This window comes from Achromobacter sp. SLBN-14 (assembly GCF_006715415.1).
GTDB lineage: Bacteria > Pseudomonadota > Gammaproteobacteria > Burkholderiales > Burkholderiaceae_B > Achromobacter > Achromobacter mucicolens.
Window position 1 is genome coordinate 2681264 of record NZ_VFNE01000001.1, and the last position, 454520, is coordinate 3135783.

Genomic DNA, 454520 nt, shown 5'->3' on the forward strand with positions numbered 1-454520 from the left:
CCTGGTAGCCCTTCCACAGCGGCAGCCATGCGTCGAAGTCAGCGGCAACGATGGGACGGATATCTGCGGTACTCATGGGGCGGAGCCTCCTGGCGGAATTCAGAGTTGGTTTTCCATGGCTTCGACGATATGCCGCAGCACTTGCAGCCGAGCGTAACGCTTGTCGTTGGCCGACACCAGATGCCAGGGCGCGTGGGGCACATCGGTCCGCATCATCATCTCGTTGGCCGCCGCCGAGTACTCGGGCCATTTTTCGCGGTTGCGCCAGTCCTCGGGCGTGATCTTGAAATTCTTGAACGGCGATTTTTCGCGTTCGCGAAAGCGGGCAAGCTGTTCGTCGGGCGTGACCGCCAGCCAGAACTTGAGCACCAGCGCGCCGCTGGCCGCCAGCTGTTCTTCGAAGTCGTTGATCTCTGCGTAGGCCCGGCGCCACTTGGCGGGGGGGATCAGCTTCTCGACTCGCTCGACCAGCACGCGGCCATACCAGGAGCGGTCGAAAATCGCGATCCGGCCATGGCGGGGAATGCGCCGCCAGAACCGCCACAGGTAAGGACGGGCCAATTCTTCGGAGCTGGGCGCGGACACGGGCGTGATGTCGAATTGGCGGGCGTCCAGCGCGTGCGTGACGCGGCGGATGGCGCCGCCCTTGCCGGCCGCATCCTGACCTTCAAACACCAGGATCAGCGAGCGATCCTTGAACTTGTCGGAGCGGGCGGCGAGCGCCAGCCGGCCTTGCAGCAGGCCGAGTTCGGATTCGTAGTCTTCCTTCTCGACCTTGGCGTCATAGTCCAGCTTGCCCAGGCGGTCGACGATGCGCGTCGTGCTGGAATGCGCCACGAAGGCGGGCGGCAGGCGCGGCACGCCGCGCCGGCGCAGCGCCGTCAGCACCGCTTCGGCCGTGCGCGCGGTGCGCATGTTCTCGTCGGCGCTGGGGATCACCACCCAGGGCGCGTGACCGCAGTCCGTGTGATTGAGCACGACGTGCGCACCCGACCGGATGCGGTCGAAACGCTTGTTGACCTTCATGTCGACCGGGCTGACCTGCCACGCGGTCTCGGGACTGGCGAGCAGGCGCTGCGCCCGTTCCTTTTGCGCCTTGGCCGACAGGTGGAACCACAGCTTGACGATCTGCACGCCTTCCGAGGCCAGCATCGTTTCAAAGCGCATGATGGCGGCGGCATGGGCCTCGATGGCGTCTGCATTGGGCTTTTTGCGCACGGCTTCGATGACCAGCGGCGTGTACCAGGAGCCGAACACGATGCCGGTGCTGCCCTTGGGCGGCAGATCGCGCCAGTAGCGCCACAACGGCGGGCGATCCAGTTCGTCGCCCTCGCGCGGCCCATAGGCCAGCGTGCGGATGTGGCGCGGATCCATCCATTCGTTGAGCAGGTTGATCGTGGCGCCCTTGCCGGCCCCGTCGATGCCCGCCACGACGACCAGAAGCGTCTTATCGGCCTGGCGCAGGCGTTCGTACTGCGCATTCAGCAGTCCGACCCGCAGCCGCGTTTCCAGCGCCTTGAATTCATCTTTTGAGAGGGTAGGGTCTGCTTCGGCTTCGGCGAACATGGATGCGTCGGATCGGGTTGCTGCGATCGGGCGATCTTGCGGGATATGGCCGTGCGGCGCAAGTGCGCCGCGGCCAGGTGTCAAAGCGCGTTGACGGGAATCTTCAGATACCGCACGCCGTTGTCCTCGGCCGGCGGGAAATGTCCCGCGCGGATGTTCACCTGGATGGCGGGCAGGATCAGCGTGGGCATCGACAGTGTCGCGTCCCGCCGGGTGCGCATGGCGACGAATTCATCTTCGGTGATGCCATCGCGCACGTGGATGTTGCCGCGGCGCTGGTCGGCCACGGTGGTCTGCCAGGCGGCGTCGCGGCCCTCGGGCGGATAGTCGTGACACATGAAGAGGCGCGTGTCGTCGGGCAGGCTCAAGAGGCGCCGGATCGACTGGTACAGCAGGTGCGCATCGCCGCCCGGGAAATCGCAGCGCGCCGTGCCGACATCGGGCATGAACAGCGTGTCGCCCACAAATGCCGCGTCGCCGATCAGGTAGGCCATGTCGGCCGGCGTGTGTCCCGGCACGTGCACCGCCGTGGCGGTCAGCGCGCCGATCTGAAAGGTCTCGCCGTCGGCGAACAGATGGCCGAACTGCGATCCATCGAGCTGAAACGCCGGCTCCAGGTTCAGGATCTTCTTGAACACGCCCTGCACGCTGCGGATGCTTTGGCCGATGGCGATGACGCCGCCCAGCTGCCGCTGCAGATAAGGCGCGGCGGACAGGTGATCGGCGTGGGCATGGGTTTCCAGCAACCAGACCGTCCGCAGGCCGCGCGCGCGGACATAGTCGGCCACACGGTCCGCATTGGCGGTGCTGGTGCGGCCCGACTTGGGGTCGAAGTCCAGCACCGAATCGATGATGGCGCAGGCGCCGCCGGGCCCTGCCTCGTGGACGACGTAGGTGATGGTCGACGTGACGGGATCAAAGAAGGCCTGGATGTGCGGATTCATGGGGGCTCGGGAATGGAGGGCGGGCACGTCGGAACAGTTTACGTAAAAAAATAATATTTGCGAATAGTTTATTCAGAAATATAATGACGACGCTGTTGTCTCGTTTTTCCTCCACTGTCAGCGCCCCGCCATGAATGCCCCGCTTACCGAATGTGAAGTCTCCTCCCTGCGTGAATCGGCCTCCCAGGCCTGCACGCTGCTCAAGGCCCTGGCCAACGAAGACCGCTTGCTCCTCTTGTGCCAGCTGGTCCACAACGAACGCAACGTCGGCGAGCTGGAATCGCTGACCGGGATCCGCCAGCCCACGCTCTCGCAGCAGCTTGGCGTGCTGCGCGACGAAGGCCTCGTCGTCACGCGGCGCGAAGGCAAGTACGTCTACTACCAGATGGCCAGTTTCGAGGTCAGCCAGGTGATGAAGACCCTGTCCAGCCTGTACTGCGGACGTGCACTGGAGTCCCTCAAATGAACGTGGACTGGTCTGCCTTTACGCCGATCGCCGGTACGGCGGGGGGTTTCCTTATCGGCGCCGGCGCGGTCTTGCTGATGCTTGGCGCCGGGCGCATTGCCGGCATCAGCGGCATCGTGGGCGGTTTTTTCACCCCGACGCGAGGCGACGGTTGGCGCGTGGCCTTCCTGCTGGGACTGTGCGCCGCGCCGTGGGTCTACCGGCTGTTCGCCACTCTGCCGTCCATCACCGTCGATGCCAGCACGCCCCGGCTGATCGTGGCCGGCCTGCTCGTCGGGATCGGCACGCGATACGGGTCCGGCTGCACCAGCGGCCACGGCGTCTGCGGCCTGTCCCGCGGATCTCGCCGTTCGTTCGTCGCGACGGCAATCTTCATGGCGGCCGGATTCGTGACGGTCTACGTCTTGCGCCACGCGGTGGGAGGCTGACATGGCTGCGATCTACGCTTTTGCCGCCGGGCTCGTCTTCGGATTCGGCCTGTTGGTGTCGGGACTTGCCGACCCCGCGCGCGTGTTGGGTTTTCTGGACCTGGCGGGCTTGTGGAATCCCACCCTGGCGTTCGTGATGGGGGGCGCCGTCGTCGTGGCCAGCATCGGATTTGCGCGCTTGCGTCGCCGCCGCGCCAGCCTGTCGGGCGAACCCATGCGCTGGCCGCAGGCCACGCAGCTGGACTGGCGTCTGGCCGGCGGCAGCCTGGCGTTTGGCGTGGGCTGGGGCGTGGCGGGATTCTGTCCCGGACCCGCCGTCGTCGCCGCGGCGGCCGGCATCGGCGAGGCCGGTATTTTTGTGGTCGCCATGCTTGCGGGGATGGCGATCCACGCCATCATCGAACGCGCCCGGCGCGGCGGGGCCTGACCCCGCGTCCGCCGCCTTACTCGTACGTGCGGATGTCGTCGATCACCTTGCCGTCGTTCGGCAGGCCGCCTTCGTCCACCCATTGCACATCGGCGCGCAGCTTGGTCACGTCGCGCGCCGAATCGGCGATGCGCTTGGCCAGGTCATCGTTCTGCTCGCGCGACTCCACCTTGAGCACCATGCGGTCCGAGCCCGTGCTGCCGCTGATGACCAGCCGCGCCCGCAGGATTTCCGGATGCCGCCGGACCACGTCGGCCACCTGCGAGGGGTGCACGAACATGCCGCGCACCTTGGTCGTCTGGTCGGCGCGCCCCATCCAGCCCTTGATGCGGGTGTTGGTGCGCCCGCACGGCGAAATGCCCGGCATCACCGCCGACAGGTCGCCGGTGCCGAACCGCACCAGCGGGTAATCGGGGTTCAGCGTGGTCACCACGACCTCGCCAACTTCGCCGTCGCGCACGGGCTCGCCAGTGCCCGGACGCACGATTTCGACGATGATGTCCTCGCCCACCACCAGCCCCTCGCGGGCAGGCGTCTCGAAAGCGATCATGCCCAGGTCGGCGCTGCCGTACGCCTGGTAGCCATCGATGCCGCGCGCCGCCAGCCAGTCGCGCAGCGAGGGCGGGAAGGCCTCTCCGGAAACCAGCGCGCGGCGCAGCGAATCGAGCTTCACGCCCAGTTCATCGGACTTTTCCAGGATGATCTTCAGGAAGCTGGGCGTGCCGGTGTAGCCGCTGGGCGATAGGTCCTGAATCGCGCGCACCTGCTGTTCGGTCTGTCCGGTACCGCCGGGGAATACGGTGCAACCCACCGCGTGCGCGGCCGTCTCCATCATCGAGCCGGCCGGCGTGAAGTGGTACGAAAAGCAGTTGTAGGCCAGTTCGCCGGCGCGAAAGCCCGCCGCGTACAGGGCGCGCGCAAAGCGCCAGTAATCCGAGCGCGCGCTTTCCGGTTCGTAGATCGGGCCGGGCGAGGCAAACACCCGCATCGCTTCGCCCCAGCCGATGGCGGAAAAGCCGCCGAAGGCCTTGGCGGGCCCAGCGGGCCGGGCGGCGTCATCGCGGCTGTGCTGCTGGCGTTCAAGCAATTCGTGCTTGCGCAGCACCGGCAGCCGGGCCAGCGCCTCGCGCGAGGTGACCGTGGCCGGGTCCACGCCGCGCAATTGCTCGGCGATGGCCGGCGCGCGCGCGATGGCCCGCGCAATCGCCCCAGGCAGGGCCGCCATCAGATCGCGCTCGCGTTGCTCGGGCGCGCGGGTTTCGAGGTCATCGAAAAACTCGGACATGGAATCGCACCTTCTCGTGTGCCGGTTGGCGGCGCCGTTGCCGGCGCCATGCGGCAAGCGCTGGCTTGCCCGCGTCGGAAATCAGGCCAGCCAGCGTTTGCGGCGGCGGTAGAACTTGTTGTCCCGGAAACTCTTGCGCTCGCCGCTGGAGATGCCCAGGTAAAACTCCTTGACGTCCTCGTTCTGCGCCAGGTCGGACGCGGCGCCGTCCATCATCACGCGCCCGTTCTCCAGGATGTAGCCGTAATCGGCGTAGCGCAGGGCGATGTTGGTGTTCTGCTCGGCCAACAGAAAGCTCACGCGCTCGCGCTGGTTCAGGTCGCGCACGATCTCGAAGATTTCTTCGACGATCTGCGGCGCAAGACCCATCGACGGTTCATCCAGCAGGATCATGTTCGGGTTGGCCATCAGCGCGCGGCCGATCGCGGTCATCTGCTGCTCGCCGCCCGAGGTGTATCCGGACTGGCTGGTGCGCCGCTGCTTCAAGCGCGGGAAATACTGGTAGACCCGTTCCAGCGCGGCGGCGGTGTCGCCGCGGCTCATGCTGCGCGTATAGGCGCCGGTCAGCAGGTTTTCCTCGATGGTGAGGTGGGCAAAGCAGTGCCGGCCTTCCATCACCTGCACGACGCCGCGCTTGACCAGCTCGGCCGGCGTCAGCTTTTCGATGCGTTGGCCGCGGTACTGGATGTTGCCCTTGGTGACGTCGCCGCGTTCGCCCTTGAGCAGATTGGAGATCGCGCGCAGCGTGGTGGTCTTGCCCGCGCCGTTCGCGCCCAGCAGCGCCACGATCCTGCCTTCCGGCACCTGCAGGGACACGCCCTTGAGCACCAGGATCACGTGGTTGTAGATCACCTCGATGCCGTTCACATCGAGCAGCACCGGCGGGGCGCCTGCGGCGGCAATATTGGCGTCGTTCATAAACATTCCTGCAGCGTGGCGGCGGCCGGCCGGAAAGCCGGCCGCCGGGTCATATCAACTTGCGTTGCGCACCCGCGGCGTGGCCGCCGCGGGCGCTCCAGGGGCATCACTCACACTTGCGGGGCGTAATGTTCTTTTCCTTGGCGTACTTGGCCGCCGATTCCTTGACCATCGGGTCCAGGATCGTCTTGTCGGCCTGATACCAGTCGGAAACGACCTTGAACTTGGAACCGTCCCACTGCACGATGCGGGCCCAGTCGTCGCCCTTGTGGTTGGCGCACGAGGTCTTGACCGGACGCATGATCTGGCCAAAGCCCAGCTTGTCGAGCTTTTCCTGCGTCAGGTCCAGGTTCTCGAAGCCCCAGCGCACCTGCTCCGGCGTCAGCGCCTTGCCCTTGCCGTACTTCTCCTGCGCGGCGCGGATCGCTTCGACCTGCAGCATCGAAATCATCATGCCGCGCGTGTGGGCGATGGTGCCCAACGTGGTCTTGCCGGTCTTGTCCGCGCCCTGGCCCTTGTCGTAGACGTACTTCTTCAGATCGTCGTAGACCTTGTCGCTGTCGGCGCCGCTGTTGTGGATGGTGATGGCGTTGTAGCCCTTGGCGACATCGCCCAGGTCCTTGACGTCGCCTTCCGAGCCGGCCCACCAGATCGCGTACATCTTGTCGCGCGGATAGCCGCTGGCCTGCGCTTCGCGGATGGCGGTGGGCGTCATGATGCCCGCGCTCCACAGCAGCACGTAGTTCGGGCGCGCCTGGCGGATCTGCAGCCAGGTGGACTTCTGCTCCACGCCCGGCGCCGTCACCGGGTACAGCAGCAATTCAAAGCCTTCCTTGGCGGCGCGTTTTTGCAGCAGGGGGATCGGTTCCTTGCCGTAGGGCGAGTCGTGATAAACCAGGGCGATCTTCTTGCCCTTGAGCTTGTCCATGCCGCCTTCTTTCTTGGCGATGTCCTGGATCATCACGTCGGCGGCGGTCCAGTACGTGCCCAAGAGCGGGAAGTTCCACTCGAACACGCTGCCGTCCACCGATTGCGACAGGCCGTAGCCCATCGTTTCCACGGGCACCTTGTCGACGATGGCCTTGTCGCTGACCGCGAAGGTGATGCCGGTGGACTGTGTGTCGAAGCCCGATGCGCCGGTGCCCTTGCCCTTCAGGCGCTCGTAGCATTCCACGCCGCGGTCCGTGGCGTAGGCGGTTTCGCATTCTTCATACGTGATCTTGACGCCGTTCACGCCGCCATCGCGCTCGTTCACGAGCTTCAGGTAATCCAGCTTGCCATCGGCCCAGGGAATGCCCAGCGGCGCGAACGATCCCGTGCGATACACCAGCAACGGAACGAACTGCTCTTCGGCCGCCATTGCCGGCGTGGCCACGGCGCCTGCGGCGCCGGCTGCGGCCATCAAGGCTGCCGCCAACTTCAGGTTAAGACGCTTCATCTCCATTTACCTCCTGCGTGGTGTTTGGGTCGGTCAACCCTGTGACACCGGGATTGGCCCGGTCTTGAGCCGGGTATTCGGGGCGGGGGTCCAGCGCGGTTGTGCTGCGATGGACCCACGGAAATCAAAACGAAACACGATCAGTGCGGGAACGGCCAGATCCTCAACTTCTCCTTGCCGATGCTCCACAGCCGCGCCAGGCCGTGCGGCTCGGCGATCAGGAAGAACACGATCAGCGCGCCGAACACCATGTGCTCGATATGGGCGGCGGTGTCCACCGACAGCGGCAGGCCCAGCATGTGCGGGATGTTGGATAGCGCCACGGGCACCAGCACGATGAACGCGGCGCCGAAGAAGCTGCCGATGATCGAGCCCAGCCCGCCGATGATGACCATGAACAGCAGCTGGAACGAGCGGCCCAGGTCGAACGCCAGCGGCTCCCACGAACCCAGGTGGATGTAGCCCCACAAGGCGCCGGCCACGCCGACGATGAACGAACTGACCGCAAACGCCGTCAGCTTGGCGTACATGGGCCGGATGCCGATGACGGAAGCGGCGACGTCCATGTCGCGGATCGCCATCCATTGGCGTCCGATGGCGCCGCGCACCAGGTTCTTGGCCAACAGGCTGAAGATGACGACCAGGATCAGCACGAACAGGTACTTCTCCATGGCGCTCTGCACCGGCAGCCCGAAGGCCGTGAGCGGCGGCACCGACACGCTGCCCGAGGACGAATAGTTGGTGAAGAAGGGAATGCGCAGGAACGCCCAGTCCACGAAGAACTGCGCGGCCAGTGTCGCCACCGCGAGGTACAGGCCACGGATGCGCAGGCTGGGGATGCCGAAGATCACGCCGACAAGGGTGGCAAAGCAGCCGCCCAACAGAATCTGCACCACCAGCGGCATGCCGGGAAAGCGCACGCCGAAGTTCCACGCCGCATACGCGCCCACCGCCATGAAGGCGCCCGTGCCCAGCGAAATCTGGCCGCAGTAGCCGACCAGGATGTTCAGGCCCACGGCGGCCAGCGCCAGGATCAGGAACGGAATCAGGATGGCGCGCAGCAGATAGTCGCTGGCCATCGCCGGCACGGCGATGAACGCCACCGCCATCAGCAGCCAGATGAAGACGCGATCCTGGCGGATCGGGAAGATCTGCTGGTCAGCGCGATAGCTGGTCTTGAATTGGCCGTTTTCGCGATAGAACATGTTTTATCCTCGGTGACGCAGGCTTAGACGCGGTCGATGATCTTCTCGCCGAACAGCCCTTGCGGGCGGAACAGCAGGAACACCAGCGCCAGCACATAGGCGAACCAGATTTCGATGCCGCCGCCCACCAGCGACCCCAGATACACCTCGGACAGCTTTTCCCCCACCCCGATGATGAGCCCGCCCAGAATGGCGCCCGGCACCGACGTCAAACCGCCCAGGATCACCACCGGCAACGCGCGCAGCGCGGCGGTGGACAACGTGAACTGCACGCCGAACTTCGATCCCCAGATGATCCCGGCCACCAGCGCCACCAGACCCGCCACGCTCCACACGATCACCCAGATGCGGTTCAGCGGAATGCCGATCGACTGCGCGGCCTGATGGTCGTCGGCCACCGCTCGCAGCGCACGGCCCGTCGAGGTGTACTGGAAGAAGAGCGCCAGCGCCGCCACCAGCAGCGCCGCAATGACCGCGGCGGTCAGGTCCTCCAGGTTGATGAGCAGCCCCCCCTCGAACACCGAGTCCAGGATCAACAGCGGATCCTTGGGCATGCCGACATTGATGGAATACACCGAGCTGCCGAACGTGATCTGGCCCAGTCCGTCCAGGAAATAGCTGATGCCCAGCGTGGCCATCAGGAGCGTGGTGGCTTCCTGGTTGACCAGATGGCGCAGCACGAAGCGTTCGATCGCCACGGCCAGCAGGAACATCACGATCGCGCTGACAATGAACGCCAGCACGTTGGCCAGGATCATGTTGTCAAAGCCGAGCCAGCGCGGCAGCCATTCCGAAAAGCGCGCCATCGACAGCGCCGCCACCAGCACCATCGCGCCCTGCGCGAAGTTGAAGACGCCGGACGCCTTGAAGATCAGCACGAAGCCCAGGCCGATCAGCGCGTACAGCATGCCGCTCATCAGGCCGCCGAATAAGGTCTCTAGAAAAAATCCCATGCATCACCTTCAGGCGTTCGAGTGAGGGAGCGAGCTTTCTCCCTCCCCCTTGGGGGGAGGGTTAGGGGCGGGGGCGGTTGCCTGCGCTACCGCGTCCTTGGCGCTGGCGGCTTCGCCGCCAACGCCAAGGTACGCGCGAATGACGTCTTCATTTGCCCGAACTTCATCGGGCTTGCCGTCGCCGATCTTCTTGCCGTAGTCCAGCACGACCACGCGGTCCGAGATGTCCATGACCACGCCCATGTCGTGTTCGATCAGCACGATGGTCGTGCCGAACTCATCGTTCACATCCAGGATGAAGCGGCTCATGTCCTGCTTTTCCTCGATGTTCATCCCGGCCATCGGTTCGTCCAGCAGCAACAGGCGCGGCTCCATCGCCAGCGCGCGGCCCAGGTCCACGCGCTTCTGCAGCCCGTAGGGCAGGCGGCCGACCGGCGTCTTGCGGTAGGCCTGGATTTCCAGGAAGTCGATGATGTTTTCGACGAACTCGCGATGCTGGATCTCTTCGCGCTCGGCGGGCCCCAGGCGGAACGCCTGCGCCAGCAGGCCGCTCTTCATGCGCAGGTTGCGGCCCGTCATGATGTTGTCCAGCACGCTCATGCCCTTGAACAGCGCCAGGTTCTGGAACGTGCGCGCGATGCCCATCTCGGCGGCGCGGCGCGGGTTCATGCGCGAGAATCGCTGGTTGCGGAATTCAATGCCGCCTTGCTGCGGCGTGTACACGCCGTTGATGACGTTGAGCATGGAGCTCTTGCCCGCGCCGTTGGGCCCGATGATGGCGCGGATCTCGTGCTCGCGCACGTTGAAGGAAATATCGGTCAGCGCCTTGACGCCGCCGAAAGACAGGGAGATGTTCTGCATGTCCAGCATGACATCGCCGATACGCTGGTCGCGGTCGTTATGGCTCATGATCTCTACGCGGCTCGGGCGGTGATGGCGGGAAACGTCTTGACGGGGCAGATCCGCAGGTCCGCCGAAATCTTGCCGGTGCGTCCGTCTTCGAATTTCACTTCGGTCTCGATGAACTGCGACTGCTTGCCGCCAAAGAGCGCCTCGATCAGCACGCCATACTTCTGCGCGATGAAGGCGCGGCGCACCTTGCGCGTGCGGGTCAGCTCGTCGTCATCGGGGTCCAGTTCCTTGTGCAGGATCAGGAAGCGGCTGATCTGCGAGGCGGCCAGCTTGGGATCGGTCGCCAGGTCCGCATTGACCTGCTCCACGCATTCGGCAATGAGCTGATAGACCTCGTCCTTGCCCGCCAGGTCGGTGTAGCCGGCGTAGGCCAGGCCGCGGCGCTCGGCCCAGTTGCCCACGGCTTCCAGGTCGATGTTGATGAACGCGCACACATCCTCGCGGTTCGCGCCAAACGCCACCGCTTCCTTGATGTGCTGGAAGAACTTGAGCTTGTTCTCGATGTACTTGGGCGCGAAGAGGCTGCCGTTGGCCAGCTTGCCCACGTCCTTGGCGCGATCGATGATCTTGAGCTGTCCGTCGGTGTCCAGGTAACCGGCATCGCCCGTGTGGAACCAGCCGTCGGCGCTGCGCGCCTCGGCCGTGGCGTCCGGATTGCGGTAGTACTCCTTGAACAGGCCCGGGCTCTTGACCAGGATCTCGCCGTTGTCGGCCACGCGGATTTCCACGCCGGCCACGGGCGGTCCGACGGTGTCGTCGCGCACCTGCCCGTCGGGCTGCACGCAGACGAAAACCGAGGTCTCGGTGGACCCGTACAACTGCTTGAGGTTGATGCCGATGGAGCGGTAGAACACAAAGAGATCCGGCCCGATCGCTTCGCCAGCCGTGTAGGCCACGCGCACGCGGCTCATGCCCAGCGCGTTGCGCAGCGGGCCGTAGATCAGCACGTTGCCCAGTGCATAGCGCATGCGGTCCCAGGCGTTCACGGACTCGCCGTCCAGAATCTTGGTGCCGACGCGGCGCGCCAGCTTCATGCAGGCGCCAAACAGCTTGCGCTTGAGATATCCCGCGTCTTCCATGCGGATCATCACGTGCGTCAGCAGCCCTTCCAGCACGCGCGGCGGCGCAAAGTAATAGGTGGGGCCAATGTCGCGCATGTCGATCGACACGGTATCCGGCGACTCGGGATGATTCACCGTGAAGCCCGTGACCAGCAGCTGCGTGTACGAAAACATGTTCTGGCCGATCCAGGCGGGCGGCAGGTAGGCCAGCACGTCTTCCTGGTCGGTCAGCTTTTCCATGTCGGACACGGCGCGCGCGCGGTCGATGAGGGCGTGGTGCGTCAGCACGACGCCCTTGGGCTTGCCCGTCGTGCCGGATGTGTAGAACATCGCCGCGGGGTCCTGCGGCTGCACGGCGGCCACGGCGCGCGTGTAAAAGTCGGGGTGCTTGGCCGCGTATTCGCCACCCAGCGCTTCCAACTGCTCATAAGACAGCAGCATGGGATCGGCATAGTGACGCAGGCCGCGCGGGTCGTCGAAGACGACGTGCTTGAGCGCAGGGCATTGCTCGCGCACCTCGATCATCTTGTCGACCTGTTCCTGGTCCTCGACGATCGCGACGCTGATCTCCGCATCCTGCAGCACGTAGACCATTTCCTGGGCCACGGCGTCCTGATAGAGCGGAACGGGAATCGCACCGAGCGACTGCGCGGCCATCATGGCCATGTACAGACGCGGGCGATTCTCGCCGATGACGGCCACGTGCATGCCGGGCTGGATGCCAAGCGATGCGAGACCCTGGGCGACGTGACGGACATGCTCCGCCACTTCGGACCAGGTCAGGGTTTGCCAGATCCCCAGGTCTTTCTCTCGTATCGCGGGCCGCGACCCACGAACGTTGGCATGCGCGAGCAGCAGCGCCGGAAAGGTGTCCGGCGCCGCCGGCATCTGTGCAGATGCGGGCGATGAATGTGCCACGTTGTCTCCTCCGGTTTGGGCGCATCGCGCGCGGTGCCTGCGTTGAAGCGGCTGCGGCGGCGTGCTTGACCAGTTGGTTTTAGATTTACGGCAGGAGTTAAGGTATAAGGTTGGGTTGCTACCAACTGTCACCATCGCGACATTCAAGGACCTTTTAGGGTATTCCCGATGCAGCTATCCGACTCCCTGCAACTCGCCGCCGCCTGGTTCCGCGTACTCGACGCAGAGCAGCAAGCGCGCGTGGAGCGGGACCTTTCCGTGCAGCAGGTCGTTGCCGGATCGATCATAGAGCGCAAAGGCGAACTCGCCCAGGCATGGATCGGTGTGCTTGCAGGACTGGTGAAGGTGTCGGTGGGCAATTCAGAAGGCAAGGTCGCATCGCTGACGGGCGTGCCCGCCGGCGGCTGGATCGGCGAAGGCTCGCTCCTGAAGCGCGAGGTCCGCAAATACGACATCGTGGCGCTGCGCGACTCGGTGGTGGCGCGCCTGCCGGGCGCGACGTTCGACTGGTTGCTGGATACCAGTATTCCGTTCAACCGCTATCTGCTGCACCAGTTGAACGAGCGCGTGGCGCAGTTCATCGGCAAGGCGGAGTACGACCGTCTGCTGGATCCCGACGCGCGCGTCGCCCGCTGCCTGGCCGAACTCTTCAACCCTTTGCTGTATCCGGGCATGGGAATGCGCCTGACGATTACGCAGGAAGAAGTCGGCTATCTGGCCCGTGTCTCGCGCCAGCGCGCCAATCAGGCGCTGCGCAAGCTGGAGGAAGCGGGATTGTTGAACGTCGAATACGGTGCGGTGCGCGTGCTGGATCTGGACGGCCTGAAGCAATACGGCTCGGATCGGGGCACGTCGGAAACGGAGCAGGCGGCGTAAGCCGGGGCAAGCCGAGGCGCGAAAAAAAGTGTTGACGATAAATCGCGCGCTATTTAATATTGCGCCATGAAATCCAGAAACAAGACCAAAGGCGCTTTCAACCCGCTGCTGCTGGACAGCCAGTTGTGCTTCGCCCTGTACTCGACCTCGCTGGCGATGAACAAGGTGTACCGCAAGCTGTTGCGCGGGCTGGATCTGACCTATCCGCAATACCTGGTGATGCTGGTGCTGTGGGAAGGCGACGAAATTACGGTGACGGATATCGGCGACCGCCTGTTCCTGGATTCCGCGACGCTGACGCCGCTGCTCAAGCGCCTGGAAGCCGCCGGACTGGTGACGCGCAAGCGCGCCGTGAACGACGAACGCCAGGTAATCGTGAGCCTGACCAAGCAAGGCCGCGACCTGCGCGAGAAGGCGGAAGCGGTGCCGCATGCGGTCGGTGCGGCGGCGCAGTGTTCGCTGGACGAAGCGCAGGGCATGACGAAGACGCTCCACGCGCTGCGGGAAAAGCTGGTCGAAAGTCTTTGAGGTTGCGGGTGATGACTGTCATCATCCGGTTTTATAAGTAGCGCACGATATTGTTGTTCACTATTTAAAGTTTCGGGCAAGCCGCAAGTTCATCGTTGACCGCCAACCCGGGAAGGGTCCCGCAAGGCAAGCAGTACAAACTTCATTCAAAGGAACCACACCATGTCTATCGAAAAAGTCCTCTACCGCGCCAACGCCACCGCCACCGGAGGCCGCGAAGGCCGTGGCGTCAGCGACGACGGCAACCTGGACGTCAAGCTGACCACCCCGCGCGAACTGGGCGGCGCCGGCGCCGCAGGCACGAACCCCGAACAACTGTTCGCCGTCGGCTACTCGGCCTGCTTCCTGGGCGCCATGAAGTTCGTCGCCAACCGCGACAAGATTGCGATCCCGGCAGACGTGTCCGTGAACGGCACCGTCGGCATCGGCGCGATCCCCACCGGCTTCGGCATTGAAGTCGAACTGAAGATCTCGCTGCCGGGCCTGGACCGCGCCGAAGCCGAAAAGCTGGTCGCAGCCGCACACATCGTGTGCCCGTACTCGAACGCCACGCGCGGCAACATCGACGTGACGCTGACGATCGTTTGAGGTTGACGTTGCATTGAGGGTGATGTGACGGGGAAGTGGGCCTTGCAGGGGATGACCGAGTTGGTCGGTTGCCTGCATAGGCCCATTTTTTATTGGGCGACGCCGAGTGCTTCGTAGGTCGCCCGACGCCGCGGTCACCGTGGGCACGATCGCCCACGATTGCGGTCCGGAGCCTTCGCTCCGGACTACCCCGTTGTCATCTTCGTCCGCCTTCGGCTCCCTTCAGATTCCCTCGGGCGCATCGACGGCGCTCGCACCCACGGTGACCGCGACGCCGTGCTGCGAGGGTCTTTGGTTTGCGCGCTACAAGACCTGTGGACAGGGCAGGAGATCTGCGGGGCCGCCGAATTGCTGCCGCCCGGGCGGCGGCAATCGGCATCGGGGCAGTGGGACGTCGTGGCGGCGGGCGCTTGCGCGCGGGCGCAAATCGGTTTTCGAATGACGCTCGGCAGGGGGGGGAGAGCGGTGATGGGCGGCGCGGCGACGGTCAGCTACAACTTGCCGGTCCGTACGCGCCGCCCATCGGGCACCGGGGTTCAAGTGACGATTAATGCCGTGGCTGCCTGAACCTGCCAAGAGCGTCTGCGGCTGCCGGTGTCTGACACCCTTGGGAGACGCCCTCGGTGTGAAGCGAATCTCAGCAGGGTGTCAGACACCTTGTATCTTGGCCACTGTAGTGATTAGCTATCGCTACAAGCGGACCGATGAGCGTGTTCAGACACCTAGAGCCTGGACTTTGTGGTTCAGATTACGCCTCGGTTCCGCACCTCTGAGCCGGCTGGACACTGGACGGTAGCCTAGGGCATTGGACCCTGTATGTACAAGGCAAGTGGGCGCAGCGGGCTTCTTTGGTATTGGCAAGGGAGCTTAGGTTTATGTTTTTTCTCGGAATTGACGTTTCTAAGGCGAAGCTGGATTGCGCGCTGCTTGGCAGCGATGCCAACAAACGCAAGACCAAGGTCGTACCCAACTCGATAGCGGGCGTGCAGACGCTGCTGCAGTGGTGCGCCAAGCAGGGAGCCGAGCCGGCGCAGTTGCATGCCGTGCTCGAGCCCACAGGGCAATACCATGAGCAGGCTGCCACGGCCCTGCATGACGCTTCGGTCAGTGTCTCGTTGGTCAACCCTGCCCAGGTGCGCGACTTCGCTGGGGCGCTGGCGGTGCGCTCCAAAACCGATGGAATCGATAGCTACGTGCTGGCCCGCTACGGTCAGGCGCTCAAGCCTGGGCTGTGGCGCCCCGCACCGCTGCATGCCCGTCAACTACGGGCCTTGTTGGCTCGGCGCGACGCGCTGGCCAAGGATCTGCAGCGCGAACTCAATCGCCAGGAGAAGACGCAGTTCAGTGATCCACCCGTGCTGGTCGAGGGATCCATAGCCAAAACGATCGCGTTCCTGCGCGAAGAGATCAAACGCCTGGATCATGCGATCAATGACCACATCGACCGCCACCCGGACCTGAAGGAGGATCGGGAACTGCTGACCAGCATCCCCGGCATCGGGGATCGAGCGGGGAACTCGATCCTGTCGATCATGCATAACCGACCTATCGAGTCAGCCGAGGGCTTGGCCTCCTACCTGGGGGTGGTGCCGGTGCAACGCCAGTCCGGCACCAGTCTGAACAGCCGGCCGCGGCTATCTAAAACGGGTCCCAGCACGGTACGTGCCACCCTCTACATGGCCGCTATCGTCAGCAAGCGCTTCAACCCACACGTTGGTGCGCTTTACGCGCGGCTCTTAGCAGCTGGAAAGAGCAAAATGGCCGCGCTAGGCGCGGCCATGAGAAAGCTGGTGCATCTATGCTTCGGCGTGCTTAAAACTCGGACACCGTATCGGCCCGACTACGCCTGAACGCTTGACGGTCAAGACGGTATCTAGACATATTAATGCCGCGGCTGCCTGAACCTGCCAAGAGCGTCTGCCGCTGCCGGTGTCTGACACCCTCGGGAGACACCCTCGGTGTGAAGCGAATCTCCCCAGGGTGTCAGACACCTAGAGCAGAAGCAGCCACACGCGAAGCGTCATCGCCCCGACGCAAGACGCCGCGTAAGCCCCCGAAGGCCGCCCGCGCGGCCGCCGCGGGCGGGCCCCGCAAGATCTTTCTCTCTCCCCCCACCGTGGGCAAGAACCTAAAGAACCCCACTCGCCCCGCAGACCGCACAGCTGAATCTACAAGAGCCCGTCGCAGCGGGGGCCGAGGCGCGCGGGGCGTGTAGATGCGCCCGAGGGAAACCGAAGGGAGCCGAAGGCGTACGAGGTTGACGAAGGGGTAGTCCGGAGCGAAGGCTCCGGACCGCAATCGTAGCCCCGCGCGCCTCGGCCCCCGCTGCGGCGGGCGTCTAAAGAACCACCCTCAACGCCAGCCAAAAAAAAACCCCAAAAAACCTCAATGCGACCCACCCAAATAAGACGCCACCACCGCCGGATCATGCTTCAGTTTGTCCGCACTCCCATGCACAGAAATCCGCCCATTCTCCAGCACATACCCATAATCCGCGACATTCAACGCCGCCGCCGCGAACTGCTCCACCAGCAGCATCGTCACGCCTTCTTCCTTGAGCCGCGCAATGATACGGAACACTTCCTCCACCAGAATCGGCGCCAGTCCCATCGACGGCTCGTCCAGCAGCACCAGCTCCGGGTTCAGCATCACCGCACGCGCCATCGCCAGCATCTGCTGCTCGCCGCCCGATAACGTGCCTGCCAGCTGATCGCGCCGTTCCTTCAGCCGAGGGAAGAGATCCATCGCCCGCCCCAGATCCGCCTGCACGTCACCCTTCGGCCGGCTGCCCGTCAGGCGAGGAAACGCGCCCAGCAGCAGGTTGTCCGTCACCGACAGCGTCGGAAACACCCGGCGTCCCTCCGGCGAATGCGCCAGTCCCAAGCGGGCAATCCGATGCGACTCCAGCCCGTCGATGCGCTTGCTGCCCAGCGTGATCTCCCCCGCCGTCGGCCGGATCATCCCCGACAATGCCCGCATCGTCGTCGTCTTGCCGGCCCCGTTCGACCCGATCAGCGTGACCACCTTTGCCTTGGGCACCTCCATGCTGATGCCGTGCAGCACCTTCACTTTCCCGTAGCCTGCTTCCAGATTCTTGATCGATAGCATCTTGTTGTCCCCTTGGCGTCAGGCGGGCGCGCCGCCCAGATACGCCTCGATCACCTTGGCGTTGCTTTGCACTTCATTTGGCAGCCCTTCGGCGATCTTCTGGCCGAAGTCCAGCACCGACACGGTGTCGCACACGCCCATCACCACGTCCATGTGGTGTTCGATGAGGATCAGCGTGATGCCGTGATCGCGCACCTTGCGGATGATGGCCAGCAGCTCCACGATGTCGGGCGCCGTCAGGCCGGCCGCCGGTTCGTCCAGCAGCAGCAGTTGCGGATCCAGCGCCAGCGCGCGTGCGATCTCAAGCAGGCGCTGCTTGCCGTAGGGCAGGTTGCGCGCTTCTTCGTTGGCCAGCGACTCCAGCCCCACGAACTCCAGCAGCGCCATGGCCCGCGCCCGGGCGCCCTGTTCTTCGGTCTTCCACTTGGGCGTGCGCAGCGCGATGGCCGCCAGGCCCGTCGTGAAGGTGTGGTGCAGGCCCACCAGCACGTTCTCCAGCGCGGTCATCTCGCCAAAGAGCTGCACGTTCTGGAATGTGCGGGCGATGCCGGCCTCGGCGATATGGGCCGGGGGCAGGCCGACAAGCGACTTGCCGGAAAACTCCACCGCACCGGCGGTGGGCACGTAGATGCCGGTCAGCACGTTCATCATCGTGCTCTTGCCGGAGCCGTTCGGTCCGATCAGCCCGTGGATCGTGCCGCGTTTGACGGTCAGGTCCACTTCGTTCAGCGCCTTCAGGCCGCCAAACTGCATCAGCACGCTCTTGGCCGCCAGCAGTGTCTCGCCTTTGCCGGCTACTGCGTCGGGCACGGCGTCCTGTTCCTTCACCAGGTCCTTCTTCACCGTCAGCGCGGCGCGGCGCGTGGAGAAGAACAGGTTGCGCACGAAGCCCACGATGCCGTCGGGCAGGTAATACACGACGAACAGGATCATGGCGCCGAAGATGGTCAGACGCCAGTCGGTCACGGCCTCCAGCCAGTACGAGAAGACTGCCAGCACGATCGTCCCGATCACTGGCACCGCCACCTTGCGCGGTTCGGTGCGGCCTTTCGAGATGGCCACGGCGCTGCCTACCGTCACCAGGATCGCCACCGCCAGCGCGATCAGGCGGAACGTGCCGATGTCGTCCAGCATCTTGGGCAGCAGCACGATGATCGACGCGCCCAGCAGCGCGCCGGTGCGGCTCTTGCGTCCGCCCATGATGATGGCCAGCAGGAACAGGATCGTGAGTTCGAAGTTGTACGTGTTGGGCGAGATGTACTGTTCCGAATACGAATACAGCGCGCCCGCCAGCCCGGCAAATCCCGCACTGATGACGAACGCGATCACCTTGTGGCGGTACACCGACACGCCCATGCAGTCCGAGGCGATCGGGCTGTCACGCAGGGCTTCGAACGAGCGGCCCAGGTGCGACTTCAGGATCCGGTGCACCACGATCAGCGAGATCACCAGCAGCGCGGCGACCAGCCAGAAATACTCGGCCTTGGTCAGCACGTGTCCGGCGATGGACGGCTTGGAGATCTTGATGCCGAGCGGGCCTTCGGTCAGGAAGGTCATTTCGTTGATCAGGATCTGGATGATCGTGCCGAATGCCAGCGTCACCATCGCCAGATAGGGGCCCGTGACGCGCAGCGCCGGCAGGGCCAGCACCGCGCCGAACGCGGCGGCGATGAGGATGGCGGCGGGTAGCGTCAGCCAGATCGGAATCTGCAGGTGAAAGACCAGAACGCCGGCCACATACGAGCCGATGCCGAACAGGCCTGCGTGGCCCAGCGACACCTGGCCGGTGTATCCCACCACGATATCGAGCCCGAACAGCAGGATCGAATAGATCATGATGGTTTCAATCAGGTGCAGGTAATACGTGTTGGTCACGCCCAGCGGCACGGCGGCCAGGCAGGCCACGGCCACGATGGATAGAAGAAGGTGCAGGGGTTTCATCGCTTACACCTTCTTGATCGCGGTCTTGCCGAACAGGCCGGCGGGCTTGAAGGTCAGCACGAGCAACAGCAATACCAATCCCGGCACGTCTTTGTATCCCGTAGATAGATAGAAACCGGTGGTCGTCTCGGCGATCCCCAGGATCAGCCCGCCCACCACGACGCCCATCCCGCTGGACAGGCCGCCAATGATCGCGACGGCAAATGCCTTCAGGCCGAGCACCGCGCCCATCGTGGCGCCGGTCAGCGTCAGCGGCGCGACCAGCACGCCTGCGAACGCCGCGGTCAGCGACGAGAGCGCGTACGAGAACGTGATGACCATGCCCGTGTTGATGCCCATCAGGCCGGCCGCGTCGCGGTCGTTGGATGTGGCGACGAAGGCCTTGCCGTAGATCGACTTGCGGTTGAAGATTTCCACCAGGATCATCATGCCCAGCGCGCCAAACACCACCAGCAACTCCATCGGCAAGACGTTCGCGCCCAGCACCTGGATGGGCGCCTCGGGCAGCGGCGAGGGAAAGCGCAGGTCGTCGCGGCCCCAGATGTTCTCGGCCACGTTCTTGAAGATGATGCCCAGCGCAATGGTGGCCATGATCCAGCCGAATTCGGATCGCGTCTTGATGGCGGGCCGCACGCCCACGCGCTCGACCAGCGCGCCCTGCGCGAAGCCGAAGATGCAGACGATGGGAATCATGACCCAGTAGTTCACGCCCAGTCCGACAAGCGTCAGACCGACGAGCGCACCCAGCATCAGGGCTTCGCCCTGGCCGAAGTTCAAGGTGCCGGACGTGGCGAAGGTGAGCTGGTAGCCGAAGGCAATGACCGCGTAGATCATGCCTAGCGCGATACCGCTATAGATGAGCTGTAGAAGAATCATGGTGTGTGTCTTGAGGCGCTGTGTTCCGTCCCAACCCCCTTGGGCAGAACGCTGTTTTCAGGCGGCTGCATGCCCCGCGCCCTGAGCTTGGGGCGCGGGCGGCGGCGGCCGGGCAGCCGCCGCCTTCCTGCTTGTTGGGATTAGTTGGCCTTGACGACCCGGCCGCCCTTGACCTCGCCGATGACCACTTCCTTGGCGGTGATCGCGTCGTGGTTGTCGTGCGAGAAGGGCTTGTTGTAGGTCATCACCACGCCCTCGACCGGGGTCTGCAGGTTCTCAAGCGCTTCGCGCACCTTGGGACCGTCGGTGGAGTTTGCCTGCTTGATGGCGGCTGCCAGCAGGAAGATCGAGTCATAGCCCTGCGCGGCCGACACCGGCGAGTCGATGCGGTTGTTCTTGGGCTTGAACTTGGCCAGGTACGCGTCGATGAACGCCTTGCGCTTGGGCGTGTCCGGGTCCTGGATGAAGGTCTGCGGCATGCGCGCGCCTTCGCCGTTGGCGCCGGAGTTGTCGATGTAGTTGGCCATGGACAGCGTCCAGCTGCCGATGATCGGCACCTTCCAGCCCAGCTTGGTCATGCCGTTAGCGATCTGCGCCAGCTCGGGGCCGATGCCGTAGGTCAGCACGGCTTCGGCGCCCGCGGCCTTGGCCTTGAGCAGCTGGGCCGTCATGTCGACGTCCTTGATGTTGAACTTTTCGACGGCCACGGGCTTGATGCCCTTGGCGTCCAGCGCTTTCTCCAGATCTTCGCGGCCCAGCTGGCCGTAGTTGGTGGAGTCGGCCAGGATCGCCACTTTCTTGAAGCCGCGGCGCGTGATCGCTTCTTCGACGATCATCGGGGCCTGGATGCTGTCGTGCGCCGCGTTGCGGAACACGTAGTTGTCGGGGTATTCCGGCGCCTTGAACTGATGCGTGATCACGCTGCCGGTGGCCACGTTGTTGAACACCGGAATCTTGGCGTCCTGGTAGAAGCGCTGGGAGGCCAGCGCCACGCCCGTGTTGATGTAGCCGACGGTGGCGGTCACCTGTTCCTTGTTGATCAGCTCCTGCGCGATCTGCACGCCGCGCTCGTTCTTGGCTTCGTCATCGCGTTCAACAGCGACGAGCTGGCGGCCGAGCACGCCGCCGTTCTTGTTGATCTCTTCGATGGCCAGGCGCACGCCGTCGCGCATGCTGACGCCCATGGAGGACGAGCCGCCGGTGTAGGGGCCGGCCACGCCGATCTTGATGGGGTCGGCGGCGTAGGACGCGGCCGATACGGCAAATGCAAGGGTTCCTGCAAGCAGCTTCAAACGAAAATCCATGGATGTCTCCGTTGTAATTGGGTGAACTGCGTGGAAAGCCGTGTGCCGGCGCCAGTCGGCGTGGGGTGTTTTGTTGGCGCGCTCCTTTATTGCGTGTCGTGACTGTCTGCTTAATCGCTTACGCGAATCTGACCCGGCGGCGCTTTTCCGCGTAAATACCTAGTGCCGCTGCAAGGTTCCTTTCAGACTGCTGAACGTCTTTAGCCTGATGGCGGGCCCGCAGCTGCATCGGTGCGCCGGGCGCGCGCAGACGTGCTGGCCGCATCCTAGCGATCAGGGTGCGGCGTCGTGCGGAAATTCATTCCGCCATCGAGTGGAAATTTATTCCTGACTGGCCTCGGGCCCGCATGGCCATTGGGCTGCGCGCTGGCAGACCTCGGTCAGCCATAGGGAAAACGCCTGGACTGCGCCGCCAGGTGCGCGTGTGGTTTCGGTGCACAGGTAGTACTGCGACTCGCCGGGGATTTCCACGTCCAGCAGGCGGACCAGCTTGCCTTCGTCCAGCCACTCGGCGGCCAGCGACCGGCGCGTCAGCGCCACGCCCTGGCCCGCGCGTGCGGCGGCGAGCATCATGCCCAGGTCCACCAGCCACACGCCGCGCGACGGCTCGGGCCAGTCCAGGCCGGCGGCCGCCAGCCAGGGACGCCACGGTTCCATCGGACAACGCAGCAGGTCCGCGCGCGCCAGGTCCGCCGGCCGCAGGAACGGGCCACGCGCTGTCTGGTAGCCGGGTGAGCACACGGCGAACACGGGATCGTGCGTGAGGGGGTGCGCGTTCAGGCCGGGATACTTGCCGCTGCCAAAGCGGATCCACACATCGGCGTTGGGCGGCATGATGTCCAGGTAGGGAATGGACAGCATGATCTCCAGTTCGACGTCGGGGTGCGCGGCGGTGAAGCCGGGCAGGGCGGGGATCAGGACCTGCCGGGCGAACGTGGGCGTGGACACCACGCGCAGGGTTTCCAGCTTGGGTTCGTTGCGCTTGTGCAGCGAGGCGTCCGACAGCAGGTCGAGCGCCGTGCGCACCTGCTCCAGGTATTCGCGTCCGGCCGCGCTCAACGTCGCGCCGCGGCTGCTGCGGATGAAGAGTGTGACGTCAAGCAGGGTTTCAAGCGAGGCGATGCGCTTGCCGATGGCGCTGGCGGTGACGAAGAGTTCTTCGCTGGCCCGCTCGAAAGAGCCCAGGCGGGCGGCGGCTTCGAACGCCTGGATGGCGGCGAGCGGCGGCAGGCGCACATCTTTGGAAGATGAAGGTCCGCGCATGGAGCGGTGGCGGGCCGGTCCCGCGCCCGACAGAAAGTGGTGAGGCCCCGATTATAAAAGTGCGGGGGCGGGCACGCCGTGCCCGTACTGGCGCAGCACCTGAGCGATCTCCACGCGATAGCCGTCCAGCCATTGCGATTGCGCCGCCTTGGCTTCCAAATGCGCCGGATGCCGGATCAGCGCGTCCAGCGCATCGAGCGTGTCCCAGTAATACACATTGGCGAACAGTCCCCGGGTGGTGTCTTGCCAGGACTCTTCACCGAGGTAGCCAGGCATCGCGCGGGCCGCCTGCGCAATGCGCTGGTCCAGTTGATGGAACGCATCGTCGAACTGCTTTTTCGCGAAGATGAAGGTGGATGTGTACATGGCGGCGCCTCAGACGCCCTTGACCGCCAGGCTGACCGCCAACCCGGCCATGACTGCGGCGATGACGCCGTCCAGGACCCGCCAGGCCGTCGCGCTGGCAAAGAACGGGGCGAAGAGGCGCGACCCGATGCCCAGCACGGCGAGCCACAGCAGGCTGGCCGTGAAGGCGCCGGCCGCGAAGGCCATGCGGGCGTCTTCGAAGCCATGCGCCAGCGAGCCCACCACCACCATGTCCAGCCAGAAATGCGGATTGAGCAGCGAAAAGCCCAGTGCGCCCAGCATGGCGGCGCGGCGCGACGGCACCACGTCGCGGGCGGCGGCCAGGCCACCCGTGGCCGTCCAGGCGCGGCGCGCGGACTGCGCCGCGTACCAGGTCAGGAAGGCCACCCCGAACCACAGCACGGCGGTGGTCAGCCAGGGGAACCACGCGGTCAGTGCCTGCAGGCCGGACACGCTCGCGAAGATGAACACCAGGTCAATCAGCGCGCAGATGGCGACGACGCTGAGCAGGTGCGCGCGCATGAGGCCCTGGCGCAGGATGAACGCGCTTTGCGCGCCCACGACAGCGAACAGGCCGAGGCCCGTGGCCGTGCCGCTGGCCCAGGCGGTGAGGAAGGCGGGGGATGACAACGTGGCAAACATGGAAGGGATACCTGTGAAACCGGTGACTGCAACGCCTGTGGCGGCGCTTCTATGGGTTGCCGGGCGCGTGGAGCGGGCGGCATGGTGTGATTTTCCCTTGCCATGCATGTGAAATACAGCTAATTTTCCTTCACTATATTAAGCGCAGCTAATGTCATGAGAATCGATCACGGCAACCTGCGCGCACTGGCTGCGGTGGTGCGCGAAGGAAGTTTCGAGCGCGCGGCGCTGTCGCTCAGCGTCACGCCGTCAGCGGTGTCGCAACGGATCAAGGCCCTGGAAGACCGCATGGGCCGGCTGCTGGTCCAGCGCACCGTGCCCGCCGCCGCCACGGCCGATGGCCAGGTGCTGGTCCAATTGGCCGAGCAGACCGCCTTGCTCGAGCACGATGCGCTGAACCGGCTGGGCGTGGCCGATGACGACATCCCCCACGCCAGCATCCCGATCGCCGTCAATCACGACAGCCTGGAAACCTGGTTCGTCGACGCCGCCCTGCAGTTCGCCGCGCGCACCCGCGCCACGCTCGACATGCTGTCCGAAGACCAGGACCACACGGCCGCCCTGCTGCGCAACGGTTCCGTGCTGGGCGCCGTGACCACGCTGGCCGATCCCGTGCAGGGTTGCCGCATCCATGCGCTGGGCAGCATGCGCTACGTGGCTACCTGCACGCCCGACTTCCACAAGCGCTACTTCGCGTCGGGGGTCAATGCGCAGACGCTGGCCCAGGCGCCCGTCCTGGTGTTCAACCGCAAGGACGCCCTGCAGGCGCGCTTTGCGCACAAGATCGCCGACCCCGCGCCGTGGGAGCCGCCGGTCTGGTGGGTCCCGTCCACACGCGCATTCGTACAGGCGACGCTGGGCGGGTTGGGTTGGACCATGAACCCGCTGCCGCTGGTGCAGGAACACCTTGATGCCGGTCAACTCGTCCTGCTGCGCGGCCGGGCGTGGGAGGACGTGCCGCTCTACTGGCAGCATTGGCGGGTAAACTCCGAGGCCATGGAAGCCTTGACCGACGCGGTGCTGTCAGCCGCCCGCAGCCTGGTCAGGCGCCGTTAACGTCTCAGGAGGACACGCATGAACATCCGCAAGTTTGCCGCCATTGCCGCGATTGGCCTGTGCACCGCCGGTTCGGCGTGGGCCAAGGACTACAAGGTGGGCCAGGTCGAAATCGACGATCTCTGGGTGCGCGCTTCCGCGCCGGGCCAGGCCAACGGTGCGGGCTACATGGATATCGACAACGACGCCAAGGCACCGGACCGCCTGCTTTCCGTGACATCGGACGCCGCCGAGCGCGTGGAGCTGCACACCGTGCAGACCGAGAACGGCGTGTCCAAGATGCGTCAGGTCGAAGGCGGCATCGCGCTGCCCGCCGACACCGAGGTCAAGCTCAGCCCGGGCGGCTACCACGTCATGTTCATCAAGCTGAAGGCGCCGTTCAAGGACGGCGCCACCGTGCCCGCCACGCTCAAGTTCGAAAAGGCGGGCGAAGTGGCGGTGCAGTTCAAGGTCATGCCGGCCTCGCACAACCCCGGCATGAGCCACGGTCATGGCGGCATGAAGCACTGATCCTGACGCATTCTGGCAAGCCCGCGTCCCCAGGGCGTGGCAGTCTTGCCAAGCGGCTGCGGCCTTGCCGCCGCCAATAAAAAGGCCGACTCGAATGAGTCGGCCTTTTGTTTGGTCCGCCCGCTTCTGCGGGCGAGGGTCAGCGGGCGGCGATCAATACAGGCCTTGCTGGCGCATGGCGTCCGCGACCTTCACGAAGCCGGCGATGTTGGCGCCGTCCAGGTAGTTCACGTACTCGCGCTCGGAGTGGCCGTGACGCACGCAGTTTTCGTGGATGTCGCGCATGATGGCGTGCAGGCGGGCGTCCACTTCCTCGCGGGTCCACGACAGGCGGGCCGAGTTCTGCGCCATTTCCAGGCCCGACACGGCCACGCCGCCGGCGTTGCTGGCCTTGCCCGGCGCGTACAGCACACGGGCGGCAACGAAGGCCTTGGCGGCTTCGAGCGTGGCGGGCATGTTCGCGCCTTCGGCGACGGCCAGCACGCCGTTCTTGATGAGCGTCTGCGCATCCGACAGTTCCAGCTCGTTCTGCGTGGCGCAGGGCAGGGCGACGTCCACGGGCACATGCCACGGGCGCTTGCCGGCCTCGTACTGCAGGCCGAATTGGCGGGCGTAGGTGTCCAGGCGGCCGCGCAGGTCGTTCTTGATGTGCATCAGCGCCACGAGCTTCTCGTGGTTGAAGCCGGCCTCGTCGACGACGGTGCCGTTCGAATCCGACACGGTGATGACGCGGGCGCCCAGGGCCATCGCCTTCTCGATGGCGTATTGCGCCACGTTGCCCGAGCCCGACACGGAAACGCGCATGCCATCAAAGGACTTGCCCACGCGCTTGAGCATTTCTTCGGCGAAGTACACGGTGCCGTAGCCGGTGGCTTCGGGACGGATCAGGCTGCCGCCAAAGGTCAGGCCCTTGCCGGTGAACACGCTGGCGGTCGAGTTGGACAGCTTTTTCATCATGCCGGCCATGAAGCCGACTTCGCGCGCGCCCACGCCGATGTCGCCGGCCGGCACGTCGGTGTCCGGGCCCAGGTGGCGGTACAGCTCGATCATCAGCGCCTGGCAAAAGCGCATGACTTCGGCATCGGACTTGCCCTTGGGATCGAAGTCCGAGCCGCCCTTGCCGCCGCCCATGGGCAGCGTGGTCAGCGAGTTCTTCAGGGTCTGTTCGAAGGCGAGGAACTTCAGGATCGACAGGTTCACGGACGGGTGAAAGCGCATGCCGCCCTTGAACGGGCCGATCGCCGAGCTGTGCTGGATGCGGAAGGCGCGGTTGACCTGGGCGCGGCCCTGGTCGTCGGTCCAGCACACGCGGAACTGGATGACGCGCTCGGGTTCGACCAGGCGTTCGAGCAGGGCGTGTTCAGCGTAGTGGGGATGCTTCTCGACGAAAGGCCACAAGCTGAGCATCACCTCCTGGACGGCTTGCATGTACTCGGGTTGCTGCGGGTCGCGCGCGGCGACGCCACGCAGAAAGTCGTCCAGACTCTGCACTTTCACCATGATCTCCTCGGGGGTGCTTCGAATAGGTGCGGAAATTGCGCCAGATTGGGGCGCGGTCAGTTTGTTTTGGTGCAAGACTGCACCGGTATGGTGCGGCGATTGTAGGGGCAAAATGTTGCCCTGCGCAAAGCGAAAAACCGCGCCATCATGTTGATAACAAACGGATTTTTCGAAGCAAAAATCGGGGACGTATTTCCGGGTGGGCGTCTCGGGATGCGGAATCCAAAGGTGCGCGGTTGGGCGTGATGCTTGAAATATCAGGGGAAATTAATGTGTCCCCGTTTTAAATGTCTGCCTCGTCATAGAGGCGGCTGCCCGTGCCCTCAGGCCACGAGGTCATTGTCAGGCCGCTTGCATGCGCAGCGGCCCGTGTCTCGCACGTAATACGACCCCAATTAAATATTGAGAAAAATCACGCGCGCAAGGTGGTGTCGTAATCGATCGTCAACGGCGCGTGATCCGAGAAGCGCTCGTCCTTGTAGATGGCCACGTTACGCGCCTTGGCGGCGATGCCCGGCGTGGCGATCTGGTAGTCGATGCGCCACCCGACGTTCTTGGCCCAGGCCTGGCCGCGGTTGCTCCACCAGGTGTATTGGTCCGGACGGTCATCAATGGTGCGAAACACGTCCACAAAGCCGCGCTTGTCGAAAACGTCCGTGAGCCACGCGCGCTCTTCGGGCAGGAAGCCCGAGTTCTTCATGTTGCCCTTCCAATTCTTCAGGTCGATTTCCTTGTGCGCGATGTTCCAGTCGCCGCAGATGACGAATTCGCGGCCGGTCGTCTTGTGCTCATGCATCAGGGCATCGATCCACGGCCCGAACCGGTCCAGGAAGCGGTACTTCGCCTGCTGGCGTTCGTCGCCGCTGGAGCCGGAAGGCAGGTAAGCGCTGATGATCGACAGATCCTTCCAGTCGGCGCGGATGATGCGGCCTTCGTTGTCGAACTCTTCACAATCAAAGCCGTTGTTCACGCGCTCGGCGGCATCTCTCAGGTAGATGCCCACGCCGCTGTAGCCCTTTTTCACGGCGTGATGAAAGTGGCCGGTGTAGCCGGGCGGATGGCGCAGGTCGTCGGTCAGGTCCTCGTGGGAGACCTTGATTTCCTGCAGGCACAGCACGTCGGCGGCGTGCTTTTCCATCCACGGTTGCAGGCCCTTCTTGAAGGCGGACCGGATGCCATTGAGGTTGATCGACGTGATGCGCAGCAAAGCGAAACTCCTGTAATGCGGCCGCAGGGGGGCGGACAATGCCAGGAATTTAACCGACTCGGCGGCGCCATCCGGGAAAGTCCCCGACAGCGGATAAAATGCGGGGTCTGCCACCTACCGGAACCCCTTGCATGCCCGCCGCCCAGTCCTCCGTCACCGCCCTGGATTTCGTCCGCTTCGCCTTGAACGAGGGCGTTCTGCGCTTTGGCAGCTTCAAGGTCAAGTCGGGCCGTATCAGCCCCTATTTCTTTAACGCGGGCCTGTTCAACAATGGCCGCTCGGTCGGCAAGCTGGCGCAGTTCTACGCGCAGGCCCTGCTGGATTCCGGCGTCGAGTTCGACATGCTGTTTGGCCCGGCGTACAAGGGGATCCCGCTGTCCACCGCCACCGCCGTGGCGCTGGCCGGCCATCCTGACATGCAGGGCCGCAGCGACGTGCCGTTTGCCTACAACCGCAAGGAAGCCAAGGACCATGGCGAAGGCGGCACCCTGGTCGGCGCGCCGCTCAAGGGCAAGGTCGTCATCATCGACGACGTCATCACTGCCGGCACGTCGGTGCGCGAATCGGTGGAAATCATCCGCGCCGCGGGCGCAGAGCCGGCCGCCGTGCTGATCGCGATGGACCGCATGGAGCGCGCCGGCCCGGACGACGCCTTGTCGCCCCACTCGGCCGTGCAGGACGTGGCCAAGACCTATGGCATCCCCGTGGTCGCGATTGCTTCGCTGACCGACATCCTGGCCTTGCTGCAAGACGATGCGGCGTTTGCCGAGAACCGGGATGCCGTGCTGGCGTATCGGACGAAGTACGGGGTGAAGTAAACGGGCCGGTTTGCCGGAAGCAACACGTAGGGCGGCCAGTGGCCGCCCATTTCATTGGCAAAGATAATGCGCGACGGGTTCGGCGACCCCATGGGGTTGGCCGAACACGGTAACGCCGCTGGCACGCGCCGCGTCCGCCAGCTTTCGGTCGAAGGTGGCCAGACAGGCGCGGTGCCGAAGGGAGAGCTCGAGATAGCTCGCGTCGTAGGCGGTCAAGCCATGGGTGCGGGCGATCTCGCAGGTGCGCGCGATGTGGTGAGCGGCATCGTCGTGGTCTGGGCGGAAAGGCAGGCTGTCCAGAAGCTGGTTGAATGCAGCGACCTGATCCTGCGAGATACGCCGGCTGCGCTCGGCACGCAGAACGCCATTGGCGACCTCGACGCGCCAGATGTGAGGCACCGTGTTTTGCGAGCCGTGGGCGACGTCGAGCAGGTGCCGGGCAAGGAGCGATTCGTGGACATCCACACGATCGAGCAGCCATGCAAGCGCGACCGACGCATCGGGTACCAGATTGAAGGTGTTCATTCTCTCCCTTCTTCGATCCATTCGCGGATGGTTTCGTGAGAGACGGGGGCTGCTGTCTGCAGGCGCTTCATGGCCTCAAGGGCGTCGTGCGCGTCGAGCGAGGTTTCGGGCAGGACGGGCGTCAGCCTGGCACGGCGCACGCCGTCGACCGCGATGATGAAGTGCTGCCCCTGGTTGAGGGCCTGCAGGTAGTCGGTGAATCGGTGCAGCAGGTCGTTGCTGCTGACCTCGATGTATTTCATGGCCAAGTCTCCGGCGAATTCGACCAGATCATTCTTGGCCAAGCAAAAGGCCGCGGCAAGATGCCGCGGCCTTTGACTTAGTCTGATATTGCGCCGGTCCCCCGTTTGGCGAACCGGCAGCCCATCAACTATCCAACTTCTGCTTCAGCAAGTCATTCACCTGCTGCGGGTTGGCCTTGCCGCGGGCGGCCTTCATGATCTGGCCGACCAGGGAGTTGAACGCCTTTTGCTTTCCGGCTCGGTACTCCTCGACGATGGCCGGGTTGGCGGCCAGCACCTCGTCGATCATCGCGCCGATGGCGCCCGTGTCGCTGATCTGTTTCAGGCCGCGGGACTCGATGATGGCGTCGGCGTCGCCGCCGTTCTCGCCGGCCCACATGGCGCCAAAGACCTCGCGGGCGATCTTGTTGGAGATCGTGCCGTCGATGATGCGGCCGATCAAGGCCGCCAGCGCGGGCGCGGCGACGGGCGATTCGGCGATGGTCTTTTCTTCCTTGTTGAGCACCGCGGCGACTTCGCCCATGACCCAGTTGGACGCAAGCTTGGCCTGACCGGCCGGCAGCGCGTGCGCCACGGCCTCAAAGTAGGCGGCCAGGTCGCGGCTGACGGTCAGTTGGGCCGCGTCGTAGGCGGGCAGGCCGTATTCCGATTCAAAGCGCGCGCGCTGGGCGGCCGGCAGTTCGGGCATGGCGGCGCGGACCTCGTCCACCCAGTCGCCGGAGATCACCAGCGTGGGCAGGTCGGGATCGGGGAAGTAGCGGTAGTCGTGCGCGTCTTCCTTGCTGCGCATGCTGCGCGTTTCGTCGCGGTCCGCGTCGTACAGACGCGTTTCCTGGACCACGGTGCCGCCGTCCTCGATCAGCTCGATCTGGCGGCGCGCTTCATAAATGATGGCGCGTTCCAGGAAGCGGAACGAGTTGACGTTCTTGATCTCGGTGCGGGTGCCGAATTCCTTCTGGCCCACCGGGCGCACCGACACGTTGGCGTCGCAACGGAACGAGCCTTCCTGCATGTTGCCGTCGCAGATGCCCAGCCACACGACCAGGCTGTGCAGCGCGCGCGCATAGGCCACGGCCTCGGCGGCAGAACGCATTTCAGGCTCGGTCACGATTTCCAGCAGCGGGGTGCCGGCGCGGTTAAGGTCGATGCCGCTGGCCGGGGCGCCATTGGCCAGGTTGAAGTCGTCGTGCAGGGACTTGCCGGCGTCTTCCTCGAGGTGGGCGCGCGTCAGGTTGACGGTCTTTTCTTCTTCGCCCACGAAGAACGACAGCGAGCCGCCCACCACCACGGGCAGCTCGTACTGGCTGATCTGGTAGCCCTTGGGCAGGTCAGGGTAGAAGTAGTTCTTGCGCGCAAAAACCGAGCGCGGCGCGATCTTGGCGCCCACGGCCAGACCGAAGCGGATGGCGCGTTCGGCCGCGCCGCGGTTCATGACCGGCAGGCTGCCCGGCAGGGCCAGGTCGACTTCATTGGCCTGCGTGTTGGGCGCGGCGCCGAATTGCGTGCTGCTGCCCGAAAAGATCTTGGAGTCCGTGGAAAGCTGCGTGTGCGTTTCCAGGCCGATGACGATTTCCCAGTTCATGTTCTCAGCCTTGCAGGACAGGGGCACGCTGATGCCAGTCCGTCACGTGTTGGTAGCGGTCGGCGATGGCCAGCAGGCGGCCTTCGTCGAAGTAGTTGCCGATGATCTGCAGGCCGATGGGGCGATTTTGTTTTTCGCCTCCGAAGCCGCAGGGGATCGACATGGCGGGCAGGCCCGCCAGGCTGACGCCCAGCGTGTAGACGTCGGCCAGCCAGTCGGCGGTCGGGTCGTCGCGGTTGTCGCCGATGTTCTTGGCGACCGTGGGCGTGACCGGTCCCATGATGACGTCGCACTGGTCCGCAAAGGCGCGCTGGAAGTCCTGCGCGATCAGGCGGCGCAGGCGCTGCGCCTGCAGGTAGTAGGCGTCGTAATAGCCGTGGGACAGCACGTAGGTGCCGATCAGGATGCGGCGCTTGACCTCGTCGCCGAAACCTTCGGCGCGCGAGCGGCTGATCATCTCGTTCAGGTCGCCATACTGCTTGGCGCGGTGGCCGTAGCGCACGCCGTCGTAGCGCGCCAGATTGCTGGACGCTTCGGCGGGGGCGATCACGTAGTACGCCGGAATGGCCAGCTCGGTGCGCGGCAGCGAGACCGGCACGCGCACGGCGCCCAGCGCCTCGAACTGCTCAAGCGCGGCCTGCACGGCAGCGGCCACGTCGGACGCCAGGCCAGCGCCAAAATATTCCTCGGGCACGCCGATGCGCAGGCCCTTCAGGGGCTGGCTGCCGGCGGCGTCGAAGCGCCCTTGCGCGGCGTCGAAGTCGCGGCGCACGCGGCCGGGCTCGTTGACGGCGGCGTCGCACTTTTCAAGGCTGGTGGCGTCGCGCGGGTCAAAGCCGCTGATGACGTCCAGCAGTTCGAGCAGGTCGCGGCTGCTGGGGGCCAGCGGGCCGGCCTGGTCCAGGCTGGAGCCGAAGGCCACCATGCCGTAACGCGACACGGTGCCATAGGTGGGCTTGATGCCGCTCACGCCGCACAGGGCGGCGGGCTGGCGAACCGAGCCGCCGGTGTCGGTGCCGGTGGCGGCAGCGACCAGGCGGGCGGCCACGGCGGCGGCCGAACCGCCCGACGAGCCGCCGGGCACGGCAGCGTGGTCCCACGGGTTCTTCACGGCGCCGTAGGCGGAGTTCTCGTTGCCGGAGCCCATGGCGAATTCGTCGCAGTTCAGCTTGCCCAGCGAAACCGCGCCGGCCGCTTGCAGGCGCTCCACGACGGTGGCGTCGAACGGGCTGGTGTAACCCTCGAGCATCTTGCTGCCCGCGGTGGTGCGCCAGCCGCGCGTGACGAAGGCATCCTTGTGGGCGATCGGGATGCCCGCCAGCGGACCGGCGGTGCCGGCCGCCAGCGCGGCGTCGGCTGCGCGCGCCTGGGCCAGCGTCAATTCGGCGTCAATATGTAAAAAGCTGTTCAGGCCGCTGGCCGCTTCGGCGGCCGACAAGGCGCTTTGCGCCAGGTCGACGGCACTGACTTCGCGTTGGGCGAGGGCCGCGCGCAGGGCGGCGATCCCCTCGAACTGGGTGTGCAGGGCAGGTTTCGTCATGACTTATTCCAGGACCTTGGGAACCAGGAACAGGCCGTCCTGGGCATCCGGCGCGTTGGCCAGCAGTTCCTCGCGGCGGGCTTGCGAACCGGCTTCGGTCACAGCGTCTTCACGCAGGCGCAATACGATGTCTTCGTGGGCGGACAGCGGATGGGCCAAAGGTTCCACGCCTTGCGTATCGACGGACTGGAGCCGCTCGATCAAGTGAAGGATGCCGTTGAGTTCGGCCTGCGCGACGGTGCGCTGGTCGGGGGTCAGTTCGATTCTGGCCAGCCGGGCAATGCGGGCCACATCTTTGTCGTTGAGCGCCATGGGGAATTGCAAAAATCGGTGAGCGAAGGCCGCGGGGCGGGAGTGGGCAGTATGCACATGCCAAACCCGTTACAAAGCTTGAATAGCCTGCATTTATGCGCTATTTCCGGGGAAATTATAAGTTATGATTCACGGTTTAATCGCCGTGATGACAGGCGGACCCGTCGTTTTACGGGCCAAACGCCCCGCGGCTTGACCCCAATTCCCCCCAGAATTTAGCTGAGCTCCCATGTTCGGATTCCTGCGCAGTTATTTTTCCAGCGATATGGCGATTGACCTCGGTACCGCCAATACGCTGATTTACGTCCGCGGCAAGGGCATCGTTCTCGATGAGCCTTCCGTGGTCGCAATCCGTCATGAAGGCGGGCCCCACGGCAAGAAGATCATTCAAGCCGTCGGGCACGAAGCCAAGCAGATGCTCGGCCGCGTTCCCGGCAACATCGAGGCCATCCGGCCCATGAAGGACGGCGTGATCGCCGACTTCACGGTCACCGAGCAGATGCTCAAGCAGTTCATCCGCATGGTGCACCCCCGCAACATGCTGGCGCCCAGCCCGCGGATCATCGTCTGCGTTCCCTGCGGTTCCACCCAGGTTGAACGCCGCGCCATCCGCGAATCGGCCCTCGGCGCCGGCGCCTCCCATGTATTCCTGATCGAAGAACCCATGGCCGCTGCCATCGGCGCCGGCCTGGCCGTGTCCGACGCCAGCGGCTCGATGGTCGTCGACATCGGCGGCGGCACCACCGAAGTGGCCGTCATCTCGCTGGGCGGCATGGTCTACAAGGGTTCCGTGCGCGTCGGCGGCGACAAGTTCGACGAGGCCATCGTCAACTACATCCGCCGCAACTACGGCATGCTGATCGGCGAACCCACGGCCGAACTGATCAAGAAGGAAATCGGCTCGGCGTTCCCGGGTTCCGAAGTCCGCGAAATCGAAGTCAAGGGCCGGAACCTGGCCGAAGGCGTGCCGCGCAGCTTCACGGTTTCGTCCAACGAGATCCTGGAATCGCTGACCGATCCGCTCAACCAGATCGTGTCCGCCGTCAAGATCGCCCTCGAACAAACGCCGCCCGAGCTGGGCGCCGACATCACCGACAAGGGCATCGCCCTGACCGGTGGCGGCGCGCTGCTGCGCGACCTGGACCGCCTGCTGCAAGAAGAAACCGGTCTGCCGGTCGTGGTGGCCGACGATCCCCTGACCTGCGTCGTGCGCGGTTGCGGCGAGGCGCTGGAACACCTTGAGAAACTGGGCGCCATCTTCATCAACGACTAATATTGCCCGCCAGCCCGGAGCCCCGCTTTTTTCTGGCTCCGGCCGCTGCGGGGGCCTCGGACGCGGGCGCCCGGGCTGAGATTCATGCAACGACAAGGGACTCCCCCCCTATTCAGGCGCGGCCCACCGGCAGAGGTGCGGCTGGTCGTTCTGGTCGTCCTTGCCCTGGCCCTGATCGTCATGGATTCACAATGGCGCATGCTGGAGCCGGCGCGCCGGACGATCGCCGTGGCGCTTTATCCCTTCCAGCGCGCCGTCATGGCGCCGCGCGACCTCGTCCAGCAAGTCAATGAGTGGGTCAACGCGGCCAACCTCATCCGCAGCGAAAACGAAGCCCTGCAACGCCAGCGCATCGAGCTTGCCCAGGTCGCGTCCCACGCCGCCCAGCTCGCCGCCGAAAACTCCCAGCTTCGCCGCCTGCTTGGTGTGACCGACACCGTGGCGCAGTCCGCGGTGGTGGTCGAAGTCATGTACGAACCCACCAACGCGTTCACCCAGCGCCTGGTGTTCAACAAGGGCAGCAAGGCCGGTCTTGCGCCGGGCATGCCCGTGATCGACGAAGGCGGCGTGGTCGGCCAGATCGTCCGCGTGACGCCGATGACCGCCGAGGCGGCCCTGGTCACCGACGAGCAGGTCTCCATCCCGGTGCAGCTGCTGCGTAACGGACTGCGTCTGATCGCGTTCGGCGGCAATTCGCCGGGCAAGATGGAAGTGCGCTACCTGGCGGCCAATGCCGACATCAAGGAAGGCGATACTATTGTCACCAGCGGCGTCGGCGGTCTCTTTCCCGCCGGCCTGCCCGTGGCCAAGGTGACCTCGGTTGAACGCGATACCGCATCCGGTTTCGCGCGCGCCGTGTGTGAACCCCTGGCCCACCCCGAACGCTATCGCCACTTCCTGGTTCTGCAAGTGGATGTGGATCGCGCCGAGTCCAACCGTCAGGAGGTCGATTCCGGTGGATCGGACTAACCAACAATCCGCAGGGCAGTCTCCGCGCCGCCTTGGCACGCCCAGCAACGTGCAGCCCGACAGGCTGTCGGGGCCGGCGCATGCCTTCTTCGTGTGGGGCACCGTGCTGCTCGCGTGGCTGGTGTCGCTGCTGCCGTGGCGCCTGTGGCAGGGCGCGCCCGACGTGCTGCTGCTCATCATCGCCTTCTGGTGCGTGCACGAGCCGCGCCGCGTGGGCCTGTTCACCGCCTTCTTCTTCGGTCTGCTGATGGACGTGCACGACGCGGGCCTCTTGGGCGAGCATGCGCTGTCGTACACGCTCGTCGCCTACGGCGCGGTGGTCCTGCACCGCCGGCTGCAGCGCTTCGACCTCTGGAGCCAGGCCATGCACATGCTGCCTGTGTTCTTCATTGCGCGCTTTGTCACCCAGATCATCCACGCGTGGCTGGCCGGCAAATGGCCGGGCTGGGACTGGGGCATCAGCGTGCTGTTGACCGCCGCCCTGTGGCCGCTGGCGGGCTGGGTGCTGCACCTGCCGCAACGTGGTGTCGACGACGCCGAATCCTCATCCGCCTGACGGCGGGGTCGCGTCATGTTTGAATTCAAGAAAACCGGCCAGCAGCAGAAGCAGCGCTTCCGCCTGCGCGCGTGGGTGGGCGGCGCCTTCGCGCTGGTGTGTTTTGGCGTGCTGGTGGGCCGGTTCTGGTACCTGCAGGTCGACCGCTACGAAGGCCTGTCCGAACGCGCCGACCGCAATCGCATCGCGGTCGTGCCGATCCCCCCGCGCCGCGGCGAGATCCTGGACCGCAACGGCGAGGTCCTGGCCCGCAACTACCGCACCTACACCCTCGAAGTCGTGCCGGCCCACGCGGGCAACATGAACGAACTCTTCGAGCGCCTGACCGAAGTCGTCTACATCAGCCCGTCCGACCAGCGCCGCTTCAAGCGCCGCGCCGCCGAGTCCAGCCGCTACGCCAGTCTGCAGCTTCGAAACAACCTGAACGAGACCGAGGCCGCGTGGTTTGCCGCGCACGCGTTTCAATTTCCGGGCGTGGAACTGCGCGCCCGCTGGGTGCGCGAGTACCCGCAGGGCGTGTCGGCCGCGCACGTGGTGGGCTACATTGGCCGCATCGCCGACAACGACATCGAGGAACTGGACCGCGCCGGACAACTGGGCAACTATCGCGGCACCGAGGTCATCGGCAAGAAGGGCATCGAAAAGACCTGGGAAGAGCAACTGCACGGCCGCACCGGCCTTGAAGAAGTCGAGGTGACGGCGGGCGGTCGGCCCATGCGCACGCTGCGCCGCATCGATCCGGTTCCTGGCTCGGACATCATGCTGTCCATCGACATGGGACTGCAGAAAGTGGCCGAAGAGGCGTTCGAAGGCCAGCGCGGCGCGCTTGTCGCCATCGATCCGGACACGGGCGAAGTGCTGGCTTTCGTGTCGCAGCCGTCATTCGATCCGAACCTCTTTGTGGACGGCATCGATGTCGACAATTGGCGCATGCTGAACGAATCGCCGGACCATCCCCTGATCAACCGTCCCCTGTACGGCACCTATCCCATCGGCTCCACCTACAAGCCCTTCGTGGGCCTGGCCGCGCTGGAGCTGGGCAAGCGCCGCGCGACCGACCGTATCTCGGACCCGGGCTACTACGAATTCGGCGGACAGAAGTTCCGCAACGCCGGCGGCGCAGCCTATGGCATGACGGACATGCACAAGGCCATCGTCGTGTCCTCCGACACGTATTTCTATTCGCTCGGCCCCGAAATCGGCGTGAACGCCCTGCACGATTTCACCAAGCAGTTCGGGTTTGGCCAGATCACGGGCATCGACCTGGAAGGCGAAAAGCGCGGCGTGCTGCCGTCCACCGACTGGAAGCGCGCGGCCTACAAGGACAAGGAACGCCAGCGCTGGTACGCGGGCGAGACCATTTCCGTCGCGGTGGGCCAGGGCTACAACGCGTTCACGCTGCTTCAGCTGGCGCAGGGCACCTCCACGCTGGCCAACAACGGGCTGTACCGCCGTCCGCACCTGGTGCACGCGGTGCGCGATCCGCGCTCGGGTGTGGCCAAGCCGACCGAGTCGCCGCCCGACTATCGCATTCCGCTCAAGCAGGCCAATGTGGACGTCATCAAAAATGCCATGGCCGACGTGGTGCGGGCCGGCACGGCGCGGCGCGCGTTCGCCAACACGCCCTACCAGGCCGCCGGCAAGACCGGCACCGCGCAGGTGTTCAGCCTGCGCGGCGGCCACTACCGCGCCAGCGCCATCGACGAGCGTCTGCGCGACCACGCGCTGTTCATGGGCTTCGCGCCGCTTGAGCACCCGCGCATCGCCGTGGCGCTGATCGTCGAGAACGCCGGCTGGGGCGCCAGCGTGGCGGCCCCCGTCGCGCGCAAGGTCTTCGACTACTGGCTGGCCAAGGACCGCCAGGACAAGATCGTTCGTCCCGAGCGCGCGGACACCATGGCGACCGTCGACGACATCGCCTCCGACCTGGTGCGCCAACAATGAAGCGCCTTGGCCTGATCCTGCTGCGCGTCTTCACGGCCTTCGACTGGCCGCTGCTCGCGATCCTGATGATGTTCGCGGCGCTGGGCCTGACGGTGATGCACTCGGCCGTCGGCGGCACCGACTGGCGCTTTGCGGAGCAGTCTCGCAATTTCATCATCGCCTTCTTCGCGATGTGGACGATGGCGCTGATTCCGCCGAAGCTGCTGATGAAGCTGGCCTTGCCGTTCTACGTGGTGGGGGTGGTGCTGCTGCTGGGCGTCGAATTCTTCGGCGAAACCAGCAAGGGCGCGACCCGCTGGCTGAACCTGGGCGTGACGCGCATCCAGCCGTCCGAGATGATGAAGATCGCGGTGCCGATGATGCTGGCCTGGTACTTCCAGCGCCACGAAGGCGCAGTCCGCGTGCGCGACTTCCTCGCCGCCGCCGCGATGCTGGCCGCGCCTTTCGGCCTGATCGTGCTGCAGCCCGACCTGGGCACGGCGCTGCTGGTGTTCGGCGCCGGCTTTTTCGTAATCTATTTTGCCGGCCTCTCGTTCAAGCTGCTGGTGCCGGTCATGCTGGCTGGCATCATCGCCATCGGCACGCTGGTCTACTACGAAGACCAGCTCTGCGAGCCGGACGTGGACTGGGTGGTGCTGCACGATTACCAGAAGCACCGGGTCTGCACGCTGCTCAATCCCAGCTCCGATCCGCTGGGCAAGGGCTTTCACACGATCCAATCGATGATCGCGGTGGGCTCCGGCGGCGTCTACGGCAAGGGCTACATGAAGGGGACGCAGACGCACCTGGACTTCATCCCCGAACGCACGACCGACTTCATCTTCGCGGTGTACGCCGAGGAATTCGGCCTGTACGGCGGCATCGCAATCCTGGTGCTGTACGGCCTGATGATGGCGCGCGGTTTGACGATCGCGTCCCGCGCCTCATCGCAATTCGGCCGCCTGCTGGCCGGCGCGCTGACGATGATGCTGTTCATCTATGTCTTCGTGAACGTCGGGATGGTGACGGGGATCCTGCCCGTGGTGGGGGTGCCGTTGCCTTTCATGAGCTACGGGGGGACGGCGTTGTTCACGATGGGGATTGCGTTTGGGATCATGATGAGTATTAGTCGGCATCGGTCTGTGAAGACTTGATGTTGATGGTTGTTCTTCGTCGGTCGGTGTCTCTGTGACTTGGAGTTCTTCTTAGGGCGATGATCTTCGTGCCGTGGAGTGCTTTGCAGGTCGATGATCTTCGTGTCGTGGAGCTCTGCGTAGGGCGATAGTCTTGCGCTACGGAGTTCTTCGTAGGTCGCCCGACGCCGCGGTCACCGTGGGCACGATCGCCCACGATTGCGGTCCGGAGCCTTCGCTCCGGACTACCCCGTTGTCATCTTCGTCCGCCTTCGGCTCCCTTCAGATTCCCTCGGGCGCATCGACGGCGCTCGCACCCACGGTGACCGCGACGCCGTGCTGCGAGGGTCTTTGGTATGTGGCGCTGTAAGACCTGTGGTCGGGGAAGGGGATCTGCGGGGCTGCCGAATTGCTGCCGCCCGGGCGGCGGCAATCGGCATCGGGCCGGTGGGACGTCGTGGCGTTGTGCGCTTCGCGCTGGCGGAGGTTTGTGTGCTGATGGCATCACGAACAAGGGGAGGGGCGGTGATGGGCGGCGCGCGTCGGCCACCGGCCACAACTTGCCGACCCGTACGCGCGCCGCCCATCGGGCACTGGAGATCAAGTGACGGTTAATGGCGAGCCGGGCGCGATTCGCAGATGGGTTCGGACAGCGGAATGAGTGTCGGCTTTCCGTCTTGTGCCGGTGTCTGACACCTTGAGCCGTCGCGGGAGTGTCATAAATTTTGTGTTTGGGGCCTAACATGTTGCTCAAGAAGCATGTATGGCTACCAAGAAAAAGACACCGCTGAGGGAACTGCCGGCGATTCCCGCAGAGTTGGTTGATCAATTCGTCAAAGGCCCTATGACCGCCGAGGCGGTGCAGGACCTGTCGATGGCGTTCAAGAAGGCGCTGATCGAACGGGCCCTGGGAGCGGAATTGGGCCACCACCTGGGCTATCCGGCCGGCGGCGAGCTCAACGCAACGGCAAGAGTTCCAAGACAGTCCTGACCGATGACGGGCCGCTGCGGGTGGAGATCCCACGCGACCGCGATGGCAGCTTCGCCCCGATCCCGATCCCCAACCACGAGCGCCGCTCTACCGGGTTCGACGACAAGATCATCGCCATGTACGCCCGCGGCATGACGGTGCGCGAGATCCAAGGGTTTCTGCTCGAGCAGTACGGCACGGAAGTCTCGCCGGAGTTCGTCAGCTCGGTGACCGACGCGGTGATGGACGAGGTCACGGCCTGGCAAACGCGGCCTCTGGAGACGATGTATCCGGTGGTGTTCTTCGACGCGCTGCGGGTCAAGATCCGCGAGGACGGCGTGGTGCGCAACAAGGCCGTTTACTTGGCGCTGGCGGTGTTGCCAGACGGCACGCGCGACATCCTGGGCCTGTGGATCGAGCAGACCGAAGGCGCCAAGTTCTGGATGAAGGTGTTCAACGAGCTCAAGACCCGCGGCACGCAGGACATCCTGATCGCTGTCACTGACGGTCTAAAGGGCATGGAGCAGGCGCTGAACGCGGTGTTCCCGGCCACGACGCTGCAGACTTGCATCGTGCACCTGATCCGCTCCAGCCTGGAATACGCCAGCTGGAAGGAGCGCCGGACGGTGGCTGCGGCGCTAAGGCCGATCTACACGGCGGCGACCGTGGAGGCAGCGCTGGCCGCGCTCGTGCAGTTCGAGCAAGGCCCTTGGGGCCAACGCTACGCGCCGATCGCTGATGCATGGCGCCGGACCTGGGACCGTGTGATCCCGTTCTTTACGTTCCCACCGGCGATCCGCAAGGTGATTTACACCACCAATGCGATCGAGAGCATTAATGCCCAACTGCGCCGCGCGGTGAAAACGCGAGGTCACTTCCCAAGCGACGAAGCGGCCACCAAGCTACTGTGGCTGGTCTTGCGCAATATCACCGGAGCCTGGGGCAGCGCCACGCACGACTGGAAGGCCGCTATGAACCAGTTCGCCGTGATTTATGCAGAACGCTTCACTGACCCGTATCGCTGAGATAGCATCCATAAGCCTGATAGAAACAACTATCAGGCTTCTAACGCCTCAAACACAAAAATACTGACACTCCCGCCGTCGCAGCCACACGCGAAGCGTCATCACCACGACGCAAGACGCCGCGTAAGCCCCCGAAGGCCGCCCGCGCGGCCGCCCGGGGGCGGGCACCGCAAGATCTTTCTCTCTCCCCCCATCGTGGGCAAGAACCTAAAGAACCCAACTCGCCCCGCCGCCGGCAAAGCTGAAGCGACTGGAGCACGTCGTAGCGGGGGCTGGGGTGCGCGGGGCGTGTAGATGCGCCCGAGGGAAACCGAAGGGAGCCGAAGGCGTACGAGGTTGACGAAGGGGCAGTCCGGAGCGAAGGCTCCGGACCGCAATCGTAGCCCCGCGCACCCCAGCCCCCGCTGCGGCGGGCGTCAAAAGAACCCGCCTGAATGCCAGCCTCAACGTTTCGCCATTGAAACTGCCATCGCTAACACCGACCCCGCTTCAACGCCGCCGTTTCAAAACCTTCCTCAAGGCAACGCTTCAGGCACCCCAAGCTCCACGGCCAACTTCGTCAACCCGTCCCAAATCCGGCTATCAAACTCCACCGAATCCGCATTGACCGCCCGATTGCGAGCCTCGTACTCCCCCGGATACTGCACCGCTTCCACGCCGGGTTGCGGCTTGCACGCATGCAGGTAGTCGATGAAGGCGCCGACTTCCATCGACCGCCAATCCGTATTGAAGTCCACCTGCGGATCCAGCAGCAGCGCGAACATGTTGTTCGTCGCCACGCCGATGCGCGGATGTTCCGGTTGGATGGTGCCGCCGCCGGACAGCACGCCGGCCAGCAGTTCGGCCACCAGTCCCAGCGCGTAACCCTTGTGGCCGCCGAATGGCAGCAGTGCGCCGGGCGGGTCGGTGAAGAGCGCGCCCGGGTCCGTCGTTGGGTTGCCGTCGGCATCGATCAGCGACCCCGGCGGCGCCTGTTCGCCCTTCGCCGCCAGCACGCGCGCCTTGTTCACCGCGATCGAGCTGGTGGCCATGTCCACGATGAACGGCGGACGTCCGCCAGGCAGGGGGCCGGCAAAGCACAGCGGGTTCGTGGTCAGGCACGCCTGAGCGCCGCCGAACGGGGCGACGGTGGGCGAGCGGTTGATCACGTTGGTGAAGGCCAGCAGGATCAGGCCCTTGGCCGCCACCATTTCGCCAAAATGGCCCATGCGGCCAAGGTGATGGCTGTGGCGCAGGGTCAGGATGCACTGGCCGTGTTCCTGTGTGCGCTCGATCGCCTTTTCGATGACGACCTTGCCCACGTACTGGCCCAGTCCGTGGTGGCCGTCGTAGGCCAGCATGGCGCCGCGGTCGTTGAGGAGTTCTGGCCGGCCGTCGGGTTGGGCCAGGCCCTCGGACAACACGCGGCGGTAGTTGGTCAGGATGGACAGGCCGTGGCTGGTGTAGCCGACACGGTCGGATTCCACCAGGTGTTCGGCCACGTCGCGGGCGATGTCCTCGGGCACGCCTTGTGCCATCAGCACCCGGCGGCCGTATTCGTTGGCTTGGGCAATCGTGATCTTCATGAAGATTCCTTACAGCCAGCCCAGCCAGCGCCAGTACGTCATGCCCATCAGCAGCATCAGCAGGTAGCCGACGATGGTCACGATGATCCCGACCTTGGCGAACTGCTTGGCGTTGAAGGTCTCGGTGCCCAGGCACACCATGTTTTGCGGCGCGTTGATGGGCAGGATGAAGCCGTAGCTGACCACGAAGCCCAGCAGCATCGTCATGCCCAGGCGGCTGAAGTCGCCCGGCAGCGTTGCCAGCACCGAGATCAGGATGGGCAGCATGGCAGAGGTCAGTGCAGTGGCGCTGGCAAAGCCCAGGTGGATCACGATCAGGAAGGCGGCCAGGATGGCGAAGATGGCGAGCGGGCCAAGGTGGTCCAGGCCGGTGTGATGCACCACCTGGTTGCCCAGCCATTGGCCGGCCTGCGTCGTGAGAAGCGCGGTGCCCAAGCTGATGCCGACACCGAACACGATCACCGTGCCCCATGGGATGCGCGACTGCACGTCTTTCCATGTCATCACGCCGAAGCGCGGCAGCATCAGCAGCACGAGGCCGAAGTAGGTGGTCGAGGTGGTGTCGAACTTGTGCAGCTTGCCTTCGGTCGACCAGAACAGCAGCAGCATGATGGACACAGCCATCAGGCGCTTTTGCGCGCCGGTCATGGGACCGAGGTCGAGCAGCGACTTTTCGACGGCTTCCTTGCCGCCGGCAATGCTGTTGCTTTCCGGCGGCAGCAGCTTGAGCACGATGACGATCAGCACGGCGGACATGATGAGCGACCAGGGGGCGCCGGCAATCAGCCAGTCCGACCAGGCCACGCGTTCGCCCAGCATCTTTTCCATGAAGCCGACCGTCAGCAGGTTCTGCGCCGCGGCGGTCTGGATGCCGACGTTCCAGATGCTGGTGGCCTGGGCCACGATGATCATGATGCCGGCGGCGATGTTCGAGCGCTTGTCCACGCCGAAGGCCGCGATCACGCCCATCATGATGGGAACCACGGCGGCGCTGCGCGCGGTGGCGCTGGGCACGACCAGGCTCAGCACGATCGTCACGGCGATACATCCGATGAGGATGCGGCGCGTGCTGGTGCCCACCTTGGACAACGTGACCAGCGCGATGCGGCGGTCCAGCCCCGTGAAGGTCATGGCGGCGGCAATGAACAAGGCGCCGGTGACCAGCGCGAGCGCCGAATTTGCGAAGCCGGTGAGCGCCATGCTGATGGCGGCCGACGTGCCGTACAGCACGTTGGGATCCTTGATGGTGGGTGCGGTGCCCAGCAGGAAGGCCATCAGCGTCGTGATCATGATGGCGCTGGCTTCGTAGGAGACGGCTTCAGTGATCCAGACGACCACGGCGAACGCCAGGATTGCCAGCATGCGGTGGCCTGCGACGGGCAGGTCTGCCGGCAAGGGCATCATTAAAACGCCGATCATCACGAGGATGCCGGCGACGAGCCCGATTGGGATTTTGGCTTTCTTGGGGGCTTGCGAGGCGGGGACTGCGGTTTCCGCGGCCATATCCTTCTCCGGTTGAGGTCAAACTGACGAAACACCGCCCGCGAGCACGGGGTCAATCAAATCGGTGTGTCGACGCTACAGGATGATCGTGACGGCATTGAGGAAAACCCGTATTGATGAACGTCAAGCGAGTAGAGAACTGTGCTTGTGGAAAACTCGTCCTGGGCATTATGCTCGTCGCCCCCAGCGAGGGGCAAGCAAGCGGGTGTTGCATTTACACGAACCAATCGGGTCACGATGAATACGTTTTGCCCCGCACTGGCCGCGCGCATTGTTCCGTGAAATGACGCTAATGCAGGCGGTTCAGCCCAAGGCCAGCCGCAGTTGTTCGTCCAGATGCAGCGTGGGTGTGACGCGCCATCCGCTTTGGGCGTAGCGCAGCCAGCGGCCCAGCACCAGATGCGTCAGCAGGCTGGCGTGCGCGGCGACATTGGCTTCCTGCGGCAGGCCGCCGTCGGTGATCGCGATGCGCAGCGACTGCTTTAGCGACGCCTCGATGCGATCGTTGATGTGGTTGATGCGTTCCTGCAGCCGGTTGTCTTCGGTGACCAGCGCGTCGCCGGTCAACACTCGCGTCATGCCCTTGTTGCGTTCCGAGAAGGTGAGCAGCATGGCGACCGTCTTGTGCGCCTGCGGCACGCCGTAGGGTTCGGCGGTGGCGATCTGGTTCACCAGCGTGAAGATGCTGGTTTCGATGAATTCGATCAGCCCCTCGAACATCTGCGCCTTGCTGGCGAAGTGCCGGTAGAGGGCGGCTTCGGAAACCTCAAGGCGCGCGGCCAGCGCGGCCGTGGTGATGCGGGACGCGTGCGGCTGCTCCAGCATTTCGGCCAGAGTCTGCAGAATCTGGGTCTTGCGCTCGCCGGGTTTGCTCGCCATGGAAGGGACTGCTTCGCGCAGGATGACGGGTGGAGGGGGAGTGGAGCGCGCCGTCAGGCCCGCAGGGGGCGTCGGCGTAACAACAAATCACTGACGCAGTTTACCCGCAAGTCGACGTAGGCCGGACGGTGCGAGCGTCCGCGGCCGAAGGGCGTGCCGGGGTGGTAGACGTGGACCGTCTTTAAGCCCGCCACGCGGGCGCCCCGCAGGTTGGCGAGCGTGTCTTCCACGAGCACGGCGCGGTGGGCGGGAACGCCTTCGCGCGCCAGCACGTAGCGCAGCAGCGCCGCCGAGGGCTTGGGACGGTATTGGCCATGCAGCCGCATGTGCTCGATGGCCCACAGGCTGTCGAACTGGCGCAGGATGCCCAGGTGCGACAGGACGGACCGCGCATAGTGCAGCGGCGCGTTGGTAAGCAGCACCTTGCGGCCGGGCAGGCGGCGCAGCTTGTCGGCGAGCGCCTTTTCCGACCGCATCAGCGGCGCGACGTCGAAGTCATGGCTGCGATGCAGGAAGTCATGCGCATTGACGCCGTGGTGCCGCACCATGCCGATCATGGTGGCGCCGTAGCGTTTCCAGTACTGCGACCGCACCAGGTTGGCGGCATCCACGTCCACGTTGAGCGCCTCGGCCACCGCCATCGTCATGCCGTGATCGATCTTGGAGAAGATGGCGTGCGAGGTGTCGTGGAGCGTGTTGTCCAGGTCGAAGAGCCACAGGCGCTCGGGCGCGCCCGTGGCGATCCCGCGCGACCGGCGCATGCGGACCGCCGGCCGCAGCAGCTGGCGACGCGCTTGCATCATGAGAGGCTCACGGCGCGCAGTGCTGCGGAATCGGGCTGCATCAGTGCGAGCTGATCATCGTGCCGACGCCCTGGTCGGTCAGGATTTCAAGAAGCAGGCAGTGCGGCACGCGGCCGTCGACGATGTGCACCGAGTTCACGCCGTTCTTGGCTGCGTCCAGCGCGGACGAGATCTTGGGCAGCATGCCGCCGGAGATCGTGCCGTCGGCAAAGAGCTCGTCGATGGTCTGGGCGGACAGGCTGCGCAGCAGCTTGCCGCCCTTGTCCAGCACCCCGGGGGTGTTGGTCAGCATCAGCAGCTTTTCGGCGCCCAGCACTTCGGCCATCTTCCCGGCGACCACGTCGGCATTGATGTTGTACGCCGTGCCGTCTTCGCCATAGCCGATGGGCGAGATGACGGGAATGAACTGGTCGTCCTGCAGGGCCTTCACGACGGCCGGTTCGACCATGGTGATGTCGCCCACGAAGCCGATGTCGATGGGCTCGGACGGGTTGTCCTTGTTGGCCATCAGTTTCTTCTGGGCCTGGATCAGGCCGCCGTCCTTGCCGGTCAGGCCCACGGCCTTGCCGCCGACCTCGTTGATCATCATGACGATGTCCTGCTGGACCTGGCCGCCCAGCACCCATTCCACGACTTCCATGGTCTCGGCGTCGGTGACGCGCATGCCCTGGATGAAGGTGCCTTGCTTGCCAATGCGGCGCAGGGCGTCATCAATCTGCGGACCACCGCCGTGGACCACCACCGGGTTCAGACCCACCAGCTTGAGCAGCACGACATCGTGCGCGAAGCTGCGCTGCAATCGCTCTTCCGTCATGGCGTTGCCGCCGTACTTGACCACGATGGTCTTGCCGTGAAATCGTCGGATATACGGCAGAGCCTCGGACAGCACGGCGGCTTTGACGGCGGGAGACGAAACGGCAGCAGGGTCGGGGGTGTCGGTCATGGCAGCTAAGTCGGCAAATAAATAACAAGTAAGTTAGCGGGCGTTAAAAAAATGCCTGCACAAGAACGCGGTTGGAACGCGGCTAGCGCAAGCATACGACGGATTGTAGTCCCCACAGGTTTCTTATGCTGCAAAGCCATGTCCTTATGCCCGACAAATAACCGGCATTCAGGTAAATTGGGGGCGTTTTCACAACGGCTGGCCCCGCAAAAGGGGGCTCGCCCGAACCTGCGGGGACATCTATCCCCGTTTTTCATACATAAAGAGGCAAGACATGCGTTTGAACTTCGTCCGTTCCGCCCTGGTGGCGTCGGTCCTTCTGGTTGCCGCCAATGCGGCCCATGCCGAGAAGGTGGTCGTCGGCGCCACGCAGGTTCCGCACGCCGAGATCCTTGAAGTGGTCAAGCCCAAGCTGGCCAAGGAAGGCGTGGAGCTCGACATCAAGGTGTTCAGCGACTACGTGCAGCCCAACCTGCAACTGGCGGACAAGCAGCTGGACGCCAACTTCTTCCAGCACAAGCCGTACCTGGAGAGCTTCAACAAGGACCGCAAGGCGACCCTCGTGCCGGTGGCGCTGGTCCACGTCGAGCCCTTCGGCGGTTACTCCAAGAAGATCAAGAGCCTGTCGGACCTGAAGGACGGCGCCACGGTCGCCATTCCCAATGACCCGTCCAACGGCGGCCGCGCACTGGTGCTGCTGCAAAAGCAGGGCGTCATCAAGCTCAAGGACCCGGCCAACATCCTGGCCACGGCCGCGGATGTTGTCGAGAACCCCAAGAAGCTGAAGTTCCGCGAACTGGAAGCGGCCATGCTGCCGCGTGCGCTGGACGACGTGGACCTGGCGCTGATCAACACCAACTACGCGCTGGAAGCCGGCCTCGTGCCGACCAAGGACGCCCTGTTCATCGAAGGCGCCGATTCCCCCTACGCCAACGTGCTGGTCACCCGCAGCGACAACAAGGATGCCCCGGGCATCAAGAAGCTGGTCGACGCGCTGCACTCGCCGGAGGTCAAGACCTTCATCCAGGAAAAGTACAAGGGCGCGGTGGTTCCCGCCTTCTGATGCACGTCGCGCGGGTGGCTGTGAGCCGCCCGCTCCCGCCCTTCGGCAGCCCCCAAACAAAACGCCGCCCGTTATTTTGCGGGCGGCGTTTTGTTTGGGGGCTGCTTGCGTGGGCGGATCAGCCGGCGGCCAGTGCCTTTTCCACCGTGGCGTGGAATTCGGCCTTGTCGTATTCGCCCAGATAACGCTTGATGATGCGTCCCTCTTTGTCGATTAGGAACGCCGTGGGGGTCAGGCGAATGTCGCCGAAGGCGCGCGCGATGTCGCCCTTGGTGTCCAGCGCAACGGGGAACGGCAGCTTGCGGGTCTCGGCGAAGTTCAGCACGAAGTTGGGCGGGTCGTAGTTCATGGCGACCGCAATGGCCTCATACCCCTTGTCCGCATACTCGTTGTAGGCGGAGATGGTGTCGGGCATTTGCTTGACGCACGTGACGCAGCTGGTCGCCCAGAACTTGACCAGCACGACCTTGCCGCGCAGGTCCTGCATCGAGAACGTCTTGCCTTCCAGGGTGGTGAAGGTGACGTCGGGGGCGGTCTGGGCCGGGCGCATGGCGAACCACGCGCCGATGCCGACTGCGACGAGAACTGCGAGCGCTACGATGGCTTTTTTCATTTGATGGGCATTGCTTCGACGCCGCCGCTCGTGCCGCCGGTGCCGGCCGCATTGTCGGTGGCCGGACCGGTGCCGCTTTCGATGGGCGCCTTGCTTTCCGTGGTTGCGGGTTTGGAGCCGCTGCCCGACAGGCGGATGGCTTCTTCGCGGCTGATGGTTTCAAAGAGCTTGACCACCTTGGTCACGCCGCCCACGTCGGCGGTGGCGTTGGCGGCGTAGTCGCCTTCGGCCTGGGTGACCTTGCCCATCAGGTAGACGACGCCGCGGTCAGTCGTGACGGCGATGGTGCCGGAGGGCACGTACTTGGTGTTGAGCAGGGCGGTCTTGACCTTGGAGGTCAGCCAGGTGTCGTTGGAGCGCTGGCCAAACGAGGCGATGGGGCCGACATTGAGCTGGTTGATGACCTGCTTCACGTTTTCCACGCCCTGGGCAATGGTGGTGGCCTGGTTCTTGGCTTCTTCGGAGGGCACGTCGCCCGTCAACAGAAGGTGGCCGCCGTAGGCCATGGCATTGACGCGTGCGGTATCGCCCAGCTTCTGGGAGATCAGGTTCTGCGCCTTGAACGCCATGTTCTGGTCTTCGAGCTGGACGCCGGACGTGCGGCGGTCGGTGACGACGACCGCCGTGGTGGCGGCGGCGCCGCCCACGATCAAAGGCGCGCAGGCCGTCAGCGAAAGCGCCGCGGTGGACAACGCGGCGGCAAGCATCAGCGGGCGGACTGCGGGTCTGACGTCAAGAATCATTCGGTGTCTCCAAGCAGAAGAGCGTCGATGCCGTCGCACAGCGCGTGCAACAGCAGAATATGGACTTCCTGGATGCGCATGGTGCGATCGCTGGGAACACATAGATGGACGTCCATCGGGGTAATGAGTTCCCCCATGACGCCGCCGCCCTTGCCGGTCAGGGCCAGGACGTGCATTTCGCGTGCGCTGGCGGCTTCCATGGCGCGGACCACGTTGGGCGAATTGCCGCTGGTGGAAATGGCCACGAGCACGTCGCCGGCCTGCCCGAAGGCGTTGACCTGCCGTTCAAAGACTTCGTCAAAGCCGTAGTCGTTGCCGACCGCCGTGAGGATGGAGGTGTCGGTATTGAGCGCGATGCCCGCGAGCGGCAGGCGTTCGCGTTCGAAGCGGCCCACCAGCTCGGCGATGAAATGTTGCGCGTCGGCGGCCGAGCCGCCATTGCCGCAAGCCAGAATCTTGCCGTTGTTCGCCAGGGCGCCGAACAGCACGTCCACGGCCACGGCCAGCGGTTCGGCCAGGACGTTCATGCTTTGTTCGTGAGCGGCCATGGCGTCGCGAAAGTGCGACGTCATACGAGAGGTCATATCCATGGGCGCGATTATCTCACGGGGCCGGGCCGCGGTTCTGTCCGCGCGCAACGATCGCCCAGGGCCGGCGCCGGACTGCCAGCCGGATCAGGGCAGCCAGAAAGCGCCGCGCAGCCAGGCCGGCTCGCCGTCGTCGAAAACCACCGCGTCGAAACGGGCGGGCGGGGGCGCGCCTTGCCAGTGGCGGCGGGCCAGTTCGGGCAGCCACAGCGCCGCCGCCCGCGCCAGCCGCGCCTGCTTTTCCCGGCCGATGCTGGCGGCGGCCCCGCCGAACCGGCGATTGGCGCGCGCCCGGACCTCCACGAAGACGAGCGTGTTGCCGTCGCGCATGGCCAGATCGATTTCACCGGCGCGGCAGGCCAGGTTGCGCGCCAGCAGCGTCAGGCCGTGCGCCAGCAGCAGGCGCAGCGCGGCCGCTTCATGATGATCGCCGCGCCGCTGCGTGGGCGAGCGGCGCGGGGGCGGACGGTCGGCCGGCGTGCGTCCGGTGCGCCGCCGGCGTTTGGCGGCGCGGCGTCGGGCGGCCAGGGCAAGTTCGCAGGCCAGGCGCAGGGTGTCGTCCGTCATGGATTCCAAAGGCAGCGGGCATAGGCGGCTACACTGACATGGTTTTCCGAGTCTGCAGGCTGCAATGAATCAAAACGTCTCACCTCCCGTTGCCGGCGATGCCTGGTCCCGCGTGTCGGAACGCGTGGCCGGCCAGCATTGGCCCACCTCGACGCTGTATGTCGTGGCCACGCCCATCGGCAATCTGGGCGACCTGGGCCTGCGTGCCTGGCACGCCCTGCAGCGGGCTGACGTGATTGCTGCCGAAGATACGCGCGCCAGCCGCACGCTGCTCGATGCCTGGGGCGTGGGCACGCCGCTCATGGCGGCGCACCGCCACAACGAGGCAGCCGCGGCGCAGGCCATCTGCGAGCGCCTGGCGCAAGGCCAGCGCGTGGCGCTGGTGTCCGACGCCGGCGCCCCCGCGGTCAGCGACCCCGGCGCGCGGGTGGTCCGGGCGGTGCGCGCCGCCGGCTATGCCGTGGTGCCGGTGCCCGGCCCCAGCGCCGTGATCGCCGCGCTGATGGGTAGCGGCGTCACCACGGACGAAAACCCCGCCTACGCCTTCGCGGGCTTTGCGCCTCCCAAGGCCGTGGCGCGCCAGCGCTGGCTGCGCCAGTGGTGCACATTGCCCGCGCCTGTCGTGATGTTCGAGTCGCCGCACCGGCTGGCGGCCACCTTTGCCGATCTGCTCGAGGTGTGCGGTCCCGACCGCGAACTGACCGTGGCGCGCGAACTGACCAAGCGTTTCGAAGAGATCGGCACCTTCCGGTTGAGCGAGGCGTCTGCCTGGCTGGCCGCGGATCCGCATCGCGAGCAGGGCGAATTCGTGCTGATCGTCCATGCCGAGCCCGAAGCGGCCGCGGACAAGGACGCGGACCCGGCCCACGACGTTCTGCTGGACGCCTTGCTGGAATCGCTGTCCGTGCGCGATGCCGCGCGTGTCGCGGCCAAGGTGACCGGCCAGCCTCGCGACGTTCTGTACAACCGCGCCCTGGCGCGCAAGAAGTCGCAGGAATAATCCATGGCGTATTCGACGCTCGTGTCCAACAAACCGGCCGACCCGAACGAGCGGCTGACCTATCGCGACATGCCGACGCCGTTGGGGGAGATGCGCCTGGTCGCCAGTCCCAAGGGGTTGCGCGGCGCCTGGTTCACCGATCAGGCGCTGCTGCCGTCGCCGGAAGGCTGGACGCTGTCCGGCAGCGACCCCTTCCTGGAGCAGGCGCGGCGCGAACTGGACGAGTGGTTCGCCGGCGAGCGGCGCGTGTTCGACGTGACGCTCGACCCCGTGGGAACGACGTTTCAGCATCAGGTCTGGCATGCGCTGTGCGCGCTGGAATTCGGCGTGCTCACCAGCTACGGCGAGCTGGCCCGCGCCGTGGACCGGCCCAAGGGCGCGCAGGCGGTGGGCGGCGCAGTGGGCCGTAACCCCATCAGCATCATCATTCCGTGCCACCGCGTGATCGGCGCGGACACGTCGCTGACGGGTTTTGGCGGCGGGTTGCCCCGCAAGCAGGCGCTGCTGGCCCACGAGGGCAATCGCTATCTCAGCCGCAGCGCGCGCGCCCGCCGGGTGTGCGACGGGCAGGCAGAGCTGTCCTGGTAGGCAAGCCCGGCGCCCGGCCGCTTATTTGGGCGCTGATTTGGCCGCAGACTTGGCCGCCGGCTTGGCCAATTACCGCGATGCGTTATTGCGACGCGATGGTCGGCAGAATGCCGATGCGGTCCGACACGAGCGGCACGGCATTGAGCGCGCTCTGGCGGTCCGGATACGGACCGATTCGCACCCGGTAAAGATTGTTGGTCTGTTCCACCGTCGCTGCAGGCGCGCCTTCGGCGCCCAGTTGCGTGTTGATGCGGCTGACCAGCGACTGCGCATTGGCGGGCTGGCTGAACGCGCCCACCTGCAGGTAGACGCTGCCGCTGGCCACGCCGGACGCTGGACGCATCGGCGCGGGGCTGGGCGCGGCAGGCGCCAGGGGCTCAGGCGTCAGCGCCACGGGCGTGGCGGCCACGGGCGCCATCACGGGCGTCGAGCCTGTGGCCGATTCCGGCTCCGGCGCGGGGGCCGCGGGCGCGCCTTGCGAGGCCAGCCGGCGGATCTCGTCGGCCTGGATCGCTTCCACGACCACCTGGCCGCTGCCCGGGCCGATGATGCCCAGCTTGTAGGCGGCCACGTATGACAGGTCCATGATGCGGTCGCTGTGGAAGGGCCCGCGGTCGTTCACCCGCACGATGATCGTCTTGCCGTTGACCAGGCTGGTCACCCGCGCATAGCTGGGAATCGGCAGCGTCGTGTGCGCGGCCGTCATGGCATACATGTCGTAGGTCTCGCCGATCGACGTGGAGTTGCCATGGAACTTCTTGCCGTACCACGACGCGATGCCGCGCTTCTTGTAGGGCTGTCCGCTGGTGTCGGGCACGTAGCGCTGACCGAATACGACATAGGGCCGGTTTGCGCCGCTGGCGTAGGGTTCCAGCTTGGGCACGGCGTCTGGAATCTGGTCCAGGTTCGACGGCGGATTGGCATCCGGCCCGTCGTCCTTGTAGTAACCGCCCTTCTTGCGTCCGCCGCTGGTCGAGCAGCCTGCCACGGCGATCGCCAGCAGCAGCACGGAAATGAGATGTAGGGGGCGGGAAAGCGTCATGCGGTTTCGTCGGGCAGTTGCGTGCGGTGGCGCACCAGGAGCGGGTCGTGATCGGCAAAGCGCAGCGCCAGCTGTTCCACCACGTAGACCGAGCGGTGCTGGCCGCCGGTACAGCCGATGGCCACGGTCAGGTAGTTGCGGGTGTCCTGCGTGTACAGCGGCAGCCAGCGTTTCAGGAAGCCCGCGATGTCGTCGATCATCAGACCCACCTGCTCGTATCCCGCGAGCCACGTGGCCACGGGCTCGTCGCGGCCCGTCAGCGGGCGCAGATTGCGGTCGTAATGGGGATTGGGCAGGCAGCGCACGTCGAACACCAGGTCCGCGTCTCCGGGCACGCCGCGCTTGTACGCGAAGGATTCGAACGTCAGCACCAGCGGCGCGCGGTCTGCCTTGATCAGGTCGCGGATCCAGGCGCGAAGCTGGCCGGGCGTCAGGTCCGAGGTGTCGATGACGTGTTCCTGCTCGCGCAGCGGCGCCAGCAGTTCTCTTTCCAGGGCGATGCACTCGGTCAGCGACGGCGCGGTGCCGCCGCGCTGCAGGCGGTCGGTCAGCGGATGGCGGCGGCGAGATTCGGAATAACGCTGCACCAGCGTGGCCGTGTTGGCATCCAGGAAGACGACCCGCAGGCTGGTGCCCATGGCGCGCAACGCGGTGACCACATCGGGCAGTTCGGCAAGTTCGCCCGGCGAGCGCACGTCGATGGCGACCGCCACGCGCTCCATGCCGTCATCGCGCGCCTGGGCAATGAACTCGGTCAGGAAGCGAACGGGAAGATTGTCGACGCAGGTGTAGCTTGCGTCCTCGAGCATGCGCAGCGCGACGGATTTGCCGGAGCCGGAAATGCCGGTGACGAGGACGACTTTCAACATGGACATGATTGTGGCACGCTTTTCCAGGACGATGCCGGCGGGATAGCATCTGATATGGCCATAAACTCAGGAACTGCTTCTGTTCCCTGCTGCTTGCCCTGACGTAAGCTAGGGGCCGCACACTCCGCAGTTCCATCGCAGTTCCACTTTACGCGCCCCGCCGTCTCGATTCGGGGTTTGGAATTCGACCTAGATGTTAGCCCTCATTTCCTCTTGTAGTGTTTCACTGCTGCGGTTTTGGACGATCCCAAGGGCCTTGGCCGCGGCGGCTGTTGTGTTTATGTCCGCGCCCGCGCTGGCGCAGCAGCCCGACCCGCCGGTCTTGCAGCCCGACACCATGGCGGCGCGCGTGGCGGCCTGCACGGCCTGTCATGGCGTGCAGGGCAGGGCGGGTGCCGATGGCTACTACCCGCGGCTGGCCGGCAAGCCGCAAGACTATCTCTACCATCAACTGCTCAATTTTCGCGACGGCCGGCGGCAGTACCGGCCCATGACGCACCTGCTGGCGGGACTGCCCGACGACTACCTGCGCGAAATGGCCGCGTATTTTGCCGACCAGCATGTGCCGTATCCGGCGCCCGTGCGCGCGGACGTGTCCGCGGCCACGCTCGACGCTGGCCGCAAGCTCGCCCGCGATGGCGACGCGGCGCGCGGCCTGCCGGCCTGTGCGTCCTGTCATGGCGCGGCGCTCTCGGGCATGCTGCCCGCGATTCCCGGCCTGCTGGGGCTGCCCCGCGATTACATCGGCGCGCAGATCGGCAGCTGGAAGAACGGCCTGCGCCGCGCCGCCGCGCCGGACTGCATGGCCGACATCTCCCACAAGCTCACGCCTGCCGACATCGGCGCACTCGCGGCCTGGCTGTCGTCGCAGCCTGTCGTCGAGCCCTACGTGCCTGATGCCGCGAATTCGGTCCGGCTGCCCGCGGAATGCGGCAGCCAGGCGCAACGCTGAACGGGGCCGCGAATGACGCTGATGAAAAGAGTTCTGGGTGTCCTGTTGCTGGTGGCCGTGGCGGCCGTCGGCGGGTTGTATTGGCTGGGCACGCGTGACGATGCCAGCACCGGGCCCACTGCCGCGGCAGCCGAGGGCGCCACGCTGATCGAACGCGGCCGCTATCTGGCGCTGGCCGGCAACTGCATGGCCTGCCACACCAGCCAGGGGGGCAAGACGTTTGCGGGCGGCACGCCCATTCCCACGCCGTTCGGCACGGTCTACGGCCCGAACATCACGCCCGATCCGGATACCGGCATCGGCGCATGGACGGCCGACGACTTCTGGCAGGCGCTGCACAACGGCAAATCGAAGGACGGCACGTTGCTGTATCCGGCGTTCCCGTACACCGAGTACACGCGGGTCAACCGCAGCGACGCCGACGCGCTCTTTGCCTATCTGCGCAGCGTGTCGCCCGTCAAGCAGGCGAACCGTCCGCCCGACATGGATTTCCCGTACGACCAACGCGCGCTGCTGGCGGCGTGGCGCGCGCTGTACTTCAAGCCTGGCGTGCAAGCGCCTGATCCCGGCCAGTCGGTCCAATGGAATCGCGGCCGGTATCTGGTCGAGGGGCTGGGGCATTGCGCGGCCTGCCATACGCCGCGCAACAGCCTGGGCGCCACGCGCACCCGCGACGCGCTGGCGGGGGGCGTGATTCCGGTGCTGGATTGGTACGCGCCGCCGCTCACGAACGACATGCAGACCGGCATGGGGCGCTGGTCCGCGCAGGACATTGCCGCGCTGCTCAAGACCGGCATTTCGGCGCATTCGACCGTCAGCGGACCCATGGCCGAAGTCGTGCTGGGCAGCACCCAGCACCTGACCGACGACGACGCCCTTGCCATCGGCACCTATCTGAAGTCGTTGCCCGCCACGCCGCCCGCGACCGATGCGCGCGCCGCCATCCCCGCGCCCGCAGCCATGGAACTGGGCGGCAAGCTCTACCGCCAGCAATGCGCGCAATGCCACCAGGCCGACGGCAAAGGCAGCGGCACGGCTTGGCCCGCGCTGGCCGGCAATCCCACGGTGACCGCGCCATCGCCCGTGAACGCCATCCGCATGGTGCTCGACGGCGGCTACGCCCCGGCCACGGCCGCAAACCCGCGTCCGCACGGCATGCCGCCGTTCGGCCAGGTGCTCAACGACAACGACATCTCGATGCTGGTGACCTACATCCGCAACAGTTGGGGGAACGACGCAGGCGCGGTGAGCGGCCTGGAGGTCAAGCGCGCACGGGCGTCGTCGACGTTGAACTAGCGCCCGGCGGTGGCGGCGCGGCAGGCCTCGTGCGCCAGGTCGCCCAGCGTGCGGATCGCCGCTTCGGTGCTTGCGTCCCACGGGTGCCCGTAGTTCAGGCGTAGCGCGCTGCCAAATTGGCCGCTGGCAGAGAAGATCGGGCCGGGCGCCACGCTGATGCCGCGCGCCAGCGCCTGGCGGTGCAGCGACAGTGCCTCCACGGCGGCCGGCAGTTCCAGCCAAAGAAAGAATCCGCCCTGCGGCCGCGTCACGCGCGTGCCGGCGGGAAAGGCCTGCGCGATGGCGTCGGCCATGCGCTCCTGCTGCGCCTGCAAGGTCTGCCGTAACCGGCGCAGATGGCGATCGTAGCCGCCTTGTTCCAGGTATTCGGCAATCGCGCCCTGCGCGGGGCCGGACGCCGACAGCGTCGATGACAGTTTCAGCCGTTGCACCTGGTGGGCGTAGCGCCCGGCGCTGGCCCAGCCAATGCGGTAGCCGGGCGCAAGGCATTTCGAAAACGACGAGCAGTGCAGCACCAGCCCGCGCGTGTCGTAGGCCTTGGCGGGAACGGGCCGCGTCGCGCCGAAGTAGAGCTCGCCGTAGACGTCGTCTTCGATCAGCGGAATGTCGTGCCGGGCAAGCAGTTCGACGAGCCGGCGCTTGTTGTCGTCGGGCATCAGGCAGCCCAGCGGATTCTGGAATTGCGTCATCAGCCAGCAGGCGCGCGGCGCGTGGCGCAGGATGGCCGCCTGCATCGCGTCCAGGTCGATGCCGGTGCGCGGATGCGTGGGCACTTCCAGCGCTTTCAGCCCAAGGCGTTCCAGCGCCTGCAATGCGCCGTAGAACGTCGGCGCTTCCACCATGACGGTATCGCCCGGCTGCGTGACCGCCTGCAGGCAGAGATTCAGGGCTTCGAGCGCGCCATTCGTGACGACGATGTCGGTGGCGGGCAGGTTGATGCCGCCGATCAGGTAGCGCAGCGCGATCTGCCGGCGCAGGCGCGGATTGCCGGGCGCCAGATCTTCAACGGTGTCGCGCGGGTCCTGGCGCTTCAGATGCGTGGCCATCGCCTGCGCCAGGCGCGGCAGCGGAAAGAGCAGCGGCGAGGGGAAGGCCGAGCCCAGCGGGGTGACATCGCGATTGCGCACCGAGCCCAGGATGTCGAAGATCCGTTCGCTGATCGCCAGTTCGGTCGATTCACCGTCGGGGCATGAGGCGCCGGGTTCGGGCGGCAGCGATTCGGCGGGGGCGTTGACGTAGTAGCCCGAGCGCGGCTGCGCGCGGATGAGCCCGCGTGCTTCAAGCAGGTAGTAGGCCTGGAACACCGTCGAGGGGCTGACGCCGCGCGCTGCACACGCGTCGCGCACGGAGGGCAGCTTGTCGCCGGCGCGCAGCACGCCGCTTGCGATCGACGTGGCGATCTCGTCGGCCAGGGTCTCGTAGAGGCTCACGATGCCGCAGGGCGACGACGCGGGCTCATTTGCTGCTTTGGAGGATCGCCATGGCCTGGCGTTCCATGAATTCGCCCAGCGTGTCGATGCCGCGCAATTTCAGGATGGTGTTGCGCACGGCCGCCTCGACCAGCACGGCCAGGTTGCGGCCCGCGGCCACCTGCAGCATCACCTTGCGCACGGGCAGACCCAGCATGTCCTGCGTGATGTCTTGCAGCGGCAGGCGTTCGAACTTGTCCTGCGCGGTGGCACGCACCAGGTGAACGATGAGCTTGAGCCGCATCTTGCGGCGCACCGAGGTTTCGCCAAAGATGGTGCGGATGTCGAGCAGACCCAGGCCGCGGACTTCCAGCAGGTTCTGCAGCAATTGCGGACAGTGGCCTTCGATCATGTTGGGCGCGGTGCGCGAGAACTCGACTGCGTCGTCGGCCACGAGGCCGTGGCCGCGCGAGATCAGTTCCAGCGCCAGTTCGCTCTTGCCCAGGCCCGATTCGCCCGTGATCAGCACGCCCAGTCCCAGCACGTCCAGGAACACGCCGTGCACCGTGGTGGTGGGCGCCAGCTTCTTGCCCAGATAGATGCGCAAGAGGTCGATCAGTTGCGCGGCCGCGACCGGCGTGGACAGCAGCGGTACCTGGTGCTGGTCGCATTGGTCGACGAGGTCTTGCGGCGGCGTCAGGCCATCGGCCAGCAGAATCGCAGGGACGCCGCCGATCAGCAGCTCGTCCATGTGGTGCATGCGGCGGCGCAGGTCGAAGCGCGTGTAATACGCCAGCTCTTCCTGGCCAAACACCTGGATGCGAGACGGGTGGATCAGGTTCAAGTGGCCGACCAGGTCGGCGGCCGCCATGCCGTCATCGGGAATCGCGCGGTCCGCCGCGCCTTGGCCCGAGATCCAGTTAAAAGGGATTTTGTCGGCGTTGTCGTCGACGAGTTCCTGCACCGTGAGCATGGCAGCGATTCCGCGTGGGATCAGAGTTGGCCGGTCGTGAGCATTCTGTGCACGATGGCCGGATCGGGCTCGGTGGCCAGCGCCTCGCGCAATGCCTTGTTGGACATGAGTTGGGCGAGTTCGGCCAGGATGTCCAGGTGCTGCTGCGTGGCCGTTTCAGGCACCAGCAGGCACAGCAGCATCGACACGGGTTGACCGTCGGGCGCGTCGAACGTGATGGGCTGGGCAAGGCGGATGAATGCCGCCAGCGCTTGTTCCAGACCTTTCACGCGGCCGTGCGGCACGGCCACGCCCTGACCGAGGGCGGTTGACCCCAGACGCTCGCGGGCAAAAAGGCTGTCGAACACGAGCGCGCGTGCCAAGCCGTTGTTGTTTTCAAAAAGCAGACCGGCCTGTTCGAACGCACGTTTCTTGCTCGTGGCGAGCATATCGAGCACGACGTTGCCGGCGGGGAGGATGCGCGACAAATGATTCATCAGGGCATTATAGGGTTATATGACGCACTGCAACAATCAACCGCCCCGGACGTTTCGGACGACCGGAAGCGATCGGGGCACAAGAGCGACAGCATAGTCTGATCGCGGCGCGTTGTGGGCATTCTGGGGGTGGCGATCATCACGGCGCGGCGCACGTCCGGCAAAAGCCACGGAAAACGCCAATCGGCCGGCAGTCGCCAGCGGGATGAAAAACGAGGGGGGGAGGGGACTTTGCCGATGCCCCGGCTGGACACAAGGTCTAGCGGGACACCGGGACTTAGGCAGGATCCTGGGATCCCTGTACGGCTAGTCGCTCAGGTGAGCGGTCATGAAGCGCGTTACTGCTGGGGTGGCGAGAGGGTCGCCGCTTGCCGCTTCACGGACTCTGCTGAATGACTTCTTACCTTGTCCTTGTGCTTGATGACCTGACGGTCGACTTTGTCAGCAAGAAGGTCGATGGCTGCATAGAGGTTTTCATCGGTTGCTTCACAATGAATGTCCTTGCCGCTCAGTCGCATGGTGATTTCGGCTCTATGCCGCAGGGGCTCTACTGAGAGCATGACCTGGGTATCGATGACGTGATCGAAATGCCGCAGCACTCGCGCCAGTTTGTTCATGACATATTCCCGGATGGCCGGGGTGACGTCGAGGTGACGACCGCAGATGCTCAGGTTCATAGTGTGCTCTCCTTCTAAAAGAGGAAAAAGGTGCGCAAAAGGCGCGGTGAAGTCGTTAGGCGTTCTCCTTCAATAAGCAGGTTCGTTTAGTACTAGTGTATAGACTCGGGCCGATAAAACAAGCTGACCTACCGCAAGTTCATGGCAATTTTATGGCTGAGCCCCTAGGGCGTATGGCCCTTCTTTCCCAGGCGTTACGGTGTCTTTCAGCATGGGGTTACATCCGGAAGTGTTCGCCCAGGTACACGCGGCGAACGGCGGGGTCGCCCACGATTTCCTCGGGGTGGCCGTCGGTCAGCACCTTGCCTTCGCTGATGATGTAGGCGCGGTCGCAGATGCCCAGGGTTTCGCGCACATTATGGTCGGTGATCAGCACGCCGATGCCGCGGCCCTTCAGGAAGCGCACGATGCGCTGGATCTCGATGACCGCGATGGGGTCCACGCCGGCAAACGGTTCGTCCAGCAGGATGAAGCGCGGGCTGGTCGCCAGCGCGCGCGCAATTTCCACGCGGCGGCGTTCGCCGCCCGACAGCGAAATCGCGGCATTGCTGCGGATGTGGCCGATCTGCAGTTCTTCGAGCAGCGACTCCATCTGCTCGTTGATCTTGGGCGTCGTCAACGGACGGCCGTCCGGACCCACCTGCAATTCCAGCACGGCGCGGATGTTCTGTTCGACCGTCAGGCGGCGGAACACGGAAGCGTCCTGCGGCAGGTACGACAGGCCCATGCGCGCGCGCTTGTGGATGGGCATTGCCGTGATGACGGCGCCGTCGATTTCGATGCGGCCCGCATCCGCGGGCACCAGGCCGACGATCATGTAGAAGCTGGTGGTCTTGCCGGCGCCGTTGGGGCCCAGCAGGCCCACGACTTCGCCGCTTACCACGGACAGGGACACATCCTGCACCACGGTGCGGCCGTTGTAGGTCTTGCGCAGTCCGGTTGCGCGCAGGCTGCCCTGCTTGACGCCCGAAGGGGCAGAGGTCACGGGGGTCGGCACTGAAGGTTGGTTCATCGTGGCTGCGATTGGTGTTGCATGGGAGGCGCTTCAGCGCCCTTTCTTGGCTGCCTGCTGCTTGCGGCATTCGGCGACGGCGGCGTCCAGCTTGGCGCGCGGTTCGGCCAAGGAACGCACGCGTCCGCCTGCCGCGGCGGAATTCGGGCCGCCTTGCGCTTCGTACGTGCCGGACTTCTCGTTGTAGCGTACCCGTTCGCCGCGAATGGTATCGAACGGTTTCCCACAGACGTAGCGGGTCACGATGGCCTGGCCGATCAGGTCGAACGTGCTGTTGGTGCCGTCGTATTCGGCGCGCAGGCCCTTGCCTTCGATGAGTTCGAAGTTCTCGGGGCGTTCCTGGCGGATGGTGACGACCTTGCCCTTGTTGGCGGTGGCCGTGCCGTATTGGTTGCCCTGCGCGTCCTCGTTCATCTGCAGCGTGTCGGACGTCAGCGTCATCAGGCCGCGCGTCATGTTGACGTTGCCGGTGAACACGCTTTGTTTCTTCACGTCGTCGTAGTGCAGCGTGTCCGACAGGATCAGCGTGCTGGGCTCTTCAGCCGGGGTTGCCGCCTTCGGGTCCGCGGCATGGGCCGGCGCAAACGCGCAAGCCGTCAACAGCACGGCGCCCATCAGGCGGGTCGTCGGGGCGAAGAGGGTCCGAAGGTCGGTCATGGTTTTTTCTGGTTAGAGTTGTTGGCAGGAATTTCGGTGCGGCGCTGCTGCCTGCCTTCCGAACCGGCAATTTCCACGTCGGTCGACGCCGACACCTGCAATTGGCGAGTCTTGTTGTTGTAGTGCATGCCCGTGCCCTGCATGCGCGAGCGGCCCTTCAGGACCGTGGCGGGCAGGTCGGTGAAGACCACGTCGTCATCGGGCAGGATGATGAGTTGCTGGCTGCGCACGTCCAGCATGTCGTTTTCGGCATCGGGCTGGCGCAGCACGTGGGCGTCGCCCTGCATGACGATCCGCTTGCCGCCCTGTTCCATCACGGCCGTCTTGGAAACCGCGACCGTGATCGGATTGGTCTCGCGCTGGCCCACCGCGCGCGGCGCGGTGACGTGATACGAATCGTCGTCGGGAAAGTGCTCCATGTAGTCGCCTTCCAGGCGATTGATGGGCTTGCCCGTGGGATCGGTGCGCAGCATCACGAATTCGCGCGACCATGCGTCCATTTCGTGGGTGACGCGGCGTGGCGGGTCCACCTGGATGGCGCGCTGCGCGTAATCGGCCGCCCACCACGAGCTGGTAACCAGCACCAGCAGCAGGAACAGCGCGATCAGTGAGGGAAAACGTTCTTTCATCGGGTGCGCCGCGAGGGCGTATTCGTTAACGGGGCGATCACTGGATGGCTCCGGGGCCGAGCAGGCCCGGCGATGCCAGGAACGCGCCCAGGCGGCCTTGCGAGGCCAAGAGGAGGTCGCAGCATTCGCGTACGGCCCCGCTTCCGCCGGGCAGGGTGGAAACCCAGTGGGCCGCCTGGCTGACGTAGCCGGGAGCGTTGGGCACGCTGGCCGCAAAGCCGGCGCGCTGCAAGGCCGGCAGGTCGATGATGTCATCGCCCATGTAGCCGGTTTGATTGAGTTGGACACCGCAGCGCTGCGCAAGTTCGGTCAAGGCGCTGCCCTTGTCGCGCACGCCCTGGATGACTTCGGCGATGCCCAGTTCCGCGGCGCGGCGGGCGACGATGGGGCCGGAACGTCCGGTGATCAGCGCCACTTTCAGGCCGCCTTCCATCAGCAGCCGCAGCCCGTGGCCGTCCAGCGCGTGGAAGCGCTTTTGCAGTTCGCCGCCTTCGCCGTAATAGAGGCTGCCGTCGGTCAGCACGCCGTCCACGTCGAAAACCATCAGGCGCACGGCCGCGGCGCGTTCGCGCACGATGGCGGGGATACGGGCAAGCACCAGCGCTTCGGCCGGGTGATTCACGGGAGCAGAAAGGTTCATAGTCATACCACTTTAGCGGCCATCAGATCGTGCATGTGCAATGCGCCGACCAGCGCGCCGTCATTGTCCAACACCAGCATGTGATTGAGCCGTTGTTCGTCCATCTGCCGGGCGGCCTCGACCGCCAGCGCCTCGGGATTGATGCTGCGCGGCGAGCGCGTCATGCCTGCCTCGACGGTCAGGCTGCGGATATCGCCGTGCCGCGCGATGAGACGGCGCAGGTCGCCGTCGGTGAAGATGCCCAGCGGGCGGTGCTGCGCGTCGGTGACGACCGTCATGCCCATGCCCTTGGCCGACATGACCTCCAGCGCCTGCGATACCGGGGTGCCCGCCATGACGATGGGCAGGGCGTCTCCCTGGCGCATGACGTCGCGCACGTGGGTGAGCAGGCGGCGGCCCAGCGCGCCGCCCGGGTGCGAGCGGGCAAAGTCCTGCGGCCCGAAACCGCGGGCCTCCAGGCAGGCGACGGCTAGGGCGTCGCCCAGCGCCAGGGCGGCGGTCGTGCTGGCGGTGGGCGCCAGGTTCATCGGGCAGGCTTCCTGGGCCACGCTGGCATCCAGGTGGATGTCGGCCTGCCGGGCCAGTTCGGATTGCGGGTTGCCTGTGATGGCAACCAGCCCCGCGCCCATGCGGCGCACGACGGGCAGGATCGTCAGCAATTCCGAGCCCGAGCCGGAATAGGAGATCGCGATGAGGACGTCGTCGCGGGTGATCATGCCCAGATCGCCGTGGACGGCCTCGGCCGCGTGTACGAAGAAGGCGGGCGTGCCTGTGGAGGCCAGCGTCGCGGCGATCTTGCGGGCGATGTGTCCCGTTTTTCCGATGCCGCTGACGACCACCCGTCCGCGGCAGGCGAGCAGCAGGTCGACAACGCGCGTGAAGCTGTCGTCCAGCCGGGCGGACAGGTCCTGCAGTCCTTGGCTTTCAATCTGAAGCGTTCTGCGCGCAGATGCCAGCGCGGTGCCGGACGAAGAGGTGGGATGGTCGTTCATGGGGCGGATTTTAATCGCAGTATGCTAGTTTGCCCCGCGCAGGGGCGTATGGCATGCTGGCGAGTCTTTCAACGGCTTTCAAACTTTCCTTCCAGGCCCGCTCCATGTCCAGCATTTCCAGTCCCGTCCTTGGCACGCCACTGTCCCCCTTGGCCACCCGCGTCATGCTGCTGGGTTCCGGTGAACTGGGCAAAGAGGTCATCATCGCCCTGCAGCGCCTGGGCGTCGAAGTCATTGCAGTGGATCGGTATGCCGACGCCCCGGGCCATCAGGTGGCGCACCGGGCGCATGTGGTGTCGATGACCGACCCGCAGGCCTTGCGGCAGGTCATCGAAGCGGAGCAACCGGACGTTATTGTCCCCGAAATCGAGGCCATTGCCACCAGCTTGCTGGTGGAACTGGAAGCGGCCGGCGTGGCGCGGGTCACCCCGACGGCCCGCGCGGCACAGCTCACCATGAATCGCGAAGGCATCCGGCGCCTCGCGGCCGAGACGCTGGGGCTGCCGACCTCGCCCTACCGTTTTGTCGACACCGAGGACGAGCTGCGCCAGGCCATCGATGGCGGCATCGGCTATCCCTGCGTCATCAAGCCGGTCATGTCCTCGTCGGGCAAGGGCCAGTCGGTCATCAAGAGCGCCGACGACGTGGCCTCCGCCTGGCGCTACGCCCAGGAAGGGGGACGGGTCGGGGGCGGCCGCGCCATCGTCGAGGGGTTCATCCGCTTCGACTACGAAATCACGCTTCTGACCGTACGGGCCCGCGGCGCCGACGGCCAGGTCGAGACCCGCTACTGCGAACCCATCGGCCACAAACAGGTGGATGGCGACTACGTCGAAAGCTGGCAACCGCATCCCATGTCGCCGGCGGCGCTCCAGCGTGCGCGCGACATCGCGCTGGCCGTCACGTCCGAGCTGGGCGGACTGGGCATTTTCGGCGTCGAGCTCTTCGTGGCGGGCGACCAGGTCTGGTTCTCCGAGGTCAGCCCGCGTCCTCACGACACCGGCATGGTCACCATGATTACCCAGGTGCAGAACGAGTTCGAATTGCACGCGCGCGCGCTGCTGGGGCTGCCGGTCGACCCCAGCCTGCGCCAGCCGGGCGCCAGCAGCGTCATCTATGGCGGTGTGGAAGCCCGGGCGGTGACGTTCCATGGCGTGGCCGAGGCGCTTGCCGAGCCCGGCACGGACATTCGCCTCTTCGGCAAGCCCGAATCCTTCGTCAAGCGCCGCATGGGCGTGGGCCTGGCCGTGGCGGAAGACGTTGCTGCCGCCCGCGCCAAGGCCAAGCGCGTGTCGGCCGCCGTAACCGTCAAGGCCGGCTGATCGTCCACGCTGGCCTGTCCCGGACCGGGTAGCGCCCGCCGTTACCCCGCTTTTTCCCTCCCATCAACGCCACCCGCCAACCGGCCGGTGGCGTTTTTGCTGGGCGCTATTCCCCGATTTGTGTTGTATGGCTGTCACGTTCGGCGGCTAATTTGGCCTGCCCGCGCCCTGAATGGCGCCCGGTTGCGCCTTCGCCCCTGAGCGCAGTGTGGTTTGCGCTTTCTCATCGTTTGTTCGATAATTTCAGAAATTTCTGAAATCGAAGTAACTGCATGTGTCGTGCAGCCCTTCGCTGTGTTACTGGCTGATCCTCATGGCGCTTTCCCCCCAGATCGAACGATTTGTCCTGCACTTTGGTGAAATGGGCAGCCGTTGGGGCGTGAACCGCACCGTCGGCCAGATCTACGCGCTGCTGTTTCTCGCGCCGCAGCCGCTGAACGCCGACGATATCGCCGAGGCCCTGGGCTTTTCGCGCTCGAACGTCAGCCTCGGGCTGAAAGAGCTGCAGTCCTGGCGCCTGGTCAAGCTGATGCATCAGGTGGGTGACCGCCGCGACTACTTCGAGACCCCCAAGGACGTCTGGGAAATCTTCCGCATCCTCATGGAAGAGAAGCGCAAGCGCGAAGTCGACCCCACCCTCACGCTCCTGCGCGACACGCTGCTGGAGTCGCCGTCCGGCCCCGACGAGGCTTACGCGCAACAACGAATGACCGAGATGCTGGAGCTCATCGAACTATCCACGGGGTGGTTCGATGAGGTTCAACGGCTGCCGCCCGAAACTTTGCAAAGCCTCATGAAACTTGGTTCCAAGGTTCAGAAGGTGTTGGGATTCGCCGGCAAATTGCGGGGCAAGGGCTGACCCATCACGCCCCGATTTTTCAGGAAACCTCTATGAAGTTGTATGCAACGCCCCTAACATGGCGCGGTAGACGGCCTGGGAACCATGCCGGTTGCCGCAGCGCGTCGACGCCTTGGGAGCAGCCTCATGATTGATCTCGATGTCGTGAATCTCTCGCGGTTCCAGTTCGCCGCGACTGCGCTCTACCATTTCATCTTTGTGCCGCTCACGCTTGGCCTGTCGTTCATCCTGGCCATCATGGAAAGCGTGTACGTCATGACCGGACGCGCCATCTGGAAGAAGATGACGATGTTCTGGGGCACGCTGTTCGGCATCAACTTCGCGCTGGGCGTGGCCACGGGCGTGGTGATGGAGTTCCAGTTCGGCATGAACTGGTCCTACTACAGCCACTACGTGGGCGACGTCTTCGGCGCGCCGCTGGCCCTTGAAGGGCTGATGGCGTTCTTCCTGGAAGCCACCTTCGTCGGCCTGTTCTTCTTCGGCTGGAACCGCATGTCCAAGGTCAGCCACCTGGCCGTGACCTGGCTGGTGGCCTTCGGCACGAACTTCTCGGCCCTGTGGATCCTGATCGCCAACGGCTGGATGCAGAACCCTGTCGGCGCGGTCTTCAATCCGGACACGATGCGCATGGAAATGACCGACTTCGCCGCGGTCATCTTCAACCCGGTCGCGCAAGCCAAGTTCGTGCATACCGTCAGCGCCGGTTACGTGGCGGGCGCCATGTTCGTCATGTCGATCAGTGCGTGGTATCTGCTGCGCGGCCGTCATATCGACCTTGCCAAGCGCTCGATGGCGGTAGCTGCCAGCTTCGGCCTTGCAGGCGCCCTGTCGGTGGTCGTGCTGGGCGATGAAAGCGGCTATCTGACCACCGAACACCAGAAGATGAAGATCGCGGCCATGGAATCCATGTGGCACACCGAGCCCGCGCCCGCGTCCTTCAACCTGATCGCCATCCCGAACCAGGCCGAGCGCCGCAACGACTTCGCGATCGAGATTCCCTATGTCATGGGCATCATCGGCACGCGTTCGCTGACCACGCCGCTGCTGGGCATCAATGACCTGATCCTGCGCGCCGAGAATCGCATCCGCGACGGTATCGTGGCCTACGAGGCCCTGCAGAAGATCCGCGCGAACCCGAAGGATGTGGATGCGCGCATGGTGTTCGACAGGACCTGGCCGGACCTGGGCTACGCGCTCCTCGTCAAGCGCCATCAGCCCGACATCAGCAAGGTCACCGAAGCGGACATCAAGCAGGCCGCGATCGATACCGTGCCGACCGTGGCGCCGCTTTTCTGGGCGTTCCGCATCATGGTCGCGGTGGGCATGTACCTCATCCTGTTCTTCGGCGTGGCGTTCTGGCTTGCCTCGCGCGGCCGCCTGGACAAGCGTCCGGCGCTGCTCAAGGTGGCGTTGTGGAGCCTGCCGCTGCCGTGGGTCGCCATCGAAAGCGGCTGGTTCGTCGCCGAGTACGGCCGCCAGCCCTGGGTGATCGAAGGCGTGCTGCCCACGTACTACGCGGCGTCGGGCCTGACCATGACCGACCTCGTCATCAGCCTGTCGATCTTCCTGGTGCTGTACACGATCCTGCTCATCATCGGCGTGAAGGTCATGCTGCACGCCATCAAGGCCGGACCGAAATCCGACGGGCCGGCGCCGGGTGATGCCGCCGCCGATCCCGTCCACGCCGCCGTGCGCGCCTGAGGGGAGAAACGCAAATGGATACCCTAATTCCTTTTGACTACGGCACGCTGCGCGTGGTGTGGTGGGTGCTTCTGGGCGCCTTGCTCATCGGCTTTGCCGTCATGGACGGCTTTGACCTGGGCGTGGCGGCGCTGTTGCCGGTGGTCGCCAAGACCGACGCCGAGCGGCGCATCGTCATCAACGTGGTGGGGCCGGTCTGGGAAGGCAATCAGGTCTGGCTAATCACCGCGGGCGGCGCCATCTTTGCCGCGTGGCCCTTGCTCTATGCCGCCTCGTTCTCGGGCTTTTACCTGGCGATGATGCTGGTCCTGCTGGCGCTGATCCTGCGGCCGGTGGGCTTCAAGTACCGCAGCAAGATGGAAGGCACGCGCTGGCGCAATCGCTGGGACGCCGTGCTGTGCTTCTCGGGTGTGGTGGCGTCGCTGGTGTTCGGCGTGGCGATGGGCAACATCGTGCTGGGCGTGCCGTTCACGTTCGATGCCGTGACGCTGCGCCCGATCTACGAAGGGCACTTCTTCCAGCTGTTCATGCCGTTCGCCCTGCTTGCAGGCGTGCTGAGCGTGATGATGCTGGCCATGCATGGCGCGGTGCTGCTGGCGTGGCGCACGGATGATCCCGTGTCCTCGCGCGCTCGCAACTGGGGCCGTCTGTGCGCGGTGCTGACGGCAGTGCTGTTCGTGGCCGGCGGCTTCTGGGTCGCGGGCGGCGTGCCGGGTCATGCAATCACCAGCGCGGTCGATATGTCCGCGCCGTCCGATCCGATGCTAAAGACCGTGTCGGTGCAGACCGGCGCCTGGATGGCCAACTACGCGAAGTGGCCGTGGATGTGGATCGCGCCCGCGCTGGGCGTGGCCGGCGCGGTGCTGGCGGCGCTGCTGCTGACCGTGCGCGCCAACATGCTGGCATTCCTGTCGTCCTCGGCGTCGATTGCCGGCGTGATCCTGACGGTGGGCTTCTCGCTCTTTCCGTTCATCATGCCGTCCTCGACCAATCCGAAGGCCGGCCTGACCATCTGGGACGGCTCGTCCAGCCACCTGACGCTGTGGATCATGGTGATTGCAGTGGCCATCTTCCTGCCGATCGTGACCGTCTACACCGGTTGGGTGTACCGCGTCATGCGCGGCAAGGTCACCCATGATTCGGTGGGCGACACGCCCAACTCGTACTGATAAAGGAGCCTCGTCCATGTGGTATTTCTCGTGGATTCTTGGCCTTGGCCTGGCGTGCGCATTCGCCATTCTCAATGCGATGTGGTTCGAGCTGCGCGAAGGTCAGACCCATGACCCGCGCGCCAGCCGCGACGTCGAGTGAGCGGCGGCGCAAGCAGCCTCGAGCACGACCCGTCGGCGTCCCTGCAGAAGCCGCCGCGCGAACAGTCGCGGTGGCTGATGGGACTGGCCAGAACGGCGCGGTATCCGCTGATCGTGGCGGGCGCCGCGCCGCTGGTCAGCGGCGCATTGCTCGTCGTGCAGGCCTGGCTTCTTGCCAGCGTGCTGGACTCGGCGATCGTGGGTGGCACGCCGCGGCATGAACTGCTGGGCGGCATCGCCGGTATTGCGGGGCTGATGCTGCTGCGCGCGTGCATCGCCTGGGCGGGCGAGCGCGCCGGCGCGGATGCCTCCGAGCGCATCAAGCGCCACGTTCGCCAGTCGCTGTTCCTGCGGCTGGTGCAAAAAGTCCCTTACTGGAGCCGCGGCAAAACGTCGGGTGAACTGGCGAGCGCGGTGGTCGACCAGGTCGAGGCGCTGGATGGATTCTTTGCGAAGTATCTGCCCGCGATGGCCGCGGCCGCGATGCTGCCGGTGGCATTCGCGGTGGTGCTGCTGCCCGTCGACGTGATCGCGGGTTTGGTGTTGCTGATCACGGCGCCGCTGATTCCGCTCTTCATGGCGCTGGTGGGGTGGGGCGCGCAAGGCGCCAGCCGCCGCCACCTGCGTGCGTTCGCCCGGCTGTCGGGGTTTTTCGCGGACCGGTTGCGCGGGCTGTCCACGCTGAAGCTGTATGGGCGCGCGCAGGCCGAGGCCCAGTCCGTCGTGGCCGCCAGCGATGCGCTGCGCCAGCGGACGATGTCGGTGCTGCGCATCGCGTTTCTGTCCTCGGCCGTACTGGAATTTTTTGCCGCGTTGGGCGTGGCGGGCATTGCGGTCTACATCGGCCTGACTTACCTGGGATTTCTGGACATGCGCTGGTCGCCGCTGACGCTGCAGGCCGGGCTGTTCTGCCTGTTGATGGCGCCCGAGGTCTACGCGCCGCTGCGCCAGTTTGCCGCCCACTATCACGATCGCGCGACGGCGCTGGCCGCCGTCACGCAAATTGCCGTCCTGTTCGATGGCCTGCCGCAAGCCGAGGCCGAAGCAGCGCCCGATTTGGGCGGCAAGCTCGCGCATGCCGGCAAGGGCGCCGCGGTTGCCATTGATGGCTTGCGGGTCGAGGCGCCGGGCCGCGGCCACGCAGTGCTGGCCGATGCGGCGCTTGTGCTCGCGCCCGGCGAGCACATGGCGCTGATGGGCGCGAGCGGTATCGGCAAGTCCACCCTGATCGAGGCCATCGCGCGCCTGCGGCCCGCCGACGGCGATATTCGCATCGATGGCCTGCCGCTGGCGCAATGGGACGAGACCGCCTTGCGCCAGCGTGTGGCGCTGATCGGCCAGCGGCCGCAATTGCTGGCCGGATCGATCGCCGACAACATCCGGCTGGGCCGGCCCGGCGCCACGGATGCGCAGGTTGAGGATGCCGCGCGCCGCGCTTGCGTGTTGGAATTCGCGCAGGACCTGCCGCAAGGATTGGATACCGTGCTGGGCAGCCGCGGCCACGGCTTGTCCGGCGGGCAGGCGCAGCGCGTGGCGCTGGCCCGCCTGTTCCTGCGCGATCCGGGGCTTATCCTGCTGGACGAACCCACCGCCCACCTGGACGACGCGACGCAGGCCCGCGTGCTGGATGAGATTCTGCAATTTGCCGCCGGCCGCACCTTGGTGCTGGCGACGCACGCGCCCGCGGTGGCCGCACGCTTGCCGCGCGTGGCGCGCATCGCCGCCGGCGCCGTGGAAGACGCATGAAGAATCTGCTGTTGCTCCTGCCGCTATACGCACGCCGAAAAGGCGGGCTTTTGCTCGCATTGTTCTGTGCGCTGGCGACCGTGGCCGCCGGCGTGGGACTGCTGGGCGTGTCGGGCTGGTTCCTGACGGGCGCGTTCCTGGCCGGCGCCGGCAGCGTCTTCAACCTGTTTGCGCCGTCCGCGCTGGTGCGGGGGCTGTCCTTCCTGCGGATCGTGTCGCGCTATGCCGACCGGGTGGTCGGTCATGCCGCCACGCTGCGCTTGTTGGCGGATCTGCGCGCCTTGGTGTTTTCGGCGCTGATCCGGCTGACGCCGCGCCAGCTTGCGCGTTATCGAAGCGGCGATCTGGTCGCCCGCATGACGAACGACGTCGACGCGCTGGACACGGTCTTTCTGTTTGTGCTGGCGCCGCTGACCACCGCGATCGTTGCCGGCGCGGTGCTGACCGCCGTGCTGGGGCAATGGGTCCCCGCGGCGGCGCTGGTCTTTGCGCTGGCGCTGCTGACGGCGTGCGTGATCGTGCCCCTGTGGCTGCTGCGCGCGGCGCGCAAGCCGGGCGCAGGCGCGCAGGAAAGCGCGGCGGGGCTACGTGCCGCCACGCTGGATGCGGTGGACGGCCACGCCGACATGGTGGCCCTGCATGCCCAGGCCGAGACGCTGGCGCATTTCGAGCGCCTGTGCGAGGCCAGTGCCCAGGCGCGTCGCAGCCAGGCGCGGGTGGCGGTGCGCGGGCAATGGTTCCTTCAGGTGGCCGCGGGCGTGGCGGTGATGGCGCTGTTGTGGTTTGGACTTGCCGCGCATGAGGCGGGGCGGATCGAAGCCCCCGTCCTGGCGGGCTTGCTGCTCGCCGTCATCGGCATTTTCGAAGTCGCCGGCCCGATCATGCGAGGCGCATCCCGGATGGGATCCGCGATGTCGGCCGCCGCGCGCATCCGCGAGGTCACGCAATGCGAACCCGACATGCAGGATCCAGCGGTGCCGCGCCCCTTGCCCCACAGCGGCGCGCTGGAACTCGATGGTGTCGGCTTCGCCTATCCGGCCCGCGCCGCCGGCGATGGCGTGCGGGTGCTGAAAGACATTAGCCTGCGAATCGAACCGGGCGAACGCGTGGCCATCCTGGGCCCAAGCGGCGCGGGGAAATCCACGCTGCTGCATCTGATCCTCAGGCTTGAGGATCCGCAGGCAGGGCAGGTCCGCTTCGGCGGGTGCGATGCGCGCGAATGTGCGCAGGCCGATTGGCACCGGCGGATCGTCCTGCTTTCGCAGGATTCGCCCCTGTTTCTGGGCACGCTGCGCACGAACCTGTTGATCGGCAATCCCGACGCCGACGATGGCGCGCTGTGGCAGGCGCTGGATGCAGCAAGACTCGGTGATTTCGTGCGCGGTCTGCCCGATGGCCTGGACACCTGGGCTGGCGAAACCGGCTCGCAGCTGTCGGCCGGGCAAGCGCGGCGCCTGTGCCTGGCCCGGGCGTTGCTGGCGCCCGCCGCGGTCATCGTGCTGGACGAGCCGACCGCGGGATTGGATGGCGCGGCCGAAGCGGCATTCTTTGCGGACCTGGAACACGCGGTGCGCGGACGCACCGTGGTGCTGGCCACGCACGCGGCCCTGCCCGAGGGCGCGGTGCACCGTTGCCATGTGTTGCGCAACGGTCGACTGCATGACATGTCATCGCATGCGGCAATCCTGGCTTAAGCGCGGCGGCGCGGTTATAGTTCGCCTTGCTTCAATTCACTCAGGGCCGTATCCATGCAGACCGACAACGCCGAGTTCATCCGGCGCACCATCCGCAGCGTTCCGGACTGGCCCCAACCCGGTGTCACGTTCCGCGATATCACGCCGGTGCTGCAGGATCCGCGTGCGTTCCGCGTCCTGATCGATCTCTTCGTCTATCGCTACATGCGCCAGCGCCTGGATCTGGTGGCGGGTGTGGACGCGCGCGGTTTCATCGTGGGCAGCGTGCTGGCCTATGAACTGAACCTGGGCTTCGTGCCCGTGCGCAAGAAGGGCAAGCTGCCTTACCGCACGGTGGCAGAGGAATACTCGCTCGAATACGGCAACGCGGCCGTCGAAATGCACACGGATTCGGTCCGGACGGGCCAGCGTGTCCTGCTGGTGGACGATCTGATCGCCACGGGCGGCACCATGCTCGCGGCCATCAAGCTGCTGCAGCGCCTGGGCGCCAACGTTGTGGAAGCCGCCGCGATCATTGATTTGCCGGATCTGGGCGGGTCCGCCAAGGTGGCTGCCACCGGCACGCCGCTCTACACGGTCTGTCAGTACGGCGCGGACACGACGCCGTAGCGGTACGGCATCAGCCGCCTCCTTCGCAGGGGGCCGCCCCGCGCACCTTCCTTAGGCGTCAGACAAGCGGGGCTGGATGAAATCCAGAAAAGCCTTGGTCTTGGCCGGCAGCATGCGCGAGGGCAGCAGCGCAAACAAGGGCAGGGGCGTCAGGCTCCACTCCGGCAGCACGCGCACCAACCCCGTTTGCTTGATGGCGCGCTCCATCGCGTCGAACACCAGCAGCGGGGTGATGCCCAACCCCTGACCGGCCAATCGTCCCAGCATCCCCACGTTATTGGCCGACAGGCGGCCAGACACCTGCACGCGCTCGACCTTGTCGCCCGAATGGAGCATCCAGAAGGACGATTCCTCGCGCATGGTGGGGCGCAGGCATTCGTGGTGGGTCAGGTCCGCCGGCACGCGCGGTTCGCCGTGGCGGGCCAGATACTCGGGCGACGCATAAAGCTGGTGCGCCATCAGCACGATCTTGCGCGAGATGAGGCTGGAATCGGGCTGCTGCCCGAAACGCAGGATCAGGTCGAAGGGATTACTGATGGGATCGATGGGGCGCATGCTCAGATCGAAGTCGCATTCGATATCCGGATGCTGTTCGCGAAATTCGCGGATCACGGCGGGCAGGAACAATTGCGCCAGGCTGGTCGGCAGCGAGATCCGCAGACGGCCCTTGGGCTGCACGGCCATGTCCAGCAGTTGGTCGTGCGCGATGCGCGCCTCTTCGACGATATGGCGGCAACGTTCGAAGTAGATGGCGCCGGCTTCGGTCAGATCGATCTTGCGGGTGCTGCGGTTGAGCAGCCGCATGCCCACGCTGCGTTCCAGTTCGCTGACCCGGCGCGAGAGTGTGGAGGTCGGGATATTCAAGGCTTCGGCGGCGTGGCTGAAGTTCTTGCGCTTGGCGACCTCGACGAATAGCGCGATGTCGTTAAGCTGAATGTCCATGAATGCCCTCGAGACTCAAGTTTCCATTTCTGGCAGATTCGTATGATAAATGGAATTATTGTCCCGCCAGTAGAAATGTCTATTTCTCCACTTTGAACAACAATTCCATCGCGTGGGGGCTTCATATTGCGATACCCACCTTGCGGGAAACTGAACAAATGCGAGGTTCGGCATCATCCAGCGCAACCATTGCGGGCCCCTTTCACATAGAGTCATAACGCGGATCTGGCGAGCAATTGTCCCATCCGTGCAAATATGTTCCCCAAATTAAGGGTTTTTACTAAGCGCCAATCGCCAGATACTTCGTCCCAGCAATCAAATTGTCATATCGAGCCCGCCAGCCTGGCGCAAGACGATGTGCAACGTTTAGGATGGAGTCATCGCAATGAAAGCCCTAGCAACCGCACTCATGGTTACCGCAACTCTGGTTGGCATGTCCGCCGCTCACGCCGATGGCAAGACGCGTGAACAAGTCCAGCAGGAACTGCAAGCCGCCAAGGCCGCGGGCACCGTCACGTTCGGCGAACTGGACTATCCGCCCGCTGCCCCTCAGACCACCAGCCTGTCGCGCGAACAGGTTCAGCAGGAACTGCAAACTGCCAAGGCCGCAGGCCAGGTGACGAGCGCTGAACTGGACTATCCGCCCAAGGCCGTCTCGCAGACCGCCGGCAAGACCCGTGCGGAAGTTCGCCAGGAACTGGCCGACGCCAAGGCGCGCGGCGAATACACGTTCGGCGAACTGGATTACCCGCCCAAGGGCCGCTAATTCAAAACCGGCTATCCAGCCGCCCGGAAGGTCACCGAAAGAACCCCTTGTGACGCCGAGGGGTTTTTTTGCGTCCTGCTTTTTGTGCGGCGGCTGAATTCGTGTGGCATTTACGCTGCAAAAACTGTTCCGCTCCCGCTACATCTGTTTCCCGCCAGGACGCGCGCCGCACGGCCGATCCGGTGATGTGAAAGCGCGATGCGAGCAATGATTCATATTTGAGATCAAGGTGTTAGCAGGCGCCAAGTGACGCCGCGCGCCTTCAGGGGCGCGTCATTATCCCAACCATGGAAAGTAGTTCGTCGAAATCCGGGTTACTACGAACTGCTACAAGCCGGACACTACCTCCAGTGCATCAGCCGCGCGATTGGACGCAGCGGCATGCGAGGTTCCGCGGTCTTGCGGCGCCAAGCAGTGCGCCTTTCATCTCGCCATTTTGGGGTTTCAAATGAAGAAGACGTTTTTGGCCGTCGCGTTGCTGACCGGCTTTGCCGGCGCCGCGCAGGCCGCCGATTCCGTGACGCTGTACGGTTTGATCGATGCTGGCCTTGGCTACGAAAAAGTGAAGTTCAAGGGCGACTCGCAGAGCCGCATTGGTGCGGTGCAGGGCGTGAGCAGCGGTTCGCGCTTCGGTCTGCGCGGCACGGAAGACCTGGGCGACGGCCTGCGCGCGATCTTCACGCTGGAAGGCGGCTTCGGTCCCCTGAACGGCAACTCGCTGCAGAGCAATCGCCTGTTCGGACGTCAGGCCACCGTTGGCCTGGACAGCGATTCGTGGGGCCGTCTGGAATTCGGCCGTCAGACCAACCTGGCCTCGAAGTACTTCGGCTCGATCGACCCGTTCTCGATCAGCTACAACAACGCCAACATGGGCACCACGTTCGGCAGCGCCAACACGATGCGCCTGGACAACATGGTCCTGTATCAGACCCCCAGCCTGGGCGGCCTGAAGGTCGGCCTGGGTTATGCGTTCAGTGCGGACGACACCGTTACCGATTCGACGCAGAAGGGCTTTGCCACGGGCAACAACAACCGTGTGATCACCGCCGGCGTGCAGTACGTCAACGGCCCGCTGAACCTGGCCGCCGCCTACGATCGCTTCAACCCGTCCAACGACCGCGTCGGCGGCAAGGATGCGGCGCGCATTCAGGAATACATCGTCGGCGGTTCGTACGACTTTGAAGTCGTGAAGCTGGCCGCCGCCTTTGGCCAGACCCGCGATGGCTGGTTCATCGGCCAGAACATGGGCACCACGCCCGACGGCATGAACAAGCTGGGTTCGTTCAAACTGGCCGACGGCTTTCGCGCCAACTCGTACATGGTCGGCGCCACCGTGCCGCTGGGCCGCCACGCCGTGTTCGGCTCGTGGCAGCGCGCCACCGCCAGCAATGACAAGCTGACGGGCGACGACGCAACGTTCAACGTGTACAGCCTTGGCTACACCTACGAGTTCACCAAGCGCACGAACCTGTACGCGTACGCCTCTTATGGCGACAACTACGCGTTCCAGCACGATGCCACCGATACGGCGGTTGCCGTCGGCCTGCGTCACCGTTTCTAAGCAACAGCGCGTCCGGCCGGACCTTGCTGAATGCGCGGGCCATTCTCCGTGGACCGCCGAGTGACAGCGAACCCCCCCTACATTGGGTCCGGCCGGGCGTGACTTGCGCCCAGAAGGGAAGGGCCTCCGCAAGGAGGCCCTCTCGCATTGCGTCGCCAGAACTACAGGAAGAGCTTGTAGGCCGGGTTGTCGGTTTCGTTCCAGTGGGGATAACCCAATTCCGCCACGAAGTTGCGGAACAGCTTCTTGTCCGCGGGCGGCACCTGGATGCCGATCAGGATGCGGCCATAGTCGGCGCCCTGGTTGCGGTAGTGGAACAGGCTGATGTTCCAGTCGGGATTCATCGCGTTCAGAAAGCGCATCAGCGCGCCCGGACGCTCGGGAAATTCAAACCGGTACAGCAATTCGTTTCGCGCCAGCGCCGAGCGGCCGCCCACCATGTGGCGCAGGTGGGTCTTGGCCATTTCGTCGTGAGTCAGATCCAGCGTGTCGAATCCGTGCCGGCGGAAGTTCGCGGCGATCTTGTCGGGTTCCGCGGCGGACGAGACCTGGATGCCGACGAACACGTGGGCGCGATCCGCGTCCGAGATGCGGTAGTTGAATTCGGTGACGCTGCGTTCGCCCACCAGTTCGCAGAAGCGGCGGAAGCTCCCGCGCTGCTCGGGCATGGTGACCGCGAAGACGGCCTCGCGCATTTCGCCGACCTCGGCGCGTTCGGCCACGAAGCGCAGCCGGTCGAAGTTCATGTTCGCGCCGCATGCAATGGCGACGAGCGTCTTGTTCTTGAGGTTGTGCTCGGCCGCGTACTGCTTGGCGCCTGCCACCGCCATCGCGCCGGCCGGCTCCAGCACGCTGCGCGTGTCCTGAAAGACGTCCTTGATGGCCGCGCAGATCGCATCGGTGTTGACCACCACGTAATCGTCCACATACTTGCGCGCCAGCTTGAAGGTCTCGGCGCCCACCATCTTGACCGCCGTGCCGTCCGAGAACAGGCCGACGTCGTTCAGCTGGACGCGCCGGCCCGCGCGCACGCTGCGCAGCATGGCGTCCGAGTCCTCGGTCTGCACGCCGATGATCTTGATCTCGGGACGCAGCTGCTTGATGTAGGCCGCAACCCCGGCAATGAGGCCGCCGCCGCCGATGGCCACGAAGATCGCATCGATGTGGCCGGGGTGCTGGCGCAGGATTTCCATGCCGACGGTGCCCTGGCCGGCGATCACGTCGGGGTCGTCGAAGGGATGGACGAAGGTCAGCTTCTCTTTCTTTTCCAGCACCTGCGCGTGCGCGTAGGCATCCGAAAAGCTCTCGCCGGCCAGCACGACCTCGCCGCCCAGGCGGCGCACGGCATCGATCTTGACCTGCGGGCTGGTCGTGGGCATGACGATCACGGCGCGGCAGCCCAGGCGGCTGGCCGCCAGCGCGACGCCCTGCGCGTGGTTGCCGGCCGAGGCCGCGATGACGCCGCGGTTGCGGGCCGCCGGACTCAGGTTCGCCATCTTGTTGTAGGCGCCGCGCAGCTTGAAGCTGAACACCGCCTGGGTATCCTCGCGCTTGAGCAACATCGTGTTCGACATCCGCTGCGACAGCAGGGGCGCTGCCTCGAGCGGGGATTCGACCGCAACGTCGTAAACCTTGGAAGTCAGGATGCGTTTCAGATAATCAGTGGACATGGACCGCGCGACAGGGCAAGAGTGGGGACTGGCCAGGATTATTGCAGGGAATGCCTGTCGCCTTCGCGGTTTCCCGCGGCTACACTGCCGCAACCATGGAAGAAAGTCTCTTATCCGCAGTTCATTGGCTCTTGGGGGTGCTGGCGCTGCCCTCCGTGGGCCTGCCGGCCATCTTCACCGTCTCGCTCGTGTCCGCGACCCTGCTGCCGCTGGGCTCCGAGCCGGCGGTGTTTGGCTATATCAAGCTATCGCCGGACATGTTCTGGCCCGCCGTCCTGGTGGCGACGGCCGGCAACACCGTGGGCGGGGCCATCAGCTACGCGATGGGGCTGGGCGCCGAGAAGGCAGTCGAGCGCTGGAAGGAAAAGCACCCCCATCCGCACCCCAAGGCCACCGAAGGCGGCCGAATGCGCGGACGCTGGAACGAGCGCGCCCACGATTGGCTGCATCGGATGGGGCCGCCGGCGCTGCTCTTGTCCTGGTTGCCCGCAGTGGGTGACCCCCTGTGCGCCGTCGCGGGCTGGTTGCGCCTGTCCTTCTGGCCCTGCGTCTTCTACATGGCCATCGGCAAATTCATGCGCTATCTGTTCATGACTGCCGGCCTGCTCTGGTTCTTCCCGGGCAAAATCTAGCGCTGACGCCACACTTAAACGGGGACGAAACGCGTCGTCCCCGATGCGCTTTTGCACGGCTTGCCCGGGTTATTCGGGGCCAGGTCGGGACAATGGCATAAAATACTTTTTTAAGGGCCCCCTCTTGCCGCCATGAACGCCCCACTCGCCAGCCACATCTTGAACGGGGCGATGCCGCCCGCCGCACCCGCGCGATTGCGCGAAATCCCCTACAACTACACGTCGTTTTCCGACCGCGAAATCGTGGGCCGGTTGCTGGGCGAAGATGCCTGGAGCCTGCTGAGCGATCTGCGCGGCGAGCGCCGCACGGGCCGTTCCGCCCGGATGCTCTACGAAGTGTTGGGCGATATCTGGGTCGTGCGCCGCAACCCTTACCTGCAGGATGACCTGCTCGACAATCCCAAGCGCCGCAAGCAGCTCATCGAGGCCTTGCATCACCGCCTGGGCGAAATCGACAAGCGCCGCGAACCGGGCGCGCCCGCCGAAGCCGGCCACGATCCGCATCGCGACGAGAAGGTGGTCGGGCTGCTGGCCCGGGCGCGTTCTGCCATTGCCGCCTTCGAAGGCGAGTTCGACCAGACCGCCATGATGCGCAAGCAGGCGCAGAAGGTGCTGGGCCGCATCACGGCGCGCGACAACATCAAGTTCGACGGCCTGTCGCGCGTGTCGCACGTTACCGATGCGACCGACTGGCGCGTGGAATACCCCTTTGTCGTGCTCACGCCCGACACCGAGGACGAGATCGCCGCGCTGGTCACCGCCTGTATCGAACTGGGCCTGACCATCGTGCCGCGCGGCGGCGGCACCGGGTACACCGGCGGCGCCATTCCGCTGACCTGGAAGTCGGCGGTCATCAACACCGAGAAATTCGACAAGCTGGGCAAGGTCGAGTCCTGTATCCTGCCCGGCCTCACCGAGCCCGTTGCGGTCATCCACGCCGGCGCCGGCGTGGTCACCAAGCGCGTGTCCGAAGCGGCCGAGGCGGCCGGCTTTGTGTTCGCCGTGGACCCGACGTCCGCCGAGGCCTCGTGCGTGGGCGGCAACATCGCCATGAACGCCGGCGGCAAGAAGGCCGTGCTGTGGGGCACCGCGCTGGACAACCTGGCCTGGTGGCGCATGGTCGATCCGGACGGCAACTGGCTGGAAGTCACGCGCCTGGACCACAACATGGGCAAGATCCATGACGTGGAAGTGGCCCGCTTCGAGCTCAAGTGGTTCGACGGCAAGGGCAAGCCCGGCGAACGCCTGCTCAAGACCGAGACGCTGGAAATCCAGGGCCGTGTGTTCCGCAAGGAAGGCCTGGGCAAGGACGTCACGGACAAGTTCCTGGCGGGCCTGCCCGGCATTCAGAAAGAAGGCTGCGACGGTCTCATCACGTCGGCGCGCTGGGTGCTGCACCGCATGCCGCGCCACACGCGCACCGTCTGCATGGAATTTTTCGGGCAGGCGCGCGACGCCATCCCGTCGATCGTCGAGGTCAAGGGTTACCTGGACGGCGAAGGCAAGGCGCGCGGCGCCATCCTGGCCGGCCTGGAGCACCTGGACGAACGCTATCTGCGTGCGGTGGGCTACGCCACCAAGAGCAAGCGCGGCGTGCTGCCCAAGATGGTCCTGATCGGCGACATCGTCGGCGATGACGACGACGCGGTGGCCGCGGCCGCCAGCGAGGTCGTGCGCCTGGCCAACACGCGCCACGGCGAAGGCTTTGTGGCCGTCAGCCCCGAGGCGCGCAAGAAATTCTGGCTGGACCGCTCGCGCACCGCCGCGATCGCCCGTCACACCAACGCCTTCAAGATCAACGAAGACGTCGTGATCCCGCTGCCCCGCATGGGCGAATACACGGACCACATCGAACGCATCAACATCGAGCTCTCCACGAGCAACAAGCTCAAGCTGCTGGGGGAACTTGACGCCTATCTGTGCACGCCGCTGCCGGTGGGCAAGATCGACGATGCCGACATCGAAACCACCCGCGCCGAAGCGCTGGCCGAGCGCACGCGCCAGGCCATCGAACTGATCGCCGCCACGCGCCAGCGCTGGCAATGGTTGCTGGACAACCTGGACCTGCCGCTGGGCGAGGCGCTGCCGCAACTGGACGGACTGGGTCTTGGCGAACTGCGCGCCACGTTGACCCAACGCCTGGCCGCACAGCCCGGCGCACGCGTCTTTGACGTGGTGCAGGACCGCACCATCCGGGTCTCCTGGAAGACCGAGGTGCTGGCGGGCCTGCAGCGCGCGTTCTCGGGCGCGGCCTACAAGAAGATCGTCGACGAACTCGTCGCCATTCACGCCCGGGTGCTCAAGAGCCGCGTGTTCGTCGCGCTGCACATGCACGCCGGCGACGGCAACGTGCACACCAACATCCCGGTCAACTCGGACGACTACGAAATGCTGCGCGAGGCCCACGCGGCCGTCGAGCGCATCATGCAGATCGCTCGCGACCTGGACGGCGTGATCTCCGGCGAACACGGCATCGGCCTGACCAAGTACGAGTTCCTGACCGAGGCCGAGCTGGCCCCGTTCCAGGACTACAAGCGCCGCGTCGACCCGAATGGCCACTTCAACGCCGGCAAGCTCATGCCCGGCGCGGACCTGCGCCACGCCTGGACGCCCAGCTTCAACCTGATGGGCCACGAGTCGCTGATCATGCAGCAAAGCGACATCGGCGCCATTTCGGAATCGATCAAGGACTGCCTGCGCTGCGGCAAGTGCAAGCCGGTGTGCGCCACGCACGTGCCGCGCGCGAACCTGCTGTACTCGCCCCGCAACAAGATCCTGGCCACGTCGCTGCTGGTCGAAGCCTTCCTGTACGAAGAGCAGACCCGCCGCGGCGTCAGCCTGAAGCACTGGGAAGAGTTCGAAGACGTTGCCGACCACTGCACCGTCTGCCACAAGTGCTACAACCCCTGTCCGGTCGACATCGACTTCGGCGACGTGTCGATGAACATGCGCGCCGTGCTGCGCCGCATGGGCCGCAAGTCGTTCAACCCGGGCACGGCCAGCGCCATGTTCTTCCTGAACGCCAAGGATCCGGCCACCATCAACGCCACCCGCAAGGCGATGGTGGGCGTGGGCTACAAGGTGCAGCGCGCCGCGCACGACCTGTTCTCGGGCCTGGTCAAGAAGCAGACGGCCAAGCCGCCGGCCACGGTGGGCAAGCCGCCGCTGCGCGAGCAGGTGGTGCACTTCGTGAACAAGAAGATGCCGGGCGGGCTGCCCAAGCAGGCCGCGCGCAAGTTGCTCGACATCGAAGACGCGAACTACGTGCCGATCATCCGCGACCCCAAGGCCACCACGGCCGACACGGAAGCGGTGTTCTACTTCCCGGGCTGCGGTTCCGAGCGCCTGTTCTCGCAGGTGGGCCTGGCCACGCAGGCGATGCTGTGGCACGCCGGCGTGCAGACCGTGCTGCCACCCGGCTACCTGTGCTGCGGCTATCCCCAGCGTGGCAACGGCATGACCGACAAGGCCGAGCAGATCATCACCGACAACCGGGTGCTGTTCCACCGCGTCGCCAACACGCTGAACTACCTGGACATCAAGACCGTGGTGGTCAGCTGCGGCACCTGTTACGACCAGCTTGCCGGCTATGAATTCGAAAAGATCTTCCCGGGCTGCCGGCTGATCGACATCCACGAATACCTGCTGGAAAAGGGCATCAAGCTGGAAGGTGCCAAGGGCGTGCGCTACATGTACCACGACCCCTGCCACACGCCGATGAAGCTGCAGGAACCCATGAAGACCGTGCGCGCGCTGGTGGGCGATGGCGCGATCAAGAGCGACCGCTGCTGCGGCGAGTCGGGCACGCTGGCGGTCAGCCGTCCCGACATCTCCACGCAGGTGCGCTTTCGCAAGCAGGAAGAGCTGCAGAAGGGCGATGCCGCGATCCGCAGCGACGGCTTCACGGGCGACGTGAAGGTCCTGACTTCTTGCCCGTCGTGCCTGCAGGGCCTGTCGCGCTACGAGGGCGACATCGGCATGGAAGCCGACTACATCGTGGTCGAGATGGCGCGCCACATTCTTGGCGAAGGCTGGATGGAAGACTACGTGCGCCGCGCCAACGCGGGCGGGATCGAACGAGTCCTTGTGTAATCCGCGCCCTGCGCAATCGAGAACCGCGGCCAGCGATGGCCGCGGTTTTTTTTTTGCGCCGCGCAATGCGGGAAACCGGGCAATGAAGGCGGTGGCACCAGCCCTTTTTTCCCCCCTTGAAACTCCAAAAACCGCTCCCATACTTGGCACTGAAGCGATCAGACGTGCGGTCGCGGTGGTGGCGATTGTGGCGCGTCTGCATCGGTCCCTTTTTTGATCCGAGGAGACCTTCATGAGCAACTTTCCGTTCAACGACAGCGGCTTCGCGTCGGCCTTCGACGCCATTCAGGAACACATGGGCCGCGTGCTGCGCGGCGCTGGGGTGCCTGCCGCCTTGCGCGCCACGCCCCAGGGGTATTTTCCGCCCGTCAACGTCGGGGTGTCCGGCGATTCGATCGAAGTCGTTGCGTTCATTCCCGGCGTGGATCCGGAAGGCTTGAACGTGTCGATCGAAAAGAGCCTGTTGACCATCAGCGGCGAGCGCAAGCCGCAGGACCTGCCCGAAGGCGCCCGCTACTACGCGCGCGAGCGTACGCAGGGCCGTTACACGCGCGTCATCGAGCTGCCCGCCGACGCCGATCCGGACAATGTGCAGGCGCGTTACACGGACGGCTGCCTGGCCATTTCGATCAAGCGTAAGGAATCGGCCAAGCCGCGCACCGTGACCGTGCAGTGACCCGCCAACGCAACCGCATAGGAGTAACGATCATGAATGAACGCAAAGACCTGACCGTGCCCGCCGAAGCGGCCGTCTCCGAAAAGCGCGACGGACGCGGGGTGACCGTGCCGGCCGTGGACATCTACGAGGACAAGGAAGGCATCACGCTGCTTGCGGACCTGCCGGGCGTGTCCAAGGAAAGGCTGCGCATCAACGTCGAGGCCGACGTGCTGCAGATCGAGGGCGAGGCCTCGGTCGAGACGCCGAGCGACCTGCGGCTGGTGCTGGGTGAAATGCGCGCGCCGCTCTTTCGCCGGGCGTTCCGGCTGGGGCAGGAGTTCGACCGCGCGCAGATCAGCGCGAGCCTGAAGCAGGGCCTTCTGACGCTGCGCATTCCGCGCGTGCGTGAGGCGCAGCCGCGGCAGATTCCTGTCGTAGTGGGGTAATTCGGGCGTCGGGACGCCATTCGGTGCGGCCCACAGGTGTCGGACACCCGACGAGTCGCCACGGCAAACGGGGACTGTCTGCGCCGGGTGTCTGACACCATTCCAAGCAGGCCCATGAAAAAGCCGCGGTCGACTGACCGCGGCTTTTTGCCTTGCCGGATGACGCCGGAGCGATCACTCCAGCTTGATGTTCGCCTTCTTGATGACGTCCGCCCAGGCGCTGCGCTCCTGATCGGCATACGTCTTGAAGTCCTGCGCCGACATCGGCATGGGGATGACGCCCATGTCCAGCATCTTCTGCGAGACCGCGGGCGACTTGAGCGTGGCGTCCAGGTCGGTCGACAGCTTCTTGACGACGGCTTCCGGCAGGCCGGCCGGGCCGACCAGGCCTTGCCAGGCGTAGGCCGTGAAATTGGCCACGCCCTGTTCGGCCATCGTCGGGACGTCCGGCAGCACCGTCACGCGCTCGGGCGTGGCGGCGGCCAGCACGCGCAGCTTGCCGGCCTTGACGTTGGGCAGGCCCGATCCCAGGTCGATGAACATCATGTCCACCTGGCCGCCCAGCAGGTCCTGGATGGCGGGCGCCGCGCCCTTGTACGGAACGTGCAGCACGTTGACGCCCGTGCGTTGCTTGAAGAGTTCCAGCGCCAGGTGATGCGGCGAGCCCGCGCCGGCGGATGCCGAGGTCAGCTTGCCCGGTTCCTTCTTGGCGGCGGCGAGCACGTCTTCGACCGTCTTGTACGGCGAATTGACGTTCACGGCCAGCAGCAGCGGGAACTTGGCGATGCCGCCGATGTAGGTGAACTTGGCGGGGTCGTAGGACAGCTTGGCGTAAAGCGACGAATTGAAGGCCAGCGTGCCGGAGTCCGCCGTGCCCACCAGGTAGCCGTTGGGTTCGGCCTGGGCGATGGCCGTGGCGCCGATGATGGTGCCGGCGCCCGGACGGTTCTCGACCACGATGGTCTGGCCCAGCGTCTTTTCCAGGCTGCTGGCCACGGTGCGGGCCACCACGTCGGTGCCGCCGCCGGCGGGGTAGGGAACGATCCAGCGGACCGGTTGCGTGGGCCAGGATTGGGCGGATGCCGCGGTGGCGGCCAGCGACAGGGCGGCAAGCGCCAGCAGGCGCTTTGCGTGCTTGTGCATGAAGTGTCTCCTCGTGCGGGATATCGTGAGCGCGGCGCTTGCGTCGTTGATCGACGTCAACTTACGCCGCATATTTTTTGCGTGGCTATTATGCCTTGCGCCTGCGCAAAAAGGGGCCCGTGCATTGGGCCCCCTCAAACTCCCGCCTCTCCGCCTTATTGCGGATCCGGATAAGTTCGCGCGCCGAAGATGGCCGAGCCGATGCGGACCTCTGTCGAGCCCTCCTCGATGGCCAGTTCGAAGTCGCCGCTCATGCCCATCGACAGACGGTCCAGCGAAACGCCGGGGATGTTCTCTTTTGCCAGTCCATCGCGCAGCTCGCGCAGCGCGCGAAAGCAGGCACGGACTTCATCGGCATTGGGGGAGTTGACCGCCAATGTCATCAGCCCCTGCACGCGCAGCGTGGGATAGTCGGCGGCGATGCGGCGCAGGAACGGGCCGACCTCTTCGAGCGCCATGCCGTACTTGCTGGGTTCGGACGAGGTCTTGACCTGCACCAGCACGTCCAGCGTGCGGCCCGCATTCTGCAGGCGGCGGTGCAGGGCATCGGCCAGCTCCACGCGGTCCAGGGATTGGACCTCCGACGCATCGCGCGCGGCGTCCTTGGCCTTGTTGGTCTGCAGGTGCCCGATCAGCACCCATTGCAGCCCCAAACCTGCCAGCGCCTCGGCCTTCTGGCGAATCTCCTGGGTCTTGTTCTCGCCAAAGCGGGTCAGGCCCAGCGCCATCGCTTCGCGGATGGCGTCCTCGCCAAAGGTTTTGCTGACGGGCAGCAGGGTCACGCTGCCAGGAGGACGGCCCGCCCGTTCGCAGGCCTCTCGGATACGTTGCTGGATCCGGGCGAGGCGCCCGGCCATGGTGTCGTCGGCGGTCATGCAGCTCTCTGGGAAAACAGGATGTCCCATAGTGTAGGACGTGTTTTGGCGCTTGTCGGCGCGCGGACCAATAACCGGGCAAGGCTGGCGTTGACCCTGTCAGAGAGGCAGGCTTAGAATTTGCGGAGATTTGTTTATATTTCAAAGTTCTATGCCGTCCGGCGCCGCCCATTCGGGCGACACGATCCCCCTCCTACTCAGCCATTCCGCCATGTCCAGTGCAGCGCCCGAATACGTCTTTGCCACGCCGTTCCTGAACCCTCCCGCCTCGCCCATCCGATCGCTCATGCCCTACGCCATGCGTCCGGGCACCATTTCGCTGGCTGGCGGATATCCGGCGCAGGAATTGTTCGACGTCGACGGCTTGTCGATCGCGTCCACGCAGGTCATGGCCCGGCTGGGCGCCTGCCTGCAGTACTCCAACATCGACGGCCAGGCCAGCCTGCGGCATGAGCTGGCGCGCCTGTCCGCGGCGCGTGGCCTGCATTGCAATGCCGACACGGAACTGGTCGTGACGGGCGGCTCGCAGCAGGCGCTGGCGCTCCTGACCCGCGTGATGCTGCAGCCCGGCGACCACGCCATCATCGAATCGCCGGCATTCCCGAACTCCGTGCAGGCCTTGCGCTACACGGGGGCGACGGTCCACACCGTGCCCTCAGGCCCGGATGGCATCGACGTGGACGCGCTGGACGAATTGGCCGCGCGCGTGAAGCCCAAGATGGTCTGCGTGGTTGCCTCGTTTTCGAATCCCTGCGGCGCCACCATTTCGCGCGCGCGCCGCCTGCGGCTGCTGGAACTGGCGGTCAAGCACCGTTTCCTGATCGTCGAAGACGACCCTTACAGCGAACTGCGCTTTGCCGGGCAGGCCGTGCCGCCCATCGCTGCGCTGGCCGAGGGCGAGGCCCGCCATTGGGCGGTATATCTGGCCAGCATGTCCAAGACCATGGCGCCCGCGCTGCGCATCGGCTGGCTGGTCGCGCCGCCCGAAATCCGCCGCCGCTGCGTCGCCGCGAAGGCTGCCGACGACATGGCGTCCTCGGCGTGGATCCAGGAGGTCGTCGCCCAGTATCTGGCCAACGGCCGCTATGACGAACACGTGCCGCGCATCCGCGCCGCCTACGGCTTGCGCTGCACCGCCATGGCCGACGCGCTGGCGCGCGAACTGGATGGCCGCATCACGTTCAGCAAGCCCGAGGGCGGCATGTTCTTCTGGGCACGCCTGACCGGCGAGGTGGATGCGACGCGCCTGTTGCCTTACGCCATTGAGCACGAAGTCGTCTACGTGCCCGGCAAGGCGTTCTACGCCGACGCGGCGCAGGCGGATCTGTTCGCCATGCGCATGTCGTTCGCCACCATGAATGAAACCCAGATCGCACAGGGCATGGTCCGCCTGGGCCGCGCGCTCGACGCGTGCCAGGCCAACGAGCCGGTGTCGATTTCGCTGGCGGCTTGACGGCGCGCAGCGTCATGCCCACGCCGCGTTGCTATCCTTTCTGCGCAGGTCCGCCGGCACGCGCCGGCGGCATACCTAAATAAGCGTCCGTTATTTGGCGGGGGCGCTTCATGTCTATAAGCTGCATGCCTTGGCGCGCTTTCGCGCCCGGTAGCAGAAAGGAATTCTCGTCATGAACATTGCAAAAGGGTTGGTGGGCGCGGCGCTTCTGATGGCAGCCGCGCAGGGCGCGCAGGCCGCAACACTGGACGTCGTGAAACAGCGCGGCGCCGTCGCATGCGGCACGACCACAGGCTTTGCGGGCTTTTCCGCGCCCGACGCGCAAGGCAAATGGCAGGGCCTGGACGTGGACCTGTGCCGCGCCATCGCGGCCGCGGTGTTCGGCGATGCGAACAAGATCAAGGTGGTGCCGCTCAATTCGCAGCAGCGCTTCACCGCGCTGCAATCCGGCGAAGTCGATGTGCTGACGCGCAACACCACGGTGACGCAGCAACGCGACACGGCGCTTGGCATCATCCATGCCGGCATCAATTTCTACGACGGTCAGGGCTTTCTGGTGCCCAAATCGCTGGGCGTGAAAAGCGCCAAGGAAATCAACGGCGCCACGGTCTGCCTGCAGACCGGCACGTCCAACGAGAACACCCTGGCCGACTGGGCGCGCGCCAACAACGTGACCTACAAGCCTGTCGTCATCGAGACCTTCAACGAGGTCGTCAACGCGTTTGCCTCGGGCCGCTGCGACGTGTTCTCGACCGACGCCTCGGGCCTGGCCTCGATCCGCATCTCCAAGCTGCAGAATCCCGACGACTACGTCGTGCTGCCCGAGATCATCTCCAAGGAACCGCTGGGCCCGTTCGTGCGCCAGGGCGACGACGCGTGGCTGAATATCGTGCGCTGGTCGTTGTCGGCCATGATCGAAGCCGAGGAATACGGCGTCACGTCCAAGAACGTGGACGAACAGGCCAAGAGCGCCAATCCCAACATCAAGCGCATCCTGGGCGTGACGCCCGGCAGCGGCGCGAATCTGGGGCTGGACGAAAAGTGGGCCTACAACATCGTCAAGCAGGTGGGCAACTACGGCGAGAGCTTTGAGCGCAACGTGGGCGAGGGCAGCCCGCTCAAGATCAAGCGCGGCTTGAATGCGCAGTGGACGCAGGGCGGATTGATGTACGCGTTGCCGATCCGTTGATCCCGTGTGTCTCAAAGCCCGTGCGTGTCAGACACCTTGTGTGTCTGACACCGGCTGACTTTGGACGGAATCAGGCGCTCTTGTACAACTCTCCGATCTTCACGAACGCCGCGCGCAGTTCCCGCGTGCCGCCCTGAAAAATCACCGGCTTTCCGCGGTGCGTGAAGACGACGAGCCGCTTGGAAAACACCATTGGCACGAAGCGCGCGAAGCGCACGTCTTCCCAGGCCACTTCGCGCCGCGTGAACCATGTCTGGCGGATGCCGTGATCGTCGATCGTGGTGATGGACGTCTGCATGTGCCACGAGACAAACAACAGCGCCACAAAGCACAGCACCACGGCCACTGCCAGCAGCGTGTCGAAGGGCTGTGAGGGCGCGCGGATGGCGGTGGTGACAACCTGCACGCCCAGCACCGCAAGCAACACCCAGGTCAGGATGCGCACCCAGTCCGGCCAGGCCTGGCCCGCCAGGGGCAACGGGCCGATGGCGCGGAGCAGCGCCGCGAGGTCTTCGGGCGCGCGGGTGGCTGTCGGGGTGGTCATGCGGGCCGGGTCATGCGGACGGGGGCGTGCGGCGCGGGATCAGGCCGCGCGCTTGGCGGCGATGGCGTTGCCGGCGCGGCTGGAGCCCTTGCGGTTCAGATGCGCGGACATCCATTGCCCGATGTCGACCACGGCGTCGAAGTCCACGCCCGTGTCGATGTCCAGGCCGCGCAGCATGTACAGCACGTCTTCCGTCGCGACGTTGCCGGTGGCGCCCTTTGCGTAGGGGCAGCCGCCCAGGCCGGCCACCGACGTGTGGAAGATGGAAATGTTGGTTTCCAAGGCTGCCAGGATGTTGGCAAGCGCCTGGCCATAGGTGTCATGAAAATGGCCCGACACGCGCGCCGGGTCCACGACCTGCGTGACGGCGGCCATCACTTCGCGCACGCGCTTGGGGTTGCCCACGCCGATGGTGTCGGCCACGTCGATCTCATCGACCTGCATCGCCAGGTAGCGCTGCGCCACGTCCACCACGGCCTCGACGGGAACTTCGCCCTGGTAGGGACAGCCCAGCGCGCAGCTGATGCTGCCGCGCACGCGGATGCCGGCTTCGCGCGCGGCCTGCACGACGGGCTCGAAACGCGCGATGGATTCGGCGATGGAGCAGTTGATGTTCTTTTGGGAAAAGGCCTCGCTGGCGGCGCCGAAGATCACGATTTCGTCCGCGCGGGCGGCCAGCGCCCCTTCAAAACCCTTCATGTTGGGCGTCAGCACCGAATAGATGGTGCCGGGCCGGCGTTCGATGCGCGCCATCACGTCGGCGCCGTCGGCCATCTGCGGCACCCATTTGGGCGACACGAACGACGCGGCTTCCACATTGGGGAAGCCCGCGGCGCTCAGGCGGTTGACCAGTTCCACCTTGATGTCGGTGGGGACAAATTCCTTTTCGTTCTGCAGACCGTCGCGAGGCGATACCTCGACGATCTTCACGCGGGAGGGCAATGCCATGTCTCTTCCTGTGTCGGTATTGGGAGGCCGGCGCTACAAGGCTGCGGCGCTGCCGAACATATTAGCGCCATCGCATCCGGCCCCGTTGCAGTGCTAGTGCAAACGCTGGTAGCGGCCATCGTCCAGCCGGGCGATGCGGCCCTGCAATTCTAGTTCGACCAGTTGCGTCTGCAGGTCGGCCGTCTGCAGGCCGCATCGCGCCTGGATGGCATCCAGATGCAGCGGGTCGAAACCCAGGGCGTCGAGCAAGGGATGGGCGGGGGCCGGTGTCTGCCTGCGCGCGGGCGGCGTCGGCGTGGGGCCCCCGCCAAGCTCGTCCGTGATGTCCATGGCGGTTTCGACCAGCTTGGCGCCCTGGCGGATCAAGGCATGGCAGCCGCGCGACAGCGGCGAATGGATGGAGCCGGGGATGGCAAAGACTTCGCGTCCGCATTCCCCGGCTAGCCGCGCGGTGATCAGCGACCCGCTCTGCTTGGCCGCTTCCACCACCAGCACGCCGCGCGCCAGGCCCGCCACGATGCGGTTGCGCTTGGGAAAATGTTGCGGGCGCGCGCCGGTGCCCAGCGGAAGCTCCGACACCAGCGCACCGTGCGCGGCGATGCGGTGCGCCAGGTCGCGATGGCTGGCCGGATAGATGCGGTCGATGCCCGTTCCCATGACCGCAACGGTGCCCGCGCCCTGCGGGCCGGCGTCCAGCGCCCCTTCATGCGCGGCGGCGTCGATGCCTAGCGCCAGGCCGCTGACGACGCGCCAGCCGTTGCCCGCAAGATGCCGGGCAAACGCGCGCGCATTCTCCTGGCCGCCGGGCGTGGCATTGCGCGCGCCCACGACCGCCAGCGACGGCCCCTGCAGAAAAGCGGGGTCCCCGGCGACATACAGCAGGATGGGCGGGTCGGCGATCGTCAGCAGGCTTTGCGGATAGGAGGGATCGGCCAGCGTGAGGACGTGGCGGCCGGGCTGCTGCACCCATTCCAGCGCCGCCTGCACCTGCTTTTCCATGTCGGCCGGCATGGGCGCCGCCAATTGCCGCGCCAGCGCTTCCGGCACGTGCCGCGAGAGCGCGGTGGCGCGCTGCGCGTAGATCTGGTCGGGCAGACCAAGCGCGGCCAGCAGCTGGCAGGCGGTCGCGGAACCGACGTTGGGTTCGAGGGACAGCCGCAGCCAGGCGGCGAGTTCTTCGGGTGATTGCGTGAGGGGCATGAAACGGGCGCGGAAAAGGCGTCTGGGGTTCGAGAGTGTCGCATGTGCCACGCCCGTCCATCAGGACCGGGGTGGACGGATATGCGCGCCCGCGCAAATGGCGAAAACCCCCTGCAAAAACGGTGCCGCAGCAATGTCCGCAATCCCTGAATTAGCCGAAAACTATTAGAAATCAAGACTCTAATGAATTAAACTCTCGCCTAAGCATCACTACTGGCGATCCCCTTCAATGGCTTTACTTCCCATCCTTCGCTACCCGGATCCGCGCTTGCACAAAAAGGCCAAGCCGGTTGCCGAGGTCGACGACCGCATCCGCCAACTCGTGCGCGACATGGCCGAAACCATGTACGACGCGCCGGGTGTCGGCCTGGCCGCGACCCAGGTCGACGTGCACGAGCGCGTCGTCGTGATCGACGTGTCCGAGGAAAGCAATTCGCTGCTGACCCTGATCAACCCCGAGATCACCTGGCGCAGCGACGATTACAAGATCTACGAAGAAGGCTGCCTGTCCGTCCCCGGCGTCTACGACGAAGTGGAACGCGCGTCGCGCATCCGCTGCAAGGCGCTGGACATCGATGGCAAGCCTTTCGAGTTCGAGGCCGACGGTCTTCTGGCCGTTTGCGTGCAGCACGAACTCGATCACCTGGAAGGCAAGGTGTTCGTCGAGTACCTGTCCAACCTCAAGCAGAATCGCATCAAGACCAAGCTCAAGAAAGCCGAGCGCGAAGCGCTGCGCGCCTGACGGAGAGCCGGTCCATGCGTATCGTCTTTGCCGGAACCCCGGAATTTGCCCGTATCGCGTTCGACGCCCTGCGGGCCGCGGGCCACGAAATCCCCTTGGTCATGACGCAGCCGGACCGGCCGGCTGGGCGGGGCCTGAAGCTCACGCCCAGCCCGGTCAAGCAGGCGGCGCTGGATGCCGGCATTGCCGTGGCGCAGCCGCGCAGCCTGCGTCTGGATGGCCGTTATCCGGACGAGGCCGCCGAGGCCCGTGCGTTGCTGGACAGCGTGGCGCCCGATGTCATGGTGGTGGCCGCATACGGATTGATCCTGCCGCAATGGGTGCTGGATCTGCCGCGTCTGGGCTGCCTGAACATCCACGCCAGCCTATTGCCGCGCTGGCGCGGCGCCGCACCCATCCAGCGCGCCATCGAGGCGGGCGATGCCCGTACCGGCGTCACCATCATGCAGATGGACGAAGGCCTGGATACGGGCGACATGCTGCTCGAACGCATCGTGCCGATCTCGGACGAGACCAATGCCGCGCAGCTGCACGACGCGTTGGCGCAGGCGGGTGGTGAAGCCATCGTCCAGGCGCTGGATGCGTTGGCCAATGGCGGCCTGACCGCGCGCAAGCAGCCGGAAGACGGCGTGACCTACGCAGCCAAGCTGGACAAGGCCGAAGCCGCGCTCGATTGCAGCCAGCCCGCCCAATTGCTGGCGCGCCGTGTGCGGGCTTTCAATCCCGTCCCGGGCGCCAGCATCCGGTTGCCGGGGCAGCCCGATGCCGTGAAGGTCTGGCGCGCCCAGGCGCTGGCCGAGCCCACCTCGGCGGCCCCGGGCAGCGTGCTGCGCGCCGATGCGGCGGGCATCGACATCGCCACCGGCCAGGGCGTGCTGCGCCTGCTTGAATTGCAAAAGGCGGGCGGCAAGCGCCAGCCGGTGGATGTGTTCGTGCGCGGCTGGCAGCCCGCCTGACGGCGCTGCGCCAGGCGGCTCACGCCTGGCCGCGCGCCGCCAGCAGATCCAGATACGCGCCCGACAGCAACTGCTCGGGCGCGACGCCCAGCCCGGCCATCAGCGTCCGGGCTTCTTCCATGCCTGCTTCGACGCTTTCGTCGTCGCGCAGCACCACTTCCAGCTCCAGGAATTCGCCCAGGCCTTGCACGCGGTCCAGGTGGATGCGCGTGCGCCCGGCGATGAACACCGTGCGGTGTTTCCTGACGCGACCGATAACGCCATAGGCGTGCGACAAGGCCTCGCGCAGGGAGTCGGGCGCGTCGGTGGGTGAGATGACGTAGAAGCTTTCCTTGGGACCGCTATCGTCGGCGCGCCGATAGAAGATCAGCTCGCCCGAGCCGTCCGCGAAGGCGCGCAGCTTCAGGCGGCCGTTGGCGCACGTGAAGAAGGTGTCGTCCTGGTCGATGAAGACCGGCTCTTTTCCCGATAGCGCCGCGGCCAGGTGTTCGAGGGCATCCAGGCTGTCCACCCGCGCCTTGATCTCGACATTGCGTGCCATGGCCGCGCTCCGGATTCAGTAAAGCGAACCGGCCACGCGGGCGGGCAGTTCGCGATCGTAGGTCACGCCGTCGAACGTGCCTGCGGTCAGGTCGGACAGAATGCGGCCGACGCTGGGCAGCGCGGTGCGGGGAATCTGCGTCTGCGGGTCCCAGAGGCGCGAGCGCAGCAGGGCGCGCGAGCATTGGAAATAGACCTTCTGCACGTCGATGACCAGCACGGAGCGGGGCAGCTTGCCGTCCATCTCGAAGCGCGCCAGAAGCGCCGGGTCGACGCTGATGCGCGCCGTGCCGTTCACCCGCAATGTTTCGCCCACGCCCGGCACGAGGAACAGCAGGGCCACGCGCGGATCGGCGATGACGTTGAGCAGGCTGTCCACGCGGTTGTTGCCGCGGCGGTCGGGCAGGAGCAGCGTCTTTTCGTCTTCCACCACTACAAACCCGGCGGGGTCGCCGCGCGGCGAGGCATCCAGCCCATCCGGTCCCGCCGTCGCCAGCAGCGCGAACGGCGCGGCCTCGATGAACGCGCGGTAGTGCGGATGCACGTGGTCGACCTCTTTTTTCAGGGAGGCTTCGCCGGGCGAACCGTAAAGCGCGTGCAGGGCGTCGGCGTCGGTAATCAGGTGAGCGGGATCGGTATGCATGGGATCTGGGCGTTAGGCCAGTGCGTTGGGAAGGTCTTGAACCGCCAGGAACAGCTCGTCGGGGCCGCGGCCGCGCAGGGCGTCCACATGGTTGTAGCCCCAGGCAACCGATCCGACGCGCACGCCCGCCTTGCGGGCCGCGTCGATGTCGCGCATTTCGTCGCCCACCAGCAGGAAACGTTCGGGGGACGTGCCGTGCTGCTTGAGCAGGCGGTCGATCTTGGCGGCCTTGCCGAACAGGTCGCTGCCGCATTCGTAGTCGTCAAAGAGCGCCGCGGTTTCCTCGCCCAGCACGCGCTTGACGTTTTCGACGGAGTTCGAGCTGACCACCGCCAGGCGCAGGCCGCTCGCCTTCAGGCGGGCCAACGCTTGCGGGATGCCGTCAAACAGCTGCACGCTGGGATCGATTTCCTGCATCAGCGTGCGCACGTGCGTCATGATCGCGGGCAGCTTCCATAGCGGGATGTTCAGGTACTTCAGGATCTCCATTGCATCGCGGCTGCGAAGCGCTTCGCGTTCGGACGCATCGATCTTGCGGAAGTTGTACTTCTCCGCGACGGTATTGAGAATGGTGTTGAACCACGGCATGGTGTCTGCCAGGGTCCCGTCGAAGTCGAAGGCTGCAATGTCGTATTTCAATTCTTGAATCCAATGCCGGCAGGCTGGGCGGGGACGCCTCTCCCACGCTGACAGGCGTCGTCGCGCATCCCTACATGCCGTGCGGGTGAAGCAAATAGTGCACGACCGGCGCCAGGTCTTCAAGCGGCGGAGCGCCGGCGACCACGCGCGCGGCGCTGGTCCAGGGGTAGTCCAGGGCCAGCAGCCAGCCGAACACCGCGGACGCATCGCCCGGGGGCAGGGTTACCATGGTTTCGATCGTGATGGTCAGGCGCTTGGCGCGATACGGGTCGGGCTGAAACTCCCAGTCGTATCGCCCACAGCCCACGCGCACGTTGCCGGTCGCCTTTTCGGTCATGCCGACCAGCCAGTCGCAGTGGTAATCCGGCAGGCGTGTGTCCGCCGGGGGGCGCGACAGGTAGAAGGTGTAGACGTTGTCGTAGGTCTGGCCGAACTTGCGCACCAGCGTGTCGGTGATGGCGGCCAAGCCATGCGATTCAGGCGGAAAGGCGATGGCCTGCGTGCGCAGGGCCATTTTCAGCACGGCATCGGGCGCGAAGGCGCGGGCCATGTAGTGCGGGCGGTTCTCGTCCTTGGCGTGAAAATAGTCGCGCAATACGGACTCGGTGCAACCGGGGAACAACGAATCGGTAGGCATTGCGGGGGCTTCCGTTCAGGTCTTTGGCGTGGGGGTCAGGGCTTTCGGATCGGATCGAACCACTTCGAGACGTTGGGCGGCTCGTAGATGGCGTAGCGATCCAGCAGCAAGGCAGGGTCTTCTTCCACCACCAGCATGTCGCGATGCTGGGGACGGATGAATGCTTCTTCCACGGAGTGGTCAATGAATTGCATCAGGGCATCGTAGTACCCGGCCACGTTCAGCAATCCGCAGGGCTTCTGGTGCATGTTCAATTGCGCCCAGGTCCAGACTTCGAAGAATTCTTCCAGCGTGCCGGCGCCGCCGGGCAGGGCGACGAAGCCGTCGGCCTTCTCCATCATCATCGCCTTGCGCTCGTGCATGTTTTGCACCGTGTGCAGCTCGGTCAGCCCCAGATGCGCCTGTTCCTTCTTGAGAAGCAGTTCGGGGATGACGCCGATGACGCGGCCGCCGCCGGCCAGCACTTCGTTGGCCACCACGCCCATGATCCCGACGATAGATCCGCCGTACACCAGGCCCAGGTCGCGCTTGACGAGTTCGCGCGCCAGCACGCGGGCCTGCTCGACGTAGTCCGGGCGCGTGCCCGGGTTGGAGCCGCAATACACGCAGATATTCTTCAGAGTCATAAAACGGGTGGGAAATTGCCGGCCGCGTTACAGATTGCGTCACGCGGCCTTTCGCGAAGCCGATAGTTTACGCAAGGTTGCCGGAGGACTCCCGAGACCCTGGGCGAGCACGGCGGGGAGACGCGGGCAATGTTTGGACACAGCAAGTTCCGGCGTGCTCGGTAGACTGAAGATTGCGAAAACGACTGGAAGTCCAGCGTCGTGCTGCTTTCACGGACTAGAGGAGCTAACGATATGGAACAAGCAAACCGCAACCCGCAGGAAAACAAGCGTCCCTTCGATATGGACGTGAAGGCGATTCGCGCCAAGGCGCGCAAGGACATCGAATCCGGCGCCATCACCGACACGTATCGCGCAGACCGTGAAACCGTGCTGAAACTGCTGAATGAAGCGTTGGCCACGGAAATCGTCTGTGTGCTGCGCTACAAGCGCCACTACTTCATGGCCCGCGGTCTGAATGCGGAACCGGTCGCGGCCGAGTTTGCCGAGCACGCGGCACAAGAGCAGGATCACGCCGACAAGCTGGCCGAGCGGATCGTGCAGCTGGGCGGCGAGCCGAACCTGTCGCCCAAGGGCATTCTGGACCGCAGCCATTCCGAATACGTCGAAGGCGACTCGCTGGAAGAGATGATCAAGGAAAACCTGATCGCCGAGCGTATCGCCATCGACAGCTATCGCCAGATGATCGATTACATCGGTGAACAGGATTCCACCACGCGCCGTCTGCTGGAGGAAATCCTGGCGGTGGAAGAGGAACACGCCGACGACCTGTCGGACTTCCTGGCCAAGTCCTGATCGGGCGCCGCCCCGCCCGCGGGGCGGATTGATGGGCGGCAGCGGGGTCCCGGGATCCGCGGCTCGTCACGCTCAAAGACAAACGCCGTCCGGCGCGCGATGCGCCGGACGGCGTTTGTCCGAAGGCGCTGCGATTACAGCGCGTCGGCCCAGAGGTCGTACTCGTCGGACTCGGTGACGCGCACGCGCACCATGTCGCCCGGCTGCAGGGGCTTGTCCGAACTGACGTAGACGCAGCCGTCGATTTCCGGCGCGTCGCCCGCGCTGCGGCCCACCGCGCCGTCTTCGTCGACCTCGTCGATCAACACGTCGATCTCGCGGCCGACCTTCAGCGCCAGGCGCTGGGCGGAGATGGTCTGCTGCAGCGCCATGAAGCGCTCCCAGCGATCCTGCTTGACGTCGTCCGGCACCGGATCGTCCAGCAGGTTGGCCGGCGCGCCTTCAACCGGCGAATACTGGAAACAGCCCACGCGGTCCAGCTGCGCTTCCTGCATCCAGTCCAGCAGATATTGGAAGTCTTCCTCGGTTTCGCCGGGAAAGCCGACGATGAAGGTCGAGCGGATCGTCAGGTCCGGGCAGATTTCGCGCCAGCGCTTGATGCGCGCAAGCGTCTTGTCTTCGAAGGCCGGGCGCTTCATCAGCTTCAGGATGCGCGGACTGGCGTGCTGGAACGGGATGTCCAGGTAGGGCAGGATCTTGCCCTCGGCCATCAGCGGAATCACTTCGTCGACGTGCGGGTACGGGTACACGTAATGCAGGCGCGTCCAGACGCCCATTTCGGACAAGGCCATACAGAGCTCGGTCATGCGGGTCTTGACCGGGCGGCCGTTCCAGAAACCGCTGCGGTATTTCAGGTCCACGCCGTAGGCGCTGGTGTCCTGCGAGATCACGAGCAGCTCTTTGACGCCGGCCTTCACCAGACGCTCGGCTTCGTTCAGCACGTCGCCGACGGGACGGCTGACCAGGTCGCCGCGCATCGAGGGAATGATGCAGAAGCTGCAGCGATGATTGCAGCCTTCGGAGATCTTCAGGTAGGCATAGTGGCGCGGCGTGAGCTTCACGCCCTGCGGCGGCACCAGGTCCACGTAGGGATTGTGGTCCGTGCGCGGGGGCGCCACGCCGTGCACGGCGCGCACGACCTCTTCATATTGCTGGGGACCGGTCACCGACAGCACGCTGGGATGCACGTCGCGGATCACCGATTCCTCGACGCCCATACAGCCGGTCACGATGACCTTGCCGTTCTCGGCCAGGGCTTCGCCGATGGCTTCCAGCGACTCGGCCTTGGCGCTGTCGATGAAGCCACAGGTGTTCACGACGACCACGTCGGCACCGTTGTATTCCGGCGTGATTTCGTAGCCTTCGGTGCGCAGCTGGGTCAGGATGCGTTCGGAGTCGACCAGGGCTTTGGGGCAGCCCAGCGACACGAACCCCACGCGCGGCGCGCGCCCCGGGTTGGCTTCCTGGGCGGCGGCCGTAATGGCGTCCAGCGTCGCGTCGGCGCCGTTGCTGGGAGCAGTGCCGGCGCCTTTGCCGGGGCGGGAATGTTCAATAACTTCCAATCTAATTCACCGTAGGTTCGCGCACGGGCGTTGGGCGTGCGGCGGGGTAATCGTCAAAGGGTCAGGGCCAGGCCGGGGCGTCCACGGAGGACAGGTGGCGCAGCGTTTCGGGATGCAGCATGGCAACCCGCAGCAATGTCTGCGCGGCGCCTGAAGGGTTGCGCCGACCTTGTTCCCAATCCTGCAAGGTACGCACGCTTACGCCCAGCAACGCCGCGAAATCCGCCTGCGGCAGGCCCACGCGATTGCGCGCTTCGCTGATGTGCGACGCCTGCCACCGGACGGACCGGGCAAGCGGAACAGCCTTATTCATAACTCAGTCAGGGGGGGAGGGGGGCGGCGTTTTCCCGCCAACCGGATTCCAGGCTGGCGGCCGCTCCCGTGGCGATAGCGGGGAAAGCGCAGAATTATACGGCATTGCCGTAGGCGCGGATAGCGCCGGGTGCGCAACCGGCCTGCAAAAAGGGGGGCGGAGAAGCGGACGCGGACCGTCGGCCCTGTCCGGTTCAGGCCGCGGTTCGCCGGTACAGCGCCAGCGTCCCCGCCAGACCGATCAGCATGCCCCCGCAGATCCGGTTCAGCCAGCGCAGGCCGCCCGCCTGGAAGGCGCGGACCATCTGCGCGCCCAGCGTGGCGTACGCCAGCATCGTCGCCACGTTCAGCAGCGCCAGGATCCCGGCCAGGATGGCGTATTGGGCGGGCAACGGCGCTGCGGGGTTGATGAACTGGGGCAGAAAGGCCGACATGAAAAGCAGGGCCTTCGGGTTGGTCAGCGCCACGACGAAGCTGCGCATGCCCAGGGCCAGGCCGTCCGGACGGGCGTCGCGGGGGCGCTCGGACGGCAGGATCAGCGCCGCGTCCGAACGCAGGAGCTTGACGCCCAGCCACGCCAGATAAGCCGCGCCCGCCCATTTGACGATCTGGAAGGCGACCTCGGAGGCCGCCAGCAGCACGCCCAGGCCGCAGGCCACCGCGCCGATCAGGACCAGATCGGCCAGCACGGCGCCGCCCATGCCCCAGCACGCGGCGCGCACGCCGTGGCGCGAGCCGTTGGACAGGGCGAGAAGCACGGTGGGACCGGGCGTGATGATGGCGACGGCAGAGGCCAGGACGAACAGCAGCAGCGTGGCAAGGGTCATGATCGGGCTCCGGGGCAGGCACCCAGTGTGCCGCGCCCGCCGCCCTCTCGTCCAGGTCCGGGCTACCATAGCGGTCTTACTCTTTGATTTCGCCCCATGTCCACGCGTTCCGACTCCCCCAATCTGGCTCCTCCGCTCTCTTCAGTCCTTCTTGCCAGCGCGGAAGTGGTGGAGGGTGTGCTTGACGGCCGTTCGCTCACCGAGGCGCTGGCCGACGTGGACGCCGCGCTGCGTCCTGCCACGCAGGCCGTGTCGTTTCATGCGATGCGTTACCTGGGTTGGGCCGATGCGGTCGGGCGCGAGATGGTGCAGCGCTATCCCAGCGTGCTGTTCGAGTCCCTGCTGCTGGTGTCGCTGACGCTGCTCAAGGAAGAGGGCGATGCGGCCGTGGCCTTGCCCGGCATGCCGGTCTACGCCCCGCACACGGTCGTCGACCAGGCGGTGACCGCGGCCGCCGGCTCGCGCGCCCTGGCGTCGTACAAGGGCATGCTCAACGCCTGCCTGCGCCGCTTCCTGCGCGAACGCGCCGCGCTTGAAGCCGCGGTGGCCGACAGCCCCGAGGCGCAATTCAATCATCCCGGCTGGTGGGTCAAGCAGCTGACCGTGGCCTATCCGAAGCAATGGCGTGACATCCTGGCCGCCTCCAACCTGCCGGCCCCGCTGACGCTGCGGGTGAACCGCCGGCGCGCCACCCGCGAACAGGTGCTGGCGGCATTTGCCGATGCGGGCCTGGCGGCCGAGCCGGTGGGCCAGTCGGGCGTGGTGCTGGCCACGCCCAAACCGGTGACGCAGTTGCCCGGCTTTGCCGAGGGCTGGTGGTCGGTGCAGGACGCGGGCGCGCAGCTCGCCGCGGAATTGCTGGCGCCCGCGAACGGCATGCGGGTGCTGGACGCGTGCTCGGCGCCGGGCGGCAAGACGGCGCATCTGCTTGAGCTGGCCGATATCGACCTGCTTGCCCTGGACGCCGATGCCGACCGGCTTGCCCGCGTGGAACAGAACCTGGCGCGGCTGGGCTTGGGCGGCGGTCACGTCCGGCTCAAGGCGGCCGATGCGGCCGACTTGGACGCCTGGTGGGATGGCAAGCCCTTTGACGCGGTGCTGGCCGACGTGCCCTGCACGGCGTCGGGCATCGTGCGGCGTCACCCCGACATCCGCTGGCTGCGCCGCGAGAACGACCTGCGCCGCACGGCCAGCCTGCAGACCCGGATCCTGGACGCGCTCTGGTCCACCGTGGCGCCGGGCGGCCGCCTGCTATATGTGACGTGCTCGGTCTTTCCGATCGAAGGTACGCGCCAGGCCCTGGAGTTTCTGCAGCGCCACCCCGACGCAACCCGCCTGGAGGCACCGGGCCAGTTGCTGCCAGTTGCGGTCGATGCAACACCCGCGGCGCAACACGACGGGTTTTTCTACGCCTTGTTTGCCAAGCAGTCCTGAATCCCGAAGAATAGGGGCATGACGTAGTCCCGGTGCCGTATGTCCATTATTTCGCGCGTATTTCTTGGGTTGTTGCTGGTATCTGCCGTGCTTTTGACCGCGCCGGGCGGCTTGGCGCATGCGTCCGAACCCCGCGTCACCCGGGTGGATCCGGTGGTGCGGGACGGCAACCTGGAAATCGACGCGGATATCGAATTCGAGCTGAATCAGCAGTTGCGCGACGCCGCCCAGCGCGGCGTCGCCTTGTATTTCACGGCCGACCTCACCATCACCCGCGAGCGCTGGTACTGGTTCGACAAGTCGCTGGTGGACACGTCCCGCACCTGGCGGGTGGTCTATAACGCGCTGACCCGGCAATGGCGGGCGGGCGTGGGCGAGCTGTCCTTTCCGGTGGCCTCGCTGGACGACGCGATGAGCGCCATCCGGCACATTCGCAATTGGCGGGTGGCAGAGGCGAGCGAGTTTGATGCGGGGTCGGAATACAACGGGCAATTGCGCCTGAGGCTGGATACGTCGCTGTTGCCGCGGCCGTTCCAGGTCAATGCCCTGAACAGCAGTTCTTGGGCGCAGGCGACGCCGTGGATGGACTTCTCGTTCATGTTGGGCGACAAGGAGAAAGATCCCTCATGAGGCTTTTGCTTCGGCTGGCGCTGATGGTCGGCGCCGTGAGCGGTCTGGCGCTGCTGGGCCTTCTGGCCTGGTCCACCGGAAACGCCTCGCGCTTTGCGCGCTACTACGACACGCTGCTGGTCCTGAACGGCATTTTCGCGCTGGCGCTCTTCGTCTGGGTGGTTGCGCTGACGGTGCGGCTGGCCCGGCAGATCCGGCGCCGGCAGTTCGGCGCGCGGCTTACCGCCCGATTTTCCCTGGCGTTCGCCCTGATCGGCGTGGTGCCCGGCGCGCTCATCTACACCGTGTCGGTGCAGTTCATGTCGCGCTCGATCGAATCCTGGTTCAACGTGCGCGTGGATACGGCGCTGGAAGCCGGCCTGAACCTGGGCCGCGCCGCGCTGGATTCGCTGCTGGCGGACCTGGACGCGCGGGCGCGCTCGATGGCCGTCGAGCTGAACCGCAGCACCGACAGCGGCGTGACGCTGGCGCTGACCCGGCTGCGCGAGGCCAATGGCGTGCAGGAAGCCATGGTGTTCACGGGCAGCGGCCGCATGGTGGCGTTTTCGACCAGCCAGTACGGGCAACTGCTGCCTGCAATGCCGCCGTCCACGGTGATGAACCAGTTGCGGCTGGCGCGCGGCTACTCGGCGGCCGAAGCCGACGATCCCGTGACGCCGGGCGCCGAGGGCGGCCTGCATCTGCGCGTGGTGATCCCGCTGAACGGCCCGGACCGCTACGACAACCTGCTGGGGCCAGCGTCCGAACCCCGCTGGCTGCAGCTGCTGCAGCCGGTGCCCGAGCAGATCGCGCATAACGCCAACCTCGTGCAGCAGGGCTTTCGCGATTACCAGGAGCTGGCGCTGTCGCGGCTGGGCCTGCGCAAGCTCTACGGCATCACACTGACGCTGGCCCTGCTGCTGGCGGCGTTCGGCGCCATCGCGGTGGCGCTGTCCCTGTCCAAGCGGCTGGTGCGCCCGCTGCTGAGCCTGGCAGGCGGCACGCAGGCGGTGGGCGTGGGCGACTACCGGCCCTTGCCCGAACCGCCGGAACGCGACGAAGTCGGCCAGCTTACGCGCTCGTTCAACGCCATGACGCGACAGCTCGACGAGGCGCGCCGCATGGTCGAAAGCAACCGCCAGCAGCTCGAGCGCTCCAACGTCTACCTGGAAAGCGTGCTGTCGAACCTGTCCTCCGGCGTGCTGGTGTTCGATGAATCCTTCCGCGTCACCACGGTCAACCAGGGCGCCCAGACCATCCTGGGCGCCGACTTGCGTTCGGTGATCGGCCGCCCGCTGGAGACGGCGGACGGCATGCTGGAGTTTGCGAACATCGTGCGTCAGGCGTTTTCCACGCATGCGGCGGTCGGTTCCGAACGCCAGCACTGGCAGCAGCAGTTCGAAATCGCGCCCGCCGCGGTCGAAGGCGAGACCGCATCGCAGCCGCTGACGCTGCTGGCGCGGGGCACGCACCTGCGCGTGGACGGGCGCGGCAACGGCTATCTGGTGGTGTTCGACGACATCACCGAAGTGATCTCGGCCAACCGGACGGTGGCGTGGGGCGAGGTGGCGCGCCGTCTGGCCCACGAAATCAAGAATCCGCTGACCCCCATCCAGCTCTCGGCCGAGCGCCTTGCCATGAAGCTGGAAGGCAAGCTGCCGCCCGCCGAGGCCCAGATCGTGGCGCGCTCGACCAACACGATCGTGAACCAGGTGGCGTCGCTCAAGCAGATGGTGGACGACTTCCGCGAATACGCTCGCACGCCGCCGGCCGTCATGCAACGCATCAACTTCAACGCGCTGGTGGCGGACGTGCTGTCGCTCTACGGCTGGGAGCCCGAGGGCGGGTCCTCGCGCCTGACGGAGAAGGCCCTGAATCTGGACGTGAACCTGGCGGCCGGCCTGCCCGACATCGAAGGCGATCCGACCCAGCTTCGGCAGGTGATCCACAACCTGCTGTCGAATGCCCGCGATGCGATCGCGGAACTGGGCGGGCAGGGCCGCGTCAGCGTGACGACGCAGCTCATGCGCAGCGAACAGCCCGATCGCGTGGCGCATCAGGCGCTGCGTTTCACGGTGGCCGACACCGGTCCGGGCTTCCCGCCGCAGGTCATGCAGCGCGCGTTCGAGCCCTACGTAACCACAAAGTCCCACGGGACTGGGTTAGGATTGGCAATCGTCCGCAAGATCGTGGAAGAGCATGGCGGACGTATCGACCTTGCCAACCGCAAGGAAGGAGGGGCGCGGATTTCCATCCTGTTGACCCGGCTCGCGCCCGGGTCCGATACTATGGACGCCACCGCGCAAGAAAAGGATAATGCGGCTACGCAATAGGTGGATGCTTTATGGCCAGAATTCTGGTGGTTGACGACGAAGTCGGTATACGCGAGCTTTTGTCGGAAATCCTTTACGACGAGGGACACACGGTCGAGCTGGCCGAAAACGCGGCGCAAGCGCGCGCTGCCCGTCTTCGCATGCGTCCCGATCTGGTGTTGCTGGACATCTGGATGCCCGACACCGACGGTGTCAGCCTGCTCAAGGAGTGGGGCTCGCAAGGCTTGCTGGACATGCCTGTCATCATGATGAGCGGCCACGCCACCATCGACACGGCAGTCGAAGCCACGCGCATCGGCGCCATGGATTTCCTGGAAAAGCCCATCACGCTGCAGCGTCTGCTCAAGACCGTTGCCGCGGGTCTGGCACGGGGCCGCTTGCCGCATCCGGCGCCTGCCGCCGCCAATCCGGCGGTCGCCAGCCCGGTGGTCGCGCTGGAAGACGAACTCGATCCGCCGGCCGCGCTGGCTGCGGTGTCCGTGAACGATGCGCCGGCCACTTCCAACGGCCAGCTTGGCAGCATCTCGCTGGACCAGCCGCTGCGCGAGGCGCGCGACGAGTTCGAGCGCATCTACTTTGAATACCACCTGGTCAGGGAAAGCCACAGCATGACGCGCGTGTCCGAACGCACCGGGCTGGAACGCACCCACCTCTACCGCAAGCTCAAGCAATTGGGCATCGAGTCCGCGCGCAAGCGCAGCACATGAAGATCCTCATCATGGGCGCTGGTCGCGTAGGCACCAGCGTGGCGGAAAACCTGGTGTCCGAGCAAAACGACATCACGGTCATCGATTCCGCCCCCGCCCAGCTGCAATACCTGCAAGAACACTTTGACCTGCGTGTCGTCCTGGGAGACGGCTCGCAGGTGTCGGTGCTTGAAAACGCCGGCGCCGCCGATACCGATCTTTTCATCGCCTGTGCGGCGTCCGACGCCGCCAACATGGTCGCGTGCAAGATTGCGCGCCAGCTCTTCAACATTCCCCGCCGCATCGCCCGCATCCGCTCGGCTGAGTTCCCCGAACATCCCGAACTCATGAGCGAAGAAGGCTTCTGCATCGACGCGCTCATCAGCCCCGAACGCAGCGTCACCACCTACCTGCACAGCCTGATCGAATTTCCCGAGGCCTTGCAGGTCGTGGAATTTGCGGAAGGGCGCGTCAGCGTCGTGACGGTCCGGGTGGGGCATGGCAGCCCGATGGCGCATTCGTCCGTCGACAAGCTGCGCGACGTCTGGCCGGACGTGAAGGCGCGCGTGATCGACGTGCTGCGCGGCGGGCGTCCCCTGCGCGCGGGCAGCGGCACCGTCATCGCGCCGGGCGACGAAGTCGTGCTGGTCGTGGATTCGGACCATGCCCGCCGCGCCGTGCGCAAGCTGCGAGACGCCGAGCGGGCCGTGCGCCGCGTGATGATCGCGGGCGGCGGCAATATCGGCCTGCGGCTCGCGCGCCAGCTCGCCGAAGAAAAGTACAGCGTGCGCATCATCGAGCACGACCTCAAGCGCTGCGAGTACCTGGCGACCCAACTGCCGGACAGCGTGCTGGTCCTGCATGGCAGCGGCACCGATGAGGCGCTGCTCGAGCGCGAAAACATCGAGGACATGGACACCTGGCTGGCGCTGACCAGCGACGACGAGGACAACATCATGTCCTCGCTGCTGGCCAAGCGGCTGGGCGCACGCAAGGTGATCGCGCTGATCAACCGGCAGGCGTACGGCGAACTGATGCAGGGCAGCCATATCGACATCGCGGTGTCGCCGTCGCAAGCCACCATGAGCGAGCTTCTGCGCCATGTGCGCCGTGGCGACGTGGTCGCCGTGCACCGGCTGCGCCAGGGCGTGGCGGAGGCCCTGGAGGCCATTGCCCACGGCGACCGCTCCACGTCCAAGGTGGTGGGCCGCGCGGTGGGCAAGATCAGCCTGCCCAAGGGCGCCAGCATCGGCGCGCTGGTGCGCGGCGAAGAAATCATCCTGCCCGACGCCGATACCGTCATCGAAACCGACGACCACGTCATCGTCTTCGTGCCCTCGCGCCAGCAGATGCCGCGCGTGGAAAAGCTGTTCCAGGTCTCGGCGTCCTTCTTCTGATGCGCTGCCCCTCTCACTCCTTGCGTGGGCCGCGCGCGGCCGGATAAGCCTTCATGAAGCGCGTTCTGGCCACCCTGTACATCCTGGGCCTCACCATGGTGATGTTCGCCCTCACCATGCTGATCCCGCTGTTCATCGCCTATGTAGGGGCGGACGGGGCGCGCGACGCGTTCCGGAACGGGTTTCTCATTTCGGTGGGCATTGGCGGCGGCCTGGCCGCGCTGACCCGGCGCAACCGCAGTGAATTGCGGGCGCGCGACGGCTTCGTGCTGGTGTCTGCGGTGTGGGCGGGCCTGCCCTTGCTGGCGGCCATTCCGCTCTTGCTGTATTTCCATGGCGCGGGGCTGCCCTTGTCCTTCACCGGGGCCTATTTCGAGGCGATGTCCGGGCTGACCACGACGGGCGCCACGGTCCTGACCAATCTGGACACCTTGCCGCCGTCGATCAACCTGTGGCGCGCCACGCTGATCTGGATCGGCGGCATGGGCATCCTGGTGCTGGCCGTCGCCATTCTTCCCCTGCTGGGCGTGGGCGGCCACCAGGTGGTCCGGGCGGAAACCCCGGGTCCGATGAAGGATGAGCGGCTGACGCCGCGCATCGCCAGCACGGCCAAGGCGCTGTACGCCGTGTACTTCGTGTTTTCGATTCTCTGTTTCCTGGCGTACCGGCTGGCCGGCCTGTCCTGGTTCGAGGCCTGGTGCCACATGGCCACCACCATGGGGCTGGGGGGCTTTTCCACCTGGGACGACGGCTTCGCGCACTTTGACTCCGTGGCGGTCGAAATGGTGGCGATGGTGTTCATGCTGATCGCCGGGATCAACTTCGCGACGCACTTCAACGCCTTCCGCCAGCGCAGCCCGCGCGCCTATTGGCGCTGCCCGGAGGCCATCCCGTACCTGGTCGTGGTGCTGGGAGTGGGCGTGATCATCTCGGTGTACCTGTTCATCAAGGACGTCTACACGGATCCCCTGGAGGCGCTGCGCTACGGGATGTTCAACACCATCTCCATGGCCACCACCACGGGCTATGCCAACACGGACTTCGCGCAGTGGCCGCTGTTTGCGCCGCTGACGATGCTGCTGCTGTCGGGTTTTGCGACCTCGGCCGGGTCGACGGGGGGCGGGATCAAGATGATCCGCGCCATCCTGCTGATCAAGCAGGCCCGCAACGAGCTGGTGACGATGCTGCACCCGCATGCCGTCAGCCCGGTCCGGATCAACGGCAGGGCGGTGGAGACCCGGACCATGTCGTCCGTGCTGGCCTTCATGCTGTTCTACGGCCTGTCGATCGCCGTGTTCACCAGCCTGCTGCTGCTCTCGGGCCTGGACCCCATCACGGCGTTCTCGGCGGTGTTTGCCAGCGTGAACAACACGGGGCCGGGGCTGGGGCCCGTGGGTCCGATGGGCTCGTTCGCCGTGCTGTCGGACTTCCAGATCTGGGTCTGCACCTTTGCCATGCTGATCGGCCGCCTGGAGCTCTTGACCGTGCTGGTCCTGTTCACGCCGATCTTCTGGCGCAAATAGCCGCCGTCCGGCGTCAATTTGATAAGGGATAACCCTAATCAGGGTTATCCCATCCTCCCTCAGAATCCCCGTCAATACTGGCTTTCGGCGCCTGGTGCGCTGGCGACCCGCGCCAATCCTATGCTGTGAGCGCTTGCTTACTTTTCTTCAGAGGGCAAAACCGGATGATTCGCGATGTTGCACACAAATGTCACGATTTTCAATCGTTTTGCCACAAAGCTGCGGCTATCATGCGTTCACAAGCCGCCGTCTAGCGCCCCCCGGGAAGTTGCCGGGCTTCAAGGTCGAACGGCGCATACCCTCATCAAACATTCAAAGGAGTCCGAGATGGAACAAATCCCGTTCATTTCGTCGGCCCCCAACACCCTGGGCATCGAACTCGAGCTGCAACTGATCGACCCCCGCAGTTTTGACCTTGCTGCAGCCTCTGACGAACTGTTGGCCCAGATGGCCAACCATCCTATTGCCGACCGCGTCAAACCCGAAATCACGCGGTCCATGATCGAACTGAACTCCTCGGTGCACGAGCACCCCATGGGCCTTCTGGCCGAAATGCGCGAGATGCGCGACGCCCTGGTTGAAGCGGCCGACGCGGTGGGCGTGTCGGTGGCGGGCGGCGGCGCCCATCCCTTCATGCGCTGGCAGGAACGCTCCATCTCGGATACCCCGCGCTTCCAGTACCTGGCCGAAATGTACGGTTACCTGGCGCGTCAATTTACGGTTTTCGGCCAGCACATCCATCTGGGCGTGAAGAGCGGCGACGATTCCATCAAGCTTTTGCGCCGCCTGTCGCCCTACGTGCCGCATTTCATCGCGCTGTCGGCCTCTTCGCCCTATTGCGAGGGGGTGGATACCCTGTTCTCGTGCTCGCGCCTGAACGCGGTCAACAGCTTCCCGCTGGCCGGCCACATGCCCGCCGAGGTCAAGGACTGGTACCAGTTCGAGGCCCATCTGTCGCAGCTGCGCGCCTTCGGCCTGGCCGAAAGCATCAAGGACCTGTACTGGGATATCCGTCCCAAGCCCGAATACGGCACGGTCGAGATCCGTGTTTGCGACACGCCGCTGACCGTGGAACGCGCCTGCCAGGTGGCGGCGTTTGCCCAGGTGCTGGCGGTGCTGCTGATGCGCGAGGAAGATCCCAGCGACAACGCGTGGCTGTCCTACCGCAGCAACCATTTCCAGGCCTGCCGTTTTGGCCTGCAGGGCAGCTACGTGACGCCGGAAGGGCAACGCGTGCGCCTGATCGACCATCTGCGTGCGCTGTTCCAGCGTCTGATGCCGGTGGCCGAGGAACTGGGCACCGGCGACATGATCGCCGCCCTGCGCGACGATGCCATGCGTGCCGGCAACGACGCCCGCTGGCTGCGCAGCCAGTATCACCGCCTGCGCGACCTGCCGCTGATGGTGGAGGCCATGTCCAATGCCTGGCGCGGCACGGCGGCCCCCGTCGCGCCGCCCGCGGAGCCCACTGCGGTGCTGCGCCGCCGGATCCGGGCGACGTCCGAGCCCATGCAGAGCCTGGCCGCGTCCGAGCCCGGCGTCATCGTGCCCGAACGGCTGCACTAGGAAGCCAGCGGCGGGGCCCCCGCGTCAGGGGGCGCCGCGGTGCCGGCCGCCGATCGCGCTGACGGACAGGCGGGTTTCTCCCGCCACGGTCCGATGCGCGGCGGCGCGCCAGGCGTGGCCGTACGCCACCTCGATGCTCAGCACGATAAGCCCATCGGCATTGCGCTGCGCTTCCAGCGCGGCGCACAGGCGGTCGCGCCAATCCCGTCCCACCAGCCCGCCGCGGCGGCCTTCGGCCGGGTTTCCGCCCAGCGCGCGCACGTCCTGCAGCAGCTTTTCCGGGCTGCGATAGGTCAGGGTCAGGATTTCCTGGTCCATGACCGGATCTGAAAACCCGTTCTCCACCAGCAGGTCGCCGAAATCGTGCATGTCCACGAAGGACGGCGTGGCGGTGCGCAGGCCCGCGTCGGCCAATGCCTGGCGCAATTCGCGCAGGGTGGCCGGACCCAGACAGGAGAACATCGCCAGGCCGCCCACTTTCAGGATGCGGCGCCACTCGGCCAGCACGGCGTGCGGTTCGCGGTGCCAGTGCATGGCCATGTTCGACCACACCAGTTCCAGCGATTCGGGGGGCAGGCCCGTGTTTGCCAGATCCGCATTGACGAACGCGGGGGCGGCGGGGCCGCGGCGCGCCAGCTTGCCGATCCAGGCTGACAGGCCGCCCGGCGCGTGGCGCTTGCGCGCTTCGGCGAGCAGCGGCTCACAGTTGTCCAGGCCGGTATAGGCGGCATCCGGGTAGCGCTCGCGCAGCAACGGCAGGTTGTCGCCGGCGCCGCAGCCGGCGTCCAGCAACGCTTGCGGCTGCACACGGATGTACTGCAGGCGGCCGAGCATGCGGCGCGCCACCTCGCCATAAAGGAATTGGGCGTCAGCCAGGTCGCCGCGGCGCGCGAACTGGCGCGGCACGTCGGCGCTGACGAGGGGCAGGGAGGGGGGCGTTGCGGTTTCTGGCAGGGACATTTCGGTCGCGCCCGCGGGATCACCCGGGGCGGAGCATGGTTTGATCTGGGATGGCACACATTATTGCGCATCCCGGCCGCAGGCTCCGATTGCCCCTACTGGACATGGGGCGACGGCTGCTGTCGCGCGTGGGGGGCGATTGCCCGTTATGCGGCGCACGGGTCGCGGGGGCGCGGCTGTGCGCCGGCTGCCAGGCCGACATCCTGGCGGGGCCGCCGGGCGCGTCTGCCAGATGCCCGCAGTGCGCGCTTCGCCTCAACGGTGGCGGCCAACATTGCGCGGCCTGCCTGGCGGCGCCGCGCTCATTCAGCCGGACCGTCGCGGCCTTTGACTACGCGCCGCCCGGCGACACGCTGATTCTGATGCTCAAGACGCAATTGCGGCTCAGCATGGCGCCGGTGCTGGCGCGGCTGATGGCGCAGGCGCTGCAGGCGGCGGACGGGGCAGCCAGTCCGGGCGCGGGCGCCTGGCCTGCCGATCTGCTCCTGGTCCCCATCCCGGCCAGCCGCGCGTCGCTGCGCCAGCGCGGCATGAATCCGGCGGCCGAGATCGCGCGCAGCCTGGCGGCCGAACTGTCGCTGCCCGCGCCGCGCCTTGTCCTGGCGCGGCGGCGCGAGACGCCCCGCCAGGCCACGCTGGACCGGCGCGCCAGGCAGCGCGGGGCCGCGGGTCTTTTCACCTGCACCGGCAACGTTCTTGGCCGGCATGTGGCGGTGGTGGACGACGTGATGACCACCGGCAGCACGGCTGGGGCTGCAGCGGCGGCCCTGATGGCGGCGGGCGCGGCCAGCGTCACGGTGCTGGTGGCCGCGCGCACGCCCTGACGCCGGATTGCATCGGCCGGCGTCCAGGCCGGGCCGCCAGGATGGCCCCCTGCGCGCCGGCCCATCCTGGCAAATCGGCGACAATCACGCCTGCGGCCGCTTCCGGCCGCACGCCTTTTCATCTTCCCTGCGCCATGTTCCACGTCATTCTTGTCTGCCCGGAGATCCCGCCCAACACGGGCAACGCCATTCGCCTGTGCGCCAACACCGGCGCGCAGCTGCATCTGGTGCGGCCGTTGGGGTTTGAACTGGATGACGCCCGCATGCGGCGGGCCGGGTTGGACTATCACGAGTGGCAACCCGTGCGCGTGCACGACACGCTGCGCGAGGCGCTGGAAGATACCGGCGCGGCCGCGTCCAGCATCTATGCGCTGACCACGCACGCGCAGCGCAGCGTGGCCGACGTCAGTTTCAAGCCGGGGGATGTGTTCGTGTTTGGCCGCGAAAGCGCCGGCCTGTCCGACGAGCACCAGGCGATGTTTCCGCCGCAGCAGCGGCTGCGGCTGCCGATGCGCGCCGGCCAGCGCAGCCTGAACCTGTCGAATGCCGTGGCGGTCACGGTGTTCGAAGCCTGGCGCCAGCAGGGCTACGAAGGGGGCGCGTAGGCGCCGCCCTTCGGCCGGGAAGCTCAGTCCAGCGACAGCTTGAGCTTGTCGATCACCTGGTCCCAACGCGCCTTTTCATTCTTGATGCGCGCGGTCAGGGCTTCCGGGGTGGACGGAGCGGGCGTGAAGTACTGCAGCGCCAGCTGCTTGCGCACGGCGTCGCTGTTGATGATGCGCGCCAGTTCGCTGTTGAGCCGTTCGACGATCGGCGTGGGCGTGCCGGCCGGCGCCAGGATCGCATTCCACGAGATGGCCTCGAACTCCGGATAGCCTTGCGATGCCATGGTCGGCACGCCGGGCAGGGCGTCGCTGGGCTGCAGGCTGGTCACGGCCAGCAGCTTGACCTTGCCGTCGCGCGCGTGCGGCACGGCGATCGCCGGCACCATGAAGCCCGCCTGCACGTCGCCGCCGATGATGGCGGTGATGACCTGGGGAAAGCCGGAATACGGAATGTGCGCCAGGTCCACGCCCGCGCTTTCCTTGAACATCTCCATGGCCAGGTGGGCCGAGCTGCCCGGGCCGACCGACCCGTAGTTCAGCGAATTGCCGCGGCCTTTGACCAGCTTGACGAAGTCCTGGACGTTGTCGACCTTCAGGCTGCCCGGCACCACCAGCACGTTGGGGCTGGTGCCCACCAGCGACACCGGCTCCAGATCGGTCAGGGGGTCGTAGCCCAGCGTCTTCTTGTACAGGGTGGGGGCAGTGACCAGCGGGCCGTTGATCGTGTAGAGCAGCGTGTAGCCGTCGGGCTTGGCCTGCGCCACCATGCGCGTGCCGATGTTGCCGCCCGCGCCCGGCTTGTTGTCGATGACGATGGGCTGACCCAGGGCCTGGGAAAGCGGCTCGGAAATCGTGCGCGCCAGGATGTCGGGAGACGAGCCCGGCGGGAAGGGCACCACCATGTGGATCGGGCGCTCAGGCCAGTCGGCATGGGCGGCAAACGGCACGATGGCGGCCAGGCTCAGGCAAAGGCCACGCAGCAGCGGGCCGACCCGGAACTTACGGGTTTGCGTCATGAAGGATGTCTCCTCGGGGTGGGTGTCGTGTGTTGTTGTCGGAGCGGAATGGACAGAGGCGCGGTCTAGGCGGCGCCGAAGGCCTCGCCGGAGCCGGACCCTTCGTAACGCGCATCCCGCGCCAGCAGGGCCGAGACGGCCGTCATGGGCGCCACGCCTTCGAACAGCACGGCGCACACGGCTTCGGTAATGGGCAATTCGACATTGATGGCGCGGGCGCGTTCCAGCGCGGCGCGGGCGCAGCGCACGCCCTCGGCGGTGATGCCGCTGGCCAGGATGTCGGCCAGCTTGCGGCCGGCGCCGATCTCCAGGCCCACGCGCCGGTTGCGCGATAGCTCGCCCGTGGCGGTCAGCACCAGATCGCCCAGGCCGGTCAGCCCGGCGAAGGTTTCGGCCTGCGCGCCCAGCGCGACGCCAAAACGGGTCATCTCGGCCAGGCCGCGGGTAATCAGGGCCGCGCGGGCATTGGTGCCCAGCGCAAGGCCGTCGCAGATGCCGCAGGCAACCGCGATCACGTTCTTTAGCGCGCCGCCCACCTCGACGCCGACCAGGTCGGTGCTGGCGTAGACCCGCAGCGCCGCGCCATGGAACGCCGCGGTCGTGACCTCGCGCAGCGCGGGGCTGCTGCTGGCGACCGTCAGCGCGACGGGCAGGCCTTGCGCGACCTCGCGGGCGAACGAGGGGCCTGACAAGGCGCCGCCCGTTGCGCCGGGCAAGGCCTCGCGCATGATTTCGTGGGGCAGTCTGGCCGTGTCGGCTTCAAAACCCTTGCACGTCCAGACGATGGGGGTGTCCTGCAGGCCCAGCGCGGGCAGCCGTTGCGACAGCGCCTCGCAGATGGACATGAGACCCGCGACGGGCACGCCCAGCACGATCAGGGGGCGCGCGGCGGCGTCCTGCAAGGTGCGCAGCGTGGCGTCCAGATCGGCGGAAAACTGCAGCGTCTTGGGCAGGGAAATGCCCCCCAGATAGCGGGCATTTTCGTGGGTGGCGGCCATGGCGGCCGCTTGCGCGGCTTCGCGCGCCCAGAGTTGGGTGGGGTGGCGGCGGCTGGCGGCCGCCGCCAGCGCGGTGCCCCAACTGCCCGCACCCAGGACGGCGACGCGCAGGCGCGGCTCGGCGGGTTGGTTCATGGGGCGCCGCGGGGTGCTTACTGGCGGGTCGCGCCGGGGGGCAGGATGATGCCCGAGTCGCCGCCGCTACCATTGGCGGCGCCAGCCTGCTGCTGTTGCAGTTCGGCGATGCGCTGTTCGTACAGGGCCTGGAAGTTGACTTCGGTCAGGTGCAGCGGGGGCATCGAGGTGCGGGTGATCGCGTCGGCGATGTTGGCGCGCAGGTACGGGTAGAGCATCGTGGGGCAGACAATGCCCAGCAGCGGATCAAGCTGTTCTTCGGGGATGTTGGCCGCTTCGAAGATGCCGGCTTGCGTGCCTTCGACCAGGTACACGACCTTGTCGTTGATGCGCGTGGTGACGGTGACGGTGACCGTGGTTTCGAACACGGTTTCGGCCAGGCGCTGACCGCCCACGGTGATGCTTACCTCGACCTGGGGCGCTTCCTGCTCCAGGAACACGTGAGGCGCGTTAGGCATTTCCAGCGAGAGGTCTTTCAGGTAGACGCGCTGCAGATTGAACGAGGGCGCGTCGTTGCCGCCTTCTTGCTGGGTGTTTTGGTCTTGATCAGCCATGAGTGTTTCCGTTGGTGGGAGAGGCAAAAAGGGGCGATTAGCCGTTCAGCAAGGGGGTCAGGCCACCCGAGCGGTCCAGGGCCATCAGGTCGTCGCAACCGCCGACATGGGTATCGCCGATGAAGATCTGCGGGACGGTGCGCCGGCCGGTGCGTTCGATCATGACATCGCGCTGGGACGGTTCCCGGTCGATCTGGATGATTTCCAGGTCGGTCACGCCGCGCTGCTCGAGCAGCGACTTGGCGCGGGCGCAATAAGGGCAATAGTCCTTGCTGTACATGACGACTTTGTTCATAGGGCGCTCCTGTGGGTACAAGAATAGGTAGATGGGGGCGAGTCCGCCCGCTTCAACCCTTCTGGGTGACCGGCAGGCTGGCGGCGGACCAGGCGCGCATGCCGCCTTCCAGCGGCACGACGTCGGTAAAGCCCTGAGCGCGCAGCTTGGCGGCGGCGCGGGCCGAATCGCGGCCATTGTCGCAAACCACCACGAGCGGCTTGTTCTTGGGCAGCGAGCTGGCCTTCTGCTCGATGTCGGCTGCCGGCACGTTTCGTGCCTGGGCGATGTGGCCGGCCTGGAATTGCTCGGCAGGGCGCACGTCGACCCACACGGCATTGCGCTGGTTGACCATCTGGATGGCTTCATTCGTGCTGATGGCAGATCCGGTACGGCCCTTGCGCAGGGCCGGAATGATCAGCATCACGCCAGACACCACGGCGACGGCGACAATGAAAATGTTGTTTTTATCGAGCAAGAATTGCAAAAGGTCCACGAAGGCTTCCTGTAGTACGTCGGCTGGCGCTACGCCGGCTTGCATGTCGGCAAGTCCGCCGGCCAGCCGGGTAGGGGCGAACCCTGATGCATCGCGTCCAGGACATGGACGCGGTGCGCCGGGGCAGAATCACGGGCAAAATCACTCAATTATAAAATGAGCCCATTCCTTAACCATCCTCCAACTTTAACCCGCGCTGCGGGCGCCCCAAACCATGCACAAACTCGTACTGATGCGCCACGGTGAAAGCCAGTGGAATCTTGAAAACCGTTTCACCGGCTGGACCGACGTCGACCTGACCGACACGGGCCGCGAACAGGCCCGCAAGGCGGGCGAACTGCTCAAGAAGGAAGGCTTCGCCTTTGACCTGGCCTACACCTCCGTGCTCAAGCGCGCCATCCGCACCCTGTGGATCGCGCTGGACGCCATGGACGCCATGTACACCCCGGTCGGCGTGAACTGGCGCCTGAACGAGCGCCACTACGGCGCCCTGCAAGGCCTGAACAAGTCCGAGACGGCCGCCAAGTACGGCGACGAGCAGGTGCTGATCTGGCGCCGCGCTTACGCCATCGCCCCGGAACCGTTGTCCCTGGACGACGAACGCCATCCGCGTTTCGACAGCCGCTACGCCAAGATTCCGGCCGACCAGCTGCCCGCCACCGAGTGCCTGAAGGACACCGTGGCCCGCGTGTTGCCGTTCTGGAACGAATCGATCGCCCCGGCCATCCGTTCCGGCCGCAAGGTGCTGATCGCCGCCCACGGCAACAGCCTGCGCGCCCTGATCAAGCATCTGGATAACGTGTCGGACGACGACATCGTCAACCTGAACATCCCGACCGGCCAGCCGCTCGTCTATGAACTGGATGATGACCTGCGCCCGATCCGCCACTATTATCTGGGCGATGCCGCCGAGATCGAGGCGGCCATGGCTGCGGTTGCAGCCCAGGGCAAGGCCAAGAAGGACTGATATCTCTATGCGTCGCACGGCGGGGTTGTTGTTGGCGGTCATGTTGGCCAGTGGGACGCTGCCTGCGCGCGCCGCGCCCAGCGACCTTGCCGGGCGTCAGTCCGATGCCGAGAAACAGCAGGCCGCCTTGCGCGACCGCATCGAGAGCCTGCAAAAGGAAATCGACGACCGCGAGGCCGCCCGCAAAGAGGCGGCCGACGCGCTCAAGCAGTCGGAATCGTCCATTTCCCGGATCAACCTGCGCCTGAAGGAACTGGCCGAGGCCAACCGCAAGGCGACGGCCGATCTCGCGTCGCTGGAAAAGCAGATCGCCGCGCAGGAGGCCGTGCTGGCCAAGCGCCGCGTCGAACTGGCCGACCAGCTGCGCACCCAATACACCAGCGGCCTGTCGCCCTGGACGGCGCTGCTCTCCGGCGACGATCCCCAGGTGCTGGGCCGCAATCTGGGCTATCTGGACTACGTGTCCCGCGCCCGGGCCGACGCTGTCAAGGCCTTGCGGGCCGACATCGACCGCCTGGCGGCGTTGCAAGCCCGCGCGGATGAACGCCGCGCCGAGATCGAAAAAGGGGTCGCCGAGACCTCCGAACAGAAAACCGCGCTGGTCGCGCAGCAAAAAGAGCGCGCCAGCCTGCTGGCTCAGCTGGAAGGGCAGATCGCCGCCCAGCGCGCCGAGGCCAACAAGCTCGGACGTGACGACCAGCGCCTGTCACGGCTCATCACCGATCTGGACGCGGCGATTGCCAAGCAGATCGAGGAAGCGCGCAAGGCGGAAGAGGCGCGCATGCGCGCCGAGGAAGTCCGCCGGGCCGAGGAAGCCCGCCGCGTGGCCGAAGAAACCAAGAAGCGCGCCGAGGCCGAACGCCGCGCGCAGGACGCCCGCCGCAAGGCCGAGGCCGACCGCAAGGTTGCCGAGGACGGCGCCCGCCGCGACAACGAAGCCCGCGAGGCCGCCCAGGCGCGAGAACAGGTCGAGGCGGCCGCCCGCCAGAATCGGGGCCCGGTGGCCGTGGCCGACCCGGATGCCGCCGGATTGCGTCCCGCCGAGCAGCGGCAGACCCGCATTGGCGGCCCTGCCGATACGCCGGCGCAAACAAAGCCTGCCGAACCGCCCAAAAAGACGGAACCGATTGACGAGCCCGCCACTCCAACGCGCGGTGCATCGGCTCAGCAGACCGCAAAGGCGCCGCCCGTGGGCGGCGGCAGTGGTCTGCGGCACGGGCTGACCATGCCGGTGCGCGGCCAGGTGCAGGGCAGGTTCGGCGTGGATCGCCCGGACGGGGGCGTATGGCGGGGCGTGGTGCTGCGCGCGCCAGAAGGGACGCCCGTCAAGGTGGTGGCCCCCGGTACTGTGGTTTACGCCGATTGGCTGCGCGGCTTTGGCAACCTGATCATTGTGGATCATGGCCAGCAGTATCTGACCGTCTATGCTTACAACCAGAGCCTGCTCAAACGGGTGGGCGATCCGGTGGCTGGCGGCGATACTATTGCAACCGTCGGCGCGACCGGCGGCCAAGTGGAATCCGGCCTATACTTTGAAATTCGCCATCGTGGCGCTCCAGTGGACCCGGCCCAATGGCTGGCGCAGTAGATGTAGGTCGGCCGGTCGTGCACCGGTTTGCTGGGATGCGATCGGCGCAGATGCTGTCGGTAAATGAATGTCGTTGGAAAAATACCGTTGGTAAATTACCAAACCCATCGGCGAAAACAAAATTCGGGAAGTGTGCATGGGCACTCGTAAGTTTCGCGGTTTCGGTCTGATTGCCATCGGTGCGGTGGCTGGCGTGTTGCTCAGTGTTGGCGTGACTGCGGTCGCCCAGCGCGGCAGCCCCCTGCCTCTGGACGAGCTCAGGCAACTGAGCAATGTGTTTGCCGCCATCAAGAACAACTACGTCGAGGCCGTCGACGACAAGACCCTGATCGACAATGCCATCTCCGGCATGGTGTCGAACCTGGATCCCCACTCCGCCTATCTGGATGCCGACGCGTTCCGCGAGATGCAGACCGCGACGCAAGGCGAGTTCGGCGGCCTGGGCATCGAGGTCGGCGCCGAAGACGGCTTCGTGAAGGTCATCTCGCCCATCGAAGACACGCCCGCCGCCCGCGCGGGCGTCATGGCTGGCGACCTCATCATCAAGATCGACGACACGCCCACCAAGGGCATGACCCTGAACGACGCGGTCAAGCTCATGCGCGGCGCGCCCAAGTCGCCTATCACCCTGACGATCATGCGCGCCGACCGGCCTCAGCCGATCGTCGTGAAGATCGTGCGCGACATCATCAAGGTGCGCAGCGTGCGCAGCAAGATGCTGGACAACGGCATCGCCTACGTGCGCGTCGCCCAGTTCCAGGAAAAGACCGGCGCCGATCTCGCCCGCCAGCTCAAGGAGCTGGGCGCGAAGGAACCGCCCAAGGGCCTCGTGCTGGACCTGCGCAATGACCCGGGTGGCCTGTTGACCAGCGCCATTGGCGTGTCCGGCGCGTTCCTGCCGCCCGATGCGCTCATCGTGTCCACGGACGGCCGCACCCCGGACGCCCGCCACAAGTACCTGGCCACGCCGTCGGAATACGCTCGCGGCGAAAGCAACTACCTGTCCGGCCTGCCGGCCTGGACCAAGACGGTCCCGATGGTGGTGCTGGTGAACGTGGGCTCGGCCTCGGCATCCGAAATCGTGGCCGGCGCGCTGCAGGACCACAAGCGCGCCAAGGTGCTGGGCAACCGCACGTTCGGCAAGGGCTCGGTGCAGGTGATCCTGCCGCTGTCCGAATCCACCGCGGTCAAGCTCACCACGTCGCGCTACTTCACGCCCAGCGGCCGCTCCATCCAGGCGACCGGCATCGAACCGGACTACGTCGTTGCCGACACGGCCGACGGCGACCTGTTCCGCCTGCCGCGCGAAGCCGACCTGCAACGCCACCTGTCGAACCAGCAGACCACCAACGAGGTCAAGTCCAGCGCCGACCAGGACAACGTGGAACTGCCGGCCAAGGTGTTTGAATTCGGCGGCAAGGACGACTTCCAGCTTCAGCAGGCGCTGAACCTGCTGGCGGGCAAGCCGGTGCAGAAGGGCTCGGCCCGCGCCCAGGCCAAGGCTGACGCCAAGGCCGGCGGCGGGACGCCCCAGCGCATGAAAATCACGCCGACCGGAGTCGAGCCCAGCAAGGACAAATGAACGACGAGCAACTGCTGCGCTACGCCCGCCACATCCTGCTGGACGAACTCGGGATCGAAGGGCAGGAAAAACTGCTGGCGGCGCGTGTGCTCATCGTGGGGGCGGGCGGATTGGGTTCGCCCGCCGCGCTCTACCTGGCCACCGCCGGTGTGGGCGACATCACGCTGGCCGACGACGACGTCGTCGAACTGAGCAATCTGCAACGCCAGATCCTGCACACCACCGCCAGCGTCGGCCGTCCCAAGGCCGAGTCCGGCCGCGACATGCTGGGCGCCTTCAATCCGCAGACCCGCGTTCATGCCCGGGTCGAGCGCTTGAAGGACCAGGCCCTGTCCGACGCGGTCGCCCAGGCGGACCTGGTGCTGGACTGCACCGACAACTTCACCACCCGTCACGCCATCAATCGCGCCTGCGTGCAGCATCGCAAGCCGCTGGTTTCCGGCGCCGCGATCCGCTTTGACGGCCAGGTCAGCGTCTACGACCTGCGCGACGACAACGCACCGTGCTATCACTGCCTGTTTCCCGAAGCCGACGACGTCGAGGAAGCCAACTGCGCCACCATGGGCGTGTTCGCGCCGGTGGTCGGCATCATCGGCAGCATGCAGGCCGCCGAAGCCCTGAAGCTGCTGTCCGGCGTGGGCGAAAGCCTGTCCGGACGCCTGCTCTGGCTGGACGTGCGCACCATGCAATGGCGCAGCGTCAACGTGCAGCGCGACCCGGAATGCACGGTTTGCGGGCACCGCGCGCACGGGTAAAGACCGCCCGTATTGCACCCAAGGACAATACTAAAGGTTTCAAATACCTGCTATAACGCCAGCCAGCCTACTGAATTCGGGTAGATGGTCATGGATATGACGGCGTGGATACAGGATTGAAGTTCAGTTTGCCCAAGTGGCGGCTGACGCGTTGGCTGACGCATTCCGGGCATGACACGCCTGCGGACATCCGCGCGGCGCTGATTGCCAGTCTGTTCGGCACGCTCCCCATTTTTGCCGGCGGGGTCATCAACACCCTGATGATCTCGGGCGTCGTCGCGTGGCGCCGGCCCGAACCCCTTTACGTCTCGTGGCTGGTCCTGGAGATCGTGCTCGCGCTGGTGCGCGTCACGATTCTGCGCGCCGCCTTGCGGGCGGCACCCAAGGGCGGCAACACCTATACCGATCTCTACATCCTGCTGGCGCTGCTCTGGGCGTTCAGCGTGGGCTATGGCGTGTTCGTCACCTTGCTGAATGGGGACTGGCTGGCGGCGACGCTGGCCGGCGTGTCGTGCGGCGCCATGGCGGGCGGGATCTGCTTTCGCAACTACGGCGCACCCCGGCTGGTAGGCGCCATGATCTTCCTGAGCCTGGGCCCCATGTGCCTGGGCGCCCTGTTCACGGGCGAATGGGTGATGGCGATCGTCTTCATCCAGATCCCGTTTTATCTCATCAGCATGGTCATCGCCTCGCACCGGCTCAACCGGATTCTGGTGTCCACCATGCTGGCCGAACGCGACAGCGACCGGCGCGCCAGCGAAGACGCGCTGACCGGCCTGGCCAACCGTGCCGGCCTGCTGGCGGCGCTGGAGCGCGTGTGTTCCAGCGCGCGCGGCCATGACAGCGCCGCCGCGCTGCTGTACATGGACATGGACGATTTCAAGCGGATCAACGACACCCACGGACACGCCGGGGGCGACCAGGTGCTCAAGACCATCGCGGAGCGCATGCGGGCCATGCTGCGGGTGGACGACGTTGCCGCGAGAATCGGCGGTGACGAATTCATCGTCCTGGTCACCGGCATCGACGCCACGGCCGCGCTGCGGCTTGGCGAGCATCTGCTGCGCGACGTCTCGCAGCCCATCACGCTGGCCGACGGCAACCGGGTCTGCGTGGGGCTGTCCATCGGCATCTCGATCATGTCGGGCGCCGACCGCACCCCGCAAGGCGCGCTGGATTCCGCCGACGCGGCGCTGTACCGGGCCAAGGCGCAGGGCGGCCGCTGCTGCGTGGTCGACCAAGGCCAAGTCATCGCCGAAAGCGAAGGCCTGCAAAGCGCGTCGGTCGCCGCTTGAAGCGACGGCGCTCGCCCGCCGCGGCCGTGCGAGGCCGAATCTGTCCAAATCTGGACGCCATTCACTGATTTCCGCTCTTCACCACCCCGGCATACGGGCCGCATGACGGGCGCTCTGAAACAATTAAAGTTATCAGATAACCTGAAAAATCTGCCTATAATCCGCTCATGTTGACCAAGAGCCTCACTCTTACCGAGCAGGTCGCCCGCCAGCTCGCCAGCGAGATCGCCGACGGCATCCACGCCGTCGGCGCCAAGCTGCCGTCCGGCCGTGTGCTGGCCGAGCAGTACGGCGTCAGCGCCGCCGTCATCCGCGAAGCCACGGAACGCCTGCGTGCGCAGGGCCTGATCCAGAGCCGGCAGGGGTCGGGCAGCACGGTCGTCTCGCGCACGGGCGCACAGGGCTTTCAGGTGTCCACCGGCATTGCGGTCGACCGCGACAAGCTCGCCAACGTCTACGAACTGCGCATGGAACTGGAAGGCGGCGCGGCCGCGCTGGCTGCGGTTCGCAGCACGGCGTCGGACCTGGACGCCATGGCATCGGCCCTCGCCTCGCTTCAAGCCCATCTGGACCACCCCGAGGCGGGCGTCGAACACGACATCGCCTTTCACGTCGCCATCGCGACGGCCACGCACAACAGCTACTACCAGGACCTGCTGCAATACCTGAACCTGCAGCTGCGCCTGGCCGTCAGCACCGCCCGGTCAAACAGCCGCCTGCAGGAAGGCCTGACCGCCGCCGTGCACCAGGAACACGTCGCCGTGTTCGAGGCCATCCGCGCGCGCGATCCGGACCGCGCCCGCCAGGCCGCCATCCGCCACCTGCAGCAAGCCGCCGGCCGCCTGCAACTCGATCTTCTCTTTCCCGCTGCATCCCACATCTCATGAGCGCAACCGACTTTTCTCAACGGCTGGTCCAGGCCCTGGGCCCCGATACCGTGTTCACCGACCCGGCGGACATCGCCCCGTGGCTGTCCGACTGGCGCGGCCTGTATAACGGCCAGGCCCAAGCCGTCGTGCGCCCGCGCACGACAGCCGAGGTCGCCACATGCCTTGCCCTGTGCCAGGAAGCCGGCGTGCCGGTGGTGCCGCGCGGCGGCAATACCGGACTGTGCGGCGGCGCCACGCCCGACGGCGGCGCAAACAACGTCGTCATCAGCCTGGACCGCATGAACGCAGTGCGCGCCATCGACACCGTCGCGAACACGATGGTCGCAGAAGCCGGCGCCATTCTCGGCAACCTGCGCCGCGCGGCCCAGGACGCCGGCCGCCTGCTGCCGCTCAGCCTTGCTGCGGAAGACTCCAGCCAGATCGGCGGCAACGTTGCCACCAATGCCGGCGGCGTGAACGTGGTGCGCTACGGCATGGCCCGCGAACTGGTCCTGGGCCTGGAAGCGGTGCTGCCCACCGGCGAAATCTTTCACGGCCTGCGCACCCTGCGCAAGGACAACACCGGCTACGACCTCAAGCAACTGCTCATCGGGTCGGAAGGCACGCTCGGCATCATCACCGCCGTCGCGCTGCGCCTGTACCCGCGCACCGACGTGCGCTCCGTCGTGCTGGCCGCCGTCGAATCCCCGGCGCAGGCGCTGCAACTGTTCGAAATCCTGTTCGAACAATGCGGCGCACGCCTGCAAGCCTTCGAATTCTTCACCGGCGATTGCCTGGACCTGGTGCTGACGCACGCCGAGGGCGTGCAGGAGCCCTTCGAACAACGCTACCCGGCCTATGTGCTGGTGGAACTGGCCGACACCACCGACGAGGCCGCGCTCAACACGCTGCTCGAAAACGTCATCGGCACGGCGCTTGAACGCGGCCTGTGCCTGGACGCCGCGGTCTCGGCGTCACTGGCCCAATTGCAGACGCTGTGGAAGCTGCGCGAGGAAATCTCCGAAGCCCAACGCGCCGACGGCCCCCACCTGAAGCACGACGTGTCGCTGCCGATCGAGCGCATCCCCGACTTCATGCAGTCGGCCGAAGCGCGCGTACGCGCCCTGTACCCCGACATCCGCCCGTTCATCTTCGGCCACTTCGGCGACGGCAACCTGCACTACAACCTGTCCCGCCCGGCAGGCGCCGACCGCAACTGGGTCGCGGAGCATGGGGCGGCGATCACGGATGCGGTGTTGGATGAAGTGAATCGCTATGGGGGAAGTATTTCTGCTGAGCACGGAATTGGACAGCTCAAGCGTGAGCATTTCCTGCATAGCAAGGATGCTGTGGAGTTACGGTTGATGCGGGAGATCAAGAAGGTGATGGATCCTGCGGGGATTATGAATCCTGGGAAGTTGTTGTAGGCGTTGGTTTAGATCTTCATAGTTGCAGCGGATCTTCGTAGGTCGCCCGACGCCGCGGTCACCGTGGGCACGATCGCCCACGATTGCGGTCCGGAGCCTTCGCTCCGGACTGCCCCGTTGTCATCTTCGTCCGCCTTCGGCTCCCTTCAGATTCCCTCGGGCGCATCGACGGCGCTCGCACCCACGGTGCCCGCGACGCCGTGCTGCGAGGGTCTTTGGTATGGGGCGCTTCAAGACCTGTGGACAGGGCAGGAGATCTGCGGGGCCGCCGAATTGCTGCCGCCCGGGCGGCGGCAATCGGCATATGAGCGTCTGGTCGTCGGGGCGATGTGCGCTAGCGCGCGGGCGGGGATCGGCTTGCTAATGGTGCTCTCCGACGGGGGAGGGGCGGTGATGGGCGGCGCGCGTCGACGGCCAGCTACAACCTGCCCACCTCTACGCGCGCCGCCCATCGAGCACTGGAGTTCAATTGACGATCAATGGCGGTTGTGCCGGAACTTGGCGAGAGCGTTTGCTGCTGCCGGTGTCTGACACCCTAGGATCAATGGCGGTCGTGCCGGAACTTGGCGAGACCGTTTGCTGCTGCTGGTGTCTGACACCCTCGGGAGGTGAGTTCGGCGTGAAGTGCCTCTCACCAGGGTGTCAGACACCTTGAGAGGAAGCAGCCACACGCGAAGCGTCATAGCGAGGGAGTGTCATAAATTTTGTGTTTGGGGCCTAACATGTTGCTCAAGGAGCATGTATGGCTACCAAGAAAAAAACGCCGCTGAGGGAACTGCCGGCGATTCCAGCAGAGTTGGTTGATCAATTCGTCAAAGGCCCTATGACCGCCGAGGCGGTGCAGGACCTGTCGATGGCGTTCAAGAAGGCGCTGATCGAACGGGCCCTGGGAGCGGAATTGGGCCACCACCTGGGCTATCCGGCGGGCGGCGAGCGCCCCGAGCAGGCCACCAATCAACGCAACGGCAAGAGTTCCAAGACAGTCCTGACCGATGACGGGCCCCTGCGGGTGGAGATCCCACGCGACCGCGATGGCAGCTTCGCTCCGATCCTGATCCCCAAGCACGAGCGCCGCTTTACCGGGTTCGACGACAAGATCATCGCCATGTACGCCCGCGGCATGACGGTGCGCGAGATCCAAGGGTTTCTGCTCGAGCAGTACGGCACGGAAGTCTCGCCGGAGTTCGTCAGCTCGGTGACCGACGCGGTGATGGACGAGGTCACGGCCTGGCAAACGCGGCCTCTGGAGACGATGTATCCGGTGGTGTTCTTCGACGCGCTGCGGGTCAAGATCCGCGAGGACGGCGTGGTGCGCAACAAGGCCGTGTACTTGGCGCTGGCGGTGTTGCCAGACGGCACGCGCGACATCCTGGGCCTGTGGATCGAGCAGACCGAAGGTGCCAAGTTCTGGATGAAGGTGTTCAACGAGCTCAAGACCCGCGGCACGCAGGACATCCTGATCGCTGTCACTGACGGTCTAAAGGGCATGGAGCAGGCGCTGAATGCGGTGTTCCCGGCCACGACGCTGCAGACTTGCATCGTGCACCTGATCCGCTCCAGCCTGGAATACGCCAGCTGGAAGGAGCGCCGCACGGTGGCTGCGGCGCTAAGGCCGATCTACACGGCAGCGACCGCGGAGGCAGCGCTGGCCGCGCTCGTGCAGTTCGAGCAAGGCCCTTGGGGCCAGCGCTACGCCCCGATCGCTGACGCATGGCGCCGGGCCTGGGACCGTGTGATCCCGTTCTTTACGTTCCCACCGGCGATCCGCAAGGTGATTTACACCACCAATGCGATCGAGAGCATTAATGCCCAACTGCGCCGCGCGGTGAAAACGCGAGGTCACTTCCCAAGCGACGAAGCGGCCACCAAGCTACTGTGGCTGGTCTTGCGCAACATCACCGGGGCCTGGGGCAGCGCCACGCACGACTGGAAGGCCGCTATGAACCAGTTCGCCGTGATTTATGCAGAACGCTTCACTGACCCGTATCGCTGAGATAGCATCCATAAGCCTGATCGAAACAACTATCAGGCTTCTAACGCCTCAAACACAAAAATACTGACACTCCCCATAGCGACGACGCAAGACGCCGCGTAAGTCCCCGGAGGCCGCCCGCGCGGCCGAACGGGGACGGGCACCGCAAGACGTTTCTCTTCCAACCGACTGCGTGCAAGAACCTCAAGAACCCGACTCCCCCCGCCGCCCGAAAAGATTCAACTGCAAAGCCCGGTGTGGCGTGGGCCTGGGGCGGGCGGGGCGTTTAGATGCGCCCGAGGGAATCCGAAGGGAGCCGAAGGCGGACGAGGATGACGACGGGGCAGTCCGGAGCGAAGGCTCCGGACCGCAATCGGAGCCCCGCCCGCCCCAGGCCCACGACGCGCCGGGCGTCTAAAGAACCCGATCCGCCGCAAGCATCAAGCCGTAAGCCACAAGCCGCAAGCCGCAAGCGGCAACCCCTTCACGCCATCAACCTAAATCCCCGCCAACAATTCACTGCCGGTGATAAACCTCACTCCCTTTCCGCACAAACTCCACCGACTTCTCCTGCATCCCCTTAGCCAGCGCTTCCTTCTCGCTGACTCCCTGAGCCGCCGCATAATCCCGCACATCCTGCGTGATCTTCATGCTGCAGAAATGCGGGCCGCACATCGAGCAGAAGTGCGCCACCTTCATCGAATCCTTAGGCAGCGTCTCGTCGTGGAATTCCTTCGCCGTATCCGGATCCAGACCCAGATTGAACTGATCGTCCCAGCGGAACTCGAAGCGCGCCTTCGATAGTGCGTTGTCGCGGATCGCCGCGCCCGGATGTCCCTTGGCCAGGTCCGCCGCATGCGCCGCGATCTTGTACGTGATGATGCCGTCCTTCACGTCTTTCTTGTTCGGCAGCCCCAGGTGTTCCTTCGGCGTCACGTAGCAAAGCATCGCCGTGCCATACCAGCCGATCAGCGCCGCACCGATGCCCGACGTGATGTGGTCGTAACCGGGGGCGATGTCCGTCGTCAGCGGGCCCAGCGTGTAGAACGGCGCCTCGTGGCAGTGTTCCAGCTGCAGCTCCATGTTTTCCTTGATCATCTGCATCGGCACATGGCCCGGGCCTTCGATCATCACCTGCACGTCGTGCTTCCACGCCACCTGCGTCAGTTCGCCCAGCGTCTTCAGTTCCGCGAACTGCGCCTCGTCGTTTGCGTCGTAGCCCGAGCCCGGACGCAGGCCGTCGCCCAGCGAGAAGCTCACGTCGTACGCCTTCATGATTTCGCAGATCTCTTCGAAGCGTTCGTACAGGAAGCTCTCCTTGTGATGCGCCAGGCACCACTTGGCCATGATCGAGCCCCCGCGCGACACGATGCCCGTCATGCGGTCCGCGGTCATCGGGATGAACGGCAGGCGCACGCCTGCGTGGATGGTGAAATAGTCCACGCCTTGCTCGGCCTGCTCGATCAGCGTGTCGCGGAAGATTTCCCAGGTCAGGTCCTCGGCCTTGCCGTCCACCTTTTCAAGTGCCTGGTAGATCGGCACCGTGCCGATCGGCACCGGCGAATTGCGGATGATCCACTCGCGGGTTTCGTGGATGTGCTTGCCGGTCGACAGGTCCATCACCGTGTCGCCGCCCCAACGGATCGCCCACGTCATCTTTTCCACTTCCTCGCCGATGCCCGAGCTGACCGCGGAATTGCCGATGTTCGCGTTGATCTTCACCAGGAAATTGCGGCCGATGGCCATCGGCTCCACTTCCGGGTGGTTGATGTTGGCGGGGATGATCGCGCGGCCACGCGCGACCTCGGCACGCACGAACTCCGGCGTGATGGCGGCGGGGATGGCCGCGCCGAACGATTGGCCCGGGTGCTGGCGCAGCAGGCGCTTGACCATCTTTTCGCCGTCGGGGCCGCTGTCGCGCAGCGTTTGCAGGTAGTGCTCGCGGCGCAGGCTTTCGCGGATCGCCACGTATTCCATTTCCGGCGTGATGATGCCGCGGCGCGCGTAGTGCATCTGCGAAACGTTCGCGCCGGACTTTGCGCGGCGCGGCGGGCGCTGCAGGTCAAAGCGCATCGCCGTCAGCTTCGGATCGGTCAGGCGCGACTTGCCGTAGTCGCTGGTCGGGCCGGACAGCAGTTCCGTGTCGCCGCGTTCCTCGATCCACGCGCGGCGCAGTTCCGGCAGGCCGCGGCGGATGTCGATCTTGATGTCCGGGTCCGTGTAGGGACCGCTACAGTCATACACCGTCAGCGGCGGATTTTTTTCGCCGCCGAACATCGTCGGCGTGTCGTCCTGCTCGATCTCCCGGAAGGGGACCCGGATGTCCGGTCGTGAGCCCACTTCATACACACGGCGTGATTTGGGCAGCGGTGCGACGGCCGCAGCGTCGACTTCGGCGGTCGCGGCCAAAAATTTGGGATTTGCGTTCATGGAAAGCTCCAAGCGAGTGGTTGGAGCCGATCGGGATGGACTCCCGCCCAGGACGTGCGAAGACGCGTGGCGGGAATACGCTCCCAGCATCGGCATTATCCGTACTGGTACGAAGGGACTCTCTCAACACGTCGCCGCCGTGGATGGCGGGACGAGTACCCCTGCGTGAACGCGCAGTATAGAGCCAAGCGGACGCGGCGCATTGAACAATCTGCGAGCACCCTCGCAACCCGCACGAATAGGGCATTTGAACGAGGCTGGTATTACTGCTTTACATTTGGATTCAGTCTAGACAGACACCGCCATGCAGGTTCGGTACACTTTTTTCCACACGCCGCGTGTACAGTCTTAGAGTCTTACCGTCCGGCATCAGCCCACTTAAGAAGGAATCGAGCATGCAACTGAACCTACGCACATTGGCGCCCGCCCTCGTAGTCGTGACATTGGCGCTAGCGGGTTGCAAGACGGCCCCGACTAAGACGTCCGACGCCACGGCCACGCCCCCGGCGGGCCAGCAATCGACCACGCCCGCGGCCGCCGCGCGCGTGGATTTCTATCTGGCCAAGCGCGAACCCGGCGCCGGCCTGCGTGAAGTGAACCTGCCGGACGGCAAGCTCTATCTGCAGGAAACGCCCGTGCTCACGCGCGCCGACCTGACCGATGCCGCCGCGCTGGTGGATCGCCAAGGCCAGAACTTCGTGGGTCTGCGCTTCTCCGAAGCCGGCACCCGCAAGCTGACCGCCGTCAGCACCGCCAACGTCGGCAGCGTGCTGGCCCTGGTGATCGATCAGGAACTGGTTGCCGCGCCGCTCATCGGCGAGCCCCTGAACCGTGGCGTCCTGGCCTTTGGCGTGCCCTCGGCCCAGGCGGCATCCGAAATCGCCGCGCGCATCCGCGGCGATGCCGTGCCCGCCGCAGGCGGAACGGCACCCGCGCCGGCACCCGCTGCCAAGCCCTGATCTCGGGGTGCGCAAAAAAACCGGCTTGCGTGGCCGGTTTTTTTTCGTCTGCATTTTTGTCCTGGAAGGCGCATTCAACGTGCGCGCCAGGCGACCACGCGAACGGGACAAATTGGTCCGTTCAATGCGGCTCGCAGTGTCGTGATCTTGAAGCGTTGTCGCGGCGTGGCCCGATATGCAGCGGGCCGCAGCCCGAGGCCGCGATCAGCCGATCTTGCGGCCGCGTGGCTTGATGCCGCGGCGAAGCAGTGTCGTTTCGATGAAGGTCTGGGTTAACGCTTCGAGCATTGCCCGTTCGTCGGGCGTCAGCGATTCGAATTGCGACGGTGAAATGTTGGGATAGGGCCACGGCGCCTGCGGACGGGGCCGGCCGCCGGGGCGCGGCGCCGACTCGGAAACGCCTGATACTGGCAAAGTATTGCTCAGGTCGTAGGCGTCCAGGGGAAGCTCCATGGGACCCTTGCCGGTTTCCAGCCATTCGACTTCGATCTTCAACACCTGCGCCAGCTTGCGCGCGGATCGGCTTGAATGCCGCAGACCACTTTCGTAGCTGCCGATCGCGCTTTGCGAGATGCGCACCAGACGGGCGAGCGCCTTCTGCGTGTGGCCACGAAGAAGACGCGCATGCTTCAGTCGGTCTGAGAATGTTTTCACAGGGCGATTGAAGCTTGCCGATCTGTCACGTTGGTGGATATAAATAACACTAGGGTGATAACAGAGGGAAGGCCGCATGTGGGAGCGGGGCAGCGTATTTATCGTGCGATCCGAGGACGTTGCGGGGTGGCGGCTGGCCAGTGCGCTGCGCCAATTCGACTGGGACACGCGCGTCTTTGCATCGGTGGACGCCCTGCTCGAACACGTGTCCGGTGACGCGCCGGATCTGCTTGTCGTGCAAGGGCCTTGCGACGGCAAGGCCGATCTTGTTGACCGCGTGCGCCAAGCCGCGCCGGGCGCGCGGGTGGTGTGGCAGGACGGCGGCGCCACCACGGCGCAGCGCGCGGCGGCGCTGGACGCAGGGGTCGACGCCTGCGTGCCGGCGGACATGGAGCTCCTGGAGTGGGACGCGCTGCTGCGCAGCCTGTGCCGGCGCGCGCGGTGCGGACCGGGCGACTGGCGCGTCGTGGCATTTGGCCGCATGCTGGTGGGCCCTCGCGGCGAACGCCTGCCGCTTACCCTGCGCGAGCGCGCCGTTCTCATCCGGTTGTTCAATGCGCCCGGACACTGTCTTCATCGCGAGAGCTTCTTTCCCGCGCAAGCGCGCGATCCCCTGGACAGCGCAAGGCGCGTGGACGTGGTCGTGTCCCGGCTGCGCAACAAGGCGCGCCGGTTCAATATCGATCTTCCGTTGCTGGCGGTGCGGGGGTGGGGATATATCCTGCTGCCGCGCCTTCCTACAGCACGACCAGATTGTCCCGGTGCATGAGCTCGGGTTCGGTCATGCTGCCCAGGATGCGCGCGATCTGCGACGAAGGCTGGCGCAGGATGCGGCGCGTGTCGGCCGACGAATAATTGATCAGCCCGCGGGCGCATTCATGGCCCTGGCTGTCGACGCAGGCCACGACGTCGCCGCGGCCGAATTCGCCTTCCACGTCGGTCACGCCGATGGGCAGAAGGCTCTTGCCTTCGCGCAGCAGCGCCTGCACGGCGCCGTCGTCCAGCACCACGCGGCCACGCAGGCGCAGGTGATCGGCCAGCCACTGCTTGCGCGCCGACCACACCGGCACGACCGCCTGCAGTTCGCTGCCGATGCACTCGCCCTGGGCCAGGCGCGTCAGCACATTGCGTTCGCGGCCCGAGGCGATGACGGTATGCGCGCCGCTGTGGGCCGCGCGCTTGGCGGCCAGCACCTTGGTCAGCATGCCGCCCGTGCCGATGCCGCTGCCCGCGCCACCCGCCATGGCTTCCAGCGCGGGGTCGCCCGCCTGGGCGTGCGACATGAACTTGGCTTGCGGATTCTTGCGCGGGTCGGAGTCGTACAGGCCGCGTTGGTCCGTCAGGATGACCAGCGTGTCGGCTTCGATCAGGTTGGTGACCAGCGCGCCCAGCGTGTCGTTGTCGCCCAGCCGGATTTCGTCGGTCACGACCGTGTCGTTTTCGTTCACGATGGGCACGACACCCAAACGCAGCAGGGCAAACAGCGTGCTGCGCGCGTTCAGGTAGCGGTGGCGGTCGGCCAGGTCTTCGTGGGTCAGCAAAATCTGCGCGGTGCGCAGGCCGTGTTCGGCGAAGGCGGCCTCGTAGGCCTGGCACAGTCCCATCTGGCCCACGGCTGCCGCAGCCTGCAGTTCGTGCATGACGGACGGGCGCTTGCGCCAGCCCAGGCGCGCCATGCCTTCCGCGATGGCGCCGCTGGACACCAGCACGATCTGCTTGCCCTGCTTGTGCAGGGCGGCGATCTGTGCGGCCCAGTGGGCGACCGCGGCGCGGTCCAGGCCTCGGCCTTCGTTGGTGACCAGCGATGAGCCGACTTTGGCGACGATGCGCTGGGCGTGGGTGACGACGGAAACGGCAGGTGATTCAGCAGACATGATGGCGGCCGGCTGCGGCGAAAAAAAGCGTAATCGAAAGGACTGCGATTATGGCTTATTCGTTACCGCCGCGCGGCGCGGCCGGCTTGTCTGCGTCGGTGCGCGTGTCGTCAAAGCGCGGGTCCGGCGCCACGTAGGTGCCTTCGGCCTGATCCTGCGCAAGCTGTTCCTTTTCGCGCTCGGCGTCCAGGTAGTCCTGCAGCGCGTAGATCAGGTCCTGCGTGCCTTCGCCCGACAGGCCCGAGATGCCGAACACCGGACCGGTCCAGCCGTAGAGCTCGAGGAAGCGGCGCTTGGTGTCCTCGGGGTCCGGCACCATGTCCAGCTTGTTCAGGATCAGCCAGCGCGGCTTGGCGGCCAGGTCGGCGTCATAGCGGCGCAGTTCCTCGACGATGGCTCGCGCGTCGGCGACGGCCTGCTCGACGGGATCGGCGTCCGGATCCGGCGTGGACACGTCCACCAGGTGCAGCAGCACGCGGGTGCGCGCCAGGTGGCGCAGGAACAGGTGGCCCAGGCCGGCACCTTCGGAGGCGCCTTCGATCAGGCCCGGAATGTCGGCCACGACAAAGCTGCGCGACGGCGACGTGCGCACGACGCCCAGGTTCGGGTGCAGCGTGGTGAAGGGGTAGTCGGCGATCTTCGGCTTCGCATTGGAAATGCGGGTGATCAGCGTCGACTTGCCGGCGTTGGGCAGGCCCAGCAGGCCCACGTCGGCCAGCACCTTCAGTTCCATGCGCAGGTAGCGGTGTTCGCCTTCCTTGCCGGGCGTCCATTGCTTGGGCGCGCGGTTCACGCTGGACTTGAAGTGGATGTTGCCCATGCCGCCCTGGCCGCCGGCGGCCAGCACCACCTTCTGTTCGTGCTTGTTCAGGTCGAACAGGACTTCGCCGGTTTCGGCGTCATGGATGATCGTGCCCACCGGCACGCGCAGGGTGATGTCCGGGGCGGCAGCGCCGTATTGGTCCGAGCCGCGGCCGTTTTCGCCGTTCTTGGCGCGGTGCAGGCGTGCGTAGCGGAAGTCGATCAGCGTGTTGATGTTGCGATCGGCCACCGCGTAGATGGTGCCGCCACGGCCGCCGTCGCCGCCGTCGGGGCCGCCACGGGGAATGAATTTTTCGCGGCGAAAGCTCGCCACGCCATTGCCGCCTTTGCCGGCGACCACTTCAATGGTGGCTTCGTCTACGAATTTCATGGTGTATGCGCGTGTAGTGGGTGAGGGCGGGCGTCCACACGGGGAGCCGCCGGGAGGCAAAAGAGAGCTTACTCGCCAATTGCCTTCAAACAAAAAAGCCCTGCCGCACGCGACAGGGCTTTTGCCGTTCGGGAACTGCGGCGGACCGCGTCCCAGACCGTATGCGACCGCGGACGTGAAGTCCGCGGGCTTGCCAACCGATTACTCGGCAGCGACGATCGAAACGGTCTGCTTGTTCAATGCGCCCTTGAAGCCGAATTGAACCTTGCCGTCGACCAGCGCGAACAGGGTGTGGTCCTTGCCCATGCCGACGTTCACGCCAGCGTGGAAGCGAGTACCGCGCTGACGCACGATGATCGAACCAGCGGGAATCAATTCGCCGCCGAATGCCTTGACGCCCAGACGCTTCGATTCTGAGTCGCGTCCGTTCCGCGTAGAGCCGCCGCCCTTTTTCTGTGCCATGTTTAGCTCCTGCTAAGTGGTACCGAGTCGCTTCTTAAGCCGTGATGGCTTCGATGCGGATTTCGGTGTAGTTCTGACGGTGGCCCTGACGCTTCTGATAGTGCTTGCGACGGCGCATCTTGAAGATCTTGACCTTGTCGTGGCGGCCTTGCGCAAGAACCGTTGCCTTGATCACGGCGCCGGAGACGAGGGGCGTGCCAACTTTCAGTTGGTCGCCTTCGCCCACGGACAGCACTTGGTCCAGGGTGATTTCTTGCCCAATGTCAGCCGGTATCTGTTCTATCTTGAGTTTTTCGCCAGCGGCAACGCGATACTGCTTGCCACCGGTTTTTACGACCGCGTACATGGGGTATTCCTTAAATAGGTAAATGGGTTCGTTCGTGCTGCCTGCCCTGCTGGGCAAGAATGCCGTGCTGGCCTGCCGTACCAGTGCTGGTACTAGCGCTTGTACTAGCCGAAAGTCCGCTGAATCAGGACTTGCGATGATGCCAGGCGGCGTGCACGAACAACCGACGTAATTCGGCCATTGCTGACCGAATCCGAGATATTAGCCTGGGACTTTTGGAAAGTCAAAAAGCTGTTGCAGGCTAAGGGCTTAGGTGTGGCGTGCAGGCTTCAGACGCCCGGAATCACGCGCAGCGCAATGTCGCGCGCCACGCGGCGGATGCCTTCCGTGGCGGCTTGCCGGTGGGCGTCGTCCAGGCGGTCGGTGGGGATGGACGTGCTGACCGCCACCCGCTTGCCCAGGGGCGTCACGCCCACAAAGGCCGCAAAGCACACAAGACCGGTGGCGACTTCCTCCCGGTCGTGCGCCAGCCCGTGGCGCCGCACGTCGTCCAGTTCGCGGTGCAGGTGGGCGGCATCGGCGATCGTGCGGTCGGTGACGCGGGGCAGTGCCTCGGGCAGCCGGGCGGCCAGGTCGTCGGGCGGCAGGCTGGCCAACAGGGCCTTGCCCAGCGCGCACGCGTGTGCGGGCAGCCGCAGACCCAGGTCCGACACCAGGCGCACGGGCCGACGCGCGTCCTCCCGGGCCAGGTAGACCACATCAAAGCCATCGAGTGCGGCCAGTTGCACGACCTCGTTGCAGCGGGCCACGAAGGCGCCGGCCGCCTGGTGAAAGGCCGTTTGAAGTCCATCGTGGCGCAGGTACGCGGCGCCTAGCGCCATCAGTTCCAGTCCGACGATATAGCCGCCGTCCAGGCGCTCGACCCAGCGGCGTTGCTCAAGGCAGTCCAGCAGCAGGTACAGCGTGCTCTTTGGCATCTGGCAGGCGCGGGCCAGTTCCGCGGCCTTTACCGGAGCGGAGCGGCCGGCCAGCACGCGCAGGATGTCGTGGGTTCGGCGGATGGCGGGAACGTCGTAATCGGCGGCCATGATTCCAATATGTTGGACAGATATGCAAGATGTTGGACATGATAAATGAAGTCTCCTAGACTGGCTGCGCCATGCCGGGCCAGCCGGCACAGAACACGAGCCCGCCGCCGGCAGGGCACCAACGCGAGGAGACGCCATGAACCCCAACAATCTGCTGCCCGCCGATCTGTCCGATGCCTTGCTCGTGGGCCGCGTGTGGCGGCCCGATCCCGTCGGCGGCCCGAGCGTGGTCGTGGTGCGTGGGGGCGAAGTCGTCGATATCACGGCCACGGCGCCGACCGTGTCCGACCTGCTGGACCATCCCGACCGCGTGTCGCTTGCGCGCGAAGCCAAGGGCGAATCCCTGGGTGACGCGCACGCGCTCATGGATGCCACGCTGCGTGGAGCGCAAGGGCCGCATCTGCTGGCGCCCTGCGACCTGCAACCGGTGAAGGCGGCGGGCGTCACGTTTGCCATCAGCCTTTTGGAGCGCCTGATCGAGGAAGAGGCGGGCGGCGACGCCGGCCGCGCCGAGGAAATCCGCGTGCGCATGCAGGCGCTGATCGGCTCCGATCTGTCCCGGCTGCGCCCGGGATCGCCCGAGGCCATCCGCCTGAAAGCCGAAATGCTCGAGCGCGGCCAGTGGTCGCAGTATCTGGAAGTGGGCATCGGCCCCGACGCCGAAGTCTTCTCCAAGACGCCGCCCATGGCCTCGGTGGGCTTTGGCGCGCGGATCGGCGTGCTGCCCGAGTCGCAGTGGAACAATCCCGAACCCGAAATCGTGCTGGCCGTCGACAGCCGGGGCGAAGTGGTCGGCGCCACGCTGGGCAACGACGTGAACCTGCGCGACATCGAAGGCCGCAGCGCGCTGCTCCTGACCAAGGCCAAGGACAACAACGGCTCCTGCGCCATCGGGCCGTTCATCCGGCTGTTCGATGGCGGATTCACGCTGGATAGCGTCCGGGGCGCCGATGTCTCGCTGCACATCGAAGGCCCCGACGGTTTCACGCTGGACGGCGTCAGCCACATGCGCGAGATCAGCCGCGACCCGCTGGACCTGGTGCGCCAGACCCACGGCGCGCACCATCAGTACCCCGACGGCTTCATGCTGTTCCTGGGCACGATGTTCTCGCCCACCAAGGATCGCAAGGGGCCGGGCACCGGTTTCACGCATGTGGCGGGCGACCGGGTGGTGATTGCCTCGGAGCGTCTGGGCGCGCTCGTGAACGAGGTGCAGCTGGCCACGGAAATCCCGCCCTGGACCTTCGGCGTGCGCGCGCTCTACGCGAACCTGATGGCGCGCGGCCTGCTGACGCCCGGGCGCTGATCCGGCCAGGGGATCCGACCGGCTGAACCGACCGGCGCGGGGCGCCTGGCGCCGGGCTGCGCGGCCCGGGCTGCGGGCGGCCGGACTTCCCGCGCACTCCCCGTATAATCCGTGGTCGAATCCCCCGCCGACCGCTGGCGGGCCCAGCGGTAAGAGCCGTTACGCGGCTCGCTTCACACTTGTCGGATACGTCTTGAATCTCCCCGCGCTCATTGCCCCCATTGCTGACGATATGAAAGCCGTCGACGCGGTTATCCGCGAGCGGCTGAATTCCGAAGTGGTTCTGATCCGCACGATTGGCGACTACATCATTGGGGCGGGCGGCAAGCGCATGCGCCCGGCCATGGTGCTGATGGTGGCGCGCGCGTTGGGCTACGAAGGCACCCATCACCAGCTGCTGGCTGCAGTGGTGGAATTCATCCACACCGCCACGCTGCTGCACGATGACGTCGTCGACGAGTCCGACCTGCGCCGCGGCCGCGAAACCGCCAACGCGGTGTTCGGCAACGCGGCCAGCGTGCTGGTGGGCGACTACCTGTACTCGCGATCGTTCGAAATGATGGTCGAGGCCGACTCGATGCGCATCATGAGCATCCTGTCCGAAGCCACCACCGTGATCGCCGAGGGCGAGGTGCTGCAGCTTCTGAACGTGCATGACCCGGACGTCTCGCAAGAGCGCTACCTGCAGGTGGTGCGCTACAAGACGGCCAAGCTGTTCGAGGCCGCCGCCCAGGTGGGCGCCGTGCTGGCGGGCGCCACGCCCGAGCAGGAAGCCGCCGCCGCCGCCTATGGCCGCCATGTGGGCACCGCGTTCCAGCTGGTCGACGACGTGCTGGACTACAGCGGCGACGCCGCCGCCCTGGGCAAGAACGTGGGCGACGACCTGCGCGAAGGCAAGCCGACCCTGCCGCTGATCCGCGTCATGGAAGTGGGCACGCCTGAGCAGCAGCAGCTGATCCGCGACGCCATCAAGACGGGCGATGCCGACTTCGCTGCCGTGGCCGCCGCCATCCAGGCCACCGACGCGCTGGAACACGCCCGCCTGGCCGCCGTGGCCGAGGCCGATCGGGCCCGCGAAGCCCTTTCGATCTACCCCATTTCCCCTTTTCAAAATTCTCTGTTAGAATTCTGCGCTTTCGCGGTGAATAGAGATCGCTAGCCAAAAACGGCGGCGAGATCGGCAGGAAGTTCACCGGGAAAGTGCAGTAATGTTTGGCGGTACTGAGCATCGCTGAATAAGTTGTCAAGATCGGGGCGTAGCTCAGCCTGGTAGAGTACTGCGTTCGGGACGCAGGAGTCGGAGGTTCGAATCCTCTCGCCCCGACCACTTCATGTGGTCGAGAATTCATGAAGGTGTTTCCCGACACCTTTGGCTGAAAGCCGGTATCGCGCAAGCGTTGCCGGCTTTTTTGCATTTGCGCGGCTGAATGCAAAAACTATTTCACAGCGGCCGGTGTCTGACATCCTTCAGCGGCCGGTGTCTGACACCCTTGAGTCACTGCGTCTAGCCCGAAGTCATTTCGCTTGGGTGTCAGACACCTTGTATGGCGAGATTTTCCGAATCGCCTGCCGAATTATCCAAGGCCTGGCCATTTCCTGGCCATTTATTACCGGGCGATGAAAACCCAGGCATGTCTCGTGCTGGCAGGGGTGCGTGCTGATCCCCAGTTTGGTGCGGATTTTTATATTGCCTCACGCAATAACCTAATAAGCAGCCGATCTGGATAATGATTTTTCAGTTTCGTTAAAACGGACCAAGAAAAACGTCTTTTCATATTTGATTACATTGCTCGCAAATTCGATGTTGCGGTTTGTGTAATGAATGTAATTTTTCTAGGGATTTCCCGGGTTTATTATGGGTTGTCCTGATTTATTTCCGCAGCAATAAAAATATTTAGAAAAAAGTTTGCTGTTTGACCCCTCTACGATGCCCAGGCTCGCTACCCAGTCCGTTACGGGGTACCGAGCCAAATTCATTTTTAGCGATACGTCCGCCCCTATACGGCAACAGTATTTCGGCCTTATGTCGATTTACTCGCTTTGGGGCGTCGATTTCTAGTGTCTGCGACACGACGAAAACAGTGAGGTCCCCCGTGGTAAAGAGAATCGCAGTGTGTGGCCTTGGATATGTTGGCCTGCCCGTGGCAGTGGCATTTTCCAGGCGCTTTGATGTCATCGGTTTTGACGTGGACAAGCGGAGAATCGCACGGCTGAAAGAGGGTGATGACTGGACCGGCGAGATCGAACGCGACGTATTGCTTGCCTCCCCCATGCAGTTCACCGACCAGTTGTCCGAACTGGAAGGCTGCGACTTTTTCGTGGTCGCCGTCCCGACGCCCGTCGACGAGAAGAACAACCCCGACTTTTCCCTGCTGGTCCGCGCGTGCCAATCGCTTGGCCCCGTGCTTCGTCCGGGCTGCATCGTGGTCTTCGAATCGACCGTTCACCCCGGCGCCACCGAGGAAATCTGCGGTCCCGAACTGGAAAAGGCGTCTGGCCTGCGCTGCGGCGTCGACTTCAAGCTGGGCTACAGCCCCGAGCGCATCAACCCGGGCGACCGCGAGCATCCGCTTGAGAAGATAGTGAAGATCGTTTCCGGCCAGGACGAGCAATCGCTGGAAGTCATTGCCGGCGTGTACGAGCAGATCATCGATGCCGGCGTGCACCGCGCGTCCTCCATCAAGGTGGCCGAAGCGGCCAAGGTGCTGGAGAACACGCAGCGCGACATCAACATCGCGCTCATGAACGAGATGTCCAAGATCTGCGGCCTGGTCGGCATCCGTACGTCGGAAGTCCTGGCCGCGGCCGGCACCAAGTGGAACTTCCTGAAGTTCACCCCCGGCCTGGTGGGCGGTCACTGCATCGGCGTGGATCCCTACTACCTGACGTCCAAGGCCCAGGAACTGGGCTACCACCCCGAAGTCATCCTGTCCGGCCGCCGCATCAACGACGGCATGGCCGCGCATGTGGCTTCGCGCCTGGTGCAGCAGCTGGCGCGCAACGGCCGCCTGAACGCCTCCACCCGCGTCGGCATCCTGGGCATGACGTTCAAGGAAAACGTGCCCGACATCCGCAACTCGAAGGTCGTCGATCTTTACAACGCGCTCGGCCAGTACGGCATCACGCCGGTGGCGTGCGACCCCATGGTCGATCCGGAGCAGATGGACCACGAATATGGCATCAAGCTCGTCGGCCGCGACCAGTTCCGCGACATGGACGTGCTGATCCTGGCGGTGCCGCACCGCGAAACCATGGAAACCATCTGGGAAGACCTGCCGCAGCTCGTCAAGAGCGGCGGCATGGTGTGCGACTTGAAGTCCGTCCTGGACCCCAAACGGCTGCCGGCCGACCTCTTGTACTGGACTCTGTAGTTCAGGCGCGTAATCCATACCTACAGGAGAGACCCTGAATGACTGCTTTTACTATCGCTCCGATCGGAACCTGCCGCATCCATACGCCGCTGCGCGATGCCGTGGGCCGCTACCCGATCAAGCTTCAACTCGGCCGCAACTACGGTTTCGTGCACACGGCCGCCGAAGCGCTCCAGCAGGCCCGTTTCATGTTCGGCCAAAGCGACATCCCCGCCGACGTGCAGCGCCTGATCTTCCGTCCGTCCAATGGCGAGCAGGCTCGCCGCGGCACGCACAAGCCGGCCGACCTGTACATGGTCGAGCTGTCCTCGCGCAAGCTGCTGACCATTGACGGCCATCCCATCCAGTCCAATTACCTGGGCCGCTATTTCAGCGAGTTCTTCGCCGACCGCACGCGCACCCGCGCCTTCTGGTCCATGGCCGCCACCGACCGCCTGGCCGAACGTCGCGCGCAGCTCGATCAGGACCCGGTCTTCAAGAGCCTGAGCGCGGAAGACCGCGACCTGCTCGCCCGCATCGTCAAGCGTGACCAGACGGACGAGGAGATCGAGCAGGAGATGCGCCAGCTCGTCGAGCTGCTGGGCCGCGACAAGATCGTGTTCGTCACCCACGTGAACGCGCTCACGCCGGACAACGTGCCGATCGAACAGCGCCAGCAGCTGATCGCCGCCATTACCGCCGCCGCGCAGCGTATCGGGGTGCCGTGCTACGACCCGACGCCGCTCATGAACAAGATCGGCCAGGCCGAGGCGATGGAAGACGGCGGGCTGGACCTGACCCACTACACGCCGGTCTTCGCCGAGCGCCTGTATACGGACTGGTTCAAGAATTTCATCCGGCCGCGCATGAGCTCCTCGACCCCGCAGACCGCCGTGCCCAAGCTGGGCGCCGAGGAAAGCGTCGAGCGCATCGAGAAGCTATGGGACTCGGGCGAACTGCGCGAAGCCTCGCGCCGTGTGCGCGACGTGCTGCGTCGCTACCCGGGCCTGCCGGATCACGTGGTGCTGTTTGCGCGCATCCAGGAAGAGCTGGGCGACTACGAAGGTTCGCTGGCGCTCCTGACCAGCGCCGACGGCACCCTGGCCTCGGGCAGCAAGGCCGAGCAGATCCTGATGCGTAACCAGTTCAAGCTGGGCCGCTACGACGTGGCGTACTCGCTGGCAGCCGGCCTGCTGGGCGACGAAATCGAAACGCCGGAAATCGTGCGCATCGCGGCGGTGTCCGCGGGCCACCTGGGCTATGTCGACGAAAGCCTGGGCAACTGGAAGCAGCTGTTCCGCATCTGCGCGCCGGGCGACGCCATGTCGCTGGAAGCGGCCGACACCGTGCTGTCGCTGTTGCAGACGGGCGGCGACATGGAAGCGGCGATTCGCTGGGTCCAGGAAGTCCGCGCGGCCAATCCCGGCTACGGTCGCGGCTTCGCGGTCCTGTGGCGCGACCGGCTGCTGGCCGGCGACCGCGACGCGCTGCGCGATCTGGCGAACGAGCAGCCCAAGCTGGAAGAGGGCGACGCGCTGGAATTGGTCAAGGAAGCCTCGTGGCGCGGTTGCATCGTGGCCGCGGCGACGCTGGCGGCCTCGTGCAACCTGGCCAAGAGCGAGCAGGAAGACATCAGCGGCTGGTTGCAGGCGCAATCGGCAACGTGGGCCGAAGAAGGCAACCGCGCGCTGGAGGAAGGACGCCTGCGTGATGCGGCCGAACGCATCTGCGCGCACCGTCTGCTCAACCCCGACGCGCTGACCGGCGCACGGGCGCAGCGTGCATTCGAACGCGCCATGCGCCTCGGCGCGCGGGCCGCGCTGGTGGCGGGCAACCACAAGGAAGTGATCGACCTGACCAACCTGGCCATCGACACGAACGTGGACTTCCCCGAGCTGCACGCCATGCGTGGCCGCGCCGCCGACGCGCTGGGCGACAAGAAGACGGCCATGCGCCATCTGGAAGTTGCCGCCGCCGGCGAGTCCGCCCCGTTCAGCACGAAGCTGCACTTTGCCCGCGTGGCCTTCAATGGCGGCTGGTTCGGTGAAGCCATCGACGCCTACAAGGACGTGCTTGCCCATCCGGGCGCCGACCAGAGCGCCAAGGACGAAGCCGAGCGCCAGTTGGGCCGGTTGGGACCGCGCGCCATCCGCGGCGCCCGCGAGCTTCTGTCGAATGGCGATCATCAGGGCGCATGGAAGCTGCTGGATCGCGTGGCCCAGTCGTGGCCCGGCATGCCGGAGGTCGATCACGAGAAGCGCCGCATCCTGGCCTATCTGTACGCCGAGGCGCGCGCCCTGGATTCGTCCAGCACGACCGAACGCCTGGCGCTGGGCGAACGTATCGTCTCGCTCGTGCCTGACGATCCCATCGGCCTGCGTCTGGCCGCGGTGGGCGCGATGCGTCTGCACCGGTTCGAACAGGCCCTGCCGTACTGGAAGACGCTGCAGGAGCGTTCCGAGAACCCGGCGCAATACGACAGTTACATCGAGCGCTGCCTCGCGTGGATCGAAAAGATCAACCGGAGAAAGGCAGCATGAATCCGCCACTGATTACCGAGCGAGCGGACGCCAAGTCCGAACTTCAGCAAGTTCAAGCGCAGTTGGAGGAAATCGTTGCGGCATCGGTGCGGGTTCAAGTCGCTCAGGAAAACCTGGCGCGGGCCAAGGAGCTTGCCCGCGGCCACATGCAAGACTCGAAGGTCCGGTTCCTGCTGCTTCGCCTGCAGGAATCGGCGGGCCTGAACGAAGGCATGGCCGAGCAGTGGACGACGCTGCTCGAGGAATGCCCGGATGACCTGCAGATCGTGCGCTATTGCGCGACGCGGCTGGTGAAGGAGCGGCACCTGGACGACGCCATGGCGCTGGTCGACCGCCACCTGCCCGCGTCCACGACGAATCCGGACCGCCTGTTCGCGCGGGCCAAGCTGCTGAGCGACATCCGCGCGCACGAGCAGTCCGACGCGCTGTTCCGCAGCCTGATCTCGCAGCACACGGATCGCAACATGCGCGTGGAGTTCGCCAAGCGCCTGCGCAAGCGCGGGCTTCTGGCGGACGCCTGGGAGGCGATCGCGCCGGTGGCCAAGCACCTGACGCCAGGCAGCAAGGCGGCCGAGCTGGCCGAAGGGCTGGCCAGCGACTATGCGTTCTATCAGCGTTTCGAGTCCGAAGAGGCCTTGGCCGGCAAGGACGTGCGCATCATTTCGATGAAGCACGCGATCCTGCATTTCCGCCATCGCAAGCTTGCCGAGAACACGCCGGAAAAGGCCGTGTCCGTGGCGCTGGTCACCGGCAGCCTGGGACCGGGCGGGGCCGAGCGCCAGTTGACCCGCCTGGCCGGCGAACTGACCCGTCTGGCCGCCTCGCCGGAACAGCAGCCGCCCGACATCCTCATGCGCCCCAAGAAGGTCGAGGTGCTGGTCAAGCAGCACACCGAACCGTCCGGCGTGTCCAAGAAGCAGGATGATTTCTTCCTGCCGGTGCTCATCAAGGCGCAGATTCCCGTCACGGAGATCAACCGCCTGCCGGCGATCTCGGTGGCGCACCAGGCCCTGCCCGAAGGCAGCCTGGGCCGCCTGCTGGAGCAGCTGCCGCCGCCCGTGCACTATGGCGTGACGCGGCTGGCGCCGGTGCTGCGCGCGAACCGGTTCGACGTGGTGAGCCTGTGGCAGGACGGCACGTGCCTGTTCGGCGCCCTGGCCGCGCTTCTGGCCGGCACGCCGACCATCCACCTGGTGTTTCGCGGCCTGCCGCCGAACATCCGCAAGGACCGGTTCCGCGAAGAGTATCCCGAGCTGTACCAGGCGTTGGCGCAGGTGCCCGGCGTGGTGTTCGTCAGCAACAGCCGCAAGGCCGCGGAGGCGTATGCCGAGTGGCTGGACCTGCCGCTCGAGCGCTTTCACATCCTGTACAACGGCGTGCCCGACCTGGCGACCGATGCGTCGGACGCCGACAAGGAAAAGTGGGAAGCCTTCGAGGCCCGCACCCAGGACGCCACGGAAACGATTGGCGGCGTGTTCCGCCTGGAACCCGACAAGCGTCCGCAGCTCTTTATCAAGCTGGCGGCGCTTTACCTGAAGGAGCGGCCGCAGGCGCGCTTTTTCCTGGTGGGCGACGGGCGCCTGCGCGAGAACATCGAAGCGCTGGCGCAGGAACACGATGTCCTGGACCGGTTGCTGCTGGTGGGCCTGTCGAACCACGTGGGGTTCTGGTATTCGAAGATGGACGCCAGCGTGCTGCTGTCGCGCTATGAAGGCCTGCCCAACGTCCTGATCGAGGCGCAGCTGCTGGGCGTGCCGGTGATTTCCACGCCGGCGGGCGGGGCAGAGGAGTGTTTCGTCGAGGACGAAACGGGCCACCTGCTCAGCGACGTCGATCACCCCGACATGCACGAGGCGTACAAGAAGGTCTTGAACATGGTGGATCAGGTGCGCAGCAATGCGGACCTGCGGGCACACAGCCGCCAGCGGGCGCAGAAGCTGTTCTCGCTGGATGCGATGCTGACCAAATTCATGAGCATCTGCATGCCCGCCATGACCGAGTCCCAGAACGACGAGCGCATCGACGTGGCGCCGCAGCGCCGCATGCTGGCGTAATCGGCAGTTGTTCTTTTTCAAGTTGTTGACGCTGAAGGATCTTATGCAAATGAACGTCCCGGCCCTGGGATCGCGGCGACACGCGACCCTTGCCCTGCTGCTTCTGGCAGCGCTGACACTCTCGGGTTGCCAGCTCCCACGGTCCGGCCCGATGCTCAGCGAAATGACCGGCGCTCACGATGACAAGGACGTCATCGTGATGCCCGTGTCGCGTGAACTGGCGCAAAAGAGCAGGGTGCCCGACGTGGCCGATTTCCCTGTTCGCTACCGCGATCTGACGCAAGCCGGATTCGACAAGCTGGTGCCGGGCGACGGCATCAACGTGCGCGTCTGGGAGCGCGGCGGGCTGGGCGTGTTTGCCACGGACCCCTCCGGCGTCAGCGACCTGGGCAACCAGGAGATCGATCGTTCGGGCCATGTCTCGTTCCCGATCATCGGCAAGTTCCGCGCCGAGGGCATGACGCTTGGCCAATTGCATGACGCCATCGTGGCGCGCCTGAGCAAGCTCGTGGTCGGCGCGGACGTCAGCGTCACGCGCGCGGCCGATGCACGCGGCCAGATGGTGACGGTGCAGGGCAACCTGACCAAGCCCGGCATGTACCCCATCACGCAGACCGCCCAGCGCCTGAGCAGCGCGCTGGCGCAGGCCGCGCCGGTGCAGACCAATCCCGAGCAGCTCATCATCAGCCTGCGCCGCGACAATCAGGTTGCCTCGGTGCGGCTGGCGGACATCTACCGCAATCAGAACAACGACATTCTTCTGCGCTCGGGCGATGTCATCACCGCCTACGATGCCAAGGAATTCCTGACCGTGCTGGGCGCGGCCGGCCAGCAGGGCCGGGTCGAGATCAGCAAGCGCAACTACAGCGTGCTGGACGCGCTGGCCGATTCGCGCGGCCTGGACGACAAGCTGGCCGACCCGCGCTCGGTGTTCCTGTTCACGCCCGCGAGGGCGGGGGCCGAAGGCAAGCCGGACTTGCTGCCCGTCGTGTACCAATTCGACCTTACGCGGCCGGAGCAGGTGGCGCTGGCGCGCGAGTTCACGGTGCATGAAGGACAGGCGATCTATATCTCGGACGCGCCGTTCACGCAGGTGCAGAAGGTGTTGTCGGCCTTCCGCGTCACGATGAGCGCCGGCTTCAGCGCCACGCGAGCCATCGACAGCGATTCGGGCGGCGGTTCGACCGGCGTAGCCCAATAGCGCGTCCATGAGCGTCCATGAGTAACGAGGATCGGATCAAGGGCTGGCGCTCGCGCCGCAAGGAAAGCAACTACACGGTAGGGTCTGGCGTCGCCAACTGGCGGCTGGACCCGGCCGCGCTGTTCGAGGCCAAGGCCCCGCCGGCCGTGCTGTTCAAGCCGCTATTGGCCCGCCTGCAGGGCGAGCCGCACGACTCCGTGGCGGCGCGGCGGGCGGTGTACGAGGCCGTGCAGGCGGAGCTGGATGCCGAGATCGCACGCAGCGCGGTCGACGAGTCCCTGGCCGATTTTTCGCGGCGGCGCCTGCGCATCATCGTGCGCCTCCTGGAGCAGGACATCCGCGCGGGCGAGGACGTCTTCGCGCTGGGCTACATGCCGGCCAAGCTGATCGCCGAGGACGAGCGGCTGGCCGCCGCGCATGCGCGGCGCGTGGAGCGGCGCAAGCAGGACGAAGCACGCGAAGCGCGGCGCCATGCGTCGCGCAACGACATCGCGCTGGAGATCGAGGTCCCGCAAAGCGAGGCGGGCGACCTGGCCATCCTGCGCGACCGGCTGCGCACCCTGCATGAAGGGCATTCGGACGATACGGCCGGCCACCGGCCGATCGGCCGCACGCTGATGGCGATGTTCATCTATCAGCTGCGCGTGATGCACGGCGAGAGCCGCATTGCGCTGGTGTGGGCGCTGGTGGGCCCGGTGGTGCTGCTGACCCTGATTTCGTCGCTGTACATCCTGATGGGCACGCACTACATCCTGGGCATGGACGTGCAGACGTTCTCGCTGCTGGGCGCGACGACCTGGATCATGTTCCGCCAGATCGCGTTCCGCAGCAGCACGGCCTATGTCTCGGCGCGCGGGCTGTTGAACTTCCAGGGCGTCACCCCGCTGATGTGCGCGCTAGTGCAGGCCATGATCTATGTATCGGTGTATCTCGTGGTGTTCGGGGTGCTGATCACCGCGGGCCATGCGATCGGGCTCATCACGCTGCCCAAGAGCTGGGCCGGCTTCATCCTGTTCGTCGTGCTGATGGGCGTGGCGGGCGCGGCGATGGGCGTGCTGTTCGGATCGATCGCGACGTTCTGGCATTTTTTCCTGCGGCTGGCGCCGATCATCGAGCGCTTTCTCCAGATCTTCGCGGCCGTGTTTTTCGTGTCGGAGCAGTTTCCGGAGCAATTGCGGCCGTGGTTGCTGTGGTCGCCACTGGCGCACGGCATGCAGTTGCTGCGCTCGGCGTACTTCCAGGCGTACGAATCGCACGACGCCAGCCTGGGTTATTTCCTGACCTCGCTGGTGTTCATGATGGTGATCGCCCTGGTGGCCGAGCGCCTTGCCCGTCCCAATGTCCAGCCGATGTGAGGATGACCAATGATCCATCTCAATGGCGTAACCGACGAACCCTATGCCTTCGGCAGCAGGCTGCCGCTGCTGGCCAACGCCACGCTCGACATTCCGGCCGGGCGGTATGCCTTGCTGTCGCCCGCGCCGGAAATGCACCGCCAGCTGGTGGACGTGCTGTGCTGCCTGCGGCCGCCGCGGCAGGGTTTCGTCAAGCACGACGGCAACGTCTCCTGGGCGATTGGCCGCCAGGGCTTTATCCGCGGCAAGGCCAGCGGCCTTGCCATGATCGATTTCGTCAGCGAGATGTACGAGATCGATCCCGACGCGACGTACGAACTGGTCGCGGACCTGATCAGCGATCCCAAGATGCTGGCCAAGCCCATGGAGCATTGGCCGCTCTACGTGCGGCAGGAGTTCTCGTTCGCGCTGGCGCTGGCGCCCGCGTTCGATGTCTACGTGATCGAAGGAAGCATTCCCTTCGAGCCTTGCCGTTTCACCCGGCTCTGGCTGGCTCTGTTCGAAGAGCGGCTGGTGGGCCGGACACTCATTTTTTCCAGTTATCGCCAGAATCAGTTGGCGGATTATTGCTTCAAAGGCTTGATCTATGAACGAAGCGCGCTCAGCATCGACGACGACCTCGACCAGTGCCTCCGCAGGTATCCCCCGCGACGATCTCGGAGCGACTCCGGCACAGGCGACGACGTCCTCGGAGGCGGCTTCGACGAAGGCCAGCTCGGCTTCTGAGGGCGGATCCGAGATCGAACGCCGCCGCCGCGAGCGGCAGTCGGCGCTGCGCGAGCGCCAGCGCCATCGCTGGGTCAACGCGCTGATCGTCCTGGTGCCGGTGGTGCTGGCGCTGATCTACCTGTCCTTCGTCGCCACGCCGCGCTACGAGGCCGAGTCGCGCTTTTTCGTGCAGTCGGCGTCCAACCAGCAGGGCGGCGGGGGCGCGGCGGCCAGCCTGCTGACCACGGGCAACTCCGGCGGCATGCTGGGCGGCTTCGTGGACGGATGGGCCGTCGCGGACTTCCTGAAATCGCGCGACAGCATGCAGCAGCTTGACCGCAAGGTCGGCCTGCGGCGTTACCTGATGAACGACGGACTGGATCCGCTGAACCGCCTGGCCGAAGACTCCAGCGAGGACGATCTGTACCGCGCCTATCAGGCCTCGGTGCACGTCTCGTTCAACGCGCTGGAGCAGATCGATGTGCTGCGCGTCAGCGCGTTCTCGTCGGAAGACGCGGCCACGCTGTCCAAGGCGCTGATCGGCCTGGCCGAGGAATTCGTCAGCTCGATGAACGAGAAGGGGGTGGCCGACAAGCTGAAGGTAAGCGAGGAGTCGGTCAAGCTGGCCGAGGAAAAGGCGCTGGCGGCGCGCGATGCGCTGACGACCTGGCGCACCAAGCACGGCAACATCGATCCCAGCGCAACGGTGTCGATGCTGCTCAACCTGTCCAGCCAGCTGGAAGGCGAGCTGAGCACCGCGCAGATCAACCTGGACAAGATCCGGGCGCTGGATAACAAGGACCATTTCATGCTCAAGCCTGCGCAGATGCAGGTGGCGGCGCTGAAAAAGCGGCTTGCTTCCGTGCGCCAGCGCCTGAGCGGCGACGGCAATACGGAAGCCAAGCAACTGAAGGAATACGAGGCGCTGCGCAATGCCCAGGTGTTTGCGGATTCCAACCTGACGCTGGCGCAGCAGTCGTACCAGCAGGCGATGACGGACGCGCTGCGCCTGCAGCGGTATCTGTCCATCATCGCGCAGCCGGTTCCGACCGATCGCCCCAGCAGCCCGCGCACCGGCATTCTGCTGTTGCAGGCCCTGGCGCTGGGATTTGTGCTCATGTTCATCGCCCGCGTCGCGATGGCTTTGTTGAGGGGGCTGCGTCATGGTTGATACGGTCGTTGGAAACTGCCCGCCGCAAGTCGGCGCCGAACCGAAAGACGCCACGGCGCGCCTGCGTGACGTCATCGGACAGATCCGGGCCTCTGCAGACCCGGCGCGCGATATGACCGCGCTGGAGCCGTCGCTGCGGCCGGCGAAGGATGGCTGGCGCGAGGTCCGGCGCCTTCTGGTGTCGCCGTACGTGAAGGAGGGCAAGCTGGCCCCCGCCGTCGCGGCGCTGGAGACGCTGATTGCCGTGTATCCCGACCGGGCCGACGACAGGCGCCTGCTCGCCAGTCTGCTCGCCCGTCTGGAGCAGTGGGACAAGGCCATTGCGCAGGCGGACGCCGCCGCCGGTATCGAACCCGGCAATGCGTCGCTGCATGCCGCGCGCATCCAGCTGCGCGTGCAGGCGGGGCGCGTGCCCGAGGCGGCGGAAGTCGCCCGCACGACCCTTGCGCTTGCCCAGAGTGCGCCGGAAGATGCGTATTCGTGGCTGATGGCCTTCGTGCGCAACGGCGACGTGGCCGAGGCAGCGGGCATCGCGGCAGCGCTGGACCCGGACAACCTGCCCAATGAGCGCGTGGCCACGATGGCGGTGCGCGCTTTGCTGGCGGACCGCCGCAACGCCGCGGCCATTCGTCTTGGCGACGCCGCCTTGCGCGCGGGCCACGACTGCGCGGCGCTGCGATCGTCGCTGGGGCTGGCGCATCTGCGGCGCGGCACCGAGGAAGATCGCAAGACGCATGCGCTGGCGCACTTTGAAGCAGGCCTGAAGGCCGCGCCCGAGGACGTGCGGCTGCTGACGCTGCATGGCGAAACGCTGCTGCGCGCCGGACGCTACAAGGATTCCGTGGCGCCGCTTGCGCGCGCCATCGAACTGGCGCCCGATCTTGAACAGACGCGGGGCCTGTATGCCCGCGCGCTGCGCTACACCTTGCAGTACGACGCGGCGGCCGAGCAGATGATGTTCCTGCTGAACAAGTCGCCTGACAACCTGCTGTGGCAGCGGTCCGCCATTGGCGCGCTGTCGCAGGCCGGGCGCAAGGACGAGGCCGAGGCGCTGTTCGAGCAATACGTGGCCAAGCGCGGCGCGCGGCTGCCGGAGACCTTTCAGGAAGCCCTGGCGCGCATGGAAGCGCAGCTCGACACCGCACCCATTCCGCAGGCGCGATTGGACTGGGCCTGGTCGATGCGCGGCGACACCAGCATCGACCGCGCCACGTGGGAGCGCCGCGCGCGCTGGGGACACATGATCGACCATCTGCTGTTCGATTGGCTCGAATGCCGCGAGGAACGCGTCGAAGAGGCGATGGCCATGCTGGGTGAGCTGGACACCGGCGAGCGCTTCTTTGCGCCGCTGCTTGCCGCCGGCCGCGGTGTCGTGGTCGCCACTGCCCACGTCGGGCCGATGTATGCGGGCTTGATGGCCCTGGAACTGGTCGGCATCCCGTCGCGTTGGCTGGCGTCGGCGCCCAGCATCGCCCGCAGCAGCTACGCCGAGGCGCTGATCTCGACGGCCGACCAGACCGAAGCGCAGGTCGCCAAGGCCTGCATGCGCGCGATCAACTCGGGATTCGTGCTTTGCCTGGCGATCGACGGCGCGGCCAATCCCGCCGCGCCGCGCACGACGTTCGAAGGCCAGGACGTCACCTATTCCGGCTTTGCGGCGCATCTGGCGCACCGGATGGGTGTGCCGTCCGTGTTCTACGCGCCGCGCTGGGAGAACGGTCAGGTGGCCTACACGCTGGAAATGCTGCCGGCCGCCAATCCGGGCGAAGCCGCCGACGCCTACGCGCAGCGCTGGCAGAAGGCGTACTTCGAGCGGCTGCGCGAGCACCTTGCCGGCCCGCCGGAAAACCTGCGGCTGAGCGGCGGCATCTGGCGTCACGTGACGGCCGCGGATCCGTCCGCGTGATCCACAGGGAGCGATTTGTGATGCGACTTCAAAAGACGATGATGATCGGGCTGCTGGCGCTGTCCGGCCTGCATGGCGGCGCCGCGGCAGCGGCCGGACAGTGCAGGGCGCCTGACGAACACTGCCCGTTCGTCTCGGCGTTGCTGGCGCAGCGCGAAGGGTATGGGGCCAAGGCGACGGGCGGCCTGGGCGGCAAGTTCATTGAAGTGACCTCGGACCAGGACGCCGGCCCCGGCACGTTGCGGGCGGCGTTGGCGCAAGCCCGCAAGGGACCGACGTGGATACGCTTTGCCTCGGACATGACCATTGTCCTGAAGTCGCAGTTGCGGGTTCCGTCCAACACGACCATCGACGGCCGCGGCAAGCGCGTGGCCCTGATCGACGATGGCCTGGGCGTGTATGGCGCGAAGAACGTCATCCTGACGCACCTGACCATCGACGGGCGGCTCACCCGCATCACGCAGGCCGTGAACGTGGCCAACGACAGCCGCGACGTGTGGGTCGACCACATGGATCTGTCGCGGATGTCGGATCGCCTGTTGAACGTGAAGAACGGCTCGACGGACGTGACGATCTCGTGGACCAAGTTTCACAATTCGAACAAGGTGATGCTGCTGAACAACATCACGTCCAAGAACCTGTTCCAGAACTACGAGCGCGATTCGATTGCACGTGTAACGCTGCATCACAACTATTTCTTCAACACCGTGCAGCGCAATCCGCGCGCGCAATTCGGCACCTTCCACCTGTTCAACAATCTGCTTGAGAACTGGGACTTCTATGGCATGAGTTTCAGCCTGGAGGCCAAGGCGCTGGTGGAAGGCAACATCTTCAACAATGATGGCCAGCGCAAATGCGTGGAACCCGAGTTCTTTCCCACCGTGGAAGGCATCAATGTCAATTATTGTCGCTATATCCCGATTGCGCCGGCGCGCAGCGCATTGGAAAATGGCGACTCCGATCGCGGGGCCTATGAAAGGCGCAAGGAGGATCACGGGTACACTCGCGACTTCAAGGCGTTTCTGCGTCTGAAAGACAACCTGTACCTGGGCGATGCGAAGCCTGTGCTGCAGGATTACCGCCCCGAGTCGGCGCCCACGCCGCCGTATTGTTACGGCTACGAGAAGGCGACGCCCGAGCTGGCCGAGAAGATCCGCAAGTTTGCGGGCAATACATCGGGCGATACGCCCCTGCCGGCCTCACGCACGGGTGCGGGTTGCCAGGCTGAAAGTCATCGGCCAGGGTCTTGATTTCAGAGTTTTCCGATTGCGCGCGGTTCTGCAAGAAAGCAGGATGTCGCGCGAGATTTCACCAAGTGAGTGGCCATGGCCGATGTCGTCGTATTCGTTCGTAGCAAGTCGCGCTACGGCGACCAGATAGTGGCGTATCCCGCGCTGTATCAAGTCAAGAAATTGTGGCCGGACAAGCAGGTGCGCGTTGTGTCCCGATTTGCCGTCGAGGACTTTTATACGCAGCTGCCGTGGGTGGACCAGTTTGTCCGCGCGGACGCGTTCGGCGATCAGGTCCGGGCGCTTCCGCGGCGCGCCAGCGCGTCGTTGACCCTGCATCATTCCAGCGAGCGCTTTGCCCTGATCAACCTGCTGCGCCGTCCCCCGATGCGCCTGGGCTTCAGCAACCGCCGCCTTGGCGACTGTGTCTGGACGCATTCGCACGTCAAGGACATCCGCGAATACATCGGGCTGGCAAACCTGCGGCTGCTGTCCACGGTGCAGCACCACGACCCCGAAGTCATCGCGCGCCAGTGCTTCCTTGAAATCGCACGGCCCTGCGCGGACAAGGTGCAACCGGCCGACATCGTCTTCATCCCGGGCGGTGGCGCAGGCAAGTTCAAGCGGTGGCCGGTGGAGCATTACGTTGCGCTGGCCGATCTGCTGCAGGCGCGGCTGGGCGGCGGGGCGACGTTCACGTTTGTGCTGGGGCCGGCTGAAGCGGCCGAGCGCGAACGCCTGCAAGCCCTGCAGCGGGCGGACTTCCGGCTTGAGAGCTGCCGGCCCGTGGCCGAGCTGGTCGCGCTGATGCAGCACGCGCGCCTTATCGTCTCCAACGATTGCGGCCCCTCCCATATCGCGCAGGGCCTCTGCGTGCCCTATGTGGGCGTGTTCAACGAATCCAACCCCGAATGGTTCTGGGCCCGCGAGTACACTCGCGACGTCGTGCCAGAAGCGGGATTTTCGAATATCGATTCGATTGAGCCGGGGCGTGTGCTCCAGGCTTGCATGACGGTATTGGACAAGTCCCCGCAGCGACCCGGGCTTGATCGGTGCGCCGCTTAGCCGATCACTAGCCGGCGCCTTGCGCGCAAAGCAATAAAAAAAAGGCCACCTGCGAAGGTGGCCTTAGTGCTTGGGCGACCGGGGCGTCCCGGTCGCGCCGTCATCACACCCCGATCGGACCGCCGTCGGCACGGCGGATCACCACCGTGGACGAACGCGGGCGGACGACGCCCGTGGTGGCGACGGTGGCGTCATCGGTGTCGTAGGCCGGCCAGTTCACCGGATGCTGGATGTTCAGGAAGACGCTGGTGTAGTCCGGCGTGAAGGCAAAACCGGTCACCTCGGCTTCGTTCGGTCCGATGAAGAAGCGGCGCAGGTCGGCCTGGTTGGTCGCATTGATTGCCGGGCCCGTGCCGGTGCTGTTGGCCAGGGCGCCGGGGATCACGGCCAGCATCTGGTCGTTGGTCGCGCGGGCCACGTCGTTGTTGCGGCCGCCGTCGATGCCGTTGTCGGTCTGGATCCACAGGATGCCGCGCGGGTCGAACCCCAGGCCGTCCGGGCTGGCAAGCTGGTTCAGCGCGGTCAGGCCGGAACGGTTGGTGTCGGCATCGGCGCCGGCGTTCGAACCGAACACGAAGATGTCCCACTTGAACTTGGTCGAGCCCGGCTCGTCGTGCCAGCGCACGATGTGGCCGTTGACGTTGTTCAGGCGCGGGTTGGCCGGGTTGGTGCCGCGGCTGGCATTGCGGCTGGTGTTGTTCGTCAGCGTCAGGTATATGTCGCCGTTGGTCGGGTGCGTGGCCGTCCATTCCGGGCGGTCCATCGGCGTGGCGCCGACGAAGTCCGCTGCGCCGCGCGTGTTGATGATGATGTTTTCCAGGCTGCCGAATTCGTCGGCCAGCGTGCGGCCGCCCGCGCCCACGGTCGCACCGACGAGCGGGATCCATTGGCCCGTGCCGTCGGCGTCAAAGCGCGCGACGTACAGCGTGCCCTTGTCCAGGTACTTCGCGCCCACGGCGAGGCGGTCGGTGCGCTCGGCATCCTTCGGATCCCACACGGCTTCCGACACGAAGCGGTAGATGTACTCGAAACGGGAATCGTCGCCGCTGTAGAAGGCGAGCGGCTTGCCGGCTTCGGGCATGGCGTAGGCGCAGCCTTCGTGCGCGAAGCGGCCCATCGCGGTGCGCTTGGTGGCGATGCTGTTTTCGTTGAACGGATCGATCTCGACCAGGTAGCCGAAGCCGTTGACTTCGTTGCGCCAATCCTGCGTGAAGTCGGCGCCGGTCTCGGTGACGTTAAAGCGCGCGAACTCGCCCTGGACTTCCAGCGGATCGTTGGCGCCCGTTTCCCATTGGTAGCGGCCGGCGGTATCCGGCACGCCGACGCGAAGCTGGTGCGCGGGTCGCGTGCCGGTGTTCACGAAGCAGGCGGCCCAGTTTTCTTCAGCGGTGATGTACGTGCCCCACGGAGTGAAGCCGTTGCCGCAGTTGTTGTTGGTGCCACGCACCATCGTGCCGGCGGGCGAGTACGGGGTCTTGACCCAGTCCGTGCCGCCGACCGGGCCGGCCAGCTTCATCGGCGTGGCCGACGTGAAGCGGCGGTTGTAGCGCGAATTGTGAACGATGTTCCAGCGGCCGTTTTCCAGGCGCACGTGCAGGATCGCCACGCCATGCGCGTTGATCTCCTTGCGGATTTCCTCGATGGGACGCACGCCTGCGACGTTCGTCGGGCCGTTCGGGTGCAGCGCGCCCTGGTCGATGTATTCGTGGTTGATCGCCAGCAGGCCTTCGGTGGAGCTGCCGTTGATCGGGAAAAAGTGCATGCCGTCGTGGTGCATGCCGGTGGAGTTGAGCAGGTCCGTCGAGCTGTTGTTGCCGTTGCGGTCCCAAGGATTGGCGTTGTCGTTGAAAGGCGTGCCCCACGGCGCGAACACGTGGGCGGTGTAGCCGGCCGGCACGACACAGGCGTCGGTCATGGAGGTGGGCAGGGACTCGAAGCCGAGCTTGATCGGGGCGGCAGGCTGCTCGCCGCCGGGCACTTCGGGCGCGGGATTCTGGCCGCCGTTGCCGGCGTCGTCGTCATCGTCGTCGCTGCCGTTACAGCCGGCCAGGCCCAGGCTGGTCATCGTCGCGAACGCGGCGGCGATGCCGCCGCGCATCACCATGCGGCGGGACATGTTCTTTTCGAGGATCTCGCTGAACGGGGTGCTCTGGCTGGGGTTGCGGACAGTCTTGTCGGAGATGGACTTGCTCATTGGAACTCCTGGCTTTGGGTCTGATGCCCGATGGGGACGAGCAATACTAGAAGTCCGAAATGAAAGGTTAATGACAGTGCTCTGAAATTGCGGCGCGCGGCAAGCGCGTGGCCAAAAACAAATGGCTGACCCCGCATGCGCGGGCGTCAGCCACGGGACCCGATAAGGCAGGCGCGTCTATCTGTTCTCGTCGTCCATCGTCAGCGCGCCGTCCTTCATGATGCCTTGCGCGATCTCTTCGGCCGACTTGCCGGCAAAGCCGTGTTCGCCGGCGGTGATGCGCAGGCTGTCGCCTTCCAGCGGACTCATCAGCGTGGCCGAGGACAGGAGAATGCCGTTCGCGCGGAACTGCACGCGCTGGCCCACGCGCTCGCGCGTGAAGTTCGCCAGCGCCTTGCTGCTGTCCGGCTTGAGCTTGATGTCGACAATGCGGGCGTTGGTGTGCGGATCGGCGCCGGGCGTGGCCTGCTCGACCTGCAGGGTGACGGATTCGGCGTGGGCGGCAAGGGGGGCGGCGGCGGCCAGCGCCGCAGCCAGCGCGGTGGCCAGCATGGGATGTCGCAGGGACGGCATGGAAACGCTCCTTCTGATGGACGACGGCTCCATCCTATACGGATCGCCTCGGGCGGGGATGACCGTCTGATATATACCTGACGAAATTTTGCCGGCTTGGGCCGCTGGAATCGATTTGCGCCGCTGCGCCGCATTTGACGGGCGGGATGCGGCACGCCCACAATCGGCCGGATGAAAACCGGCAGGCGGGCCGCCGATGCCCGCCGCCACGATCCCGGAGGAACCCATGGCAGACACTCAGAAAGATACCCAGGCGCTGTTCGATCAAGGCCTGGCGCTGCGCCGCGAAGTGCTCGGCGCCGATTATGTCGACGGATCGCTGGCGCGCGCCAACGACTTCATGATGGCGTTCCAGAACATCACCACGGAGTGGTGCTGGGGCTATACGTGGGGCCGTCCCGGGCTGGAGAAGAAAACGCGCAGCATGCTCAATCTGGCCATGCTGACGGCGCTGAACCGTCCGGCCGAGATCAAGCTGCACGTCAAGGGCGCCCTGAACAACGGCGTGACGGTCGAAGAGATCAAGGAGATTCTCTTGCAGGCCACGGTGTATTGCGGCATTCCCGCGGGGCTGGACGCTTTCAAGGTGGCCAACCAGGTGCTGGAAGAGGAAGGCGCATTCAAGCAGGCACAGCAGGCCTGAGGCCCTTGCCGCGCGAAAAACGGCAGGAATCGCGCGGTGCTTTTTGCCTTGCTCGCCCGGTGGGCAGGCTATGATGAACTGTCATCAAGTGTGTTACAAATACACAACATTTGAAATAAAAAGCATAGGCTTCACCGCAGGACTGCATCGCGCAGCCCTGCGTCTGACATTACGCGTTCGCGCCTTGGGCGCCGACGCATTTTCCGGCACAGTTTGCGACGTCGCGCCCTGACTGGGCGCCGCCGCGAAAGCAGTATGGCTACACAGACGCAGTTTCCCGATTCCACGCGGGTGATCGCCGCCTTCGACTTTGACGGCACGCTCACCCAGCGCGATACGTTCGTCCCCTTCCTGGCCCACTTGTCGTGGGTCCGTTTTCTGACGGCGCTCTTGCAAACCGCCCCGGCGCTGGCGGCCTTTGCCATGCGCCTGCGCAGCAACGAAGACGCAAAAAGATCACTGTGCCGCGCCGCGCTCCGCGGACGTCCGCGCGCCCAACTGGCCCACGTCGCCCGCGCCTGGGTGCACACCATCCCGCTGCGGCCCGCGCTTATCGACCGTCTTCGCTGGCATCAGCAGCGCGGCGACCGCTGCGTGCTGATCAGCGCGTCTCCCGATATCTACCTGGAAGAAGTGGCGCGATACCTGGGGTTCGACGACCTTATCTGCACGCGCATGGCGGTGGACGCGCAGGGCCGCCTGACCGGCGACTTTGACGGCCACAACTGCTGGGGACCTGAAAAGCTGCGGCGCCTGACCGAACGCTTCGGCGGCACGGACCAATACGAACTGCACGCCTACGGCGACAGCCGCGGCGACCAGTGGCTCATCGATGCGGCGCACCACGCGTGGTATCGCGGGCAGGCGGTCAAGCCATGACCGCCTTGCTTTCCCTCTTGCGTCCGCAGCAGTGGCTGAAGAACGGCTTCGTGCTGATCGGCCTGATCTTCAGCCACGGCTGGTCCGACCCGGCGCTGGTGTTCGCGGTGGGTGTGGGTTTCGTGGCGTTTTGCCTGGCCTCCAGCGCGGTGTATGTCCTGAACGACTATTACGACCGCGCCGCCGATGCGGCCCATCCCAAGAAACGGCTGCGCGCCATCGCCAGCGGCCGGGTGAGCCTGCCTGCCGCCCGCGCGCTGATCGCTGTGCTGTTCTGCGCGGCGCTGGGCCTGCCGCTTGCGTGCGGATTGGGGCCGGTGGCGCTGGCCGTGGCCGGTTACCTGACCCTGAACATTGCCTACACGCTGAGCCTGAAGCACAAGGTGCTGGTCGATGTGTTCTGCATCGCATCCGGCTTCATGATCCGCCTGGCCTGTGGCACTTACGCGGTGGGCATCGTCCCGTCGCGCTGGATGCTGCTGTGCAGTTTCATGCTGACCCTGTTCCTGGGCTTTGCCAAGCGGCGCGCCGAGATTGCCTCGGCGCCCCTGGATGCGCCGGCGTCGGAGGGCAGCACGCGCACCGTGCTGCGGCACTATTCCCCGCAACTGCTGGACATTCTGGTGGCCATTACGGCCAGCACGACGCTGCTGGCGTATGGCCTTTACACCGTGGACTCGGACACCGCCGCGCTGCACGGGACGCAGAATCTGATCATCACGCTGCCCATCGTCACGTTCGGCGTATTTCGCTATCTGTACCTGCTGTACAAGGGCGGATCGGGCGAAGAGCCGGGGCGCGATCTGCTTGCCGACAACCAGATACGCCTGGCGGTGCTGGCCTGGGTGGCCGTGGTGGTTTTGCTTGTAAGGACGTAGACATGGCATATCTTTGGCTGATCCTCAGCGGGGCCTGTAGCGTGGCGGCCAGCGTGGCGCTCAAGGCGGCGGGAAGCAGCGCCGCACAAGCGGCCGCGCCGTCCCTGCTGAGCCAGGCGCTGCCCTATCTGGGCGCCATCGGCGCGTACGGACTGGGTTTTGGTTTTTATGCGCTGGCGCTGCGCCAGCTGGATCTGACGCTGGCCTACCCGTTGATGGTGGCTTTTGCCATCGCAGGCGTCTTTGCCTACGGTCTGTTGTCCGGCACGGAAACCATCACCGCCCTGCGGATGGCGGGCGCGGCGTTCATCGCCATTGGCGTCTTCCTGATTTCGAAATAGGCGGGCACAGGCATGCAACGTTTCTTCAATGGCGCGTGGTACCGCGGGTTCCTGCTCTGCTGCGCCTACGTCGTGGTGGCGGCGGCCGTCATGAACGGCTTCTATACGAAGTGGCGGCTCAACGACGGCCACGCGGCCCTCGGGCTGACGCAGATGGTCGAGGGCACGGCCTACCGCCCCTATGTGTATCGCCAGTTCGTGCCGGCGCTGGCCAATGGCATCCAGTCGCTGCTGCCGGCGTCCACCGTGGCGCGCCTGTCCGAACGCCTTGCCGAACCCCGGCGGGTGGACAGCCGCTCGGGCCTGGCGATGCGCTATCCAGGATCCGAGGCCCTCATGCCGGCCGTGACCCTGCGCTATCACCTGGTCTACTACCTGACCTTCGCCGCGCTGCTGACCTCGCTTTTCGTCATGCGCCGCGTGGCGCTGCGGGCGGGGGCTGGCGCCGCGGCCGCCACGATCGCGCCCGCGCTGCTTGCGATGGTGGTGCCGTTCTTTCTGACCGAGGGCGGCTTTTTCTATGACTTCGTCGAACTCATGTTCATCATGAGCGCCGTGCTGCTGGCGCTGGGCGCATCGCGCCAGACGCCGGTGCGGCTGTGCGCGTTGGTGGCGCTGGCCGGGCTGGCCACCTGGAACAAGGAAGCCTTCTTCTTTTTCACGCCCGCGCTGTATCCGCTCTTGCGGCGCAACCTGCCGCGGCTGCACGCCGCAGGCGTGGTGGGCGTGCTGCTGCTGGTAAGCGGCTGCGTCTATCTGGCGCTGCGCCTGCGCTACGCGGGCAACCCCGGTTCGACGGTCGATTACCAGCTGTGGGACAACCTGCGCTTTTACGTGGACCCCGGCAACTGGCTACGAACCGAGAACACCTATGGCGTCCTCTTGCCGCGCGGCTTCAGCATCGTGAGCATTCTGGCCTTTGCCGGCATTGCCATCCACGGCTGGACGCGCCTGCCCCAGCCCCTGCGCTGGCACGCGCAGATGGCGCTTGCGATCAACCTGCCGCTGTTCCTGTTGTTCTGCTCGCCAGGCGAAATGCGCAACCTGAGCATGCTCTATCCGTCCCTGCTGTGCCTGCTGGCGCTGGCGCTGGCCAAATGGCTGGGCCCGCAGGGCGCCTCCCAACCGGCTGCTTCGGAAGTCCGATGATCCGTTTTTTCAATAGCGTGGTTTACCGCCGCTTTCTGCTGGCGATGTTGTATGTGATGGTGGCTGCGGCAGCCTTCAACGGTTTCTACACGAAGTGGCGGCTGAACGACGGGCATGGCCCGCATTCGCTGGCGGCCATGGTGGACGGCACCGCCCACCGTCCCTACGTGTACCGGCAATTCGCGCCGGCCATCGCCAACGGCATTCAGGACTTGCTGCCGGCCGCGACGGTGGCGCGTCTGTCCGAACGGCTGACCGAGCCGCGCCGCGTGAACAGCCGCTCGGGGCTGGCAATGCGCTATCCGGAATCGGAAGCGATGCAGGCCCCCGTGACGCTGCGCTATCACATCGTCTATTACCTGACCTTCGCGGCGCTGCTCGGCTCGCTGTTCGCCATGCGGTCGGTGTGTCTTGCGGCAGGCGCCAGCGGGGCCGCGGCCACCGCGGCGCCGATGGTCATCGCGCTGCTGTTGCCCTTCTTCCTGACCGAGGGCGGCTTCTTCTACGACTTCTTCGAAGTGCTGTTCATGGCGTGCGCGATCCTGCTGGCCTGGCGCATTCCCGCGGAGCGCCCCATGCGTGCGGCGGGACGGCTGGGCCTTCTGGCCGTCGTTGCAGCCCTGGCGACATGGAACAAGGAGGCGTTCTTCTTCTATGTGGTGACGCTGTATCCGTTTCTGCGGCGCAGCCTGCCGCGCATCAAGGCAGCAGGCGTCGTGGCGGTCCTGGTGTTCGTCTGCGGCTGCGTGTATCTGGCGCTGCGCATGCGCTACGCGGGCAATCCCGGCGGCGCGGTGAGCTTCCAGCCGGGCGCGAATTTCTTCTACTTCCTGGATCCGGGCAACTGGTTCCGTACCGAAAGCACCTACGGCGTCGCGCTGCCCAAGGGCTTGAGCGCGGTGATGGTGCTGATGATCGCGGGCGTGGCCGCGACCGGCTGGCGCCTGCTGCCCACGCCGTTTCGCGTGCACGTGCTGATGGCGCTGGCGGTCAACGTGCCGCTCTTCCTGCTGTTCGCCGCCGAGGGCGAGGCGCGCAACCTGAGCATGCTGTATCCGTCGCTGCTAGCCCTGATGTCGATGGCGCTGACCGCGTGGATCGGCGCGGCGGCCGCATCGCCATCGGCTGCGCTTCGCGCTGCCGATTCCTGACGCGCGACCCGGGCGGCGCAGCGAGGGCGGGGGCGCGGTAGCTGCGCGCCTCAGCGCAGGTTGCACCTGCCTCGGCCAGCGTTCGCAGCGGGTTGCACCCGTGGCGGGGCTACTGCAGGGATAACCCGCGAGTTTTGGCGTGCCGTGGGTTATCCCTACTTGAGCCGGGCAGCAACCGGTCGATATGCTTCGGTTAACCGTAGGGACCGCAGAGTCTTTCGGAGGAGTTTCAAACCGAGCCGGCAGTTGCTGAAAGGAACCGGATTTGCATAATGCACCTCCTTTGGATTCGGCCGTCGCGATCTCGCGGGAAAAGCCAGTGCGCGTGATCCCGTGGGCCACGTGGCTGCACCGCGTTTTCGTGGTTCTCATGTATGCGTTCATGCTTAGCCCCATCGTGCTGGTGGTCTGGCTGAGCTTCTTCAAGGACGCCATCCTCTATTTCCCGCCATCGGGCTACACGCTCTCCTGGTACGTCAAGGCCTGGGAGAACCCCGCGTTCGCCAACGGCTTCCTTTTCAGCCTGCAGGTGTCGCTGGTGGCCGCGTTCATCGGCGTGACGATGGGCGTGCTGGCCGCGGTTGCGATCGCGCGCTACCGCTTCGCGGGCAGCAAGGGCGTCAACACCTTGCTGCTGTCGCCGCTGCTGATTCCCGGCATCGTCGCGGGCGTGGCCGTCTATCTCTTTTACCTGCGAGCGGAAAACGTGCTGGACCAGGATCTTGTCGGCACGTTCGGCGGTCTGGTCATTGCGCACGTGTGCCTCACCATTCCTTGGACCGTGCGTCTGGTCACGGCGGGCATGGCCGGGTTGGACGGCTCCATCGAGGAAGCCGCTCGCAACCTGGGCGCAAGCGCGCCCAAGGCATTCATGCGCGTGACGCTGCCCATGCTGCGGCCGTCCATCGTCGCTGCGGCGCTGTTCAGTTTTGTCGTGTCGTTCGAGAACCTGGAGCTGTCGCTGTCGCTGGTGGGCCCTGGGCGCACGACGCTGCCGATCGCGATCATGCAGTACCTCGAATTCAACCTGGACCCGACCATCGCGTCGGTGGCCTCGGTGCAAATCCTGCTGTTGGGCATCATCATGCTTGTGACCGACCGCTACGTGAAACTCAGTCAGGTGGTGTAAGAAATGGCGAAGGTCTCAATCGAAAACATCCGCAAGCAGTTCGGCGCGGCGGTCGCGGTGTCGGATTTTTCCCTGGAGATTGCCGAAGGCGAGCTGGTCACCTTTCTGGGGCCCAGCGGTTGCGGCAAGACGACGACGCTGCGCATGATTGCCGGCTTCATCACGCCGACGTCGGGGCGCATCCGCATTGGCGAAACCGACGTCACGCGGCTGCCGGTGCACAAGCGCGATACCGGCATGGTGTTCCAGCGCTATGCGCTGTTTCCGCACATGACGGTGGCCGAGAACGTGGCGTTCGGCCTGGAAATGCACAAGGTGCCCAAGGCCGACCGCGATGCGAAGATCCGGCGTGTGCTGGACATGGTGCGCATGACTGAGCTGCGCGACCGCTATCCGCGCCAGTTGTCCGGCGGCCAGCAGCAGCGCGTGGCAATTGCGCGCGCGCTGGCGATTGAACCCAAGGTGTTCCTGCTGGATGAACCGCTGTCCAACCTGGACGCCAAGCTGCGCCTGGAAGTGCGCGAGGAAATCCGCGCGTTGCAACGGCGCCTGGGCCTGACCACCGTCTTTGTCACGCACGACCAGGAAGAGGCGCTGGCGATTGCGGACCGCATGGCCATCATGCACGACGGCATCGTGCAGCAGGTGGGCGCGCCCGACACGCTGTACGAACGGCCCGCCAACCTCTTCGTGGCGGACTTCCTGGGCAAGATGAACGTCTTCACGGGGCGCGGCCACGCCGGCGATCAGTTCGAGACCAAGACCGGCCAGCGCATCGCGGCGCCGGGCGGCGGCAACGCCACGCATCTGGGCGTGCGGCCGGAGCGCGTGCGCCTGCAGACGCTGCCGTCCGGCGGCAACGCGCTGCCGGGCGTGATCGAGTCGTCGCTGTACCTGGGGTCGGTGCTGGAGGTGCGGGTGCAGCTCGATGGCGGCGACCGCCTGATCAGCCAGATCGTCAATGCGGGCGCGCGCGGCGCGCCGCCAGCCGCCGGCGAGCGCGTCTATGCGTGCTTCGAGCCCGACGACTGCGTCGCCTTCACGCAATAGGAGGCGCCATGACGACCGCAACGCAGGATGGGCGCCCCAGCCGATGGCTGGGCCCCGGGCTGGCCTTTCCGGCCTCGCTGGTGGTGCTGGTGATCATCATGATCCCGATCCTTCAGCTGGCGCGCTACAGCTTCAATCATTTCGACCCGGTCGAGATGATGCAGACCGCCTTCACGTTCGAGAACTACGCCAAGTTCTTCGGCGACCCCTACTACCGCGACATCTTCTTCACCACGCTGGGCATCGCGGCGCTGTGCACGGTGCTGGCGCTGGTGCTGGGCTTTCCGGTGGCGTACTTCCTGGCGCGCACGCAAAGCCGCTACAAGAGCCTCTTTGTGATCCTCCTGGTGTTTCCGCTGATGGTGGGCAACGTGGTGCGCGCGGCCGGCTGGATGGTGGCGCTGGGTAACGCCGGCGTGGTCAACGCCGTGCTGCAGGGCCTGGGCATCATCGACAAGCCGCTGACGCTGATGTACACGCCGACCGCCGTCGTCATCGGCACCACTGCAGTCGTCATGCCGTACCTGATCCTGACGCTGCAAAGCGTGCTGGAAGGCATGGACCTGTCCGTGGAAGAGGCCGCGCGCAATGTGGGCGCCAGCTTCTTCACCACATTCCGCCGCATCGTCTTGCCGATCGCCGCGCCGGGCGTGGCGGCGGGCACGATGCTGGTGTTCATCCTTTGCATGAACGCGTACGCCACGCCGGTGCTGCTGGGCGGCTCGGGCCTGACCATGATGGCGCCGGCGCTGTATGACCAGATCACCAAGGCCTCGAACTGGCCGTTTGGCGCCGCGCTGGCGGTCATCCTGGTCTGCGGCACGCTCGTCATCGCACTGATATCCAACTGGCTGATCCACCGGCGCTACATCAAGACCATGGCGTCCTGACCCAGACATCCCCCGAAGGAAATTCTCATGTCCGCTGTGCTGTTCAAGAATGCGAACCTGCTCGATCCGCTGCAATCCGAGCTGCTGGAAGGGCACCACGTCCTGGTGGAGGACGGTGTCATCAAGGAGGTGTCGGACAAGCCGATCACCGCGTCCTCGGCGCGGGTGATCGACGCCGCCGGCCGCACGCTGATGCCCGGCCTCATCGACCTGCACGTGCATGTGCTGGCCACGCAGTTGAATCTCAGCACGCAGGGCGTCCTGCCCGACGCGCTGGTGATGATGCGCGCGGTGCCCATCATGGCGGCCATGCTGCGCCGGGGCTTTACCACCGTGCGCGATGCGGGCGGCGCGGGCTGGGGCCTGAAGTGCGCCGTCAACGAAGGCACGGTCAAGGGACCGCGCCTGTTCATCTCGGGCCGCGCCATCAGCCAGACGGGCGGCCACGGCGATCCGCGTCCGCGTTCGGACCACCTGCGTCCCATGAGCTTTTGCGGCTGCTGCTTCCGGGCGGGCGACATCGGACGCGTGGCCGACGGCATCGACGACGTGCGCAAGGCCGTGCGTCAGGAACTGCAGATGGGCGCGGACCAGATCAAGATGATGGCCTCGGGCGGCGTGGCGTCGCCCACCGATCCCATTGCGTCCTTTGGCTACTCCGAAGAGGAAATCCGCGTCATCGTCGATGAGGCGGCCAGCCGCCAGACGTATGTGATGGCGCATTCCTATACCGCCGACGCCATCGAGCGCGCCATCCGTAACGGCGTGCGCACCATCGAGCACGGCAATCTGGTCGACGAGCGAGTGGCCCGTTTCATGGCCGAGAAGGGCGCGTTCGTGGTGCCGACGCTGGTGACCTACGAGGCGCTGGCCAACGAAGGCGCCGACTACGGTCTGCCGGCCGATTCCGTGGCCAAGATTGCCACGGTGCGTACCGCGGGCCTGCATTCACTTGAGATCTACAAGAAGGCGGGCGTGAAGATCGGTTACGGCTCGGACCTGCTGGGCCCGTCACAGCGCCTGCAAAGCGACGAATTCCGCATCCGCCGCGAGGTGCTGTCCGCGCAGGAGGTCATCCAGTGCGCCACCACGACGGCGGCCGAGGTGCTGAACCAGGTCGGTCAGCTGGGCCGCATCCAGGAAGGCGCGCTGGCCGACATCCTGCTGGTGGACGGCGATCCGTACCGCGACCTGTCGTGCCTCTTGGGGCAGGGCGAGCACATCGGCCTCATCATGAAGGGCGGCGTCATCGAACATAACGACCTGGGGGTGTAGGGGCCATGAGCGATCCCACGTTTTCGCAGTCGGAAGTTGGCGAGGAATCCCGCGACGTCAACGCGGCCAAGGGGTGGCATCCGCCCTCGGCGCCCGCGCCCCGCGATCGCGGCCTGGGGCCGTTTCCGCGGCTGATCCTGCGCGGGGCCACGATCATCGACGGCACCGGCGCGCCGCCCTGGGGCCCGGTGGATATCGTGATCGAGAACGATCGCATCACCGCGCTGGTCAACGTGGGCACGCCGCACAAGGCCATCGATCCCAAGCGCCGTCCCGGCCCCGGCGATCACGAGATCGACTGCCACGGCAAGTTCGTGACGCCCGGCTTTGTCGACGCGCACGCGCACATCGGCACGCCGTATCACGCGATGAGCGGCATCGTGCCGCCCGCCGACTACATCTACAAGCTGTGGCTGGCGCATGGCGTGACCACGGTGCGCGAGATGGGCGCGATGGGCGGCCTGGGCTGGACGATGGAGCAGCGCGAGCTGTCCGCGGCCAACCAGATCGCGGCGCCGCGCATGATCGTGCATTCCGTGTTTCCCGCCGTGAACGACCGCGTCAAGACCATCCACACGCCGGAGCAGGGCCGCGAATGGGTGCGCAAGCTGGCCGCGCGCGGCGCCGACGGCATCAAGTTCTTTGGGGCGCCGCCGGCCATCATGGAAGCGGCGCTGGACGAGGCGGCCAAGGTGGGCCTGCGTTCGGGCTGCCATCACGCCCAGATGGCGGTGACGCGCGTGAATGCGCTGAAATCCGCGCGCTGGGGACTGACCAGTTCCGAACACTACTACGGCCTGCCCGAGGCGCTGTTCGAAGACCGCGTCGTGCAGTCGTTTCCCACGGACTACAACTACAGCGACGAGTACTACCGCTTCGCGGTGGCGGGCCAGACCTTCATGCAGGCCGCGCAGCCGGGTTCGGCCAAGTGGCGCCAGGTCATGGACGAGTTCCTGGAAATCGGTCACACCTTCGTGCCCACCTTCAACATCTACGACGCCAACCGCGACCTGATGCGCGCGCGCCGCGCGGACTGGCACGACGAGTACACGTGGAAGGCGGTGTGGCGCTACTTCCAGCCGCAGCGCGGCGGCCACGGCGCCTACTGGTACCGCTGGAGCACCACCAACGAGATCGAATGGAAGCAGAACTACCGGCTGTGGATGCAGTTCATCAACGAATACAAGAACCTGGGCGGACGCGTCTGCGCGGGCAGCGATTCGGGCTTCATCTACCAGATCTACGGCTTCGGCTTCATCCGCGAACTGGAACTGCTGCAGGAAGCGGGCTTTCATCCCATCGAGGTGCTGCGCGCGGCCACTTCGCACAGCGCGGCGCTGCTGGGCATCGATGACGACACCGGCTCCATCGACGTGCAAAAGCGCGCCGACCTCTTGATCCACGACCAGAATCCGCTCACCGACTTCAAGCTGCTGTTCGGCACCGGCGCCATGCGCCTGAACGACGACACTGCCAAGGTCGAATGGAAGCGCTGCCTGCAGACCACCATCAAGTCGGGCGTGGTGTACGACACCGCCGAGCTGCTGGCGGACGTTCGCGCGATGGTGCGGGACAGCTGGGCTGACGATCCCGACGGTGAGCGCCCGCCCACCGGCGGCGCACCGTCGGGATCGCCCTGCGACTCGGGCGACCCGGGCGAGGACATGACCTGATGGCCGTCGACCTTTTCCTGTTGTGCGGGTTCCTGGGCAGCGGCAAGACCTCGCTGCTGGTGGACTACCTGCGCGATCCGGAATCGCGCGATACGGGCGTGATCGTCAACGAGGCGGGCGAGGTCGGCGTGGACGGGGCCATCGTGGCCAACGACAGCGACAACGTGCCGATGACCTTGATGGCAAACGGCTGCGTGTGCTGCTCGTTGCGCAGCGATCTGGTTTACACGCTGAGCGCGCTGCTGGATGCGCCCCGGCCTGAAGGCGAGGGTCCGTTGCAACGCGTCGTCCTGGAGTGCAGCGGCCTGTCGCGGCCCGGACCCATCATCGCGTCGCTGGCGGATCCGGAATTGGCCAGCCGCGGCCTGCGGCTGACGGTGGTCTGCACCGACGACTGCGCGCGCGATCCCGACGCGCTGGCCGAGATGGACGAAGCGATGGCGCAGTTTGGCGCGGCCCATCGCATCGTATTGACCAAGACCGATCTGCTGCCCGCCGTGCCCGGCGCGCTGGGCGAACGCGCCGCGCGCGCCGAGGCGTTGAATCCGCTTGCCGAGATCGTCGCGGAACCGGATCGCCGGCGCGCGGTGCAGGCCGCGTTCGCGCCGTCGCAAGGCACGTCCGACCTGGCCGGCCTTGCGGCGCGAGTGCTTGCCGCAGGCGGGCAGGGCGCGGCGCATCCGCGCATCCGCGTCATGGCGGCACGCGCGCAAAGCGGCATCAGCTGGACCGATTTTTCCGAGTGGCTGGATAACCTGGCCGGCTTGTGCGGCGACCGTCTGCTGCGCGTGAAGGCGGTAGTGCGCGTCACGGATTGCGAGGAACCCATCCTGATCCAGTCGGTGGGCTCGACGTTCAGCCTGCCGCAGCGGCTGACGCGGCAGCCCGATGCGCGCGACGCGATCATCGTGATCGCGCGCGACATCGAGGCCGACGAGATCCGCGCGTCCTCGCCGGATGCGCCGGTGCAAATGCTGGTCTGAATCCTGTTGAACCCAAGGCCGCGCGCCAGACTGGCCTGCCGCGCGGCGCATCGTAGCAAGTCGTCAGTTCCCTTCGATACGAGGTTGTTATGCAAGAGAAAAACCTGAATCGCCGTGGCTTCATCAAGACCGCCTCCGGCCTGGCCCTGGCGCCCGCCCTGGGTTGGCTGCCCGGCATGGCCAATGCGGCCGAAAAGGAAATCGTGGTGGGCACCTGGGGCGGCGATTACCAGAACCTGCTGCAGCAGATCATCAATCCCATCGTCGCCAAGCAGGACGTGAAGGTGGTCTACGACACGGGCAACGCCGTGGGGCGCGTGACCAAGCTGCGCGCCGAGAAGAACTCGCGCCGCGGCAGCATGGACGTGGCGCTGCTGGGCGAAGTCGACATGTACGACGCGGAGCGCTCGGGCACGTTGGAACCGCTGGACACCAAGAAGCTGCCCAACCTGGCCAACGCCATCGACACGCTGAAGACGCCGTATTCGATTCCGCACATCTTCAGCGCGATGACCCTGGTCTACAACACCGAGAAATTCCCGGCCCCGCCGGATTCGCTGCAGGTGCTGCTGGATCCGAAGTGGAAGGGGCAGGTCGGCTTCTCCGACATTCTCTATCTCTACAACTCGGTCTTCGTGGGCCTGGGCGCGGACGGCAACACCAAGGATTTCGAGGGCGGCAAGCGCTTTTTGGCCAAGCTCAAGCCCAACGCGCCGCGCATCTACCCGTCCAACGAAGCCGTTGCCGCCGCCTTCAAGTCCGGCGAAATCGCGATCGCCGTCATGTGGAAGGCCCGCGCGCTGCAATGGAAGGACAGCGGTCTGCCGCTGGGCTTTGTCATCCCCAAGGAAGGCTCGGTGCCGGTGTCGTTTGAAGCGGCCGTCGCCAAGAACAGCCGCAACAAGGATGCGGCCTGGGCCTACCTGAACGCCATGCTGGATCCGCAAGGGCAGATTGGCTTTGCCGAAAAGATGGGCTACGCGCCCACCGTGACCAACGCGCAGTTGCCGGAAGCCTTGAAGCGGGTGGGCTTTTCGGACGCCGAGGTCAAGCTGCTGCACGCCTACGACCTGAAGGGCTTGACCGAGAAGAAGGCGGACATGCTCGAGTTCTGGAACAAGGAATTCAAGGCGGGCTGATCGACGGGCGGGCGCCGTTCCCGCCCTTCCGGTTATCCGTTTCATCGTTGGCCGCGTCATCGAAGCGCGATTCCTGCAAGGGAATCGCGCTTTTTCATTCGGGGAGCTGCTTCACAAGTTATGAAATGTTATATCATCCGTCTGCGTTTTGTAATGATATAACATCCGAGAGAGCAAAGATGAAAGGAAAAAAGCAGGGGTTGGGGAAAGCGCGCGGCCGGGTATCGCGCGGCCGTCGACATGGCCGGGCGCCCTTGAAACCGCTGGTGTGCTCGCTGATGCTGATGGCGCCCGTGGCGCAGGCGCAGACCACGAGCGAGACGCGCGCGCAGACCGTCGCGCCGATCACCGTGTCCGCCAACCCGTTGGGGCTGGACTTGAACAGCACCACGCTGCCCGCCTCGGTCCTGGAAGGTGACGCGCTGATCGAGCAGCGCAACGGGACGCTGGGCGAGACCCTCAAGAACCTGCCGGGCGTGAACAGCGACACGTTTGGCGGCGGCGCCAGCCGCCCGGTGATCCGCGGGCAGACCGCGCCGCGCGTTAAGGTGCTGTCCGATGGGTCCGAAGTGATGGATGCCTCGGCCATCTCTCCCGACCATGCCGTGACTGTCGAGCCCCTTTTGGCCGATCGCATCGAGGTCCTGCGCGGGCCGGCCACGCTGCTGTATGGCGGCGGCGCGATCGGCGGCGTGGTGAACGTGGTGGACAAGAAGATTCCGACCGAGGTGCCGGAGAAAGGCATCGCCGCCGAAGCCGAGCTGCGCGGCGCCACCGGCACCAAGGAGCGGGCCGGCGCCGTGGGCATCACGGCGGGCGAAGGCCAGTTCGCGGTGCGCGTCGAAGGCATGAAGCGCCGCACCAGCGACTACGACGTGCCGGACTGGCCCGGCGGCACGCTGGAAGGCTCGTACAGCGAATCGACGCAGGGCTCGGTGGGCATGTCGTGGATCACGCCGCGCGGCTATGTGGGCGTGGCCTTCACGCATCTGCAAAGCGAATACGGCCTGCCCGGCCACAACCACGAGTACGAAGGGTGCCACCCGCACGGCACGCATCTGCACTGCGGCGGCCACGATCATGACCACGGCGACGAGGGCGAGGAAGGTCACGACCACGATCACGAGCATGGTGGCGTGCCCTACGTGAAGCTGCGCAGCAACCGGGTGGATCTGCGCGCGGAATACCAGGATCCGTTTGCCGGCTTCGAGAAGATCCGCTTTCGCGGCGGCCTGACGGACTACCAGCACGATGAGATCGAAGGCGGCGAGGTTGGCACGCGCTTCAAGAACAAGGGCTACGACATGCGGGTGGAGCTGCAGCACAAGCCCATCGCCGGCTGGCGCGGCGTGATCGGTCTGCAGAATGCGTACAGCGATTTCAGCGCCGAAGGCGAAGAGGCGTTCCTGCCGCCCAGCAAGACCCGGTCGAACGGCATTTTCGTGCTGGAGGAATACCAGTTGAACGACTGGCGGTTCGAGTTGGGCGCGCGCCAGGACTGGCAGCGCGTGTCGCCGTCGGGCGGTGCGCCGCGCAGCAGCCTGTCGGGCACGTCGCTGTCGGCCGCCGCGATCTGGGACTTCGCGCCGCAGTATTCGGTGGCGCTGTCGCTGTCGCGCTCGCAGCGCCTGCCCAACGCGCAGGAACTGTATGCGGACGGCGTTCACCTTGCCACCAATACGTATGAACTGGGTAATCCGGACCTGACGCGCGAAACGTCGCACAACATCGACCTGACGCTGCGCAAGCATTCGGGCGACACGACGTTCTCGGCCAGCGTGTTCCACAACCGCGTCAAGAACTACATCTACGCCAATACGCTGGATCGCTTTGAGGATTTCCGCCTGATCGAGTACACGCAGCAGGATGCGGAATTCACGGGCGTGGAAGGCGAGCTGCGGCACCAGTTCACGCCGGTCTTCTCGGCGGCGGTGTTCGGCGACTACGTGCGGGGCAGGCTGACGGGCGGCGACGGCAATCTGCCGCGCATTCCGGCAGGGCGCGCGGGCGTGCGCGGCAACTTCAAGTGGCAGCAATGGTCGGGCGGCGTCGAATACGCCCGCGTGTTCGCGCAGAAGGACATTGCGGCGTACGAGGACACTACCCCGGGCTACAACATGGTCAACGCGGTCGTCGCGTATCGCGGCCAGTACGGCGCGACGGGCTACGAGGTCTACCTGCGCGGCACCAACCTGTCGAACAAGCTGGCCTACAACCACGCGTCGTTCATCTCGTCGGTGGCGCCGTTGCCCGGACGCAGCGTGTTGCTGGGCGTGCGCATGACGTACTGACCGGGTTGGGGGCGGCGCCCGGCTGTGCTATTTTCGGCGGATGCCGCCGCCCGCGGCGGCATCACGCGCCAGGAGCCCGCCATGCTGAAGTTCGCCGCCAATCTGTCGATGATGTACCCGGAACATGCGTTCCTGGACCGCTATGCGGCGGCAGCGGCCGACGGCTTCGCGGGCGTGGAGTGCATGTTTCCGTATGAAGCGCCTGCCGCGTTCGTGCGCGAGCGCATGGACGCCGCCGGCGTGGCGCAGGTGCTGTTCAATGCGCCGCCCGGCATCACCGCGCAGGGCGACCGCGGCCTGGCGGCGCTGCCGGGCAGGCAGGAAGAGTTCCAGGCCGGCATCGAGCAGGCGCTCTGCTATGCCACCGCGCTGTCTTGTTCCAACGTCCACGTGATGGCGGGCGTGGCGCCGCCGGACGCGTCGCGCGATGAGATGCGGGACTGCTACCTGGCCAATCTGGACTGGGCTGCGCGCGAGGCCCGGTCCGCCGGCGTCACACTGCTGATCGAGCCGATCAACACGCGCGACATCCCCGGCTACTTCCTGAACCGCCAGGACGACGCGCACGCCGTCGTGCAGGCTGTCGACGCGCCCAACCTGAAAGTCCAGATGGACCTCTATCACTGCCAGATCGTCGAGGGCGACGTCACCGCCAAACTGCGCGAATACCTACCCACCGGGCGGGTCGGCCATCTGCAGATCGCCGGTGTGCCGCTGCGCCAGGAGCCCGACCGCGGCGAACTCGATTACGGCTGGATCTTCGGCGTGCTGCGTGAGTTGCAGTACGGCGGCTGGATCGGCTGCGAGTACCGCCCCGCGGGCGCGACCTCGGCCGGCCTGCGTTGGCTGAACGCCGCCCGCGCCTGATCCCGCGCAATGTCCCCAATCGAAGTGCAAATGGAGTGAGCTTCATGTTTCAGGGCGTGCTGCGCATGCTGTTGTCGGCCGCATTGGCGGCGGCCATTCCGGCCGCGTCGGTGGCGGGCGGATATCCCGATCGCCCCATTCGCTGGCTGGTGCCGTTCAGTGCTGGCGGCGGCAGCGATCTGGCCACGCGCATCGTGGCCCGCCATGTCGGCCAGACGCTGGGCCAGCCGGTGGTGGTCGAGAACCGGCCCGGCGCGGCCACCATCGTCGCCGCGCAGGAGGCCGCGCGCGCGCAGCCGGATGGCTACACGGTGCTGACCGCCGGCATGAGCACGCTGGCGCTCAACCCATGGCTCTACAGCGATTTGCCCTACGATCCCCAGGCCGATTTCACGCCGGTGTCCACGCTGGTGGCGCTGCCCATCGTCCTGGTGACCGCTCCGGATTCCGGGCTGCGCACGCTGGACGACGTCAAGACGTATCTGAAGCGCAACGAGCCGGGCAGTTACGCTTCGCTGGGCGTGGGCAGTCCGCACCATCTGGCGATGGAATTGTTCATGGAAACGATCGGGGGACGCGCCACGGCCGTGCCTTACAAGGGGACGCCGCCGGCGCTTCAGGACGTTGCTGCTGGCGTGGTGCCGCTGATGATGGCGGACCTGGCCGCCGCGCGGCCGCTGATCCAGGCGGGCAGGCTGCATGCCATCGCGGTGCCGTCCGCCGCCAGATCCGGGCAACTGGCCAAGGTGCCGACCTTTGCCGAGGCGGGCGGTCCGGCTTTCGAGGCGGCGGCCTGGCAGGGCGTGGTGGCCCCGGCCGGCACGCCGGCGCCGGTAGTGGAGACGCTTAGCCGCGCAATCCGGCAAGCCCTGGCCTCGCCGGACGTGGTCAAGCAGCTTACCTTGCAGGGCATGGAACCGGCGGGCAGCACGCCGCAGGCTTTCGACGCATACGCGCGCCAGGAGCACGCGCGCTGGGGCGCGGTCATCCGGAGCAAGGGGCTGTCGGCCGAGTGAGCGCATGGGTAACAGCCGCCGCAAGGTGTAACGAGGGGCGCGCACTCCTTGGCCACAGGCGTACGATGAAACGACGAGCATCCAGCCCGGTCTCCGGGCGAGGAGACTGCCATGTCTTTGATCGTAGCTGCCCGCTTCGAGGGCTTTGAGACCGCCAAGGCCGCCGCCAGCCGCCTGGCCACCAGCGGCTTTCCCGACTGGGATATCCACACGTTCTACGTCAACCCCGCAGGCGAGCACGGACGCTTTCCCTATGGGGGTGACCGGCGTTCCGATCCGGATGCCGGGCGTGCCGACATGGGCGCCTATCTGGGCGCGGGCGGCGTGGGGGCGGTGTTCGCAGTGTTCGGCGGCTTCGTCGCGGCCGAACTCAGCGACTCCACGGCGGCGATCCTGGCCGCGGCGGGCGTGGGCGCCTATCTCGGGTCGCTGTTCGGCGCGCTGTGGGTGACGGGGCACGGCACCACCCAGCACGGCCATTTCAATCCCGATTCCCATGCCGAGATCCGCCAGGCCGGCGTCATGGTCGCCGTGCGGGTCCGGCCGCAGCGCGAGATGCTGGCGTGCCGCATTCTGCGCGACGCTGGCGGCGCCGACGTGGAACATGCCAACGGCCGCTGGCGCAATAACCATTGGGAAGACTTCGACCCGCTATCGCTGCCGCAGCGGGAGCCGGGCTTTGGTTGATGGGGGTGGAGGGCGATTTGCTGCGACGGTGTCTGACACCCTTTGAGATGCCGCTGCAAGCGGACGATCCTCTCCCCAGGGTGTCAGACACCTTGTATCTTGGCCACTGTAGTGATTAGCTATCGCTACAAGCGGACCGATGAGCGTGTTCAGACACCTAGAGCCTGGACTTTGTGGTTCAGATTACGCCTCGGTTCCGCACCTCTGAGCCGGCTGGACACTGGACGGTAGCCTAGGGCATTGGACCCTGTATGTACAAGGCAAGTGGGCGCAGCGGGCTTCTTTGGTATTGGCAAGGGAGCTTAGGTTTATGTTTTTTCTCGGAATTGACGTTTCTAAGGCGAAGCTGGATTGCGCGCTGCTTGGCAGCGATGCCAACAAACGCAAGACCAAGGTCGTACCCAACTCGATAGCGGGCGTGCAGACGCTGCTGCAGTGGTGCGCCAAGCAGGGAGCCGAGCCGGCGCAGTTGCATGCCGTGCTCGAGCCCACAGGGCAATACCATGAGCAGGCTGCCACGGCCCTGCATGACGCTTCGGTCAGTGTCTCGTTGGTCAACCCTGCCCAGGTGCGCGACTTCGCCGGTGCGCTGGCGGTGCGCTCCAAAACCGATGGGATCGATAGCTACGTGCTGGCCCGCTACGGTCAGGCGCTCAAGCCTGGGCTGTGGCGCCCCGCGCCGCTGCATGCCCGTCAACTACGGGCCTTGTTGGCTCGGCGCGACGCGCTGGCCAAGGATCTGCAGCGCGAACTCAATCGCCAGGAGAAGACGCAGTTCAGTGATCCACCCGTGCTGGTCGAGGGATCCATAGCCAAAACGATCGCGTTCCTGCGCGAAGAGATCAAACGCCTGGATCATGCGATCAATGACCACATCGACCGCCACCCGGACCTGAAGGAGGATCGGGAACTGCTGACCAGCATCCCCGGCATCGGGGATCGAGCGGGGAACTCGATCCTGTCGATCATGCATAACCGACCTATCGAGTCAGCCGAGGGCTTGGCCTCCTACCTGGGGGTGGTGCCGGTGCAACGCCAGTCCGGCACCAGTCTGAACAGCCGGCCGCGGCTATCTAAAACGGGTCCCAGCACGGTACGTGCCACCCTCTACATGGCCGCTATCGTCAGCAAGCGCTTCAACCCACACGTTGGTGCGCTTTACGCGCGGCTCTTAGCAGCTGGAAAGAGCAAAATGGCCGCGCTAGGCGCGGCCATGAGAAAGCTGGTGCATCTATGCTTCGGCGTGCTTAAAACTCGGACACCGTATCGGCCCGACTACGCCTGAACGCTTGACGGTCAAGACGGTATCTGGTGAGACACCGTCCGCTCGCGCAGGCGTCTGATCAATCCGGCGCGGGGATCGGCGCCTTGCGGCTGCGCTGCGCCGTGGCCGCGCAGCCGGCGGACGCGACGATGATGCCGAAAATTGCCAGCCATTGCGTCTGGGACAGGTGCTCGTTAAGCACCACCACCCCGGCCAGCGCGCCCATCGCTGGCTCCATGCTGAGCAGCACGCCGAAGGTCTTTTGCGGCAGCCGCCGCAGCGCCACCATTTCCAGCGAGTAAGGCAGTGCGCTGGACAGGATGCCGACGGCCACGCCGGCCAGGATCAACTTGGGATCCAATAGCGCCATGCCCGCGTGCGCCGCGCCGACCGGCAGGGCCACCATCGTGGCCGCCAGAAGGCCCAGCGACGTGGCCTGTCCGCCATGCACGTTTCCGGCCATCTTGCCGAAGATGATGTACAGCGCCCAGCACACGGCCGCGCCCAGTGCGTACGCGATGCCTTGCGGATCGAGGTCGTGCACGGACTGCCCGGTGGGGATCAGCAGGATCAGGCCGGCCAGCGCGCAGGCGATCCAGACGAAGTCGATGGCGCGCCGCGACAGCACCACGGCCAGCGTCAGCGGCCCGGTGAATTCGATGGCAATGGCAATGCCCAGCGGCAGGGTCTTGAGCGCCATGTAGAACAGCAGGTTCATGCACGCCAGCGTCACGCCATACAGGGCGATCTTTGCGGCGTTGCGGCGCGTGAGCGGAAAGCGCCAGGGCCGCCAGAAGGCCAGCAGGATGATGGCGCCGATGACGATGCGATATGCGGTGGTGCCTTGCGCGCCCACTTCGGGAAACAGCGATTTGGCGAACGACGTGCCCACGCACAAGGAGGCCATGGCGCCGATCAGCGACAGGGTGGGCAGCAGGGTGGACGTGGCGCTGGGGTGTCCGTTGTTCAAGGTGGCGGCGGTCATGGAAGGCTGAGGGTGTGCAATGGCGTCGTCGGTTCAGGCGGGCGGATGAGCGGTCAGGGCTGTGGATGCATCGCTGTGGAAATCAGCACGTAGATCGCCAGCCCGAACATGATTGCGCCCAGCAGCCCCTGCTGCATGCGCAGGAACCAGGGGTTGCGCCCGACCCAGCCGCGGATGCGCGACGCGCCGTACGCAAAGCAACTGCCGTACGGCAGGCTGAGCGCCTTCATCGTGACGCCCAGCACCAGCATCTGGATCCAGACCGGTCCGTTGTCCGGCGAGGTGAACTGCGGCAGGAAGGCGATCATGAAAAGCAGCACTTTCGGGTTCAGCAGATTGGTGATGAAGCCCTGCCAGAAGGCGTCGCGCGCGTCGCCGGGCTGGGCCGCCAGCGACACCTCGGCGGCGTTCGCGCACCGGATCATGGCCTTGATGCCCAGGTAGCCCAGGTACAGGCCGCCCGCCGCCTTGATACCGACGAACAGCGTGGGAAAGGTCCGCAGCACCGACGCCAACCCCAGCACCACGGCGGGCACCTGGACGAACCCGGCCGCCACGTTGCCCAGCACGCTATGGAAAGCGGGGCGGAATCCCTGCGTCATGCCTCGCGACAGCGTAAGCGCCATGTCGGGGCCGGGCGTAAGCTTCAAGGCCGCATCGGCGGCCAGGAACAGCAGGAACAACTGGAGTGAGGGCATTGCGGGTGCAGCGTGAAAAATCCCGCATGTGCGGGCGGAGGGCTCCCAGTGTAAGCAAGCGGCCTGAATAATTCCTGCGTCCGGCGGACCCGAAATGAAGTTTCCCGTCGAAATCGCGAAGGATTGCATCGCCGCCCCGATTAGAATCCTCGAATAGCCTCTCCCCGCGCCATCCTGGGCGCCATTTCCCCGCGTTCCGAGCACCTCATGGAACTAGACGATTTCGATCTGCAGATCCTGCAAAGCCTGCAGGAAGACAACCAGCGCACCAGCCAGGACGTCGCGCAACGCGTGAACCTGTCGCCGGTATCGTGCCTGCGCCGCATGAAGCGGCTGCGCGAAGCCAAGGTGGTGACGGCGGACGTGTCCGTCGTCGACCCCGCCGCCGTGGGCCGCGGCATCACGATGGTTGTGCTGGTGTCATTGGAAAGCGAACGCGCCGACAAACTCGACCAGTTCAAGCGCGCCATGCAGAACGCGCCCGAAATCATGCAATGCCTGTCGGTGACCGGCGAGGTCGATTTCGTGCTGACGCTCACCATGCGCGACATGGCCGAATACGAGGTGTTCGCGCAGCGTTACTTCTGGGGCAATCCGAACGTGAAGCGGTTCTCGACGCTGGTGGTGATGAGCCGGGTCAAGAACGGGTTGACGGTGCCGGTGATGGCCGGCGGGTGAAGCGGCGCCGATGCCGGCGCTTAAGGTACAGCTTCAGCCCGCAGACGGGGCGTCCGGTCCGGATTGCCTGGCCGCGAAGATCGCACGGCCAGCCTCTTCCGAAACACTGCGCAAGTGCAAGTCCCGCTGCGGAAAGGGGATCTGGATGCCCGCGTCCCGTAGCGTGTCGTACATCCGCGCCAGCATGTCGCTGCGGATCTCGATCCACCGGTCGAAGTCGTAGGTCCACGCGCGCAAGCTGAAATCCAGCGTGCTGGCGCCAAAGCCCATGAAGAGCACCATCGGCGCAGGCTCCGTGACGACGCCGGGCGTCTGCCGCGCGACGTCGTCCAGCAGCGCGAGCACCTGCCGCGGGTCGGTGCCGTAGGCCAGCCCGATGCTGATCTCGATCCTGCGGCTGCGGTCCAGCATCGTCCAGTTGGTCAGCTTGTCGGACAGCAGCGTGCCGTTCGGGACGATCACGTCGGCGCCGTCGAACGTCTTGATGCGGGTGGCGCGCATGCCGATATCCCGCACCTGGCCCGACGTGCCGCCGATCTCCACGACATCGCCGGGCTGGATCGGCCGCTCGAACATCAGGATCAGGCCCGACACGAAGTTGTTCACCACGCCCTGCAGACCAAAGCCGATGCCCACGCCCAAGGCGCCGAACACGATGGTGAGCTGGCTGGTCTGGAAACCCGCGGCCGACAGCGCGATGCCCAATCCCAGCAGCAGCACCAGGTAGTACGACAGCGAGGCGATGCTGTTGCCGACGCCGCGCGGCAGCGACATGCGGGTCAGAACCTCGTCGTGCAGGATAAGACGCACCGCGCGCGCGGCCCAGAAGGCAATCACGACCGAGATCGCGAAAACCAGGATGTTGCCCAGGCTGATCGAGACCTCGCCGACTTCCAGCGTGTAGGACAGCACCTGCGTCACGAAGGCGTAGGTGGCGCGCAGGACGCGGAAGCGGTCCATGGTGTAGACCGCCCAGCCCACGACTGCGGCGGCGCTGACAAGCCGGATCAGCAGCAGCACCAGCGGCGGCGCGTGTTCGCGCGCAAGCCGGAAGCGCGAGATGCCCTGGCGGGCCAGCAGAAGCTGCAGCAGCGTGATGATGACGGTCACGCCCGCGTACAGCACCAGCCCGAAGTAGCCGCTGCCGATGATGCCGCTGGTCAGCATCTCGGACAGCGACACATTGCCGATGAGGTTCGCGCCAAGCGACACGCACAGCAGCCCCGCCGCGCACCAGGCGACGGCGCGCAAGGCGCGCACCAGCCGCTCGGAGCCAGGCGGATAGGTCTGGCGCCGTCCGCGCGCCAGCAGCCACAGAATGGCCGTCAGGGCTGCGACGGCCGCAGCTACGGTCGACAGCCGATAGAAGAGGGTGTTGGCCAGGAACAGGAAGCCCAGCCGCTCGGCAAGGAAGAGCACGGTGATGACGCGCGGCCAATGGTCCAGATGCCGGCGGCTGGCGGGCGGAAGCAGGCGCAGCACCGGCACCGCCGCCAGCACCAGGGCGATCTGCTGCACCATCAACGGCGCGTCCGGCTCCAGGGCCAGCACGCCCATCATCGACAGCAGGACCCACGTGGAGATCGGCCGCCCGAGCACACCGGCGGCGGTTTCGCTCATGACGCCGGTGCGGATGGCGTTGCGGCTCTTTCTGGCCAGCCAGATCAGCAGCGGCAACAGCAGTAGTTGCAGCGTGTGCAGCGCGCGCTGATTGCTGGCGCCGGCGGCGCCATAGTCGCGCGCGAAGCGGACCTCGATGTCCAGACCTTGGCGCAGAAGGGTCATGGTGTCCTGGTCGGATCTTCCGGACCAGTCCAACGCCCAGAGCGGCGGCGAATCCACCCGCAATAGCCGTGCGTCGACGTAGCTGATCGCCTCCATCACCTGGCGCTGGCCTGCCCTGATCTGTTCCTCGATCGCATTGGCCCGCTGTTCCAGTTCGACCTGGCGCGACAGCGGCACGGACAGTGCCTGGCTGGCCGCCAGCAACTGCGCGATCACCACGTCGACGCGGTCGGCCAATGCCGCCGGCAGCCCCGCCGCGCCCGGCGCGTCCTTGATCGCCTGCCAGGCCGTGCGCCGGCGCAGCAGCTCGGCCGCGTCACTGGCGTACCAGGCCGTCGCCTGCCGCATGTCGGCCCGCCAGCGCGCCAGCCGCCGCACGTCGAAAAGCCAGTGCCGCTCCAGGCTTTCAAGCCGCATGATGGGAAAGTTGCGCAGTTGGGCCGGCTGGAATTCGTAGAGCTTTTCGTCGGCGGATTTGGCGATGGCATCGAGCGGCGGCATCAGCGCGGTCAGCGGATCCGCCGTCGCCGCGCGCTGCAACACGCCCTCGGCGTACCGCAAATCCGTGTCCGCCCGCAGCGGAATCTCGGCCATCTGGATCGCGGCGGGCGGCGCGGCAGGCGGCGGCGTTTCCGCCGCAAGCGCCACGCGCGCCCATCCCAGGACCAGGCCAGACAGCCAGAAGAGGATTCGTGCGCGGGCGCGCATGGTGCGACTCCGTGGTGGGGGACGGACGTGCGGTTACTTGGGATCGACTGCGAAACGGCGGCATGTCACGATATCGCGAAATGCGGCGGGCCAGAAGGGCAATGTGGGTGTTGCCATTCGCAATTCGCGAATGGCGAATGGCGCATTTAATGCGAGCGCTGCCGGCGTGGGGTAGGTATCGCAAGCATGTCTGGCAATTGGCGCGCCGAAAAGCAAAAACCCCGCCGCAGTAAATACCGGGCGGGGCTAAGTGCAGGAATCTTTTGGTGGCCTGGGGCGGAATCGAACCACCGACACAAGGATTTTCAATCCTCTGCTCTACCGACTGAGCTACCAGGCCAACGAAGCCCGCCACTATACACAAAATGTCGGGACAGGTGGAGGCGCACACGCCGCCGCCACCAAAAAACTCAACAAAAAACCCAGCGCAAGGGCTGGGTTTTTCGTGGGAACCGAAGTCCCGAATGCTTTTGGTGGCCTGGGGCGGAATCGAACCACCGACACAAGGATTTTCAATCCTCTGCTCTACCGACTGAGCTACCAGGCCAACGAAGTCCGCAACTATACACAATTTTTCAGGCTTGTGCCAGCCGGGTCGGCGTTGTGCCACTTTTTTCCGAACCGCACGGATTTCCCGGATCGCCCGTCGCCGCCGACTGTTGGCTTCACGGCACGAAAAGGCGTCATCTGACGGCAATCGGGGGCGGAAGTGGCCTGGGGATAACCCGCAGGAGTATAATCGTCAGCGGTTTTGTTGTTACAGCCGGATGCTTTCCCGCCTTTGACGCGAGACAAGCGGGCTGCGACACATTGTTCTTATAGTGGCAGTTCTTAACGCTTAGCCGCGGGTGGCTTTCCGCCATCCCTCACACATGTCGGTAGCTGTCCTTGCCTTCGGTCTGAATCACACGTCCGCGCCGGTATCGGTCCGCGAGCGCGTGTCCATGCCCGTCGATCTGGTCAAGCCCGCCCTCGAAGGCTTGCGTTCGGCGTTCGGCGGCTCTGTCCGCGAAGCCGCCATCCTGTCCACCTGTAATCGCACCGAGATCTACTGCGCGGCCGACGGCCACGTGGCGGATCAGTTGCCCGCCTGGCTGGCCGAACACAACCGCCTGGACGCCGGCACGCTGCGCCCGCACCTGTATCGCCATCATCAAGACGACGCCGTGCGTCACGCCTTCCGCGTGGCGAGCGGCCTGGATTCCATGGTGTTGGGCGAAACCCAGATCGTGGGCCAGATGAAGGACGCGGTGCGTGCCGCTGGCGAAGCCGGTTCCCTGGGCACCCTGCTGCATCAGATGTTCCAGCGCACCTTCTCGGTCGCCAAGGAAGTCCGTTCGCAGACCGCCATCGGCGCCGAGTCCGTGTCCATGGCCGCCGCCGCGGTGCGCCTGGCCGAGCGTGTGTTCGGCAATCTGGACCAGGCCCGCACGCTGTTCATCGGCGCGGGCGAAATGATCGAATTGTGCGCCACGCACTTTGCCGCGCAGCGTCCGCGCAGCATGGTGGTGGCCAACCGCACGGCCGAACGCGCCGAACTGCTGGCCAACCGCTTCTCGGCCAGCACGATGAAGCTGTCCGACCTGACCGAGCGGCTGTCCGAATTCGACGTTGTCGTTTCCTGTACGGCAAGCTCCCTGCCCATCCTCGGTCTGGGGATGGTGGAACGGGCCACGCGCCTGCGCCGTCACCGCCCGATGGTCATGATCGATCTGGCCGTCCCGCGCGACATCGAACCCGAAGTCGGGCGCCTGGACGACGTGTACCTGTATTCCGTCGACGATCTGGGCCGGCTGGTGCAGACCGGCACCGACGCCCGCCGCGCCGCGGTGGTGCAAGCCGAAGCCATCATCGAAACCCGCGTCCAGGGCTTCATGCACTGGATGCAATCCCGCGAAGTGGTGCCCGTCATCCGCGACCTGCACCAGGCCGCCGAAGACGTCCGCGCCGCCGAACTGGAACGCGCCCGCCGCCTGCTCGCGCGGGGCGAATCGGCCGAAGCCGTGCTCGAACAACTGGCGCACGGCCTGACGCAAAAGTACCTGCACGGCCCGCTCGCGGCGCTGAACCGCAGCGAAGGCGACGACCGCAAGCAACTGCTTGCCTGGATGCCGCGCCTCTTCCCCGGCCGCGACTCCCGCCGTTAGCGGCTCTGCCCCACGCCCCGCCTCATGGCGGGCGTTCGCTTTGTGGGCGCCCGCTTTTTCTGTCTTCTCCTTGGGTCTTCCCCTCATGAAATCTTCCATGCGCAGCCGGCTGGAGCATTTGTGCCATCGCCTGATCGAGGTCGATGCCTTGCTCGCCGAACCGGAAACCGCGTCCGACATGGACCGCTTTCGCAAGCTTTCCCGCGAGCGCGCCGAACTGGAGCCGGTGGTCGAAGCCTTCACTGCGTTCGCCCGCACCGAGGAAGACATCGCGACGGCGCAGGAGATGCTGTCCGAGCCCGACATGAAGGCGATGGCCGAAGAAGAGATCAAGACCGGGCGCGGCAAGCTGGAAACGCTGGAAGCGGCGCTGCAGCTGCTGCTCCTGCCGCGCGACCCCAACGACGGGCGCAGCGTGTTCCTGGAAATCCGCGCGGGCACGGGGGGCGACGAAAGCGCGCTGTTCTCGGGCGACCTCTTGCGCATGTACACGCGCTACGCGGAACAGCGCGGCTGGCGCGTGGAACTGATGTCCGAAAGCCCGTCCGAACTGGGCGGCTACAAGGAAGTGATCGCGCGCATCGACGGCGACGGCGCGTATGGCCGTTTGAAGTTCGAATCGGGGGCGCACCGCGTGCAGCGCGTGCCGGCGACCGAGGCGCAGGGCCGCATCCACACGTCGGCCTGCACGGTCGCCATCATGGCCGAAGCCGACGCCATGTCCGAGATCGTCATCAATCCCAGCGACTTGCGCATCGATACCTTCCGCGCCAGCGGCGCGGGCGGCCAGCACATCAACAAGACGGATTCGGCGGTGCGCATCACCCACTTGCCGACCGGGCTGGTGGTCGAATGCCAGGACGACCGCTCGCAGCACCGCAACAAGGACAAGGCCATGCAGGTGCTGGCCGCGCGCCTGAAGGACAAGGAAGAACGCGAGCGCCAGAGCAAGGAAGCGGCCGAGCGCAAGAGCCTCATCGGCACGGGCGACCGCTCAGAGCGCATCCGCACCTACAACTATCCGCAGGGCCGCGTGACCGATCACCGCATCAACCTGACGCTGTACAAGCTGCAGCAGATCATGGAAGGCGACCTCGAGGAACTGACCGGCGCGCTGATCGCCGAGCACCAGGCCGAGCAGCTTGCCGCGCTGGGCGACGACATCTGAGGCCGACGCGATGACCGCGCCCCAGATCAAGAGCCTGCTGCTGGACACGCGCCTGCCGCGCCTGGAAGTGCGCATGCTGCTGGAGCACGTGCTGGACAAGCCGCGCGCCTGGCTGCTGGCGCACGACACCGATGCGCTGGCGCCCGAGGTGGCGGCGGCGTACGAGGCCCTGGCGCTGCGCCGGCTGGCGGGCGAACCCATGGCCTACCTGCTGGGCCATCGCGAGTTCATGGGGCACCGGTTCCGGGTGACGCCCGACGTGCTGATTCCGCGGCCCGACACCGAAGTGCTGGTCGAAACCGCGCTGGAATGCATTGCTGGCGTCACCGGGCCGATGGTGCTGGACCTGGGCACGGGCAGCGGCGCGATCGCGGTGTCGATCGCGCTGGCGCGGCGCGACGCGCGCGTGATGGCGTCGGACGTCAGCGCGGCTGCGTTGGCCGTGGCTGCCGCGAACGCGTGGGAGTTGACCGCTGCGGTGCGATTTGTCGAAGGCAGCTGGTACGAGGCCGTGCCGGCTGGCGAGGGCTTTGACCTGATCGTCTCCAATCCGCCCTACGTGGCCAGCGACGATCCGCATCTGGACCAGGGCGACCTGCGCTTTGAGCCGCGCGGCGCGCTGACCGATGGCGCGGGCGGGCTGGAGGATCTGGCGCGCATTGTCGAAGGCGCCGGCGCCCACCTGAAGCCCGGCGGCTCGCTCTGGATGGAACACGGCTGGGATCAGGCGGAGCAGGTACGCGGCATGCTGCGCCAGGCCGGGTTTGCAGACGTGCACAGCCGGCAGGATCTGGCGGGGATCGAGCGGATCTCGGGCGGGCGTTTGCTGGTCGCAGGTGTCTGACACCCTGGATATGCCCGTTCAGGTTGCCGCGCCGTCACCCGGGTGTCTGACACCTTCCCGCGCAGCTCGCCCGGCCCGACACGTGTTGTTGCGTTTGCCCTGGATATACCGGCCCCGCGGCGGGGTAATCGGGCGGTTTTCCCGGGTGTACCTATAATTGAGCAATTCCGTTTTGCCAGTCCAAGAGACCACCATGAGCGACGTTCAAGAATTCATCCGTGAAACCGTTACCCAGCACCCCGTCGTGCTGTTCATGAAGGGCACCGCCCAGTTCCCGCAATGCGGGTTCTCCGGCAAGGCCATTCAGATCCTGAAAGGCTGTGGCGTGAAGAAGCTCGTCACGGTCAATGTGCTGGAGGACGACGAAGTCCGCCAGGGCATCAAGGAGTTCTCCAGCTGGCCCACCATTCCGCAGCTGTACGTGTCCGGCGAGTTCATCGGCGGCTCGGACATCATGAACGAGATGAACGAGTCCGGCGAACTGAAGACGCTGCTGGAGCAATCCGGCGCCACGGCTTAACGCCATCATGCGGCGGCTCGTCGTCGGCATCACGGGCGCCACCGGCGCGCTCTACGCGGTGCGCATGCTGCAGGCGCTGCGCAACGTCGAAGACGTCGAGACGCACCTGGTGGTGTCCGCCTCTGGCGTGCTGAACATCAAGCATGAGCTCGATGTCAGCCGCCACGACGTCTATGCGCTGGCCGATCATGTGCACAGCGTGCGCGACGTGGGCGCCACGCTGGCCAGCGGCGCTTTCCAGACCGCGGGCATGGTGATCGTGCCGTGCTCCATGCGCACGCTGGCGGCCGTGGCCCACGGCCTGTCCGACAACCTGATCACCCGCGCCGCGGACGTCACGCTGAAAGAGCGCCGCCGCCTTGTGATGATGGTGCGCGAGACGCCGTTCAATCTGGCTCACCTGCGCAACATGACGGCGGTGACTGAAATGGGCGGCATCGTGTTTCCGCCGCTGCCGGCGTTCTATCACCGGCCCGCGTCCATCGAAGAGATGGTGGATCACACCGTGGCGCGCGTGCTGGAATTGTTCGACATCGTTGTGCCCGGGCCGCATTGGGAAGGCACGTAGGCGCTAGCCTCCCGTCCTGCCCAAGCCGGCAAGCCACGTAGGCGCTAGCCACCCCATTCGCACAGGCACGCGGGCGCAAAGCCGCCCGCGCCGTCCCGTCCCGTCCCGGCAAGCCCCGCCGGCGCTACTCCACCAGGCCCAGCCCGTTCAACGCCGCCAGGTTTTCCGGCCATTTGCGCGCGCGCGCGTTCTGCAGTTCGATGCGCGCCCAGGCCATCCATCCGGCCCATTCGATGCGCTTGTCCCAAGCAGTGCCCCAGGCCTGCAGCGCGGCCAGGCCGGCGGCGGCATGCTGTTCCGCGGCCTCGAAATCTCCTGACGTCAACGCCAGTTGCGCCAGCAGCAGGCGCGGTTCGCCGACCCACGGGTTGTGTTCCACCGCGGCTTCCAGCATGTGGCGGGCGCTGTCCATTTCGGTCAGGGGATGCATGCGCGTGATGACTTGCCAGTACAGCGCGCTGGCCGCCGCTTCGTCGCGCGGGCTGAGCGTGGCGCGGCAATTGTCGAAGGCGGGCGGCAGCGGAATGCCGGTGTCCTGCGGCATGCGAGACAGCGGCGCCAGCAGATGCGACAGCATCGACAGGATGTTCGACGGCGGCTTGAGCGGGCCGGGCCACAGCGACGAGGCCCAGTTGGTCTTCAAGTCGCGGCGCTGCTGCTGCGGATAGCAGGCAAAGATCTCGTCCTGCCAGCTATGCCATTGCTCGCCCATGTCGGCGGCGGACACCACCGTGAATGCGGCGACCTGGCGGGGCGTGAACGTGAACACCTGCCCGTCGGCGCCTTCCAGCGTCAGGCCTTCCGGTCCCGTGCCCTGTCCCTGCAGGATGGCCTGCACGAATCGCGTGCGCGGCATGGCGCAAAAGAGGCTGACCCATTCTTCGGCTTCGGCGCCGAGCACATCGCGCAGCGTGTTGCGCTCGCGTTCACGGTCAAAGAGCGTGAGGTCCACGTATTCGTTGCCGTACACGCTATGAAATAGGCCCAGCAGGCGGACCTCGCGCGGCTGGTTCCACAGCGCCAGCGTGCGGTAGACGCCCAGCAGGTGATGCTTGAACGTGCCGGCCTTGTGCCAGTCTTCGCCGGCGCTGCGCGCAAACAGCAGGTCGAGCAGGGCGGGCAGGTCGGCGTCGACGGCGGCGTAATGGTCAGCCAGCAGCGCGCGCGCATGCGGATGGAGTTCGGTAGTCGTGGACATGGAGGCGGGTGGTTTGATGAAAGCAGGCTCTATTGTGTCCGCATGTGCTGGCGCTGTCATTGCGGTGTTTATATCGAAATCCACATATCAATATGAATATTCATCGCTTCCGGTTTTGAGGCGGCGTCTCTAGAATCCGGGGTCTCATTACGACTACCTCTAGAGATCTCCCATGCGCCTTCGTCATTCCCTGGCCGTACTTGCCACCCTTATCGGTTTTGCCGGCACCTCGGCGATGGCGCAGGACGCCGAGCTGAAGGTGGGCGTCACCGTCGGTCCGCACGCGCAGATCGGCGAAGTCGTGCAGCAGGTGGCCGCCAAGGAAGGACTGAAGGTCAAGCTGATCGAATTCAGCGACTTCATCCAGCCCAATGCCGCGCTGGACGCCAAGGAGCTGGACGTGAACATCTACCAGCACAAGCCTTTCCTGGAATCGCAGAACAAGGCGCGCGGCTACAAGCTGGTGCCGGTGGCGACGGCCGTCGTGCAGCAGATGGGCATCTATTCCAAACGCGTGAAGTCGCTGGACGATCTGCCGCAGGGCGGCAAGGTGGCCATTCCGAACGACCCGACCAACGGCGCCCGCGCGCTGCTGGTGCTGCAGGCCGCCAAGCTGATCAAGCTGAAGGACGGCGTGACGGTGACGGCGTCGATCTTCGACATCGCCGAGAACCCCAAGAACCTGAAGTTCGTCGAGATCGAGGCCGCGCAGCTGCCGCACTCGCTCAAGGACGTGGATGCCGCCGCCGTGAATTCCGCCTACGCCATCCCCGCCGGCCTGTCGCCCGCCAAGGACGCGCTGGTGCTGGAGAGCAAGGACGCACCGTTTGCGGCCGTCGTGATCGCCGCGCGCGAGGACAACAAGAACGATCCGCGCATCGCGCGCTTCATCAAGGCCTACCAGTCCGACGAAGTGAAGGCTTTCGTGGCCAAGCAGTTCCCCGGCGCCTATACGACCTCCTGGTAAGCCGTCCCGCCACGTTCAAGCGGCCGGGCGCGTGCGCGTCCGGCCTCGCGCCGTCTGGCGTTCGTCAGCCGCGGCCTCCCCGCGCGACAGCCACATGCGCGCCTCGTTCGCCAAGCCTTCCTGCAGCACCTGCGCCGGCGCGCTCATCGCGCGGTCGCGCGACCACACCACCGCCAGCACCGGGTCTTCCAGCGCCAAGAGGCGCCGCGCGGCCAGGCCCTGCCGTTCGGCGTAATGCGCGCCCAGGCTTTCCACGATGGCCACACCCAGGCCTTGCGCGGCCAGCGCGCACGCCGCCGATGATTGCGCCGCCTCGATGATGGGGCGATAGGGCAGGCCGCGTGCCTCCAGCGCCTGACGCGTCGCGCGCCCGGCGGGCAGGGCGGGGGCCAGTACGATCGGGCCGGCTTCAGCGACTTCGTCGAGCGTCAACGTGGCCTTTCTGGCCCACGGATGGTCCTTCGGCATGACCGCATGCAGCCCCAGGGGCGCCAGCCGCAGGCTGGACACACGGTCGATGTCCGGCGGCGAACCGATAATGATGCCCAGGTCGATGCGATGGTCCACCGCCATCTCGATGATTTCCAAGGCGGTGCCGGCGCGCACGGTCACGGCCACGGACGGATGGGCGCGGCGCACGCCGGCCAGGGCCGGCGGCAGCAGACTGGACGCCGCAATGGCGACGGCAGCGACATCCAGCCGTGCCAGCGCGCCCTGGCGGATGTCGACGGCCAGCCGGTCCACGGCCTCGATGCCGGCCAGCGCATTGAGGACTTCCGGGATCAGCGCGCGGCCCTGGCTGGTCAGGTGCAGCCGCCGGTTCTCGCGGCTGAAGAGCGCAAAGCCCAGCCGCGTTTCCATGTCGCGCAAGAGCGCGCTGGCGGCGGGCTGCGTCATGTTGACCGATGCCGCCGCGGCGGTGACGGTGTCGTGCCGGTACATGGCGCGCAGCAGCAGGAGTTCTCGCCGGTTGAACATATGAAATTCATATGGAAATAGTCAATTCATCTATTTGACCATATGAACCAGCGGCCGCCAGAATAGCCCATCGCATTTTGCATCCCGACCTCCGCGCCGCCATGCCCGCCAACACCATCGTTTCCGTCACCTGCATTCCCTTGCGCCTGCCGTTTCATCACTGGAGCCCGTCGCCGCTGTTCGCCGGCCGGCCGCGCGACAAGCTCGACAGCGCGCTGGTGCGCGTGCAGACGGAAGACGGCACGGTGGCGTGGGGCGAGTCGTACTGCGTGGAGCCGCGCGCCTTGCCCGCCATCTTCGAATCGCTGATCGCCCCGCTGGCCTGCGGGCGGGACGCGGACGACGACACCTTGCTGCCGGGCATGCAGCGCACGCTGCACAACCTGGGGCGGTCCGGCCCCGTCGTGCACGCGCTGGCCGGTCTGGACATCGCGCTGTGGGACCTGCGCGCCAAGCGCGCGGGCGTGCCGTTGTACGAACTGCTGGGCGGCAAGCGCCGCGAACGGGTGCGCGTGTACGCGTCGCTGCTTCAGTACTACGGCAACGCCGAACGCCTGGACGCCGTGACCACGCGCGCGCTGGACGAAGGCTATATCGAGATCAAGCTGCACGAGCGCACGGCCGATGCGCTGGCTGCCGTGCGCCGCAGCACGGGGCCGGGCGTGCCGATCATGGTGGACACGAACTGCGCCTGGCTGCCCGGCGAAGCCGAAGCCGCCATCGAGGCGATGCGGCCGCACGATCCGTTCTGGATCGAGGAACCCTTGTGGCCGCCGGAAGACGACCGCGCGCTGGCCCGCTTGAAGGATGCCTGCGGCATTCCGCTGGCGGTGGGCGAGAACGCCGCCAGCGCGACCGACCTGGAGCGTGTGGTGGACACGGAAGCAGCGCAGTACGTGCAGCCCAGCGTCATCAAGCTGGGCCTGACCGCCGCGTGGCGCATCGCGCAAAAGTGCGCGGACACGCGCGTCGTGTGCGCGCCGCAGGTGGCGTTCTTCGGTCCCGGATACCTTGCCAGCCTGCACCTGATCGCCGCGCAACAGGCCGAGGTATCGCTGGAACGCCTGTACGTCGAACTGGCGCACGTGCCCTACGGGCGCAGCGTGCCCATCAAGGACGGCTGGGTCGACGTGCCGGACGCCCCTGGCTTGGGCGCGGACCCCGAGGCGGAACTTGCCGAAGGCCGCTACAGCAGCTGAAGCACACGCATCCGCGCCCACGCATCAGATACGAAAGACGCACTGAAATACGAACCGGCCCTCAAGAGGCCGCACCGCATATGAACCTGGAGACAACCCCATGCATCCCTCACGCAGAGCGTTCCTGATCAATGGCGCGGCCCTGGCCGCTGGCGCCGCCGTGTTGCCGTGGTCTTTCGCGGCGCGCGCCGCGCAGTATCCGGACAAGGCGGTCCGCCTGACCATCCCGTATCCGCCGGGCGCGGCCACGGACACGCTGGGCCGCATGGCGGGCCAGGTGTTTGCCGAGGCGCTGGGTCAGCCCTTCGTCGTGGAGAACCGGGGCGGGGGCGGCACCACGATCGGCACGCGCGCCCTTGCGGTGTCGGCGCCCGATGGCTACACCATCGGCATGGTCGACTCCACGTTCACGATCAATCCCGCGCTGCTGGGCGAGCGTCAACCGTATGACGCCATCAAGGACTTCGCGCCGATCTCGCTGATGGCGACGGCGCCTTTCGTCATGGTGGTGCACCCCTCGGTCAAGGCGACGGACATCGCGTCCTTTGTGGCGCTGGCCAAGGCGCAGCCGGGCACGTTGTCGTTCGGATCGGCGGGCGTGGGCAGCGGTCCGCATCTGGCCGGCGAGCAACTGCGCCAGCAGGCGGGCGTGGACGTGCTGCACGTCCCGTACCGCGGCGGCGGCACTGTGATCACCGATCTCTTGGGCGGTCAGGTGCAGTTCGGGTTTGCCACCGTGCCCACGATGCTTGAACACATCAAGGGCGGCAAGCTGCGGGCGCTGGCGGTCACCAGCCCGCAGCGCGTCAGCCAGCTGCCCGACGTGCCCACCTTTGCGGAAGCGGGCCTGCCGGGCGTGGATATCTCGCCGTTGTTCGGCCTGGTTGCGCCGGCCGGCGTGCCCGCGCCGATCATCGAGCGCCTGTCGCAGACGCTGGCAGAATCCGTGCAACGCGGCGCGTTGCGGGACAAGCTGACGGGGATGGGCTTTCAGCCCGTCGGCAGCACGCCGGCGCAATTCGCGCAGCGCATCCAGGAGGACGTGGCCAAGTGGACGGGCGTGATCCAGCGCGGCAACATCAAGGCCGAGTAGGCGCGTTAGGCGTACTTGCCCTTCAGGCGTACTTGCCTGTCAGGCCGCCATCGACCAGCAGTTCGGTGCCGGTGATGTAAGACGCATCGTCGGAAGCCAGAAAGGCCACCGCATTGGCGACCTCCCAGGGTGTGCCCATGCGGCCCATCGGCACCTGCCTGTCGCGCGCCGCGCGGGCGGCGTCCAGGTCGTTGGCATCGAACATCCTGGCGACATTGCTGGCCACGCGCGGGGTGTCGATCAGCCCGGGAATCACCGTGTTCACCCGGATGCGGTCGGCGGCATATTGCTGCGCGGCCATGCGCGCGAAGTGGATGACGGCGGCCTTGCTGACGCTGTAGGCCAGATGCGGATAGCCGGTGTACCGGATGCCCGCGATCGACGACACCGCGACGATGGCCCCGCCGCCTTGCGCGCGCATCAGCGGGACCACCAGCCGTGTCGCGATCAGCAGGCTGGTCACGTTCACCTGCTGGATGCGGTCCCAGTCTTGCAGCGAGATGTCTTCGGGACCGCCCACCTTGCCGATACCCGCGTTGGCCTGCAGGATGTCGATGCGGCCGAAGCGGCCCAGCGCCGCATCCACCGCGGCCTGCATCGCAGCGGGGTCGGCCACGTCGGCCTGCACCGGCAGCGCGCTGCCGCCGGCCGATTCGACTTCGTGCGCCGCTTCTTCGGCGGCCGCCAGATTGGCGTCCAGCGCAACGACGGCCGCGCCCTGGCGCGCCAGCGTCACGCAACTGGCCTTGCCGATGCTCCAGCCGGGCGCCGACGTGCCCGCGCCCGCCACCAGCGCGACCTTGCCGGCCAGGCGCCCGCCGGATGCCGCCGTCATGATTGACCGCCGTCTTGCTGATGGGATTTGCCCTTGCCCACGTATGGAATGGCGTGGTCGATGGTTTCCCAGATAAAGCGCCCGGAAGGGCTTTGCTGCTCTTCGGCAACGTGCGACACCAGGCCCGCCGCGCGCGAGATGACGGCAAAGCCGCGCATCAGGTCGGTGGGCACGCCGATTTCGCTGAGCAGCGCGGCCACGGCGCCCGTCGCATTGATGGTGATGTGCTTGCCGTACGTCTCGTCGATGGCACTGGCCAGCCAGCGCAGGGCCTGCACGGACTCGCCGCTCAGCTCGCTTTCCGCCTCGGCCAGCGCCAGCAGCTTGATCGCGCGCGGATCGTCCGGCTTGTGCAGGTGATGCCCGAAGCCGGGCAGCGGGCTGCGCGAGGCGCGGTGCTCGCGCGCAATCGCCAGCGCCTCGGCGGGGCCGTCGGCGGCCTGCCGGATGCGGTCCAGCAGGCGCGAGCAGTTCTCCATGGTGCCGACGAACTGGCTGCCCACGGCCATCAGGCCGGACGCCACGGCGCCCTGCAGGTTCTCGGGCGCGCTCATGTAGATCAGGCGCGTGGCGATCGCGCTGGGCGTCATGCCGTGTTCCATCAGCGTGACCAGCACGGCGTCCACGATGCGCATGTCCACCGGGCGCGCGTCGCGTCCCAGGATCTGCATGATCATCACCTCGGTGAAGGACTTCTTGCCGATCAGGTCTTCGACCAGGTCGACGTCGCGGTACGACATGCCGGTCAGGTGATGGGCGCACAGGCGGGTTTCGGGCGTGTTCATGGCGTCTCCTTCATTGCGGCGTCGCGTACCGCGTTCTTCAGCACCTTGCCCACGCTCGAGCGCGGCAGGCTGTCGTGGAAATGGATCTGCTTGGGCGTGGCCACCGGGCCCAGCAGCGTGCGCACGTGCGCCTTCAGTTCATCGTCGCTCGCTTGCGCGCCGGGTTGAAGCTGAACGGCCGCGTGCACCGCCTCGCCCCATTTGTCGTCGGGCACGCCGAATACCGAGCACTCGTAGACAGCCGGATGCGCCGACAGCGCGTTCTCGACGTCCACCGGGTAAATGTTGAAACCGCCGGTGATGATGACGTCGCGCAGCCGGTCCTTCAGGAACAGATAGCCGCGCGCATCGATGAGGCCGGTGTCGCCGGTGTGCAGCCAGCCGTCGACCACGGTCTCGGCCGTTTTTTCGGGCAGCCGCCAATAGCCGGTCATGACCAGATCGCCCTGGACCACCACTTCGCCGATCTCGCCGCGCGGCAAGAGCGTGCCGTCGGGCGCCATGATCGCCACGTCCGACAGCGGCGTGACCCGGCCGACCGACGCGCGGTTCTCGGGCGCTTCGAGGTCGGCGGGACGCAGCACGGTGACGATCTGCGGCGCCTCGGTCTGGCCGTAGGTCGTGCCCAGCACCGGACCGAAGAACGCGCGCGCACGTTCGATTTTTTCGACAGGCATGGGCGCGCCGCCGTAGATCAGGTTGCGCAGCCGCGGGAAGTCCGCGCGCGACACGCGTGGCTGCGCCATCAGCATGTAGATGAGCGTGGGCGGCATGAAGCTCAGCGTGCCGCCCCGCTCGCGAAACGCCGCCGTGATGGTGGCGGGCGACACGCTATCGAGCAGCAGATGCGCGCCGCCTTGCGCAAGCACGGGCAACAGATACGTGCCCGTGCCGTGCGTGATGGGCGCGGACACCACATAGCGGTCGTCGGCCGTGAGGCCCCAGTTGAGGATCTGGTTGACGATGCCGGCGTTCCACGCGTGATACGGCTGCATCACGCCCTTGGGCAGCCCGGTGGTGCCGCCCGTGAACTTGATGGCCTGGGTGGCATCGCGGGGCAGCGCGTGCCGCAGCGGCGCACGGCCCGCGAAGCCGGCCAACAGGCCATCCAGCGTCAGGTCTGCCGCCGCGTCTTCCAGCTCGACGCGTCGCGACGGGCCCGCGGGCACGAGCGGCCCGCCCACGCCGTCCACGATCACGATGGTCGGCTCGGTGGCATCCAGGATGCGTCCGATCTCGCGCGCGGTGCTGCGGTAGTTGAGCGGCACCCACACCTTGCCGCTGGCCAGCACCGCCAGCAGGGCCAGGATGTGGCGCGCCGAGTTGCCCGCGCAGATGGCCACGCGCGTCTGCGGCGCCGGGTCCAGGTCCTGCAGGGCGGCCGCCAGCGCGCGGGTGTCGGCCGCCAGCCGCGCGTAGGTGACCTGCCCGTCGGGACCATCAAGCGCCACGCGATCCGGGTGCAGCTCGGCCGCGCGGAAGAAAAAATCAATCGGGTACACCTTGGCTCCTTGGATCGCTAGTTGGCCTTGAGGTTGGCGCTTTTCACGACCGCACCCCATTTGTCGATTTCGCTGGCGATCTTCTTGGCAAAGGTCTCCGGCGTGTTGGGCGGCTGCGGCGGGAAGAATCCGCCCTGCTTGTACGAGGTCTGCAGGGCGGGGCTGGCCAGCGCCTTGTTCACCGCCTGATTCAGGCGGTCGATGACGGGTTTGGGCGTGCCGGCCGGCGCCACCAGGCCAAACCACGATTCCACGTCGAAGCCCGGCAGGCCGGATTCGGCCAGCGTGGGCACATCGGGCGTGGCGGGTAGGCGTTCGGGCGACGTCACGCCAATGGCGCGCAGCTTGCCCGCCTGCACGTGGGGCAGGGACGAGGGCAGGTTGTCGAACATGGAATCCACCTGGCCGCCCAGCAGATCCGCCACCGCGGGGCCGCTGCCGCGATAGGGCACGTGCAGGATGTCGGTGCCGGTCTTCATCTTGAAGAGCTCGCACGACAGGTGAATGGACGATCCGCTGCCTGACGAGGCGCAGGTCAGCTTGCCGGGGTTCTTCTTGGCATACGCGATGTACTCCTGCACAGACTTGATCGGCAGCTTGGGATTGACCACCAGGATGTTCGGAATGGTCGCCAGCAGGCCGACCGGTTCGAAGCCTTTGACGAAGTCGTAGTTCAGCTGGCTGTACAGCGTGCGGTTGATGGTGTTGGCGATGGACCCGACATACAGCGTGTAGCCGTCGGGCGCGGCGCGCGAGACGATTTCTGCGCCGATGTTGCTGTTGGCGCCCGTCTTGTTCTCGACCACGACCGTCTGGCCCAGCTCTTCGGACAGCGATTTGGCCATCAGGCGCGCCACGATGTCGGTGGCGCCGCCGGCGGCGTAGCCGACGACGAGGGTGATGGGGCGTTCGGGATAGGGTTTGGCCGCCCAGGCGGGGGCGGCGGCCACGAGGGCGCCGCTCAAGGCCACCGCCGCAGTGGTCCAGCGCTTGCCGAATGTCTTCATTGTTGTCTCCGTCCTGTTTGTCTAATAATTGGACAGATCTCCGTCTGTCCGCCTTCATATTCGGCTTTGATGGAGGCCCTATCAACGCAAGGTGTCCAGAAATTGAACAAACCGGATTCCGAGGGTTCCGGTCCGCGCATCCTGCGGCGCGGGCTGAAGGTGCTGGGCGTGCTGCGCCAGGCCGGCGCGGCCGGCATGCACGTGGTGGACATCGCGCGGGCCGCGGGCATGCAGCGGTCCACGGTGTACCGCTACCTGGATGTGCTGGTCGAAGAGGGCTACGCCCTGCGCGAATCGGGCGCGCCGCGCTGGCGCGTCGCCGAACTGGGCGTGATGATGGCCGGCGATCCGCATGCGCAGGCCGTGCGCAGCCTGCGGCCGTTGCTGCGCCAGATCAGCGATGTCAGCGGCGATTCGGCGTTTCTCATCTGCCGGGCGGCGAACGATTCGCTCTGCCTGCATCGCGAGGTCGGCAACTACCCGGTGCAGGTGCTGGCCGTGACGGTCGGGCATCGCCAGCCGCTGGGAGTCGGCGCGGCGGGTCTGGCGCTGCTGGGCGCATTGCCCGCTGCCGAAGCCGACGAGGTCGTGGCGCAGAACGAGCAGGCGCTACGCGCTTATGGCGGCATGACGGTGGCGCAGATGCGGCGGCTGGTCGAGAACACACGCGGGCGCGGCTGGGCGGTGGTGGGCAACGCGGCGGTGCCGGGGGTGCTGGGCGTGGGGGTGGCGCTGTGCGATGCCGGCGGGTATCCGCGGCTGGCGGTCAGCGTATCCAGCCTGATCAGCCGGATGCAGGCGCCGCGCCAGCGCAGCATTGCCGACCTGATCCGAGCGCAACTGGCGCAGAGCGGGTTCGGCATGCAGCTTGGGGCGTCGCCCGGCGAAGGGGACTGAGGCCGCAGGGGGCCTCGTTCTGGCGGCCTCGTTCAGGCGGCCCGTTTTTGCGACCCGTTTTTGCGACCCGTTTATGCGGCCGCGGGCGTGGGGACGCGGTACGTCTTCTGGTAGTGCACCGTGAACGTCTTGAAGGCGGCCAGCGCCTTGTGCGGATCGTGTCCCGGCTTGACGAGAAAGCTGTCAAAGCCCACGCGCGCCTGGTAGTGGATGGTGTCGATCATCACGTCGCCGACCGCGCGCAGCTCGCCTTGCCACTGGTAGCGCGTGCGCAGCAATTGGGCCAGCGAGTAGCCGCGGCCATCGGTGTAGACCGGGAAGTCCACGGCGATGAAGGCGATGCCTTCGGGATGCAGCACGCCGTCGGCGTCCGCCAGATCGGTCAGGTCGGCATCGGGGCTCAGCAATACCGCCACGGGATGCTTATGGCGGCGCAGCGTGGCGCGCGATGTCTTCCAGACGGACAGCGGGACGATCCAGCCGGGTTCGTCGGCGGGCACCTGGCCTTCGGCCGGCACTTCGGGTTCGGGCACGAAGGGGCGCGACGTGTCGGCCTCCAGCTTGCCGTTGCGGATCAGGTGCGGGCCGGGCGCGTCGTGGGCGTAGATCTCAGACATGGGCGGGCTCCGCGTGCTGCGTGGGTTTGGCGAAGGCAGGGTCCGCGTACACGTCCTGCTTGAAGGGGTCGATGCCGACGCGGTCAACCACGTCGATGAAGCGCTCGGCCTCGCTGTCGCGCAGGCCCAGGTAGGTGCGGATCAGGCGGTCGACTACGCCGGGCACCTGATGGCGCGCGAACGACGGGCCGATGATGCGGCCAATGGCCGCGCCGCCGCCGTGCGTGGATTCAAGGTCGGGCAGCGGCTTGGCGGCGCCGTTCTGGCGGCCGCCCACCGTGACCTGGTACCACTCCTCGCCGGCCTTATCGACGCCGAGGATGCCGATGTGCCCGACGTGATGGTGGCCGCAAGAGTTGATGCAGCCCGAGATGTTCAGGTCCAGTTCGCCGATTTCGAACAGATAGTCCAGATCGTCGAACTGGCGCTGGATGGCTTCGGCCACGGGAATGGAGACGGCATTGGCCAGCGCGCAGAAGTCTCCGCCCGGACAGGCGATGATGTTGGTCAGCAGGCCGACGTTGGGCGTGGCGAGGTTCAGGGCCTCGAGCTTTTGCCACAGCTCATGCAGACGCGAACGGCGCACGTCGGCCAGGATCAGGTTCTGTTCGTGCGACACGCGCAGTTCGCCATAACCGAAGTCGTCGGCCAGGTCGGCCACGGCGTCCATCTGGTCCGCGGTGATGTCGCCCGGCGGCACGCCGGTGGGCTTGAGCGACACCGTGACCGCGGCGTAGCCGGCGACCTTGTGCGCATGCACGTTGGTGCGCAGCCAGCGCGCAAAACGCTTGTCGTCCGCGGCCAGCGCGGCGGTGTTGTCGATGTCCGCCGCGGCGGCGGCATCGTGCTGCGGCCAGACGAAGCGCGACTTGATGCGGTCCACGAATTCCTGCGTGATGGTGTCGGGGCCGCCCTTGATGCGCTGCCATTCTTCATCGACCTGCTGCGCGTAGACCTCGGGCGTCAGGTCCTTGACCAGGATCTTGATGCGCGCCTTGTACTTGTTGTCGCGGCGGCCATGCAGGTTGTACACGCGCAGCGCGGCTTGCAGATAGGTCAGCAGGTGCTGCCATTCGACGAACGGATTGATCAGCTTGCCGACGATGGGCGTGCGGCCCAGGCCGCCGCCGATCCACACGCGGAAACCCAGCTTGCCGTCGCGTTCGACCGCCTGCAGGCCGATGTCGTGCACGCCCACGGCGGCGCGGTCTTCCACGGCGCCGCTGACCGCGATCTTGAACTTGCGCGGCAAAAAGGCGAATTCCGGATGCAGCGTGGACCACTGGCGGATGATCTCGCACCAGATCAGCGGATCGACGAGCTCGTCCGGCGCGACGCCGGCAAAGTGATCCGTGGTGGTGTTGCGGATGCAGTTGCCGCTGGTCTGGATGGCGTGCATCTGCACCGTGGCGAGTTCCGCCAGGATGTCCGGCACGTCTTCGAGCTTGGGCCAGTTGAACTGGATGTTCTGACGGGTGCTGAAATGCCCGTAGCCGCGGTCCCATTTGCGCGCGATGTGCGCCAGGGTGCGCAACTGGCGCGACGCCAGCAGGCCATACGGAATCGCGACGCGCAGCATGGGAGCGTGGCGCTGGATATACAGGCCGTTCTGCAGGCGCAGGACGCGGAAATCGTCCTCGGTAAGCTGGCCGTCGAGAAAGCGGCGCGTCTGATCGGCAAACTGCGCGACACGCTGCTCGACAAGCTGTTGATCGACGGGGTCATACACGTACATGTCTACTGCCCTTGAAATCTTCTCGGTCTGAACCCCGGAACGGGGCAGGCGCACGGCGCCGGAAAAACGGGATTCATAACCGTAACAGGCAGCCGTAAAGACCGTCTAAGTCATTCTGGTAATAAAGAAATAAGAGCCCCCACGCCGCGCGCGCTCCGCGCGCTAGCTGCCCCCCGAGGGGGCTGCCCCGCCTTCGGGCGGCCGGGCGGCGGGGCGGCTATCAATGCCCCCACGCCGCGCGCGCTCCGCGCGCTAGCTGCCCCCCGAGGGGGCTGCCCCGCCTTCGGGCGGCCGGGCGGCGGGGCGGCTATCAATGCCCCCACGCCGCGCGCGCTCTGCGCGCTAGCTGCCCCCCGAGGGGGCTGCCCCGCCTTCGGGCGGCCGGGCGGCGGGGCGGCTGTTTTTGCGGAGGCCGGGCGCTAGGCCCTTCGCAAAGTACGGCTGCCGGAGGGGCATGGTTCATGCGTGGCGGGTATTTTTGCAAAGGATGGGTTTTCGGCCTTTGCGGGAAATCATCTGCACCGATGCCGTCCAGCGGCGCCGTCGTTGCATATGGATAGTCGCAACTGCCCCGGCCGGCGCTCGCCGGCGACGCGGCTACAACGCCGCATTCACTGCCCACCGCGCCACGAACACCAGAATGATCACCAGGCAGGCCGCGAGCAGCAGGCCGGTGGCGATGAGGGGGCCAGGTTTGTTGTGGGCGATGTCGGCGTCGTAGCCGCGGCCGCGGCGTACGCCGAAAAAGGCCCACAGCACGGAGCGGACCGTGCGCAGGAAACCGAGCATATGCGCCTCCGGGCAGATTCTTGACCGTCCACTGTAGACGTTGGGCTGCGGCGCAGACAGAGGCAGATCCGGTTCAACCGACCGTATCAGTTGGCGCGGCGGCATGCGCGCCGATGCCGCGCACGATGTGGTCCAGCAGTTCGCGCGCGGCGGGCGAAATGTGGCGGCCGGCGCGGCTCAGGACGTGCAGGCTGCCCTGATTCAGGATGGGATTGGCCAGCGGCAGGCTGGCCAGCCGCTGTGCCTGCATGTCGGCGGTGACGGCGATGGGGGGCGTGAGCGCGTAGCCGATGCCGGCGGCCGCGAATTGCCACAGCGCCTTGAAGGACGAGGTGGTCAGCACGTTGTGCAGCCGCACCTGCTCGCTGATCTCGGCGGCCTGGATGTGCTGGCGCACGCCAAAGCCTTCCTGCATGGACGCGCCGGGGTAGTCGGCCAGGTCGGTCAAGAGCAGGGGGCGGCGCAGCCGCGTGAGCGGATGGTCCTCGCGCACGATGGCGCGTATCGGTTCGGGCCGCGAGTAATGCGTGCGCAGCCGCGCGTCGTTGGGCGGCTGGAACACCAGCCCGATATAGGCACGGTCGTCGACGATGCGCTGCACGATCTCGGAGGTGCGGGCCACGTCGATATCCAGCGTGACTTCCGGGTGGCTGCGCCAGTAACCCGGCAGGACGCGGTCGAACATGAGCTCGACAAAGCCCTCGCCCAGCACCAGATCGATGTGGCCGCGCTCGGCCTTGCGCAGGCTGTCGATCTCGGAAAAGAAGCTTTCCTGGATGTCCTGCTGGCGCTTTACGTAGCGGGCAAGGATGTGGCCGGCATCGGTGGGCACCAGCCCGCGGCCGCGGCGCTCGAACAGCGCCATGCCGCAGTCGCGTTCCAGCGCGGCGATGGCGCGGCTGACGGCGGACGGATCCATTTCCAGCGCTTCGGCCGCGCCGCGCACCGAGCCCCGGCTCATGACCTGCATGAAGTAGTGCGTGCGGCGGGCGTCGAGTTGTTCATCCATGGCGGCGGCTCCGGGCCGGAATGCGGCGGATTTTCCACGCGGACAGTTAAGGGTTTACCCTTAACTAACGCTGTCCCGTGCAAAAATTTCCCAGGAAAAGGCAATTCGTTGCATTTTACGCAACGTTTCTCGGCGGCGGGTGTCATGGTTGCCCGCTAACGGGCAGAGCGAAAATTGCGCAGTCCGAACCGGCGCGCCCGTTGCGCGCCGTTCGTCATCAGGGGAAAAACAATGTCTCATGCCAGCGCCAGCCTGGCCTTGCCTTCCATGCCGCTATCGGGGCGCGTGCGCATGCTCGCCGCCATCCTGCTGGTGGTCGTCATCGCCGAAGCGATCGGCAGCGTGACCTTCTCGGTCGGTCCCGGCAAGATCGTCCTGCAACCCATGCTGTGGGCCATTTTCATCGGCGCGGTCGTGGCGGCTTTCGGTCAGCGGCTGCCGTCCGGCATCGGCATCGACAAGGCCATGCAGACCCGCATCAGCGGCTACCTGCAATATGCGTTGCTGCCGTTCCTGGCCAAGCTGGGCCTGATGGTCGGCGGCGCCTTGCCGCAGGTGCGCGAGGCCGGCTGGGCGCTGGTGTTCCAGGAGTTCGGCCACTTTTTCGGCACCATGGCCATCGGCCTGCCGCTGGCGCTGCTGCTGGGCATCAAGCGCGAAGCGATCGGCGCCACGTTCTCGGTGGGCCGTGAGCCCAGCCTGGCGATCATCGGCGAGCGCTACGGCATGAATTCGCCCGAAGGCCGCGGCGTCATGGCCGAATACATCACCGGCACCGTGATCGGCGCGCTGTTCGTGGCGCTGATGGCCGGCTTCATCACCAGCCTGAACATCTTCGATCCGCGCTCGCTCGCCATGGGCGCAGGCGTGGGCTCGGGCAGCATGATGGCCGCCGGCGTGGGCGCGATCGCCTCGCAGCAGACGCCTGAAATGGCGCATCAGGTGGCTGCGCTGGCTGCCGCCGCCAACCTGCTGACCACCGTGGTGGGCGTGTACTTCACCCTCTTCATCTCGCTGCCCACGACGATCTTCCTGTACGGCAAGCTGGAGCCCGTGCTGGGCCGCTTTTCGCGCGGCAAGAACGAGGCCGTGGTCGACAACAGCGTGTCGGAAGACGTTCCCGCACACGGCACGAAGATGGGCTTTGGCGACCGCCTGACTGCCTACGTCATCTGTGGCCTGTTTGCGTTGGTGGGCAACCGCCTGGGCTACAACGTGCCGTTCGCGGACGCGCTGCCCGGCATGGGCATCATCGTGCTGCTGGTCGTCATCACTGACCTTATCCTGCGCGTCGTGCCCAAGCTGCCGGCGGTGTTCGTGCTGTCGCTGATCGCCATGACGGCCGGTTGCCCCGGCGTGCTGCCGTACTCGGACCAGATCATCGCAATGGTCGGCAAGGTCAACTTCCTGCCGTTCACGACGGTCATCCTGGCCATGGCCGGCCTGTCGATCCTGAAAGACCTGCCCGCCTTCCGCAAGCTGGGCTGGAAGATCGTGGTGGTGTCGCTGGCCGCCAACGCCGGCACCTTCATGGGCGCCACGATGATCGCGGAATTCTTCCACTGATCGGTCTTCGCGCCACGAGAAAGCCGCCTTTTCAGGCGGCTTTTTTCATGGGCGGGCTTGGGGGCGGTGTCAGACACCCGTCGAGACGCCGTCGCCAATTGACGGGTGTCTCATTTGGGTGTCTGACACCGGGGTCAGCGCGGGAATCAGGGCGCGGCGCCGGGCCGGTAGCGCGCGTTGTCGGTCACGTTCTCGGTGGGGCCGATGTTGGCCACCGCCGGAACGGCGGCGCTGGCTGCCTTCATGACAGCCGCGGCCTGCAATTCGACCTGCGGATTGCCCATGGCGACACGATAAGGTTGCAGCGGCGCCAGGCCTTCGATGGTGCCCCAGTCGTTCGCGGCCTGGGCGCGTTGGGCCGCCGGGTCGGGCCGAGCGGCAAAGTCTTCGACCGCGCGCCGCATCCGGGCGTCCGCATACAGGTCGCGCAATTCATCGATGTTGAGGGCGGGGGCGGCAAGAGCGAGGGGTGCGGCCGCGGGGTCAGCGTTGCCTCTGACGCGCGGGGCGTTTTGCTCGGCCCTGGCCAATTTGTCGGCCTGGGCGCGTTCCAGGCGCTGGGCTTCGCGGGCGGCCTGGGCCTGGGCGGTGCGCTGCGCCTGGCGGGCCGCGAAGTTCTGCGCGGCGCGTTCGGCTTCCCAGGCGGGGCGGTTCTCATCCAGCATCGATACGCGCGCCGGGAAAGGCGCGGCGACGTGGGGGATGGCGGAGATCGCTGAAATGGCCATGCGGGCGCTCCTTGTCGTGATTGACCTTTGGGTTGGTCTGTCAGGGGAGATGCAAGTTCACTGTAGCAAAGCCTTCTGCGCAGGGCTTTATCCATCTGTGGATTTCGTAACCGTCTCCCACGCCGCCAATTCCTCCTGCAAGGCGGCCAGCTTGCCCCTGACCAACCCGAGCGCATCGCTGCCCAGCAGCAGGTGCGCGGGCGGATGATCGGCGGCGATGGCCGCCAGCATGGCGCGCGCCGCCTTGCGCGGGTCCCCCAGCTGTCGGCCGCTTTTCTCTTCGCGCGCCTTGCGGATGGGATCGAAGATGGCGTCGTAGTCCGCAATGGCGCGTGGGGTACGTGTCATGGATCGGCCCGCCCAGTCAGTGCGGAACGATCCCGGCGCCACGGCGGTCACAGCGATGCCCAGCGGCTGCACTTCCTTGCCCAGGGCTTCGGAAATCCCCTCCAGCGCGAACTTGCTGCCGCAGTAGTACGCGATCCCCGGCATGGTGATGTGGCCGCCCATGGACGTGATGTTCAGGATGTGGCCGCGCCGGCGCTGGCGCATGAAGGGCAGGACCGCTTTCATCATCGCGACCGCGCCAAAGACGTTCACGTCGAACTGGCGGCGCATTTCCGACAGCGGCGACTCTTCCATCACGCCTTCGTGACCGTAGCCCGCGTTGTTGACCAGCACATCGATCGCCCCGGCGCTGGATTCGATATCGGCCACGACGCCGTCGATGGCGTCGAAGTCGGTGACGTCCAGGACGCGCCCGATGGCCGCGTCTGGGGACAAGGCCTCGAAGGCGATCCGCGCAGGGTCGCTGCGCACGGTTCCCACCACGCGATGGCCCGCGGCCAGGGCCTCCTCGGCCAATGCGCGGCCGAAGCCGCTGCTGACGCCGGTGATGAGCAGGGTTTTGGGAGAGGTCATGGAGTCGGCTCCAAAGTCAGTGGAGAATGCATGGTAGTCTCGCAAAAACGCGCGGATAAGCCGTATTCCGCTACTTATCTTGCATAAAACTATGAACGCGATTTCCCCGACCGTGGACGGCGCGGCAGGCCCCGCCCTTGCCGAGAGCCGCATGGCCGAGCTGCTGCGCGGCTTGGCGCCCCATGAGGGCTACAACCTGACGGCGTTGCCCAGCGTGCGCGTGCTGCGCGCCAACCGCGCGCTGGCGCGCACGCCTGTGCTGTATGACCCCGGGATCGTGATCGTCTGCCAGGGCAGTAAGCGCGGTTACTTCGGCGATCGGCTTTACCTGTATGACGAGCAGCACTACCTGGCCGTCTCCGTCCCGGTTCCTTTCAGCATGGAGACTGAAGCCACGCCCGAGCGTCCGCTGCTGGCGCTGTACCTGCACCTGGACTTTGCGTTGGCGGCGGAGCTGGCGTCGCAGATCGACGGCGCCGGGCAGGCGGCGCCTGTCCAGGCGCCGCAAAGCATGATGTCGACCCCGATGGATGAAGCGATGCGGGCGTCGGTGCTGCGCTTCATCGAGGCCATGGCCAAGCCGTTGGAAGCCGCAGTACTGGGAGCCGGTCTGCTGCGCGAACTCTATTTCCGCGTGCTGACCGGCCCGCAGGGCAGTTCGATGCGGGAAGCACTATCGCTGCGAGGGCAGTTTGGCCGTATTGGCAAATCCCTGCGTGTCATCCATGCGGAGTATGCCCAGCCGCTGGATGTCACCAGGTTGGCGAATGAGGCGGGCATGAGCGTGCCGAGCTTTCACAGCCATTTCAAGGCGGTGACGCAGGTCTCTCCGATGCAATACGTGAAATCGACCCGCCTGCACCAGGCTCGCCTCTTGATGGTGCGGCAGGACCTGACGGCCGAGACGGCGAGCCAGGCGGTGGGCTACACGAGCCCGTCGCAGTTCAGCCGCGAGTTCAAGCGCCTATTTGGCCTGACGCCAGCGGCAGAGGCGCGGCGCATGCGCGAAGGTTTCGCCATACCAGCCTTCGCGCAAGCCGAGTTCGTGTCGTCGCATTGATGCCGTGGCAGTTACCGGCGCAAAACGCCGGCGGCCGGATCAGGGCTTGGTGGCCTGCATCGAGGGGCGTTGGCTGAAATCCTCGTACCAGGCAGCCGTGGCCGGGTGCGAGGCGCGCCAGTCCAGGTCAGGGAAGCGGAAGTCCAGGTAACCCAGCGCGCAGCCGATGGTGACGGTGCCGATGTCCAGGCGGCCTGCGAGGCCCGCGGCGTTCTTCTCGATGAGCGCAAGGCCATCGCGCACCTTGCCCAGCTGGCCCTCGACCCAGCCATCCCAGCGCAAGGCCTCGGGACGCAGCACGGTCTCGTAGCGCGCCAGCAGCGCCGCGCCCAGCATGCCGTCGGCCATTGCCTGCTCGGTCAGCACGGGCCAGCGGGCCTTGCCGGCAGGAAAAAACGATCCGCCGCCCAGGTCGTTAAGATACTCGCAGACAACGCGGCTGTCGAACAGCGCCTGGCCTTCATCGGTGATGAAGGTGGGCACCTGGCCCAGCGGATTGCTCGGGATGATGGTCTGGTCGCGGGCGACGGGACCGGCGGCGCTGGGCAGCTTTTCAATCCGGTCGGCCAGGCCGAGTTCGTGGGCGATGACCATGCACTTGCGTACGAAGGGCGAAGCGGGCGAGAAGAAGATTTTCATGGGGTTCCCTGTCGGTGAGAGGCGTCAGTGTTGCGCATGGGCCAGGTGCTGTCCAGCCACCCAGCCAAAGGTCAAGGCGGGGCCGAGCGTGATGCCCGGCGCGGGGTACGCGCCGCCCATCACGGACTGCATGTCGTTGCCCGCCACGTAAAGGCCGGGGATCGGCGCGCCGGCGGCATCCAGCGCCTGCGCATGGGCGTTGGCGGCAATGCCGCAGGCGGTGCCGATGTCGCCCGGGTACACCTTGACGGCGTAATAAGGCCCATCGCCAAGCGGCGCGAGGCACGGATTCGGCTGGTGCTGCGGATCGCCCAGGTAGCGGTTGTAGGCCGTGCTGCCCTTGCCGAAATCCGGATCGGTCCCTTGCGCGGCGTGCCGGTTATAGCGTTGGACGGTGGCCTGCAGCGCGTCGGCCGGTACGCCGAGCCGGCCGGCCAGCGCCGCCAGCGTGGACGCCTGCAAAAGGTAGCCCTGGTCGATCAGGTGTTGGCGGGGGCGGCCGCCGGGCAGGGCCAGCCCAAGGCCCCACGTGTCGATGAACCGCTGGTCGCAGACCAGGAATGCCGGGATGCTGGGCACGGTCTCGTTGCTGCGGTACATGGCCTGCACGAACTCGTGGTACGAGGTCGATTCGTTGACGAACCGGTTGCCCGCGCCATTGACGGCGATCAGGCCGGGCTTGGCGCGGTCCCAGACCAGATGCGGGTAATTGAGCGGCGTGCCCGTGCCAGTCTCCAGCACGGAGACTGGCGCCCAGAACGCCGGACTGGCATGGCCGCTGCCGAACGCCGCGCCGGCCCGCTCCGACAGCCGGATGCCATCGCCGGTATTGCCGCGCGGGGACATCGACCAGCCGCCGGTCGGCTGCGGGTAGGTTCGCGCGCGCCGTTCCGGATCCCACGGGAATCCGCCCGTCGCCATCACGACGCCACGGCGTGCGCGCACGTTGACCGTCTTGCCGTCCCGCGACAGGGCGGCGCCCAGCACGCGCCCCGCGGCGTCGCGGTGCAGCGACAGCGCGGGCGTTTGCAGCCAGAAGTCGATGTTGCGGGTCAACAGGCCATGAAACAACTGGGCCGCCAGCGCATTGCCCAGCAGCAGCCGCGTGCCGCGGTGATACCCGCGCGCGCGGTCCGAGGCGTAACGCAACACCAGCTTCATGCTGTGGCGCCAGGCCGCGAACGAACGCGTGGCGCCAAGCAGGTGCCGCACGTCGGTGATGTTGACCATCATGCCGCCGAGCACGGTGAATTCCTTGAGCGGGTCGCGCAGGAGACGCATGCGGCTGCCTAGCTTGCGGCCGTCGAATTCGACCGGGTCGAGCGAGCGGCCGCCCATTGCGGCGCCGGGCCGGTCAGGGTAGTAATCCGGCGAGGCGGTGCGCGCGGCAAGCTGCAAGAGGCCGCGCGACACCAGGTAATCCATCATGCGCGGGCCTGCCTCCAGATAGGCCCGCTTCATGTGTTCGGGGGCCGCCGCGCCCACCGTCTGGTCCAGATAGGTCCAGACGCTGTCCATGCTGTCCGGATGGCCCGCCGCTTCAGTCTGCGCGTTCAGGGGGATCCACACCGCGCCGCCGGAGATCGCCGTCGATCCGCCGATGCGGTCGGTCTTTTCGACCAGCAGCACGTCCAGCCCTTCCTCGTGCGCGGTCAGCGCCGCGGCCATGCCGCCCGCGCCGGAACCCACGACGAGCGCATCCACTTCCTTGTCCCATGCGATCTGGTCCATGCCGCCTACGCTCCCGATCCGCCCAGCGACTTGCCGCCGTCCACGAAGATGACCTGCCCCGTGATGAAGTCCATGTGCGGCGCGGCCAGGAAGGACACCGCATTGGCGATGTCTTCAGGCCGCCCCGCGCGCCCGGTCGGCTGCAAGGCCAGTTGCGCGGCCATGCGCTCGGGCGTCAGGTTGCGCAGCAATGGCGTATCGATGAGGCCGGGCGCAATGGCGTTGACCAGGATGCCGCGTCCGGCCAGTTCCATCGCGCTGGCGCGCGTGTAGCCAACCAGCGCCGCCTTCGAGGCCACGTAATGCGGATGGTTCTTCGCGCCCAGATAGGCGCGCGACGCGATGTTCACGATCTTTGCGCCCGGCAGCATGGTCCGCGCCGCTTCCTGGGTCAGGGTGGCGACCGCCAACAGGTTCACGTCGAACGCGCGCCGGTAGTCATCGCTCGTCACGTCGAAGAACGTGCGCTCGTCAAAGAGGCCAGCGTTGTTCACCAGCGCGGCCAGCGGCGGCAATGCGTTCGCCAGCGCGCGCGTGGCGGCTTCGTCGGCCAGGTCCACGACGCGGTGGCTGACATCCAGTCCCCGGTCGGCCAGCGCCCGTGATTCCTTCTCCGCCAGCGCCCCGTTGCGATCGGCCATCACGACGCGAAATCCATCCCGCGCCAGCCGCTCCACGATCGCCAGGCCCATGCCGCTTGCGCCGCCCGTGACCAACGCCGTTCCCAGACTCATGATTTCTCCTTAGACAGCCAGATAGCCGCCGTCCACCGGCAGCACCACGCCATTGACATAGCTGGCCAGGTCCGAGGCCAGAAACAGGATGGGGCCGACAATCTCGTCAGCGCGCCCCGCGCGCGCCATGGGGGCGCGCCCCATGTACCAGTCGGTGCCGCTGGCCTGGGCGCGCTGGCCGGCGGTCATCTCGGTTTCCATCAGGCCCGGCGCCACCGCGTTGACCCGCACGCCGTGGGGCGCCAGGTCGCGGGCCAGCACTTCGGTGAACGAGCGCACGCCGCCCTTGGATACGACGTAGCCCGCGGTCGAAATGCCGCAGCCGTAAGCCACGATGGAACACAGGTTGACGATGGCGCCGCGCGAGGCCTTGAGCTGTTCCACGAAGGCATGCGTGACGTTGAACGTGCCTTGCAGGTTCACACGCATCACGCGGTCCCAGATCTCGGGGGTACGCGGATCGTCGAACGGCGCGCGAGCCGAAATGCCGGCGTTGTTGACGAGGATGTCCAGCGGACCGTGACGCGCCGCGCAGTCGGCAGCAAATGCGCGCACCGCCTGCTCTTGGGTCACGTCCAGTTCGGCATGCGCGGCATGGCCGCCGGCCGCGACGATGGCCTGCGCCGTCGCGGCGGCAAGGGCCGCGTCCACGTCGGTCACGATCACGCGGGCGCCTTGCCGGGCAAATCCCTGTGCGATGGCGGCGCCCAGGCCGCGCCCGGCGCCCGTCACCAGGACGCGCTTGTCTTGCATTGAGATCATGGCTTTTTCCTTGCGGCGCCTACGCGCCCAGATAGGCACGCTGCACGCCTTCGTCGCTGGCGAGCGCGGCGGATTGCCCGTCCAGCGCGATCTCGCCGTTCTCCAGGATGTAGGCGTGACTGGACACCGACAGCGCGAGTTTGACGTTCTGTTCGACCAGCAGAATCGTGATGCCCTGTTCGCGGTTCAGCCGCAGGATGATGTCGAAGATCTGCTCGACCACAAGCGGCGACAATCCCATGGACGGTTCGTCCATCAGGATCATGCGTGGCCGCGCCATCATGGCGCGGCCGGTCGCCAGCATCTGCTGCTCGCCGCCAGAAAGTGTGGCGGCCTTTTGTTCGAAGCGTTCTCGCAGGCGCGGAAAGGTGTCGCACACCATGTCCATGTCCTGCCGGACAGCGTTGCGGTCCCGGCGCAGGTAGGCGCCCATTTCCAGGTTTTCGCGCACGCTCATTTCGCGGAAGATCTCGCGGCCTTCCGGCACCTGCACGATGCCGCGTCCAACGATCGCATCGGCGGACAGGCGATGGATGGGTTCGCCCGCGAAACGCACGCTGCCCGCCGTGGGCGAGACCAGACGCGAAATCACGTTCAACGTGGTCGACTTGCCCGCGCCATTGGCGCCCAGCAGCGCCACGATGGCGCCTTGCGGCACCTTCAGCGACACGTCCTGCAATGCGCGGATGTTGCCGTAGGCGGCCGACACCGCATCGACTTCCAGCAGAATCTCAGCCACCGGCTGCTCCCTTGCCCAGATAGGCCTCGATGACACGGGGGTTGTTGCGCACCTCGGCGGGCGTGCCCTCTGCGATCTTTTCGCCAAACGACATGACGGTGATGCGATCCGATATGGACATCACCAGTTGCATCACGTGTTCCACCAGCAACACCGTGATGCCGTCCCGCTCGCACAATTCGGTCAACAGGCGGTCCAGCGTCTCGATCTCGCGGTTGCGCAGGCCCGCCGCCGGTTCGTCCAGCAACAGCAGGCGCGGAGAAATGGCCAGCGCGCGCGCCAGCTCCAGCATCTTCTGGCGTCCGAAGTCCAGACTGCAGGCGGGGGTGTCCAGGAAGTCTGCGAGGCCGACGCGCTCGAGCAGATGCTCCACCCGCTCGCGTGCCTCGGCCGCCGCCGGGCGCAACAGCTTGCGCGGGCCATTCGCGCCGTGCGCGTACGTTCCCAGCAGCGCGTTCTCCCGCACGCTGAGCGCGCCGAAGAGCTCAAGGTTCTGGAATGTGCGCGCCACGCCCAGCGCCGCCATTTCGTGTGGCTTCTTGCCCGTGATGTCGGCGCCATCGAAGGTGATGCTGCCGCTCGTGGGGCGGTAATAACGCGATATGCAATTGAACGTCGTCGACTTGCCGGCGCCGTTTGGACCGATCAACGCGTGAATGCGGCCGCGTTCCACCTGCATGGACAGCCCGTTGATCGCCGTCAGGCCGCCGAATTTCACCGTCAGTCCCTGCACGTCCAGATAAGGATGGGTGCTCATGCTGCGCTCCTTTGCGGGGATTTGGAGGCGGTGGCCGCCGCGCGCGTGGCCGAGGGCAAAGGCGCGGCCGGCGGGGGCGCGCGCCGCGCCGCGCGGCCCGCAAACAGGCCCTTGGGCGCGAACATCATGAAGCCCATCAGAATGACGCCGTAGATGATTTCCTGGAATGACAGCGCCTGGCGCAGCAGTTCGGAGATGAGGCCGAAGGCCAGAGCCCCCGCGATGGCGCCGCGTACCGAGCCGATGCCGCCCACCACGACCATGGTCAGGATCAGGATGGTGGTCTGAAAGCCCAGGCTTTCGGGATGGATGAACGACGCGAAGAGCGTGTACATGCCGCCGGCGATGCCGGCGTAGGCGGCCGACAGCGTGAACGCGGTGCGCTTGATGGCATTGACGTTCACGCCCATCGCCTGCGCCGCGACATCGCTCTCGCGCACGGCCCGGAAGGCCGATCCCAGTTGCGAGCGCGACAACGCCACGGTGGCCCACAACAGCAGCGCGGCGATCAGCACGACAAAGGGGTAGGCCTTCATGTCCGACACCAGTTCGTACCCGAAGAGCGAGGCGGGCGAGATGCGGAATCCGTTGGATCCGTTGGTGACCGATTGCCAGTTCAGGAACACCCATTGCATGGCTTCCCCGAAGGCGAACGTGGACAGCGCCAGATAGATGTCGCGCATGCGCAGCGCGAGCGCGCCGATCACGTAGCCCAGCGCCGCGGCCAGCAGCCCGCCCGCCAGAATGGAGACGAAGAAGGGCGGATGCAACAGGTTGTTGATGAGCCCGGCGGTGTAGATGCCCACGCCATAGAAGGCCGCGTGCGACAGCGCAAACTGCCCGGTTTCGCCGATGACCAGGTGCAGGCCCAACGCCAGCACGACGAACACCATCAGCAGGTTGACGACGTAGACGACATAGCCGCTAGCCATGAAGGGCAGCGCCACCAGCACGACGGCCATGAGCGCCAGCAGGACGCGATCGATCTTGTTGCTCATACTTTCTTCACCTGCAGTTTGCCGCCCAGCAGTCCTTGCGGGCGCACCAGCAGCACGACCATGATGGCCACGAAGGGCGCCACCACGATGGCATTGGTCGAAATGAACAGCCCCACCAGGTTCTCGGCAATGCCGATCACAAAGCCCCCGACCACCGCGCCGGGCAGGCTGGTGATGCCTCCCACGATGGCGGCGGCATAGGCCAGGATGGCGATGTGGCCGATGTCCGGGGTGATGAGGATCTTGGGCGTGATGAGCAGCGCCGCGACGGCCGAAATCAGGCCTGACAGCGCCCACACCATCATGCGGATGCGGGTGAGGTTCACGCCCGTCAGCCGCGCTGCCTTCGGATTCATTCCCACCGCGCGCATGGCCCGGCCAACGCGCGTGTAGGCGAACATCCCGAACAGCAGCAGCATGACGATGACCGCGACGGCGAAGATCAGCAGATCAAGCCGGGTCAGCACGGCGTCGCCGATGATGACGGCGTCCGTGGACGCAAGCGGCGGCAGCGAGCGCGGGGTGTCGCCCAGGCCCGATGTGCGCACCAGCCCCTTCAGGGCGTACGCCAGTCCCAGCGTGGCGATGACCATCTGCACGCCCACGCCCTTGGAAGCGATGACCCGTTCCATGACGACGCGCTGGAACAGGCCCGACAACAGGGCCACCGCGGCCAGCGTGACCGGAATGACCGCCATATAAGGCCATCCCATCACCAGGATGAGGAACAGCGCAATGTAGCCGCCCACCATGAAGATTTCGCCCTGGGCGAAATTCGGCACATCGGTGGTCTTGAAAATGATGACGACGGCGACGGCCAGCAACGCGTATACGCTGCCCGTCACCAGCCCCGACAGCACCCCCTGCTGCAGGAACAACCAGGTATCGGCAAAGCTCATGATGTTCTCCGGCGGCCCGCGCGATGCTGCGCCATCGCGCGGGCGTGGCCCCTGACGGGCCGCGGGTTTACTTCTGGTATTGCCAGGTGCTCTTGAAGGCGCCAGGCACGAGCGTCATGTTCGTCCCATCGAACTTGATATAGATGGCGGCCTCCTGCGCGGCGCGGTCGCCCGGGCCGAACTCGATGGGGCCGGCCATGACGCCCGAGTCGAACTTCATGGTTTCCAGCGCCTGCAGCACCTTTTCACGCGTGGGCTGCGGGCCGGCGGCCTTCAGCGCGTTCACGACCGCCATGGCGGGCGGAATGCCGTAAGGCATGTAGGACTGCGGATGCCCGGGCTTGGCCGCCAGGTCGGGATACGACTGCTTGTACATGTCGTACACCCACGTCAGCTTCGGCCCGCCCGGCAGATCGGCCAGCACGTCCTGGATGTACACGTTTTTGAACGCATCCTTGTTGCCCACGTTCTCCACGAGCTGCTTGAGATCCGCCGTGCCATTGACCGCCAGCACGATGGGCTTGTTCCAGCCCAGTTCGTGCGCCTTCTTGATGATGAGGGCGGCGGGGCGCGCATACGTTGTCAGCAGCAGCACATCGGGATTGCCCGAGCGGATCTTCAGCATGGGCGCGGTCACGTCGGTGATGTTCGGGTTGACCGACTGCACCTGCAGCGCCGGGTCGCCAAGCTGTTTTGCCTGCGACTGCGCCGCCTCCAGGTTCCAGCCGCCGTACGCGTCGTCATGATTGATGTAGCCGATCTTCTTGGCCTTCAGGTGTTCCGATGCGAACTGCACCATCGAGCCGCCGACGGCGTGCTGCGAGATCGAGAAGGCGCCGTAGATGTACTTGGACGGCGGGTAAAGCGCGCCGTCGCCCGAGGCATTCAGCATGACCAGCGGCACTTTTTCGCGTTCGATGTATTCGCGCGACGCGACGACGGCCGCCGAGCACGATCCCCCGTTCAGCAGGAAGACCTTGTCCTGCTCGTTCAGCTTCTTCACGGCGGCGACCAGATCGTTGGCATTGCAGCGGTCGTCTTCCACGACCAGTTCGATCTGGCGGCCGTTGACGCCGCCTTCCTTGTTGACCTTGGCGTACCACATCTTGGCGGCGTTCAGCACGTCAAAGCCGTAGGCCATGCCGCTGCCCGACAGCGGCGCAAAGACGCCGATCTTGATGGTCTTGTCCGTGATCCCCGGCTCCTGCTGCGCCTGCGCGGCGGCCGAAAAGGCCAGGGCGCACAGCGCGGCGGCGGCCGCGTAGCGACTACGTTGGTTCATGCTTGGTCTCCCGTTCTTTTTTGGATGCGCGTCTTTGGTGGATGACGCTTTGATGCGTTGACGGCGGTGCCGCCGGGTAAGTCTTACTGCATGCGGTAGCCGCCGTTCACGTCGATGACGCTGCCGGTGATGTAGCCCGCATCTTCCGAGGCAAGGAACCGCACGGCCGCGGCCACTTCCTCGGCGGTGCCGATGCGGCCCAGCGGGATGGCCTGTGCAGCCGCGGCCAGCGCGCCGCTGCTGGTGACGGTGCTGCGCAGCATGTCGGTGTCGATCAAGCCGGGCGCGATGCCGTTGACCGTGATGCCAAGATGGGCGGCCTCGCGCGCCATGGCCTTGGTCAGGCCCAGCACGGCCGACTTGGCGGCAATGTAAGAGGCGCTGGAACGGTAGCCGCCCAGTTGCGCGGCGACCGACGTGAAGGTGACGACCCGGCCATGCGCCAGCGGCTTGGCTTCGCGCCGGCGCAGGTAGGCGCGTCCGCACAGGAACACACCGCGCGCATTCACGGCAAAACTGCGTTCCCAGATATCGAGCGACGTGTCCTTGATGAGCGGCCGCTCGCCGTTCTCCTGGAACAGCAGCAGTCCGGCCGCGCTGACCAGCACCGCGATGGGGCCGTGCTGGCTTTCGATCTGCTCGAATGCGCTGTCGACGGCCGCTTCGTCGCTGACGTCAAACGCATGCGCGGCATGGGGCGCGCCCAGCTCGTCGGCCACCCGGCGCGCACGGTCGCTGTCCACGTCCGACACCACCACGCGCAGACCGGCCTGTGCGAGTTCCCGGCAGATCGTGGCGCCGATGCCGCCGCCGCCGCCGGTCACGAGGGCGAGTCGGGACCCCGGGCCGGCCGTGGCGGGCTTGGATACATTGGTCATGCTGTCTCCTCCGTGGCGTGTCGTCCATCCTTGGGATTGGATCGGCCGCCAGTCTGATTTTTTGCGATTATGTATACATGGCCGTAGGGCAGGTATAGGGGCTTACCCTGAACCACGTTTGATTTACGACAGAAGCACTATGGAAAGCCCTGAGATAGGGCTAGAGCACACTGCCGCATGTATTCTTCATGTATACAATTGCCGCATGGATACGCTATCTCAACACGTCACCGATACGCTGCGGGACTGGGTGCTGCACGGCAAGTTCAGTCCTGGCGCCCGGCTGGAAGAAATCCCGCTGGCCGAAAAACTGGGCGTGTCGCGCACGCCGGTACGCGCGGCGCTCGCCACGTTGGGCAACGAAGGCCTGCTCGAACATTTGCCCAAGCGCGGCTACACCGTGCGGGCTTACGACATCGGGGAGATTGTGGCGGCGTATGAAGTGCGAGCCGCCTTGGAGGGCCTGGCCTGCCGGCAGGCGGCGCTGCGCGGCCTGTCGAATGACGCGGTCGCGGTGCTGAAGAACTGCCTGGACGAGGGCGACCGGATTCTTGCCAAGGGCGTGTTGCTGCCGGAAGACCATCTGCCGTACCAGCAGGTCAACATCACCTTGCACAACGGCATTCTTGAGGCGGCGGGCAATCCGTGGGTGAAGCGGTTTGCGACGCAGGCGCAGGCGATTCCGTATGCGTCGGACCGGATCATCCTGTGGGAAGACCACGGGATCATCCTGCGCTCGCACGATGACCATCATCGGATCGTGAGCGCCATCATCGCCCGCGACGGCGCGCGGGCCGAGGACCTGATGCGCGAACACGTGTACTACGCGGGCATCATCCTGAAGAACAACTACGAGCGGCTGGCCCAGGCGTACCGGGTTTGAACGGTCCGGCGCGCCTGTCGCAAGCCAGTGGCGCGGGCGCAAGGCCCGCGCCACTTATTCCGTGACGCCCGTTTCCAGGCAGGGCTTGAACTCGCCGGATTCCGGATCGCGCAGGAACAGGACGCCGGTGGCCACGCCAAAATAGGCGCCGTGCAGTTCCAGTTCGCCCTTTTCGACGCGGCGGCGGATGGACGGGAACGTCATCAGGTTGTTCAGGCTGTGCGCGACGGTGGCCAGTTCCAGGCGCTTCAGGTTTGCCTGGCGGTCGCCGGTCTCCGGGGACATGCCCTTGGCGACGGGTTCGATCTGCGACATCCATTTGCCGATGAAATCGCTCTTGCTGAGCGGCGTGGCGTCGTCGAAGAAGAAGCGGATGCCGCCGCAGGAGGCGTGGCCCAGCACGACGATGTGCTTGACGTTCAGGCCGTTGACCGCAAATTCGATGGCGGCGCTGGTGCCGTGGTACGACGATTCCGAGTCGGGATCACAGGGCGGCACGAGGTTGGCCACGTTGCGCACCACAAACATTTCACCGGGGCCTGCGTCGAAGATCGCTTCGGGCGACACGCGCGAGTCGCAACAGCCAATGATCAGGATTTCCGGGCTTTGGCCGATTTCGGCCAGCTTTTGGTAGCGGCTGCTTTCCGTCTGGAAGCGGCCGTCAAGGAAGGATTGGTAGCCTTCGGAGAGTCTTTTGGGAAACATGATCTTCAGTTCCTAATATCGAGGCCAGGCTTGCTGGCGCGCCGGCATACGCACGAAGGGGCTTCGTGTGGAAGCCCCTTTTATCGAGTCGGCAGTCGGGATTTTCCCATAATTGGGCTGATAGCCACCTGTCTAAACCCTGATATTGAAAGGGTTTTTTTGCGGCGGGTCGAAGCCCTGGGCAGCCTTAGCGGGCCGCCACGTCCAGCGGGGTCACGCGGGCGAATTCAAGCGGCGTGATGGCCTTGACCACCTTGATCTGGCCGGGGGCGAGGGGGCCCACGATGTCTTCGCTGACCCGGCCGACCTCGCGGTTCTGGGCGTCGTACAGCACGTAGGTCAGAAGGACGCTATTGACGGGGCGTTCGGACTGGTTGGCCAGGAAACCGGTGATGGTCGAGACGTTGCGGGTGCTGTCGCGCACGGCCTGGACGTTGCCCAAAGTGACGCCGTAGGCAAGGCTTTGCGCGCCAGCGGCGGCGGCGCAGGCGCTGGCCAGCACGGCAATCGAGGCGAGGATGATTTTTTTCATGGGCGTCTCCTGGGGCTCGCGGCGCGGGTTTTGCCTATCTCACTCCTTTCCGGCCGGGGATACAACGGGTCAGATGGATGAATGGGTAACAGGTTGCGGCGGAGGTTGCGAAGGCGCGGGGATTGTCCGATGATGACCGGGCCGGCGCCTTGGCCGGCGGACCGTGCAGCCCCGCGTCGCGCGTGCCAATGCGTTTGGGGCGCTCAAGGGAGGAACTCATGCTTTCCCGTACCACCCAGCTGGCCTCGGCCATCCTGTTGTCCGCATGTTTTGCCGGCGCGCAGGCCCAGACCCCCGCCGCGCCCTCAACCGCCAAGACGCCCACGCCGCAGCAGCAGCGCATGTCGGACTGCAACAAGGCCGCCGAGGGCAAGAAAGGCGACGACCGCAAGACCTTCATGAGCAGCTGCCTGAAGGGCGAGGAGCCCGCCAAGCAACTGACGCCGCAGCAGCAGAAGATGAAGGACTGCAACGCCAAGGCCGGCGAGCAAAAGCTGACGGGCGAGGCCCGCAAGACTTTCATGAGCACCTGCCTGAAGGGCTGACCGCCCGGCAAGCAAAAACGCCAGACGAGGTCTGGCGTTTTCTTTGGCCCGCTGACACCGGCGCGACGCGCGTCACGCCGTGGCAATCGGCGTGACCGGCGACCCAATGGCATGCGGCAGGCGCAGCGGGGGCGCGGTCAGCATGAAGTGGTGGCGGCCGTTGGCATGCAGGAAATCCGCCAGGTCCTTCAAATACCAAAGCTCGGCCAGCGGCAGGCCCAACTTGAACAGGCAGTGGTGATGCAGCGGCAGCATGGGACGCGCGCCGGACTTTTCGCGGGCGGGGTAGGCCTCGACCGCGTAGTTGTCGGCGCAGATGGCGGCGATGCCGCTGTCGGTGATCCATTGCAGCAGCGCGTCGTCGGTGCCGTCCAGCGCGGCGCCGTAGGTGTGCAGCACCTCGGGGTCCGGGGCGCCGTTCATGGCGACCACGGCTTCGGCGTAGCCGGTGCGCAGCACCAGCATGTCGCCGGGCTCCACGTCGATGCCGTCCGCGTCCAGCACATGCATCAGTTCGGCGTGGCCGATCAGCGTGCGGCCCGGGCCGTAATGGCGGAACAGGTCCACCAGCACCCCGCGGCCCTGCATGCCCTTTTGCGCTAGGTTCTCGACGCCGAGCTTCAGCGCGGCGGACGGGCCGCCGCTGTTGCAGCCGCAGCCGGTGTGGTCGCCGTCGGCGGGGCCCACGACGTCCACGCCGGCTTGAAAGCCGTTGTAGTAGCGCAGTTCGGGCGTGCCGTCTCCATCGGCGTCAAACAGCGCGCCCACGTGCGCCAGCGCGTCCCACTGCGTCGAGTACTGCATGGACAGCAGCACCTGGTCGTCGCTCAGCACATCCAGCGCGTCCGGATTGACGTTCTTGAGCGGGAAGTTCAGGTACGGCGTGTCCTTGAGCTTCGTGGGGCTTAGCTGCGGCGGATGGCGGCGCGGGTTGAGCACGTTGCCGCCCGGCAGGTCCAGAGGCAGGGACAGGCAGAAGGTCTTGCCGGCGCGGATCTCGCGCGCGCCTTTCAGGACCTGCTCTTCGGTGATGAGGTTCAGGCGCCCGAGTTGGTCGTCGGGCCCGAAGTCCCCCCAGTTGGAGCCTTCGGGCCGGTGCTTCCAGCGTTGCATGCGGCTCACCCCGTCAGGAAGTCGACGACCACGCGGGTGAAGGCTTCCGGTTGCTCCCAGTTCGAGATGTGGGAGGTGTTCAGTTCGACATAGCGCGCGCCGGGAATGGCGGCGGCCAGTTCCTGGCCTTGCGCGGGCGTGGCGGCCAGGTCGTGCGTGCTGCTGATGACGAGTGTGGGCGCGGTGATCGAAGACACCTGTTCGCGGAAGTCGGCGTCGCGCAGCGCGGCGCAGTTGCCCGCGTAGCCCGCGTCCGGCGTGCGGCGCAGCATGTCGACCAGGACCTGCGTGAGGCCGGGTTCGGCGGCGCGGTAGCCGTCGGTCAGCCAGCGCTCGACCAGCGTGGGGGCCATTTTTTCCAGCGTCTGCTCAGCCACGGCGGCGATGCGGGCGCTCCAGCCTTCCGTCGAACCGATGCGCGCGGCGGTGTTGCACAGGACCAGCTTGCCGACGAGTTCGGGGCGCGCCAGCGCCAGCCACAGGCCGGTCGGGCCGCCCATCGACAGGCCGCAGAAGTGCGCGCGCTTGATGTCCAGGTGCGCCAGCAGTTCGGCGACGTCGTTGCCCAGCTGCTCGAAGCTGTACTCGCCTTCGGGGACCGAGGACTTGCCGTGACCGCGGGTGTCGTAGCGCAGCACGCGGAAGTGGCGGGTCAGTTCGGGGATCTGGCGGGCCCACATGTCGGCGCAGGTGCCCAGCGAATTGGAGAGCACGAGCACCGGCGCGTCGGCGGGGCCATCGATGACGTAGAACAGCCGTGCCTGGCTGAGATCGGCATAAGACATGTGGGATTCCTTCCGGGAAAGCCGCGGCCGCGCGGCGTTGACGGCGGCCGCGCGGGGATTACAGGTGGCAGACGCCGTCGACGTAGGCTTTGCGCCAGCGGGTGATGGTCACGCGGTCGAACAGGTCGGCCTGCGCGAAGGGGTCGGCATCGATGAACTGCTGCGCGGCTTCGCGCGTGTCGACGTCGACGATGTACAGGCCGCCGCCGGCATCCTTGCCGTCATCCTGCAGCTTGGCGCCGCACGCCAACAGGAGCTGCTTGTTGGCGTCCAGGTATTCCAGGTGCTTGGCGCGGTGCTGCTGGCGCATGTCCTGGTGGTTGGGCTTGTCGAAGGTTTCGATGATGTAGGGCATGCGAGGCTCCTGTCAGATCGCCGAGGGATGGCGCGCGAGCGCCGTGACTTCGATATCCATGTACGGGAACAGCGGCAGGGACGACAGCAGCGCATGCAGTTCGTCGTTGCTTTCGACGTCGAAGATGCTGACGTTGGCGTAGCGGCCGACGACACGCCACAGGCTCTTCCATTTGCCGTCGCGCTGAAGCTGCTGCGCCAGGGCCTTTTCGTCGGCCTTCAGTTTGTCGGCGCGGTCGGCGGGCATGTCGACGGGCAGATTGACTTGCATTTGAACCATGAACAACATGATGGACTCTCCATGATGCCGCCCCGGCTGGCGGGGCGGTGTATCGGCAATTAAGGGACTTCAGTTCGCAAACTTGAGCGGCAGGCCGGTCAGGCGCAGCAGCTCATCGGCGGTCATGTCGCCGAAGATGTCGGTGACGGTCACGCCGTCCTTGTTGATGTCGAACACCGCGACATCGGTGTACACGCGCGACACGCAGCGCACGCCGGTCAGCGGATAGGTGCAGGTCTCGACCAGCTTGCTCTGGCCTTCGCGGGTCTGCAGTTCCATCATCACGAAGACGTCCTTCGCGCCGATGGCCAGATCCATCGCGCCGCCCACGGCGGGGATGGCGTCGGGCGCGCCGGTGTGCCAATTGGCCAGGTCGCCGTGCTGCGAGACCTGAAAGGCGCCCAGCACGCAGATGTCCAGATGGCCGCCGCGCATCATCGCGAACGAATCGGCATGGTGAAAGAAAGAGCAGCCGGGCAGTTCGGTGACGGGCTGCTTGCCGGCGTTGATGAGGTCGTAGTCTTCCTCGCCCTTGGCGGGCGCCGGGCCCATGCCCAGCATGCCGTTTTCGGTGTGCAGGATGACTTCGCGGCCGGCCGGCAGGTGGTTGGCGACGAGCGTGGGCAGGCCAATGCCCAGGTTGACGTAGGCGCCTTCGGGAATGTCCTGCGCGACGCGGGCGGCGATCTGGTCGCGGGTCAGTTTGGTGCTCATTGCTGCTCCTTGGCGGCCGCTTGGCCTGCGATCTGCACGACGCGCTTGACGAAGATGCCGGGGGTCACGACGGTTTCGGGGTCCAGCTCGCCCAGTTCGACGATTTCGCGGACTTGGGCCACGGCGACGCGGGCGGCGCTGGCCATGATGGGGCCGAAGTTGCGGGCGGTCTTGCGGTAGACCAGGTTGCCCCAGCGGTCGCCGCGTTCGGCCTTGATGAGCGCGTAGTCGGCATGCAGCGGGTACTCCAGCACGTACTGGCGGCCGTTGATTTCGCGGGTTTCCTTGCCGTCGGCCAGCGGCGTGCCGTAGCCGGTGGGCGTGAAGAACGCGCCGATGCCGGCGCCGGCGGCGCGGATGCGCTCGGCCAGGTTGCCTTGGGGCACCAGTTCCAGTTCCAGCTTGCCGCTGCGGTACAGGCCGTCGAAGATCTGCGAGTCCGCCTGGCGCGGAAACGAGCAGATGATCTTGCGCACGCGGTTGGCGCCCAGCAGCGCGGCGAGGCCGGTGGTGCCGTTGCCGGCGTTGTTGTTGATGATGACCAGGTCCTTGGCGCCCTGTTCAAGCAGGGCGTCGATCAGTTCCATGGGCTGGCCGGCAGTGCCAAAGCCGCCGATCATGACGGTGGCGCCATCGGGGACGTCCGCCAGGGCGGCGGCAGCGCTTGCAACAAGCTTAGAGATCATGATGTTCGCTCATAGGTGGCGTGTCATAATTTGTTCTTCTTTCGAACTTTCGTTCTTCTGAAGAACATCGTTTCATGGGGACTGCGAAGGCGTCAAGGCATGCCCGCACGCCGCACTCTCCATCGTTCGGAGTCGCCCGCAAGGGGCAACGCAGGGCTCGCCGGCGGCGGGCCTTTTACTCTTGGAACCAGACGGATGGCCGAGCAAGATCCCCAGCAACCCAGCGACAGTTACGTGCAATCCTTCGCGCGCGGCCTGTCGGTGATCCGGGCCTTCGGCCCCGACCGTTCGCAGATGACGCTGTCCGAAGTCGCGGCCGTGACGGGCCTGACCCGCGCGGGCGCGCGCCGCATTCTGCTGACGCTGGAGCACCTGGGCTACGTCACCGTCGACGACCGCAAGTTCTCGCTGACGCCGCGCATCCTGGAGCTCGGTTACGCCTATCTGTCGGGCACGCCGCTGTGGAACCTGGCGCTGCCCTACATGGAAGAAGTCGCCGAGCTGACGCGCGAATCGTGTTCCGTGTCGGTGCTGGAAGGCGCCGACATCGTCTACATCCTGCGGCTGTCGACCCATAAGGTGATGACGATCAATCTGGCCGTGGGCAGCCGCTTGCCGGCGTGGGTGACGTCGATGGGCCGCGTGCTGCTGGCGGGCCTGCCGCCGGCCGAACTGGACCGCGTGCTGGCGATGAGCCAGATCCAGCGCTACACGGCGGATACCGTTACCGACATCGATGAGATCAAGCGCGTGCTGGCCGGCGTGCGCGCCGATGGCTACGCGTGCGTGGCGCAGGAACTGGAGCCCGGCCTGCAGTCGGTGGCGGTGCCCATCATCGACCGCAGCGGCCGCGTGATTGCCGCGATGAACGTCAGCGGCCATGCCAACCGGTTCTCGCGCGAGGCGATGCTGGAGGCCTTTCTGCCGCCGCTGCGCCGCGCCGCCGACCAGATCAACCACGCGCTGCTGCGCCGCTAGGCGGCGCGGGCGGATGGCGAGGTCGGTCGGCAGGGACATGGCGGCCGCGTTCAGATGGGTGCGACGCCAAGCGTCGTGCCGCCGCAGACATACAGCATCTGGCCGGTGACAAACCCGTTGTCGGGCGACAGAAAGAACATCGCGGCGCGCGCGACGTCTTCGGGGGTGCCCAGGCGCTTGACGACGATGCTGTTGATGATGCGCTCGGTCTGCGGCGCGCCGGCGGGATTGCTCTTGGTGAAGAGGTCGGTGGCGATGGGGCCGGGGCCGATGGCGTTGACGGTGATGCCGTCGCCGCCCAGTTCCATGGCCAGCGTGCGGGTCAGGCCCACCAGTCCGGCCTTCGTGGCCGAATAGACGACACGATCCGGCTTGCCCAGCGCCGCGCGCGAGGACATGTTGACGATGCGGCCAAAGCCGGCTTCGCGCATGGCGGGCAGCGCGGCCTGCACCAGGATGAGCGCGGTGCGCAGGTGCAGATTGACGACGTAGTCCAGGTCGGCCAGCGTGGCGGTGTCGGCGGTGCCGGGCCGCGTGGCGCCGGCGTTGTTCACGAGGCCGACAATGTTGAACGCGCTGGTGACCTCGCGGGCGACTTCCTGCGTGCGCGCTTCATCGGTCAGATCGGCCTGATACGAGACCAGACCCGCCGGCGGATTCTCGGGCAGCTTGTAGTCGATGTTGACGACCTTGTGGCCGGCATCGAGCAGCATGCGGACGATGGCGGCGCCGATTCCGGCGCTGCCGCCGGTGACGAGATACGCGGTGGGTTTGGTCATATCAATTCCCGTTCGGTTCAAAAAAACACGGCTCTGACAATAGCCCTAGTCCCGCCCCAGATCGGGGACACCGCCAGATCCGGCTCCGCCGGTCTGCAGGTGTCGCCCCTGGGGGCGCGCGTGAGCGCGTAGGGGGGGACCGATCAATGCGTCAGATAGCCCCATGCCAATACTGCGGTGATGTGGATCACGCCGACCCACAGCATCATGATGACGGTATAGCCCATCACGTCGCGCAGCTTCAGCTTGGACAGGGCCAGCGCGGGCAGGATCCAGAAGGGTTGCACGAGGTCGTTCCAGGCGTTGCCCAGCATGACGGCCATGGTGGTCTGGTTGAGCGCGCTGCCGATTTCCTTGGCGGCGTCGATCATGAACGGACCCTGGATGACCCAGTGGCCGCCGGCGGACGGCGCAAAGAAGTTGATGACGAACGAGCTGATCAGGCCCCAGAACGGCAGCGTTTCAGGCGTGGCGACGTCGACAAAGACCTTGGAGATCGAGGTGACCAGACCCGAGGCGGCCATGATGGCCATGATGCCGGCGTAGAACGGGTACTGCAGGATGATCCCGGAGATGGTCTTGATGCCTTCGGTCAGCTTGGCGACGTAGGCGGCGGGGGTGCCGAGCAGGATGATGCCCAGGAACAGGATGATGAAGTTGATGAGGTTCAGGTCCAGCGAACCGCCGTCCATGAAGTGAAAGACGACGTAGGCCACGCCGAGCGCGCCGATGAGCAGGCTGAGCAGGCGGCTGTTGTTGAGCTTGGAGGCGAGGGTGCCCTTTTCGAGCATGTCTTCGGCGGCGCTGGACGCGTTGGCGTCGCGGTCGATGTTGGGATCGACTTCGACGATGGCTTCACCCTTCTTGGGGTGCAGCCAGGCGTTGAGCAGCGGCAGGGTGATGATGATGACCAGGCTGGTGATCAGCATGGGCACGGAGAAGATGGTTTGGGACAGGGGGATGGTGCCCATCTGCGCGGCGGTGGGGTGGCCGGGCGTGGCGACGAGCACGGGGATGCTGGCCGACAGGCCAAGACCGTACATGGTGAAGCCGCTGTAGGCGGCGGCGATGATCAGGGGGTAGTGCACGCCCTTGACCTTCAGGGCCAGTTTCTTGGCGACGATGCCGCCGATGACCAGGCCAAAGCCCCAGTTCAGGTAGCTGCCGATGCCGCCGACGAGGGTGGCGACGATGATGGCGGTGTGCGGCTTGTGGACGTGGCTGACGATGCGGTTGAGCATTCGGTCGGTCAGCGGCGCGGTGGCCAGCACGTAACCCATGGCCAGGATGACGGCCATCTGGGTGGTGAAGGCCAGGAGGCTCCAGAAGCCTTTGCCCCAGGCGCGAGTGACGTCGCCGATGCTCTGGCCTTCGATGCCCATGGCCAGCAGCACGGTGAGCAAGGTGAGCGCGATCGCAAAGACAAAGGGATCGGGCAGATACTTGCGCATCAGCTCGGTAAAGAATGAAGCCAATTTATTCATGGTGCCTCCAACAACTCCGTAAGGCGGTTCTCTGATGTCCGGCGGCGCGCGTCATCGGGTGACGATGCGGGCGCGCGGGACGATTGCTTTTCTTTGTGTGGGTGGGCTCGTGGCCCGATGGCGCGGTCGGTCTTGGCCGCCGCGCTTTTTGTGGATGTTTGAGAACGGCTCAGGAGCCGCCGGCCTTGCCGTTCAGCCAGGCGGCCAGTTCGCCAAGGGCGGCGCTTTTCTCGCGCAGGACGCGTTCGCGGCGTTCGGGGCTCCAGGTGTAAAAGCCCTGGCCGCTCTTGGCGCCGAGGTGGCCGCTGTCGACTTTGCTTTTGAGCAGGTCGGACGGTTCGGTGCGGTTCTCGAGGTCTTTGTAGAGGTAGCTGGCGATGGCGTAATGAACGTCGATGCCGTTCATGTCGCGCTGTTCCAGTGGGCCGGACAGGGCGAGGCGAATGCCGAGGCTCCACTTGACGACTTCGTCGATGTCTTCGGCGCTGGCAACGCCCTTTTCCAGCAGGGAGATGGCTTCGCGCGCAAGCGCATGCTGGATGCGGTTGGCGATGAAGCCGGGGATGTCCTGCCGCACGAGGACGGGGCGTTTGCCGCCGAAGCGCAGGGTGGCCATGACTTTGGCAACGGTGTCCTCGGAGGTGTCGTCGTTGCGGACGACCTCGACGAGCGGAATGACGTCGGCGGGGGTGAAGAAGTGGGCGCCCACGAAGCGGTCGCGGCGCTGGACGGCGCTGGCGATGGCGTTGATGGACAGGCCGGAGGTGTTGGTGGCGAAGATCGTGTGCGCGGGGCACAGGGTGTCGAGCTTGGCGAAGATGCCGCGCTTGAGATCCAGGTTCTCCGGGACGGCCTCGATGACGAGGTCGCTGGCGGCGGCAGCTTCGAGGCCTTGCTCCATGCGGATGCGCTGGATGACCTGCTGGACTTCGCCGGGCGCGTAGACGTTCAACTGCCGTTCGATGGTCTTGAGGGCTCGGTCCAGGGCGCCGTCGACCGGATCGATCAAAACGACATTGAGTCCCTTCGAGGCGAACAGCGCGGCAATGCCGCTGCCCATGGCGCCTGCGCCGATGACGGCGAGATTTCTGAGGGGAGTGTCCATATGGCTCGCTTGGTGCATGCGGCTGCTGCTTGCACGCGGGCACGCGGGGACCAGGAGGAACGCTGTCTCGTCCGAGGGTGCCTTTCTGTGCGCGGCTGGCCAGAAAAATCTTTGTGTTCTATATACGAACATTTGTGCGTGTATAGAATTTCTGTGGGGGATAGTACTAAAAGTTGCTGGGGGTGGACAAATGGGGGTTGGGGGGTGTTCGGTGGATGGACGGTGGTGCGCGCTTGGACATCGGGCTGGGGTATGTGGGCGAAGGGTTTGTGTGGCTAGGTGATGGCTTGTGAAGCGGTGACGTGCGCTGATCCTGTTCGCAGGCTGCTGTCTTTGCGGATGGGGGAGTGTTTGGATTTTTGTGTGCAGGCCTATGATGGTTTTCAAGGAGACCGAGGCAGGGTTCTTTTGGCGCCCGGCGCGTCGTCGGCCTGGGGCGCGCGGGGCTACGATTGCGGTCCGGAGCCTTCGCTCCGGACTGCCCCGTTGTCATCGTCGTTGTCGCCTCCGGCGACTGCCTTCCGATTCCCTCGGGCGCATCTACACGCCCCGCGCACCCCAGGCCGCCGCCACACCGGGCTCGGGTGAATTCAGCTTGGCCGGCGCTGGGGCGGGTGGGGTTCTTGAGGTTCTTGCTTGCGGTCGTGCGGGTTTGAAGCGTCTTGCGGTGCCCGCCCCGCGGCGGCCGCGCGGGCGGCCTGGCAGGGCTTACGCGGTGTCTTGCGTTGGCGTGATGACGCTTCGCGCTCGCCCAGTCGTCTTGGTATCTGACGGCGGCCTAAATGCAGATGCTCTTAGGTGTCTGACACCCTTACGCACAGTCGTTTGAATCGGCGGATCGTGTTGCCGGGTGTCTGACACCGGCCGCAACGCGATGCCGGTTAGACAATTCAAATTGCACCCCTGCCTTAAGTGCAGCGTTTGACCAGATCCTTAATCAGTGCGGCCACCTCGTCAGGCTGCTCAAGCCCAGCAAGATGGGCCACGGCTTCCAGCGCGTGACCCTGCGCATTCGGCAGCAGCCGCGACACCTTGTGGGCGCGTTCCTGAATATGAGGAAAGTCCAACTCCCCCCATATGACCGACGCAGGAATATCGATCATTCCCAGTCGGGCGAACGCCTCGATATCGTCGCGATTGGTTCCGATTGGCGTCGCCGCCAGCGCAATCGCGTTCATTTCCAAAAACAAGCGTCGTGTTTCGCCGGTAACGCGCCCGGGATCGGCCAGCGGCCCGTCCAAAAAAAGCTCCGCCTTGATCTCGTTGATCCGGTCACGATCTGCGGCTGCCTCCGCCTGTCTCTGACGCCCGACCTGTTCCAGGATCTCTGGCGAATAGACGGGCGCCGGGGCGCCGTTCACGGTGGGCGAAATCAGCATCAGGCCGCCCACTCGGGCGGGGTGCATCAAGGTTGCATTCAGCGCGATGTTGGCGCCCTGGGAGCAGCCGGCCAGGATCACGGGTGTAGAACCAACCGTGGCGTCGATGACGGCGATCAGGTCCGCGACGGCGGAGTGGTCCTGCGGTTCCGCCCGTGTTTCCCCGAAGCCCCGTCGGTCATACGCGATGGCTTGGTAGTTCGGCCCGCTCGCCTCCAACTGCGCGCGCCACATGCGCCTGTCGCAGATGTTGGCGTGCAGGAAGACGACAGGCATGCCGTTGCCCGCCGTTTCCGTGGCGATCATGGCGGCGCCGCACGCGACCTGCAATGTGGCATTTACCGAGCTCATGGGTGGCGACACCTACCCCGAATTCCGCAGCCCCGCCGCGATTCCGTTGATCGTGAGATGGATCGCGCGCTGCACGCGCTTGTCGACCTCTGCGGTGGGCTTTTTCTGCGCCGCGCGATGCCGGCGGATGAGGTCGATCTGCAGATAGTTCAGCGGGTCGATATACGCGAAGCGTTCGCGCAGCAGGATTTGCAGCGTGGGGTTGTCGGCGAGCAGTTCGCGTTGGGTCAGCAGTTTGAGCATGGCGAGCGTGCGGCCGTGTTCGGCGCTGATGGCGCCGAAGATGCGTTCGCGCAGGGCGCGCTGGGGGACGAGTTGGGCGTAGCGGGCGGCGATGGCCAGGTCGGATTTGGCCAGCACCATTTCCATGTTGGAGAGCAGGGTGCGGAAGGCGGGCCAGTCGCGGGCCATTTCGCGTAGTTGGGCGAGGCGGCCGCGGCGGGAGCGGGGGGCGTCGGGGGCGCCGGTTTCGAGGTAGGCCTCGATGGCCGAACCCATGCCGTACCAGCCGGTGAGCATGAGGCGGCATTGGGCCCAGGAAAAGCCCCAGGGGATGGCGCGCAGGTCTTCGATGCGTTGGCCCTTTTTGCGGGAGGCGGGACGCGAGCCGATGTTCAGGCCGGCGATTTCGCTGATGGGCGTGGCGGCGAAGAAGTATTCGGCGAAGCCGGGGGTGTCGTAGACGAGGCCGCGGTAAGTGCGTTGCGCGGTGTCGGACATGAAGGACATGGCGGGGCCGTGGTGGGCCATGTGGGCGTCTTCGGCGCTGGTGGCTTCGGCGCGCGGGGCGAGGCTGGATTCGAGGGTGGCGGCGACGAGGAGTTCAAGGTGCCAGCGGCCGACTTCGGCGTCCTTGTACTTGCTTTGGATGACTTCGCCTTGTTCGGTGAGGCGGAACTGGCCGGCGACGGTGCCAGGAGGCTGGGCAAGGATGGCGTCGAAGCTGGAACCGCCGCCGCGGCCGACGGAGCCGCCGCGGCCGTGAAAGAGGCGCAGGCGGACGTTGCGGCTGGAGAAGACATCGACCAGCGCGCGTTCGGCCTGGTAGAGCGACCAGTTGGAGGTCAGGAAGCCGCCGTCCTTGTTGCTGTCGGAGTAGCCCAGCATGACTTCCTGCGCGCCGTTTTGCGCGCGCTTCACGCGTTGGCGGATTTCGGGCAGGTCGAGCCAGGCGGCCATGATGTCGGCGCCGCGTTGCAGGTCGGGGATGGTTTCAAAGAGCGGCACGACCATGAGGCCGTCTTCGGGAAGAATGTCCTGTCCGGCGGGCGCGATGAGGCCGGCCTCTTTCTGCAGGACCATGACTTCGAGCAGGTCGCTGAGCGTTTCGGTGTGCGAGACGATGGTCTGGCGCACGGCCTGTTTGCCGTAGCGCGCGCGGCCGGCGGCGGCGGCGCGCAGGACGGCGAGCTCGCGGGTGGTGTCTTCGGAGTAGGCGATCCAGGGCGACGCGAGCGGGCGCGCCTGGGCGAGTTCGGCGCGCAGGAGTTCGACGCGTTCGTCTTCGGTCAGGGCCAGGTAGTCGAGGGGCTTGCCGTTGTGCGTGACGCCGGCGCGCGAGAAGAGTTCGGCAAGCGCGGCTTCGTGGACATCGGAGCTTTGGCGCAGGTCGACGGTGGCCAGGTGAAAGCCGAAGACTTCGAGGGCCTGCTGCAGGCCGGACAGGCGCAGCTTGGCGAGGGGGGCGCCGTGGTGCGCGGCGAGGGATGCGGCGATGACGGCGAGGTCGGCGGCGAATTCCTGGGGCGCGTCGTAGGCGGGGGCGGCGACAGTGCTGCGGCGGGCAAGGTTCTGGCCGGTCAGGCGCAGCGCGGTGGCGGCCAGCCGGGCGTAGACGCCGACGAGGGCGCGCCGGTAGGGTTCGTCGCGGCGGTGCGGGGAGTCGTCCCCGCTGCGCTCGGCGAGCGCGAGCAGTTCGGGGTCTGCGGCGATGAGCAGGGTGGTGATGGACAGTTCGGCGCCCAGCGCGTGGACTTCCTGCAGGTAGTGTTCGAAGAGGACGGTGGCCTGGCGCAGCAGGGCGCGTTCGAGCGTGGCGGCGTCGACGTTGGGATTGCCGTCGCGGTCGCCGCCGATCCAGCTGCCCATGCGCAGGAAGGGTTCGAGCGGCGGGGGCGGCGCGGCGAAGGGCTTGGCGGACTCGCGGTTGAGCAGTTTGGAGAGGTCGCCGTACAGGCGCGGGATGACCTGCAAAAAGGTGCTGCGGTAGTACGAGAGCGCGTTTTCGATTTCGTCGGCGACGGTCAGGCGCGTGTAGCGCAGCATGCGGGTCTGCCACAGGGTGGCGACGCGGCCGAGCAATGCGGTGTCGAGTTCGGCCAGTTCGTCGGGCGTGAGCTGGGCGTCGCGCTGCGCAAGCGCGCTGGCGATTTCGCGGTGGACGTCGAGCGTGCTTTTGCGCTGCACTTCAGTGGGGTGCGCGGTGAGGACGGGCATGACGCAGGCTTCGGCCAGCAGTCGGCGGATGCGCGCCACGCCGACGCCCTGGCCGCCAAGCACCTGGATGGCTTCGCGCAGGCTGCCGCGCGCGGGCGTGCCGTCGGTGAGGGCGCGGGCGCGCTGGCGGCGGTTCTGGTCGCGGTCTTCGGCGATGTTGGCCAGGTGCAGAAAGTAGCTGAAGGCGCGTGCGACGGAGTTGGGGTCGCTGCCTTGCAGGCGCTTGACGCGTTGTTCGAGCAGTTTGCTGTCGGCGTCGTCGCCTTCCCGGCGGAATTTGACGGCGGTGCGGCGTAAGGTTTCGATGGTGTCGAAGACACGCTTGCCTTCGCATTCTTCGATGACTTCTCCTAACAGTCGGCCTAACAGCCGGATATCGTGACGCAAGGGTTCTGCGGAATCTGACTGCGTGCGCTTGGCATTCATCGTGCGGGGATCCGTCTGACGGCTGTTGGAAGAGGAAAAGTCGAAGCGGGCGTTGCGGGCAAACCTTGAAAATGATGGGTCGATTTTACGCAGCGTTCCTTACGGGGAAGGCGGTTTGCTCGGTTAAAGTGCGAGGTATCCCTTCGTTATTCCAGAAGCCCCCTTTATGCAAAATCATCAACGTCGCGCGCTCGTGCTGTTTTCGGGCGGCCAGGATTCCACCACTTGCCTCGCCTGGGCGCTTGACCGCTATGCGCATGTGGAGACGGTGGCGTTCGATTACGGGCAGCGCCATCACATCGAACTGTCTGCGCGGCTGAATGTGCTGCGCGAGATCCGGGCCAATTTTCCGGACTGGGCGGCGCGGTTGGGCGAGGACCATCTGCTGGACCTGAAGGTGCTGGGTCAGGTGGGCGATACGGCGATGACGAGCGACCGCGCGATCGAGATGCAGGCCAATGGGCTGCCGAATACGTTTGTGCCGGGGCGCAATCTGTTGTTCCTGACGTTGGCGGCGGCGCTGGGGTATCGGCGTCAGCTGGACGTGCTGGTGGGCGGGATGTGCGAGACGGATTTCTCGGGGTATCCGGATTGCCGGGACGACACGATCAAGGCGCAGCAGGTGGCGTTGGGGCTGGGACTTGGGTCACGGGTGACGATCGAGACGCCGCTGATGTGGATCGACAAATCTGAGACCTGGGCGCTGGCTTATGCGCTCGGCGGTGACGCGTTGGTGGAGACGATCGTCGAGGAAAGCCATACGTGTTATCTGGGGGAGCGGGGGGCTCGGCATGATTGGGGGTATGGGTGCGGGGAGTGTCCGGCTTGCAAGTTGAGGAAGATCGGGTGGGAGAAGTGGGTGGTGGCTTCGGCGGCTGAGGGGTGAGTGGCTGGTCAGCTCGGCAATGGCCTGGAGCTGGTTCTTGAGACGCCCGGTGTTTCGGCGGCCTGGAGCTGGTTCTTGAGACGCCCGGCGCGTCGTCGGCCTGGGGCGCGCGGGGCTACGATTGCGGTCCGGAGCCTTCGCTCCGGACTTCCCCTTTGTCATCTTCGTCAGCGCCTTCGGCGCTTCCTTCAGATTCCCTCGGGCGCATCTACACGCCCCGCGCACCCCAGGCCGACGACACGCCGAGCTCGGGTGAATTCAGCTTGGCGGGCGTTGGGACGAATTGAGTTCTTGAGGTTTTTACCTGCGGTTGCTCGGGTATGAAGCATCTTTCGTTGCCCGCCCCGCAGCGGCCGCGCGGGCGGCCTGGCGGGGCTTACGCGGTGTCTTGCGTTTGGTGATGACGCTTCGCGCGTGGTTGTGCTTTGTCGCGTCAGCGGGTGTCTGACAGCGGCCGAGCGTGTCTGTATCGCCCCCCATCTTTGTCGAGGCACCTTGCCTGGTGTCTGACACCCTACAGAGAAGGCGGTCCGCTTTTCCTCGCCGCTTCATGGGTGTCTGACACCGTCGTCACACCGTCCTTGCTCCCCGCATCACTCACACGGTGTCTCGCACTGCCGGTTCGGCAGCGCAAGCCACGGCTTTTGTCTTTTCGTCTTCCCGCACCCGCCCGATGAATTTCCATCTCAATACGACCGCCGCGGCCGCAATGATCGCGGCTATTGCCGCTGATGCGCCCATCGCTGCTCGTGCGCCGTGGGCGTCGATGATGAACGCATACGCAACCGGTGCGGCGGCGGTGAGTAGAAAGCTGGGGATCAGCAACGCTCCAACCAGCGCGCCGTAGCTTCGGAAGTCGAAGAGCGCCAGCGGCAGGGTGCCGCGGGTGATGGTCATGAGGCCGTTGCAGGCGCCGTAGAGCAGGGTGTAGGCGGCGGTGGTGTAGAGGTTGCCGCCGGGAACGAGGGCGAGCAGGAAGCATAGGGGGAGGGCGAGGCCCACCGCCAGGTTGAGGGTCAGGGGATGCAGGCGGGCGCCGATGAGGACGTCGCCGAGGCGCGCGGCGAATTGGCCGATGCCCCATAGGGCGGCGACGCTGACGGCGGCGGCGGTGGCCAGGCCCAGGCCGGTCAACAGGGAGAAGAGGTGGGCGGCGTTGCCGGCGGCCAGGAAGTTGGTCAGCATCGCCATGACGGCGTACAGGGTGCCGGCCAGGCGGCGTTCGGCGGCGGTGCGGGTCAGGGCGGTGGCGGCCTTGCCGGGGTCGGTGTGGGTGGCGGCGGTGTAGCGGCGGCGGGGCAGGGCCAGGTAGAGGGGGACGGTGGCGAGCGCCAGTGCGGCGTAGCACCAGGCGGCGCCGCGCCAGCCCAGCCATTCGGCTAGGAAGTGGCCGACGGGCCACATGACGGTGGATGCCAGGCCGCCGAAGAGGGTGATCTGGGACATGGGCCGGCGCGCGGCGGGGCCGGCGGCGCGGGCCAGGGCGGCGAAGGCGGCGTCGTACAGGCACAGGCGCATGCCGACGCCCAGCGTGGCCCAGGCCGCGAAGTAGAGGGCGTGGGCGTGCGTGACGGCGAGCAGGGCGCAGCCCAGCGCGGACAGCACGGCACCGGCGGGCATGACGCGGTGGCCGCCCCATCGGTCCACGGCGGCGCCGGCGGCGGGCGAGACCAGGGCCATGACGACGATGGCGGCGGAGAAGCCGCCGTAGATGGTGGCGGCGTTCCAGCCCAGGTCGGCGGTCATGGCCGGGCCGAGGGCGCCGATGAGGTAGAAGGTGACGCCCCAGCCGACAAGCTGGGTGAGCCCCAGGCAGATGACGGCGTGGGGGCGGATCATGGGCGTTGCGGGGGCGTGGTGTCGCCGTCGCCCAGGCTGCGCTGCATGAGGACGGTGTCACGCCATTCGCCGTGCTTGTGGCCGACGGAGCGCAGGGTGCCGACGGGGTGAAAGCCTTGGCTGGCGTGCAGCGCCAGCGAGGCGGCGTTGCGGCTGTCGCCCACGACGGCCAGCATCTGGCGCCAGCCGGCGGCGGTGCAGCGTTCGATCAGGGCGGCGAGCAGCTTGCCGCCGATGCCCAGTCCGGCGCGGCCGGCCTTGACGTAGACGGAGTCCTCGACGGTGTGCCGGTACGCGGGGCGCGGGCGGTAGGGCGTGACGTAGGCGTAGCCGACGACTTCGCCGTTGATCTCGGCGACGAGGTAGGGCATTTCCCTTTCCAGGACGCCGGCGCGGCGCTGGCGCATTTCGGCGATGGAGGGCGGGTCGACCTCGAACGAGGCGGTGCCGTGCTGCACGTGGTGCGCATAGATGGTCTTGATGGCGGGCAGATCGGCTTCCGCGCTGTCGCGGATGAGGACGGTGGGCGAATGGGGCGACATGGAAATGGCCGGAGATTAAGGGGGCGGTCAGGTGTGCAAGGAGCCGCAAGCGTGGACGCGTAGATGGGCAATGAAAACGTCAGTGTGGGCCAAGCGCTTTCATTAATAAAGCTTTGGTCTATTATGATTTTCATAAGTAAAACTTTGGTGTGAGCCATGCGCGGCTTGAATCTGGACCACCTGCGCGCGTTTGCGCAGGTGATCGAATTGGGTAGTTTTTCCGCCGCCGCGGAGCGCGGGGGCGTGACGCAGCCGGCAGTCAGCCTGCAGATCCGGCAGTTGGAGCGGCGCTTCGGGCTGAAGCTGGTCGAGCGCGTGGGGCGGCGCGCGGGGCCGACGGCGGCGGGGCGGGAGCTGCTGGCGCACATCCGAGTGATCGACGGCGCGATTGCGCAGGCCGAGCAGGCAATGAGCGCGCATGCGTCGCAGGTGTCGGGGCGGATCCGGCTGGGCACGGGCGCGACGGCGTGCACCTATCTGCTGCCGCCGGTGCTGGCGGATCTGCGCCAGCGGTTTCCGGCGCTGGACGTTGTGGCCAGCACGGGCAACACGGCGGACATGCTGCGCGGGCTGGAGGCCAATACGCTGGATATCGTGTTGATCACGCTGCCCGCGCCGGGCCGCATGTTCCAGGCGACGCCGTTGATGGAGGACGAGTTCGTGGCGATCTTTCCGGCGCGCGATGCGGCCGCCATTCCCGAGGCGGTGACGCCGCAGGCGCTGGCGCGGATGCCGCTGGTGCTGTTCGAGCCGGGCGCGCGTACGCGGCGGCTGGTGGACGACTGGTTCGGGGCGGCGGGCGTGGCGGCCAAGCCGATCATGGAATTGGGCAGCACGGAGGCGATGAAGGAGATCGTGGGGGCGGGCCTGGGCTGCGCGGTGCTGCCGCGGCTGGCGGTGTCGGGCGCGGGCCGGCGCGAGGCGCTGGAGGTGCGTTCGCTGACGCCGCGCCTGTCGCGCGACCTGGCAATTGTCCTGCGGCGCGACAAGCCGCTCAGCCGCGGGCTGCGGCATCTGCAGGATGCGCTGCTGGCGCTGCGGGGGGATGCGCCATGACGGCATCCTCCGTGCCGCGCACGCCGGCCGAACTGGATCTCTATCCCTATGAGTCGTCGCGCCGTCCGGTGGCCGGGCTGGCCGTGGACTACCCGGACGGGCATCGCGTCAAGCGCCATCGCCACCGGCGCGGACAGCTGGTCTATGCGATATCGGGCGTGATGGTGGTGGATACGGACGCGGGTATCTGGGTGGTGCCGCCGACGCGCGGCGTGTGGGTTCCGGCGTGGGTGACGCACGGCATCCGCATGAGCGGCGAACCGCGCATGCGCACCGTGTTTGTGGAACCCGGCGCGGCGGCGCATCTGCCCGCGCAGTGCTGCGTGTTGTCGGTGTCGCCCTTGCTGCGCGAGTTGATGGCCGCCGCCGCCCAGGTGCCGCTGGACTGGGCGCCGGACACGCGCGACGGCCGGCTGATGATGCTGCTGCTGGACGAATTGCGCCAGGAGCCCGCGCTGCCGCTGCATCTGCCGCAGCCGTCGGAGCCGCGCCTTGCCCGCATCTGCCGGGCCATCGTGCGGCATCCGGAACGTCAGGACGGGGCGGCCGACTGGGCGCGGGCGTTGGGGGTGGATCCCAAGACGGTGCATCGGCTTTTTCTGCGGCATACGGGCATGACGTTCGGCCGCTGGCGCCAGCAGGCGCGGCTGCTGGCGGCGATGGAGCGGCTGGCGCGGGGCGATCGGGTATTGGATGTGGCGCTGGACCTGGGGTACGAAAGCCCCAGCGCGTTCGCGGCCATGTTCCGCAAGGCGCTGGGGGAGTCGCCCAGCGCCTTTGCGGCGCGCAGCGTGGCGTCCGCCTGACGGCCGCGTGTCCGTTTCAGCACGGCCGCGGGGCGGCCGGGGGCGGAACCAGCGTATTATTTACCGTTTTGCCGCCCACGCTAACAGCTACAGCCTGAGACAGATCATGCCGCACTACCGCTCCCGCACTTCGACCCACGGCCGCAACATGGCCGGCGCCCGCGCCCTGTGGCGCGCCACCGGCATGAAGGACGGCGACTTCGGCAAGCCGATCATCGCCGTGGTGAACTCGTTCACGCAGTTCGTCCCTGGCCACGTGCACCTGCGCGACCTGGGCGCGCTGGTGGCCAAGGAAATCGAAGCCGCCGGCGGCGTCGCCAAGGAATTCAACACCATCGCCGTGGACGACGGAATCGCCATGGGTCACGGCGGCATGCTGTATTCGCTGCCGTCGCGCGAACTCATCGCGGACTCGGTGGAATACATGGTCAACGCGCACTGCGCCGACGCCATGGTCTGCATCTCGAACTGCGACAAGATCACCCCGGGGATGCTGATGGCCGCGATGCGCCTGAACATCCCGGTCGTGTTCGTGTCCGGCGGCCCGATGGAAGCGGGCAAGGTCAAGTCGCCCACCGACGGCAAGGTCATCGCCAAGATCGACCTGGTCGACGCCATGATCAAGGCCGCCGATCCCAACGTGTCGGACGCGGAAGTCGCCGAAGTCGAGCGCAGCGCCTGCCCCACCTGCGGCTCCTGTTCCGGCATGTTCACCGCCAACTCGATGAACTGCCTGACCGAAGCCATCGGCCTGGCGCTGCCGGGCAACGGCACCATCGTCGCCACGCACGCCTGGCGCAAGGGGCTGTTCGAACAGGCTGGCCGTCTGGTCGTTGACCTGTGCCGCCGCTACTACGTCGAAGAAGACGAATCCGTCCTGCCGCGCAACATCGCCACCAAGAGCGCGTTCCAGAACGCGATGGCGCTGGACGTGGCGATGGGTGGTTCGACCAACACCGTGCTGCACTTGCTGGCCGCGGCGCAGGAAGCCGGCGTGGACTTCACCATGGCCGACATCGACCGCATCTCGCGCAAAGTGCCGTGCCTGTGCAAGGCGGCGCCCGCCACCGACAAGTACCACATCGAAGACGTGCACCGCGCCGGCGGCATCCTGGGCATCCTGGGTGAACTGGCGCGCGCCGATCTGCTGGACCTGTCCTGCGGCAACGTGCACAGCGGCACGCTGGGCAACGCCATCCAGCAATGGGACGTGGCCGGCAACGCCAGCGAAGAAGCCAAAAAGTTCTATCGCGCGGCGCCCGGCGGCATCCCGACCACGGTCGCCTTCAGCCAGGACGCCACGTTCCTGACGCTGGACACCGACCGCAAGACGGGCTGCATCCGCAGCAAGGAAAGCGCCTATTCCAAGGACGGCGGCCTGGCCGTGCTGTACGGCAACCTGGCGGAAAAGGGTTGCATCGTGAAGACGGCCGGCGTGGACGAGTCGCAATGGGTCTTTACGGGCCGCGCGCGCGTCTTCGAAAGCCAGGACGACGCCGTTGAAGGCATCCTGGGCGACAAGGTCGTCGCGGGCGACGTGGTGGTGATCCGCTACGAAGGCCCCAAGGGCGGCCCCGGCATGCAGGAAATGCTGTACCCCACGTCCTACCTGAAGTCCAAGGGCCTGGGCAAGACCTGCGCGCTCTTTACCGACGGCCGTTTCTCGGGCGGCTCGTCCGGCCTGGTGATCGGCCACGCTTCGCCGGAAGCGGCCGAAGGCGGCACCATCGGCCTGGTCGAAGAAGGCGACACGATCGAGATCGACATCCCCAACCGCAAGATCCACCTGGCGGTCGCCGATGACGAATTGGCCCGCCGCCGCGCCGCGATGGACGCGCGCGCCGACGGCTGGGAGCCGGTGGGCCGCGAACGCGTGGTGTCGCAGGCACTGCAGGCCTACGCCGCGCTGGCCACGTCGGCCGATCGCGGTGCGGTGCGCGATCTGTCGCAGCTCAAGCTCAAGGGCAAGCGGTGATCGGTTGATGGCCGGTTGCTGAGAAAGGCGGCGCTTCGGGCGCCGCTTTTTTTTTGTGCCGTGAGGCACGACACGTATTAGTAGACGCCACCCAGCAAAGTCTGAAATACAATATCCAAGCTGTATTTAGAATAAACAGTTTAGAAGCTGTTTTTCGGAAATACAGCTTGAATTGCGTATTCGAAATTTACAGCCTAGAATCTGTAAACCTTCATCTGCGCGAGTTTGGCATGCCCGACTTCACCGTCCACACGGCGGACCAGCTCCCCGCTTTGCTGCGGGCATTCCGCAAGCAGGCCGGCATGACCCAGGCTGCGGCGGCGCTACGTCTGGGCGTGACGCAGCAGACGCTATCGGCGTTCGAGCGCAATGCGGGCAAGCTCGGCGCCGACCGGTTGCTGGAAATTCTCGGCATCCTGGGCGTGGACGTCGTGTTGCGGCAGCGCACGGCGCCGTCCGCGACCGAGTCATCGACCGCACCGGATTGGTAACCATGGGCCGACGATCCCACCACCGCGCCCTCGATCTCTGGATGAACGGGGATTTCGTGGGCGTCTGGAGCGTCCAGCCCCAGACCGGAGAGATGCTCCACTATGACGAGACGTGGATCGCCTCCGAACGCGGCCGGCCACTGTCGTTGTCACTTCCATTCACGCCGGGCAACCCGCCGCATCGCGGCGAAGCCGTGCGTAATTACTTCGAAAATCTGCTGCCCGACAGCCAGAACTTGCGCGAGCGCGTCGCGCGGCGATTTCAGACGGGATCCACCGATGCGTTCTCGTTGCTGGCTGAAATTGGCCGGGATTGCGTCGGCGCGGTGCAGGTCATGCCCCACGGCCAGGCGCCTGAGCATGTGACGCGGGTTGACGCCACGGCCCTCAGCGACGCGCAAGTAGCCCAGGCGCTGCGCACGACCCTGACGCCGGGGCCGTGGGCGGGTCGCAATGTGGATGACGATGACGAATTTCGCATCTCGATCGCCGGCGCACAGGAAAAGACGGCCATGCTGTGGTTCGATGGCCGCTGGTGCAGGCCTCACGGCGCCACGCCAACCACGCATATCTTCAAGATGCCGCTTGGCCTCGTTGGAAACTTGAAGTTCGACATGAGCGACTCGGTAGAGAACGAGTGGCTATGTTCCGAGATTCTCCACGCTTATGGAATGCCGGTGGCCCGCACCCGGCCTTTGATGTTCGAGGATATGAAGGTGCTTGCGGTCGAGCGCTTCGACCGCATGTGGTGGCGCAACGACGACGGCAAGCGCTGGCTGATCCGGCGGCCGCAGGAAGACATGTGCCAGGCGACGGCCACGCCGCCGCATCTGAAGTACGAATCCGATGGCGGGCCGGGCGTACGCACCATCATGAAGCTGCTGGCCACTTCGCGCGAGCCCGATCTTGATCGGCGCACGTTTTTTCAGTCGCAGGTCTTGTTCTGGATGTTGCGCGCCACGGACGGCCACGCAAAGAACTTCAGCATTTTTATGCGTCCGGGCGGCGCATACGCACTGACGCCGCTGTACGACGTGCTGTCTGCTTATCCCGTTATCGGGACCGGCGCCAATCAGCTTTCGCCCTTCAAGGCGCGCATGGCCATGGCAGTGCGCACCAGGAATCCCCACTGGATCATGCGCGATATCCTGCGGCGTCATTGGCTCGCGATGGGGGCGGAACACGGTGTGGTGGCGCCTGACGGCCGGGGCGTGGAGGCGGTGGTCGACGACTTGGTCTCACGCACGCCGGAAGTCGTGCGCGTGGTGCGCGACTTACTGTCACCCGCATTTCCGGACCACGTGGCCACTCCCATCCTGAATGGCCTGCAGGCCGCGGCAGACCGACTAGCGGGTTAGCCAGAAGGAGTCCAAACCCATGTCCCTGAGCTCCGAAGCCCTGCGCCTGTTCCTCGGCGTGGTCGACGCCGGCTCCCTTAGCGCCGCCGCCGAAATGCTGGGCCAGACGGCATCCGGTGTGAGCCGCGGCCTGCAGCGGCTGGAAGAAGACCTGGGCGTCACGCTGCTGAACCGCACCACACGCCGCATGGAGCTGACCGAGGAAGGCCGGCATTTCCTGCCCAAGGCGCGCCAGATCGTGGCCGCATTGGAAGAGGCCGAGGAGTGCATGCGCATGGTGCACCAGCGGCCGGCCGGGCGATTGCGCGTGGATGCGTCGGTGCCGGTGATGCTGCATTGCGTGGTGCCGCATGTCGCCGAGTTCCGGCGCGCGTATCCGGAGATATCGCTGGAATTGACCAGCAACGACCGCATCGTGGACCTGATGGAGCATCGCACCGATGTCGCGCTGCGCATGGGGCCGCTGACCGATTCCACGCTGCATGCCCGCGCGCTACGGCCGTCGCCGCGCTGGATGATGGCCAGTCCCGACTACATCGCCCGCCGTGGCGCGCCGCGCACGGTAGAGGATCTGGCGGACCACGAATTGCTGGGCTTTACCCAGCCTGAAAGCCTGAACCTCTGGCCGCTGCGCCATGCGGGCGGTTCGAGCTTTCAGGCGACGCCGACGCTGTCGACCTCCAGCGGCGAAACGCAGCGGCAACTGGCGCTGCGCGGCGTTGGCATCGCCTGCTTGTCGGACTTTGTGGTGCGCGAAGATATCGCGGCCGGGCGGCTGGTGAAGGTGCTGGAAAGCGAATACACCGATTACCTGCAACCGATGCACGCGGTGTATCACCGCAATACGCAGCTATCGCGGCGCATTGCGTGCTTCCTGGATTTTTACGCGGGCCGGATTTGATGCGCGCAGGTGTCTGACACCCCGCGGACGTGCTCTGGGTATGTCGCCTGTCTCACGAGGGTGTCAGACACCGCCATTGGCTACGCGTGCAATGCCCTTCCAAATGCCGCCAGCACCGATTCGTGCAGCGTTTCCGATAGCGTCGGATGCGCGAACACGGTGTGCATCAGGTCTTCCTCGGTGGCTTCCAGCGATGCCGCCACACCGTAGCCGGTAATCAGCTCGGACGCCTCGGGGTGGATGATGTGCGCGCCCAGCAGTTCGCCCGATTTGGCGTCGAAGACCGTCTTGACGAGTCCCTGGTCCTCGCCCATCGCAATCGCCTTGCCGTTGCCGGCGAAGGTGAATTTGCCAACGCGAATGTCGCCGCCGTGTCGGGTGGCGTGTTCGCGCGCGCGGGCTTCGGTCATGCCGATGCTGGCGACCTGCGGGTAGGAATAGGTGCAGGCCGGAATGCGCAGCGGGTCGATGGCGTGCACGGGCAGGCCTGCGATGGCTTCCACGCACAGCACGGCTTCGTGGCTGGCCTTGTGGGCAAGCCACGGCGCGCCGGCCACGTCGCCGATCGCGTAGACGCCCGGCTCGCCGGTGCGGCACAGGCCGTCGGTGACGATGTGCGTCTTTTCGACTTTGACGCGCGTCTCTTCCAGGCCAAGATTCTCGACGTTGCCGACGATGCCGGCGGCGACGATGACGCGGTCGAACGTCTGTTCGATCGTTTTGTCGTCGTGCTCCAGCGTGACCTTGACGCCGTCGGCGGTGGTCGACGAGGCCGTCACCGCGCAGCGGGTCAGGACGCGGATGCCTTGCTTCTCGAAGGCCTTGCGCGCCAATTGCGAAATCTCGGCGTCTTCCTGAGGCAGGATCTCGGGCGTCATGTCGATCAGCGTGACCTCGGCCCCCACCGCGCGGTAGAAGCTGGCGAACTCGGCGCCGATGGCGCCTGCGCCCACCACCAGCAGCGATGCCGGGATCGCGTCGGCAACCAGTGCCTGCCGGTAGGCCCAGATGCGTTCGCCCACCGGCAGCGCCGGCAACTCGCGGGCGCGCGCGCCGGTGGCCAGGATGATGTGCGTGGCCGACAGCGTGGCGCCGTTGTCCAGCGCCAGCTTGCCGGACCCGGCAAGCCGGGCGCTGGCGGCAAACACCGTCACCCCGTTCTTCTTCATCAGGTGCGCGACACCCTGGCCCAGCCGGCCGGCGACCTTGCGCGACCGGGCGACCATGGCGGCCAGATCGGGACGGGCCTCGCCCGCGCCCGTCACGCCGTAATGCGCGGCCTCGCGACAGGCGCGCAGCACGGTGGCGCTGTGTAACAGCGCCTTGGTGGGAATGCAGCCCCAGTTCAGGCAGATGCCGCCCAGTTCGGCGCGCTCGACCAGCGCGACCGACATGCCCAACTGCGCGCCGCGGATCGCGGCCACGTAGCCGCCCGGGCCGCCGCCCACCACCACCAGGTCAAAACTCGTCTTCGTCATGGCGGGGCTCACAGCAGGATGCGCACGGGGTTTTCGATCAGCGCGCGCAAGGCCGCGAGCCAGCGCGCGCCGACTGCGCCGTCCACGACGCGATGGTCCGCGGATAGTGTCACCGTCATCACGGTGGCGGCGGCGAGCTGACCCTCGGCGTCGACCACCGGGCGGCGTTCGGCCGCGCCCACGGCCAGGATGGCGGCCTGCGGCGGGTTGATGATGGCGGCGAACTGGCTGATGCCGTACATGCCCAGGTTGCTGACGGTCAGCGAGCCGCCCGTGAACTCGTCGGGCTTCAGGCGGTTGACCTTGGCGCGCGCGGCCAGCTCGGCGATCTCGCCCGAGATGGAGGACAGCGGCTTGACGTCGGCATCGCGCACGATGGGCGTCACCAGGCCGCCGTCGGTGGCCACCGCCACCGAGACGTCGGCGCCGGCGTGGTACTCGATGTCATCGTCGTGCCAGGACGCGTTGACCTCCGGCACCTCGCGCAGCGCCAGCGCGGCGGCGCGCACGATGAAGTCGTTGACCGACAGCTTGACCGCGCCGCCGTGATTGGCCTGCGCGCGCAGCGCCAGCAGCGCGTCCATGCGGCAGTCGACCGTCAGGTAGAAGTGCGGCACGTGCTGCTTGCTTTCGGTGAGGCGGCGCGCGATGGCGCGGCGCATGCCGGTGTGGGGCACGCGGCGCGCGGCCGGCCGGCCAGCCAGCGGCGCGGCAGCGGGGGACGCGGCCGGCGCACGGTCGCGCGCGGCTTCAACGTCCCGCCGCACGATGCGGCCATGCGGGCCGGTGCCGGTGACGCCCAGCAGGTCGACGTGCCATTGCGCGGCAAGGCGCCGGGCGACGGGGCTGGCGAAGAGGCGGCCGCCGGGGACGGGAGCAGCCGAGGATGCGGATGGGGAATGCGCGGCGGATGCGGCCGCGTTGCCGGCTTGCTGCGAGGCGGACGCAGCGCCGGCGCCAGCGGATGCCGAGGCAGCCGACGCTCCGGGAGCCGACGCGCCAGCAGCCGACCCGGCAGCCACCGCCGCACCACCGTGCTCGGCCAACGCACGATCGATCGCCGCCGCATCTTCGCCATCCGCGACCAGCACGCCGATCACGGTGTTGATGGGCACCGAGGCCGGCCCGGCCTGCACGACGATGCGGCCCAGCACGCCTGCCTGTTCGGCGTTGATCTCGACGATCGCCTTTTCGGTTTCGACTTCCGCCAGCGCCTCGCCCACGGCGACGCGATCGCCTTCCTGCTTGAGCCACTGGTGCAGCACGCCGCCGGAGGCGTCGGCGGCAACGGAGGGGAGCTTGATAAGGTATGCCACGATGTTGTTCCTATTCAGCGGCGCGGGCCAGGTCGGGCCGGTACGCGGCGGGGTCGTCGTATTCGACGAGTTCGAGCACATTGCCTTCGGGGTCGCGGAAGAAGGCGAGCCACGTGCCCGGCCGCACTTCCATGGGCGCGGGCGCGCTGTCAAAGACCACGCCCTTCGATTGCAGGTCGCGCACCACGCCGCGCAGGTCCCGCACGATGAAGGTCAGGTAGGCGGCGCCCTGGCGGTCCAGAATGGCCTTGCCGCGCACGGCCGGTTCGGGCGCCACGGCCGGCTGCAGCAGCTTGATGCGCTCGCCGTAAGGGGTCTGCAGACGCGCCACGTCGTAGCCGTGCGGCGTGAGCCCCGTGGCCTGCGCCTTGCCGGCCGGCACGGTCACGCGATTCACCAGCGTCAGGCCCATCACATCGGTGTAGAACGCGGCCAGCGCATCCAGGTTCGCGCAGCAGATGCCGACTTCCATCGGCACGGTCATGTGCAGGGCAGTCATGGCTTTTCCCCCAGGTCGGCCAGCACGTCGGCCAGGCCCGCCACCACTTCATCGGTATCGGCGAATGCCGCGCGCTCCAGCACCTTGGAGATGCTGGGCGAGGCCTCGCCGCCCGTGACGCGCTTGACCGGCTGGTCCAGCCAGTCGAAGTAGCGGCGCTGGATCTCGTCGGCCAGCATGGCGCCGTAGGACGTGCCGCGCGCGCCTTGTTCCACGATCAGCACGTTGTTGGTCTTCTGGATGCTGGCGCCGATGGTGTCCCAGTCCAGGCTGGCGCGGTCCAGCGTGCGCAGGTCGATGACTTCCGCATCCACGCCGGCCGCTTCGGCGGCGGCCAGCGCGCGGCTGACCATGGAGAGGTACGTCAGGATGGTGACCTTGCCGCCCTCGCGCCGCACTTGCGCGCGGCCGAACGGAATGGCGTAGTCCAGGTCATTCTCGGGAACCTCGCCCGAGGACGCGTACAGATCGACGTGCTCGATGACCAGCACCGGGTCCTTGGAGGCCAGCGCCGTGTTCATCAGGCCGACGTAATCGTGCGGCGTGGACGGGGCGACGATGCGCCAGCCGGGCGCGGTGGCGAAGATGCCGGCCGGGTCCATCGAATGCTGCGACCCGTAGCCCGTGCCCATCGCGACCTTGGTGCGCAGCACAAAGGGCACGTCGATGTCGCCGCCGAACATGTGGCGCGCCTTGCCGATCTGGTTGAAGATCTGGTCGGCCGCGACCCACATGAAGTCTGGATACATGAATTCCACGACGGGCTTGTAGCGGCCGTCCATCGCCAGCCCGCCGCCCAGTCCTGCAAAGGCGTTTTCGGAAATGGGCGTGCCCAGCACGCGGTCCGGGTACTTGTCCTTCAGGCCGCGCGTGGCGCCGTTGGTGCCGCCCTTCAGACGGTGCACGTCTTCGCCCAGCACCACGACGCCGGGGTCGGTTTCCATGCGGCGGTCCAGCACGTCGGCCACCGCATCGACGAACTTGCGCGTGACGGTGGCGCCGGTGTGGTCCGCCGCCTCCTGGTAGCGCAGGCCGGCCAGTTCCGAGCCATCGCTGCGCAGGCCCACGTCGCGGAAATCCGGGCTGGGCCACAGGTCGGCGCGCACGCGTCGCTTGCCGCCGTCAGCCGCTTCGGTCAGGCGGCCGGACACTTCCTTCATCACGTCCTTGCAGCGCTGGCGCAGCGCGTCCACCTCCGCCTGCGTGACCAGCTTGCGGCCGATCATCTCGGCTGCGATGCGGTCCAGCGGATCGCGCAGGCGCCATTGCGCCTCTTCGTCCTTGGTGCGATAGCCAAACGCGCTGCCGGGGAAGGGCCCGTTCTGGTGGAAGAAACGGTAGACGTCCACCTCGACGATGGTGGGACCCTTGCCCGCGCGCATGTGCGCCACGGCTTCCGACATGGCCAGGTGCACGGCCAGCGGGTCCATGCCGTCGACCTTCCACGCGGGAATGTTGAAGGCCAGGCCGCGCGCGGACAGGCGCGGCTCGGCGGTAGACTCTTCCACGGTCGTGGACACGGCGTAGCGGTTGTTCTCGATGAAAAAGCACAGCGGCGTCTTCCACGCGGCGGTCAGGTTCATCGTTTCCAGCACGGAGCCGATGTTCACCGCGCCGTCGCCGAAGTACGTCACGGCCACGCGATCCGTGCCCGCGTGCTTGTGCGCCCAGCCCGCGCCGGCGGCCAGCGGCACGCCGCCGCCGACGATCGCGTTGGTGCCCAGCGCGCCCGCTTCCAGCCAGCGCAGATGCATGCTGCCCCCACGGCCGCGGCAGTAGCCGTTTGCCAATCCCATGATCTCGGCCAGCGTCTTGTGCAGGACCTCGTCGATGGCGGGCGTGAGCGGGTTGCGCGGATCCAGGCCCAGCGGCGCCACGTGCTGCAGCGCTTTGGCCAGGAATTGGTGATGGCCGCGGTGCGAGCCGTTGATCTGGTCGCCGGCGCCCAGGGCCAGCACCGAGCCGACGGCGCCGCCTTCCTGCCCGACCGACGAGTGTGCGGGACCGTGCACCAGGCCTTCGGCGGCCAGTTCCAGCACGGCTTCCTCGAATGCGCGGATCCAGTGCAGTTGCGTCAGCATCGTGCCGAGCAGCGCGGGATCCGCCTGCTGCCAGTCCGAGGCCTCGGCCGTCAGTTGCCGCCAGGGCGCCTGGGGCTCGAGCGGTTGGTAGGTGGCCATGAATGAATCTCCAGTGTGTTTTTTTAAGCGTCGGGGCAATCAGAGGTAGCTGTAGCGGCTCCAGCCGCCGTCTGCCACCAGGGTGTGTCCGGTGATGTAGGCGGCCTGGCGCGAAGCCAGGAAAACCGCCAGGTCGGCCATTTCGGCCGGCTGCGCCATGCGGCGCAGGGGCGTGCGTTGCTTGAGGCGTTCGGGGTCCAGACGACCGCGCGCGGCCAGGTCGCGCACCAGGTCGGTTTCGACGTAGCCAGGCGCCAGCGCATTGACGCGCACGCCCGCCGGGCCCCATTCCACGGCCAGCGTCTCGGTCAGCAGCACCACTGCGCCCTTGGTGGCGCAGTAGGCGGCGCGGTCGGGGGCGGCCACCACGCCGTACATGGAGGCCAGGTTGATGATGCTGCCCGAGCCGGCGGGCACCATGCGCCGGCCCGCGGCCTGCGCGCACAGGAAGACGCCGGTCAGGTTGATGTCGACGGCCCGGCGCCATTCGTCCACGGTGACTTCCAGCGTGGGCTTGTTGGCCGAGATGCCGGCGTTGTTGACCAGCACGTCGATGCCGCCCCAGGTGTCCGCAACCTGCGCAAAGGCGCGCTCGACGGCGTCGGCATCCGTGACGGACGCCTGCACCGCCATGGCCTGCGCGCCGTCGGCGGCCAGGGCCGCGACGGCGGCGTCCAGCGCGCCGGCATCCATGTCCAGCAGCGCGACGCGCGCGCCCTGGCGTGCAAAGGCCTGCGCCGTGCTGTAGCCGATGCCCTTCGCGCCGCCGGTGATGACGACCGCCTGGCCGCGCAACTCGGCATGAATGACTTCAGTGGTGTTGTCCACGATGTGTGCCTGTGTAAGGTGAGTACGTAAGGCGGCTCAGACCGCCAGCCATTCCTGGACGACGTCCTGGCGGTCATGCAGCTGCGCGGGCGGTCCTTCGAACACGATGCGCCCGTGGCCCATGACGCTGACGCGCGTGGACACCTTCAGCGCGATCGTCAGCTTCTGCTCCACCAGCACGACCGACACGCCCTGCTTGTGGATATCCCGGATGACGTCGGCGATCACCTCGACGATCTTGGGCGCCAGCCCTTCGGTGGGCTCGTCGATCAGGATGACCTTGGGGTTGCCCAGCAGCGAACGGCACATGGTCAGCATCTGCTGTTCGCCGCCCGACAGGTTGCCGGCGCGGGTATTGCTGCGTTCCTTCAGGCGGGGGAAGTAGTCGAACATCTGCGCCACGGTCCAGTACGGCGCATCGTCGCGCCGGGGCTGCTCGCCCATGCGCAGGTTCTCGTCCACCGTCAGATTGGCGAACACCTCGCGTTCCTCGGGCACGAAGGCCAGGCCCGCGCGGGCGATCTCGAAAGGACGCTTGTTGGTGATGTCGCGGCCTTCCATCGCGATCTGGCCGCCGGTCACGTCCACCAGGCCCATGATGCTTTTCATGGTGGTGGAGCGGCCCGCGCCATTGCGGCCCAGCAGGCTGACGACTTCGCCGCGCCCGATCGACAGGTCGATGCCGTGCAGGATGTGACTCTTGCCGTAATGGGCATGCACGCCCTGCAGCGACAAGAGGGGGGGTTGCGTCGTCATACCGTTTCCTCTCCCAGGTAGGCCTCGCGCACGCGGGCATCGCCGCGGATCTCGGCGGGCGTGCCGGTGGCCAGGATCTCGCCGTAGACCAGCACGCTGATGCGGTCGGCCAGCGAGAACACCACCTGCATGTCGTGCTCGACGATCAGCAGGGTGCAGTCGCGCGTCACGTCTTTGATGAGTTCGACCGTGTAGTCGACCTCGTGCTGCGACATGCCCGCCATGGGCTCGTCCAGCAGGATCACCTTGGGCCGCGACGCCAGCGTCATGCCGATTTCCAGCGAACGCTGCTCGGAATAGTTCAGGTCGCCGGCCGCCGTGTCCTGGCGCGCCGTCAGCCGCACTTTCTCCAGCAGGCGGTCCACGTCCTCGTTGACGGCGCGGTTGCGTGCGATGGGCCGCCAGAAGTTGTAGACCAGGCCGTGCATGCGCAGCACCGCCAGGCGCAGGTTCTCGCGCACTGGCAGACGCGGAAACACGTTGGTGATCTGGAACGAACGCGCCAGGCCGAGCCGGTTGATGGCTTCGGGCGCCAGGCCGCCGATCGGGCGCGAGCGCAGGCTGATGTCGCCCGAGGTGGGCGCGAACGAGCCCGACATCAGGTGAAACAGCGTGGACTTGCCCGCGCCGTTCGGGCCGATGACGGCGTGGCGTTCGCCGGCTTCGACCGCCAGGTTCACGCCGCGGATGATCTGCGCTTCACCAAAGGATTTGCGCACGTCGGTCAGGGTCAGGATCTCGTGGCTCATTGGGCGGGCTCCAGCAGGGGGGCGGCTTCGCCCGCGTCGCGCCACAGGGCCAGCGCCCAGCGGCAGGCGGCAAGGCCCGCGGCAAACAATGCCAGCGGCACCAGCCAGGTCGATACCGCAAGCGGCGCCCACTCCTGGCCGAACAGCGGGATGGCGGGCCAGCCGGCCTCGGGGTTCATGGCGAGGAGAGCGCGGTAATCGCGCGCAAACATCCGTTGCAGCAGTTCCACGGTGAAGACGGTGGCGCCGGTGAGCAGCAGGCCTCCGGCCACCGAGACTGCGGCGCGGGGCAGCCAGTTGGCCAACCCGCGCTCGCGCAGCGACTTGGCCGCGCGCTGCACCAGGCCGACCAGGCCGTCCGGCACGAACAGCATCACCAGCACGAAGAGAATGCCCTGGTACAGCAGCCACGACCGCGTGATGTCGGCCAGCGTCTGCGACAGGAAGGTCAGGATGGAGGCGCCCAGCACCGGACCCAGGAACGCATTGACGCCGCCGATGTAGGCGAACAGCACCGCGTCGGTGGACAGCTTGACCTCGAACAACACGTAGTTGCCGGCTTCGATGTTCAGCGCCTGCAAGCCCCCCGCGATGCCGGCAAACATGGCCGACAGTGCGAACACCATGGTCTTGAGCGCGTGCGGGCGGTAGCCCAGGTAGCGCAGCCGGTTGGCGTTTTCGCGCAGGCCCAGCGTCAGCCGGCCCAGCGGCGTGCGCGTCAGGCCATACAGCGCGGCCAGCGACACCAGCACCCACGCCAGCACCAGGTAGTACACCTCGATGTCCGAGCCGAAGGTAAAGCCCCATGCCGGCATGCGCATCGCGGACACGCCCGCCTCGCCGCCGAAGACGCTTTTCAGGTGCGGCGCCAGCGCGTGCAGCAGTTCGGCCAGCGCCAGCGTGATCATCGAGAAGTACACGCCCGAGCGCATGGTGGCGAACCAGCCGGCGACCAGGCCGAACAACAGCCCGGCCACGCCGCCCACCAGCGGCATCAGCGGCGTGGGCAGCAGGCCCGAGCCGCCCAGCGCATTCATCGCGTGGATGGTGGCGAAGGTGCCCACGCCGAAGTAGGCGGCATGACCAAAGGACAGCATGCCTCCCTGGCCGGCCAGCAGGTTGAAGGCGCAGGCGAACAGCGCGGCGATCAGCATCTGCACGGCCGCCACGAGCTGGCCGGCAGGCAGCAGCCACGGCAGCGCGCACAGCGCGGCCACGCACAGGATCAACAGCAGCGCGCCCGTGGCGCGGCGGGTGGAAGTAGCGGTATGGCTCATGCCTGCTCTCCCTTCAGTCCCGACGGCTTGACCAGCAGCACCACCAGCATCAAGAGAAACGGCAGCGTTGCGGCCAGGCTGGAGATCTTCACCGTCATCAGCCCGCCCACGCCTTCGGCCCACTCACGCGCGCCGAACAGACCAAACAGCGTCGCCAGGCTGGCGTCGATGCCGACCGAGAACGAGCTGATCAGGCCGATCAGAAGCGAAGCGATCATCGCGCCTTCCAGCGAGCCCAGGCCGCCCACCACGACCACCACGAACACCAGCACGCCCAGTTCCAGCGCCATGTTGGGATTGGTGGTGTAGAAGGCGCCCGCGACCGCGCCTGCCAGGCCCGCCATCGCCGCGCCCACGCCGAACACGCTCATGAAGACCAGCGGCACGTTGTGGCCCAGCGCCTCGGCCATGCGCGGCCGGTAGATGGCCGAGCGCACCACGATGCCGACGCGGGTGCGCGACAAGAGCAGGTAGATCACGGCGAACATCGCCAGTGACACGCCGCCCATCAGCAGGCGGTAGAACGGATAGTCCGCGTCGAACACGCGGAATGCCGCGAAGTTCAGGAACGGCGGCACGCGGTAGTCGACGGGAAAGTCGCCGTAGAACAGCTTGATCAGCTCGGCGACGATGAACGCCAGCCCGAAGGTGACCAGCAGTTCCTGCGCGTGGCCGAACTTGTGCACGCGGCGCAGGAAGAAGCGTTCGACGCCCATGCCCAGCACGCCCGCGATGATCGTGGCCAGCACCAGCGCCGTCCAGAAGCCCGTGACGGGCGTGAGGGTGTAGGCGGCATACGCGCCGATCATGTAGAACGATGCGTGCGCGAAGTTCAGCACACCCATCATCCCGAAAATCAGTGTCAGGCCTGCCGACACCATGAATAGCAGCAGGCCGTAGATCACGCCGTTCAACAGCGAGACGGTAAAGTATTCCATGTCCGCTCCAGGATTCTTGCGCGGGACGCCAGGCGTCCCGCGAGCGATTGCGCACGTTGTTTTTGCCCGGCCCGCGCCGGGAGTGCGCTTGTCATGTGCCGGCGGCGGCCCGCGCGCCTTTCAGCGCACAGCCCGCCGCGCGGGCATCACTTCGGACGTTGCATCTTGCAGGTGCCCTGCACCGGCGCGGACACGTCCGCCGCGGCCAGCACCTTCACCGGTTCGAAGCCCATGTCGGTGCCGTCGGCCTTGTACTTGGCGTTCTTGCCCACCTTGGACACCACCATCGGCAACTGCACCTGATGGTCTTCGGCGCGCATGGTGTATTCGCCCAACGCCGATTTGTAGGTGACCTTCTCGAGCGCCAGCGCCAGTTCGGGCACCGGCAGCTTGTCGTCCTGCGGCTTGACCTGCTTCAAGGCCTCGCCCAGGAAGCGCACGCCGATCACGGTCTGCGGCTCGGTGTAGCTGGCGTAGTGGCCGGTCTTGGACTTGTAGTCCTCGGCGAACGCCGCACCTTCCTCGCCCGCGGCCTCGATGTTGTACGGGTGCGCGATGTAATGGCCCAGCGCGACCTCGCCGGCGTTGGCCAGGTTGCCGACCTGGTCCAGGAAGACCGTGGCAAAGCGCACCTTCAGACCGGCGGCCTGCGTGGCCTTCATGAGCAGCAACAGGTCGTTGGACCAGTTGCCGGTGACCACGGTGTCGGGCGAGGCCGAGCGGATGCGCGCGACGTAGGGCGCGAAGTCCTGGATCTTGTTGACCTCGTGCAGCGTCTTGCCCACGACCTCGTAGCCGTACTCCTTGGCAAAGCGCTCGGTCGCGCCTTCCATGTCCTGGCCCCACGAGTAGTTCTGGTTGATCGCGTACACGCGCTTGCCCAGCGTGCCGTCGGCGGACATGACGGATGCCAGCGCCTTCACGCGCAGGTCGGCGTTGGTGGTGAAGCGGAAGTGGTAGAAGTGGCACTTCTGGCCGGTCAGCTCCAGCGCTTCGCCGCCCACGTTCAGGAATACGATCTCCTTGCCCGGGTTGCGAAGGTTGTGCTTGCGCACGTCTTCGGTGAGCTGGCCCGAAATGGCCGAGGACGACCCCTGCACCAGCACCTGCACGCCCTCGGCGGCTGCGGCACGGAAACGGTCCGAGGCGCCCACGGGGCCACCCTGGTTGTCGAACTCCACCAGCTCCAGCGGCTGGCCGTTCCAGCCGCCGGCGGCGTTGATGCGGTCCAGCTCGTATTTGACGGCGGCGCGGAACATCAGGCCGGTCGAGGCTTGCGGGCCCGACAGCGTTTCGATCAGTCCGATCTTGACGGGTGCGGCGTGGGCGGTGGCGGCGAGTCCGGCCAGGCACAGCAGACCGGTGGTGAAAGCCAATTTCATGCGTGTCTCCTCCGTGGAACGGGAGTGTGTTGATTTGCGTGGGTCAGGCAGGTGCGCACGCCGCATCGCCCGCGCGCCGCGAGGGCGGGCAGGCGATGTGGCGCGAAGATGAGGCAATGGCGCCGGCCGCGGACGCGCGGGGCGCCGGGGCGAGGCGCCGGCCGGGCAGGGCATGAAGCCGCCGGGGCGTCTGAAAGTGCGCCGTCGGATGTGCCGAGGGCGCGGATGCGGTCATGCTGCCGGTGAAGTTCACCTGGTTGTCCCCTGCCTGTTTATGCGGCGTGACGCCGTGTTTTTCTGACTGACTTGCCTGAAAGCGGCAGTTGATTTACGCTTTCCAGACAAGTTGTCAGGCAACTTTATTAAGTTGTCCGATAAATCATAGGGCAAGCGTTTTTCTCGTGTCAAGCAACCGATTCAGGCGTTCAATCTGAATTCGAGCCGCTGCCGCGAACGCGACGCGGGCCGCCAAAAACAGCTTCAGGAGACAGGATGATTTCGTTCGAGGGGCAGGTTGCCGCCATCACCGGCGCGGGCAATGGCATCGGCTTGGCCACGGCGCGCCTCATGGCCGCGCATGGCGCGCGGCTGGTGCTGACCGACATCGACAACGCGCGGCTGCAGGAAGTGGCGGCCGAGCTCGATCCCAGCGGGCAGCGCGTCTACACGCACGCGCTGGACGTATCGGTGTCGCACGATTGCGAACGGGTGTTCGAGGCCGCGGCCCGGCACTTTGGCGGGCTTGACCATCTGGTCCACTGCGCGGGCATCTACCCCGAGCAGCTCGTCAAGGACACCAGCGACGAGTCCTGGCGCACGCTGATGCGCGTGAACCTGGATGGCACGTTCTACGTGTGCCGCGCCGCCCAGCGCCATCTGCGCCATGACGGTTCGATCGTCCTCCTGACGTCGCTGGCCGCGCAGCGCGGCAGCTACGCGCACGCCGCCTATGCCGCGTCCAAGGGCGCGGTGCAAAGCTTCACCCGCAGCCTGGCGCTGGAGCTGGCCCCGCAGATCCGCGTGAACGCGGTGGCGCCCGGCATCATCGCCACCTCCATGACGCACGACCTGATCGGGCAGAAGGGCGCGCAGCTGCTGGAAAGCACGCCGCTGCGCCGCTTTGGCACGGCCGAGGAAATCGCCGGGACCATCGCCTTCCTGTGTTCGCCGCTGGCGGCCTTCGTGACGGGCGAGGTCATGCAGGTCAATGGCGGGATCTATATCGCGTAAAGTGCCAGAACGCGGCGCGCCGGAAAAAACCGGCAAACCTATAATTTCCAGGGCGCTGCCGCGAACCAGCCTGTCGGGACCACCACGCGAGACATTCCTATAACCATGGCCGACGCGCCCGCGCGCCGCCCTCACGTTCGAACGATCCACATGCAGCCAAGTCAAGAACCCGATCCGGCGCGCGCCGCGCCCCGCAGCTCGCTATCGGCGGCGGTGGCGGATGCCCTGGCCGACCAGATACGCCAAGGCGTGCTGGCCCCCGGCGATCGCCTGCCGACCGAAAAGCAGCTGACGGAGATGCACTCGGTCAGCCGCGCGGTCGTGCGCGAGGCCCTGGCCCGCCTCAAGTCCGAAGGGCTGGTCACGTCGCAGCAGGGCAGCGGCGTGTTCGTCGACCCGAATTTCCAGAAGAACGCATTTCGCATCGCCGCGCCCACGCCGGGCGACAACCAGGACCTGGAGCACATCCTGGAACTGATGCTGTCGATCGAAGTCACGGCGGCGCGCTATGCGGCGCAGCGGCGCACCGAGCCCGACCTGAAGAAGATGCGGCAGGCGCTGGTGGGCATGGAGTACGCGCTCATCAACGACAAGCTGGGCGACGAGGAAGACTATCAATTCCACCAGGCCATCGTGCAGGCCACGCACAACCCGCACCTGGTGGCGCTGAACGACTACCTGGAAGCGAATGTGCGCCGCGTCATCCGCAGCGCGCGCCACAACACGGCGCGCAGGTATGCCGAGCGCATGGCCGCCGTGCAGAGCGAGCATCAGGCCATCTTTGCCGCCATTGAAGCCGGTGATTCCGACGCCGCGGGCCGCGCCGCCGAAGAGCACCTGCGCAACGCGGCGGACCGGCTGCGGTTGTTCCAGGCGGAGCGCCCCGCGCCCGTGTGACCGCGGGGCCGCGCCTACGCGAATGTCTGCTCCATCTCGCGGCGGAATTGCACTGCCGTCGAGCGTTCGTCGTACTCCACGTCGCGCCAGCGGATCGCCTGCGACTGGCGCACGGGGTTCTTGAGCTTGACCTTGTTCGACAAGCCCAGCGGCAGATAGCCTTCCTCGACCGAATCGGGGGCAGGCATCAGGCGCCCGTACACCGTGTAGCCGCCTTCGCCGTCCAGGATCTGGCCGGCCTGCAGGTCGCGCTTGGCGGTGGCCACGACGTCGCCGTGCCAGCCCGCGGGTGCGCCGGTGGGCTCGCGCCGCAGGCCCACGCTGGCCACGCTGATGCCCAGTTCCAGGCCGATCAGGTGGTAGGGCTTGTACATGGCGGTGAAGTTGCCGCTGGGATCGGTGACCAGGCCATATTCCTGAAAGCAGCGCCGCACGTAGTCGCTGTCGGCCGCAAGCGTGACATACACGCCCCAGCGCAGATCCCGGAACACCGGCCGTCCGTCGCGTTCCAGCGATGAGATCACCTCGACCTGGCCGCGATGATGCAGCATGCCGCCGTCCTCGCGGGGACGCAGCACGCGCGCCAGATCATCCACCCCGCAAGGCGGAAAGTGCAGGCCCGAGGGCGACGGCAAAAGACCCGTGGCATTGGAGACGGCCGCCATCTCGATGGCGCTCTTGGTGCCGTCCAGAAAGCTGTTGAACATCTGCGCGTTGAAGTCGCCCGCCGCCACCATTTCGGCGGTGAAGCCGTAATACGGCCAGACGGTGTCGGGGGTGGACGTGTGGAATTCGGGTAGATACTTGGTGCCCTTGCCCGCTGCCATGACCTCGAAGCCGCTGGCGCGCGCCCAGTCCACCATTTCGCAGATCAGGGCGGGCTGATCGCCGTAGGCCAGCGAATAGACGATGCCCGCTTCGCGCGCGCGGCGCGCCAGCAGCGGGCCGGCCAGCGCGTCGGCCTCCACGTTGACCATGATGATGTGCTTGCCGTATTCGCAGCAGGTGAGTACGTGCGTGATGCCGGCGGCGGCCTGGCCGGTCGCGTCGATGACGATGTCGACGTCGGGACTGGCGATGACGGTGCGCGCATCGTCGCAGAAATAGACCTTGCCGTTCTTGTAGGCGTCATTGATGCTGCTGGCGTTGAGCGCGCCGGCCGGCCAGCCGACACGGGTCAGCGCGGCGCGGGCCCGGTCGGGCACCAGGTCCGCCACCGCCACCAGGCGGATGCCCGGCGTGCGCGGGGCCTGGCTCATGAACATGGCGCCGAATTTTCCGGCGCCCAACAATGCGACTCGCAGAGGCTTGTGGTCGGCTTCTCGCTGCTTGAGCAGACGGTACAGATTCATGGCGCGGGCTCCTCCCGGGTGGGGCGTACGACTCCACAGGATAGTCCCAAACGATGACGCCTGAACAGGATTCAGCCGGAGTCAGGCGTCTGCCGTATACAGCTCGCCGGCCAGCACGTTGCGCCAGTTCTGCCAGTTGATGCGCGGGCGGTCCGTCACCTCACGGTTATAGGGCGCATCGAACAGAATGTGCTTCCAGCGCGGCCGCGCGGCGCCTTCGATATGCGGCTTGTCGTCGATCAGCAGATGGCCCTGCACCAGCGTCTTGTCCTTGGTCAGGATCAGCCGGTTGGTGGCCTCGCGGCCCAGGTTCTTTTCCACCCACAGGTATTTCTCGGCGACGCAGTTTTCAAACTGGGACAGCGGCGACGAGCAGATCCGCACGTCCATGCCCAGCGCCAGCAACTCCTTGAAGGCCTCCAGCGCGCCCGGGACCGGCGGCAGGTTGCGGATGAAGCCCGGCGCCGTGTAGATGGCCTCGGCCATCCCGCGTAGTTCGGGGGCGTAGTCCTCGCGGATGTAGAAGGACTTGCGGTTCTCGAACGCCACGGGCGCGACGTCAGGGTGGCGCGCGCGCCAGGCGTCGATGAAGGCGTGTTCAAAATCGGCCAGCACGCCGTCTTGATCCAGCAGGATGATCATGGGGGTCCCAGGAATTGGCAACCGTACGATTGTGCCCTAGCCGCCGAGCGGCCGGGATTGCGCCACGATGCGGTAGCGGCTGCCGCCGGTCAGCGACTCGGACGCGACCAGCACCATGCGGTCGTAATGCCAGTCCAGCGGCGCGGGCGCGTCGTCGGGCGGCTCGGCCTGCGTGATGTTGCGCAGCAGCGTGACGTGCGGGCGGAAAGGCTGGGTGGGCGGGGTGAGCCCGTAGCCCGACAGCCACTGCCAGAGATCGTCGTGGGCTTGCTGCAGGCCGAAAGGCGTTTCGGACGGGCCCGCCCACAGGATGCGCTGGCGGCTGAACACCCCATAGCGTTCCAGCGGCACGTCGCCCGGCGCCAGCCCGCGTTCGGGCGTGGCGGCGGCCAGTTCATCGGCCAGGGCGCTGTCGACCGGCCCCAGGAATGCCAGCGTCAGATGCAGCGTCTCGGTGCGCATGGCGCGCCCGCCGCATGTCAGCCTGGCCTGCTCCGCCCAACCGGCAAGGGACGCCGCCAGCGAAGGGGACGGCCATAGCGCATAGAAGAGGCGGAGGGTGGACATGCGGAGATTGTAGGACGCCCAACCGCTATTGCACTCGGCCGCCCTGCGCGGCGGGCCGGCCGGGTTACGGCTTGGGACGCCGGGTCAGTCCGGTATCAAAGCGCTCGACGCCGGGGCGGGCGGCAGGGCGGTCGAAACGCTCGACGCCGGGGCGGTTCAGCCGCTCGACGCCGGGACGATCCAGCCGTTCCACGCCTGGACGGTCGAAACGTTCGACGCCCGGCCGCGCAAAGCGCTCGACCCGTTGCGGCGTGGCGGTCTTGGCCGCCGCGCTTTGCGCGGCTTCCTGTTCGCGCTTGGCGATGATCTCTTCGGCGCGCTGGTGGTGCGGCGCCATCTTGCGCACCATCACCCGGCCGTCGCGCGGGAAGTAATTGATGCGGCGCGCGTGCACGTCGCCCAGATCCTGCGCCTTGACGGGGATGCCTTCGGTCTTCAGGTAGTTCAGGACGAACTGGCCGTTGCGCTCGCCGATGTTCATCTGCTGCATGGCCGCCAGCACCGCGCCGCCGCCGAACACCTTGGCTTCCAGGCGGTCGCGCGAGGCGCCGGCCTTGAGCAGCTCGTTGATCAGCACTTCCATCGCAAAGGCGCCGTAGCGCATGGTGGCCGACGCGGGGGACTGCATGTCGCCCTCGGGCAGCATGAAGTGGTTCATGCCGCCCACGCCCGTCACCGGATCGTGGATGCACGCCGCCACACAGGACCCCAGCACGGTCGAGATCATCATGTTCTCGTTGGTGACGTAGTACTCGTTGGGGAGCACTTTCACTGCCTGAGATTGGAACGCGCTGTCGTAGTAGTGACGTGTTGCGCGGGCTTCAAGAGCGGCCATGGGACGGATATCTGGGCAAAAACGGCGATTGAGACACTGAGATGCGAGCGGAAGCGGTAATTGTGACAAAAAATGTACAAAAATGTCGCTTTATTCTTGCATATCCTGGCAGCGCTTGGAAGAAAACTGTGTAAATACGACCAAAGCGTCGTTTATTGGAACTCGTACCTGTCCCCCGCACGCAAAACGGCCCGCACGGATGGCAGGCAGTCATCGTACACAGGGCATTTGGGGGTCTTTCCCCGGATCACGGGGAGGAAGGGGCTTCAAACGGACCTTTAGACCCGCCGGCAGATAAGACACAGACGGCGGGCTGGGCGCGGACGGCAGGACCCGAGGGGGGCGGGCCCCCTCGCAGCGGGGTCAGAACCGGGTGCTGCGCGTGACCGACCAGCGGGCAGACAGCGCGCCGAGCGCGGCGGAGGCGATGACCGCGCCGATCAGGACGGGCGCGCCCGGCAGGTGCAGGGCGAACTCCGCCCCGTAGCTGCGGGCCAGTCCCAGCAGGGCCTCGTTCAGGGGCGACAGCGCGACCGCCGCGACCCCGATGGCCAGCAAGGAGGCCAGGGCGCCGGACAGCGCACCCAAATAAAGGAACGGCCGGCGCACGAACGATTCGGTGGCGCCGACCAGCCGCGCCACGCCGATTTCCTCGCGTTGCGACAGCGCCTGCATGCGCACCGTGTTAAAGACGGTGGCCAGCACCACGACCGCCACGCACGCGGCCAGGAATCCCAGGCCGATCCGCGCGAAGCGCAGGATGGCTTCCAGCCGCTGGACCCAGGCGCTGTCCAGCTGGACGAGGTCCACGTGGTTCCATTGCTTCCAGGCCGAGGCCAGCGTATCGGCGCGTCCGGCCAGGTTGTCGCCATCGGCCAGCGTGACGACGACCGCATCGGGCAGCGGATTGCCGGGCAGCACGGCCAGCGCCTCCTGCCAGGCGGGGTTGGCGCGCAGGTCGGCCAAGGCGCTTTCGCGGCCCACCACGCGCACGGCGCGCACGTCCTGCGGGTAGTCGTCCTTGATGCGCTTGGCCACGTCCGCGGCGGCGCCTGCCGGGGCGTCCACACGCATGAAGACCGTGACCTCCGGCGTGACGGACATTTCCCGCGCAACCGGTTGCACGGACACCAGGATGGCGCTGCCCAAGAGCGGCAGCGCCAGCGCCAGCGCCATGACCAGCAGGTTGGCGAGCGAGGAGAAGGGTTGTTTGATCAGCCGGCGCAGCGTGACCAGCAGCGCGTAGCGATGTTGCCGCAGCCAGGCGTTCATGCGGACTCTCCCGGATGGCCAAGGCCTGGCTCGGTGCGGGCGGCGCGTGCCGGCGCAGCCTGTGCGGCCATGCCGTCCGTGGGGGTGGCGGGGCCGTGGGAGTCGGCAAACTTGCCCGGCTCGATCCGCAGGGTGCGGGTGGCGTAGCGCGCCATGAGTTCCTGGTCGTGCGAGGCGATCAGCGTGGTGACGCCGACGCGGTTGAAGTCGCGGAACACGTTCATGATGCGTTGCGCGTTGTCGTGGTCGAGGTTGGCGGTGGGTTCGTCCGCAATCAGGATGGCGGGCCGGTTGACGATGGCCCGGGCGATGGCCAGGCGCTGCTGCTCGCCGCCCGAAAGCTCGATGGGGTTGAGGTCTTCCTTGCCCGACAGTCCGACCTTGTCCAGGGCGGCGCGGGCGCGCGACGCGGCGGAATCCCAGGGGTGGCCCTGGACCGCCAGCGGCAGCATCACGTTTTCGAACGCGCTTCGATCGAACAGCAGGTGCGTGTCCTGCAGGATGACGCCGACCGCGCGGCGCAGGTAGGGCCGGGCGCGGGCCGGCAGCTTGTCCAGCCGCTGCCCGTTCACCTGGATGGACCCCCGGCTGGCGGGCTCAAGACCGCCGATCAGCTTGAGCAGCGTGGACTTGCCGGCGCCGGATGGCCCCGATACGAAAACGAACTCTCCCGCGCTCACGCGGAAGTTGATGTCGGCCAGAATATTGCGGCCGCGACCATACGATTTGAATACGTGCTGGAATTCGATCATGGCGGCTGTCAGATGAAGCCGCCATAGTAACTCGGGGACAGTAAGGTGGCCTACATCTGTTGGCGCGGTGGGAACATGTGCGCATCATTCGGCCGGCTGAAACACAGGTTCGTAAATCTGAAAGCGCGTCCCTGTTTTTAGTCAAAAACAGCGTTTCATTTCATCCAGTGTCCCTATATTTCAAGGGAATTCCCGGATGCGCCGTGTGCTTTTCGGACGCTACCATCCGCCCCATGCGTGGGCCCAACCCGGCCTTTGCTTTGGATTCGCTTCATCCCACACGGAGATCACGATGAAAGTACTGAAACTCGCTGCCATTGGCGCTGCCCTGTTCGCTGCATCCTCGGCTGCCAATGCGGGCGCAACCTTCGATAACGTCAAGAAGAAAGGGTTTGTCCAGTGTGGGGTTTCGACGGGCATCCCGGGGTTCTCCATCGCTGACAGCAAGGGCGAATACAAGGGTATCGACGTGGACATGTGCCGCGCCATCGCCTCTACCATGTTCGGCGACGCGACCAAGGTCAAGTTCACGCCCTTGAACACCCAGCAACGCTTCACCGCGCTGCAATCCGGCGAAGTCGACGTGCTGACCCGCAACACCACCGTCACGCTGACCCGTGACACGACGCTGGGCCTGATCGGCGTGGGCGTGAACTACTACGACAGCCAGGGCGTCATGGTCTCCAAGGACCTGAACGTCAAGAGCGCCAAGGAACTGAACGGCGCCACCATCTGCGTGCAGCCGGGCACCACCACCGAACTGAACCTCGCCGACTGGTTCCGCAGCCAGAAGATCGAATTCAAGCCGGTCGTGATCGACAAGTACGACGAAATCATCCGCGCCTTCTCGGCCGGCCGTTGCGACGCGTTCACGACCGACAAGTCGCAGCTCGCCTCGACCCGCACGACGCTCGAGAATCCGGACAAGTTCGTCATCCTGCCGGAAGACTTCTCGAAGGAACCGTTGGGTCCGATGGTGCGCCAGGGCGACGAGCAGTGGTTCAACATCGTGCGCTGGTCGCTGAACGCCATGCTGGAAGCCGAGGAATACGGCATCACCAAGGCCAACGTCGACGAAATGCTCAAGAGCCCCAACCCCAACATCCAGCGCATCCTGGGCGTGACCCCGGGCATGGGCAAGAACCTGGGCGTGGACGACAAGTGGGCCTACAACATCATCAAGAACGTAGGTAACTACGGCGAAAGCTTCGAAGCCACGCTGGGCAAGAACAGCGCGATGAAGCTGGAGCGCGGCTTGAACGCTTCGTACAAGCAAGGTGGCTTGATGTACGGCTGGCCGGTGCGCTGACGCGCGGCTGCCTGGCATGGCGGAGCACGGCTCTCCGTCATGCCTAGGGCCTGTCTGCACAGGACGTGTATTCTGGACAGGCCCTAACCCGCCTTCGGGCGGGCGGCAGAAGTGGGTGGCGCGGCTTTTCGGGCCTGCCACCCGGTGTCCGACTTCTGTAGATTCATCATGATGACTCCCAACAAAAACGCCCCGATTTCGGCACCCCCACGGCGTCTGAACTGGAACGATCCCGGCGTACGCTCCGTGGTCTACCAGGTCATTGCGCTGACCGCGGTAGCCTGGGCCGTGTGGTTCCTGGTTTCAAACACGCTCCACAACCTGTCCGTGCGCAACATCGCCACGGGCTTCGGCTTCCTGAACCGCGAGGCGGGCTTTGCCATCGGCGAAACCGCCATCGCCTATTCCCCCTCTGACACTTACGGCCGAGCCATCGTGATCGGCCTGCTCAACACGCTGCGCGTCGCCGTCCTTGGCATCGTGCTGGCGACCATCCTGGGCACGCTCATCGGCATCGGCCGCCTGTCCAAGAACTGGCTCGTGGCCAAGATCACCTCTGTGTATGTCGAGGTGATGCGCAACGTGCCGCTGCTGCTGCAGCTCTTCTTCTGGTATGCGCTGATCACCGAGAACATGCCGGGTCCGCGCCAGGCGCACAATCCGCTGCCGGGCGTGTTCATTTCCAACCGCGGCCTGAAAGTGCCGGCGCTGGAAGGCAACTCGCTCGACTGGATGCTGGCCGGGCTTGGACTGGCGATCGTCGCGATCATCATCCTGGGCCACTACGGCAAGAAGCGCCATGAGGCCACCGGCCACATGTTCCCGCTGGGCCGCTGGGCCATTGGCCTCTTGATCGGGCTGCCGTTTATCGGCTGGCTGGTCAGCGGCGCGTCGCTGACGCTGGACATGCCTGAGCTCAAGGGCTTTAACTTCTCGGGTGGCCTGACGCTGTCGCCGGAGTTCGCCGCGCTGCTGGCGGGTCTGGTGATCTACACATCGGCGTTCATTGCCGAAGTGGTGCGCTCGGGCATCCAGGCGGTCAGCAACGGCCAATGGGAAGCCGCGGGCTCGCTGGGCCTGCCGCGCTCGAAGGTGCTGCGCCTGGTGATCCTGCCGCAGGCGCTGCGCGTGATCATCCCTCCGATGACCAGCCAGTACCTGAACCTGACGAAGAACAGCTCGCTGGCCGTGGCCATCGGGTACCCCGACATCGTGTCGGTGGTGAACACGACACTGAACCAGACGGGCCAGGCCATCGAGGGCATTCTCATCATCATGGGCGCGTACCTGACGGTCAGCCTGTCGATCTCGATCTTCATGAACTGGTACAACAAGCGCATCGCGCTGGTGGAGCGTTGATATGAGCAGCACTACGCATACCCCCAGCGAAGCCCTGCCTCCGCCCAGCAACCAGACCGGAGCCTGGGCGTGGCTCAGGACGCGTCTGTTCTCGTCGCCGCTGAACATCCTCATCACGGTGCTGCTCGCGTGGTTCCTGCTGATGGCGGTGCCGGCGCTGGTTGAATGGGCCTTCATCAAGGCCAGCTTCGATGCCACGAACGCACAGGAGTGCCGCGCCGCCGGCGGCGCTTGCTGGGCGTTCATCATTGAAAAGCACCGGCTGATCCTGTTCGGCACGTATCCCTACGATGAACAATGGCGGCCGCTGATCGCCACCGTCATCCTGGTGGGCGTGATCGTCTGCAGCGGCATCCGCCGTTTCTGGAACTGGAAGCTTGCCGTCATCTGGACCGTGGGCCTGACGGCGGTTGCGCTGCTGATGTGGGGCGGCGTGTTCGGCCTGACCTACGTGGAAAACGCGCGCTGGGGCGGTCTGCCGCTGACGCTCATCCTGTCCACGTTCGGCATCGCCTTCGCGTTCCCGATCGGCGTGCTGCTGGCCTTGGGCCGGCGCTCGAAGATGCCGGCGATCAAGGCGCTGTGCGTCGTGTACATCGAGCTGATCCGCGGCGTGCCGCTCATCAGCCTGCTGTTCATGTCGTCGGTGATGCTGCCGCTGTTCCTGCCGGAAGGCTTTTCGATCGACAAGCTGCTGCGCGCGCAGATCGCAATCATCATGTTCGCCGCGGCCTACATCGCGGAAACGGTGCGGGGCGGTTTGCAGGCGATTCCGAAGGGACAGTACGAGGGCGCGGATTCGCTGGGCCTGAACTACTGGCAGCAGATGCGCAAGATCATTCTGCCGCAGGCGCTCAAGATCGTGATTCCGCCGCTGGTCAGCATCTTCATCGCGCTGTTCAAGGACACGTCGCTGGTGGTGATCATCGGCATTTTCGACCTGACGCTGGCGGCCAAGGCAGCCTTGTCCGATGCGGCATGGCGCGGATTCGGGGTGGAAGCGTACCTGTTCATTTCGCTGATCTACTTCGTCTTCTGCTTCTCCATGTCCAAATACAGCCAGGCGCTGGAAAAACGCCTGGCCACGGGTCACGCACGCTAGCAATTTGCCGCGCGTCCGCCGCCAGGCGGGCGCGCACCGCGATACTTACGGGAGTACAGGCATGTCGGATGCCATTATTCGTTTGCAGGACGTGAACAAGTGGTACGGCCAGTTCCACGTGTTGCGCAACATCAACCTGGACGTGGCGCCAGGCGAGCGCATCGTGGTGTGCGGACCCTCGGGTTCGGGCAAGTCCACGATGATCCGCTGCATCAACCGCCTTGAAGAGCACCAGAAGGGCCACATCATCGTGGACGGCACGGAGCTCACCAATGACCTGAAGCACATCGAGACGATCCGCAAGGACGTGGGTATGGTGTTCCAGCACTTCAATCTTTTCCCGCATCTGACGGTGCTGGAAAACCTGACGCTGGGACCCATGTGGGTGCTGAAGAAGCCGCGCGCGGAAGCGGAAGCCACCGCAATGAAGTACCTGGAGCGCGTGCGGATTCCGGAGCAGGCCAAGAAGTTTCCGGGCCAGTTGTCGGGCGGCCAGCAGCAGCGCGTGGCGATCGCGCGGTCGCTGTGCATGAACCCCAAGATCATGCTGTTCGATGAGCCGACGTCGGCGCTGGATCCGGAAATGGTGAAGGAAGTGCTGGACGTGATGGTGAGCCTGGCCCAGGAAAGCGGCATGACGATGATCTGCGTGACCCACGAAATGGGTTTTGCGCGCAAGGTCGCGAACCGCGTGATCTTCATGGACCGCGGCGAGATCATCGAACAGAACACCCCGGACGAGTTCTTCGACAACCCGCAGAACGAACGGACCAAGCTCTTCCTGAGCCAGATCCTGCACTGACCGCGCTCGGATCCGTCAAACCGCCTTCGGGCGGTTTTTTCTTAGTGCCGACGGCCAATTGCGGGAATTCGGGGCGTTCTTGCTGGTAGCCCTTTGTTACCTCCGTCACGACGGTGGGGTATGCTACTGACCGCCAATGATTACGGAGTGAGGAGAACACACCATGACGAATACCCCCCGCAGCGCCGTGCGCCGCGCCCTGTTGCAAGGCGCCGTGGCGCTGGCCGCCACCCTGCCTTTCGGCGCCCCGGCGCTGGCGCAGGCCGCTGACTTCCCGACGAAGCCGATCCGCTTCGTGGTGCCTTACCCGCCCGGCGGCCCGCTGGATACGATGGCGCGCATGCTGGCGGAGAAGGTGCGCGGTTCGCTGGGTCAGCCGGTGATCGTGGAAAACCGTTCGGGCGCGGGCGGCAATATCGGCGCGGACCTGGTGGCCAAGGCGCAGCCTGACGGCTACACCCTGGTGATGGGCGCGGTGGCAACGCACGCGATCAATCCGTGGCTGTTCGCCAACCTGCCGTACGACCCGGTGAAGGATTTTGCGCCGGTGACGATCGTGGCGGCGGTGCCGAACGTGCTGGTGATGAATCTGGAGTTCGCGCAGAAGAACAAGATCGAGACGCTGGCGGACTTGATCGAATACGCGAAGAAGAATCCGGGCAAGCTGAATTACGGTTCGGGCGGCAATGGCAGCGCGGGCCACCTGTCGGGCGAGCTGCTGAAAGCGCGGGCCGGCATCAATGTGGAGCACATCCCCTACCAGGGCGCGGCGCCGGCGCAGTTGGCGCTGCTGTCGGGCCAGTCGGACTTCATGTTCGACAATCTGGCGGCGTCGGCGCCGCTGATCAAGGACGGCAAGGTGAAGGCGCTGGCGGTGACGACGGCCAAGCGCTCGTCGTTGCTGGCTGATGTGCCGACCGTCGAGGAATCGGGCGTGAAGGGTTTTGACCTGGGCACGTGGTTCGGGGTGTTCACGACGGGCGGCACGCCGGCGCCGGTGGTGGCCAAGCTGAACAAGGCCTATGCCGAGGCGATGGGGCAGGCGGATGTGAAGCAGCGTCTGCTGACGATGGGCTCCGAAGCGGGCCCGATGACGCCTGAAGCGTTTGCTGATTTTGTGAAGGCCGAAAAGGCGAAGTATCAGGAGATCGTGAAGATTTCGGGTGCTAGCTTGAATTGATGGCGCTGGCAACGGGCATCTTCTTTACGGGATGCCTGTTGCGATGCAGTTTTGCGGCCCGCCGGGATGCTTTCCTGGCGGGCGTTTTGTTTTCTGATGGTGCGTGGATGCTTTCCGGTCGGGGGCTTTGCTTTCTGGTGACACCTGGATGCTTTCCGGTCGGGAGCTTTGCTTTCTAGTGACGCCCGGCGCGTCGCCGGCCTGTGGCGCGCGGGGCTACGATTGCGGTCCGGAGCCTTCGCTCCGGACTGCCCCTTCGTCATCTTCGTCCAGGCCTTCGGCCTTCCCTTCAGATTCCCTCGGGCGCATCTACACGCCCCGCGCACCACAGGCCGCCGCCACACCGGGCTCGGGTGGATTCAGCTTGGCGGGCGCTGGGGCGGGTGGGGTTCTTGAGGTTCTTGCCGGCGTCGACTGGGTTTGAAGCGTCTTGCGGTGCCCGCCCCGCGTCGGCCGCGCGGGCGGCCTGGCGGGGCATACGCGCTGTCTCGCGTCGGGGCGATGACGCTGCGCGCTGTTGCGCCAGGTGTCTGACACCCTCAGAGACGCCGCTCCGAGCCCGGGCATATGCGACCCGCGTGTCTGACACCCATCGAAGCGCAAACCCATGCACGGCGCGAAACGCCCATGCGCCTACCTCAAACCGCCGGTCCCTTGATCAGCCACTGCAACATCCTTTGCAGCGAAGCCCGGTCATATTCCGCATCGGTCAACCGGTATTGCTCCGGATCACGGTTCACCCACGAATCAGTCACCGTCCACGCATCGCCGTCCTGCTCCAGCCGCAGCGCGTAGATCCAGTTTCCGGTCCAGCTGCGATGCAAACGCAGCCAGCCGTCATGCAGGTAGATGAACCATTTGTCTTCCATCTCCTGCGGAATCACGCCGTGCTGCAAGCGGGCGTACTCGTCGGCGGTATAACGCCCCTGAAAATGCAGCGGTTCACGTTGGGCTGGCGCGGGCAGGTGTTTCCAGGAGTCTTGCGTGGCAATGGGCATGAATGGGCTTCTGTTCTATGCTGGTTTTTTCGCATCCTACCAAGGACCCGCCATGCACCTGCAAGCCGCGATTCCGATTCTGCGCATTTTCTCCGTTGAAAAGGCGCGCGATTTCTATCTGGACTTTCTGGGGTTCACCTGGGATTGGGAGCATCGCTTCGAAGCGGGCTTTCCGCTGTATGCGCAGGTGCATCGGGACGATCTGGTGCTGCACCTGTCGGAGCATCACGGCGATGCGACGCCGGGATCGGCGGTGTTTGTGCGGATGCAGGGCGTGGATGCGTTTCACGCTGAGGTCAGCGCGAAGCAGTACGCCTACATGCGGCCTTGTGTGGAAGAAATGCCGTGGGGGCGCGTGATGGCGGTGATCGATCCGTTTGGCAACCGGTTGAGCTTTTGCGAGTCGCAGGATTAGCGGCGGGCGCTACACACCCAGGTAGCGGTGCGCCAGTTCGGGTTGCGCGGCCAGTTCGGCGGGGCTGCCTTGCCAGACGACGCGGCCCTTTTCCAGGACGTGGTGGCGGTCGACCAGGGTGGCCATTTCCTTGAGGTTCTTGTCTATTACCAGAATGGTCTGGCCTTCTTCCTTCAAGCGGCGCAGGCAGTTCCAGATTTCCTGACGGATGAGCGGTGCGAGGCCTTCGGTGGCTTCGTCCAGGATGAGCAGGCGCGGGTTGATGAGGAGGGCACGGCCGACGGCGAGCATCTGTTGTTCGCCGCCTGAGAGGGTGCGGGCCGATTGGGTGCGGCGCTCTTTCAGGCGCGGAAAGAGGTCGAAGACGCGGCCGACGTGCCAGCCGGCGCGGGTGTTGCGGGCGGTGGCGATGAGGTTTTCTTCGACCGATAGTGATCCGAATACGCGGCGGCCTTCGGGGACGAGGCCGATGCCGAGTTGGGCGATGCGGTGCGGCGCCATGCCATTGATGGGTTTGCCGTCGAGCAGGATGCTGCCGCCCTGTGCGGGCAGCATGCCCATGAGGGTTTTGACGGTGGTGCTCTTGCCCATGCCGTTGCGGCCGATCAGGGAGACGACCTGGCGCGGCGCGATGTCCAGGTCGACGCCGAATAGCACTTTGCTGGCGCCGTAGCCGCCTTGCAGTTGTTTGACTTGCAGCATCAGTTTTCCTCGCCCAGGTAGGCGGCACGCACGTCGAGATGGCGGCGCACGTCGTCGGGCGTGCCGGTGAAGATCGTCTTGCCGTAGACCAGCACGGTGACGCGGTCGGCCAGCGCGAAGACGGCGTCCATGTCGTGTTCGACCAGCAGGATGGCGTAGCGGCCCTTGAGGGTCTGGAGCAGGGCGGTCATGCGCTGCGATTCCTCGGCGCCCATGCCGGCCATGGGTTCGTCCAGCAGCAGGACGGACGCGTCCAGCGATAGCGCCATGGCCAGTTCAAGCTGGCGCTTTTCGCCGTGCGCCAGCGCCGAGACGCGCACGCCGGCGCGGTCGCCCAGGCCAACGCGTTCGAGGGCGTCGCGCGCGGGCTCGCGCAGCCGCGCCATGCGCCGGGCGTTGCGCCAGAGGTTGAAGCCGCCGGGGCTATGCGCCTGCACGGCCATGGCGACGTTGTCTTCGGCGGTGAAGTCGGGATAGAGCTGGCTGATCTGGAAGGAACGGGCCAGTCCGGCGGCGGGGCGCTTGTGGGCGGGCATGCGCGTGATGTCGCCGCCGTCGAGCCAGATACTGCCGGCGTCGGGCAGGATCTCGCCGCTGATCTGGGAGAGCAGGGTGGTCTTGCCCGCGCCGTTGGGGCCGATGAGGGCGTGCAGTTCACCGGGCCGCACGGCCAGGTTGACGTCCTGCGTGGCGTGCACGGCGCCAAAGGATTTCTGCAGGCCGCGGATTTCCAGTTTGGGGTGTGATGTCATTGCTTGCCTCCCGCCAGCCAGCCGTATACGCCGCGCTTGCCAAAGAGCACGACCAGGACCAGCACGGGCCCCAGGATCAGCATCCAGTGCTCGGTCCAGCCGGTGGCGACCTGTTCCAGGCCCAGGTACACGGCCACGCCGAGCACGGGGCCGAAGATGGAGCCCATGCCGCCCAGGATGACCATGGCCATGAGTTCGCCCGACTTCTGCCAGGCCGACATGTCGGGGCTGACGAAGAGCGCGTAGTTGGCCCACAGCGCGCCCGCCAGTCCGGTGCCGGCCGCCGACAGCACGAATGCAGTAAGGCGGTAGCGCAGCGGCGCGAGTCCCAGCCCGATGCTGCGGCGCGGGTTCTGCTTGATGCTTTGCAGGGCCATGCCGAAGGGCGAGTTGACGATGCGCCGGCACACGATGATCCACGCAGTCATGAGCGCCAGGCAGACGTAGTAGAAGGTGGATGGATCGTTCAGGTTCAGGCCGGGCAGCGTGTTGCGCGCGTCGATGGACAGGCCGTCGTCGCCGCCGTAGATCATGAGCCCGACGAGGATGAAGTACAGCATCTGTCCGAACGCCAGCGTGATCATGATGAACTGCACGCCCGAGGTGCGCAGCGACAGAAAGCCGACCACCAGGCCCAGCAGGCCTGCGACGGCGACGGCCAGGGGCCACATGACCAGCGCGGCGTTGCTGCCGCTCCAGCCGAACAGCGTCTCGCCCTGGTTCACGTGGAAGGCGGCGATGCCGATGACGTAGCCGCCCAGGCCAAAGAACGCGGCATGGCCGAAGCTGACCATGGCGCCGTAGCCCAGGATGAGGTCCAGGCTGACAGCGGCGATGGCGTAGATGAGAAAGCGCGTCATGAGGTTGACGAGAAAGCTCTCGCCGGTGGCCGATGCGATGGCCGGCACCAGCACGAAAAGCAGCAGCCCGATGGTGTTGACGATGACGCTGCGGGTGATGCGTGGCCGGCTTGCCGAATAGGTGTCGGAGCAGGTGTCTGACACCCCCGATGCACGGTCGTGGCATGCGGCGTTTGCGTGCTGGGTGTCAGACACCGGGGCAATTGCGGCAGACGGTGGAATTGATCTGGTCATGAATATCGTTCCTAGCGCTGGGCCGGCACCAGTCCGCGCGGCTTGAACAGCAGCACGATGGCCATCAGGATGTAGATGCTGGCGGACACGAGACTGGAGCTGGCCGAGTCCGACAATTCTGGCGGCAGCAGGCGCGACATCCAGAAGGGGATGTAGGCGCGCCCCAGCGCGTCGGTCATGCCGATCATCAGCGAGCCCACTAGCGCGCCGCGCACGGAGCCCACGCCGCCCACCACGATGACGACGAAGGTGGTGATGAGGATGCGTTCGCCCATGCCGATCTCCACGGCCAGCAGGGGCGCGGCCATGACGCCGGCAAAGCCGCAGAGCAACGCGCCCAGCGTGAAGATCAGGGTGAACAGACGCTGGATGTTCACGCCCAGCGCATCGACCATTTCGCCGTCGTCGGCGCCCGCGCGCACCAGCATGCCGACCCGCGTGCGCGAGATCAGCAGCCACAATCCCAGCGCGACGAGCGCGCCGGCGCCAATGAAGGCCAGCCGCATGATGGGATAGTTCAGGCCGGGCAGGAGCGCGACGGACCCGGACAAGAAAGGAGGAATGTCCATGAACGGCGGGCTGCGGCCAAACAGCACGGTGACCAGTTCATTGGTGAAGAGCGTCAGCCCCAGCGTGGCCAGCACCTGATCCAGGTGATCGCGCCGGTACAGATGACGGATGACCAGCAGCTCGATCACCAGGCCGTACAGCGCCGCGCCCGCCAGCGCGGCCAGCAGCGAAGCTGCGAACGACCCGGTGGACGCCGCCGCGCTGGCGGCGCAGAACGCGCCCACCATGTAGAAAGAGCCGTGCGTCAGGTTGATGACGTTCATGATGCCGAACACCAGCGTCAATCCGGCCGACAACAGAAACAGCAAGGCGCTGTATTGCAGGCCGTTCAGGACCTGCTCCAGGAACATCAGCATTGCGACTCCTTCTTGGGAGCGTCCGTGTAGTGAGGCTGCGCGGCGCCGGCAAGCCCGGTGCCGCGCAGCCCGTGCCGCGTCATTGCATCTTGCAGTCGGCCGCGTGCACGTCGGTGTGGTCGTGCGCCAGCACCTTCAGGTTCTTGTAGACCAGCTTGCCGTCGGGTCCGGCTTCGATGTGCAGCAGATACCAGTCCTGGATGGGGTGCTGGTTCGAGCCGAACTTGAACTTGCCGCGCACGCTGGGAAAGTCGGCGCGCCGCAGCGCGTTGCGAAAGTCGTCGGGCTTGCCGATGATGTCCCCATTCACGGCTTTCAATGCGGAGCCGATCAGGTTGGCGGTGTCGTAGGCCTGGGCCGCGTACGCGGTGGGCGGGCGGTTGTAGGCCTTGGTGAAGGCCTCGACGAAGTGCTTGCTCTGCGGGTTGTCCAGGTCGGCGCTCCACAGCGAGCTCAGGTAAAAGCCCTTGCCGGCGGTGCCGGTGGCGGCCAGCATGCGGTCGTCCATCGAGTAGATGGGCGTGATCATCTTGATCTTGTCGGCCAGCCCCGAGTTGGCGAATTGCTTGGTCAGGTTGATGCCCGCGCCGCCCGGATGAAACTGGAAGATGGCATCGGGGTTGAGCGAGCGGATGCGCGCCAGTTCCACCGAGAAGTCGGCCTGTTCGAGCTTGGTGTAGATCTCGTCGGCGATCTCGCCCTTGTAGGTGCGCTTGAATCCGGCAATGGCGTCGCGCCCGGCCTGGTAGTTCGGGGCCATGATGACGACGCGCTTGGCGCCCAGTTCGTTGGCGGCCATGCCGGCGGTGTCGGCGTACGAGTCGTTCTGGAACGCCACCGCGAAGTAGTTGGGATTGCAGGCCTTGCCGGCGTAGTTGGAGGGGCCGGCGTTCAGGCTGACATAGAAGGCGCCCGCGTTCAGCACGGTGGGGCCAACGGCGGCCATCACGTTCGAGAAGTTGATGCCGGTGAACAGGCGCACTCCGCCCTGCACCATCTTGTCGGCGATCTGCTTGGCGTTGGCGGGCTTGAGCGCATCATCCTCCACGCGCACGTTGACCGGCACGCCGCCCAGCTTGCCGCCGCCTTCCTTGACGGCCAGCATGAAGGCGTCGCGCTCGTCCTCGCCGATGTAGCCGGCGGGCGTGGACAGGGTGCCGATGAAGCCGATGTCCACCGGTTTGGGCTGCGCGCTGGCCGCGTACGAGGCCAATGACAGCATGACGGCGGCGGCGCCGCGGATGGTGCTTTTGTGCATGGTTGTCTCCTCTGGTGCTTTTCTTGCACTCGTGCTTGTTGTGCTGCGCTGTGTTGATACCGCTTGCCCTGCTGTTTCCTGTCCTGCTGTTTGGTTATCGGTTGCTATTGCGGCGGCTTGGCCTGCAGGCAGTTCTCCACTTTCCACCCGTACAGCCACTGCAACGCGTCGTAGAACTGGGACTGGCTGCGCCCCGTCCACAGCATGTTGCGCACGGTGCGCTCCACGCCGCGCGCGTGATAGAGCCGGCCCATTTCCCGCGTTGACCACACCACGCGCGCGCTGCGCGGGATGCGCACCGATTCGTACAGCCGGAAGGCGGCCGGCAGGTCGTGATCGCACTGCCGGATCGCCTCGCCCAGCGTCACGGCGTCTTCCAGCGCCATGCAGGCGCCCTGGGCCATGTATTGCGTCATGGGGTGGGCGGCGTCGCCCAGGATCGTGACGCGTCCCTGGCCCCACTGCTCCACGGGTTCGCGATCGGCGGTGGCCCAGCGTTTCCACGAGGTCGGCCGGTCCAGCATCTGGTGCGGGGTCGGGTGGATGCCCTGGAAGTAGGACAGCACCTCGTCCTTGCTGCCTTCGCGCACGCCCCATTCCTCTTTTTCGCGGCTATGGAAGGTGACGACCAGGTTGTATTGCTGGCCGCCGCGCAAGGGGTAGTGCACCAGATGGCAGTGCGGACCGGCCCACAGCACGGGCGCGTTGATGCGCAGCTCTCGCGGCATGTTGTCCTGTTCGACCACGGCGCGATAGACGACGTGGCCAGTTACGCGCGCCGGGTCGCCCACCATGCGCTCGCGGATCACGGACTTCACGCCGTCCGCGCCCACCACGGCGTCGGCGCGGTAGCGGTTGCCCTGCGTGTCCACCACCTCCACGCCGCGTTCGTCCTGCGACATGCTGGCGATCTGCGTGGACGTGCGGAACTGGATCAGCGGGTCCTGCTGCACGGCCTCCAGGATCGACAGGTGGATGTCGGCGCGATGGATGACGGCGTAAGGGCCGCCAAACCGCGCGCGAAACGCCTCGCCGGTGTCGATGCGCACGACCTCTTTGGCGTCCACGGCATCCATCATGATGATGTGATCTGTGAAGACGGCCCGCTCGCGCGCCGTGCGGCCCACGCCCAGGGCGTCGAGCGCCGCGAACGCGTTGGGTCCGAGCTGGATGCCGGCGCCGATCTCGCCGATATGCGCCGCCTGCTCCAGCAGTTGAACCGCGATGCCCTGCCGCGTCAGCGCCAGCGCGGCGGCCAGGCCGCCGATGCCGCCGCCCACGACGATCACGGTTTGCGTTTTGGGCTTTGCAGCCTGGTTTTGCGTCATGTCGGAATCCCCCGGGATCAGTCCTGGCCGCCCAGGAAGGCGCCCTGCTTTTTCAATTGCGCCTGCAGCGCGGGGATGGACACGTCGCCGGGCGCGATGCCCTCGCGCAATGCCATTGCGGATGCGGTGCCCGCGGCCTCGCCCATCACAAAGCAGCTGCCGCTCACGCGGGCGGCCGATTGGCCTTCGTGCGTCATGGAGGCGCAGCGGCCCGCCACCAGCACGTTGTCGGCCACGCCCGGGCCGCGCCGGGGCACCATCATGCGAAACGGCAGCTGGTTGTAGCCGCGCGATTCCGGAATCGGCGGCCAGACCCATTTGACGTCGCCGGCGGTGTGCATCTCCAGCGGCCAGCCATTGACGCCGATGCTGTCGGGAAAGTCGGCGCAACCCAGCACGTCTTCCTGGCTGAGCACCGCCTCGCCGACGATGCGGCGGGTCTCGCGAATGCCAAGCTGCGGCGCGATGTCCAGCACATAGGCCTGTTCGAAGCCCGGCACCTTGGCGCGCAGGAAAGCCAGGTAGTTCATGATCTGCCGGCGGCCCTCCAGTTCGCCTGCCGACAGCGAATCCGCGTTGGTGCCGTCCGCGGCGCTGCCGTCGGCGTTGGCCAGCTGCGTGACGTTCACGCGCCATTCGTAATCGTGCTTTTGCGGGCGCACGATGGCGCCCTTGCGCGGAAAGGTGAACTCGCCGCTGGCGGCAGCCTCGTCCATCAGCGCCGGAATGGTCTTCCAGGCTTCCTGCGCCCGCGCGCCGTCGACATTGCCCACCTTGAACATCAGCGTGGGATACAGCATGTGGCCGTGCGCATCGCCCTTTTCAAACGGCAGGCCGCCCCATTGCGCGATATCGGCGTCGCCCGAGCAGTCGATGAAGATCTCTGCGCGTACGGCGCAGCGGCCGGACTTGGTTTCCAGGAACAGGGCGTCCACGCGGCCCTGGCCGTCACGCGCGACGCCGGTGGCCAGCGCGTGAAACAACACCTGCGCACCGCTGTCCTGCACCAGGCCGTCGGCCGCGCACTTGTACGCTGAGATGTCGTAGGCCTGCGCGTGGATCTTGCCCAGGATCAGATGCGGGTCGTTCAGCCCGTCCATCGCGCGCATGCGGTCGAGCAGGTCGTCGGTCATGCCGTGCACCACCTGCCGGATGTCGCCATGGATGTTGGCGTGCAGGCCGCAGAAGTTGGACACGCCCGCAGCGGTGCCCATGCCGCCCAGAAATCCATAGCGCTCCACCAGCAGCACGCTGGCGCCATTGCGCGCGGCGCTGGCGGCCGCCAGCACGCCGGCCGGGCCGCCGCCCAGGACGACGACCTCGTACTCGCCATAAAGCGGCACCTGGCGGGCGGGTTCGGTGATGACCATCTGACTCTCCTTGCTTGTTGCTGTCGGCGCGCGGCCGGGCCGCGCGACGTCCTTACTGGCCCTTGATGCCCAGCTTCTTGATCAACGGCTCCCAGCGCTTCAACTCGTCGTCCATGTAGCCGCGAAACTGCGCGGGCGTATCGCCGACCGGGTCCATGAACTGCGCCTGCAGCCGCTTGGCGACCTCGGGGTCGTGAATGGCCTGGATCAGCGCGTCCGACAGCTTCTTCTGCACATCGGCCGGCGTCTTGGACGACACCACGAAGCCGATCCACGCGGAGCCTTCGATCCCTTGCACGCCCACTTCGGCCAGCGTCGGGATATCGGGCAGCAGGGCGGAGCGCTTGGACGAGGTCACCGCCAGCGCCTTGAGCCGGCCGTCCTTGACCATGGGCATCACCGCTATAGGCGGCAGCGCGGCAAACTGCGTGTCGCCCGACAGCAGCGAGGTCAGCGCCGCCGGCGACGACGGATAGGGCACATGCGTGGCGCGCGCGCCGATCTGCTGCAATAGCAACTCCACAGCCAGATGCGAGACCGTGCCCGCGCCCGGCGACGGGAAGTTGTACTTGTCCGGGTTCTTCTTCAATGCCTCCAGAAGCTGGCCGATGTTGTCGATGCCGGCAGCGGCCGGCACCACCAGCACATTGGGCTGGTGCACGGCCAGCGTCAGCGGCGACAGGTCCTTGGCGGGCGCGTAGGGAAGCTTGTCGAACAGCAGCGTGTTGTTCACCAGCGGACCGGTGATCGACACGCCGAACGTGTAGCCGTCCGGCTTGGCATTGGCGATGGCGAAGGTACCGATGTTGCCGCTGGCGCCGGGCTTGTTCTCGACGACGATGGTCTGGCCCAGGATCGCGCCGGCCTTCTCGCTGACGATGCGCGCAACCTGGTCGGGGCTGGAGCCCGGGCCGAACGGCACCACGGCCTTGAGCGGCTGCGTGGGCCATGCGTCGGCGGCGGTGGCGGCCAGCGGCGCCAGCACGGCCAGGCCAAACGCCGCGGCGCGGGTCGTAAAAAGGCGTGCAAAACGGCGTGAAAGGCGGCGGCCCGGTTGCGAGGTCGAAGAATCAAGCATGCGTGTCTCCCACGTTCTTCATGGTGTCGAAATAGGTCTGTTCATTGGCGATGAAGGCGGCCACCATCGCGCGGTAGGTGGCGTCCACCACCTGCTCCAGGTTCGTGAATCCCTGGTTGTGGCGCTGGGCCAGCGCCCGGGCCTTCTCGAAGACCTGCGCCTGGCGCGCGGGCGCGCTCACCTGAAAGGCGTCGCGCTTGAAGCGCGCGGCGTCCTTCACGTACATCGCCCGCTCGGCAATCAGCCGCACGATCTCGTCGTCCAGCCGGTCGATATTGGCGCGCACGTCCGCCAGGGTGGCGCACAGCCGGTGGTAGGCCGGGTCGGTGTACTCGCGCAGCGGGGCGCCTTGCGTGTCGGGTTCTTGCATGCTCACTTGGTGTAGTCCGGTTGTTGCGCGGGCGCGGCCTCTTGGAAGGCTGGTTGCGCGTTGCAGTGTTCGACGACGCGCAGAATGCGCGGGTAGGGCGACAGATCGCAGCCCATGCGCTGCGCGTTGGCCACCTGCGGAACCAGGCAGCAGTCCGCCAGCGTGGGCGCATCGCCAAAGCAATACGCGCCGTGTCCATGACGCGCCAGCAGCGCTTCCACCGCCGTCAGACCCTCGCGGATCCAGTGGTGGTACCAGGCGTTCTTCTGCGCTTCGCTGGCGCCCAGCACTTCCTGCAGGTAGCGCAGGATGCGCATGTTGTTGACCGGGTGGATGTCGCACGAGATGGCGTGCGACAGCTCCAGCACACGGGCGCGCGCCAGCGTGTCCGCGGGAATCAGCCGAGGTTCGGGATGCGTGGCGTCCAGATAGTCGATGATGGCAAGCGACTGCGACAGCGCAACGTCGCCGTCGACCAGCAGCGGCACGCCGGCCGACGGGTTGCGCGCCACGTAGTCCGGCGCCCGCTGCTCCTGCTTGCGCAGGTTTACGGGCAGGTATTCATAGGGCAGGCCCTTGAGCGCGAGCGCGATGCGCACGCGGTAGGACGTGGAGCTGTTGAAGAAGTTGTGCAGTTGCATGCGGGTCTCCCGGCCTCAAGCCATCTGCACGCTGAGCGTGCCCAGTCCGTCCACGCCGCCGACCATTTTGTCGCCGCGCACCACGGGGCCGACGCCTTCGGGCGTGCCGGTGTAGATCAGGTCGCCGGCCTCCAGGCGGAAGTACTTCGAGAGATACGCAATGGTTTCCGCGATGGACCAGATCAGCTTGCCGATGTCGCTGCGCTGGCGGTCTGCGCCGTTGACTTGCAGCCAGATGCCGGCCTGCTCGATGCCGCTGACCGATTGGGCCGGATGCAACGGGCCGATCGGCGCGCTCTGGTCGAACGCCTTGCCCAGTTCCCACGGGCGGCCGGCTTCGCGCATCTTCATCTGCAGATCGCGGCGCGTCATGTCCAGGCCGACGGCGTATCCCCACACGTGCTGCAGGGCCTCGTCGACGCTGATGTTGGCGCCGCCCTTGCCGATGGCGGCGACCAGTTCGATCTCGTAGTGCAGGTTGGCCGTTTCGGGCGGATAGGGCAGGGAGAGCGTGCTGCCTTGCGCGACCGGCACGACGGCGTCGGCCGGCTTGCAGAAGAAGAACGGCGGTTCGCGGTCGGGGTCAAAACCCATTTCCCGCGCGTGGGCGGCGTAGTTGCGGCCGACGCAGTACACGCGTCGCACGGGAAAACTGTCCTGGCTGCCGGCAATGGGCACGGCAACGGGAGCGGCGGGAGCAAACACAAACGACATGGGTCACCCTTTGAAGGCGGAGGGAAATTGGAATCTCGGCCGTATTCGCGGCCAGCTTCGGCCGCGTGCTTCCACGTGCGGCCGTGTACGGGCGTCAGCCGACGCGTTCTTCGCGCCACAGGCCCAGCGCGTCCTGCACCGGCCGATCGGAATAGCTGAAGAGCGTGGCGTCTTCCAGCGCGGCAAGCTGCACCGGCATCCAGGAGGGCGCGACGAACACATCGCGCGGCCCAAAATGAAACTCCTGGTCGCCGATGCGCGCCGTGCCGCGGCCTTCGACCACGCTGTACACCGTGGAATCGGTCGTGCGCGTGGTCTTGCCCTGAAAGCCTGCCGGCAGGAACTGCATGAAGGTGGCCATCGTCGGCATGGGATAGCCGCCCGTGGCCGGATTCAGGTAGCGCAGCTTGACGCCGTCCCACGGGTCGAGCTCGCCGTGCCGGTAGAGCGCATCCAGCGCCTCGCGGCTGCGTTCGTAGGGGTAGTTGAAGATGGGCGAGGTGCCGCTGGAGACGTGATGCCGCACGGGCGCCATGTTGTGGCCAAAGCGCGCCATGCTGTCGCCTTCGGGCCGCGTGACCGGCTGCGTGGCGGACGGATAGTTCTCGGCAAAGCCGGCATCCAGGAAGCGCAGCAGCGGAATGTCCAGGCCGTCCAGCCAGACCACCGGCTCGCCGCCTTCCACGGTTTCGGCGTTGCCGTGGTCGTGCCAGGTCCACGAGGGCGTAATGATGAAGTCGCCGGGGTGCATCGTCGTGCGCTCGCCGTTGACGGCGGTGTACGCGCCGCGGCCCTCGACGATGAAGCGCAGGGCCGATTGCGTGTGGCGGTGGCTGGGCGCGATCTCGCCCGGCAGGATGAGCTGCAGTCCCGCGTACAGGCTTTGCGTGATGCTGGCCTGGCCCGGCAGACCGGGGTTTTCCAGGATCAGCACGCGGCGCACGGCTTCTTCCGCGGTGATCAGCGACCCGGACGCCATCACGTCGTCACGCACGTCGTCGTACTTCCAGAGGGCCGGCACGCAGCGCGGGGCGGGTTGGCGCGGCACCAGGTTGTGCAGCGATTCCCACAGCGGGGCCATGTGTTTCTTGGCGATGCGCGCGTAATAACGGGCGCGGTCCGAAGCGGCGCTGTCCGCGCCGGCGCAATGACCGTCGTGCATGGTTGTCTCCTGTATGTCCGGCTGGTGCCGGCTTCTACGGGCGGCCGCCGCGTAAGTTCGCGGCTGGTCCTGATATGGAGACGATTATGCGAGCAGGAGCTATGTGGTTTGAAATGAAATTATCTTATTATCCATACCAATAACCATATACATACGAGACAAACCTCCCATCAAAAGGGCCTGCATGGACTGGACCCATCGCTTGCGGCTGCGCAATTTGAAGATGCTGCTCAGCCTGGCCCAGACCCGCAACATCAGCCACTCGGCCGCGATGCTCAACACGACGCAGCCGGGCCTGTCGAAATGGCTGAAGGATCTGGAAGACGATATTGGCTTGCCGCTCTTCGAGCGACATGCGCGCGGCCTGCGCCCGACGCCGCATGGCGACGTGCTGATCGCGCACGCGCAGCGCGTGGAGTCGCAACTGGATCGCGCCAGCGCGGACATGGCGGCCCTGCGCGAGGGCGGCGGCGGGCGCGTCGTGATCGGCGCATCCGGCGCGTCGGCCTCCGACACCGTGCCGCTGGCGGTGATGAAGTTGCTGGAACGCATGCCGCAGGCGCGCGTGAAACTGGTCGAGGGAACGACCGATCGTCTGCTGGCCCAACTGGCGCAAGGGGAACTGGATATCGTCGTGGGACGGTCGGCGCCGGAGCACCACGATCCCGCCATCCGCTTCGAGGCGCTGTACCTGGAACCCATCCACCTGGTGGCGCGGCCTCGCCATCCGCTCTTCGCAGTGGAGCAGCCAAGCTGGCAGGACCTGCTGTCCTACCGCTGGATCCTGTGGCCCAAGGGCACGCCCATCCGAAACGCGGTCGACGCCGCGCTGGCCGCGGCCGGACAGGCGCCGCCGCCCGACCATATCGAATCCAATTCCGTAACCATCAACCTGACCCTCATCAACAACAGCGACATGATCGGCGTCGCGTCGCACCGCGCCGCGCTGCGCTTTTCGCAGATGCGGGCGATGCGCATCATTCCGGTGCGGCTATCGGGTTTCGGGTCGGTCGCGATGTATTGGCGGGAGGATGCGTTCCGGCCTGTGGCCGTGGAAGAGGCGATGGCCGCGCTGCGAAGCACCGTGGCCGAACATGCACCCGGCGTGACACGGCTATGACCCCCGAGCCCGCCTCCGGCCTGAACGCCCTGATTGATCAGTGCCGCAAGCTGGAAGCGGCTTTGGAGGCTGGCAACGACCCTTCCTCGTCTGCGGCGATGCACCGCTTCGTGGCCCACATGGACGAGGGCCGCACGCCACCGGGCATGTGGTCGCCCCTGGTGCTGTCCGTGCTGGTGATGGCGGGCGGGCTGGGCGTCGGCATTGAATTGCTGAGCCTGCTGCTGCGATTCGTCGGCCCCGCGATGGCCGCGTTCGCGCTGGTCGCGGTGTGCGCGGGGACTGCGCTGGGCCTGTCGATCGGGATGGTGCTGATGATGGCGGGGCGGGTGCAGGGCGTGGTGCTGCTCAAGCGCCTGTCGATCGGTCTGATCGCCGTGGGCGCACTCGGCGGCATCGCCTGGACGCAGGGCGACGTCAGGGCCGTGGGGCCGGTGGTGGCGGTGCTTGGCGGGTTGGGGGCTTGGCTGGTGATGAACTCTGGCGGGTTTTATGTGTTTGTGGGGTATCGGGTGGCGTTGCGGTGTTTGGCGCGCCGGGGGTGATGGGGCGTGGGGTTGACTGCGATGTTTGCGGGGGGGGCTTTTTCTTTTGACGCCCGGCGCGTCGGCGGCCTGGGCGCGCGGGGCCACGATTGCGGTCCGGAGCCTTCGCTCCGGACTGCCCCTTCGTCATCTTCGTTGTCGCCTTCGGCGACTGCCTTCAGATTCCCTCGGGCGCATCTTCACGCCCCGCGCGCCCAGGCCGCCGACACGCCGGGCTGCGATGGTTTGGGCTTCACGGGCGCTGGGGCGAGTTGAGTGCTTGGGGTTCTTGCCAGCGCGGGGTCGGGCTTGAAGCGTCTTGCGGAGCCCGCCCCACTGCGGCCGCGCGGGCGGCCTTGTGGGCCTTACGCGGTGTCTTGCGTCGGGTTTAGGACGCTGCGCGCTGATGTGCGGGTGCCAGACATCAGCCTGTCGCCGTCTTTACTTCGCCGCCACCTTATCCGGCGGCACCGGATTCTCCCAGCCGCCGCCGATGGCGCGGATCAGTCCCACTGTGGAGCGGGCCTGTTCGCCGGTCAATTGGACCGCGACGCGCTGTTGCAGGAGGACGCTGCGGTCGGCTTCGATCACGTCGAGGTAGCTGATGGAACCTTCGCGGTACTGCGTGTGCGAGAGCTTTGCGGCGCGGGCGGCGGCTTCCACGGCGGCGTTCTGGGCCTTGGTCTGGTCGGCCAGAATGCGCAGGTTGGCCAGGTTGTCTTCGACTTCGCGGAACGCGTTCAGAACGGTCTGGCGGTAGACGGCGACGTCTTCCTCGTAGACGGCGCGGGCGCGGTCCAGGCCGGCCTGGCGGCGGCCGCCGTCGAAGATGGGCATGGACAGGGCGGCGCCGACCAGGGGGCCCAGCAGGAACGTGCGGCTGGACCATTGGAAGAGGTTGCCCAGCTCCGAGGACTCGTAGCCGAAGGCGCCGGTGATGTCCAGGCGCGGGAAGAACGCGGACTTGGCGGCGCCGACGCGGGCGTTGGCGGCGGCCATGGCGCGTTCGGCGGCGGCGATGTCGGGGCGGCGTTCGAGCAGCGTGGACGGCAGGCCGGCGGGGATGGTCAGCGCGATCTGTTCGATGGGCTGCGGCGGCATCGTGAATTCCGACGGGGCGCGGCCCAGCAGCACGGCCAGCGCGTGTTCGGCGGTGGCGCGGCGGCGGTCGATGCCCAGGGCCTCGGATTGCGCCGACGCGAGTTCGGCCTTGGCGCGCGCGAGATCCAGTTCACTGATGTCGCCCGCGTCGTAGCGGCGCTGGATCAGTTGCAGCGTGTCCGTGCGCAGCTTGACGGTCTGATGGTAGAGACGCGATTCGGCGTCCTGTTCGCGCACCAGGAAGTAGGTGGTGGCGACGTCGGCCTGCAGGGCCAGCAGCACCGAGCGGTACAGCGCTTCGCTTTGCTGCGCGTCGGCGGTGGCGGCGTCCACGGTCGATGCGACGCGGCCGAAGAGGTCGGCCTCGTAGGACACGGTGCCTTGGGCGCGCCACGTGGTGACGGGCGACGTGGACGTGCCATCGGGCAGGCCTTGCGACACGGCCGACGGACGTTGGCGGTTGGGGCCGAAGCCGGCGTCCAGGCTGGGGAAGAAGCCGGAACGCGCTTCGCGCTGCAGGGCGCGCGCTTGCGTCAGCCGCGCCGCGGCGGCCTGCAGGTCCTGGTTGGCGCGCTGGGCTTCCTCTTCGAGCTGGTTCAGGCCTTCGTCGCCGAACACTTTCCACCAGGCGCCGCGCAGCGCGTCTTCGGACGGCTCGGCGGGCTTCCACGTGCCGGCTTCGGACGCGGGCAGGGCGGCTTCCTTGAAGGCCGCCGGCGTGTCGGCCGAGGGCCGCTCGTAGGTGGGACCCACCGCGCAGCCGGCCAGCACCAGCAGCAGGGCGAGCAGGGCGGATCCTCGGGTCAGTCTTTTCATCATCATGACGTTTCTCTTTGGCGCGCGTCCCATCCCACTGGACAGGACGCGCTGGCTACTCTGGTTTGCCGGCCTACGCGTGGTGTTGCGGGGCGGGCGGCGCGTTCGGGTCGATGTGCGGCACGCAGACGGGCGCTTCGTGCGGCGCGGCCGAGTGCAGCTTCTTGCCGCCCAGCGAACGCAGCAGGACATAGAACACCGGCGTGAGGAACAGGCCGAACAGGGTCACGCCCAGCATGCCGAAGAACACAGCGACACCCATGGCGTGGCGCATTTCGGAGCCGGCGCCCGACGACAGCACCAGCGGCACCACGCCCATGATGAACGCGATGGACGTCATCAGGATGGGGCGCAGACGCAGGCGGCTGGCCTCGATGGCGGCTTCGAGCGGCGTGCGCCCGTTCATCTCGAGCTCCCGGGCGAACTCCACGATCAGGATCGCGTTCTTTGCCGACAGCCCCACCAGCACCATCAGGCCGATCTGCGTGAAGATGTTGTTGTCGTTGCCGGTCAGGTAGACGCCGGTCAGCGCCGCCAGGATGCTCATCGGCACGATCAGGATCACGGCCAGCGGCAGGGTCAGGCTTTCATACAGCGCGGCCAGCACCAGGAACACGAGCAGCACGCTGATCGGGAACACCCAGAGGCCCGCGTTGCCCGCCAGGATCTGCTGGTACGTGAGGTCGGTCCATTCGAACTTGACGCCACGCGGCAGGGTTTCGGCGGCGACGCGCTCGGCCGCGGCCTGCGCCTGGTCGGACGAGAAGCCGGGGGCCGGTCCGCCGTTGATGTCGGCGGCGGTGTAGCCGTTGTAGCGCACGACCATTTCCGGCCCGAAGGTCTGCTTGACCGTGACCAGCGAGGACAGCGGCACCATGTCGCCGGCGGCGTTGCGGGTCTTCAGTTGCAGGATGTCGTCGGCGTGCGCGCGGAACGGCGCGTCGGCCTGCGCACGCACCTGGAACACGCGGCCAAAGCGGTTGAAGTCGTTGACGTACATGGAGCCCAGGTAGATCTGCATGGTGTCGAAGACTTCGGTCACCGGCACGCCCAGCTGCTTGGCCTTGACGCGGTCCAGGTCCACGTCAAGCTGCGGGACGTTGATCTCGTAGCTGGAGAACGTGGGGCCCAGTTCGGGCGTCTGACGCGCCTTTTCCAGGAAGGCCTGCTTGGCCTTGTCCAGTTCGGCGTAGCCCAGCGCCGCGCGGTCTTCCAGCTGGAGCTTGAAGCCGCCCAGCGTGCCCAAGCCCATGACGGGCGGTGGCGGGAACACGGCGATGAACGAATCCTGGATGGCGGCGAACTTCTGGTTCAGCGAGGCCGCGATGGCGTTGCCGGAGAGTTCGGCGCCCCGGCGTTCGTCGAACGGCTTGAGCGTGACGAACACGATGCCCGCGCTGGAACTGTTGGTGAAACCGTTGATCGACAGGCCGGGGAAGGCGATGGCCGACTGCACGCCGGGTTCCTTCAGGGCGATGTCGCTCATGCGGCGGATCACGTCTTCGGTGCGATCCAGCGAGGCGCCGTTGGGCAGCTGCGTGAAGCCGATCAGGTACTGCTTGTCCTGCGCGGGCACGAAGCCGCCGGGCACCATGTACGACACGCCGAGGGTCGCGGCGACCAGCACGGCATAGACGCCCATCGCGCCGGCCTTGCGGCGGATGACGCTGGCCACGCCCGTGCCGTAGGACTCGGACGCGCGGCCGAACATGTTGTTGAACCAGTTGAAGAAGCGGCCGAAGACGCGATTCATGCCGCGGGTCAGCCAGTCGGGCTTGTCGTGGTGGCTCTTGAGCAGCAGGGCCGACAAGGCGGGCGACAGGGTCAGCGAGTTGAAGGCCGAGATCACCGTCGAGATGGCGATGGTCATGGCGAACTGCTTGTAGAACTGGCCGGTCAGGCCCGTCATGAAGGCCAGGGGCACGAACACGGCGCACAGCGTCAGCGCGATGGCGATGATGGGGCCGCTGACTTCGCGCATGGCGCGATAGGTCGCATCGCGTGGACTCAAGCCCGCCGCGATGTTGCGCTCGACGTTTTCGACCACCACGATGGCATCGTCCACCACGATCCCGATGGCCAGCACCATGCCGAACAGCGACAGCGCGTTGATGGAGTAACCGAACATCAGCAAGAGCGCGAACGTCCCCACGATGGACACGGGCACCGCCAGCAGCGGAATGATGGACGCGCGCCAGGTCTGCAGGAACAGGATCACCACCAGCACGACCAGCGCGATGGCTTCGAGCAGCGTGTGCACGACGGCTTCGATACTGGAGCGCACGAACTGCGTGGGGTCGTATTCGATGCGGTATTCCACGCCCGGCGGGAAATCCTGGGCCAGCTCGGCCATCGCCGCGCGCACCTGGCTGGACACGTCCAGCGCATTGGCGCCCGGCGACTGCATGATGCCCATGCCCACCGCCTGCTTGTTGTTCAAGAGCGAGCGCAGGCCGTATTCCTGCGCGTCCAGTTCAACCCGCGCCACGTCGGACAGGTGCGTGACCGCGCCGTCCGGCGAGGTCTTCAGGATGATGTCGCGGAATTCCTCTTCGGTCTGCAGGCGGCCGCGGGCATTCACGTTCAGCTGCAGCGGCACGTCGCCTTGCGTGGGCGAGGCGCCGATCACGCCGGCCGCGACCTGCACGTTCTGCTCGCGGATCGCGTTGACGACTTCGGACGCGGTCATGCCGCGCTGGGCGACCTTCTGCGGATCGAGCCACACGCGCATGGAGTAGTTGCCCGAGCCCCACACCGTGACTTCACCCACGCCGGTGATGCGCGACAGGCGGTCCTTCACGTTCAGGATCGCGTAGTTGCGCAGGTACGTGATGTCGTAGCGGTCGTTGGGCGAGATCAGGTGGACCACCAGCGTCAGCGTGGGCGAGCTCTTGGCCGTGGTCACGCCCAGGCGCTGCACGTCCGGCGGCAGGCGCGGCAGCGCCTGCGACACGCGGTTCTGCACCAGCTGCTGCGCCTTGTCCGGGTCCACGCCCAGCTTGAAGTTCACCGTCAGCGTCAGGTTGCCGTCGCTGTTGGCCTGCGACTGCATATACAGCATGTTCTCCACGCCGTTGATGGATTCTTCCAGCGGCGAGGCGACGGTTTCGGCGATGACCTTGGGGTTGGCGCCCGGGTACTGCGCGCGCACCACCACCGATGGCGGCACGACTTCCGGGTATTCGGAGATGGGCAGCTGGAACATGGCCAACAGGCCCGCCAGCAGCACCAGGATCGATAGGACGCCGGCGAAGATCGGCCGGTCGATGAAGAATTTCGAGATATTCATAAACGTTCTCGTTCGACGCGTCGGCTTAGTTCTGTGCCGAGGCGGTCTTGACCGGGTTGCCGGGGGTGCGCTTGGCCGCAACCATGGGGACGACAGTGGGGGTCACGGCGTCGCCGGGGCGGATGCGCTGCAGGCCGTTGACGACGATGCGCTCGCCGGCGGCAAGGCCCGAATCCACTACGCGCAGGCCTTCCTGGTTGGCGCCCAGCTTCACCTGGCGGTAGACGGCGTGGTTCTTGTCGTCCAGCACGAGCACAAAGCGCTTGTCCTGGTCGGTGCCGATGGCGCGTTCGTCGATCAGCACGGCCGCGCGCGGCTCGCTGCCGCCCAGGCGGATGCGGGCGTACAGACCGGGCAGCAGCGTGCCGTCGGCGTTGTCGAATTCGGCGCGCACGCGGATGGTGCCGGAGGTGGCATCCAGGCGGTTGTCCACCGATTGCACGGCGCCCGTGCGCGAGTAGCCGTCTTCGTTGGCCAGGCCCAGTTCGACCGGCACCGCGCCGGCGCGGCCGTTGCGCACCGGGTTCACGTAGCGCAGGAACGTTTGTTCGTCCACGTCGAACGATGCGTACATCTTGGATACCGACACCAGCGTGGTCAGCGGCACCGACGCGGCGCCGGCGGCCACCACGTTGCCTACCGTGACCTCGGCGCGCGACACGCGGCCGTCCACGGGCGCCTCGATGCGGGTGTAGCCCAGGTTCAGCTTGGCGTAGTCCAGCGCGGCCTGCGCGCCTTGCAGGTTGGCGGCGGCTTCGCGGGCGGCATTCTGCTTTTCCTCGAAATCGCGGCGGGCGATGGCGTTGTCGGCCAAGAGGCGCTGGCCGCGGGCCAGTTCGGACGCCGTGTAGGCGGCCCGGGCCTTGGCGGCCGTCAGCGCGGCGGCGGCGCGGTCCACCTCGGCCGCGTAGGGGCGCGGGTCGATGGTGAAGAGCACGTCGCCCTTCTTGACGATGCTGCCGTCCTTGAAGTGGACGGCGGTCAGCGTGCCGGACACCAGCGGCCGGATATCCACGCGGTCGATGGCCTCCAGGCGGCCGGAATAGCGCTGCCAGTCGACGATGGTCTTGTTGACGACCTCGGCCACCTCGACCGGGGGCGCGGCGGGGGCGCCCTGCGCCATGGCGACATTGCCGCCCGCGGGACCGCGGGTGAGGGCGTAGCCGCCACCGGCCGCCAGGACGGCTGCAAATACGACGAGCACAGCAATACGTTTACGCGAAACCATGGTGTTTCCTTGAGTGGTTCTTTAGAGGCGGAAGCGCGCTTGCCCGGAATGCGGGAAAACAGAAGGCGGCGGTGCGGGGATGCCAGTCCTAAGAATCCAGGGTCATATGAAAATGCTGCAATGCAACATCGACCGGGGTCGCTGATCTGGAGGCGGTGGCCGCCGGGTAAGGGCGGGCCGCTGCGGTGCGGAATCTGAGGATTGACATGCCCTTTTCTTGCGCCGGGCGGCAAGGGCACTTCAAGATGGTTTGCATTCTGAGTGTTTTGTCCGGGCGGATAAACCTGTCTTTCCCGGCAACACTGTTCGTGGAGAATGACTAATCAGCGGTGAAATCGGGTTATGCTCCGTTCACCCCGACTTATTTGCCTAAGGACACCCTTGCCATGGACCGCTTTCAGGCTATGCAGGTGTTTGTGCGCGTCGTGGACGCCAATAGCTTCACCCGGGCGGCCGACAGCCTATCGCTTCCGCGCACCACCGTCACCACCATCATTCAGAATCTGGAACGCCTCCTGGGCGTGCGCCTGCTGAACCGCACCACCCGCCGCATTGGCCTGACGCCCGACGGCGCGGGCTATTACCAGCATTGCGTGCGCATCCTGGCCGACGTCGAAGAAACCGAGGCGTGCTTCCAGGAAGCCGCCCTGCGTCTGAAGGGCCGCCTGCGCATCGACGTGCCGACCTGCATCGGCCGGCTGATCCTGATCCCCTCATTGTGTGATTTCCACGACAAATACCCCGACGTCGAGCTGGTGCTGGGCCTGGGCGACCGTCCGGTCGACATGGTCCAGGAAGCCGTGGACTGCGTGATCCGCGCCGGCGACCTCGAAGACTCCAGCCTGGTCGCCCGCCGCATCGGCACCCTGCAGACCGTGACTTGCGCGTCCCCCACGTACGTGGCGCGCCACGGCATGCCGCAAACCATCGAATCGCTGCGGGATCACCATGCGGTGCATTATTTTTCCAGCCGCACCGGCCGCAATTGCGCCTGGGACTTCAAGGTGGACGGCAAGCACCAGGAAGTGGACATGAAGGGCACGGTGGCCGTGAACGAAGCCGGGGCCTACCTGGATTGCGGCCTGAAAGGCTTCGGCCTGATCCAGACCGCGCGTTACATGGCGCTGCCGTACCTGCAATCGGGCGAGCTGATCGAGATCCTGCCGCAATGGAAACCCAGCTCCACGGCCATTTCGGTGCTGTATCCGCAGAGCCGGCAGTTGTCGCCCAAGGTGCGGGCCTTTACCGATTGGGTCGCTGACCTGTTTGCTGGCTGTCCGCTGCTCAGCGGCCGCGACGAGACCGATCCGGCCGCCGCTTCTTGCGCCGTGTACCAGCGCAACCAGGGTCAGACCGCGCCGGTGCAACCCCCCGTGCCGGCCATCCCGGCGCTGGCCGATATGGCCCCGCGCCGCCGCACCGCGCGCGAAGAAGCCGCCGAATATCTGCTGTAAGCCATCGCCTCCGGCGCAACGACATGGCGGACCCTCGGGTCCGCCATGTGCGTTAAGCGCGGGAAACCCCGTAGTAAATACAGCCCTTACGTCCCTCGAATCGCATGAAACGTCTGTATAGTCCGACAGTCAAAGCCTACAACGCCCTTACAGTCGATTCGCGCTATGCAGCCTGTTCTACCCGCTTACCTCATTGCCCGATGGCTGTTGCTGCTTGTGCTGTTGGCGGGGGTTTACTTTCTTAGCGGATTTCTGGTCCCGGCCCTGGCGGCGCTGATCATCGGCCTGGCCAGCTGGCCCTTGTATCAACGCCTCGTCGTCCGATGCGGCGGCCGTACAACAGTGGCCGCGTCGCTGGCGCTGCTGGTCGTCGTCGTGGTGCTGATCGTTCCGTTGTCGCTGGCCTTGTCCTATGCCATCAAGGAGGCCAGCGCGTTCGTCGCCTGGGCCATCGCCGCCAACCGCCATGGCGTGGACGTGCCCGCGTGGATTTCCTCGATGCCGGTCGTGGGCGACCGCCTGGCGCGATACTGGGAATCCTATATTGGCCAGCCCCACGCGCTGGGCGCGCTGGTCGAAGCGGTCAGCGGAGAGCACCTGGGCAACATCTACCGCATGGCGCTGGCCGCCACGGGCAACGTCTTCCAGTTGCTGCTGACGGTCCTTTTCATGCTGATCACGCTGTTCTTCGTCTACAAGGACGGTATCCGCATGGTCGCGCAGCTGGATGTGCTGGGCGAACGCATCCTGCCGGCGCGCTGGCAGCGCTTTTCGCGCGTGGTGCCGGCCACCATCAATTCCACCGTCACCGGCATGGGCCTGATCGCGCTGGGCGAAGGCGTCGTGCTGGGCATCGCCTATTGGGTCGCGGGCGTGCCGTCGCCCGTATTGCTGGGCGTGGTCACCGGTTTCATGGCCCTGATCCCCGGGGGCGCGCCGCTGTCATTCACGCTGGTGTCCCTGTATCTCGTGGGCTCGGGCCATGTGGTCGCGGGCATCGCGCTGATGGTCTGGGGCAGCGTCGAACTCTTCATCGTCGACAAGACGCTGCGCCCGCGCCTGGTGGGCGGCCCGGTCAAGCTGCCGTTCCTGCCGACTTTCTTCGGCCTGGTGGGCGGCGTGAAGACCATGGGCATCGTGGGATTGTTCGTGGGCCCGGTGCTGATGGCGCTGCTGGTGGCCGTCTGGCGCGAATGGGTCCACCACGAAGTCCAGGAGCGCGACGCCGCCCGGCTCGGCGCGCCAGCCGTCCACCCCGAGAAGACCCCCGCGGGCTGAGGCCGTTTTGGTAATCTAGCCATCCCGCGTGACCGGCGCCTTGCCGGTGCGCGCCTGCCCGCCCGCAGACGCGCCGCTTTCCGACGCGGGCTGTGAGGATCGAGATGTCCGGGTTATTGCCTGATGATCAGATAGCCGTGCTGCGTGAGCAGGGCTTCGTGGTGGCGCGCCAGTTCGCCAGCCCCGAAGAGGTCGCCGCGCTGCGCGCGCTGGCCGAGCGCCATTTGCGCGATCACGTTGCACCCATCGAATACGAAGCCGACCTGCGCTACCCCGGCGCGCCGGTATCCCGCACCGCCGAAGGCGGCCTGACGGTGCGGCGGCTACTCAACGCCTACGCGCGCGACCCGTTGTTCGCGCAATGGGCCACCAACCCGCGCATCGGGCAGTGGCTGCAGCGCTACTTCAACGAGACGCCCGTGCTGTCCACCGTGCACCACAACTGCGTGATGACCAAGCATCCCGCGTATGGCAGCCTGACCGGCTGGCACCAGGACATCCGCTACTGGTCTTTCTCGGACACGGATCTGGTGTCCTGCTGGCTGGCCCTGGGGCCAGAGACGCGCGCCAACGGCGGCCTGTCGTTCATTCCCGGTTCGCACAAGGCGGCCTATACGCCGGAACAATTCGACGAAAAGAAGTTCTTCCGCGAGGACGTGCCGCAGAACGCCGAATGGATCGCGCGCGCCGTCTGCCCGGAACTGCAGGCGGGCGACGTCGTGTTCTTTCACTGCCGCACCTTGCACGCCGCGCAGGGCAACAGCAGCGACCGCGTGAAGTTGTCGGTGGTTCACACCTATCACCCCGAGTCTTGCCATCCGGTGCCGGGCACGCGTTCGTCGTCGCAGGCAGGCGTGGCGCTGACGAAGGCGTGATGCCTCGCGATGCCCGTAGACTGTCGAATCCCCATCCCGCGCGCCGGCATGGCAACCATGCCGGCCCGGTCCGCAATCCCTCTTTGGAACTGAAGCAACATGCGTGAAAAGATCGTCTTCATCGGCGGCGGCAATATGGCCTCCGCCATCATCGACGGGCTGCTCGGCCAGGGCCGGGCGCTGACCGATTTTCTGGTGATCGAGCCCTACGCGCCCACGCGCGAGGCGCTGGTCGCGCGCGGCTTGCCGTGCCTGGAGCAGGTCAGCAGCGACATCGGCGACGCGGGCCTGTGCGTGCTGGCCACCAAGCCGCAGGTGCTGCGCGAGGCGTGTGGCCAGGTCCGTCAGCATCTGCCGGCCGACGCCACGGTGGTCAGCATCGCGGCGGGCGTGGAACTGGCAGCGCTGTCGGACTGGCTGGGCGGCCACGCGCGCATCGTGCGTGCCATGCCCAATACGCCCGCAAAGGTGGGGCTGGGCATGACTGGCCTGTACGCCACCCCGGCCTGCGGCCAGGCCGAGCGCGATCAGGTCGACGCGCTTTTCGCGGCCGTCGGTGAGCGCATCTGGACCGACAGCGAAGCCATGATCGACGCCGTCACCGCGGTGACCGGTAGCGGTCCCGGCTACGTGTTTCACTTCATGGCGGCGCTGGAGAAGGGCGCTGTCGAGCTGGGCTTCACGCCTGCCGACGCCCGCCGGCTGGCGGTCGCCGCCTTCCGCGGCGCGGCAGAGCTTGCCGCCAGCGAAGACGTGCCGCTCACCGAATTGCAGGAACGCGTCACTTCCAAGGGCGGCACCACCTACGCTGCGCTGTCGCACATGCAGCAGGCCGGCGTGGCCGAGGCCATCACGCAGGCGGTGCACAAGGCGCAGCAGCGCGCCCGCGAATTGTCCGCGGGGTAAGCGCGCCGGCACGGTTGCGCCGCAAGTCCGAACGCGGTCAGCGCTGACGGCCCAGCCGCCACAACAGCGCGGCCGCCAAAAGAATGGCCGCGACGTTGAACTGCATGGCTGACGCGAATGCCTGCGCATGGCGCTCGGCCACGCCCGCATCCGCATGGGCTTGCAGCGCACCGCCATACAGCATGCCCGCGGCCGATACGCCAAGCGCCGCGCCCACCTGCTGTAGGGTCGACACCACGCCGGCGGCCATGCCGGCCTGGCGGTCCTGGACCAGTCCCACCGCCAGGTTCACCAGCGGCGTGTTGACCGCGCCTTGGGCCGCGCCCAGCCACACCAGCGCGGGCAAGAGCGCCCAAGGGTCCAGATCGGCGCCCGCAAATTCCGTGTGCAGCATCAGGGCAGCCGTCGCGCCGCCGTACAGCAGCGCGGCCAGCGCGATCGCCCGCGTCCCATACCGGGCAACCAGCCGTGGCGCGGCCATCGAGCCGGCGACGAACCCGACGCTGGCCGGCGCGAAGATCAGGCCGGCCGTCAGCGCATCGCGTCCAAAGCCAGTCTGCACCAGCAGCGCATAGCAAAGAAACATGGCGCTGGCGGTGGAGAACACCAGCATCACGACAAGGCACCCGGCCGCAAAGCGCGGCTGCGTCAGCAAGGCCATGTCCACCAGCGGCGCGCCGCCAAGCGCGGCGATCCTGCGTTGCAACCGCACGAATGCCGTCAACGCGGCCACCGATGCCGCGCCGCAGGCGAGCGTCCAGGCCGGCCATTGACGTGCCGGACCCTCGATCAGCGCCAGCAGCAGCAACGCCAATCCCAGCCCCACGAGGGCGGCTCCAGCCCAATCCATCGCCGCGCCGGAAGGTTCGGCGGATTCAGGGATGTGACGCGCCAGCCAGCAAGCCAACAGACCCAGCGGCAGGTTGACAAGGAAGATGGTGCGCCAGGCCAGGCCGAACAGATCCGCATGGACGATCCATCCGCCCAGCACCTGCGCGGCGATGGCCGCGAGGCCCAGCGTCATGCCAAGCCACGCAAACGCCCGCCGCCGCGCGTGGCCCTCGAAGCTGACGCGGATCAGCGCATACACCTGCGGAAACAGCAGGGCCGCCGCGGCGCCTTGCACAATGCGCGCGGCGATCAGCGTGTCCGGCGTGGGCGCCAGGCCGCACAACGCGGATGCCAACGCGAAACCCGCCATGCCCAGCATGAACAGCCGCCGCCTGCCGTGCCGGTCGCCCAGCCGGCTGCCCGCGATCAGCAGCACCCCGTACGCCAGTTCGTAGGCGGCGATGATGAAGTTGATCTGCGCGAAGCTGGCCGACAGTGTCGCTTGCATGCTGGGAATGGCCACGTTCACGACGAAGAGGTCGAAGATCGTGATGAATCCGCCGGAGAGCAGCACCGCCAGGCCAAGATTGCCCAGGCGCGGCGAATCGGCGTGGGGGAGGGCGGGGGAGGGCGTGGCGGGAAGGCAGGAGGTCGACATGGAAAAGGCCGGAAAGTCAGGATCGGCGCTATTCTGGTCGGACATTCAGCCTTATACAATTTAGCTGTTTATGCTATTACTGCCTGCAACAGCGTCATGACCGCATCCCTGCCTTCAACCCCGTCCGCGCCGGCTACGGCGCACCGTCTGGACCGAACCCGCGCCGATCTTTCCGAATTCCTGCGGCTGCGCCGCGAGCGGCTGACCCCCGCCGACCTTGGGCTGCCGCCCGGCCGCCGCCGCCGCACGCCGGGGCTGCGGCGCGAGGAGGTCGCGGCGCTCGCGGGTGTCGGGCTGGCCTGGTACACGTGGTTCGAACAGGGCCGCAACATCAGCGTGTCGGCGGCGTTTCTGGAAAACCTGTCGCGCGTGTTGCGGCTGGACGATGCCGAGCGCCGCCACCTTTTCCTGCTGGCGCATCAGCGCCCGCCGGCCGAGACGGGCCGCACGTGGTGCACCGTGCCCGCGCAGGTCCGCCGCCTGATGGATGACCTGCCCGCGCGCCCCGCGTACATCCTGAATCTGCGCTGGGACGTCGTGGTGTGGAACGCCGCCGCGGACAAGGTGTTCAATTTTTCCGGGCAGGCGCCGGGCCGCCGCAACCTGCTGTGGATGCTGTTCGTGGACCCCGCGATGCGCGAGCGCTTCGTGGACTGGACGGCGCAGGCGCCTCGCATGCTGTCCTCGTTCCGGCGCGATTTCGCCAGCGCCGCCGGGGTGCCCGACATCGCCGAACTGGTCGATGAGTTGGAACGGGTGTCGCCCGATTTCCGGACCTGGTGGCGCGAACACGACGTGCATGGTTCGTGCATGGGCCTGCGCACGCTGCATGTGGAATCGCTGGGCGACATCGCATTCGAGCACGCCACCTTGAGCGTCGACGAAAGCCGTCACTTGCGGCTGGTGGTCTATGCGCCCGCGCCGGACGAACCCAAGGCGGCGGACTTCGCCCGATGGGTACTGATGGGTGCCACCGCGCCGGGCGAGCCGCTGCGATAAGACGCGCTGACGTCCTGCCGGCGCCGGAAAAAACGGGGGAGTTGACGCCGCCAAAGCGGCAGGTATATCGTACGAGCTATCGTAAGACATATCGTAAGAGGCATTCATGTCCCCCTTTTCGTTCATCGCCGCCGTCCAGCGCGCTGCCGGCGGACGCCGCGCCCATGGCCATCGCGGCCATTGTCAGCATCAGGGTCGCCACGGCCACGCCCATCCCCACGCCCCGCATCCCGGCCATCACGGCGGCCATCATCATGATCACCATCCGCGTCACGCCAGCGCGGGCGGTGATTGGTTTTCGGGTGGCGCCCACGGCCGCGGCGACGCAGACGGCTTCGGCGGCGACGGCCGGGGCTTCACCCGCAGCCGCAAGGTGTCCAGCGACGACTTGCAACTGATGCTGCTCGGGCTGCTGGAGCAGAACCCCAGCCACGGCTACGAACTCATCAAGGCGCTGGGCGCGCTCAGCAACGGCTTCTACACCCCCAGCCCCGGCATGGTGTATCCCGCGCTCACCTATCTGGAAGAGCTGGGCTACGCCACCGTCGAACAGGAAGGCGCCAAGAAGCGCTATCACCTGGCGGAACCCGGCAAGGCGCACCTGGACGCCAACCGCGAGCGCCTGACGCTGATGTTCAACAAGCTCAAGCACGTGGCGCGCAAGATGGACTACATGCGCCAGGCCTGGAGCGGCCAGCCGCGCGAGACCGGCCCCGAGGGCGAGGACACCCGCACCGGCTGGCTGCCCGAATTCGTCGAGGCGCGCCAGGCGCTCAAGCGCGCGCTGCTGGATCGCACCGACGCCTCGCCCGCCGAACAACGACGCATCGCCGGCATCCTGGCGCGTGCGACCGACGAGATCAACGGCAAGTCCGGCGCCTGATCTTGTCCCAACTGACTGGAGTACCCATGAATCAAAGCGACCTCACCGTGGCGCGCGTGCGCCACCCCCTCAAGATGCGCACGCTGACCGTGGCGCGCGTCGAGCGCATCGCCGGGCTGTTGGCCCGTGTCACGTTCACCGGCGAAGACTTGCAGGACTTCGTGTCCGCGTCCTTCGACGATCACGTGAAAATCTTTTTCCCCGCTGATCCCTCGCAACCGCCCGTGCTGCCCACTGCCGGGCCGGACGGCATCAAGTTCCCCGACGGCGTGCCCCGGCCCGCCGCGCGCGACTACACGCCGCGCCGGTTCGACACGGCGCGCCAGGAACTGGAGATCGAGTTCGTGCTGCACGGCGACGGCCCCGCCTCGACCTGGGCCGAACAGGCCGCGCCCGGCCAGCAACTGGGCATCGGCGGACCACGCGGTTCGTTTGTGGTGCCCACCGCGTTCGACTGGCATGTGCTGATCGGCGACGAGACCGCGCTGCCCGCCATCGCGCGCCGGCTGGAAGAACTGCCCGCCTCGGCGCAGGCGCTGGTGCTGATCGAAGTGCCGGCGGCCGAGAATGAAATCCCGCTGCAAACGGCCGCGAAGGCGTCGGTGCGCTGGCTGCATCGCAACGGGACCGCGCCGGGCTACAGCACGCTCTTGCTGCAAGCCGCGCGCGAACTGACGTTGCCGCAGGGCGAAGGCTATGTGTGGGTGGCGGCGGAATCGGCCACCGCGAAAGCGGTGCGCGAGATCATGGTGGCCCAGCATGGCATCGACAAGAGCCGCATCCGCGCCGCCAGCTACTGGAAGCGCGGCGCAATTGCCGTGCACGAATCGCACGACGATTGAGCGCGCGGGCCAGCAAGACGCATCAGGGCTTGCGGCGAGCCCGCGCCAGCGCAAGCAGATTGGCGGCCCGTGCACCGGTCGCATCGCGCACGGCCAGGCCCAGCACCGCGCGCGGCCAATCCAGCGCTAACGGCCGGTAGAGCACGCCATCCGGGCGCAGGGGGCGCAGCGAAGCCGGCACGATCGCCACGCCCATCCCCGCCGCCACCAGGTTCACGGCCGACGACAACTGCGGCGCCTGCTGCCCGATGCGCGGGCCCAGCCCGTGCTGCCGGCACGCCGCCATGATGTCTGCGCTAAGGCCATAGCCCGATTTGCGCGAGTACAGGATGAAGGTCTCCTGCTGCAGGTCGGCGGGCGTGAGCCGCTTGCGGCGCGCCAGCGCATGGCCCAGCGGCATCGCGACCACCAGCGGTTCCTCCACCAGTTGCGTGAACGTCAGCCCGCCGTCCAGCGCAAAGGGCGGGCGCACGAACGCGGCGTCGATCGCGCCGTCGCGCAGTTGCGCCACAAGCGTTTCGCTGTCGCCCTGCGACAGCGTCATTTCAACTTCCGGGTAGCGCTCGCGGTACTGGCGGATCAGCTCGGTCACCACGCCGTTGAAAGATGCCGACTCGGTGAACCCCAACGTCAGTTCGCCCACTTCGCCGCGCGCGGCGCGCTGGGCTGTGCGCACTGCCGCATCGGCGCGCTGCAGGATGTCCTGCGCGCACGCCAGGAATGCGCGTCCGGCGTCGTTCAGCGTCACCCCGCGGCCCGTGCGGTCAAAAAGGGGCGTGCCCACTTCCTTTTCAAGCTGGCGGATCTGCTGGCTGAGCGGCGGCTGCGCCATGCCCAGCAGCTCGGCCGCGCGCGTGAAATGCTGGGCCTCGGCGGTGACGACGAAATAGCGAAGATGGCGCAGTTCCATATTGATATCTAAAGAGTACTGGTCAGCAATATTCCATATATTGGACATTCTAATGGCCGGCGCAGATCATGCGGGTATGAACCTTTTCTCTTGAAGGATCCCCATGACTGCCCACTTATCCCCCGGCGCGCGGTTGCGCCAGCAGCTCTCTGAAAACATCGTCGTGGCGCCCGGCGCCTATGACGGCCTGTCGGCCCGCCTGGTTGCCGCGGCCGGATTCTCGGCGGTCTACGCCAGCGGCGGCGCCATCGCGCGTGCCGCCGGCTACCCGGACATCGGTCTGCTCAGCTTCACCGAAGTGATGGACCGCGTGGAAAAGATCGTCGACGCCAGCGGCCTGCCTGTCGTGGCGGACGCGGACACCGGATTTGGCGGATCGGCCAACGTGGAGCGCACGGTGCGCCTGATGGAGCGCGCGGGTGTGGCGGCGTTTCATATCGAAGACCAGTCCTTTCCCAAGCGCTGCGGCCACCTGGACGACAAGAGCCTGGTCGATGCCGGCGAGATGGCCCGCAAGGTCCACATTGCTCGCCAGACGCTCGCCGACGCCGACACGCTGGTCATCGCGCGCACCGACGCCATCGCGGTCGAAGGGTTTGACGCCGCCATCGCCCGCGCCGAGCTTTACCTGAAGGCCGGCGCCGACATGATCTTTGTCGAGGCACCGGAGACGCTGGCGCAGATCCGCGCCATTGCCGAGCGGCTGCCGGGCTTGAAGCTCATCAACATGTTCTACGGCGGCAAGACGCCGCTGGTGCCGCTGCCGGACCTGACGGCGATGGGCTACCGCCTGGCGATCATTCCGTCGGACCTGCAGCGCGCGGCGATCCACGCGATGCAGGAGACGCTTCGCGCGATCCGGCTGACGGGCGACAGCAGCGCAATGGCGGACCGGCTGACCAGCTTCAAGGAACGCGAAGCAATCGTGCAGACCGGCCGCTATCTGGCGCTGGATGCTCAGTAGGCGCGCGACGCCTCGCTACGCTTGCAGCCGTGCGGCATGCGCAGCGGCCACAGCCGCTGGCCCGCCGCGCCGTACAGGGTGCGGATGCCGCATTGCATCCTGACCTGTGCGACCAGGCTGCCGGCGTTGTCGATGATCCGCGAGTCGTCTTCCGTGGACACCACCGCACGCTGGTTCTCAAATCCGGACAAGGCCCGGTATTCCGCCGGAATGGCGAACTTGCCCGTGCTATCGACATAGCCGTAGCGCCGGTCGCTGGCGGCTGGCGCCAGGCCTTCGCGCAGCGTACCCAGCGCGTCGAACGCCGGCCCCGTCAGCACGCCCTTGGCATCCACCCAGCGCATGCCGCCGCCAGACAGATGCGTGACGGCGCGGCCTTCCGAGAACCCCGATCCAAACCCTTCGACCGTCAACCGGGTCTTGCCGGACAAGTCCGTGTAGTCCGTCATGGTGCCCCGGTCGGCCGAGTAATAGCGGATCAGCAGGTCGGAGCGTGGCGGCCACGTCCATTCGCCGCGGGGCAGGGTGGCCAGGATCTTGCCGTTGGCGTCCATCACCTGCGTGCCCTTGGCGTTGGACGTCAGCGCGCGCGCCGGCGTGCCTTGGAAGAGGGTGCCGGTGCGGGCTGCCGGCGCGATCTGCCACGCGCCCTTGCCGTTCAGGTAGCCTTCGCGGTCGGCGCGGCGGATCTCCATCCAGTCGCCCAGCCGCAGGTAGTCGGCATCCTTCATGTCCAGCGCGTCCGAGCCGTCCGGCGAGATGATCCAGCGGCGCTCGCTGTTGCCCGCGCTGACCGAGCCATCCCCAAAATCGCCCACCTGCAATCCGCGCATGAAGGCGGTCAGCGCCTGGCCGCGCGTATTGAACACTGCGGCGGGACGGTCATACTCGTCTTCTTGCTTGCCGGGCTGCGTCACCCGCCATAGCGTGTCGTTCACGCGCTCCACGCCGTGGTGGCTGGCCGGTACGACCCACTTGCCTTGCAGGTCGATGACGCCAACCCGGCCCGCGCCCAGCGATGCGATCGCCTGGCCATTCTGGAATTCGCCGATGCTGCGGAACGTGGGGGTGGCCAGCAGCTTGCCGGCCGCAAAATCGTACAGACCCCACGGCGCGCCGTCGGCCGCCGTTTGAACAAAGCGCGCCACGCCGGGCGCCACGACCTGCGTATCGAAGTTCTCGGGCAGCTCGAACGTCTTGCCCGCGCGGTCGATCATGCGCACCACGCCGTCGCCATACACCTGCGCGTAGCCATGACGGAACATGCCGATGTGCTGCTGCGCGGGCAGGTCGATGCGCTTGCCGCGCTCGTCCAGCAGCACCATGCCGTCGTCGGTTTCGGCCGCGTAGCGCAACTGGTCCGCTGTCAGGGCTGCGGCGTTTTCATGGCCGGTGTCGTCCAGCGGCGTCACGGCAGACCAGGACGGATCGGTGACGATGCTGCCATCGGCAAGCAGCAAGCCCACCTGTGTGTCGTCGCAATTGCAGTGGCTTTGACCCAGCAGGCCCAGCGGACCGCCCGGGACGCCGGCGGGCAGCGGCTGGAGTTGCTGGTTCTGAAGCGCCGCTACCGTCTCGGGCTTGAGCAGCGGCTTGCCGTCCTTGTCCACCACATTGAGCAGGGCGCCTTGCTCGTCGGACAGCCACAGATTGCCTTCGCGCGTCTGCAGGCGGCGGGCGTCCGCGAGCCATGCGGGCGCCGTGGCGCCGTGCAGCCACGCGCCGGTCGGCGTCAGCAAACCGGCGGCGCGGCGGGATTCGTCCACGAAAAGGACATAGCCCTCAAGTTCGTCGCCGGCCGACAGCCCCGCGCCCAACGTGACCGGCGCGGCGTGGCCGGGCACCAGCGCCATCAGCTTGTCGCCCGACCGATACACAATGGTGTCGGCATGGCGCTGCGACGTCTGGCCTTCTTCCGTTGTCAGCGTGGCCACGATCGTGCCGGTGCGGTCCATCACCGCAAAGCCGCCCCGCTGCGGCAACTGCGCGCTGTAGAAAGCCTTGCCCACGGGCAGGATGCTTTCGTACTGCTGGTCCGCGCCGATCAGCTTGCCGTCCGCCGTCACCAGCACGGAGCCGTCCGGACCGTAGCCCGAGGCCAGATTGCCGTCGTCCTGCAAAGAGATGTCGTCGAACACCGGGTCCACGACCCAGTTCCAGTCCCTGTCCACCACGCCGTACTTGGCCTGGCCGTTGGTGGCGATGTACAGACCCTTGTCGCCCAGCGGCCGCGTGATGACGACACCGTTCCCGCCGAAACGGCGTTCGCCGCTGGTTGAACGGTATTCCTCTTTGTACTGAACCGTGGCCCGAGCGGGCACGCCATCGAACAGGCGCACGGCGCGCACCACCTCGTCGAACGGCTCGCCCGCCGGATTGCCCTGGCGGTCGATCAGCATCGGCTTGCCGTCCAGTGTCACCGCCGCCAGCCCGACCTCGACAAAGTCCTGCGCCGCGTCGTAGCGCGGGCGCACGGCCATGCGGCCATTGCGGTCGATGTAGCCCCACTTGCCTTGCCACCGCACGGCGGCAAGTCCGTGGCGGAAATCGCCCACTTCCTCAAAGATCGGCTCGATCGCGACGCGGCCGTTCCGGTCCAGAAAGCCCCACGCGTGGCGGCGCAGCGAGTTGTCGCGCGGCACTCGGTCGATGTTCTCGATGGCTGACGGCAGCAGCACCGCGGCGCGGCCGTCCTGCAGATCCCGGATGCAGCCGTTGCTGAAGGGGTTGCGCGCGGAGATGTCGTCGGCAGCCGGATAGACCGGGTAATCGGATTCCCCCAGGCAATAGATGTGGCCCGGCTGCACGTAGCCGGTCTGCGCCTGAACGGACAGGGATGCGCCCAGCGCGGCCAATGCGCAGGCGAGGCGGGTGGTTCGTAGCACGCGTGACGTCATGATCATTCTGCGTTGGCGTTGTCGACTGCCGGCGGCGAGATGCCGGCGGCCTCGGGGCAGGTGAGTTTCCGGGGCGGCCAGCTCTGCCGGTCCTCTGCATCCACGATCACCACCGTGTCGCACAGCACGCCGAACAGCGCGGTGGTCTTGCCCTGGGTATCGATGTACTCGATGAGCCGATTGCGGCGCACCAGCGCGCGCCCTTCCGAAAAGTCGCCGGCCCACGTGAACGCCGGCGCAATCGCATAGCGTCCGGTCAGATCGATGTAGCCGTACAGCTTGCCCGTGCGCTCCAGGCGGCGCGCCCGCGCCAGTCCGTCCTTCATGCGGCCCAGCTGGTTGAAGTGCGCGCCCACGACGCGCTTGCCGTTCGCGTCGATGAAGCCGTACTTGTTGTCGCCGTCGCTGTAGGGCGCCACGCCCTCGCTGGCCTTGTCGCTGTCGATGGCGTAGCGGCCAGGCAGGCGGGTGACCTCGCGGCCTTGCAGGTCCACCAGAATGCTCGATCCGCTCTCGTCGTCGTTGACGACGACGCGCTGCATCGATGCCAGCGGCGTGGCGTCGCCCCACTTTTCGAGCAAGGGCTTGCCGGTCTGGTCGATCAGGCGATAGCCCGCGCCGATGTTGGCGCGCGCCAGGCCTTCCGGCTGCGTGAAGAACGGATTGAATTCGCCGTATTGCGCGGGCACCTTCATGTTGCCGCGCGCGTCGATGGCGCCTTCGCGTTCGTCAAAGTCGATGTAAAGCCAGTCGCCGAATTGCTGCTTGTTGTTGGGCCGGCCCGCCGACAAGCGGATGGAGGCGCCCTCTGCATCGATCAGGACAGCGCTTGCGTCGGCCAATTCGCCGAGAAAGCGCCCATCGGCAAGCTTCTGCGGCTTGCCAACCACGGGTTCACTCGTTTTGCCGGTGCGCAGGTTGATGACGCGGTAGGCGCGTTCGGTGAAGCCGCCGCGATTGCGCTTGCCTTCCGGCGCTTCGACGAGCATCAGGCCGTTGCCCAGGTATTCCAGATCGTAGGCGCCGTCGTAGCGGGCGGGCACTACCCACTGGCCCTCGCGGTTGACCACGCCCCAGCGGTTCTTGTCCTGGACCTTGGCCCAGTCGTCCTCGAACTCCTGTATCTGCTCATAGACCGGCTTGAGCGCGGGCGCACCCTTGCGCACGTTCCACAGGCCCGAGCGGCGCTGGCGGTTTTCGTTGCGTGCGTAGTAGTGCAGCAGTTCGCCATCAAGGCGCGAGGCCTCTTCCAGCACGTGTGCGGGAACGGACACTTCCTGCCCGCGGGCATCGATCAGCAGCGCGTCGCCGCGCAGCATGTCCTTCGTGCGGGCCCAGGTGTAGGGGCCCTTGAAGGGGCGGATCTCGGTGTAGCGCGGTTCGATGGCCCAGGCGCCGTCCGCGCCGATCGCACCGGCTTGGTAGTTCCTGGTGCGCGCCACGAGGGGCAGCGTGACGTCGTACGTATCGATGTTCGCCCAATCCGGATTCGTGACGATCTTGCCCGCCGCCGTGAGGATGCCTGTCGGCTGACCGTAGTCGTGCGGACGCAGGAGCGCCAGCGGGGCATCGGCATCGCGGGCGGTCGTGCGCGCGTAGTGGAATTCGCTGACGTCGTAGGCGCGCAGCTGCGCGAGGGTGGCCTCGTCAAGGATGCCAAGGCCGTCCCGGCCGTAGACCTGGTAAAGCGATTCGTCTGCGTTGGCGCTGGAGGTCGTTTGTGCGGCGTCTGCCGCGGCGGTGGCCGCATCCATGGCGGCATCTGCCGCGGTATCGGCTTGCATTGCGTCGGCCGCCATGGCGTCGTCTGCGGCAGCACCGGCTGCCGCAGCACCGGCTGCCGCAGCATCGTCTGCCGCCGCTTCAGCTTGAGTCGCCTCGGTGGGCGCCGCGTCTGCCACCGTTGGCGCTGCGGCAATATCGGTTGCGGCATCGGCGGCGACCGGCGGATCCTGGAAAGCCGCCGCAGTCTCCGCTTCGGACGCCGCCTGCACGGCAGCCGCCGCGTCGGCGGCATGGGCTTGATCTTCCGCGCTCATCGCATCGCCAGCCGCGTCGGCAACGCCGGCCGGGCGCCGCGCCGCGCCGTAGACCCACGCGCGCCCGTGATGAATCTTGACCTCGCCGCTGCGCAAGGGGATCAGCTGCAGCCGGCCCTCGGGATCGATCAGCAGCGTCATGCCGGGCTCGGCGGCAAAGCGCCAGCCGTCTTGCTCCCGCACACCCACGTAGTCGCTTTCGAAGGTGTGCATAGGTTGGAGCTTGCCATCCAGCAGCAACGTGCCGCCATCCGCGACCCGCACCAGCCATATGCCCGGCGCCACCCGCTCCACGCGTTCGTAACGCTCGGCCGACAGCGCCTCGCCGCGCACATCCACGAATTCCCATGCCCGTTCGCGGTTCACCGCCACCACATCGCCATCGCGCAACGGCGGGGCCAGCGAGCGCAACACTTGCGGGCTGATCGCCCAGGTGCCGTTCTGATCCAGCAGACCCCACCAGCCGCCGTAGCGCGAATCGCGCGTCTGCGCGGGCAGTTGGCCGCTGGTCGGCGCGGCCAGCGCCATCACCCCATCAGGCAGCGCGGCAGGCGTGCCGGTCACGGTGTTCACCAAGCGCGGCGGCGTGGGGATTTCCATCGCCGCCAGCTTCTGTCCGGGCTCAAAGCCCGAGGTGCGCGTGCCCAGTGGAAAGGTCTTCACGACCTTGCCGTGACGGTCGATCAGCACATCCCGTCCGTCCTCTTCGGCCAGCGCCGTGCCTTGCGCGTTGAATCCGGTCGCGTCGCTAAAGCGCGGCGGGATGACCCAGCGTCCCCGGGTGTCGATGTAACCCCAGAGATCCTGCTGGCTGACGGCGGCCAGCCCGTTCTGGAAGGAGCGGGCTTCCGAATACGCCGGCGCGATGGCCATGACGCCTTGCTTGTCGATAAATCCCCAGGCAGCGGAATCGCCATCGGCGGTGCCCACCAGCACGGCCGCCAGGCCTTCCTGGAATGGCTGGTGGCACGATGTGCCCGCGCCTTCGCCGAAATTGTTGTACGCGCACTGCTGCGCCCAGTTGGTCTGCGCGTGCGAAGTGACCGGCGCCAGGAGCGCGATCCCCGCCAGCGCCGCTGCAAGCGCCAGCGGCTTGAAGATGGGCGCCGCCGTCATGGGTTGCGGGCGCGGTTAACAACCGCGGAAACGAACGTGCCGGACCGGGCGTGCCACATGAGTCGATGCCTGCCGAAGGATTGGGAAGGCAGCCACTGTACTCAGCGGTGCCCGGGGACGGATCGGGAGATGTAACTATCAAAAACGAAGCGTTAACATGTCGCAGCCTCGCGTCGATTTTTGCGGTAATTCCGGTCATTTTTCAAAAACATCGCGTAATTTCTTTTTTTGCACGCATGTTGAAGGTTGGCCAAGCCGTTCGATTCAGGCGGCCGTGCCGGTCATCGGCGCGGTCTGCTGCGTTGCCGTGACATTCCCTCCACGCATGCAGCGGGCAAAAAATAATCGGTTGAGCCTCGCGTCTGGCGACCCTGTAATAGAGCCGATGCCCGCCTGAACGGGGGCGACGTTTCCTTGCAAGAGGTTCGCCATGTCCACCCCCCAAAAATCTTCCCTGGATGCATCGCAGTTGTGGCTGCTGGTGCTGGCCGGTGGCGTCGTCATGGGCCTTGCCCTGGGCGTGCGCCATGTGCAGGGCCTGTTTCTTCTGCCCGTCACCATGGACCGCGGCTGGAGCCGCGAGACCTTCGCCATCGCGCTGGCCGTGCAGAACCTGACCTGGGGCATCGTGCAGCCCTTCACCGGCATGATTGCCGACCGCTATGGTTCGGCCAAGGTGATCGCTGGCGGGTTGGTCTTCTATGCGGTGGGCCTGGCCGGCATGGCGCATGCCACGACGCCTGCGGGCTTCATGTGGACGGCGGGGGTGTGCATCGGCATCGCACTGTCCGGCACGGCATTCGCGGCCATTTATGGCGCGCTCAGCCGTCTGGTGCCGCCCGAACGCAGAAGCTGGGCGCTCGGCGTGGCGGGAGCCGTCGGCGGCCTTGGACAGTTCACGATGGTGCCCGCGGCGCAATGGCTGATCGGGGGCTGGGGCTGGGTCGCGGCCTTGCTGGCGTTTGCCGTGGCGCTGACTATCCTGTTGCCGTTGGCGTTTCCGCTGCGCGAGCCGGCGAACCGCCTGCGCGATGCCGGCGCGCCCGACGCAAACCTGTCGCTGCGCGAGGCCCTTCGCGAGGCCTTCACGCGCCCGGGCTTCTGGCTGCTGAACCTGGGATTTTTGGCCTGCGGTTTCCAGCTGGCGTTCATCGGCACGCACCTGCCCGCCTACCTGATGGACAAAGGCCTGCGCGCATCGGACGCGGTCGCGGCGCTGGCCATCATTGCGCTCACCAATGTCATGGGCACCTATGTCTGCGGCATCCTGGGCGCGCATCACCGGCGCAAGTACCTGCTGGCGGGCATCTACCTGATCCGAACCGCGGCCATTGCGCTTTTCATCCTGGTGCCGCTATCCACGTGGTCGGTCTACGCGTTCGCGGCGGTCATGGGCTTCGTGTGGCTGGGCACGGTGCCGCTCACCAACGGTCTGATCTCGCAGGTATTTGGCGTGCGCTACATCACCACGCTCTTCGGCTTCGTGTTCTTTGGCCATCAGGTCGGCTCGTTTCTGGGTGTGTGGCTGGGCGGCGTGGTGTTCGAAGCCACTCGCTCTTATGACCTGATCTGGCTGGGGGCGATGGCGCTGGGCGTGCTGTCGGCCGCCTTGCACTGGCCGATCGACGACCGCGAGATCCAGCGCGCGCGGCCGGTGGGCACGGCCGGTTAGGCGCGGCTGGCTAGGTGCGGCCGGCGAGGCGCGGCCGGCAAGGCGCAGACGGGAAGCGGCGTTACGCCAGCCGGTGCTGCGTGCCCGCGCCCATGGTGATGTGCAGCATGCGGCAGGGCTCAATGACCTTGACGGTGTGCCACGCGCCCTTCGGAATCACGTAGGCATCGCCGGCCAGCATTTTCACGATCTGGATCCCGGTGGGCCATTCCAGGTGCAGTTCGGCCGCCCCAGACATCAGCCGCACGATCTCGTCGGCGCCAGGGTGCATCTCCCATTGCGGCCAGTCGGCCGCGAACTCGTACTCGGACACAAGCCAGCCGCGCCCGTATTGTTCAAGGTCTTCCGGAGATTGGGACCAGAATGCGTCGCCGCCCGTCACGGTGGCGGCGGCGCCGGCGGCGTCCAGATACACATAGTGCGACGTCAGGTCGATGGCCATGTTGCGCGTCCTCGGGTGGGGGGATCAGGGCAGTGTATGCCAGCGCCGGCTGTCACATCGTTGCGTTTATCATGTGTGCCATCGGCAACTTGGAGAGCACGCGATGAGCACGGGATTCGAAGGGGTGCGCCCCGCATCCGAATCGTCCATCGAGATCGGCTTCTTCTATGACGGCCGGCATTGTGTCGAGCGTATCCGGGTCAAGCCCACCGCCGCCAACCTCAAGCGCGCCGCCGACCGGCGAGCTGCCATCCTGGAGGCCATTGCGCGGGGCGACTTCGACTACGACGCCGAATTCCCCAAACGCGGCGCTAAGCCATCACAGGGTCCCGCATGACGAGCAATTCGCAGCTTGAAGTTCACGATCTTTCGCCTGATGCCTTCAATGCCTACGGGTGGATGCTGGGAAAGCCCATGCCGGACGGCAACGGCGTTCCGCTGTTTACGAACCCGGCCACTGACTTCTGGCACGAACACCTGTTCAACACGGGCGCGGGCGGCGACGCCGAAGTGCTTTGGGTCAATTACCGAAGCCAGTCCGTCGAAGTCTCCAGCCTGGAAAAGCACCTGCTGACGCAGCAGGCGATCGTCCCGCTGACGGGCAGCATCATTCAGATCGTGGCGCGCAGCGCCGCGGACGGCTCGCCCGACCTGGCCACGCTTGCGGCCTTTCATGTGGCGCAGGGGCAGGGCGTGTGCATGCGGCCGGGCTGCTGGCACGCCACCCGCGTGGCGGGCGACGAGGTCACGTGCCTGATGCTGACCCGGCGATCCACCACGGTCGACCTGATCCAGCACCTGACCACGGACGCCAGCACCACGGAAAGCGCCTTCGCGGCCATCCCCGCGCGGCAACTGGAAGTGCCTCAGGATCTGCTGCAAAGCGCCTGACATTGCGCCACGAGGGCAGGGGAATCAATCCGCCTCGCTGCACGCGAAGCCCAGGCGCGTGAACAAGGGCCACTTGTTGCGATAGCTGTCCGTCCAGCACATGCCGAAAAACGCCGCGAACGGCGCGTCGACCCGTTGCGCCGATATGTGTGCGGCGGCATCGGCATCGGGCGGACAGAAGGCCTGCCCCGGCGTCGGGTACAACGCGCCATCCCAAATGGGGTGATCGCAATGCTCGCAGAAATTGCACCATTCCCCTGACCGGACGGGGTTCTGGCGGTAGGTCGGCGCAAGCGAGCGCAGCGTCTGCGCCACGTCGGGCGCAAGAGCCCGTGTCGACGAGATCATGGCCGGACCCGGCATCGACTGCCATTGCGCGGGTCCGAACAGCCAGTCCCGAAACGCCAGCGGATCCAGTCCCGTGCTATCCGCGTCGTCCTCATCCAGTTCCAGATCGCCCTCGGTGCTTTCGTGGCCGGGCGGCACGGCCAGCGCCGTCACGCGCGACAGCGTGTTGCAAGCCGCGCAGCGGTGCACGGCCTGCAACACGAAGTACGACGACGCGCGAATGTTGAACGCCTCTCCGTCCGGACCGGTCATGTTCGGGTCTTGCGTTGACATGCTGCTGTGTCTTTCCTGTCGCACCGCTGCGGTGCACTGTTACTTCTACATGCCGGGGAAATATGACAGAATCCCCCGGAATTCGAGCCCTGGCGCAATCCGCCGCCGCCCTCGGGCGCCTGCGCCATCCCGTCATGTCGGAGCCCTGAATGCGCCACCGCCAGATTAGCACCGGATTTTGCCGCGCCGCCTGCCGTCCGTTCATGGGGCTGGTTGCCGCCATCGCCGTGGCGGGCGTCTTGTCCGGCTGTGCGGTCCCGTCGCACGACGCCGCCGCCCGGCAGTCCGTCGGCATCGAGGGCCTCACCGCGCAACAGGCGCGTGGCATCGCGCGCGAATCCTACCTTTACGGCGCGCCCATGGTCGCCAGCTACCAGGCCATGTATGCCTACAGCCTGGACAAGCAGGGGGCGCAATACAAGGGGCCGGTGAACAGCATCAATCCGGTCGGCACCGCGTCCGCCGCCGCGGCCGGCCTGGACCCGGCCTATCTGTATTCCTACGCCGCCCTGGACCTGCGCGCCGAACCCGTCGTCGTCTTCGTGCCCCGCGTCGAAAAGCGGCGCGATGCCTCGTTGCAGGTCATGGACCTGTACATGCACCACATCGGCGACCTGGGCTCGCGCGGCCTGGGCGGTGGCGTCTTTCTCGTGGCGGGGCCCTCCTGGAAAGGCAAGGTGCCCCCGGGCATCACCAAGGTGATTCGGTCAGAGACGCAGCTTGCCACGCTGGTGGCGCGCACGCAGCGGTTCAATCCCGCCGACCAGGAAAACGCCAAGCGCATCCAGGCGCGCTTCAAGGTGCAGCCGCTATCGGCGTTCCGCAACGGGGCCGCGCCCGCCGCCCCTGCCAAGGTGGAATGGAAGGCGCCGGTTCCGCGCGCGCAGATGTATTCGTCGCTCGAGTTCTATGACGAACTGGCCTTCCTGCTGCGGTTCGCACCCGCACACAAATCCGAGACCGCGCTGCGCGAGCGCATGGCCACCCTGGGCCTGCGCCCCGGCGAGGACTACGACACCGCTACGCTCAACCCCGCGTTGCGCCGCGCGCTGCAAGAGGGCATGCACGATGGCCAGAACGACATCGACAAGAACCGCGCGGCGCAGGGGGCCGATGCCGGGGCGCTGTTCGGCGATCGGGACAAGCTGAAGAACGACTATCTGACGCGCGCGACCGGGGCGCAGATGGGGCTGTTTGCGTTTGGCGGCATGAACGCGCCCAAAGCGGCGCCGAAGGTGCCACCGAAGGTGCCACCGAAGCCGCCGTTGAAGTCTCAGCCCAAACCGCCACCCACGCCCCAATAGGCGCGCCGCATGAAGCGCAACTTCAACATCCACGACCTGCGAATCTTCTACGCCGTCGTCATGACCGGCTCGACGCGTCAGGCCGCGCTGGCCATGCACCTGACGCAGCCCGCCATCAGCCACGCGATATCGCGCCTGGAAAGCGCCACGGGTGTTCAATTGTTCGACCGGTCGCACAAGACGCTGCGCCCGACGGAAGCGGGGCAATATCTCTACAGCGAAGCCAAGTTCGTGCTGGACGAACTGGTGCGCATCGACGAAGCCCTGCACAGCATCGAACAGTTCGGCGGCCGCGGGCTGCGCATCGCCTCGTCACCCGCGCTGGCGCTGGGCTACGCGCCCGACGCAGTGCGCCGTTATCTGGACATCAACGGTACGCGGCCGTTTTCCATCGACGTCGAGTCGTCCATGCAGGTCATCAGCGCCGTGGAAACCATGCGCGCCGACTTCGGCCTGGGCGCTGTCGGCCGGGACAGCACGCGGCTGACCTTCACGCCGTTCCTGCGCGCGGACGTCATGGCGATCGTGCATCGCGAACATCCGCTGGCCGGGCGCGACGCCATCACGGTGCTAGATATTCCGCCGGACACCTACGTCAAGCCGTTGTGGTCCGACTATGTCGTGGCGCAGGGCGACATCGCCGATTCGTTGCTGTTGCGCTCCGGCATGCAGGCGCATATGTCGTTGCTGCCGGGCACGGTGCGCGCCGTCAAGGGCATCAGCCTGGTCAACGCGCTGTCCGCGTCCGACATCGTGACGTCGTTTCCGGACCTGGTGGCCGTGCCGCTCGCCTCGCGGCAATGGTTCGATTTCCTGTTGATCACCCGCACCGAGTCCCGCAACAACGAGCTGACCGCGCGCCTGCTGGACGCCCTGCGATCCACGGCGCAGGCGCGGCGGCAGGGCGTGTATGCAGAGACAATCGCGTTGCTGCAATAGCGGCAATTGCGCCGGGCTTATTGCGCCGGCGGCTGCCACGGCAGCGATTGCAGATCGCCGTCGATGCTGATTGCCTGGCCGCTGACCATGGCCCCGTAAGGGCTTGCGAGAAACAGCGCCATGTTTGCGATGTCAGCGGCGCGCACGAACTGCCGCAGGCTGACGCCCGACAGCTCCAGCCGTGTCTGCTCTTGGACGGACAACCCCATGTTCTTGGCGCGAGCGGCAATCACCCGGTCGATGCGCGGCCCGGCCACCAGCCCCGGCAGTAGTGCATTGACGCGGATGTTGAGCGGCCCGAGCTCCATCGCGAGCGAACGCGTCAGCCCCACCACGCCCCATTTGGTGGCCGCATACGGCGTGCGCATGGGCAAGCCCATCCGTCCCGCCACTGAGCTGATGTTGATGATGCTGCCGCCGCCCGACGCGCGCAGGGCGGGCAACGCATGGCGCACGGTGTGGAACTGCGAGGCCAGATTGATGTCCAGCGTCGCGTCCAGCTCTTGCGCGGAGATGTCGGCGATGCCTGCCGTGGGCCCGGCAATGCCGGCGTTGTTCACCAGCACGTCCAGCCCGCCCAGATGCGCTAGCGCGGTCTGCATGTAGCGGTCGATCTCGTCGCGGGTGCCCACGTCCGCGCGCGCCCACGGGTGCCGGCAACTGGCTAGCGCCTGTTCATCGACATCGCACAAGTGAACGCGGGCGCCGCGTCCTGCAAAGGCGTCGGCCAGCGCGGCGCCGATGCCGGACGCGCCCGCGGTCACGATGACGCGCTTTCCAGACAGGTCAACAGGAAGGGCGGCGATCGCCTCGGATGTCGTCATGGGATTTCCGGATTGATTCATGGCGTCAGGGCTTCAGGGCTTCATCAGGCGGCAGGTCGATTCCTCGGGCGACGTATACACCTGGGTGCCTGGCACACGCGCCACCAGCTTGTAGTAGTCCCAAGGCGCCTTTGATTCCGCAGGCGTCTTCACCTGCATCAGGAACATATCGTGCACCATCAGCCCGTCCGCGCGGATCTTGCCGTCTTTGACGAAGAAGTCGTTCACGGGATTGGCCTTCAGCCACTTCATGATGGTGTCGCCGTCGGTGCTCTTGGTGGCTTCCACCGCCTTCAGGTATGTCGTCGCGGCGGAATAGTCGCCGGCTTGCAGCATGGAGGGCTTTTTCTTCATCACGGCCTCAAAGCGCGATGCCCACTTGCGCGACGCGTCGTCCTGGTCCCAGTACCATGCGGTCGTCAAATACATGTTCTGCGCCGCCGGCAGGCCCAGCGCGTGCACGTCGGTGATCAGCACCAGCAGGCCGGCGATCTTCATCTTGGGCGTCAGGCCAAATTCGTTGGCCGCCTTGACCGCATTGCTGGTGTCGCTGGCGGAATTGGCCAAGCCCAGCACCTGCGCGCCGGAGGCCTGCGCCTGCAGGATGAACGACGAGAAGTCCGCGGTGTTGAGCGGATGCCGCACCCGGCCCTTGACGTTGCCGCCGTCGGCCTGCACCACCTTGGATGCATCGCGCTCCAGCGCATGGCCGAACGCGTGGTCCACCGTCAGGAAATACCAATCCTTGTTGCCTTCCTTCATCATCGCGCGCGCCGTACCGCGCGCCAGCGACACCGTGTCGTACACGTAGTGCACGGTATAGGGCGTGCATTGCGCGTTCGTCAGTTCGGACGCGCCCGCGCTCACCACGAAGAACGGCGTCTTCTTTTCCTCGGCCACCTTCGCCATTGCCAACGCCGCCGCCGAATTCGCGCCCGCGATCAGCATGTTCACCCCGCGCTGGTCCAGCCATTCTCGCGCGCGGGACGACGCGATATCGGCCCGGTTCTGGTGATCCGCGACCAGCACCTCCACCTTCTTTCCGGCCACCGTGCCGCCCAGGTCCGCGATCGCCATCTTGATCGCCTCGACGCCGCCAGGTCCGTCGGCGTCCGCGGACAGTCCGGACATGTCCGTGATGAACCCGATTCGGATCACGCCGTCATCGGCCTGTGCCGCACCTGCCATTCCCAACAGCGCGGCCAATGCCGTCGCGCGCAACGTCTTTTTCATGTCTCGTCTCCCCACTGGGTGGATGTGTATGTATTCAGAACGCGACGTGGTCGCGGCCCTTCAGTTGCAGCGTCTCGCGCGCGTCGTCCGGCGTGGCGATCTGCAAGGACAGGTCTTCCAGAATGCGGCGGATGCGGCGTACCTGGTCCGCGTTGGACTTCGCCAGTTCGCCGGGCCCATCCCACAATGAATCCTCCAGGCCCACGCGAACGTTCCCGCCCATCGTCGCCGCCATCGTCGCAAGCGGCGTCTGCTTGCGGCCCGCGGCCAGCACCGACCAGATGTAGTCGTCGCCGAACAGCCGGTCCGCCGTGCGCTTCATCATCATCACGTCCTCCGGGTGCGTGCCAATGCCGCCACGGATGCCGAACACTGACTGGATCAGGAACGGCGGCTTGAGCAGCTTGCGGTCCACGAAATGCGCGGCGGTGTAAAGATGGCCGATGTCGTAGCACTCGATTTCAAAGCGCGTGCCGTTATCGCCGCACGACGACAGGATGTGCTCGATGTCCTTGAACGTGTTGCGAAAGATCAGGTCGTTGCTGTCCTCCAGATACGGCCGCTCCCAATCCTGCTTGAACGTCTTGAACCGCTCCAGCAGCTCGTACATCCCGAAGTTCATCGACCCCATGTTCAGAGACGCCACTTCCGGCTTGAACTGCAACGCCGGCGCCATGCGCTCGGCAATGGGCAGCACCGGCGATCCGCCCGTCGTGATGTTGATCACCACGTCAGAGGCTTCCTTGATACGCGGCAGGAACTGCGCGTACAGCGCCGGATCCTGCGTGGGTCGCCCCGTGTCCGGCTGACGCGCATGCAGGTGCACGATCGCCGCACCCGCCTGGGCGGCATCAAGCGCCGACCGGGCGATCTCTTCAGGCGTGACGGGCAGGTGAGGCGACATCGACGGCGTATGGACCGAACCGGTGATGGCGCAGGTGATGATGACCTTTCTGGACTGTTTCATGGGCCTCTGGCGCGCGGCAGCTTGCCGCTGTGAATATGTCGCTACGGATCTTTATGGCCCCGGCTGTCTCCTCCGGGTGTGGGCCATTCTGTCGCAGGGCTTCGGGTCCTGTCACCTGAACAGAAATTATCAATTGATAGGGAATCCGGTGCTGCGCTGCAGCGTGCCATTCACGCGGTCGGAGCACGAAAAAAAGCCGCCGCCAGGATCGCTCCTGGCGGCGGCTTTTGCCGAACGGCTTCGAGGACTTAGTCCTTGCGGCTGGTCACTTCAACCAGGTGGTAGCCGAACTGGGTCTTGACCGGACCTTGCACTTGGCCGACCGGGGCGCTGAACACGACGGTGTCGAATTCCTTGACCATCTGGCCCGGGCCGAAGGTACCCAGGTTGCCACCGTCGCGGCTCGACGGGCAGCTCGAGTTTTCCTTGGCGAGCTGGGCGAAGTCAGCGCCATTCTCGATGGCGGTCTTGAGTTCGTTGGCCTTCGCTTCGGTGGAAACGAGGATGTGACGGGCGGAGGCTTGTGCCATGAGGGGAACTCCTTGCAGACTGATTTGGGGAGGGGAGAGTAACGCATTCGCGTGAACTCGCTACCCCGGCATCATAAACGGGGAGTGATCCGGCCCCGGGTCACAGACGGTAAGCGCGCAGGGGGCGCACCCCCGCACTTCCCCTAATACCCCCTCATATCCTTATACGATTATCGTATTTTCAACACACCCCACCCCGGGCGTGTCCACAGCCGAGGCAACGCGGGCTGGCAATGAGATGCACGTTTTCGGACGAGACTTCCTATGCCTGATTCAGCTTCCCGAGTACTGTTGAAAAAAGACGCGGTCGTGCCGTTTACGTCGGAGCCCAATCTGACGGATCGTGTGACCGAGATGCTGCTGGACGAGATCACCAGCGGCGATTACCAGGTCGGTGAGGTGCTGCCCCCGGAGCAGACCATCGCCACCCGGCTTGGCGTTTCGCGCACCGTGCTGCGCGAAGCGGTTTCCCGCCTGAAGGGCGATGGCATCGTGCAAAGCAAGCAGGGCCGCGGGCTGACTGTCATGCAGACGGCGCGGCCGTCGGTGTTGCGCATGCAGGCCGCGGACATTGGCGATGCGGATCAGGTGCTGCGCATCGTGGAATTGCGCCGGGGCTTCGAGATCGAGGCCGCGCCGTTGGCGGCGGCCCGGCGTGACGAGGACGATCTGGCCGCCATGCGGCTGGCGCTGCGCAAGATGGCCGACGCGATTGCGTCCGGAGATGTAGCGGTGGGCGTCGATGCCGACATGGAGTTCCACCGCTGCGTGGCGCGTGCGACGCGCAATGAACACTATCTGAATTTCTTCGATTTCCTGGCGGTGTTGCTTAAAAAGAACCTGCGCGTGTCGCGTTCGCGGTCGGCCAAGATCGCGGGGCGCGGGGCGCAGGCTCAAAAGGAGCACGAGGCGCTGTTTGCCGCCATCGAGAAGGGCGACGTGGAACTTGCACGGCAGCACGCGCGCACGCACGTCGACAACACGGAAGCACGTCTGCGTACAGCGGCGGCCACGGCCGACAAGCCGTAGGCGCCCACTAAGGGCATCCTCCAAGGGGAAGTGGTGATGGGTCAGAAGACGATCGATGAGTTGGTGCGCGCCGACGAGGGACTGGTCAGCCGGTCCATCTTCGTGGACGAAGAGATCTTCCAGCAGGAACTGAAGCAGATCTTCTCGCGCGCGTGGCTGTTCGTGGGGCACGAAAGCCTGGTGCCCAAACCGGACGACTACTTTGTTTCGCGCATGGGCACGGAATCCGTGATCCTGACGCGCGACCGGCAGGGGCAGATTCAGGTCATGCTGAACAGCTGTGCGCATCGCGGCATGAAGCTGTGCCGCTACGACCACGGCAATAACCGGACGTTTACCTGTCCGTACCACGGCTGGAGCTTTTCCACCGACGGCAAGCTGGTGGAACGGCCCGGCGAGCTGGTCGGCGTGCCCGGCCACGCCACGCACTACAAGGGCGAGCTGGACAAGAAGCAGTGGGGCCTGAAGACGGTGGCGAAGGTGGTGAACTACAAGGGCGCCATCTGGGCAACGTGGGATCCCGACGCGCCGCCGTTTCTGGACTACATCGGCAACATGCGCCTGTATCTGGACGCGGCGCTGGACCATCGCAACGGCAGTCCGGGTGGCTCCGAGGTGATCGGCGGCGTGCAGAAGTGGCGCGTGAAGTGCAACTGGAAATTCGCGCCCGAGAATTTCATTGGGGACCTGTACCACGACATCAGCCACCGATCCGTGGACATCGTGGGCATCGGCCCGGGCGGCGGCAAAGGGCGGCGCGATGCGTCCGCCACGCGCTCGGCGATCTGCTTTCCAGAACTGGGCCACGGGCTGCTGGGCCGGCTGCCGTTCTACGAGGAAGGGCCGTACGCGCCGCAATACGCGCGTTATCCGGAAGTCGAGGCGTACTACCGCGAGATCCACGAACACCGCGAGCGCACGTTGGGCGCGGCGATGCGCGTGCAGACCAGCGTGGGCACGATCTTCCCGAACATGTCGTTCCACGGCCGTCAGCCGCGCACGCTGGCGGTGTTTCATCCGATCAGTTCGACCGAGATGGAGATGTGGCGCATGTACCTGGTGGACAAGGACGCGCCCGAAGCGGTCAAGGAAGCGGCGCGCCATTATTTCCTGCGCTACTCCGGCCCGGGCGGCATGACGGAATCGGACGACATGGAGAACTGGACGGGCGCCACCGAGGCCAGCATGGGCGCGATGTCGCGCGAGCTGTACTTCAATTACCAGATGGGCGTGGGTCACCGGCAGGACGTGCCCGAGATCCCGGGCTGTGCGGTCAACGGTGAATACACCGAGGAAAACGCCCGCATCTACTACCGGCGCTGGGCGCAGTTCATGAACGGCCTGTCATGGGACCAACTGATGGCGGGCGCGGTGCGCCTGGAGGAGGCGGCATGAACGCAACCGTGGAAAACGCGCCGCCCGTGGCGCAGGACGACAGCGTGGACGACATGCTGCTCTGGTGGGAGGCGCATCGCTTCCTGCATTTCGAGGCCGACCTGCTGGACCATCGTGAGTTCGACAAGTGGCTGGGCCTGCTGGACGAGGACATCACGTACCGCATGCCCCTCACGCGCAACGTGCGCCGCGACGCGATGGCGCAGGAATACTCCGGCAAGCAGGACGCGGCGTGGTTCGACGAAGGTATCGATACGCTGCGCCAGCGCGTGGCGCAGATCAAGACGGGTATTCACTGGGCCGAAGAGCCGGCCTCGCGCGTATCGCATCTGGTGACCAACATCCGCGTGCTGGACGTGACGCCGGACGACGGCGGCGGCGACTTGGTGCGGGTGCGTTCACGCTTTCTGATCTACCAGAACCGCCTGCAGTCCGAAGTGAACCTGTTCGTGGGCAAGCGCGAGGACGTGCTGCGCAGGCGCGACGGGCGCTTCACCATTCTGTCGCGCGAAATTCACCTGGACCAGAACGTCCTCTTGTCGAAGGCGCTGACGATCTTCTTCTAGCGCCGTTGCCGGAGCCGGCCCTTCTGCCGGCATTCGATGGTTTTCCTTCCACTCGGGGCCTGACCGCCGACAGGACGCGCTCGCCCATACCTGGAGTTGCAGCATGCAAAGACGTACTGTACTGAAGGCCATGGCCAGCGCGGCCGCGATGTCGGCGGCGGGAGTGTCGTGGGGCGCCGGCGCCGCTTATCCGAGCAAGCCGATCCGCCTGATCGTGCCGTATCCGCCGGGCGGCGTCACGGACGTGGCGGGGCGCTTGGCCGGAGAAATCCTCACCCGCAAGTTCGGCCAGCCGGTGGTGGTGGAGAACCGCCCGGGCGCGAACGGCATGATCGGCAGCCAGCAGGTGGCATCCGCGCCGGCAGACGGCTACACGCTGCTGCTCAATGGCCTGGGCGGTATGGTGCTGCCGATGGCCACGGTGACCGGCCTGCCGCTGGACACGTCGCGCGCTTTCACGCCGATTGCGCAGATGGCCGAATTCATCAACGTGCTGATCGTGCGGGCCGACTCGCCGATACGCAGCGTCGACGACCTGATCGCCACGGCGCGCAAGCGCAGCAAGGATGGCCTGAACTACGGCTCCAACGGCATCGGTTCGTCGGTGCACCTGACCACCGCGTTCTTTGCGCAGCACACCGGCACCAATCTGCTGCACGTGCCCTACAAGGGCAGCGGCGAGATGCTGGTGGACGTGGTCAACGGCAACCTGGACTTCAGTTTCAGCAATCTGCCGCCGGTGATGGGATTGATCCGCAAAGGGTCGATTCGCCCGATCGCCGTCATCAGCAGCTATCGCAGCAAGCAGCTGCCGGAAGTGCCGACGATGGCCGAGCAAGGTGTGGCGGATTTCGATGTGACGAGCTGGCTTGGACTGTATGGACCGGCTGGCATGCCGCCCGAGGTGGTGCAGAAGCTGAGCGCAGCGTTGCAGGAAGGCATGGCGCTGCCGCAGTCGGTGGAAACCTTGAGCGCCGCAGGCTTTGAGCCCAGGCCCACCGGAGCGGATGCGTTTGCGGAACTGAACCGCGCCGAACTTGCGCGCTGGAAGCAGGTCGCCACCAAGGCCAGCATCTCCCTGAAATTCGGAGCCTGAGCATCATGGAAACGACATCGGCCCTGCAGCGGGTTCACACCGCCATCATCGGTGCAGGACATGCGGGCGTGGAGTGCGCGTGGGCCCTGCGCGCGGCGGGGGTGGACGGCGACGTGGCGCTCTTTGGCGCCGAAACGCATGCACCCTACGAACGGCCGCCGCTGTCCAAGGCCCTGCTGACCGGTTCGACCAGCGCCGAGCGCATCGCGTTGCGCGCGGGCAGCGCCTACGAGAAGTCGCGCGTAATCGTGGTGGCGGGTGACCCGGTGGCGGCCATCGATACTGCGGCGCACACGCTGCGCACGGCATCGGGCCGCGTCGTGGCGTATGAGCATTGCGTGCTTGCCACGGGCGCCAGCGCTCGCGGCATTGCCGACGTGGCGGGCGAACAGGTGTTCTCGGTGCGCGGCCTGGACGACGCGCACCGGCTGCGCGAGGCGCTGCGTCCGGGCATCCGGCTGCTGGTGGTCGGCGCCGGATATCTGGGACTGGAAGCGGCCTGCTCGGCGCGCAAGCTGGGCGCGCAAGTGCTGGTGCTGGAGCAGGGCGGCAACGTGATGGCGGGCAAGGTGTCCGAGCCCACGGCCACGCGGCTGGGCGACCTGCACCGCGAGGCCGGCATCGAGATCCGCCACGGCGCTGCGGTTCAGCGCTGGGAACGCACGGCATCCGGATGGCGCGCGCATCTGGCAACGGGCGAGGCCATCGATGCCGACCTGGTGCTGGTGTCGATTGGCGCGGTGGCCGAGACGTCGCTGGCCGAGTCGGCGGGACTCATCTGCCTGGACGGCGTGGTCGTGGACGAATGCTGCCGGACGTCGGCGCCCGACGTCTATGCCATCGGGGACTGCGCCAGCGCCTTTCGGGGCGAGCTGCAGCGCTATGCCCGGATTGAAAGCGTGCAGAACGCGCTGGCACAGGCGCGCACGGCGGCCGCCGCCATCGCGGGCAAGGCGCCGCCCGCGTCGCGCCCGCCGACGTTCTGGTCCGAACAACAGGGTCGCCGTCTGCAGATGGCCGGACTGGTCGATCCGGCCGTGCCTTGCCGCGATGTATTGCTGCCCACGGCCAAGGGATGGCTCGTCGAGCGCTATCAGCACGGCCGTCTGGCCGCGATCGAGGCGGTCGATAGCCCGGTGGAGTTCATCAAGGGCGTGCCGCGCATCGGCGCGCCCGAAGTGGCTGCGGCCACGGCGTGATCAAACCTTCTGGAGACAACATGCCCGTTGCGATATTTGAACTGCCCGATGGCGCCGAACAGGTGCTGGATGTGCCCGATGACTGGTCGCTGATGGAAGCCGCGCGGCGCGATGGCCTGGAAGGCATCGTCGCCGAATGCGGCGGCGGCGCCATCTGCGGCACCTGCCACGTGCAGGTGGATGCCGATTGGCACGCGCGGCTGGAGCCGCCCGGCATGGCCGAGGAAGCGTTGCTGGAAGTGGTGCCCGAGCGCTGCCCGACCAGCCGCCTGTCCTGTCAGGTCATCATGACGCCCGAACTGGACGGCATCCGCGTGCGCGTGCCGTCATCGCAGCTCGAGCTGTAGCCAGCGCTCCCGAACCCCAAGGAGCAACCGCATGGCCGACAACAAATCCATCAACCTCGTCGATCTGCAACCCGGCGTGCGCGTGCGCATGGCGGGCGGCGCGTTGGCCGAGATCGTCGAGAACCCGCAGGACGGCTTCTGGCTGATTGTCCGGTACCTGGACCATCCCGCCGAACCCGCGCTGGTCGACGCCGGTGAGCAGCAGGTGTTTGCCACCGACGTCGAAGCAATCGAACCCTGAACCCTCTGGAGCCCCCATGAATCAAAAACCCAAAGTCATCGTCTCCGCACCCGTGCCACCCGATCTGCGCGAGCAGCTAGCCGCGCGTTGCGAAATCGTCGAAGTGCCCACCGGACAGAATCCGGCCGAGGTGCTGGGCGCGGATGCGCGCGCGAATATCGAAGGCATGGTCTGCACGGTGCGCACCAAGGTCGATCAAGCCTTGCTGGACGCCTTGCCCGCGCTGAAGGTCAGCTCGAACTTCGCCGTGGGATTCGATAACGTCGATCTGGCGGCCGCCACACAGCGCAAAGTGCTGATCTGCAACACGCCCGGCGTGCTGGATGGCGCGGTGGCCGACGTGACGATCGGCCTGATGCTGTGCCTGTCGCGCAATCTGGTGGCGGGCGACGCCTTCGTGCGCAGCGGCGCCTGGACCAAGGGCGCGTTCCCGCTGACGCGGGACATCCGCGGCAAGACGCTGGGACTGCTGGGCATGGGCCGCATCGGCCGTGTCGTGGCCCGCGCGGCGCAGGCCTTCGACATGAAGGTCATCTATCACAACCGCCGCGAAGATCCACAGGCCGAAGGCCTGGCCACCTATGTCGAGCGCGACGAACTCTTCAAGTCGTCGGACGTGCTGAGCGTGCACATCCCCCTGTCCGCGGAAACACGCCATTCCATCGGCAAGCGCGAGCTGGGCTTGATGAAGCCAACGGCCTACCTGATCAACACGGCGCGCGGCCCGGTCATCGACGAGGCGGCGCTGATCGAAGCGCTGCGCGCCGGCACCATCGCGGGTGCGGGGCTGGATGTGATGGAGCAGGAACCCCTGCCGGCCGACAGCCCGCTGTGCGCCTTGCCCAACGTGGTGCTGCAGGCACACGTGGGCAGCGCCACGCACGAGACGCGGCGCGCGATGATCGACCTGGCGGTGGCCAACCTGATGGATGCACTGGGCGGAAAGGCGCCGCAGGCGATGGTCAACCCCGAGGTCTGGCAGGCGCGCGCCTGACGCGTCCGCCAGGCAAAGCAACGGGCCAATGAACGAAGGCCCGCAAGGTGGGGCCGCCTAGGTGGGGCCGTCGAGGTGGGGCCGCCGAGGCAGCCCCGCCTTCGCGGCCCCTTATCCCTGTTTCCCGCCGTAATCCACCACGATCCCCGCCTGCTGCGCGACCTCGGTCCAGCGCTTGAGTTCCGCCTTGGAGAACGCCTGGAACTGCGCCGCGTCGCGCAGCTTGGGTTCGAAGCCGGCGTTGATGATGCGGGTCTGGTATTCCGGCGCGGCCAGTCCCGTGACGATGGTGTTGGACAGCTGCGCAATGATCGCCGGATCAACCTGTGCGGGCGCATACATGCCCAGCCAGCTCGTCACGTCGAAGTCCTTCATGCCCTGTTCCTGCATGGTCGGCACGTTGGGCAGCTGGCGCGCGCGGTAGGCGCTGGTCACAGCCAATGCCTTCAGACGCTTGCCGTCCACCATCGGCAGCGTGGGCGGCAGGTTCATGAAACAGAGATCCAGGTCGCCATTGGCCGTCCCGACCAGCGCCTCGCTGGCGCCCTTGTACGGCACATGGTCGAACTTCAACCCGGTGCGCATGGCAAAGAGCTCGGCCGTCATCTGCGACGAACTGCCGACGCCGTTGCTGCCATACAGCGGCTTGCGCTTGGTGGAGCGCAGGTGTTCGATCAGTTCAGGCACCGTGTTGGCGGGGTGGTCCACGCGCACGACCAGGGCGTTGACGAACTCGGCCACCTGAGCGATGGGAAGAAGCGCGGTGGGGATGTCGATCGGCAGGCCGCGCAGCGTGGCGGGCGGCAGCACGTTGTGGCCCAGGCCCCCGGTGGTGAGGGTGTAGCCGTCAGGCCGTGAGGCAGCGGCCGCCTGCATGCCGATGACCCCGCCCGCGCCGGCGCGGTTTTCGATCACCACGCTCTGGCCGTACTTGGCGTAGAGCAGGTCGCCCACCAGCCGTCCTGCAAGGTCGGTGGCGCTGCCTGGTGTGGAAGAGACGATGATCTTGATGACGCGGGACGGATACGGCCCGCTCTGTGCCCAGCTTGCGCCGGTAAGGTGCAGGCCGGCGGCGGCCCCCATCAGCTTCAACGCACTACGACGTTTCATGACGACTTCCCCTTGGGTTATAGACCTACTGCTTCACGTGCTGCTCCAAAAATGTGATCCGAACTTTGTACGATAAACATATTTCTCGTACGGTACGGGCCACGCGAGAGCACGCAAATTGCGGCTTACCCTAGGGGAGTCGTTTTGGGCCTTGCGGCCCGGTTATCAGCGCACCGGCCAGCCGTACATCAGCCCGCCGTTGCGGTACGACGCATTCAGCCCGCGCTCGAGTTTCAACGGGCTGTTCGGGCCCAGGTTCTTCTCGAAGCTCTCGCCATAATTGCCGACGGTCTTGATGATGTTGTAGGCCCACTTGTCATCGACGCCCAGGTTCTTGCCCATGCCCGGCGTCACGCCCAAGAGGCGCTGGATGTTCGGGTTGGTGCTTTTCAGCATCTCGTCCACGTTCTTGGACGTGACGCCGTATTCCTCGGCTTCCAGCATGGCGTTCATGGTCCAGCGGACCAGGTTGAACCATTGCTCGTCGCCCTGGCGAACCATCGGGCCCAGCGGTTCCTTGGAGAAGTTCTCCGGCAGGATGTCGTACTTTTCCGGATTCTCCAGGTTGCTGCGCGCGGCGGCCAATTGCGACTTGTCGCCGGTGAAGGCGTCGCAGCGGCCCACGGCGAAGGCGCGGATGATCTCGTCCAGGCGCTCCACGACGACCGGCTTGAAGTTCACGTTCTGCGAGCGGAACCAGTCCGCGAGGTTCAGTTCGGTGGTGGTGCCGGGCTGCACGCAGACGGTGGCGCCTTCCAGTTCCTTGGCGCTCTTCACGCCCAGGGACTTGTTCACCATGATGCCCTGGCTGTCGTAGTAGTTCACGCCCACGCCAATCAGGCCCAGCGTCGTGTCGCGGGTCAGGGTGAGCGTGGTGTTGCGGGTCAGGACGTCGACTTCGCCGGATTGCAGGGCGGTAAAGCGCTGGACCGCGCTGATCGCCTGGATCTTGGCCTTGGAGGCGTCGCCGAACAGGGCGATGGCCAGCGCGCGGCACAGGTCGACGTCAAGGCCGATCCAGCCGCCCTTGCTGTCGTTCACGGAAAAGCCCGCGACGCCCGTGGATACGCCGCAATGTACGAAGCCCTTGCTCTTGACCGCCTCGAAGGTCGCGCCGGCGTGGGCGGTCCAGGACGAAATGAACAAGGCGGTTCCTGCCGCAGCCAGTTTGAGTGCTTTCATGGTGTCTCCGCGCCGCATGGCGCATGTTTATCGTTCAGCCGAAGGCTGAAGTGCGGCGCATAGTACCAGTGGGTCCGGGAGGGAGAATCAGGGAATTCCCGTTAAATCCGGGAGGCGGAATTTGATGGGGATAGAATCGGGCATGCCCGGCCTGCCGCCTGCTTCTCGGCCGCCAGCGGCCGGAAAACGCCACACCGCCACGCCAGCCTATGAATCGACATGACGACCCCGCAGGTCCAGACGACCGCCCGAGGCGCCCGTTCGCCTTCGTCAAGGAGCAGTTGCACGGCACCTGGACCGAGCTGACCCGGGTCAATGCCAGCGACCGCCGCTGGGAAATGCCGCTGGCCGCCGCGCTGTCGTCCGGTCTGCCGCTGATGGTGGGCGCGTATTTCGGGCGCATGGATTACGGACTGATGTCCAGCCTGGGCGGCATGGTGTTCCTGAGCCTGCCCAACGCCTCGTTGCAGATCCGCATGATGATGCTGCTGGCGGCATCCTTCGGCATGGTCGCCTGCTATGCGCTGGGCGCGCTGACGCAGTTCTGGCCGACCGCCACGATCGCGGCGCTGACGCTGATCGCGATGGTGGTGAACATGGTGTGCCGCTGTTATCGCCTGGGCCCGCCGGGCAGCCTGTTTTTCATCATGGCCACGGCGATCGCCGCCTACACGCCGGGCACCATCGAAGACGTGCCATTGCGCGTGGGCATGGTGGCCTTGGGTTGTCTGGTCGCCTGCCTGGTGGCCTTTGCGTATTCGCTGCACATGACGCGCGTTGCCCCGCCGCCGCCGCATGTCGAACTGCCCAAGTCCACGTTCGATTTCGTGGTGTACGACTCCGTCATCATCGGGCTGTTCGTCGGCATCTCATTGCTGGTGGCCGAACTGCTGCAACTGCAGCGGCCGTACTGGGTGCCTGTCAGTTGCCTGGCGATCATCCAGGGCGCCAGCCTGCGCGCGGCGTGGAGCCGGCAGATGCACCGCATCCTGGGCACCGCCGTGGGCCTGTGCGTGGCCTGGGCGCTGCTCAGCCTGCCGCTCAATGTCTGGACGCTGAGCCTGGTGATGATGGCGCTGTCGTTCGGCATCGAAACGCTGGTGGTGCGCCATTACGCCAGCGCGGTGGCGCTGATCACGCCCTTGACCATCTTTCTCGCCGAGGCGCCGCATCTGGGGCAAGGCTATCCCGTCGACGTGATCGAGGCGCGCTTCGTGGACACGGCGCTCGGGGCATTCATCGGCGTGCTTGGCGCCGTGCTGCTGCACAGCCAACGCATCCGCCCGACGCTGTCGCGCTGGATGCGGGCGGTGTTGCCGCAGCGGGTGAATTGACCGCCGTCCTGCGCCGGCTGGACGCCGCGGAGGTCGATTTTCCCTGCCGGCTCGGATAGGATGGGTGTTTGCGCAACCTGGAGGCACTTATGGATTGTTCTGTTGAAGGAAAGGTCGCGTTCGCCGACGGTCATTCGTATCACTTCGCGACCGTCGACGCGGCGCTGGCTTTTGCTGAGTGTGTCAAAAGCACCCAGAATCCCGCCCAATGCGCCGCCACGCATGGCAGCACCAGTCAGGTCAAGCTGGAAGACGTCGCCGCGCAGGAAGCAGCGGAGCGGCGCGAACAGGAACCCGGCGCGGGGACTTGAACGTCTTGATGCGGCGCGGGTGTCAGCCCTTCGCGGTCGATTTCGCGCCGGCACTTCGCCGCCGCCCGCGCGGCGGCGCCGCATCATCAGCCCCTTCGCCGGCCAGATACGCCTGCACCAACGTGATGATGCGTTCCGCGGTAGGCGACAAGCTGCGCCGGGCGCGATGGATGACGCTGTAGGTCAGCGGACCTGACGCCGGGTACGGCAGCGGTAATGGCACGAGCGTTCCTTGTGCCAGTTCGGCGACGATGGCCTCGCGTGTGCAGAACAGCACCACGTCGCTTCCCACGGCTACGTCGCGCAGCGCGCTGACGCTGTCGCATTCAAACGCAATCGGCAGTTCATCCACGCCCGCCACCTGATACAGCTTGGCCAGATACTCCCGCGCGCGCTGCGGCAGGTCGGTGGCGGCCAGGCGATATTGCGCCAAGGCGGCGCGCAGCTTGGGTTTTCGCACCGATTGCAGCGGATGTCCGGCCCGCACGAAAAGGCCGCCGTGCTGCGGCGGCAGCGCACGCACGATGAAGTCCGCCGGCGGCGGCAGGCTGTGCGTCACCGCCACGGCAAAGTCCAGCTTGTCCTGCAACAGCTTGTCGAGCAGACGCTGCCAGCTTTCGATCTCGACATGCACGCTCAGGCCGGGATGATCGTGCGCCAGACGGACCAGCAGCGGCGACAGAAACCCCGCCGCCGGAAAGGCCCCGACGCCGAAGCTCACGCGTCCCGTGTCATGGCCCCTCATCAATTCGGCCTCGCGCCGAAGGGCGAGGACATCGCCCAGGATGCGGCGCGAACGATCGAGAACCATTTTTCCCGCCTGCGTCGGCGTCACGCCGATCGACGCGCGATCCACCAGCACCAGCCCCAACGTCTCTTCAAGGGACTGGATGCTGCGCGTCAGCGCCGACTGCGTCAGATGCAGCCGCTGGGCCGCCCGAGAGAAGTGCCGCTCTTCGGCAAGGACGGAAAAGTGCTGGAGCGAACGGATCGTCAGGCCCATGTATTTTTCTCATCGGAATTGCGCCAAATATGCAATTGATTCGGGTCAATTGCAAGACTAAAACAGCTTGACCACGGGTCGGTGAAAACGCTGCAAGAACCCGGGAAAACACGACACAGAGCGCTGCGCGGCCCCGCGACACGCCAACCTCGCAGGAGGAGACAACATGAACCGCAAGCCGATCTTCCATCTGGCGGGCTGGGCCGCCGCGCTGAGCATGCTGGCCTGTACGGCCGCCGTCGCGGCGCCATCCCCGCAACCCGACGCCTGGCCCGCCGCGGGCAAGCCGATACGCATGGTCGTGCCATTCCCGGCGGGGTCGGGGTCGGATTCGCTGGCGCGCATGCTGGCGGCCAAGGTATCGCAGCAGACGGGCGCTTCCGTCATCATCGACAACAAGCCGGGCGCGGGCACGATGATCGGCGCGCAGGACGTGGCGCGCGCCAAGCCGGACGGCTATACGCTGCTGTACACCATCGTGGTCACGCACACGCAGAATCCGCACCTCTACAAAAAGCTGCCGTACGACCCGGTCAAGGACTTCACGCCCGTGTTGCAGGCGGTCAGATCGGCCACCGTGCTGGTCGCCAACAACAACACGCCGTTCTCCACGACGGCCGAGCTGATCGCCTACGCCAAGGCAAATCCCGGAAAGCTCAACTACGCCTCGTACAGCGCCGGATCGACCTCGCACTTGAATGGCGAGATTCTCAAGATGAAGACGGGCACCGACATCGTCCACGTGCCCTACAAAGGCACCGCCGACGCCAGCCGCGCGCTCTTGGCGGGCGACGTACAGGTTTACTTCGACGGCACCGCCACGGCGGTCGAGAACGCGCGTGCCGGCAAGGTCAAGCTGCTGGGCCCGGCCACGGACCGGCGCCTGAGCGTACTGCCAGAACTGCCCACGCTGGAAGAGCAGGGGATCGAGGGACTGAACATCGTCGGCTGGCAAGGCATCTTCGGTCCGGGCGACATGCCGCCCGCACTGGCCGAGCGCGTCGCCCAGGTGTTTCGCGCCGCGCTGGAGACCCCCGAAATCACCCAGACCATCCTGTCGCAGGGCAATGAGGTCAGCGGCGCGGGGCCAAAGGAATTCTCGGCCATCGTGCAGCGCGACAGCGCGCGGTGGGGCGACGTGATCCGCCGGATCGGGCTGGTATTGGAATAAGGCTGAGGGGCCCGCGGGCCCCGGGAGACAACGATGCACGATGTAGTGATACGCGGCGGCACGCTGGTGGACGGTTCGGGCGCCGGCGCCCGGGTGGGCGACCTGGCCATCGACGGCGGGACGATCGTCCAGGCCGGCGGCAAGGCGGGCGCGGCGCGGCGAGAGATCGACGCGGCGGGCGCGCTGGTGACGCCGGGGTGGGTCGACATCCATACCCATTACGACGGCCAGGCGACATGGGATCCGTATCTCAGCCCGTCGACATGGCATGGCGTCACCACCGCCATCATGGGCAACTGCGGTGTGGGCTTTGCGCCGGTCAAGCCCGACCGGCGTGAATGGCTGATCAAGGTGATGGAAGGCGTCGAGGACATTCCGGGCTCGGTGCTGTCGGAAGGCATCGAATGGGACTGGGAGACGTTCCCCGAGTACCTGGACGCGCTGGACCGGCGGCCCAAGGCGCTGGACATCGGCGCGCAGATTCCGCACAGCGCGGTGCGCGCGTACGTGATGGGCGATCGCGCCATTCATCACGACGAGGCGTCTCCCGCGGACCTGCTGGCCATGCGCGAGGTTGTGCGGGCCGCCTTGCAGGCAGGCGCGGTCGGCTTTTCGACGTCGCGGACGTTCCTGCACAAGTACGACGAGCGCAAGTATCCCCCGGGCACATTCGCCACCGGCGAAGAGATCAGCGCCCTGGGATCGGTCATGGGGGAGGTCGGCCACGGCGTGTTCCAGATGACGGCCAACCATCCCGCGATGGAAGGCGAGATCCCCTGGCTGGAACAGCTTGCCCGCCACAATCGTCTGCCGGTGCTGTTCAACCTTCAGCAGACCGACGGCGCGCCAGACGTCTGGAAGCAGATCGTGCGCACGCTGGACAAGGCGCGCGACGAAGGCGTGCCGCTCATGGCGGGCATCAGTGGCCGGCCGCTCGGCATCCTGTTCTCCTGGCAGAGCTCGCTGCACCCCTTCATTGCCCATCCGACCTATCAGGCGCTGCACGCGCTGCCCCTGCCGGAAAAGCTCGCGCAGCTGCGCGATTCGCAGGTTCGCCAAAAAATCATGAGCGAGCAGCGTGGCCTGCTGGACCGCCGGGCCGAAACGCTCTTCAGCAGTTTTCACAAGATCTACCGGCTGGGCCAGGATCCCGACTACGAACCGCTACCCGAAGACAGCGTGGCGGCCATGGCGGCGCGCACCGGGCGCCCGCCGCTGGAGCTGGTGTACGACCTGATGCTGGAGAACGAGGGGCGGGCCATTCTCTATTACCCGTCCTTCAACTACGCCTATGAAAACCTGGATCACCTGCACCAGTTGATGCAGCACGCCAACACCGTGAACAGCCTGTCCGACGGCGGCGCGCATTGCGGCTACATCTGCGATGTCAGCATGCCGACCTTCATGCTCAGCCACTGGACGCGCGACCGCCGCCGCGGCCCGCTATTGCCGCTGGAACACGTGGTTCGCCGGCAAACCCGCGACACCGCGCTGGTCTATGGCTTGCACGATCGTGGGCTGCTGCAGCCCGGCTACAAGGCCGACATCAACGTCATCGATCCCGATGCGCTGAAGGTCCACTGCCCGGAAATGGTCTTTGACCTGCCGGGCGGCGGGCGCAGGCTGGTGCAGCGTGCCGATGGCTACGCGGCCACGCTGGTCGACGGCCGGCCGATCTTCGAACGCGGACAGGCCACCGGCGAGCTCCCAGGCAAACTGCTGCGCGGCGCCGGGCCGCAACGTGGCTAAGCATCCGGGCATTCCCGAATATATTGATTGCACCGATTAATCCACTGGAATTTCTCATTTGTGGCGCAGGATTGCGCTCCCTATGATCGGCAGGGTTGCTTCACCAGCAACCCAAAAATCAAGGGGAAAAAAATGAAGAAGTGGAAACTGGCCGGCGCGGCGCTGGCCGTGCTGTCCTGCGTGGCCACGGCCTCGGGCGCGCAAACCGCCTATCCGAAGGGCCCGGTCACGCTGGTCGTGCCTTTCGCGCCCGGCGGGTCGACGGACGTGATCGGACGGCTCCTGGCCGAGCGGCTGGCGGTGGCCCTCAAGCAGCCGGTGGTGGTCGAAAACCGCTCGGGCGCGGGCGGCAACATCGGCGCGGCCATGGTGGCCAAGTCCCCGCCCGATGGCCAGACGCTGCTCTTTGGCACGACGGGCATCCTGGCCATCAACGAGTTCCTGTACAACAACCCGGGCTACAAGGCCGACCGCGACCTGAAGCCCGTGGTGTACACCGCTTCCATCAGCAACGTGCTGATCGTAAACAACGACATGCCGGTGTCCAGTGTGGACGACCTGATCAAGCTGGCCAAGGCCAACCCCGGCAAGTATTCCTTTGCGTCCTCGGGCGCGGGCAGCTCCACGCACCTGTCGGGCGAATTGTTCAAGAACATGGCGGGCGTGGACCTGATGCACGTGCCGTACAAGGGCAGTGGCCAGGCGCTGGTGGACCTGGTCGGCGGCCAGATCAACATGATCTTCGACAACGCCCCGTCGGCGGTGCCGCTGGCGCAATCCGGCAAGGTCAAGGCGCTGGCCGTCACCAGCACCACGCCGCTGTCGGTGCTGCCGGGGATCCCGCCGTTGACCGAGGCGGGCCTGAAGGGATACGAGTCCCTGTCCTGGACCGGCGTGGTCGCACCCGCGGGCACGCCGCAGGCCGTGGTGGACCGGCTCAACAAGGAGGTCAACGCGATCCTGGCCGACGAGGCCGTGCGCAAGAAGCTCACCGAACTAGGCGCGCAGGCCACGGGCGGCTCGCCCCAGGACTTCACCGCGCACATCGAAGCCGAACGCGCCAAATGGGGCAAGCTGGTAAAGGAAGCGAAGATCGCAGTGCAGTAGCCACCGGCGTGGGTGTCCGGCACCCGTGCAGAAAAGGTGTCTGACACCCCTGCGGCAGCGGTTCAAGATGCAGACCGACTGACGTGGGTGTCAGACACCGGCAGACGCCGCCTTCCTGGTCTTTTTCCCCGACACCTTCACCCCCGCCGGCACCGGCTTTTCGTTGATCACGTCCCGCATGTACTGCAGGAACAGCTCCGAACTTGCCGACAGCGACCGCAGCCGCCGCGTAATCAGACAGACCTCGCGCGACAGCCGGGGCGAACTCAATTCCCGAAACACGAACGTCCCCGGTTCGGTCCCCCGCGTCTGCGGCGGCGCGATGGAACTTGCCGCCAGCGCCGGCAGAATCGAGTAGCGCCCGCCGCCGCGCAGCACGGCGTGTAGCGACGACGTCCGCGACACTTCGTCGTGCTGCTGCTCAAAGAACCCAGTCTTGCCGGCATGCGCGCGCAGGAACGCCCCGATGCCCGTGTCCTCGGTAAACCCCACATATTCCGCCGGATCCAGGTCCGCCCACTTCAAGGGCTTTGCGCCTTGCGCATACGGATAGGACGCCGCGCAGATCACGCCGTAGCGGTCCTCGAACAGCGGCGTGTAGACCAGCTCGTCAAAGCCATGATGCGACGTCGAAATCGCAAAATCGATGTCGCCGTTGGCGATCATCTTTTCCACCTGTTCCGAGCCAGCGTCGTGCAACGAGAACGTAATCTTGGGGTAGGCCTGGCGGAACGCCGCGATGGCGTCGCCCAGGAAGTAGTTGGTGACCGACGCCACCACCGCGATCCGCACATGCCCCTGACGCCCTTGCGACAACGCTTCCAGGTCGCTCAAGGCGCCGTCGAACTGGCTGAGGATGCGCTCGGCCTCGGCCTTGAAGCGCGCGGCCTCCGGCGTCATCGCCACGCGCCGTGTGCTGCGGTCAAACAGCTTGACGCCTACCGCGTCTTCGAACTGCTGGATCGTTGCCGTCAGCGAAGACTGGGTAAGGAACAATTGCGACGCGGCAACGGTGAACGAACCCGTGTTGGCCACGGCGACGAAGCTGCGAAAGTGCCGCAGGGTGATGCTGCGTTTGGCCGTCATGCTCCCCACCGTTTCATATATTGGTGAAACCGAATAATAAGCAAAAACCAACAATTTGTAGTGAAGAAAACCGCGCTCTAGAATTTCCTTCGATCTGGCGCATCGCGCCGTCTCCATCGCACGCAACAGGGAGCGAACTGAAATGAGCGCTGCAGGCGTATTGCCCACATGAGCACACCACAACCCTTGCGCATCCTCATGTCCGCATCGACGCGGGACCGGATCGGCGACGCTATCAGCCAGGCCCTGGACGGGCGCCCCTTCGAGGCCGTCATTGCGGCCCAGACGCACGGCAACGAGCCGGCGGATGTGGATGTCGCATTCATTTCGCGCGACGTGACGGGCCTGTCGACCAAGCATCGCGTCCTGGAACCCCTGGAGGCTTTCTACGTCACGCTGCGCCGGTCGCCGAAGCTGGCCTGGGTGCACGTGCATTCGGCCGGCGCCGACCGCCCGATCTTTGGCGAACTGAAGGCCCGCGGCGTGCGCGTCACGACGTCGTCCGGGGCCAATGCGCAGGTGGTGGCGCAGACGGCGCTGGCCGCGATCCTGTCGCTGGCCCGCGAGTTTCCCCGCCTGTTCGACGCCCAGCGGGCGCGCACGTGGACGCCACTGATCGGTGGATTGCTGCCGCGCGAGCTGGCCGGGCAGACCGCCGTGATCGTGGGATGGGGGCCGATCGGCCAGACGCTTGCCGGATATCTGCGGATGTTGGGCCTGAACGTCATCGCCGTGCGCAGCGCGGCCACGCCGCCCGCCGATGGCATCGAAACCTACGCGTTCGAGGATCTGGCAAGCATCGCCGGACGCGCCGACTGGCTGGTGTTGGCCTGTCCTTTAAGCGATCGCACACGCGGGCTGGTAGACGCGCGTGTGCTCGCCGCCATGGCGCCGCATGCCCGGCTCGTCAACGTGGCGCGCGGCGAGATCGTGGCGGAAGCCCATCTGATCGACGCCCTGCGCGCAAAGACGCTGGCCGGCGCGTATCTGGATGTGTTCGAACATGAACCGCTGGATGCCGAATCGCCGCTATGGACGCTGCCCAACGCATTTGTCACGCCGCATTCGGCGGGCCATTCGGATGGCAACGAGACGCGCGTGGACCGGATCTTTCTTGATTACCTGCGGCAGTGGCGGCAGTAACGCCAGCCTGATTGCCCCCGCACTCCACCTGCTTGCAACCCGTCAATTCCAGGACCTTCCATGATCCAGACCGCCGCGCGCATCCAGCGCATCAAACCCTCGCCTAGCTCGATGGCGGGCCAGCGGGCCCGTGAACTGCGCGCCACCGGCCGAGACATCGTCGCGCTGACGGCCGGCGAGCCCGACTTCGATACGCCCGACAACGTCACGCAGGCGGTCGTGCGTGCGATGGCGCAGTCGCGCACCAAGTACACCGATGTCGGCGGCACGCCCGAGCTCAAGGCCGCCATCCGCGAGAAATTCCGCCGCGACAATGGCCTGGACTACGCTGCCAGCGAAATCATCGTCGGCAACGGCGGCAAGCAGATCATCTTCAACGCGCTGCTCGCCACCGTCGAAGAGGGCGACGAGGTGATCGTGCCCACGCCGTACTGGGTGTCGTATCCCGACATCGTGCTGCTGGCGGGCGGCACGCCGGTCTTCGTGGCCTGCCCGCCCGCGCAGGGATTCAAGCTGCAGCCCGCCGACCTGGACAAGGCGATCACGCCGCGCACGCGCTGGGTGATCCTGAATGGTCCCAATAACCCCAGCGGCGCGGCCTATTCGCGCGAAGAGCTGCTGGCGCTGGCTGAAGTGCTGCGGCGCCATCCGCATGTCTGGTTGATGTCTGACGACATCTACGAGCACATCCTGTACGACGGCCGGCAGTTCGCCACGCTGGCGCAGGTGGCCCCCGACCTGAAGGCGCGCACCCTCACCATCAACGGCGTGTCCAAGGCCTATGCGATGACCGGCTGGCGTATCGGTTACGGGGCGGCGCCGGCCGACCTGATCAAGGCGATGACCAAGCTGCAGTCGCAGAGCACGTCCAACCCGTCTTCGATCAGCCAGGCGGCCGCGCAGGAGGCGTTGTCGGGCCCGCAGGATTTCATGGCCGAACGCACCCGCATCTTCCAGGCACGCCGCGACATGATCGTGGCCAGCCTGAACCGCATCGACGGCATCGACTGCCATGTGCCGGAAGGCGCGTTCTACGTGTTTCCGTCGTGCGAGGGGCTGCTGGGCAGGACCACGCCCGCCGGCAAGCAACTGAAGACCGACGAGGACTTCATCATGTACCTGCTGGACGAGGAGAACCTGGCGGTGCTGCAAGGCGCGGCGTACGGGGTGTCGCCGTTCTTCCGGATCTCGTACGCGGCGTCGATGGAACAGTTGGAAGAGGGCTGCGCGCGCATCAAGCGCGCATGCGCGAAGCTGGGATAAAGGCGATTAGGGCGGGCGGTTGTGGCGGGCAGGGCCCGTCGGCTAGCCAGCCGCCCCGCAATACGGGCAGTCGAACTCACCGGGCTGCGCGGGCGCCATCCGTCCAGCAGCCGGCTTTCCCGACGCAGGCCGCACGTCAGTGGGCATGGCGGCGTCGCCGCCGTGCCCGCCATGAAAACACTCGTGCGCCAGCCACTGGCTTAGCCGTTCGTAGCTTTCCATGTTGCTGCGCCAGTTCGGCGCGCAAAGATAATAGCCAAGCGGGCTTTCAAACGTCCGGTCGAAAATGTCCACCAGTTGCCCGGTGGCCAGTTCCTTTTCGATCAGGCAATGCGGCATCAGCGCCACGCCAAAGCCGGAAGACGCGGCCTGGATAATCATCGAAAACAGATTGAAGCCCGGGCCGAACCGTGCGCGGTCATAATCGCCCAGGTAGGTCGAGAACCAATATTCCCAGGACAGCGGAATCTCGATGTGCTGCAGCAGCGTGCATTGCTTGATGTCTTCAAGGCTGCCGATGGGGTGCTGATCCAGATATTCCCGCGAGCACACCAGACGGGTTTCACGGCCCGTCAGGTATTTGGCGTCGCCATCGTGCCAATCGCCATACCCATATTGGATGGACGCATCGAAATCGAGCTCGGTGCTTTTGTAATCCGCCACGCTGTAGCGCACGAAATTGATGGAAATGTCCGGGTTGACCTCGCGGAACGTCTTCAATCGCGGAAACAGCCATTGCGCCGCAAAGGTGGGCGCGGCCGATACGTTCAGGGATTTTGCCGACTGCTGCGTCGCCATGACCTGCGACGTGGCGCTTTCCAGCGTATGCAGGGCCGGCCGGATCAGGCTGAGATAGGTGGCGCCCATGCGCGTGAGCTGCAGCCCGTTGGTGCCCCGGATGAACAGCGCATGCCCCAGGTAGCTTTCCAGCGTGGCGATATGCCGGCTGATGGCGCTTTGCGTGACAAACAGTTCCTTGCCCGCCTTGGAAAATGACAAGTGCCGGGCCGCCGCGGAGAATGCGTTCAACTCAGAAAGGGTGGGGCAGCGACGTCTCATAGGGGGGTATGAGTAATGCTCATAAGGCTGTTCAAATTTGTGTCGAACGCATAGGGGGAGACCCGGTATCGGACCCCCGAATTGTACCGGTAGAGTTCGGCATGCCGTGATTTCCCGGCGTTTTGAACTGTTTACGTGGTCGATTTATGAAGCCGGTTGTCATCAAGAATTGCAGGATCCTCAATACCCGAACCTTGGCCCTTGAAGCCGCCGCGACCGTGCTGGTCGAGGATGGCGTGATCACCCGCATTGGCGCCGATGAACCGGCTGCCGCGGATGCGCAGGTGGTGGACGCCAAGGGCATGACCCTGATGCCCGGCATGATCGACTGCCACGTGCACGTCGTGGCGTCGTCGTTCAACCTGGGCCGCGTCGCGTCCCTGCCCAACGCGCTGGCGCTGCTGCGCGCGCTGCCCATCATGCAGGGCATGCTAGACCGCGGCTTCACCTCCGTGCGCGACGCGGGTGGCGCGGACTGGGCGCTGGCGCAGGCGGTGCTGGACGGCACCATCGACGGCCCGCGCCTGTTCTGCTCGGGCAAGGCCCTGTCGCAGACCGGCGGCCATGGCGATTTCCGCCAGCGCAACGACGAGCTCGATCCGTGCCCGTGCTCGGTCAAGATCGGCAACATCGGCCGCGTGGTCGACGGCGTGGACAACTGCCGCCTGGCCGTGCGCGAGGAAATCCTGAAGGGCGCCACGCAGATCAAGGTCATGGCGTCCGGCGGCGTGGCCTCGCCCAACGACCCCATCCAGAACCTGGGCTTCTCCGAGGCCGAGCTCATCGCCATCGTCGAAGAGGCCAATAACGCCAACACCTACGTGATGGCCCACGCCTACACCCCGCGCGCCATCACGCGCGCCGTGCGTTGCGGCGTGCGCACCATCGAGCACGGCAACCTCGTCGACCGCGAGGCCGCCGAGGTCATGAAGGAACATGGCGCCTACATGGTGCCCACGCTGATCACCTACGAAGGCCTGGCCAACGACGGCGAGCGCTACGGCCTGCCGCTGGACTCGGTCAAGAAGATCGCCACCGTGCGCACGCAAGGCCTGACCGCGCTGGAGATCCTGGACGAAGTCGGCGTGAAGATGGGCTACGGCAGCGACCTGCTGGGCGAGACCCATTACATGCAGTCCGACGAACTGGTCCTGCGCAGCCGCGTGCTGGGCAATGCCAAGGTCATCCAGCAGGCGACGCTGATCGGCGCCGAGATCCTGAACCAGGAAGGCCTCTTGGGCGAAGTGTGCGAAGGCGCCTACGCCGATCTGCTGCTGATCGATGGCAATCCGCTGGACGACATCGAACTGCTGACCAAGCCCGATTCGATCAAGCTCATCATGAACCGCGGCCTGCTGCACAAGAACGCCTGCTGACGGTCCCCTTCCTTTTATCTCCGGAACTTCCCCATCATGTTTTCCGTATCCGACCGCCTGGAGCGGTTGCCCTTCAGCAGCTTTCATTTCCGGCTGCTGATGATCGGCGGCCTCGGGCTCGCCTTTGAGGCGCTGGACGCCGGCATCATCGCCTTCATCATCCCCTCGCTGCGCACGCAGTGGGGCCTGACCACCGGCCAGATCGGCTGGATCGCCAGCAGCACGTACGTCGGCTTCCTGGTCGGCGCACTGTTCTCCGGCATCCTGGGCGACCGCTACGGCCGCAAGAAGATCATGATGTGGGCGCTGCTGCTGTTCTGCGTGGCCACGTTCGTCAACGCCTTTGCGCGCAACTATCACGAGTTCTACATCCTGCGCATGATCGCCGGTATCGGCATGGGTGCCGAAGGCGCCATCATCGCGCCGTACCTGGCCGAGTTCGTCAGCAGCAAGTACCGCGGCCGTTTCACCGGCGCGCTGGCGGGATTTTTCTCGTTCGGCTTCGTGATGTCGGCGCTGCTGGGCTACTTCATCGTCCCGATGAGCGACGACGGCTGGCGCTACATCATGATCATCGCTTCGGTGCCGGTCGTGTTCCTGCTGTGGTGGCGCAAGTCGCTGTTCGAGTCGCCCCGCTGGCTTGAACACACCGGCCAGACTTCCGAGGCCAACCGCATCTGCGAAGCCATCGAAGCCGAAGTGCAGCAAAGCACCGGCCGCCCGCTGCCCACGCCTGTCGCCACGCGCAAGGCTGCGTCCTCGCCCGCAGACCAGCAGACCGCCATGGCCAAGCTGGCGTCGCTGTTCTCCAAGCAATACCTGGGCACCACCGCGCTGGTGTGGGTGTTCTGGATCACCGTGCTGTTCTGCTACTACGCCTTCCTGGTGTGGATCCCCAGCCTGCTCGTCGAGCGCGGCTTCACCATCACCAAGAGCTTCTCGTACACGATCCTGATCTACCTGTCGCAGATCCCGGGCTACTTCTCGGCCGCGTACTTCAACGACAAGATCGGCCGCAAGTACACGATCCTGGCGTACATGCTGCTGTCGTGCCTGTCGGCGCTGGGCCTGGCGCTGGCTAGCGGCGAGCATCAGATCATCATGCTGAGCATGCTGCTGTCCTTCGGCATGAACGGTGTGATCGCCGGTCAATACACCTACACCGCCGAAATCTATCCCACGTCGATCCGCGCGACCGGCATGGGCGCGGCCTCCGCCTTTGCCCGCATCGGCTCCATTGCATCGCCCACCATCGTTGGCGTGGCATATCCGGTTCTGGGCTTTGCCGGCGTGTTTGCCATGATGACCGCGATCCTGCTGGTCGGCGGCCTGGGCATCCTGTTCTACGGCAAGAACACGCGTGGCGTCGTGCTCGAGGAAATCAACGCATGACCAAGGCCTCCGCATTCAACGCGTTGGCTGGCCACGCCCGCGATCTGGCGCTGGCCGGCGACCGGCAGGCGCAGTGGGGCGTGATCTCCAACCTGCTGCAAGACTGCTTTGGCCACAAGCTGTTCACGGCGCTGCTGTACTTGCAGGACCACAAGCTGATGAAGCGTCTGCACACGTCGGACGACACCATCAGTCCGCTCGGCGGCTTCAAGGCCACCGGCAACGGCCCGTGGTCCCGGCTGGTACTGGAAGAAGGGCGCTTGTATGTCGCCAGCAACGAGGACGACGTGCGTACCGTTTTCTCCGAAGCGCCGATGCTGATCGAGCGCGGGCTGCAGTCGGCGTTCAACATCCCGGTGCGGCACGCGGGGCGGGTGATCGGCTCGCTGAACATGCTGGCCGCGCGTCATGCCTATGACGATATCGATCCGGATCTGGCGGCGGTCGTGGCTGGGTTGTGCGCGCCCGTGTTCATCGAAGCGATGCAGGACGCGGCGTCCGCGGCAGCTAGCGTGGACCGGTCCGCGTTGGACAGCGTGTGAGCCGCGTAATTTGAGTATCCGTCCCTGTGCGGGACGATGTTTGCGGGCCGCTTTTAAAGCGGCCCTTTTTTCGTCCGGAAACAGGGACAGCCCCGGTTTTGCACATTGTTGCGGGAACTGGTCTGAATTGTTGCGTGTTACCGCGTTTTTGCAAGAGGGGGAGCGAGCTTTAGAAGTCTTTCGATGTGCGAGCTTGCGCGACGTCAAGAGAATGGACGCTTTTTTTCGTGGCGGTTCGGCGTTGCTGCACTTGGCTGGCATCTGGCTTTTCGCATCTCCGAGGCCGCGCACGGGTTACGGAGCTTGCAATGCATTTCCCCCTTTCCCCGGTTGTCGCGGCGATTCTCGCCGCCACGATCCCGGCCTTTCCCTTGATGGTGTTGGCGGCCCCGGCAGCGCCTATCCTCATTGATGATCCGGAAGGCAACACGTCGATGGAGGTGTTCCCCGGCGCGAGCATCATGGTCAACACCGGAGACGCAATCCGCGTCAATAACCTGGGCAACAGCGTCTTCGTCAACGGCATCACTGTGACCGCGGAGGCAGACGCCCGAGGTGCGCATGCCCAAGACGGTGGCTCGATCACGATCGTGGACAGCACGATCCAGACGCAAGCCGGGCCTGCATTGTCCGCGTCCCTGGAAGATAGTTTTGTCCACGCCGGCATTTCCCTCATCTCCTCGGAGGCAACGGCCGTGCTTGCGACCGATGCGGGCCGCATCAATCTGCTTGGCGGAACCGTGTCGGGATCGGGCGGGTTCCAGGGGACCGTCCGCGCCTCCGATGGGGGCGTCATCACGGCAAGTGACCTGGAGATCAAGAGCATTGATCGCAATGGCGTCAACAACTATGGCGTGCGCGTCCAGTTTGGCGGGCGCGTCGAACTGTCCAACGTCATCGTGTCCAGCGTGGATGACATGGGCGTGGCGACGGGGGCGGACCTGTCGGTGCAGGACGGCACGCTGTTGCTGACCGACAGCCACGTCAAGGCGGGCGGCACGGAAAATGCCACGGCGGCATCCATGCATATCTCGCAAAATGCCATCGTCACCGTTCAAGGAAGCACCATTGAAGGCCAGATATCCGTTATCGATGGTTCCAGCCTGACCATGACGGATACGGTGGTTGCCGGTCCGCATTCGGTGGACTTCGGCGTTCTTTTGTATAACGAGTCGACGCAAACCGGTGCGTCGTCGGCGTCTTTGACGAACGTGACAATCGGCAGCGAAGCCGTCGCGTTCAACGAGGGCGTCACGGTGATGAACAACCATGCGATGACCGGACAGAACCTCGACATCCGTGCGAACTTGTATGCGATCCGAAGCCGCAATGGGGCGGTACAGATTGAAGGCGGGACCTTGCGCGGAAGACGGGCCGGCCTGTATGCGCACTCGACCGATGACACGGCGACAACAACGATCGATGCCGTGGGAACGCATATCCTGGCCGAAGTCATGAATGGGGTAGGCGTGAGTGCCAACCATCGTGGCACGCAAGTGACATTGGACGGCGTTACCGTGGACGTGTCCGGCATCACGGGCGCAGCGCTTCGGGCAACCGACGAGGCACGCATCGACGCTGTCAATTCACAGTTGAACGGGCAATCCACAGGCTCGATCGGCGTGCAGATGCTTGGAAACATCGGCGCCGGCGACACGGCAGTTTCGCTGAGCGGCACGCAAGTCATCATGACCGGTCAGAACGCAAACGGCGTGCAGAGCGTGCGCTACGAGCCGCAGGGCGCCAACTCGCTCGTATTGGCGGGCGGCAGCAACCTTCAGACCCACGATGGGGTGGGGTTTCTCGTCAGGGGCGGAGACCACGACATCACCGTCCAGAACGCGACCGTGGTGGCCCGAGCCGGCGGCGACGAAGCCAGCGGAATCCTGCTTAGAACGCAGGCGACCCCCAGCGCGGGAATCGTCCCCGGGCAACCGTACCAGACGCAACGCGTCACCCTGAACGCCATAGGCGCGCTCATGACGGGCGACGTGTTGACCGCCGACAGCGGCCGCGTCGACATTGGCCTGGCCAGCGGCACTGAGTGGACCGGCGCGGTGCGCGCGGGGCAGGGTTCGGTGGACAGCGTCGAGTTAGACGCCAGCAGCGTTTGGAACGTGCGCGGCGATTCAGCCGTCAAGACCTTGACCAACGCGGGTGTCGTGCGGTTCGTGTCTCCCGGTGCGCAATCCGGATTCAAGACGCTTACCGTCTCCGACTACATCGGCGGCGGCACCTTGGTCATGAATACCCAGCTGGGCGACGATACGTCCCTGACCGACCGGCTCGTCGTGGACGGCGGCGCGGTCACGGGCACCACCGGGCTGCATGTCTTGAACGCCGGCGGCGCAGGCGCGTTGACCACGCAAGGCATCCGGCTCGTGCAGGCCACCAACGGGGCCACGATTTCAGGCAATGCTTTTTATCTGGACGCCAACTCGACTGGCTACCGGCCCTCAACCATCAGCCTCGGTTTGAATGGCTACGACTATTTCCTGGTTCAGGGCGGCACGGGCGGCGTGGCGTCCGATTGGTATCTGACGTCGACGACGCCGCCGGAAGAAGGCGGCGCCACGGATCCGGGCGGTCAGACGCCGCCCGGAAGTGGCGTTGAAACGCCACCTGGCAGCGGCACTGAGACGCCTCCCGGCAGCGGCATTGAGACGCCTCCTGGCAGCGGCGTTGAGACGCCTCCGGGCAGCGGCATTGAGACACCGCCTGGCAGCGGCACCGAGACGCCGCCGGGCAGCGGCACTGAGACTCCTCCCGGCAGCGGTATCGAGACGCCTCCCGGCAGCGGCACCGAGACGCCTCCTGGCAGCGGCACTGAAACTCCGCCGGGTAGTGGCCCCGACACGCCTCCCGGCAGTGGCGCCGGCACGCCCGGTTCTGCGCCGGGCAAGCTGCAGAATGTCTCACCGGAAAACGGTGCGCATATTGGCAATCAGGTCGCGGCGACCCGGATGTTCGTGCATCGCCTGGCGGATCGGACCGTGGCGCAAACGTCGGCAGGTCAATCTGCGCCCGCCAGTGCGTCCCGGCAGGTGTGGGCGCGTACCGAGAGCGCGCGGCACACCGGCATGAAACTTAACGAAGGTCAGGTAAGCATCGACACCGACACCGCCATGCTGCAGATGGGCGCCGACCTCGTGAGCACGCGGCTTGGTCAGCAGGGCGTCCTCAAGGCAGGGGTCATGGCCGGCGCGGGCGAGGCGCGCACGAACGCCACGTCTCAACTCATCCACCCGGGCACTGGCATGGCGCTGCGTGCCGATGCCCGAGGCAAGGTCACCGGGTATTCGGTGGGCATTTACGCCACCGCTTACGCCGACGATGCCACCCGCTTGGGCGCGTACGCCGATTCGTGGTTGCAGTTCGGCCGCTATTCCAACGAGATCAGTAGCGAACTGGGCTCGGCCCGATACCGTTCGAACACCTGGACGGCGTCGGTGGAAGCGGGATACGCGTTCAAGCCCTTCGCCGCCGATTCCGCGTTGGGTGCGATGGTCGTCGTGCCGCAAGCGCAACTGGCCTACACGCGATACGACGCCCAGGACGCTGTGCTGCCCAGCATGACACTGAAAAACTCACCCGCCAGTTCAGTCACTTCGCGCGTGGGTGTCCGCGCATACCCGCTTGGCAACGACGCCGCCACGTCCCCGGTGCGGCCTTACGTCGAAGCCAATTGGCTGCACAACTCGGGCAGCGCGAAAGCCAACGTGGGCGCATCGACCTTCCAGGCAACGCCCATGCGCGACGCCGCGGAACTGCGAATCGGCGTGGCAGGCAATGTCCGCGAGTCGTGGCAGGTAAGCGGCGAGCTGTTTGGCCAGGCTGGAAACGGCGGTCAGCGGGGCTACGGCGGCATGCTGAACGTCGGGTATCGCTGGTAACCACAAGCCGCGCAGGCCGCGCGCCATGCGGGCGGCCTTTGCCAGCCGGGGCTGTCTGCGCTCCCACGTCAGGCACCCCGGCGATTCACGCTGCGCGCTTGTTGAAGATCACCAGCGACACGCCGGTCAACACCAAGGCCGATGCCGCGATCAGCAACGCGGTCATCGGTTCCTCCAGGAACACCGTCCCGCCCAGCGCCGCCAGCACAGGCACGCTGAGCTGTACGGTGGCGGCGCGCGTCACGGTCAACTGCTTGAGCGCGGCGTACCAAAGGATGTAGCCCAGCCCCGAGGTCACCGCGCCAGAGGCCACCGCATAGGCCGCGCCGGCGGTATCGAACCGAACATGGGAGGCGGCCATTTGCGCAAGTAGCAGCGCCGCCGCGACGGGCGCTGCCCGAATGAAATTTCCCGCCGTCGCGGCGGCCGGGTTCTTTGCGCCTCGGCCCAACAGCGAATAGATGCTCCATGCCACCCCGGACAGGATCATCAGCAATCCGTAAAACACCGGTGGCGCATTGGCGCTGGGCCACATCAACGCGACGAGTCCGGCAACCGCCAGCGCCGTGCCTGCCCATTGCATCGCCGCCAACCGTTCCCCGGCCAGGAGGCCATACAGAATCATGCTGATCTGGATCGCCCCGAAAAGCAGCAGCGCACCCGTGCCCGCAGGTACATGCGTATAGGCATACGAGAAGGCGAGCGCATAACCCACCAGCGCCAGCGCGCCCGCCCACGTGCCTTCGACACGCCCGGTCTGCCGGCGAAGCGCCAGCAAGAAGCACAGCATCAGGGCGCCCGACACGATGCGGATGGCGAAGAAGGTGGTGGGATCAATGGCAGTCTGCTTGAGCGCCACCCGGCAAAGCAGCGAGTTGCCGGCAAAGGCCAGCATGGCCAATAGGGTGAGCGCGAAGAGGCGGAAGGTCATGGCGAAGGACGCGGCAAGCCTTGGGGTACCAGTCTTCAGTGGGAACGGCTTACGGCTATCGTACGCCTGGCGAGAGGCCGGCTCTACGTGCGCCGCCGCAAACCGCTGCCGCTTCCTTTACTGCGCGGCCTGGGCGGCCTCGCGAAAGCGCTGCACCAGCGCGGACCCATCCTCCGAACGATACGCCAGCAACACCTGGCTTTGCGCATCCGGCGTGTCCAGCTCGCGATAGGCCACGCCGGGAATGCCCGTCTTCATGTAGGTGTCGGGCAAGATCGAGATGCCCATCCCCGCCGCCACCAGGCCGATGATCGTCGCACCTTCGCGCGCCTCCTGGCCCACTTGCGGCGCGAAGCCCGCCCGGCTGGCCAGCACGCCAACGTGGTCGAACAAGCCGCAGCCCAGCCCGCGCGGAAACAGGATGAAGGACTCGTCCGCCAGGTCGGTCATCGACAACGGCGCGTTGCGGCGCGCCAGCGGATGCGATTGGGGCAGCGCGGCCACCAGCCGGTCGGTCCACAGCGGCAGCGTCGCGATATTGGGCGGCGGCACGAACAGGATGGACGGACGCAGAAAGCCCACGTCGATGTCCTTGGACGCCAGCGCGCGCAGTTGCTGTCCGGTGGATTGGTGGCTCAGGTCCACACCCACGCCCGGAAAATCCGTGCGAAAGGCGTGCACGATGCGAGGGAACGCGTCGAACATCGGCACAGACGCCGTGAATGCCACGCGGATCTCGCCGGTTTCACCCAGCGCGGACTGCCGCACGACCTCGCCCGCGCGTTCCAGATGCGCCAGCGCGCGGCGCGCCTGATCCAGAAACAACGCGCCCGCCTGCGTCAGTTCCACGCTGCGGCTTGTGCGCGTCAAGAGCGGCGACCCCAGCTCTTCTTCCAGCGCCTTGATCTGCAGGCTGAGCGGCGGCTGGCTGACATGCAGCCGGCGCGCGGCCTGGCTGAAGCTCAGTTCCTCGGCGACGGCGACGAAGTAACGCAGTTGGCGAAAATCCATATCGATTTAGAAAGCAAATAGATCGTCGTGGAAAACGGTATTGGACGGTATGAGTGTACAGCGCGCATCATGCGCCCATACCAACACGCATAACGACACAGGAGACAACCATGAAGGCTTACGCGCCGTCCCGGTCCCGCCGCACCTTTGCCGCCGCCGCAGCAGTAAGCGCTCTGATGGCCGCGATGCTGGCGCCGCTGCCGGCAGCCGCCCAGGGCGCCTATCCCGACAAGCCGATCCGCATCGTGGTGCCCTACGCCGCGGGTGGCGGCGTCGACATCGTCACCCGCCTGGTCAGCCAGAAAATGGGCGACGCGCGGAAGCAGACGATCATCGTCGACAACCGCCCCGGCGCGGCGACGAACATCGGCATGGACGCGGTGGCGCGCGCCCCGGCGGACGGCTACACGCTGCTGACCGCATCGAACACGCTGGCCGCCAACGGCGCGCTGTTCTCCAAGCTGACCTTTGACCCCGCGCGCGACTTCACGCCGGTGGGCGCGATCGGTTACGCGCCGCTGGCGGTGGTGGTGCCCGTCGAATCGTCGTTCAAGACCTTGAAGGATCTGACCGAATACGGCCGCGCGCACCCTGACAAGCTGACTTACGCATCGGCCGGCAATGGCAGCTCGGGCCATCTGGCCAGCGAACTGCTCAAGCGCGAGAGCGGCATGAAGGCGCTGCACGTGCCGTACAAGGGCGGCTCGCCCGCGGTCACGGATCTATTGGGGCAGCGGATCTCCTTCATGTCGATCAATCCGCTGGAAGTCGTCTCACACGTCAAGGCGGGCAAGCTGCGCGCGCTGGCCGTGCTGGACGACGAGCCGGCGAGCATGCTGCCCGATGTGCCCACCGTGGTGTCGCAAGGCCTGCCGGGCGCGATGGCCACCGTGTGGTGGGGACTCATCGGCCCGAAGGATCTGCCGCCCGACGTCACCGCAAAGCTCAACGCCGCGCTGCAATCCGCGCTCAATGACCCCGACGTGAAAAAGCGCTTTGCCGAGATGGGCGCGGTGGTCACGCCCGGCTCGGACAAGCAGTTTGGCGAATTCGTGGCGGCTGAAACCACCAAATGGACCAAGGTCATCAAGGACGCGGGCATCAAGGCCGATTGATGGCCTTTGCGCCAGCCCGGGGCCGCGGCGCAGTCCGCGGGCGACACACTGCATAAAGGAACTGAAATGGAACGGCAAAAGAACGCGCTGGTTGTCAGCGCGCACTCCGCGGACTTTGTGTGGCGCGCGGGTGGCGCCATCGCGCTGTACGCCAAGCGCGGCTGGAAAATCACCGTGGTGTGCCTGTCGTTTGGCGAACGCGGCGAATCGGCCAAGCTGTGGAAGCAGCCCGGCATGACGCTGGAGCGGGTCAAGGCCGACCGCCGCGACGAGGCGCGCTTGGCCGCCGGCATCCTGGGCGCCGACATCCGCTTCATGGACTGCGGCGACTATCCCTTGCGCGTATCGGACGAGGCGCTGTTCGAGCTGGTGGACGTCTACCGCGAATTGCAGCCCGAGTTCGTGCTGACGCATTCCCAGAAAGACCCGTACAACTTCGACCACCCGCTAGCGACGCACGTCGCGCAGGAAGCGCGCGTGATCGCCCAGGCGCATGGGCATCATCCGGAGCAAGCGGTGCTGGGCGCACCGCCAGTATTCCTCTTTGAGCCGCATCAGCCCGAACAGTGCGAATGGAAGCCCGAAGTGCTGCTGGATATCTCCGAGGTCTGGGACCAGAAGCGCCGCGCTTTCGAGACCATGGCCGCGCAGGAGCACCTGTGGGAGTACTACACCCGCGTCGCCCTGCAACGCGGCGTGCAGGCGTCGCGCAACTCGAACCTGAAGATTAAATACGCCGAGGGCTACCAGCGCGTGTTCCCGCAGGTCACTGGAGAGTTGGCATGAGCCTCGCGGTCAGGAACATCGAGCGGGCGGACAGCACGGTCATCGCACGCTTGGCGTCGGCAGGCGTCGCCACCGCGCACGAAGCGCAGCAACGCACCGGCCTGTTGCAGCCCACGCTGCGGCCCATCTACGCTGGCGCATCCATCGCGGGCAGCGCGATCACGGTGCTGGCGCAGCCGGGCGACAACTGGATGCTGCACGTCGCCATCGAACTCTGCCGGCCTGGCGATATCGTCGTGGTGGCCTGCGCGTCGTCCAATGAAGACGGCATGTTCGGAGAGCTTCTGGCCACTTCCATGCGTGCCCGGGGCGTGCAAGGACTGGTGATCGACGCGGGCTGCCGCGATGTCGCCGCGTTGAAGGACATGCAGTTTCCGGTGTGGTCCAAGTGCGTATCGGCCAAGGGCACGGTCAAGGCAACGCCGGGATCGGTGAATGTGCCGGTCGTGTGCGCTGGGGCGCTGGTGCAACCCGGGGATGTCGTCATCGCCGACGATGACGGCGTGTGCATCGTGCCGCGTGCGCAGGCGGCGCAAGTGGCCGATGCCTGCGACGCGCGCCTGCGCAACGAGGCAGACAAGCGCAAGCGGCTGGCCGCCGGGGAACTAGGGCTGGATATCTACGGCATGCGCGAAAAGCTGGCGGCTGCGGGGCTGGTTTACGTGGAGCGCACCCCGGGGGGCTGAAACGCCGGCGCTGCTTACCGGGTGGGCGTTAGCGCTGCCCTTGCGCGTCCACCGGTCCGGTTACGGTAATCACCAACGGGACGCCATTGATTTCGCGGGGCAGGCGCGCCGCGACGTTGGCGTCCGTCACGCCCACGGCAAGCGCTTCTTCGCCGGGGCGCCCCGTGGTGACGCCCACCGAGACGACGCCCGGCGTGGCAAGCAGCCTTGCTTCCTCGCTGGCGAGTGTCTGACCAGCGGCGCCGGCCGGCTGCGTTTTATCCGGGTTGTATTCGACGGCGCCTGCGCCGGAGAAGTCGGGTCCGGGTTTTCGTGTGTCGCTCATGGCTCCAACTCCTCGTGCTTCGGATATGGCTTGATAAGCGGCCGCCCTGGTTGGGCAGGGCGGCCGGAACGTCAATCAGGGCAATAGCCTGATGTTCAGTGCGGACAGCACGGACGCAATCGGATTGGCAAACGTCGTGCCGCCGCCGCCCGCAAACAGCAAAGCGACGGGTCGCACTCCGGATGCCCAGTGCCAGATCAGCGAACCGGAATCGCCGCCCGCGGAGAACGGGTTGGCGTTGACGGACTGAATGGCAATCTGATTACGGAACAGCGCGACGCGGCCGCCGCCATAATTGACGTTAACCGACACGCCAATCTGTGTCACGCGGCCCTGAGTCAGACCCGTGGTACGGCCGCTTTTGCCGACGATCAGCCCCAGCGACGCGGCAAGCGGCGCCGTGCCGGTTTTGTAATACGCGGCGCTGCCCCCCGATAAATAATATTGATCACCGCGGATACGCTCGTGCCACGCCCAGCCGAATGCGGCGTCCACGAAATTCGCCGCGCCGCCAAATGCAATGGGAACCCAGCGTGCCAGCACGGCAATCTGATCGCCCGGATGCCGGCCACCGTCCGCCGTGCCCGGCTGGATGATGCTGTCGTTCACGCTGGCGACGTTGGAGTTTGCCAGCACGTGGTTGTTGCTGAGGATCAGATGGCGATTGGTCCACGGCGCCGTCAGCCCGATCGCCCGGCTTCCGAGCGTACCTGCCGTGACGTTGACGTGACCGACCGACACGCCCGCAGGCGCGGGCCGATGCCGAGCGCGATGCGAATACGCGTCCACCACGCCCACCGGCACCTGCTGCACCGGCACACTCGATAGGGCGCGTGTACCTGCCGCCTGCGCCACCTGGCCAAGCACCGCCTCCTGCGGCATCGCGCTCTCGGTGAAGATCGTCAGCACGGGCTCACCGGGCCCGCCCGGTCCGAATGTGACATTGGTGGGGTCCGGCAATCCTATGCCGACCCCGACGATGCCTTCGGAAGAGCCAGCATCCGAAAGCGTCCGGAATTCGCCGGACGCGGTCAGCAACTGCGCCTCGATCGCGTCCCGCAGCGCCAGCAGATCATTGGATACGCCCGCTTCGGCAAATACGGCTTGTTGTTCCGCCTCTTGGCCCAGCGCTTCGAGTCCGGCGGCGTCAGAGTCCGGGTTCTCGGGCGCCCCGGAAGCGGACTTGCCGTTGGCCGGCCCGCCTTGGTCTTCTTCGCCCGGGTTGTCCACCCGTGGGGTGTTGTTGTTCTTTCCTGACATGACAGTGTCCTCCAACTGATTGGGTAAGCGTTAGCTAGAACCGTGTGATTGCCACTAAATGGTTTGTCGATGGCTCCTTGTGATGGATGGCCGGTCTGGCCGGACAAAGGCAGCCCCAGCCCGCGGGCGCGCCTTGCGGCGAGCGCACCTGGCAGTTGGCGGCGGGCGGATCGGGGCTGGAGAGAAATGTCGGGGAGGGGCTCGGAGAAGGCGGCAGGGCTGGACGCCGCGCCACCGGCGTGTGCTGCGGCAGCCCGACGGCTATCGGCCTCGGCGCTCCGCAGGAAGGGGAAACGCGCGGCAGTCCGCCCGATGCGCGGGCTGCCAGGCGCTTCAAGCCGCGGGATCTGGCGGCGGATTAGGCCTTTTGAGCGGTCATGCGGCCATTATTTGACGGTGCCCGGCGCTTTGGTATGGACAACTTTTGGTATGGACATCAAGCGATTGGCGGTGGCGGATGAGATCCGGATCCCGCGACATTGATGCGTCCGCACCACATCCAGACAAACCCCCGTGGCGATATGTAATAAGAATGCTTATCATGCGCGTTTTATATAAAAGAACGCATGGGGTGGGGCTGTGGGTAAAGCATCGAATGGCCGTCAAGGCAGGCAGAAGGGCGTCGCCCGGGCGGTGAAACAGGCGTTGGCGGGCAGCGCCGCGCTTTATGCCGCCTCGGTATCGGCGCAGACGCAGGCGCCGGCCGCGATCACCGTCCTGCCCACCGTTACGGTGACCAGCGCGCCTGTCGCCCTGGGCGAGGCGCCCGCGCCCATCGCCGGCGGTCTGATCGGCGGCGGCGCCCGCATGGGCATCCTGGGCAACACGTCCGTCATGGACACCCCGTTCAGCGTCACCAGCTATACCGCCCAGACGATCGAGAACGAGCAGGCCCGGTCGGTCGCCGACGTGGCCACCATGGATCCGTCCGTGCGCATGAGCAGTGCCCGTTCCAACATCAACGAAGACCTCACCATCCGCGGCTTCAATGTGCCGACCGCGGACTTCGCGTTCAACGGCATGTTCGGCCTGACGCCCTATTGGCGCGCACCGGTCGAGACCCTGGAACGCGTGGAGATCATCAAGGGACCGTCGGCGGCGCTCTTCGGCATGACGCCAGGCGGGAGCGTGGGGGGTGTCGTCAATCTGGTGCCCAAACGTGCCACCGACGAGCCCATCACCCGGGTCACGGGCTCGGTCATGTCGGACTCCGTCTTTGGCGTGCATGCCGACGTGGGACGCCGCTTCGGTCCCGACAACGCGTTTGGCATCCGCGTGAACGGGATGCTGCGCGACGGCGACACGCCAATCAAGGGCCAGTCGACACGCGAAGCGCTGGGGTCGGTCGCGCTGGACTATCGCGGTGAAAAGCTGCGGTCCTCCCTGGACCTGATCTGGCAGAAGGAACGCATCGACAACGTCGTGCGCCAGTTTCAGCTTGGCGCGGACCTGACCTCGATTCCCGAGGCACCGAGCAACAAGAATCCGTATCCTGGCCTGGGCTGGAGCGACGGCCGCAATACCGCCGGCGTGTTCAAGATCGAATACGACATCACCGACTACCTGACTGCCTACGCCGGCTACGGCCAACGCAAGCTGGACTGGGACGCCTTCGCCGCCAACCCCGTGCTGCAGAACACGCAGGGCGATTACTCCTTCTTCGGCGGCTGGCAGCGGATGACGGTGGACAGCAAGTCCACCGAAGCCGGCCTGCGCAGCAACTTCAAGACCGGCCCCGTGAGCCACAAGGTCGCCTTCAGCTACACGCTGCTGGACCAGAAGTCCGATCTGGGTTTCTACACCGGTTTCCCGCCGGGCAATTCCAATATCTACGCCGGCAACATCTTCGACACGCCGTCCATCTCCGGCATCAGCAATCCGCTTAACCGCTACCAGAGCACCAAGCTGACCAGCTACGCGCTGGCCGACACCCTGGGTTTCATGGACGACCGGCTGCAACTGACGCTGGGCGCGCGCCGCCAGAACGTGCAGGGCCAGAACTACAACTTCGCCAACGGTGAGCCCAGCGGTCCGCGCTATGACAAGAGCGCCACCACGCCGCTGGCCGGCGTCGTCTTCAAGGTGCGGCCGGATCTGTCGGTCTACGCCAGCTACGTCGAAGGCCTGTCGCAAGGCGACACCGCGCCTACCAGCGCGGCCATCACCAATCCAGGCGAAACGCTGTCGCCCTTCAAGTCCAAGCAGAAAGAACTCGGCGTCAAGTACAACCTGAACGACGACATGCTGGCCACTGTCGCGCTCTTTGAGTTGACCCGCCCCAGCTCCGGCATCTCGGGCAACACCTTTGGTGAATTCGGCGAACAACGTAACCGAGGCGTCGAAGCGAGCTTTGCCGGCGAAGTCGCGAAGGGTGTGCGCCTGTTGGGCGGCGTCAGCTACATCGACGCCGTCATCAACAAGGCCACCACGCCTGGCCTGCAGGGCAACAAGGCCATCGGCGTGCCCGACTGGCAATTCAACCTGGGCGCCGAGTGGGACACCCCGTTCGTCCCGGGCCTGACGGTGTTGGGCCGCGTCATCTACACCGACAGGACGTATGCCAACGCCGACAACACCTTGTCGGTGCCAAGCTGGACCCGCGTTGACGCCGGCGCCCGCTACGAGACCAAGATCAGCGGCACGCCCGTCACCTTCCGCTTCAACGTCGAGAACCTGTTCAACCGGAACTACTGGGGCACCGCCACGGCAGGCTACCTGTTCGTGGGCTCGCCGCGCACCTACACGTTCTCGACCAGCATCGCCTTCTAAGGAAGCCGAGATGTCCACGCAAGCCTGGTCCTGGATACACAAGTGGAGCAGTCTGGTCTGCACGGTCTTCATGCTGCTGCTGTGCCTGACCGGACTACCCCTGATCTTCCACGAAGAGATCGAGCACCTGTCGGGCGTGGTCGAAGCGCCGCCCATGCCCGCCGGCACGCCCAACGCCAGCATGGACCAGATCGCCGAGACCGCGCTGGAGCGCCGCCCGGGCGAAGTCATCCGCTATATGTTCTGGGATCAGGACGAGCACCCCGACATCACGTATGTCTCCATGGCCAGCGCCGTCGACGCGCCGCCCGAGGAAAACAATGCCGTCGTCATCGACTCGCGCACGGCCAAGGTCCTGGACGAACCGGCCACCGACGAAGGCTTCATGTACGTCATGCTCAAGCTGCATACCGACATGTTCGCCGGCTTGCCGGGGATGCTGTTCCTGGGCGCGATGGGCCTGTTGATGGTGGTCGCCATCGTGTCCGGTGTGGTGCTGTATTACCCCTTCATGCGCCGCCTGAAAGATGGCGCGCTGCGCACCCAGCGCAGCACCCGCGTCAAATGGCTGGACTGGCATAACCTGCTGGGCATAGTCACCGTGGTGTGGCTGCTGGTTGTTGGCATCACGGGCAGCATCAATACGCTGAACCGCGTCGTGCTTAGCCTCTGGCAGATGGACCAGATGGCGGAAATGACCGCGCCGTTCCGCGGCCTGCCGCCCGTCACGCAGCCCGCGCATCTGGAAGCTTCCATCCGCACGGCACGCGCCGCCGTGCCGGACATGGCGGTGAGCCTCGTCGCGTTTCCGGGGACGATGTTTTCCAGCCCGCATCACTACACGTTCTTCATGAAGGGCAACACACCCGTGACCTCGCGCCTGCTAAAGCCCGCGCTGGTGGACGCCACTAACGGCGAGCTGACCGACACGCGAGAGATGCCCTGGTACGTGAAGACCCTGTTCCTTTCGCAGCCGCTGCACTTTGGCGATTACGGCGGCATGCCGCTCAAGATTCTTTGGGCGGTGCTCGATCTCCTTGCGATCGTGGTGCTGGGTAGCGGGCTGTATCTGTGGCTGCGCAAGCCCAAGGCGGCAACGGCTTCGAAATCGTTGACCCCGGATGCCGCAGAGACCGCCGGCGCGTTGCGGCAGGGGGATCGGCAAGGGGCTGCGCAATGAGCAAGAACGTTGATGCGCGCGCCGCGCGAACCGAGAACCTGCAAACGGCGGGCGAGGTGTTCCGCGTGCCGATCTGGCTAGGCGTGGCCTCGGTGGTGGGGCTGGTGTCGGCGCTGCTGGGCGATGGGGTGTGGGACGGGGTGTCGTGGTTGGCGATCTTTGCGCCGATCGGGGCGGTCTGGTGGGCTTGGCGGCGCCGGGGCGGATAGGGCCGCCTTCTGATTCGGCCTGCCCGGCGTCAATGGCGCGCGGCCATCAGCGTAAGCACATCGTTCAGCGAACGTACGGACTCCGCTGAATTCGATGTTGCCGCGTGCCGGTCCAGATGATACCCGTGCATGCCGAATTTCCGGGGCCCGATCATGTCGGCCTCGATGGTGTCGCCGATCATCAGGACTTCATCGGGCTGGTAAGCAATGCCGTCGCACAGATACTGATAGATCTCGGGCTGCGGCTTCACTGCCCCGGCCTCGTACGACCAAGCGCAAAAGTCCGGCTGAAACGGCAGCAAGTCCAGGACGGGCGGGCCGTACGGCGCCGCCAGGTTGGAACACAGCGCCACCTTGATGCCGCGCGCCTTCAGTGCCTGCAATGTTGGCGCAGCGTCCGGGAACAACGTGATGGATTCAATCTCTTCGCGCAGCTCGGCTTCGAGTGCGCTCAGCGCATTTTCGCTGATCATTCCGCCAAACAAATGGGCAGTCTGCCGCAGGTCGATCGCACTGCTCATCGCCCGAATGCCGTCGTCGCGTTGGCGCGGGCGGCCCGCTTCGTGCAGCAGGCGGACCAGCTTGCGGAACGGACGGGTTGGCCGATCGATGTTGACCAAGGTTCCGAATACGTCGAATGCCACGGCCTTGATTGCCATTGAACCTCCTGCGCCAATGAAGCTTTCCGATGGTTGGCCGGATCGTGATGCCCCGCCTGTCTGCGACGGAATTCTAGCGGTAAAGGTGCGGCAGCTTGATTGCTCCCCTGGTCTGCGCGCACGCAGGGGAGGCAGGAGCACCAGTTGAGGGGCTACTCGTCGCGCGCGACCGTGACGAATATCCCGTCGGCTTCATTCAATCCGCGACCCGCCGGCAGGATCAATACCGACACGTCGTCGGGCAGTTTGGACGCCAGGGTTTTCAGACGTTCGCTGACGACGTTCTCCAAAGAATCGCGTCGCGCCTGTGCGGACACCGTAAGGCTTACCCCAACCTTGTTCCAGGCTTCCCAGGATTCCGGGGATTGCAGGTATGCCAATGTCGCCCATTCCGATGGGTTGACGACGGTGCCGTCCGCCAGCTTTGGGGGCGCATCGCTCCAGGCTTCGAGCTTCTCGCGTGTGGCGCCGGAATAGATCCACGCATGGGGCGGGCGGATTCCCTGTGCGGACTGGGCGGAAATCCCCAGTTTGGAGGCCAGCGCCTCCAATGCCTGATCCGTGGACAGCTTGGCTTCCCGAAGCCGCGCGGGGTCGATCGAAAGCCACAGCTGGATGGGTTCCGGCACATTGCTCCAGACCTGGTTGATGGTTTGGTTATCGCCAATGCCACGACCGATCTTGTCGGCCACCAGTTGTTGCAGCTCGGGCTTGCTGAGACGCGGGCTGGCCACCAGCAGGTAGAGATCCGCGCTGGGAACGGCGCCCCATACTAGGGTTGGCGGCTGGACGGCATCTGGTGGCGTGGCCTGCGTGGCACTTGCGGGCAGGTAGAGGCAGAGGGCCAATGCGGCAAGCAAACTGCAGCGCGTGGTCTGTAAGCGGGAAATCCAGGTGTTCAGAGGCATACGGGCTTAGTTATTCAAATGCTGGTGAATCCCACGCGCGATGGTCACGAGCGGGAACTCGACGGACATGATCGTTGTTTCGACAGCGGTCTACCGACGCGTCGTTTCGCGATTCTGACGGATCTGACTGTCGAGGGCTCGTGGATTATCCCAGACGAAGAAAAACCCGCAGCGCGTTAGCGGGTGCGGGTTTAAGTACTACTTGATATCAATCCAGACAGATAGGCGTTTGCCGCGCTGCTCAAATGGAACCGAGAGCAACCGACGTTGAAAACCAACGCGCTCATGCAGTCATGCACTTACGCGCCGCGGCAGGGCTGACCGCGGCGCGTGCACCGATCAACGCCGACGCGCGGTCAGCCAGTCGATCGGCTGCAGCGCCCGATCGACAATACGCACCTCACCCACGCTGCCAAAGAAGCCATCGGCCCGCGCGCCATCCCACGAACCCGCGCCGATCACCCAAGGCATATTGGCAGCCAGCGTCGCCAGGCCCGGCGCGTCCGACGTATTGCGCAGCACCGGCGCGCCTTCCACGTACAGAATGGTTTCGTGCGTGGTGTCGTCGTTCACCACTGCCACGTGCATCCACTTGTCGGGAATGATCTCGCCAGACCAGTTGGCCTTGGCGCCGCGCGTGCCCGACACATCGGGCACGACTTCCCATTGGATTTCGCGCAGGCTCGAAATTGCGAACAGCAGCGGCGGCGACTCCGGGTCTCCCCCGGTAAATCCTGGCAGATCACCGCGCTTGCCGTCGCGCGTCATGATGTTCATCCACGCATGCTTGGACGCCACCCAATCGCGGTCAATCTTGATGAAGGCTTCCACCGTGTAACCATTGGGCGCGGTTTGGCCGTTGATGATGGCAGCGGCGTCCGTCGTGAAGTAGCTCATGCGGGCCGTGTTCTTGTCGGTGTTCAGGAACCGCACCGAGCCCGGCGCCGCCGACAGGTAGTGGTGATCATCCGACCAGACCACGTCGCCCACTTGCGCGCCGGCCACGCCGTCGATATTGAGCGGCGCGCGGCGCATCGGGTTCAGGCCCGTGCGGTCCGCAATCACCTCGCCCACCGGCACCGGCTGACCATTGGCGCCGCCAAAGAAGCGCCAGTGCGCCAGCGTGCCCGTCACCTGCGGATAGTCGTCCGGATCGGCCGCCGGCTTTTGCTCTGCGGCGACGGGGTCCGTGTAGTTGGCCAGGATCAACGCGCGGGCCTGGTCGATCAGCGCGGTGTGGCTGGGCGTGGCGGCCTTGAACTCCTTGTTGAACCCGCCGAACCGCTTGGCGAAATCCATCTTGATGGTGAACTGCTCGTTCGTGCCGGTCAGGATGGCCTGGTCGAACGTATTGAGCGTCTCCTTGGGCTTTTGCGGCACCCACGGCGAGAACGACAGCACCCGAATCTCGTTGTTGCTGAGGTCGAACTCATACAAGCGCATCAGGCCGTTGCCGCCCTGATAGGCCATCTGGTAGTCCACCACCATTTCTTCAACCGCATTGCCAAACGCGTTGGTCTTGGTCAGATGTGCCGCGCCGTGATAATGGCCGTTGAGCGTCATGAAGATCTGATCGTTGTCGCGGATCAGCTTGTCCCACAGCATCAGCCCGTAGGGCACTTCCAGCGGCGTGACGCCATCCTTGTCGATGTTCAGCAACTGGTGGTTCACCAGGATCACCGGCAGCGACGGGTTCGCGCGGATCACCTGGTTAGCCCACGCCAGCGCCGCGTCGGAGATGCGCCATGACAGCGACAGCACCATGAACTTCTGGCCTTCGGCCTCGAACACGTGGTACTCGTGAAACCCGCTCGGATCACGCCCGCCAAACGTCGCCTGCTTCGAGGCGCGATCGGCACTGAAGGTCTGCAGATAGGGCTCATTGGCCAGATTGCGCTGCGCGTCCGTGGCGCTGGCCTGGCTGCTGGCGTCGACGTAATCGCGATCCAGGATCACGTCGTGATTGCCGGCCAGGATCGAATACGGCACCTTGGCGTCTTCCAGAATCTCCATGGCCGCACCGGCCACCTTCCACTGATCCGGCTTGCTCTGCTGATCGACCACGTCGCCCAGATGGATCAGGAAGGGGATCCCCAGCGATTTGGAATGGTCGGCCACCCACTGCGTCTGCGCCTTGAACGGCTCGCTGCCGTACTTGCGCATGAACTGCTGGTTTTCCGCGTCGGTGGCGTAGCGGGAGTAGAACTGGGTGTCCGGCAGTACTGCTACCGCGAAGCTGGAGATGTTGACGGGTTGGGGTTGCGGTTCGGGTTGAGGCTGCGGCTGCGTGCCGGGGGTCTCGGGCGCGGCGGGGTCATCGTCATCGTCGCTGGAGCAGGCTGACAGCAGCAGCGATCCGCCTACGGGCAGGAGGGTGGCGCCGAACCCGGCCTTGAGCAGACTGCGACGGCGCGGGTCCGCGGCAATGGGGAGTGCGGGAAGATCGTTGGCAATCCGAGGTTTGCCGTCTTGCTTGTCGTGCGCCATCTTTGCTGCCCTTGAGGAAAAGCGGGAAGCTTAGGGAGGGCGGGTGACGGAATGATGAATGTTGTGAGGCGTTTTCTTGACGGGTAAGCACGACCTGCGTCACCAATGTCCCTGCTGCGCTCTGCAAGGACGCTTATGAGTTCGACGTATGTCTTGTGCGGGTTTGGCGGTAAACGCGCATCGCAACTCATCCAGTCAGACCATGTCATCCACCAAACGCCCCGTCGCGAAAATCTTGGACGTTCCCTGATGCAGAGCGTCTGAATCGAGCCGCCTGCGCCGCACAAGCTCGGGACTACACCGTATCTGATCCGGGAGACGATCATGTCTTGGATCGACGCCAAGTGCCCCGCTATGACCTTTACCGCCGAGTAACGGCTGCACTGAAGCGAAAGGCCCGCTTTGGCAGGCGTGGGCCATTTTTGGCATGGCGGTTTTGCCATGCCAGATGTTCAGTCGGCTGGCCTTTCAGAGGTTCAGGCGCAAGCCCTGCTTTGCAAAAACTGAGATCTACCAGCACAACTGGGGCGTTGGGAAGCCTTGACGCATCCAATGGCTCGGTGCCAGCAGGGAGTAGTCCGACCAAGACGCCAAGAGGGCTCTCGAAAAAATTGTCGGGGAGCTGCACTTAGGGGGACAATTGCGTTCCCTTAATTGTTTTATCCACGCGCTTCCATCACATGACTAAAGAAAGAAGTCCATCGTCCAGGACGGCCAACATTGGCGGCATACAGTCGAGGCAGCCTTCGCCCACAGGCGATCAAGGGATCCTGGTAACGGTGGCCTGGAAACGCTCGGTTGAGCGCATAGCGCTGAATTTGTCCGCGTTTCAGGCTGGGGATAAGCTGGAAACGGTTGAAAGCTGGAAAGACGGGACCGGCGAACTCACGTATGAGGTGACATGCGAGAAACTGCACGCAGCCCAAAACGGAGACTGGGTGATTACCTTGAGGTACGACAGGGAGCTTGGCAACAACGCACTCTTGGCGGATGAGGATCCATCTTTGCAGTGGGGCAACACAACCTTAACCATTGGCGCCGATCAAACATGGGCAGAGGCGGAGTTCGTCACAGATGAGCCCGAGGCCTCCGTGATAACAGGCACGTGCAAAGTACAGAGCACCTCGCTATTCCAGGGGCTGAGCATGGGTGTCGCAAGTGTTCTTCTGCGACCCGGCCAGGCGACACTCCGTAAGCACCTGCTTTCGACGCACGGACAATGCGTGATTTCAAACGAATGCACCGATGTAGTCCTTGAAGTCGCACACATCATCCGCCACGCCGATGCCGGCGCTGCTAAGGCGACCAATGCGATTCTTCTTCGCGCCGACTTGCACAAACTGTACGACGCGGGCGTGATCGTAATTGCCGCGGATGGGGCCATTGACGTGAGCAAGATTCCAAACGATTCCAAGTATCGCAAAGAGATCCCATCCTGGAACGCGAGGCTTTGCGAGAATGTCTTAAGGGACGTTCAAGAAGCACTTCGCATCCGTGAAGGCACTCCTGCCTGAACTTCATGAACTAGTGCTTTGGGTGGAATATTCTTGGTCTTAGGCTTGTTTATCGCCTGGGTGGCGTATGGAGTGCGCAAGGAACGGGCGCGACGGGGGGAGAGGCGGGGCGTTATGACGCGCTCTGAATGTTTTTAGCGGTGGATGTCTCGACGCAACACCCCGCCAGCCGCTTGCCCAAAAAGTATGTCGAAGCAGTTACTGGACGTCTTCGAATAGCGCCAAAATTTCCCGATGGACCGAGGCTGCGGCGGGGAGGCCGGTGGCGTTGACGCGGCTCTTATGCTTTGTTAAATTTCTGCAATCTGCGGAGCAATTCGTGGTGGGTCCGCTGAACCCGGGCAATGGGCGCCGTGATCAGTATGCATACCGCCGTGTAGCATCGTAGTACCCAATCAATAAATCAACCCGTCGGGGCAACCCGCGCCAAATAGCTGGCAAACGCAGCGTAATTGCCCATCTCTGTCCGGAATGTTGGACGGCGTTCGTCAGTGCATTTGGAGCGCATATGCCTGTTCATAACGACGTGGTTCATCAAGCCGCCACACATCTCCGCGGTCTCTTCTCGAAGCTCGAGAAGAGCGTCTCCGTTTCCCATAGTCACGAGCTCACGGCGGCTTACATGGGGTTCAACTCCAAGAAAGCCCTACTTGATAGCGACGAGTACGACCTGACCGATCCAGATTTGGTCTTGCGCCTAAATCCGGACATCAACAAATTGGGCGAGAAGGTGGAGAAGCTGCGACCGGATCTTCTCCAGAAGCTCCCTCTTACGCAAATTGCGGCGGTCATTAAGGCGGGGTTGACTCCACCTTGCGAGTGTTGTCATCTTCATTTGACTGCTCTTGTGCCTATCACCAGTCCGACCCATCAAGGGGTTGACGGATGGGTGTGCTGGCACTGCGTCGATCGGGACCGGAACGAAGAAATGTACGCCACTTGCCGCTATTGCGGCGATGAGACCGTCTATCGCGCTCGTCACATCAATCGCGCTGGGGAGTGCCCGGAGCACGCCGGTGAGTCAGCAATGGATCCCGAAGAGGAGGCTGATTTCAACGATTGGGCAGAGTGGTGGTCGAACCGTTAGTCTTATCGAATAAGGGCCATCTCGCGGTGGCCTTTTTTCTCAGCTGCTGTGCCGCTAGCGTTTCCCAAAGTGAACTGAACGTGGGCGCGGTCGCATTATTTGCCCGCATTCTTTCGTAGCAACGCTATTTTGTGTTCCAACTCGTCGATAGGCTGCCGGAGCGACTGCGCGTTTTCTTGATAGCTGCCCACCAAATCTGCCGTTTGTTCGAGCTGCTTTGCCTATTGGCCCACCTTCGTCTGCGACCGCTGCTTATCCGCGACGTGCTCTCTCATACACGCTAATTGCAGCTGCGTGTTTGCGTTGGCCTTTCGAATGGCCTTGACCCAGTCAGGGAACCCAGAATCCCCGCCTTCGGTGTACCCCATCGAGAATCTATAGGACTTGCTGGGAATTTTGTCTAGCGCTAACTCGCTGATGTAAAAGCGAATCTTTTGGCTATGGGCCTCGATGAGAAGGCCTGATGGTGCCCGGGGCCGGAATCGAACCGGCACGCCTTGCGGCGGGGGATTTTGAGTCCCCTGCGTCTACCAATTTCACCACCCGGGCTAGGGGGTCGCGAGCGCGTCCAGGTGACGGCTGCGGGAGATGCGAAGACCGCGATTATATGCGGTCTTTGGCATCTTGTCAGGCGAGGGCCGGGCGGCCCTGCCGTTCAGGGGACTAGCCGGGGGGCAGCATACCCCCGACACGCACCCCATCGATCCTTACTTCTTCTCAGGCAGGAACCAGTTCATCACCAGCGCGCAAATCCCGCCGGTGGCGACGCCCGATTCCAGGACGCTCTTCACCGAGTGCGGCAGGTGCGACAGGATTTCCGGCACTTGCGACACTCCCAATCCCAGCGCCAAAGACACGGCGATGATGAGCAGCGCACGACGGTCCAGCTGGATGCCCGCCAGGATGTTGATCCCGGACGCGGCCACGGCGCCGAACATCACCATGGCTGCGCCGCCCAGGACGGGTTCGGGCACGGCTTGCAGGACGCCGGCCACGACCGGGAACAGGCCCAGCAGGATCAGCATGCCGGCAATCCACACGCCGACATGACGGCTGGCGATGCCGGTCAGCTGGATGACGCCGTTGTTCTGCGCGAATACCGAGCTGGGGAACGTGTTGAAAACGCCGGCCAGCAGCGAGTTTGCACCGTTGACCAGGACGCCGCCTTTGATGCGCTGCATCCACAGGGGACCTTCAACCGGCTGCTTCGATACCTTGCTGGTGGCGGTGACGTCGCCGATGGCTTCCAGGGACGTGACCAGGTAGATGATCAGCATCGGCACGAACAAGGCCCACGAGAAGCCCAGGCCGAAGTGCAGGGGGACCGGCACCTGGAAGAGGGCGGCTTCGCGGGCGCCGGTGAAGTCCAGGCGGCCCATGTAGGCGGCGGCGAGGTAGCCGACGGCCAGCGCCAGCACCAGCGCGGTGCTGCGGATCCAGACGACCGGGACGCGGTTGAGCAGGATGATGGTGCCCAGGACGAGGCCGGACAGGGTCAGGTTCTCGGCGCTGGCGAAGGTGCCGTTGGCCATGGCGCCGAAGCCGCCGCCCATGCTGATGAGGCCGACCTTGATGAGGGTCAGGCCGATCAGCAGCACGACGATGCCGGTGACGAGCGGGGTGATGAGGCGTTTGACGAAGGGCAGGATGCGGCTGATGCCCATTTCGACGAAGGAGCCGGCGATGACGACGCCGAAGATGGCGGCCATGACGGCTTCGACCGGCGTGCCTTGCTTGACCATGACCGAGCCGCCGGCGATCAGCGGGCCCACGAAGTTGAAGCTGGTGCCCTGCACGATGAGCAGGCCGGCGCCCAGGGGGCCGAAGCGCTTGCACTGGACGTACGTTGCGATGCCGGAGATGACCAGCGACATGGAAACGATCAGGGTGGTGTCGCGGCTGCTGACGCCCAGCGCCTGGCAGATGAGCAGCCCGGGGGTGACGATGGGGACCAGGATGGCCAGCAGATGCTGCAGGGCGGCGACGAAGGCGACGGGCGGCGCGGGGCGGTCGTCGGGGCCGTAGACCAGGTCGTGGGGGGCGTCGGCGTCGTGGGGCGCACCGTGGGGGGCGGGTTGGGAGAGGGAGGCGGGTTGCATGGCGGGAGGGCCGGCCGGGGAGGGGGAGGTAAGAAAAGTGCGGGATTTTACCGGGGCCAGCCGGTTGTCAGGTTGCAGGGCCGCCACCACGGCCTTGAAAAGTTCCCATTGGCCCCCACATCAGTAGGGTTTCCCGGCGCCTGCGCAGGCGCATCGCCCTAGCCGCCGGATATTTGTCCCTAATTTATTTTCCGAGCCACGTAGAACTATGAGCCAAACCGCCACGAATTCCGCGTCCGAAACCCTGGGGTTCCAGGCCGAGGTGAAGCAGCTGCTTCATCTGATGATCCATTCGCTGTACAGCAACAAGGAAATCTTCCTGCGCGAGCTGGTGTCGAACGCGTCGGACGCCTGCGACAAGCTGCGCTTCGAGGCCATCGACCAGCCGGAGTTGCTGGAAGGCAACGGCGAACTGGCCCTCACGGTCAGCTACGACAAGGCCGCCCGCACGATCACGATTTCTGACAATGGCATCGGCCTGTCGCGCGACGAGGCGGTGGCCAACCTGGGCACGATCGCCCGCTCGGGCACGCGCGAGTTCTTCTCGCAGCTGACCGGCGACAAGCAGAAGGATGCGCAGCTCATCGGCCAGTTCGGCGTGGGCTTTTATTCGTCGTTCATCGTGGCGGACAAGGTGACGGTGGTGAGCCGCCGCGCCGGTTCGACGGAAGCGATCCAGTGGGAATCGGACGGCCAGGGCGAGTTCACGATTGCCGCCGCCGAAAAGGCCGGCCGCGGCACGGACGTGACGCTGCACCTGCGCGCCGACGAGGACGAGCTGCTGAACGGCTGGAAGCTGCGCGAGATCCTGCGCCGCTACTCCGACCACATCTCGCTGCCGATCCGCATGGCCAAGGAAGAGTGGGATCAAGAGAAGGGCGAGCAGGTCAAGACCGACGAACTGGAAACGGTGAACCAGGCGAATGCGCTGTGGGCCCGCAACAAGTCCGAGGTGACGGAAGAGCAGTACCGCGAGTTCTACAAGACGGTTTCGCACGACTATGACGACCCGCTGGCCTGGACGCACAACCGCGTCGAAGGCCGCAGCGAGTACACGCAGCTGCTGTACGTGCCCAAGCACGCGCCCATGGACATGTGGGACCGCGACGGCCGCCACGGCGTGAAGCTGTACGTCAAGCGCGTCTTCATCATGGACGACGCCGATCAGTTGCTCCCGTCGTACCTGCGCTTTGTGCGCGGGGTGATCGATTCGGCGGACCTGCCGCTGAACGTGTCGCGCGAAATCCTGCAGGAAAGCCGCGACGTGCGCGCCATCCGCGAGGGCTCGGCCAAGCGCATCCTGTCGCTGCTGGAAGATCTGGCCGAGAACAAGCCGGAAGACTACGCAACGTTCTGGTCGGAGTTCGGCCAGGTGCTGAAGGAAGGCGCGGGCGAAGACGCGGCCAACCTGGAGCGCATTGCCAAGCTGATGCGTTTTGCGTCGACGAACTCGGGCGATCAGGCGCAGACGGTGTCGTTTGCCGACTACGTATCGCGCATGAAGGAAGGTCAGGACAAGATCTATTACGTCACGGCCGACACGTTCGCCGCAGCCAGCAACAGCCCGCATCTGGAAATCTTCCGCAAGAAGGGCATCGAGGTCCTGCTGCTGTCGGATCGCGTTGACGAATGGATGCTGTCGTACCTGCGCGAATTCGACGGCAAGCCGCTGGTGTCGGTGGCCAAGGGCGGCCTCGATCTGGCGGAGCTGGCCGACGAGGAAGAAAAGAAGCACCAGGCCGAAGTGGCCGAGGACTTCAAGCCGCTGGTCGAGCGCCTGCAAAAGACGTTGGAGGACCAGGTCAAGGAAGTGCGCGTGACGCTGCGCCTGGTGGATTCGCCGGCGTGCGTGGTGGTGGGCCAGAACGAACTCAGCCCGCACCTGCTGCGCATGCTGAAGGCGGCTGGCCAGGAAGCGCCGAACGTGAAGCCGGTGCTGGAGATCAACCCCGAGCACCCGCTGCTGGCGCGTATCCGTGCGGCTGACGACAGCGAGTTCGATCAGTGGGCGCGTCTGCTGCTGGATCAGGCGCTATTGGCCGAGGGGGCGCAGATTGCGGACCCCGCGGCGTTCGTGAAGCGCTTGAACGCGTTGCTGTTGAAGTAAGCGCGTTGGGGTGAATGGAGGGCGTCCGGGAGGACGCCCTTCTTGTTTGTAGGGGGCTTTGCTTCCCGATCGGTAATTTTTGTGGCCGAAGCGGGCAAAACAGGTTGAAAAATTCCCGATCGGTAATATCCATGGGTTTTCTTTGAATATTTTGCAAAAACTTCCCGATCGGGAAAAACAAAACCCGAATGCGCTCAAACCTAGCTAAAATTCCCGAACGGTAAAAATGGAGGTGGCGATGGCTTCGAACGTCGACGCGTTTCCCGTGACGGTGCAAACCTCGGCCGAAGTGGGCGAACTGGTAAGAGCCGTCCGGCGGTCCCAGGGGTTGCTGCAAGCGGATCTGGCTGGCCTGTCCGGGACCGGCAATCGCTTCGTGGTGGACCTGGAGCGAGGCAAGCCGACGCTGCAGTTGCAGAAGGTCTTAGATGCGCTGGATCTGCTCGGGCTGGAGGTGCAGATCGCACCCAAGCGCGCGAGGCTGCCATGAGCAACGTAGACGCGCTCGATCTCTACCGGGATGGCCAGAAGGTCGGGCGCCTGTTCGACGAGCAGCCCCTACGCTTCGCGTATGACGACGCGTGGATCGCGCATCCGGACGCCCGTCCGATCTCGCCGTCGATACCGCTTGGGCAAGGTGATCAATCCACTGAAGCCGTCCACGCCTTCTTCGAAAACCTGCTGCCCGAAGGCCACGTGCGCAAGTTTCTACAGGCCAGCCGGCATGCGACGACAGTGTTCGGATTGCTGCGCAGCGTCGGCGGCGACACCGCGAGCGGTTTGACGATTTTGCCGCGGGGGGAAGTTCCTCAGCCCGCCCGGTATCGACCCGTGACTTGGCCGGAAATCGCGGCGCGTCTGCAGCAAACGGGCGTGCCGGCGCTGGTGGCCGAGAACGTTGAAGGCACGCGGATCTCGCTCGCGGGGGCGCAGGACAAGCTTCTGCTGACGGTCATGCCTGACGGTTCGCCCGCACTGCCGGAGGGTGCGGCCCCCTCCACTCACATCCTCAAGCCGGATATTCGCGGACTGGATGGGGTGTGGGCATCGGCCCTGAACGAGACGCTGGTCATGCAACTGGCGGCAGCACTTGGGTTGGGCGTTGCGCAAGCCGTTTATCAACCGGAAACGCGCGCGTGTCTGATTCAGCGTTACGACCGCATGCCGGACGGACTGGGCGGTTTACGGCGACTGCATCAGCTGGACCTGTGCCAGTTGGCGGGCAAGCCTTCGAACGTGAAGTACGAATCGGATGGCGGTCCGACGCTGTTGGATTGCCGCAAGTTGCTGGCGGCGACGGGTGCCGGTGGTCCGGACGTAAAGCGTTTTTTGCAGTGGATTCTGTTCAACCTGATGGTGGGCAACAACGACAGCCACGCAAAGAATCTCTCCGTGCTTCTGGATGGCGACGGGAAATACGTCCTTGCGCCGTTCTACGACTTGATGTGCACGGCAATTTACCCGGGGTTGAGCGCGCGGTTTGCATTTGCCATTGGCGGGGAAGACAAGCCGGGCGCCATTGGCAAGGATCAACTCGATGCCATGGCGAGCGATCTGGGATTTAACCCGCGCTATGTTGCCGCCGTGGCGCAATCGCTTGTCGGAGCATTGCCGGGCGCGCTGGCCCAGGTCAATGCCCGCTTGTGGGACGAAGCACGGTCGGGAACAGAACGGACGCTTCTGGAGCGGCTGACGCGATGGATCACGACCAACACGCGCAAGCACGCAAAGCGTTGGGGACTGCATACCTGACGGTGCGCCCAGGCGCCGGGGTCGGACATGCGCTGATTAATGACCTGAAGTCAAAAGTGTTTGCCCGCCAGACGCCTTTTTCTGCAAGGATCCGGCGGTCATACTGCACGCCTGTCTATCCGATGCGCCGGCCATTTCAGGCCGGGCGCGCCCCAGGAACGTCCTGCCGGCGCCGTCGAACCCAAGGAACTTGCATGAATCCCCAAGAAACCCAGCCGGTGAAGGCCGGCCCGCCGTTGTTGGCGCTTGCCGTCGGTGCGTTTGGCATCGGCGTGACCGAGTTTTCTCCCATGGGCCTGTTGCCCGTCATCGCCGAGGGGGTGAACGTGTCCATCCCCAGCGCGGGCATGCTGGTCAGCGCCTACGCCATCGGCGTCATGATCGGCGCGCCGTTGATGACGCTGGCGTTCTCGCGCTGGTCGCGGCGCAAGGCGCTGATCCTGCTGATGGCGATCTTCACCATCGGCAACATCCTGTCGGCGCTGTCGCCCAACTACACGACGCTGTTGCTGGCCCGCCTGGTGACCAGCCTGAACCACGGCGCGTTCTTTGGCCTGGGCTCGCTGGTGGCCGCCAGCGTGGTGCCGCGCCACAAGCAGGCCAGCGCGGTCGCGACGATGTTCATGGGGCTGACCATCGCCAACGTGGGCGGGGTGCCGGCCGCGACGTGGCTGGGGCAGACGATCGGCTGGCGGATGTCGTTCTTTGCGACGGCGGTTCTGGGCCTGATCGCAATGCTGTCGCTGTGGCTGGCGCTGCCTGCGGGTGAGGCCGGGCGTCGTCCCAACGTGCGTCATGAACTGGCGGTGCTGCGCAGCCCCGCCGTGTTGCTGGCCCTGCTGACGACGGTGCTGGGCGCGGGCGCGATGTTCACGCTGTACACATACATCGCGCCGACCCTGGCCGAGATCACGGGCGCGTCGCCGGCTTTCGTGACGGGCATGCTGGTGCTGATCGGTCTGGGCTTCACGCTGGGCAACGGCGTGGGCGGGCGCATGGCCGACCGCTCGCTCGATGGCACGCTGATTTTCTTCCTGGTGCTGGTGATTGCGGACCTGCTGGCGTTCCCGTGGCTGGCCTCCACGCCGGTCGGTGCGGCGATCGCGCTCTTGATCTTCGGCATTGCGACATTCGCGGTGGTGCCGCCGCTGCAAATGGGCGTGATGCGCGCCGCGACGGATGCGCCGGGGCTGGCCTCGTCGATGAACGTGGGCGCGTTCAACCTGGGCAACGCGGTGGGCGCGGCGGCCGGGGGCGCGGTGATCTCGGCGGGCATGGGCTACGCGGCGGTGCCGATTGCCGGCGCGCTGATTGCAACGGCCGGCCTGGCGCTGGTGCTGGTGCAGCGCGCCGGGAATGTGCGCCGGCGTAAGGTGGCGATGCAGGGCTGCTGAGGCTCGGCCCGCGGGCAGCGCGACGAAAAGCCCCGGCGGAAAGCTTTCCGCCGGGGCTTTTCACATGGATGGGCTTCAGAACTTGAAGACGTCTTCCAAGTCGACCGACTCTTCCACCGATTCCAGCTTCACGCTTTGTTCGATGTGCTCCAGGTGATGCAAGGTCAGTTCCTCGGCGCGCTGCGAATCGCGGGCCGCGATTGCCTCGGTGATGAGTTCATGTTCGTCGTCCCGGCAACTGGTGGCGGTGGGCAGGTTGTACAGAAAGATGACCAAGCACGTCAGCGTGGAGAGTTCGCGCATGGTGCGCGCCAGTTCCCCGTTCCCCGCCAGCTCGCTAAGCAGGATGTGGAATTCACCTGCCAGCCGGATGATGGCGCGCTTGTCGTCGCGTTTGCGGGCATCGTGCTCCAGCACGACGTGTTCGCGTAAGCGCGCCAGCTTTTCGGGCGTCAGATTTTGCGTCAGTCGCCGCACGACGGCCGGTTCGATCAGCCTGCGAGCCTCAAAGACATCGCGCGCCTTTTCGATGGACGGCTTGGCCACATAGGCGCCGCGTTGCGGGAATAGTTCAACGATCTGCTCGTGGGCGAGGCGCGCCAGCACCTCGCGGATGCGCGGGCGGCTGACTTCGAAGATTTCGGCCAGGCGCTCTTCGACCAGTTTGGTGCCGGGCTTGAGGCGGTTGTCCAGGATGGCGCGGTAGATGCGTTCGTAAATGCCGGTCACCGAGGTGTCGCGTTTGTCTGATGCCATGGGCTCGTTGTTGATTTGCGCGTTTGATGCCAGGGCGGGATCGCCGCCGTGGGTGATGAGCGGTTCTTCGCCGCTTGTAGACGTCGTGTTGGCCGCAGCCTGACTGGGTGACCGTGAAGATACCCGATCAGGCGCCGCCATTGTGGATTGACGCCAAATGATGTCAAAAATAATGTTAACAATTTACCCATGAAATGTATATTTCAGGGTAATCACTAGCGTAATCATTTTTGTATTCGGCCTAGAATCCGCTCACGACATGTCCATCCGGCCGCGCTTTTGCAGCCAGGAAAGGACGGATCAGACGGGCTGACGCATATGACGAAGCAGGGTTTTGATCTGGTGCTGCGCGACGCGGTGCTGGCAACTGCCGGCGATACCTGCCGCGCGGATCTGGCGATTTCCGACGGCCGTATCGTGCAAATCGGGCGCGGCCTGGCGCCCGGGCTATGTGAAATCGAAGTGGCGGGGCGCGTGGTGACGCCGGGGGGGATCGACGCGCATTGCCACCTGGATCAGCCCATGGCGCCACCGGTGAAGTTGGCAGACGATTTTTTCACCGGCACGCGCTCGGCCGCCTGCGGCGGCACGACCACCGTGATTCCGTTCGCGGCGCAGCGCAAGGGGGGCACGGTGCAGGCGGCCGTCGACGACTATCACCAGCGGGCTGAAGGCCGCGCGTGCGTGGACTATGCCTTCCACCTGATCCTGACGGACCCCACGCCCGCCGTGCTGAACGAGGAACTGCCGCGCCTGATCGAGGCCGGATACACCTCGTTCAAGCTGTACATGACCTACGACGCGCTCAAGCTGTCCGACGCTCAGATCCTTGATGTGCTGGATGTGGCGCGCATGCATGGCGGCATGGCGATGATCCATGCCGAAAACTCCGACTGCATCGCCTGGCTGACACGCCGCCTGGAGGCCGCGGGACGCACGGCGCCACGGTTTCATGCGGTGTCGCGGCCCACGCTGGTCGAGCGCGAGGGCGCCCACCGCGCGATTGCGCTATCCGAGCTTATCGACGTGCCGATCCTGCTGGTGCACATCTCGGGCGGCGAGGCGGTGCAGCAGATTCGCGAGGCGCGCGCCAAAGGACTGAACGTATACGCGGAGACCTGTCCGCAGTACCTCCTGCTGACAGCGCAAGATCTGGGCATGGACGATAGCTATTTAGGCGCGCGGTGCGTGTGCAGCCCGCCGCCGCGCGACGCGTCCAGCCAGGAAGAGATCTGGCAGGGGCTGGCGGATGGCCTGTTTACGGTGTTCTCGTCCGACCACTCGCCGTTCAATCTGACCGGCGAAGACGGCAAGATGCCCGGCGGCAAGGAGGTGGCTTTCCGCCATATCCCAAACGGCATCCCCGGCATCGAGACCCGCATGCCGCTGCTGTACTCGGAAGGCGTGCTGGGCGGGCGCATCAGCTTGAACCGCTTCGTGGAGCTGACCGCGACGCAGCCCGCGCGAGCCTATGGCCTGTATCCACGCAAGGGCACGCTGGCAATCGGCAGTGACGCCGACCTGGTGATCTGGGAAGAGCGTGATTTCACGCTCGGCAACGAACACCTGCACCACGCGGTGGACTACACCCCCTATGCCGGCATGCAGCTACGGGCGTGGCCCGCGCTGACGCTGCTGCGCGGTCAGGTCGTCTGGGACGGCTCGAATTTTGCAGGCGCGGCGGGTCAAGGAATGTTCTTGCCGCGCGAATTACCCAGCCTGGCGCCGCCTAGTGCGCGCAAGAACGCGCAACCGGCCTGGCGCTAGCAGCACCCGAATACCCGAAACTCATTTCCAAGGATATTGCGTTGAAAACTACCCTGATCAAGAACGCCGAGGTTGTGGTCGCCTGGGACGCGGCGCGTCAGCAGCATGTCTACATGAAGAACGCCGACGTGGCGTTCGCAAACGGGCGCATCACTCACGTCGGGCCGGGCGCGCAGGCGGCCTCGCCGGATGCGGACATTGTCAGCGGCAGCGGCATGATGGTCATGCCGGGGCTGGTGGACATCCACAGTCACCTGGTGCATGAACCCATCAACAAGGGGTACACGGACGAGACCGGCTCGGCGGGCCTGTACAACTCGAATCTGTACGAGTACATGCCCACGATGGAAGGCGATGACGAGGCTGCGCCCGCGCAGCTTACGCTGGCCGCGGCCGAACTGCTGATGTCCGGCGTGACGACCGTGGTGGACATGTCGGTGGCGCACGAGCACTGGATCGACATCATGGTGCAAAGCGGCCTGCGCGCCTACATCGCGCCCATGTTCCGATCGGCGCGCTGGTACACGAAGAATGGCCATGTCGTGGAGTACGACTGGAACGAGCAGGCGGGCGAGGCCGGCATGGAACGCGCGCTGGCGCTGATCGATAAAGCCGAGGCGCATGAATGCGGCCGGCTGACGGGCATGCTGGTGCCGGCGCAGATCGACACCTGCACGCCGGAACTGCTGAAGTCCAGCCACCAGGAGGCCAAGCGCCGCGGCATCGGCTGGCAGACGCACGCCGCGCAATCACTGCCGGAGTTCCACGAGATCACCCGGCGCCATGGCCTGACGCCCGTGCAATGGCTGCACAGCCTGGGCGTGCTGGATCCGGGCAGCATCGTCGGTCATGGCATCTTCGTCGATGACCACCCGAACACGCACTGGAACACCGCCACCGACCTCTCCATCCTGTCCGAAACGGGCGCCAGCGTGGCGCATTGCCCGACGGTGTTCATGCGCCGCGGCATGGCGCTGCGCGATTTCGGGCGATACCGCCGCGCAGGCATCAACCTGGGCATCGGCACGGATACGTATCCGCACAACATGATCGAGGAAATGCGCCACGTGGGCTATCTGGCCCGCTTGATGGCGCAGACGCCGCGTGCGGTTACCACGGGCGAAGTCTTCCACGCCGCGACTGTCGGGGGCGCTACGGCGTTGGGCCGCGAGGACCTGGGCCGCATCGCGGTGGGCGCGCGCGCCGACCTGGTGATGGTGGACATGACCCACCACCTGATGCGCCCGTCGCGTGATCCCGTGCGCAGTCTGGTCTATGCCGCCGCCGACCGCGCCGTGCACACGGTGTACATCGACGGCAAGCGGGTGGTGCATGAAGGCCAGGTGCATTCGCTGGACTACCGCAAGGCCGCCGAACAGGTGGACGAGGCACAGCGCCGCGCCGAGGCATTGGTGCCGTCGCGTGACCTTGTGGCGGGCCGCAGCGCCGAACAGATGTCGCCGCTGTCATTCGACATCGTCTGATCCGACAAATACTCGCCACCAGGGGCCGGCCACAGGCCCCGTTCATTCATAAAAACTTCAAGGGAACGACATGGCTTATCTGAACGCTGAAAGACTTGAAATCCGCTACGGTCTCGGCCGCCTGGGGGCTGCGCTGGCGTGCGCCGGCGCACTGGCCTGGGCGCCAGCGCACGCCGAGACGCTGACCGTGGTGATGGCCAGCAAGCTGACGGTGCTGGATCCGGTGCTGACGGCGTCGCACCAGACGCGCAATCACGCCTACATGATCTACGACACGCTGCTGGCGACGGACGCGGACAACAAGGTCCAGCCGCAGATGGCGGAAAAGTGGGAGATCTCGCCCGACGGAAAGACCTACACGTTCACGCTGCGCGACGGCCTGAAGTGGCACGACGGCACGCCGGTAAAGGCCGAAGACTGCGTGGCGTCCATCCAGCGCTGGGCCCAATCGGACAAGACCGGCCGCCAGCTCATGCCGCTGGTGGCGTCGATGGACGTGGTCGACGACAAGACCTTCAAGATCGTGCTGTCAGCGCCTGGGGACGTACTGTCGGCGCTGGGTAAGCCCAGCGGGCTGCCTAGCTTCATGATGCCCAAGCGCGTGGCGCAGACGCCGGTGGCGCAAGCCATCACGGATTACACAGGGTCCGGTCCCTTCAAGTTCGTGCAGAAGGAATTCCAGCCCGGCGTGAAAACGGTCTATGAAAAGAACACCGACTACGTGCCGCGCAAGGAAGCGCCCAGCTGGACGGCGGGCGGCAAGGTGGTCAACGTTGACCGCGTGGAATGGGTGGCGATGGCCGACCCAATGACGACGGTGAATGCCTTGCTGGGCGGCGAGGTCGATTACATCGAGACCGTGCCGTTCGACCTGGTGCCGATGGTGAAAAGCTCGCCCGACCTGACGCTGCGCATTCTGGACAAGATGGGCTACCAGCCCATGTACCGCTTCAATCAGCTCCATGCGCCGTTCGACAACAAGCTGGTGCGCCAGGCAGCCATGTATGCGGTGGGCCAGGACGACATCCTGAAGGCGCAGGTGGGCGATCCGGCCTTCTTCAAGACCTGCGGCGCGGTGTTCGGCTGCGATCTGCCGTATTCCAGCAATACGCGCGCCGACATGATCGTGCCGTCAAACATCGAGAAGGCCAAGGCGCTGCTGAAGGAGGCCAAGTATGACGGCGCGCCCGTGGTGATCCTGCACGCCACCGACATCGCGATGGCATCGGCCATCCCGGTGGTGATGGCGCAGCAGTTGCGCCAGGCGGGCTTCAACGTGCAATTGCAGGCGATGGACTTCATGACCATGCTGTCGCGCCGCGCCAATCGCGACGTGCCGGCCAAGGGCGGCTGGAGCATCTTTGTGACCACGTGGCATGTCAGCGAGATCATGGATCCGCTGCGTAACTACGGCGTGTCGGCCAATGGCGAGAAGGCGTGGTTTGGCTGGCCCACCGTGCCGCAGGTGGAAGCGCTGCGCGACAAGTTCCTGGTGGCGGGCACGGAGCCGGAACGCAAGCAGATCGCCGAACAGCTGCAAGACGTGATGCTGGACGAGGGCGTGGCGATCACGCTGGGGCAGATCGAAACGGCGGCGGCTTACAGCAAGAAGCTGTCGGGCGTGCTGGAATCGCCGGCGCCGGTGTTCTGGAACATCAAGAAAGCCGCCCAGTAAGCCATGTTCAGCTACATCCTCAGACGCATCCTGGCCACCGTCCCCGTTGTGTTGACGGTGGCGGTGCTGGTGTTCTGCCTGCTGCGGCTGACGCCCGGCGATCCGGCGCTGATCCTGGCGGGCGACGCGGCCACCGAAACGCAACTGGCGCAGATCCGCGAGCACATGGGGCTGGACCGGTCGCTCGCCACGCAGTTCATGCTGTGGGGCGGACAGGTACTGCAGGGCGACCTGGGCACGTCGCTGCATTCCGGCACGCCGGTGACGGCGATGATCGGCAGCCGCGTCGGGCCATCGCTGGCCCTGGCGTTGTCGACCATCCTGCTGTCCACGCTGATCGCGGTGCCGCTGGGCGTTTTCTCGGCCTGGCGGCGTGGCACCCGCGCGGACCGGACGGTGATGGCGTTTTCGGTGCTGGGATTCTCGGTGCCGATCTTTGTCACCGGCTACGCGCTGATCCTGCTGTTCGCCATGAAACTGGGCTGGCTGCCGGTGCAGGGCTACAAGTCGCCGTCGGCCGGCCTGGTGGCCTTCGGCATGCACCTCTTGCTGCCCACGATCGCGCTCAGCACCGGCTTTGTGGCGCTGATTGCGCGCATCGCCCGCAGTAGCGTTCTGGAGGTGATGGGTGAAGACTTCATCCGCACCGCCCGAGCCAAGGGCATTACCGAACGCGCCGTGATGATGGCGCACGCGCTGCGCAACGCGGCAGTGCCCATCATTACCGTGATCGGCGTCAGCATCGCCTTGCTGATCAGCGGCGTGGTCGTCACGGAATCGGTGTTCAACCTGCCCGGCCTGGGCCGGCTGGTGGTCGAGTCCGTGCTCGCCCGCGATTATCCGCTGATCCAGGGGCTGATCCTCCTGTTCTCGCTGGTCTACATCGGCGTGAACCTGACCATCGACGTCCTGTACTCGGTATTCGATCCGCGCATCCGTTACTGAAGGAATCCGCATGTCTACTTCCATACACTCGATCGCGGGTGGGGCGGGCCTCGTCCCTGCCGCCCGCAAGCCACCCAGGTCGGCGCTGGTTCGCACGCTGTCTACCTGGCCGGTCATGGCCGCGCTGGTCATGCTGGCGGTCATCGTGCTGGCTGCCGTCTTGGCCAATCTGCTGGGCCTGGCCGATCCGATGGCCATCAACCCCATGCAGCGACTGAAGGGATTTTCCGCCGAGCACTGGTTCGGCACCGACGCCTATGGCCGCGACGTGTTTTCACGCGTGGTCCACGGCGCGCGCATTTCGCTGCTGATCGGCGCGGGCACCGCCGTTGCGGCGCTGATTCCCGGCCTGTTATTGGGCGTGATCGCCGGATACTTCCGCGCGGCGGACATGGTCATCATGCGGATCATGGACGGCATCATGTCCGTGCCCAGCATCCTGCTGGCCATTGCGCTGGTCGCCGTCACCGGCGCCAGCCTGCTGACGGTGCTGATCGCGATTGCCGTGCCTGAGTTTCCGCGGGTGGTGCGCCTGGTGCGTGGGCTTATCTTGAGCCTGCGCGACGAGCCTTATGTCGAGGCGGCCATCTCGCTGGGCACGCCCACGCGTGTGTTGATGATGCGCCATCTGGTGCCCAACACGTTGGCGCCGCTGATTGTGCAGGGCACTTTCATTTTTGCGTCCGCCATGCTGTCGGAGGCGGTCATGAGCTTTCTGGGCGTGGGCATGCCGCCGGAGTTTCCGTCCTGGGGCAACGTCATCGCTGAAGGCCGCATGTACTTCCAGGTTCGTCCCGAGCTGATTCTGCTGCCGGGCCTGTTTTTGGCGTTGACGGTGCTCAGCGTGAACATGCTGGGCGACGCGATGCGCGATGCCCTGGATCCCAAGATGGCGCGGAGGGTCTGACATGAACGAATCCACAACGCCTGTCTTGCAGGTGCAGAACCTGTCGGTGCAGTTGGTGGGCACGCCCGGCGATGAACCCCGCCACGTGGTTGAGGGCATCAGCTTCGACATCCGCGCCGGCGAAACCTTGTGCGTGGTCGGCGAGTCCGGGTCGGGCAAGTCGGTCACTTCGTTTTCGGTGATGGGGCTGCTGGCGCCCGATGCGCTGCGCCCGAGCGCTGGCCGCATTCTGCTGGACGGCGAGGATGTGCTGGCCTGCACGGCGGAGCGGCTGCGCGAACTGCGCGCCACGCGTATGTCAATGGTCTTCCAGGAGCCCATGACCGCGCTGAATCCCGTGCGGACCGTGGGGTGGCAGATCGACGAGGTGCTGCGCACGCACAGCGACATGGATGCTGCCGCTCGCAAGCGCAAGATACTGGACATGCTGGAGTCGGTACGGTTGCCGGACGTCGAGCGCATCTACCAGTCGTACCCGCATCAGTTGTCGGGCGGGCAGCGCCAGCGCATTGTCATCTGCATGGCGCTGATTCTGAATCCCAAGTTGCTCATTGCGGACGAGCCGACGACCGCGTTGGATGTGACGACGCAAAAGCAGATCCTGGCGCTGATCCTGGAACTGCAGCAGTCGCACAACACGGCGGTGCTCTTCATCACGCACGACTTCGGCGTGGTGGCGGAAATCGCCGACCGCATCGCGGTGATGAATCGTGGGCGTCTGGTGGAAGTGGGCACGCGCGACGACATTCTGGCGCGCCCGAAAGAAGCGTATACCCGCATGCTGGTGTCGTCGGTGCCGGGCCTGGCGCCGCAGGCAAGGAAGGCGCCTGAAGGTGAGCCCGTGCTGGTCGTGAAGGACCTGCAGAAGACTTATGCCGAGCGCGGCTTCTTCAAGGCGAAGCGCACGGTGCACGCGGTGCGGGACGTGAGCTTCACGCTTCGCAAGAAGGAGATCGTCGGCGTTGTTGGCGAGTCGGGGTCAGGAAAATCCACGCTGGCGCGCTGCATTGCGCGGCTTATCGATCCGAGTGCTGGCAGCGTGCGGCTGGACGGTACGGAAATCGCCACCGCGACCAAGCGCGAGTTTCATCCGGTGCGCAAGCGCATTCAGGTAGTGTTCCAGGATCCGTACCGGTCGCTCAATGCGCGCATCCGGGTAGGCGATTCCATCGTCGAGGGAATGCGCAATTTTGGCGTGCCGGAAGACGAAGCGCGAACGCGTGCCATCGACCTGCTGGACATCGTCGGGTTGAGTGCGGAAACCATGGACCGCTACCCGCATCAATTCTCCGGCGGGCAACGCCAGCGCATCTGCATCGCGCGGGCCCTGGCCCTGCGGCCCGACATCCTGATCGCCGACGAAGCCGTGTCGGCGCTAGACGTTTCGGTGCAGGCGCAGGTGCTGGACCTGATTGAGGACATTCGCGCGCGCACCGATACGGCGGTGCTGTTCATCACCCATGACTTGCGCGTGGCGGCGCAGATCTGCGATTCGATTGTGGTGATGAAGTCGGGGCAGATTGTCGAGGCTGGGGATGCGGCTGCGGTGTTGACCCAGCCGAGGGACGGCTACACGCGCCAGTTGCTGGAGGCAGCGCCGGGCCGGCATTGGGATTTCAAGCGGTTCAGGCCGGCGCAGACGGTGGTGCAGTAACAAGGCGTGGCACACCGATGCGGCTACCGGGCGTGCGATGGGTCCAGCGGCTGTACCGCCAGCCGCAATCCCATTGCCTTCAGGATGGCCGTCAGGCTGCTGAGTGCTGGGTTGCCGCTTGGAGACAATGTGCGATATAGCTGCGTCGGATTCAGGCTTGCCTGCATGGCCACAGATTGAACGCCTCCGAAGGCCAACGTAAGCTGCCGTAACGCGATGAGCAGCTCGGCCTGGTCGCCGTCTTCCAGCACGCTGTTGATCAGGTCTGCGGCCAGACCTGGATCGTCGCGATATAGCGCTGCCATCGCTTCGTCATGGGGTCTGCTTCTCATGATCTTTGCTCCCAATCTTTCCGGTAATCCACGGCCCTATCGATATCCGATGCCTGTGTCTTTTTATCGCCGCCGCAAAGCAGCAATACGACGCGCTTGCCGTATAGGGCGTAATACACGCGATAGCCGGGACCGGCATCAATCCTCAATTCCCAGACGCCATCTCGGCAAAACCGGTGATCCCCAAAATTGCCTAATTCAATCCGTGAGATGCGCCGTATGACGGCAACTTTGATCTGATTGTCTCGCAGGCCCTTCAACCAATCGAGATAGGGGTTTGTGCGGCCATTCGCGGCCAAATAATGTTCGATTTCGTACATGTGGATATTCGTTTATAGACGAAATCGTGTCAAGCCGTGTAAAAGCCCGGTCGGCCGTCATGAATCGTTTCGTCGCCGACGGTGGCGCAGCGTTCGGAAGCCGATACTCCGGGAATGATCGAAGGGAAACAACCGCCAACGGTGACAGTTTTGGCACCATTGAGAACGACACGGCGTTCGGGAGCGGTCCAATGTCGAACGCCTCGGCGTAAGAACGACGCCGCATCGCACCCGGGGTTGACCCGGGGCCGCTTGGACCTGCGGTGTCGGACGCTTCGCAAATAAAAATGGGCGTCCCATTGGACGCCCACTTGGTCAGGACAAGCCAGGAAGGTGAATTCCCGGCATGCCGATCACGCCTCGATCCGCTCCACCTTCCCAACCAGCAAGATATACGACAGCGCGCCCAGCAACGCCAGCGACGAAACATACACGATCGCCGGCGCAAAGCTGTCCTTGGACACCAGCAAGCCAATCACGATGGGCGTGCAGATCGACGACAGGTTGCCGACGAAGTTGAATACGCCGCCGGTCAGGCCCAACAAGCGCACAGGCGCCAGTGTCGAGACCAGCGACCACGTGATCGACGCCAGGCCGTTGCCAAAGAACGCCACGGCCAGGAAGAAGATGACCCAGGGCGTGGAGTCGGTGAAGTTCGCGCCGATCATGGACGTGGAGATCAAGAGGCCCAGGATGATGGGCAGCTTGCGCGCCATGCCGACCGTTGCGCCGCGGCGGATCAGGAAGTCGGACAGGACGCCCGAGCACAGCACGCCGATGAAGGCGGCCAGAAAGGGCACCGACGCCAGGAAGCCGGACTTGATGAAGTCCATGCCGCGGTACTTGACCAGGTACGTGGGGAACCACGTCAGGAAGAACCACAGCGTGGAGGTCAGGCAGAACTGGCCGAGGTACACGCCCCACAGCTTGCGCTTGCTCATGACCAACCCCAGGTCGTTCCAGTTGAACGGGGCCTTCTTTTCGCGCACGCGCGTGTCCAGGTCGACGACGCCGCCGCCTTGCTGGATCAGTTCGATCTCGGCCGCGTTGGCGCCTTTGAACTGGCGCGGTTCGCGGTAGATCATGAACCACAGCACGCCCCAGATGATGCCCAGCAGGCCCGTGCTGACGAACACCATGTGCCAGCCGTAGTGGTGCTGCAGCCAGGCCAGCACCGGCGTCAGGAACGCCAGGCCGACGAACTGGCCGGACGTGTAGAAGCCGATGGCGGTGGCGCGTTCGCGTTCGGGGAACCAGGTGGTGACGACGCGGTTGTTGATGGGGTAGGCCGGGGCCTCCAGCGCGCCTACGGCCAGGCGCAGGACGAACAGGATGACGAAGCTGCCGGCAAAGCCCATGAAGAACGTGGCCGCGGACCACAGGATCAGCGCGGCGGCGTACAGCACGCGGGGGGACACGCGGTCCACCAGCCAGCCGCCGGGGATCTGCATGGCGGCGTAGGTCCAGCCGAAGGCCGACAGGATCAGGCCTTCATGCCAGGTGTCCAGGCCGAACTCGTCCTTGAGGGCGGGTGCGGCGATGGACAGGTTGCTGCGGTCCAGGTAGTTGATGACGACGGTGATGAACAGCATCACCATGATGATGTAGCGGCTGCGGGTCGGGCGCTGGGCGCTCTGCAGGCCGGTGTGGGCGGCGGTGGACAATGGTGTCTCCTCTCTCTTTTATCGGCTTACCATTCGGCGAAGCTGCCGTCGGCGTGACGCCAGATGGGGTTGCGCCAGCGGTGACCCACTGCCGCGCGTTCCTTGACGTAATCCTCGTTCACGTCGATGCCCAGGCCGGGACCTTGCGGGATCGCGACCATGCCGTCCTCGTAGGCAAAGACCTCGCGGTTGCTGACGTAGTCGAGCAGGTCGTTGGCGGCGTTGTAGTGAATGCCCAGGCTCTGTTCCTGGATGAACGCGTTGTAGCAGCCGGCGTCGATCTGCAGGCAGGTGGCCAGCGCGATGGGGCCGAGCGGGCAATGCAGCGCCAGCGCGACGTCGTAGGCTTCGGCCATCGCGGCGATCTTGCGGGTCTCGGTGATGCCGCCGGCGTGCGACGGGTCGGGCTGGATGATGTCGACGTAGCCTTCGGACAGCACGCGCTTGAAGTCCCAGCGCGAGAACAGGCGCTCGCCCAGCGCGATGGGCGTGGACGTCAGCGGCGCCAGTTCCTTCAGCGCTTCGTAGTGTTCGCTCAGCACGGGCTCTTCGATGAACATGAGCTTGAACGGATCAAGTTCCTTCATCAGCACCTTGGCCATGGGCTTGTGGACGCGGCCATGGAAGTCCACGCCGATGCCCACGTTCGGGCCGACGGCGTCGCGCACGGCGGCAACGTTCTCCAGGCACTTTTCGACCTTGTCGAACGAGTCGATGTACTGCAGTTCTTCGGTGCCGTTCATCTTGACGGCGGTGAAGCCGCGCTCGACGGCGCTCTTGGCGGCCGCGGCGGTATCGGCGGGACGGTCGCCGCCGATCCACGAGTACACGCGGATGCGGTCGCGCACGTTGCCGCCCAGGAGCTGCGAGACGGGTACGCCAAGGTGCTTGCCCTTGATGTCCCACAGCGCCTGGTCGATGCCGGCCAGCGCGCTCATGTGAATGGCGCCGCCGCGGTAGAAGCCGCCGCGGTACAGGACCGTCCAGTGGTCTTCAATGTTGCGGGGATCCTTGCCGATCAGGTAGTCCGACAGTTCCTCGACGGCGGCCGCAACCGAATGCGCGCGGCCTTCGACGACGGGTTCACCCCAGCCGACGATGCCTTCGTCCGTCTCGATCTTCAGGAAGCACCACCGGGGCGGCACGATGTAGGTGGTGAGCTTGGTGATCTTCATGCTTGTGTCTCCTGGGCAGGATAGGCGCGTTGCCAGGCCGCGACGAAAGCGCGCGCGTTCTGGCCGGTTGCTTCGGCCGACAGGCCGGGTTTGTACAAGGCGGAGCCCAGGCCGAAGCCGCTGGCGCCCGCCTGGGCGTAATTGGAAAGGTTGTCGGGCGTGATGCCGCCCACGGGAACCAGCGCGATCGGCGGGCGCATGACGGCGCGCCAGGCCTTGAGCACGGCGGGGCCCAGCTGCTCGGCCGGGAACATCTTCAGCACGTCGGCGCCGGCGGCCAGCGCCGCGAAGGCTTCGGTGGGCGTGGCGACGCCGGGGCAGGACGCCATGCCCAGTTTCTTGGCCTGACGGATCACCGCCGGGTCGCTGTGGGGCATGACGATGAGTTCGCCGCCCGCCTGCTGGATGCGTGCGCAGTCGTCGGGATTGAGAACGGTGCCGGCGCCGATGAGGCAGTCGGTGGGCAGCGCGGCGCGCATGGCGCGGATGCTGTCCAGCGGATCCGGCGAATTGAGCGGCACTTCGATCAGGCGGAAACCTGCGTCGTACAGCGCCTGCCCGACGGGCTCGGCTTCGGCGGGCGTGATGCCGCGCAGGATGGCGATCAGGCCGCAGTGGGCCATGGCGGTTTGGAGACCGGGATGGTTCATCGAAGGTTCCTAGGCGGGGATCGGGGTGGAGGGGATGACGAGGCCGGCGCAGATTGCCAGGTGCCACAGCCCGCGTTCGGTCGCGTTCTGCGCCTGTTCGGGCACGCCCAGGCCGTAGTGCTGCATGGCCAGGGTGTAGCGCTTGCACAGCGCCGGGTCGCCGCACAGCACGATGCGGGGCAATTCGCCCTGCTGGCGCAACATCTCGGCCAGCGCGGCGACTTCATGGCCGATAAGGAGGCCCGACAGATAGTCCGCCTGCGATTCGGGCGCCAGTTCGCCGGTCAGGCCCAGCGCGCGCGTGCTGAAGATGGTGGACATGACGCCCGCGCGGCCCGCTGGCGCGCCGGCGATCTTGACGCCGCGCTCGAAGGCACCCAGGTCAGGGGTGGCGGCGTCCGCCATCGTGCGGCCCAGAATGGTGTGGCCGCGCAGCGCCGCGTAGACCTCGCCGGTCATGAACGTGTCGAAGTGAGTGACGCGGCCGCGGCGCGCGTTGACCCACTTGGAGTGCGTGCCGGGCAGTCCGATGAGCACGCTGTCGGCGTTGACGTTGGCTTCTTCCGCCATCACGCCGAACACCTGGGTTTCTTCCCCGCGCATCACGTTGGGCAGGCCGTGGCGCTGGATGAGGCCGGGCACGATGTGGACCGGCGTGCCGCCCGCGCGGTCCACCACGGTCAACAGTGTGCCGATGCGTTCCAGGTCGACGGGCACGTCCAGGTAGGCGGCTTCCTTCCAACCCTGCGCGCTGCCGACCATGCCGCAGGCGATGACGGGCAGGGTGGGCTCGGCGCGCAGCCAGTCGCCGCAAGCCTGTTCAAACGCCAGCTCGAAGCCGGACAGCGTGGTGGTGGCGGCGCCGTCCTGCAGCGGTTGCGGCAGGCGCATGATGCCCCAGGGCAGATGGCGCGTATCGAGCGTGCGGCCCGTGGCATCCAGGCGGTAGGCGCGCAGCGAAGAGGTTCCCCAATCCAGCGCGATAAGAGCCGCACGGGCGGGCGATCCGGTATTCATCAGAGTCTGTCTCGTCTCTGGCCGCGCATCGGGCGCCGTCGCAGCGCCGTTGGGGGGGCGCGGGACCGGGCGAGGGGGCGCGGACCTTGTTGTCTGAAATCTGCCGTGCGCGCGCGGGAGACGCGCAGCACACGAATGGCAAAAATTCTAGTCCAGCGCTTGAAAAATCTCAAAATATAGAATTAAATCCCACATACAGGGAATTTGAAGTGATTTTGAAGTGGTCTTTGAATGGGCACTCGACATGACTTGCTCGCCCGCGAAGCGCCGTGGATTCCCGCTTTGCTCTCATATCCGTGCCGCGGCGCCGGGTATGCTTGCCGATCTGTCCCGCCGCGCCGCAACGCCCTCTTCGCAACATGACCGCCACCACTCTGCCCCCCGAGCTATCCGCCCCGCTGGACCCCGATGCCGCCGCGCCCGCCGGCACGCAGACGCTGATGCGCGGTCTTGCGGTGGTGCAGGCCGTGGCCGATGGCGCACGCGACCTGAAGGAGATCTGCGCGCGCATCGGCGTGGCGCGCAGCACCACGCACCGGCTGGCAAGTTGTCTGGTGCAAGAGCGCTACCTGCGCGCGTTGCCGGGCGTGGGCTACGTGCTGGGCCCCAAGCTGATCGAGCTGGGATTCCAGGCGCGCGAGGCTTTTCCGCTGGCGACGCTGGCACGTCCATATCTGGACAGCCTGGCCGAACTGACCGGCGACACGATCCACCTGGCGGTGCGCGACAACAACGACGTGCTGTATCTGGAAAAAATCCCGGGCAAGAAGGGATTGGAAATGCGTTCGCGGGTGGGCCACCGCATGCCGCTTGCCGCAACCGGCGTCGGCAAGGCGCTGCTGCTGGACGCCGATGAATCGCAATGGAAATCGCTGCATCGCGTGGGCGCGCCCGTTTCATCCCGCGCGCCGGGCGGGCAGCAGGGATGGGAGGCGTTCCGCGACCGCATGCGCGACTACGCGTCGCAGGGTTATGCGTTCGACCTGGAAGACAACGAGCCCTCGATCCGCTGCGTGGCAGCGCCGGTGCGCGATGCCTCCAGCGGCATCGTGGCCGCGATCAGCGTGTCGAGCACCGTGCCTTATATGTCGCTGGAGCGCATGCGCGAGATGGTGCCGATAGTGCAGGGCGCGGCGGCGGGGATTTCGGCGGAGATGGGGTGGAAGGTGGAGCGGGGGTGAGAGGGGGGATCGGCTTGCGGGAAGGTTCTATCTTGGACGAAGCCGCAGACCATCTTGATCGCACAGGTAAAAACCGCCGGCGAGCCGATCATAGCGGTAGAAGATGTGCTTGTTGGACGCGACGGGTGTAGTGTCGTAGGCAGAGAGGTCCGCCCCTTCGGCGCAGAGCCGCTCCACTTCGTCGGGCCATTGGAATTTCGCTGCGTGGTGAGCTGCCCACCGGTCGATCAAAGGGCCGAATCCCACCCAGTAAAAGAACGGATCTCGCGGCAAGCCCGAGGGCTTCTTGTACGCAGGCAGATCCGCGGTCGGCTGAATCGCGTCGAGACCTTCTTCCATGTATCGGCGTATGAACTCGAATCGCAGCGCGGCACATAGCGTATGCACCTCATCGACGGCATCAAAGCCGCCGCCAAGCTACAAGACGCCGTCTTGCTCGTAGACCTTTGCCTTGTTATCCGGCGGGGGAGGAAAGCCTAATCGAAGTTCGACGCGGGCGGGCACCTTCAGTCGGAAAAACGGTTGTACATCACGCCAGGGTACTGCCACCACGTTTCCCTTCCCATCCATCGTCTGCACCAGCTGCGCTTGACGGTTAAACCGCACGCGGCCGCCCGTTCGCGTGAGGGCTCCGAAAGACAGAAAGAATGGCGAACTGAACAACAGATACGGTATGAACAAGTACCAAAGCGCCGCGTTTGTGATGACATAAGCTGTCACTGTCACAAAGCAAAAAGTGTGCAGCATCGACAGCATATAAGTGTCATCAAGGAGCTCGTCCCGACCGAGTCGGCTTTCAATGAACCGCTCGTTGAACAAAGTTCCCTCACTAATGTCGTCCTTGAATTCCGCATCGCCCGGCCACATTGCCAGATCGACAGGCTCCATCGGCGCTGTATCGCTCCGGTTCTTCCAGATATCAATGCCCTTCTGGAAGCTGGGCGTCGCTTTTCTCGTGCTGACCATCAGTTTTTTACCGTGAAGGAAACTTCTGGATCACTGAAGGCATTCGGCCAGTAGGTCAGCACGGTATCTCCGATGAGAGTTGCCGTCTCTACAGTGAGATACCCCACGCCGTCGACCAGCTTGACCTTGCTTCGATTTTTTCCCTTCAACGTAGTTAGCCCAAATTGTGCGCAGCAGGTCGAAGGCGATCAGTCCAAGGCCAATCGGCCCTGGTGAGCGTGAGGAGAATGTGGTGAGCGCCGCCATTCTGAGTTTTTCGCCCCATTTCCCACCGAATAGGTATGCGGCGGCGACTGCCGCTTCGCCAAACTGCATAGCGCTGTCGATGATGATGTACGTGCGCACCTTGCCGCGGGCATCAGATTGGTCGCCAATCGCCTTAAGCGCACCGGCCAGCGCGGACACGCCCAATGCGCCGATCATCCGACGCTCTGCGCGTGTTATCGCGGTTTCGATGACTGCAACATCTATTCCTTTTCCGCGAATGACAGCCGGTTGGTGTTTTCCTCGAAAGCGGTCAACCATGGCACAAGATTTACTTCCGTGGCCGGCATGCTTCGCAACTTGCTCGGATTGCCAAGAAACGCGGTGAGCTTGCGAGGACTTAACAAGGTGTCGGCAAACCACATCGAGACCAGTGCAGGTTTGTGCTCATTAGCTGGGATGTAGGGGAACGGCAGCAATTCGCCGACCAGTGCCGTGGCGCTAAGCTCTCGCGGGGTCTTTGCAATGGCAATCAATCTGAAGGCTCCTTCGTCGATACGTGCGTGCGGCGCAATGGGCCGCAAACACCGCGAGTGAATCCTTGGCAGCGCGATCGACCGAGGCTTGTATGTGCGGGTCCGCCGGCTGCCAGGCATTGGCGGCAAGTATCTGACGAAGGCAGATTTTTCGACTTAGGAATTATTCGAAATTTGCGGGCCCGCGTACGGCGGGTGTCGACCAGTGAACGCCTTGGACACCGTCAAAGAGGAATTCTGCTGTCTGCTCACGGCTGAAGCGCAGATTCGCGCTCCGTCATGCGGCAATCGATCTATGCGAAATTCCGAGACACAGGGGATGTGCGCGCACGGGCCTGGCGCGATGGTCCGATGGGTCATGCAGGAAGGGCGAGCAGGTGCAATGCTTGCCCCTATCCCCGACCACCTCGCCGCTCGATCGTCGACAGCATCTCCAGCAGCACGTCCATATCGACTGGCTTGACCAGATGCGCATCGAAGCCGGCTTCCATCGACTCCCGGCGGTCCTCTTCCTGGCCCCAGCCGCTCAGCGCAAGAATCGTTGCGCGTTTGCCCCAGTCGAGGGTTCGGATGTGGCGGCAGGCCTCGTGGCCTGTCATGCCGGGCATGCCGATGTCCATGAGGATCACCTGCGGACGGACCTGGTTGCCGAGGGCAATGGCTTCTTCGCCGTCGTAAGCGGCAGTGACGTCGTGGCCTTCCAGGGCAAGCACGGCGACCATTGATTCGACCGCGTCGCGGTTGTCGTCGACCACCAGCACCTTGCGCGCGATGGGCGAAAGCGCGCTGGTGGATTGCTCGGGTGCGGCCGCCTGGATGCCGGTGACAGGCAGCCGGACGACGAATGTGCTGCCTTTGCCTTGGCCTTCGCTATGGGCACGCACCGTGCCGCCATGCATTTGCACCAGGCGCTTGACGAGCATGAGGCCAATGCCCAGGCCGCCCTGCGCGCGTTCGAGCGTCCGGTCGACCTGCGTGAACATCTCGAAGATCCGGTCGAGCTGGTCGGGTGGAATGCCCGAACCGTTGTCGCGGACCGTGACGTCGACGCTGTCCTGGCCCGGGTCGACGAAGAGCTCGATGTCGCCGCCGGGGGGCGTGTATTTGGCCGCGTTTGAGAGCAGGTTGCCGAAGACTTGCGTCAAGCGCTCGGCGTCGCCCTGCAGCGTGATCTGCGCGTCGGGCTGCACCAGTCTCAGCCGGTGCCCGTGTTGTTCCAAGGCGGGGCGGCAAGCCTCGATGGCGTGCTGCAGGACCGAGTCCAGCGTGAGGGAGGTGAGGCGGAGCTCCAGCTTGCCGCGGTTGATGCGGTTGACGTCGAGCAGGTCGTCGACCAGCCTGACCAGTTGGCGCAACTGGCGGTCCATGACTTCGCGGGCGCGTGCCGTCATGGCGGGATCGCGTTCGGCGCGCTTGAGCACCTCGAGCATGTTGCGCAGGGCGGCAAGCGGATTGCGCAACTCATGCGCCAGCACCGCCAGGAATTCGTCCTTGTGCCGCCGTTCACGCGCCAGTTCCGATTCCGCGATATGACGTTCGAGCAGTTCGGCGGCCTGCCGCGCAAGCAGATCGATGTAGCGCAGGGCCTCCGGCGTGGGGCCGCCGGGCCACGTGTAATGGTTGTTGAGCATGCCGAGCAGCTGGCCGCTGCGGCTGAGCAGCGGTGTGCATTGGATCGACCGGATGTTGTCCTCCATGACGATCTCGAGCCCCAGGGTGCCTTGCAGGTCCGTCAGCAGTTCCACGTCGGGCACAACCAGCCGTTCCAGGTTCTTGGCAGCCTCGGCGCAGCTTGCGACCCAGCCGTCTTCCGCGAAATGCTCGACCAGGCGTGCACTCAGGCCTTGGTGCACGGCAATGCGCAACGTGTTCTTGGCGGGGTCGTAGATCTGGATGTTGCCTTTGGCGGTGCCGGAAATGTCGGCCGCGGCGGCGAGGATTTTTTTCAGAAGCGGTTCGAATTCGCCGGGGCCGACGAGTTCGGCGCTCAGCGCCTGCAGTCGGGCCAGGGCGCGGACTTCATGCCGAAGATGCGCGGCCGCGCGGTCCCGTTCGACCACGATGCTGGCGGCCAACGCGCCGAACTCCGCGACACGCTGCTCCCAGGTGCTCAACGCAGCAGCCTGAGGCAGAAACAACAGAAACCAGCCGACGGGCGCACCATCGGCAGCCTGTGCCGGTTGGGCGTGGCAGGCCCGGATACCGTGTTGCGCGCAAAGGGATTGCCAAGGCGCCGCCCACATCGCCGCGTCCTCGATATCGAGGCATCCCGTTGGCTGGCCACACCGCGCTGCAAGGCCCGGCGCGAAGAGCGCCTGATCGATCGACTGTCCGCGCAGGCCCGCGGCGAACTCGGCAGGCAATTGCGAAGAGTATCCGTCGTGCACGGTGGTGCGGCCCGCGCCGGCCAGAACGACGCAGGCGCGCGCGTCGGGAAGCAAGCGGCCGACGGCATCGGTAAGCGCCTCCAGGCATGCCTTGGCCGGCGTGCCGGACGCCGATGAAAGCAGGATCTGGCGTTGCGCTTCATGCAGCGCAGTGTGGCTTGCGAATTCTGGCGGCGGGCAAGTCAAGCAAGTCTCCTTCCTGGTGCCCCCAACGCATCAGTCATCTGGCGGGAACGATGCATGGATGGAGGCGTTTGGCCTGTGTCGCCGCGGTGTGCGCCTGACGACGGCTTTAAATATTTACATGGATCCCGCCCCGCGAGTGTTGCAATTTGTCGGTCAGCCGTCACGGATCGTCGCGCAGTTGTCGAGTTCTTTCAGGCGTCCGCAGTGATCGGGGGCAATGGCAACAGCCGCTGCTGGATGTGGGCCATTGCCGTCTCCAGTTGTTCGACCAGCGCCTGCGCGGCCGGCGACAGCGTGCGGTCGCGGCGATGCAGCACGCCGATATAGCGGCGCGCCGACGCGTCACAGAGGGGCGTGCAGAGAAGGCCGGACAGGTTCAGCTCCGGCAGCGCCAGCCGCGGCAGCACACTGACGCCGAGCCCCTGGCGCACCATGCCGGCCGCCGTGCCCATGTGCGTGACGTCGTAGCGCAGCGCGGTGGTCGGCGCCCCGACCTCATCGCGCACGGCGCGGTCGAACTGCTGGCGCGCATGGGACCCCTGCGAGAGCAGGATCAGGTCGTAGCGCAGCACGTCGCGCCAGTGCAGCATCCCCGGCGCCTCGCCCAGCGGGTGGCCAGCGGGAAAGACGGCGCAAAAGCAGTCCTCGCCCAAGGGAGTGAACGTCAGGTCGGACGCCGGCTCGGCCTGCGCGGCCACGGCGAACTCGATCTGGTTGGTGCGCAAAAGGGCGACCAGTTCGTCGTTGTGGGCCTCGACCACACGCACCTTCAGCGCCGGATGCGCCTGGCGCAGCGTGCCGGTGGCGGCGGGCAGAAGTGTCAGAGCGGCCGAGGGCAGGGCGCCCAACGCCACGTTGCCGCGCCGCACGGCAGCCAGATCCGCCAAGCTGCGGTAGGCCTCTTCGAGGTCGGCGATGGGCCGCTGCACGCGGGCATAAAAGTCCTGCCCGGCCGAGGTCAGGCTGATGCTGCGCGTGGTGCGTTCGAACAACCGCAGGCCGAGCACTTCTTCAAGGTCCTGGATCAGGGCGGTGAACGAAGGTTGAGTCACGCCGAGGTGATTGGCCGCGTGGGTGAAAGAGCCGGTGTCCACCGCGAGCAAAAAGGCCTTGAGCGGCCGGTATTTGATATTGATAGCCATCGGCTAATAATAGTGAAGAAATATCTATTTGTGTCTAATAATTGGCCGGACGATGATGACGTCTACCGAAGCCCTCCGGATTCATAGACGTTATGGACGCATCGAGCCACAAGCCCTTCCGGCTGGGCGCCAACTGGCGCCAGAGCCAAGACGGCGACGCCGTCATCACCTCCATCAACCCGGCCGACGGCAGCATCGCCGGCATCGTCACGCGCGCGCTGCCGCAGGACGTCGACACCGCTGTTGCCGTCGCCTGGGACGCTTACCAAAACAAGCCCTGGCGCAAGCTGCGTCCCGACCAGCGCGCCGCCACGCTGTACGAAATCGGGCGCCGCCTGTCCGCCGAGCGTGAGCCGTTGGCGCGCCTGCAGATGCTGGACAGCGGCAAGCCCTACAAGGAATGCCTGAACATGGTCGACAGCGCGGCCGGGCATTTCCGCTATTACGCCGCCGTGTGCGAGACGTGGCAGAACGAGATGACCTCGCCGCGCGGCGAATACTTTTCCATGGCCTTGGCCGAGCCCTTTGGCGTGATCGCGGCCATCACGCCCTGGAACTCGCCCATCATGAACGAAGCGCAGAAGGCCGCGCCAGCGCTGGCCGCGGGCAACGCGGTGCTGATCAAGCCGTCCGAGGAAACGCCGCAACTGGCGCTGGAACTGGCCCGCATCTGCGCCGAGGCGGGGCTGCCGGAAGGTCTGCTGACCGTCCTGCCCGGCCATGGCGAAGACGTGGGCGCGGCGCTGGTCAGGCATCCCGGCGTGCGCATGGTGTCGTTCACCGGGGGTACCGAAACCGGCCGCGCCATTGGCGGCATCGCGGGCCAGCGTCTGATTCCGGTCGGACTGGAACTGGGCGGCAAGTCGCCGCATATCGTCTTTGACGATGCGGACCTGGATCGCGCGGTGGCAGGCGTGGTGTCGGGCATTTTCGGGTCGGCCGGCCAGAGCTGCGTGGCGGGGTCGCGACTGTTCGTGCAGAAGTCCATTTACGGGCGTTTCATGCAGGCGCTGGTGGAGCGCACGCGGCAGGTCCGCGTCGGCCTGCCCGACGATTCATCCACGCAGATGGGGCCGCTGGTCTCGCGGGCGCATCGGGACAAGGTGGCGGGCTATGTGGACATCGGCCGTGCCGAGGGTGGGAAAGTCCTGGTCGGCGGCGCGGCGCCCACGCAGGCCGAACTGGCCAACGGATGGTTCTACCTGCCGACCGTGATCGATGGGCTGGGCAACGGCGCCCGCGTGTGCCAGGAAGAAATCTTTGGACCGGTGCTGGTGGCGCTGCCGTTCGCGGACGAGGACGATGTGGTCCAGCAGGCCAACGACACCGCCTTCGGCCTGGCCGCGGGCATGTGGACCGGCGACTACGCCCGCGCCTGGCGCGTGGCGCGTGAGATCGAGGCCGGCTCCATCTGGATCAACACCTACAAGCAATCGCATATCGCGACCCCGTTCGGCGGCTTCAAGGCCAGCGGCATCGGGCGCGAGAAAGGCCTGCACGGCCTGCGCCTCTACAGCCAGGTCAAGAGCCTGTACTGGGGCATGCACGACAAACCAATGGGACTTTGAACAAACATGACGACTGAAAAGAAACAAGGCGCGGCGCTGTCCCTGGCCGACGCGCGCATTTTGATTGCCGGCGCGGCCAGCCTGGTGGGATCCCACACGGCCGACGCGCTGCTGGCGGCCGGCGTCAAGGAAGTCATCCTGCTGGATAACTTCGCGTTCGGCACGCCTGAGGCGATCGCGCATCTGCAGGACAACCCCCGCGTGAAAGTGGTGCGCGGCGACCTGATGCGCCTGCCCGATCTGCTGACTGCCACCGAGGGCGTGGACGGCGTGCTGCACCTTGCCGCCTACATGACGCTGGGTTTTGCCCAGACGCCCTGGCAGGCCGTGGACGTGAACATCCGTGGCGCGCAGAACATGCTGGAGGCCTGCCGCGCCAACAAGGTGAAGAAGATCGTCTTCGCCTCGTCCAATGCCGTGTATGGCTATGGCACCGGCATTGCGGGCGCGCTGGTCGAGAACGGCCCCTTCCATTCGGTGGGCGCGCCTCCCGCAGCCATCCTGTATGGCGCGTCCAAGATCATGGGCGAGCAGCTATGCCGCCAGTACTACCAGAAGGCCGGGCTGGACTATGTGGTGCTGCGCTACTCCACGGTCTACGGCGAACGGCAGCATTACCGCGCCGCCAATTCCCTGTACATCATGGAAACCTATGACCGCGTGCGCAAGGGCGAGCGGCCCGTGCTGCCGGGCGACGGGACCGATACCAAGCATTTCGTGCACGTCTCGGACGTGGCGCGCGCCAACGTGGCCGCCTTTGAAAGCGCCGCCACCGATGTCGCGGTGAATGTGTCGGGGCCGGCGCCCATCACCACCGGCGAACTGGTGCGGCTGGTGCTGGACTACTGCAAGAGCGACCTGCAGCCCGAAATCAAGCCGGATCCGCCCGGCACGGTGCGCCTGACGTCGGGCGGCGCCTTCCACATCCCGCATGACCTGGCCGGCCAGCATATCGGCTGGCAACCCCGGGTCGGCATGGCGGAGGGCGTGAACCGGCTGCTGGCCTGGCGCGAGGCGCAGGAGGCCGTGCAGACGCCGTAAGGAGGAATGCGCTCACGGCGCCATAGAGCGCCGGGGCGGGCAGTACGTACTTCAGTAGTCACGATAACGACATCCACAGGAGACAGGACAATGAAGTTGCGACATTGCATTGCCGGCGTGGCCATCGGCATGGGGCTGGCGTTGGGTGGGGCTGCGGCGCAGGCGGCGGGCTATCCCGACAAACCCGTGACACTGGTGGTGCCGTATCCAGCCGGCGGCGCCACGGACGTCATCGCGCGCCTGATCGCGGAGAAGCTGCCGGCCGCATGGGGGCAGCAGGTCATCGTCAACAACCGTCCAGGCGCGGGCACAACGGTAGCCGCCGAGCAGGTGGCGCGTTCGCCTGGCGACGGCTACACGCTCTACATGACGACGGCCGCCCACACCATCAGCGCCAGCCTGTACAAGAAGCTCAACTACGATCCCTTGAAGGATTTCGCGCCGCTGACGCTCACGTCCACGATTCCGCTGGTGCTCGTGACCTCGCCCTCGCTGCCGGTCAAGACCCTCGACGATCTGATCAAGTACGCCAAGGCCGCGCCGCAGGGGTTGAGCCTGGCGTCCACCGGCAACGGCACGCCGCAGCACCTGACGGGCGAACTGTTCAAGGCCAGGACGGGAATCAAGCTGGTCCATGTGCCGTACCGCGGCGATGCGCCGATGCTGACCGACCTGATAGGCGGACAGGTGCAGATGGCCTTCGTCACGTTGTCGGCCGCGCTGCCCCATATCCAGTCGGGCAAGCTCAACGCCATCGCGTTGGCGCATCCGCGCCGTGTCGAGGCCATCGCGCAGGTCCCGACGATGGCCGAGGCGGGCATGAAGAACTTCGAGGCCGCGACCTGGTTTGGCCTTTTCGCGCCGGCCAGCATGCCGGACGCCCTGCGCGAGAAGATCTACCAGGATGTCGCCCGCGTCGTGGCCACGCCCGAAATGACCAAGCGGCTGCAGGAGATGGGCGGCGATGTGAACAACAGCTCGCCCCAGCAGTTCCAGGCCTTCATCAACGACGAGGCGAAGCGGTGGGCCGAGGGCGTCAAGCTCTCCGGCGCACAGATCGACTGAGCGGCCGCACGGTCGATACCGACGGGAGAACCTACTGAATGAGCGACAACGATCAAGAACTGCTGGCGCGCTGCGCCGCCATCGGCACCAGCACCTGGGCCGATGCGATGGATACGCTGGGCATTGCCGGCGTGGTGCAGGGCATTGAGCGCCGGGGCGGGCAAGGCCGTATCGCTGGCTTTGCCGTCACCGCGCGCCACGTCTGGGGCGGCCTGGGAGACTTCGGCCGCGCCGATTTCGCGGTGGGACGCCTGGTGGCCGCCACAGGCCCCGGGCGCGTGCTGATGGTGGACGCAGGGGGGACCTGCATTTCCACTTTCGGCGGCATTGCCTCGTTGGCCGCCTCGCGGCGCCAGGCAACCGCTGTCGTCATCGATGGCGCCTGCCGCGACGTCGATGAAATCCGTGCGACCGGACTGTGGCTGGCGAGCCGCCATGTCACCCCGTTGACCGGCAAGACACGCCTGCGCCTGCAGGCCATGGGCGATCCCGTCACCATCGGCGGCGTGCAGGTCGCCGAGGGCGATCTCGTCGTTGGCGACGACACCGGGCTGGTCGTTGTGCCGCGTGCGCGGTTGCAGGATGTGCTGGCGGCGGCGAAGCACGCGCTGGAGGTGGATGAGCGGGTGGAGCGCGGCATTCGGGACGGCCTGTCATTCGCTGAGGCCGCCGCCGCGGCCAACTACATTCCCGCCAGCACCGGAGGCCGTGCGTGACTGCCCGCTACGAGGTGGTGCAGGTCACATCGCTGGGCGCCGCGTTCGATGCGCGCCTGGCCGCCCATTACCGCGTCCTGCAGGCCTGGCGGGAGCCGCTGGGCCTGGCGGCATTTGGCGACGAATTGGTGGAGCCGCGGGTCGCGGTGACGTCAGTCCGGCATGGATTCACGCAGCCGATGTTCGACGCGTTGCCGAATCTGCAGGCCGTGTGCAGCTGGGGGGTGGGTTACGACACCCTGGACCTGCGCGCCGCCGCCAACCGGCGCATCGGGATCAGTGTCACCCCCGACGTGCTGGACGACTGCGTCGCCGATCTGGCGTGGGCGCTGATGCTTTCGGCGGCCCGGCGTACCGCCGTGGGCGACCGCTACGTGAAGACGGGCCAGTGGCGCGCCATCGGGCAATTTCCGGTTGCGACCCGGGTATCGGGCAAGCGGCTCGGCATCCTGGGACTTGGCCGCATCGGTGAAGCGATCGCCCGCCGGGGCGCGGGCTTCGACATGCAGGTGCGCTATCACAATCGAAGCCCCAGGCCGCAGTCGCCATACCCCTACGAAGCATCCCTGGTGGACCTGGCCGCGTGGGCCGACTTTCTGGTGGTGGCCTGCGTGGGCGGGGCCGCCACGCGGCATCTGGTCAATGCGCCCGTCATTCGCGCGCTGGGCCCGCGAGGGATTCTGGTCAACATCGCGCGCGGCAGCGTCGTGGACCAGGCGGCGGCGCTGGCGGCGTTGCGCTCGGGCGAGCTGGGCGGCGCCGGCCTGGATGTGCTGGAGCAGGAGCCCACCGATGCCGCCGATTTTGCCGATCTGGACCAGGTTTCGCTGATGCCGCATGCGGGCAGCGCGACGCACGAGACGCGGGCCGCGATGGCGGATCTGGTCTTCGATAATGTCGCAGCGTTCCTGCGCAGCGGCGCGCTGCTCACGCCGATCGCCGACCGGGAGATGCAGGCATGACCCCGGCTGCGCTGCGGGCGGCGTTGACGGCCTGCCTGGGCGAGGCGAATGTGCTGACGGGCGCGGATGCCCAGCCCTACTTGACCGATTGGCGCCAGGCCGTGACGGGCCGGGCCATGGCGGTGTTGCGGCCAGGCGATACCGGCGAAGTCGCGCAAGTCGTTCGTCTGTGCGCGGCAGCCGGGTTCCCGATCGTCCCGCAAGGCGGCAACACCGGACAGGTGGCAGCCGCCACGCCGGACGTCAGCGGTTCTGCCGTGGTGCTGTCGCTGGCGCGCATGAACCGGGTGCGCGCCCTGGATCTGGACAATGACACCATCACGGTCGAAGCGGGTTGTGTGCTGCAGTCGGTGCAGGCGTCTGCGCGCCAGGCGGGCCGGCTCTTCCCGCTATCGCTGGGGGCGCAAGGAAGCTGCACCATTGGCGGCAATCTGGCCACCAACGCGGGCGGCACGCAGGTGCTGCGTTACGGGAACGCGCGCGAGCTTGCGCTGGGACTGGAAGTCGTCACCCCGCAGGGCGAAATCTGGCATGGCCTGCGCAGCCTTCGCAAGGACAACACGGGCTACGACCTGCGCGATCTGTACATCGGCAGCGAGGGCACGCTGGGCATCATCACCGCGGCGGTGCTCAAGGTGTTTCCGTTGCCGGTCGCGCAGCGAACCGCGCTGATCGCGGTCGCCAGCCTTGAGCAGGCCCTGCAACTGCTGCAACGCGCCCGCGCGGGCTTTGGCGCCGGACTGACCGCATTTGAAGTGATGTCGGCGGCGTGCCTGCGTGACGTGGTCCAGGCTTTCCCGCAGCAGCACCTGCCATTTGCCGATCTGCCGGCGGACGCATGGTGCGCGCTGCTGGAGCTATCGGACAGCGAGGACGAAATGCACGCGCAGACGCGGCTGGAGGCCGTGCTGGCGGCCGCGCTGGAGGCCGGCGAGGCGCTGGATGCGGCAGTGTCGGTGTCCGGCGCGCAAAGCGCCGCATTCTGGCACCTGCGCGAGAGCATCACCCTGGCGCTGGCCAAGGCCGGCGCGTGTGTCAAACATGACATCTCGCTGCCCGCCTCACGCATCCCTGCCTTTGTGCGGGCCACCGACCATGCCTTGGCCACGGCGTTTCCCGGCGTGCGCATGCGCGTGTTCGGCCATCTGGGCGACGGCAACCTGCATTACAACCTGCTGCCGCCGCAGGGCGTGCCGGAATCGGCGATCCAGCGACTCGTCCACGACCGCGTGCACGAGGCCGGCGGGTCTATCAGCGCCGAGCAGGGGATCGGCCACCGCCGGGTGCTCGACCTGGAGCGATACAAGAGTCCCGTGGAACTGGACCTGATGCGACGCATCAAGCATGCCCTGGACCCGCAAGGGCTGATGAATCCCGGCAAGGTGCTGTCCGCCTCGGCAGATCGCGCCTTGGCGTAGCGCGCCACGACGGCGCGCACCATTTCAATGACGGCCTTCCGGCCCAATGACATAACAACTGGAGACAAGAAAATGTTGCTGATGAGCAAGACCCTCGCGCGCGCCGCGCTGTCCGTTGCCGGCCTTTGCGCCGCTTTGCCGGCATGGGCCTGGCCCGACCGGCCCATCGAACTGGTGGTCGGGTTTGCGCCCGGCGGCGGCACCGACCTGACGGCCCGTGCCTTGGCCGTCTTCCTGGAAAAGGAACTGGGCACGACCGTCGTTGTCCAGAACAAGCCGGGCGCGTCCAGCGCGATCGCCCTGTCCTACGTGGCGCGCGCCAAGCCGGACGGCTATACGCTGGCAATGACGAACATGCCGGGGCTGGTGTCGCTGCCGATCGAGCGTCAGGCGGGCTTCACCGGCGATGACTTCACGTACCTGGCCAACCTGGTCCGCGACCCCAGCGCGTTCAGCGTGGCCAGCGACAGCCCGTACAAGACCTTGCAGGCGTTGATCGCCGCCGCCAAGGAACGGCCGGATGCGGTGAGTTATGGATCGACGGGCGTGGGCACCGACGATCATCTGGCGCTGGTGTTGTTCCAGGCGCAGACGGGCACCAAGCTCAATCACGTTCCGTACAACGGCGCGGGCCCGTTGCGCAGTTCGGTGCTGGGGGGGCATACCGTCATTGGCGGCCTGAATCTGGGCGAGGTCATGCCCTACAACGGCAAGAATATGCGGGTGTTGGCGCAGGCCAGCGAAAAGCGGTCGCCGCTGGGCCCGGATGTGCCCACGTTCAAGGAATTGGGCGTGAACCTGGTGTTTGCCTCGGAACGCGGCATCGTCGGACCCAAGGGCCTCCCCGCCGACGTGTCGGAAAAACTGCGGCAGGCGCTGGGCAAGGTGGCGGCCAATCCGGCGTTCCAGACCCAGATGAAGCAGCAGTTCACGGAAATGGACTACGTGGACGGGCCGCAGTGGCAGGAGCGCCTGAAGGGCGACGATGCGCGCCTGCGGCAGATCTGGGCCCAGACGCCCTGGGTGGAGTAGCCCGCGCGATTACGCCAGCGGCAAGGTCAGCACGCCTTGCGGGGCCGGGCGCATCATGACCCGCCGGTACCACGCCGATAGCGCGGGCGTATCGGGCCGCTCAATCGGCATGGCGAGCCATCGATGGGCGGCCGCGACCAGCGCGATGTCGCCCATCGTGAGATGGCGGCCCACGATGAACTCGCGGCCTTGCAGGGCCTGATCCAGGATCAGGGCGCGCGCGTTCGAGCGCTGAACGGATTTCTCGATGGCGGCCTTGTCGCGCTTGTCTTCGGGCGTGCGGATCAGGCCCAGAAATGCCGGCACCATGGCCGGCTGCCATTCGGTCGCCTGCCAGTCCATCCAGCGGTCTGCGTCGGCGCGCAGGCAGACATCCTCGGGCCACAGCGTGCCCACGCCGTAGCGTGCCGCCAGGTAGCGCACGATGGCATTGGACTCCCAAAGGATGAAGCCGCCGTCGTCGATGACCGGCACCAGGCGGTTGGGATTGAGCTTTGCCGCGTAATCGTCGGTGTCGACCACGCCGTAGGGGCCGCCTGCCTGGACAAAGGTGTGCGGCAGCGCCAGCTCGCGTACGGCCAGCATTACTTTTTGAACGTTGACGGATGTCAGGCGTCCCCAGATCTTCAACATAGCCAATCCTTTCAAGGGTCAGGCCGGCGGCAGGTGCCGCCGCGCAAAGCCGCTGTCGCGCCCGAAGCGCGTCCAGTCGAATGCCGGCCCGGGATCGGTCTTGCGCCCCGGGGCGATATGTTCGTGTCCCTGGGCGGCCACCAGGGGATAGCGCGAACGCAGCGTGTGGGTCAGCCTGCGCAGCGACGCGTATTGCTCGTCAGTGTAGGGCAGCGTGTCCGTGCCTTCCAGTTCGATGCCGAGGGAAAAATCGTTGCAGCGCTCGCGTCCCGCAAAGCGCGACACGCCGGCGTGCCAGGCGCGCCGGTCCGTGGAGACGAATTGCATGATGCTGCCGTCGCGGCGAATAAAAAAGTGCGCGGACACGCGCAGCCCGCGCAGGCGTTCCAGCCAGGGATGCGAGCCGTAGTCGAGCGTGTTCAGGAACAGGTCCGCGACTTCAGGGCCGCCGAACTGGCCCGGCGGCAGGCTGATGTTGTGCAGGACCAGCAGCGAAACCTGCGCGCCCGCGGGGCGCGTGTCGCAGTTGGGCGAGCGCAAGAGGGAGACGCCCGGAGCCGGCGCCAGCCAGCCATGTCGATCCAGGAGCAAAGGCATAGGGAGGGAGCGAGTAAAGATTCCGGCGCTCATTATGCCGTGGGCCCGCCGATTGCCCTATCCGGCCACTTGGCCCGCCCGCTCGAAAGGGGGATCAGCGCTTGGCCGGACCCAGGCGCGCGTGGTCGGCGCTGCACCAGGTCTGGCCGTTTTGCAGCAAGGCCTCGGAGCGGGGCAGATGGATGCCGCAATGGGCGCAGCGCACCATGGATTCCAGGGTGGGCGGTGCTGCGTCGGCCTGCGCCTTTTTCTTCGGGCCGGCCTGCCGCTGCGCGGCCATGCGGCCGGCGACGCGGGCAACCAACAGGACCAGGATGATCAGAACGATCCAGAAAAGCAACTTGCCCACGTCAGCCTCGATGCAGAATCATTTCCAGCACGAACCGGCTGCCGGTGTAGGCCAGAATCAAAAACCCGAAACCCGTCAGGGTCCAGCGCAGGGCGACGCGGCCGCGCCAGCCCCAGATGTGCCGCCCGGCCAGCAAGACCCCGAAGGTCAGCCAGGACAGCAGTGTGAAAACGGTCTTGTGGTCGAACGGCAGGATCTTGCCGGTCAGCTTCATGGAGGCGATCGAGCCCGAGCCCACCGCCAGCGTCAGTACGACGAACCCGATCCAGATGATGCGGAAAAGCAGTTGCTCCTGCACCAGCAGCGGCGGCTGCGAATCGAGCACGCGCCCGATGATGCTGCGCTCGGCCGGCGCGTCCAGGGGACGGTGCAGGTGGCGGTCCAGGAGAGCCATCATCATGGCGTGCAGGGCCGCGATGGTGATGAGCCCGTAGGCCGCCAGGGCGATCAGGAGGTGCACGCGCAGCCAGGCGTCGTTGGCATGCGGCACGAATTGCCCTTGCGGGAAGATGGCGGCAAGCCCGCTGGCGATGGCGGCGGCGGGCAGCAGCAGCAACTGCAGGCCGTCGATGCGTACGAGCAGGCTTTCCACCCAGAACACCACCATGCCCAGCCAGACGGCGGCGGACAGGGCAAGCGCCCATCCGATGAACAGATGCTGGGCGCCCAGCATCGATTGTTGCAGCCCGATTCCATGGAGAACCAGGGCGCCCAGCAGGCACAGACGGGCAATTTTGCCGGTCTGTTCCACTTCCTTGGCGCCGGCCAGGCGGATCCAGAGCGACCCCCCGAGCACTGCGTACGCCAAGGCAGCCGCTGTGTGAAATACAATGCCTAGTGACATAGAAACCGTTGTCTGGATGGGGCCTTTGGGGTGCACGTCACCCGAAAGCGCAGAATCCGCGCCTGCGGCCACCGTTCAATCGACTAGTTTAAGCGGAAACGCCTCTCATGCTCGATAACCTAACTCAACGCCTGTCGCGTGTCGTCAAGACGCTGCGCGGGGAAGCCCGCCTTACCGAGGCCAACACGCAGGAGATGCTGCGCGAAGTGCGCATGGCGCTCCTTGAAGCCGACGTCGCGCTGCCGGTCGTTCGCGACTTTGTCGCGCGGGTGAAGGAAAAGGCGCTGGGCGAAGAAGTCGCCGGCAGCCTCAGCCCGGGCCAAGCGCTGGTCGGCGTCGTCCACAAGGAACTGACCGCCCTCATGGGCGGCGATCTGGGCGCCGACGCCAACGAACTGTCGCTGGCCGTCCAGCCGCCCGCCGTGATCCTGATGGCGGGCCTGCAGGGCGCCGGCAAGACCACCACCACGGGTAAGCTGGCGCGCTGGCTCACAGAGGGCCAGCACACCCAGCATGGCCGCAAGACCGGCAAGAAAAAAGTGCTGGTGGTGTCCGCCGACGTCTATCGTCCGGCCGCTATCGACCAGCTAAAGAGCGTGGCCGCGCAGGTCGGTGTGGATTTCCTGCCTTCCGACCCCAGCCAGAAGCCCGAAGACATCGCGCGCGGCGCCGTGGATCACGCGCGCCGCCATCATTACGACGTGCTGATCCTGGATACGGCCGGCCGTCTGGGTATCGACGAGGCCATGATGCGCGAAATCCGCGCGCTGCATGACCTGGTCAAGCCGGTGGAAACGCTGTTCGTGGTGGACGCGATGCAGGGGCAGGACGCGGTCAACACCGCGCGCGCCTTTGCCGAAGCGCTGCCGCTGACCGGCGTCGTCCTGACCAAGCTGGACGGCGATGCCCGCGGCGGCGCGGCCCTGTCGGTGCGCCACGTGACGGGCAAGCCGCTCAAGTTCGTCGGCGTGTCGGAAAAGCTGGATGGCCTGGAGCCCTTCTATCCGGACCGCATGGCGCAGCGCGTGCTCGGCATGGGCGACATCGTCTCGCTGGTCGAGCAGGCGCAGAAGAACATCGACATCGCCGAGGCGCAGAAGCTTGCGTCCAAGATCAAGTCGGGCAACAAGTTCGACCTGAACGACTTCCGCGACCAGCTCGGCCAGGTGAAAAAGCTGGGCGACATGGGCTCGCTGCTTGAAAAGCTGCCCGCCCAGTTCCAGCAGGCCGCGGGCCAGTTGCAGGGCGGCCAGGCTGAAAAGCAGCTTCGCCGCACCGAAGGCATCCTGAATTCCATGACGGCCGCCGAACGCGCCAAGCCCGAACTCATCAAGGCCTCGCGCAAGCGTCGCATCGCGGCCGGTTCCGGCGTGCCGGTCCAGGAGGTCAACCGCCTGCTGGCTCAGTTCGAGCAGATGCGGGGCATGATGAAGCAGATGAAAAAGGGCGGCATGGCCAAGATGATGCGCGCCATGGGCGGCATGAAGGGCTTGGGCCGTTTTGGAATGAAGTAAAAAAATGGCCAGACATTGCGTCTGGCCAAGCAATCGCGGCGGGCAGGGGGCGCCGCGCCGCGACACAAGCCGGGGAACGCATGGGTGTCCCCCGGATTGTCGGAATGCGGGCCGCTTACGACAGCGGCGGGATGCGCAGCACCTGGCCCGGGTAGATCTTGTCGGGGCTGGTGAGCATGGGCTTGTTGGCTTCGAAGATCAGCGTGTTCTTGGCGCCCTGGCCCTTGCCGTATTGCGCTTCGGCGATCTTCCACAGGTTGTCGCCCTTTTGCACGGTGTACATCTTGGCTTCCGGCGTGGCCTGCTTGACCTGCAACTGGTTGTCCACCGCGGCCACGCCCACGGTGTTGCCCAGCGCCAGCGAAATCTTCTCGGCCTCTTCCGTGCTCAACGCCTGACCGGCGACCGTGACCTTGTCGCCGTCCACCGTGATTTGCAGGCCATCCGCGTTCAGGCCGTGCTTATCGAGCTCTTTCTTCAATTCTTCCGCCGTCGCGGCCTTGGCCTCGCTGGCGCCGAAGAGCTTTTCTCCAACGTCCTTGATGAAATTGAGCAGACCCATAGTGTTTCCTTTTATCGATGTTGCGGTGAGAAAACCTGCGTGCTCCAAAGGCGCCTGCGGGGGGCAGGGCGGCGCGACAGAAACGATTATGACTCGCACATTTGCCGTACGACGAGAGGGCGCGGTGTAACAGGTTGCTAGCCTCTTGCCAGACTACGCAACAATGCTGGCACCTTCGCAGGACGTTGGTATCCGCGGATGTACGCCGCCTCATGCGCAGGGCGGCATGCAAAAAGGCCGCTGTGTGTCAGCGGCCTTCAAGGTGACGTGCGATGCGGCGCCGAGGCGCTGCAAACAAAGCGGTCAGCCGCCGCCCACCGCCACGACGATTTCGATCTGGTCGCCATCGGACAGCGTCGTCTGGGCGTGCTGGCTCTTGGGCACGATTTCGCCGTTGCGTTCGACGGCCACGCGCTTGCCGGCATAGCCCAGCGTTTCGAGCAGTTCGTTCACCGTGGTGTCCAGCGGGAACTCGCGGGCGTCTCCGTTCAGGGTGATGTGCATGACAGGGGTCCTCACTGTTTGGCGTAGTCGTCGGTGGCGGCGATCAGGCGCGCCAGCGTGCCGGGTTCGTCGAAGGCATGGCCGGCATCGGGCACCAGATGAAAGTGCGCCTCGGGCCACGCGCGATGCAGGTCCCACGCGGTGCGCGCGGGCGTGCACACGTCGTAGCGGCCCTGCACGATGGTGCCCGGGATGCCGCGCAGCTTGTGCGCGTCGCGGATCAGCTGGCCTTCTTCCATGAAGCCGGCATTGAAGAAATAGTGGTTCTCGATGCGCGCAAAAGCCAGCGCCGCGCGGTCGGCGGCATGGCTTTGCTGGTGGCGCGGGCTGGGCAGCAGCGTGATGGTGCTGTCTTCCCATTTGCTCCAGGCCTTGGCGGCACGCAGTTGCTCGGCGGGGTCGCTGCCCGTCAGGCGCTTGTGGTACGCCGCGACCAGGTCGCCGCGCTCGGCTTCGGGGATCGGCGCCAGATACCCTTCCCAGCGGTCGGGAAACAGCCACGATGCGCCTTCCTGGTAGAACCACTGGATCTCGGCGCGCCGCAGCCCAAAGATGCCGCGCAGCACCAGTTCGCTGGTGCGTGCCGGGTGCGTTTCGGAGTACGCCAGCGCCAGCGTCGACCCCCACGAGCCGCCGAACACCAGCCACTTGTCCGCGCCCATGACTTCTTCGCGCAGGCGCTCGATGTCGGCGACCAGATGCCACGTGGTGTTGTTGTCCAGGCTGGCGTGGGGATGCGAACGGCCGCAGCCGCGCTGATCAAAGAGCAGCACGTTGTAGCGTTGCGGATCGAACAACTGCCGGTGCACGGGCGAGCAGCCGCTGCCGGGCCCGCCATGCAGGAAGACGGCGGGCTTGCCGTTGGGATTGCCGCACATTTCCCAATAGATCCGGTGGCCGTCTCCGGTGTCCAGCATGCCTTGACGGTAGGGTTCGATCGGCGGATAGAGCATCAGGCGGCTCGCTTGAAGATCAGGTCCCAGACGCCGTGGCCCAGGCGCAGGCCGCGTGTCTCGAATTTGGTGAGGGGGCGGTAGTCGGGGCGCGGCGCGTAACCGTCCGCGGTGTTCTTCAAGAGCGGCTCGCCGCTCAGCACTTCCAGCATCTGCACCGCGTAATCTTCCCAGTCGGTGGCGCAGTGGATGTAGCCGCCGGGGGCGATGCGGCTGGCAAGCAGCGAGATGAACGCGGGCTGGATCAGGCGGCGCTTGTGATGTCGCTTCTTGGGCCAGGGGTCCGGAAAATAGATGTGCACGCCGGCCAGGGAATCCGGGGCGATCATGTCGCGCACGACCTCCACGGCGTCATGCTGGATGATGCGCAGGTTCTGGATGCTGGAGTCTTCGATGCGGCGCAGCAGCGAACCGACGCCGGCGTTGAAGACTTCCACGCCCAGAAAGTTGTCGCCGGGCCGGGCGAGGGCGATCTTTTCGGTGGTCTCGCCCATGCCGAAGCCGATCTCCAGCACCGTCGGGGCCTGCCGTCCGAAGGCGGCGGCCGGATCCAGGCGGCGGGGGGCGTAGGGAATGGACCATTGGCCCATCAGACGCTCCAGCGCGGCAAGCTGGCCCTGCGTGATGTGGCCGCGACGGTGCACGAAGCTGCGGATGTGGGTGGCGCCGGGGCTGTTGGGCGCATAGGCGGCGCTGGCCAGCGCGGCCTGCGTTTCGGCGGAGACGGCGGCGGGCGCAGCGGCGGGCGCGGCGGCAGGGTTCACGCCGGGCTGGGTGGACGCGTCTGCGGCGGTGTCTGCAGGGGGGCTGGCGGGGGTGTTCGTGGGGCTATTCGTATTCATAGGCGGGATTGTAGTGGCAGGCTTGCCCGCGCGGAGCCGGTCAGAAGGACTAAAATAGGGACACATTTATCCCGCTTACCTGCGGCTATAGTTTCAGCCCGGTTTCCCTGTGCTGTAGTCCTTTTTCATGAACGTTGCCCGGATCGACCTCGTCACGCTCGCCCTGTTTGTCTCCGTGGCTCGCCAGGGAAGCATCTCGGCCGGCGCGCGCCAGTCGCATCTGGCGGTGGGCGCGGCCAGCAAGCGGATCTCCGACCTGGAAGCGGCGCTCGGGTCGCCCCTGCTGTACCGCAATGCCGCCGGCGTGGAACTGACCGACGCCGGCCAGGCGTGCCTCGCGCACGCGCTGCGCGTGCTGCAGGAAGTGGAACAGATGGCCGGCGCGCTGTCGGACTTCGCGCAAGGGGTGCGCGGGCAGGTGCGGATCGCCGCCAACACCTCGTCGCTGACGCAGTTCCTGCCTGAGGACCTGGCCGCGTTCATGGACGAGCACCCCGCGGTGCGGATCGACCTGGAAGAGCAGAACAGCATCGACATCGTCACCGCCGTGCTGGAGAACCGCGCGGACATCGGCGTGTTTGCCGATCGCACGCCGGCAGATGGCCTGGCCACCTTCCCGTACCGCCTGGACGAACTGGTGCTGATCGTGCCGCAACGCCACCCGCTCGCGGCCGAACCGCAGGTCGCCTTCGCGGACACGCTGGCCTACGACTACGTGGGCCTGCCGCCCGCGACGTCGCTGGCCACGCGCCTGTCCGAGGAAAGCGGCCGCATGGGCCGGGCGATGCGGCTGCGCATTCAGGTGCGCAGCTTTGACGCCATCTGCCGCATGGTGGCGGCCACGCGCGGCGTGGGCATCCTGCCGCGCATTGCCGCCGAGCCGCACGCCCGATCCATGCCGATCCGCCTGATTCCGCTGACCGACGAATGGGCGCGCCGCTGGCTGCTGCTGGGCGTGCGCGACGCCGACACCCTCACCGTGGCCGCGCGGCTGCTGCTGGCCCATCTGCGCGGCGAGAGCTGAGGGTTAGCCCGGGGTTTCTCGTTCCGGGAATGCCCCTTTCCCCGATTGTCCATTCCGCATCCTGACGTTTTGCGCGCACACTGCCGCCCATCATTACCGTAGGACGCGCCTGGGAGGCGATATGGCAGGGCAGATTCTTGCCGGCATTCGTGTGCTGGAACTGGGACAACTCATCGCAGGGCCTTTTGCGGCCAAGACCCTGGCCGACTTTGGCGCGCAGGTCATCAAGATCGAGCCTCCGGGCCAAGGCGATCCGCTGCGCAAATGGCGCCTTCTGCACGAAGGCACGTCGGTGTGGTGGGAGGCGCAGTCGCGCAACAAGCAGTCGGTCTGCGTGGACCTGCGCCAGCAGGAAGGCCAGGACATCGTGCGCCTGCTGGCGCGCGAGGCCGACGTGCTGATCGAGAATTTCCGCCCCGGCACGCTGGAAAAGTGGGGCCTGTCGTGGGAGGCGCTGCACGAACTGAATCCGCGCCTCATCATGCTGCGCATCTCGGGCTACGGCCAGACCGGCCCGAAGGCGCGCGAACCGGGCTTTGCCGCGATTGGCGAAGCCATGGCGGGCCTGCGCTACCTGAACGGCGAGCCGGGCCGCGCGCCGGTGCGCGCCGGATTGTCGCTGGGCGACACCATCGCCGGCCTGCACGGCGCGCTGGGCGTGATGCTGGCGCTGTACCAGCGCGATGCGCGGGGCGGCGTGGGGCAGGTGATCGACACCGCGCTGTATGAAAGCCTTTTCAATCTCAGCGAGAGCCTGCTGCCCGAGTATTCGGTGTTCGGCGCGGTCCGCGAGCCTGCCGGCGCGTCGCTGCCCGGCATCGCGCCCTCCAATGCCTATCCCTGCCAGGACGGCTACGTGCTCATCGCCGGCAACGGCGACGCCATCTACACCCGCTTGATGGCTCGCATCGGCCGCGACGACCTGGGGCAGGATCCGGCGCTGGCGCACAACGACGGACGCGCGCGCCGCGTGGACGAGATCGACGCCGCCATCGGCGCGTGGACGCAGCAACGCCAGATCGACGACGTGCTGGCCGCGATGCTGGAAGCGGGCGTGCCGGCCGGCCGAATCTATTCGGTGGCCGACATCGCCAAAGACCCGCACTACCGCGCCCGCAACGCCATCACGTCGATGGAATCGGCCGCGGGCGTGCAGGTCGAGATGCCCGCCGTCTTCCCGTATCTGTCGTCCAACCCCGGCGCGGTGCGCGAGCGCGCGCCGACGCTGGGCGAACACACCGACGCGGTGCTGGCGTCCGCTGGCCTGACTGAAGCACAGCGCGCCGCGCTGCGCGCCAAGGGAGTGATTGCATGAACCACGGACCCGCCCGCATCGAGATCAACGAGGTCGGCCCGCGCGACGGCCTGCAGATCGAAAAGACCCTGGTGTCCACCGACGACAAGGTCGCCTTCGCGGATGCGTTGTCCGAATGCGGCTTCGCGCGCATCGAGGTCACCAGCTTCACGTCGCCCAAGGCCATTCCCGCCCTGGCCGACGCCGTCGACGTCATGCGGCGCATCAGCCGCCGTCCCGGCGTGATCTACACCGCGCTGGTGCCCAACGTGCGCGGACTGGAACGCGCGCTGGAAGCCGGCACCGACGAAATGAACCTGGTCATGTCGTGCAGCGAGACGCATAACCGCGCCAACCTGCGCATGACACGCGACCAGTCGTTTGCCGAGCTGTCGCAGGTGCTGGCTGCTGCGGCGAAGGCCGACGCGCCTTGCAACGTGTCCTTGTCGACCGCGTTCGGCTGTCCCTTCGATGGCGACGTGCCTCCCGACACGGTGCTGGATCTGGCCGCGCGGCTGGTCGATGCGGGCGCTGCCGGCATCACGTTGTGCGACACCACCGGCATGGCGTTTCCGACGCAAGTGGGGGCGCTGTGCGAACAGGCTGCCGCCCGCCTGCCGGCCACGCCGCTGACCGTTCACTTGCACAACACGCGCGGCATGGCGCTCGCCAACGCCATCGCGGCCTGGCAGACCGGCATCACCCGCTTTGACGCGGCGGCGGGCGGCCTGGGCGGATGTCCTTATGCGCCGGGCGCCAGCGGCAACGTCAATACCGAAGAATTGGTCCACATGTTCGCGTGCATGGGCGTGCAGACCGGCGTGTCGCTGGAACCGCTGCTGGCCATTGTCCGCAATCTGCCGGGCCTGGTTCAGCGGGATCTGTCCAACGCGCTGTTGCAGGCGGGCCCCAGGCTGGCCCTGCATGCGCCGCCGACGTGGCTGGCGGAACGGTTTCCGGCCGGCGCCTGATTGATCGGCCGTTTTTCAGCAGTACCTGCAGTACCTGACACCACCCACAGATAACAATACCCAGGAGACAACGCATGGCCTCTTTCCGCCTGCCCACCGCCCTGCGCGCCAGCGCCGCCTTTGCCCTGACCTTTGCCGCCGGCGCCGCCAGCGCGCAGGCCGATTTTCCGAATCGCCCCGTCACGCTGATCGTGTCCGCCGCGCCCGGCGGCACCACCGACATCGCCGCCCGCCTGATCGCCCAGCCGTTGGGCGCGGCACTGGGCCAGAGCGTCGTCGTCGAGAACAAGCCCGGCGCTTCGGGCGGCATCGCCGCGCAGGCCGTGGCCCGCGCCAAGCCGGACGGCTACACGCTGCTGCTGCAATACTCGGGCTTTCAGGTCATCACCCCGCACGTGACGCCCGCCGCCGGCTGGGATCCCATCAAGGATTTCTCGCCCGTCGCCAATGTGCTGTCGGCGCCGCAGGTCGTGGTCGTGCGCCCGGATCTGCCCATCAAGTCCCTGAAGGAACTGGTCGCTTACGCCAAGGCCAACCCGGGCAAGCTGAACTACGCGTCGTCGGGCAACGGCTCGCTGCAGCAGGTCGCCACGGAGCTGCTCAACCAGATGGCCGGCACGCAGATCACGCACATTCCCTACAAGGGCACGGGGCCCGCGCTGAACGATCTCTTGGGCGGCGCCGTCGACATGACCATCACCACGCCGCCGCCGCTCCTGGGCCAGATCGCCGCGGGCAAGCTGCGCGCGCTGGCGGTCACGGGCAACGCCCGCCTGCCGTCGCTGCCCGACGTGCCCACGGCCGCCGAAGCCGGCTACCCCGACCTGATCGTCTCGTCGTGGTTCGCCATGTACGCGCCGAAGGACACGCCCGCGCCGGTCGTGGACAAGATCGCCGGCGAGATCCAGAAGATCATGAAGACCGACGAGTTCCGCAAGAAGGCGGCCGAGCAGGGCGCCGAGGCGACGTTCATGGGTCCGAAGGAACTGGGCGCCTACACGCAGACCGAACTGGACCGCTGGGGCAAGGTGGTCAAGGCGGCCAACATCACGGCGAATTGATCGCTGCGGGTGATCGTAGCGATTTATCGTAGCGATTGACCGGAACGGGGCGGTTTGCCGCCGCCCCGCCCGAAAAAAAGCCGCGCTATAATCGCGGCTCTGCCCGGCCCACGGCCGCGGCACGACACCCGAGCGGGTGTAGTTCAATGGTAGAACGGCAGCTTCCCAAGCTTCATACGAGGGTTCGATTCCCTTCACCCGCTCCATCAATCCCCAGCAAGCGCCCATCCCCGCGACGCGAATCCTTCGATTCTGCCGCGTCGGTATTTCATCCCCAGCATCGATTCAATGCCCCGCGTGCGGATGTCCGCGTTGGCGTGCGGCGCGGGGCTCCCAAGGGCGCCGTGCGGTCAGGCGGCGCGGTGACACACGGCCTCGACGTTGTAGCCGTCGGGGTCCAGGATGAAGGCGCCGTAATAGTTGGGGTGGTAGTGGGGCCGCAATCCCGGCGGGCCGTTGTCCCGGCCGCCGGCGGCCAAGGCGGCGCGGTGGAAGGCGTGGACCTCGTCCCGGCTGCGGGCGCGGAAGGCCACATGCACGCGCGGGGTGCAGGGCGTGCCTTCATGAATCCAGAACTCGCCGCCCGGGTTGTCGGCATCGGCGGGGGCGCCGGCGCCAAAGCCCATGTCGGTCTCGAAAACCTTGCGTGGCACATAGCCCAAGGCCGCCAGCGCGCTCTGGTAGAACGCGCGGCTACGCGCGAAGTCGCTCACGTGGATGGTGATGTGGTCCAGCATGCACAGCTCCTTCAGCAAGGCGGCCCCCCGGGCCGGAGCGATCAGCATAGGCCATGGGGGCGGGCAAGGAAGCGATGCATCGCAAGTCCAGGCGATTGCATGGGGCTGGCGCGGCGGTCGCTCACACCTGCGCCATGCCGCCATCCACAAACAGCTCGACGCCATTGACGAAGCTGGCTGCGTCGGAAGCCAGAAACGCAACCGCCTTGCCGATCTCTTGCGGCTCGCCCAGGCGGCCCAGCGGCACCTGCGCGGCCAGATGATCGAACAGGCCTTGACGCGCCTCGTCCGGAACCAGGCCGCCCAGTCCAGGCGTGCGGACCGGGCCGGGGCTAACGACGTTGACGCGAATGCCGCGGTCCTTGAGGTCCAGCGCCCACGAACGCGCAAAGTTGCGCACGGCGGCCTTGCTGGCGCTGTAGACGCTGAAGTTCGCCGTTCCCTGGATCGAAACGGTCGAGGCCGTGAGGATCACCGACGCGCCGTCGACCAGCAGCGGCAGCGCCTTTTGCACGGTGAACAAGGTGCCGCGCACGTTGGTGCCGAATATGCGGTCGAAGTGTTCTTCGGTGATGGCGCCCAGCGGCATCATATCGCCGCCGCCGGCGTTGGCAAACAGAATGTCGAGCCGCCCGGCGCTTTCGGCGATCTGGGCGTAGACCGTGTCCAGCTCGCTCAGCACCGACGCGTCGGCGCGAATGCCCGTCGCCGCGCCGCCAATGCTGGCCACGGCGGCGTCAAGTTCCGCCTGGCGGCGTCCGGTGATGAAGACCCGCGCGCCTTGCGCGGCCAGTTCCTGGGCGGTTGCCAGGCCGATACCCGTGGTGCCGCCGGTGACGAGGGCGATTTTGCCGTTCAGTTGTTGGTTCATGATGTGCTCCATGCTCTTCAAAGTGAGGGGTGACCGTCATGTGCCGGTGCGGCGAATTCCGCTGAGAGGCCGGTAATGACTGGGCATGGAGGTACTGTAGGGCCGCTGGGATAATGAATAAACCCGGTAAGATTGAAAGAACTATTCATATTTATGGATAATCTGCACGCTTGAGGAGACTGCGGCATGGACCAATTGACAGCGATTCGCGGCTTTGCCCGCGTGGTGGAGGCGGGCAGCTTCACGCGGGCGGCAGATTCGCTGGACATGCCGAACGCCACGCTCAGCAAGATGGTCCAGGACCTGGAGGCGCACCTTGGCGTGCGCCTGTTGCAACGCACGACCCGGCGCGTGACGGTCACGCCCGAAGGCCGCGAGTACTACGAGAAGACGCTGCGCATCGTGCGCGATCTGGAAGACATCGACGGCGGCTTCAAGGCGGTGCAAGGAAAGCCCAAAGGCCACCTGCGCATCGATGTGGGCGGATCCACGGCGCGTGATGTGCTGATCCCCGCGATCCCCGATTTCCTGGCGCGTTATCCCGACATCAGGATCGATCTTGGCGTGTCGGATCGCGCCGTGAACCTGATCAGCGACAACGTGGATTGCGTGATCCGTGGCGGTCCGCTTGACGATTCATCGCTGGTGGCCCGGCAGATCGGCAAGGCGGACCTGATCACGTGCGCCACGCCGGGATACCTCAAGCAATTCGGCACGCCGGCCTATCCGGATGAGTTGAAGAACGGCCACAAACTGGTCAGCTACCTGTCGCCGCAGAACGGCCGGGCATTTCCATTCCGCTTTGAACGCGACGGCGTGAAAACGGAGATCAAGGTCGAACACCGCGTGGGCGTGAACGAAAGCAACGCGCATCTGGCGGCGGCGCTGGCGGGCTTGGGCATTGTGCAGACCTTTACCTATGCGGCGGGCCCCGCGTTGAAGCGTGGCGCGCTCGTCGAGATCCTGAAACCGTGGCGGCCTCAGCCGTATCCCTTTCATGTGGTGTATCCGCACAATCGCCATGTCACGCACCGGCTGCGCGTGTTCATCGATTGGCTCTTGGCGCAACTTCCCGCGCGGCTTGGGGATTGAGCCAGGCTGCCGGGGCATTCTCCATTACCTGGCGCGTGGGTGGTTGTCGGAAAATTTCCATCGATCCATTTCGAATATGCGGTTCGTTTCACGCAATTGAGGTCTGTCCTGCCCTCGATCAATGGACAGCCAAGGAAGGGCTCTAAGGGCCGACAGCGGCTGGTAAAACGACGTCGAAAAACGATGGCGAAGCGTTCCTTGTCTTCGCCGTCATGAGGGGAATCCGAGTCGGCCTTTTGGCCGCAAGGGACCCGCCATCGACTTCGTTACCGGGGAGTGCTGATTCCATGTTGCGCCAGCGTGCGTTCCTTTTGTCTGGCATGCCGGCATGACGCAGGCGCCCCTCCCGCTTCTTGAGCGCCTGCGCGTTGACGGCGTCATTCGCGCTGACCACCATGCGGCGGCGCTGCTTAGGCTGGAAGCGCTGTCGCAGGCGCCCTTCATGACGCTGGGCGGCGCCCTGGTCTGGCTGGCGGCCGAGGGCATCCTGTCCGAACTGGATCTGGACGAGATGTTCGAGTGGGCCGTGACCGAGGGTACTGTCGACCGCAACGCCACGCGTCGCCAGGCCCTGGCGGAGATGGAAGCGTTGTGCCAGCGCGGGATTGACAATCACGTCGCACGTTTGGAGCGGGGCAGCCTGCTCCAGGCCATTTTTCCGGGACGGCGCTGGGCCTGGCTGGTGGCCATTGCCGGGGCGGCCGCCGCGGTGACGCTGCTGTAGCGGCAGGCGGTCCCGCCGCTTGCCGCGGCGCATCAGAAGCTGGGCTTTCTCGACTGGCTACGCTGCACAAACTCGATCCGTGCATTCGTCCATGCCGGGTCAACCATCTGGATGCTGACGCCGCTGTATTTCAATACCGCCTGCGTCATGTCGTTCGAGCAGCCCATGCCGGGATTCGAGCTGGGCTTGGCGCACCATTCCATATTCAGGTCGTTGGGGTAGTTGGACTGGCGGCCGTACTTCTCCAGCGCCGCCTTGCCCATCGCTTCCTTGTTGGCCGGGGTCCAGGGCAGTTCATAACGGATCTGCGACACCGCGAGCGGGCGTTGCTGGTCGACGGGCACGCGCGGTTCGAAGTGGACGATGAAGTTGATGCCGTCCTTCTCGTAGCTGAAATTCATCGGCATCTTGGAGTTCGTGACGGGGTTGTTCCTCGCGTAGCCGATCCGGATGTCTTTCTTGCCGACATGAAAATTCTTGGCGGCGGCGGCGAGCGCTTCGTCAAAGTCCATGCCGGTCTTGACGCCGGCAACGTCGAACTCGCGGGCATCGACGGAGCGCTGTGAGGCGGCGTGCGCGGGCAGAACGGCGGCGGCGCCGAGCGCCGAGATGAGGAGGGCAGCTTTCAACTTCAACATAAAGATCCTTATCGAATGGCGCGAGGATTATCCGATCGGACCTTTATTGCGTCCCTAATAAAGTGCAACGAAACTTCTCCGGTCACGGCTGCTGGCTGGGTTCGCTGGGTTCTTCCGCCAGAAAACCGCCGCTCTGGTGCCGCCACAAGCGCGCGTACACGCCGTTCATCGCCAGCAGTTCCGCGTGGCTGCCCTGTTCGATGATGCGCCCTTGATCCATCACGATAAGCCGGTCCATGGCGGCAATCGTCGATAGCCGGTGCGCGATCGCGATGACGGTCTTGCCTTGCATGACTTCGTCCAGGCTTTCCTGGATGGCGGCTTCCACTTCCGAATCGAGCGCGCTGGTGGCTTCGTCCAGCAGCAGGATGGGCGCGTTCTTGAGCATGACGCGGGCGATCGCGATGCGCTGACGTTGTCCGCCAGACAGCTTGACGCCGCGTTCGCCGACGAGCGTGTCGTAGCCGGAATTGCCATGCGAATCGCTGAGCTGCTCGATGAATTCGTCGGCCTGCGCACGGGCCGCGGCGGCGCGGATCTCTTCGCGGCTGGCGTCGGGGCGGCCGTAGGCGATGTTGTCGCAGATGGACCGGTGCAGCAGGGACGTGTCCTGAGTGACCATGCCGATGGCGCTGCGCAGGCTGTCTTGCGTGACCTGCGAGATGTCCTGGCCGTCGATGCGGATGTGGCCGCGTTCGACATCGTAAAAGCGCAGCAGCAGGTTGATGAGTGTGGACTTGCCGGCGCCCGAGCGGCCCACCAGGCCGATCTTTTCGCCGGGGCGCACGGTGAGCGTGAGGCCGTCCAGGACCTGGCGCTCATTGTTGTAGTTGAAGTAGACGTCGTCGAACTGAACTTCGCCGCGCGTGACGCGCAGGGTGGCCGCGTTGGGCGCGTCCTGGACTTTGGGGGCGTGAGTCAGGGTGGCGATGCCGTCCTGCACGGTGCCGATGTTCTCGAAAAGCGAGGTCATCTGCCACATGATCCAGTGCGACATGCCGTTCACGCGCAGCGCCATGGCGGTGACGGCGGCGACGGCGCCGGTGCCAATTTCGCTGCCATGCCACAGCCACAGCGCGTAACCGCCAGCGCCCAGGATCAGCGCCGATACCAACGCCTGGTTGACGATCTCGAACTGGCTGACCAGACGCATCTGCCGGTAGCCGGTTTCCTTGAAGTCCTCCATGGCGGCGCGCGCGAAGCGGGCCTCGCGGTTGGTGTGCGAGAAGAGCTTGACGGTGGTGATGTTGGTGTAGGCGTCGGTGACGCGGCCCGTCATGGACGAGCGGGCATGCGCCTGTTCCTTGCCGACCTTGCCCAGGCGCGGCACGAAATACATCATGGCCAGCCCGTAAAGCGCCATCCAGCCGATGAAGGGCAGCATGAGCCGCCAGTCGAACCCGCCGGCCAGCGCGACGATGGTGATGAAGTAGACGGCGATGCCGAGCACGATTTCGCAGAAAGTCAGCAGCACTTCGCGCACGGCCAGCGCGGTTTGCATCACCTTGGTGGTGACGCGGCCGGCAAATTCATCGGAGAAGAACGACAGGCTTTGCCGCAGCATCATGCGGTGAAAGTCCCATCGCAGGCGCAGCGGCAGATTGATGGCCAGGACCTGATGCTGGACCAGCGTGCGCAGCGCGACGACGCCAACGCTGGCGCACAGCACGATGGCGATGCCCCACAGAACGCGCTGCTCGTGCGCCGACGCGGGCTCTCCGGCGTTCCAGGCGGTCAGCATGTCGACGACCTGGCCCAGGAAGGCGAAGAGCCATGCTTCGTAGATGGAGACGGCCGCGCTCAGGATCGCCAGTGCGGCGATGTAGCGGCGCGAGCCGTGCGTGCAGAACCAGAGGAACGCGAAGAATCCCGTGGGCGGCGGGGGCACGTTCTCGGAAGGGAAGGGGTTGAGCTGGCTTTCAAATCTGCGGAACAAGGCAGAGACTCCGGAATCTGGATGGGGCTTTCGATGAGGCGCTGGCGTGGCGCGCACGGCCGCGGCGGGCCCGGGGGGAGCATGCCCCGGCGCAAAGCGATATTTAAGCGCATTCGGCAAACGCCGGGAAATGCAGAGAGGGATTAGGCGGCGCGAGGTGAAAGCCTGGTCGATTGGCCGGCGGGGAAGGGCGGGATCGACGCGGAAGGAACCCGGAAGACGGGTTAGCGGCGCGCAGCGCCCAGCGCTGCCGCGTGAGCCGCCAGCCAGTGCCGGAACCGATCCGCAAAGCAGTCGACGACGCGGTCCTCGTGGCCGAGCGACGCCGCGCTGTTGTGGGGGCTGATCCACACCGAGGGCAGCGACCAGAGGGGCGACGCCACGGGCAGCGGCTCTTCGGTGAAGGTGTCGAGGTACGCACCCGCCAGGTGTCCGCTGGCCAGCGCGTGCGTCAGCGCGGCTTGGTCGACCAGCTCGCCCCGGGCGACGTTCACGATGCGGGCGCCGCGCGGCAGCCGCGCGAGCTGGCGGCCGCCGACGATGCCAGCGGTCGATGCGTTCAGGGGCAGCGCCAGCACCAGCCAATCGCAATGCGGCAGGACGTCGTCCAGTTGATCCAAACCTATGACGGTGTCAAAGCCTGGCGCGGGTTCGGCGCGGCGGCGCACAGCCGTGGTGGACAGGCCAAGCGCCGAGCACAAACGCCCGATCTCCTGCCCGATCGCGCCTGCGCCCAGCACCACCACGCGCATCGACGCGAGGTCGCGGGGTCGCGCGTCGCCCGTCAAGGGTTGCCATGCGCGCTGCGCCTGCGACGCGAGCCACCGATCGAAGCCGCGTGACTGCGCCAGGATGGCAGCCACCGCCGTCTGGGCAATGGGGGCGGCGGTGACGCCGGTTGACGCGGTGACTGGGATGCCGCGCGCCAACGTAGTTGCGTACTGGGGCAAGTCCTGGCCGGATGAGCACACGTGCAGCCAGCGCAGGTTGGGCGCGGCGTCCGCCACACGGAAGAACGCATCGGATAGCGGCCCGGGTTTGCGCAGGGAGCTGCCTTCGTACAGGTCCCGCGAAAAGAAGGCCACGTCGATGTGCCTGGGGTCTGCATCATCGACACGATGGCGTTGCAGGCGCACGCCGCCCGCTTGGGCCAGGCCGTCCAGGCGCGGGCCGTGCGCGGCATCGACCTTGGCCGACAGCAGCAGGCCCAGCGCGGGGGCGGCCGTGTTCAACGGACGACCTGCCAGCGGTCGCGTTCGCCGGGATAGATGACGCCGTATTCTGCGATCGCGTCGTCGTCGAACCGGAAGGCAAGACCGGGCTCGGTGGGCACCAGCAGGTTGCCGTCTTCGGCCTGCAGCTGGCGGTCGATGAGGCGGCGGAAGTTGACGATGTGATCGTCCGGCATCCATTCCACGTACGTCGCGTTGGGCGCGCTGGCGGCCAGGTGGATGTGCACGTCGTGCCACGCGTGCGGCGCGACGGTGATGCCGTGGCTGTCCGCCGTGGCCGCGATTCGGCGCCATTCGGTGATGCCGCCGCACACGGTCGCGTCGGTCTGCAGGATGGTGGTGGCGCCGCTGGCGATCAGGTCCTTGAAGCGCCAGCGGCCAGCTTCGACTTCGCCGGTGGCGACGGTGACCGGCGTGGCGCGCGCCAGCCGCACGTGGTTGTCGATGTCGTCGGGCGAGAAGGGTTCTTCGATCCAGAAGGGGTGATAGGGCTCGAACGCGCGCATGTATTCCAGCGCCGTGGGCAGGTCGCGCCATGCGTTGTTGGCGTCCAGCATCAGGCGCACGTCGTCGCCGATGGCCTCGCGCACGGCAGCAATGCGCTTGCGCTCGCCGGCCACGCTTTCCAGGCCGACCTTCATCTTGACGGCGCGAAAGCCCTCTTTGACGTGCTGCGCCATTTCGGCGGCCAGCTTGTCCGGCGTCTTGCCCGGCTGGTAGTACCCGCCGCTGGCGTAGGCCGGCACGCGGTCCTTCACCGTGGCGCCCAGGTACTGGAAGAGCGGCACGCCGGCGCTGCGCGCGTTCAAGTCCCACAGCGCCGTGTCGATGGCGGACAGTGCGCGCATCACGCCGCCGGCGCGGCCCAGCAGCAGCGCCTCCTGGTACAGCTCGGTCCACAGGCCTTCGACCCGCAGGGACTCCTGGCCCACCAGCCGCGGCGCCAGCAGGTCGGTCACCGCTACGGACAGCAGGCGTCCCGCGCTGTTGACTGCGTAGCAGTATCCCAGGCCCTCGTGGCCGTCGGTCGAGCGGATACGCACCAGGCAGTATTCGCGCGCCTTGACCTGGCGCGTGGAGAACGTCACCGGATTCGCGAGCGGCACGCGGGCGATGCAGACTGAGACGGATTCGATGGTAGGCATATGCAGGGATGCTCCGGTTTGGATTGGGATCAGTCGAACTTGAGGTTGCTTTGCTTGATGACGCCAGCCCACTTCACTTTTTCGCTGTCGATCAATTGCTGGAACTGCGCGGGCGATTCATCCAGCGGCTTCAGGCCCATTTCGTCCAGGCGCGCCTGCATGGCAGGCTGGCTGACCACGCGCGAGATCTCCTTGTGCAGGAATTCGACGACCTGCGGCGGCGTGCCGGCGGGCGCGATGATGCCGAACCACACGTTGGCCTCGTAACCGGGCACGCCGGATTCGGCAAGCGTCGGCACGTCGGGCAGTTGCGGCAGGCGCTCCTTTGACGTCACAGCCAGCGCCTTGAGCTTGTTCTGCTTGATGAAGGGCAGGCTCTGCGTGGGCGTGGCGAAGATCAACGGAATCAGCCCGCCGATCACGTCGGTCTGCGCGGGCGCGCCGCCCTTGTAGGGAATGTGGTTCATGCGGATGCCGGCCATCTGGTCCAGCAGCTCCAGCGAGATGTGCTGCGTGGAGCCCTGGCCCGGCGTGCCGAAGTCGATGCCGCGCTCTTTCTTCTTGGCCAGCGTGATCAGGTCTTTGGTGGTGTTGGGCTCGAACTTGGGATTGGCGACCAGCACGAACGGGGTGTCGGCGATCAGCGAGACCGGCGCGAAATCCGTGAGCGTGTAGGTGAGGTTGGGGTAGAGCAGCGTGTTGGTCACGTGCGAGGAGATCACCAGCATCAACGTATAGCCGTCGGCGGGCGAGCGCTTCAATTCACCGGTGGCGATGGTGCTGTTCGCGCCCGGCTTGTTCTCGACGATCATGGGCTGCGGCCACGTCTTGGACAATTCGGCCGCCACCATGCGGGCGACCGTGTCGTTGGATCCGCCGGGCGCCATGCCAACCATCAGGCGCACGGGTTTGGCGGGGTAGGTATCGGCAAATGCCAGCGGGGCGGCGCAGGCGAAGGCGGCGGACAGGCAGCCGCCAGCGAGAACACGGGCGAGGCGCTTCATGGGGTTGTCTCCTTGAATTGTTCTGCTGTTGTGACCCCATGATAGACAGCGCTTCTCAGTCGATGAATGGATAATTTTGATAAGAAAATCGAAGAAATCGATAAATGCGCGCGAGGCGAAAAGCGGGCGCGTCAATGCGGGCGGGGTGCGCCGGTGGCAAGGCGCCCGCCCATCTGGCATCGCAGGCGAAAGCGTCAGTCCAGCGTGCGGGCCAGCGCCTGGACGGAGGGCTGCAGGTGTTCTCGCAGCAGGGCGAGGAAAGCCTGCGCAGCCAGCGAGTCGGTGGCGTCGCGCCGCCGTGCCAGGCAGATGTCGCGTTCGTTGATCGGCAGGGACAGCGGCACGGCCTTCAGTCCGGCCAGCCGAAACTGAAACAGCGCCAGGGTGGGCGCGATGGTGACGCCCAGGCCGGCCGCGATGAACCCGGCCGCCGTCGACAGGCTGTTGACCTGGTGCGAACGCAACCACTGCCGGGGATAGATGGCGGCGTCCAGGTGCTGGCGGATGCTGCTGTTGCTCTCGAAGCCGATGATGGGATAGTCCAGCACGTCCTGCACCGACAGGCGGCGGCGGGCGGCCAGCGGGTGGCTTGCGGGACAGATGAAGTGGAAGGTGTCGCGCGCCAGCACCTCGATGTCGAGGTCGGTGCTGGGATAGGCAGCCGCGCACAGCGCGAAATCCACCTGGCGGTTGCGAACCATGTCGATGCACACCGTGCTGGCCACGTCCTGAACCTGCACGCTGATGCCGGGATAGTCGGCGCCGAAGCGGGCGATCAGCCCGGGCAGGATGCCTGACGAAATCGACGGCAGCGCGGCAAGCGCGACGCGGCCCTTGCGCCGCTCGACGTGGTCGCGCATTTCGGCCAGGGCGCGCTCCGTTTCGGGCAGCAGGTGCGCGACGATGTTCTGAAAGGCCTCGCCCTCGGCGGTCAGCTCGACGTTGCGTGTGCTGCGCGAGAAAAGCTTCACGCCGAGGTCGCTTTCCAGGTTGGAAATGAGGGCGCTGAACGCGCTCTGCGTCAGACAGCAGTGCTCGGCCGCGCGCGTGAAACTGCGCAATGCCGCCAGGGCCGTGAAGGCCTTCATGTGGCGTAGCGATAGGTTCATGCGGCGGACTCCGCTGCGCTAAGGACTAGAAACCATACAGCGCCGCGGGATTGGCCGCCAGCACCTGGCGGCGCAACGCCGCGTCGGGCAGCCAGGCCGCGATTTCGCGCAGCAGGCGTTCTGGCGGAACGTTGCGATAGGCGCTGACCTCAGTGGGGCCTTTGCCGGGTTCGCGGTTGGTGTGCGGCCAGTCGCTGGCCCACAGGGCGCGTTCGGGGTTGCAAGCGATGAAGGCGCGGGCGAGCGCGGTGACGCGCGTGGCCGCTTCGGTGTCATCGGGGTTGGCGCTGATGCGGTACGACGCGGACAGCTTGACGTACGCGGCGCCGTCACCGGCCAGCGCCAGCACCTGCCGCACGCGCGGATCGTCCAACGGCAGCGCCGCCGGAATCATCGCGAAGTGGTCCAGCACCACCGGCACCGGCAGCCGGGCCAGCGCGGGGGCCGCGGCGGCGATGGCGTCGAGCGAAGCGTAGACCTGCAGGTGCCAGCCTTGCCCCGCAAGGCGGCCGGCCCAGGCCGACAGCGCGCGGCTGACGGTGGCGGCGTCGCTGGCGCCCGTGCTTTCGAGGTTGACGCGCAGGCCGCGCACGCCGGCGTCGTGCAGGCGCGAGAGTTCAGCGTCCGCCACGTCATCATCCACGACGGCCACCCCCCGTGCCGCGCCGTCCAGCGCCAGCAGGCTGTCCACCAGCAGGCGGTTGTCGGTGCCGTAGATGCTGGGCTGCACGATCACGGCATGGGCCAGGCCCCAGGCGTTGCAGATGCGCGCGCAGCGCATCCGCGGACGCGGGGCCGGGCGTGTAGGGCCGGTCCGCCAGCATGGGGTAATCGGCCTGCGGCGCCACGACGTGCACGTGGCAATCGCAGGCGCCGGCGGCAAGCTGCGGCGCCGTCATGGTCAGCCCGCCTGCAGGCGCGCGACGAAGGCCGCGCCGGCTTCGCGCGTGCCCAGCTTGCCGCCCACGTCGCGCGTGCATTCCTGCGCGAGGATGGTGTCGGCGATGGTGGCCTCGATGGCGGCGGCGGCCTGCAGGAAGGCCTGGTTGCCGGTCTTTTGGCCGTGCCAGTTCAGGAGCATCGCGCCCGACAGGATCAGCGAGATCGGGTTGGCGATGTTCTGGCCTGCGATGTCGGGGGCCGAGCCATGCGCCGCCTGTCCCATCGCGTAGTCGCGGCCCGCGTTCAGCGAGCCGCCCAGGCCCAGGCTGCCCGACAGTTCGGCGGTGAGATCGGACAGGATGTCGCCGAACATGTTGGTGGTGACGATGACGTCGTAGCGCTGAGGCGCGCGCACCACGTGCGCCATCATGGCGTCGACGATCACGTCGTCCACGCGGACTTCCGGGAATTCCTGCGCGACCTGGCGGCACATCTCCAGGAACATGCCGTCGCCCAGCTTGAGCACGTTTGCCTTGTGCACCATCGTGACGTGCTTGTTGCGCGTCATGGCCAGCTCGAACGCCGTGCGCGCGATGCGCTCGCAGCACTGGCGGGTGATGCGGCGCAGGGACACGACGACGTCGGGCGTGATCAGCATCTCGCTGCCGCCGGACTCGACGTTGCGGTCGGCATAGAAGCCTTCGGTGTTCTCGCGCACCACCACCAGGTCGAATTCGCCCAGGCGCGCCTGCATGCCGGGGTAGGTCCGCGCGGGACGGATGTTGGCGTGAAGGTCCAGCTTCTTGCGAAAGTACATGGACGGATTGATTTCGCCGCGCGCTTCGTCCTTGAAGTCATAGGTGGCCATGGGGCCCAGCATCAGGCCGTCGGCCGCCTTGACCTTTTCAAGGAGGGCGGGCGTGACGGTGGCGCCGTGCTGCTTCAGGCTGTCGTGGCCCGCAATGTCGTGGTCGAACTGCAGGTTCAGGCCGAAGCGGCGCGAGACGGCTTCAAGCACGTCGACAGCGACCGCCATGGTTTCGGGGCCGATGCCGTCGCCGGGGAGTACAACGATTTTCATGGAGCGTTTTCCTGTGGATGATTCGGCCGGGTTTAGTCGACCTGGACCCCGGTGGCTTGCACCAGGTTCTGATATTTGGCGGCTTCGCTGCGCACGAAGGCCGTGAATTCCTGGGACGTGTTCGGCCGCACGGCCGCGCCGTCGCCTTCGAGCCGCGACTTGATCGCGGGTTCGGCCAGGATGGCATTCAGCTTTGCATTGAGCTGCTCGACCACCGCGGGGGGCGTCTGCGCGGGCGCGAAGACGCCGCCCCACAAGCTGAATTGGAAGTCCGGCACGGCGGCCTCGCTGATGGTGGGCACCTTGGGCAGGATGCCCAGGCGCTCCCGCGAGGATACCGCCAGCGCCCGCAGCCGGCCGCTGTTGATGTGCGGCATGGCGGCCGATGCGCTGGAGAAGAAGCAGTCGACATGCCCGCCGAGCAGGTCCGACATGGCCTGACCGGCGCCCTTGTACGGCGCGTGGATCATGCGTGTTTGCGTGCCCAGCGCCAGCGCGGCGGCGGCCAGATGGCCCGGCGTGGCGGTGCCCGACGATGCGTAGGCGATGGCGTCCGGCTTGGCGCGGGCGGCCGCGATCAGCGCGGCCAGGTCCGCATGCGGCGACTTTTCCGGCACGACCAGAACCAGGGGCGAATCCCCCACCAGGATCACCGGCGCGAACTCGCGCAGCGGGTCGTAGCCCAGCGACTTCATGGCGTACGGGTTGACGGCGATCTCGCCGGTCTGGCCCAGCAGCAGGGTGTAGCCGTCGGCGGGCGCGCGCAGCACGATGCGCGATCCGACCGCGCCCGACGCGCCGGGGCGGTTCTCGACGATGAAGGTCTGCTTGAATTCCGTGCCCAGGCGTTCGGCGAGGATGCGGGCGAAGACGTCGCCCTGCCCGCCGGGGGCATAGGGCACGATGATCGTCACAGGCTTGGCTGGATAGGCATCCGCCGCTCGCGCCGCGCCGGCAAGGGTCAGCGCCACGCCGGCCGCCGCGCCTTGCAGCAGGTGGCGGCGCGCGGGGTTCAGGGGATGTTGGGGCTGCTGCATGGTGTCTCCTTGTTGTGCGTGCGGCGGGCCGGTCAGTCCAGCTTCATGCCGGACTTCTTGACCACGCCTTGCCACATCTCCAGTTCGGCGGCCAGGGCCTTGCCGAAGTCGTCGGGCGATCCGCTGATGGCCTGGGCGCCTTCATGCTTCAGGCGGTCGGCGACCAGCTTGTCGGCGGCGGCGTCGTTGATGGCCTGGTTCAGCCTGCCGACGACCTCGGGCGGCGTGCCGGCCGGCGCCAGCACGCCCCACCACGTCGTGATGTCGAAGTCGGCAACGCCTGCCTCGGCCACGGTGGGCGTGTCGGGGAACAGCGGCGAGCGCGTCTTGCCCGTTACGGCCAGCAGGTCCACGCGCTGGTCGCGCACTTGCGACAGGATGGTGGGCACGGTGGCGAAAAACACCTGAACGCGTCCGGCCAGCAGATCGACGGTGGCCGGCCCGCTGCCCTTGTAGGGCACGTGCGTCATGGCGGCGTTGGTCTTCTGCTTGAACAGTTCGCCGGCCAGATGGTTGATGCTGCCGTTGCCGGCCGAGGAGAAGTTCAGGTCCGCGCCTGGCTTGGCCGCGAGCTGTCGCAGGTCGGCGATGGAGGTCAGCTTCAGGTCCTTGGCCGTCACCACGAAGAGCGGGCCGCGGCCCAGCATCGCGATGGGCGCGAAGGACTTGCGCACGTCATAGGTGGTGCTGATGCCGGCGGCGGCGTTGGTGACGAAGGTGGACGTCGCAAAAAGCAGCGTGTAGCCGTCGGGCCGCGCATTGGCGACCAGCGCGGCGCCGATGGATCCGCCGCCGCCGCCGCGGTTTTCCACGACCACGGACTGGCCCAGCTTGTCGGCCAGCGTGCGCGCCATGTCGCGCGCAATGCTGTCGGTGCCGCCGCCCGCCGCAAACGGCACCACCAACGTGATGGGTCGGGTGGGGTAGGAATCGGCGGACGCTGCCACCGGCGCGCAAAGCGCGGGCAGCAGAAGGGCCAGCCCCGCCAGCAGCCGCTGCGGGGATACGTTGAACTGCTTCATCGACTTGTCTCCGATCGATGGCCGCGCTTATCCCTGGCGCAGCATCTTTAGGCGTTCCAGCAGGGCCTGGTGAATGTGGTGCTGCGCGGCGTCTTGCGCGCCTTGAACATCGCGGGCGCGGATGGCGTCGACGATGGCCTGGTGTTCCTGGTTGGAGCGGCCGGCCCGCTCCGATGAGCTGAGCGTGCTGCGTCCCAGCAGGTAGGTGGTCTCGGTCAGCGAATGCAGCGAGCGGATCAGGTAGCGGTTGTGCGCGGCGCTGTAGATGGCCTGGTGAAAGCGCAGGTTCTGGGCGACGGGGTCGCCGCCGTCGCCTTCGTCCAGGATGGCCTGCATGTTGGCGACTTCGGCGTCCGTGGCATGGCGCGCGGCGAAGGCGGCGGCAGCGCCCTCCAGCACTTCGCGCATGGAGTAGAGCTCCCCGACTTCCTGCTGGTCCATCGTGGTGACGACCAGTCCGCGGCCGGGCTCGTGCGTGATGAGGCCTTCGTCCTGGATGCGCTTGAGCGCTTCGCGCACGGGGGTGCGGCCCATGTCGAGCTGGTCGGCGACTTCCACTTCGCGCAGCCGGTGGCTGGGCGTGAACATGCCGGCCAGGATGCGGCGCTTGATCTCGTTGTAGGCCGCGAAGGCCTGCGAATTGCTCTTGGGAATGGGCAAGGCTGTCTCGATGCGTTTTTTGTATATTTTTGCATACAAAAAATCGGTCGACAATCCGGCCCCTGAAAATAGATGCTTGGCCGCCTTATCCGCCCAGCGGTGCGCGCGATACGTGACGCCGGAACAGGTCCGCCATGGTGGCCGCCGCCAGCGACAGCGGCGTGCCCTGCAGCGTCATGATGCCGATGCCGGCCACCGGCATGGGCACGTCGGCGCGGATGCGCCGGGCCTCGTCGCCGTAGGGCTTGATGTCCAGCATGCCGGACGGGCAGAGGATGAGCGCGTCGCTGCGGGTCATCAGGTTCCACATGACGCCGAAGGTGTCGCACTCGATGACCCGCTCGGGTTCGGGCAGGCGGTGCGCGCGCAGCCCGCGCAGAAAGGCTTCGGTGTGGCTGCCGGGCGATACGTTGAGCAGCCATTCGCACCCGCGGATGTCGTCCCAACGCCGTGCGCGCGCCAGCGGATGACCCTTGCGGCACGCGATCATGAATTCCAGCGGCCGCAGTTCCTCGAAGTCGAATTCCTGCCCGCCGGCGCCGTCGTTCATGCGCGAGGCCAGCGCGAAATCCAGCGCGCCGTTGCGCAGCGCGGGTAGCACCGAGGGGAGCAATCCCTCGGAGACCTTGACCTTGGCGGCCGGCATGCTGGCGCGGAACTCGGCCAGCACGTCGGGCAGCACGCTCATCATCACCATGGGCGTCACGCCGACCGCCACGCGCGCCTGCGCGCCGCTGAGCAGCTGGCGGATGTCCTGGCGGGCCAGCGCGAGTTGCGCCTGCGCCAGGCGAGCCCGAACCGTGAGGTGCTCGCCGCATTCCGTGACGGCGATGCCCTTGGGGCTGCGCGTCAGGAGCGGCGCGTCCAGTTCGGTTTCGAGTTCCTTGATGGCCTTGGTCACGGCGGCCTGGCTCAGGTGCAGGCTGCGCGCCGCGGCGCGGATGCTGCGCAGTTCGGCCACTTTCAGCCACGCGCGCAATTGATGGTCTTTCACGGCGATGTGCCCCTGACAACCTGGGGTGGTCACCTTAACAAAAATATAGCCTTACACGCAGCGCGGACCATCCCTAAGCTGATCGTCGATCAGGCCCGGAAAGACCGATGGCCTGGCCCGAAAAGCGCTTCAGGAGAATGCCATGCCGATCTTTGCCCGCCGTGCCGTTTCCTTGTTTCTTGTCCTCGTGGCCGCCACCGGCGCCAGCGCGGCCCGCGCCGACTGGCCGCAGCGGCCGATCAAGCTCATCGTCCCGTATGCCGCGGGGTCGGGCCCGGATGTGGTGCTGCGCCCGATCGCCGACGCGCTCGGCCGCGAGCTGGGGCAGCCGGTCATCGTGGAGAACCGGGGCGGCGCGGGCGGCATCGTCGGCACGCAGGCGCTGGCGTCGGCCGCGCCCGATGGCTACACCATCGGCTTCGGCAATATCGTCACGCTGGCGATCAACAAGAGCATGTACGCCAAGCTGCCCTACGACCCGCAACGCAGCCTGGCGCCCGTCAGCCTGGCCATCAGCAATGCGCTGGTGCTGATCGCGCGCAACGGCCTGCCGGCCAGCAACGTGCAGGAGCTGGCCGCGTACGCGAAGCAGCATCCGGGCAAGGTCAGCGTGGGATCGCTGGGCGTCGGATCCAGCGCGCATTTGGCGGGAGAGATGCTCAAGAGCGAAACCGGCACCACCATGTTGCATGTGCCGTACAAGAGCGGCCAGCAGGCCGTGGTGGATCTGGCCGGCGGACAGCTTGACGTGATGATCGACAACGTGGCGGGCGTGCTGCCTTTCATCCGCGCGGGCCAGGTCAAGGTGCTGGGCGCCACCAGCCTGACGCGCGTGCCGGTGCTGCCGGATGTGCCGACGCTGGACGAATCGGGCTTGAAGGGATTTGAGGTCGTGTCGTGGGGCGGCATCGTGACGCCGGCGGGCACCCCGGCGCCGGTGATCGCCAAGCTGAACGCCGCCATTGCCAAGGCGTTGCAAGACCCCGCGGTGCAGAAGCAGAACGAGACGCTGTCGGTCGATGCCACGCCGTCCACGCCCGAGCAGTTCGCCAGCCTCATCGCTGCGGAGATTCCGCGCTGGGCGGCGATGGTCAAGCAGTCCGGCGCGTCGGCGGACTGAACGGTCGGCGCGGAACGGGCTTTGCAGCGCGCGTGCGCCGGCGCGGTCCGCGCAGAACAGGGTTATCAGAATAGGGAGACAACATGACGAACGCACTGTGGCGCTGGAACGCGCTCGACCTGGCCCGTGCCATCCGCAACGGAGAAGTATCCAGCCGAGAAGCCGTGCAGAGCTGCCTGGACCGCGCCGACGCGGTCAATGCCGCCTTCAATCCGCTGACGGAGACGTATGCGGAACAGGCGCTGCGCGCCGCGGATGCCGCCGACGCGGCGGTGCGCAGCAAGCAGGCATTGGGCGCGCTGCATGGCGTGCCGGTCACGATCAAGGCCAACGCGGATCTGGCTGGCACCGCCACGACCAACGGCGTGACGGCCTATCGGAACCTCATCGCGCAGGAGAACAATCCGGCGGTCGACAACTGGCTCCGCGCGGGCGCGGTTGTCATCGGACGCACGAATGTCCCGGCGTTTTCGTGGCGCTGGTTCAGCGACAACGATCTGCACGGCCGCACCGTCAATCCGTTCGATGTGGCGCGCACACCGGGCGGCTCAAGCGGCGGCGCGGCGGTGGCGGCGGCGCTGGGCGTCGGGCCGCTTGCGCATGGCAGCGATCAGGGCGGCTCGATCCGCTATCCCGCGTATTGCTGCGGCGTTGCGGGGCTGCGGCCCTCGCAGGGCCGGGTGCCGGGCTACAACGCCACGCAGCGCTCGGAGCGCCCGGTGGTATCGCAGATGGCGGCCACGCAAGGGCCTTTGGCGCGTACCGTCGCCGATCTGCGCTTGGGAGTGGCGGCGATGTCGGGTGGCGACGCGCGCGATCCTTGGTGGGTGCCTGCGCCGCTGGCGTTTCCCGATTTGCCAGGCAACCGTCGCGTCGCGCTGTTCGCGGGCACGGCGCAGCACAAGGCCGACGCCGCAGTGGCCGACGCGCTGCAACGTGCCGCCGGCTGGTTGCAGGACGCGGGCTACATCGTCGAGGCCGCCGAGCCGCCGCAGTTCGACGCCGCGGCCGCGCTGTGGCTGGACGTGCTGATGAACGAAGCCGCCGGGTCCATGCAGCGCGAGATCGAACGCGCGGGCGATCGCGCCATCCAGAACGCGTACCGAAGCATGCTGGCGCACACGCCGCGCCGGGACAAGGACGGCTTCGTTCAAGCCATGGCGATGCGCACGACGATGCTGCGCGAATGGGGCCGCTTCTTTGAACGCTATCCGGTTCTGCTAATGCCGGTGTCGTTCGCGCTCCCTTTCCCGGTGGATCGGGATCAGCAGGGCGCCGACGTGATGGCGGACATCCTGCGGGCGCAGAGTCCTTTGGTCTCGACGGCGATTCTGGGACTGCCGGGGCTGTCGGTGCCGGTGGGGTTGGCGCACGGTGTGCCTGTCGGCGTGCAGTTGGTGGCCGGGCGGTTCCGCGAAGACCTGTGCCTGGCGGCCGGGGAGGTCATCGAGGCGCGGGCCGGCTGGTCAGTGCTGGAACGGCTTGGCATCTGACGGCGTCCCTTGCGGACCTAACCCGAAGCGCCTGAATCCTTCAACCGCGCATGGACGGCGGCGCCCAGCGCCGCGCCGTGGACGGCCAGATGCGCGCCCAACTGGATGGCCTGCAACAGGGCTTGGCGCGTCACCCCTTGCGCCAATCCCTCGTGGACCAACGCACGCGTGGTGTCCATGTCGCCCTGCGTGAAGCAGGCGTGCAGGGCGACCCGCACCAGCAAGCGCTCCGCGCGGGTCAAACCACCGGCAGGCGCGCCATGTTCCAGAAAGTCGAGCAGGACAGCGACATAGCCCGGGTCCATCGCCGCCAGCCGCAGCAGGCTACCCGCCTGTTCCGGCCACAGCGCGGCGATGCGGGCGCGCAGGGCATCGTCCGGATTCAGCGCCGGTTGGGGCGCGGCCTCGTGCAGCAGGTCGGCGGCTTGCAGCACCGCGCTCAGGCCCTGCATCGTGACAAGGTGCAGCACGTCGAACACGTCGGCATCGGTGGCGCCGGCCTCGCGCGCCATGCGCAGATGGGTGGTCAGGCCCGGCTCGAAAAGATGCGTGGCCGACGCATCGAGCGCCACGTAGATCAGCTCGACCATGCGGGGTGCCAGCGGTCCCGTCTTGGCCGGGTGTCCCGCGTAGTCGGCGTAGTGCGCCAGAAAGCCCGGATTGGCGTGCAGCATCGCGTCTGTCCACGGACGCCAATAGCCGCGCGCGGCGATGAAGCGGGCCTTGATCTCGTCCAGGCCGGTCAGCGGCTGCATAGCACTTGCCCCGTCAGATATTGGGCCTGCGCGCCGGCCACAAAGCGCAGCAGGGGCGCCAGCGCCTCGGGCGCCGTGCCGTGCGCGACCTGCACGGCATTAATGCGGCGCGCCGCCGGTCCCCATTCGCAGGCCAGCGAGGCGATCAGCATGCGCGCGGCCGCGTGATCGCCCGCATGTTCCCATTCCAGGCCGTCGTCATCGGGCAGCAAAAGCGTCAGGCTGGCGGGGCCGTCAGCGGTAAAGCGCTGCGCGGCCTGCAATGCTGCGGTCAGCCGTTGCCCCGGTGCGCTGGCCAGCACCGTTGCGTCCAGCACCGCGGGGTAGCCGTCGCCAGCGGATTCACCGGGCAGCGGCGGCCAGTCGCCGCGAACGGTGAGCGATAGGGGCGCATCCGCCGGAACGCGTCCGAGTCCGGCGGCAGGGGCATAGGTCTGGCTTCCGCCGTACACCGACGAACCGCCATCCATGCACACGAGTCCGCCGGCAAGCGGGGCCGCGTGCGTGCTGGCCAGGAAGGCGAGGGCGCATGCGATCTCGTCAGGATCGGCCAACCGGCCCAGCGGGATCTTGGCCACGGCGCGTTCGGGGTCCAGGCGGCCCGAGGCGATCAGGCCCGCCACCAGTTCCGTCTGCACGTAACCGGGGCAGAGCACGGTGACGCGAAGGCCCGGATCGGACTGGGCCAGCGCACGGCTCTGCGCGATCAGCCCGGCCTTGCTGGGGCTGTAGCCGCCGCGCCACGGGATGGCGCGCAGTCCCGCGCCGGAAGCCACATTGACGACGCGCGCGCCGTCGACGAGGCGGCCGCGCAGGGCGCTCACCAGACGGGCCGGCGCGCGCAGGTTCAGGTCGAGCAGCCGTTGCCAGTCGCCGGCGGCCTGGTCGACGGTGGGTCTATTGCTGCTGTCGGTCATCCCGGCGTTGTTGATGAGCGCTTCCAGGCGCGGCATGCCGTCCGCCAGGGAGGCAATCTGCGACGCGTCGGTCAGGTCGGTGACGCGTGCAAGATGCTCTCCATCGGCGGGCGCGGGCAGCTCGGCCCGCAGCGCCTGCAGCGCCGGCGCATTGCGGTCGACCAGGACGCAGCGATGGCCCGCGGCCGCGAGCCGGCGGGCCGCCGCACGGCCAATGCCGCTGGCCGCGCCCGTGAGCAGGATGGTGTCCATCAAAGGGTCGTGAACGTGATGCCGCCGTCCACCACCAGCGCCTGCGCCGTGATGAAGCGGGCCTCGTCGCTGGCAAGAAACACGATGGCCTCGGCGATATCGTCCACCGTGCCCAGGCGGCCCATCGGCGTGCTGGCGACGCGGCGCGCGTCGCGTTCGGCGTTGCGGTTGCGCTGCGTGCCTTCCGTGGGCACCGCCGACGGGCAGACGGCGTTGACCCGGATCCGGCGCGCACCGAGTTCGGCGGCCGCCGCGCGCGTCACGCCCAGCACGCCAGACTTGATGCCCGAATACACGATGGAATTGGGTGCGGACTTGAGCGCGGCGGTGGATGCGACGTTGACGATGGCGCCGCCGCGCTCGGGGTCCATGACCTCGGCCGCCGCCTGAATGCCCCAGATGACGGCCTTGAAGCCGATGTCCAGCATGCGCTCCAGCGTGTCGGGCTGAATGTCGGGCACGCTCTGGTAGCGCACCCAGGCGGCGTTGTTGACCAGGATATCCAGCCGCGAGCCATGCTCGGCGGCCTGCCGGACGGCTGCGCCGATGCCTTCGCGCGTGGCGACGTTCTGCACCACGGGAAAGGCGTTGCCGCCTTCGGCCACGATGCCGGCCACGGCCTCATCCACCAGTTCCTGCTTGAGGTCGTTGACGCCGACCGTGGCGCCGCGCGCGGCGAGCAGGCGGGCGGTGGCCCTGCCGATGCCGGCGCCCGCGCCAGTGACGAGCGCGACGCGCCCGGCGAGATCTTGTGCCATGTTTGCTTCCTATACCGATTGAATGAATGCGTGGCCGGCGCCGCGCGACAGCCCTGCAAACGCGGCGTCCAGCTTGCGCACCGCGCGCAGCGCGCGATGCAGGGGCAGTTCCCACGTGAAGCCCATGCCGCCGTGCAGGTGGATGGCCTTTTCGATGACGAAGGCCGCGTTGGCAAGCGCGCCAGCCAGCGCGGGCCGCGTGTCGCGCGGCGCGCCGTATTCGTCGGCGTGCGCAGCCCGCCGTATCGCGGCGCTGGAGACGTCCTGCAGCAGCCGCATGCGGGCCAGCAAGTGGCGCACGGCCTGCTTGGCCGACAGCGGGCGGCCGAACTGCACGCGGGTGGCCATGTAATCGGCCGCCGCTTGCAGCGCGCCTTCGGCGGCGCCGTTGGCGAACTCCGCCAGCAGCAGGTGCGCCTGGCGGCGCAGCGCTGCCCATGCGGCTTCGTCCAGCCGCGCAAGCACCGGCGCGTCCGCGAGCGCGATCCAGGTTTGCGGATGATCGGGATCCAGCGCTGCCTGGTCGTCGCGCGGCAATGCCGTGGCATCGACAAGGGCCGCGCCCGCGCCGTCGGCCACCAGCACCCAGTCGGCGGGGCCCTGATCCAGTCGCGCGTAACCGGCCTGCAGGCTGCCATGCCAGGCGATGCCGGCCAGGCATTCGCCGGCGGCCAGGGCCGCGGCCTGCGGCGTGCCGGCCAGCGCGCCCGCAAGCAGGATCTGTTCGGGAAGCGGCAAGGGCAGACGCAGACGGCCGGCCGCATGCGCGATCGGCAGCGCGAATTCGAGCGGGAGGCCCAGTCCGCCGTCGTCTTCGGCGGCCATGACCCCGCACAGCCCTGCTTGCGCCAGCACCTGCGCCATGGCGCGGGGATCCTGGCGGGTCAGGGCATCGGTGATCGCGGCGTCGGCGGCCTGCGCGAACTCCTCGGGACGCAGTTCTTCGTGGCTCATGTCAGGTCCTTGGGCAGATTCATGACGCGCTGGGCGATGACGTCGAGCTGCACTTCGGTGGTGCCGGCGTAGATCGTCTCGGCGCGCGAGAACAGGTAGGCGGTGGTGAAGGCTTTCTGGGCGCGGCGCGCCAGGGCGCTGGAATGCGGCCCCACTTGCGACAGCAGCGACAGCGCCAGACCGGCGAACGCCTGATGGCATTCCGACCAATACAGTTTGGTGAGCGAACCGCGCGCGCCGATGGTCTCGCCACGCAGCATGCGCGCCACGGTCAGTTCGACCAGGCCCTTCAAGCCGTCGATCTCGCAGACCAGGTCGCCGACGCGGCGCTGCACGTAGCCGTCGTCAAGCGCGGGGGCCAGTTGCGCATCGGATTTGCAGGCGGCGATGAGCTGGCGCAGTTCGCATTCGAAGCGCCACGGGCGGTACATGCGGTTGGTGGCGCGCTCGATGGACAGCACCCGGATGGCGGCGTTCCAGCCTTCGTCCGGGGCGCCCAGGCGTGCGCTGTCCGGCACCACCACGTCATCGAAGAACACCTCGGCAAAGGACTCCTTGCCGTCGATGGATTTGATGGGGACGACGCGGATGCCCGGCGTGTCCATCGGGACCGCGAACATCAGCAGGCCGCGATGCTTGTCGGCCACGGTGCCGGTGCGCGTCAGCAGCAGGCAGTAATGCGCCTTGGCCGCGCCGCTGGTCCAGATTTTCTGGCCGTTGATGCGCCACGTGTCGCCCTGCTGTTCGGCCTTGGTGCGCAGGCGGGCCAGGTCCGAACCCGCGTCCGGCTCCGAAAACCCCTGGCACCAGTACTGGCGCATCGCCAGGATCGTGGGCAGGAAGTCCTGCTTCTGCTGTTCGGTGCCCACGGCCATGATGATGGGGCCGGCCAGTTCCTTGCCGATGGAACTGACGCTCTCGGGCATGGGCAGTGCGCCAATCTCCTTGTTCACCGCCAGATGCTCGCGCAGCGTCAGGCCGTGGCCGCCGTAGGCCTTGGGCCACGTCATGCCGGCAAGCCCCGCCTGATACATCGCGGCCTCCCAGGCGCTGCTCTCGGCGAGCGAGGGCGCGCGCCAGTCCAGGCTGTCGGCGCGCATGAAGCCGGGCAGGTTGGCGCGCAGCCAGGTGCGCGCGTGCTGGCGGTAGACCTCGGGGCCCGCGGCAGGATCCGGGACCGCGGCGTGTTGTTCGAATTGCATGGCTGTCCTCAGTGGGCGGGGGCGGCGCGCGGAATCATCAGCGCGTCCAGGACGACGACGCCTTGGCCCTGCGGCCGCACCAGAATGGGGTTCATGTCTATTTCGGACACGTCCGCGCGGTGGCGGTACGCGAATTCGGACAGGCGCGCCACGCTGCGCGCGGCGGCGGCGATGTCGGCCTTGGGCCGCCCGCGTGCGCCATCCAGGATGGGAAACATCTTGAGCGACCGGATCATCTCGGCGGCTTCGTCCTCGCTGACGGGCGCGGCCTGCACGGCGACGTCCTTCAACACTTCGGCGTAGATGCCGCCCATGCCCACCATCACGATGGGACCGAAGACGGGATCCTGCGATACCCCGGCGATCAGTTCGGTGCCGCCCGCGACCATCGGCGCGACCAGCACGCCGTCGATGCGCGCGGCCGGCGCGTGCCGCGCCACATTGGCCAGGATTTGCGCGTAGCCCTGACGCACGGCGCCGGCATCGGCCAGGTCGAGCAGCACGCCGCCGGCTTCTGTCTTGTGCGCGACGTCCTCGGAGGCGATCTTCAGCACCACGGGATAGCCGATGGCGCCGGCCGCGCGCACGGCCTCGTCGGCATCGCGGGCGATGATCTCGCGCGGCACATCGATGCCGGCTTTGCCCAGCGCCTGCTTGGCGTGGAATTCGTTGCGGAACACGGCCGGGTCGACGGGTTCCGAAGCGGGCAGCGCCGTGCCATCGGGAATGCAATTGCGCAGGCGGCCCAACTGCACCAGTCCGGCTAGCCCCGTGGCGGCCGCGTCGATGCTGGAAAACACCGGAATGCCCAGCGCGTTGATCTGCTCTACGGCGTCGGCCGGCCCCTGGCTGATGACCATCAAGAGGCGGTCCGGGTGGCTGGCGCGCACCTCGGCCAGCGCTTGCAGGTAGATGCCGCGCAGCCGGGCGTTGTAGAGCGACAGCGACATGAACAGCGCAACGGAACCGGCCGACGGGTCCTCCAGCAGGGCGGTCAGCATCTTGAGCAGGATGTCCGGACGGGCGGACATCTGGGCGGACGCATCCACCGGATTGCCGGTGCTGGCGGTGGGCACGGCTTCCCGGATGCGCCGCTGCGTGTCGGGCGCGAGCGGGGGCAGGGACAGGCCCGCCTCGCTCATGGCGTCGGCCATCATGATGCCGAAGCCGCCGGACGCCGCCACGAGCGTCACCGCATCGTTGGCCGGCAGGCGGCGGGGCATGAGCAGCGAGGCGGCGTGGCCGATGTCGATCAGCGCTTCGACCGAGCGCACGCGCAGCACGCCGTGACGGCGAAAGACCGCGTCGATCACGGCGTCGGACCCGGTGAGGGCGCCGGTGTGCGAGGCGGCGGCGGCCTGGCCTTTTTCCGTGGAACCAATCTTCAGGATGATGACGGGCTTGGCGCGCTCGCGCGCCAGGCGCAGCGCACCGATGAGCTTGCCGGCGTCGCGGCAGGTCTCCATGCAGCACAGGATGATGCGCGTGTCCGCGTCTTCGGCCAGCGCGGCGATGCCGTCGGCGGCATCCACATCCGCTTCGTTGCCGGTCGCGATGAAGCGGCTGACGCCCATGCCGCGGCGGGCAACGCTTTGCATGGTGTGGCTGCCCACGTTGCCCGACTGCGACACGATGCCCACGTGGCCGGCGGGCGGCATGTTCTCTTCCAGCGCGATCGAGAAGGAACCGATCAGGCGCTCGGCCACATTGACCGTGCCCAGGCAGTTGGGGCCCAGGATCCGCATGCCGTGTTCGCGGGCGATGGCCACCAGTTCGGCCTGCAGCGCGGCGCCTTCGGGGCCGGCCTCCGTAAAGCCGGCCGACAGCACGATGGCGGCCTTCACGCCGCGCGCGGCGCAGTCGCGCAGCGCGGCGGGCGTGGCGGCAGCGGGCACGGCCAGGATCGCCAAGTCGGGCGCCGTGGGTGTCTGCGTCACGCTCGCGTACGCCGGCAGCCCCTGGATGGTTCCGCCCTTGGGATTGATGGGGTACACCGCGCCGCGGTAACCGTGCTTGATCAGCATGTGGACGGGACGGCCGCCGATCTTGGTGATGTCGTCCGAGGCGCCGATGACGGCGATGCCCGCGGCCTGGAAGAAGGGCGCCAGCCCCGCGCCGGGGCGTTGATGCTGCGTATCCATGCTCAACGTCCCTTGAATTGCGGCTGGCGCTTTTCCAGGAATGCCATGCGGGCTTCGCGCGCGTCTTCCGTTTTGGCCAGCGCCATGGTGAAGTCCTGCTCGAAGCGGTAGGCGTCGCGCTGCGGCATGAGGTCGACCATGTTCGCGGCGCGCTTGGCGTACAGCACGGCCAGCGGCGCCTTGCCGGCGATTTCGTGCGCCAGCGTCAGCGCGGCGGGCAGAAGCTGGTCCGCAGGCAGCACGTCTTCCAGCACGTTGCGGCGAAGCAGGTCGTGCGCGGTCAGGCGCTGGCCGGTAAAGAACATGCGGCGCAACGTCGAACGCCCGAAAAGCGTGCGCAGCATGGACGCGCCGCCGGCCAGGCCGACGTTGATTTCGGGCATGCCGAAGGTGGCGTTCTCGGACGCATACATGATGTCGCAGGCGGCCATGAGGCCCAGCCCAGCACCAAGCGCCGCGCCGTTGACGGCGGCGATGACCGGCTTGGCGCATTCCTTGATGGCGTTGCCGGTTTCGCGGGTGATGCGGTTGTGTTCAAGAAAGTCGCCGGCGATGTCGGCGTTGGGGCGGTCCTTCAGGTCGGCGCCGGCGCAAAAGACCGTGCCGCTGCCGGTCAGTACCGCGCAGCGGATGTCGTCGCGCTCGGAGATCTCGTCGAAGATCGCCACGATGCGGCGGCGCATGGCGCGATTGAGCGCATTGACCGGCGCGTTGTTCAGCGTGACCAGCGCCACGCCCTCATTGACTTCGAACTTGACGGGGGTGTCGCTCATGCCCGCACCTCGCTCGATTGGAAACACATAGCGGGGCGCCGGGCGCCGTGGGCATGCTGCATCGTAAGTCTCCTCGGGGTCCGATGACCGATCTTGTCTACTGTCCACGCCTGCCGGCACTGGACTTTTTTTGATTTTAGGAAGGGGCCTGGGCCCGATCTACGGCAAAAACGGTGGTTGTGTTCTGCAGGAATGGCGCATATTCCGGGCTCCCCGCAGCCGATACCATGGGGAAAAATCATCGCCAGCGCGCGTGTTGGAAAGAGGGAGGCAGATGCAGATCGAACGTATCGGATCGCTGCGTGCGGCATTGGGCGAATGCCCGGTGTGGGACGCGGCGGGCGGGCGGCTGTGGATGGCCGATTGCCGCAAGGGCCTGATCCTGGCCGTGACGCCGGATTCGGGCCGCGTGCAAAGCTGGCAGCTGCCGGCGCCGCTCGGGTCATTTGCCTTCAACGGCGAGGACGAGCTGGTCGTGGCGTTGAAGGAATCGTTTGCGCTGTTCCGGCCGGCGAACGGCAGCCTGCGAACGCTGGCCGATATCGGCGTCAGCCACCCCAACCTGCGGCTCAATGACGGCACGCCCATGCCGGACGGCAGCTTTGTCGCGGGCACCATGCACATTTACCGCGAGGCCGGCGAGGCGCCGCTGGGCGGACTGTATCGCCTGGACACGCGCGGCACGCTTGCCCGGATCGCGCAGGGGATCGGCGTGGTCAACGGCCCGGCCCTGCATCCGGACGGCACGCACCTTCATGTGTGCGACAGCGCGGCGCGCACCATCTACCGGTATCGCATGGATGCGCAGGCAGGCTTATCGGGCCGCGAGGTGTTTGCCGACACGGACGCGCTTGAATCGGCGCCGGACGGTTGCTGCTTTGATCGGGACGGCGGGCTTTGGACGGCGCTGGTGCATGCGGGCGCCGTCGTGCGGTTCGACCGCGACGGCAAACTGGACCGGCGCATCGACGTGCCGGTCGCCCACCCGGCGTCGCTGTGCTTTGGCGGGGACGACCTGACCGACCTCTACGTCACGTCCATCAGCGACAGCGGACGCCTGTCGGCCAATGGCCGCCTGGACGGCGCGCTGCTGCGCATCCGGGGCGCGGGTTACGCAGGCGCGCCACGCCCGCGCTGCGCGATCCGGCCCGGCGCCTGACGCTTACCGCCGGGTCAGGCGTCGGCAGCCGGCTTGCCGTACGCGGCGAATCGCAGCTCGGCGCCCGACACGTGCGAGGCGACAAAGTCCAGGAACAGCCGGATCTTCACGGGGATCATGGCCGTGTCCAGGATGGTGGCGTACATGCCTTCTTCGAAGGTGGTGTTGGTGACGCGGTAGTCCGGACACAGCCGCACCAGCGTGCCGCGCGCGATGTCGTGGTGCACGGTGTAGTCGTCCAGCAGCGCGATCCCTTCCCCCAGCCTGGCCAGCTCCAGCAACGCCACGCCATTGTTGGTGACGTGCCTTGGCTGGATCGGCACTTCGTCGATGACCTCGCCCTGCTTGAAGCGCCAGAGATACTGGTCGCCGGGAAGCAGGTAGGCCAGGCAGGCATGCTGGGCGATGTCGGCCGGCGTTTCGGGCGGCTTGCGATCGGCCAGATACGCAGGCGAAGCGACGAGATAGCGTTCGCTCTTGAACAGGATGCGCCGCTTCAGGCCGGCCTCGACGGGCGGCGAGATGCGGAAATCGATGTCGAAGTTGTTGCGCCGAAGATCCGTCTTGGCTTCCGACAGCACGAGTTCTATGTGGATCTCGGGGTAGGCCTCGCGAAAGGCCGCGACCAGCTGCGGCAGCACGCCCAGGCCGAACATCATGCGCGAATGCACGCGCAGCACGCCCTTGGGCGCGGCGCGGATCTCGGTGATGTTGCGATGCGCCTCGTTGATGTTCCAGAGAATGGGTTCGAGCTGGCGGGCGTATTCCTGGCCCGCTTCGGTCAGCACGACCTGCCGCGTGGACCGCAGCAGCAGCTTGACGTTGAGCTCGCTTTCGAAGTCGGTGATCATGCGCGACACCGAGGTGGCAGAGATGCCGAACTGGCGCGCGGTTTCCGAGAAGCTCTCGGACTTCGAGATCGACAGAAAGAGCTCCATGGCGCGCAGTCTGTCCATCATTCCTCCACTTTATGCAGCACAGAACGCCGCTTTTCTTGTATTCCAGCCCATGACTACCGGCCTCTAGAATTTCCTCAAGGATTCAAGCATCAATGAGGAGACACAATGGAATTCGGCGTATTCATTCTGGCGCAGCAACGAGGTTACCACCAGTCCTCCGCGCAAGTCATCAACAACTCCATCGAGCAGACGGTGGCGGCCGAGCAAGCCGGATTCAACACGGCGTGGTACGCCGAGCATCACTTCAACAACTACTCCCTGTCGCCGTCGCCGCTGATGACGGTGGCCCATGCCGCGGCCAAGACGCGCCAGATACGCCTGGGCACGGCAGTGTGCATTCTGCCGCTGTATCACCCCGCGCGCTTTCTGGCGGAAGTCGGCTTCGTGGACACGGTGTCCAATGGGCGGCTGGACCTGGGCGTCGGGTCGGGATACCAGCAATTCGAATTCGAGCGCTTCGGCGTCCAGATCGAGGAGTCGGGTGCGATCTTCAATGAGTTCCTGGACGTCATTCCCAAGGGCCTGACGCAGAAGATCTTTGAGCATGACGGCAAGTTCCTGAAGATTCCGCCCAGCTCGATCGCGGTGCGCTGCGTGCAGGATCCGATGCCGCCGCTGTGGATCACGTCGGGTAACCCGGTGACGCTTGGCCGCGGCGTGCGCGAGAACCACAATCTGTTCGTGACGGCGCTGCTCAAGGGCAACGACGCCATCGCGGAACTGCGCGGGCGGCTGGAGAAGGTGGCCGAGGACAACGGCAAGGACCTGGACCGCGACGTGAAGTTCGGCTTTTTGCGCTGTGGCTATGCGTCGGACAACAAGGCCGAGATCGATGCCTACCTGGATTGCGCGCGCTTTCAGCGCCGCATTTCCGAAAGCCTGAAGTTCCGCCGCGCGCAGAGCGACGACGGCTACATGGTCAAGGAAGTGCCTTCGGAAACGGACCCGACGTTCGAGCAATTGCGCAAGAACCTGCCGGTGGGTTCGGTCAACGAGGTCATCGACAAGATGCTCGAAGAGATCAGCATCCTGCGACCGAAGCACATTGCGCTGCAAACGCAGCTTGGCGATTTCGACCAGAAGACGATGCTCAAGCAGATCGAACTCTGGGGCGACAAGATTATTCCCGCGATCCGCAAGGAAGTCGGCAGCACGACCGTCCTTGCCTGAAGGAGGGCAGCATGCGTATCTACCTGAGCAATGCCGGCGCCATTGCGCTGCGCGACGCGGCCGATTTCGGCCGTCTGGATGTCTTGGCGGACCCGCAGCCCGCGGATCGGCTGGAACGCGCGATCGCGCGCATCGGCCGGCGCGAGGACGAGCGGCACGTGCGGCTGTCGCCGTCAGTGCTGCGCTTCCTGTCGCAGCACGCGGGCGATCCGGCCTGGGAAGCCAGCTTCTCGAAGATGGTGGACTACGCGGCACGGCACGGATGGGTCGACGAACGCGGCGACATCCGCGCGCACATGGTGGTCAACGAATGCGACGAGGTGGTGTCGGTGGATGACTTCAAGGCGGCGATGCGGTCGCTACCGGCCGGCATCAGCGCCGTCAGCACGGGTGACGGCGACGACATGGCGGGCATGATCGTCTCCAGCCTGACGTCGATCTCGGCCGACCCGCCGATGGTCGGGTTCTTTGTGCAGCAGACCGCGTCGGCGCATGCGCCGCTGCTGCGCAACGGCCGTTTCGTCGCCAACATCCTGGGAGAAGGCCACGGCGAGGTGATCGAGGCCTTCATGAAGAATCCTCAGGGCAAGGCGCGGTTCGCCCAGGGTGGATGGGTGATGAACGAACATGGCGCGCCGGTGCTGCCCGATGCGCTGGCCAGCATCGAATGCGACATCGTCTGCACCGAGAAGCTGGGCACGCACGATCTCATCGTGGGCAAGATTCGCAGGACGGCCTGCCGCGAGGCGCGTCCGGTGATCAACTTCAAGTCCGCCACGCACGGCATTGCGCCAGCGCAGCTGCAATGACCGGATGACCGCATTTGCGTGAACGACAAGCCCGCCATTTGGCGGGCTTTTGCATGGCGGAAAGGATGCGCCGGCGCGACGCCGGCGCCGGTGGTTCAATCGAGGACGATGCCGTTTTCCTTGATGACCTTGCCCCAGTACTGGCGGTCGGCTTCCAGCTGGGCTTCCAGCGCCTGCGGGCCGCCGGCTTTCTCGGTCTGGCCGTTGGCCACGAGCAGCTTGCGGAAACTCTCGGATTGGACGGTCTTGATGGCGGCGGCCGAATAGGCCTGCACGATCGCGTCCGGGGTGCCCTTGGGCGCATGCAGCGCGGTCCAGTAGCTGGCCTTGAGCTGGGGATAACCCAGTTCCGTCACGCAGGGCACTTCCGGCAGCGCCGGATCGCGGTGGTCGGTGGTCAGCGCCAGGATCTTCACCGCGCCGGCTTTCTGGTGGTCGGCCAGGGCGATGGGCGTCATGTAGGAAAGATCGTTGCGCCCGGTGATGAGGTCGATCAGGCTGGTGGGCGTGCTTTTGTAAGGCACGGCGGTCAGCGGGATGCCCAGGGTCTTGGACATGATCAGCCCGTACAGGTCGGTGACGCTGCCCGGGCCCAGCGAGCCGTAGGTAAGCGCGCGGTTCTCGCGTTTTGCATAGGCGACCAGTTCCGCCAGGGAATTGACGCCCATCTTCGCGGGCACGGTGATCGTAAGCGGACCGTCGAACATCATGGCGACGGATTTGAAGCTGTCGAAGCTGTAGTTCAGGCTGGGGCGCAGCAGGACGTTCAGGGATAGGGGGCCGGAACCGCCCATGAGCAGCATGCTGCCGTCGGCGGGCGCGCGCGCAACCTGCGAGGCGCCGATGATGCCGTTGGCGCCGGGCTTGTTCTCGACGATGAAGTTGATGCCCAGTTCGGCGCCCATGCCTTCGGCTAGCAGGCGCGCGAAATTGTCGTTGGGGCCGCCCGCTGCATAGGGCACGATCAGGGTCACGGGCTTGGCCGCGGCCCGCAACGGACGGGCGAACATCATGAGGGTGCCGGCCGCGATGAAGCCGCGGCGGGTGAGCTTGCGCATCTGTCTCTCTCCAGGTTCCCGCCGCCATGCGGGACCGTGCCTTCCGCGGGCCGGTTCTTCTGTTTTGACGCTGGCGGCTGGGTCGGCCGGAATCAGTGTCCGGCCTGGGGTTGTCTCATAGCCGATGATAATTTTTATCGGACCGGGCGATTACCCCATCGATCTGCAGAACTGTTCTGCGAAGCCAGCAATATTGCGGCTTGCGGCGGCATCGTCTTCTTGCGGCGGCGGCGCGCGTGACCGGCATTATGCCGGATCGCGGCTGATCTTTGCGCACCGGTACAGCGCCTCCTTGTCCAGCACCGTCAATCCGCCGTAATGCGTTTGCAGGACACCCTCGCGCGCCAGCCGGGTCAGCGCGGCGTTGCAGCGTTGGCGCGAGACGCCGCACAGGCCGGCGATTTCTTCCTGCGAGATCCGCAGCCGGCCCTGCGTTCCCGAATGGACCTCGGCGTCCAGCTGCGCGGCGACGGCGCGCGCGACGGTGGTGTCGACGTCGAGCAGCACGTTGCCCGTGTAGCAGCCCATCAGCCAGTTGACCCGCTGCGCCAGGTGCGTCATCAGCGCCTTGGTGAATTCGATGTTGTTGTTCCAGAGGCGTTCGCAGGTGTCGCGCGGCAGGATCACGATCCGGCTGGGCCGCAGGGCAACGACTTCGTATTCGAAGCGCTCGCGGCGGATCATGGTGGCTTCGCCGAACCAGCTGCCCGTGCTGAAGCCGGCCAGCGACAGCGTGCGGCCGTCGGTGCCGGGTGACGACCACTTCACCAGCCCTTCGACCACGCCATACCAGCCGGGCGACCGCGATCCCGCGCGAAACAGGTATTCGCCGGCCGCCAGGGACACCGTTCGCAGCTCGGCGCGCACCACGTCGCGCTCGAGTTCCGGCAGGCCCTTGTACCAGGGCACCACGTCGAGCATCTTGTCGACCGCGCTGCGCGCCGGCCGGCGGCTTGCGTTCGACACGTCGTTGCCCGCCAGGGCAGGCGGTTCGCGCATGTTCGTTCCCTGTCTGGAGGTGGGATGCGGCCCAGGTAAACCCTAGGATTCTTTGTCAACGTGATGACTGTCCGCAAGGGCAGCCGGACCGCAGAATGTTTGACGCCTACGGGCCAAAAACCATAAGAGGAGACCGGTATGTTGTCAATGCCACGCCTGCTGTCCGCCACCGCCATCGCCGGCGCCCTGTCCGCCACGCTGCTGCCCGCCACGGCCGCGCAGGCGCAAATTTCGGACGACGTGATCCGCATCGGATTCATTACCGATATGTCCGGCGTCTACTCGGGCCCTGACGGCCCCGGCGGCGCGGAGGCCATCAAGATGGCGATCGAGGAAATGGGCGGCCAGATCGACGGCAAGAAGATCGAACTGTTGACGGCAGACCACCAGAACAAGGCCGACGTGGCCTCGGCCAAGGCGCGCGAATGGTTCGACCAGCGCGGTCTGGACATGCTGATCGGCGGCACCAATTCCAGCACGGCGCTGGCCATGTCCAAGGTGGCGGCCGACAAGAAGAAACCCATCATCGTGGTGGGCGCCGGCGCGCCCGCGCTGACGAACGAGCAGTGCACGCCCTACACGCTGAACTACGCGTACGACACTGTCGCGCAGGCGCGCGGCACCGGCGCGGCGGTGGTCAAGACGGGCGGCAAGAGCTGGTACTTCCTGACGGCCGACTACGCCTTTGGACACGCGCTGCAGGCCGACACCACCAAGGTCGTCGAGGCGGGCGGCGGCAAGGTCGTGGGCAGTGTGAAGCATCCGCTGGCCGCCAGCGATTTCTCGTCGTTCCTCTTGCAGGCGCAAAGCAGCAAGGCGGAGATCCTGGCGCTGGCCAATGCCGGCGCGGACGCGACCAATTCGATCAAGGCCGCGAACGAGTTCGGCATCACCAAGACGATGAAGCTGGCGGGCATGATCATGTTCATCAACGACATCCACGCCATGGGCCTGCCGGCCGCGCAGGGCATGTACCTGACCGACAGCTGGTACTGGAACGCGTCGGACGAAACGCGCGCCTGGGCGCGCAAGTTCTTCGAGCGCCGCCAGGCCATGCCGTCGTCCTTGCAGGCGGCCGACTATTCGGCGGCGTTGCAGTACCTGCGCGCGGTCAAGGCAACCGGCACGGACGACGCGGACAAGGTGCTGGCTTACCTGCGCGAAAACAAGCTGAACGACATCTACATCAAGGACGGCGTCGTGCGTCCCGATGGCCGCGTCGTGCACGACATGTACCTGCTGCAGGTCAAGCGCCCGGACCAGTCGAAAGAGCCTTGGGACTACTTCACGGTGGTGCAGGCCATCGACGGCAACGAGGCCTTCACGAAGCAGTCAGAAAGCCGCTGCGCGCTGTGGAAATCCTAGGAGAACGGCATGGCCAAACGCAAAGTGATCGTGACCATCGCCCCGACGGGGGGCATGGCCCTGAAGAGCCAGAATCCGCACCTGCCGACGCAGCCCGCGGAGATCGCGGAGGATGTCTACCGCTGCTACAACGCCGGGGCAAGCGTCGTGGCGCTGCATGCGCGGCGCGCGGATGACCTGGCGACGTGCGATGCCGGCGTGTACCGGAAGATGAACCAGCTCATCCGGGAGCGGTGCGACATCGTCCTGAACAACTCCACCGGCGGCGGCGTGCACGGCGACATGGTGGCCGAGACGTCGCCCGGCACGTGGGAGATCCTGTGGGAGGAGCGTCTGAAGGGCATGGATGCGGGCGCCGAGATGTGCACGCTGGACGCCACCACGCTGAACCTGGCGTTCGGCGACCGCGAATACCTGATGAACACGCCGCTCAGCAAGGGGCGCGAGCTGGCGGCCGGCATGAAGGCGCGCGGCATCAAGCCCGAGTGGGAGGTGTTCAGTCCCACGCATATCCTGCAGGACGTGACCACGCTCATCAATGAAGACCTGGACGAAGGCCCGCACTTCATCAACCTGGTCATGAACGTGCATCGCAACTTCCAGAACGCCATGCCGTTTTCGCCGCGGCATCTGCAGATGATGGTGGACCTGCTGCCCAGGAACAGCGTCTTCTGCGTCAGCGGTATCGGGCCGTCGCAACTGGAGGCCAACATCAGCGCGCTGCTGCTGGGCGGCCACGCGCGCGTCGGTCTGGAAGACAACCTGTACTACCGGCACGGCGAGCTGGCCACCAATGTGCAGCTGACCGAGCGCATCGTGCGCATCATCCGCGAAATGGACATGGAGCCGGCCACGCCCGCCGAGGCGCGCGAAATCATGGGCCTGCCGCTGAAAAGCGGCATCCGCCCGGAGTTCGCGCTTTGACGCAACCGTCAGGCGGCGCGGCGCAGGGCCGCGCCGCCGCCATTCATCATCGGGAAGGGACATGACCGAATCATTGAAAGGCGCCCGCGTACTGGTCACGGCGGGCGCGCAGGGCATCGGGCTGGCGATCGCGCGCAGGTTCCTCGATCTGGGCGCCGACGTGCATATCTGCGACGTGGACGAACAGTCGCTCCAGGCAGCGCGGGAAAACCTGCCCGCCTTGAGCGCCAGCCGGACGGACGTGTCTGACGAAACGCAGGTGCTGGCGATGTTCGAGGCGCTGGGCGCGCGGTGGGGCGCATTGGATGTGCTGGTCAACAATGCGGGCGTGTCCGGGCCGACCAGCCGTCTGGAGGACACCACGTTGGACGCGTGGCGCAACACGCTGGACGTCAACCTGACGGGCACGTTCCTGTGCGCGCGCAGCGCGGTACCGCTGCTGCGTGCCGCGGGCGGCGGCGCCATCGTCAACATCTCGTCGGTGGCGGGGCGGCTGGGGTTCTCGCTGCGCTCGCCGTACAGCGCCAGCAAATTTGGGCTGGCCGGGCTGACGCAGACCTGGGCGATGGAACTGGGGCCGTCGAACATCCGCGTCAATTCCGTGCTGCCGGGCGTCGTGTCGGGCGACCGGGTCGAGCGCATCATCGCGGCGCGCGCCGAGGCCGGCGGGGTCAGTAGCGAGGCGATGCGCGAACAGCTTGTGGAAAAGGTGTCGCTGCGCCGCATGACCCGTCCGGAAGACGTGGCGAATCAGGTGGTGTTCCTGTGTTCGGATCAAGGGGGGATGATCAGCGGGCAGAGCATTTCCGTGTGCGGGAACGTGGAGTATCTGGGATGAACCTGGGTGCGCGCCCGGCAAGCGCCGGGCGTTGCATGTCAGGGGCAGTCAGGCGCGGGGCCGCTAGGCTTGCGGCGGCCTTGCAGCATCCGGACAATCGTCCTTTCTACCGCGCCGGCTTCGGCCAGTACCGCGATGACCAGCGCCGCCGTGCCGATGGCGAACATCGTCCGGTGCTGTCCGCCGCTTGCGCTGAACACGGCCGAGTACCCGTAGCCGGCCAGCGCCTGGAAAGTGGCAAAACTGACCGTTGCGCGGCTCCATGCCCGGTTCTGCGCAAAGGCATCGTGCGGAATCAGGTCGTGGATTCGCGCCAGCGCGAGCGGCACGATGCCGGGAGGAAAAGTACCCGCCACCAGCGCGGCGGCGCCCAGCCCTGCGGGATGGTGGCTGACGCTCAGAACGCCCATCGCCACTGCCTGCACGGCCAGCACGATGCGTAGGGCTTGGCGCGGGCCAAGCCGATCGCCCAGCCAACCATAGAGCGGTGGCCCCATCATGGCGCCGACGCCGTAGAGAATCCAGAAGCGCGCGCCGGCCGCGGCGCCCGCGCCCAGTCCGCGCTCGACGAAGTCAACCAGAAAGACCATGGCCGGGACAAGCGCCACTGCCATCAACCCATACTGGCCGAACAGCAGGATCACGCCGGCCCGATGATCGGAACGCTGGCGGGCCGTGACCGGTGTGCCCGGCGCCGCGTCCGCCAACCGGCGCGACGCGGCGCCATGCGTCGGCCACGCGTGCCAGGTCAGCAACGTCAGCGCGGCAGAGATGGCGGCTAGCCCCAGCCAAGCCGCCTGCAGGCCCATGGCAAGCAGCCACGGCACCACCGTGCCGGAGCCTGCGATGCCAACGCCTATGCCCAGGAAGATGGCGCCGCCTGCCAGGCCGCGCCGGTTGGGCGACACGTGCGGCAGGATCGTCGCCGCGGCCAGGACCATGATGGCGCCGCCCGCGATTCCCGAGGCAAGGCGCCAGCCGAAGAACCAGCCGATCGACAGCGGCAGGCTGCACGCCGCGAAGGCCAGCGTGACAAGCGCCATCATGGCGCGCAGGACCTGCGTGCTGGAAAAGCGTCGCGCCAGGGGCTGGCCGATGAGCGCACCGATGAGGTAGCCGGTCAGGTTGGCGGCGCTCAGGAACACCACGCTGGACGATGAGAACCAGTGTGCCTGGATCAGCGCGGGCACCAGCGGCGCGTAGGCAAAGCGGGCCAGGCCGATGCTGGCCAGGCTGGCGGCGAACCCGGCAAGAACATATCGCCAGGCAAAGGTTGCTGTCCCGGGCGGCGCCGCCACGGGAGGGGTTGCCGCGGAGGGCGCGGCGGCGGATGGATGCGACATGGGGAACCTCACGCTTCGAATGCCGGGTAAACCGACCGGCCTGCGAAAAAGTATAGGTAGCCCTGGTGCTGCGATCACGCAGCAATTTGCATTATCAGTAATGCAAAAATGCAGCGGTCGCCGCCGCTGGCTTTTTGGGGGAGGGGCGGCCGCAGGGCTGGGACGCCGGCAATCGCCGCCTATTGATGCGGCGGATCGAACTGGTTCGCCACGGCGTCGATGAATGCCCGTACCCGGGCCGTGTGCCTCAGGTCCTGGTGCGTCACCAGCCACACCGGGAAGCCGCCCGCGCGTTCGCGCGCGGGCCACAGGCGGACGAGTCCGCCGCGCTCGGCCATGGGCACGGGCAATTCGCCGATGCCGATTCCGTCGGCGATCATGGCACGCAGCATCAGGCTGGAATTGGCTGTGGCCACGATGCAGCCGGCTTGGGCCGGTTCGCCGACGATGGTGGGCGCACGGCCGCTTTCGAGATAGGGCTGGTAGTACACCAGGTCATGTCCTTGCAGGCCCTCGCCTTCGGATGGGGCGCCCCGGTGTTCCAGGTATTGTTCGCTGGCGTACAGGCCCACCGGCCAGCGCGCCAGTTGGCGCGCGACGAGATCCGGGTTGTCGGGCTTGACGTTGCGGATGGCGATGTCGGCCTCTCGGCGTGCAAGATTGGCCATCTGGGTCGACACGCTCAAGCGGACGCGCACGGCGGGGTGCTGCGCGTGCAGCGCTGCGATGGCCGGTATGACGAACTCCATGGCCAGCGAGTCGGTCGTTGCGACCTTGACCTCGCCTTCGAGCCGTCCGTCGGTGCCTTGGGCCTGCCGCACCAGGTCATGGGCGAATTGCTCCATGCGCTCGGCGGCGCGCAGGACGCTTTCGCCCGTGGGCGTCAGCGTGTAACCGGAGGAACTGCGCAGGAACAGCGTCGCGCCCAGGGTGTGTTCCAGTGTGGCGATGCGCCGTCCGATCGTGGCCTGGTCGACGCCAGCCACGCGCGCGGCGCGTCGCAGCGTTCCTTCTCGTTGCAACGCCAGAAAGATCCTCGCATCGTCCCAGTTCATTGCTTCCTTCGCGGCTGTGCGCCGACATCGCCAGGCCCGTCTGGGCAGCGGAATTATCGCCCAAACCCCGTTGCCAAATCCCGCCGCCCCGGTCCATAATCTGCGCTTTGTTAACTGATAACCGTTCGCATTATTGTCAATGCGGAGGGTGTCGCGGGCGGGATCGTGAGCGGATCGGAAGGGGCATCCCAGGACTTCGAAAGCCTGTACGGCAATCACCACGGCTGGCTGCTGGCCTGGGTGAACTGGCGCCTGGGCAATGCGGCCGATGCCGCCGACCTGGCGCACGACGCGTTCGTGCGCCTTTTGACGCGCCCGTGCAAGTTCGACAACGCCCGGCATGCCAGGACCTATCTGCGCCGGATGGCCAACGGCATGTGCATCGACCTGTGGCGCCGCCGCGACCTGGAGCAAGCCTGGCTGGACGCCCTGGCGGCGCAGCCGGAACCCACGGTGTCGTCGGCCGAAGACCAGGCCATGGTGCTGCAGGCGCTAGGCGAGATCGATGCCATGTTGCGCGGACTGCCGCCCAAGACCGCCCACGCCTTCGTGATGGCGGTGGCGTGCGAGATGACCGACCAGGAAGTGGCCGACGTGCTGGGCGTGTCCTCGCGCATGGTCCGCAAGTATGTCGCGCAGGCCATGCTGAACTGCATGAAACTGGAAGCGCGGCTGGCGGCGGGGATGGCGGGCGAGCCGTCGATGCCGCAGGTGGCGGCCCCATGACCGCCGCGCAAGCGCGCGAGCCCTCCCATCGCGCGATGGAGCAGGCCGCCGAATGGTATGCGCTGCTGCGGTCGGGCGATGCGTCGGCCGCCGAACGCCAGCAATGGCAGCAATGGATCGACCGCGCGGCAGAACACCGTGAAGCCTGGGGCTACGTCGAACGCATCGGCCGCCGCTTTTCGCCCCTGCAATCCAGTCCGGACCGGGATGCCGCCGTGACGGCGTTCGGGCAAGCCGCGGCGGCCCGTCCGCGCGCGCGCCGGCAACTGCTGTTGGGAATGGCGGGCGCGCTGGGCATGGCGGGGCTGGGATGGACGGCGTGGCGGCAGACGCCGCTGCCGCTGGTGGCCTCGACCTGGGGCGCGGACCATCGGGCGGGACTGGGCGAAACCCGGCAGATCGCCCTTGAGGACGGCACCCAGGTCTGGTTGAAGGCGCTCAGTGCATTCGATGTCGACTATGGCGCCACGCTGCGCCGGTTGCAGCTGGTCGCCGGCGAACTGTTGATCGATACCGCCAAGGATCCCCTGCGTCCCTTTGTGGTCGACACCGCCCAGGGGCGGCTGCAGGCGCTGGGCACGCGTTTCACGGTGCGCGGCGAGGACGATGGCGTGGTGGTCGCCGTGCATGAAGGGGCCGTCCGGATCGACACGGCGGCCAGCCGCGCCAGCGGCATCGTGGCGGCGGGGCAGCAGGCGAGATTCACCGCGAACGCGCTGGACGGGTTCGTGCCCGCGGATCCGGCGCGCGAGGCCTGGACGCGCGGCGTGCTGGTGGCCGACGACACGCCGCTGGCCGACGTGGTGGCCGAATTGCGCCGGTATCACTTCGGCCACCTGGCCGTGGCGCCTGACGTTGCCGGCCTGCACGTCTTTGGCAGCTATCCCATCCGCGAAACGGACCGCGCGCTGAGCATGCTGGCCTCGGTGCTGCCTGTCCAGGTGCGCCGCACGATGCCCTGGTGGATCAGCCTCGAAGCGCGGGCCTGAAAAAAAGATCCGCGAAACGGTTCCGGGTTTTGCCTGCTCGTTCGAATAAGGAGAGTAAGAGACGCTCGCGCCCTGCCATCCGCGGGGCCGGCGCGCCGCTCCGACTTCCCGAACCCTACGCACGAGAGCACTGGTCCCGTCATGTCCCACCGTCATTCCTGCCCCGCCGCGGCCTTCCCCGTGACCCCCGCGCGCGCCCTGGCCCGCCGCCGCGGGCGAATCCCGTCCTGGGGCTTGCCGCTGGCCCTGGCGATGGCCATGTCCGCCGTCTGGGGCCCGCCCGCCCACGCGCAGGCGGCGCCCGCCGCGGCAGGCGTGGCCGATCTCTTCACCTTCGACATTGCGCCCGCGCCGCTGAACCAGGTGCTGACGCGGCTGGCGAACGAGTCCGGCATTCTGTTGGCCGCCCAGCCGTCGCTGGTGGCCGACCGCCAGAGCAACGGCGTGCGGGGCCGCTATACCAGCCACGAGGCCCTGGACCGGGCGCTGGCCGGGACGGGACTGCGCGCCACGCGCGAGGCGCCGAACCAGTACCGGCTGAGCCTCTTGCCCACCGCGCAGGCCACGACGCTGGAACCGGTGACCGTGACGGCGTCAAGCCTGTACAGCGGCCTGCCGCCCGTCTACGCCGGCGGCCAGGTGGCGCGGGGCGGGCGCCTGGGCCTGTTGGGCGACCGCGACGACATGAGCACGCCGTTCAGCGCGACGCAGTACACCGCCAAGCTGATCGAGGACCAGCAGGCGCAGAACATCGGCGACGTGCTGGTCAACGACCCGACCGTACGCAATACCTATTCGCGCGGCGCAGGGCGCGACGAGTTCAACATCCGCGGCTTCACGCTGTTCAACTACGACGTATCGTTCAACGGCTTGTACGGCGTGTCGCCGCGCAATTCGAGCTCGCTGATCGGCGTGGAGCGGGTGGAAGTGCTGCGCGGCCCCAATGCGCTGCTGAACGGCATGGCGCCGTATGGATCGGTGGGCGGTTCCATCAACCTCGTGCCCAAGCGCGCCGGCGCCGATCCGCTGAACCGCTTTACCGTGTCCTACATCAGCGACAGCCAGTTCGGCGCGCACGCCGACCTGTCACGCCGCTATGGCGAGAGCCAGGAGTGGGGCGTGCGCCTGAACGTGGCGGGCAGCGGCGGCGACCTGCCGATGGACGGGTCCAAGGAAGACCTGGGCGCGGTGGCGCTGGGCCTGGACTACCAGGGCGAGCGCCTGCGCCTGGAAGGCGACATCAACTATCAGAACCGCACCACCGATGCGCGCAGTGGCCTCCTGTTCCCGCCGCCTTCGGGCGTCGATATCGGCCGGGCGCCGGACGCGCGCCGCAATTTCTTTCCGTCGTGGACCTACTGGAAAACCAAGGAATGGTCGGGCGCGCTGCGCGCCGAGTACGACGTGTCGCCCGATTGGACCGTCTACGGCGCGGTGGGCGCGCGCAAGCATGACTTTGAAAGCATGCAGACCAGCTGGCTCATGCTGAACGAAGCGGGCGACATCGGCGCGGTGCCGGCCCGCCTGAACGAGTCGCTGATCAGCAAGACAGGCGAGGTGGGCGTGCGCGGCCGCGTGCAGACCGGCCCGCTCAAGCACGAGCCGGCGCTGAGCGCCAGCGTGCTGGATATCGACTATTCGGCGGCGCGGATCCGGTCCAGCACGGTGTTCTCCAACATCTACAACCCCGTCGACCTTGCCAAACCGAACATCGCGCGTCCGTCGGATCTGCCCCGTGTCAGCGACTCGCGGCTGTACAGCATTGCGCTGGCCGATACGATCTCCCTGGCTGACGACCGCGTGCAGTTCATTGCGGGCGTGCGGCACCAGCGCGTGGAGTCCACCAACTTTGACGCGATGAGCGGCCGCCAGACGTCGAACTACAACGAGTCCGCCGTCACGCCGGCGTTCGCGCTGACCGTCAAACCCACCGAGCGCCTGTCGCTGTACGGCAACTACATCGAAGGCCTGAGCCAGGGCGGGACCGCGCCCCAAGGGGCCGTCAACGCCGGTGAAGTGTTTGCGCCGGAAATCTCCAAGCAGTTCGAAGTGGGCGCCAAGTACGACTTCGGCCAGTTCGAAACCACCCTCAGCGCGTTCCAGATCGAGCGCCCCAGCAGCTACCTGGATCCGGCCTCCTTGCGCTACGTCTCCGACGGCAAGCAGCGCAATCGCGGCCTGGAATTCCTGGTGCAGGGCGAGCCGACCCGCGGCGTGCGGCTGCTGGGCGGCGTGGCCTACACGGATGCGCGCCTGACGCGCACGGAAGGCGGCGTGAACGACGGCAACCGCGCGCCCGCCGTGCCGCGCCTGCAGTTCAACGCGTCGGCCGAATGGGACACGCCGTTCGTGCCGGGCCTGACACTGACGGCGCGCATGCTGCGCACCAGCTCGCAGATCGTCGACGTCGCCAACACGCAGGAGATCCCGGGCTGGACGCGTTTCGACGTGGGCGCGCGCTATGCCTTCAACGCCAACGGCAAGCCCGTGGTCGTCCGCGCGATGGTCGAGAACGTGCTGAACAAGAACTACTGGCAGTCGGCGGCGCGCGAGGGCCTGACGGTCGGCGCGCCGCTGACGGTGCTGTTGTCCGTCAGCACGGAGTTCTGAGGCAGGCCTTCGGTTGCCGGGCCACGTTCCGCCCGGCAGTCAGCCTTTGACCTGGGCTGACTGATAAAAGCAGTAGCCGCTGCTGCGCAGCGTCTTGACCGGCAGCGTCTGCCCGCTCAGGGCTTCGACGCGGCGGCGCAACCGGCGCATTTGCGTGTCCAGCCGGCGTTGGTCGTATTCCAGATAGTCGGCGCCCAGCGCCTCGACGATCTGACGGCGGCTGATGTTTTCGCCGGGTTGGCTCATGAGGACATGCAGCACGGTCAGGTCCTGCTGCGACAGCGGCATGGCCTCGGCGCCGGGAATGTGCAGGCGGCGCGGGCCGATTTCCAGCAGCCAGCTGGGAAGCGGCTGATCCTGACCCGGCTGGGGCAGTCCCAGGCGGCGCACCAGCGCGGCGAGTGTGGCGGCCAGTTCGTCCAGGTCGCAGCCCTTGCCCAGGTAGTGATCGGCGCCCATGCCAAGGCCCGAAATCCGGTCGCGGCCGGTCTGGCGCGCACTGAAAACCACGATGCCGACCTGCTGGCCTTGCTGGCGCAGCCGCTGGATCAGGTCCAGGCCGCAACCGTCCGGCAGGCCGATGTCGATGACGGCAAGATGGTGGCGGCCGGGATCGAAGCGCTGGTCGAATTCCTGCAGGCTGGACACGCACGACGGCGCGTATCCCAACTCTTCGAGGAACTCGCCGAGCTCCTGGCGCAGCACGGGTTCGTCTTCGAGCAGGATCACTTCGGGCATGTCGCGCCCGCGGAATGCAGCGTGAAGGGCTGGTGTAATCTGCCGGGTTGCACGGGAATGCTGCGTAAATTGCGATTGATGAAACGGGAATGTTACTCCAGGGCCACGCTGTGGCTGGCGCTGCTGGCCTGCCTCTTCGCGGGTCTTGTGGCCGCGGCCGGACCGGTGCGCGCCGAGCCGCTGCGCCTGGATGGCCAGGAGCGCGTGCAGGACGCAAGCGGCCATCTTGAGCGGCTGATCGATCCCGATGGCGGGCTTGATGTCGCGCACGCGGCCGCCGCGGACGGCTGGACGGCGCTGCCGGGCAGCCTGAGCGCGGGGTTCACGCCCGCGACGATCTGGCTGCGCCTGCCCGTGCAGGTGGACAAGGTCATGCACGGCGGCTGGATGCTGCGCCTGAGCAATTCGCTGCTGGACGACGTGCGCATCTATGTGGGCCACGCCGGCGGCTGGACGATGCTGGGGCGCAGCGGCGAGGATCTGGCGCGGCGCAAGTGGCCGGTGGACTATCGCAGCCCCGTGATCCAGTTCAATCCGTCGCAACCCGGCGCCTACGTCATCCTGGTGCGGCTTCAAAGCAAGAACGCGCTGGCGACGCGGCTGGAAGTCTGGCAGCGGCTGGCGTTCGACAACCAGTCGCGCCGCGAAGGCCTGCTGTTCGGGCTGTACTTCGGCTTTTACCTGCTCCTGATCTGCGCGCACGCCGCGTTCTGGCTGGTGACGCGCGCGCCCATGAGCGGCCTGTTCCTGGCCTACATCGGCAATTGCGTCTTCAACGAGGTGCTGTCGCTGGGGTTGGTGCAGCAGTTGACGGGCCTGCCCGTGGCCTGGAGCGACCGCCTGCTGGGCGTGGGCATTGCCGTCAGCCTGCCGGTGGCGCTGCGCGTCGCGTTCCGCCAGTTGAATCTGGAAGCGCTGTATCCGCGTGCGGTGCGCGGCCTTTACTGGCTGTTCTGGGGCATTGCCGCCGTGTGCTCGGCGCTGATCGTGACGGGGCATTATGGCGCCGGCATGCTGCCGATCCAGACGCTGGGGCTGCTGGTCATCATCGCGTTCATCATGCTGGGCGCGTACCTGCTCAAGCGGGGCTGGCGGCCGGCGCGCTTTTTCGCGCTGGCGTTTGGCGTGTTCTACGTGGGCGTGCTGATCGCCTTCCTGCGCAACCTGGGAGTGTTCCCGGTCAACGCCTTCACCGAGTACGTGTCCACGTTGGGCACGATGCTGCACATGCTGCTGCTCAGCCTGTTCATCGTGGGACGCTACGAGCGCCGGCGCCGCGTCCGGGAATTGCAGCAGGCCAACCTGGCGGCCGACCTGGCGCGCCAGCACAGTCATTGGCTGGAACGCGAAGTGGCCCTGCGCACGGCAGAAATGCAGGGCGAGATCGAACGCCGGGTCGCTCTGGAAGGCGAACTGCGCACCTCGCTGGAAAAGGAACGGCAGATGTTCACCGAGCAGCGCGAATTCGTGGCGATGGTGTCGCACGAGTTCCGCACCCCGCTGGCGATCATCACGACGTCGGCCCAGCAATTGGGCCGCAACCTTGCAGCCCCGCTGGAAAAAAGCCTGGCGCGCTGCGCCAACATCCGCGATGCGGCCATGCGCCTGTTGGCGCTGGTGGACGAATACCTGACCGATGACCGCATGCGCGAGCCGCGCGCCGAACTGCGCTTGACCCGGTGCGACCTGCCCGCGCTGCTGCAGGATCTGGCAAGCGAGTATCCGCCGGGCAGGGTGCAGTGCGCCTACGAAACGCAGACCCGGACGCTTGACTGCGACGCGGGCCTGCTGCGGATCGCGCTGCGCAACCTGCTGGCCAATGCCGACCGGCATTGCGCCGAGGGCGGGACGGTCAGCGTGTCGGTGCGCGAGGACGGGGACCAGCTGCGCATTGCGGTTTCCAATCCCGGCAGCGCCATTCCGGCCGGAGAGCAAGAACGGCTGTTTCAGAAATACTATCGGGGGCAGAATGCCACCCGGCATCCGGGGGCGGGACTGGGGCTGTATCTGGTCAGTTCCATCGCAGCGCGGCTGGGCGGTTCAGTGGCACTGGAAGCGGCCGGAGGCGTCGAGCCGGTGCGCTTTTGCATTAGCTTGCCTCACCTGCGAACCGACTGAAGGCGGCGCTGCCGCGAATATTGCGAAGTGCGCGGCAATTGTTGCGTAAATGCATCCATTCCGCGCCAGCGCTCGCGGGCCGCCGACGGTTCAAACGGGGGAAAAGCGCCGTGTTTTGGGCCTATTTGTGCCTATTCGACGAGAAGCGGCCGCACCTATTACAAGTTGCTCAGATTCGCTCAGATTCCGTTTTGCAATGATCGGTACATTTCAGACACGAAATTTACATGGTCACTACAAAATGTCTCGCCGCTTTCCGCTTACTCGCCTCGCCGCTTTGCTTAGCCTGAGCCTGCCGTTTTCCGCCCCGTCGGCGCTTGCACAGCCCACCGACTACATCCTCCATGCGGGTAATGCGCCCACCGTTGTCAACGTTGGGGATTACACCTCGATCAGCCTGGTCGGCGGCACGATCGTGGACGGCGACGTCGTGAACGATGGCTTGATGTGGCCGATGCGCTTCAGCCCCAATGGCGGCATCAAGGTACAGGGATCGACCGTGAATGGCTCGATCATCAACCAGGCCGCCCGGCAACTGACCAGCAATCGCGCCGGCATCAGCATCTCGGCCGGTTCCATGGTCAAGGGTGACATCATCAACGAATATCGGATTTCGGGCGAGTACAGTTCGGGCGTCGGTATCGAAGTGATCACCTCGGGCACGGTCCTGGGCAAGATCATCAACAACGGAAGCATCGACGCGGGCATCGTTGTCTCGGACGGTACGGTCACCGGCGGCATCGTCAACAACGGCGTCATCAATCCCAAGATGGATGGCATTGCACTTGACGTCGCCGGCGCCAGCGCGCCGATGACGATCGTCAACGGCGGCACGATCGCCGGCGACGTGATGCTTGGCACGTCCACCCTGGACATCACCGGCGGCACCATTACGGGCGGCGTCGTGGGCCCCGACGCCATCATGAACATCAATGGCGACTTCGGGGCAACCTCCAAGATCAGCGTCGGCCAGATCAACGTCGCGCCGGCCGCGACGCTGACGCTGAACGGCAACACTATGAAGGGCCTGGTGAACGTGAAGGGCACGCTGGCGGGTTCCGGCGAAGTCGGCCCGACGACCTTGGAGTCGGGATCGACCCTGTCGCCCAACGCCGCGGCGCAGTCGAACCACATCTTCATGATGTCGGTGTCGCCGGTTGTCGTCACCCCGCCGTCGCCGATCGGCACCATCACGGTGAATGGCGACCTGACCTTCAAGCCGGGCTCGACCTATCGCGTCGACGCCACCGCCGAGGGCAAGAGCGACCGTGTCAATGTCACCGGCACGGCCAATCTGGCAGGCTCAGTGGTGCACGTGGGTTCGGGCGGCACGTACGCCGAATCGACGGCCTACACCATCCTGTCGGCCAACACCCTGAACGGCCACTTCGACAGCGCGACCAGCGACATGGCCTTCCTGCAACCGTCGCTCAGCCATCAAGGCAACCAGGTCGTGCTGACGCTCGACAAGAAGCAGGTGCCGACCGACCCGGATCCCAAGCCGACCGAGCCGGCTCCCACGCCGACTGAACCGGCCCCCACGCCGACCGAGCCGACTCCCACCCCGACCGAACCGGCCCCCACGCCGACCGAGCCGGCTCCCACGCCGACCCAACCGGCCCCCACGCCCATCGGCAACGGCGGCACCCGCCCGATCGAATTCGCCGACCTGGCCGTGACCGGCAACCAGCGTGCGGCCGCGAACGCGTTGCAAAGCCTGCCCACGACCAGCTCGCTGTACACGCGGGTCCTGAACCTGCCCAACGGCGCCCCGGCCGGCGTGTTTGCCGACCTGTCCGGCGAATCGTTCGGCAGCAGCGTGTCGGCGATGCAGAACGTCAGCAACAACGTCGCCAGCCTGCCCACGGCACAGCTGCGCGCCAATATGAATGCCGGTTTCGTGGCCGGCCCCCCCACGGCGCAGGTTGGCCGTGGCGATGCCTCCATGCTGCCGCGCTCGAACGCGCAGCCGCTGTGGGCGCAGGCCTTCGGCAACTGGCGCACGATGGACGGCAACGGCGACGTCGCCAAGTCCCGTGAACGCGACGTCGGCATCTTTGTCGGTGGCGATCATGGCGTGGGCAACGGCTGGCGTCTGGGTGGCGCGTTCGGTTACACCGATAGCCGCATCACGGTGGACGACCGCTCGGCCAAGTCCGACGTGAACAGCTACAGCGCGATCCTGTACGGCGGCAAGTCGTTCGAAGCCGGCTCGGGCAAGATCAACTTCACGGCTGGCGTGGCCTACACGTGGCACGACATCGACAGCAAGCGCAACATCAACGCGGCGGGCCAGTATCAGGAGCTGAAGGCGGACTACAGCGCCAGCACCGGCCAGGTCTTCACCGACGTGGGCTACGCCATCCCGCTGAACGACCGCGTCACGCTTGAGCCGTTCTTTGGCGCGGACTTCAGCGACCTGCGCACCCGCGGCTTCTCGGAATCGGGCGGTGACGCCGCGCTGAGCGGCAAGCGCAGCACGAACAACGTGGGCACCACCACGCTGGGCCTGCGCGCACAGACGACGTTCGACGTGAAGGACAACGCGGGCCGCCTGCGCGGCATGCTGGGCTGGCGCCATGCTTACGGCGACCTCAACCCGGAAGCCACGATGTCGTTCGACGGCAGCCAGCCGTTCACCGTCGCGGGCAACCCGCTGGCGCGTGACGCGGCGGTCATGGAAGTGGGCGTGGATCTGGCGATGAGCAAGAACGCCACGCTGGGTCTGGCGTACTCGGGCCAGTTCGGCGACGGCAACCGCCAGAACACCGGCACGGTCAACGTGAGCTGGCGCTTCTAAGGCGATTCGATTCTGATCGGTTGCGAAGGCCGGCCTCTTGGAGGCCGGCCTATTTTCGTGCGGGGCCCGTCTTCGCTCGGCAAGGTGTCAGGCGCCCGCGGCTCGGTGCAATACCGGGTGTCCGGCGGCATCGCGCTTCGATACACTGTTTGGCCACCCCTATAACGAGAACGCCATGAGACAGATGCTTCCGACCCTGGGCGCCGCCCTGGTGCTATCGCTGGCCGCGAACGCCGCCGCCGCGCAGCAATCCCCGCCCCGCGATCCTTTTTTCTGGTTGGGAGAAATCAACAAGGCCACGGCGGTGATCAACACCGACGAGGGCCTGCTAGACAAGTCCATGGCGCCGCGAATCGCCGCGGGCGTGGCCAAGGTCATTAGCGACGGCAATCAGCCCGGCGCCAAGCGGCCGGCCACGGTCATCACCTTCGAGCCCCTGCTGATCAAGGCCGCTGGCGAAGATGTGACCCTGCTGCACGCGGGTCGTTCCAGCCAGGACATGCACGCCACCTATCGCAGCGCGATCCTGCGCGACAAGCTGCTGGAACTGGCCGACCAGCTGAACGCCACGTCGACCACGCTGGTGGAGCTGGCCGCCAAGCATGCGGGCACCATCGTTCCCAACTACACCAATGGCGTGGCCGCGCAGCCCAACAGTTACGGACATTACCTGCTGGGTCAGGCGGCAGGCCTGGCGCGGGACGCGCAGCGCATCCGTGAAGCCTACGTGCGCATCGACCGCTCGCCCATGGGCACGACCGTGTTGAACGGCACGAGCTGGCCGCTGGACCGCAAGCGCATGGCGCAATACCTCGGCTTCGAGGCGCTGGTCGACAACGCCTACGACGCCTCGCAGATCTCGTCCATGGACCAGCCGGTCGAGGTCGCGTCCATCGTCACCAGCATCGCGCTGCGTACCGGCAATTTCGTCGAAGACGTGATGACGCAGTATGCGCAATCGCGTCCGTGGATCCTGCTGCAGGAAGGCGGCGGCAATACCTACGTGTCCAGCGCCATGCCGCAAAAGCGCAATCCGGGCCTGCTCAACGACACGCGCAGCGACGCCTCCACCGCCGTGACGCTGGCGATGGGACCCGTGCTGCAGACGCACAACATCACGCCGGGCATGAGCGACCCCAAGGACGTGAAGCAGAATTCCGCGATGGTCGACAGCGCGATCTCTGCGCTCAAGCGCTGGGACCGCGTGCTCAAGGCGATGGTCATCAGCCCGGACCGCGCGCTGGAAGAGCTGAACAGCGACTGGACGGCCTCGCAGGAACTGGCGGACGTGCTGATGCACAAATACAAGCTGCCGTTCCGCGCGGGCCATCATTTTGCGTCCGAGGTGGTGTCGTACGCCAAGGCCAACAACATCAAGCCTCTGGATTTTCCGTACGCAGAGGCGCGTCGCATCTATGCCGACGCCATGAAGGATTCCAAGTACGGCACGGACCTGCCGATGAGCGAGGCCGAGTTCCGCGCGACGCTGGATCCCGTGGCCATCGTGAAGAACCGCGCCACCAGCGGCGGACCGCAGCCCAAGGAGATGGACCGCATGATCCAGGAGGCGCGCGAGCAGCTGGCCGCGCAGGACAAGTGGATCAAGGCGCGCCGCGCGCACATCCGCGATTCGCTGGCGGAACTGGACAAGCAGTTCGACGCGCTGGTGGCCAGCGCACCGAAGCCGTAGCCGCGGGTGATACGCGCCTGGGGCCGTCCCACCTAGGCGGCTCCACCTTGGCGGCCCCACCTAAGCGTCCCCCTCTCCTCCGCAGACCTGCAGCACGCAGCCGCGCAGCCAGCGGTGGGCGGAATCCCCGTCCATCCTGGGGTGCCACAACATCGACACCGTGAAGGGCGTCATCGAGAAGGGCAGCGCAAAGCTGCGCATGTCCGCGCGTAGCGCGGCAGTGTGCCTGTCCGGCACCGTGGCGATCAGGTTGGTGTCGCGCACTAGCGCAAGCGCTGTGGAAAAACCGCTGGCAATCGTGGCGACATGCCGCGCGCGGCCAGCCTGCGAAAGCGCCTCGTCGATCGGGCCGGATTCGCGCCCGCGGCGCGACACCAGAATGTGGCGGGCGTTCACGTAGCGCGTCAGCGTGACGTTGCCGCGGGCCAGCGGATGGCCCGCGCGCATGACCCCGATAAAACGATCCTGGAAAAGCGCGCGCGTGCGCAGCTCGGGACTGGCTGACTGGCCCACCACGCCGGTCTCCAGGTCCACGGCGCCGTCGCGCAGCGGCGCGCTGTCCTTGTCCAACTTCTGCAGGAAGCGCAGCCGCACGCCCGGCGCTTGCGTGTCGATGCGGGCCAATAGGCGCGCGCCGAAGTTCTCCACGAAGCCGTCGGTGACGCGCAGGGTGAAGGTGCGCACAAGGGCCGCGGGATCCAGCGTTTCGGTGGGGCGCAGCACCGCCTGCGCGTCCCGGACCAGCCCGCCGACCTGCTCGCGCAGCGCCAGCGCACGGGGCGTGGGCACCAATCCGCGCCCGGCGCGCACCAGCAGCGGATCGCCCGTGACGTCGCGCAGCCGCGCCAGCGCGCGGCTCATGGCGGAGGGACTCAGGTGCAACCGGCGGGCGGCGCCGGCCACGCTGCCTTCCGCGAGCAGCGCGTCCAGGGTGATGAGAAGGTTCAGGTCGGGCGTAGACATGCGGCAAACGTAGCACGCCGGCGGCCGGCGCGCTGACATTTGGCATGGCGCCGCGTGCAGGTATTAGCTGCAAATGCTGCGCCTTCCGCCAGGTGATATTGCGGCCTACGCTGGTGTCCTGTCTCTTTCATTCAGGACGCCATCATGCCGATTTCCGATCCCTCGCCATCCCATCCCCGTCTGGCGCTACTGTGCTGCCTGTCGCTGGCGATGCTGCTGTCTTCGCTAGGCACCAGCATCGCCAACGTCGGCCTGCCGGCATTCACGCAGGCATTCGGCGCGCCCTTCCAATCGGTGCAGTGGGTCGTGCTGGCTTATCTGCTGGCCATCACGATTGCGGTCGTCAGCGCCGGGCGGCTGGGCGACCTGATCGGCCGGCGGCGACTGATGCTGGCCGGGCTGGCGTGGTTTACCGCCGCGTCGGTGCTGTGCGGGGTGGCGCCCGGCCTGTGGACGCTGGTGGCGGCGCGCGCCGCGCAGGGCATGGGCGCGGCCGTGTTGATGACGCTTGCCATGGCCTTTGCCGGCGACGCGGCGCCGAAGGGGCGAGCCGGCAGCGCCATGGGTCTGCTGGGCACGATGTCGGCGGCCGGCACCGCGCTCGGGCCGACGCTGGGCGGCGCCCTGATCGCCGGGGTGGGTTGGCGGGCGATCTTCCTGGTGAATCTGCCGCTGGGGCTGCTGGCGTTCTGGCTGGCCTGGCGGCACCTGCCGCGCGATGCGCAGCGTGCCGCGCATCAACCGGTTCGCTTCGACTGGCCGGGCAGCGTGCTGCTGGCGCTGACGCTGGCCGCCTATGCGCTGTCCATGACGCTGGGCCGCGGCAGTTTTGGGGTGCTCAATGTCATTCTGCTGGCTGCGGCGACGGGCGGCGCGGGCCTGTTCATGTGGGCGCAGGCGCGGACGGCGCAGCCGCTGGTGCGGCCGGCCATGATCGGGAACCCGTTGCTGGCGGGCGGCTTTGCGGCCAATGCGCTGGTCGCCACGGTGATGATGGCGACCTTGGTAGTGGGGCCGTTCTATCTGTCGGGGGCATTGGGGTTGAGCGCTGTGCAGGTCGGGCTGGCGATGTCCTGCGGTCCGCTCGTGGCGGCGCTGGCCGGCGTGCCGGCGGGCCGCTGCGTGGATCGTTTCGGCAGCCGGCCGATGACGTTGCTTTCGCTGGGCGCGGTGGGCGGCGCCTGCGCCGCGCTGCCGGCCGCCGCGCTGGCGTTCGGCGTGACGGGTTACGTCGCGGCGCTTGCCACGATGACGGCGGGGTACGCGTTGTTCCAGGCAGCCAACAACACGGCGGTGATGGCGGCCGCAGGCGGCAGCGAACGCGGCGCCGTGTCGGGCATGCTGAACCTGTCGCGCAACCTGGGCCTGATCACGGGCGCCTCGGCAATGGGTGCGGTGTTTGCCGCGGGCGCCGGGGCCGCGTCGTTGGCCGATGCGCCGCCCGCCGCGCTGGCGGCCGGGCTGCGCGCGACGTTTGTCCTGGCCGCCGTGCTGTGCGCGCTGGCGATGGCCGCCGTGGCGGCAAGCGGCAAGCGGCTTGCCTCCGTTCAGCCGTAACGCAGTCCGGACAGGGCCGCCCGCCGCCGGCCGTCAGCGCATCATTCCGCCTTCAGGCCCGCCTGCACGATCAGCGGCTGCCACTTCAGCCGTTCGCTGCGGGCGAAGGCCGCCAGTTCGTCGGGCGTGCCGCCGCCGGGTTCGTGGCCCAGGTCCAGCAGCTTCTGCCGGACTTCCGGACGCGCGAGGATCTTGGCCAGGTCGTCGTTCAGCCGCTTCACGGCCGCGGGCGGCGTGCCCTTGGGCGCATACAGGCCGTTCCAGGCGATCACCTGAAAGCCGTCCAGCCCCTGCGCCGCCACGGAAGGCACGCCGGGCAGCAGGGCCGACTCCTTCAACGAGGTCACCGCCAGCGGACGCAACTTGCCGCTGGTGATGAACGAGCGCGCGGCGCTGACGGTGTCGATGCCAAGTTGCACCTGACCTCCCATCAGGTCCGTGGTGGCGGTGGCCGAACCCTTGTAGGGAATGCCCCGGATGCTGTTGACGCCCTGCTGCTTGAGCAGTTCGTAGACGAGGCGCGCGGTGGTGCTGGGCATGCCCACGTTGACGCTGTCGGGCTTGGCCTTGGACGCGTTGCGCAGGTCGGCCAGGCTGGCGTAGGGCGAGGACGGCGTGGTCAGCAGCACCATGGGAAACGAGCTGACCAGCATGACCGGCGTGAAGTCTTTTTCCGGGTCGAAGTTGGTGGACGCGTACATGTACTGGTTCAGCACGTGGGTGCCGTTGGTGCCCATCAGCAGCGTGTAGCCGTCGGGGGCGGCGCGCGCGACCTCGGAGGCGCCAATGTTGCCGCCAGCGCCCGGGCGGTTTTCCACGATGAACGGTTGGCCCAGGTCACGGGCCAGGTATTCGGCCAG

At 66.1% G+C, this 454520-nt stretch carries 420 protein-coding genes, 5 tRNA genes, 1 pseudogene and 1 riboswitch (2 of these 427 running past the window's edge); of the genes and pseudogenes, 204 read left to right on the forward strand and 222 right to left on the reverse strand.

The window, feature by feature from the left end; all coding sequences use genetic code 11:
• The 3 genes from FBY20_RS12280 to FBY20_RS12290 form a co-directional block, all read right to left on the reverse strand.
• A protein-coding gene (locus FBY20_RS12280) for a GNAT family N-acetyltransferase (protein ID WP_128829567.1) crosses the window boundary here: on the reverse strand, nt 1-76 show its beginning. It extends 374 nt beyond the left edge of the window; 76 of the gene's 450 nt are visible here — the first part of the coding sequence; the start codon lies at nt 74-76; the stop codon falls past the left edge of the window.
• A gap of 23 nt (nt 77-99) precedes the next feature.
• Entirely contained in the window at nt 100-1566 is a 1467-nt protein-coding gene (gene pap, locus FBY20_RS12285; protein WP_142052391.1) for a polyphosphate:AMP phosphotransferase, read from the reverse strand.
• Nucleotides 1567-1646: 80 nt separating this feature from the next.
• On the reverse strand, nt 1647-2510 hold the full coding sequence (locus FBY20_RS12290; RefSeq protein ID WP_142052394.1) for an MBL fold metallo-hydrolase: 864 nt from the start codon (nt 2508-2510) through the stop codon (nt 1647-1649).
• 130 nt (nt 2511-2640) lie between these two features.
• On the opposite strand from FBY20_RS12290, the gene FBY20_RS12295 reads away from it, so the two are divergent.
• Genes FBY20_RS12295 through FBY20_RS12305 form a run of 3 tightly spaced genes read left to right on the forward strand, consistent with a single transcriptional unit; the run spans nt 2641 to nt 3831 of the window.
• The gene (locus FBY20_RS12295) at nt 2641-2976 is read left to right on the forward strand and encodes a helix-turn-helix transcriptional regulator (protein WP_142052397.1); all 336 of its coding nucleotides are present in this window, start codon (nt 2641-2643) and stop codon (nt 2974-2976) included.
• Nucleotides 2973-3404 (forward strand): YeeE/YedE family protein, encoded by a 432-nt coding sequence (locus FBY20_RS12300; protein WP_142052399.1) that lies wholly within the window; start codon nt 2973-2975, stop codon nt 3402-3404. Before FBY20_RS12295 ends, FBY20_RS12300 begins: the two co-directional genes overlap by 4 nt.
• A 1-nt stretch (nt 3405) precedes the next feature.
• On the forward strand, nt 3406-3831 hold the full coding sequence (locus tag FBY20_RS12305; RefSeq protein ID WP_142052401.1) for a DUF6691 family protein: 426 nt from the start codon (nt 3406-3408) through the stop codon (nt 3829-3831).
• Nucleotides 3832-3847: 16 nt separating this feature from the next.
• Here the strand turns inward: FBY20_RS12305 and FBY20_RS12310 are convergent, their stop codons facing one another.
• The 7 genes from FBY20_RS12310 to FBY20_RS12340 form a co-directional block, all read right to left on the reverse strand.
• On the reverse strand, nt 3848-5116 hold the full coding sequence (locus tag FBY20_RS12310; RefSeq protein ID WP_142052402.1) for a phenylacetate--CoA ligase family protein: 1269 nt from the start codon (nt 5114-5116) through the stop codon (nt 3848-3850).
• 81 nt (nt 5117-5197) lie between these two features.
• Nucleotides 5198-6034 carry an ABC transporter ATP-binding protein gene (locus FBY20_RS12315; protein WP_142052405.1) on the reverse strand — a complete coding sequence of 279 codons (837 nt, stop codon included), beginning with the start codon at nt 6032-6034 and terminating at the stop codon, nt 5198-5200.
• A gap of 106 nt (nt 6035-6140) precedes the next feature.
• Nucleotides 6141-7478 (reverse strand): ABC transporter substrate-binding protein, encoded by a 1338-nt coding sequence (locus tag FBY20_RS12320; RefSeq protein ID WP_081100873.1) that lies wholly within the window; start codon nt 7476-7478, stop codon nt 6141-6143.
• Nucleotides 7479-7612: 134 nt separating this feature from the next.
• Nucleotides 7613-8677 carry a branched-chain amino acid ABC transporter permease gene (locus tag FBY20_RS12325; RefSeq protein ID WP_056327370.1) on the reverse strand — a complete coding sequence of 355 codons (1065 nt, stop codon included), beginning with the start codon at nt 8675-8677 and terminating at the stop codon, nt 7613-7615.
• A gap of 23 nt (nt 8678-8700) precedes the next feature.
• A complete protein-coding gene (locus FBY20_RS12330) occupies nt 8701-9630 on the reverse strand; it encodes a branched-chain amino acid ABC transporter permease (protein ID WP_056327372.1) in 930 nt (309 codons plus the stop codon).
• Between the two features lie 9 nt (nt 9631-9639).
• Nucleotides 9640-10539: an ABC transporter ATP-binding protein gene (locus FBY20_RS12335; RefSeq protein WP_142052407.1), complete on the reverse strand. Its 900-nt coding sequence runs from the start codon at nt 10537-10539 to the stop codon at nt 9640-9642.
• A 5-nt stretch (nt 10540-10544) separates the two neighbouring features.
• The gene (locus tag FBY20_RS12340; protein ID WP_056327376.1) at nt 10545-12521 is read right to left on the reverse strand and encodes a long-chain fatty acid--CoA ligase; all 1977 of its coding nucleotides are present in this window, start codon (nt 12519-12521) and stop codon (nt 10545-10547) included.
• Between the two features lie 168 nt (nt 12522-12689).
• Here FBY20_RS12340 and FBY20_RS12345 point away from each other — a divergent pair, with 168 nt between their 5' ends.
• The 4 genes from FBY20_RS12345 (at nt 12690) to FBY20_RS12360 (ending at nt 16363) form a co-directional block, all read left to right on the forward strand.
• Nucleotides 12690-13397 carry a Crp/Fnr family transcriptional regulator gene (locus FBY20_RS12345; RefSeq protein ID WP_056327378.1) on the forward strand — a complete coding sequence of 236 codons (708 nt, stop codon included), beginning with the start codon at nt 12690-12692 and terminating at the stop codon, nt 13395-13397.
• A gap of 66 nt (nt 13398-13463) precedes the next feature.
• Nucleotides 13464-13925 (forward strand): MarR family winged helix-turn-helix transcriptional regulator, encoded by a 462-nt coding sequence (locus FBY20_RS12350; protein WP_056327380.1) that lies wholly within the window; start codon nt 13464-13466, stop codon nt 13923-13925.
• A 162-nt stretch (nt 13926-14087) separates the two neighbouring features.
• The gene (locus tag FBY20_RS12355; protein ID WP_056327382.1) at nt 14088-14513 is read left to right on the forward strand and encodes an organic hydroperoxide resistance protein; all 426 of its coding nucleotides are present in this window, start codon (nt 14088-14090) and stop codon (nt 14511-14513) included.
• 875 nt (nt 14514-15388) lie between these two features.
• Entirely contained in the window at nt 15389-16363 is a 975-nt protein-coding gene (locus FBY20_RS12360) for an IS110 family transposase (RefSeq protein WP_142051405.1), read from the forward strand.
• A gap of 535 nt (nt 16364-16898) precedes the next feature.
• On the opposite strand, the gene FBY20_RS12365 is transcribed toward FBY20_RS12360, so the two are convergent.
• The 7 genes from FBY20_RS12365 to FBY20_RS12395 all read right to left on the reverse strand — a co-directional run bounded on the left by FBY20_RS12365 (nt 16899) and on the right by FBY20_RS12395 (nt 24013).
• Nucleotides 16899-17621 (reverse strand): ABC transporter ATP-binding protein, encoded by a 723-nt coding sequence (locus tag FBY20_RS12365; RefSeq protein WP_142052410.1) that lies wholly within the window; start codon nt 17619-17621, stop codon nt 16899-16901.
• Between the two features lie 18 nt (nt 17622-17639).
• Nucleotides 17640-19562 (reverse strand): ATP-binding cassette domain-containing protein, encoded by a 1923-nt coding sequence (locus FBY20_RS12370; RefSeq protein WP_142052413.1) that lies wholly within the window; start codon nt 19560-19562, stop codon nt 17640-17642.
• A 3-nt stretch (nt 19563-19565) separates the two neighbouring features.
• Nucleotides 19566-20438, reverse strand: coding sequence for a branched-chain amino acid ABC transporter permease (locus tag FBY20_RS12375; RefSeq protein WP_006216335.1), 873 nt, complete (start codon nt 20436-20438; stop codon nt 19566-19568).
• Nucleotides 20439-20578: 140 nt separating this feature from the next.
• Nucleotides 20579-21742, reverse strand: a complete 1164-nt coding sequence (locus FBY20_RS12380; protein ID WP_056319508.1) for an ABC transporter substrate-binding protein — start codon at nt 21740-21742, stop codon at nt 20579-20581.
• Nucleotides 21743-22063: 321 nt separating this feature from the next.
• On the reverse strand, nt 22064-23005 hold the full coding sequence (locus FBY20_RS12385; RefSeq protein ID WP_174245410.1) for a LysR substrate-binding domain-containing protein: 942 nt from the start codon (nt 23003-23005) through the stop codon (nt 22064-22066).
• A 51-nt stretch (nt 23006-23056) separates the two neighbouring features.
• Nucleotides 23057-23371, reverse strand: a complete 315-nt coding sequence (locus FBY20_RS12390) for an antibiotic biosynthesis monooxygenase (RefSeq protein WP_056319514.1) — start codon at nt 23369-23371, stop codon at nt 23057-23059.
• A 9-nt stretch (nt 23372-23380) separates the two neighbouring features.
• Entirely contained in the window at nt 23381-24013 is a 633-nt protein-coding gene (locus FBY20_RS12395) for a LysE/ArgO family amino acid transporter (RefSeq protein WP_056319516.1), read from the reverse strand.
• A gap of 156 nt (nt 24014-24169) precedes the next feature.
• Between FBY20_RS12395 and FBY20_RS12400 the strand changes: the two genes are divergently transcribed.
• Nucleotides 24170-25069 (forward strand): LysR family transcriptional regulator ArgP, encoded by a 900-nt coding sequence (locus FBY20_RS12400; RefSeq protein WP_056319519.1) that lies wholly within the window; start codon nt 24170-24172, stop codon nt 25067-25069.
• A gap of 18 nt (nt 25070-25087) precedes the next feature.
• Nucleotides 25088-25579: a copper chaperone PCu(A)C gene (locus FBY20_RS12405; RefSeq protein WP_062838924.1), complete on the forward strand. Its 492-nt coding sequence runs from the start codon at nt 25088-25090 to the stop codon at nt 25577-25579.
• 153 nt (nt 25580-25732) lie between these two features.
• Here the strand turns inward: FBY20_RS12405 and gdhA are convergent, their stop codons facing one another.
• Together gdhA and FBY20_RS12415 are read right to left on the reverse strand one after the other, a co-directional pair.
• A complete protein-coding gene (gdhA, locus tag FBY20_RS12410; protein WP_056319526.1) occupies nt 25733-27079 on the reverse strand; it encodes an NADP-specific glutamate dehydrogenase in 1347 nt (448 codons plus the stop codon).
• Nucleotides 27080-27491: 412 nt separating this feature from the next.
• Nucleotides 27492-28286 (reverse strand): exodeoxyribonuclease III, encoded by a 795-nt coding sequence (locus FBY20_RS12415; protein WP_056319529.1) that lies wholly within the window; start codon nt 28284-28286, stop codon nt 27492-27494.
• A 131-nt stretch (nt 28287-28417) separates the two neighbouring features.
• Between FBY20_RS12415 and pyrE the strand changes: the two genes are divergently transcribed.
• Nucleotides 28418-29104, forward strand: coding sequence for an orotate phosphoribosyltransferase (pyrE, locus tag FBY20_RS12420; protein ID WP_056319532.1), 687 nt, complete (start codon nt 28418-28420; stop codon nt 29102-29104).
• A 51-nt stretch (nt 29105-29155) separates the two neighbouring features.
• Here pyrE and FBY20_RS12425 read toward each other — a convergent pair whose 3' ends face one another.
• The 5 genes from FBY20_RS12425 to gatC form a co-directional block, all read right to left on the reverse strand.
• Nucleotides 29156-29629, reverse strand: a complete 474-nt coding sequence (locus FBY20_RS12425) for a type II toxin-antitoxin system VapC family toxin (protein ID WP_142052416.1) — start codon at nt 29627-29629, stop codon at nt 29156-29158.
• Entirely contained in the window at nt 29626-29871 is a 246-nt protein-coding gene (locus tag FBY20_RS12430) for a hypothetical protein (RefSeq protein WP_056319758.1), read from the reverse strand. The genes FBY20_RS12425 and FBY20_RS12430 overlap by 4 nt, the downstream gene beginning before the upstream one ends.
• Before the next feature lie 124 nt (nt 29872-29995).
• Nucleotides 29996-31453 (reverse strand): Asp-tRNA(Asn)/Glu-tRNA(Gln) amidotransferase subunit GatB, encoded by a 1458-nt coding sequence (gene gatB, locus FBY20_RS12435; RefSeq protein ID WP_056319760.1) that lies wholly within the window; start codon nt 31451-31453, stop codon nt 29996-29998.
• A 4-nt stretch (nt 31454-31457) separates the two neighbouring features.
• Complete coding sequence (gatA, locus tag FBY20_RS12440; RefSeq protein ID WP_142052419.1) at nt 31458-32993, reverse strand: Asp-tRNA(Asn)/Glu-tRNA(Gln) amidotransferase subunit GatA; 1536 nt, start codon at nt 32991-32993, stop codon at nt 31458-31460.
• A gap of 3 nt (nt 32994-32996) precedes the next feature.
• Nucleotides 32997-33305, reverse strand: a complete 309-nt coding sequence (gatC, locus tag FBY20_RS12445) for an Asp-tRNA(Asn)/Glu-tRNA(Gln) amidotransferase subunit GatC (RefSeq protein ID WP_056319538.1) — start codon at nt 33303-33305, stop codon at nt 32997-32999.
• 229 nt (nt 33306-33534) lie between these two features.
• Here gatC and FBY20_RS12450 point away from each other — a divergent pair, with 229 nt between their 5' ends.
• The 6 genes and pseudogenes from FBY20_RS12450 (at nt 33535) to FBY20_RS12475 (ending at nt 41154) form a co-directional block, all read left to right on the forward strand.
• A complete protein-coding gene (locus FBY20_RS12450) occupies nt 33535-34578 on the forward strand; it encodes a rod shape-determining protein (protein WP_006216320.1) in 1044 nt (347 codons plus the stop codon).
• An 84-nt stretch (nt 34579-34662) separates the two neighbouring features.
• Complete coding sequence (gene mreC, locus FBY20_RS12455; RefSeq protein WP_056319540.1) at nt 34663-35547, forward strand: rod shape-determining protein MreC; 885 nt, start codon at nt 34663-34665, stop codon at nt 35545-35547.
• Between the two features lie 49 nt (nt 35548-35596).
• Nucleotides 35597-36103 carry a rod shape-determining protein MreD gene (gene mreD, locus FBY20_RS12460; RefSeq protein ID WP_108005818.1) on the forward strand — a complete coding sequence of 169 codons (507 nt, stop codon included), beginning with the start codon at nt 35597-35599 and terminating at the stop codon, nt 36101-36103.
• 15 nt (nt 36104-36118) lie between these two features.
• On the forward strand, nt 36119-38047 hold the full coding sequence (gene mrdA, locus FBY20_RS12465; protein ID WP_056319545.1) for a penicillin-binding protein 2: 1929 nt from the start codon (nt 36119-36121) through the stop codon (nt 38045-38047).
• Entirely contained in the window at nt 38044-39180 is a 1137-nt protein-coding gene (gene rodA, locus FBY20_RS12470) for a rod shape-determining protein RodA (RefSeq protein ID WP_056319549.1), read from the forward strand. Before mrdA ends, rodA begins: the two co-directional genes overlap by 4 nt.
• Before the next feature lie 742 nt (nt 39181-39922).
• Nucleotides 39923-41154: pseudogene (locus FBY20_RS12475) on the forward strand (IS256 family transposase).
• 515 nt (nt 41155-41669) lie between these two features.
• Here the strand turns inward: FBY20_RS12475 and FBY20_RS12480 are convergent.
• The 5 genes from FBY20_RS12480 to argB form a co-directional block, all read right to left on the reverse strand.
• Nucleotides 41670-42719 carry an Ldh family oxidoreductase gene (locus tag FBY20_RS12480; RefSeq protein WP_056319551.1) on the reverse strand — a complete coding sequence of 350 codons (1050 nt, stop codon included), beginning with the start codon at nt 42717-42719 and terminating at the stop codon, nt 41670-41672.
• Nucleotides 42720-42728: 9 nt separating this feature from the next.
• The gene (locus FBY20_RS12485; protein WP_056319553.1) at nt 42729-44222 is read right to left on the reverse strand and encodes a DASS family sodium-coupled anion symporter; all 1494 of its coding nucleotides are present in this window, start codon (nt 44220-44222) and stop codon (nt 42729-42731) included.
• A 303-nt stretch (nt 44223-44525) separates the two neighbouring features.
• Complete coding sequence (gene slmA / locus FBY20_RS12490) at nt 44526-45101, reverse strand: nucleoid occlusion factor SlmA (protein WP_056319559.1); 576 nt, start codon at nt 45099-45101, stop codon at nt 44526-44528.
• Between the two features lie 53 nt (nt 45102-45154).
• Complete coding sequence (locus tag FBY20_RS12495; RefSeq protein WP_062839048.1) at nt 45155-45901, reverse strand: pyrimidine 5'-nucleotidase; 747 nt, start codon at nt 45899-45901, stop codon at nt 45155-45157.
• Nucleotides 45902-45944: 43 nt separating this feature from the next.
• Entirely contained in the window at nt 45945-46847 is a 903-nt protein-coding gene (argB, locus tag FBY20_RS12500) for an acetylglutamate kinase (protein ID WP_013396740.1), read from the reverse strand.
• A gap of 274 nt (nt 46848-47121) precedes the next feature.
• Here argB and FBY20_RS12505 point away from each other — a divergent pair, with 274 nt between their 5' ends.
• Nucleotides 47122-47910 carry a MetQ/NlpA family ABC transporter substrate-binding protein gene (locus FBY20_RS12505; RefSeq protein WP_142052422.1) on the forward strand — a complete coding sequence of 263 codons (789 nt, stop codon included), beginning with the start codon at nt 47122-47124 and terminating at the stop codon, nt 47908-47910.
• 118 nt (nt 47911-48028) lie between these two features.
• Here FBY20_RS12505 and FBY20_RS12510 read toward each other — a convergent pair whose 3' ends face one another.
• The 4 genes from FBY20_RS12510 to FBY20_RS12525 form a co-directional block, all read right to left on the reverse strand.
• On the reverse strand, nt 48029-48523 hold the full coding sequence (locus FBY20_RS12510) for a peroxiredoxin (protein ID WP_056319566.1): 495 nt from the start codon (nt 48521-48523) through the stop codon (nt 48029-48031).
• Entirely contained in the window at nt 48520-49266 is a 747-nt protein-coding gene (locus tag FBY20_RS12515) for a BON domain-containing protein (protein ID WP_056319569.1), read from the reverse strand. The genes FBY20_RS12510 and FBY20_RS12515 overlap by 4 nt, the downstream gene beginning before the upstream one ends.
• Complete coding sequence (locus FBY20_RS12520; protein WP_056319572.1) at nt 49263-49856, reverse strand: phosphoheptose isomerase; 594 nt, start codon at nt 49854-49856, stop codon at nt 49263-49265. Before FBY20_RS12520 ends, FBY20_RS12515 begins: the two co-directional genes overlap by 4 nt.
• Before the next feature lie 84 nt (nt 49857-49940).
• The gene (locus tag FBY20_RS12525) at nt 49941-50420 is read right to left on the reverse strand and encodes a YraN family protein (protein ID WP_056319574.1); all 480 of its coding nucleotides are present in this window, start codon (nt 50418-50420) and stop codon (nt 49941-49943) included.
• Nucleotides 50421-50484: 64 nt separating this feature from the next.
• Between FBY20_RS12525 and rsmI the strand changes: the two genes are divergently transcribed.
• Nucleotides 50485-51420, forward strand: a complete 936-nt coding sequence (gene rsmI, locus FBY20_RS12530; protein ID WP_056319577.1) for a 16S rRNA (cytidine(1402)-2'-O)-methyltransferase — start codon at nt 50485-50487, stop codon at nt 51418-51420.
• A gap of 3 nt (nt 51421-51423) precedes the next feature.
• A complete protein-coding gene (locus FBY20_RS12535; RefSeq protein WP_056319578.1) occupies nt 51424-52008 on the forward strand; it encodes a methylated-DNA--[protein]-cysteine S-methyltransferase in 585 nt (194 codons plus the stop codon).
• Between the two features lie 82 nt (nt 52009-52090).
• Here FBY20_RS12535 and FBY20_RS12540 read toward each other — a convergent pair whose 3' ends face one another.
• Together FBY20_RS12540 and rapZ are read right to left on the reverse strand one after the other, a co-directional pair.
• Complete coding sequence (locus FBY20_RS12540; RefSeq protein WP_056319581.1) at nt 52091-53050, reverse strand: septal ring lytic transglycosylase RlpA family protein; 960 nt, start codon at nt 53048-53050, stop codon at nt 52091-52093.
• Nucleotides 53047-53919 (reverse strand): RNase adapter RapZ, encoded by an 873-nt coding sequence (gene rapZ, locus FBY20_RS12545; RefSeq protein ID WP_056319767.1) that lies wholly within the window; start codon nt 53917-53919, stop codon nt 53047-53049. Before rapZ ends, FBY20_RS12540 begins: the two co-directional genes overlap by 4 nt.
• Before the next feature lie 193 nt (nt 53920-54112).
• On the opposite strand from rapZ, the gene FBY20_RS12550 reads away from it, so the two are divergent.
• Nucleotides 54113-54871 (forward strand): c-type cytochrome, encoded by a 759-nt coding sequence (locus FBY20_RS12550; RefSeq protein WP_142052425.1) that lies wholly within the window; start codon nt 54113-54115, stop codon nt 54869-54871.
• Nucleotides 54872-54883: 12 nt separating this feature from the next.
• Entirely contained in the window at nt 54884-56167 is a 1284-nt protein-coding gene (locus tag FBY20_RS12555; RefSeq protein WP_142052428.1) for a cytochrome c, read from the forward strand.
• Here the strand turns inward: FBY20_RS12555 and FBY20_RS12560 are convergent.
• The 9 genes from FBY20_RS12560 to FBY20_RS12600 all read right to left on the reverse strand — a co-directional run bounded on the left by FBY20_RS12560 (nt 56164) and on the right by FBY20_RS12600 (nt 63632).
• Entirely contained in the window at nt 56164-57597 is a 1434-nt protein-coding gene (locus FBY20_RS12560) for a PLP-dependent aminotransferase family protein (protein WP_142052431.1), read from the reverse strand. The genes FBY20_RS12555 and FBY20_RS12560 overlap by 4 nt on opposite strands.
• 25 nt (nt 57598-57622) lie before the next feature.
• A complete protein-coding gene (gene hprK / locus FBY20_RS12565) occupies nt 57623-58549 on the reverse strand; it encodes an HPr(Ser) kinase/phosphatase (RefSeq protein ID WP_006216298.1) in 927 nt (308 codons plus the stop codon).
• 20 nt (nt 58550-58569) lie between these two features.
• Complete coding sequence (locus FBY20_RS12570; protein ID WP_056319588.1) at nt 58570-59025, reverse strand: PTS sugar transporter subunit IIA; 456 nt, start codon at nt 59023-59025, stop codon at nt 58570-58572.
• A 338-nt stretch (nt 59026-59363) separates the two neighbouring features.
• On the reverse strand, nt 59364-59702 hold the full coding sequence (hpf, locus tag FBY20_RS12575) for a ribosome hibernation-promoting factor, HPF/YfiA family (RefSeq protein ID WP_056319592.1): 339 nt from the start codon (nt 59700-59702) through the stop codon (nt 59364-59366).
• Nucleotides 59703-59919: 217 nt separating this feature from the next.
• Nucleotides 59920-60714 carry an LPS export ABC transporter ATP-binding protein gene (gene lptB, locus FBY20_RS12580; RefSeq protein ID WP_056319593.1) on the reverse strand — a complete coding sequence of 265 codons (795 nt, stop codon included), beginning with the start codon at nt 60712-60714 and terminating at the stop codon, nt 59920-59922.
• A gap of 33 nt (nt 60715-60747) precedes the next feature.
• Nucleotides 60748-61371, reverse strand: coding sequence for a lipopolysaccharide transport periplasmic protein LptA (gene lptA / locus FBY20_RS12585; protein WP_056319596.1), 624 nt, complete (start codon nt 61369-61371; stop codon nt 60748-60750).
• Entirely contained in the window at nt 61368-62000 is a 633-nt protein-coding gene (lptC, locus tag FBY20_RS12590) for an LPS export ABC transporter periplasmic protein LptC (RefSeq protein ID WP_056319599.1), read from the reverse strand. The genes lptA and lptC overlap by 4 nt, the downstream gene beginning before the upstream one ends.
• A 37-nt stretch (nt 62001-62037) precedes the next feature.
• Nucleotides 62038-62646 carry an HAD family hydrolase gene (locus FBY20_RS12595; protein WP_082586232.1) on the reverse strand — a complete coding sequence of 203 codons (609 nt, stop codon included), beginning with the start codon at nt 62644-62646 and terminating at the stop codon, nt 62038-62040.
• Complete coding sequence (locus FBY20_RS12600; protein WP_056319605.1) at nt 62643-63632, reverse strand: SIS domain-containing protein; 990 nt, start codon at nt 63630-63632, stop codon at nt 62643-62645. Before FBY20_RS12600 ends, FBY20_RS12595 begins: the two co-directional genes overlap by 4 nt.
• A gap of 104 nt (nt 63633-63736) precedes the next feature.
• On the opposite strand from FBY20_RS12600, the gene purT reads away from it, so the two are divergent.
• The 8 genes from purT (at nt 63737) to FBY20_RS12640 (ending at nt 72873) form a co-directional block, all read left to right on the forward strand.
• Nucleotides 63737-64954, forward strand: coding sequence for a formate-dependent phosphoribosylglycinamide formyltransferase (gene purT, locus FBY20_RS12605; protein WP_056319606.1), 1218 nt, complete (start codon nt 63737-63739; stop codon nt 64952-64954).
• A 313-nt stretch (nt 64955-65267) separates the two neighbouring features.
• A complete protein-coding gene (locus tag FBY20_RS12610; protein ID WP_056319609.1) occupies nt 65268-65813 on the forward strand; it encodes a GbsR/MarR family transcriptional regulator in 546 nt (181 codons plus the stop codon).
• Nucleotides 65814-65939: 126 nt separating this feature from the next.
• Nucleotides 65940-67514, forward strand: coding sequence for a cytochrome ubiquinol oxidase subunit I (locus FBY20_RS12615; protein ID WP_056319612.1), 1575 nt, complete (start codon nt 65940-65942; stop codon nt 67512-67514).
• A gap of 14 nt (nt 67515-67528) precedes the next feature.
• Entirely contained in the window at nt 67529-68683 is a 1155-nt protein-coding gene (gene cydB / locus FBY20_RS12620) for a cytochrome d ubiquinol oxidase subunit II (protein WP_056319614.1), read from the forward strand.
• Between the two features lie 16 nt (nt 68684-68699).
• A complete protein-coding gene (gene cydX, locus FBY20_RS12625) occupies nt 68700-68825 on the forward strand; it encodes a cytochrome bd-I oxidase subunit CydX (protein WP_056319618.1) in 126 nt (41 codons plus the stop codon).
• Nucleotides 68822-70570, forward strand: coding sequence for a thiol reductant ABC exporter subunit CydD (gene cydD, locus FBY20_RS12630; RefSeq protein ID WP_142052434.1), 1749 nt, complete (start codon nt 68822-68824; stop codon nt 70568-70570). Before cydX ends, cydD begins: the two co-directional genes overlap by 4 nt.
• The gene (cydC, locus tag FBY20_RS12635; RefSeq protein ID WP_142052437.1) at nt 70567-72264 is read left to right on the forward strand and encodes a thiol reductant ABC exporter subunit CydC; all 1698 of its coding nucleotides are present in this window, start codon (nt 70567-70569) and stop codon (nt 72262-72264) included. Before cydD ends, cydC begins: the two co-directional genes overlap by 4 nt.
• A gap of 54 nt (nt 72265-72318) precedes the next feature.
• A complete protein-coding gene (locus FBY20_RS12640) occupies nt 72319-72873 on the forward strand; it encodes an adenine phosphoribosyltransferase (RefSeq protein WP_056319625.1) in 555 nt (184 codons plus the stop codon).
• 51 nt (nt 72874-72924) lie between these two features.
• On the opposite strand, the gene FBY20_RS12645 is transcribed toward FBY20_RS12640, so the two are convergent.
• The gene (locus FBY20_RS12645; protein WP_056319627.1) at nt 72925-73815 is read right to left on the reverse strand and encodes a LysR family transcriptional regulator; all 891 of its coding nucleotides are present in this window, start codon (nt 73813-73815) and stop codon (nt 72925-72927) included.
• A 385-nt stretch (nt 73816-74200) separates the two neighbouring features.
• Between FBY20_RS12645 and FBY20_RS12650 the strand changes: the two genes are divergently transcribed.
• Both FBY20_RS12650 and FBY20_RS12655 read left to right on the forward strand, forming a co-directional pair.
• Nucleotides 74201-74581 (forward strand): DUF4148 domain-containing protein, encoded by a 381-nt coding sequence (locus FBY20_RS12650; RefSeq protein ID WP_056319630.1) that lies wholly within the window; start codon nt 74201-74203, stop codon nt 74579-74581.
• A gap of 448 nt (nt 74582-75029) precedes the next feature.
• Nucleotides 75030-76142 carry a porin gene (locus FBY20_RS12655; RefSeq protein ID WP_142052439.1) on the forward strand — a complete coding sequence of 371 codons (1113 nt, stop codon included), beginning with the start codon at nt 75030-75032 and terminating at the stop codon, nt 76140-76142.
• Between the two features lie 161 nt (nt 76143-76303).
• On the opposite strand, the gene ilvA is transcribed toward FBY20_RS12655, so the two are convergent.
• Nucleotides 76304-77812, reverse strand: a complete 1509-nt coding sequence (ilvA, locus tag FBY20_RS12660; RefSeq protein WP_056319636.1) for a threonine ammonia-lyase, biosynthetic — start codon at nt 77810-77812, stop codon at nt 76304-76306.
• A gap of 95 nt (nt 77813-77907) precedes the next feature.
• On the opposite strand from ilvA, the gene FBY20_RS12665 reads away from it, so the two are divergent.
• The 4 genes from FBY20_RS12665 (at nt 77908) to FBY20_RS12680 (ending at nt 83640) form a co-directional block, all read left to right on the forward strand.
• Nucleotides 77908-78444: a YqaA family protein gene (locus FBY20_RS12665; RefSeq protein WP_056319771.1), complete on the forward strand. Its 537-nt coding sequence runs from the start codon at nt 77908-77910 to the stop codon at nt 78442-78444.
• Nucleotides 78445-78576: 132 nt separating this feature from the next.
• Entirely contained in the window at nt 78577-82536 is a 3960-nt protein-coding gene (locus tag FBY20_RS12670; RefSeq protein WP_142052442.1) for an FAD/FMN-binding oxidoreductase, read from the forward strand.
• A 232-nt stretch (nt 82537-82768) separates the two neighbouring features.
• The gene (locus FBY20_RS12675; RefSeq protein ID WP_062838950.1) at nt 82769-83212 is read left to right on the forward strand and encodes an Hsp20/alpha crystallin family protein; all 444 of its coding nucleotides are present in this window, start codon (nt 82769-82771) and stop codon (nt 83210-83212) included.
• 32 nt (nt 83213-83244) lie between these two features.
• Nucleotides 83245-83640 carry an Hsp20/alpha crystallin family protein gene (locus tag FBY20_RS12680; protein WP_142052445.1) on the forward strand — a complete coding sequence of 132 codons (396 nt, stop codon included), beginning with the start codon at nt 83245-83247 and terminating at the stop codon, nt 83638-83640.
• Between the two features lie 174 nt (nt 83641-83814).
• On the opposite strand, the gene FBY20_RS12685 is transcribed toward FBY20_RS12680, so the two are convergent.
• Together FBY20_RS12685 and FBY20_RS12690 are read right to left on the reverse strand one after the other, a co-directional pair.
• Nucleotides 83815-84783: a tripartite tricarboxylate transporter substrate binding protein gene (locus FBY20_RS12685; RefSeq protein WP_056319648.1), complete on the reverse strand. Its 969-nt coding sequence runs from the start codon at nt 84781-84783 to the stop codon at nt 83815-83817.
• A gap of 155 nt (nt 84784-84938) precedes the next feature.
• A complete protein-coding gene (locus FBY20_RS12690; RefSeq protein WP_142052448.1) occupies nt 84939-85658 on the reverse strand; it encodes a YggS family pyridoxal phosphate-dependent enzyme in 720 nt (239 codons plus the stop codon).
• A 211-nt stretch (nt 85659-85869) separates the two neighbouring features.
• Between FBY20_RS12690 and FBY20_RS12695 the strand changes: the two genes are divergently transcribed.
• Together FBY20_RS12695 and FBY20_RS12700 are read left to right on the forward strand one after the other, a co-directional pair.
• The gene (locus FBY20_RS12695; protein ID WP_062839050.1) at nt 85870-87111 is read left to right on the forward strand and encodes a PLP-dependent aminotransferase family protein; all 1242 of its coding nucleotides are present in this window, start codon (nt 85870-85872) and stop codon (nt 87109-87111) included.
• A gap of 172 nt (nt 87112-87283) precedes the next feature.
• The gene (locus FBY20_RS12700; RefSeq protein WP_056319656.1) at nt 87284-88300 is read left to right on the forward strand and encodes an amino acid ABC transporter substrate-binding protein; all 1017 of its coding nucleotides are present in this window, start codon (nt 87284-87286) and stop codon (nt 88298-88300) included.
• A 70-nt stretch (nt 88301-88370) separates the two neighbouring features.
• Here FBY20_RS12700 and FBY20_RS12705 read toward each other — a convergent pair whose 3' ends face one another.
• From FBY20_RS12705 to dprA, 3 genes are all read right to left on the reverse strand, one after another.
• Nucleotides 88371-88844, reverse strand: coding sequence for a hypothetical protein (locus FBY20_RS12705; RefSeq protein WP_056319659.1), 474 nt, complete (start codon nt 88842-88844; stop codon nt 88371-88373).
• A 39-nt stretch (nt 88845-88883) separates the two neighbouring features.
• Nucleotides 88884-89792, reverse strand: a complete 909-nt coding sequence (locus tag FBY20_RS12710; protein WP_056319662.1) for a hydroxymethylglutaryl-CoA lyase — start codon at nt 89790-89792, stop codon at nt 88884-88886.
• 93 nt (nt 89793-89885) lie between these two features.
• A complete protein-coding gene (gene dprA / locus FBY20_RS12715) occupies nt 89886-90992 on the reverse strand; it encodes a DNA-processing protein DprA (RefSeq protein WP_056319665.1) in 1107 nt (368 codons plus the stop codon).
• A gap of 229 nt (nt 90993-91221) precedes the next feature.
• Here dprA and def point away from each other — a divergent pair, with 229 nt between their 5' ends.
• Both def and fmt read left to right on the forward strand, forming a co-directional pair.
• Nucleotides 91222-91734 carry a peptide deformylase gene (def, locus tag FBY20_RS12720; protein ID WP_062838955.1) on the forward strand — a complete coding sequence of 171 codons (513 nt, stop codon included), beginning with the start codon at nt 91222-91224 and terminating at the stop codon, nt 91732-91734.
• 14 nt (nt 91735-91748) lie between these two features.
• On the forward strand, nt 91749-92690 hold the full coding sequence (gene fmt / locus FBY20_RS12725) for a methionyl-tRNA formyltransferase (RefSeq protein WP_142052452.1): 942 nt from the start codon (nt 91749-91751) through the stop codon (nt 92688-92690).
• Between the two features lie 19 nt (nt 92691-92709).
• Here fmt and FBY20_RS12730 read toward each other — a convergent pair whose 3' ends face one another.
• The 5 genes from FBY20_RS12730 to FBY20_RS12750 form a co-directional block, all read right to left on the reverse strand.
• Entirely contained in the window at nt 92710-93231 is a 522-nt protein-coding gene (locus FBY20_RS12730; protein WP_062838957.1) for a class IV adenylate cyclase, read from the reverse strand.
• Nucleotides 93232-93246: 15 nt separating this feature from the next.
• On the reverse strand, nt 93247-93873 hold the full coding sequence (locus FBY20_RS12735) for a pyridoxamine 5'-phosphate oxidase family protein (protein WP_056319673.1): 627 nt from the start codon (nt 93871-93873) through the stop codon (nt 93247-93249).
• Between the two features lie 12 nt (nt 93874-93885).
• Nucleotides 93886-94512, reverse strand: coding sequence for an HAD hydrolase-like protein (locus FBY20_RS12740; RefSeq protein WP_056319675.1), 627 nt, complete (start codon nt 94510-94512; stop codon nt 93886-93888).
• A gap of 70 nt (nt 94513-94582) precedes the next feature.
• Entirely contained in the window at nt 94583-95149 is a 567-nt protein-coding gene (locus FBY20_RS12745; RefSeq protein ID WP_056319678.1) for a hypothetical protein, read from the reverse strand.
• 35 nt (nt 95150-95184) lie between these two features.
• Nucleotides 95185-95775, reverse strand: a complete 591-nt coding sequence (locus FBY20_RS12750; protein WP_056319681.1) for a TIGR00730 family Rossman fold protein — start codon at nt 95773-95775, stop codon at nt 95185-95187.
• Between the two features lie 234 nt (nt 95776-96009).
• On the opposite strand from FBY20_RS12750, the gene FBY20_RS12755 reads away from it, so the two are divergent.
• Nucleotides 96010-96570, forward strand: coding sequence for a bacterioferritin (locus FBY20_RS12755; RefSeq protein ID WP_056319683.1), 561 nt, complete (start codon nt 96010-96012; stop codon nt 96568-96570).
• A gap of 134 nt (nt 96571-96704) precedes the next feature.
• Here the strand turns inward: FBY20_RS12755 and rimO are convergent, their stop codons facing one another.
• The 3 genes from rimO to FBY20_RS12770 form a co-directional block, all read right to left on the reverse strand.
• On the reverse strand, nt 96705-98051 hold the full coding sequence (gene rimO, locus FBY20_RS12760) for a 30S ribosomal protein S12 methylthiotransferase RimO (RefSeq protein WP_062839051.1): 1347 nt from the start codon (nt 98049-98051) through the stop codon (nt 96705-96707).
• Between the two features lie 142 nt (nt 98052-98193).
• Nucleotides 98194-98445, reverse strand: a complete 252-nt coding sequence (locus FBY20_RS12765) for a DNA-binding transcriptional regulator (RefSeq protein WP_063952133.1) — start codon at nt 98443-98445, stop codon at nt 98194-98196.
• Nucleotides 98446-98638: 193 nt separating this feature from the next.
• Nucleotides 98639-99271 carry a LysE family translocator gene (locus tag FBY20_RS12770; protein ID WP_056319711.1) on the reverse strand — a complete coding sequence of 211 codons (633 nt, stop codon included), beginning with the start codon at nt 99269-99271 and terminating at the stop codon, nt 98639-98641.
• A 96-nt stretch (nt 99272-99367) separates the two neighbouring features.
• Between FBY20_RS12770 and rsmB the strand changes: the two genes are divergently transcribed.
• From rsmB to FBY20_RS12805, 7 genes are all read left to right on the forward strand, one after another.
• Nucleotides 99368-100705, forward strand: a complete 1338-nt coding sequence (rsmB, locus tag FBY20_RS12775; RefSeq protein WP_142052455.1) for a 16S rRNA (cytosine(967)-C(5))-methyltransferase RsmB — start codon at nt 99368-99370, stop codon at nt 100703-100705.
• 39 nt (nt 100706-100744) lie between these two features.
• Entirely contained in the window at nt 100745-101335 is a 591-nt protein-coding gene (locus FBY20_RS12780; protein WP_128829524.1) for a DUF4390 domain-containing protein, read from the forward strand.
• Entirely contained in the window at nt 101332-103647 is a 2316-nt protein-coding gene (locus FBY20_RS12785) for an ATP-binding protein (RefSeq protein WP_142052458.1), read from the forward strand. Before FBY20_RS12780 ends, FBY20_RS12785 begins: the two co-directional genes overlap by 4 nt.
• Before the next feature lie 11 nt (nt 103648-103658).
• Entirely contained in the window at nt 103659-104354 is a 696-nt protein-coding gene (locus tag FBY20_RS12790) for a response regulator (RefSeq protein ID WP_056319719.1), read from the forward strand.
• On the forward strand, nt 104351-105730 hold the full coding sequence (gene trkA / locus FBY20_RS12795; protein ID WP_056319722.1) for a Trk system potassium transporter TrkA: 1380 nt from the start codon (nt 104351-104353) through the stop codon (nt 105728-105730). The genes FBY20_RS12790 and trkA overlap by 4 nt, the downstream gene beginning before the upstream one ends.
• 53 nt (nt 105731-105783) lie before the next feature.
• A complete protein-coding gene (locus FBY20_RS12800) occupies nt 105784-107253 on the forward strand; it encodes a TrkH family potassium uptake protein (protein WP_128829521.1) in 1470 nt (489 codons plus the stop codon).
• Nucleotides 107254-107580: 327 nt separating this feature from the next.
• A complete protein-coding gene (locus FBY20_RS12805; protein ID WP_142052460.1) occupies nt 107581-108819 on the forward strand; it encodes a YbdK family carboxylate-amine ligase in 1239 nt (412 codons plus the stop codon).
• A 24-nt stretch (nt 108820-108843) separates the two neighbouring features.
• Here FBY20_RS12805 and FBY20_RS12810 read toward each other — a convergent pair whose 3' ends face one another.
• Nucleotides 108844-109779 carry a methyltransferase domain-containing protein gene (locus tag FBY20_RS12810; protein ID WP_142052463.1) on the reverse strand — a complete coding sequence of 312 codons (936 nt, stop codon included), beginning with the start codon at nt 109777-109779 and terminating at the stop codon, nt 108844-108846.
• Between the two features lie 89 nt (nt 109780-109868).
• On the opposite strand from FBY20_RS12810, the gene FBY20_RS12815 reads away from it, so the two are divergent.
• Complete coding sequence (locus tag FBY20_RS12815; RefSeq protein ID WP_370458338.1) at nt 109869-110603, forward strand: ComF family protein; 735 nt, start codon at nt 109869-109871, stop codon at nt 110601-110603.
• Nucleotides 110604-110737: 134 nt separating this feature from the next.
• Entirely contained in the window at nt 110738-111208 is a 471-nt protein-coding gene (locus FBY20_RS12820) for a tRNA (cytidine(34)-2'-O)-methyltransferase (RefSeq protein ID WP_056319784.1), read from the forward strand.
• 23 nt (nt 111209-111231) lie between these two features.
• Here FBY20_RS12820 and FBY20_RS12825 read toward each other — a convergent pair whose 3' ends face one another.
• From FBY20_RS12825 to FBY20_RS12845, 5 genes are all read right to left on the reverse strand, one after another.
• The gene (locus tag FBY20_RS12825; protein WP_142052466.1) at nt 111232-112224 is read right to left on the reverse strand and encodes a tripartite tricarboxylate transporter substrate binding protein; all 993 of its coding nucleotides are present in this window, start codon (nt 112222-112224) and stop codon (nt 111232-111234) included.
• Nucleotides 112225-112289: 65 nt separating this feature from the next.
• A complete protein-coding gene (locus FBY20_RS12830; protein ID WP_142052469.1) occupies nt 112290-113357 on the reverse strand; it encodes an NAD(P)H-dependent glycerol-3-phosphate dehydrogenase in 1068 nt (355 codons plus the stop codon).
• 17 nt (nt 113358-113374) lie between these two features.
• Nucleotides 113375-113911: a protein-export chaperone SecB gene (secB, locus tag FBY20_RS12835; protein ID WP_142052472.1), complete on the reverse strand. Its 537-nt coding sequence runs from the start codon at nt 113909-113911 to the stop codon at nt 113375-113377.
• A 37-nt stretch (nt 113912-113948) separates the two neighbouring features.
• Nucleotides 113949-114206 (reverse strand): glutaredoxin 3, encoded by a 258-nt coding sequence (gene grxC, locus FBY20_RS12840; protein ID WP_056319736.1) that lies wholly within the window; start codon nt 114204-114206, stop codon nt 113949-113951.
• Nucleotides 114207-114258: 52 nt separating this feature from the next.
• The gene (locus FBY20_RS12845; RefSeq protein ID WP_056319739.1) at nt 114259-114681 is read right to left on the reverse strand and encodes a rhodanese-like domain-containing protein; all 423 of its coding nucleotides are present in this window, start codon (nt 114679-114681) and stop codon (nt 114259-114261) included.
• Nucleotides 114682-114895: 214 nt separating this feature from the next.
• Between FBY20_RS12845 and gpmA the strand changes: the two genes are divergently transcribed.
• The 8 genes from gpmA to FBY20_RS12885 all read left to right on the forward strand — a co-directional run bounded on the left by gpmA (nt 114896) and on the right by FBY20_RS12885 (nt 125157).
• A complete protein-coding gene (gpmA, locus tag FBY20_RS12850; protein ID WP_056319742.1) occupies nt 114896-115648 on the forward strand; it encodes a 2,3-diphosphoglycerate-dependent phosphoglycerate mutase in 753 nt (250 codons plus the stop codon).
• Between the two features lie 7 nt (nt 115649-115655).
• Nucleotides 115656-117236 carry a murein hydrolase activator EnvC gene (locus FBY20_RS12855; protein ID WP_142052475.1) on the forward strand — a complete coding sequence of 527 codons (1581 nt, stop codon included), beginning with the start codon at nt 115656-115658 and terminating at the stop codon, nt 117234-117236.
• Between the two features lie 136 nt (nt 117237-117372).
• The gene (locus FBY20_RS12860; RefSeq protein ID WP_056319746.1) at nt 117373-118818 is read left to right on the forward strand and encodes a S41 family peptidase; all 1446 of its coding nucleotides are present in this window, start codon (nt 117373-117375) and stop codon (nt 118816-118818) included.
• A complete protein-coding gene (locus FBY20_RS12865) occupies nt 118815-119573 on the forward strand; it encodes a molybdopterin-synthase adenylyltransferase MoeB (protein WP_056319748.1) in 759 nt (252 codons plus the stop codon). Before FBY20_RS12860 ends, FBY20_RS12865 begins: the two co-directional genes overlap by 4 nt.
• Before the next feature lie 116 nt (nt 119574-119689).
• On the forward strand, nt 119690-120868 hold the full coding sequence (locus FBY20_RS12870) for a diguanylate cyclase (RefSeq protein WP_255452332.1): 1179 nt from the start codon (nt 119690-119692) through the stop codon (nt 120866-120868).
• 167 nt (nt 120869-121035) lie between these two features.
• A complete protein-coding gene (locus FBY20_RS12875) occupies nt 121036-121755 on the forward strand; it encodes a FadR/GntR family transcriptional regulator (RefSeq protein WP_056319752.1) in 720 nt (239 codons plus the stop codon).
• Nucleotides 121752-123164, forward strand: a complete 1413-nt coding sequence (locus tag FBY20_RS12880; protein WP_142052483.1) for an FAD-binding oxidoreductase — start codon at nt 121752-121754, stop codon at nt 123162-123164. The genes FBY20_RS12875 and FBY20_RS12880 overlap by 4 nt, the downstream gene beginning before the upstream one ends.
• A gap of 742 nt (nt 123165-123906) precedes the next feature.
• Nucleotides 123907-125157: an IS256 family transposase gene (locus FBY20_RS12885; RefSeq protein WP_142052486.1), complete on the forward strand. Its 1251-nt coding sequence runs from the start codon at nt 123907-123909 to the stop codon at nt 125155-125157.
• 495 nt (nt 125158-125652) lie between these two features.
• On the opposite strand, the gene thiC is transcribed toward FBY20_RS12885, so the two are convergent.
• Nucleotides 125653-127566, reverse strand: coding sequence for a phosphomethylpyrimidine synthase ThiC (gene thiC, locus FBY20_RS12890; protein ID WP_056320003.1), 1914 nt, complete (start codon nt 127564-127566; stop codon nt 125653-125655).
• A gap of 64 nt (nt 127567-127630) precedes the next feature.
• Nucleotides 127631-127739: riboswitch (TPP riboswitch) on the reverse strand.
• 222 nt (nt 127740-127961) lie between these two features.
• On the opposite strand from thiC, the gene FBY20_RS12895 reads away from it, so the two are divergent.
• Nucleotides 127962-128525 carry a hypothetical protein gene (locus FBY20_RS12895; protein WP_056320000.1) on the forward strand — a complete coding sequence of 188 codons (564 nt, stop codon included), beginning with the start codon at nt 127962-127964 and terminating at the stop codon, nt 128523-128525.
• Between the two features lie 204 nt (nt 128526-128729).
• Here FBY20_RS12895 and FBY20_RS12900 read toward each other — a convergent pair whose 3' ends face one another.
• Nucleotides 128730-129179 (reverse strand): helix-turn-helix transcriptional regulator, encoded by a 450-nt coding sequence (locus FBY20_RS12900; protein ID WP_174245469.1) that lies wholly within the window; start codon nt 129177-129179, stop codon nt 128730-128732.
• Nucleotides 129180-129282: 103 nt separating this feature from the next.
• On the opposite strand from FBY20_RS12900, the gene FBY20_RS12905 reads away from it, so the two are divergent.
• Nucleotides 129283-129948, forward strand: coding sequence for a response regulator transcription factor (locus tag FBY20_RS12905; protein WP_227741319.1), 666 nt, complete (start codon nt 129283-129285; stop codon nt 129946-129948).
• Here FBY20_RS12905 and proB read toward each other — a convergent pair.
• The 5 genes from proB to FBY20_RS12930 form a co-directional block, all read right to left on the reverse strand.
• Complete coding sequence (gene proB, locus FBY20_RS12910; RefSeq protein ID WP_056319998.1) at nt 129917-131053, reverse strand: glutamate 5-kinase; 1137 nt, start codon at nt 131051-131053, stop codon at nt 129917-129919. The two genes, FBY20_RS12905 and proB, sit on opposite strands and share 32 nt — an antisense overlap.
• A 55-nt stretch (nt 131054-131108) precedes the next feature.
• Nucleotides 131109-132245, reverse strand: a complete 1137-nt coding sequence (gene obgE / locus FBY20_RS12915) for a GTPase ObgE (protein WP_056319997.1) — start codon at nt 132243-132245, stop codon at nt 131109-131111.
• A 201-nt stretch (nt 132246-132446) separates the two neighbouring features.
• Complete coding sequence (gene rpmA / locus FBY20_RS12920; protein WP_006389959.1) at nt 132447-132707, reverse strand: 50S ribosomal protein L27; 261 nt, start codon at nt 132705-132707, stop codon at nt 132447-132449.
• 34 nt (nt 132708-132741) lie between these two features.
• Complete coding sequence (gene rplU, locus FBY20_RS12925) at nt 132742-133053, reverse strand: 50S ribosomal protein L21 (RefSeq protein WP_142052489.1); 312 nt, start codon at nt 133051-133053, stop codon at nt 132742-132744.
• 269 nt (nt 133054-133322) lie between these two features.
• Nucleotides 133323-134081 carry an IclR family transcriptional regulator gene (locus FBY20_RS12930; RefSeq protein WP_142052491.1) on the reverse strand — a complete coding sequence of 253 codons (759 nt, stop codon included), beginning with the start codon at nt 134079-134081 and terminating at the stop codon, nt 133323-133325.
• A gap of 136 nt (nt 134082-134217) precedes the next feature.
• On the opposite strand from FBY20_RS12930, the gene FBY20_RS12935 reads away from it, so the two are divergent.
• From FBY20_RS12935 to FBY20_RS12995, 13 genes are all read left to right on the forward strand, one after another.
• Entirely contained in the window at nt 134218-135387 is a 1170-nt protein-coding gene (locus FBY20_RS12935; RefSeq protein WP_142052494.1) for a fumarylacetoacetate hydrolase family protein, read from the forward strand.
• Nucleotides 135388-135580: 193 nt separating this feature from the next.
• Entirely contained in the window at nt 135581-136546 is a 966-nt protein-coding gene (gene ispB, locus FBY20_RS12940; RefSeq protein WP_056319988.1) for an octaprenyl diphosphate synthase, read from the forward strand.
• Nucleotides 136547-136637: 91 nt separating this feature from the next.
• Nucleotides 136638-136714 (forward strand) — tRNA-Pro (locus tag FBY20_RS12945).
• A gap of 784 nt (nt 136715-137498) precedes the next feature.
• Nucleotides 137499-138758 (forward strand): nucleotide sugar dehydrogenase, encoded by a 1260-nt coding sequence (locus FBY20_RS12950; protein WP_142052498.1) that lies wholly within the window; start codon nt 137499-137501, stop codon nt 138756-138758.
• Nucleotides 138759-138796: 38 nt separating this feature from the next.
• Nucleotides 138797-141277, forward strand: coding sequence for a hypothetical protein (locus FBY20_RS12955; protein ID WP_142052502.1), 2481 nt, complete (start codon nt 138797-138799; stop codon nt 141275-141277).
• Nucleotides 141274-143331, forward strand: coding sequence for a glycosyltransferase (locus FBY20_RS12960; protein ID WP_056319979.1), 2058 nt, complete (start codon nt 141274-141276; stop codon nt 143329-143331). Before FBY20_RS12955 ends, FBY20_RS12960 begins: the two co-directional genes overlap by 4 nt.
• A 43-nt stretch (nt 143332-143374) precedes the next feature.
• Nucleotides 143375-144532, forward strand: coding sequence for a polysaccharide biosynthesis/export family protein (locus tag FBY20_RS12965; protein WP_056320018.1), 1158 nt, complete (start codon nt 143375-143377; stop codon nt 144530-144532).
• Nucleotides 144533-144549: 17 nt separating this feature from the next.
• Nucleotides 144550-145887 (forward strand): ABC transporter permease, encoded by a 1338-nt coding sequence (locus FBY20_RS12970; RefSeq protein WP_056319977.1) that lies wholly within the window; start codon nt 144550-144552, stop codon nt 145885-145887.
• A gap of 9 nt (nt 145888-145896) precedes the next feature.
• Nucleotides 145897-146613 (forward strand): hypothetical protein, encoded by a 717-nt coding sequence (locus FBY20_RS12975; protein ID WP_056319973.1) that lies wholly within the window; start codon nt 145897-145899, stop codon nt 146611-146613.
• 121 nt (nt 146614-146734) lie between these two features.
• A complete protein-coding gene (locus FBY20_RS12980) occupies nt 146735-147766 on the forward strand; it encodes a sugar ABC transporter (protein ID WP_158216737.1) in 1032 nt (343 codons plus the stop codon).
• Complete coding sequence (locus FBY20_RS12985; RefSeq protein ID WP_142052505.1) at nt 147759-149672, forward strand: tetratricopeptide repeat protein; 1914 nt, start codon at nt 147759-147761, stop codon at nt 149670-149672. The genes FBY20_RS12980 and FBY20_RS12985 overlap by 8 nt, the downstream gene beginning before the upstream one ends.
• A 20-nt stretch (nt 149673-149692) precedes the next feature.
• Nucleotides 149693-150922 carry a polysaccharide lyase family 1 protein gene (locus FBY20_RS12990; RefSeq protein ID WP_142055925.1) on the forward strand — a complete coding sequence of 410 codons (1230 nt, stop codon included), beginning with the start codon at nt 149693-149695 and terminating at the stop codon, nt 150920-150922.
• A gap of 75 nt (nt 150923-150997) precedes the next feature.
• The gene (locus FBY20_RS12995) at nt 150998-151966 is read left to right on the forward strand and encodes a glycosyltransferase family 9 protein (protein ID WP_142052508.1); all 969 of its coding nucleotides are present in this window, start codon (nt 150998-151000) and stop codon (nt 151964-151966) included.
• A gap of 103 nt (nt 151967-152069) precedes the next feature.
• Here FBY20_RS12995 and FBY20_RS13000 read toward each other — a convergent pair whose 3' ends face one another.
• Complete coding sequence (locus tag FBY20_RS13000; RefSeq protein WP_142052511.1) at nt 152070-154160, reverse strand: PhoX family phosphatase; 2091 nt, start codon at nt 154158-154160, stop codon at nt 152070-152072.
• 177 nt (nt 154161-154337) lie between these two features.
• Entirely contained in the window at nt 154338-154733 is a 396-nt protein-coding gene (locus tag FBY20_RS13005; RefSeq protein WP_062838994.1) for a hypothetical protein, read from the reverse strand.
• 226 nt (nt 154734-154959) lie between these two features.
• Between FBY20_RS13005 and FBY20_RS13010 the strand changes: the two genes are divergently transcribed.
• From FBY20_RS13010 to FBY20_RS13095, 18 genes are all read left to right on the forward strand, one after another.
• On the forward strand, nt 154960-155376 hold the full coding sequence (locus FBY20_RS13010) for a carboxymuconolactone decarboxylase family protein (RefSeq protein ID WP_142052514.1): 417 nt from the start codon (nt 154960-154962) through the stop codon (nt 155374-155376).
• A gap of 255 nt (nt 155377-155631) precedes the next feature.
• A complete protein-coding gene (locus FBY20_RS13015; protein WP_056319966.1) occupies nt 155632-156255 on the forward strand; it encodes an HAD-IB family hydrolase in 624 nt (207 codons plus the stop codon).
• Nucleotides 156252-157133, forward strand: coding sequence for a decaprenyl-phosphate phosphoribosyltransferase (locus FBY20_RS13020; RefSeq protein ID WP_142052516.1), 882 nt, complete (start codon nt 156252-156254; stop codon nt 157131-157133). The genes FBY20_RS13015 and FBY20_RS13020 overlap by 4 nt, the downstream gene beginning before the upstream one ends.
• A 2-nt stretch (nt 157134-157135) precedes the next feature.
• On the forward strand, nt 157136-157474 hold the full coding sequence (locus FBY20_RS13025; RefSeq protein WP_142052518.1) for a multidrug efflux SMR transporter: 339 nt from the start codon (nt 157136-157138) through the stop codon (nt 157472-157474).
• Between the two features lie 12 nt (nt 157475-157486).
• Nucleotides 157487-158623: a hypothetical protein gene (locus tag FBY20_RS13030; RefSeq protein ID WP_142052520.1), complete on the forward strand. Its 1137-nt coding sequence runs from the start codon at nt 157487-157489 to the stop codon at nt 158621-158623.
• The gene (locus tag FBY20_RS13035; RefSeq protein WP_142052523.1) at nt 158620-159774 is read left to right on the forward strand and encodes a hypothetical protein; all 1155 of its coding nucleotides are present in this window, start codon (nt 158620-158622) and stop codon (nt 159772-159774) included. The genes FBY20_RS13030 and FBY20_RS13035 overlap by 4 nt, the downstream gene beginning before the upstream one ends.
• A gap of 319 nt (nt 159775-160093) precedes the next feature.
• A complete protein-coding gene (locus FBY20_RS13040; protein ID WP_255452333.1) occupies nt 160094-160903 on the forward strand; it encodes an ABC transporter permease in 810 nt (269 codons plus the stop codon).
• A gap of 3 nt (nt 160904-160906) precedes the next feature.
• On the forward strand, nt 160907-161953 hold the full coding sequence (locus FBY20_RS13045) for an ABC transporter ATP-binding protein (protein WP_142052526.1): 1047 nt from the start codon (nt 160907-160909) through the stop codon (nt 161951-161953).
• Between the two features lie 8 nt (nt 161954-161961).
• The gene (locus tag FBY20_RS13050) at nt 161962-162843 is read left to right on the forward strand and encodes an ABC transporter permease (RefSeq protein WP_056319944.1); all 882 of its coding nucleotides are present in this window, start codon (nt 161962-161964) and stop codon (nt 162841-162843) included.
• Nucleotides 162844-162870: 27 nt separating this feature from the next.
• Entirely contained in the window at nt 162871-164118 is a 1248-nt protein-coding gene (locus FBY20_RS13055) for an amidohydrolase family protein (RefSeq protein WP_056319941.1), read from the forward strand.
• Between the two features lie 5 nt (nt 164119-164123).
• Entirely contained in the window at nt 164124-165791 is a 1668-nt protein-coding gene (locus tag FBY20_RS13060) for an amidohydrolase family protein (RefSeq protein WP_056319938.1), read from the forward strand.
• Entirely contained in the window at nt 165791-166774 is a 984-nt protein-coding gene (locus FBY20_RS13065) for a GTP-binding protein (RefSeq protein ID WP_142052529.1), read from the forward strand. The genes FBY20_RS13060 and FBY20_RS13065 overlap by 1 nt, the downstream gene beginning before the upstream one ends.
• Before the next feature lie 89 nt (nt 166775-166863).
• Nucleotides 166864-167913: an ABC transporter substrate-binding protein gene (locus FBY20_RS13070; protein WP_142052532.1), complete on the forward strand. Its 1050-nt coding sequence runs from the start codon at nt 166864-166866 to the stop codon at nt 167911-167913.
• Between the two features lie 278 nt (nt 167914-168191).
• Complete coding sequence (locus tag FBY20_RS13075; RefSeq protein ID WP_255452524.1) at nt 168192-170204, forward strand: TonB-dependent receptor domain-containing protein; 2013 nt, start codon at nt 168192-168194, stop codon at nt 170202-170204.
• A gap of 81 nt (nt 170205-170285) precedes the next feature.
• Nucleotides 170286-171071 (forward strand): 2-oxo-tetronate isomerase, encoded by a 786-nt coding sequence (gene otnI / locus FBY20_RS13080; protein WP_142052538.1) that lies wholly within the window; start codon nt 170286-170288, stop codon nt 171069-171071.
• A gap of 44 nt (nt 171072-171115) precedes the next feature.
• Nucleotides 171116-172087, forward strand: coding sequence for a tripartite tricarboxylate transporter substrate binding protein (locus FBY20_RS13085; RefSeq protein ID WP_142055929.1), 972 nt, complete (start codon nt 171116-171118; stop codon nt 172085-172087).
• Nucleotides 172088-172198: 111 nt separating this feature from the next.
• Nucleotides 172199-172774, forward strand: a complete 576-nt coding sequence (locus FBY20_RS13090; protein ID WP_142052541.1) for a hypothetical protein — start codon at nt 172199-172201, stop codon at nt 172772-172774.
• A 310-nt stretch (nt 172775-173084) separates the two neighbouring features.
• The gene (locus FBY20_RS13095; RefSeq protein WP_142051405.1) at nt 173085-174059 is read left to right on the forward strand and encodes an IS110 family transposase; all 975 of its coding nucleotides are present in this window, start codon (nt 173085-173087) and stop codon (nt 174057-174059) included.
• A 58-nt stretch (nt 174060-174117) separates the two neighbouring features.
• On the opposite strand, the gene FBY20_RS13100 is transcribed toward FBY20_RS13095, so the two are convergent.
• A complete protein-coding gene (locus tag FBY20_RS13100) occupies nt 174118-175023 on the reverse strand; it encodes an EamA family transporter (protein ID WP_142052544.1) in 906 nt (301 codons plus the stop codon).
• 53 nt (nt 175024-175076) lie between these two features.
• Nucleotides 175077-175721, reverse strand: a complete 645-nt coding sequence (locus tag FBY20_RS13105; protein WP_142052546.1) for a LysE family translocator — start codon at nt 175719-175721, stop codon at nt 175077-175079.
• 207 nt (nt 175722-175928) lie between these two features.
• On the opposite strand from FBY20_RS13105, the gene FBY20_RS13110 reads away from it, so the two are divergent.
• Complete coding sequence (locus FBY20_RS13110) at nt 175929-176399, forward strand: Lrp/AsnC family transcriptional regulator (protein ID WP_056319925.1); 471 nt, start codon at nt 175929-175931, stop codon at nt 176397-176399.
• Between the two features lie 33 nt (nt 176400-176432).
• Here FBY20_RS13110 and FBY20_RS13115 read toward each other — a convergent pair whose 3' ends face one another.
• The 3 genes from FBY20_RS13115 to FBY20_RS13125 all read right to left on the reverse strand — a co-directional run bounded on the left by FBY20_RS13115 (nt 176433) and on the right by FBY20_RS13125 (nt 179439).
• Nucleotides 176433-178892 carry a mechanosensitive ion channel domain-containing protein gene (locus FBY20_RS13115; RefSeq protein ID WP_142052549.1) on the reverse strand — a complete coding sequence of 820 codons (2460 nt, stop codon included), beginning with the start codon at nt 178890-178892 and terminating at the stop codon, nt 176433-176435.
• Nucleotides 178893-179156: 264 nt separating this feature from the next.
• Nucleotides 179157-179232 (reverse strand) — tRNA-Phe (locus tag FBY20_RS13120).
• Between the two features lie 131 nt (nt 179233-179363).
• Nucleotides 179364-179439, reverse strand: a tRNA-Phe gene (locus FBY20_RS13125).
• Nucleotides 179440-179764: 325 nt separating this feature from the next.
• Here FBY20_RS13125 and hemA point away from each other — a divergent pair.
• From hemA to FBY20_RS13150, 5 genes are all read left to right on the forward strand, one after another.
• The gene (gene hemA / locus FBY20_RS13130) at nt 179765-181039 is read left to right on the forward strand and encodes a glutamyl-tRNA reductase (protein ID WP_142052552.1); all 1275 of its coding nucleotides are present in this window, start codon (nt 179765-179767) and stop codon (nt 181037-181039) included.
• An 85-nt stretch (nt 181040-181124) separates the two neighbouring features.
• On the forward strand, nt 181125-182207 hold the full coding sequence (prfA, locus tag FBY20_RS13135; RefSeq protein WP_056319917.1) for a peptide chain release factor 1: 1083 nt from the start codon (nt 181125-181127) through the stop codon (nt 182205-182207).
• 10 nt (nt 182208-182217) lie between these two features.
• Nucleotides 182218-183051: a peptide chain release factor N(5)-glutamine methyltransferase gene (prmC, locus tag FBY20_RS13140; RefSeq protein WP_056319915.1), complete on the forward strand. Its 834-nt coding sequence runs from the start codon at nt 182218-182220 to the stop codon at nt 183049-183051.
• A gap of 193 nt (nt 183052-183244) precedes the next feature.
• Nucleotides 183245-183571, forward strand: a complete 327-nt coding sequence (gene grxD, locus FBY20_RS13145) for a Grx4 family monothiol glutaredoxin (protein WP_056319914.1) — start codon at nt 183245-183247, stop codon at nt 183569-183571.
• Between the two features lie 7 nt (nt 183572-183578).
• Entirely contained in the window at nt 183579-184139 is a 561-nt protein-coding gene (locus FBY20_RS13150; protein WP_056319911.1) for a UbiX family flavin prenyltransferase, read from the forward strand.
• A 124-nt stretch (nt 184140-184263) separates the two neighbouring features.
• Here FBY20_RS13150 and FBY20_RS13155 read toward each other — a convergent pair whose 3' ends face one another.
• On the reverse strand, nt 184264-185337 hold the full coding sequence (locus tag FBY20_RS13155) for a tetratricopeptide repeat protein (RefSeq protein WP_056319909.1): 1074 nt from the start codon (nt 185335-185337) through the stop codon (nt 184264-184266).
• Between the two features lie 172 nt (nt 185338-185509).
• On the opposite strand from FBY20_RS13155, the gene FBY20_RS13160 reads away from it, so the two are divergent.
• Nucleotides 185510-186304: a MetQ/NlpA family ABC transporter substrate-binding protein gene (locus tag FBY20_RS13160; protein WP_056319907.1), complete on the forward strand. Its 795-nt coding sequence runs from the start codon at nt 185510-185512 to the stop codon at nt 186302-186304.
• 15 nt (nt 186305-186319) lie between these two features.
• On the opposite strand, the gene FBY20_RS13165 is transcribed toward FBY20_RS13160, so the two are convergent.
• On the reverse strand, nt 186320-187282 hold the full coding sequence (locus tag FBY20_RS13165; protein WP_142052555.1) for a LysR family transcriptional regulator: 963 nt from the start codon (nt 187280-187282) through the stop codon (nt 186320-186322).
• 101 nt (nt 187283-187383) lie between these two features.
• Between FBY20_RS13165 and FBY20_RS13170 the strand changes: the two genes are divergently transcribed.
• Both FBY20_RS13170 and FBY20_RS13175 read left to right on the forward strand, forming a co-directional pair.
• Nucleotides 187384-188481: a mandelate racemase/muconate lactonizing enzyme family protein gene (locus FBY20_RS13170; protein WP_142052558.1), complete on the forward strand. Its 1098-nt coding sequence runs from the start codon at nt 187384-187386 to the stop codon at nt 188479-188481.
• Between the two features lie 100 nt (nt 188482-188581).
• Nucleotides 188582-189574 (forward strand): tripartite tricarboxylate transporter substrate binding protein, encoded by a 993-nt coding sequence (locus FBY20_RS13175; protein ID WP_056319902.1) that lies wholly within the window; start codon nt 188582-188584, stop codon nt 189572-189574.
• Between the two features lie 22 nt (nt 189575-189596).
• Here the strand turns inward: FBY20_RS13175 and FBY20_RS13180 are convergent, their stop codons facing one another.
• Genes FBY20_RS13180 through FBY20_RS13195 form a run of 4 tightly spaced genes read right to left on the reverse strand, consistent with a single transcriptional unit; the run spans nt 189597 to nt 193703 of the window.
• Nucleotides 189597-190409 carry an SDR family NAD(P)-dependent oxidoreductase gene (locus FBY20_RS13180; protein ID WP_142052561.1) on the reverse strand — a complete coding sequence of 271 codons (813 nt, stop codon included), beginning with the start codon at nt 190407-190409 and terminating at the stop codon, nt 189597-189599.
• Nucleotides 190406-191194: a citryl-CoA lyase gene (locus tag FBY20_RS13185; RefSeq protein ID WP_062839013.1), complete on the reverse strand. Its 789-nt coding sequence runs from the start codon at nt 191192-191194 to the stop codon at nt 190406-190408. Before FBY20_RS13185 ends, FBY20_RS13180 begins: the two co-directional genes overlap by 4 nt.
• Nucleotides 191191-192696, reverse strand: a complete 1506-nt coding sequence (locus tag FBY20_RS13190; RefSeq protein WP_142052564.1) for a class I adenylate-forming enzyme family protein — start codon at nt 192694-192696, stop codon at nt 191191-191193. The genes FBY20_RS13185 and FBY20_RS13190 overlap by 4 nt, the downstream gene beginning before the upstream one ends.
• 17 nt (nt 192697-192713) lie before the next feature.
• Nucleotides 192714-193703 carry a tripartite tricarboxylate transporter substrate binding protein gene (locus tag FBY20_RS13195; RefSeq protein ID WP_142052567.1) on the reverse strand — a complete coding sequence of 330 codons (990 nt, stop codon included), beginning with the start codon at nt 193701-193703 and terminating at the stop codon, nt 192714-192716.
• Between the two features lie 102 nt (nt 193704-193805).
• Here FBY20_RS13195 and FBY20_RS13200 point away from each other — a divergent pair, with 102 nt between their 5' ends.
• Nucleotides 193806-194600, forward strand: a complete 795-nt coding sequence (locus tag FBY20_RS13200) for an IclR family transcriptional regulator (RefSeq protein WP_142052570.1) — start codon at nt 193806-193808, stop codon at nt 194598-194600.
• Between the two features lie 71 nt (nt 194601-194671).
• Here the strand turns inward: FBY20_RS13200 and FBY20_RS13205 are convergent, their stop codons facing one another.
• From FBY20_RS13205 to FBY20_RS13220, 4 genes are all read right to left on the reverse strand, one after another.
• A complete protein-coding gene (locus FBY20_RS13205; RefSeq protein ID WP_142052573.1) occupies nt 194672-195217 on the reverse strand; it encodes a DUF934 domain-containing protein in 546 nt (181 codons plus the stop codon).
• The gene (locus FBY20_RS13210; RefSeq protein ID WP_142052575.1) at nt 195210-196952 is read right to left on the reverse strand and encodes a nitrite/sulfite reductase; all 1743 of its coding nucleotides are present in this window, start codon (nt 196950-196952) and stop codon (nt 195210-195212) included. Before FBY20_RS13210 ends, FBY20_RS13205 begins: the two co-directional genes overlap by 8 nt.
• 597 nt (nt 196953-197549) lie before the next feature.
• On the reverse strand, nt 197550-197741 hold the full coding sequence (locus FBY20_RS13215; protein WP_056559812.1) for a DUF2970 domain-containing protein: 192 nt from the start codon (nt 197739-197741) through the stop codon (nt 197550-197552).
• A 73-nt stretch (nt 197742-197814) separates the two neighbouring features.
• Nucleotides 197815-198750, reverse strand: coding sequence for a LysR family transcriptional regulator (locus tag FBY20_RS13220; protein WP_142052578.1), 936 nt, complete (start codon nt 198748-198750; stop codon nt 197815-197817).
• A gap of 231 nt (nt 198751-198981) precedes the next feature.
• Here FBY20_RS13220 and FBY20_RS13225 point away from each other — a divergent pair, with 231 nt between their 5' ends.
• Nucleotides 198982-200316, forward strand: a complete 1335-nt coding sequence (locus FBY20_RS13225; protein WP_142052582.1) for a DUF3100 domain-containing protein — start codon at nt 198982-198984, stop codon at nt 200314-200316.
• Between the two features lie 146 nt (nt 200317-200462).
• On the opposite strand, the gene FBY20_RS13230 is transcribed toward FBY20_RS13225, so the two are convergent.
• Both FBY20_RS13230 and FBY20_RS13235 read right to left on the reverse strand, forming a co-directional pair.
• Nucleotides 200463-201044 (reverse strand): hypothetical protein, encoded by a 582-nt coding sequence (locus FBY20_RS13230; RefSeq protein ID WP_142052585.1) that lies wholly within the window; start codon nt 201042-201044, stop codon nt 200463-200465.
• A gap of 87 nt (nt 201045-201131) precedes the next feature.
• On the reverse strand, nt 201132-201965 hold the full coding sequence (locus FBY20_RS13235) for an oxidoreductase (RefSeq protein ID WP_142052588.1): 834 nt from the start codon (nt 201963-201965) through the stop codon (nt 201132-201134).
• 151 nt (nt 201966-202116) lie between these two features.
• Between FBY20_RS13235 and FBY20_RS13240 the strand changes: the two genes are divergently transcribed.
• Nucleotides 202117-203025 (forward strand): AraC family transcriptional regulator, encoded by a 909-nt coding sequence (locus FBY20_RS13240; RefSeq protein WP_142055931.1) that lies wholly within the window; start codon nt 202117-202119, stop codon nt 203023-203025.
• Nucleotides 203026-203064: 39 nt separating this feature from the next.
• Here FBY20_RS13240 and FBY20_RS13245 read toward each other — a convergent pair whose 3' ends face one another.
• The 10 genes from FBY20_RS13245 to FBY20_RS13290 form a co-directional block, all read right to left on the reverse strand.
• The gene (locus FBY20_RS13245; protein WP_056319865.1) at nt 203065-203664 is read right to left on the reverse strand and encodes a glutathione S-transferase; all 600 of its coding nucleotides are present in this window, start codon (nt 203662-203664) and stop codon (nt 203065-203067) included.
• Nucleotides 203665-203688: 24 nt separating this feature from the next.
• On the reverse strand, nt 203689-205395 hold the full coding sequence (locus tag FBY20_RS13250) for an FAD-dependent oxidoreductase (RefSeq protein WP_142052591.1): 1707 nt from the start codon (nt 205393-205395) through the stop codon (nt 203689-203691).
• Nucleotides 205396-205400: 5 nt separating this feature from the next.
• Entirely contained in the window at nt 205401-206129 is a 729-nt protein-coding gene (locus FBY20_RS13255; protein ID WP_142052594.1) for an SDR family NAD(P)-dependent oxidoreductase, read from the reverse strand.
• A 9-nt stretch (nt 206130-206138) separates the two neighbouring features.
• A complete protein-coding gene (locus tag FBY20_RS13260; protein WP_142052597.1) occupies nt 206139-206891 on the reverse strand; it encodes an SDR family NAD(P)-dependent oxidoreductase in 753 nt (250 codons plus the stop codon).
• Between the two features lie 19 nt (nt 206892-206910).
• Nucleotides 206911-207630: an ABC transporter ATP-binding protein gene (locus tag FBY20_RS13265; protein WP_142052600.1), complete on the reverse strand. Its 720-nt coding sequence runs from the start codon at nt 207628-207630 to the stop codon at nt 206911-206913.
• Nucleotides 207623-208387 carry an ABC transporter ATP-binding protein gene (locus tag FBY20_RS13270; RefSeq protein ID WP_056319854.1) on the reverse strand — a complete coding sequence of 255 codons (765 nt, stop codon included), beginning with the start codon at nt 208385-208387 and terminating at the stop codon, nt 207623-207625. Before FBY20_RS13270 ends, FBY20_RS13265 begins: the two co-directional genes overlap by 8 nt.
• Complete coding sequence (locus tag FBY20_RS13275; RefSeq protein WP_142052603.1) at nt 208384-209385, reverse strand: branched-chain amino acid ABC transporter permease; 1002 nt, start codon at nt 209383-209385, stop codon at nt 208384-208386. The genes FBY20_RS13270 and FBY20_RS13275 overlap by 4 nt, the downstream gene beginning before the upstream one ends.
• Nucleotides 209382-210284, reverse strand: coding sequence for a branched-chain amino acid ABC transporter permease (locus tag FBY20_RS13280; RefSeq protein WP_056319850.1), 903 nt, complete (start codon nt 210282-210284; stop codon nt 209382-209384). Before FBY20_RS13280 ends, FBY20_RS13275 begins: the two co-directional genes overlap by 4 nt.
• Before the next feature lie 67 nt (nt 210285-210351).
• Nucleotides 210352-211566: an ABC transporter substrate-binding protein gene (locus tag FBY20_RS13285; RefSeq protein WP_056319848.1), complete on the reverse strand. Its 1215-nt coding sequence runs from the start codon at nt 211564-211566 to the stop codon at nt 210352-210354.
• 83 nt (nt 211567-211649) lie between these two features.
• Complete coding sequence (locus tag FBY20_RS13290; RefSeq protein WP_142052607.1) at nt 211650-212444, reverse strand: SDR family NAD(P)-dependent oxidoreductase; 795 nt, start codon at nt 212442-212444, stop codon at nt 211650-211652.
• Between the two features lie 205 nt (nt 212445-212649).
• On the opposite strand from FBY20_RS13290, the gene FBY20_RS13295 reads away from it, so the two are divergent.
• Nucleotides 212650-213327 carry a GntR family transcriptional regulator gene (locus FBY20_RS13295; protein WP_056319843.1) on the forward strand — a complete coding sequence of 226 codons (678 nt, stop codon included), beginning with the start codon at nt 212650-212652 and terminating at the stop codon, nt 213325-213327.
• Between the two features lie 54 nt (nt 213328-213381).
• Here FBY20_RS13295 and FBY20_RS13300 read toward each other — a convergent pair whose 3' ends face one another.
• Both FBY20_RS13300 and FBY20_RS13305 read right to left on the reverse strand, forming a co-directional pair.
• A complete protein-coding gene (locus FBY20_RS13300) occupies nt 213382-214032 on the reverse strand; it encodes a carbonic anhydrase (protein ID WP_056319841.1) in 651 nt (216 codons plus the stop codon).
• Nucleotides 214033-214219: 187 nt separating this feature from the next.
• Nucleotides 214220-214564: an FxLYD domain-containing protein gene (locus tag FBY20_RS13305; protein ID WP_056319838.1), complete on the reverse strand. Its 345-nt coding sequence runs from the start codon at nt 214562-214564 to the stop codon at nt 214220-214222.
• Nucleotides 214565-214782: 218 nt separating this feature from the next.
• Between FBY20_RS13305 and FBY20_RS13310 the strand changes: the two genes are divergently transcribed.
• Nucleotides 214783-215109 carry a PsiF family protein gene (locus FBY20_RS13310; RefSeq protein ID WP_062839027.1) on the forward strand — a complete coding sequence of 109 codons (327 nt, stop codon included), beginning with the start codon at nt 214783-214785 and terminating at the stop codon, nt 215107-215109.
• 72 nt (nt 215110-215181) lie between these two features.
• On the opposite strand, the gene FBY20_RS13315 is transcribed toward FBY20_RS13310, so the two are convergent.
• Genes FBY20_RS13315 through FBY20_RS13340 form a run of 6 tightly spaced genes read right to left on the reverse strand, consistent with a single transcriptional unit; the run spans nt 215182 to nt 219041 of the window.
• On the reverse strand, nt 215182-216222 hold the full coding sequence (locus FBY20_RS13315) for a cyclase family protein (RefSeq protein ID WP_062839028.1): 1041 nt from the start codon (nt 216220-216222) through the stop codon (nt 215182-215184).
• A gap of 5 nt (nt 216223-216227) precedes the next feature.
• Nucleotides 216228-217007: a 3-oxoadipate enol-lactonase gene (pcaD, locus tag FBY20_RS13320; protein WP_142052613.1), complete on the reverse strand. Its 780-nt coding sequence runs from the start codon at nt 217005-217007 to the stop codon at nt 216228-216230.
• Between the two features lie 58 nt (nt 217008-217065).
• Entirely contained in the window at nt 217066-217362 is a 297-nt protein-coding gene (locus FBY20_RS13325; protein ID WP_056319830.1) for a YciI family protein, read from the reverse strand.
• A gap of 12 nt (nt 217363-217374) precedes the next feature.
• Nucleotides 217375-217650, reverse strand: coding sequence for a muconolactone Delta-isomerase (gene catC, locus FBY20_RS13330; RefSeq protein ID WP_056319828.1), 276 nt, complete (start codon nt 217648-217650; stop codon nt 217375-217377).
• Between the two features lie 60 nt (nt 217651-217710).
• Complete coding sequence (locus tag FBY20_RS13335; RefSeq protein WP_056319825.1) at nt 217711-218355, reverse strand: 3-oxoacid CoA-transferase subunit B; 645 nt, start codon at nt 218353-218355, stop codon at nt 217711-217713.
• Nucleotides 218352-219041: a 3-oxoacid CoA-transferase subunit A gene (locus tag FBY20_RS13340; protein ID WP_056319823.1), complete on the reverse strand. Its 690-nt coding sequence runs from the start codon at nt 219039-219041 to the stop codon at nt 218352-218354. Before FBY20_RS13340 ends, FBY20_RS13335 begins: the two co-directional genes overlap by 4 nt.
• Before the next feature lie 195 nt (nt 219042-219236).
• Here FBY20_RS13340 and FBY20_RS13345 point away from each other — a divergent pair, with 195 nt between their 5' ends.
• Nucleotides 219237-220019 (forward strand): IclR family transcriptional regulator, encoded by a 783-nt coding sequence (locus FBY20_RS13345; RefSeq protein WP_142052616.1) that lies wholly within the window; start codon nt 219237-219239, stop codon nt 220017-220019.
• A 50-nt stretch (nt 220020-220069) separates the two neighbouring features.
• Here FBY20_RS13345 and FBY20_RS13350 read toward each other — a convergent pair whose 3' ends face one another.
• The 5 genes from FBY20_RS13350 to ppc form a co-directional block, all read right to left on the reverse strand.
• The gene (locus FBY20_RS13350) at nt 220070-220798 is read right to left on the reverse strand and encodes an SDR family NAD(P)-dependent oxidoreductase (RefSeq protein WP_056319817.1); all 729 of its coding nucleotides are present in this window, start codon (nt 220796-220798) and stop codon (nt 220070-220072) included.
• A 143-nt stretch (nt 220799-220941) separates the two neighbouring features.
• Complete coding sequence (locus FBY20_RS13355) at nt 220942-222282, reverse strand: short-chain fatty acid transporter (protein WP_056319815.1); 1341 nt, start codon at nt 222280-222282, stop codon at nt 220942-220944.
• Nucleotides 222283-222451: 169 nt separating this feature from the next.
• Nucleotides 222452-223387 carry a 3-hydroxyacyl-CoA dehydrogenase family protein gene (locus FBY20_RS13360; RefSeq protein ID WP_142052620.1) on the reverse strand — a complete coding sequence of 312 codons (936 nt, stop codon included), beginning with the start codon at nt 223385-223387 and terminating at the stop codon, nt 222452-222454.
• A gap of 908 nt (nt 223388-224295) precedes the next feature.
• A complete protein-coding gene (locus tag FBY20_RS13365; protein ID WP_142052623.1) occupies nt 224296-225117 on the reverse strand; it encodes an alpha/beta fold hydrolase in 822 nt (273 codons plus the stop codon).
• A gap of 12 nt (nt 225118-225129) precedes the next feature.
• Nucleotides 225130-227979: a phosphoenolpyruvate carboxylase gene (ppc, locus tag FBY20_RS13370; protein ID WP_142052626.1), complete on the reverse strand. Its 2850-nt coding sequence runs from the start codon at nt 227977-227979 to the stop codon at nt 225130-225132.
• 166 nt (nt 227980-228145) lie between these two features.
• On the opposite strand from ppc, the gene queC reads away from it, so the two are divergent.
• Nucleotides 228146-228865 (forward strand): 7-cyano-7-deazaguanine synthase QueC, encoded by a 720-nt coding sequence (queC, locus tag FBY20_RS13375; protein WP_056319804.1) that lies wholly within the window; start codon nt 228146-228148, stop codon nt 228863-228865.
• Between the two features lie 597 nt (nt 228866-229462).
• Here the strand turns inward: queC and FBY20_RS13380 are convergent.
• Complete coding sequence (locus FBY20_RS13380) at nt 229463-230704, reverse strand: MFS transporter (RefSeq protein WP_142052629.1); 1242 nt, start codon at nt 230702-230704, stop codon at nt 229463-229465.
• Entirely contained in the window at nt 230701-231246 is a 546-nt protein-coding gene (locus tag FBY20_RS13385; protein ID WP_142052632.1) for a GNAT family N-acetyltransferase, read from the reverse strand. The genes FBY20_RS13380 and FBY20_RS13385 overlap by 4 nt, the downstream gene beginning before the upstream one ends.
• Nucleotides 231247-231402: 156 nt before the next feature.
• On the opposite strand from FBY20_RS13385, the gene FBY20_RS13390 reads away from it, so the two are divergent.
• From FBY20_RS13390 to FBY20_RS13415, 6 genes are all read left to right on the forward strand, one after another.
• On the forward strand, nt 231403-232302 hold the full coding sequence (locus tag FBY20_RS13390) for a LysR family transcriptional regulator (RefSeq protein ID WP_142052635.1): 900 nt from the start codon (nt 231403-231405) through the stop codon (nt 232300-232302).
• On the forward strand, nt 232299-233108 hold the full coding sequence (locus FBY20_RS13395) for a helix-turn-helix domain-containing protein (RefSeq protein WP_056319794.1): 810 nt from the start codon (nt 232299-232301) through the stop codon (nt 233106-233108). The genes FBY20_RS13390 and FBY20_RS13395 overlap by 4 nt, the downstream gene beginning before the upstream one ends.
• Before the next feature lie 106 nt (nt 233109-233214).
• Nucleotides 233215-235083: a dihydroxy-acid dehydratase gene (gene ilvD, locus FBY20_RS13400; protein WP_108006097.1), complete on the forward strand. Its 1869-nt coding sequence runs from the start codon at nt 233215-233217 to the stop codon at nt 235081-235083.
• A 230-nt stretch (nt 235084-235313) separates the two neighbouring features.
• Nucleotides 235314-235574: a helix-turn-helix transcriptional regulator gene (locus tag FBY20_RS13405; RefSeq protein WP_056320006.1), complete on the forward strand. Its 261-nt coding sequence runs from the start codon at nt 235314-235316 to the stop codon at nt 235572-235574.
• 2 nt (nt 235575-235576) lie between these two features.
• Nucleotides 235577-236932: a type II toxin-antitoxin system HipA family toxin gene (locus FBY20_RS13410; protein ID WP_056319790.1), complete on the forward strand. Its 1356-nt coding sequence runs from the start codon at nt 235577-235579 to the stop codon at nt 236930-236932.
• A gap of 19 nt (nt 236933-236951) precedes the next feature.
• Nucleotides 236952-237833: a LysR family transcriptional regulator gene (locus FBY20_RS13415; protein ID WP_142052638.1), complete on the forward strand. Its 882-nt coding sequence runs from the start codon at nt 236952-236954 to the stop codon at nt 237831-237833.
• Between the two features lie 80 nt (nt 237834-237913).
• On the opposite strand, the gene lpdA is transcribed toward FBY20_RS13415, so the two are convergent.
• The 10 genes from lpdA to FBY20_RS13465 all read right to left on the reverse strand — a co-directional run bounded on the left by lpdA (nt 237914) and on the right by FBY20_RS13465 (nt 249236).
• Nucleotides 237914-239311 (reverse strand): dihydrolipoyl dehydrogenase, encoded by a 1398-nt coding sequence (lpdA, locus tag FBY20_RS13420; protein WP_142052641.1) that lies wholly within the window; start codon nt 239309-239311, stop codon nt 237914-237916.
• An 8-nt stretch (nt 239312-239319) separates the two neighbouring features.
• The gene (locus tag FBY20_RS13425; RefSeq protein ID WP_142052644.1) at nt 239320-240627 is read right to left on the reverse strand and encodes a pyruvate dehydrogenase complex dihydrolipoamide acetyltransferase; all 1308 of its coding nucleotides are present in this window, start codon (nt 240625-240627) and stop codon (nt 239320-239322) included.
• A 10-nt stretch (nt 240628-240637) separates the two neighbouring features.
• Nucleotides 240638-241126 carry a VOC family protein gene (locus tag FBY20_RS13430; protein ID WP_142052647.1) on the reverse strand — a complete coding sequence of 163 codons (489 nt, stop codon included), beginning with the start codon at nt 241124-241126 and terminating at the stop codon, nt 240638-240640.
• Nucleotides 241123-243306: a thiamine pyrophosphate-dependent enzyme gene (locus tag FBY20_RS13435; RefSeq protein ID WP_142052650.1), complete on the reverse strand. Its 2184-nt coding sequence runs from the start codon at nt 243304-243306 to the stop codon at nt 241123-241125. The genes FBY20_RS13430 and FBY20_RS13435 overlap by 4 nt, the downstream gene beginning before the upstream one ends.
• 39 nt (nt 243307-243345) lie before the next feature.
• Complete coding sequence (locus tag FBY20_RS13440; protein WP_142052654.1) at nt 243346-244134, reverse strand: SDR family NAD(P)-dependent oxidoreductase; 789 nt, start codon at nt 244132-244134, stop codon at nt 243346-243348.
• A 36-nt stretch (nt 244135-244170) separates the two neighbouring features.
• Nucleotides 244171-244890, reverse strand: a complete 720-nt coding sequence (locus FBY20_RS13445) for an ABC transporter ATP-binding protein (protein ID WP_142052657.1) — start codon at nt 244888-244890, stop codon at nt 244171-244173.
• On the reverse strand, nt 244887-245639 hold the full coding sequence (locus FBY20_RS13450) for an ABC transporter ATP-binding protein (RefSeq protein WP_142052660.1): 753 nt from the start codon (nt 245637-245639) through the stop codon (nt 244887-244889). Before FBY20_RS13450 ends, FBY20_RS13445 begins: the two co-directional genes overlap by 4 nt.
• On the reverse strand, nt 245636-246916 hold the full coding sequence (locus tag FBY20_RS13455; protein ID WP_142052668.1) for a branched-chain amino acid ABC transporter permease: 1281 nt from the start codon (nt 246914-246916) through the stop codon (nt 245636-245638). The genes FBY20_RS13450 and FBY20_RS13455 overlap by 4 nt, the downstream gene beginning before the upstream one ends.
• Nucleotides 246913-247854, reverse strand: coding sequence for a branched-chain amino acid ABC transporter permease (locus FBY20_RS13460; RefSeq protein WP_142052671.1), 942 nt, complete (start codon nt 247852-247854; stop codon nt 246913-246915). The genes FBY20_RS13455 and FBY20_RS13460 overlap by 4 nt, the downstream gene beginning before the upstream one ends.
• Before the next feature lie 146 nt (nt 247855-248000).
• The gene (locus FBY20_RS13465; protein ID WP_142052674.1) at nt 248001-249236 is read right to left on the reverse strand and encodes a branched-chain amino acid ABC transporter substrate-binding protein; all 1236 of its coding nucleotides are present in this window, start codon (nt 249234-249236) and stop codon (nt 248001-248003) included.
• A 492-nt stretch (nt 249237-249728) separates the two neighbouring features.
• Here FBY20_RS13465 and FBY20_RS13470 point away from each other — a divergent pair, with 492 nt between their 5' ends.
• Both FBY20_RS13470 and FBY20_RS13475 read left to right on the forward strand, forming a co-directional pair.
• On the forward strand, nt 249729-250466 hold the full coding sequence (locus FBY20_RS13470) for an SDR family NAD(P)-dependent oxidoreductase (protein WP_056320470.1): 738 nt from the start codon (nt 249729-249731) through the stop codon (nt 250464-250466).
• Nucleotides 250467-250616: 150 nt separating this feature from the next.
• Nucleotides 250617-251363 carry a FadR/GntR family transcriptional regulator gene (locus FBY20_RS13475; RefSeq protein WP_056320473.1) on the forward strand — a complete coding sequence of 249 codons (747 nt, stop codon included), beginning with the start codon at nt 250617-250619 and terminating at the stop codon, nt 251361-251363.
• A gap of 14 nt (nt 251364-251377) precedes the next feature.
• Here FBY20_RS13475 and FBY20_RS13480 read toward each other — a convergent pair whose 3' ends face one another.
• The 6 genes from FBY20_RS13480 to FBY20_RS13505 all read right to left on the reverse strand — a co-directional run bounded on the left by FBY20_RS13480 (nt 251378) and on the right by FBY20_RS13505 (nt 256783).
• The gene (locus FBY20_RS13480) at nt 251378-252715 is read right to left on the reverse strand and encodes an NAD(P)H-dependent oxidoreductase (protein WP_056320475.1); all 1338 of its coding nucleotides are present in this window, start codon (nt 252713-252715) and stop codon (nt 251378-251380) included.
• Between the two features lie 81 nt (nt 252716-252796).
• The gene (locus tag FBY20_RS13485) at nt 252797-253357 is read right to left on the reverse strand and encodes a 5'-3'-deoxyribonucleotidase (RefSeq protein ID WP_062841277.1); all 561 of its coding nucleotides are present in this window, start codon (nt 253355-253357) and stop codon (nt 252797-252799) included.
• A 36-nt stretch (nt 253358-253393) separates the two neighbouring features.
• Nucleotides 253394-253924, reverse strand: coding sequence for an RNA 2',3'-cyclic phosphodiesterase (thpR, locus tag FBY20_RS13490; protein ID WP_142052677.1), 531 nt, complete (start codon nt 253922-253924; stop codon nt 253394-253396).
• A 64-nt stretch (nt 253925-253988) separates the two neighbouring features.
• On the reverse strand, nt 253989-254759 hold the full coding sequence (cheD, locus tag FBY20_RS13495) for a chemoreceptor glutamine deamidase CheD (protein WP_142052680.1): 771 nt from the start codon (nt 254757-254759) through the stop codon (nt 253989-253991).
• A 363-nt stretch (nt 254760-255122) separates the two neighbouring features.
• A complete protein-coding gene (locus FBY20_RS13500) occupies nt 255123-256031 on the reverse strand; it encodes an ABC transporter permease (RefSeq protein WP_056320485.1) in 909 nt (302 codons plus the stop codon).
• On the reverse strand, nt 256028-256783 hold the full coding sequence (locus tag FBY20_RS13505) for a cell division ATP-binding protein FtsE (protein WP_056320486.1): 756 nt from the start codon (nt 256781-256783) through the stop codon (nt 256028-256030). Before FBY20_RS13505 ends, FBY20_RS13500 begins: the two co-directional genes overlap by 4 nt.
• 292 nt (nt 256784-257075) lie before the next feature.
• Between FBY20_RS13505 and FBY20_RS13510 the strand changes: the two genes are divergently transcribed.
• The 5 genes from FBY20_RS13510 (at nt 257076) to FBY20_RS13530 (ending at nt 262535) form a co-directional block, all read left to right on the forward strand.
• Nucleotides 257076-258092 carry an amino acid ABC transporter substrate-binding protein gene (locus tag FBY20_RS13510; protein ID WP_062841275.1) on the forward strand — a complete coding sequence of 339 codons (1017 nt, stop codon included), beginning with the start codon at nt 257076-257078 and terminating at the stop codon, nt 258090-258092.
• Between the two features lie 168 nt (nt 258093-258260).
• Nucleotides 258261-259451: an amino acid ABC transporter permease gene (locus tag FBY20_RS13515; RefSeq protein ID WP_142052683.1), complete on the forward strand. Its 1191-nt coding sequence runs from the start codon at nt 258261-258263 to the stop codon at nt 259449-259451.
• Nucleotide 259452: 1 nt separating this feature from the next.
• Nucleotides 259453-260553: an amino acid ABC transporter permease gene (locus FBY20_RS13520; protein ID WP_062841273.1), complete on the forward strand. Its 1101-nt coding sequence runs from the start codon at nt 259453-259455 to the stop codon at nt 260551-260553.
• Nucleotides 260554-260614: 61 nt separating this feature from the next.
• Complete coding sequence (locus FBY20_RS13525; protein ID WP_056320495.1) at nt 260615-261355, forward strand: amino acid ABC transporter ATP-binding protein; 741 nt, start codon at nt 260615-260617, stop codon at nt 261353-261355.
• Nucleotides 261356-261518: 163 nt separating this feature from the next.
• Nucleotides 261519-262535 (forward strand): tripartite tricarboxylate transporter substrate binding protein, encoded by a 1017-nt coding sequence (locus FBY20_RS13530; RefSeq protein WP_056320497.1) that lies wholly within the window; start codon nt 261519-261521, stop codon nt 262533-262535.
• A 638-nt stretch (nt 262536-263173) separates the two neighbouring features.
• Here FBY20_RS13530 and FBY20_RS13535 read toward each other — a convergent pair.
• Entirely contained in the window at nt 263174-263533 is a 360-nt protein-coding gene (locus tag FBY20_RS13535) for a hypothetical protein (protein ID WP_056320501.1), read from the reverse strand.
• A gap of 52 nt (nt 263534-263585) precedes the next feature.
• Here FBY20_RS13535 and FBY20_RS13540 point away from each other — a divergent pair, with 52 nt between their 5' ends.
• On the forward strand, nt 263586-263948 hold the full coding sequence (locus FBY20_RS13540; RefSeq protein WP_056320535.1) for a glyoxalase superfamily protein: 363 nt from the start codon (nt 263586-263588) through the stop codon (nt 263946-263948).
• Nucleotides 263949-263957: 9 nt separating this feature from the next.
• Here the strand turns inward: FBY20_RS13540 and FBY20_RS13545 are convergent, their stop codons facing one another.
• The 12 genes from FBY20_RS13545 to gtdA form a co-directional block, all read right to left on the reverse strand.
• Nucleotides 263958-264650 carry an ABC transporter ATP-binding protein gene (locus FBY20_RS13545; protein ID WP_056320504.1) on the reverse strand — a complete coding sequence of 231 codons (693 nt, stop codon included), beginning with the start codon at nt 264648-264650 and terminating at the stop codon, nt 263958-263960.
• Nucleotides 264650-265402, reverse strand: a complete 753-nt coding sequence (locus FBY20_RS13550; protein ID WP_142052686.1) for an ABC transporter ATP-binding protein — start codon at nt 265400-265402, stop codon at nt 264650-264652. Before FBY20_RS13550 ends, FBY20_RS13545 begins: the two co-directional genes overlap by 1 nt.
• Nucleotides 265399-266361 (reverse strand): branched-chain amino acid ABC transporter permease, encoded by a 963-nt coding sequence (locus FBY20_RS13555; protein ID WP_142055933.1) that lies wholly within the window; start codon nt 266359-266361, stop codon nt 265399-265401. Before FBY20_RS13555 ends, FBY20_RS13550 begins: the two co-directional genes overlap by 4 nt.
• Before the next feature lie 146 nt (nt 266362-266507).
• A complete protein-coding gene (locus tag FBY20_RS13560) occupies nt 266508-267422 on the reverse strand; it encodes a branched-chain amino acid ABC transporter permease (RefSeq protein WP_082586249.1) in 915 nt (304 codons plus the stop codon).
• 79 nt (nt 267423-267501) lie between these two features.
• Nucleotides 267502-268680 (reverse strand): ABC transporter substrate-binding protein, encoded by a 1179-nt coding sequence (locus FBY20_RS13565; RefSeq protein ID WP_142052689.1) that lies wholly within the window; start codon nt 268678-268680, stop codon nt 267502-267504.
• Nucleotides 268681-268784: 104 nt separating this feature from the next.
• The gene (locus FBY20_RS13570) at nt 268785-270008 is read right to left on the reverse strand and encodes a 3-hydroxybenzoate 6-monooxygenase (RefSeq protein ID WP_142052692.1); all 1224 of its coding nucleotides are present in this window, start codon (nt 270006-270008) and stop codon (nt 268785-268787) included.
• A 17-nt stretch (nt 270009-270025) separates the two neighbouring features.
• Nucleotides 270026-271378 carry an FAD-dependent oxidoreductase gene (locus tag FBY20_RS13575; RefSeq protein WP_142052695.1) on the reverse strand — a complete coding sequence of 451 codons (1353 nt, stop codon included), beginning with the start codon at nt 271376-271378 and terminating at the stop codon, nt 270026-270028.
• Nucleotides 271379-271430: 52 nt separating this feature from the next.
• The gene (locus tag FBY20_RS13580; protein ID WP_235512676.1) at nt 271431-272456 is read right to left on the reverse strand and encodes a tripartite tricarboxylate transporter substrate binding protein; all 1026 of its coding nucleotides are present in this window, start codon (nt 272454-272456) and stop codon (nt 271431-271433) included.
• The gene (locus tag FBY20_RS13585; RefSeq protein WP_142055935.1) at nt 272449-272826 is read right to left on the reverse strand and encodes a chorismate mutase; all 378 of its coding nucleotides are present in this window, start codon (nt 272824-272826) and stop codon (nt 272449-272451) included. Before FBY20_RS13585 ends, FBY20_RS13580 begins: the two co-directional genes overlap by 8 nt.
• Before the next feature lie 2 nt (nt 272827-272828).
• The gene (maiA, locus tag FBY20_RS13590; protein WP_142052698.1) at nt 272829-273467 is read right to left on the reverse strand and encodes a maleylacetoacetate isomerase; all 639 of its coding nucleotides are present in this window, start codon (nt 273465-273467) and stop codon (nt 272829-272831) included.
• Between the two features lie 15 nt (nt 273468-273482).
• On the reverse strand, nt 273483-274181 hold the full coding sequence (locus FBY20_RS13595) for a fumarylacetoacetate hydrolase family protein (protein WP_142052701.1): 699 nt from the start codon (nt 274179-274181) through the stop codon (nt 273483-273485).
• Nucleotides 274182-274275: 94 nt separating this feature from the next.
• Nucleotides 274276-275343, reverse strand: coding sequence for a gentisate 1,2-dioxygenase (gene gtdA / locus FBY20_RS13600; protein ID WP_056320527.1), 1068 nt, complete (start codon nt 275341-275343; stop codon nt 274276-274278).
• Between the two features lie 184 nt (nt 275344-275527).
• Between gtdA and FBY20_RS13605 the strand changes: the two genes are divergently transcribed.
• Both FBY20_RS13605 and FBY20_RS13610 read left to right on the forward strand, forming a co-directional pair.
• Complete coding sequence (locus FBY20_RS13605) at nt 275528-276463, forward strand: LysR family transcriptional regulator (protein ID WP_142052704.1); 936 nt, start codon at nt 275528-275530, stop codon at nt 276461-276463.
• Nucleotides 276460-277008 (forward strand): hypothetical protein, encoded by a 549-nt coding sequence (locus tag FBY20_RS13610; RefSeq protein WP_142052707.1) that lies wholly within the window; start codon nt 276460-276462, stop codon nt 277006-277008. Before FBY20_RS13605 ends, FBY20_RS13610 begins: the two co-directional genes overlap by 4 nt.
• A gap of 420 nt (nt 277009-277428) precedes the next feature.
• Here the strand turns inward: FBY20_RS13610 and FBY20_RS13615 are convergent, their stop codons facing one another.
• The 3 genes from FBY20_RS13615 to FBY20_RS13625 form a co-directional block, all read right to left on the reverse strand.
• Nucleotides 277429-278910, reverse strand: a complete 1482-nt coding sequence (locus FBY20_RS13615) for an efflux transporter outer membrane subunit (RefSeq protein ID WP_174245411.1) — start codon at nt 278908-278910, stop codon at nt 277429-277431.
• A 67-nt stretch (nt 278911-278977) separates the two neighbouring features.
• The gene (locus FBY20_RS13620) at nt 278978-282193 is read right to left on the reverse strand and encodes an efflux RND transporter permease subunit (protein WP_142052713.1); all 3216 of its coding nucleotides are present in this window, start codon (nt 282191-282193) and stop codon (nt 278978-278980) included.
• 25 nt (nt 282194-282218) lie between these two features.
• Nucleotides 282219-283421, reverse strand: coding sequence for an efflux RND transporter periplasmic adaptor subunit (locus FBY20_RS13625; protein ID WP_056324696.1), 1203 nt, complete (start codon nt 283419-283421; stop codon nt 282219-282221).
• Nucleotides 283422-283807: 386 nt separating this feature from the next.
• Here FBY20_RS13625 and FBY20_RS13630 point away from each other — a divergent pair, with 386 nt between their 5' ends.
• The 4 genes from FBY20_RS13630 (at nt 283808) to proC (ending at nt 287934) form a co-directional block, all read left to right on the forward strand.
• The gene (locus tag FBY20_RS13630; protein ID WP_142052716.1) at nt 283808-284875 is read left to right on the forward strand and encodes a LysR family transcriptional regulator; all 1068 of its coding nucleotides are present in this window, start codon (nt 283808-283810) and stop codon (nt 284873-284875) included.
• A gap of 165 nt (nt 284876-285040) precedes the next feature.
• Entirely contained in the window at nt 285041-286153 is a 1113-nt protein-coding gene (locus FBY20_RS13635; protein ID WP_142052719.1) for an AI-2E family transporter, read from the forward strand.
• A gap of 104 nt (nt 286154-286257) precedes the next feature.
• Nucleotides 286258-287028 carry a phytanoyl-CoA dioxygenase family protein gene (locus tag FBY20_RS13640; protein ID WP_142052722.1) on the forward strand — a complete coding sequence of 257 codons (771 nt, stop codon included), beginning with the start codon at nt 286258-286260 and terminating at the stop codon, nt 287026-287028.
• A 99-nt stretch (nt 287029-287127) separates the two neighbouring features.
• Nucleotides 287128-287934, forward strand: a complete 807-nt coding sequence (gene proC, locus FBY20_RS13645) for a pyrroline-5-carboxylate reductase (protein ID WP_056324707.1) — start codon at nt 287128-287130, stop codon at nt 287932-287934.
• Nucleotides 287935-287971: 37 nt separating this feature from the next.
• Here proC and FBY20_RS13650 read toward each other — a convergent pair whose 3' ends face one another.
• Nucleotides 287972-289423: an MFS transporter gene (locus tag FBY20_RS13650; protein ID WP_142055937.1), complete on the reverse strand. Its 1452-nt coding sequence runs from the start codon at nt 289421-289423 to the stop codon at nt 287972-287974.
• A 96-nt stretch (nt 289424-289519) separates the two neighbouring features.
• Between FBY20_RS13650 and FBY20_RS13655 the strand changes: the two genes are divergently transcribed.
• The 3 genes from FBY20_RS13655 (at nt 289520) to FBY20_RS13665 (ending at nt 292147) form a co-directional block, all read left to right on the forward strand.
• Nucleotides 289520-290422, forward strand: a complete 903-nt coding sequence (locus FBY20_RS13655) for a helix-turn-helix transcriptional regulator (protein ID WP_142052725.1) — start codon at nt 289520-289522, stop codon at nt 290420-290422.
• A gap of 106 nt (nt 290423-290528) precedes the next feature.
• Entirely contained in the window at nt 290529-291305 is a 777-nt protein-coding gene (locus FBY20_RS27970) for a PadR family transcriptional regulator (protein WP_255452334.1), read from the forward strand.
• 26 nt (nt 291306-291331) lie between these two features.
• Nucleotides 291332-292147, forward strand: coding sequence for a siderophore-interacting protein (locus FBY20_RS13665; protein ID WP_142052728.1), 816 nt, complete (start codon nt 291332-291334; stop codon nt 292145-292147).
• 22 nt (nt 292148-292169) lie between these two features.
• Here the strand turns inward: FBY20_RS13665 and FBY20_RS13670 are convergent, their stop codons facing one another.
• Nucleotides 292170-293057: a LysR family transcriptional regulator gene (locus FBY20_RS13670; protein ID WP_142052731.1), complete on the reverse strand. Its 888-nt coding sequence runs from the start codon at nt 293055-293057 to the stop codon at nt 292170-292172.
• Nucleotides 293058-293160: 103 nt separating this feature from the next.
• Between FBY20_RS13670 and FBY20_RS13675 the strand changes: the two genes are divergently transcribed.
• Nucleotides 293161-294021: an oxaloacetate decarboxylase gene (locus tag FBY20_RS13675; protein WP_142052734.1), complete on the forward strand. Its 861-nt coding sequence runs from the start codon at nt 293161-293163 to the stop codon at nt 294019-294021.
• Here the strand turns inward: FBY20_RS13675 and FBY20_RS13680 are convergent.
• Nucleotides 294015-296918: a WG repeat-containing protein gene (locus tag FBY20_RS13680; RefSeq protein WP_142052737.1), complete on the reverse strand. Its 2904-nt coding sequence runs from the start codon at nt 296916-296918 to the stop codon at nt 294015-294017. The two genes, FBY20_RS13675 and FBY20_RS13680, sit on opposite strands and share 7 nt — an antisense overlap.
• A gap of 2 nt (nt 296919-296920) precedes the next feature.
• Nucleotides 296921-300073 (reverse strand): WG repeat-containing protein, encoded by a 3153-nt coding sequence (locus FBY20_RS13685; protein ID WP_142052740.1) that lies wholly within the window; start codon nt 300071-300073, stop codon nt 296921-296923.
• 157 nt (nt 300074-300230) lie between these two features.
• Between FBY20_RS13685 and FBY20_RS13690 the strand changes: the two genes are divergently transcribed.
• Nucleotides 300231-300470 carry a hypothetical protein gene (locus FBY20_RS13690; protein WP_142052746.1) on the forward strand — a complete coding sequence of 80 codons (240 nt, stop codon included), beginning with the start codon at nt 300231-300233 and terminating at the stop codon, nt 300468-300470.
• A 33-nt stretch (nt 300471-300503) separates the two neighbouring features.
• Complete coding sequence (locus FBY20_RS13695) at nt 300504-301745, forward strand: MFS transporter (RefSeq protein WP_056324726.1); 1242 nt, start codon at nt 300504-300506, stop codon at nt 301743-301745.
• Between the two features lie 61 nt (nt 301746-301806).
• Here FBY20_RS13695 and FBY20_RS13700 read toward each other — a convergent pair whose 3' ends face one another.
• A complete protein-coding gene (locus FBY20_RS13700; protein ID WP_056324729.1) occupies nt 301807-302187 on the reverse strand; it encodes a cupin domain-containing protein in 381 nt (126 codons plus the stop codon).
• Nucleotides 302188-302290: 103 nt separating this feature from the next.
• Between FBY20_RS13700 and FBY20_RS13705 the strand changes: the two genes are divergently transcribed.
• Nucleotides 302291-302524, forward strand: a complete 234-nt coding sequence (locus tag FBY20_RS13705; protein WP_142052749.1) for an Arm DNA-binding domain-containing protein — start codon at nt 302291-302293, stop codon at nt 302522-302524.
• Complete coding sequence (locus FBY20_RS13710) at nt 302521-303078, forward strand: ureidoglycolate lyase (RefSeq protein ID WP_142052752.1); 558 nt, start codon at nt 302521-302523, stop codon at nt 303076-303078. The genes FBY20_RS13705 and FBY20_RS13710 overlap by 4 nt, the downstream gene beginning before the upstream one ends.
• Before the next feature lie 24 nt (nt 303079-303102).
• On the opposite strand, the gene FBY20_RS13715 is transcribed toward FBY20_RS13710, so the two are convergent.
• Nucleotides 303103-303699 carry a hypothetical protein gene (locus FBY20_RS13715; protein ID WP_142052755.1) on the reverse strand — a complete coding sequence of 199 codons (597 nt, stop codon included), beginning with the start codon at nt 303697-303699 and terminating at the stop codon, nt 303103-303105.
• Between the two features lie 149 nt (nt 303700-303848).
• Here FBY20_RS13715 and FBY20_RS13720 point away from each other — a divergent pair, with 149 nt between their 5' ends.
• Together FBY20_RS13720 and FBY20_RS13725 are read left to right on the forward strand one after the other, a co-directional pair.
• A complete protein-coding gene (locus tag FBY20_RS13720) occupies nt 303849-305003 on the forward strand; it encodes a DUF1254 domain-containing protein (RefSeq protein WP_142052758.1) in 1155 nt (384 codons plus the stop codon).
• Between the two features lie 9 nt (nt 305004-305012).
• Nucleotides 305013-305942: a LysR family transcriptional regulator gene (locus tag FBY20_RS13725; RefSeq protein WP_142052761.1), complete on the forward strand. Its 930-nt coding sequence runs from the start codon at nt 305013-305015 to the stop codon at nt 305940-305942.
• A 17-nt stretch (nt 305943-305959) separates the two neighbouring features.
• Here FBY20_RS13725 and FBY20_RS13730 read toward each other — a convergent pair whose 3' ends face one another.
• The 4 genes from FBY20_RS13730 to FBY20_RS13745 all read right to left on the reverse strand — a co-directional run bounded on the left by FBY20_RS13730 (nt 305960) and on the right by FBY20_RS13745 (nt 309496).
• Entirely contained in the window at nt 305960-306766 is an 807-nt protein-coding gene (locus FBY20_RS13730; RefSeq protein WP_142052764.1) for an SDR family oxidoreductase, read from the reverse strand.
• A 33-nt stretch (nt 306767-306799) separates the two neighbouring features.
• A complete protein-coding gene (locus tag FBY20_RS13735) occupies nt 306800-307999 on the reverse strand; it encodes an ABC transporter substrate-binding protein (protein WP_056324745.1) in 1200 nt (399 codons plus the stop codon).
• Between the two features lie 34 nt (nt 308000-308033).
• The gene (locus tag FBY20_RS13740) at nt 308034-308966 is read right to left on the reverse strand and encodes a 3-keto-5-aminohexanoate cleavage protein (RefSeq protein WP_142052766.1); all 933 of its coding nucleotides are present in this window, start codon (nt 308964-308966) and stop codon (nt 308034-308036) included.
• 248 nt (nt 308967-309214) lie between these two features.
• The gene (locus FBY20_RS13745; protein ID WP_056324750.1) at nt 309215-309496 is read right to left on the reverse strand and encodes a peptidylprolyl isomerase; all 282 of its coding nucleotides are present in this window, start codon (nt 309494-309496) and stop codon (nt 309215-309217) included.
• A gap of 291 nt (nt 309497-309787) precedes the next feature.
• Between FBY20_RS13745 and FBY20_RS13750 the strand changes: the two genes are divergently transcribed.
• The 8 genes from FBY20_RS13750 to FBY20_RS13785 all read left to right on the forward strand — a co-directional run bounded on the left by FBY20_RS13750 (nt 309788) and on the right by FBY20_RS13785 (nt 316363).
• Nucleotides 309788-310525, forward strand: coding sequence for a FadR/GntR family transcriptional regulator (locus tag FBY20_RS13750; protein WP_223573290.1), 738 nt, complete (start codon nt 309788-309790; stop codon nt 310523-310525).
• A 36-nt stretch (nt 310526-310561) separates the two neighbouring features.
• Complete coding sequence (locus FBY20_RS13755; protein ID WP_142052769.1) at nt 310562-311920, forward strand: aromatic ring-hydroxylating dioxygenase subunit alpha; 1359 nt, start codon at nt 310562-310564, stop codon at nt 311918-311920.
• A complete protein-coding gene (locus FBY20_RS13760; protein WP_056324755.1) occupies nt 311917-312486 on the forward strand; it encodes a 3-phenylpropionate/cinnamic acid dioxygenase subunit beta in 570 nt (189 codons plus the stop codon). Before FBY20_RS13755 ends, FBY20_RS13760 begins: the two co-directional genes overlap by 4 nt.
• 103 nt (nt 312487-312589) lie before the next feature.
• Entirely contained in the window at nt 312590-313582 is a 993-nt protein-coding gene (locus FBY20_RS13765; RefSeq protein WP_255452336.1) for a tripartite tricarboxylate transporter substrate binding protein, read from the forward strand.
• A 5-nt stretch (nt 313583-313587) separates the two neighbouring features.
• A complete protein-coding gene (locus FBY20_RS13770; RefSeq protein WP_255452337.1) occupies nt 313588-314781 on the forward strand; it encodes an FAD-dependent oxidoreductase in 1194 nt (397 codons plus the stop codon).
• Between the two features lie 20 nt (nt 314782-314801).
• Entirely contained in the window at nt 314802-315128 is a 327-nt protein-coding gene (locus tag FBY20_RS13775; protein WP_056324760.1) for a 2Fe-2S iron-sulfur cluster-binding protein, read from the forward strand.
• 31 nt (nt 315129-315159) lie between these two features.
• On the forward strand, nt 315160-315369 hold the full coding sequence (locus FBY20_RS13780) for a hypothetical protein (RefSeq protein WP_056324762.1): 210 nt from the start codon (nt 315160-315162) through the stop codon (nt 315367-315369).
• A 16-nt stretch (nt 315370-315385) separates the two neighbouring features.
• Complete coding sequence (locus tag FBY20_RS13785) at nt 315386-316363, forward strand: 2-hydroxyacid dehydrogenase (protein ID WP_056324764.1); 978 nt, start codon at nt 315386-315388, stop codon at nt 316361-316363.
• Nucleotides 316364-316474: 111 nt separating this feature from the next.
• Here the strand turns inward: FBY20_RS13785 and FBY20_RS13790 are convergent, their stop codons facing one another.
• Both FBY20_RS13790 and FBY20_RS13795 read right to left on the reverse strand, forming a co-directional pair.
• Nucleotides 316475-317473, reverse strand: a complete 999-nt coding sequence (locus FBY20_RS13790; RefSeq protein WP_056324767.1) for a tripartite tricarboxylate transporter substrate binding protein — start codon at nt 317471-317473, stop codon at nt 316475-316477.
• A gap of 165 nt (nt 317474-317638) precedes the next feature.
• Nucleotides 317639-318655 carry an amino acid ABC transporter substrate-binding protein gene (locus FBY20_RS13795; RefSeq protein WP_056324770.1) on the reverse strand — a complete coding sequence of 339 codons (1017 nt, stop codon included), beginning with the start codon at nt 318653-318655 and terminating at the stop codon, nt 317639-317641.
• 209 nt (nt 318656-318864) lie between these two features.
• On the opposite strand from FBY20_RS13795, the gene FBY20_RS13800 reads away from it, so the two are divergent.
• Both FBY20_RS13800 and FBY20_RS13805 read left to right on the forward strand, forming a co-directional pair.
• Complete coding sequence (locus FBY20_RS13800; RefSeq protein ID WP_142052772.1) at nt 318865-319989, forward strand: FUSC family protein; 1125 nt, start codon at nt 318865-318867, stop codon at nt 319987-319989.
• 68 nt (nt 319990-320057) lie between these two features.
• Nucleotides 320058-320300 (forward strand): hypothetical protein, encoded by a 243-nt coding sequence (locus tag FBY20_RS13805; RefSeq protein WP_226847303.1) that lies wholly within the window; start codon nt 320058-320060, stop codon nt 320298-320300.
• A gap of 22 nt (nt 320301-320322) precedes the next feature.
• Here FBY20_RS13805 and FBY20_RS13810 read toward each other — a convergent pair whose 3' ends face one another.
• Nucleotides 320323-321303 (reverse strand): LysR family transcriptional regulator, encoded by a 981-nt coding sequence (locus FBY20_RS13810; RefSeq protein WP_142052775.1) that lies wholly within the window; start codon nt 321301-321303, stop codon nt 320323-320325.
• 166 nt (nt 321304-321469) lie between these two features.
• On the opposite strand from FBY20_RS13810, the gene FBY20_RS13815 reads away from it, so the two are divergent.
• The 3 genes from FBY20_RS13815 (at nt 321470) to FBY20_RS13825 (ending at nt 325330) form a co-directional block, all read left to right on the forward strand.
• Nucleotides 321470-322474 (forward strand): tripartite tricarboxylate transporter substrate binding protein, encoded by a 1005-nt coding sequence (locus FBY20_RS13815; RefSeq protein ID WP_142052778.1) that lies wholly within the window; start codon nt 321470-321472, stop codon nt 322472-322474.
• 33 nt (nt 322475-322507) lie between these two features.
• On the forward strand, nt 322508-324223 hold the full coding sequence (locus tag FBY20_RS13820) for an amidohydrolase family protein (RefSeq protein ID WP_142052781.1): 1716 nt from the start codon (nt 322508-322510) through the stop codon (nt 324221-324223).
• Between the two features lie 132 nt (nt 324224-324355).
• Nucleotides 324356-325330 carry a tripartite tricarboxylate transporter substrate binding protein gene (locus FBY20_RS13825; protein ID WP_056324785.1) on the forward strand — a complete coding sequence of 325 codons (975 nt, stop codon included), beginning with the start codon at nt 324356-324358 and terminating at the stop codon, nt 325328-325330.
• A 90-nt stretch (nt 325331-325420) separates the two neighbouring features.
• On the opposite strand, the gene FBY20_RS13830 is transcribed toward FBY20_RS13825, so the two are convergent.
• A complete protein-coding gene (locus tag FBY20_RS13830; RefSeq protein ID WP_142052784.1) occupies nt 325421-326416 on the reverse strand; it encodes a LysR family transcriptional regulator in 996 nt (331 codons plus the stop codon).
• Between the two features lie 168 nt (nt 326417-326584).
• Here FBY20_RS13830 and FBY20_RS13835 point away from each other — a divergent pair, with 168 nt between their 5' ends.
• Both FBY20_RS13835 and FBY20_RS13840 read left to right on the forward strand, forming a co-directional pair.
• Nucleotides 326585-327559 (forward strand): D-2-hydroxyacid dehydrogenase, encoded by a 975-nt coding sequence (locus FBY20_RS13835; protein WP_142052787.1) that lies wholly within the window; start codon nt 326585-326587, stop codon nt 327557-327559.
• Nucleotides 327560-327619: 60 nt separating this feature from the next.
• Nucleotides 327620-328822, forward strand: a complete 1203-nt coding sequence (locus FBY20_RS13840) for a pyridoxal phosphate-dependent aminotransferase (protein WP_142052790.1) — start codon at nt 327620-327622, stop codon at nt 328820-328822.
• Nucleotides 328823-328864: 42 nt separating this feature from the next.
• Here the strand turns inward: FBY20_RS13840 and FBY20_RS13845 are convergent, their stop codons facing one another.
• Entirely contained in the window at nt 328865-329851 is a 987-nt protein-coding gene (locus FBY20_RS13845) for a LysR substrate-binding domain-containing protein (RefSeq protein WP_142052793.1), read from the reverse strand.
• 176 nt (nt 329852-330027) lie between these two features.
• On the opposite strand from FBY20_RS13845, the gene FBY20_RS13850 reads away from it, so the two are divergent.
• The 4 genes from FBY20_RS13850 to FBY20_RS13865 all read left to right on the forward strand — a co-directional run bounded on the left by FBY20_RS13850 (nt 330028) and on the right by FBY20_RS13865 (nt 337084).
• Complete coding sequence (locus FBY20_RS13850; RefSeq protein ID WP_062841225.1) at nt 330028-331257, forward strand: amidohydrolase family protein; 1230 nt, start codon at nt 330028-330030, stop codon at nt 331255-331257.
• A gap of 36 nt (nt 331258-331293) precedes the next feature.
• On the forward strand, nt 331294-332649 hold the full coding sequence (locus FBY20_RS13855) for an MFS transporter (RefSeq protein ID WP_056324799.1): 1356 nt from the start codon (nt 331294-331296) through the stop codon (nt 332647-332649).
• The gene (locus tag FBY20_RS13860) at nt 332646-333191 is read left to right on the forward strand and encodes a GAF domain-containing protein (RefSeq protein ID WP_056324802.1); all 546 of its coding nucleotides are present in this window, start codon (nt 332646-332648) and stop codon (nt 333189-333191) included. Before FBY20_RS13855 ends, FBY20_RS13860 begins: the two co-directional genes overlap by 4 nt.
• A gap of 308 nt (nt 333192-333499) precedes the next feature.
• The gene (locus FBY20_RS13865) at nt 333500-337084 is read left to right on the forward strand and encodes an autotransporter outer membrane beta-barrel domain-containing protein (protein WP_142052796.1); all 3585 of its coding nucleotides are present in this window, start codon (nt 333500-333502) and stop codon (nt 337082-337084) included.
• An 85-nt stretch (nt 337085-337169) separates the two neighbouring features.
• Here FBY20_RS13865 and FBY20_RS13870 read toward each other — a convergent pair whose 3' ends face one another.
• On the reverse strand, nt 337170-338015 hold the full coding sequence (locus FBY20_RS13870) for a DMT family transporter (RefSeq protein ID WP_142052799.1): 846 nt from the start codon (nt 338013-338015) through the stop codon (nt 337170-337172).
• Between the two features lie 117 nt (nt 338016-338132).
• Nucleotides 338133-339026, reverse strand: coding sequence for a LysR family transcriptional regulator (locus tag FBY20_RS13875; RefSeq protein ID WP_056324810.1), 894 nt, complete (start codon nt 339024-339026; stop codon nt 338133-338135).
• Nucleotides 339027-339136: 110 nt separating this feature from the next.
• Here FBY20_RS13875 and FBY20_RS13880 point away from each other — a divergent pair, with 110 nt between their 5' ends.
• The 3 genes from FBY20_RS13880 (at nt 339137) to FBY20_RS13890 (ending at nt 341613) form a co-directional block, all read left to right on the forward strand.
• Nucleotides 339137-340141, forward strand: coding sequence for a tripartite tricarboxylate transporter substrate binding protein (locus tag FBY20_RS13880; RefSeq protein ID WP_142052802.1), 1005 nt, complete (start codon nt 339137-339139; stop codon nt 340139-340141).
• A gap of 66 nt (nt 340142-340207) precedes the next feature.
• Nucleotides 340208-340927, forward strand: coding sequence for a PIG-L deacetylase family protein (locus FBY20_RS13885; protein ID WP_062841221.1), 720 nt, complete (start codon nt 340208-340210; stop codon nt 340925-340927).
• The gene (locus FBY20_RS13890; RefSeq protein ID WP_056324815.1) at nt 340924-341613 is read left to right on the forward strand and encodes a 4-carboxy-4-hydroxy-2-oxoadipate aldolase/oxaloacetate decarboxylase; all 690 of its coding nucleotides are present in this window, start codon (nt 340924-340926) and stop codon (nt 341611-341613) included. The genes FBY20_RS13885 and FBY20_RS13890 overlap by 4 nt, the downstream gene beginning before the upstream one ends.
• 28 nt (nt 341614-341641) lie before the next feature.
• Here the strand turns inward: FBY20_RS13890 and FBY20_RS13895 are convergent, their stop codons facing one another.
• On the reverse strand, nt 341642-341938 hold the full coding sequence (locus FBY20_RS13895; protein ID WP_142052805.1) for a hypothetical protein: 297 nt from the start codon (nt 341936-341938) through the stop codon (nt 341642-341644).
• A 75-nt stretch (nt 341939-342013) separates the two neighbouring features.
• Entirely contained in the window at nt 342014-343198 is a 1185-nt protein-coding gene (locus FBY20_RS13900; protein WP_218895224.1) for a S1 family peptidase, read from the reverse strand.
• A gap of 579 nt (nt 343199-343777) precedes the next feature.
• Between FBY20_RS13900 and FBY20_RS13905 the strand changes: the two genes are divergently transcribed.
• Genes FBY20_RS13905 through FBY20_RS13915 form a run of 3 tightly spaced genes read left to right on the forward strand, consistent with a single transcriptional unit; the run spans nt 343778 to nt 347356 of the window.
• Nucleotides 343778-345967, forward strand: a complete 2190-nt coding sequence (locus FBY20_RS13905) for a TonB-dependent siderophore receptor (protein WP_142052808.1) — start codon at nt 343778-343780, stop codon at nt 345965-345967.
• Between the two features lie 10 nt (nt 345968-345977).
• Nucleotides 345978-347147: a PepSY domain-containing protein gene (locus FBY20_RS13910; protein ID WP_142052811.1), complete on the forward strand. Its 1170-nt coding sequence runs from the start codon at nt 345978-345980 to the stop codon at nt 347145-347147.
• Entirely contained in the window at nt 347144-347356 is a 213-nt protein-coding gene (locus FBY20_RS13915) for a hypothetical protein (protein ID WP_056324828.1), read from the forward strand. Before FBY20_RS13910 ends, FBY20_RS13915 begins: the two co-directional genes overlap by 4 nt.
• A gap of 29 nt (nt 347357-347385) precedes the next feature.
• Here the strand turns inward: FBY20_RS13915 and FBY20_RS13920 are convergent, their stop codons facing one another.
• The 3 genes from FBY20_RS13920 to FBY20_RS13930 form a co-directional block, all read right to left on the reverse strand.
• A complete protein-coding gene (locus tag FBY20_RS13920; RefSeq protein WP_142052814.1) occupies nt 347386-348015 on the reverse strand; it encodes an HAD family hydrolase in 630 nt (209 codons plus the stop codon).
• Nucleotides 348016-348167: 152 nt separating this feature from the next.
• The gene (locus FBY20_RS13925) at nt 348168-348923 is read right to left on the reverse strand and encodes a hypothetical protein (RefSeq protein WP_142052817.1); all 756 of its coding nucleotides are present in this window, start codon (nt 348921-348923) and stop codon (nt 348168-348170) included.
• 339 nt (nt 348924-349262) lie between these two features.
• The gene (locus FBY20_RS13930) at nt 349263-351410 is read right to left on the reverse strand and encodes a LamG-like jellyroll fold domain-containing protein (RefSeq protein ID WP_142052819.1); all 2148 of its coding nucleotides are present in this window, start codon (nt 351408-351410) and stop codon (nt 349263-349265) included.
• A gap of 680 nt (nt 351411-352090) precedes the next feature.
• Here FBY20_RS13930 and FBY20_RS13935 point away from each other — a divergent pair.
• Nucleotides 352091-352924, forward strand: coding sequence for an HNH endonuclease signature motif containing protein (locus FBY20_RS13935; RefSeq protein WP_142052822.1), 834 nt, complete (start codon nt 352091-352093; stop codon nt 352922-352924).
• A gap of 508 nt (nt 352925-353432) precedes the next feature.
• Entirely contained in the window at nt 353433-354011 is a 579-nt protein-coding gene (locus FBY20_RS13940) for a hypothetical protein (protein ID WP_142052825.1), read from the forward strand.
• 464 nt (nt 354012-354475) lie between these two features.
• Here the strand turns inward: FBY20_RS13940 and FBY20_RS13945 are convergent.
• Both FBY20_RS13945 and FBY20_RS13950 read right to left on the reverse strand, forming a co-directional pair.
• Nucleotides 354476-354560: transfer RNA gene (locus FBY20_RS13945), tRNA-Leu, on the reverse strand.
• Between the two features lie 158 nt (nt 354561-354718).
• Entirely contained in the window at nt 354719-356110 is a 1392-nt protein-coding gene (locus FBY20_RS13950; RefSeq protein ID WP_142052828.1) for a uracil-xanthine permease family protein, read from the reverse strand.
• A gap of 208 nt (nt 356111-356318) precedes the next feature.
• Here FBY20_RS13950 and htpG point away from each other — a divergent pair, with 208 nt between their 5' ends.
• The 4 genes from htpG to FBY20_RS13970 all read left to right on the forward strand — a co-directional run bounded on the left by htpG (nt 356319) and on the right by FBY20_RS13970 (nt 361363).
• Nucleotides 356319-358217: a molecular chaperone HtpG gene (htpG, locus tag FBY20_RS13955; protein WP_142052831.1), complete on the forward strand. Its 1899-nt coding sequence runs from the start codon at nt 356319-356321 to the stop codon at nt 358215-358217.
• Nucleotides 358218-358455: 238 nt separating this feature from the next.
• Entirely contained in the window at nt 358456-358707 is a 252-nt protein-coding gene (locus FBY20_RS13960; RefSeq protein WP_056324848.1) for a helix-turn-helix domain-containing protein, read from the forward strand.
• Nucleotides 358704-359969: a type II toxin-antitoxin system HipA family toxin gene (locus FBY20_RS13965; protein WP_142052834.1), complete on the forward strand. Its 1266-nt coding sequence runs from the start codon at nt 358704-358706 to the stop codon at nt 359967-359969. The genes FBY20_RS13960 and FBY20_RS13965 overlap by 4 nt, the downstream gene beginning before the upstream one ends.
• A 194-nt stretch (nt 359970-360163) precedes the next feature.
• On the forward strand, nt 360164-361363 hold the full coding sequence (locus tag FBY20_RS13970) for an MFS transporter (protein WP_142052837.1): 1200 nt from the start codon (nt 360164-360166) through the stop codon (nt 361361-361363).
• A gap of 75 nt (nt 361364-361438) precedes the next feature.
• On the opposite strand, the gene FBY20_RS13975 is transcribed toward FBY20_RS13970, so the two are convergent.
• A complete protein-coding gene (locus FBY20_RS13975; RefSeq protein ID WP_172802177.1) occupies nt 361439-362119 on the reverse strand; it encodes a GntR family transcriptional regulator in 681 nt (226 codons plus the stop codon).
• A 318-nt stretch (nt 362120-362437) separates the two neighbouring features.
• Here FBY20_RS13975 and hydA point away from each other — a divergent pair, with 318 nt between their 5' ends.
• From hydA to FBY20_RS14005, 6 genes are all read left to right on the forward strand, one after another.
• Nucleotides 362438-363886, forward strand: coding sequence for a dihydropyrimidinase (gene hydA, locus FBY20_RS13980; protein WP_142052840.1), 1449 nt, complete (start codon nt 362438-362440; stop codon nt 363884-363886).
• A gap of 41 nt (nt 363887-363927) precedes the next feature.
• Nucleotides 363928-365370, forward strand: coding sequence for an amidohydrolase family protein (locus FBY20_RS13985; RefSeq protein WP_142052842.1), 1443 nt, complete (start codon nt 363928-363930; stop codon nt 365368-365370).
• Nucleotides 365371-365440: 70 nt separating this feature from the next.
• Complete coding sequence (locus FBY20_RS13990) at nt 365441-367045, forward strand: ABC transporter substrate-binding protein (RefSeq protein ID WP_142052847.1); 1605 nt, start codon at nt 365441-365443, stop codon at nt 367043-367045.
• A gap of 3 nt (nt 367046-367048) precedes the next feature.
• Nucleotides 367049-367990, forward strand: coding sequence for an ABC transporter permease (locus FBY20_RS13995; protein ID WP_142052850.1), 942 nt, complete (start codon nt 367049-367051; stop codon nt 367988-367990).
• A gap of 10 nt (nt 367991-368000) precedes the next feature.
• Nucleotides 368001-368897, forward strand: a complete 897-nt coding sequence (locus FBY20_RS14000) for an ABC transporter permease (protein WP_142052853.1) — start codon at nt 368001-368003, stop codon at nt 368895-368897.
• Nucleotide 368898: 1 nt separating this feature from the next.
• A complete protein-coding gene (locus FBY20_RS14005) occupies nt 368899-370551 on the forward strand; it encodes an ABC transporter ATP-binding protein (RefSeq protein WP_142052856.1) in 1653 nt (550 codons plus the stop codon).
• 23 nt (nt 370552-370574) lie between these two features.
• On the opposite strand, the gene FBY20_RS14010 is transcribed toward FBY20_RS14005, so the two are convergent.
• The 6 genes from FBY20_RS14010 to FBY20_RS14035 form a co-directional block, all read right to left on the reverse strand.
• On the reverse strand, nt 370575-370883 hold the full coding sequence (locus FBY20_RS14010; protein WP_142052859.1) for a DNA-binding protein: 309 nt from the start codon (nt 370881-370883) through the stop codon (nt 370575-370577).
• Nucleotides 370880-371203 (reverse strand): type II toxin-antitoxin system RelE/ParE family toxin, encoded by a 324-nt coding sequence (locus FBY20_RS14015; RefSeq protein WP_174245412.1) that lies wholly within the window; start codon nt 371201-371203, stop codon nt 370880-370882. Before FBY20_RS14015 ends, FBY20_RS14010 begins: the two co-directional genes overlap by 4 nt.
• 353 nt (nt 371204-371556) lie before the next feature.
• Complete coding sequence (locus FBY20_RS14020) at nt 371557-372867, reverse strand: MFS transporter (protein WP_056324855.1); 1311 nt, start codon at nt 372865-372867, stop codon at nt 371557-371559.
• A gap of 26 nt (nt 372868-372893) precedes the next feature.
• The gene (dgoD, locus tag FBY20_RS14025) at nt 372894-374042 is read right to left on the reverse strand and encodes a galactonate dehydratase (protein ID WP_142052865.1); all 1149 of its coding nucleotides are present in this window, start codon (nt 374040-374042) and stop codon (nt 372894-372896) included.
• On the reverse strand, nt 374039-374692 hold the full coding sequence (locus tag FBY20_RS14030) for a 2-dehydro-3-deoxy-6-phosphogalactonate aldolase (RefSeq protein ID WP_056324859.1): 654 nt from the start codon (nt 374690-374692) through the stop codon (nt 374039-374041). Before FBY20_RS14030 ends, dgoD begins: the two co-directional genes overlap by 4 nt.
• Before the next feature lie 9 nt (nt 374693-374701).
• A complete protein-coding gene (locus FBY20_RS14035; protein WP_056324861.1) occupies nt 374702-375709 on the reverse strand; it encodes a 2-dehydro-3-deoxygalactonokinase in 1008 nt (335 codons plus the stop codon).
• A 359-nt stretch (nt 375710-376068) separates the two neighbouring features.
• On the opposite strand from FBY20_RS14035, the gene FBY20_RS14040 reads away from it, so the two are divergent.
• Nucleotides 376069-376890: an IclR family transcriptional regulator gene (locus FBY20_RS14040; protein ID WP_142052868.1), complete on the forward strand. Its 822-nt coding sequence runs from the start codon at nt 376069-376071 to the stop codon at nt 376888-376890.
• A 27-nt stretch (nt 376891-376917) separates the two neighbouring features.
• Here the strand turns inward: FBY20_RS14040 and FBY20_RS14045 are convergent, their stop codons facing one another.
• The 6 genes from FBY20_RS14045 to FBY20_RS14070 form a co-directional block, all read right to left on the reverse strand.
• Nucleotides 376918-377229 carry a hypothetical protein gene (locus FBY20_RS14045; protein WP_142052871.1) on the reverse strand — a complete coding sequence of 104 codons (312 nt, stop codon included), beginning with the start codon at nt 377227-377229 and terminating at the stop codon, nt 376918-376920.
• A gap of 78 nt (nt 377230-377307) precedes the next feature.
• Nucleotides 377308-377856 carry a hypothetical protein gene (locus tag FBY20_RS14050; protein ID WP_142052874.1) on the reverse strand — a complete coding sequence of 183 codons (549 nt, stop codon included), beginning with the start codon at nt 377854-377856 and terminating at the stop codon, nt 377308-377310.
• 30 nt (nt 377857-377886) lie between these two features.
• Entirely contained in the window at nt 377887-378381 is a 495-nt protein-coding gene (locus FBY20_RS14055) for a hypothetical protein (protein ID WP_160144404.1), read from the reverse strand.
• Nucleotides 378324-378596: a hypothetical protein gene (locus FBY20_RS14060; RefSeq protein WP_142052880.1), complete on the reverse strand. Its 273-nt coding sequence runs from the start codon at nt 378594-378596 to the stop codon at nt 378324-378326. Before FBY20_RS14060 ends, FBY20_RS14055 begins: the two co-directional genes overlap by 58 nt.
• Nucleotides 378597-378988: 392 nt before the next feature.
• Nucleotides 378989-381169, reverse strand: coding sequence for an ATP-binding protein (locus FBY20_RS14065; RefSeq protein ID WP_142052883.1), 2181 nt, complete (start codon nt 381167-381169; stop codon nt 378989-378991).
• A 191-nt stretch (nt 381170-381360) separates the two neighbouring features.
• Complete coding sequence (locus FBY20_RS14070) at nt 381361-382311, reverse strand: LysR family transcriptional regulator (protein ID WP_056324879.1); 951 nt, start codon at nt 382309-382311, stop codon at nt 381361-381363.
• Between the two features lie 92 nt (nt 382312-382403).
• Between FBY20_RS14070 and FBY20_RS14075 the strand changes: the two genes are divergently transcribed.
• The 7 genes from FBY20_RS14075 (at nt 382404) to FBY20_RS14105 (ending at nt 390113) form a co-directional block, all read left to right on the forward strand.
• Nucleotides 382404-383879 carry an aldehyde dehydrogenase gene (locus tag FBY20_RS14075; RefSeq protein ID WP_142052886.1) on the forward strand — a complete coding sequence of 492 codons (1476 nt, stop codon included), beginning with the start codon at nt 382404-382406 and terminating at the stop codon, nt 383877-383879.
• 6 nt (nt 383880-383885) lie between these two features.
• Complete coding sequence (locus tag FBY20_RS14080) at nt 383886-384920, forward strand: NAD(P)-dependent oxidoreductase (protein WP_128829331.1); 1035 nt, start codon at nt 383886-383888, stop codon at nt 384918-384920.
• Between the two features lie 90 nt (nt 384921-385010).
• Nucleotides 385011-385985 (forward strand): tripartite tricarboxylate transporter substrate binding protein, encoded by a 975-nt coding sequence (locus tag FBY20_RS14085; protein ID WP_062839863.1) that lies wholly within the window; start codon nt 385011-385013, stop codon nt 385983-385985.
• A gap of 38 nt (nt 385986-386023) precedes the next feature.
• Complete coding sequence (locus FBY20_RS14090) at nt 386024-386701, forward strand: RraA family protein (protein WP_056324889.1); 678 nt, start codon at nt 386024-386026, stop codon at nt 386699-386701.
• Entirely contained in the window at nt 386698-387663 is a 966-nt protein-coding gene (locus tag FBY20_RS14095) for a 2-hydroxyacid dehydrogenase (protein ID WP_142052889.1), read from the forward strand. The genes FBY20_RS14090 and FBY20_RS14095 overlap by 4 nt, the downstream gene beginning before the upstream one ends.
• Nucleotides 387660-389081 carry an FAD-binding oxidoreductase gene (locus FBY20_RS14100; RefSeq protein WP_142052892.1) on the forward strand — a complete coding sequence of 474 codons (1422 nt, stop codon included), beginning with the start codon at nt 387660-387662 and terminating at the stop codon, nt 389079-389081. Before FBY20_RS14095 ends, FBY20_RS14100 begins: the two co-directional genes overlap by 4 nt.
• Before the next feature lie 81 nt (nt 389082-389162).
• Nucleotides 389163-390113 carry a tripartite tricarboxylate transporter substrate binding protein gene (locus FBY20_RS14105; RefSeq protein WP_223573203.1) on the forward strand — a complete coding sequence of 317 codons (951 nt, stop codon included), beginning with the start codon at nt 389163-389165 and terminating at the stop codon, nt 390111-390113.
• A gap of 9 nt (nt 390114-390122) precedes the next feature.
• On the opposite strand, the gene FBY20_RS14110 is transcribed toward FBY20_RS14105, so the two are convergent.
• From FBY20_RS14110 to FBY20_RS14125, 4 genes are all read right to left on the reverse strand, one after another.
• Entirely contained in the window at nt 390123-390746 is a 624-nt protein-coding gene (locus FBY20_RS14110) for a glutathione S-transferase family protein (protein ID WP_128829326.1), read from the reverse strand.
• 18 nt (nt 390747-390764) lie between these two features.
• Entirely contained in the window at nt 390765-391343 is a 579-nt protein-coding gene (gene ampD / locus FBY20_RS14115; protein WP_142052895.1) for a 1,6-anhydro-N-acetylmuramyl-L-alanine amidase AmpD, read from the reverse strand.
• Between the two features lie 94 nt (nt 391344-391437).
• On the reverse strand, nt 391438-391692 hold the full coding sequence (locus FBY20_RS14120; protein ID WP_142052898.1) for a PP0621 family protein: 255 nt from the start codon (nt 391690-391692) through the stop codon (nt 391438-391440).
• 1 nt (nt 391693) lies between these two features.
• Entirely contained in the window at nt 391694-392536 is an 843-nt protein-coding gene (locus tag FBY20_RS14125; RefSeq protein ID WP_062839871.1) for an inner membrane protein YpjD, read from the reverse strand.
• A gap of 107 nt (nt 392537-392643) precedes the next feature.
• Between FBY20_RS14125 and ffh the strand changes: the two genes are divergently transcribed.
• The gene (ffh, locus tag FBY20_RS14130) at nt 392644-394050 is read left to right on the forward strand and encodes a signal recognition particle protein (protein ID WP_142052901.1); all 1407 of its coding nucleotides are present in this window, start codon (nt 392644-392646) and stop codon (nt 394048-394050) included.
• Between the two features lie 115 nt (nt 394051-394165).
• Here the strand turns inward: ffh and lysM are convergent, their stop codons facing one another.
• The 4 genes from lysM to trmB form a co-directional block, all read right to left on the reverse strand.
• Nucleotides 394166-394612 carry a peptidoglycan-binding protein LysM gene (gene lysM, locus FBY20_RS14135; RefSeq protein ID WP_056324913.1) on the reverse strand — a complete coding sequence of 149 codons (447 nt, stop codon included), beginning with the start codon at nt 394610-394612 and terminating at the stop codon, nt 394166-394168.
• A gap of 303 nt (nt 394613-394915) precedes the next feature.
• Nucleotides 394916-395116: a sulfur carrier protein ThiS gene (thiS, locus tag FBY20_RS14140; RefSeq protein WP_056324916.1), complete on the reverse strand. Its 201-nt coding sequence runs from the start codon at nt 395114-395116 to the stop codon at nt 394916-394918.
• 11 nt (nt 395117-395127) lie between these two features.
• Nucleotides 395128-396069, reverse strand: a complete 942-nt coding sequence (pip, locus tag FBY20_RS14145) for a prolyl aminopeptidase (protein WP_142052905.1) — start codon at nt 396067-396069, stop codon at nt 395128-395130.
• Complete coding sequence (gene trmB, locus FBY20_RS14150) at nt 396069-396911, reverse strand: tRNA (guanosine(46)-N7)-methyltransferase TrmB (RefSeq protein WP_255452339.1); 843 nt, start codon at nt 396909-396911, stop codon at nt 396069-396071. The genes pip and trmB overlap by 1 nt, the downstream gene beginning before the upstream one ends.
• A 127-nt stretch (nt 396912-397038) precedes the next feature.
• Between trmB and FBY20_RS14155 the strand changes: the two genes are divergently transcribed.
• From FBY20_RS14155 to FBY20_RS14175, 5 genes are all read left to right on the forward strand, one after another.
• Entirely contained in the window at nt 397039-397935 is an 897-nt protein-coding gene (locus FBY20_RS14155; RefSeq protein ID WP_142052911.1) for a LysR substrate-binding domain-containing protein, read from the forward strand.
• Between the two features lie 121 nt (nt 397936-398056).
• Nucleotides 398057-399250 (forward strand): CaiB/BaiF CoA-transferase family protein, encoded by a 1194-nt coding sequence (locus tag FBY20_RS14160; protein WP_056324927.1) that lies wholly within the window; start codon nt 398057-398059, stop codon nt 399248-399250.
• Nucleotides 399247-400200 carry a hydroxymethylglutaryl-CoA lyase gene (locus FBY20_RS14165; protein WP_142052914.1) on the forward strand — a complete coding sequence of 318 codons (954 nt, stop codon included), beginning with the start codon at nt 399247-399249 and terminating at the stop codon, nt 400198-400200. Before FBY20_RS14160 ends, FBY20_RS14165 begins: the two co-directional genes overlap by 4 nt.
• 74 nt (nt 400201-400274) lie before the next feature.
• A complete protein-coding gene (locus FBY20_RS14170; protein ID WP_056324932.1) occupies nt 400275-401261 on the forward strand; it encodes a tripartite tricarboxylate transporter substrate binding protein in 987 nt (328 codons plus the stop codon).
• 132 nt (nt 401262-401393) lie between these two features.
• Nucleotides 401394-401467, forward strand: a tRNA-Gly gene (locus FBY20_RS14175).
• Between the two features lie 144 nt (nt 401468-401611).
• On the opposite strand, the gene FBY20_RS14180 is transcribed toward FBY20_RS14175, so the two are convergent.
• Both FBY20_RS14180 and FBY20_RS14185 read right to left on the reverse strand, forming a co-directional pair.
• A complete protein-coding gene (locus tag FBY20_RS14180) occupies nt 401612-401998 on the reverse strand; it encodes a VOC family protein (RefSeq protein WP_142052917.1) in 387 nt (128 codons plus the stop codon).
• A gap of 121 nt (nt 401999-402119) precedes the next feature.
• Nucleotides 402120-402869 carry a glucose 1-dehydrogenase gene (locus FBY20_RS14185; protein ID WP_056324934.1) on the reverse strand — a complete coding sequence of 250 codons (750 nt, stop codon included), beginning with the start codon at nt 402867-402869 and terminating at the stop codon, nt 402120-402122.
• A gap of 186 nt (nt 402870-403055) precedes the next feature.
• On the opposite strand from FBY20_RS14185, the gene FBY20_RS14190 reads away from it, so the two are divergent.
• On the forward strand, nt 403056-403961 hold the full coding sequence (locus FBY20_RS14190; RefSeq protein ID WP_056324937.1) for a LysR family transcriptional regulator: 906 nt from the start codon (nt 403056-403058) through the stop codon (nt 403959-403961).
• A gap of 328 nt (nt 403962-404289) precedes the next feature.
• Nucleotides 404290-404685, forward strand: a complete 396-nt coding sequence (locus FBY20_RS14195; RefSeq protein WP_142052919.1) for a hypothetical protein — start codon at nt 404290-404292, stop codon at nt 404683-404685.
• Nucleotides 404686-404717: 32 nt separating this feature from the next.
• Here the strand turns inward: FBY20_RS14195 and FBY20_RS14200 are convergent, their stop codons facing one another.
• From FBY20_RS14200 to FBY20_RS14255, 12 genes are all read right to left on the reverse strand, one after another.
• Nucleotides 404718-405323 carry a hypothetical protein gene (locus FBY20_RS14200; RefSeq protein ID WP_223573190.1) on the reverse strand — a complete coding sequence of 202 codons (606 nt, stop codon included), beginning with the start codon at nt 405321-405323 and terminating at the stop codon, nt 404718-404720.
• A gap of 82 nt (nt 405324-405405) precedes the next feature.
• Nucleotides 405406-407259, reverse strand: coding sequence for an ABC transporter ATP-binding protein (locus FBY20_RS14205; protein WP_142052922.1), 1854 nt, complete (start codon nt 407257-407259; stop codon nt 405406-405408).
• 224 nt (nt 407260-407483) lie between these two features.
• Complete coding sequence (locus tag FBY20_RS14210) at nt 407484-408491, reverse strand: D-2-hydroxyacid dehydrogenase (RefSeq protein WP_160144405.1); 1008 nt, start codon at nt 408489-408491, stop codon at nt 407484-407486.
• The gene (locus tag FBY20_RS14215; RefSeq protein ID WP_056324953.1) at nt 408488-409636 is read right to left on the reverse strand and encodes a mandelate racemase/muconate lactonizing enzyme family protein; all 1149 of its coding nucleotides are present in this window, start codon (nt 409634-409636) and stop codon (nt 408488-408490) included. Before FBY20_RS14215 ends, FBY20_RS14210 begins: the two co-directional genes overlap by 4 nt.
• A 29-nt stretch (nt 409637-409665) precedes the next feature.
• Nucleotides 409666-410640 (reverse strand): tripartite tricarboxylate transporter substrate binding protein, encoded by a 975-nt coding sequence (locus FBY20_RS14220; RefSeq protein ID WP_160144406.1) that lies wholly within the window; start codon nt 410638-410640, stop codon nt 409666-409668.
• Between the two features lie 194 nt (nt 410641-410834).
• Nucleotides 410835-411749, reverse strand: coding sequence for a LysR family transcriptional regulator (locus FBY20_RS14225; protein WP_142052931.1), 915 nt, complete (start codon nt 411747-411749; stop codon nt 410835-410837).
• A 25-nt stretch (nt 411750-411774) separates the two neighbouring features.
• Entirely contained in the window at nt 411775-412530 is a 756-nt protein-coding gene (locus tag FBY20_RS14230; protein WP_255452341.1) for an amidohydrolase family protein, read from the reverse strand.
• Nucleotides 412531-412650: 120 nt separating this feature from the next.
• Complete coding sequence (locus tag FBY20_RS14235; RefSeq protein ID WP_056324961.1) at nt 412651-413712, reverse strand: isocitrate/isopropylmalate dehydrogenase family protein; 1062 nt, start codon at nt 413710-413712, stop codon at nt 412651-412653.
• A 32-nt stretch (nt 413713-413744) separates the two neighbouring features.
• Complete coding sequence (locus FBY20_RS14240) at nt 413745-414749, reverse strand: tripartite tricarboxylate transporter substrate binding protein (protein ID WP_142052934.1); 1005 nt, start codon at nt 414747-414749, stop codon at nt 413745-413747.
• A gap of 32 nt (nt 414750-414781) precedes the next feature.
• The gene (locus tag FBY20_RS14245) at nt 414782-415771 is read right to left on the reverse strand and encodes a tripartite tricarboxylate transporter substrate binding protein (protein ID WP_142052937.1); all 990 of its coding nucleotides are present in this window, start codon (nt 415769-415771) and stop codon (nt 414782-414784) included.
• 27 nt (nt 415772-415798) lie between these two features.
• The gene (locus FBY20_RS14250; protein ID WP_174245413.1) at nt 415799-416431 is read right to left on the reverse strand and encodes a GntR family transcriptional regulator; all 633 of its coding nucleotides are present in this window, start codon (nt 416429-416431) and stop codon (nt 415799-415801) included.
• Nucleotides 416432-416516: 85 nt separating this feature from the next.
• The gene (locus tag FBY20_RS14255) at nt 416517-417425 is read right to left on the reverse strand and encodes a LysR substrate-binding domain-containing protein (protein WP_142052941.1); all 909 of its coding nucleotides are present in this window, start codon (nt 417423-417425) and stop codon (nt 416517-416519) included.
• 142 nt (nt 417426-417567) lie between these two features.
• Between FBY20_RS14255 and FBY20_RS14260 the strand changes: the two genes are divergently transcribed.
• Complete coding sequence (locus tag FBY20_RS14260; RefSeq protein ID WP_142052943.1) at nt 417568-418545, forward strand: tripartite tricarboxylate transporter substrate binding protein; 978 nt, start codon at nt 417568-417570, stop codon at nt 418543-418545.
• 83 nt (nt 418546-418628) lie between these two features.
• Nucleotides 418629-420038: an amidase family protein gene (locus FBY20_RS14265; RefSeq protein ID WP_142052945.1), complete on the forward strand. Its 1410-nt coding sequence runs from the start codon at nt 418629-418631 to the stop codon at nt 420036-420038.
• A 17-nt stretch (nt 420039-420055) separates the two neighbouring features.
• On the opposite strand, the gene FBY20_RS14270 is transcribed toward FBY20_RS14265, so the two are convergent.
• Genes FBY20_RS14270 through FBY20_RS14300 form a run of 7 tightly spaced genes read right to left on the reverse strand, consistent with a single transcriptional unit; the run spans nt 420056 to nt 427790 of the window.
• On the reverse strand, nt 420056-420793 hold the full coding sequence (locus FBY20_RS14270) for a carboxymuconolactone decarboxylase family protein (protein ID WP_056324977.1): 738 nt from the start codon (nt 420791-420793) through the stop codon (nt 420056-420058).
• Nucleotides 420781-421962 carry an SDR family NAD(P)-dependent oxidoreductase gene (locus tag FBY20_RS14275; RefSeq protein WP_142052947.1) on the reverse strand — a complete coding sequence of 394 codons (1182 nt, stop codon included), beginning with the start codon at nt 421960-421962 and terminating at the stop codon, nt 420781-420783. Before FBY20_RS14275 ends, FBY20_RS14270 begins: the two co-directional genes overlap by 13 nt.
• On the reverse strand, nt 421962-422720 hold the full coding sequence (locus FBY20_RS14280) for an SDR family NAD(P)-dependent oxidoreductase (RefSeq protein ID WP_142052949.1): 759 nt from the start codon (nt 422718-422720) through the stop codon (nt 421962-421964). The genes FBY20_RS14275 and FBY20_RS14280 overlap by 1 nt, the downstream gene beginning before the upstream one ends.
• A gap of 9 nt (nt 422721-422729) precedes the next feature.
• A complete protein-coding gene (locus FBY20_RS14285) occupies nt 422730-423674 on the reverse strand; it encodes an acyl-CoA dehydrogenase family protein (protein WP_142052951.1) in 945 nt (314 codons plus the stop codon).
• Nucleotides 423671-424876, reverse strand: coding sequence for an acyl-CoA dehydrogenase family protein (locus tag FBY20_RS14290; RefSeq protein WP_142052952.1), 1206 nt, complete (start codon nt 424874-424876; stop codon nt 423671-423673). Before FBY20_RS14290 ends, FBY20_RS14285 begins: the two co-directional genes overlap by 4 nt.
• Before the next feature lie 8 nt (nt 424877-424884).
• On the reverse strand, nt 424885-427017 hold the full coding sequence (locus FBY20_RS14295; RefSeq protein WP_142052953.1) for an acetate--CoA ligase family protein: 2133 nt from the start codon (nt 427015-427017) through the stop codon (nt 424885-424887).
• A 2-nt stretch (nt 427018-427019) separates the two neighbouring features.
• Nucleotides 427020-427790 (reverse strand): enoyl-CoA hydratase/isomerase family protein, encoded by a 771-nt coding sequence (locus FBY20_RS14300; RefSeq protein ID WP_142052954.1) that lies wholly within the window; start codon nt 427788-427790, stop codon nt 427020-427022.
• A gap of 274 nt (nt 427791-428064) precedes the next feature.
• Here FBY20_RS14300 and FBY20_RS14305 point away from each other — a divergent pair, with 274 nt between their 5' ends.
• Complete coding sequence (locus FBY20_RS14305) at nt 428065-428949, forward strand: SMP-30/gluconolactonase/LRE family protein (RefSeq protein ID WP_142052955.1); 885 nt, start codon at nt 428065-428067, stop codon at nt 428947-428949.
• A gap of 14 nt (nt 428950-428963) precedes the next feature.
• Here the strand turns inward: FBY20_RS14305 and FBY20_RS14310 are convergent, their stop codons facing one another.
• Complete coding sequence (locus FBY20_RS14310) at nt 428964-429905, reverse strand: LysR family transcriptional regulator (protein ID WP_056325002.1); 942 nt, start codon at nt 429903-429905, stop codon at nt 428964-428966.
• Between the two features lie 108 nt (nt 429906-430013).
• Between FBY20_RS14310 and FBY20_RS14315 the strand changes: the two genes are divergently transcribed.
• Together FBY20_RS14315 and FBY20_RS14320 are read left to right on the forward strand one after the other, a co-directional pair.
• Entirely contained in the window at nt 430014-431078 is a 1065-nt protein-coding gene (locus tag FBY20_RS14315; protein ID WP_063954001.1) for an LLM class flavin-dependent oxidoreductase, read from the forward strand.
• An 11-nt stretch (nt 431079-431089) separates the two neighbouring features.
• Nucleotides 431090-431887, forward strand: coding sequence for a flavin reductase family protein (locus tag FBY20_RS14320; protein ID WP_063954000.1), 798 nt, complete (start codon nt 431090-431092; stop codon nt 431885-431887).
• A gap of 95 nt (nt 431888-431982) precedes the next feature.
• Here FBY20_RS14320 and FBY20_RS14325 read toward each other — a convergent pair whose 3' ends face one another.
• Nucleotides 431983-432945 (reverse strand): tripartite tricarboxylate transporter substrate binding protein, encoded by a 963-nt coding sequence (locus tag FBY20_RS14325; RefSeq protein WP_142052956.1) that lies wholly within the window; start codon nt 432943-432945, stop codon nt 431983-431985.
• A gap of 246 nt (nt 432946-433191) precedes the next feature.
• A complete protein-coding gene (locus tag FBY20_RS14330) occupies nt 433192-433944 on the reverse strand; it encodes a Crp/Fnr family transcriptional regulator (RefSeq protein ID WP_223573155.1) in 753 nt (250 codons plus the stop codon).
• 147 nt (nt 433945-434091) lie between these two features.
• Here FBY20_RS14330 and FBY20_RS14335 point away from each other — a divergent pair, with 147 nt between their 5' ends.
• From FBY20_RS14335 to FBY20_RS14345, 3 genes are all read left to right on the forward strand, one after another.
• Nucleotides 434092-435309, forward strand: a complete 1218-nt coding sequence (locus FBY20_RS14335) for an ABC transporter substrate-binding protein (RefSeq protein WP_056325938.1) — start codon at nt 434092-434094, stop codon at nt 435307-435309.
• A gap of 9 nt (nt 435310-435318) precedes the next feature.
• On the forward strand, nt 435319-436233 hold the full coding sequence (locus FBY20_RS14340) for a 3-keto-5-aminohexanoate cleavage protein (protein WP_062839901.1): 915 nt from the start codon (nt 435319-435321) through the stop codon (nt 436231-436233).
• Nucleotides 436234-436294: 61 nt separating this feature from the next.
• Nucleotides 436295-437071: an SDR family oxidoreductase gene (locus tag FBY20_RS14345; protein ID WP_142052957.1), complete on the forward strand. Its 777-nt coding sequence runs from the start codon at nt 436295-436297 to the stop codon at nt 437069-437071.
• A 38-nt stretch (nt 437072-437109) separates the two neighbouring features.
• Here FBY20_RS14345 and FBY20_RS14350 read toward each other — a convergent pair whose 3' ends face one another.
• Nucleotides 437110-438414 (reverse strand): YbfB/YjiJ family MFS transporter, encoded by a 1305-nt coding sequence (locus tag FBY20_RS14350; RefSeq protein ID WP_142052960.1) that lies wholly within the window; start codon nt 438412-438414, stop codon nt 437110-437112.
• Between the two features lie 179 nt (nt 438415-438593).
• On the reverse strand, nt 438594-439469 hold the full coding sequence (locus FBY20_RS14355) for a LysR family transcriptional regulator (protein WP_056325015.1): 876 nt from the start codon (nt 439467-439469) through the stop codon (nt 438594-438596).
• Between the two features lie 162 nt (nt 439470-439631).
• Between FBY20_RS14355 and FBY20_RS14360 the strand changes: the two genes are divergently transcribed.
• The 3 genes from FBY20_RS14360 (at nt 439632) to FBY20_RS14370 (ending at nt 443794) form a co-directional block, all read left to right on the forward strand.
• A complete protein-coding gene (locus FBY20_RS14360; RefSeq protein ID WP_370458368.1) occupies nt 439632-440195 on the forward strand; it encodes a sigma-70 family RNA polymerase sigma factor in 564 nt (187 codons plus the stop codon).
• Nucleotides 440192-441184: a FecR domain-containing protein gene (locus FBY20_RS14365; RefSeq protein WP_142052964.1), complete on the forward strand. Its 993-nt coding sequence runs from the start codon at nt 440192-440194 to the stop codon at nt 441182-441184. Before FBY20_RS14360 ends, FBY20_RS14365 begins: the two co-directional genes overlap by 4 nt.
• A 141-nt stretch (nt 441185-441325) precedes the next feature.
• Entirely contained in the window at nt 441326-443794 is a 2469-nt protein-coding gene (locus FBY20_RS14370; protein ID WP_082586353.1) for a TonB-dependent receptor, read from the forward strand.
• Nucleotides 443795-443833: 39 nt separating this feature from the next.
• On the opposite strand, the gene FBY20_RS14375 is transcribed toward FBY20_RS14370, so the two are convergent.
• Nucleotides 443834-444532 carry a response regulator transcription factor gene (locus tag FBY20_RS14375; RefSeq protein ID WP_056325018.1) on the reverse strand — a complete coding sequence of 233 codons (699 nt, stop codon included), beginning with the start codon at nt 444530-444532 and terminating at the stop codon, nt 443834-443836.
• Nucleotides 444533-444610: 78 nt separating this feature from the next.
• On the opposite strand from FBY20_RS14375, the gene FBY20_RS14380 reads away from it, so the two are divergent.
• The 3 genes from FBY20_RS14380 to FBY20_RS14390 all read left to right on the forward strand — a co-directional run bounded on the left by FBY20_RS14380 (nt 444611) and on the right by FBY20_RS14390 (nt 451140).
• Complete coding sequence (locus FBY20_RS14380; protein WP_142052966.1) at nt 444611-446650, forward strand: sensor histidine kinase; 2040 nt, start codon at nt 444611-444613, stop codon at nt 446648-446650.
• A gap of 241 nt (nt 446651-446891) precedes the next feature.
• On the forward strand, nt 446892-449450 hold the full coding sequence (locus FBY20_RS14385; protein ID WP_160144407.1) for an autotransporter outer membrane beta-barrel domain-containing protein: 2559 nt from the start codon (nt 446892-446894) through the stop codon (nt 449448-449450).
• A 175-nt stretch (nt 449451-449625) separates the two neighbouring features.
• Nucleotides 449626-451140 (forward strand): argininosuccinate lyase, encoded by a 1515-nt coding sequence (locus FBY20_RS14390; protein ID WP_142052971.1) that lies wholly within the window; start codon nt 449626-449628, stop codon nt 451138-451140.
• 60 nt (nt 451141-451200) lie between these two features.
• Here the strand turns inward: FBY20_RS14390 and FBY20_RS14395 are convergent, their stop codons facing one another.
• On the reverse strand, nt 451201-452103 hold the full coding sequence (locus tag FBY20_RS14395) for a LysR family transcriptional regulator (RefSeq protein WP_142052973.1): 903 nt from the start codon (nt 452101-452103) through the stop codon (nt 451201-451203).
• 144 nt (nt 452104-452247) lie between these two features.
• Here FBY20_RS14395 and FBY20_RS14400 point away from each other — a divergent pair, with 144 nt between their 5' ends.
• Nucleotides 452248-453660, forward strand: a complete 1413-nt coding sequence (locus tag FBY20_RS14400; protein WP_255452343.1) for an MFS transporter — start codon at nt 452248-452250, stop codon at nt 453658-453660.
• Nucleotides 453661-453701: 41 nt separating this feature from the next.
• Here the strand turns inward: FBY20_RS14400 and FBY20_RS14405 are convergent, their stop codons facing one another.
• Nucleotides 453702-454520, reverse strand: the 3' portion of a protein-coding gene (locus FBY20_RS14405) for a tripartite tricarboxylate transporter substrate binding protein (RefSeq protein ID WP_056325024.1). The gene runs 147 nt beyond the window's last position; the window shows 819 of its 966 coding nt (coding positions 148-966); its start codon lies beyond the right edge, outside the window; its stop codon occupies nt 453702-453704.

Excerpts from the sequence above, each read along its gene's own strand:
- pap (WP_142052391.1), bottom strand. The coding sequence starts at position 1,566 with ATGTTCGCCGAAGCCGAAGCAGACCCTACCCTCTCAAAAGATGAATTC.
- FBY20_RS12290 (WP_142052394.1), bottom strand. The coding sequence starts at position 2,510 with ATGAATCCGCACATCCAGGCCTTCTTTGATCCCGTCACGTCGACCATC.
- FBY20_RS12295 (WP_142052397.1), top strand. The coding sequence starts at position 2,641 with ATGAATGCCCCGCTTACCGAATGTGAAGTCTCCTCCCTGCGTGAATCG.
- FBY20_RS12300 (WP_142052399.1), top strand. The coding sequence starts at position 2,973 with ATGAACGTGGACTGGTCTGCCTTTACGCCGATCGCCGGTACGGCGGGG.
- FBY20_RS12305 (WP_142052401.1), top strand. The coding sequence starts at position 3,406 with ATGGCTGCGATCTACGCTTTTGCCGCCGGGCTCGTCTTCGGATTCGGC.
- FBY20_RS12310 (WP_142052402.1), bottom strand. The coding sequence starts at position 5,116 with ATGTCCGAGTTTTTCGATGACCTCGAAACCCGCGCGCCCGAGCAACGC.
- FBY20_RS12315 (WP_142052405.1), bottom strand. The coding sequence starts at position 6,034 with ATGAACGACGCCAATATTGCCGCCGCAGGCGCCCCGCCGGTGCTGCTC.
- FBY20_RS12320 (WP_081100873.1), bottom strand. The coding sequence starts at position 7,478 with ATGGAGATGAAGCGTCTTAACCTGAAGTTGGCGGCAGCCTTGATGGCC.
- FBY20_RS12325 (WP_056327370.1), bottom strand. The coding sequence starts at position 8,677 with ATGTTCTATCGCGAAAACGGCCAATTCAAGACCAGCTATCGCGCTGAC.
- FBY20_RS12330 (WP_056327372.1), bottom strand. The coding sequence starts at position 9,630 with ATGGGATTTTTTCTAGAGACCTTATTCGGCGGCCTGATGAGCGGCATG.
- FBY20_RS12335 (WP_142052407.1), bottom strand. The coding sequence starts at position 10,539 with ATGAGCCATAACGACCGCGACCAGCGTATCGGCGATGTCATGCTGGAC.
- FBY20_RS12345 (WP_056327378.1), top strand. The coding sequence starts at position 12,690 with ATGCAGCTATCCGACTCCCTGCAACTCGCCGCCGCCTGGTTCCGCGTA.
- FBY20_RS12350 (WP_056327380.1), top strand. The coding sequence starts at position 13,464 with ATGAAATCCAGAAACAAGACCAAAGGCGCTTTCAACCCGCTGCTGCTG.
- FBY20_RS12355 (WP_056327382.1), top strand. The coding sequence starts at position 14,088 with ATGTCTATCGAAAAAGTCCTCTACCGCGCCAACGCCACCGCCACCGGA.
- FBY20_RS12360 (WP_142051405.1), top strand. The coding sequence starts at position 15,389 with ATGTTTTTTCTCGGAATTGACGTTTCTAAGGCGAAGCTGGATTGCGCG.
- FBY20_RS12365 (WP_142052410.1), bottom strand. The coding sequence starts at position 17,621 with ATGCTATCGATCAAGAATCTGGAAGCAGGCTACGGGAAAGTGAAGGTG.
- FBY20_RS12370 (WP_142052413.1), bottom strand. The coding sequence starts at position 19,562 with ATGAAACCCCTGCACCTTCTTCTATCCATCGTGGCCGTGGCCTGCCTG.
- FBY20_RS12375 (WP_006216335.1), bottom strand. The coding sequence starts at position 20,438 with ATGATTCTTCTACAGCTCATCTATAGCGGTATCGCGCTAGGCATGATC.
- FBY20_RS12380 (WP_056319508.1), bottom strand. The coding sequence starts at position 21,742 with ATGGATTTTCGTTTGAAGCTGCTTGCAGGAACCCTTGCATTTGCCGTA.
- FBY20_RS12385 (WP_174245410.1), bottom strand. The coding sequence starts at position 23,005 with ATGCGCGGACCTTCATCTTCCAAAGATGTGCGCCTGCCGCCGCTCGCC.
- FBY20_RS12390 (WP_056319514.1), bottom strand. The coding sequence starts at position 23,371 with ATGTACACATCCACCTTCATCTTCGCGAAAAAGCAGTTCGACGATGCG.
- FBY20_RS12395 (WP_056319516.1), bottom strand. The coding sequence starts at position 24,013 with ATGTTTGCCACGTTGTCATCCCCCGCCTTCCTCACCGCCTGGGCCAGC.
- FBY20_RS12400 (WP_056319519.1), top strand. The coding sequence starts at position 24,170 with ATGAGAATCGATCACGGCAACCTGCGCGCACTGGCTGCGGTGGTGCGC.
- FBY20_RS12405 (WP_062838924.1), top strand. The coding sequence starts at position 25,088 with ATGAACATCCGCAAGTTTGCCGCCATTGCCGCGATTGGCCTGTGCACC.
- gdhA (WP_056319526.1), bottom strand. The coding sequence starts at position 27,079 with ATGGTGAAAGTGCAGAGTCTGGACGACTTTCTGCGTGGCGTCGCCGCG.
- pyrE (WP_056319532.1), top strand. The coding sequence starts at position 28,418 with ATGCCCGCCGCCCAGTCCTCCGTCACCGCCCTGGATTTCGTCCGCTTC.
- FBY20_RS12425 (WP_142052416.1), bottom strand. The coding sequence starts at position 29,629 with ATGAACACCTTCAATCTGGTACCCGATGCGTCGGTCGCGCTTGCATGG.
- FBY20_RS12430 (WP_056319758.1), bottom strand. The coding sequence starts at position 29,871 with ATGAAATACATCGAGGTCAGCAGCAACGACCTGCTGCACCGATTCACC.
- gatB (WP_056319760.1), bottom strand. The coding sequence starts at position 31,453 with ATGAACTGGGAAATCGTCATCGGCCTGGAAACGCACACGCAGCTTTCC.
- gatA (WP_142052419.1), bottom strand. The coding sequence starts at position 32,993 with ATGACGAAACCTGCCCTGCACACCCAGTTCGAGGGGATCGCCGCCCTG.
- gatC (WP_056319538.1), bottom strand. The coding sequence starts at position 33,305 with ATGGCGCTCAACGACAAAGATGTGGCCCGCATTGCCCGGCTGGCCAGA.
- FBY20_RS12450 (WP_006216320.1), top strand. The coding sequence starts at position 33,535 with ATGTTCGGATTCCTGCGCAGTTATTTTTCCAGCGATATGGCGATTGAC.
- mreC (WP_056319540.1), top strand. The coding sequence starts at position 34,663 with ATGCAACGACAAGGGACTCCCCCCCTATTCAGGCGCGGCCCACCGGCA.
- mrdA (WP_056319545.1), top strand. The coding sequence starts at position 36,119 with ATGTTTGAATTCAAGAAAACCGGCCAGCAGCAGAAGCAGCGCTTCCGC.
- rodA (WP_056319549.1), top strand. The coding sequence starts at position 38,044 with ATGAAGCGCCTTGGCCTGATCCTGCTGCGCGTCTTCACGGCCTTCGAC.
- FBY20_RS12480 (WP_056319551.1), bottom strand. The coding sequence starts at position 42,719 with ATGAAGATCACGATTGCCCAAGCCAACGAATACGGCCGCCGGGTGCTG.
- FBY20_RS12485 (WP_056319553.1), bottom strand. The coding sequence starts at position 44,222 with ATGGCCGCGGAAACCGCAGTCCCCGCCTCGCAAGCCCCCAAGAAAGCC.
- slmA (WP_056319559.1), bottom strand. The coding sequence starts at position 45,101 with ATGGCGAGCAAACCCGGCGAGCGCAAGACCCAGATTCTGCAGACTCTG.
- FBY20_RS12495 (WP_062839048.1), bottom strand. The coding sequence starts at position 45,901 with ATGCAAGCGCGTCGCCAGCTGCTGCGGCCGGCGGTCCGCATGCGCCGG.
- argB (WP_013396740.1), bottom strand. The coding sequence starts at position 46,847 with ATGACCGACACCCCCGACCCTGCTGCCGTTTCGTCTCCCGCCGTCAAA.
- FBY20_RS12505 (WP_142052422.1), top strand. The coding sequence starts at position 47,122 with ATGCGTTTGAACTTCGTCCGTTCCGCCCTGGTGGCGTCGGTCCTTCTG.
- FBY20_RS12510 (WP_056319566.1), bottom strand. The coding sequence starts at position 48,523 with ATGAAAAAAGCCATCGTAGCGCTCGCAGTTCTCGTCGCAGTCGGCATC.
- FBY20_RS12515 (WP_056319569.1), bottom strand. The coding sequence starts at position 49,266 with ATGATTCTTGACGTCAGACCCGCAGTCCGCCCGCTGATGCTTGCCGCC.
- FBY20_RS12520 (WP_056319572.1), bottom strand. The coding sequence starts at position 49,856 with ATGGATATGACCTCTCGTATGACGTCGCACTTTCGCGACGCCATGGCC.
- FBY20_RS12525 (WP_056319574.1), bottom strand. The coding sequence starts at position 50,420 with ATGACGGACGACACCCTGCGCCTGGCCTGCGAACTTGCCCTGGCCGCC.
- rsmI (WP_056319577.1), top strand. The coding sequence starts at position 50,485 with ATGAATCAAAACGTCTCACCTCCCGTTGCCGGCGATGCCTGGTCCCGC.
- FBY20_RS12535 (WP_056319578.1), top strand. The coding sequence starts at position 51,424 with ATGGCGTATTCGACGCTCGTGTCCAACAAACCGGCCGACCCGAACGAG.
- FBY20_RS12540 (WP_056319581.1), bottom strand. The coding sequence starts at position 53,050 with ATGACGCTTTCCCGCCCCCTACATCTCATTTCCGTGCTGCTGCTGGCG.
- rapZ (WP_056319767.1), bottom strand. The coding sequence starts at position 53,919 with ATGTTGAAAGTCGTCCTCGTCACCGGCATTTCCGGCTCCGGCAAATCC.
- FBY20_RS12550 (WP_142052425.1), top strand. The coding sequence starts at position 54,113 with ATGTTAGCCCTCATTTCCTCTTGTAGTGTTTCACTGCTGCGGTTTTGG.
- FBY20_RS12555 (WP_142052428.1), top strand. The coding sequence starts at position 54,884 with ATGACGCTGATGAAAAGAGTTCTGGGTGTCCTGTTGCTGGTGGCCGTG.
- hprK (WP_006216298.1), bottom strand. The coding sequence starts at position 58,549 with ATGCTCACGGTGCAGGAACTCGTCGACGACAACGCCGACAAAATCCCT.
- FBY20_RS12570 (WP_056319588.1), bottom strand. The coding sequence starts at position 59,025 with ATGAATCATTTGTCGCGCATCCTCCCCGCCGGCAACGTCGTGCTCGAT.
- hpf (WP_056319592.1), bottom strand. The coding sequence starts at position 59,702 with ATGAACCTGAGCATCTGCGGTCGTCACCTCGACGTCACCCCGGCCATC.
- lptB (WP_056319593.1), bottom strand. The coding sequence starts at position 60,714 with ATGAACCAACCTTCAGTGCCGACCCCCGTGACCTCTGCCCCTTCGGGC.
- lptA (WP_056319596.1), bottom strand. The coding sequence starts at position 61,371 with ATGACCGACCTTCGGACCCTCTTCGCCCCGACGACCCGCCTGATGGGC.
- lptC (WP_056319599.1), bottom strand. The coding sequence starts at position 62,000 with ATGAAAGAACGTTTTCCCTCACTGATCGCGCTGTTCCTGCTGCTGGTG.
- FBY20_RS12595 (WP_082586232.1), bottom strand. The coding sequence starts at position 62,646 with ATGACTATGAACCTTTCTGCTCCCGTGAATCACCCGGCCGAAGCGCTG.
- FBY20_RS12600 (WP_056319605.1), bottom strand. The coding sequence starts at position 63,632 with ATGAACGACCATCCCACCTCTTCGTCCGGCACCGCGCTGGCATCTGCG.
- purT (WP_056319606.1), top strand. The coding sequence starts at position 63,737 with ATGTCCAGCATTTCCAGTCCCGTCCTTGGCACGCCACTGTCCCCCTTG.
- FBY20_RS12610 (WP_056319609.1), top strand. The coding sequence starts at position 65,268 with ATGGCGCTTTCCCCCCAGATCGAACGATTTGTCCTGCACTTTGGTGAA.
- FBY20_RS12615 (WP_056319612.1), top strand. The coding sequence starts at position 65,940 with ATGATTGATCTCGATGTCGTGAATCTCTCGCGGTTCCAGTTCGCCGCG.
- cydB (WP_056319614.1), top strand. The coding sequence starts at position 67,529 with ATGGATACCCTAATTCCTTTTGACTACGGCACGCTGCGCGTGGTGTGG.
- cydX (WP_056319618.1), top strand. The coding sequence starts at position 68,700 with ATGTGGTATTTCTCGTGGATTCTTGGCCTTGGCCTGGCGTGCGCATTC.
- cydC (WP_142052437.1), top strand. The coding sequence starts at position 70,567 with ATGAAGAATCTGCTGTTGCTCCTGCCGCTATACGCACGCCGAAAAGGC.
- FBY20_RS12640 (WP_056319625.1), top strand. The coding sequence starts at position 72,319 with ATGCAGACCGACAACGCCGAGTTCATCCGGCGCACCATCCGCAGCGTT.
- FBY20_RS12645 (WP_056319627.1), bottom strand. The coding sequence starts at position 73,815 with ATGGACATTCAGCTTAACGACATCGCGCTATTCGTCGAGGTCGCCAAG.
- FBY20_RS12650 (WP_056319630.1), top strand. The coding sequence starts at position 74,201 with ATGAAAGCCCTAGCAACCGCACTCATGGTTACCGCAACTCTGGTTGGC.
- FBY20_RS12655 (WP_142052439.1), top strand. The coding sequence starts at position 75,030 with ATGAAGAAGACGTTTTTGGCCGTCGCGTTGCTGACCGGCTTTGCCGGC.
- ilvA (WP_056319636.1), bottom strand. The coding sequence starts at position 77,812 with ATGTCCACTGATTATCTGAAACGCATCCTGACTTCCAAGGTTTACGAC.
- FBY20_RS12665 (WP_056319771.1), top strand. The coding sequence starts at position 77,908 with ATGGAAGAAAGTCTCTTATCCGCAGTTCATTGGCTCTTGGGGGTGCTG.
- FBY20_RS12670 (WP_142052442.1), top strand. The coding sequence starts at position 78,577 with ATGAACGCCCCACTCGCCAGCCACATCTTGAACGGGGCGATGCCGCCC.
- FBY20_RS12675 (WP_062838950.1), top strand. The coding sequence starts at position 82,769 with ATGAGCAACTTTCCGTTCAACGACAGCGGCTTCGCGTCGGCCTTCGAC.
- FBY20_RS12680 (WP_142052445.1), top strand. The coding sequence starts at position 83,245 with ATGAATGAACGCAAAGACCTGACCGTGCCCGCCGAAGCGGCCGTCTCC.
- FBY20_RS12685 (WP_056319648.1), bottom strand. The coding sequence starts at position 84,783 with ATGCACAAGCACGCAAAGCGCCTGCTGGCGCTTGCCGCCCTGTCGCTG.
- FBY20_RS12690 (WP_142052448.1), bottom strand. The coding sequence starts at position 85,658 with ATGACCGCCGACGACACCATGGCCGGGCGCCTCGCCCGGATCCAGCAA.
- FBY20_RS12695 (WP_062839050.1), top strand. The coding sequence starts at position 85,870 with ATGTCCAGTGCAGCGCCCGAATACGTCTTTGCCACGCCGTTCCTGAAC.
- FBY20_RS12700 (WP_056319656.1), top strand. The coding sequence starts at position 87,284 with ATGAACATTGCAAAAGGGTTGGTGGGCGCGGCGCTTCTGATGGCAGCC.
- FBY20_RS12705 (WP_056319659.1), bottom strand. The coding sequence starts at position 88,844 with ATGACCACCCCGACAGCCACCCGCGCGCCCGAAGACCTCGCGGCGCTG.
- FBY20_RS12710 (WP_056319662.1), bottom strand. The coding sequence starts at position 89,792 with ATGGCATTGCCCTCCCGCGTGAAGATCGTCGAGGTATCGCCTCGCGAC.
- dprA (WP_056319665.1), bottom strand. The coding sequence starts at position 90,992 with ATGCCCCTCACGCAATCACCCGAAGAACTCGCCGCCTGGCTGCGGCTG.
- def (WP_062838955.1), top strand. The coding sequence starts at position 91,222 with ATGGCTTTACTTCCCATCCTTCGCTACCCGGATCCGCGCTTGCACAAA.
- fmt (WP_142052452.1), top strand. The coding sequence starts at position 91,749 with ATGCGTATCGTCTTTGCCGGAACCCCGGAATTTGCCCGTATCGCGTTC.
- FBY20_RS12730 (WP_062838957.1), bottom strand. The coding sequence starts at position 93,231 with ATGGCACGCAATGTCGAGATCAAGGCGCGGGTGGACAGCCTGGATGCC.
- FBY20_RS12735 (WP_056319673.1), bottom strand. The coding sequence starts at position 93,873 with ATGCATACCGATCCCGCTCACCTGATTACCGACGCCGACGCCCTGCAC.
- FBY20_RS12745 (WP_056319678.1), bottom strand. The coding sequence starts at position 95,149 with ATGCCTACCGATTCGTTGTTCCCCGGTTGCACCGAGTCCGTATTGCGC.
- FBY20_RS12750 (WP_056319681.1), bottom strand. The coding sequence starts at position 95,775 with ATGACTCTGAAGAATATCTGCGTGTATTGCGGCTCCAACCCGGGCACG.
- FBY20_RS12755 (WP_056319683.1), top strand. The coding sequence starts at position 96,010 with ATGGAACAAGCAAACCGCAACCCGCAGGAAAACAAGCGTCCCTTCGAT.
- FBY20_RS12765 (WP_063952133.1), bottom strand. The coding sequence starts at position 98,445 with ATGAATAAGGCTGTTCCGCTTGCCCGGTCCGTCCGGTGGCAGGCGTCG.
- FBY20_RS12770 (WP_056319711.1), bottom strand. The coding sequence starts at position 99,271 with ATGACCCTTGCCACGCTGCTGCTGTTCGTCCTGGCCTCTGCCGTCGCC.
- rsmB (WP_142052455.1), top strand. The coding sequence starts at position 99,368 with ATGTCCACGCGTTCCGACTCCCCCAATCTGGCTCCTCCGCTCTCTTCA.
- FBY20_RS12780 (WP_128829524.1), top strand. The coding sequence starts at position 100,745 with ATGTCCATTATTTCGCGCGTATTTCTTGGGTTGTTGCTGGTATCTGCC.
- FBY20_RS12785 (WP_142052458.1), top strand. The coding sequence starts at position 101,332 with ATGAGGCTTTTGCTTCGGCTGGCGCTGATGGTCGGCGCCGTGAGCGGT.
- FBY20_RS12790 (WP_056319719.1), top strand. The coding sequence starts at position 103,659 with ATGGCCAGAATTCTGGTGGTTGACGACGAAGTCGGTATACGCGAGCTT.
- trkA (WP_056319722.1), top strand. The coding sequence starts at position 104,351 with ATGAAGATCCTCATCATGGGCGCTGGTCGCGTAGGCACCAGCGTGGCG.
- FBY20_RS12800 (WP_128829521.1), top strand. The coding sequence starts at position 105,784 with ATGAAGCGCGTTCTGGCCACCCTGTACATCCTGGGCCTCACCATGGTG.
- FBY20_RS12805 (WP_142052460.1), top strand. The coding sequence starts at position 107,581 with ATGGAACAAATCCCGTTCATTTCGTCGGCCCCCAACACCCTGGGCATC.
- FBY20_RS12810 (WP_142052463.1), bottom strand. The coding sequence starts at position 109,779 with ATGTCCCTGCCAGAAACCGCAACGCCCCCCTCCCTGCCCCTCGTCAGC.
- FBY20_RS12820 (WP_056319784.1), top strand. The coding sequence starts at position 110,738 with ATGTTCCACGTCATTCTTGTCTGCCCGGAGATCCCGCCCAACACGGGC.
- FBY20_RS12825 (WP_142052466.1), bottom strand. The coding sequence starts at position 112,224 with ATGACGCAAACCCGTAAGTTCCGGGTCGGCCCGCTGCTGCGTGGCCTT.
- FBY20_RS12830 (WP_142052469.1), bottom strand. The coding sequence starts at position 113,357 with ATGAACCAACCCGCCGAGCCGCGCCTGCGCGTCGCCGTCCTGGGTGCG.
- secB (WP_142052472.1), bottom strand. The coding sequence starts at position 113,911 with ATGGCTGATCAAGACCAAAACACCCAGCAAGAAGGCGGCAACGACGCG.
- grxC (WP_056319736.1), bottom strand. The coding sequence starts at position 114,206 with ATGAACAAAGTCGTCATGTACAGCAAGGACTATTGCCCTTATTGCGCC.
- gpmA (WP_056319742.1), top strand. The coding sequence starts at position 114,896 with ATGCACAAACTCGTACTGATGCGCCACGGTGAAAGCCAGTGGAATCTT.
- FBY20_RS12855 (WP_142052475.1), top strand. The coding sequence starts at position 115,656 with ATGCGTCGCACGGCGGGGTTGTTGTTGGCGGTCATGTTGGCCAGTGGG.
- FBY20_RS12860 (WP_056319746.1), top strand. The coding sequence starts at position 117,373 with ATGGGCACTCGTAAGTTTCGCGGTTTCGGTCTGATTGCCATCGGTGCG.
- FBY20_RS12865 (WP_056319748.1), top strand. The coding sequence starts at position 118,815 with ATGAACGACGAGCAACTGCTGCGCTACGCCCGCCACATCCTGCTGGAC.
- FBY20_RS12875 (WP_056319752.1), top strand. The coding sequence starts at position 121,036 with ATGTTGACCAAGAGCCTCACTCTTACCGAGCAGGTCGCCCGCCAGCTC.
- FBY20_RS12880 (WP_142052483.1), top strand. The coding sequence starts at position 121,752 with ATGAGCGCAACCGACTTTTCTCAACGGCTGGTCCAGGCCCTGGGCCCC.
- FBY20_RS12885 (WP_142052486.1), top strand. The coding sequence starts at position 123,907 with ATGGCTACCAAGAAAAAAACGCCGCTGAGGGAACTGCCGGCGATTCCA.
- thiC (WP_056320003.1), bottom strand. The coding sequence starts at position 127,566 with ATGAACGCAAATCCCAAATTTTTGGCCGCGACCGCCGAAGTCGACGCT.
- FBY20_RS12895 (WP_056320000.1), top strand. The coding sequence starts at position 127,962 with ATGCAACTGAACCTACGCACATTGGCGCCCGCCCTCGTAGTCGTGACA.
- proB (WP_056319998.1), bottom strand. The coding sequence starts at position 131,053 with ATGTCTGCTGAATCACCTGCCGTTTCCGTCGTCACCCACGCCCAGCGC.
- obgE (WP_056319997.1), bottom strand. The coding sequence starts at position 132,245 with ATGAAATTCGTAGACGAAGCCACCATTGAAGTGGTCGCCGGCAAAGGC.
- rpmA (WP_006389959.1), bottom strand. The coding sequence starts at position 132,707 with ATGGCACAGAAAAAGGGCGGCGGCTCTACGCGGAACGGACGCGACTCA.
- rplU (WP_142052489.1), bottom strand. The coding sequence starts at position 133,053 with ATGTACGCGGTCGTAAAAACCGGTGGCAAGCAGTATCGCGTTGCCGCT.
- FBY20_RS12930 (WP_142052491.1), bottom strand. The coding sequence starts at position 134,081 with ATGGCCGCCGATTACGACGTTCCCGCCATCCGCCGAACCCACGACATC.
- FBY20_RS12935 (WP_142052494.1), top strand. The coding sequence starts at position 134,218 with ATGAACCCCAACAATCTGCTGCCCGCCGATCTGTCCGATGCCTTGCTC.
- FBY20_RS12955 (WP_142052502.1), top strand. The coding sequence starts at position 138,797 with ATGACTGCTTTTACTATCGCTCCGATCGGAACCTGCCGCATCCATACG.
- FBY20_RS12960 (WP_056319979.1), top strand. The coding sequence starts at position 141,274 with ATGAATCCGCCACTGATTACCGAGCGAGCGGACGCCAAGTCCGAACTT.
- FBY20_RS12965 (WP_056320018.1), top strand. The coding sequence starts at position 143,375 with ATGCAAATGAACGTCCCGGCCCTGGGATCGCGGCGACACGCGACCCTT.
- FBY20_RS12970 (WP_056319977.1), top strand. The coding sequence starts at position 144,550 with ATGAGTAACGAGGATCGGATCAAGGGCTGGCGCTCGCGCCGCAAGGAA.
- FBY20_RS12975 (WP_056319973.1), top strand. The coding sequence starts at position 145,897 with ATGATCCATCTCAATGGCGTAACCGACGAACCCTATGCCTTCGGCAGC.
- FBY20_RS12985 (WP_142052505.1), top strand. The coding sequence starts at position 147,759 with ATGGTTGATACGGTCGTTGGAAACTGCCCGCCGCAAGTCGGCGCCGAA.
- FBY20_RS12990 (WP_142055925.1), top strand. The coding sequence starts at position 149,693 with ATGCGACTTCAAAAGACGATGATGATCGGGCTGCTGGCGCTGTCCGGC.
- FBY20_RS12995 (WP_142052508.1), top strand. The coding sequence starts at position 150,998 with ATGGCCGATGTCGTCGTATTCGTTCGTAGCAAGTCGCGCTACGGCGAC.
- FBY20_RS13000 (WP_142052511.1), bottom strand. The coding sequence starts at position 154,160 with ATGAGCAAGTCCATCTCCGACAAGACTGTCCGCAACCCCAGCCAGAGC.
- FBY20_RS13005 (WP_062838994.1), bottom strand. The coding sequence starts at position 154,733 with ATGCCGTCCCTGCGACATCCCATGCTGGCCACCGCGCTGGCTGCGGCG.
- FBY20_RS13010 (WP_142052514.1), top strand. The coding sequence starts at position 154,960 with ATGGCAGACACTCAGAAAGATACCCAGGCGCTGTTCGATCAAGGCCTG.
- FBY20_RS13015 (WP_056319966.1), top strand. The coding sequence starts at position 155,632 with ATGGCTACACAGACGCAGTTTCCCGATTCCACGCGGGTGATCGCCGCC.
- FBY20_RS13020 (WP_142052516.1), top strand. The coding sequence starts at position 156,252 with ATGACCGCCTTGCTTTCCCTCTTGCGTCCGCAGCAGTGGCTGAAGAAC.
- FBY20_RS13025 (WP_142052518.1), top strand. The coding sequence starts at position 157,136 with ATGGCATATCTTTGGCTGATCCTCAGCGGGGCCTGTAGCGTGGCGGCC.
- FBY20_RS13030 (WP_142052520.1), top strand. The coding sequence starts at position 157,487 with ATGCAACGTTTCTTCAATGGCGCGTGGTACCGCGGGTTCCTGCTCTGC.
- FBY20_RS13035 (WP_142052523.1), top strand. The coding sequence starts at position 158,620 with ATGATCCGTTTTTTCAATAGCGTGGTTTACCGCCGCTTTCTGCTGGCG.
- FBY20_RS13045 (WP_142052526.1), top strand. The coding sequence starts at position 160,907 with ATGGCGAAGGTCTCAATCGAAAACATCCGCAAGCAGTTCGGCGCGGCG.
- FBY20_RS13050 (WP_056319944.1), top strand. The coding sequence starts at position 161,962 with ATGACGACCGCAACGCAGGATGGGCGCCCCAGCCGATGGCTGGGCCCC.
- FBY20_RS13055 (WP_056319941.1), top strand. The coding sequence starts at position 162,871 with ATGTCCGCTGTGCTGTTCAAGAATGCGAACCTGCTCGATCCGCTGCAA.
- FBY20_RS13060 (WP_056319938.1), top strand. The coding sequence starts at position 164,124 with ATGAGCGATCCCACGTTTTCGCAGTCGGAAGTTGGCGAGGAATCCCGC.
- FBY20_RS13065 (WP_142052529.1), top strand. The coding sequence starts at position 165,791 with ATGGCCGTCGACCTTTTCCTGTTGTGCGGGTTCCTGGGCAGCGGCAAG.
- FBY20_RS13070 (WP_142052532.1), top strand. The coding sequence starts at position 166,864 with ATGCAAGAGAAAAACCTGAATCGCCGTGGCTTCATCAAGACCGCCTCC.
- FBY20_RS13075 (WP_255452524.1), top strand. The coding sequence starts at position 168,192 with ATGCTGATGGCGCCCGTGGCGCAGGCGCAGACCACGAGCGAGACGCGC.
- otnI (WP_142052538.1), top strand. The coding sequence starts at position 170,286 with ATGCTGAAGTTCGCCGCCAATCTGTCGATGATGTACCCGGAACATGCG.
- FBY20_RS13085 (WP_142055929.1), top strand. The coding sequence starts at position 171,116 with ATGTTTCAGGGCGTGCTGCGCATGCTGTTGTCGGCCGCATTGGCGGCG.
- FBY20_RS13090 (WP_142052541.1), top strand. The coding sequence starts at position 172,199 with ATGTCTTTGATCGTAGCTGCCCGCTTCGAGGGCTTTGAGACCGCCAAG.
- FBY20_RS13095 (WP_142051405.1), top strand. The coding sequence starts at position 173,085 with ATGTTTTTTCTCGGAATTGACGTTTCTAAGGCGAAGCTGGATTGCGCG.
- FBY20_RS13100 (WP_142052544.1), bottom strand. The coding sequence starts at position 175,023 with ATGACCGCCGCCACCTTGAACAACGGACACCCCAGCGCCACGTCCACC.
- FBY20_RS13105 (WP_142052546.1), bottom strand. The coding sequence starts at position 175,721 with ATGCCCTCACTCCAGTTGTTCCTGCTGTTCCTGGCCGCCGATGCGGCC.
- FBY20_RS13110 (WP_056319925.1), top strand. The coding sequence starts at position 175,929 with ATGGAACTAGACGATTTCGATCTGCAGATCCTGCAAAGCCTGCAGGAA.
- FBY20_RS13115 (WP_142052549.1), bottom strand. The coding sequence starts at position 178,892 with ATGCGCGCCCGCGCACGAATCCTCTTCTGGCTGTCTGGCCTGGTCCTG.
- hemA (WP_142052552.1), top strand. The coding sequence starts at position 179,765 with ATGTCGGTAGCTGTCCTTGCCTTCGGTCTGAATCACACGTCCGCGCCG.
- prfA (WP_056319917.1), top strand. The coding sequence starts at position 181,125 with ATGAAATCTTCCATGCGCAGCCGGCTGGAGCATTTGTGCCATCGCCTG.
- prmC (WP_056319915.1), top strand. The coding sequence starts at position 182,218 with ATGACCGCGCCCCAGATCAAGAGCCTGCTGCTGGACACGCGCCTGCCG.
- grxD (WP_056319914.1), top strand. The coding sequence starts at position 183,245 with ATGAGCGACGTTCAAGAATTCATCCGTGAAACCGTTACCCAGCACCCC.
- FBY20_RS13150 (WP_056319911.1), top strand. The coding sequence starts at position 183,579 with ATGCGGCGGCTCGTCGTCGGCATCACGGGCGCCACCGGCGCGCTCTAC.
- FBY20_RS13155 (WP_056319909.1), bottom strand. The coding sequence starts at position 185,337 with ATGTCCACGACTACCGAACTCCATCCGCATGCGCGCGCGCTGCTGGCT.
- FBY20_RS13160 (WP_056319907.1), top strand. The coding sequence starts at position 185,510 with ATGCGCCTTCGTCATTCCCTGGCCGTACTTGCCACCCTTATCGGTTTT.
- FBY20_RS13165 (WP_142052555.1), bottom strand. The coding sequence starts at position 187,282 with ATGTTCAACCGGCGAGAACTCCTGCTGCTGCGCGCCATGTACCGGCAC.
- FBY20_RS13170 (WP_142052558.1), top strand. The coding sequence starts at position 187,384 with ATGCCCGCCAACACCATCGTTTCCGTCACCTGCATTCCCTTGCGCCTG.
- FBY20_RS13175 (WP_056319902.1), top strand. The coding sequence starts at position 188,582 with ATGCATCCCTCACGCAGAGCGTTCCTGATCAATGGCGCGGCCCTGGCC.
- FBY20_RS13180 (WP_142052561.1), bottom strand. The coding sequence starts at position 190,409 with ATGACGGCGGCATCCGGCGGGCGCCTGGCCGGCAAGGTCGCGCTGGTG.
- FBY20_RS13185 (WP_062839013.1), bottom strand. The coding sequence starts at position 191,194 with ATGAACACGCCCGAAACCCGCCTGTGCGCCCATCACCTGACCGGCATG.
- FBY20_RS13195 (WP_142052567.1), bottom strand. The coding sequence starts at position 193,703 with ATGAAGACATTCGGCAAGCGCTGGACCACTGCGGCGGTGGCCTTGAGC.
- FBY20_RS13205 (WP_142052573.1), bottom strand. The coding sequence starts at position 195,217 with ATGTCTGAGATCTACGCCCACGACGCGCCCGGCCCGCACCTGATCCGC.
- FBY20_RS13210 (WP_142052575.1), bottom strand. The coding sequence starts at position 196,952 with ATGTACGTGTATGACCCCGTCGATCAACAGCTTGTCGAGCAGCGTGTC.
- FBY20_RS13215 (WP_056559812.1), bottom strand. The coding sequence starts at position 197,741 with ATGCTCGGTTTCCTGCGCACGGTCCGCTCCGTGCTGTGGGCCTTTTTC.
- FBY20_RS13220 (WP_142052578.1), bottom strand. The coding sequence starts at position 198,750 with ATGGATGAACAACTCGACGCCCGCCGCACGCACTACTTCATGCAGGTC.
- FBY20_RS13225 (WP_142052582.1), top strand. The coding sequence starts at position 198,982 with ATGTCTCATGCCAGCGCCAGCCTGGCCTTGCCTTCCATGCCGCTATCG.
- FBY20_RS13230 (WP_142052585.1), bottom strand. The coding sequence starts at position 201,044 with ATGGCCATTTCAGCGATCTCCGCCATCCCCCACGTCGCCGCGCCTTTC.
- FBY20_RS13235 (WP_142052588.1), bottom strand. The coding sequence starts at position 201,965 with ATGACCTCTCCCAAAACCCTGCTCATCACCGGCGTCAGCAGCGGCTTC.
- FBY20_RS13240 (WP_142055931.1), top strand. The coding sequence starts at position 202,117 with ATGGCCGAGCTGCTGCGCGGCTTGGCGCCCCATGAGGGCTACAACCTG.
- FBY20_RS13245 (WP_056319865.1), bottom strand. The coding sequence starts at position 203,664 with ATGAAAATCTTCTTCTCGCCCGCTTCGCCCTTCGTACGCAAGTGCATG.
- FBY20_RS13250 (WP_142052591.1), bottom strand. The coding sequence starts at position 205,395 with ATGGACCAGATCGCATGGGACAAGGAAGTGGATGCGCTCGTCGTGGGT.
- FBY20_RS13255 (WP_142052594.1), bottom strand. The coding sequence starts at position 206,129 with ATGAGTCTGGGAACGGCGTTGGTCACGGGCGGCGCAAGCGGCATGGGC.
- FBY20_RS13260 (WP_142052597.1), bottom strand. The coding sequence starts at position 206,891 with ATGATCTCAATGCAAGACAAGCGCGTCCTGGTGACGGGCGCCGGGCGC.
- FBY20_RS13270 (WP_056319854.1), bottom strand. The coding sequence starts at position 208,387 with ATGAGCACCCATCCTTATCTGGACGTGCAGGGACTGACGGTGAAATTC.
- FBY20_RS13275 (WP_142052603.1), bottom strand. The coding sequence starts at position 209,385 with ATGAGCAACAAGATCGATCGCGTCCTGCTGGCGCTCATGGCCGTCGTG.
- FBY20_RS13280 (WP_056319850.1), bottom strand. The coding sequence starts at position 210,284 with ATGAGCTTTGCCGATACCTGGTTGTTCCTGCAGCAGGGGGTGCTGTCG.
- FBY20_RS13285 (WP_056319848.1), bottom strand. The coding sequence starts at position 211,566 with ATGAACCAACGTAGTCGCTACGCGGCCGCCGCCGCGCTGTGCGCCCTG.
- FBY20_RS13290 (WP_142052607.1), bottom strand. The coding sequence starts at position 212,444 with ATGACCAATGTATCCAAGCCCGCCACGGCCGGCCCGGGGTCCCGACTC.
- FBY20_RS13295 (WP_056319843.1), top strand. The coding sequence starts at position 212,650 with ATGGATACGCTATCTCAACACGTCACCGATACGCTGCGGGACTGGGTG.
- FBY20_RS13300 (WP_056319841.1), bottom strand. The coding sequence starts at position 214,032 with ATGTTTCCCAAAAGACTCTCCGAAGGCTACCAATCCTTCCTTGACGGC.
- FBY20_RS13305 (WP_056319838.1), bottom strand. The coding sequence starts at position 214,564 with ATGAAAAAAATCATCCTCGCCTCGATTGCCGTGCTGGCCAGCGCCTGC.
- FBY20_RS13310 (WP_062839027.1), top strand. The coding sequence starts at position 214,783 with ATGCTTTCCCGTACCACCCAGCTGGCCTCGGCCATCCTGTTGTCCGCA.
- FBY20_RS13315 (WP_062839028.1), bottom strand. The coding sequence starts at position 216,222 with ATGCAACGCTGGAAGCACCGGCCCGAAGGCTCCAACTGGGGGGACTTC.
- pcaD (WP_142052613.1), bottom strand. The coding sequence starts at position 217,007 with ATGTCTTATGCCGATCTCAGCCAGGCACGGCTGTTCTACGTCATCGAT.
- FBY20_RS13325 (WP_056319830.1), bottom strand. The coding sequence starts at position 217,362 with ATGCCCTACATCATCGAAACCTTCGACAAGCCCAACCACCAGGACATG.
- catC (WP_056319828.1), bottom strand. The coding sequence starts at position 217,650 with ATGTTGTTCATGGTTCAAATGCAAGTCAATCTGCCCGTCGACATGCCC.
- FBY20_RS13335 (WP_056319825.1), bottom strand. The coding sequence starts at position 218,355 with ATGAGCACCAAACTGACCCGCGACCAGATCGCCGCCCGCGTCGCGCAG.
- FBY20_RS13340 (WP_056319823.1), bottom strand. The coding sequence starts at position 219,041 with ATGATCTCTAAGCTTGTTGCAAGCGCTGCCGCCGCCCTGGCGGACGTC.
- FBY20_RS13345 (WP_142052616.1), top strand. The coding sequence starts at position 219,237 with ATGGCCGAGCAAGATCCCCAGCAACCCAGCGACAGTTACGTGCAATCC.
- FBY20_RS13350 (WP_056319817.1), bottom strand. The coding sequence starts at position 220,798 with ATGACCAAACCCACCGCGTATCTCGTCACCGGCGGCAGCGCCGGAATC.
- FBY20_RS13355 (WP_056319815.1), bottom strand. The coding sequence starts at position 222,282 with ATGAATAAATTGGCTTCATTCTTTACCGAGCTGATGCGCAAGTATCTG.
- FBY20_RS13360 (WP_142052620.1), bottom strand. The coding sequence starts at position 223,387 with ATGGACACTCCCCTCAGAAATCTCGCCGTCATCGGCGCAGGCGCCATG.
- FBY20_RS13365 (WP_142052623.1), bottom strand. The coding sequence starts at position 225,117 with ATGAGCTCGGTAAATGCCACATTGCAGGTCGCGTGCGGCGCCGCCATG.
- ppc (WP_142052626.1), bottom strand. The coding sequence starts at position 227,979 with ATGAATGCCAAGCGCACGCAGTCAGATTCCGCAGAACCCTTGCGTCAC.
- queC (WP_056319804.1), top strand. The coding sequence starts at position 228,146 with ATGCAAAATCATCAACGTCGCGCGCTCGTGCTGTTTTCGGGCGGCCAG.
- FBY20_RS13380 (WP_142052629.1), bottom strand. The coding sequence starts at position 230,704 with ATGATCCGCCCCCACGCCGTCATCTGCCTGGGGCTCACCCAGCTTGTC.
- FBY20_RS13385 (WP_142052632.1), bottom strand. The coding sequence starts at position 231,246 with ATGTCGCCCCATTCGCCCACCGTCCTCATCCGCGACAGCGCGGAAGCC.
- FBY20_RS13390 (WP_142052635.1), top strand. The coding sequence starts at position 231,403 with ATGCGCGGCTTGAATCTGGACCACCTGCGCGCGTTTGCGCAGGTGATC.
- FBY20_RS13395 (WP_056319794.1), top strand. The coding sequence starts at position 232,299 with ATGACGGCATCCTCCGTGCCGCGCACGCCGGCCGAACTGGATCTCTAT.
- ilvD (WP_108006097.1), top strand. The coding sequence starts at position 233,215 with ATGCCGCACTACCGCTCCCGCACTTCGACCCACGGCCGCAACATGGCC.
- FBY20_RS13405 (WP_056320006.1), top strand. The coding sequence starts at position 235,314 with ATGCCCGACTTCACCGTCCACACGGCGGACCAGCTCCCCGCTTTGCTG.
- FBY20_RS13410 (WP_056319790.1), top strand. The coding sequence starts at position 235,577 with ATGGGCCGACGATCCCACCACCGCGCCCTCGATCTCTGGATGAACGGG.
- FBY20_RS13415 (WP_142052638.1), top strand. The coding sequence starts at position 236,952 with ATGTCCCTGAGCTCCGAAGCCCTGCGCCTGTTCCTCGGCGTGGTCGAC.
- lpdA (WP_142052641.1), bottom strand. The coding sequence starts at position 239,311 with ATGACGAAGACGAGTTTTGACCTGGTGGTGGTGGGCGGCGGCCCGGGC.
- FBY20_RS13430 (WP_142052647.1), bottom strand. The coding sequence starts at position 241,126 with ATGACTGCCCTGCACATGACCGTGCCGATGGAAGTCGGCATCTGCTGC.
- FBY20_RS13435 (WP_142052650.1), bottom strand. The coding sequence starts at position 243,306 with ATGGCCACCTACCAACCGCTCGAGCCCCAGGCGCCCTGGCGGCAACTG.
- FBY20_RS13445 (WP_142052657.1), bottom strand. The coding sequence starts at position 244,890 with ATGACGACGCAACCCCCCCTCTTGTCGCTGCAGGGCGTGCATGCCCAT.
- FBY20_RS13450 (WP_142052660.1), bottom strand. The coding sequence starts at position 245,639 with ATGAGCCACGAGATCCTGACCCTGACCGACGTGCGCAAATCCTTTGGT.
- FBY20_RS13455 (WP_142052668.1), bottom strand. The coding sequence starts at position 246,916 with ATGAGCCATACCGCTACTTCCACCCGCCGCGCCACGGGCGCGCTGCTG.
- FBY20_RS13460 (WP_142052671.1), bottom strand. The coding sequence starts at position 247,854 with ATGGAATACTTTACCGTCTCGCTGTTGAACGGCGTGATCTACGGCCTG.
- FBY20_RS13465 (WP_142052674.1), bottom strand. The coding sequence starts at position 249,236 with ATGAAATTGGCTTTCACCACCGGTCTGCTGTGCCTGGCCGGACTCGCC.
- FBY20_RS13470 (WP_056320470.1), top strand. The coding sequence starts at position 249,729 with ATGATTTCGTTCGAGGGGCAGGTTGCCGCCATCACCGGCGCGGGCAAT.
- FBY20_RS13475 (WP_056320473.1), top strand. The coding sequence starts at position 250,617 with ATGCAGCCAAGTCAAGAACCCGATCCGGCGCGCGCCGCGCCCCGCAGC.
- FBY20_RS13480 (WP_056320475.1), bottom strand. The coding sequence starts at position 252,715 with ATGAATCTGTACCGTCTGCTCAAGCAGCGAGAAGCCGACCACAAGCCT.
- FBY20_RS13485 (WP_062841277.1), bottom strand. The coding sequence starts at position 253,357 with ATGATCATCCTGCTGGATCAAGACGGCGTGCTGGCCGATTTTGAACAC.
- thpR (WP_142052677.1), bottom strand. The coding sequence starts at position 253,924 with ATGTCCACCCTCCGCCTCTTCTATGCGCTATGGCCGTCCCCTTCGCTG.
- cheD (WP_142052680.1), bottom strand. The coding sequence starts at position 254,759 with ATGGCCGCTCTTGAAGCCCGCGCAACACGTCACTACTACGACAGCGCG.
- FBY20_RS13500 (WP_056320485.1), bottom strand. The coding sequence starts at position 256,031 with ATGAACGCCTGGCTGCGGCAACATCGCTACGCGCTGCTGGTCACGCTG.
- FBY20_RS13505 (WP_056320486.1), bottom strand. The coding sequence starts at position 256,783 with ATGATCGAATTCCAGCACGTATTCAAATCGTATGGTCGCGGCCGCAAT.
- FBY20_RS13510 (WP_062841275.1), top strand. The coding sequence starts at position 257,076 with ATGAAAGTACTGAAACTCGCTGCCATTGGCGCTGCCCTGTTCGCTGCA.
- FBY20_RS13515 (WP_142052683.1), top strand. The coding sequence starts at position 258,261 with ATGATGACTCCCAACAAAAACGCCCCGATTTCGGCACCCCCACGGCGT.
- FBY20_RS13520 (WP_062841273.1), top strand. The coding sequence starts at position 259,453 with ATGAGCAGCACTACGCATACCCCCAGCGAAGCCCTGCCTCCGCCCAGC.
- FBY20_RS13525 (WP_056320495.1), top strand. The coding sequence starts at position 260,615 with ATGTCGGATGCCATTATTCGTTTGCAGGACGTGAACAAGTGGTACGGC.
- FBY20_RS13530 (WP_056320497.1), top strand. The coding sequence starts at position 261,519 with ATGACGAATACCCCCCGCAGCGCCGTGCGCCGCGCCCTGTTGCAAGGC.
- FBY20_RS13535 (WP_056320501.1), bottom strand. The coding sequence starts at position 263,533 with ATGCCCATTGCCACGCAAGACTCCTGGAAACACCTGCCCGCGCCAGCC.
- FBY20_RS13540 (WP_056320535.1), top strand. The coding sequence starts at position 263,586 with ATGCACCTGCAAGCCGCGATTCCGATTCTGCGCATTTTCTCCGTTGAA.
- FBY20_RS13545 (WP_056320504.1), bottom strand. The coding sequence starts at position 264,650 with ATGCTGCAAGTCAAACAACTGCAAGGCGGCTACGGCGCCAGCAAAGTG.
- FBY20_RS13550 (WP_142052686.1), bottom strand. The coding sequence starts at position 265,402 with ATGACATCACACCCCAAACTGGAAATCCGCGGCCTGCAGAAATCCTTT.
- FBY20_RS13560 (WP_082586249.1), bottom strand. The coding sequence starts at position 267,422 with ATGCTGATGTTCCTGGAGCAGGTCCTGAACGGCCTGCAATACAGCGCC.
- FBY20_RS13565 (WP_142052689.1), bottom strand. The coding sequence starts at position 268,680 with ATGCACAAAAGCACCATCCGCGGCGCCGCCGCCGTCATGCTGTCATTG.
- FBY20_RS13570 (WP_142052692.1), bottom strand. The coding sequence starts at position 270,008 with ATGACGCAAAACCAGGCTGCAAAGCCCAAAACGCAAACCGTGATCGTC.
- FBY20_RS13575 (WP_142052695.1), bottom strand. The coding sequence starts at position 271,378 with ATGGTCATCACCGAACCCGCCCGCCAGGTGCCGCTTTATGGCGAGTAC.
- FBY20_RS13580 (WP_235512676.1), bottom strand. The coding sequence starts at position 272,456 with ATGCTTGATTCTTCGACCTCGCAACCGGGCCGCCGCCTTTCACGCCGT.
- FBY20_RS13585 (WP_142055935.1), bottom strand. The coding sequence starts at position 272,826 with ATGCAAGAACCCGACACGCAAGGCGCCCCGCTGCGCGAGTACACCGAC.
- maiA (WP_142052698.1), bottom strand. The coding sequence starts at position 273,467 with ATGCAACTGCACAACTTCTTCAACAGCTCCACGTCCTACCGCGTGCGC.
- FBY20_RS13595 (WP_142052701.1), bottom strand. The coding sequence starts at position 274,181 with ATGTCGTTTGTGTTTGCTCCCGCCGCTCCCGTTGCCGTGCCCATTGCC.
- gtdA (WP_056320527.1), bottom strand. The coding sequence starts at position 275,343 with ATGCACGACGGTCATTGCGCCGGCGCGGACAGCGCCGCTTCGGACCGC.
- FBY20_RS13605 (WP_142052704.1), top strand. The coding sequence starts at position 275,528 with ATGGACTGGACCCATCGCTTGCGGCTGCGCAATTTGAAGATGCTGCTC.
- FBY20_RS13610 (WP_142052707.1), top strand. The coding sequence starts at position 276,460 with ATGACCCCCGAGCCCGCCTCCGGCCTGAACGCCCTGATTGATCAGTGC.
- FBY20_RS13615 (WP_174245411.1), bottom strand. The coding sequence starts at position 278,910 with ATGATGATGAAAAGACTGACCCGAGGATCCGCCCTGCTCGCCCTGCTG.
- FBY20_RS13620 (WP_142052713.1), bottom strand. The coding sequence starts at position 282,193 with ATGAATATCTCGAAATTCTTCATCGACCGGCCGATCTTCGCCGGCGTC.
- FBY20_RS13625 (WP_056324696.1), bottom strand. The coding sequence starts at position 283,421 with ATGGTTTCGCGTAAACGTATTGCTGTGCTCGTCGTATTTGCAGCCGTC.
- FBY20_RS13630 (WP_142052716.1), top strand. The coding sequence starts at position 283,808 with ATGGACCGCTTTCAGGCTATGCAGGTGTTTGTGCGCGTCGTGGACGCC.
- FBY20_RS13635 (WP_142052719.1), top strand. The coding sequence starts at position 285,041 with ATGCAGCCTGTTCTACCCGCTTACCTCATTGCCCGATGGCTGTTGCTG.
- FBY20_RS13640 (WP_142052722.1), top strand. The coding sequence starts at position 286,258 with ATGTCCGGGTTATTGCCTGATGATCAGATAGCCGTGCTGCGTGAGCAG.
- proC (WP_056324707.1), top strand. The coding sequence starts at position 287,128 with ATGCGTGAAAAGATCGTCTTCATCGGCGGCGGCAATATGGCCTCCGCC.
- FBY20_RS13650 (WP_142055937.1), bottom strand. The coding sequence starts at position 289,423 with ATGTCGACCTCCTGCCTTCCCGCCACGCCCTCCCCCGCCCTCCCCCAC.
- FBY20_RS13655 (WP_142052725.1), top strand. The coding sequence starts at position 289,520 with ATGACCGCATCCCTGCCTTCAACCCCGTCCGCGCCGGCTACGGCGCAC.
- FBY20_RS27970 (WP_255452334.1), top strand. The coding sequence starts at position 290,529 with ATGTCCCCCTTTTCGTTCATCGCCGCCGTCCAGCGCGCTGCCGGCGGA.
- FBY20_RS13665 (WP_142052728.1), top strand. The coding sequence starts at position 291,332 with ATGAATCAAAGCGACCTCACCGTGGCGCGCGTGCGCCACCCCCTCAAG.
- FBY20_RS13670 (WP_142052731.1), bottom strand. The coding sequence starts at position 293,057 with ATGGAACTGCGCCATCTTCGCTATTTCGTCGTCACCGCCGAGGCCCAG.
- FBY20_RS13675 (WP_142052734.1), top strand. The coding sequence starts at position 293,161 with ATGACTGCCCACTTATCCCCCGGCGCGCGGTTGCGCCAGCAGCTCTCT.
- FBY20_RS13680 (WP_142052737.1), bottom strand. The coding sequence starts at position 296,918 with ATGACGTCACGCGTGCTACGAACCACCCGCCTCGCCTGCGCATTGGCC.
- FBY20_RS13685 (WP_142052740.1), bottom strand. The coding sequence starts at position 300,073 with ATGACGGCGGCGCCCATCTTCAAGCCGCTGGCGCTTGCAGCGGCGCTG.
- FBY20_RS13690 (WP_142052746.1), top strand. The coding sequence starts at position 300,231 with ATGTCGCAGCCTCGCGTCGATTTTTGCGGTAATTCCGGTCATTTTTCA.
- FBY20_RS13695 (WP_056324726.1), top strand. The coding sequence starts at position 300,504 with ATGTCCACCCCCCAAAAATCTTCCCTGGATGCATCGCAGTTGTGGCTG.
- FBY20_RS13700 (WP_056324729.1), bottom strand. The coding sequence starts at position 302,187 with ATGGCCATCGACCTGACGTCGCACTATGTGTATCTGGACGCCGCCGGC.
- FBY20_RS13705 (WP_142052749.1), top strand. The coding sequence starts at position 302,291 with ATGAGCACGGGATTCGAAGGGGTGCGCCCCGCATCCGAATCGTCCATC.
- FBY20_RS13710 (WP_142052752.1), top strand. The coding sequence starts at position 302,521 with ATGACGAGCAATTCGCAGCTTGAAGTTCACGATCTTTCGCCTGATGCC.
- FBY20_RS13715 (WP_142052755.1), bottom strand. The coding sequence starts at position 303,699 with ATGTCAACGCAAGACCCGAACATGACCGGTCCGGACGGAGAGGCGTTC.
- FBY20_RS13720 (WP_142052758.1), top strand. The coding sequence starts at position 303,849 with ATGCGCCACCGCCAGATTAGCACCGGATTTTGCCGCGCCGCCTGCCGT.
- FBY20_RS13725 (WP_142052761.1), top strand. The coding sequence starts at position 305,013 with ATGAAGCGCAACTTCAACATCCACGACCTGCGAATCTTCTACGCCGTC.
- FBY20_RS13730 (WP_142052764.1), bottom strand. The coding sequence starts at position 306,766 with ATGACGACATCCGAGGCGATCGCCGCCCTTCCTGTTGACCTGTCTGGA.
- FBY20_RS13735 (WP_056324745.1), bottom strand. The coding sequence starts at position 307,999 with ATGAAAAAGACGTTGCGCGCGACGGCATTGGCCGCGCTGTTGGGAATG.
- FBY20_RS13740 (WP_142052766.1), bottom strand. The coding sequence starts at position 308,966 with ATGAAACAGTCCAGAAAGGTCATCATCACCTGCGCCATCACCGGTTCG.
- FBY20_RS13745 (WP_056324750.1), bottom strand. The coding sequence starts at position 309,496 with ATGGCACAAGCCTCCGCCCGTCACATCCTCGTTTCCACCGAAGCGAAG.
- FBY20_RS13755 (WP_142052769.1), top strand. The coding sequence starts at position 310,562 with ATGGGTCAGAAGACGATCGATGAGTTGGTGCGCGCCGACGAGGGACTG.
- FBY20_RS13760 (WP_056324755.1), top strand. The coding sequence starts at position 311,917 with ATGAACGCAACCGTGGAAAACGCGCCGCCCGTGGCGCAGGACGACAGC.
- FBY20_RS13765 (WP_255452336.1), top strand. The coding sequence starts at position 312,590 with ATGCAAAGACGTACTGTACTGAAGGCCATGGCCAGCGCGGCCGCGATG.
- FBY20_RS13770 (WP_255452337.1), top strand. The coding sequence starts at position 313,588 with ATGGAAACGACATCGGCCCTGCAGCGGGTTCACACCGCCATCATCGGT.
- FBY20_RS13775 (WP_056324760.1), top strand. The coding sequence starts at position 314,802 with ATGCCCGTTGCGATATTTGAACTGCCCGATGGCGCCGAACAGGTGCTG.
- FBY20_RS13780 (WP_056324762.1), top strand. The coding sequence starts at position 315,160 with ATGGCCGACAACAAATCCATCAACCTCGTCGATCTGCAACCCGGCGTG.
- FBY20_RS13785 (WP_056324764.1), top strand. The coding sequence starts at position 315,386 with ATGAATCAAAAACCCAAAGTCATCGTCTCCGCACCCGTGCCACCCGAT.
- FBY20_RS13790 (WP_056324767.1), bottom strand. The coding sequence starts at position 317,473 with ATGAAACGTCGTAGTGCGTTGAAGCTGATGGGGGCCGCCGCCGGCCTG.
- FBY20_RS13795 (WP_056324770.1), bottom strand. The coding sequence starts at position 318,655 with ATGAAAGCACTCAAACTGGCTGCGGCAGGAACCGCCTTGTTCATTTCG.
- FBY20_RS13800 (WP_142052772.1), top strand. The coding sequence starts at position 318,865 with ATGAATCGACATGACGACCCCGCAGGTCCAGACGACCGCCCGAGGCGC.
- FBY20_RS13810 (WP_142052775.1), bottom strand. The coding sequence starts at position 321,303 with ATGGGCCTGACGATCCGTTCGCTCCAGCACTTTTCCGTCCTTGCCGAA.
- FBY20_RS13815 (WP_142052778.1), top strand. The coding sequence starts at position 321,470 with ATGAACCGCAAGCCGATCTTCCATCTGGCGGGCTGGGCCGCCGCGCTG.
- FBY20_RS13820 (WP_142052781.1), top strand. The coding sequence starts at position 322,508 with ATGCACGATGTAGTGATACGCGGCGGCACGCTGGTGGACGGTTCGGGC.
- FBY20_RS13825 (WP_056324785.1), top strand. The coding sequence starts at position 324,356 with ATGAAGAAGTGGAAACTGGCCGGCGCGGCGCTGGCCGTGCTGTCCTGC.
- FBY20_RS13830 (WP_142052784.1), bottom strand. The coding sequence starts at position 326,416 with ATGACGGCCAAACGCAGCATCACCCTGCGGCACTTTCGCAGCTTCGTC.
- FBY20_RS13835 (WP_142052787.1), top strand. The coding sequence starts at position 326,585 with ATGAGCACACCACAACCCTTGCGCATCCTCATGTCCGCATCGACGCGG.
- FBY20_RS13840 (WP_142052790.1), top strand. The coding sequence starts at position 327,620 with ATGATCCAGACCGCCGCGCGCATCCAGCGCATCAAACCCTCGCCTAGC.
- FBY20_RS13850 (WP_062841225.1), top strand. The coding sequence starts at position 330,028 with ATGAAGCCGGTTGTCATCAAGAATTGCAGGATCCTCAATACCCGAACC.
- FBY20_RS13855 (WP_056324799.1), top strand. The coding sequence starts at position 331,294 with ATGTTTTCCGTATCCGACCGCCTGGAGCGGTTGCCCTTCAGCAGCTTT.
- FBY20_RS13860 (WP_056324802.1), top strand. The coding sequence starts at position 332,646 with ATGACCAAGGCCTCCGCATTCAACGCGTTGGCTGGCCACGCCCGCGAT.
- FBY20_RS13865 (WP_142052796.1), top strand. The coding sequence starts at position 333,500 with ATGCATTTCCCCCTTTCCCCGGTTGTCGCGGCGATTCTCGCCGCCACG.
- FBY20_RS13870 (WP_142052799.1), bottom strand. The coding sequence starts at position 338,015 with ATGACCTTCCGCCTCTTCGCGCTCACCCTATTGGCCATGCTGGCCTTT.
- FBY20_RS13875 (WP_056324810.1), bottom strand. The coding sequence starts at position 339,026 with ATGGATTTTCGCCAACTGCGTTACTTCGTCGCCGTCGCCGAGGAACTG.
- FBY20_RS13880 (WP_142052802.1), top strand. The coding sequence starts at position 339,137 with ATGAAGGCTTACGCGCCGTCCCGGTCCCGCCGCACCTTTGCCGCCGCC.
- FBY20_RS13885 (WP_062841221.1), top strand. The coding sequence starts at position 340,208 with ATGGAACGGCAAAAGAACGCGCTGGTTGTCAGCGCGCACTCCGCGGAC.
- FBY20_RS13890 (WP_056324815.1), top strand. The coding sequence starts at position 340,924 with ATGAGCCTCGCGGTCAGGAACATCGAGCGGGCGGACAGCACGGTCATC.
- FBY20_RS13895 (WP_142052805.1), bottom strand. The coding sequence starts at position 341,938 with ATGAGCGACACACGAAAACCCGGACCCGACTTCTCCGGCGCAGGCGCC.
- FBY20_RS13900 (WP_218895224.1), bottom strand. The coding sequence starts at position 343,198 with ATGTCAGGAAAGAACAACAACACCCCACGGGTGGACAACCCGGGCGAA.
- FBY20_RS13910 (WP_142052811.1), top strand. The coding sequence starts at position 345,978 with ATGTCCACGCAAGCCTGGTCCTGGATACACAAGTGGAGCAGTCTGGTC.
- FBY20_RS13915 (WP_056324828.1), top strand. The coding sequence starts at position 347,144 with ATGAGCAAGAACGTTGATGCGCGCGCCGCGCGAACCGAGAACCTGCAA.
- FBY20_RS13920 (WP_142052814.1), bottom strand. The coding sequence starts at position 348,015 with ATGGCAATCAAGGCCGTGGCATTCGACGTATTCGGAACCTTGGTCAAC.
- FBY20_RS13925 (WP_142052817.1), bottom strand. The coding sequence starts at position 348,923 with ATGCCTCTGAACACCTGGATTTCCCGCTTACAGACCACGCGCTGCAGT.
- FBY20_RS13930 (WP_142052819.1), bottom strand. The coding sequence starts at position 351,410 with ATGGCGCACGACAAGCAAGACGGCAAACCTCGGATTGCCAACGATCTT.
- FBY20_RS13935 (WP_142052822.1), top strand. The coding sequence starts at position 352,091 with ATGACTAAAGAAAGAAGTCCATCGTCCAGGACGGCCAACATTGGCGGC.
- FBY20_RS13940 (WP_142052825.1), top strand. The coding sequence starts at position 353,433 with ATGCCTGTTCATAACGACGTGGTTCATCAAGCCGCCACACATCTCCGC.
- FBY20_RS13950 (WP_142052828.1), bottom strand. The coding sequence starts at position 356,110 with ATGCAACCCGCCTCCCTCTCCCAACCCGCCCCCCACGGTGCGCCCCAC.
- htpG (WP_142052831.1), top strand. The coding sequence starts at position 356,319 with ATGAGCCAAACCGCCACGAATTCCGCGTCCGAAACCCTGGGGTTCCAG.
- FBY20_RS13960 (WP_056324848.1), top strand. The coding sequence starts at position 358,456 with ATGGCTTCGAACGTCGACGCGTTTCCCGTGACGGTGCAAACCTCGGCC.
- FBY20_RS13965 (WP_142052834.1), top strand. The coding sequence starts at position 358,704 with ATGAGCAACGTAGACGCGCTCGATCTCTACCGGGATGGCCAGAAGGTC.
- FBY20_RS13970 (WP_142052837.1), top strand. The coding sequence starts at position 360,164 with ATGAATCCCCAAGAAACCCAGCCGGTGAAGGCCGGCCCGCCGTTGTTG.
- FBY20_RS13975 (WP_172802177.1), bottom strand. The coding sequence starts at position 362,119 with ATGGCATCAGACAAACGCGACACCTCGGTGACCGGCATTTACGAACGC.
- hydA (WP_142052840.1), top strand. The coding sequence starts at position 362,438 with ATGACGAAGCAGGGTTTTGATCTGGTGCTGCGCGACGCGGTGCTGGCA.
- FBY20_RS13990 (WP_142052847.1), top strand. The coding sequence starts at position 365,441 with ATGGCTTATCTGAACGCTGAAAGACTTGAAATCCGCTACGGTCTCGGC.
- FBY20_RS13995 (WP_142052850.1), top strand. The coding sequence starts at position 367,049 with ATGTTCAGCTACATCCTCAGACGCATCCTGGCCACCGTCCCCGTTGTG.
- FBY20_RS14000 (WP_142052853.1), top strand. The coding sequence starts at position 368,001 with ATGTCTACTTCCATACACTCGATCGCGGGTGGGGCGGGCCTCGTCCCT.
- FBY20_RS14005 (WP_142052856.1), top strand. The coding sequence starts at position 368,899 with ATGAACGAATCCACAACGCCTGTCTTGCAGGTGCAGAACCTGTCGGTG.
- FBY20_RS14010 (WP_142052859.1), bottom strand. The coding sequence starts at position 370,883 with ATGAGAAGCAGACCCCATGACGAAGCGATGGCAGCGCTATATCGCGAC.
- FBY20_RS14015 (WP_174245412.1), bottom strand. The coding sequence starts at position 371,203 with ATGTACGAAATCGAACATTATTTGGCCGCGAATGGCCGCACAAACCCC.
- dgoD (WP_142052865.1), bottom strand. The coding sequence starts at position 374,042 with ATGAAGATCACCAAGCTCACCACCTACATCGTGCCGCCCCGGTGGTGC.
- FBY20_RS14030 (WP_056324859.1), bottom strand. The coding sequence starts at position 374,692 with ATGAACCATCCCGGTCTCCAAACCGCCATGGCCCACTGCGGCCTGATC.
- FBY20_RS14035 (WP_056324861.1), bottom strand. The coding sequence starts at position 375,709 with ATGAATACCGGATCGCCCGCCCGTGCGGCTCTTATCGCGCTGGATTGG.
- FBY20_RS14040 (WP_142052868.1), top strand. The coding sequence starts at position 376,069 with ATGACCGCCACCACTCTGCCCCCCGAGCTATCCGCCCCGCTGGACCCC.
- FBY20_RS14045 (WP_142052871.1), bottom strand. The coding sequence starts at position 377,229 with ATGGAAGAAGGTCTCGACGCGATTCAGCCGACCGCGGATCTGCCTGCG.
- FBY20_RS14050 (WP_142052874.1), bottom strand. The coding sequence starts at position 377,856 with ATGGTCAGCACGAGAAAAGCGACGCCCAGCTTCCAGAAGGGCATTGAT.
- FBY20_RS14055 (WP_160144404.1), bottom strand. The coding sequence starts at position 378,381 with ATGGTTGACCGCTTTCGAGGAAAACACCAACCGGCTGTCATTCGCGGA.
- FBY20_RS14070 (WP_056324879.1), bottom strand. The coding sequence starts at position 382,311 with ATGGCTATCAATATCAAATACCGGCCGCTCAAGGCCTTTTTGCTCGCG.
- FBY20_RS14075 (WP_142052886.1), top strand. The coding sequence starts at position 382,404 with ATGGACGCATCGAGCCACAAGCCCTTCCGGCTGGGCGCCAACTGGCGC.
- FBY20_RS14080 (WP_128829331.1), top strand. The coding sequence starts at position 383,886 with ATGACGACTGAAAAGAAACAAGGCGCGGCGCTGTCCCTGGCCGACGCG.
- FBY20_RS14085 (WP_062839863.1), top strand. The coding sequence starts at position 385,011 with ATGAAGTTGCGACATTGCATTGCCGGCGTGGCCATCGGCATGGGGCTG.
- FBY20_RS14090 (WP_056324889.1), top strand. The coding sequence starts at position 386,024 with ATGAGCGACAACGATCAAGAACTGCTGGCGCGCTGCGCCGCCATCGGC.
- FBY20_RS14100 (WP_142052892.1), top strand. The coding sequence starts at position 387,660 with ATGACCCCGGCTGCGCTGCGGGCGGCGTTGACGGCCTGCCTGGGCGAG.
- FBY20_RS14105 (WP_223573203.1), top strand. The coding sequence starts at position 389,163 with ATGAGCAAGACCCTCGCGCGCGCCGCGCTGTCCGTTGCCGGCCTTTGC.
- FBY20_RS14110 (WP_128829326.1), bottom strand. The coding sequence starts at position 390,746 with ATGTTGAAGATCTGGGGACGCCTGACATCCGTCAACGTTCAAAAAGTA.
- ampD (WP_142052895.1), bottom strand. The coding sequence starts at position 391,343 with ATGCCTTTGCTCCTGGATCGACATGGCTGGCTGGCGCCGGCTCCGGGC.
- FBY20_RS14125 (WP_062839871.1), bottom strand. The coding sequence starts at position 392,536 with ATGTCACTAGGCATTGTATTTCACACAGCGGCTGCCTTGGCGTACGCA.
- ffh (WP_142052901.1), top strand. The coding sequence starts at position 392,644 with ATGCTCGATAACCTAACTCAACGCCTGTCGCGTGTCGTCAAGACGCTG.
- lysM (WP_056324913.1), bottom strand. The coding sequence starts at position 394,612 with ATGGGTCTGCTCAATTTCATCAAGGACGTTGGAGAAAAGCTCTTCGGC.
- thiS (WP_056324916.1), bottom strand. The coding sequence starts at position 395,116 with ATGCACATCACCCTGAACGGAGACGCCCGCGAGTTCCCGCTGGACACC.
- pip (WP_142052905.1), bottom strand. The coding sequence starts at position 396,069 with ATGCTCTATCCGCCGATCGAACCCTACCGTCAAGGCATGCTGGACACC.
- trmB (WP_255452339.1), bottom strand. The coding sequence starts at position 396,911 with ATGAATACGAATAGCCCCACGAACACCCCCGCCAGCCCCCCTGCAGAC.
- FBY20_RS14155 (WP_142052911.1), top strand. The coding sequence starts at position 397,039 with ATGAACGTTGCCCGGATCGACCTCGTCACGCTCGCCCTGTTTGTCTCC.
- FBY20_RS14160 (WP_056324927.1), top strand. The coding sequence starts at position 398,057 with ATGGCAGGGCAGATTCTTGCCGGCATTCGTGTGCTGGAACTGGGACAA.
- FBY20_RS14165 (WP_142052914.1), top strand. The coding sequence starts at position 399,247 with ATGAACCACGGACCCGCCCGCATCGAGATCAACGAGGTCGGCCCGCGC.
- FBY20_RS14170 (WP_056324932.1), top strand. The coding sequence starts at position 400,275 with ATGGCCTCTTTCCGCCTGCCCACCGCCCTGCGCGCCAGCGCCGCCTTT.
- FBY20_RS14180 (WP_142052917.1), bottom strand. The coding sequence starts at position 401,998 with ATGCTGGACCACATCACCATCCACGTGAGCGACTTCGCGCGTAGCCGC.
- FBY20_RS14185 (WP_056324934.1), bottom strand. The coding sequence starts at position 402,869 with ATGAACCAACAACTGAACGGCAAAATCGCCCTCGTCACCGGCGGCACC.
- FBY20_RS14190 (WP_056324937.1), top strand. The coding sequence starts at position 403,056 with ATGGACCAATTGACAGCGATTCGCGGCTTTGCCCGCGTGGTGGAGGCG.
- FBY20_RS14195 (WP_142052919.1), top strand. The coding sequence starts at position 404,290 with ATGACGCAGGCGCCCCTCCCGCTTCTTGAGCGCCTGCGCGTTGACGGC.
- FBY20_RS14200 (WP_223573190.1), bottom strand. The coding sequence starts at position 405,323 with ATGTTGAAGTTGAAAGCTGCCCTCCTCATCTCGGCGCTCGGCGCCGCC.
- FBY20_RS14215 (WP_056324953.1), bottom strand. The coding sequence starts at position 409,636 with ATGCCTACCATCGAATCCGTCTCAGTCTGCATCGCCCGCGTGCCGCTC.
- FBY20_RS14220 (WP_160144406.1), bottom strand. The coding sequence starts at position 410,640 with ATGAAGCGCCTCGCCCGTGTTCTCGCTGGCGGCTGCCTGTCCGCCGCC.
- FBY20_RS14225 (WP_142052931.1), bottom strand. The coding sequence starts at position 411,749 with ATGAACCTATCGCTACGCCACATGAAGGCCTTCACGGCCCTGGCGGCA.
- FBY20_RS14230 (WP_255452341.1), bottom strand. The coding sequence starts at position 412,530 with ATGCGCTGCGCGCGCATCTGCAACGCCTGGGGCCTGGCCCATGCCGTG.
- FBY20_RS14235 (WP_056324961.1), bottom strand. The coding sequence starts at position 413,712 with ATGAAAATCGTTGTACTCCCCGGCGACGGCATCGGCCCCGAAACCATG.
- FBY20_RS14240 (WP_142052934.1), bottom strand. The coding sequence starts at position 414,749 with ATGCAGCAGCCCCAACATCCCCTGAACCCCGCGCGCCGCCACCTGCTG.
- FBY20_RS14245 (WP_142052937.1), bottom strand. The coding sequence starts at position 415,771 with ATGAAGCAGTTCAACGTATCCCCGCAGCGGCTGCTGGCGGGGCTGGCC.
- FBY20_RS14260 (WP_142052943.1), top strand. The coding sequence starts at position 417,568 with ATGCCGATCTTTGCCCGCCGTGCCGTTTCCTTGTTTCTTGTCCTCGTG.
- FBY20_RS14265 (WP_142052945.1), top strand. The coding sequence starts at position 418,629 with ATGACGAACGCACTGTGGCGCTGGAACGCGCTCGACCTGGCCCGTGCC.
- FBY20_RS14270 (WP_056324977.1), bottom strand. The coding sequence starts at position 420,793 with ATGCAGCCGCTGACCGGCCTGGACGAGATCAAGGCCCGCTTCATCGCC.
- FBY20_RS14275 (WP_142052947.1), bottom strand. The coding sequence starts at position 421,962 with ATGGACACCATCCTGCTCACGGGCGCGGCCAGCGGCATTGGCCGTGCG.
- FBY20_RS14280 (WP_142052949.1), bottom strand. The coding sequence starts at position 422,720 with ATGGCACAAGATCTCGCCGGGCGCGTCGCGCTCGTCACTGGCGCGGGC.
- FBY20_RS14285 (WP_142052951.1), bottom strand. The coding sequence starts at position 423,674 with ATGAGCCACGAAGAACTGCGTCCCGAGGAGTTCGCGCAGGCCGCCGAC.
- FBY20_RS14290 (WP_142052952.1), bottom strand. The coding sequence starts at position 424,876 with ATGCAATTCGAACAACACGCCGCGGTCCCGGATCCTGCCGCGGGCCCC.
- FBY20_RS14295 (WP_142052953.1), bottom strand. The coding sequence starts at position 427,017 with ATGGATACGCAGCATCAACGCCCCGGCGCGGGGCTGGCGCCCTTCTTC.
- FBY20_RS14300 (WP_142052954.1), bottom strand. The coding sequence starts at position 427,790 with ATGAGCGACACCCCCGTCAAGTTCGAAGTCAATGAGGGCGTGGCGCTG.
- FBY20_RS14305 (WP_142052955.1), top strand. The coding sequence starts at position 428,065 with ATGCAGATCGAACGTATCGGATCGCTGCGTGCGGCATTGGGCGAATGC.
- FBY20_RS14310 (WP_056325002.1), bottom strand. The coding sequence starts at position 429,905 with ATGGACAGACTGCGCGCCATGGAGCTCTTTCTGTCGATCTCGAAGTCC.
- FBY20_RS14315 (WP_063954001.1), top strand. The coding sequence starts at position 430,014 with ATGGAATTCGGCGTATTCATTCTGGCGCAGCAACGAGGTTACCACCAG.
- FBY20_RS14320 (WP_063954000.1), top strand. The coding sequence starts at position 431,090 with ATGCGTATCTACCTGAGCAATGCCGGCGCCATTGCGCTGCGCGACGCG.
- FBY20_RS14325 (WP_142052956.1), bottom strand. The coding sequence starts at position 432,945 with ATGCGCAAGCTCACCCGCCGCGGCTTCATCGCGGCCGGCACCCTCATG.
- FBY20_RS14330 (WP_223573155.1), bottom strand. The coding sequence starts at position 433,944 with ATGCGCGAACCGCCTGCCCTGGCGGGCAACGACGTGTCGAACGCAAGC.
- FBY20_RS14335 (WP_056325938.1), top strand. The coding sequence starts at position 434,092 with ATGCCACGCCTGCTGTCCGCCACCGCCATCGCCGGCGCCCTGTCCGCC.
- FBY20_RS14340 (WP_062839901.1), top strand. The coding sequence starts at position 435,319 with ATGGCCAAACGCAAAGTGATCGTGACCATCGCCCCGACGGGGGGCATG.
- FBY20_RS14345 (WP_142052957.1), top strand. The coding sequence starts at position 436,295 with ATGACCGAATCATTGAAAGGCGCCCGCGTACTGGTCACGGCGGGCGCG.
- FBY20_RS14350 (WP_142052960.1), bottom strand. The coding sequence starts at position 438,414 with ATGTCGCATCCATCCGCCGCCGCGCCCTCCGCGGCAACCCCTCCCGTG.
- FBY20_RS14355 (WP_056325015.1), bottom strand. The coding sequence starts at position 439,469 with ATGAACTGGGACGATGCGAGGATCTTTCTGGCGTTGCAACGAGAAGGA.
- FBY20_RS14365 (WP_142052964.1), top strand. The coding sequence starts at position 440,192 with ATGACCGCCGCGCAAGCGCGCGAGCCCTCCCATCGCGCGATGGAGCAG.
- FBY20_RS14370 (WP_082586353.1), top strand. The coding sequence starts at position 441,326 with ATGTCCCACCGTCATTCCTGCCCCGCCGCGGCCTTCCCCGTGACCCCC.
- FBY20_RS14375 (WP_056325018.1), bottom strand. The coding sequence starts at position 444,532 with ATGCCCGAAGTGATCCTGCTCGAAGACGAACCCGTGCTGCGCCAGGAG.
- FBY20_RS14380 (WP_142052966.1), top strand. The coding sequence starts at position 444,611 with ATGAAACGGGAATGTTACTCCAGGGCCACGCTGTGGCTGGCGCTGCTG.
- FBY20_RS14385 (WP_160144407.1), top strand. The coding sequence starts at position 446,892 with ATGTCTCGCCGCTTTCCGCTTACTCGCCTCGCCGCTTTGCTTAGCCTG.
- FBY20_RS14390 (WP_142052971.1), top strand. The coding sequence starts at position 449,626 with ATGAGACAGATGCTTCCGACCCTGGGCGCCGCCCTGGTGCTATCGCTG.
- FBY20_RS14395 (WP_142052973.1), bottom strand. The coding sequence starts at position 452,103 with ATGTCTACGCCCGACCTGAACCTTCTCATCACCCTGGACGCGCTGCTC.
- FBY20_RS14400 (WP_255452343.1), top strand. The coding sequence starts at position 452,248 with ATGCCGATTTCCGATCCCTCGCCATCCCATCCCCGTCTGGCGCTACTG.